Here is a 461,373-nt window from a genome sequence, read left to right as displayed (position 1 = left end):
GATCAACCGACCTTGATAAAGCTGGATATCGAAGGCGCGGAGAAAGAGGCGCTTCTTGGTGCGGAAAATGTCATCAAGAGCGTTCGACCGAAACTGGCGATTTGCGCGTATCACAAACCGGAGGACGTCTATACCTTGCCTCAATTATTGACAGGCTATGATGTGGGCTATCAATTTGCGCTGCGTCATTACAGTGACAACTTGTTGGACACGGTGCTGTATGCTGTGCAATAGGATGGAGAATCGTGTGTGGAGTACGCTGCGAAAAGAATCCTTGACCGTGTTGCGGGAAGGGGAGGACGAAAAATCTGTACCCATCCGCAGGACTGTTTCATCAGCGACTCCTTAAACGAGGTATTGTATCATGACCATTATCGAGCCATCTTATTATGCCAATCGTGTCGTTTTAGGCGAACAATTACCATTGGAGACTCCCTTTTCTGTGATCTTGGATCTAAGTGAGCGCTGTAATTTCAAGTGCAGTTATTGCTTTCGGTCGGGGGAAAAGGATGAGAGTTGGAGTTTCGCTGCCGCCGGCGAGCTGATGTCCCCGGCGGTCTTTGAAAAGGCCGCATGGCAACTCAAGGCGTTCCCTCAGAAATTGAAGTTGGTTTCGCTGTCGGGACACGGCGAGCCTTTGTGCAATCCGCATCTTGTCGATATGGTGCATCTTCTGAAACAATTGGATGTCGCCGAGCGCATTGATATGCATACGAATGCATCGCTTTTGACGGAGGATAATGCTTCGCGTATCGCGCAAGCGGGATTTTCACGCATTGTCGTTTCGCTGCAAGGGCTGGATGCCGCAGCGTATCAGCGTACCTGCGGAGCGAACATAGATTTTGAGCGATTCTACAATCATTTGAAGCTCCTGTACGAGATGAAAGCAAAGGAGTTGAAGATTCATATTAAGATCGCGGATGCCGCGTTTGGGAGTGAAGCTGTACAGGAAAGCAAACGTCATTTCTACGAACTTTTTGATGGCATTGCGGACAGCATCTTTGTGGAAAATGTAGTCCCCCTCTGGCAGAATATAGATGTCAAGGCAGATAAAACCGTCAATAAATATGCGTATGAATGCGGCACGGTGGATTACTGTCCGCTGGTCTTTTATAAGATGTTCGTAGCACCGAACGGGCAAATCTACCCCTGTACCAATCTTCCACCGCCGATGAGCCTGGGCAGTATCCATGATACGACCTTGCAGGAGGCATGGAACAGCCGTCAGCGACTGGATTTTTTGAAGGAGCATTTGCGTTTGACGCGCCATCAGCAGAGATCCTGCAAAGAATGTTTCGTGCCTTTTAATACGGTGACAGGCTCCGGGGATATTCTTGATCCCTATAAAGACGGGATATTGGAACGATTGGAGGAACGAACAAACGATGCATGAAAAAATAAATTTTGCATGGCCGGTCACGTCAGAGAATGCTCTCGTGTACCAATATTTTCAATCCGAGGTTGTACGGCTCAGGGATATTCTCGCCGAACGTCGGATCGTGATCTTCGGTGCCGGAATACGCGGCTGCTGTCTGCTGCACATCTTGGAACAGCATGGATTTCACAAGATTGTTTTTTGTGATAACAATCCCGAGAAACAGGGGCATCTCATCCATGCCTATGATATTTGCTCGCTGAGCGATGCCCTGTCTTATCGGGGGCGGCAGGTTTTCCTCGTTTCGCCGGAAAACAGCGGATCTATGAGAGATCAGTTGACCGAAGCGGGGCTGGAGGAGGGGCGGGACTGGTTCTCCTTTGATCTATCAATTTATGATGCGTATCTTGCGGAATATCAACGGACGGTCGGCGATCATATGCTGGTTATGGGGGACTGTGCCTTCTCGCATATCGCATTGACAGATCAAGTGACGGATTCCTTGGGCGATATGATGAAAATGAGCTTCGGTCAAGAGCACTGCAAGGTGCTTGCGGTGCATGGCCTTGGTCAGCAGGCGCATTACCATATCCTCCGCAGTCTGCTGGATCGGGGGGGACATTCGATAGCAGTCGTAGTATTGTTGGTGATGGAGGCATTGACTCCAAAAGCGCATCTTATGCCGCGCACGCAGCACCCGACGTTAATGCGCCGCTTGGTGGACGCCACAGAGCACCCGCGGGCAGAGTTCTCCGCGTATGCAGAGCTTGCCGAAGAGCGGTTCCGCCGCTTCCAAGTGGAGTCGTTTGCCTCGTTTAAGAAAACGGAGGACGATACGAGCGAGAAGCTGTATATGCAGATGAACTATTTGTTTCACATCAAGGAGGAAACGGAAGGGGTCGTGTATTTGAAAAAGACCATCCGCCTCTTGAATGAGTACGGGATTCCCCTTGTTCTCTACGTGCCGCCGGTCAACTATATGCAGGGGGAACACTTCTTCGGGACGGATTTTAAAGCGAGGTACCAAGAGAATTTTACGAAGCTGTACAGCTTTCTGGATCGCGAAGGTCTGGACTATCATGTTGCAGATGCCAGCTTCCTGCTCACGGCAGATGAGTTTGCAGCAGCGAATACGATCGATGAAACCTCAAACTATGCCGGTCGGCGCAAACTGTTGAAATTTTTTCATGAATCCGAGGCGATTCGCTCTGTTATGGGGTAGGGGATGCTATGCTTACGAATGTCACCCAATACTTACAATACTCTGCTGCGCACTGCCCGGATAAAATTGCAGTTCAGGATGCGGCGCGAGGGTTGACCTTTTCTCAGCTTGCATCGCAAAGTCGGGCATTGGCCTCTGCCATTGCTGCATCTGTCGGCGGGAAAAAATGCCAGCCTGTCGCCGTGTATTTACCCAAAGGTGTGGACTGCATCATCGCATTCTTTGCGGCGGCATACAGCGGGAATTTCTACACGCCGCTGGACACGGCAATGCCGAAGGGACGGCTGCACAGTATTATGGACACGCTGCGTCCTGCCGTCGTCATCACAGATCGGATGCATCATGAAGCCGCTGCAGAGGTTGCCGTAGATGCCGTGGTGATGGATCTCGAAGAGCTGCATGCCCAGACGGTCGATGACAGTGTCCTCGACAAGATCCGGCGAACGGTGATCGACACCGATCCGCTGTATGTGATGTTCACCTCCGGTTCCACCGGCATACCCAAAGGCGTGGTCGTCAGTCACCGTTCGGTGATCGATTATACCGAGTGGCTTGCGGAGACGTTTGCGTTTTCCGAGCGTACGGTGTTTGGAAACCAAGCGCCGTTCTACTTTGACAATTCGATTCTTGACATTTACAGTACCGTCAAAAATGCCGGCAAAATGGTCATCATTCCGGAGGAAAAATTCTTATCGTCGAAACGGCTGTGCCGCTATCTGGATGAGGTCGGGATCAATACGATCTTTTGGGTGCCGTCGGCGCTTGTCCTTGTTGCGAACTCGGGTGCCTTGGATACGGTCTGCCCCAAAGGGATCGAGAAGGTTTTGTTTTGCGGTGAAGTGATGCCGACCGCGCAGTTGAATGTTTGGCGGCGCGCCCTTCCCCATGCCTTGTACGCGAATCTCTACGGTCCTACCGAGATTACGGATGTTTGCGCCTATTTTATTGTGGAACGTGAATTTTCGGATACGGAAAGCCTTCCGATTGGATTTCCTTGTCGTAACACCGAAATTTTGGTGTTGAACGAACGGGACGAGGCGGTTGCCGATGGAGAGATTGGCGAGCTGTGCGTCAGGGGAACCTGTCTGTCTTATGGGTATTATCGCAGTCCCGAAAAAACGGCTGCTGCATTCACGCAGAATCCGCTCAATACGATGTACCCCGAAAAAATATATCGTACCGGTGATTTGGTACGATATAATCAGTATGGCGAACTGCTGTACCTGGGGCGCAAGGATTACCAGATCAAGCATATGGGACACCGAATTGAATTGGGGGAGATTGAGACAGCGGCAAGCGCATATCGGGATGTCAAGCAGAGCTGCGCTTTGTATGATGCGGAAAAGCAGAGGATTATCCTTTTTGTTGCTGCCGAGGACATCGACAAAAAAGCATTGTATCAGCATTTGAAAAACGGTTTGCCGCATTATATGCTGCCTGCCCTTATCGTGGATTTGGAAGCCCTGCCGCTCAATGCGAACGGCAAGATTGATCGACTTAAGCTGAAAGAACAATGGTAAAGCCGGCAGAACCGCTGCCGCAATGGAGAGGTGTACCCCGTGGTTAAAAAAATTATCGAGATCATGAACGAGATCCGACCCTATGAAGAAATAACGGAAACGACCGAGCTAATCCAAAGTGGTATTTTGGATTCCCTTGCAATTCTTCATTTGGCCGCACAGTTGGAGAATGCGTTTGATGTTGAAATTGCCGATGAGGCGTTGACGGCGGTCAACTTTGCCAATGCAGATGCTATTTCGGAACTGGTAAGGAAAAGCAAAATGGCTTGAGAAGGATGAAGGAAGAATGTATGTTGATACAGCCGAAAGACCCTGAAGGGCTCAAATTACGATTGACCGAGCGTCCTCTTGCGCTGTTTGGCATGGGGGGAATGGGGGCGAAAATCATCGCGTATTGCGATGCACATCAGATACCGATCGCCTGTCTTGTCGATAATCATACGGAAAAACAGGAGCATGGACAGAATGGACGGAAGGTTTTTTCGCCGCAGGAGATGAGGGCGGCTTATCCGAATGCCAATGTTTTGATTTCATCGGCGGTGTTCTTTCATGAAATAAAAAAGCAGTTGGAGGACTTGGGCATTTCGGAAGATCGGATCCTCTCGTATGCGCTGTTTACAGTGGAGAACGTCACTTGGTCCGCGTTGGATAAAAACGCTGATTGGAAGCGGATGCGCATTCGGAACAGGGATGTTGCCATGTGGATCGATGAAAATGTTCACTCGGTCATTGATTATGGCGCCGGCGAGATGTTTTTGAAAACACTTCTGCCTGCCAGTTGTGTGGAATACTATCCCATTGATTATATTCGACGTTCGGATGAAACCATCGTATGTGATTTGAATGCGGGGGATTTCCCCGATATATCCGCCGATGTTGCTGTGCTTACCGGAATATTGGAGTTTTTAACCACGACCAAGTCCCTACTGCGCCATGTAGCTGCAACAACGAAACAGAAAATTATTTTATCGTATATGACGCTGGAACGGTTTCCGGATATAGAGGGCAGACGTGCCTCGGCTTATGTCAGTCATTTCACGGAGCAGGAAGTGATTGATATGCTGGCGCAAAACGGCTTTGCGCTCAAGGATCAGCATCCGGATCCAAGCCATGAGGTCAACCGTTTGTTTTTGTTTGAAAAAGTATAGGAATCACTGATAAAATGGAACATATCAATGAAAGGGGCTGCTATGAAGAAGATATATATACGAACGCACGCTTATAATGCCTCCGAAACATTGCAGCGTGCTGTGGACAGCGTCCTTCATCAGACGCATACGGACTATATCTACTATCTGTGTGACAATGGCTCCACAGACGGCGGCGCCACCCGCCGGATTATCGAGGCGTATGCGAAATTGGATCGCCGCATTGTTCCATTTTATAACGAAGTGAATCACGTTTGGGACGGCAGTGCGGAATATATCGATTTGCCGCTTCATGTGGGGGACGACGATTATTTTTGTGAACTCGATGCTGACGACGAATATCTGCCGACATTTTTTGAGGAAATGCTTGATTTTATGCAGGAGAACGACTTGGACGTTGCCTGCTGCGGCAATGATTTCCTGGATACGGCACAAGAGAACAGATTGGTCAGTCAGCGTTTGCTCCATGCGACGCTGATCTTGGAGGGGCAGCAATTTGCGGAACTATTTCCGTACTATCATTGTTTTATGAGAACCTGTTGGGGAAAATTATATAAAGGAAGATCCCTTCGGAACTATATCACAAGACATGAAGATTGCCCGAACTACCCTGTCGCTTACGGCGGCGATACGTTCAATACGATGCGTGTGTTTCAAAATGCGAGACGCGTCGGAATTTTGCCGCGGTCGCTGCATAAGTATTATATGTCCCCCAAATCTACGTCTTATACCATGCATCCGCAGCGCATTCAATGCGATCAGATTTTGCATGAAGCCGCCATGGACTACTTAAACGCGTTCGGTCCCGTCAGTCAGCGCAATCGGGATTTTTTATATGGAGTATATATGAACGCGCTTCGGGATACCGCCAATCTTTTATTGAATGCGCAGATGCCTGACTCGGAGAAACTGCGGTATTTCATTGAAATGGTCAGCTGCCGGTACACACATCAACTGATGGCGTGGGAGAATTTCGGCGTATATCATAGTGAAAATCCACAGAGTATTCAAGATTCTCGAAAAGAGCTTTTCAAAGGGATTGCGGGCTGGCTGCTCTCGCTTAGCGAAGTATCGAATGAGCAAGTGGAGGATTACTGCAATATCGGAGAGCTTTCCTCTGCAGCCGCAGAGGATTCGGAGAGGTGGATCGCTTTTCAGAAGCGGAGAGTGAAGATCTATGCGATGCAAGGGCAAATCGAAAAGGCGAAGAGGAAACTGGACGAGCTAAAAGAATTGGTGCCGCATGACAAGGACGTGCCATATTTGTCACAACTCATTCCCGCAACCGAAGGAACTGTGACGGATTGAGGCGTGCGGCAATAACGATCCGCGCAAGATCTTTGGCGATAAGACGGCGGCGCTGAATTTATCAGTGCTTCCCCAGCAGCAGCTTATAAAGATATTGACAAAGCGGCGTGCCTATAATAAGATAGACACGCTATCTTTTTGCACGGAAATTTTGGGGAGGCACATTTCACATATGACGAATGAAAAACTGCGCAACATCGCAATCATTGCGCACGTCGATCACGGCAAGACGACGCTCGTGGATGCCATGCTGCGTCAGAGCCACGTATTTCGCTCGAATGAGCAGGTCAGTGAGCGCGTGATGGACTCGGGGGATATTGAGCGCGAGCGCGGCATTACGATCCTCTCGAAGAATACGGCGATTCTCTATGACGGTATCAAGATCAATATTGTGGATACGCCGGGTCACGCGGATTTTGGTGGCGAGGTGGAGCGCGTTCTCAATATGGTGGACGGTGTTCTCCTGCTTGTTGATGCGTTCGAGGGTCCGATGCCGCAGACGAAGTATGTGCTGCGTAAGGCGCTTGAGCAGAAACTCAAGCCGATTGTGGTCATCAATAAGATTGACCGTCCCGATCAGCGCGTGGATGATGTCTATGACGAGGTTCTGGAGCTGTTCATGGAACTTGACGCGGACGACGATCAGCTGGACTTCCCCGTGATCTATGCGACGGCGCGTGATGGTGTCGCAAAGTTCAAGATGGAGGATGAGAGCGACAATCTGGAGCCTCTGATGCAGACGATTGTAAAGGAGATTCCGGCACCGCAGGGGGATGCGGAAGGCCCTCTGCAGATGATGGTGACGACGCTGGAGGCGGACGACTATGTGGGGCGTGTCGCCATTGGCCGTATCATTCGTGGAACGGTGCGCCCCAACCAGAATGTCGTCATTATCAGCGGCGATCATGAAACAAAGGCAAAGGTCGGCAAGGTCTATGTCTATCAGGGGCTTCGGCGCGTTGACGTGAATGTGGCGGGCATGGGCGAGATCGTCGCACTGACGGGGCTTGGAGATGTCAGCATCGGTTATACGGTGGCGGATGCCGAGAATCCGGAGGCGCTGCCATCGATCAATATTGACGAGCCGACGCTCTCAATGACGTTCGGCGTCAATACGAGCCCCTTTGCCGGGCGCGAGGGGCAGTTTGTCACCTCGCGTCACATTCGCGACCGCCTTTTCAAGGAGATCGAGACGAACGTGGCGATGCGCGTCGAGGAGACGGACTCTGCGGACGTGTTCAAGGTCTCGGGGCGCGGCGAACTGCATCTCTCCATTCTGATTGAGCAGATGCGCCGCGAGGGCTATGAGCTGCAGGTCGGCAAGCCCGAGGTCGTCTATAAGACGATCAACGGGCAGAAATGCGAGCCGATGGAGAATCTGACGGTCGAGGTGCCGCAGGAGTACATGGGTTCGGTGATGGAGGCTCTTGGTACGCGCAAGGCGGAGCTGTCGAACATGACGGAGCTCTCGGGCTACATCCGCATGGAGTTCTTCATCCCCGCACGCGGTCTGATCGGCTTCCGTTCGGAACTGCTGACGAGCACGAAGGGCAACGGAATCATGAACCATGTATTCCATGGGTATGTTCCGTACAAGGGCGATATGAACGGCCGCTCGCACGGTTCTCTCGTGGCATTTGAGCAGGGGGAAACGACGGGCTACGGTATTTTCTCGCTGCAAGATCGCGGAACCATGTTTATCTCACCGGGGCAGCAGGTATATGAGGGAATGATTGTCGGTGAGAATACGCGTGATATTGACATGGACATCAATCCGTGCAAGAAGAAGAATGTCACGAATATGCGTACCTCTGCCTCGGATGAGGCGATCCGTCTCACGCCGCCGCGCATTCTCAGTTTGGAGCAGGCGCTTGAGTACATCAACGACGATGAGCTGGTTGAGGTGACGCCCGAAAATATTCGGCTGCGCAAGGCAATTTTGGATCGTACGGCGCGTGGCCGTGCGGCAAAGAATGCACGTAAGTAACATAGTAGAAAAGTCATGCTATGGGCGGGAAATTTTGCTTTCATCGTGGATGTCTTGCATTTCTGAAAGAAATGTGATAGTATGACACCGTTACGGAATTGAGAACTTGTCACTAATCGTGTGGAAATTACATCTATTTAAGGAAGGAAGAGATAAATGGGTGCAAATTCGTTGTTTTCACGAGTGAAGGATATGACCTCGCGCGTTGTAGACTCATTTATCCCCGCTGCCGAGGAGGATGTGTACGAGGAGGAAGAGGAGCAGCCCATACAGCAGACATCGGCGCAGCATACGATGATGACCGAGCGTCGCGTGGCGAATGGCGGTACTGTTTCCTTTGCGGCGGGGTATGGCACATCCGCGTCCGCACAGCGTCCCCCCTCGACCGGAGACGGCGGGACACCGCTGACGGTTCATACGACGAAGGTGGCAGAGCTCAAGGTGCGCATTCACCGCCCGCGCCGCTACGATGATGTTGGTACGGCAGTGGCTCAGCTGAAACAGGGGATCGCGGTGACGGTCAATTTTGACTGCCTGAGTGAGCCGGAGCGCCGTCGCGTCTGCGACTTCCTGAACGGTGCCTGCTATGTTCTCCACGGTACGGCGCGTGTCGTATCGAGTACAATCATTCTGTACGCCCCGAAGGGTGTGGATGTAACGGAGATGCAGGCAAAGCCGCATTGAGCATGATGAACGAAATTCGGAAGATGGGGAGCGGTTTGCTCTCCATTTTTTTGTAAAAAAATATCACAGGAACGTTGTCACGCAGTATTTCTTATGCTATAATGTTTCGCAGTGTTTAGGAAGCACTGATAAATTCAGCGATTCCTTAAAAAATCACGCGTACCCGATAGCCGCTCTGTGCCGTGCTCTGCGCGGTGGTGCGGCAGATGAGGGACGTGGAAGAACAACAGGAGGTATTTTCCATGGCAGTAATTTCTATGAAGCAGCTTCTGGAGGCAGGTGTCCACTTCGGACACCAGACGCGCCGCTGGAATCCGAAGATGGCACGTTACATCTTCACGGAGCGCAACGGCATCTACATCATCGACCTGCAGAAGACGGTGCGCAAGGTAGACGAGGCGTACAACTTTCTCCGCAGCGTTGCGCAGGAGGGCAAGTCCGTTCTCTTCATCGGTACGAAGAAGCAGGCGCAGGAGGCAATCCGTGAGGAGGCTCTGCGTGCGAATATGTTCTATGTCAACGAGCGTTGGCTCGGCGGCATGATGACGAACTTCCAGACGATCCAGCGCCGTATCCACCGCCTCAAGACGCTTGAGGAGATGGAGGAAAACGGCACGTTTGAGGTGCTGACGAAGAAGGAAGTGCAGGGGCTCCGTCACGAGAAGGAGAAGCTTGAGCGCTATCTGGGCGGCATCAAGGATATGAACCGTCTGCCGGGCGCACTCTTCGTTGTTGACCCGCGCAAGGAGCGGATTGCAGTCGCCGAGGCACGCAAGCTGAACATCCCCATTGTTGCGATCGTTGACACGAACTGCGATCCGGATGAGATCGACTATGTAATCCCGGGCAACGACGATGCGATCCGTGCGGTGAAGCTCCTCACGGGCTGCATGGCGGATGCTGTGCTTGAGGGCAACCAGGGCGGCGCGCAGGAGACGGCTGCGGCTGAGTAAAGAATGAAACGAGGGGTAAGGGAGTGTTATCCCTTGCCCCTTTTTTATGAATGTATTGGGAGGAACTACAATGGCAATCAGTGCTGCAATGGTGAAGGAACTGCGCGAGCGTACGGGCGCAGGAATGATGGACTGCAAGAAGGCGCTCGCCGAGACGGACGGCGATATGCAGAAGGCGATCGACTATCTGCGTGAGAAGGGCATTGCAAAGGCGGAGAAGAAGGCGGGGCGCATCGCGGCTGAGGGGGCTGTGACGGCGTATCTCGCACCGGATGCAAAGGTCGGCGCGGTCGTTGAGATCAACTGCGAGACGGACTTTGCGGCGGGCAATGAACAGTTCCGTGCGCTGAGCGCGAAGGTTGCACAGCACATCGCAGAAACGAATCCCGCAGATCTTGATGCACTGAATGCAAGCACGCTCGACGGCAAGGATGTCGCATCGCTCATCACCGAGGCGACGGCGACGATCGGCGAGAAGATTTCGCTGCGCCGCTTTGTGCGCTATGAGAGTGCGGGACGCGTTGCGACGTACATCCATATGGGCGGCAAGATCGGCGTACTCGTGGAACTCTCGGGTGGCGACGAGCAGCTCGGCAAGGATATTGCCATGCAGATTGCGGCGGCATCGCCGCTTGCGATCGACCGCTCCGGCGTGACGGCAGATCACATTGAGCATGAAAAGGAAGTGCTTCGCAAGCAGGCACTTGAGGAGGGCAAGCCCGAGAAGATCATTGAGAAGATGGTCGAGGGGCGTATCAACAAGTTCTACGAAGAGGTTTGCCTGCTTGAGCAGAAGTTCGTGAAGGATCCGGAGAAGAAGATCGCGGATGTGCTCGGCGGCGTCGAGATCAAGGCATTTACACGTTTCCAGCTCGGTGAGGGGATCGAAAAGAAGCAGGAAGATTTCGCTGCGGAGGTTGCTGCGCAGATGCAGTAAGCGCATGAAGAGAAGGGGTTGTTGTGCGGAGCATTTTGCTTCGCATAGCACCCCTTTTTTGCAGACAGACACAGGATTTTTTCAATGAAATATGCTATAATGGCGCAAAGAACAGACAGGAGGAGTCATCGTGGAAGCGAAATATCGGCGCGTCGTCTTGAAACTCAGCGGAGAGGCTCTCGCGGGAGATCAAGGGTTCGGCATCAATCCGTCGGTTGTGGAGTCGATTGCGGCACAGATCAAGAAGGTGCGCGATCATGGAATCGACGTTGCGATTGTGGTCGGCGGCGGCAATATCTGGCGCGGTCTCTCGGGCAGTGCAAAGGGGATGGATCGCACGACGGCGGACTACATGGGCATGATGGCGACGGTGATGAATGCACTTGCGCTTCAGGATGCCCTTGAAAAGCAGGATGTCGATACGCGTGTCCAGAGTGCGATCGAGATGCGTCAGGTGGCCGAACCGTACATCCGCCGCCGCGCTATCCGCCATATGGAGAAGGGGCGCGTTGTGATCTTCGGTGCGGGTACGGGCAATCCGTATTTCTCGACGGATACGACAGCGGCGCTGCGTGCGGCTGAGATCGAGGCGGATGTCATTCTCATGGCGAAGAAGGGGACGGACGGGATCTATGACTCCGATCCGAACAAGAACCCCGATGCGAAGCGTTTTGAGACGCTGACCTACATCGACATCCTCAAGAAGGGGTTGGCGGTCATGGATGCGACGGCGACGAGTCTGTGCATGGAGAACAAGATCCCCATTGTGGTGTTTAATATTGACGCGTATGCAAATATCGCGCGCGCCTCTTTTGGTGAGGCGATTGGAACGACTGTAGGAGGCGAAGCTGTATGATTAAGGATATTCTCGCGAAGCATGAGGTAAATATGAACAAGGCGATCGAGGCGCTCCGTCGGGAGTTCTCCTCTCTTCGTGCAGGGCGTGCAACGCCGAATCTCCTCGATAAGGTGATGGTGCCGTACTACGGAACGCCGACCTCGGTCAACCAGATCGCAAAGGTGACGGTGCCGGAGCCGCATATGATCGTCATTACGCCGTGGGAGAAATCCATCCTGCATGATATTGAGATCGCCATCTCGAAGTCTGACCTTGGTCTATCGCCAAACTCGGACGGCACGGTGATCCGCCTCGCGATTCCGCAGCCGACGCAGGAACGCCGCAAAGAACTCATCAAGACCGTTGGCAAGAAGACGGAGGAGGCGAAGGTTGCGCTGCGCAACATCCGCCGCGACGCGAACGAAGCGATCAAGAAGCTCGAAAAGGACAAGGAGATCAATGAGGACGAGTCCAAGCGCGGGCAGGACTCCGTGCAGAAACTCGTGGACAAGTTCGTCAAACAGATGGAAGAGATGCGCGCGGCAAAGGAAAAAGAGGTCATGGAGATCTGATGGAGGATTCTCGTTTGGCACGCCCGTGGGCAGATGTGCATTCCCTGTTGGCGGCGGAACATTCCCTCTATGTGTGCAAGGAAACACGGTCTCCGCGCACGTTCTTTGCCGTGGATGAAGCAGCGCCTTATGTCGTTCGTGTGCGGGGCGGGGATGGCGATCCCGTGTTTACACTGACCCCCGCACCGGCACGAAGTCCGTCCGTTGCCGCCTATGAAGAAAAATCCCGCGAGCGGGTACGCCCCCTTCCGGCAGTTGTCGGAGGGGTGTTTTGGTAGAATGCGCAGCGCGATTGCCCGGAAGGATAGGGATAACGATGTGGAGAAAGATATTTGGTGGGGAACGCACCCCTGATGCCGCGGCGGAGGTTCTTCCGTCCGGTATTGCGGTTGACCGTGCGCATCTGCCGCGCCATATTGCCATCGTCATGGATGGAAACGGCCGCTGGGCAAAGTCCAAGGGGAAATCCCGCTCGGCAGGTCATGAGGAGGGGGCGCGCACGCTCAAGCGGATTGTGCGTGCCGCTTCCGATATGGGCATTGAGGTGCTCACCGTCTACGCATTCTCCACGGAGAATTGGAAACGGCCGCAGCGCGAGGTCGATTTTTTACTGCGTCTGTTTGATTCCTTCCTTGCGCAGGAGCTTGCGGAGATGCACGCGGAGCAGGTGCGTCTGCACTTCATCGGGCGACGCGACCGCTTTACGGAACGCTTTCAGAAACGCATGGCGGAAGCCGAGGCTTTGATGGCGAACAATACGGGCATTCATTTCAACTTAGCGGCAAACTATGGCAGTCAGGACGAAATCGTACGTGCTGCACGCACGATTGCCGCGCGTGTGGCATCGGGAGAGCTATCGGTGGATGGGATCGACGAGGAGGTCTTTTCACATACGCTCGATACGGGCGAGGATCCTCCGGTTGACCTTTTTATCCGCACGAGCGGTGATCTCAGGCTCAGCAACTTTCTCCTCTGGCAGTCGGCATATGCGGAACTGTACTTTACGGATACGCATTGGCCGGATTTTACGCCGGAGGATCTGGCGCGTGCGATTGAAGATTTTGCAGGGCGCAGCCGCCGCTTCGGCGGACTGGATACCGAGGAATAGGTGGGAGGCTTGATTTGATTACGCGCATTATTTCGGGAGTGATCGGCATTGCTCTTGCGGGCTACGTCATACAGAAGGGCGGGACTTCCTTTGTCATTGCAGCGGCGGTAATCGCCATACTCGCATGGTTCGAGTTCACGCGTGCCTTTTCCCGCCGCGGCGGCAATCCCACGCTGTTTTCGGGGCTGATCGGCATCGGCGGTATGCTGTACGGTGCATACCTTGGGCAGCTCGATGTCATCCTGCTTGTGCTGATGGGATCGACGGTGCTTGTCCTCATCATGTCGGTGCTCTTACGCGGGGATGTGTCTGTTCCGGATGTGTGTATCTCTGTAGCGGGCATCGCCTACATCGGGCTGCCTTTTGCACATCTCATTATGCTGCGCACGCTCACGGGCGATAGCTTCGTGACACCGATTGAGACGTTCGATCTCGGAACGGCGATGGTCTGGGTCATGTTCATCGGGACGTGGGCAAGTGACAGCTTTGCCTACTTTGCGGGGCGTGCGTTCGGCTCGCACAAACTCGCACCTGCGATCAGCCCGAACAAGACGGTCGAGGGATTTCTCGGCGGTCTTGTCGGCACGATTGCGGCGGTGGCGGGACTCGGCTATGTCCTCCATATGCCGCTCACGCAAATGGCGGGACTCGGTGCGGCGATCGCCGTGCTCGGAACGCTCGGGGATCTTGTGGAATCGCTGATGAAGAGACATACGGGGATCAAGGACTCCGGAGCGATCATCCCTGGACACGGCGGTATTTGGGATCGTTTTGACAGCGTGCTCTTTACGGCACCGCTTGTCTACTACTATACGGTGTACTTCGTACTTCGATGAAAGGGCAATAAAGGAGTTTTGATGTTAGAAAAAATTCTGGCGACGGTATTTGTCTTTGGGCTTCTCGTTTTTGTGCATGAACTCGGGCATTTTATCACGGCGAAGCTGACGGGGATGCGTGTCGATGAGTTCGCCATCGGTTTTGGCCCGCGTCTTGTGCGTTTTCGCTATGGCGAGACAGTCTACTCGATCCGCCTCGTACCGCTCGGCGGCTTCAATGACATAGCGGGTATGACGGCGGATGACAATGAAGCGGGGGAGCGCGGTTACTGTAAAAAGCCGATTCTCTCGCGTATGATTGTGATTCTGGCGGGCTCGGCAATGAACGTTATCCTGCCCGTTGTTCTCTTCTTCGGCATCTTTTTCTTTGTCGGGGTGCAGACCCCGAATCCCGCTCCCGTCCTCGGTACGGTGCTCGCGGATAACCCTGCGGCGAATGCCGGGCTGATGGCAAATGACCGCATTGTTGCAATCGACGGAAAGCCGATTGCGACGTGGCAGGAGATGGTGGACGCGATTCGTACGAACCACGGGACAGTGCCTCTGACGATGCAGGTGGATCGTCAGGGGCAGGAACTGACGGTGAGCGTCACGCCACACTATGATGCGGCGCATGATCGTGGTGTCATCGGCATCGTAAATGCCTATGAAAGCACATATCCGGGGTTCTTGGGATCCGTTTCGATGGCGTTTGAGCGGACGGCGATGATTGTCGTCATGATGCTCGATGCACTCTACCGTATTATCATGGAGATGTCCGGCTCGGAACTCGCAGGCCCCATCGGTGTGGCGCAGATGGCGGGTGAGGTTGCGGAGATGGGCATTGTGCCGTTGCTGAACTTTGCGGCACTGCTCAGTCTCAACCTTGCGATCATCAATCTCCTGCCCGTTCCTGCGCTCGACGGCGGACACTTCTTCACACTCTGCGTGGAGGCGGTACGCGGCAAGCCACTCAGTCCGAAGGTCATGCACTATGTCCAAAATGCGGGCGTTGGTCTGATCGTTCTGCTTATGCTGCTCGCGATGAAGAATGATGTAATGCGTATCTTTGCAGGAGGCTGATCCGCGTATGGCAAATTATGAGCGCCGTAGGACGCGGCAGATTCACATTGGCGGCATCCCCATCGGGGGCGATGCGCCCATCTCCGTGCAGTCCATGTGTAATACGAAGACCACGGATACGGAGGCGACCGTTCAGCAGATCCGCGAACTTGCTGCGGCGGGCTGCGATATTGTGCGCGTTGCCGTACCCGATATGGCGGCTGCAAAGAACCTCGGCAATATTGTGCAGCAGGTCAAGACACCGCTCGTCGCCGACATCCACTTTGACTATAAACTCGCGCTTGAGGCGATGGCACAGGGCGTTGCCGCGCTGCGCATCAACCCCGGCAACATCGGCGGGACGGAGCGCGTGAAGAAGGTCGTTGCGGCGGCACGCACAGGGGGGATCCCCATCCGCATCGGTGTCAACGCCGGTTCCCTTGACCACAAGCTTCTCATGAAATACGGCGGCGTCACAGCGGAGGCTCTTGTAGAGTCTGCGATGGAGCATGTGCGTGTGTTGGAGGAACTGGACTTCTACGATATGAAGATCTCGCTGAAGGCGCATGATGTGCCGCTGACGCTTGCGGCGTACCGTCTCATGAGCGAGCGTGTCGACTACCCTCTGCACCTCGGCATTACGGAGGCGGGCACGGCAGGTACGGGGATCATCAAGTCCTCGGTCGGTGTCGGCGCACTGCTCGCGGAGGGCATCGGCGATACCATCCGCATCTCACTGACGGGCGATCCCGTGGTCGAGGTGCGCACGGCGAACGAGATCTTGAAGGCGCTCGGGCTGAAGGAATACGGTCCGACGCTTGTCGCCTGTCCGACTTGTGGGCGCACGAGCATCAACCTCGTGGAGATCGCCGAGAAGGTCGAGGAGCGTCTGCGCGGCATGGAAGACCCCATCGAGGTCGCCGTGATGGGCTGTGTTGTGAATGGCCCCGGCGAGGCACGCGGTGCCGATGTCGGCATCGCGGGCGGCAACGGCGAGGGGCTGATCTTCCGCAAGGGTGAGGTTGTCCGCAAGGTGAAGGAAGAAGAATTGCTTCCCGAACTGTTTCGGGAAATTGATGCGATATTGGAGGAACGCAAATCGTCATGAGAGCTACGAATCTGTACGCGCCCACACTTAGAAATACGCCCGCCGAGGCGGAGATTGCGAGCCACCGGCTCATGTATCGTGCGGGGCTGATCCGCAAGTCTGCGGGCGGTATGTATAGCTATCTGCCGCTCGCGTGGCGCACGATCCGCAAGATTGAGCAGATCATCCGCGAGGAGATGGATGCGGCGGGCGGACAGGAAATCATGATGCCGATCCTCCAGCCGTCCGAACTCTGGGAGGAGAGCGGGCGCTGGGGGGCATACGGTGCGGAGATGATTCGCGTGAAGGATCGTCATGACCGTGAGTTCTGCATGGGACCGACGCATGAGGAGATGATTACGGCACTTGTGCGCGATGAGCTGCGCTCGTACAAGCAGCTGCCCGTGCTGCTCTATCAGATTCAGGACAAGTTCCGCGACGAGCGTCGCCCGCGCTTCGGCGTGATGCGCAGCCGCGAGTTTATCATGAAAGACCTTTATTCTTTCGATAAGGATGTCGAGGGGATGAACGAGTCCTACCGCAAGATGTCCGTTGCGTACACGAATATCTTCACGCGCTGCGGTCTGGACTTCCGCGCAGTGGAGGCGGACAGCGGCGCGATCGGCGGCGGGCACTCCGAGGAGTTCACCGTGCTCGCACCCGAGGGCGAGTCGCGCATTGCGTGCTGCGATGCGTGCAGCTATGCGGCGAGCGATGAAAAGGCGGCACTGCGTCCCATCGACGCACCCGACGAGGCGGAACTGCCGCTCGAAAAGGTGGCGACCCCGCATACGAGCACGATAGCGCTGCTTGCGGAATACCTCAAGATTCCCGTGGAAAAGACGATCAAGGCGGTCGCCTATCAGACGGAGGACGATACCCTCATCCTCGCATTCCTGCGCGGCGACCACGAGGTGAATGAGGTGAAGCTCGCGAATGCCGTTCCGGGCGCACGTGAGCTGCGTATGGCGGACGAAGAGGCAATCCGTGCAGTGGGCGGCTGTCCCGGCTTTATGAGCCCGATCGGTGTCAAGGAGGGGACGCATATCGTTGTTGACGAAACGGCGATGCGGATGCACAATGCCGTTTCGGGGGCAAACGAGGCGGATTTCCACTATATGAATGTGAATCCGAAGCGTGACTTTGGGGCGGTGACGGTGGCGGATATTCGCCTTGTCGAAGAGGGGGATGCGTGTCCCGTCTGCGAGCAGGGGCATCTCCACATCGGGCGCGGCATCGAGGCGGGGCAGATCTTTGCGCTCGGCACAAAATACAGCGCGGCGATGGGCGCGACCTTCCTCGACGAGGCGGGCAAGGCACAGCCGCTGCAGATGGGGTGCTATGGCATCGGTGTCGGGCGTACGATGGCGGCGGCGATTGAGCAGAACCATGACGAGCACGGCATCATCTGGCCGCGTGCGATTGCGCCGTATGAGGTCGTTGTCGTCGCGGTCAATGCAAAGGTGGAGGAGCAGCTCGCGTACGCCGAGGAGATCTACGAGGAACTCCGTGCGGCGGGTGTGGACGTGCTGCTCGATGATCGGCGCGAGCGTGCGGGCGTGAAGTTCAACGACTGCGATCTGATCGGCTATCCCGTGCGCATCGCCATCGGTCCAAAGACGCTTGAAAACGGCAGCATCGAGGTAAAGATTCGCAGGACAGGAGAGCTTGTGAACTTTGCACGCGATACCTATTTGAAGGGCGTGCAGGATATGCTTGCGGCTCTTTGAGAACTTCCGGGGCGGCGTTTTCATGCGTCGCCTTTTTTGTTCTAAAATTGTCTTGCTTGAAAAGAACGCCCTTTATTGTTATAATGAAAGCGTAGATTGATACATCATGTTGGAGGTGGTCGCTATGTTTCGTCCATTGCCGTTCAATTTGAAAGAAAATGCCGAAAAGGGGCAGGAGATGCTTGGCAAGGCTCTTGAGACCGTGATGGAGCATTCGTTTAATCCGTTCGACAAGGTTGGCGGGATGCTCTTTCCGTTCCGCGTCGATGTGATCGACGGCGAGAGCGCTTATGAACTGTTCGCGGAGCTGCCGGGATTTACGAAGGATGCGATTGAGGTTTCCTACAATGAGGACGGTCGTCTGAGGATCAAGGCGGAGCGCAGCGTGCCCGAGGAGTCCGAGACGAAATACCTCTGTCACGAGCGCAAGGCGGGTGTATTTGAACGCTCCTTCCTCATTGATGATGTGGATGAAACAGAGGTATCCGTGTCCTATGAGGCGGGGATTCTGCATGTGGTACTGCCGAAACTGGAGGTAAAGAAATCCTGCCGGGTCTTTACGATCCAGTAAGATAAAAGAATGTAGGGATATGTGAGCGGAGGGTAATTTATGACGGAAGATCGCGACTGGGAGCAGTTTAAGCAGAAACTGAAGGCAAAGACGGAGATTGATCTCGATCTTTACAAAGAGCCGCAGATGAAGCGCCGAATCAACAATTTGATCACGCGTGCGGGCTACAAGGGGTGTGTGGAGTATTTCGATCATGTCTGCGGGAACAAGGACGACTTTGCGGCGTTCATCGAGTATCTGACGATCAACGTGTCGGAGTTCTTCCGCACGCCGGAGAAGTTCAGCAAGCTTGAGACGGATGTTATCCCCGACCTCATGACGCGCTCGCCGAAACTCAATATCTGGAGCGCGGGCTGCTCCATCGGCGCAGAGCCGTATTCGCTCGCGATCATCATGAAGGAGATGACCCCCGGCACGCGGCATCGCATTCTCGCTTCGGATCTCGATGTTGAGATTCTGGCAAAGGCGAAGCGCGGTGTCTACACGGCGGATGAAATCAAGAGCATGGCGCCCGAGCGCCGCCGCAAGTATTTCGATGCGGATGGTGACCACTTCGCCGTGAAGCAGGAAATCAAGAACATGATCGAGTTCAAGCGACACAACCTGCTGCAGGACAAATTTGAGACGGGCTTTGACCTGATTCTCTGCCGCAACGTCGTCATCTACTTCACGGACGAGGCAAAGGATCAACTCTACCGTCATTTCTTCGAGGCACTGAAACCCGGCGGGATTCTCTTTGTCGGCGCGACGGAGTCGATTCTGAACTTCCGCAAGATGGGCTATACGAGCTTCCAGCCGTTCTTCTACCAACGGCCGCTTGAGTCATGACGGCGGCAGCACTCAGCGAGGAGCAGCGGCTTGCACTTCTCCTGCGCCAGCTGAAATGGGCGGAGGAAAAGACGGCGTATTACCGTGATGCCTTTGCACGCGCGGGAATCCGTGCCGCGTCCGTCACGTCGTTTGCGGATCTGGCACGTCTGCCGTTTTTGGCGTGTGCAGCGAAAGAGGGGGCGGATGCCCCTTTTTTCATGCTTACGCTGCCACATTCGGGGCTTCTCCGTATCAGCGCTCTGCATGATGGTGTGGATGCGGGGCGCGTTCACTGCTACACGCAGGGCGATGTCGCGCGTCAGGTGCAGACTGCGGCAGATATGCTTGCCGCGTGTGGGGTAAATCGCGCGAGCACGGTGCTCCTTGTTGGAGACTTTACAGACAGTCGGACGCTTGACCTGCAATATGCACTGGACGCGGTCGGCGCGGCGGTTCTGCCATGTACGGACAGCGCTGCTGCGACGCAGCTCCTATGTGCAGCAGTGCCGGATACCGTCATCGTATGGGAGTATGAGCTTCCCGCACTTGCGGAGGCGTTGGGGGATCTGTGTGTGAACCGATTGATTACGCTTGGGGCGCGCATTGCACCGCAGGAATCGTCACGCGAGATGGCGGAACGCATGGGGGCGCGCCATGCACACATCTTTACACTGGCGCAGATGGGGGCGCTGATCGGGGGGACTTGCTCAGCTGGTGAGGGCGTACATCTTGAGGAGCGGCTCTTTTTCGCCGAAGTTCTTGATGAGGCGGGGGCGTGTTCACGTGCGGATGGCGCGTGCGGTGAGCTCGTGCTCTCGACGATTGCGGCGGAGGCAATGCCTGTCCTGCGGTATCGGACGGGGCTTTCGGTGCGCCTTTCGCGAGAACGCTGCCGCTGTGGGGATATGCGGATGCACATCATAGAGGAGGGGAAACATGGCAGATGATCGCTTGATAGCGGCGCTGGATGTGCCGACACGGGAAGAGGCGGAGCGTCTTGTGCAGCAGCTGGGCGACAGCGTCAGCTATTACAAGGTGGGCATGGAGCTGTTCTATGCGCTTGGCGGGGACATTGTGACGTGGCTGAAGGCGCAGGAGAAAAAGGTGTTCCTTGATCTGAAGCTCCATGATATTCCCAACACGGTGGGGAACGGTCTGTGTTCGCTCCTGCGCCTTCGTCCCGATATTCTGAACGTCCACACTGCCGGCGGGCTGCGCATGATGAAGGCGGCGCGCGATGCTCTGCACGCGGCGGCAGAGGAGGCGGGGATTCCGTGTCCGAAGCTGATCGGTGTCACCGTACTCACGAGTATGGACGCGGAGGACTGGGCGGGGCTCGGACATACAGGCACGATTGCGGAGGCGGTTCTGCGCCGCGCACAGCTCGCACGGGTGGCGGGACTCGACGGTGTGGTCGCATCCCCTGCCGAGACGGCGGAGATTCGCCGCATCTGCGGAAAGGATTTTTTGATTGTAACGCCCGGCATCCGCCCCGTAGGCATCTCCCATGACGATCAGCGGCGCGTGATGACACCGGGGGAGGCGATTCGTGTGGGTGCGTCTCAAATTGTGGTCGGGCGTGCGATCTATGCGGCAGAGGATCCGCGCATGGCGGCAGAGAGTATTTTGAAGGAGATGGAGGCTGTATGATGACGCAGGAGGAAGTACGTGCCCTGCTGGTCAAGACGGGTGCGATTATGGACGGGCATTTCTTGCTGACCTCGGGGCTGCACAGCCCGCACTATGTCGAGAAATTCAACGTGCTCCAACATCCTGCCTATACGGCGCAGCTCTGTGCGGCGATGGCGGAGAAGTTCAAGGATGCGAACATTGAGACGGTGGTCGGTCCTGTGACGGGCGGCATTCTGCTCGCGCATGAAACGGGAAAGTCACTCGGGACACGCGCGATCTTTACGGAGCGTGTGGACGGGAAGATGACGTTTCGCCGTGGCTTCTCTCTGCGCGAGGGCGAGCGCGTGCTCATCGTTGAGGACATTGTGACGACGGGCGGCTCGATCAAGGAAGTGATCGAGGTCGTCAAGGCGGCAGGTGCAATCCCTGTGGCGGTATCCATGCTCGTTGACCGCAGCGGCGGCAAGGCGAATTTCGGCGACGTACCGCACACGGCACTTCTCACAATGGATGTAGAAACATATGCGCCCGAGAGCTGTCCGCTCTGCGCAAAGGGGATCCCCATGACGAAGCGTGGGCGCACGGGCAAGTAAGAGGCAGAGCCGATGGCTGAGGAATTCACGGAGAAAATTGATGCGGCGCTTGCGGCGTGGACGGTGCTCGATGAACTTCCTGCCGAGATTGAGGGGTTTGTCCTCTCGAAAGTGCGGGAGCAGCGTGAGGCGCAGTACGATTTTTTCCGCTACGATCATGCGGCGGAGCATCGTGCCGTTGTCGGTTTTTATGATGCCGCGACGACCTCGTACAAGCTGCGCGTCGCGATCGGCGTGGTGAGCTTCGCCCTGCCATCCTTCGTCTATGGGGATTTGGAAACGTTTGGGCGTGAACTGCAGCGAAATTTGTCGAACGTGATGCAGGAAATGCACGCGGATACGCTTCAGACGCAGGAACTCCTGCCCATACGTGAGAGCATCGAGACATGGGCATACGGTGCGGAACTTCCCGAGGAGCTTGAGGGGTATACGCTCTTTGTCCGTCCGTCCGCACCCGCGCAGCTGACGAATGGCTCGTTTCTCGTCGTCGATTATGTGAATTTTGCACGGGGAAATGATGTCGGTATCTATTACAACTGCTATCGGAACGAGTTCTTCGGTGAGTATCATGTGGGCGGGATGCCGTATGTGAGCTATTCATTTGATGCGGCGGATCTTGAGGAACTGGAACAGCGACTGAAACTGCATCTCGTGCGCTATCTGCGTACGACGACGGAGCAGTGGGAACAGGAACAGAATGGAACGTGAGGAAACTGTGCAGAGGGATGAGCTGAAGGAACTGCGGACAGCGGTTATGGAGCGGGCGCGTGGGGCGTTTGCACGCATGGATGAGACGGCGGAGATCAATACCCGGAAGGTACTGGATGGTATGCGGGAGTGCCGTGTCTCCGATGCACATTTCGGCGTGAGTGCGGGATATGCGTACAGCGATCTCGGGCGCGAAAAGCTGGATGAGCTCTATGCCCGCGTCTTTGGTGCGGAGCGGGCACTCGTGCGGACGCAGTTCGTCTCGGGGACGCACGCGCTTGCAACGGTGCTGTTCGGCATCCTGCGTCCCGGCGATCAGCTTGTTTCCATCACAGGAGCTCCCTATGATACGATGCAGACCGTCATCGGCTGGGCGCATGAGAGCATCGGCTCACTCAAGGAGTTCGGTGTGCTCTATGACGAGCTGCCGATGCGGGACGGTCGCGTGGACATGGACGGCATTGAGCGCATTGTGACGGCGCGGACGAAGGTTGCACTGGTGCAGCGTTCGCGTGGCTACAGTGAGCGCGAGCCACTCAGCATCGAGGATATTCGTGCGGTCAGCGCACGGATCAAGGCGGTGAATCCAAACTGCATCGTATTTGTTGACAACTGCTATGGGGAGTTTGTCGATACGGTTGAGCCGACGGAAATCCCCACGGTCGATATTATGGCGGGCTCGCTCATCAAGAACCCCGGCGGCGGTATCGCACCGACGGGCGGCTATATTGCAGGGCGCAGTAAGCTCGTGGAGATGGCATCCTATCGTCTGACCGCGCCGGGGATGGGGGATGAGCTCGGCGCGAGTCTCATCTCGAACCGTCTGCTCTTTCAGGGGCTTTTCCTCGCGCCGCACGTTGTTGCGCAGGCACTCAAGGGCGCAGTGTTCGCCGCAGGGATCTTTGAGAGGCTGGGCTGCCGCACGTTTCCGCGTTTTACGGACGCGCGCAGCGACATCATACAGGCGATTGTGCTCGGGGATGCGGAACGCATGAAGGCGTTTGCACGTGCGATACAGGCGATGTCGCCCGTGGACTCATTCGCTGCGCCCGAGCCGTGGGATATGCCGGGCTATGCCGACCAGATCATCATGGCGGCGGGGACGTTCGTGCAGGGCGCATCCATCGAGCTGAGTGCGGACGGACCGATGCGCGAACCGTACTGCATCTATCTTCAGGGCGGGCTGACATTCGAGCACGCGGCACTCGGCGTGATGGCGGCGGCGGAAGCAATCGTGTGAGTTCTGTTTCTGTATGTGCGTGGAGCACATCGCTGCACATCCAAAATTGCATCCATATCCAAAATCTCTCATCATAGGATTGCTCCTATTGATGGGGGATTTTTATTTTAGAAGTGAGTTCAGTTTTTCGGATATTTTTGCAGAATTGTGGATGTTCTTTTGCGGATTCTTTTTGTATACTATAAATAATCAGACGAATAAAGAGCGAAAGGATTCGATGCTGCTAAAAACAATTTGGAGGAGATTCTATGAGTGTAGCGATTCACATTGAGAACGCTGTGAAGAAATATGGTGATCTCACGATCATCCCGGGGATCACAGAGCACATCCGCAACGGAGAGTTCTTTACCCTGCTCGGTCCGTCGGGCTGCGGCAAGACGACGCTTCTGCGCATGATTGCGGGCTTCAACAGCATTGAGGGCGGAGATATTCGCTTCAATGAACAGCGGATCAATGACATTCCCGCGCACAAACGGAACATCGGCATGGTGTTTCAGAGCTACGCGATCTTCCCGCATCTGACAGTACGGCAGAATGTGGAGTACGGGCTGAAGCTGCGCGATGTGCCGAAAGCGGAGATGAAGGAGAAGGTCGACCGCATTCTCGATGTGGTGCAGATTACGGACTATCAGGATCGTCTGCCGGAACGCCTCTCGGGCGGACAGCAGCAGCGCGTCGCCCTTGCGCGTGCGATTGTCATTCACCCGAGCGTGCTGCTGATGGACGAACCGCTCTCCAATCTCGACGCAAAGCTGCGCATTGAGATGCGCTCCGCGATCCGCGAGGTGCAGAAGAAAGTCGGTATCACGACGGTATATGTCACACATGATCAAGAGGAGGCACTTTCGATCTCCGACCGCATCGCCGTCATGAACAAGGGCGAGATCCAGCAGACGGCGCAGCCGCAGACGATCTACGAACGCCCGTGGAACATCTTCGTCTCGACCTTCATCGGACACTCCAACCTGTTTCATGGGCGGGTAAAGAAATCGGGCACAGCGATGAGCGTCGTCTTTCAAAACGGGTACGAGCTGCCGATGGCGAATCTCGGAGAGGAAGCAGAGGACGGCATGGAGGTTGTGATCTCCGTGCGTCCCGAGGAACTGTCGATTCAGGCGGATGGTCTGCCCTGCAAGGTAAAGACGAAGGTGTTCCTCGGCAAGTACATCAACTACAGTCTGGACTTTGGCGCGGAGATGATTCTCCCGAATCAGGCATCGCTTGAGTTCTCGCAGGATCTTGGGCACGCGACACAGCAGCTTGCGGTGGGGGACGCGGTGCATCTGCGCCCGAACGCGCGGAAGGTCAATGTCTTTACCGCAGACGGTTCGCGCAATATCCTGAAGGATGTGGTGCGCTATGAGTAAGCTGAATCTGCGCTGGGATTTCTGGACGGGCATCACGGTTCTGTCCATTGCGGTGTTCGGTCTTTTTCTCATCTATCCGCTCTTTTCGCTCTTTGCCTCGGCGTTTCAGGACTCGATGACGGGAGCGTTTACCCTTGAGCATTTCAAGCATTTTTTTGAGCGGAAATACTACTATCAGTCGATGATCAACAGCTTCAGCGTGACGGCGTGTGTGACGGTGCTTGCCATCATCATCGGCACGGCACTCGCATACTTCATGACGCTCTATCGCATCCGCTTCAAGAGTGCACTTGAGATCTGCATCATCATCTCACTGCTCTCGCCGCCGTTCATCGGTGCGTACTCGTGGATTCTCATCGGTGGGCGCAGCGGCATCCTGACGCAGTGGCTTCAAAATACGTTTCAGTATGAATTTCCGTCGATCTACGGCTTTACGGGGATTCTGCTTGTGCTGACACTTAAGCTCTATCCGTTCATCTACCTCTATGCGGCGGGGGCGATGAAGAACATCGACTCTGCACTGATCGAGGCGGCGGAAAGCCTCGGGTGCAGCGGTGTCCGCAAGGTGGTGACGGTCATCGTACCGCTCATCACGCCGACGATCCTCGCGGGTGCGCTCATGGTATTCATGAACGCGATGGCGGACTTCGGTACGCCGATGCTGATCGGTGAGGGGTTCAACGTCATGCCGGTCATGATCTACTCCGAGTTCATCAACGAGGTGGGCGATCAGGCAAACTTTGCGGCGGCGATGGCGGCGATTATGGTCGTCATTACCTCGACGATCTTCCTCCTGCAAAAGTATGTCGTGAGCCGCAAGTCCTTCACGATGAGTTCGCTGCGTCCCATTGAGACGAAGGAGATGAAGGGCGCAGGGAACATCATCGTACACGCGCTGATCTATCTGCTTGTCGCACTCTCCATGATTCCGCAGCTCGTCGTCATCTACACCTCGTTCCTTGAGACACGCGGCGCGGTCTTTACGGGCGGCTATTCGCTCGACAGCTATACGACGATTTTCAGCAGTCTTGGCACGGCGATCTCGAACACCTACCTATATAGCACTGCGGCGATCCTCGTCATCGTATTCCTCGGCATGACGGTTGCATATTTGACGACACGGCGCAAGAGTGCGCTCACGGACATCATCGATACGCTCACGATGTTCCCGTACATCATCCCCGGCTCAGTTCTGGGTATCACACTTCTCCTCGCGTTCAATGAGGAGCCGCTGCTCCTCTCGGGAACGGCGCTCATCATCATCATCTCCCTCGTCATTCGGCGACTGCCGTATACGCTGCGCTCCAGCTCGGCGATTCTCTACCAGATCAGCCCGAGCATTGAGGAGGCGTCCATCAGCCTTGGCGCATCACCGCTTAAGACCTTCTTCAAGGTGACGGCGATCATGATGCTGCCCGGTGTCATGAGCGGGGCGATCCTCTCGTGGATCACGGCGATCAACGAACTCAGTTCCTCGGTTATCCTCTTCACGGGCGCGACCAAGACGATGTCCGTCGCGATCTACACGGAGGTCATCCGTGCGAGCTACGGTACGGCTGCGGCACTCTCGACCATCCTCACGCTCACGACGATTGTCGCGATGGTGACGTTCTTCAAGGTGTCGGGCAGCAAGGATGTAACGCTCTGATCTGTAGGGTTTTCAGGCAAAAGCCTTTTTCATAGATGGTTTTCTGTCAAAAGGAGGTCTTTTCATGAAGTTCAAGAAAATGGTTGCGGTACTCGCAGCATCCCTGATGCTGGGCAGCGCACTCACTGGCTGCGGCGGGGGCGGCGGAGAAAAGAAGGCGGCGTCGGCAGATGACAACGCGCTCGTCATTTACTGCCCGCATCCGCTGACGTTCATCAATCCCCTTGTCGAGGAGTTTGAAAAGCAGAGTGGCGTGAAGGTCGAGGTCATCGCGGCGGGTACGGGTGAACTCTTAAAGCGCGTTGAGTCCGAGAAGGCGAATCCGCTCGGCGACATCTTCTGGGGCGGATCGCTCAACACGATGAAGCCGAAGGCGGATCTCTTCGAGAACTATACATCGAAGAACGAGGATCACATTCAGGCGGCGTTCAAGAACACCGAGGGCCCCATGACGCGTTTCACGGACATCCCGAGCGTCATCATGGTTAACACGAACCTCATCGGCGATGTGAAGGTAGAGGGCTACGAGGATCTGCTGAACCCCGCGCTCAAGGGCAAGATCGCGTTTGCCGATCCGTCGAAGTCCTCCTCGTCCTATGAGCATCTCATCAATATGCTCTACGCGATGGGCAAGGGCGACCCGGACAAGGGCTGGGACTATGTGGAAAAACTCTCGCGCAATCTCGACGGCAAGCTGCTCTCCGGATCGTCTGCGGTCTACAAGGGCGTTGCGGACGGCGAGTATGCCGTGGGGCTTACCTTTGAGGAGGGCGGCGCGAAGTACGTTGCGGACGGCGCACCCGTGAAGCTCGTCTATATGAAGGAAGGCGTTATCTCCAAGCCGGACGGCATCTACATCATCAAGAATGCGAAGCACATGGAGAACGCGAAGAAGTTCATCGACTTCATCACGAGCAAAGAGGCGCAGAGCATCATCACCGCCTCGCTCCATCGCCGCTCCGTGCGTGACGATGTGGATCCGCCCGTCGGTCTCCTCCCGAAGGATCAGATCAAGATCATCGACGATGATGAGCAGGTCGTCGAGAAGAACAAGAAGGCATGGCTCGACAAGTTCAAGGACATCTTTACGAGCGTGCAGTAAACCGTACGTCGCCATGAAAAATACCGGAGGGCATCCCTCCGGTATTTTGTATTTGCAGAGATTTTGTTATAATGGATGGAAAACCATTGGATTTTTGTGGAAAGGCGGATGGGGATGCGGCGTTTTCAGGATGAAGTGCGCAGCGCACTGCTGAAGTACGCGCTTGTGCCGGGGCTGCTCATCGCGCTCATCTGCATTGTCCTCGCCGCGCTCTATTGGGAGCGAAATGTCATGACGCGCACGGCGGAGGAGGCGCGTGTCGCAGGCGAGATCTTCACGGAGCTGACGCATGAGTACGAGGCACGCGCGGCGGTGATTGCGATGCACGGGACGGAGAAACTGCATACGGATGGGAACGGACAGCGCACCTTCTTTGAAAATCTGTATGCAGAGCTGAATGTACACGGCGCACTTCCACGATTTTATCTTCTCGATCGGGATCGTCATGCACTCTTTCAAACGGCTCCCTATGTTCCCGCGTACCTTGCTCCGCCGACGACGGGCTGGGGTGTGCTCGCGCGTATGGAACGGGCAGAGGGCTGTGTGGAGGAGTTCGTTCCACACGGCGATCTCACATGGGACTATGTGGTCGGTCAGGCGATTCGTTCCGTACCCTCCGCCCTCGGGAGCAGCACCTTCACATCGGCGACAGTGGATGGGTATGCCGTCTTTGTCATTTCCATGCACGAACTGGAAAAGCGTCTTCAAACGGGGGAGAAGATGCACTTTATCATTGTTGATCGCGCAGGACGTGCGCCCTTTTCCACGGTAACCACGTTCCGTGATCCCGTCTTTTATAAGGTTGTGCCCGAACTCGTCGATGCACATGGTCTCTGTGAGGTGGGGGGGCAGCAGTTCTATGTGGCGCAGGAGCAGGTGCTTGACGGAGCTTTCACCGTCTATGCTGTCCTGCCCGTTGGCAGCCGCATTGCCCAGTTCGCAACGGGGGCGGCGATCCTCTTCGGCGTGCTTTTGCTCATGATACCGTTCATCTTCTTTCGCGTGCGGCGCGAGACGTGGGAAAAGACGGAGGCAATGGATGAGATCGTGGATGCGTTCCGCGCCGTTCGTCATGGAAATCTGGATCGGGAACTTGTCATTCGGACGGGCAACGAGTTCGAGGAGATCGCGGGCGAGTACAATCGCATGGTACAGAGCCTTATCCGTCTGATGCGGGAAAATGAGGAAAAGGCACGCGTCAGTGTTGTTTCCGAACTGCGTCAGCTGGAATCGCAGTTCAATCCACATTTTCTTTTTAACACACTTGAGAATATCAAATTTATGACGAAACTTGATCCGAATGCTGCGGTGCGCATGATTACGTCCCTTTCTGCACTCCTGCGCTACAGCATTGACAGTCGTACCCAGTGTGTGACACTCGCGGAGGATCTTCATCATCTCGCAAACTATATCGAGATTCAGCGACAGCGATTCGGCGCACGTCTTTCCTATCGTCAGGAGATTGCAGAGGAGGCAATGCCGTGCTTCGTGCCGAAACTCCTGCTCCAACCCGTTGTGGAGAACGCGATTCACTACGGTGCGGATGCCGAGGGGAACATTCATATCTTTACACGCATCACGGCAGCGGATGGGAAGATGCAGATCACCATCGAGGACGCGGGGACAGGTATGGCGGAGGAGACGCTGTGCCACCTGCATGAGATGATGGTGCGCGGGGAGAATACCTCTGTACATACAGGTCTCTACAATATTCACCGCCGCATCCGGCTGCTCTACGGCATGGAATACGGAATGCAGCTCGCGCGGCGCGCCGAGGGCGGTACGCGTGTCACGATGGTGCTGCCCGTGAACATCGGAAAGGAGAAGGACGATGCTGCGCATTCTGATCGTCGAGGATGAGGAGATCATCCGCCGCGGGCTGATTTCTGTGATCGATTGGGCGGGCATGGGCTGCTGCGTTGTAGGCGATGCGCCCGATGGACGGGCGGGGCTCGAACTCCTGCGTGCGGAGCGTCCCGATGTCGTACTGACGGACATTCGTATGCCGCGCATGGACGGCATCGAAATGGCAGAACGTGCGCGTGCGGAGGGCATTTTGCCGCAGCTCATCTTTCTCACGAGCTATGCAGAGTTTGCCTATGCCAAAAAGGCAGTCCGACTGGGAGCGGCGGATTATCTGCTGAAACCTGTCGATGAGGAGGAACTGGCTGCGCTGATGCGTAAACTTGCTGCCGTACGAATGGGCAGCGGGACACAGCTTCCGGAGGGGGGAGATTGGCAGCGATATTTCGCGGATACGGCATTGAACCCCTATGTGCGTCATGCGATGGAGCGGATTCACGCAGACTACCGAGAGAAACTCAGCATCGAAGTCCTCGCCGAGGAGGCGGGTGTGAGTGCGAGCTATCTCAGCCGCAAATTCAAGGAAGCGACGGAGCAGACCTTTTTGGAATTCTTGACGCGCACACGTTTGAGCAGCGCCATCGCGCAGCTCTCCTCGGGCAAGTACCGCGTCTATGAGGTTGCGGAGGAAAATGGATTTGGCGACTATAAGAATTTTTGTACCGTGTTCAAGAAGTATATGAATTGTTCGCCGCGCACGTTTATGCAGGAGAAAAGGGGCTCTGCCCTGCGGCAGGAGGAAGAGTAGAAACGTCCCCCGCAGCAAAGTGCTGCGGGGGACGTTCAGGGAGAACTGTATTGAGATATAACGATATATTTACGCTGCGGGGAACGCGACGACAAGCATCATCTTGAACGGCGTTTCCTTCGCTGCGTAGACAGAGTGCGGATGAGCTGCGGGCATGACGATGCTTTCGCCCGCCTTGAGTGTGTAAGTCACGTCGTCGATCGTGATAACCCCTTCGCCCTCAAGTGCCGTGACAAGCGCGTCGCCCGTGGAGGCGTGTGTGCTGATGCCCTCGCCCTTCGCGAAGGCAAAGAGCGTGATGCCAAGCCCCTTGTTCTGAACGAGCGTCTTGCTGACGACCTGTCCCTCGGCGTATGCGACCTGCTCCTTGAGCAGGAGTGGCTGTTGATGTTGGATATTGTTCAGGATTGTCATGATGTTTCCTCCTTGTGTGTCTTGCGTATTTCTGTGTTCATTATACACGGAATATCCCCGAAAGAATGTGACCAAAACCACAATTCCGAGAAAAATATTCGGAATTTGAAAAATCAAATTTTTTTCAGTTGTCAAACGTGAACCTTTATCCTATAATAACGAATAGATTGTTTTAGGGAAGCACTGATAAATTCAGCCGCGCCATCTTAGCGCATCTTTTTTGCCCGCACTGTGTCGACAAATCCTCCACATAGCTTTGGCTATGCGTCCGGTTTGTCTCCTTGTTCGGACGAAAAATCTACGCCAATCTGACGGACTTCATTTTATCAGCGATTCCCTAGTCAGAGAATTGAGGAGGATGAAGGATGGCGTTGGATCGCAGTGCCGTGATCGATGAGGTGCAGAAGTTGGCCGATGCGCCGTCGGTCTACGAAGGACTGAAGGCAAAAGCAGAGGCATTTCTGGGGGCAGTGGACACGCCGCAGGAAAAATCTGCGTTTCGGACACTCATTGATGAAATAAAGAGCGATGTGCTGACAATCGACCAGCTCATCGGTTTTACGGAGTCGCCGGACGGTACGGCTGTGTTCGGCGCACAGAAAGCAGGGGAACTTGCTGCTGCGGCGAAGCAGGCGAAGGAGCAGGGAGAGGATACCTGCATCTGCCCCGCTTGTCAGGCGGGCAAGAAAATCCTTGCGCATCAGGCGATAATTGCATCGTAGGAATGTATGGAAAGGAGCTGTTGCACGAACGCATTCGTGTAACGGCTTTTTTGGTGAGAAAGTGAACATATGACCGTTGCGGATGTCTATATCAACATTCCGATCAAAAGCATCCGGCAGGAGTTCACCTATCGCCTGCCGGAAGATTTGGCACAGGTCACGGCAGGGTGGCGTGTATTCGTTCCGTTCGGCAATGTGCGCAAGGAGGGCTTCGTCACCCGCGTACGTCCCTACGATGCGGCGCGGGATGGGAAACACACGCTGAAGGACATTGTCGCAGCGGTGGATGAGGAGGCTTGGTTTTCCCCCGAACTCCTTGCTGCCGCACAGGAACTTGCGGACTTCTACCTTTGCTCGTCGGCGGAGATCATGCGTCTTTTTATGCCGGGCAAGAGCGGGCTGCGCATCTTTCCCGTCTATGTGGCGGCGGATGATGCGGATGAAGCGCACCCCCTGCTTGCGGACGCGCGTGTGCACGCCGTCTACACATATCTGCGCGAACATGGCGGACATCGCATCGTGGAACTGCGACGGGCACTCCCCACTGTCGCGGTGGAGGAGAGCGTAGAGAAACTCCTGCGTTACCGCCTTGTGTGCAAGGAGTACCGTGCGGACAAGCGCGACAAGGCGCAGTACGAGAAGTTCTACACGGCGTCGGAGGTCACGGATGAACGGCTTGCGGAACTTACGCGCAGACCGGCGCAGATGCGGACACTTGCCCTCTTTCGGGAGCAGGACACGTATACGCGCGCCGCGCTTGATGACAAGGGCGTTTCCTTGGCGACAATCAAAAAACTTGTTGCAGCCGGATACCTGACGGAACATCTGCGGCGCAGACTGCGCTCCGGTTACGCTGCGGGGGCGGTCACTGCATCTGCGGCGCCGCTGACGGAGGCGCAGCGGGCGGCGGTCACGCAGCTGAACGCAGGCATTGCGGAGGGCTCGTTTCACGGCTATCTGCTGCACGGTGTGACGGGCAGCGGCAAGACCCGCGTCTACATCGAGGCGGCACGCGCCGTGCGTGCGGCAGGGCGGCAGGTGATTGTGCTCGTGCCGGAGATTGCCCTGACGGGGCAGCTTATCACTGCTTTTCAGAAGGTGTTTGCGGGCGATATTGTCGTTCTGCACAGTAAGCTCTCGCTCGCCGAGCGCAACGACGCGATCTTTCGTGTGCGGCGCGGGGATGCGGGCATCATCCTCGGTGCGCGTTCGGCACTCTTTACGCCCGCCGCCGATGTCGGTGCGATCATCCTCGACGAGGAGCAGGATATGTCCTACAAACAGGACGAATCACCGCGCTACCATGCGCGGGTAGTCGCGGAGATCCTCGCGCGGCGGCACGGTGCGATCCTCGTGCTCGGCAGTGCGACCCCCTCGCTTGAGTCGTACGCGCGTGCGCGGGCGGGGGAACTGACACTCCTCACGATGCCCGAGCGCATCGGAAGTCAGCCGCTGCCCGAGGTGCGTGTCGTTGATATGCGTGAGGAACTGCGGCGCGGGCGGCGCACGATCATCTCACCCGCGCTGCGCAATCTCCTCACGGATACGCTGGCACATCATGAGCAGGCGATTATCATGCTGAACCGGCGCGGGTACTCCACGTTCGTCCTGTGCCGCTCCTGTGGTGCAGTGATGATGTGCAAGGACTGCGGAATGCCGCTCGTCTATCATGCAAACGGTGTCCTCGTCTGCCATCATTGCGACCAACGCGTACCCGTACCCGATACTTGTCCGAAATGCGGCAGCCGCTGCATCAAATACTTCGGCTCGGGTACGGAAAAGCTCGAAGAGGAACTGGGGCAGATGCTCCCGACGGCGCGGCTTGTGCGCATGGATCGCGATACGACGGGGCGAAAACTCGCACATACGGAGATTTTGACGCAATTCCGCAAACGCGATTTTGACATCCTGCTCGGCACGCAGATGGTGGCAAAGGGGCATGACCTGCCCGGCGTGCACGCTGTGGGCATCATCAGTGCGGATGCAAGTCTCAATCTGCCGGATTTTCGCGCGGCGGAGCGCTGTTTCATGCTCATCACGCAGACGGCGGGACGTGCGGGGCGGCACGGTGCACGTGGCGCGGTCATTGTGCAGACGTACAATCCCGAGCACTACGCCGTACGCACAGCGATGCGGCAGGACTACGAGGCGTTCTATGCGCACGAGATCGAATTGCGCCGCGAGCTTTTCTATCCGCCGTTCAGCCGCCTCGTGAAGCTGCTGTTTCGCGATCCGCAGCGTGCGCACGCATGGGCGGCGGCACGGAATTTTGTCGCTGCAGCACAAACGGCATTTGCAGGGCGGCAGGGCTGCGCGGTGATCGGCCCATCGCCGGCACTCATCGAGCGGGAACGCGGCATCTATCGCTTTATCGTGCTTATCAAGACCGATGCTCTTGCGGAGGTACAGACGTTTTTGCGGGAACAGGGGGTACATTTGCGCGATGAGATCGCAATCGACATCGACCCGGTCACGATTTTTTGAGAAATAATAGAAAAAACTATTGAATATAATTGTAAATCCTGTTAATCTGGAAATAGAAGGAAATACGGATGATATGCGAAGCGGCACACATCAAAAATTTCCTCGGAGCAATGGAGGCTTCCTATGGTGACGATTCTCGGACGGGCGAAAATCAATCTGACGCTCGATGTTCTGGGGCTTCGGGATGACGGCTACCATGAGATCGCGACGGTGATGCAGTCCCTCGCACTCGCGGATACGCTCATACTCACGCGGCAGGAGGAGGAGATTACGCTGCGTGTGGATCTGGCGGGACTGGAGGCGGATGAACGCAACTTGGCGCATCGCGCTGCTGCACTCATTCAAAAGGAATGCGGTCTGCGCGGCGGTGTCCACATCGACATCACCAAACGCATCCCCGTTGCCGCAGGGCTTGCGGGGGGGAGTGCCGACGCAGCAGCGACGCTGCGCGGCATGAACGAACTCTACACGCTCGGGCTCTCGGATGATGAACTCTGCGCACTCGGCGCACAGCTCGGATCGGACATACCATTTTCCCTCATGGGCGGTACTGTGCTTGCGACGGGACGCGGGGAGCGTCTGCACCGCCTTGCGGATTTTCCGGTGACCGTTGTTCTGCTTGCAAAACCTCCCGTTTCTGTATCGACACCGTGGGCGTATCGCAGCTATGATGAACATGTCCCTGTATTTCACCCGGACAACGCGTCGTTTATGGATGCGTTGGAGCATGGTGACCGGGATCGCTGCGTGCAGCTCATGGCGAATGTGCTTGAGCCGGTGACGGAGGCGGCACATCCCGTGATCGCCGACTACCGCGCACGAATGCGTGCGCATGGTGCGCTCTGTGCGATGATGTCGGGCAGCGGTCCGACCGTGTTCGGACTCTTTGCGGAGGAACAGGCGGCTGCGGAGGCCGCAGAGATCTTCCGCAAGGAAACGGATGCAGCGGTACACCTGACGCACACCATTGGCAGTGATGGGGAGCAGCAGAAGTCTCGGAGGAATTGATATGCAGGGAAAGTTATCACCGGTCGTTGTCAACAGCTACCAGCCGCTTCGTGAAATCGTCTGTGAGGTTCTGCGCGATGCCATTCGCGGCGGGATCTTAAAGCCCGGTGAGTGGCTCAAGGAGAACGATCTCGCGGACGAACTGCTCGTCAGCCGTACACCTGTGCGCGAGGCGATCCGAAAGCTGGAACAGGAGGGCTATGTCGTCACCGTTCCGCGGCGCGGTGCGTATGTCGCGAGCGTGTCCATCCGCGACATCAACGAGATCTTTGAGATTCGTGCTGCGCTTGAGGCACTTGCCTGTGAGCTTGCAGCGGAGCGGATCACCGACGAGGAGCAGGAGCGGTTGGAACGCCTGCTTGTTGCCATCGGACGTGCGATTGAGGAACATGATATGGAGCGCATCGTGCGGACGGACATCGAGTTCCACGAACTCCTGTATCAGGCGGCGCGCAATGAGCGTCTGCTCACGATCATCGGCAATCTGCGCGAACAGCTTACGCGATTCCGTACCATCTCCATGTCATATCCCGGGCGGCTCAAGGCGACGCTTGAGGAGCACCGTGCCATCGTCGATGCGATCGGCTCGGGCGACGCACGTCATGCGCGCAAGGTCGGGGCAAAGCATATGGAAAATTCGGAACAGACCCTGCTTTACGCCATTGAGGAGCAGGAAAAAAAGACAGGTACCACCTTGGTGAAACGCAAGGGAAAAAAGAGTCAGGAAGATGCCGAGTAGGCGTTTCCGGAGAACGGGAGGAGCATAATGTTGGATTTTGTAACGGTCATCTTGGCAGCAGGCAAGGGTACACGCATGAAGTCGAAGCTGCCGAAAGTCCTGCATCGTGCGGCAGGGAAATCCATGCTGCAGCACGTCATTGATGCGGCGGATGCAGCCGGGGCTCGGCGGAATATTGTCGTCACCGGCTTTGGCGGCGATGTGGTGCGCGAAAGCATCGGCGACAGTGTGGAGTATGTGGAGCAGCGTGAGCAGTTGGGCACGGGGCACGCCGTCCTGCAGACAAAGGAACTGCTCGCGGAGGAGCGCGGGACAATCATGGTGCTCTGCGGCGATACCCCTCTGCTGACGGCGGAACTGTTGGCACGCTTTCACGAGGAGCATGTGCATGCGGGCGCGAAGGCGACCGTACTTACGGCGATTATGCCGAATGCGAAGGGTTACGGGCGCATTGTGCGCCGCGAGAGCGGCGAGGTCTTGAAGATTGTCGAGCACAAGGACGCGACAGAAGAGGAGCGCAAGATTAACGAGGTCAATGCAGGCATTTACTGCTTTGACGCACAGGCACTCTTTGCCGCGCTCGCGCAGGTGACGAACGATAACGCGCAGGGCGAATACTACCTGCCCGACGTGCTCAGTATTCTGCGCGATGCGGGGGAGAAGATCTGGGCGGTCACTGCGGACAATTACGAGAGTACGCTCGGCATCAACTCTCGCAGCCAGCTCGCCGTGGCGGAGCGCATCCTGCGCCGCCGCAAGGTCGAGGAACTCATGGCGGACGGCGTGACGATCATCGACCCGCCTACCACCTTTATCGATGCAGAGGTGCGTGTCGGTATGGATACGGTGATCTATCCCTTTACCTTCCTGGAGGGGAGTACGGTCATTGGTGCGGACTGTGAGATCGGACCGCATGTGCGCTTTCAGGACATGGCGATCGGCGATGCAGTCACGGCACAGTACGTCTATGCACATGATGCTGAGGTTGAAAACGGTGCGAATCTCGGCCAGTTCAACCACATCCGTCCGGACAGTCACATCGGCGCAGGGGTGAAGATCGGCAATTTTGTCGAGGTGAAGAACTCCAATATCGGTACGGGTGCGAAACTGCCGCATCTCTCCTACATCGGAGACTGCGACCTCGGTGCGCGTGTCAACATGGGCTGCGGTACGATCACGGTCAACTATGATGGGAAGAAGAAGTTCCGCACCGTCATCGGGGACGATGCCTTTGTCGGCTGCAACTCGAACCTTGTTGCGCCTGTCACCGTCGGCACGGGAGCCTATGTCGCCGCCGGCTCGACCATCACGCGCGACGTTCCCGCCGGAACACTCTCCGTGGCGCGTGCGCGTCAAAAGGAGATCGAGGGCTGGCACGACAAACGGAAATGAGTATCGTATCGGATTCCTGTATATGGTTCTGAACACTGTGAAAAAGCGCGGTAAACTCCCTTCCCAAAACAAAGCGTGCGTGTTATACTATAAATAGAATTGTGTATTCTATATTATAACTGACGCGTCTGGTTTTTAGGAGGAACAGAGAGATGAGTTTTCCGACCGACAACGTATGTATCCTGACGGGGAACGCCAATCCCCAGTTGGCGAAAGACATTGCGGAACGTATCGGTATACCGCTCTGCGAGGCTTTCGTAGGGCAGTTCAACAACGGTGAAGTTCAAGTGATGATCGAGGAGAGCATTCGCGGGAAGGACATCTTCATCATCCAGCCGACCAGTTTCCCTGTGAATGACAACATCATGGAACTTCTGATTCTCACAGATGCCTGCAAGCGTGCCTCCGCGCACAGCATCACGGCAGTTGTTCCATACTATGCCTATGCGCGGCAGGATCGCAAGACACGCGGACGTGAGCCGATCTCGGCGAAACTCGTTGCCAACCTCATGACGACGGCGGGGGTGACCCGTGTCGTCACGGTCGATCTTCACGCGGGACAGATCCAGGGGTTCTTCGACATCCCTGTGGATCATCTGGCGGCTGCACCTGTGCTCGCGAGCTATTTCCGTGAACAGGCAATTGAGGATCTCGTGGTTGTTTCGCCGGATCTCGGTGGCGTGACACGCGCACGTATCATGGCGGACTTCCTCCGTGCGCCGATTGCGATCATTGAGAAACGCCGTCCGCGTCCCGGCTGCGCCGAGGTCATGAACCTCATCGGCGAGGTCGAGGGAAAGACGGCACTGCTCATTGACGATATTGTCGATACGGCAGGCTCTCTCTGCGAGGGGGCGAAGGCGCTCAAGGAACGCGGAGCGAAGCGTGTGCTTGCGGCGTGTTCGCACGCGATTCTCAGTGATCCCGCGACCGAGCGCATCAATGCATCCGTCATTGACCAGCTCGTCATTACGGACTCCATTCCGCTTCCACCCGAGAAGCAGTCCGATAAGATCGTCACACTCTCTCTCGCACAGTCCCTTGCGGACGTTATTGTGCGCATCCAAAGCCATCGTTCGGTGAGCCTGCTCTTTAACCACCACTAAGCAAGTTCCCCGCAGACAGAGAAGAGACGTCGAAGGGGGCGTCTCTTTTTTCGTACATTTATAGGAGAAGTTTCTTTGTAGGAGAGGTCTATGCACGTTATCATCATCGGTTCCGGTCCTGCCGGCATCTCAGCCGCGCTCTATGCGCGGCGCGGAGGTGCGGATGTGACGATCGTTACGAAGGGGGTGGGGACACTCGCTGCGGCGGAATGGATCGAGAACTACTATGGATTTCCGGAGCCGATCACGGGTGCGGAACTTGAGCAGCGCGGCATTGACGGCGCAAAACGCCTCGGCGTCCGTTTTGTATGGGATGAGGCGCTTGAGATCCGCCCTTCGGAGGATGGTGCACACTTTCAGGTTCAGACAGTGCACGGCAGCTATGTGGCGGATGGTGTCGTTCTGGCAGCGGGGGCGCAAAGAAAAAAGATCTCCTTGCCGGGCGTACAGGAATTCGAGGGGCGCGGTGTCAGTTACTGTGCCATCTGCGATGCGTTCTTTTATCGTGGAAAAAAAGTTGCGGTTGTTGGAGCCGGTGAATATGCTCTGCATGAGGCACAGACCCTTCAGCCGCATGTGGCATCGCTCTCCCTTCTGACCAACGGGCAGGAGCCGGCGGTGATGGTGCCGGACTGCATAGCGGTGAATACGCGCAGGATTGGCAGTCTGGAGGGCGATCGTCGGCTGCGTCAGATTGTCTTTTCGGATGATACGCGCATGGATGTTGACGGGATATTCGTGGCAATCGGGACGGCGGGGAGCATGGAACTCGCACGTAAGTTGGGCATTCTGCTGCACGATGGCAGGATCGCTGTCGGTGATCATATGGAGACAAATGTGCCGGGCGTGTATGCCGCAGGGGACTGTGCAGGCGGACTTCTGCAAGTTGCAAAAGCGGTCTATGAGGGCGCGGAGGCAGGGCTTTCCATTGTGCGGTATCTGCGGCAACGGTCAAAAAAGGCACGGTAGGGGGCGTTTGGTCAAAAGAGGAGGGACGGATATGACAACACATGATGCGGACAGCTATCATTTTCGGGATTATATGGATCAGTTTGAGCTGTGGCATCTGCTCACCAATGCACAGCGGGACGATCTGGTCTCTCATACACGTTTTGAACACTATAAAAAAGGGACATCGGTCTATCGAGGCCCGTTGAGCTCCGCGGGTACGCTGCACGTCATATCCGGCGCATTGCGCGCGTTTGTCCTTTCAGAGGAGGGGCGTGAGTTTACACTCTTTTTTGTGCGCTCCGGCGACATTGGTATCCTCGCGGCGACGACCTTTCCCGGCACAGCTTCCTGTGACATTTCGATTGAGGCAGCGAAGGACACGAATCTTTTTGTTTCAGATACGGAAAAGCTGCGCGACATTCTTGATGCCAACGTCGAACTCCGCGCACGCGCATATGAATATACCGTTGTGCGTCTCTCGGAAATGCTGTGGAAGTTCCAACAGATGATCTTTACGCCCGCAGACCGCCGCCTTGCAAAATTTCTGCTCACGGAGTCGGCGCGAACGGCGGGGGATGAGATCTGTCTGACGCATGAGGAAACGGCGCAGTACCTCGGGACGGCGCGGGAGGTTGTCAGCCGTCTCATGCGGGAGTTCAGTCATGAGGGATTGGTACGCACCTCCAGAGGGCGCATACATATACTCAATCGGACGGCACTTCAGGAACGTGCAGGTGCCTGAGTTTGATCGGAGGGGTTATGCTGAGCTATGTTTTGGGAACGCTTGTCATACTTTTGCTTGTCATTTTGTTCCGCTATCTGCCGCACCGTGTTTTTCTGATCTTTGTCACGCTGCTGCTTGTGCTCGTTGGGGTGATCTTCTATGTACAGACCGCAGAGCGCACGCAGGAGCCGCTGACAATGGCGGAACGTGCGGCAATCACGCATGACCAGGAACTTTTTATACCGTGGTGGGGGGATTATCAAAAACAGATTGCCGAACTCGACCGCACGTGGACGCGCTATCATCAGATTCTCGCGGATGCAAAGGCGGGAGAGCATACGATTGCGATTACCCACGCACGTCTTGTCGATCTGGAACAGGATATGCGGGAACTGCGTGCGCGTATCGCACAGACCCCCCCGCCGACCGAGCTGTCGGATCGTGTCTATGACCCGCTTGCCGTCATTATGGCAAAAACGGACGAATATGCCGCAGCCGAGCAAAAAGCAATTACCCTGACGCGTGCCGCAGCCGATCCGCAGACGATGAAGGAGAAGAATCCTGCCGAGCAGGCGCGGCTTCTGGAACTCGTCATGCTCCGCGAAAGTCCTGTCGCGCTCTTTGTCGGCGATGAAATCGGTATGGTTCGTCACTATTTCGCCCCCATCTCGGCTGCGCAGACGCATACGAACCCTGCGGAGGCGCGTGAGGAAAAATCTCTCGACAAATAAATCTCTTTGGAGTATAATATATGTGTTTTGGTTGCGCGCTCGTAGTCCAGTGGATAGGACGTTAGCCTCCGGAGCTGAAAGCGTGGGTTCGACTCCCGCCGAGCGCACCATTTTGTATAATTGCCCTGCGGATTTTCCGCAGGGCTTTTTGATTATGTTTTTCTTGAAAAAGGATTTTGATGGATGGTGAAGAATACTTATTAAAGGAATGATTGCTTTTTCGTTAGGAGATGAATGAATGGCGCGAAAAGAGGTGCAGGCATCGGTGCGCCCGGTGCTCATGCGCAGCTTACATTTGAAAAAGAATGCGTTTCGGGATTTTTTTTACGAGAGTTCCCTTCAGTTTGGGCGACAGATCGGCAAGGATATTGCGGAGCTCAAGGACGAGACGGCATCCATTGTCAATAAGAAGTATATGTTCTCGCTCGCGACGGAAAAGAGCGGAGCACAGAGCTTTCTGAAATGGATCGCGGACGAGTTCAATGCGGAGGATGTTTCGCATGAACAGGAGGAACGTCTGCGCCGCCTTGTCGCGGAATATCCAAAGATCCGCTCCTACATCCGCATTGAGCAGGATCAGCTCATCTTTGACCATGAGCGTTTCGCTGAGGATGTTGTGGCGGGGCGGTTCAAGGAAACGATCTTTGGTTTGACCTTTGACATCCAGAGCGTGACCGAGACGGCGATCAATACGGGCTCGGTGGCACTTGATTTCTCCATTGAGCCGTTTAAGAAACAGCTTCTCTATGCCGATCATGTGCGTGCGAACATCCAGCCGTACGCCGACCGTCTGTTGACAGATATGAGTCTCGGACACTGGGATCTCTATGAGGAGCTGACGGAGGAGGGGCGCGACGACAGTGTTTGTCTGCGTCTGCCGCCGACGGACTTCCTCGTGGCACGGCCGCCGCAGATGGATGTTATCATGAACGGTACCTGTGCGATCGACTTCGGTACGCGCAGCACCGTTGTCGTCTGTCGTGACCGCGAGGCACGCCTACTGCGCATCGGCAAGGGCGACTACGGCAACGAGCCGACGATCCAAGACTATGAGAATCCGACGGCGATTGAGCTGATCGACATCGAGAAGTTCAAGCAGTGCTATCGTGCGCGTGAAGGGCGTCCCTACACGGAGTGGGCGCAGGTAACGGCATCCCATCAAGCGGCGGATGCGATTTTTGAGCGCCAGTCCACCGAGGGGATTTCGGTGTACTACTCCGTGTTCAGCGAGCTCAAGCGGTGGACGCGCGATACGGCGAACTCGCCGATCCTGAAGGATCGGCGCGGCTACATCCAGGAGGTCAAGCCGTATACGGAGACGCAGCCGCTCGATGCGGGCGGGTTCGACCCGATCGAGATCTATGCCTACTATCTCGGGCTTTACATCAACAATATGCACCGCAACATCTATCTCGACTACATCCTCTCCTTCCCCGTGGGGTACGAGAAGAGCGTGCGTGAGCACATCCGCATGAGCTTTGAGCGCGGGCTGCGCAAAACGCTGCCCAAGGCTCTGCTCGATGATCCCGAGATGATGCGCCGCTTCCGCGTGTACGATGGCGCGAACGAGCCGGCGGCATACGCGATCAGCGCACTTGAGGCATACGGACTCGAACCCAAGCGCGTCGGCGAGGAGGTCGCCTACGGGGTCTTTGACTTCGGCGGCGGTACGACGGACTTTGACTTTGGCGTGGAGTATGTGCCTGAAAATGGGCGGCGAAAATTTGTCATTGAGCAGTTCGGCTTCGGCAGCGATATGTATCTCGGCGGCGAGAACATCCTCGAACTGCTCGCCTACGAGGTGTTCAAGGACAATCTCGCGGAGATGCGCCAGCACAAGATTACGTTCGCATTGCCGCCCGAGAGCGAGACCTTTGCGGGGGCAGAGGCGCTCGTGCGTGAGACGCGCGACGCTGCATCCCACCTGAACAACAAGATTCTCGCCGAGCGTCTGCGTCCCTTCTGGGAGAGGCGTGCGGGGTATGAGGAGTTCGCGGCGGGCGATGGATTCGATACGAAGATTACGTTGTTTTCGTCGGAAAAGACGGGGAATGCGGGCAATCGTGCGGAGATCCGTCTGCACATCGACGTACGCAAACTGGAGCGCACGTTGGAGGAGCGCATTCGGCGCGGTGTTGAAAACTTCTTTCAGGCGATGGCGACGGCATTCAAAGGCCGCGATGTGCGTCAGATTCACATTTTCCTCGCAGGGAACTCGTGCAAAGCGCCGATGGTGCGCAAGCTCTTTGATGAGTACATCGCCCGCCAGATCAATGCGCTGCATACGGTACAATCCGTCCCCGTGGAAAAGGCGGAGAAGGGGGGCGGCAAGAAAGCGGATGCCGCTGCCGCAAAGTCGCCTGCGCAGAGCAAGGATGCGCCCTTCATCCTGTATCTCCCGCTCGGCATGGAGGATGGGGACAAGGACACCAAAGTCCTCCACGATGGCTTTGACCGTCTGCGCACGGGCAAGACGGGCGTGGCGTTCGGACTTCTGCGCTGCCGCAAAGGGGGCAAGGATGTCAAGATCATCAACAAGAACGTGGATGAGCACGACGAACTTCTCTTCCCGTATTTCCTCGGCAGCCTGAACGAGCGCGGCTGTTTCACGGTGGACATCGACGCGCGTGTCGATTACGGCGTGTGGACGTACTTTACCTATGCGGACGAGGATGAGTTTGAGCTTTACTATACGCAGGAACCGCGTGCGCTGAAGGGGCATATGAAGGCGGCAGAGGTGCGTATGGTGCGCTGCATGATTGATCCGCATGATGTGAGCGACGATGATACGATCGGCGTTTACATTCGCAAGAAGTCCCCGAATACGATCGAATACACGGTCGCCTCGGAGAAGAGCCTTGGGGCAAAGACCTACAAGGGGACGATCTATACCGTTCGCTTGAGCTGAGGAACAGATCGGAAAGGAGCGCCATGATGGAACACTTGCCGTTCAAAAACTATATGGAGGATGCCGTCGCCCATATGATGCAGCGTCTTGCGCCGCAGTATCCGGACATCTGTATGTGTGAGCGCTGCCGTACGGATATGATGATGATTGCATTGAACAATCTTCCGCCGCGCTATGTTTCCACCCATAAGGGGGATGTCTTGAAGCGTGCCGAGGGCATGGAGATCCAATATGAGGTGGAGGTGCTGACCGAAACGATGCGTGCCATGCAGATTGTCGGCGGACAGCCCCATCACGGACGCGACGAAGAGGGGATCTGATTTTTCGCAGAAAAACACCCGCAGATAGGATTTGTCAAGCGGGTGTTTTTTTGCTAGAATAAAGGAGAAATCAAAAATGATCTGCGTGTCCGCGTCGGGAGAGGCGCGGGCGCATTTCTTTTGTTGTCTGTGTACTGTGGAGAGGAAGCTGTTATGTTCGGGAGGCTGAGGCGTGATATTCGCGTTGTCTTTGAGCGTGACCCTGCGGCACGAAGCACCATTGAGGTCTTGCTCTGTTACGGCGGTCTGCACGCAATCTGGCTGCATCGCATCGCGCACGCGCTCTATGTGCGCGGCTGGGTGCTCCTCCCGCGCCTGATCTCAAACTTTGGACGGTTTCTGACGGGCATTGAGATCCATCCCGGCGCAAAGATTGGCGAGGGACTTTTCATCGACCACGGTACGGGCATTGTCATTGGAGAGACGGCAGAGCTCGGAAAAAATGTCACGCTCTATCAGGGGGTGACGCTGGGCGGTACAGGCAAGGAGAAGGGGAAACGCCATCCGACGATCGGAAGCAATGTCGTCGTCGCCTCGGGGGCGAAGGTGCTCGGTTCGTTCACCGTGGGCGATCATGCGAAGATCGGTGCGGGCTCTGTCGTGCTGCGCCCCGTGCCTGCTCATGCGACGGTGGTCGGTATCCCGGGACGCATTGTCATGATGAACGGTCAGCGCGTCCGTACGGAGGAGGATTTTCTGCGGGCGCGGGAGCTCTCGCTCGAATGTGAGGAGAGCGCGGAGGAGCTTGCGTGCGAGTTGGATGTTGATCTCGATCACGATATGCTGCCGGATCCGGAGGCAGAGATGATCGAGGCAATGCGGCAGGAGATTGAGATGCTGAAACAGCGTCTTACCGAACTGGAAGAGCGAAAGTAGTGGAGGATATATGCTTACCGTATACAATACAATGACGCGAAAAAAAGAAGAGTTTCGTCCGCTGCGTGCGGGCGAGGTCAGCATCTACTGCTGCGGGGTGACACCGTACAACGATCCGCACATCGGAAACGCACGCCCCTTTGTCACGTGGGATGTCATTCGCCGCTATCTTGCACGCAAAGGGTACAAGGTTCGCTACATCCAGAACTTTACGGATGTGGACGATAAGATCATAGGTGCGGCGAATCGCGAGGGTGTGACGTGGAAGGAGATCTCTGACCGCTACATTGCTGCGTATTTCAAGGCGATGGACGCGCTGAACGTGCGCCGTGCCGACGTGTTCCCACGCGTCTCCGAGACCATGGAGGAGATTCAGCGCATGATCGGGACACTGATTGAGCGCGGCTATGCGTATGTGACCGAGACGGGTGATGTGTACTATCGCGTGGAGGCGTTCGATCACTATGGATGTCTCAGCGGGCGCAGTCTTGACGATATGGAGGCGGGGGCGCGCGTCGAGGTCAACGCGGCGAAGGAGCACCCGATGGACTTCGCACTCTGGAAGGCGGCGAAGCCCGGTGAGCCGTCATGGGAAAGCCCGTGGGGCAAGGGGCGGCCGGGCTGGCACATCGAGTGCTCGGCGATGTCTGTGAAGTACCTCGGCGATGCTTTCGATTTTCACGGCGGCGGCAGTGATCTCATCTTCCCGCACCACGAGAACGAGATCGCACAGGCAGAGCCGTGCATTGACGGTGACGAGAAGTTCGCACGTTATTGGCTGCACAACGGATTCATCACCATCGACAACGAAAAGATGTCAAAGTCGAAGAACAACTTCTTCACGGTGAAGGACATCCTAAAGGAATTTGCGGGCGAGGTCATCCGCTTCTTCATCCTCCAGACACATTACCGCAGCCCTCTGGATTTCAGCGACGAACGGCTGCATGAGGCGCAGACCGCACTCGACCGTCTGCGCAACGCGAACGCGGTCATTGCAGAGCTGTCGGAGCGCGAAGGCACGGCGGATACGGCGGCAGAGCTGGCGGCACAGGCAGAGACGTTCCTGCGGGACTTCGATGCGGCGATGGACGACGACTTCAACACGGCACTCGCCATCAGTCAGATGTTCGGGCTTGCAAAGGAGATCAACCGCTATCATCAGGAGGTCGAGCGCGGCGCGGCATTTGATGCGGCGAACTTCAAGAAGGCAGCGGACGCCTATCGCGCGATGGCGGCGATCATCGGCATTTTCGAGCAGGAGGAAACGGCTGCGGACGATGGACTTGCGGATGCGCTGATGGATCTCATCATCGGCATTCGGCAGGAGGCGCGAGCGGCGAAGAACTGGGCGGTTGCGGACAAGATTCGCGACGGGCTCAAGGCGGCGGGCGTTGCACTTGAGGATACGCCGACGGGCGTGCGCTGGAAAAGGGTTTGACCGCGCATGAAATTTGAACGGTTCCGACAGCTTGTACGCATGATGTTCCTGCCCGATGAGGCGGGCAATATCCGCACGCGTTACGAGAACGTGGATGCAGCGAACATACACCCGCTCGTTCTCGCATACATAGGGGATGCCTACTTTCACCTCTACGTGCGGATGCGGCTCCTTTCTTACGAGCAGACACAGGTGCAGGCGCTCCACGCATTCAGCGCACAGATCGTCTCCGCGCTCTGGCAGGCGCGTGCCTATCGCGGCATTTCGCATATGCTCACAGAGGAGGAGCAGACGATCTATCGGCGTGCACGCAACACGAAGAGCCACGCACCGCGCAGCGCGTCCGTAGCAGACTACCACGCGAGTACGGGCTTTGAGGCACTGCTCGGGAGCCTCTACATTCGCGCGGAACATGAACGGCTCGCGGAGATTACGGAGGGGGCGTTTCAGATCATCGCCAAAGAGATGATGAGTATTCAGCAGGAGCAAGCACATGGAAATTAAACTGATCGCAAAGACACCGAACTACCTAAAGACCTGCTGGACGGCAGCGCGGACGTGCTACAGTGCGGATTCGCCGATCGAGCTTCTCGCGCAGGAGAAAACGGAGGCGGAGATGCTCCGTCTCTTGGAGCGCATTATGACGAGCAAACACCTCTCGGTGGTGGAGCACTGCTCCATGACGTTTGCCGTCAAGGATGTCTCACGTACCTTGCTCGCCCAGTACAGCCGTCACCGCATTGGGGTATCGCTGAGCGTGCAGAGTCAGCGCTACGTCTCCGAGCAGTCTGCGAAACAGACCGATGGTCTGTTCGGGCACGTCGTACCACAGACGGTTGTCGATAATGAGGCGGCACTCACACGTTATATGGCGTGTATGCGTGAGATTCAGCAGACGTATGACGATCTGCTTGCCATGGGGGTTGCCAAGCAGGATGCACGTTTCGTCCTGCCGGGCGGCGCGTGTACGAACTTCGTCACGACGCTCAACCTGCGCTCCTTTATGGACGTATATGAGAAGCGCGTTCGGACACCCGGCGCACAGTGGGAGATCAGGGAGATGATGCTCCGTATGCGCGACCTCATTGTTGCGGCGGAGCCGTGGCTCGCGAAATACATCCCGCGCGGATAAGGCAGGGGGAGCGAAATGAAAGCGAAGGAACAACGCGCGGAGAAACGTGCAGACAAACGCACCGAGAAACGTGCAGAGCACAGCAGCGAGGAACAGCGCTCCGACATCCTCGCGGGTCGCCACGCCATCGTTGAGGCGATCAAGGCGGGGCGCGGCATCAACCGCATTTTGCTCGCGGACGGACTGCATGGCGGTGCTGTGCATGAGCTGCGCGATCTCGCACGGGAGCACGGGATTACCGTGGATACGGTGGGACGGGCAAAGCTGGATGCCGCCGTTCCCGATGGCGTGCGGCATCAGGGCGCACTTGCCTACGTCGCGCCCGTCGCCTACGTCGCTGTCGAGGAGATCATCGCGGCGGCGCGGGAGCGCGGCGAGGATCCGCTGCTGCTTCTCCTCGACGGCATCGAGGATCCGCAGAACCTTGGCGCACTGCTCCGCACGGCGGACGCGGCGGGCGTGCACGGGATCCTTCTCCCGCGCCGTCACAGCGTCCCGCTGACCGAGACCGTCGCACGTGTCTCGGCAGGTGCGCTTGCGTACGTTCCCGTCGCCCGTATCGGCAACATCGCGCAGACCATGCGTGCGCTCAAGGAACAGGGCTTTTGGATCGCGGGCGCGGATATGGCGGGGGAGGAGACCTATGACCGCGCGAACCTCACAGGCGCACTCGTGCTCGTCATCGGCAGCGAGGGGCGCGGCATGAGCCGCCTCACGCGCGACCTCTGCGACTTTACCGTACGTCTGCCGATGTGCGGCAAGATCAACTCCCTCAACGCCTCCGTTGCGGGGGCGATCCTGATGTACGAGGCGCTGCGTCAGCGTATGGCGAAGGTGCGGCATGGCTAGGCAGCGCGATTCCGAATACTATCTGATTGACGGCTACAACGTTATCAATGCGTGGCCGGAGCTCATGCGTCTGCGCGGAAATCTCGACGAGGCGCGCGATGTCCTCGTGCATATCCTCACGGAGTACGGCGCATTTGAGAACTACGAGATGACCGTCGTATTCGACGCATTCTTTACCGAGGACGAGGAGCACGCGCAGCAGATTACCGACCGTATGCGGGTCATCTACACAGGGGCGGGCGAAACGGCGGACAGCTGTATCGAACGCCTTGCATATACGGCGGTTCGCGCGGGACGCGAGGTACACGTCGTCACTTCCGACGGCGCGGAGCAGAGCCTCATCCTCGGCGCGGGTGCCTACCGCATCACCTCGCCTGAACTGCGCCGCTCCGTGAAAAAGGCAAAGAAACTGATGAAGGCAGAATACATGAACCCACACATTCGACCGCTCGGGCGCATCGAAGTACACGAGCGGCTCGACGGCGATACACGCGCACGTCTTGAGGAACTGCGCCGAAAGAAATAAGGAAGCACTGATAAATTCAGCCGCGCCATCTTGACGTATCTTTTTTGCCCGCACTGTGTCGACAAATCCTCCACATAGCCCTTGCTATGCGTCCGGTTTGTCTCCTTGTTCGGACGAAAAATCTACGCCAATCTGACGGACTTCATTTTATCAGCGATTCCATAAGAAAAGAAATGTCTCTCATACATACGAAAAGAACCCGTTGGCAGAGAGCCGACGGGTTCTTTTCATATAAATTAGGGAAGCACTGATAAATTCAGCACCGTCGTCTTAGCCCATCTTTTTCGCCCTGTCTTTGTCGACAAATCCTCCACATAGCTTTGGCTATGCGTCCGGTTTGTCTCCTTGTTCGGACGAAAAATCTACGCCAATCTGACGGACTTCATTTTATCAGCGATTCCATAAGAAAAGAAATGTCGCTGATACATACGAAAAGAACCCGTTGGCAGAGAGCCGACGGGTTCTTTTCCATATAAATTAGAAAGGAGTCATTCTAGGGGGCAAGGTGCTCCCTCCACAGCAGAGAGAAGAAAGGAGCGCCCCGTGCTCCTTAGAATTGCCAAGCAAATCCCGCACGGAAACTCGCCCCGCGCTGTTTGCCCATCCACCCCTCGACACTGAGGTCGGCGGTGGAGTTCGCGCTCATTTGGGCTTTCCATCCGAGTTCGAGACTGGTCGAGAAGCCCTTCAGCGTGGGGGATGCCGAGGTGTAGGAGAGCCCTCCCGCACGGTGGTAGGTCGCATCCGCATCGCCGCTGAACTCATACTGCATGGAGGCACCGAGGATGAACGAGCCGCCCTTCTGTGGGAACATCCACCGCGCACCCGCGCGCAGAATGTTGCTGTCCACATCGGAGAAGGTATAGCGGTCGCCCGTGGAGAGCGTCACATCCGCGCCGTTCTGCCGCGTGTAGAAGTAGCGGACATAGAGCTCCTGACCGGTGCCGTTCGGTGTGGTGGTCTTGTGTCCCGCACCGACGTGTACGCCGATGTAGTTGGCATCGGCATCGTAGGACGTGTGCGTCGTGACCATTCCGGTGGTGAGATCGGCGGCGTAGTCCATACGGGAACGTCCGGCACGCAGACTGCCCTCGTAGAACATACCGTTTTCCTTCTCCTGCCGCATGAATACTCCGGCACCGATATAGCGGATGGAGCCGTTGCCGTGCGCGGCGTTCACATAGCTGTCGTAGTTGCCGCGCCCGTACTCGATGATGGGGCCGAAGATGAGGCGGTCATTCCCGTGCCTCAGTTCGCGCGAGAAGCCGACGGCGAGGTTCATGCCCTTGACATCGACGTGCGAGCCGGTCTTGACGCGCATGGAGGTTCCGCTCATGGCGGCAAACGGGGAGAATCCTTCGGCTGCCGCAGCCTCGATGGCGGCGTTCGTCATCCCCATGCCGGTGAGCAGATTCGCCCCGGTGCCGAGGAATGCCGCCGATCCTGCCATCGTCTCTGCGAGGGACTTGGCATTGTCCTCCTCCAGTCGGAAACTGTCGGGTGTCGGCTGCGGGGGCGGATTGGGCTGCGGGGGCGGATTGGGCTGCGGGGGCGGATTGGGCTGCGGATTGGACTGCGGGGTCTCATCCGGCAGTGTCGGCTGCGGGGTCTCATCCGGCGGTGCAGGCTCCTCCTGCGGCGGATGCGGATTGGGCTGCGGGGGCGGGGACTGTGTAACATTGCCGCCCCCGTCGATGGCAGAGCCATCGCGGTTGACGATGAGTTCCTTCCCGTTCCCCGTGATGCCCATGGATGCTGTCGATGCCCCCGAGACACCTTCCCAGACCGTCATCGTGGTTGCGGCGTTCTTGTTGATGGTACCCTCCGGTGTGTGGAGGAGACGCAGACGGTTCGCCGTACTACCGCTCCCCGGCAGATGTGCCTCGACAGCCGCATCCATCAGACTGACACCCTGCCCGCTGGTGACCGTGAGCATGGTATCATCCTTGGTCATGCCGGCGGGAATCCAGAACGCGTACTTCTGGAAGTCTGTCACATGATCGACGGTGATGCTCTTCGTCTCGCGCACAACGAGCGCGTTGCCCGTGACAGTGGTGCCGGCGGCGTTCACCAGAGCACCGTGGAGTCTGGCACGGGAGAGATCGTTCGCGCCCGTGATCTCGATCATATTGTTTCGGACGGTCGCATAAGATCCGGGGTGACTGCCGGATGCGGATACACCCTCGGCCTGTGCAGAGCCCGCATAGATGTCGCCCTGATAGACACCGCCGTGGATGTGCACCTCATTCTCCTCGGCGATGGCTTCTGCGAATGCTGCAGTCGTTTTGGCAAAGGCTTTGCCGCCGTGGATCTCTCCGTAGTATGTGCCCCCGTTCAGGTGGAGGATGTTCTTCGTTGCCGATGCGGTCGCCCGATCGCCCTTTGCCTCAGCCGCTGTAAGACCGCCGTACAGCCCACCTTTGATGACACCCGCATTCACCAAGACCTTGTTCTCTGCAGCTCGTGCCTCTGCCATGCGGTCGCCTGCGACATCCGTGTTCGTTGCAGAGCTGCTGCCACCGGATAGTTCCCCTAGGAATGTGCCGCCTCGGATGTAGAGCTCGTTCTCTGCTGCCAGTGCACTCAGTGTTATAGCCTTGTCTCCCTCGATGCTGCTGCGGCCCGCGGCACTCTCCAAGAAGGTGCCGGCATCTTCCCTGACCCAGACCTTGTTCTTGTTCGCCTCTGCCGCGCTGGTTCGGACATGTGCGCCATTGGTCTCTTTCTTCCCCCGTGCCAGACCGCCGTAGAATCTATATGCGTCCGCGTTGATGCGCAGCATATTCTCGTTTGCCTTGGCATCGAGGGCTCCCTCTGAGCTGACAGATGCAGAGCCGGAGACCAGCAGATCCTTGAAGGTGCCCGCGTTTGCCCAGAGCTTGTTGCGGTTCGCCGCGGCATTCGCCTCGCTGTCTGCTGGCGGATCATTGGACCTAATAACGGCTCTGCCGCCGTTCACTTCGCCTTCGAATGTGCCGCCCGCAATGCTGACCTCGTTCTCGTTTGCCGTGCTGTTTAACGTCTGGATCCTGTATGCGAAGAGATCGCTGACGCCGCCCGCACTATAGTCCGTAAACCTGCTGCCTGCGGCGATCCAGACCTTGTTCCGATTCGCCTCTGCCGTAGCCGATGGGGTAGATCTTTGCCCTTGACCTCCCCCTGCATATCCGCCGTAGAAGCTCGATGCCTTTATCTTTGCATTCAGTGTGTTCTCATTTGCCTGTGCGAGGGGGGGGCCGCCGAATGTAAGGGCATATGCCTCACCTCCGTACAGCTCATATACCTGCCGATCGCTGTTGATAATCAGGTGATTTTTCAGCGCTTTTGCCGTACCTGAGGTAGTAAGCGCGCCTGAATAAGCCTTACCGCCGTAGATCTTAGCCCGTTTCGCGAACCTGCCGCCTGTAATTGTGGCAGTATTTTCCTCCGCCGTCGCTTCACCGGAGGCAGTACAGCCATTCTCCCCTACATCACTTGCTGCATATCCTCCATATATCGAGTTAGGGCCTGATTCGAAATTGCCGCCTGTGATGTTGACGTAGCATTGCTTGACCTCTGCGACGGCCTGTGTACTGGGAGTGTGGACATCAACTTCTGCCGCACCGCCCGCAATATAGTCGCGCATGGAGAAAGTCACCATTGTGACGTCCTTGACTTCAGCGCCCGCATTGATAATGCGGGCAGTACCGCCGCCATAGAGTTTGGAATAAGCGCCGATGATACCTCTCATCTTGCCGCTGTAGACGATCGCCTTGCTGTTTGTGAGTGTAATGGGTGTGTCGTCTTCGTGTGAACTGTAGGATGCTCCATAGACTTTACCCCAACTGGTATCGTCGTCGCCGGTATCCTTGCCAATGTGGGGCACCTCGCCGCCACCCTCCGTACCGACGATGATGGTCGCACTCGTGCCGTCCTCGCTGCCCGCCACACTGCCGTTCGTGTTCTCTGTAATGTGAGTTACGGACTCCGCGTAGGCATAGGGGAGTGCGCCGAGGGTTACCGCACCTGCCGTGAGTGCGGCAAGGATGCGCGGGACGAGTGTCCGCGGGGGGGGGGACACTTCTTTGCGAGAAAAACGATGTTTCATACGGATCGACTCCTTTCGACATGGATCCTCTTTCGGCGGAGGAGAACTCAGATACGGTCAATCTGTCTCCAATCTCACTGTAGCATATTTTTGAATGGATGTAACTGTCATAAATGACAGGTGTCAAAAGTCCTAGTTTTTTGCAAACCCGCGTATTTCCTAGGGAGAACGGGTTTTTTCGACAAAAAATTTTTTTAATTTTTTTTGAAATTGCTGATAAAATGAGGTTCGTCAGATTTGCACTGCGTTTATCAGCGCTTTCTTCAGTCGTGCCGCTGTTACCATCGTTTCGTCTTGCGCCAGAACGAGGGGCGCAGGAGGATCAGGAGTGTAAATATTTCCAGCCGTCCGAGCAGCATGGAGAGACAGAGGACCGCCTTTACGAAGTCCGAGAGCGGCGCGTAGGTGGAGGTTGCACTCACAATGCCGAACGCAGGACCGATGTTTCCGAGCGTTGTGACGGCGACGGCGACGGCATCGAACGGCAGGAGACCATCCATCGTGAGGAGAAACGCCGTTACAAAGATGATCGCAAGATAGAGGAAGAAGAACGTCCCCACACGCAGGAGCATCGCGCTGTCCACATGAGCCCCGCCGAGAGAAATGTCGACGACACGGTTCGGGTTCAGCTTTTGGAGGATCACGGCGCGTGCATTGCGAACGAGCAGGATGATGCGTGCGACCTTGATCCCGCTCGCGGTCGAGCCTGCGCAGCCGCCGATGGTCATAAGGAGGAGCAGCAGCAGCTTTGAAAACGTCGGCCATGTTTCAAAGTCTGCCGAGACAAAGCCTGTCGTCGAGAGTGATGTCACTTGAAAGATTGCAGCGCGTGCCGCCGCCGTCCCATCCATTCCCATCTCGATGATGAGATTGAGTGCGACGAGGAACATCGCAGTGAGGATGATATAAAGATAGGTGCGAAACTCCGTATTGCGGAAAATGACAAGCGGTCCCTTGATCCATGCGCGGTAGTAGAGGGAGAAGCTGCCGCCCGCGAGGAACATGAAGAGGGCAGTCCACAGCTCGAATGCGAGACTGTGAAAGTGCATTGTGCTGTCGTCGTATGTCGAAAAACCGCACGTCCCAATCGTTGACATTGCGTGTGTGATGGCGATCCTGAACTCCACACCGCAGAGCATAAAGATGAGGGTTGTGACTGCCGTAAATACAAAGTAGATCTTAAAGAGTGCTATTGTCATATCACGTAGGCGCGGCATGACGCGATCCATCGTCGGACCTGCGCCCTCGGCGTTATACATATAGACCATACTTGCGCCGGACTGCGGCAGGAGCGCGATGAATATGACGATGATGCCAAGCCCCCCGATCCATGCCGTCATCATGCGCCAGAAGAGGATGCTGTAGGGGAGATGTCCGAGCGAGGAGAATACCGTCGCCCCCGTTCCCGTAAACCCCGAGATACTTTCAAAGAGTGCGTCGAGAAAGCCGAGGTAGTTGCCGAGGAGATAGGGAAGCATCCCGAGAAATGTCCCCGTGAACCATCCAAACGCCGTGATCGCAATGCCCTCGCGTGCCGTCAGCTCCTCGGCAGGCTTTCCGTAGCGGCGAAAGCCGACACCGAGGAATGCACTCAACAGGACGGACAGCATGAACGCCCCGCGGCTTGGCTCATTTCCGTAGACTGCAAGGGCAAGGGGGATTGTGAGAGCCGCTGTCATTGCGAATGAGAGGCGCGAGAGAATATAGTTGACCGTGTAGATGTTCATATATTGTTACCAATTATGTCCTGTGTCCTCAAGGAGAGAACCGACAAAGAGAAAAAATGCAAAGAGCTCGATGCGTCCGAGAATCATGAGGAACGCGCAGATCAGTTTTGTCCAGACAGGCAGAGCCGCAGCGGTGTCGGATCCCACGAGAGAGGAAACCCCTCCCGTCGTCGTAAGACACGAGACCGTCAATGCAATTGTTTCGATAGGACTGAGCCCCGCAAGGGCGATGAGGAGACTGCTGATCGAAAAGACGGCGGCGAAGATAAACGCGAGCACGAGAATGCGTCCCGCAGAGTGCAGGGGAATGATCTCTCCGCCCTGCCGCACGGCAAACACCATGCGTGGATGCAGCGTCCGCAGCAGCTCCGTCCATGCAAGCGAGAAGAGGACGAGCACACGCGAGATGCGGAATCCTCCTGCCGCCGAACCCATACAGCCACCGATGACAGCAAGCAGGATGAGCAGAAGTTCAGAGCCGCCGTGAAAGGAAATCTCGTCCTGCAGCATCAGACCGTTCGTCGAAAGAAAGGAAATGGCATAAAAAAAACCGTAGGCAACTGCGTCTGCAGCGGACTGTGTGCCGTGCAGCATGGGAAGCACAGAGAGCAGCACTCCTGCAGCGAGCAGGAGTGCAAAGAAGGAGCGCAGCTCCATATGGCGTGTCAGTCTGACTCCGGATCGGCGGCGAAAGAACTGCCGGAGCGTGAGCAGCGGCAGCGCCGAGAGCAGGGATACAATGCCTGCTCCCAGCATCAGGGAAGGGAGCGGCGCAAGACCGCCCGTCATGGGACCTGCGCCCGAGGAGATCGTAAAGAGTGCGAGGATGAGGGCGGGGAAAACCGCATCACCCGCCGCGAGATAGATCAAGACGGAAATGCCTGTAATTGAGATGTAGAGTATCGTCATTTCGCGCATGGGACGCGTCATGCGATTCCAGAGCGGACTGAAGAGGCGTTCCTGACGCACATTGAAATCCATGCCGAAACACCCGCCCACAACGGGCAGCACCGATACGAGAATCACAATGAAGAGCAGCCCGCCGAACCAGCTCATGAGAGCCCGCCAGAGGATGAGGGTGGGGGGCAGTGTCCCGTATAGAGCTGTCATGCCCGTGGTTGTCAGGGCAGAGATGCACTCGAAGAACGTATCGACGGGCGAAAGGTGCAGTCCTGCCAGATGAAACGGCAGCATCCCGAGCACAGCGAGCAGAAGCCAGACAAAAAGAAGGAACAGTGTCCCCTCCTCTACTGAAAGCTGACGCATATGACTGCGTCCCATATTTCCGAACACCATGCCGAGAATGGCAGTCAGAACGCCGAGCGCGAGAAATGAGCCGGCAAGCGGATCCCCGTATGCGAATCCATAGGCAAACGGGATGAGGTAAAGCGGTGCAAAGACATAAGCCGTGCGCCCCATCAGCACCCAAAACAGATCAAAACGCATCAGTCGTCTCCAAAATAGGCAAGCGCCTTCTTTGCGAAACTCTTTAGAACAAAGAGAATGACGCGGTCACCTGGCAGAAGCTCGGTCATGCCGTTCGGGATCGCGGCCTCCTCGCCGCGCACATAGGCGCATACCAGACATTCGCGCGGAAGCCGCGCATTCATCAGTTTTTTCCCAACGACAGGCGCACCTGCGCCGACGATCACCTCAAGAGCCTCCGCACGTGCGCCCTCAAGGAGGGTCACGCGCGTCACGTCGCCGCCGCGTGCATAGGCAAGCACCTCGCTCGCCGAGAGCAGACGCGCCGAGAGTGCGATGTTGACACCGACCTTCTCCATGAGGTCGATGTATTCGTTGCGATCCACGCGCACCACCGTCTTGATCTTATTGTCCGAGAGATGGCGGGCAAGAAGCGCAAGCATCAGATTCAGCTTGTCATCCTCCGTCAGGCAGACGATGACATCCGCCTCGGCGACACCCTCCTCCGTCAGGAGGTCGATGTCCGTCCCGTCCCCGCAAATCGCAAGCCCCGCCGTCAGTTTTTCCGCGAGCAGTTCACAGCGCTCACGGTTTCGGTCGATCACCTTTACCTGTACGCCCTGCCGCTCAAGCATGAGTGCGAGTGCGCGTCCCGTCCGTCCTGCACCGATGATGGCGGCACGCGTCAGTTTGTGCGTATCGCTCGGCACGAGGCTCTGACTGAACTCCTCGATGCGGTCGGGCAGACCGATGAAGTAGGCATTGTCCCCCGGGAGAAATACGTCGTCGCCGTGCGGGATAATCATGCGGTGATCGCGGAAGATCAGACCCGCGAGTATCCCGTGCGGCAGCGTCAGTTCTTTGAGCGCCTTGCGTGCAATGGCGGAGCGGCGTCGGATGCGCGTTTCAAAGAGGCGCACCTTGCCCTGCGCGAAGTCCTCCACATTGAGTGCGGCGGGGGTCATGAGGATGCGGTTGATTTCGTTTGCCGTGATGAGCTCGGGGTTGAGCACGAGGTCGATGTCGAAATTTTCCTTGAGATAGCGCCCCGCCTCCACCGTGAAACTCATATCGCGGATGCGTGCGATTGTATGCGCGATGCCGTGTTTTTTTGCGAGCACGCAGGCGACGATGTTCACCTCGTCGCTGTCCGTCACGGCGATGAGAATGTCTGCACTATTGATGTCGGGATCGTTCATCGTGAGCGGGCTTGCGATATTCGCCTCGATCGTCAGCACATCGAGCGTCGTCTTTGCCGCTTCGAGCTGACTGTCCTCGCCGTCCACGACGACGACATCCATGCCCTCCTCCGAGAGCAGTGCCGCGATGCTGTAGCCAAGTCTGCCCGCACCTGCAATTACGATCCGCACAATGATTTCCTCCTGTATTCCTGTGAAACATAAAGAAGTATACCATAGATTTGCAGCAAGTGAAACCGCTATCTCGGAGGACGCTGAAGATGGATTGAAATTCTTGGGAATCACTGATAAAATATGGAACGTAAGGGATCGCCGATAGGAGAGAGGAGTGGTGGCGTGTTGTGCTTTTCGGGGGTGTCTGTGGACTATGGAGCGGGGGCGGATGCCGTACACGCGCTGGCGGATACCTCGCTCTGTGTGGAGCGGGGAACGGTGCTCGCACTCATCGGTGCATCGGGTTGCGGCAAGTCAACGCTGCTGCGCGTGGCGGCAGGTCTGATCCGTCCGACGGCGGGTACGGTGACGAGTGCGGGCACCCCCATTGATCCGCGCACGCTGCGCATCGGCTTCCTGCCGCAGAACTACGGACTGCTCGCGTGGAAGACCGTGCGCGAAAACATTCTGCTCGGAGCAGAGATCAAGGGCGAGTGGAGCGCAGAGCGGATGGCGGCATACGATGTGCTTGTTGCGGATCTCGGTCTGAGCGAACTGCTCGACCGCTATCCGCGCGAGCTCTCGGGCGGACAGCAGCAGCGCGTGGGTCTGGCGCGTGTCTTTTTGCTTGCACCCGACCTCCTCCTCATGGACGAGCCGTTCTCCGCGCTTGATACGATTACACGAGAGTCCATGCAGGAGGTCTTTCTATCGCTCTGGAAGAAGCACGCAGTCACTACCATACTTGTGACGCATTATGTCGAGGAGGCGCTGACGCTTGCGCGTCGGATTGCCGTCATGACAGGCACACCGGGACGGATCACCGCGATCATCGACAACCCGTTTGCGGGTGATCTCGCCCGCCGCTCCTCACAGAACTTCTTTGCCATGGGGCAGGAGCTGCGTGCAAGGATTGCGGGGGACACTGTGCCATGAACAGGATTTCACTGCGGATGTTCGCGCTTGGCGTATGTTTCTGTATCGCGCTCTGGGCGGGGCTGTCGTATCTTCTCCAAATGCCTGTGATCCCGTCGCCCGCGCAGGTAGCGCTGCGCCTTGCGGCGAAATTCCCCGAAACGATTGCCGTTCATGCGGGCTATAGTCTCATGCGCATTGTACTTGGTCTTTGTGCTGCTGTCGCCGTGGGTTATCCGACAGGGGTGCTCATGGGGCATTTCCCGCGCGTGAACTGTTTCTTTGCCCCCGTCCTCTATCTGACCTATCCCGTACCGAAGATTGCACTGCTGCCCGTGGTGATGCTTCTTTTTGGCGTGGGGGAGACGAGCAAGCTGATCCTCGTCTTTCTTATCATCGTCTTTCAGGTCGTCGTCGCCGTACGCGATGCCGTTGCTGCGATTCCCTCAGAGACGTATGCGCCGCTGCGTGTCCTCGGTGCATCATTCTTTCAGATCGTGCGCCACATCATCGTGCCCGCCTCCCTGCCGAAGTTCATCACAGCGGTGCGCGTGGCGATGGCGACAGCGATCTCCGTCCTGTTCTTCACGGAGACGTTCGGGACGCAGTACGGTATCGGCTACTACATCATGGACGCATGGCTGCGCGTGAACTACCTCGATATGTATGCGGGCATCGTCGTTCTCAGCGCGATGGGACTGCTCCTGTTTATCCTGCTTGATTGGATGGAGCGGCGGCTGTGCGCGTGGAATCGAACATAAGGATTCCATTTATCCATCTTATTTTCTCGAAAAAAATGTGAAATTACTTTTCTTCTTCCTACAAATGTCCTATAATGCAGATTGGGATAGATTATGTAAATGAGTTTGGGAGGGCTCTGTTGTATGAAAGGTACTGTAGTCGCCACTTGGATTAGTACGTCGCGTGAGCTTTGGGGCAGCACGTTGGTTGACGGGGTTATGCAGGAGATGGGCTGGGAGCCGGATCGGCTCTTTTTGCCACTTGAGGATGTCGATGACGGCACGATCAAACGCCTGATGGAAACGCTCAGCAAGGCGAATGGTCTGTCTGTTCGAGATATTTGGTATGAAATGGGACGCGATAATATCAAGTCCTTTGCGCGTGTGTATCCGTCGTTTTTCGCGAATAAAAATCTATATACATTCTTGGCATCGACGTATGATATTCATGTAGAGATCGTGAAAAAGATTGCGGGCGCAAAACCGCCTCAGCTCATTATGACGCCGATTTCGGAATACGAGGCGGTATTTACCTATGACTCGAATCGGGGGCTTCTGGACTATTTTCGCGGGCTGCTCAACGGTTCGGCAGAGTATTTCAAGGAAAAACTCGGGGTCGAAGTTCAGGAACAGACCGCCACGCATATGAAGCTGAAGCTCACCTTTGAAAAGCCGATCTTCCGAGAGAAAAATTTTGGCATCAATAAGCTCGTCGCCTTTACCGGCTCGCTGTCGGGTGGCATTGGTCTGCTGACGTTTGCAGGGACGCTGATTTTATCCGTGCTGATAAGCCTCGGTGATGTTTCGTGGAAGACGTTCGTCCTTCCTGCGTGCGGAGGGCTGTTTGCCGCGCTCGGCGCCAGTGTCCTCCTGCGTCCTCTCGGAGCGATTGAAAAAGAAATTGATCAGCTGGTCGAACACAAATATTTCGACGCGCTGACGCTTCGCTCAGGCGACGTGTTCGAGCGGATCAATGATAAGCTGATTAAGTACCGTAGGCAGATGCAGGCGAACTTTACGGGGTTCAAGGGGACAGGGGACGAACTGCGGCGGTATGGCATTGACTTTGACGGGTTGGCAGAGAATATGGGGAGTGCCTCGGGGGACATCGCTGGTGTTATCAACGAGGTCGCCGACGGTGCTACGGTAGGGGCGGAGAATACCATATCCGTGGCAGATTTCCTCAACGATAATATGAAAGCGCTGCAATCGGTCGTCAATGAGCAGGTCAAGAATAACGATGAGCTGAATTACGCCGTCAACAATATCCACGAGGGTTTCAGCAAGGTACGGGCGTCCAGTACGAACCTCAATCACAGTATGGAAAAATTCACGGTCGTGAGGCAGGAGGTCGAGTCGCTCAGAGAGGCGACGGAGAAGATCATGGCGATCACGGGGCTGGTGACGGATATCGCAGGGCAAACGAACCTGCTCGCCCTCAATGCAGCGATCGAAGCGGCACGGGCAGGTGAGCAGGGGCGCGGGTTCAGCGTCGTCGCCGAGGAAGTCCGAAAACTTGCCGAGCAGTCGCAGGGACACGCCGAGGTCATCACGACCGATGTCATGGCGGTAACGCGGATCATCAATGAGGTCGTCGCTTCGGTCAACGAGGAATATGAGGTCTTGGAGCGTGAGAGCAATCAGCTCGTCCGCGTCGTCGAGGGGAACAATCAGTACATCGACAACATTCGCGGTGTGTCGGGAAGTATATCGGGCATCATCGAGCAGCTCAAAACCGAGATGACGAATATGGAAGATGTTCTCAGCAAGGTCGAACATATCGCTTCTATGGCAGAGCAAAACTCCGCCTCCACCGAGGAGGTGAACGCCGCTATGCACACGCATAATCTGAAGCTGCAGGATATGATGGAAAAAATCAAGCAGTTCAAGGAGGTCACGACGGCGTTCTCGGCAGACATCAATCACTATAAGACCTGAGGAAGCACAGATAACTCCTATGCAAAAGGCTGCTGCACGAAGACGGTTTTGTCCTCGTGCAGCAGCCTTTTTGGGTATCGCTGATAACACGGCACGATCGCACGGATTGAACAGGGGAGTGCTTTCTAGGGAATTGCTGATAAAATGAAGTCCGTCAGATTGGCGTAGATTTTTTCGTCCGAACAAGGAGGCAAACCGGACGCATAGCCAAAGCTATGTGGAGGATTTGCCGACACAGTGCGGGCAAAAAAGATGCGTCAAGATGGCGGCGCTGAATTTATCAGTGCTTCCCTAACGTATGAGTACAAATCCGCTTGCACTGTCCCAGACGATAGAGCCGTCCTCGGCTCGACTGACGGCAATAAGGTAAAGCCGAGAAGGGCGAACGAGGCGTACCAATTCATTGTGCCGACGGGCATCTCGCCTGCGCCGATGATCTTGCCGACGTAGAGGTAGAGGACGAGAAGCAGCAGAAGATAGACGGGGAAAAAGAGGTAGAGGAGTATCTTTTGTTCGGTGGCTGAAAGCAGGTGGGGAGCGTCCGCCTTTGGCAGTGTGCCGAGGAATGCGCCGAGTCCCCAAGCACCATAGGCGATCAGTCCGGCGAACCAATAGGAGGTCTCTGTTATCCATGGGGCGGCATCGGTGACGATCAGCGACCAAAAGGCGGCGGTGCAGAGTACCAGTCCGAGGAAGAACAGGATGCTCGTTCCGAGGGAAAAGCCTACGGCAAAGAGGAGGGCGGGGAGTCCCGGCGCTCTGTTGATGCGTTCGAGGAGAAAGAGGGCGAGGAATGCGAGTGCAAGGCACACGCCCTCTGTCCCGATGACGAGGTGTCTGCTCGGCATCGCTACGCCGTACCATATGTATGCGAGCAGGGCAAACAGAACGCCGGAGCACGCGCCACTCAGCAGCAAGGGGCTTTTCACGGGGCAAAGTTCGGTGAGGAGGCGGCACGCCGCCGCCGTCAGCCATGCGGCGAAGATGGCGGGCATGAGGCGCATGAGATGCTCGAAAAGGACGTTGTTCTCAGCATACCATGCGCTGTCATCGGGGCGCAGGAGGATCGCCGCTGCGCCGACGAGGAACAGAACCGTCTGCCAGAAAACGGCAGCGGGAAAACGACGGGCAAGCTCGTATGTCCTGCCTTTTAGCTGTACGATGCGTATGGAAATGTTCATGGCAGTCATCCTCTCTGTGCGTTGGTCTCCACGCGCGTCAACTCCGTATTTGTATCACGGATCCTGCCCGTGGTTCCTCCGTGCCGTCTGTGTCGTCGGCGTATTCCTTTGCGTCGCTGATCTCGATGAAGCAGCCTGCATTTCGGTCAAAGTCCCAATGCGGTGTGCGGTACCAGCGGTTCATCAGACGGACGTACTCCTGTACGCGTTCTTCAAATCGCTCCGGTGGAAAGATGGGGCGGATGAGGTGCAGATGGAGCTCAAAGGCTGCGAGCCGCGTATCCTCGATGGCGTTATAGACATACGATCGCCGCTCTGCGTAGAGCCATTTGCCGCGCTCGGCACGCAGTCTGACATAGCGCCATTTTTTTGCATTTTCCGTGCGGTGCTCTCGTTCCAGTGCATAGCCGAGCGACGCACAAACACGATCGAACTGCCATAGGCGAAGATCCTTTGCGTCGCGCGGTGCATATTCCAGTGTGTCCGGATCGCTGCGCTCGCCCTCCGACATGACGTTCAGACCATCTAGGTAATAGCCGTCAAAAATGCTGATGTCCCGATCTGCAAGTTCTCTCGGCAGGTGTGCGCGGATCCACGCCCAATCTACGTCCATTTTAGTTTTCATGGGGATCGGCCTCTTTTTCTCTGTGTCTTTATGATCTATTGTATTTGTATGGTGAATCTTCGTCAATAAATGGGGGATTAATGATTACTTCTTCTCAATATCTTTACAACGACCTCCGAAAAATGGTAAGATGAGCGCGTATGCTTTTGCCGTGCGGACAGGGGATCTGTTCGGCATTCTTTTTAGAAAAAGGGTGGTACGCAAAGATGAACGAGCTTCTCTATAAAATTCCTGCCAATACCCCGCGCGAAGAGGTGATTCGCCAGCTCAAGGCACATCCGGAGGTACGTTTTGTTTCGCTCGTCGGTATCGACATGGCGGGCAACGATACGGACGAGAAGATTCCCGTGCGGATCTTCATTGAGGACATTGAGAAATTCTACAACGGAACTGCCGTGCAGACAGACGGCTCCTCCGTGGTTCTGCCGAAGATCGCGACGATCAACAATGCGAAGGTGGATCTGCCGATTGATCCTGCGGTTAACTGGTTTGTGGACTACGATCCCGAGGGCGCGGATGAGGAGACGGGGCTGCCCATCGGGACGCTGCGGATTCCCTCGTTCATCATCCACGAGGAGAAGCGCGTCGACTCGCGTGCGGTGCTCGTGGATACGCTCGCCTATGTGAAAGCGGAACTTCTCGACTTCTTCCATGCCAATCCGAAGATCTCGGGGGCGCCCTCTCTGAACGGTGCGGACATTGTGGACATTGCGTTTACATCGGCGACAGAGCTTGAGTTCTGGGTCAAGACCCCGCTCGACGACAATGCTTCCATCGAGGAGATGTCCGCCTCACAGGTGATGAACGAACAGTATTGGGAGCGCACGCACGGTGCGGTGCGCACGGCGCTTGAGGACTGCATCATCCAACTTGACAAATATGGCTTCCACATGGAGATGGGACACAAGGAGGTCGGCGGGCTCAAGGCGCAGATCGACGAGAGCGGCCGCATGACGCACGTCTGCGAGCAGATCGAGATTGACTGGCAGTATGACAGTGCTGTGCAGGCGGCGGACAATGAGCTGTTTGTGCGCACGTTTGTCCGTGAGATCTTCCGTCTTTACGGGCTTGAGGTCAACTTCAAGGCAAAGCCGCTGATCGGGCTTGCGGGCAACGGCGAGCACACGCATCTGAGCCTTGCCGCGATCACGAAGGACGGCAAGCGGCACAGCCTCTTTGCCGCAGACGATCAGAACGCGGACTATATGAATGCGGTCGGCTACGGTGCGCTCATGGGGCTGCTCAAGAACTACGAGGCGATCAACCCGTTTGTTTCGGCGACGAACGACGCGTTCAATCGTCTGAAGCCCGGCTTTGAGGCTCCGGTCTGTGTCGTCACCTCGTTTGGCGCATCGCCCGCGATCCCGTCGCGCAACCGCACGGTGCTTGTGAGTCTCATCCGCGATCTCAAAAATCCGCTCGCGACGCGGTTCGAGCTGCGTGCAACAAATCCGTATTCCAATACCTACCTTGTCATTGCCGCATCTTATCTTGCGATTCTCGACGGCATCAAGCATTCGGCGGGACGCAGTACGGCAGAACTTCTCGGCGAGCTGTCGAAGCAGCCGGGGGAGAAGGGCTTTTATCTCGAAACCGACCGTGCCTATCGGAGCGAGGAGGACGTATTCGAGCACTACACGGCGGACGAGCGCGACGCACGCTTCGGGAAACCGCCCGCGACGGTGTGGGAGAATATGCTCGGCTTTGACCTCTATCCCGAGAAAGTGGCGGTGCTCACGGCGGCGCATACAATCCGCCCGCAGATCATCGACTCGTTCCGCACGGGAGCGCTCCTGCGCTGGAAGATCGAGCTCATCAGCCGCATCATCCCCGAGAACCGCAACATCGTCCGCCGCATGGTGGAGATCAAGAGCAATTTCGTGACGGATCAGGATGCCTATATGTGGAACAAGATCCATGACCTGCGCATCTATCTCGCGAAGGACACAATCGACGACAAGGCGCTCTTTACGCTGCTCATCAAGGCACTGGGTGACGGCGACTATCCGACGGCATCCGCCCTGCAGATCGAGATGTACGCGAAGATGGAGGAGCTCAAGGAGCTTTACGATACCTATAAAAAGAATATGATCTAAATGTTGAATCTGTGTCAAAGCTTACGGGCTACGTGCTCCACGCAAACACTTAGTTGCGCAAGCGTTCGTGCGCTTGTACGCTCAAATACCGTCGGACTTCTTAAACGCGCTTCGCTTGAACGAAAGAAATCCGACGGGGCGTACCGCGCAAGCGGTCAACGTCATCCAATCACACGTCGCTAACGCTCGTGTTCTTGGGACGTTTTCCCATGCGACCTGTTACCCAATCAGCTTTGTCCTGCGGACTTGCTTCTTGGACAGGTCAGTATTTTCTCGCTTGCTCCACTAGGGTTTGCTTAGGAGCATCGTAGCTCGTATTCTTTCATAATAGTTATCACAGAATTAGGCAGTTGTGGCTTCGTCGAATTTTCGTCGAAGCCTTTTCTGAAAAATAAAAGTCAAAAAATCAAAGAAAGTATTTGACTTTTTGACTTTAACTGCTATAATGGGTTCATAAAGACAAATATTCGATGGAGGGACACATGATGGAACAGGATAAATACACAGCGCGGACGCTCGCAGCTCTGCAATCGGCACAGCAGATTGCGGCGATGCGCTATCATCAGGAAATCACATCAACGCACGTACTGCTTGCACTTGCGAAGGAGCCGGAGGGACTGCTTGCAACAATTTTTGATGTCTGCGGGGTTGATCTGCCGCTGCTCAAGGCGCGGCTCGAAAAGGAGCTTGCCGCCATTCCGAGTGTGCATGGGACGAATCGTCTCGGCATGGGGATGGACATGGTGCGTGTACTCGGACGCGCTGAGGAACTGGCAAAGTCGATGAAGGACGAGTACGTTTCGACTGAGCACCTGCTGCTCGCACTTGTCACGGACGGGAGCGATGCGGTGCAGGGCATCGCGCGTGAGTTCCGGCTGACGAAGAGTGCGGTGCAGGACGCGATCCAGAAACATCGCAAGCAGAACGTCACGAGCGACAACCCAGAGGAGGGCTATCAGTCGCTCGAAAAATACGGGCGCGATCTGACGGCGGCGGCACGCGCGAACAAGCTCGACCCCGTGATCGGGCGCGATGAGGAGATCCGCCGCTCGATTGAGATTCTCTCGCGCCGTACCAAAAATAACCCTGTGCTCATCGGTGAGCCGGGCGTCGGCAAGACGGCGATTGTCGAGGGGCTTGCCCGCCGCATTGTGGCGGGGGATGTACCCGAGTCGCTGAAGAACAAGACGCTCTACTCGCTCGACATGGGCGCACTGGTCGCGGGCGCGAAGTTCCGCGGCGAGTTCGAGGAACGCCTCAAGGGCGTGCTGAACGAGATTGCAAAGTCCGAGGGGCAGATACTGCTCTTCATCGACGAGGTGCATACGGTTGTCGGCGCGGGCGCAGCAGAGGGCGCGATGGATGCGGGCAACCTGTTGAAGCCGCTCCTTGCACGCGGCGAACTGCGCTGTATCGGTGCGACGACGCTGAACGAGTACCGCAAGTACATCGAGAAGGATACGGCGCTCGAACGCCGCTTCCAACCGGTCATGGTCGGTGAGCCGAGCGTGGAGGATACGGTCTCGATTCTGCGTGGACTCAAGGAGCGCTATGAGGTGCATCACGGCGTGCGTATCCGCGACGCGGCACTCGTGGCGGCGGCGACACTCTCCGACCGCTATATCTCCGACCGTTTCCTGCCGGACAAGGCAATCGACCTCGTCGATGAGGCGGCGGCAAAGCTGCGCACGGAGATCGAGTCCATGCCCGCACCGCTCGACGAGATCCGGCGCAAGATCCTCCAGCTCGACATCGAGGAGGAGGCTCTGAAAAAGGAGACGGACGAGGCATCGAAGGAAAAACTTGCCGCTCTTGTTGCGGAGAAGGAGCAGCTGCACGCCGAGGAAGCGAAACTCCAAGCGAAGTGGGAGGAGGAGACGCAGTCCATCCTGCGCGTACGTGCCATCAAGAAGGAGATGGACGAGCTGCGCGGCGAGATGGAGGCGGCGGAGCGCGCTCAGAATCTCGCACGCGCGTCGGAGCTGAAATACGGCAAGATGCCGGAACTGGAGAAGAAGCTCGCGGAAGAGGAGGCGGCGATTGCCGCGAAGGCGGACGGCGAGCGGATGCTCAAGGAGGAGGTCGGTGAGGAGGACATCGCGCGTGTCGTCAGCCGCTGGACAGGCATCCCCGTAACGAAGATGATGACGGGCGAGCGCGAGAAGCTGCTCCACCTTGAGGAGGTGCTGCATGAGCGCGTCGTCGGTCAGGACGAGGCGGTGACCGCCGTCAGCGAGGCAATCCTGCGTGCACGCGCGGGCATCAAGGATCCGAACCGCCCGATCGGCTCGTTTATCTTCCTTGGTCCTACGGGTGTGGGCAAGACGGAGCTTGCAAAGACGCTCGCCGAATCGCTCTTTGACGATGAGCGGAGCATGATCCGCATCGACATGAGCGAGTACATGGAGAAACACAGCGTTTCGCGTCTCATCGGTGCGCCTCCGGGCTACGTCGGCTATGATGAGGGCGGGCAGCTGACGGAGGCGGTGCGCCGCCGTCCGTACAGTGTCATCCTGCTCGACGAGATCGAGAAGGCACATCGCGACGTGTTCAACGTGCTGCTGCAAATTCTTGACGACGGGCGGCTCACGGACGGCAAGGGGCGCGTTGTGAACTTCAAGAACACCGTCATCATCATGACGAGCAATCTCGGCTCGCATGAGATTCTGAGCAAGGACTACGCCGAGGCGGAGCAGGCAGTGCGCGCACTCCTCAAAGAGTATTTCCGCCCCGAGTTCTTGAACCGCGTGGATGATACGATTGTGTTCAAGGCACTCACAAAGGACGACGTGAAGCGCATCGCGGCGATCATGCTCGCGGCACTCAGCAATCGCCTTGAGCGTCAGGCGGATATTCAGCTGACGTGGAACGATGCGGCACTTACGGCACTTGCGGACGAGGGCTTCGACCCCGACTTCGGTGCGCGTCCGCTCCGCCGTCTGCTGACGCACACGGTCGAGACGGCGCTCTCGAAGAAGATCATCGCGGGCGATGTGCGCGGCGGCGATACGGTGGAACTTGGCTTTGACGGAACGGAGTTTACGTTTAAGACGCTGTGACATAGACGAAAAAGGACTGTTTCTTCGGGGACAGTCCTTTTTCTGTGTTTCCGTACCAAAGGTTACAGCCTTTCTTCACCGTTCTGCGTTATAATCGTCACACAGAGATGATGATGTACGATAATATAGATAAAGGAGAGAACCCATGGAAAAGGTACTCGATCTGAAAAAGACGGTCGCCGAGCTGGTGGAGGAGAATCCCGAAGTCAGCGAGATCATGGCGGGGATCGGCTTTCAGGAGATTACGAATCCCGTTGCGCTGAACGTGATGGGACGCATCATGACGATTCCGCGCGGCGCGGCAGTGAAGGGGATCGAGCTCTCGAAGGTCATCGCGGCGTTCGAGGAGCGTGGCTACCGAGTTATCAGCGATGATGTACAGTCGCGGCAGGGACGCATTCGGAACTTCATCGAACGCCTGTCGGGCGGCGAGGATCTCGATGCCGTCCGTGCGGATTTCGTGCAGGAGTTCAGTCACGTTGAGGCACAGGAGATTATGGATGCGGAGCAGACGCTCATCAAGGAGGGGATGCCGATCACAGAGGTACAGCGTCTCTGCGACGTGCATTCGGCACTCTTTCACGGTGTGGCGAGCGAGCCGCCGGCGGGTGCGCTCTCGCATGACGAGATTCACGCACAGGCGGCTTCGGTAAGTCCCGACGACATCGACGAGCTGCCCGAGGGGCATCCGCTCACAATTCTGCGTGCGGAGAATACGGCACTCGACGCGCTGCTCGATACGATTGCGGACGAGTTGGACGGCGCAAAGCGTACGGATGTCATGCTCCGGCACATTCTCGCGCTCGGTGATGTGCGCTCCCACTACATCAAGAAGGAAGAGCTGCTGATGCCGATTCTCTACGACTACGGTGTCACGGGACCCTCGCAGGTCATGTGGGGCATCGACGATGAGATGAAGCGCGAGCTCGCCATGATGATCAAGGCACTCAAGGCGGATGCAGAGACGCTGCCGCTGTACGAGGCACGGATCCGTGCACTCGTGCAGCGCATTCGCGAGATGATCTTCAAGGAGGAGAAGATTCTCTTCCCGCTCAGCCTGCGTTATTTCACGCCGATGGAATGGTATCGCTGCTATCATGACCTGCCGGATATGGGGATCTCGTTCGGCGTTCCGATTCCCGCATGGGCGGAGGCGCAGCCGTGGCTCGATCAAGAGGCGGAGCGCCTTGCACGCCCGCAGGTGGATGGGAAGCTCCAGTTCCCGACGGGCGAGCTCTCGATGGAGCAGCTGACGACGATCCTTCAGCTCCTGCCCGTGGACATCACGTTCATCGACAAGGATGATGTCGTCCGTTTCTTCACGAACGAGGGGCAGGTCTTTACGCGCCCGCTGTCTGCACTCGGCCGCGACGTACTCAACTGCCATCCGCCCGAGATCATCCCCGTGGTGCGGAATCTGATCGCCGACTTCAAGGCGAAGAAGCGCACGCAGATGATTGTGCACCGCTACATCCGCGAGCGTCCGATCCGCGTGCACTATCAGGCGATGTACGATGCGGCGGGCGAGTACATCGGCACGGTCGAGTTCGTGACCGACCACGCAGAACCACTGGAAAAGTTTCGTCGCTAAATATTGGAATTGTGGCAATCCCCCACGCGAACACCTCGTTGCGCAAACGTTCGTGCGCTTGTATGCTTAAATACCGGCGGACTTCTTAAACGCGCTTCGCTTGAACGAAAGAAATCCGCCGGGGCATACCGCGCACTTTACTCCCTTGCTCCACTAGGGTTCGCTTTGGGGGACATGCCACATTTCAACCACACAACTCAGTCTGTCAAGAAAAATACTTGACAGGCTTTTCGTTTGCCGTTATAATCGCAACAGTGTTTAGAAACAGGTGATGTGCATGGAGCGGCTCTATTACCTCGCAAGACTGTATGATCTCTACGGCGGGCTTCTCACGGGAAAGCAGCGGGAGAGTCTGCGTCTGCACATCGCGGAGGACTTCTCCCTCGCGGAGATCGGCGAGGAGCTCGGTATCACGCGACAGGCGGCGCATGACAATATCCGCCGTGCCGAGCGTGCGCTTACGGAGATGGAGGAGACGCTTGGGCTCCTTGCGCGTCAACAGGCACAGGAGCAGGCACTTACTGCCGTCTGTGCAAAGTTGCGTGCACTCAGAGAACCAATTACGTGCGCTGACGTGCGCCGCATCGCGGACGAACTGGAACAATACACATCACAGGAGGATACGAAGGAGGTGGGAGAATGATCTTTGAGAATCTGTCCGATCGTTTGCAGGGGATCTTCAAGAAGCTGCGCGGACATGGCAAGCTGACCGAGGACGATGTGAGCGATGCCATGCGCGAGGTGCGGATGGCACTCCTCGAAGCGGATGTGAACTTTAAGGTCGTCAAGGACTTTGTAAAGCGCGTCAAAGAGCGTGCCGTCGGACAGGAGGTGCTCGACACACTCACGGCGGCACAGGCGGTTATCAAGATCGTTGACGAGGAACTGACCGCGCTGATGGGCGGGACGGAGAGCCGCCTGAACATCAGCCCGAACCCGCCGACCGTCATCATGCTTGTGGGGCTCCAGGGCTCGGGTAAGACTACCTCGGCGGGCAAGCTCGCGCTCATGCTGAAGAAACAGGGCAAGCGTCCGCTGCTCGTGGCGGACGACATCTATCGCCCCGCCGCGATCAAGCAGCTTGAAGTCATCGGTGAAAAGGTCGAAGTGCCTGTCTTTTCGCAGGGACAGGAGGATGCCGTCGCCATCGCACGCGCGGCAATCGCACACTCCTCCTCGCACGCGAACGATGTTGTCATCATCGACACGGCGGGACGCTTGCAGATCGACGAAACGCTCATGCAGGAGCTGCGCGACATCAAGGCGGCGGTAAAACCGCATGAGATTCTGCTCGTTGTGGATGCCATGACGGGGCAGGAGGCCGTGAATGTCGCCGAGGCTTTCGACAAATCGCTCGGGCTCGACGGCGTTATCATGACGAAACTCGATGGCGACGCACGTGGCGGTGCTGCACTCTCAATCAGAGCGGTCACGGGGCGCCCTGTGAAATTCGTTGGTATGGGCGAAAAGCTCGAACCGCTTGAAGTGTTCCACCCTGACCGCATGGCATCGCGCATCCTTGGCATGGGCGATGTGCTCTCGCTCGTGGAGAAGGCACAGGAGAACTTCGACCTCGAAAACGCGAAAAAGATGGAGGCGAAGCTCCGCAAGAATGATTTCACGCTCGACGACTTCCTCGATCAGCTGCAGCAGGTCAAGAAACTTGGTTCATTGAACAGCATCCTCGGCATGATCCCGGGGATGGGCAATCTCAAAAAGAAGCTCGGCGATCAGGAGTTTGACCTCGACGGCAGGGAGATGCGCCAACTTGAGGCGATCATCCGCGCGATGACACCGAAGGAGCGCGCGGACATCACCATCATCAACGGCAGCCGCCGCAAGCGCATCGCAGCGGGCAGCGGAACGCGCGTGCAGGACGTGAACAAGCTGCTCAAGCAGTTCGGCGAGATGCGCAAGATGATGAAGAAAATGAAGAAGATGAAGGGCAGGGGCGGAATGCCCTCGATGCCGTCGCTCGGCGGCATGGGGCTTCCGAAGATGCCGTTCTTCAAATAGTAATGCAGCACAACGAAAGGTGGTGAAATTATGGCAGTCAAGATTCGTTTGAACCGCATGGGCGCGAAGAAGAATCCCTTTTATCGCATTGTGGTCGCCGACTCGCGTGCACCGCGTGATGGTCGATTCATCGAGATCCTTGGAAACTACGATCCGTCGAAGCAGCCCGCCCTCGTCAGCATTGACGAGGACAAGGCAATCGACTGGATGAAGAAGGGCGCACAGCCGACCGACACGGTCAGGAACATCCTGAGCAAGAACGGTACGATGGCGAAATTCGCCGAGGCAAAGCGTCAGAAGGACTGACACATACTGTACGCATACGAAAGATTCTTCCACTGTGGTGGAGGAGTCTCTCGCGGCGTACGTATTGCGATGAGGAGAGACGACCGGCGTGAAAGAGATAGTCGAGGTTATCGCAAAATCCTTGGTGGATCATCCGGAAGCTGTCGTCGTTGACGAAACGCAGGATGACCAGGAGGTCATTTTGAGGCTTCGTGTGGCAGAGGATGACATGGGCAAGGTCATCGGCAAGCAGGGGCGCATTGCAAAGGCGCTCCGCAGTGTTGTCAAAGCTGCCGCGACGAAGGAGAATAAGAGGGCAACGGTCGAGATCGGCTGAGCCTATAGGAAGCACTGATAAATTCAGCGATTCCTATGAAAACGGCGTGCGTCTCGGACGGTCGCCGTTTTTGCATATGGATTGCAATAGGAGAGATACAGAGTGGATTCTATTTCGATTAAAGTGCCTGTCACCGTCAAGGCAAAGCTGACGGAAAAGCTGCGTGCGAAGATGCTCAAGGAGATGGAGGAAGGTCTCAGCCGTGCGGAGCTTGAGGTACAGCAGCTCGGCATCCAAGAGAAGCGCGTCATGCAGGAGGCGGAACAGGGGGAGCTGACACCGCAGGCGATTCAGCACATCAATGCGATTCGGCAGGAGCGTCAGCGCCGCCTCGACTATATCGAGGAGACGACGGCACATCGCGAGGAACTGCAAAAGTTCGTCGAGGGTGCAGAGATCGTGCAGGGAACGCTTGAGCGTCAGGTCGAGGCGAAGGTCGGCGACGATATGCGCGAGCTGATGAACGTCGAGATTCTGGTGGAGGATGACAAGATTGTCGCAATCCGCTCCTAAGGGGCGCATTATTATCGGGCGCGTCGGCGCGGCACACGGGATTCATGGCGATCTGCGCGTGATTCCGCTGACGGATTTTCCCGAGCGGTTCGCTGCGCTGCGCGAGGTCATGGTGGGCGATGAACTCCTGCACGTCGAGAGCGCACGTCCGCAGGGGAAGAACTTTCTCATGCGCTTTCGTGAGTACGCTGTCCGCGAGGACGCGCAGAAACTTACGGGACGGCTGCTCACGGTCGCACGCGCGGAGGCGGCACCGCTCGACGAGGGCGAGTATTATGTCTTTGACATCGTGGGACTGACGGTCTGCGATGAGGAGGATAACGAGCTCGGCACGGTCGAGGATGTTCTTCGGACGGGCAGCAACGATGTGTACGCTGTGCGCAGTGAGGACGGGCGTGAAATCCTCATCCCCGCCCTGCGAAAGGTCGTACGAGCGATTGATGTGGCAGGCGGACGCATGACGGTGCGGCTGCCGGAATAGGTGGACAGGCGGACGGGGAGAACCTCTCTCCGCGCCGCTTTTTCTTTTTTTGCGAAACAAGGACGTTCGTGCTATAATGTATCCAAAGGTTCTATTTTCTTCATAATAAAAGGGGACGGAATATGCTCACCTGTATCACGCAATCGCCTGAGGAGACTGCGCATTTAGCGGGAACGATCGGTAAAATCATCCACGAGGGGACGGTGATCTGCCTCGATGGAGAACTTGGTGTGGGCAAGACCCTCTTTGTACGTGCTCTCGCGCGGACGCTCGGCGTGGAGAGCGATGTGACGAGCCCGACATTTAACCTCATGAATATCTACGAGGCGGCATGTCCCATTGTGCATTTTGACCTCTATCGGATCGCATCCGAGGAGGAACTGGAGGAAATCGGCTTCTATGAATATGCGGAAGCGACGGAGGGCATTGTGCTGATCGAGTGGGCGGAGAAATTCCCCGATGCGATGCCGGATGACCGTCTGCAGGTAAACATTGCGGCACTCGGCGAGGAGCAGCGGCAGTTTACCTTTGCCGCCGAGGGCGAGTTGAGCACGGCATTGTTGGAGGAGTTGAGCGAGATTGTCGATCCTGAGCATTGATACCTCCTCACAGGTTTCAAGCGTCGCCGTCCTCTCAGCGGAGCGCGTCGCGGCAGAGATCTCTATGCAAGGCGCGTTGACCCACTCGGAAACGTTGATGCCGCACATCGAGACGGTGCTCCGCATGGCACGTGTGGAAAAATCTGAACTCGGGGGAATTGCCGTCAGCATCGGCCCCGGCTCGTTCACGGGGCTGCGCATCGGACTTGCGGCGGCAAAGATGATGGCGTATGCCCTGCACATCCCGCTCATCGCTGTACCGACACTTGAGACGCTTGCCCATCACTGTATCTGTGAGGGAATGCGCCTCGTGCCTATGATGGACGCGCAGAAGGGGAACGTCTACGTGCAGGAGTTCACATGGCGTGCAGATGGCGATGTGCTGAACCTTCATGAGGAGAGTCCCCTTGCGATTCTGCCACTCACAGAGGTTATTGCCTCACTCGCGGGAACGGAGCAGCCCGTGCTTCTGCTCGGCGATGCCATGCAGAAGAAAATATCGCTTTCTTTGCCCACAAATGTACGACTTGCGCCGATTCATGCGCGTATGCCGCGTGCGGCGTGTGTGGGGCTCTCGGCACTCACGCGGCTTGCACGCGGGGAAAACGACGATCCCATGACGGTCGCGCCGCTCTATCTGCGCCGCAGCGAGGCGGAGGTGCTGTGGGAGAAACGTCACGGCGCGGAGGGGGCGCAGTGATTCACTTTCGTACACTGCTGCCGGAGGACGCGGAGGGCGTGGCTGCTGTCGAGCGTGAGAGTTTTCCGACACCGTGGTCGCGTGAGGATTTTTGGCGCGAGGCATCCAATGCGTTTGCGTACTATATCGTCGCGCTCGACGATGCGGACATCATCGGCTTTGGCGGCTGCTGGATCTCGTTCGAGGAAGCGCAGGTGACGAATATCGCACTGACCGCTTCGCAGCGGGGCAGGGGACTGGGTAAAGTCCTCATGGAAAAGCTGATGTGCGCGGCTGCGGAGCGCGGCGTGGAGCGCATGACGCTCGAAGTGCGGCCATCGAATACGCCCGCGCTGCGCCTCTATGAAGGATTGGGCTTTGCGGCAGTCGGCGTGCGCAAGAAATACTATCAGGACAACGATGAGGACGCGATCCTGATGTGGCATACGAAGTTAAAGGAATTTGCAGATGAACGATGTGCGGGAAAAACTGACCCTCGGGATAGAGACGAGCTGTGACGAAACCTCGGCGGCGGTGCTGCGCGGGACACGCGACCTGCGCTCGTGCGTGATCGCGACGCAGATCCCGATTCATCAGAAATACGGCGGCGTTGTGCCCGAGATCGCATCGCGCAACCACATCCTGAGCATCCTGCCCGTCGTCGAGCAGGCACTTGAGGAAGCGGACGTCGGGCTTGCGGACATCGATCAGATCGCCGTCACGTATGGGCCGGGGCTTGTCGGGGCACTTCTCGTCGGCGTGTCGGCGGCGAAAGCCCTTGCGTTCTCCCTCGGTGTTCCGCTCATCGGCGTGAACCATCTGGAGGGGCATATCTTTGCGAACTTCCTTGCGACGGAGGATCTCACGCCGCCCTTTATGGCTCTCGTCGTATCGGGAGGACATACGGCACTCGTCGATGTGGCGGACTACGAGACGTTCCGTCAGATGGGCAGGACGCGCGACGATGCGGCGGGTGAGGCGTTTGACAAGGTGGCGCGCGTGATGGGGCTGCCGTACCCGGGTGGCCCCGAGATCGACAGACTGGCACGTGCGGGTGACCCCTCTGCAATCGACTTCCCGCGTGCACTCGCACAGGAGGGGAACTATGAGTTCAGCTTCAGCGGGCTGAAATCGGCCGTGCTGAACTACATCAACAGCGAGAAGATGAAGGGGCACGAACTGAACAAGGCGGACATTGCCGCCTCGTTCCAGTCCGCCGTCGTCGAGGTGCTTGTCCACAAGGCATTCGAGGCGATCCGTGCGGCGGGGCGCGATACGCTCGTCCTTGCGGGCGGTGTCGCGGCGAATGCGGCTCTTGAGAAGCGTCTGCGTACGACGGCAGCGGCGGAGGGCGTGCGTTATCTCTATCCGCCGCCGCGCCTGTGTACGGACAACGCCGCCATGATCGCCTGCCGTGGCGCGTATCAGGCGGCGGCAGGGAAGTACAGCGATCTCTATCTGAATGCCGTGCCGGGACTGGATTTTCAGTGAAATAATGTTGGGCTGATGTGTGGTGCATCGGCTCTTTTTATTTGTCCGTAAGTCCTCATGACAAAGAGCAAGGTCTTTTCATTGCAGATATGAATGCCATTCGTTATAATAAAAAATGTCAACGGTCGAAAGGGGGCGGACAGATGGAACTGACGGCACGTATGCGGGCGATTCTGTCCGTGCTCCTTACCGCAGACGGCTATGCGCCCGCCGAGCGCATAGCCTCCATGCTTGGGGTCAGTGCGCGTACCGTTACGCGTGAGATGCACGGGTTGGAGGCGGCTCTTATGCCGCATGGGATTACCCTCCTCAGACGTACAGGGGCAGGCTTTATGCTTGCGGGTGACGTGGAAAATCTTGCGGCATTTCGCAAACGCCTTGCCGCAGACGAAGACGCGCAGGAGGAACTGACACCGGATCAGCGTCGCTCTGTTCTTGCGAGCCGTCTCCTCATGGCGGACGAGCCGATGAAACTCTTTACGCTTGCGCGGCTTCTGAATGTGACGGACAGCACCATCAGTCACGATCTCGACCGGATTCAGCCGCTTTTTGCGGAGCAGGGGATTACGCTTGTGCGCCGCCCCGGTCTCGGGGTCTATGTCGAGGGCGCGGAGCGGGACATCCGCAGTGCGCTTGTCCGCAGCATCCATGACCGCATGGATGAAAAGGAACTCCTCGCGCTCATCGGCGACGATGAGGATGGGGAAGGGGCTGCATCAGCGGCGGACAGAGCTCTGCTGGGGTTTGTCGATGGGACGCAGGTACGGACGATTGACGAGATCGTTGCTGCGCAGACGCGGGGGCGGCATATCCCCGATACCGCGCGTGTCGGGCTTGTCGTTCATCTCGCACTTGCCGTGCGGCGGATGCAGCAAAGCGATGCGATTCGGATGGATGCGGGGATGTTCGCGAAGCTGCGCCGGACGGAGGAGTTCCGTGCGGCACAGATGATTGCGGTGCGTTTGGGGGAGGTGTTTTCACTCTCCGTGCCGGAGGCGGAGGTCGGCTATATCACGATGCATCTTCTCGGTGTACGCGGAACGTCGCTTCCCGCAGAAACCGGGCGCGTCGATAATTTCCGCCTCGTGCAGATCGCACAGTCGATCATGCGGCGTGCAGCGGAGCAGAGCGGTGCGCCGCTCCAGCGCAGCCGCACCTTGCTTTCGGGGCTCGTGAACCATCTTGCCCCCGCACTGCATCGACTGAAACTCCACATGGACATCCGCAATCCGCTCCTCGCGCAGATGGAGGAAGAACATCCGGAATTGATGGCACTCGCGCGGCACGCCGCCTCGATGATGGAGGCGGAGGCAGGGACAGCCCTTCCCGATGATGAGATTGCCTATATCGCGATGCACCTTGGGGCGGCACTCACTGAGGCGGGCGGAGATCGTCCCGCCGTGCGTGTGCTTGTCACGTGTCCCACGGGGCTGGGGACGAGCCGCTTGCTCGCGAGCCGCGTCCGACGTGTCTATGAACAAATTCGTGTCGTTGGGGAAATTTCATCTCTTGCGCTTACGGCACAGGAGGTCAGGAGACGCGGTGCAGATTTTGTCATATCCACCGTTCCGCTGCCGCAGCTCCCCGTGCCCGTCGTCGTTGCCAGTGTTTTTCTGACGGCTTCCGACCGCGCGCACATCAGTGCCGTGCTTGCCGACTGTGTGCCGCTCCATGTGGCGCAGCAGCCGGAGAAGCCGGGCTTTGCGGCGGCAATGGATGAGATTCATCGTCTGAGTGGTGCTGTTTCCACTGTACTTTCGACGTTTGTCCTGCGGGAGAACGATGGAGCGCAGTCGGTGGAGGCTTTGGTACATTCCGCTGCCCATCTTCTCCTGTCGGAGGACGCTGCTGCGGAGGATTTTGCCGACGCACTCCTGCGGCGGGAACAGATTGCACCGACATTTATTGCGCCGCATACGATTCTCCTCCATGCGCGTATTGCGTGTGCCGGAGTGCCGCATTTCGGCGTTCTGCGCCTTGCAGAGCCGTTTCCCTACGGAGATGGGACAATCCGTGCAGCACTTGTCATGTGTGCGCCGGAGGAGGATGATGCGGGGGCAGACGTCTTCGGTCATATTGCGGCGCAGATGGCGGAGCGTCCCGGCTTCACAGATCTTCTCGTACAGGGTGGCGCAGAGGAGATCCGCAGTGAATTGGAATACGTTTTGGAAGAGCATTTTCGGGAATGTCTCGAACGGCTCTTGTAAGCAAGTTATAATTTATTTTTAGAAGGGGGATTATGATGAGTACACAAGGTGGAGGAGCACAGGAGGCCATGCAGAAATTTGGCCGCTTCCTGTCCGGAATGGTGATGCCGAACATCGGCGCATTTATCGCATGGGGGTTTCTGACGGCGCTGTTCATCCCGACGGGGTGGATGCCGAACGAATACCTCGCACAGGTCGGCGGTCCGATGAGCAAGTGGCTGATTCCTCTGCTGATCGGCTACAGCGGCGGTGCAGCGATCTATGGACATCGCGGCGGCGTCATGGCGGCGATTGCCACGTCGGGCATCATCGCGGGCTCGGATATTCCGATGTTCCTCGGTGCGATGATTATGGGTCCTCTTGGCGGCTGCATCATCAAGAAATTTGACGATGCCATCCGCGACAGCATCCCGGGCGGTTTCGAGATGCTGGTCAACAACTTCTCGCTCGGCATTCTCGGCGGCATCCTCGCGATGATCGCCTACGCCGTCGTCGGCCCCGTGGTCGGCGGTGCGAACGACATCCTGCGCAGCGGCGTGGAGGGAATCGTCGCGATGGGGCTTCTGCCGCTCGCGTCCATCATCATCGAGCCGGCAAAGGTGCTCTTCCTCAACAACGCGCTCAACCACGGCGTACTCAGTCCGCTCGGCATTCAGCAGGCGCAAGAATACGGAAAGTCCATGTTCTTTCTGCTTGAAGCGAACCCGGGTCCCGGTTTCGGCATCCTGCTTGCGTACTGGCTCTTCGGTAAGGGCATGGCAAAGTCGTCCTCGCCGGGTGCGATGATTATTCACGTTCTCGGCGGTATCCACGAAATCTACTTCCCGTACATCCTCATGAAGCCGACGCTCATTGTTGCAGCGATTGCGGGCGGTATGTCCGGTGTCTTTACGCTCGGTATTCTCGGCGGCGGTCTGATTGCACCGTCCTCCCCAGGCTCGATTTTCGCGATCATCGCCATGACGCCGAACGGCTCGGCACTCTTTGCAAACCTCTCGGCGTTCGCCGTTGCGACAGCGGTATCCTGCGCGGTTGCCTCTGTCTTTATCAAGATGTCGAAGGATGTTGAGGAGGATTCTCTTGAGTCGGCACGCGAGAGCATGGCGGACATGAAGAATCGCGGCAAGGATCTCCCTGCCGACAAGAAGGTTGCGGGCAAGGATCTGAAGGTTATCGTCTACGCCTGCGACGCGGGCATGGGCTCGTCCGCGCTCGGTGCGGCGGCACTCCGCAAGAAACTTAAGAAGGACGGCTATACGGACATCTCCGTCACGAACTGCGCCATCGGCGCAATTCCGGGCGAGGCACAGCTTGTCATCTCACATGAAAAACTCGCCGAGCGTGCGCTTGCGGATTCGCCGCAGGCAGAGCACATCTGGGTGCGTGACTTTACGCAGAACAATGTCTATGAAATTGTTACCACACGCCTGAAAGAGGCGGCGGTCGAGGCGGGTGCTCCGGCAACTGATGCCGAGGCTGAGGCGACCGATACGATCAGTGCGGGTGTTCTGCTCAAGGAGAATGTCAAGGTCGGTCTCCCGAGCGTTAGCCGCGAGGAAGCAGTCACGGCAGCGGGCAGGATGCTCGTGGCGAGCGGCTACGTCGACGAGGGCTATGTGCAGGGGATGCTCAACCGCGAACAGGATCTCTCGACCTACATCGGCAAGGGCATCGCGATCCCGCACGGCGAGAATGCGGTCAAGGACACGATCAAGAAGACGGGCATCGTCGTCTGCCAGTATCCCGAGGGTGTCAAGTTCGGCGATGAGACGGCACATCTCGTCATCGGCATTGCAGGCGTCGGCAACGACCACCTTGCGATTCTCGCCAATATTGCGACCATGGTCGGCGACTACACGGATGAGCAGATCGCGGAGCTCTTCAAGACCAAGAGTGCCGATGAACTTTACGAGGTCTTTACAAAGGCGGATTGAGGAAATATACAGACGTGCATGCTCCACGCAAACACTTAGTTGCGTAAGCGTTCGTGCGCTTGTACGCTCAAATACCGTCGGACTTCTTAAACGCGCTGCGCTTGAACGAAAGAAATCCGACGGGGCGTACCGCGCACTTTTCCCGCTTACTCCACTAGGGTTTGCTTAGGAGCATCGCAGTCTCCATTTTCCCGTGACATTTATCATAAATCTGGAAAGCTGAAAGGACATTCCAATGAAACAGGCAATCCATTTCGGCGGCGGCAACATCGGACGCGGCTTTATCGGGGAACTGCTCGTGCGCTCGGGCTACGAGGTTACATTTGTCGATGTCGCGGAGGCACTCGTTGACGAGATCAATGCACGCCGCGCATACGATATTGAGGTGGTCGGGAGCGTTCCGAAGACCATCCACGTCGAGCACGTGAGGGCGATCAACAGCAATGTGAATCTTGAGGGGCTGTTGGACGCATTTGTCACGGCGGACATCGTGACCACCGCCATCGGACCGAACATCCTCAAATTCATTGCGCCGAACATCGCAAAGGGGCTTGCGCGTCGTGTTGCGACGAACGAGGCGCCGCTGAACATCATCGCGTGCGAGAATATGGTGGGCGGATCGACCGTCCTCAAGAACTTCGTATACGAGCACCTTGCAGACGATGTGAAGGAGAAAGTCACGCGCTGCATCGGCTTCCCCGACGCCGCCGTTGACCGTATCGTACCGATTCAGCATAACGATGATCCGCTGCTCGTGAAGGTCGAGCCGTTCTGCGAATGGGATGTCGACCGCAAGGGCGTGGTCGGTGCAGAGCCGCAGATCGAGGGGCTGACGTGGGTGGACAACCTCGAAGCGTATATCGAGCGCAAGCTTTTCTCCGTCAACACGGGACACGCCTCCATTGCCTACATGGCATACCTTAACGGGATTGAGGACATCGCATCGGCGATGAAGAACGAGGAGATCGTCGCGTTCGTTCGCCGCGTCTGGTCGGAAACGAGCGAACTGCTCATCGAGAAATACGGCTTTGACCGTGAGAAGCACGCGGCATACATTCACACAGCGGAGGAGCGGTTTAAGAATCCGCATCTCTCCGACGCTGTGACGCGTGTCGCGCGTGGGCCGAAGCGCAAGCTCGGCGCAAAGGATCGCCTCGTTTCTCCCGCGTCGCAGCTTATGGAGCGCGGCAGAAAGCCCGAGGCTCTGGCAACCGTCATCGCCGCCGCCCTCCATTTCGACTTTGCGGATGATCCCGAGGCAGTCGAGGTGCAGAACTACATCAAGGAGAACGGCATTGAGAAGGCGATCACGCACTTTACGGAGATTCCGGCAGGCTCCGAACTCTTCAACCTCATTCTTGAGAAGAATGCAGAGATGAAGAAGTAGTATCGACAGAAAAAACAAAGTAACCCCCGTAGATTCTAGTCTGCGGGGGCTTTTTGTTTGTACTATTTTATCATTTGTTTTCTATGCGCTTCCACGGCGTTCAAGAGCAGTGGATCTGTTTCCGGCAAATATTGTGGATTATCGTATAGATTGATTTTCGGATCACTGGATCTCGGTAAAATCTCCAATGCAAGGCTGTCCAGAATGTCCATTTCGTCATATTTTTTGGTGTTCATGTCAATCCGAGCGTAGAAATATCCGAGAAATTCATACGGGTTCGGAATGGGATGTTTGTGCCATTCATAGATCCAGTAGAGATGCGCAAAGTTGATTGCGGCTTCAGGTGTTTTGCAGTTTGTATGCAAATAATCGGATGCCGCACGGTATACACCACTCCATCTATGTGTTTTTATAAGATTTTCAGCGGAATCTTCCAGTTGATACAGATCCTCTTCAGATAATTCTTCATCCCAGTATCTGTTAAAGAGAACGTTGATGTTCCTGTTCAATTCATTTTCCCCAAAGGGATGGATGCCGCTCATGAGAATGTTTTTTGTCAGTACTTCATCGTTGATATAGTCTATGAATTCTTGTGAGATATGTCTGCCGAAAGACTTCTACATTTGTTCATGATCTGAGATGCTTTCAAGGATGGTTACATCAATCACATTTCTGACTTCATCATCACCATTTTCCCATAGACATTGGATCAGCTTGCAATATTTCCGAAATCGTTCACTCTCTGCGTGCGCCTTGAATTCGTTTTCCATTGGAATATCTATGGTTTCGATTGCAAAAACATGAGCTAATACAGTTTCGTAGTCCCCGATATGCTCTTTGTAATACTGCTTGTTTTCTGGAAATATATTTGTGATATAATTTGCCATTTCTACAATGTTCATGACGATCCTTTCGCTGTGAAGCTGCACAAGGTTTTGTTGTAAACAGTATAACATACTCCATCTATATAAGAGCGCTTTCCAAGAAAGGAAAGTAATGGGATGGAGCATAAATGTGATATAATACTGCTTATGATTTTGCAGAAGCTATACAGGGAGGATTTACATTGAACTACCGCAAACTTGGAAATCTCACGGTTTCATCCGTCGGGCTCGGGTGTATGGGCATGAGCCAGTCTTACGGCGCGCCCGCCGACAAGAAGGAGATGCGTGAGCTGATTGCCGCCGCTGTGGATATGGGCATTACGCTCTTTGACACGGCAGAGGTATATGGCACGTCCGATGATCCGCATGACAATGAAAAACTCGTCGGGGCGGCACTTGCGCCCTATCGCGACAAGGTCGTCCTCGCGACGAAGTTCGGCATCCATTTCGACATGAGCCTGTTGAAACAGGGGAAAAGCCCCATTGTCCCCGACGCGCGTCCCGAGGTGATCCGTGCGTCCGTGGATGCATCGCTGCAGCGGCTCGGCATGGACTGCATCGACCTCTACTATCAACATCGCGTCGATCCGAAGATCCCCGTCGAGGAGGTCGCGGGTGTAATGGGGGATCTGATAAAGGAGGGAAAGATTCGCCACTGGGGTATCTCCGAAGCAATGGAGGAGGACGTTCGCCGTGCTCATGCCGTCTGCCCGCTCACGGCGGTACAGAACCGTTACTCCATGATGGCTCGTGCGTATGAGGTGCTCTTTCCTGTGCTTGAGGAGCTGAACATCGGCTTTGTGGCGTTTTCGCCGTTTGCGAACGGTGTGCTTACGGGCGCATACAACAAATCCTCGATATTCGAGGCGGGGGATATGCGTGCGCGGATGCCTCAGTTCAGTGCGGCGGCGATGGAGGAAAACGGTCAGCTGCTCGCACTCCTTCAAAAGCTCGCCGCCGAGAAGGGTGCGACGTGCGGACAGATCGCGCTCGCGTGGATGCTCTGCAAGAAGCCGTACATCGTACCGATCCCGGGGACGCGTAAGTATTCGCGTCTTGCAGAGAATGCAGGTGCAGCGGACATCGCACTCACGTCTGAGGAAGTTGCTGCGATTGATGCTCATTTGGAGACGATTCCAATGTCGGCTGTTTTTGGCATCCTACGAAACTAAGGGAAGCGCTGATAAATTCAGCACCGCCATCTTGACGCATCTTTTTTGCCCGCACTGTGTCGGCAAATCCTCCACATAGCCCTTGCTATGCGTCCGGTTTGCCTCCTTGTTCGGACGAAAAAATCTACGCCAATCTGACGGACTTCATTTTATCAGCGATTCCCAAACTGTGACAAACATCACTGTGTAGTGATAAATTTTATATATGCTGAAAAATAATGAAGAAGCGGCCGGAATTTCATGATGAAGTTCTGGCCGTTTCGCTTATTCCCGAAATATCAAGAGATATGAAGCACATTCATTTTTGAAATAGGATACAGCTATAGAAAAGACTAATATAAAATATGTATTTCATTTTTCTTTCATATCCGTGTTAAAATAAACCAAAGTTATGGAAGGGATAGCCTATGGTCGAGATTCGTTTGAACGATGTCAGTCAAATGTTTGAAGGGCGTGAAGTCCTGCATCAACTGACACATTCCTTTCATGGCGGCAGTGTGACAGCCATTGCCGGGGCGAATGGCAGCGGGAAATCGACGCTTCTGCGTCTTGCGGCACGGCTCATGCTTCCAACATCCGGGACGATTGATACGCTTCTGGATGGTACACCTGTCAATGGAGCGGACTATCGCAGACTGCTTGCAATGGCGACGCCGGAGATGGAACTGTATACGCGCCTGACGGTGCGTGAGAATCTCACATTCTTACTAGCTGCACGCGGTATTGGGTGTGAGGATGGGGCTTTGCAGGAGCTTCTCGTGCGTGTCGGACTGCCCGCAGAGGTTCTGCCCCGTATGACAGGGCAGCTCTCGACAGGGATGCGTCAGCGCGTACGGCTCGCCGTCGTCCTCGGTACGGATGCCGAGGTATGGCTGCTCGATGAACCGGGGCTTGCTCTCGATGAACAGGGGCGTGCTCTGCTCCTCAATGAGGCTCGTGCAGCGGCGAAGAGGGGGCGGCTCATCCTGTGGGCGACGAATGAACCGGAGGAAAGGAAGGCGGCGGATGCGTGCTTCGATCTTACGAGCGGCTCTGAATGTCGCCCGTAAAGAACTCCTCGACGGCATTCGCCTCCGCGCCGGCTATGTGACGATGGGGATGTTCGCGCTGACGGTGATCGCCTTTCTGAGTATGTCGCTCGCGTGGGGGACGATGGATGTCCGCCTTGCGTCGGCACTCCTCTGGATTGTGATTTTCTTTGCGGCGACGCTGCAGGGAGAGCGGCTCTTTGCGGAGGAGGCTGCGGCGGGCACGCTGCTCTTTTTGTGGATCTACGTTCCGGCACAGGCGGTTCTCTTCGGCAAGATGGCGGCACATTTCATTACGCTTGTCGTGCTTGCCGCACTCGTTTTTCCTCTTGTTGTCATTTTGATGGATGCGCCGCTTGTCCTTAATCTCACTTTTCTTGCCACATTGGTGTTAGGATTGTGGGGCATGGCGGCAGCAGATACGCTGCTTGCGGCGGTCGCCGCAAATGCGAGCGTGCGCGGGGGGCTTGTTCCCGTCCTGCTGCTTCCGTCCATGCTGCCGATTCTTCTGCCCGCGATTTCGCTCTCGGCAGGCGGGGGAGAGCCGGCGCTTCTTGGCGGGATGCTGATCTATGATATGGCGCTCACGGTGGGCGCATCGATGCTGTTTGATTCTCTCTGGATTGAGAGTTAGAGATGGGGGTCTCATGCTTGCCGGGGTGATTGCCGCTCTGACATTGGCTGTGCTCTACGCCGTGTTTTTTGTCGTCCCTCCTGCTGAGGGGCTGGGCGACTACGTCCGCATTGCATTCTTCCACATCCCATGTGCATGGGTTTCGGTCATCGCGTTCTTCTGCGCAGCCTACTGGGGCGCACGCTATTTGAAAACACGCAATCTTCGCTATGATGCAAAAAGTGCGCGGTCTGCTGTGCTCGGATTGTTTTTTACATTGCTTGCCACGGCAAGCGGAGCGGTGTTTTCAAAGCTCACATGGGGCGCGTACTGGAACTGGGATCCGCGGCAGACGACAATCTTTGTTCTGCTCCTCATCTACGGGGCATACGCCACACTTCGTATGACGATGCAGGACGAGCATGCACGAGCCTCCTCGTCGGCGGTCTACGCACTCTTTTCCTTTATCGCGGTTCCGTTCCTCGTCTTTATCCTGCCGCGGATGTTTTTCTCGCTGCATCCGTCGCCCGTGCTCAACGGGGCGGGGCGGCTCGATATGGATGCGGTGATGCTCGGAACGCTCATATTATCGCTTGTCGATGTGACACTTATGTATGTTTGGCTGATGAAACGGGGGAATCGTCATGCGTAAATACTTCTTCGTTGTACTGATTCTTGGATTTATCGGATATGCGGGGTACTTCTTTGCGGACTCCGTGACCCCCTACGTCAGTGTTGCAGAGGCCCGTACCTCCGAACGGAATGTGCAGGTCAAGGGGCTGCCCGACGACACTGTCGAGCCGCACATGGAGAACAATATGTTCGTGTTCTCCATCTCCGATGAGGAGACGGGCGAGACGATGCTCGTCCGATACAAGGGTGTAAAGCCCGATAACTTTGATGAAGCGTACCACGTTGTCGCGATTGGGAAATATACGGGCGATGCGTTCGCAGCGGACAAGCTGCTCATCAAATGCCCGTCGAAATATGAGGCGGAAAAAGGAAAGGTTCAGGTATGATCGGAACGTTATTCTTGGGTGCGGTTCTGTTCTTTGCCCTTGCTGCAGTGTTCTGTGAGACGCAGGGAAAAACAACCGAAGGACGGATCTGTGCAGCCCTAGCAGGGCTCGCATCGCTTGGTGCAGCGGCGTTCCTCTTCGTCATTATTCTGAACGATGATTTCAGCTACACCTACGTTATCAGTTACTCCTCCATCAGTCTGCCGCTGCTCTACAAGCTCTCCGCATTCTGGGCGGGGCAGCAGGGCTCATTTCTCCTCTGGCTCGTGATTCACGCCGTTGTCGGTGTTCTGATTGCACGCGAGGGTCGGATGACAGCGACGGGGCGCACGATCTACCACGCACTCACCGCGATGCTCGTCCTCCTCGTCCTCTTTAAGAGCCCCTTTGCTCCCGCAGAGACTGTTGCCATGGATGGGCACGGGATGAATCCGCTGCTGCAGGATCCGTGGATGGCGGTGCATCCGCCGATCATCTTTGTGGGCTATGCGCTGCTTGCAGTTCCGTTCGTCTACTCTCTTGAGAGCATGATAAAGGCACCGATGGACGGCAGTTTCCTCGCTCCGATGCGTCGCTGGACGCTCATCGCGTGGGCATTCCTCGGTGCAGGCATCTTCATCGGCGGCTACTGGGCGTACAAGGTGCTCGGGTGGGGCGGCTACTGGGGCTGGGATCCCGTGGAGAACTCCTCGCTTGTCCCGTGGCTGCTCGCCTGTGTTCTGCTTCATCTGATCTCTGTTGCGCGTGGGCGGCGCGGGGCGTTTTACCTCGTTCATCTTGCGGCGACCTTCTCCTACGCATTCGTCCTTTACGGGACATTCCTCACGCGCAGCGGTATTCTCGGTGATTTCTCCGTGCACTCCTTTGCGGGCTCGGACATCGGCCTCTACATCGCCCTTGCCAATGCGGCTGTCCTGCTCTTCGGGCTCGGCGTTCTGATCGTTCGGATTGAACGTCTGCCGAAGGGGGCGGTCTACGAGCAGCACCGCAGCCGAGACTTCCTCGTGCTGCTCGGGATGCTTCTCATCGTATTCATCGTCGCTATCGTATTTTTCGGAATGTCCATGCCGCTCATCTCGGGGCTGCTTGGAGAGAGTGCGGCGGTCGATACGAGCTACTATGTGCGTACCTCGCTGCCGATTGCGGTGCCGCTGGCGCTTCTCATGGCACTCGGCGTACTTCTGCCCTACGGCGGTGGACGCGTCGCACGGCCTGTGTGGATCTTCGTGATCTCCGTGGGCGGCGGCGTTCTCGCGGGGCTGGTCGGAGTCACGGATATTCCGTCGGTTCTGCTCTCCACCTTTGCCCTCCTTGCCGCACTTGCTGCCATTGAGGCATTTCGCCGTCAACGCATTGGTCTGGGCGGGATGGTTGCCCACGTTGGCACGGGACTTGCGCTGCTCGCCTTTATTCTCTCGGGGTCGGGCAGTCAGACAACGACGGTCACACTCATCCCTGACGAGCCGCAGGAGGTCTATGGACACACGATCATCTATCGTGGACAGTCCTTTGCCGAGAGTGGCAGTGAGAAGTCCTACCGCTATGAGGTGGACGGAAGTCTGTGCGAGGCAGTGACAAAGCTGCGTGCAAACGGTGAGGATGCGGCACGTGAGCCTGCAATTGCAAGAAGCCTTGTGGGCGATCTCTATATCGCACCGTCGCCGACCTCGGCGGAGCGTGCCGAGCTGATCCTCCATCGAGGCAAGACTGTCATGGATGAGGGGGACTATGCCTATCGCTACGAATCCATCGCGTTTGAGCCGCAGGGCGGCGGCAAGACCCTCGTCACGGCGCAGATTGCGCTGACGGACGGCGAGGAAGTCGATGATGCCGCACCCACGATCCTTGCGACGGAGACGGGCGGGACATCCCAGCCGATCGAGGTGATGAACGGCAAGTTCCGCATTCGTCTCACGGGTGTCTCGGCGGATGAACGCGACATACGGATCGAGATCCTGCCCTCTGTGGCAGAGGAGGCGGCACTTCCCGTTCCCGCCTCGGTCAGTACGAAGCCCGGCATCTCCATCCTTTGGCTCGCCTGTGTTCTTGTGACTGTCGGTGGTCTCCTGGCAGCCACGCAGGTGGTAAGTCCCGTCAAAGGAGGTGGATCGGAAAAGCGGTCTGAGTGAGAAATCATAGAAGGGAGGAAGGACACATGAATTTGAAGCAGTATGCAAAGGAGCATACGCTGCGCTGTATCATCGGTGCGTTTCTCGTGGGACTGTTCGCCGTCGGCGGCGGCATGCTCATGGACAAGGCCTCGGCGTCGCCGAAGTTCTGCGGTATGTGCCATGCCATGCAGCACGAGGCAAAGACACATGCCATGTCCACACATGCGGACATCGCCTGCGTGGAGTGCCATCTGCCGCACGACAATATTGCCGTTTACTATTTTGAAAAGGGCAAAACAGGCATGCATGACACGCTCCATCAGGTGCTGAACGACTATCCCGTACATATCAAGATCTCCGATCACGGACGGGATATCGTGAATGCCAACTGTCTGCGCTGCCATACATCGACCATGGGGGCGGTATGTCTGGACAGGGGCAAGGACGGAAATGCAAATTGTACGAAGTGTCACAGTGGTATGCCGCATGGTTCCAATCCTTTAGAAGGGGGGATAAGAGTTGAGTAACAGAAAGAAAATCATCGCAGGTGTTGCCGGCGTCTGTGCCCTGTTCTTTGGATTTGTCGCTGTTCGCATCGGCGCACACCCGAACGATGACAGCATCAAACGCGTGCAGATCCAGGGCGATACCGCTGCCAAGATCGGCAAAGAGGCGTACAAGGATGCTTACCCGCTCCAGTACAACTCATTCATGAAAAACAATGAGGAATCTCCGTCGCCCACAGGCTACGGCGGCAGCATGGAGGGCAACAGTCATCTGGAGCACCAGCCCGAGATGCTTGAGAACTTTAAGGGCTATAAGTTTGCCATCCAGTATGACGACGACCGAGGGCATACGTATGCGGGCTACGATCTCCTGCATACGAAGAGGCTTCCGGGACAGAAGGGGAGTTGTCTACAGTGCAAGGGTTCGTATGTTTATGATGTGTACTTCAAAGAAGGTGGATGGGCGTATGCATCGAAGCCGTTTGATGAAGTTGCGGCTCCCATCACGATGGATGAGTGGTTTGGCTGCTCGACCTGCCACGATCCTGAGACGATGGAGCTGCGCGTTTATCAGCAGGGCTTCATTGAGTCGATGGCAAAGCGCGGCATTGATGTGAATGCGGCAACGCACAATGAGATGCGCGCCTACGTCTGCGGGCAATGCCATACGGAGTACTACTTCTCGGCTGAGGATGGCCGTGTAACGCATCCCTATACGAACGGTCTGGATGCCGAGTCCGAGTATCAGTACTACCAGTCCGGACAGGCAGGCGGATTCAAGGGCGACTGGATGCACCCCGACTCCAAGACGATGATGCTCAAGGCGCAGCATCCGGAATTTGAGACGTGGGCGACAAGCGTTCATGCCGATGCGGGTGTCACCTGCGTGGACTGCCACATGCCCTATATGCGTGACGGCGGCAAGAAGTATACCTCGCACTGGATGACGAGCCCGCTGAAGACCACGCAGCAGTCCTGTCTGAAGTGTCATGACGAGAGCGAGGAGACCCTCGTTGCACGCGTCAAGACCATTCATGACAACACGTTCAAACTCCAGCGTATCGCTGGACAGACCGTTGCACGCGCACACCGCACGGTCAAGGCTGCGATGGATGCCGGTGTACCCGATGCAGCTCTCGACGATGCACGCGCGAAGATTCGCGAAGCACAGTGGTACTGGGATTGGGTTGCTGCCGAGAACGGCGTGGGCTTCCACAACCCCGACAAGATCATGCGTACCCTTGGGCTTGCGATTGACCTGGCACATCAGGCAATCGAGTCTGCCGAGGGCGCACGCCACGGCTTCCAGCCGCTCTGATCGGAGCACAAAGAGACTAAAAAAGAATCGCCTCATGTTGGGGCGATTCTTTTTTTTGGTCTCGTTTTGTATTTTACAGTACCCCGCTCATCCAGATGAGGCGTACGCCGAGACCGAACATGGCGAGGGAGAGGAGGACGAGGATGACCTTGGACTTCGTCTTCTGTGAGATGGCAGCCCCAATCTGGGCACCGATAGCGGCACCGATGGAGATGCAGATCGCGGGTGTCCAGATGATGTGATTGAGCAGGAAGTGACTGACGACACCGAATGCCGCCGAACAGGCGAGGACGAAATGCGAGGTTGCCGTCGCCATGTGTACGGGGAAGCCGAGCAGATAGACCATGAGCGGCACATGGATCACGCCGCCGCCGATGCCGAAGATGCTGGAGATGAAGCCGACGCCTGCGCTTGTGCCGATGCCGAGCGAGCGGTTGAACGTAAAATTCGCGGGGAGTGTGTGGACATCCGCGTGCTTCTTGTGCGTGGCGTTCCAATACATAAGCGACGCCATCACCAGAAGGAACGTGCCATAGGATGCGTAGAGCATCGATCCCGTGAAGTCGTCGACGATGTACGAGCCGAGGAATGCGCCCGGCAGTGTCGCGAGTGCGAACGGCACAGCAGCGGGGAAGTAGACGCGCTGCTGACGGACGTAAGCGAGCGTCCCCGAGAGAGCATTGGCAAACACGATCACAAGCGATGTTCCCGTGATCTGTGCCGCCGTGTGGAAGTACGGATAAACGCCGCCGTCCGACAGGAAGAAGATGAAGATCGGCACGCAGATCAGACCGCCGCCGATGCCGACAAGCGTCCCGAACGTGCCGACGAACAGCCCGAGGATGAGAAAGAGAAGAATATCAAGTCCCATAAGAAAACCTCCCCAAATACGGAAAGTCTGCAAATTAGCCTTCCAAAATACATTGCCCATTATAACACAAAGGAACTATTAGACAAGGGGACGCAGTTGTGATATGATGGGCGCAAAGAAGCCGATTTGCTATTTTGGGGACTTGTTTTAGGGGAGCTTCTTTGATTTTACGGGAAGGGAGGGCAGGACGCGGATGTCGGAAATCCCGGTATAATTTTCAGTATACAAAAAGGAAAGAAGTGACAACGTATGGTTACATTTCTTGGTGCGCTCGCCACACTCATCATAGGCTACATCGTCTATGGTGCAATCGTGGATCGGGCATTTGGCCGCACGGGAGAGACGGCTCCCTCGATACGGCTTGAGGATGGAGTAGACTACATCCCGCTGCCGACGTGGAAGGTGTTCCTCATCCAGCTGCTGAACATCGCAGGGCTTGGTCCGATCTTCGGCGCACTTGCGGGCGCACTCTGGGGACCGAGCGTTTATCTCTGGATCGTATTCGGTACGATCTTTGCGGGCGGTGTGCACGACTACCTCTCCGGCATGATCTCGTTCCGTGAGGACGGCAAGAGTCTCTCGGAGATCGTGGGCAAGAACCTCGGGCATATCATGCTCCAGATCATGCGTGTATTCGCGATCGTCCTGCTCGTTCTCGTCGGTGTCGTCTTTATGACGGGGCCTGCGATGCTGCTCGCAAAACTCACAGGTCAGGAAGTGCTCATGTGGCTTGGTGTGATCTTCATCTACTACACGATGGCGACCCTCCTGCCGATCGACAAGATCATCGCGCGTTTCTATCCACTCTTCGGCATCTGCTTGATCGTCATGGCACTCGGCATCATGGGCGGTATGCTCTTCGGTGTCGGCGGTCACGTCATGCCGGAGATGACGCTCCAGAATCTGCATCCAAAACAGCTGCCGATTTGGCCACTCCTCTTTATCACGGTTGCGTGTGGTGCGGTTTCGGGCTTTCATGCAACCCAGTCGCCGATCATGTCGCGCTGCCTCAAGGATGAGCGCATGGGACGCCCCGTGTTTTACGGCGCGATGGTCGCCGAGGGCATCATTGCACTCTGCTGGGCTGCTGCAGGTGCGACATTCTACGACGGGACGGCAGGGCTCGGCGCAGCACTCAAGGAAGCAGGTCCCGGCGGTGTCGTTTATGAGATCTGCAACGGTTTCATGGGGGTTGTCGGCATCGGCGGCGTGAGCCTCGGTGCGATTCTCGCGATGCTCGGTGTGATTGCCTGTCCGATCACCTCGGGGGATACGGCGTTCCGCTCCGCACGTCTGACGCTCGCAGACTGGCTCGACATTCCCCAGAAAGAAGCTCCGAAGCGTCTTCTCATCGCGGTTCCGATGCTCGGCATCGGTCTTGTCCTCTCACAGATGGACTTTTCAATCATCTGGCGTTACTTCTCGTGGGCGAACCAGACCCTTGCGATGATTACCCTCTGGATGGGGACGGCATATCTGTATCTGCATCGTCCGGGGTCGTACGCCTACGTTGTGGCACTTCTGCCCGCGATCTTTATGTCGGCAGTTACGACGACCTACCTCCTGCAGGCTCCTGAGGGCTTTGGCCTTCCGACGGACATCACCTATCCGGCGGGCATCGCATTCGCTGTGCTCTTCACCGGGCTCTTTGTCCGTTCCTTCATCCTGCGCAGGAGAACCATCTGACGAGTATTCCTTTGATCGACCGCCGAGCAGCAGCGCGGCGGTTTTTCTTGCAAATATTTTATTTTATGGTAGAATAGTACCATATTAGCGACGGAATGATACCCGTTTGCACAGGAGAGGAAGGAACAATACACATGACAAAGAACGAAGATAAGGATGTAAAGGACGAGGCTGTGAAGCTGTCTGAGGAGGATGCTCTGCGGGAGCGCATCGGCGAAGCCAAGGGTGCGAAGAAAGCGGCAGAGGATACGACATCCTCCGAGGGGGCGGCAAAGGCGGAGAAGTTCAAGGCATACCTCAAGGAGGAGGGGATTGCCTATTTTGATGAGCCGCGCTCCTTTGACGACGAGTATCATACGACACGCTTCGACTCACGCATCGAGGTGAAGGGGCAGGTCATGCCGATGGCGATCTTCGTTGATGACAGCATCTTCGCGATCATCCGCACGAACGTCGCGACGGGCATCAACGAGAAGAACGTCGACCGGATCAAGAACTATCTCAACGCGCTCAATGCGGAGTACAAGATCTTTAAGTATTACCTGCGCGAGGACGGCAGCATCTACCTCGATATCTGTGTGCCGGCGGTGTCTGCAATGTTTGACTCCCGCATGGTACATACGCTGGTCGAGATGATCCTTGTGAAACATCTCGATGATACCTATGAAGATCTCATGGCGGAAGTCTGGGGAAAGAACTGAGCGTCGAAAAACAACGGTGAACTGCTTCTCACGGGAGGCAGTTCTTTTTTTGTGAAAAGGAACGTCTGCACGGCTTGCTTTTCATTTTGAATCTGAGTACAATGAATGGCAGCGAACAGGAGGGATGGCATGAATTGGAAGCAGATGATCGGCGGGCGGCAGTTCTGGTATCTGATCGCCGTTTTGCTCATCCTTTTTGGAGCACTGCTGATTCTGGGGGAATCGAAAGAGGAATCATTGCCCGCACCCATGCCGCCGCCGGAGGATGATGTGAAGGTACTCGTGCTCAACTATCATATGGTGAACCCCATGCTCATCTCTCTGGCGATTGATCCGACGGATTTTGACTGGCAGATGAAATATCTCGTCGATCACGGCTATCATACGATCAGTACGGATGAACTCTATGACTTTATGGAGGGAAAGGGGACACTGCCCGACCGTCCGGTACTTATCACATTTGACGACGGCTATGTCGACAACTATACAAATGCCTACCCGATCCTCAAAAAATACAATCTCAAGGCGACGATCTTCATTGTGACGGGGTTTGTCAGCAGTCGAAAGGGGTATCTCACATGGGATCAGCTGCGTGAGATGGAGCAGCACGGCATCATGGCGCAGTCCCATACCGTGACCCATGCGCCGCTGCCGGAGCTGCCCGATGAGCGCATCCGTGAGGAACTTGTCGAATCAAAGAGGACAGCGGAGGCAGAGCTCGGGCATCCGATCGACTTCATCGCCTATCCGACGGGCGTGCACGATCTGCATATCGTCAGTATTGCAAAGGCGGCGGGGTACAGGGGTGGCTTTACGGTCAAGTATGGCAATGTTGACCGCAGCAGCAACGTCTACGCGCTCGAACGCGTACCCGTATTCCGTACGTCGGCGACGAATGCGGACTTTGTTGACCGCCTGCGCTACACTTCGAATATCACACAGTATGGATGGACGCGAAACTGAATACATTGAGATGTTGTCACGATTAGAATACGGCAATTCGATTTTGCACTTTGCAAACGATTGACATTGTGCTATAATGGCGCATATAAATCCGTATACAGGACGGTTGCGAGGAAACATGGATACTCCGTTCCTCCTGTATGCGGAGCCGTATTTTGTGTATTGCGGGGATTCCCGCAAAGGAGGAAACCGTATGAAAAAGACAATGGTCGCTGCTCTTGCGGCAGCACTCACGGTCGGCGCTGCGTCCACGACGTTCGCCGCTGCAAACCCGTTCTCGGATGTACCCCGTGACCACTGGGCATACGATGCCGTGACGCAGCTTGCTGCGGACGGTGTTGTCGAGGGCTACGGCGACGGCACGTATCGCGGCGACCGCAACATCACGCGCTTTGAGATGGCGCAGATGGTCGCAAAGGCGATGGCAAAGGAGAATGTCCCCGTATCGGATAAGGCTCTCATCGACCGTCTCGCTGCTGAGTTTGCGGATGAGCTCAACAATCTCGGTGTGCGCGTTTCGAACCTCGAAAAACATGCGGACATGGTGAAGTTTACGGGCTTCCTTCGCTATGACTATTTCAGCCATCGCCACGAGAACGAGGCAAAGGATAATATGGATCGCGTCCGCTTCCGTCTCTTCCCGTCGGCAGAGGTCAATGATCACTGGAAGGTCAATGCACGTCTCGATACGCAGTACTACATGGACAAGGACGACAGCAGCTCGATGACGCTTGCGCGTGCCTATGCTGATGGCAACTACGGCAAGCTGAATGTCAAGCTTGGCAAGATGGATCTCTACTCCGGCGCGGATGACGGGCTGGTTCTTGATACCGGTATCTCGGGTGCAAAGGTTACGTTCGGCAATGTTGTCAAGGCATCGGTTACGGCTGGTCGTGTCAAGGATTTCGGCGATGGTGATACGTCGAAGGGCTATGCTAAATGGGATGATGCGAAGAACTTTGATCTTGCAGCAAACTATCAGGGGATCGAGCTTACTGCTACGATGGGCAAACTCACGGGCGGTGTCGGATACCATCATCTGAACAGCACCTATTTCCGTGATGCTAAAAAGGCTCCCCGCTACAGCAAGACGAGCACGGATAATGCAAACATCTGGGCGGTTGGTGCTAGCTATAAGTTTGACAAGAATGTTGCACTGAAGGCTGCATACGCACAGAACACGGAGGCTGACTACTACCACAAGTCTGCAGCTGTCCAGCTCGACTACAAGGGCGCAAAGAAGTCTGATATGGGTTCGTGGGGGGCATATGTTGCCTATCGTCACCTCAACAAGTATGCAGCACTTGCACCGACCTACGCGATTCTTGAGCGTGATCAGAAGGGCTGGGCTGTCGGCGCATCCTATATGCTCTTCAAGAACGTGACGACGAAGGCGGAGTACTTCCGTGGCAAGGATATCACGGCCGACAAGAAGGCAAGCACGCTCTTCGGTCGCGTTGAGTTCGCGTTCTAATCTAGTTCAATTCATCAGCGGAATTCCCGCACAGCAAAAGAGCACTGCAATCGCAGTGCTTTTTTTGTATGTCTGATTATAATATTTCCCTCAAGATCCACGGCACGATCGGCTCTCTGCACGGCGGGGCAATGCGGTCTGCCGCCGCCTTTGCATCCTCCGAGGCATCCTCGGGAGCGATGCCGATGTCCGCCATACGAAGGAGTTCGACATCGTTCTCATAGTCGCCGCAGGCGATGATGCGCCGCCCCGCATAGGCGGGCATCGCCTTCAGTACCTCTGCCATTGCGCCCTTGCTTGTGCCGGGCGGGACGAATTCGAGGTAGTTTGCCTCGGAGTAGAACGAGTTTGAGCATTTGTCAATGCCGAGCTCCTCTGCCAGACGCTCGACGAAGGAGAGGTTGATCGGTGCGTCGCAGATGAAGAACTTCAGCCATTGCTCATGCTCGACCGCGCGGAGTTTCGTGCGGTTGACGTTGTAGAACTCGTCCATGAGGCGCGGGTCATCGTTCTCCTCAGGGGTGAGGATATGGCAGTGCTTTTCCGTATAGACCTCGACACAGGCACGCGGGAACTGATAGAGGACACGCGCGGCAAACGTGCGCCAGATGTCGCCGTCCAGCGTGCGTGTCTCAAGCACCTGATTCTTCGACAGATCCTTGAGCATTGCACCGTTGAAGAAAATGCTCGGTGTGTTGACTGCGATCCCGTCGAGGTAGGGAAGCGCGGACTCCGGTGTGCGCCCCGTCGCGGCGGCAAAGGCGCCGCCTGCCGCCGTAAACGCATTGAGGGCGCAGATATTTTCCTCGGAAATCATTTCATAGCGTGGGATCAGCGTACCGTCCAGATCGCTGATCAGAAGGATATTGTCGTATCTTTTTTCGCACATAGTACACCAATGCCTATCAGATAGTTTTCCATCAGCGCAGGACCGTCATGGGTCAGGATGGACTCGGGATGGAACTGGATGCCCTCGATGGGGAGGGTCTTGTGACGGACGCCCATGATTGTGCCGTCGCCGAGGTCGCACGTGATCTCAAGCACGTCGGGCAGACTCTCGCGCTCGATGATGAGGGAGTGGTAGCGTGCAACCCGTGTACCCGCGTGGATGCCCTGATAGATGCCCGTACCGAGGTGACGGATGGGGGATGCCTTGCCGTGGACGATCTCGGGGGCGCGGACGATCCTCCCGCCGAACACCTCGCCGATTGCCTGATGTCCGAGGCAGATGCCGAGAATCGGGACTTCACCGCCCAGCTCGCGTATGACATCCTCCGTAATGCCGGCATCCTTCGGCAGTCCGGGGCCGGGGGAGATGACAATGCCCTTGTACTTTTTTGCACGAATCTCGTCGACGGTTGTCACGTCGTTGCGGATGACCTCGACCTCTGCGCCGAGGTTTGTGAGCAGCTGATACACGTTGTAGGTGAACGAGTCGTAGTTGTCAAGCAAAAGCAGCATTGTTCTCCACCTCCTCTACGACCTCGAAGAGCGCCTTTGCCTTTTGCAGGATCTCGATGTATTCTTTCTCAGGTACGGAGTCCTTGACGATGCCCGCGCCCGCATGGATGATTGCCGTGTCGTCATTCTCAATGCACATGGTATGCAGGGTGATGCACATATCCATGTTGCCGCGAAAGTCCATGTAGCCGACCGTACCCGCGTAGAATCCGCGATCCTCGTGCTCCTCCTCGTGAATGATCTCCATGGCACGCAGCTTCGGTGCGCCGCTGACCGTTCCTGCGGGAAAGGTGGCGCGCAGCACATCCATCGGCGTGCAGCCGGGGGCAATCTCACCGACGACGCTGCTCACCATATGCGAAACGTGGGAGAATCGTTCGACCTCCATCAGCTTCGGTACGCGCACCGTGCCGGGGACGCTGATGCGGCCGAGGTCGTTGCGTGCGAGATCCACAAGCATGGCGTGTTCGGCGCACTCCTTTTCGTCGGCACGCAGTTCGGCGGCGAGGAGTGCGTCCTCCTCGTCGTTTTTGCCGCGTTTTCTCGTACCCGCAATGGGGTAGGTGCAGACGGTGCTGCCCGATAGCTTGATGAGCATTTCGGGCGATGCGCCGACGAGCTTTACCTCGCCGAAGTTGTAGTAAAACATATAGGGCGAGGGGTTGACCTGCCGCAGCCGCCGATAGAAGAGAAATGCGGGGCGCGTGATCTTCTCGCGGAAGCGGAGTGAGGGCACCGCTTGGAAGATGTCGCCCGCATAGATGTGTTCCTTGATGCGCTCGATGGTCGCGAGGAAATCGGCAGGCGGTTCTTTGTACTGCGCCATAAAGTCAACGGGTGCTGTGCGTTTGGACGGCTGGGCAGCGGGGACGGAAAACGGTGCGGAAAGGCGCTTTCGCATCGCTGCAAGACGCTCGGCAGCGGTGTCATAGAGCACGCCTGCATCCTCACCCGGATGGATGTCTGCGAGGTAGTGGAGCTGTGCACTGTTCCGCAGGGCATCGTAGACGACAAGATAGCGGCAGAGCATGAACTGTCCGAGCAGATGATCTGCACCGAGGGTCACGCCGCGCACGCGGTCGAACGTCGCCGCCGTTTCATAGGTGAAGTATCCCGCAAGTCCGCCGTGGACAAGGGGAAGTGCCTCCGTATTCGTGCGCGTGGGGGTAAAGCGTGCGGCATATTGCCTCATCGTTTCATGCGGCGTACCCGCGATGCTCTTCCTCTGACCGTTTTCGTTCACGAGCAGCTTGTCCGCAAAGACCTGAATGTGTACGAACGGGTCGCCGCCGATGAAGGAGTAACGTCCGAACTGCTGCTGTGTTGTGTCAACGGACTCCATGATGTAGCCGTTTTTATCCCCGACCAGCTTGTAGTAGATAGAAACGGGGGTATCGAGATCCATCGTCAGCTCGGTGGAAACGGTAACGAGGTTTGCCGTCTGCGCCGCTGTGATAAAATCTTCTTTGGTCAGACTCAGCTTCATTTATTGATCTCCATGACAACATCGCGCTCTTTGCGCCCGAGTACCCAGCCAAGCACCTTGAGCTCGGCGTAGAGCATCTGTTGCTGCTCACGGTTGTTCTCATGACTGTACTTGAGCTGTTTGTACTGCTGACGACCGAGGTTGTAGCGTGCGAGGATCTCGGCTTCGCTGCGCATCTTGTGCCGTCCGCCCGCGTGCATCCGCACGAGTTCCTCCACCTCTGCCTCGCCGTAGGTGGGCGGCTTCGGCGGGGCGGCCATTTGTCTTACGAGATCGGTGATCTCGCGATCGTTCATGGTCATAGATGTCTCCTTTGCTTTTACTGTGCGCGGCGGACGGGGACGCGGTGCGTTCCGTCAGGATGTCGCGCTGTTTTCTTCCATATAGCGGATCATCGCCTCAGCGACGTGCTTTGCATCCCGAACTGCGTGCACGACGGTCCACGGCCCCTGCACGACATCGCCGGCGGAGAATACACCGGCGCGTCCTGTCATGCCGTTCTCATCGACGATGACGAGACCCTTTTCGTTGAGCTCGATGCCCGTCGTCGTGCGGACGATCTTGTCCTTTGCCGCCTGACTTGCCGCAATCACCGTGCTGTCGGCGGGGATGAGGTAGGGCTCGCCCTCGCTGATGAGCTTTTGGTTCTCGTCAAAAACGCGGTCATACAGCATCGGTCCCTCGGGCGTGACGGAGTGAATGCCCTTGGCATACTGGATCTCGCAGCCGTCCATCAGTGCATACTCAAGCTCGCGGTCACTCGCAGAGATGCCGTTGCGGCGTGCGTAGATCGTCACGTAGCGGCTGCCCTTGCGGATTGCTGTGCGTGCAACATCCATTGCAGAGTTGCCCGAGCCGATGACGGCGACGCGATCGCCGAGGTGGTAGACATCGGGGTTCTGGAGATAGTTGACGGCAAAGTGGCAGTTGCCGAGTGTCTCGCCGTGGATGCCGAGGCTCTTCGCACGCCACGCGCCCGTCCCCATGAAGATGGTTTCGTAGCCGTCGCGAAAGAGATCGTCCACCGTGAGTGCGCCGCCGATCGTCGTGTTTGGGCGGATGTGGATGCCGAGCGTGTAGAGTTTTTCCTCGTAACGGTCGAGGGTCGAGGGCGGCAGACGAAAGTCGGGGATGCCGTAGCGCAGCATTCCGCCGATGCGCTGCATCCGTTCGAAGATCGTTACCCCGTAGCCCTCCTGTGCGAGCTTCACCGCGACGACAATGCCCGCAGGGCCCGCGCCGATCACGGCGACGTTGTGTCCGTTGTAGGACTTTCGCTCAAGCACGAGCTTGTCGAGATAGGTGTCCGAAATGTAGTGCTCGATGCTTGAGATCTGGATCGGTGCACCGCGCCGTCCCTGAATGCAGTTGCCCTCGCACTGCGCATCGTGGTCGCAGACGAGCGAGCAAAAGACACTCATCGGGTTGTTGTCGTAGAGCATCGCACCTGCCTCGTTGATTTTGCCGTCAAGAAAGAGGCGGATCATCTCCGGCACGTTGGTCTGTACAGGACAGCCCTTGATGCGGCAGAGCGGCTTCTTGCACTGGAGGCAGCGACGGGATTCGTTGATGACGTGAACAGCCATTGTAGATGATTCCTTTCGTTATAGCGCAACGCATCTAAAATATTGAATACACGATATTTATTATAGCACAATTCAATCGCTCTGTCATAGAAACGGATTCGTAATCTGCTGAAAGAAGCACTGATAAATTCAGCACTGCCATCTTGACGCATTTTTTTGCCCGCACTGTGACCGCGATCCTCCACATAGCCCTTGCTATGCGTCCGGTTTTCCTCCTTGTTCGGACAAACATATCAACGGGATCACTGCTCTTGCAGTGATCCCGTTCCTGTTGTATGATAGGGGACATAGATAAAGGAGGCGTTCCCATGGGAAAAGCGATGATTATTGGTGCGGGCGGCGTAGCGAGTGTCGCCGTGCATAAATGTTGTCAGAATCCGGAGGTGTTTGAGGAGATTCTCATTGCCTCGCGTACCAAGTCGAAATGTGACGCGCTGAAGAAAAAATTGGACGGTGGCAAGACAAAGATTCGGACTGCCGCTGTGGATGCGGACGATGTACCGGCACTGACGGCTCTCATCCGCGATTTTCGACCTGATGTGGTGCTGAACCTCGCACTCCCGTATCAGGATCTGCACATCATGGATGCGTGCCTTGCGGCGGGCGTACACTATGTGGACACGGCGAACTATGAGCCGGAGGACACGGCGAAGTTCGAGTACAGCTGGCAGTGGGCATACGCCGACCGCTTTCGCGAGGCGGGACTGACGGCGCTGCTCGGCTCGGGATTTGACCCCGGCGTGACGGGGGTGTTCAGTGCGTATGCGATGAAGCACGAGTTTGATGAGATCAACTACATCGACATCCTCGACTGCAACGGCGGCGACCACGGCTATCCGTTTGCGACGAATTTCAATCCCGAGATCAATATCCGCGAGGTCTCGGCGAAGGGGAGCTACTGGGAAAACGGCGCGTGGGTCGAGACCGAGCCGATGGAGATTAAGCGCGTCTATGACTTTGCCGAGGTTGGGCAGAAGGATATGTACCTCCTGCACCACGAGGAACTCGAATCCCTCGCGAAAAATATCAAGGGGATCAAGCGCATCCGCTTCTTTATGACGTTCGGCGAAAGCTATCTCACGCACCTGCGCTGTCTTGAGAACGTGGGTATGACCTCCATCGAGCCGATCGACTTTGAGGGGCATAAGATCATTCCTTTGCAGTTCCTCAAGGCGGTGCTGCCCGACCCCGCGAGCCTCGGTCCGCGCACGAAGGGCAAGACGAACATCGGCTGCATCTTCCGTGGGAAGAAGGACGGCAAGGACAAGAACTACTATCTCTATAACGTCTGTGACCACGAGAAGTGCTATGCCGAGGTCGGTTCGCAGGCGGTCGCCTATACGACGGGCGTACCTGCGATGATCGGCGCGATGATGGTGATGACGGGCAAGTGGCGCCGTCCCGGTGTGTTTAACGTCGAGGAGTTCGATCCCGATCCGTTCATGGAGGCGCTGAATGTGTGGGGGCTGCCGTGGCAGGAGAGCCACAGCCCCGTATTGGTGGACTGATGGCGACATATGCAGAGTGGCGTGCGGAGTGGAACGCAGTTCCGACGCCCTCCTATCTCGTATACGAAGAACTCTTGGAGAAGAATCTCAAAATCCTCGCCGAGGTCGCAAAGGATACGGGCGCAAAGGTGCTGCTCGCCCAGAAATGCTTTTCCATGTATCACTACTATCCGCTGATCGGGCGTTATCTCGCGGGTACGACGGCGAGCGGCATCTATGAGGCACGGCTGTCGCAGGAGGAGATGGGCAGAGAGAACCACGTCTTTAAGCCCGCCTATGAGGAGGACGAGATCAAACAGCTTGCTTCGATCTGCGACCACATTGTCTTTAACTCCTTTGCCCAGTGGGCGCGGTTCGGTGCGGCAGCGCGTGCAGCGGGCGCATCCTGCGGCATCCGCATCAACCCCGAGCGCTCGACGCAGAAGCACGCCATCTATGACCCCTGTGCGCCGAACTCGCGGCTCGGCGTGAAGATTGCGGACTTTCGTGCCGATCTGCTCGATGGTCTGGACGGGCTGCATTTCCATACGCTCTGTGAGCAGGGGGCGGACGCACTTGCGGCGACGCTCGAAGCAGTGGAAGCGAAGTTCGGCACGTATCTCCATGGGATGAAGTGGCTGAACTTCGGCGGCGGGCATCACATTACGCGCGAGGGATACGACATCCCGCTGCTCAAGCGGCTCATTCGCCACGTACAGGAGACGTACAACGTCGCGGTCTATCTCGAACCGGGCGAGGCGGTCGCGCTCAATGCGGGCTTCCTCGTCGCCAAGGTGCTCGATGTGCAGGCGGACGGGAATGTCATCCTGAACACATCTGCCGCGTGCCACATGCCCGACGTGATCGAGATGCCCTATCGTCCGCCCGTCATCGGCGCGGGCGAGCCGGGGGAAAAAGCGCATACATATACGCTTGCGGGACCGACCTGCCTCGCGGGCGACACCATCGGCACATATTCGTTTGATGCTCCGCTTGCCGTGGGGGATCGCGTCGTCTTTGGCGATATGGCGATCTACACGATGGTGAAGAACAACACGTTCAACGGGATGCCGCTGCCGCATATCGTTGCTGTTGCTCCAAACGGCACATGGGAAACGGTGCGCACATTCGGCTATGATGATTTTAAGATGAGGCTTTGATGGGTGAACTGATGCGGGACTTTTTGATGAACAGAATATTTAACTAAAAATAATTATTAAAAAGTATAAATTTCTGTTGACAAGGAAAATCTGCTGTGCTATGATAAGCCCATCAAAAGGACATATACAATCACTTGAAACGAAAGTGATTGGTTACAATCAAAGGAGGATATTCCATGTCATTCATCAATAAGGAAATTGCCGATTTCAAGGTAGACGCTTTCCAGAAGAAGGCGGGCGCAGCGCAGGGCGAGTTCGCACAGTATACAAAGGCGGATATTGCAGGCAAGTGGAGCGTGTTCTTCTTCTATCCGGCGGACTTCACGTTTGTCTGCCCGACGGAGTTGGCGGATCTTCAGGAGCAGTATGCTGAGTTCGAGAAGCTCGGCTGCGAGATCTTCTCTGTTTCCTGCGATTCGCACTTCGTGCACAAGGCATGGCATGAGAGTTCCGAACTCGTTGGCAAGCTGACCTATCCGATGCTCGCAGATCCGACGGCAAAGCTGGCACGCGACTTCGATGTCTACATCGAGGAGGATGGCCGCTCGGAGCGCGGTACATTCGTTGTGAACCCCGAGGGCAAGATCGTTTCCTATGAGGTGAGTGCGGGCAATGTCGGCCGCAACGCGCAGGAGTTGCTCCGCAAGGTGCAGGCGCTCCAGTTCGTCGCAAAGCACGGCGATGAGGTTTGCCCCGCACGCTGGAAGCCGGGTGAAAAGACGCTGAAGCCGAGTTTTGATCTCGTCGGCAAACTCTAAGAACGTGTTCGGAGCACTTCGTGAGGTTTCTTGCGAAGTGCTTTTTCCTATGGAGTGCTGATTGATTCTGTAACTTCATCTCAAACGTGAATAAGAGGTGCTTTGATGGATAAAATGTATGATGCCGTCATTGTCGGCGGAGGTCCTGCGGGGCTTTCCGCCGCAATCTATCTGGCGCGTGCGAAGTGCAAGGTACTTGTCGTTGAAAAGGAGAAGGTCGGCGGACAGATCACGATTACCGCCGATGTTGTGAACTATCCGGGGACGGGCAAGGTCAGTGGCTCCGAGCTGGCGGCACAGATGGAGGAGCAGGCGCGCGGCTTTGGTGCTGAGTTCGTCGAGGCGGAGGTCATCGGACTGAAGCTCGGTCAGGAGATCAAGGAGCTTGAGACAACGGCGGGGACGGTGGAGGCTCTGAGCGTCATTCTCGCGACGGGGGCGAATCCACGCAAGGTCGGCTTCTACGGTGAGAAAACGTTCCAAGGGCGCGGCGTCGCCTACTGTGCAACCTGTGATGCGGAGTTCTTCACGGGCATGGACATCTTCGTCATCGGCGGCGGACTTGCGGCGGTGGAGGAGAGTATGTTCCTCTCACGCTATGGAAAGTCTGTCACGATCCTTGTGCGCAGCGATAAGTTCCGCGCCCCGCAGACAGCGGTGGACGCGCTTGCGAACTATCCGAACATCAAGGTTCGCTTCAACACGGTGGTGGAGCGTGTCGGCGGCGAGACCATGATCTCCTATGCCGATTTCCGCGATGAGGTCACGGGCATGGTCGAGCATTATATGGCAAAGGAGGGCGAGACGTTCGGCGTTTTCGTCTTTGCCGGTTATGTTCCGAACACGGGGCTCTTCCGCGAGCAGATTACGCTGAACGAGCAGGGCTACGTCATCACGAACGAGGAGAAAGAGACGAACGTCAAGGGCGTTTTTGCGGCGGGCGATGTCTGCATCAAGACGCTGCGTCAGGTTGTGACGGCGGTCTCCGACGGTGCAATCGCGGCAGTTGCAGCGGAGCGCCATGCCGCCGGACTGCATGACCGTTTGAAGATTCCCGCCTTTGCCCGTGCTGAGGTGGATGCGAAGCGTTTTGAGCAGCGCAAGACCTCCATCGAGAAGGCAGAGGCGGAGGGGAATGAAACAAACTTTATCTCTGCCGAGATCCGCGAGCAGCTGACGGCGGTCTTTGATAAATTTCTCACGCCGATCAAGATTGTCGGGCATTATGACGACAGCGACCTCTCGCGTGAGCTGCGCGGCTTTATGGACGAGTTCGCGGATCTCACCGACAAGGTTGGCTATGATGTGCGCGCGGATGCGGACGGTGCGCCGGGGCTTGAGATTTTGCGAAGTGACGACGTGTCGAGCGGCATTACCTTCCACGCTGTTCCCGGCGGACATGAGTTCAACTCGTTCATTCTCGCGCTCTACAATGTGGCAGGTCCCGGGCAGGAACTGCGTGAGGAGACGCGTGAGAAAATAGAGCGGATCTCTGCGCCCGCCGACGTAAAGGTTCTCATGTCGCTGTCCTGTACGATGTGTCCCGACGTGGTCGCGGCTGTGCAGCGCATTGCCGCAGAGCGTTCGGATGTGCGCGCGGAAATCTATGACATCCGCTACTTCCCTGCACTGAAGGAGAAGTACAGCATCATGAGTGTTCCCTGCATGATCGTGGGAGAGGAGCTTTACTTCGGCAAGAAGAATATCGACGAGATTGCGGATATTCTGGGGAATCGCTGATCCGATAAAAGGGATCGCCGTCGTACGGCATGGATCAGTTTTCTCGATCAATCAAGGCGTATGAATACCGCTCATGCCCCTGAGCAAGGCATGGAACGGCGGCTTTTTCGCCTGTTGATATATTGTTGTGTATTTGTTTTGGAAAAAGGAGAGCATTATGGAACTCAAGGGATCACAGACCGAAAAGAACCTCTGGGCGGCATTTGCCGGCGAATCGCAGGCGCACACGAAGTATCTCTACTACGCGTCGCAGGCGAAGAAGGACGGCTATGTTCAGATCTCGAACATCTTCACGGAGACGGCAGTCAACGAGAAGGCGCACGCAAAGATCTGGTTCAAGCTCGTGCATGGTGTCGGTGACACAAAGGCGAACCTCGCGGACGCCGCCTCCGGAGAGAATGAGGAGTGGACGAGCATGTACCCCGAGTTCGCGCGCGTGGCACGTGAGGAAGGGTTCGACAAGATTGCGCGTCTCTTTGATGCTGTCGGCAAGATTGAGAAGGAGCACGATGCCCGCTACAAACTCCTCCTGCAGAAGGTGGATGAGGGCACGGTCTTCGCACGTGATGAGAAGATCATTTGGCAGTGCCTCAACTGCGGCTATGTCTGCGAGAGCCCGAAGGCACCGATGAAGTGCCCGGTCTGTGACCACCCGCAGTCCTTCTTCCAGCAGGTTGTGCAGAACTACTGAGCCATACGGCTTTAAGGAATCGCTGATAAAATGAAGTCCGCCGAGTTGGTGCTGAATTTATCAGTGCTTCCTTAACAGAAAAAATCCCCGCCGGTTGGCGGGGATTTTTATTAGGAGGTTATACCCATGTGTAGTAAATTTGATCTGTCCGCCTATCTTGTGATTGGCTCTGAGAACACGCACGGACGCTCCGTGGCGCGTGTTGTCGCAGAGGCTGTTTGCGCGGGCTTCACCTTTGTTCAGATTCGGGAAAAGGGCGCGGATGCCCGCGAGGTGATCGAGCTCACGCGTGCGGCGGCGGATGTGATCGCTGCGCAGGAGAAGTCGGATGCTGTGACACTCGTTGTCAATGATCGTCTGGATGTTGTACTCGCGGCGCGGGAGCAGGGGATCAAGGTGGATGGCGTGCACGTCGGACAGACGGACATCCCGCCCGATGTTTGCCGCAAATATCTCGGTGCGGATGCGGTTGTCGGTCTCTCCGCACGTACAACGGAGCTGCTCGACTACGTGTCGCACTGCGATACTGCGTGCATCGACTACTTCGGTGCGGGCCCGCTGCACGCGACGCCGACAAAGCCCGAGGCGGGGCGTACCGCCTCGGGCGCAATTGTGACGCGCAGTTTCGATGAGCTTGCGGAGCTGCACCGCGTCAGCCCCGTACCCGTAGTTGTAGGCGGCGGGGTCAAGGCGGCGGATTTACCTGCCCTCAAAGCGACGGGCGTGGAGGGCTTCTTTGTCGTCAGTGCCGTTGCGGGGGCGGAGCATCCGTACAGTGCCGCAGAGGAGTTGGTGGAGTTGTGGCGTGCTTAGGGGAACAGTGTTTTGTACTTTGTGGTGTAATGCCCCTCGCGAACACGGAGTTACGCAAGCGGTCGTGCGCTTGCTTCACTAAGGTTCGCTTCGGGGCATTATACCACGTCAATGTAGAAAATATACAGTATCACCAAGGTTTGAATTCGTTTTACTCGTAATACTTCAGCAAGCTCTGCGTGCCGTCCGCTCCGCCGCCGCGCTCCTCGATGGCACGTGCCTCGCGGAGCACCTGCTCAAGGACGGGGAGCGTCGCGCCGTAAGCCTTTCCCGTCTCTGCGCCGATTGCCATATCTTTGACGAAGTGCTTGATCATAAAGCCGGGGGCAAAGTTGCCGTCGAGCGCCATGCGTACCATGTTGCTCATCTGGAAGCTCGCCGCCGCGCCGCCCGAGATGGAGGCGTAGACCTTCTCAAGGTCAAGTCCTGCTGCGCGTGCATAGGCAAATGCCTCGCACGCACCCGCAAGCGCACCCGCGATGGCGATCTGATTCGCCGCCTTGGTCTTTTGTCCCGCACCTGCGCCGCCCTCGTAGACAATGTTTTTGCCCATTGCGGCAAAGACAGGCAGCATTTCCTTGAATGCCTCTTCATCTCCGCCGACGAGGATGTTCAGCGTGGCATTGCGTGCCCCCATGTCGCCGCCTGTGACGGGGGCGTCGAGCGCATGGATGTCGCGTTTTTTTGCCTCCGCATAGATACGCTCGGCAAGGGCGGGGGAGGAGGTCGTCATATCGGCGGTGTATGCGCCCTCCGTCAGATTTGCGAGGATGCCGTTTGCGCCGAGGTAGATCTCCTCCACATCCTTCGGATAGCCGACGATGGTGATGACAGCATCCTGGCCATGTGCACATGCGCCGGGACTTTCACAGTATTTTGCACCGCGCGCGACGAGTGCGTCCGCCTTGGATTTCGTGCGGTTGTAGACGCTGAGCTCGTAGCCTGCATCCATGAGATGTCCCGCCATCGCTGCGCCCATGATGCCAAGCCCGATAAAGCCAATTTTTTTCATGACTAATCCTCCATATTGCATGAATAGATTTCTTGCAGTTGTTTGTTCAGTTTAGGAATATCGTTTGTGATCGTTTTCCACAGCAGTTCCTTATCTGCCGACTCATATTCGTGGGCAAAGAGATTTCTCATGCCTCTCATTTCAGCCCAAGGAACTTCTGTATGACTGCTTTTGAACTCCTCGGACATCCGTTTGGAAAGCTCACCAATCTGAAAGAGAGCCATAGAACAGGCATTATAAAAAACATGATCGTGTTTGAAGTTCTCCTTCGAAAAATCAAAACGATCTACAGTCTCGATGATTTCCTCACAATGCCGCAGGATATGCTCAAGAATATGACGATCTCTATCGTTCATAGAGCAAAACCTCGTCTTTCCTTAGATTTTTCTTGAACGCCTCCGAATCAGGGAGCCTGCTCAGCAAATCGAGTTCTGTTCCCAGTGCATCGGAGAGCTCTGAATAGATGCCGCCAAGCATGAAGAAACTTGTAATATCCCCTTCAATGCGAAGGTCGACATCACTTTTTTCTGTGGCATTGCCACGCGCATAAGAACCGAAAAGATAGGCTTTTTGTATGGGGTACTTTTTACATATGGGAGCAATGCACTCCCGTATCCTTGGAATGGACAGCATAACAGCACTTCCTCTGAAAGTTCGTTGTTCCTGCGTGTGCGCTTATTATGTTTAGGATAAATCAAAACATGGAAAATGTAAATGAAAATGCAGGAATTTTTTGCTGGATTCCGAATTTTATAAGTATAAACATGATACGAGAGAATGCGTGAGAAAGCGCAGACATGATCCGTGTTTCTGTAAATCCGAAGGGAGGATATTTTATGCGGCTCGAATTTTTGGGTGCGGCGCACGTTGTCACCGGCTCGTGCTATCTGCTTCATGTGGGCGACCACAGGTATCTCGTGGACTGCGGAATGTATCAGGGGACCCGCCGCCTGCGTGAGATGAACTATGAGGATTTTCCGTTCAATCCCGCCGAGATCGAGGCAGTCTTTCTGACGCACGCGCACATCGACCACTGCGGGCGCATTCCGCGTCTTGTGCGCGAGGGGTTTCGCGGCAAGGTGTATGCGACACGCTCCACCTGCGATCTCGTCCGCATCATGCTGCCGGACTCGGCGCACATCCAGGAGAGCGATGCGGAAATCATGAACCGCAAGAATGCACGCCGCAGCGAGGCTCCCATCACGCCGCTTTACACACAGGCGGATGCCTTTGCCGCACTGGAGCTGTTTGAACCCGTCGCCTATCAATCCACCATCGCGGTGGATGATCTGCAGCTCACCTTTCGCGACGCAGGACATATCCTCGGGTCGGCGATTCTCGAAATCGTCGTGGTGGAGAACGATCAGGAAACAAAGCTCGTCTTTTCGGGCGATCTTGGGCAGCCAAATCAACCCATCCTGCGTGACCCCGAGGCGATTGCGGGCGCAGACTTCCTGCTTGTCGAGTCCACCTACGGCGACCGGATTCACCGCGACTATGACAAGGAGTCGGCGCTCCTTGAGGTCATCCGCGACACGATGGATCGCGGCGGCAATGTCATCATCCCATCCTTTGCCGTCGGGCGGACACAGACGCTCCTCTACTATTTTTACAATCTGTGGAAGGAGGGACGGCTCGACGGGGATATTCCCATCATCATCGACAGTCCGCTTGCGATCCAAGCGACGCGTGTCTTTCTCAAGAACTATGAGGACTTCGACGAGGAGACGATCGCGTTCTTTGGTGAGCAGGGGTCGATCCCCGCATTTCCGCAGGTACGCATTGCCGAAACGGCGGCGGAGTCGCGTGCACTGAACTCCGCCGAGGGCTCGGCGATCATCCTCTCTGCTTCGGGCATGGCGGATGCGGGGCGCGTGCTTCACCACCTCAAGCACAATCTCTGGCGTCCCGAGTCTACGATTCTCTTTGTCGGCTATCAGGCGGAGGGAAGCCTTGGGCGGCGGCTCGTGGACGGGATCAAACGCGTGCGCGTACTCGGCGAGGAAATCGCGGTGAAGGCACAGATTCAAGTGCTCGAAGGGTTTTCGGCTCATGCGGATGCGGAGCAGATCGTGGACTGGATGCGCTCGATCAAAGAGCCGCGCCCCGCGAAGGTGTTCCTTGTCCACGGTGAGGGACAGGCGCAGGAGGCGCTTAAGGAGCGGATACAGGAGGAACTTGGTCTGGAAGTGTACGCACCGTTCCTCGGCGATACCGTGACCATTCAGGGACGGAGCGCGAATCTCATCCACTCGAACATCCCATCCGTTTCGGTTGAGGCGGAGATGGAGGATGTCATGCGCGACTTTGATGCGGAGTATCGCCAACTGCGCAAGGCGGTTATTCGCACGGTCGTCCGCCAGCCGAAGCTCATGGAGCCGATCATTCGCACGATGCAGAAGGCACGCAATTACTTCAAGAAACTTGCCGCACCATATAATATTTGAGGAACATAAAGTTCGTTGGTTCAAAATTGGATACCACGGAACTGTGCGTGCTGCACTTGCATAGTACTGTGAAATACGTTAAAATAGGGAAGCCTAAAATGGCTTTCCTATTTAATACGGGTTAATTGAAGAAAACCTTATATGGTTTCGTTAGGTGGTGTTATTTTGGAATCCCCATTTCGTGTCGGTGTGGATGTCGGTTCGACGACGATCAAGCTGGTTGTTCTTGGCGAGGAGCATGAAATCCTCTACAAGAACTATGCGCGTCATTTTTCCGAGATCGGCAAGGCACTCCAAGAGAATCTGGAGCAGCTGAAAGCGGTCGTGGGAGAGGCTAAATTCTCGTTCGCGCTCACGGGCTCGGCGGGCATGGGCATCGCCCAGCGGATCGGACTGCCGTTCGTACAGGAGGTCGTCGCCTGTGCCTCGGCGGTGCGCCGTCTTATCCCGGAAACGACGACGGCCGTCGAGCTCGGCGGTGAGGATGCGAAGATCACGTATTTCGGCGATGCGCCCGAGCAGCGCATGAACGGCGTGTGTGCGGGCGGTACCGGTTCGTTCATCGACCACATGGCATCCCTCCTCTCAACCGATCCCATCGGCCTCAATGCACTTGCGGAGCAGGGCAAGCGTGTCTATGCGATTGCCTCGCGCTGCGGCGTGTTCGCCAAGACGGACATCCAAGCACTTATGAATGACGGCGCGGCAAAGGCGGACATTGCACTCTCGGTTTTTCAAGCAGTCGTCAACCAGACCATTGGCAACCTTGCGCAGGGGCGCCCCATTGGCGGTACGGTCGCCTTTCTCGGCGGGCCTCTGCACTTTCTCCCGGAACTCAAGAAACGATTTATCGAAACATTGAAGCTCGACACAGATCACGTCGTCGATGTGGATTACGGCAATTATTTCGTCGCGGTCGGCGCGGCACTCTCCGATGATGCCGGAGTGACGGATATGCGGGAGATGGAGGCGTGCATCGCACGTGCGGAGGAGGCTGCTGCGACAGAGACGCGTACGTCGGATATTACCCTGTTCAAGGGGGCGGAGGACTACGCCGCATTTCGTCAGCGTCATGACCGTGACCGCGTGCGGCGGGGAAGCCTTGCGGACTATCGGGGGTCGATCTATATCGGCATTGATGCGGGCTCGACGACGACGAAGCTCGTCGCCATCGGCAGGGACAAGGAGCTGCTTCACACGTCCTACGGCAGCAATCACGGCTCGCCCCTCCAGTCCGTCATCGACGCACTGCGGGAGTTCTACGCCGTCATGCCCGCAGATGCCCATATCGCGGGCGCGATGACGACGGGCTACGGCGAGGCAATTGTCAAGGCGGCACTCCATGCGGACGGCGGTGAGGTGGAGACGTTTGCCCATCTGCGCGCGGCGCAGGAGTTCTGTCCCGAGGTCAGCTTCGTGCTGGACATCGGCGGACAGGACATGAAGTGCTTCTTCGTGCAGGATGGCAGCGTCGGCAACATTACCCTCAACGAGGCTTGTTCGGCGGGCTGCGGCTCCTTCATCCAGAACTTTGCCGAGGGGCTGCACATGACCCCGGCGGAGTTTGCGGGAAAGGCGGTGGATGCGAAAGCTCCCGTCGATCTTGGCACGCGCTGCACGGTCTTTATGAACTCGAAGGTCAAGCAGGCGCAGAAGGAGGGGGCGGAGGTCGCCGACATCTCGGCGGGGATTGCACTCTCGGTTGTCAAAAACGCCCTCTTTAAGGTCATGCAGATCAAGGACGTATCAACCCTCGGCGACCACATTGTCGTGCAGGGGGGGACGTTCTACAACGACGCTGTTCTGCGTGCGCTTGAGCACCTGATCGGCAAGGATGTCATTCGTCCCGATATTGCGGGGCTGATGGGTGCGTATGGCGCGGCAATCCTCGCACTTGAAGCCGGGACGGAGCGGTCATCTCTGCTCGGCGCGGATGAACTCGGGACATTTGAGACGAAGACCAGTTCCTACCGCTGTGGGAAATGCGGCAACAAATGTCTCATCACGATGCAGCAGTTCCCAAACGGCGAGCGTTACTTTACGGGTAATCGCTGTGAGCGTGGCATCGGCGGCGAGAAGCGCACGGACGATACGCCGAACATCTACAAGTTCAAATACCGCCGCGTGTTCAAGCACTATAAGTCTCCGGCAGAGCCGCGCCGCGGACGCATCGGCATCCCGCGCACGCTGAATATGTACGAGGACTATCCGTTCTGGTTCACGTTCTTTGACACGCTCGGCTACGGAGTTGTCATTTCGGGCAAATCCTCGCCGCAGCTCTTCTACAAGGGCATGGCGACGATCCCCTCGGACTCGCTCTGCTACCCTGCAAAGCTCGCGCACGGGCATATCGTCGATCTTGTGGAAAAGGGCGTCGATACGATTTTCTATCCCTGCGAGCCGCACAATATGGATGACAAACCGGGCTCGTCAGCGAATAATTTCAACTGTCCAATCGTCGCATCCTATGCGGAGAATATCCGCATCAATATGGACATCCTGCGTGAGAAGAACATTCGCTTTATCCAGCCGTTCCTGCCGATCAACGACCGCACGCGCATGATCGAGCGGCTTGTGGAGGAATTTGGCAAGGCAGAGGGGATCGGGAAAAAGGAGATCACCGCCGCCGTTGATGCGGGCTATGCCGAGATCGAACAGTATCGGCAGGATGTGCGTGACTACGGGCAGCAGATCCTCGACCGCATCGCTGAGACGGGCGAGCACGCAATTCTTCTTGCAGGGCGCCCGTATCACGTCGATCCCGAGATCAATCACGGCATCCCCGAGATGATCCAGTCGTACAAGCTGCCGATCCTCTCGGAGGATGCAGTCTATCATATCCCCGTGCAGGAGCGGCGGCTTCAGGTCGTCAACCAGTGGAGCTACCACGCGCGGCTCTATCATGCGGCGCAGTTTGTCGCGGAGCATCCGAATGTGACACTCATCCAGCTCAGCTCGTTCGGCTGCGGTCTGGACGCACTCACCACGTCAGAGGTGCGCGAGATCCTCGAGTCGCACGAGCGCATCTACACGATGATAAAACTCGACGAGGTGTCGAACCTCGGTGCGGCACGCATCCGTCTGCGCTCGCTGATTGCCGCGCTTGCCCGCAGGGAGAACCCTGCCTATCATGAGGTGCCCGTCATTGAGCGTCCGCGCTTTACCGAGGACTGCAAGAAGACACATACGATCCTCGCGCCGCAGATGGCACCGATCCACTTTGAGCTCTTCCGCACCACCATGCGCAAGCACGGCTATAACGTCGTCATTCCGCCAATGCCCGACAAGGCATCGGTGGATCTGGGGCTGCGCTACGTGCACAACGATATGTGCTATCCCGCGATTGTCGTCATTGGACAGCTGCTCGCGGCACTCAAGGCAGGGATGTGCGATGCCGACCACACGAGCATCGCACTCTTTCAGACCTGCGGTGCGTGCCGTGCGACGAACTACCTCGGTGTGCTGCGCAAGGCACTGCGCGACGCGGGCTTTCCGAACGTCGCCGTCTTTGCCGTACGTGGGTTGCCCGAGGAGACGGACAGCTTTGCCTTCAGCCGCGAGATGATGGTGGATGCCATCAAGGCGGCGATCTACGGCGATTTGTTGATGAACGTACGCAACCGCATGATGCCGTACGAGCTTCAGAAGGGTGCGACACAGGCGGCGTTTGACAAGTGGATGACGCGCGCAAAGGACGAACTTGAGCACGGCAGTGTGTTCAAGTTCCGCCGCATGGTGAAGGACATCGTGCGCGACTTTGACCACATCCCCATCGACGAACAGCTGTGGAAGCCGAAGGTCGGCATCGTCGGTGAAATCCTTGTCAAGTACCATCCCGTTGCAAACAATGACATTGAGAAGGTGCTGATGGGGGAGGGGGCAGAGGTCGTCATGCCCGACTTCGTCGATTTCTTCCTGTACTCTGCGTATGACCCCATTGCACAGCACAAGCTGCTCGCGGGCTCGTACAAGGATCGGCTCTTCGGGCGTATGTTCATCAAGGTCATCGAGTTCTTCCGTGCGCCCATGCGCAAGGCTCTGAAGGAGAGCCGTCACTTCCGTCCGCCCCAGTCCATCGACCGTACGGCGGAGCTCGCCGCGCGTCACGTCAGCCTCGGCAATATGGCGGGGGAGGGATGGTTCCTCACGGGTGAGATGGTGAAGCTCATCGAGGAGGGCGTGCCGAACGTCGTTTGTCTTCAGCCGTTTGGCTGTCTGCCGAACCACATCACGGGCAAGGGCGTCATGCACGATCTGCGCAAGGCATATCACGGCGCGAACATCACGGCAATCGACTGCGATGCGGGATCGAGTGAGGTCAATCAGCTCAACCGTCTGAAACTGATGCTTGCCGTCGCAAAGGAGCGACGGCCGGCAAAGACGGATTCTGTGATGCAGACAAACGAAATTGCAAAAAGAAGATAATTCATTTGGGAAAAGGGACTGTTGCACGCAGTTTTCTAACTGCGTGCAACAGTCCCTTTTTTCATTACAAAAACACGTTCCGCGAACAAAAATTTCGCAAAAATTTGTTCCAAGCTATTGACCGAACGTTTTTTCTGTGTTATCCTATATCCGAACAGTAGTTTTGAGAATATATATACGGATATGAACAAACGGAGGGGTAACGATGAAGAAGATCGGTCTTGCTCTCAGCGTATTTGCTCTTATATGGATGGGCGTATCCGCCCTTCATCTGACGAACCCGTATCTGCGTTCGTCGGAGTTTGTCGAGGTTTCTGTCATGCGCGGCGAGAATGTCTGGACCATTGCGCGGAGGTTTGCGACAAAGGAGACGATGGCGGAGGAGCTTGAGGAGGCAATCATTGAGGTGAATGGGCTGTCCCCCGATGGATCTGTCGCCGCCGGTCGCCGCCTGCGCATTCCGGTGCTCGATCCGACAGAGCAGTTGCAGGCGATGGCAGAACACAAAGCCCTTGACACAGCCGCCCGCGCGCCTTATAATGACGTTACCGATTAGGGTGGAAACATATAGGAATCACTGATAACGATGCCTTGTTCCTCGGGGATGGATTTCCTATCCCACAGGGGCAGGGCTTTTTGTATGATGTAGGAGGAGAGCGCTCTATGATAAAGCTGACACTGCCGGATGGATCGATTCGTGAGGCAGAGGCGGGGACGATGCTGCTGGATGTCGTGAAGGGCATGAGCAATTCGCTTGCGAAGAAGGCGCTTGCCGCCGACCTCGACGGCGCGGTCGTCGATCTGACAACGCCCGTGACACAGGATGCTGCATTTCGAGTGCTGACGTTTGCGGATGAGGGCGGTCGCCATGCACTCCGTCATACGGCGTCGCACATCATGGCACAGGCGGTCAAGCGCCTCTATCCGGAGAGCAATGTGCAGCTCGCCATCGGTCCTGCGATTGAGAACGGCTTCTACTATGACTTTGACATGGAGCGTCAGCTGACGGATGCCGATCTGCGCGACATCGAGAAGGAAATGAAGAAGATTGTCAAGGAGAATCTGAAACTTGAGCGGCGTGAGATTCCGCGCAATGAGGCAATCGAATTCTTCCGTGCCAAGGGGGAGAACTACAAGGTCGAGCTGATCGAGGATCTGCCCGAGGACGAGATTATCTCCACCTATACACAGGGGGAGTTCACGGATCTCTGCGCAGGACCGCACGTCATGAGTACGGGCAAGGTCAAGGCGTTCAAACTGCAGAGTGTCGCGGGGGCGTACTGGCGCGGCAGCGAGAAGAACAAGATGCTGCAGCGCATCTACGGCACGGCGTTCGAGAAGCAGGAGGATCTGGATGCCTATCTCCATATGCTTGAGGAGGCGGCAAAGCGTGACCACCGTAAGCTCGGCAGGGAACTTGATCTCTTCAGCATCCATGAGGAGGGACCGGGATTCCCGTTCTTCCATCCGAACGGAATGCTTCTGCGCAACGCACTGCTCGACTACTGGCGCGAGGTGCACCGCCGCTACGGCTATCAGGAGATCAGTACGCCCGTGATCCTCAGTCGCAAGCTGTGGGAGACCTCGGGACATTGGTTTCACTACCGTGAGAATATGTATACGACCGAGATCGACGAAGAAGACTACGCAATCAAGCCGATGAACTGCCCCGGCTGTATGCTCGTCTACCGCTCGCACCTGCACAGCTACCGCGATTTGCCGTTGCGCCTTGCGGAACTCGGGCTTGTTCACCGTCATGAGCTTTCGGGTGCGCTGCACGGACTGTTCCGCGTCCGCAACTTCACACAGGACGACGCGCACCTCTTTGTGACCCCCGATCAGATTGAGGGCGAGATCCAGCATACCATCGACCTCTTTGACGAGGTGTACCGCACGTTCGGCCTCTCGTACAAGGCGGAGCTCTCCACGCGTCCCGAGAACTCGATGGGCTCGGACGAGATGTGGGAGCTTGCGACAGAGGGGCTGCGTAAAGCGCTTGAAAACCGTGGGCTTGATTTTGTGGTAAACGAGGGCGACGGTGCGTTTTACGGACCGAAGATCGACTTCCACCTGCGCGACTCCATCGGGCGTACATGGCAGTGCGGGACGATTCAGCTGGACATGAGCCTGCCCGAGAAGTTCGATCTGACCTATGTCGGCGAGGATGGGGAGAAGCACCGCCCCGTTATGCTGCACCGCGTCGTCTATGGATCGATCGAGCGCTTCATCGGCATCCTGATCGAAAACTATGCGGGTGCATTCCCCGTGTGGATGGCACCCGTGCAGGTGCGTATCCTGCCAATCACCGAGCGCCATGCGGCGTACGCCGAGGAACTGCGCAAGCGGATGTTCGACCTTGGTATCCGCGCCCTTGTGGACGACCGCAACGAAAAGACGGGCTACAAGATCCGCGAGAGTCAGGTCAAGAAAACCCCGTACACGCTCGTTGTCGGCGATCAGGAGCAGGAGAACCACACCGTTGCCCTGCGCAAGTACGGAGAGAAGGACAGCACTGTCATGAGCGTTGACGATTTTATCGCGCTCGTGCAGGAAAAAATCACATCGCGTGCACAGGAGTATTGACAAGATACCCGTATGTGTGATAGTATGGCATCTGTTACAAGCAGAAGCCACCGCTTCTCACCTGCGGGCACACAGCGCGTCGGGTCGAATGAAAGATGACAGAGATTTTTCAAGGGTGGCTTTGTGCCGCCCTTTTCTATTGCCGGATGGCGTATATGCGTGCATCCGAACCAGGAGGTGTTCTTGCCATAAGCAGGGAATCTTTGCGAATCAATGAGGAAATCCATATCCGTGAGGTGCGTGTCACCAGCGCGGAGGGAGAACAGCTCGGCATCATGCTGACGCGCGACGCCCTTCGCATGGCGGAGGAGCAGCATCTCGACCTGGTCGAGGTTGCGCCGAAGGCAAAGCCGCCCGTCTGTCGCATCATGGACTTTGGAAAATTCCGCTATGAGCAGCAGAAACGCGAGAAAGAAGCGAAGAAGAAGCAGAAGACCATCAACATCAAAGAGGTCAAGCTGCGTCCGAACATCGACGAGCACGACTTCAATGTCAAGCTGAAGAATGCGCTCCGCTTTGTCGAAGAGGGCAACAAGGTCAAGGTGACGATCATGTTCCGCGGCAGAGAGCTCTCTCATCCGGAACTCGGGCGTGCGGTTCTTGACCGCGTTGCCGAGCGGATGAGCGCTCTCGTGACCATTGAGCGCGGCGCAAAACTGGAGGGGAAGAACATGACCATGATCCTTTCCCCGAAGGTACAGAAGCCGGCCAAGACGGTCAAACCCGTGAAGGAAGATAAAGGAGGAAATGGCGATGCCGAAGATTAAAACGCGCCGCGCTGCTGCAAAGCGTTTCAGCGTAACAGGGAGCGGAGAATTCCGCCGCAACAAGGCGTACAAGAGACATATTCTGGAGAAGAAGACACCGAAGCGCAAGCGTAACCTGCGCAAGGCTGCGCTTGCCGATACGTCGGACTACAAGCGCATCCGCAAGATGCTCCCCTACGCATAATCGGGGCGACAAGCAAACTCCCCATGAGGGTAGGAACTAGGAGGAAATGCAATGCCAAGAGTAAAAAGCGGTGTCACAGCACATCGTCGTCATAAGAAGATCTTAAAGCTCGCCAAGGGCTATCGCGGCTCGCGCAGCAAGCAGTTCAAGAAGGCAAACGAAACGGTTATGAAGGCGCTCTACTATGCGCGTCGTGACCGCCGTGCGAAGAAGGGGACGTTCCGTCGTCTCTGGATCGCCCGCATCAATGCCGCCGCCCGTGCCAACGGCATCTCGTACAGTCGCTTTATCGCGGGACTGACGAATGCCGGTGTCGAGGTCAACCGCAAGATGCTCGCTGACCTCGCTGTTGCTGACGCTGCTGCATTCACGCAGATCGTCAACGTGGCGAAGGAGAACCAGTAAGAAGAGATTACGTCTGATGAGTCGTTTGATTCATCAGACGTATTTTTTACGATATGAAGAACATACAAAGCATTACAAGCGCGGCAAATCCTCTCATTCGGCTCACGCACGCCATCGTACACACACAGCGCCGCGCGGCAAAGGAAGGGCTGTTCACGGTGGAGGGGCTGCGGCTCGCCGAGATGGCGGCGGCATCGGACTGGAAGATCTGCCATGCGCTCGTGACGGAGCGTGCGCTCTCAGGGGGGCGTGCGCGTGCACTCGCAGACGTGTTGCTTGCGCGCCATGTTCCCGTTGTGCGCATTGCGGAATCCCTGTTTTCGACGCTCTCCGACACGGATAGTCCGCAGGGAATTTTGCTCGTAATGGAGCGAAAGCAACGTGTTTCGTTGGATGAAATGCACGCAGGCGCATATGGGGATGAGCCGCCGCTCTATATCGTTCTTGACCGTGTGCAGGATCCCGGCAATGTGGGAACGATCCTGCGCACAGCGGATGCTGTGGGGGGGTCGGGGGTGATCCTGCTGCGCGGCTCGGCGGATGTCTACCGTGGAAAGGTGGTACGCGCGACCATGGGCGCACTCTTCCATGTCCCCATTGCTGTTGGTGTAACGGCGGAGGAGCTGGTGCTCTTTGCACGGGAGTGTGGGATCAACCTTTATGTGACGGCGTGCGATGCTGAGGCTCGGACGCATTTTGAGGCGGATTTTCGACAACCTTCGGTGATCGTATTCGGCAACGAGGCAAACGGTGTGTCGGAGGAGATCTTGCACGCGTCAGAGCACATCTACATCCCCATGCGCGGGCGCGCCGAGTCGCTGAACGTCTCTGCGGCGGCGACTGCGGTCATGTATGAGGCTCTGCGGCAGCGTTGTTATTCATAGACGGTAAAAGGCTGCTGTACGAAGTGGTTTCGCTTCGTACAGCAGCCTTTTGTTTGGGAAGTGCCGATCAACGCAGCGCTTTCCTTATTTTGGCAGGAGTTCCAGCAGCTGCTCCTTTGAGATCAGACCGATGGACTCGTCCACAATCTCTCCGTTTTCGAAGAAGATGAGAATGGGCATACTCATGACACCGTATCTCTCGGCAATTTCCTGTGCCTCATCCACGTTGATTTTGCAGATCTTAAATTCCGGATGCTCCTCGGCAACTTCCTCCAGAATCGGTGTCAGCATACGGCAGGGCGTACACCACGTTGCCCAAAAATCAACAATGACAAGCCGATCGGCTTCCAATACTTCGGCGTCAAATGTTTCGCCGGTTAGTTCGATCATATTCATATTTACATCTCCTCGCATATGTACAGATTGGAGTATCTATCATAAACAAAATACATCGCTTTTTCAAGTGAGATTAGGAAAAAAATCCTAAATTAATTTTGAGAAGGTATGAGCGGGGGATTGTTTGGTTGCACGCAGGGCAGAAAAGGTATATAATCGTGTAAAAAGGGATTTTATATCTTGTATCAGGAAATATGAGAGAAGCGAGGCAGGGGAATATGAGCGGGAAGAAGAGAGTTGCATTGAGTCCGGTGCTCAGACAGCATAAACCCATCTTTGATTTGATGAAGAATACGACCTCCGATTATGCCTTTATGATGGATGCGGTGAACGATGTCTGTCTTGCATCGCCGGCCTTCGTTCAGATGTATGATCTTCCCGCAGAAACGATCGAGCATATTGCGGGGATACTCGATCCTCTCGTCTATATACGGGATCGCAAGCCCCTGGCAGAACTCTTTTCATCGCTTACAAATCTGGCGGATGGGCGGGATCGGCAGATCGATTTCCGTATGCGGGATGCAAAGGGAGATTTCTCGTGGCTGCGGCTCAAGGGGCGGATCGGCACGTCCGAGGATGGAACGCCGAATCTCTTCGTTGGGACGATCAGTCAGCTGGCACGTCGCAATGCGGCGGATTCGGTCACAGGGCTTTTTAACCGCTATCAGTTCACCGAGGATCTCGGCGCGGCGCTGCGTGAGGCGCGTGAAACGGGCGGCGGCGGCGGTCTTCTCGTCATGGGAATTGACAACTTCCGCACGGTCAACGAGGCGTTCAACCACGAGATCGGCGACATCATCCTGCGCCGGATTTCGGAGCGCATTCTGCAGAACATCCCGCGCAGGCTCTCGCTCTATCGCCTCGACGGCGACGAGTTCGGTCTGATCTATCCCGATGCAGATGCGGAGATGCTGACAGAGTTCTTCATCCGTGTCCAGCGCGAGTTTGCCCATCCGCAGGTCTATGACGGACGGCAGTATATTGTCACCGTATCGGCAGGTATGGTGTTCTATCCGCAGTCGGCGCGCGATCCGCTCGTCTTGCATAAATACGCACAGGCGGCGCTTGATGCGGCAAAATCGGGCGGCAAGAACCGTCTCAACGAGTTCTCGAAGGAGGTCTACAACCGCTGGCTGCGTTCCCTGACGATACAGGAGCAGATTCTCCAGGATGTCAAGGCGGGGTGCCGCAACTTCGAACTCTACTTTCAGCCGCAGGTGGCGGGGGATGATCAGCACGTTGTGGGCGCGGAGACGCTGCTCCGTTGGAAGAACAGCAAGGGGCGCATGGTCGCTCCGATGGAGTTCATCAGGATCCTTGAGGAAACGAAGATGATCGTTCCTGTCGGACGTTGGATCTTTGAGCAGGCGCTGCGCGTCTGCAAGGAGTGGCGGCAGCGCATTCCGAACTTCCACATGAGCGTCAACATGAGCTATGAGCAGATCAAGGATCTCTCCTTTCTTGAGTTCGTGGAGGACTGTCTGCACCGGCACGATATGCCGGCGGATTCCGTTGTGCTTGAACTGACGGAGAGCAAGATCGTCAGTGATCTGAAGTTTGTCAATGCGCAGTTTGATATATTCCGCAGCCACGGGATCAAGATCGCCATGGACGACTTCGGTACGGGATATTCCTCGCTTTCCTCACTGAAAAATCTGAATTGCGACATCGTAAAGATTGATCGTGCGTTTGTCATGCGGATTCTTGAAAATCACTTCGATCAGAAGCTCGTGGAGTACACGGTGGATCTGTGTCACAGCATCGGTATGACGACCTGCATTGAGGGCGTAGAGAAGCAGGATGAGTATGACTGTCTTGTGAAGATCTGTAAGACGGACACGATACAGGGCTATCTCTTCGGTCGTCCCGAGCCGCAGGATGTATTTGAAAAGAAATTCTTGGGGATGTAATGGCAAGAGAAAAGACAGCAGAGGGGCTGACGCTTCTCGGACAGCAGCGGACGGACTACGGGTACGACTATGCGCCCGAAGCACTGGAGACCTTTCAGAACCGCCATACGGATCATGACTACTGGGTGCGGTTCAACTGTCCCGAGTTCACGACGCTCTGTCCGATTACGGGGCAGCCGGACTACGGGACGATCTACATCTCCTATATGCCCGCCGAGCGCATGGTCGAGAGTAAGTCACTGAAACTCTATCTCGTGAGTTTTCGTAACCACGGCGACTTCCATGAGGATGTGGTGAACGTCATTATGCGTGACCTTATTCGACTGATGCAGCCGAAATACATCGAGGTGCAGGGGAAGTTTCTGCCGCGCGGCGGCATCTCGATCGATCCCTACGCGAACTATGGGATGCCGGGGACGAAGTACGAGGAACTCGCGTGGGCGCGTCTTTCCATGCACGACCGCGTACCGGAACGGGTGGATAACCGCTGATGGCGCGGCAGAAACGAATCGCCCTCATCAACGACATCACGGGATTTGGGCGGTGCTCGGTAACGGTGCAGCTGCCGCTGATCTCCGCGCTGCGCGTGCAGGCGTGTCCGCTTCCGACGGCGATTCTCTCGGTGCATACGGGCTTTCCGAACCACTATCTTGACGACTATACGGAGCGGATGCGCCCCTATATGGAAAACTGGGCGGCGAATGCGCTCGAATTTGATGCGATCCTGACCGGGTTTCTCGGCTCGGAGCGTCAGATCGAGGTCGTGTTGGAATGTATCGCACGATTCAAACAGCGAAATACGAAGGTTGTTGTCGATCCTGTGATGGGGGACAACGGCAGCCTTTACTCCTCCTATACGCCCGCACTCTGCGCGAAGATGCGCCAGCTCCTCCCACAGGCGGACGTGGTGACACCGAATCTCACGGAGGCGTGTCAGCTGCTCGGCATTTCCTATCCGACGGACGGGGCTGTGACGGATGGGGAGCTCGCACAGATGGCGGCGGCAATCGCGGCGATGGGACCGCGTACGGTCATCATCACGGGGCTTCATGCGGGTGAAAATGTGCGTACCTACCTCTATGCGGATGGGGCTGGGCAGTCCTTTGACAATCCGAAGGTCGGGCGTGACCGCTCGGGGGCGGGGGATGCGTTTTCTGCGATCATAGCGGCGGCACTGGTACGCGGGATTCCTCTCACAGAGGGCGTACCGCGTGCGGCGGACTTTATCGGGCATTGCCTCACCTATGCGGAGGAACTGGATCTGCCGTGGAATCATGGGCTTCCGTTCGAGGAGTTTATGGGAGAACTCACAACACTGTAAAAGAACCAACCGAATAAGCTGCCGCATTGCGGCAGCTTTTCTCATTTCTGTGTATGATAGGAGTATCTTATGATTGTATATGCGACCCATGCGGGTGGACGCTATCTTTCCGTCGCGGAGAGCTTCAGAGCGCTGCCGGAGGGGCGGCGTGCCATTTACGTCAACATCACAAATTCCTGTAACTGTGACTGCGTTTTTTGTCTGCGCGGCATGAAGGAGATGGCACAGGAGTCCTCGCTGTGGCTTGAACGTGACCCAAGTGTGGAAGAGATTACGGCGGAGCTTGACCGTCTGCCGTGGGAATACGTGAGCGAGGTGGTCTGCTGCGGCTTCGGCGAGCCGCTGATCCGTCTGGATACGGTGATCAGCGTTCTCCGCCATGTAAAGGAACAGCATCCCGATGTGCCGACGCGCGTCAATACGAACGGGCTCGGGGAACTGGAGCATGGATGTGTGTTCGCGGAGCGTTTTGTGGGGCTGCTCGACACGGTGTCCATCAGTCTTAACGCATCCAATGCAGAGCGTTATCTCGCGCTCACACGGTCGAAGTTTGGCATTTCCTCCTATGAGGCGATGCTGGCATTTGCCGAGCACTGCAAACACTATGTGCCGAAGGTTGTGCTCACGGTTGTGGAGAAGGTGGAGGACGCGGAGGAGATCGAGCGCTGCCGCAAGATTTGTGCGCAGCGCGGGTTGACGCTGCGCGTGCGTACGTATGAGAATAGCTAACCTTATTGTGTCAGCTTTGCGCCATAGAGCGGTGTGCGCTGATCCATCGCCGCAAGGAGACGCGGCACAGGCAGGATACGCAGAACGACAAGGCAGATGATCACCTCGGGTACGAGATAGGTCGCGTTAAAGACGAGGGCGTAGAGATAGGGCGACATATCGGGCGGTGCATACGAGCCGAAGAACACTACGCCCGAGATGTAGTGGCAGAGGAAACGTCCCGCAAAGGCGAGTAGTGCGCCCGCATAAAAACGCCCCGGGAGGACGGCGGCGAGCGCGAGTGCCATATAGGGCAGCGGATAGTCAAAGAGTACCTGCAGGGGGTGGACGATGAATGCGTCCTGCATGAGGTTTATCATACCGTAGACAAAACCCGCAAGACATCCGATGCCCGCGCCGTAACGATAGGTGAGGAAGAGCAGCGGCACCATTGCCCCGAGCGTGACACTGCCGCCCTGCGGCATATGGAACAGCCGCAGCTGATGGAGCACAATGGTCAGTGCCAGCATCAGTGCGACATTGATGAGCATACTCGTTGTGAACCGGATGCGGCGCATCTGCAGATAACCGAGGATGAAGACGAATACGGCGAGCAGGGTGAAGAGACTGGACGGCTGCGCCATCAGCTCCGAAATACTTTTGATGAGTGTGTCCATGGAGACCTCCTAGATCGAAAACGACTGTTTTGTGTTTTCTTTTAGCATACTATAAATATGACGTGAATTCAATTCCCCCGATACCTTTCATTTTATCGCGCTTTCATAGATTTTTTCAGATAGATATGGTAAACTGAACATTGGTATTTTTATCGAATGAATAGAAGAAATCCATCAAAACACCATCCTTGCACACACATACAGGAGGACGATATGGACGAGAAGATCAGAGAACTCAGGGAACGTGCCCGCGCTGCGATTGCGGAGACAGCGCAGAGTCTCAGTGAACTGAATGATATTCGCGTAAAATTTTTGGGGAAAAAGGGGGAGATGACCGCGCTCCTACGCAGCATGAGCGCCCTTGCACAGGAGGAGCGCCCGCGCATCGGCAAGATCGTCAACGAGGCGCGGGCCGAGCTTGAGGAACTGCTTGCGGCAAAGTCCGAGGAACTGGCGCAGCGGGAACTCGCGGATAAGATTGCCGCCGAGCAGATCGACGTGACCCTGCCGGGGCGCAGCGCACACGTAGGGCATCTGCATCCGCTCACGATCACGCTTGATCGCATCAAGAAGATCTTCCTGCAGATGGGCTTTACGATCGAGGAGGGACCCGAGATCGAGAGCGACTACTACAACTTCGAGGCGCTGAACCTGCCGAAGGATCATCCCGCGCGCGATATGCAGGACTCGTTCTACATCACGGAGGAGATCCTGCTGCGCTCGCAGACTTCGCCCGTACAGGCGCGAACAATGCAGCGGAGCGAACCGAATGCGCCGATCCGCATGATCGCACCGGGGCGCGTCTATCGCCGTGACTCCTACGATGCGACGCACTCCCCGATGTTCACGCAGGTGGAGGGGCTTGTCATCGACAAGGGCATCTCCTTTGCCGACCTGAAGGGAACGCTTGAGCTTTGTCTGCATCAGCTCTTTGATGCGGATGCAAAGGTGCGTTTCCGCCCGAGCTTCTTCCCGTTCACAGAGCCGTCGACCGAGGTCGATATCTCCTGCTCCTCGTGTCACGGCGCGGGCTGCCGCGTCTGCAAGGGGACGGGGTGGCTTGAGATCCTCGGCGCGGGCATGGTGCACCCGAACGTCCTGCGCATGAGCGGCTACGATCCCGCGCAGGTGTCGGGCTTTGCATTCGGCATGGGTGTGGAGCGTATCGCCATGCTCGCGTACGGCGTGGACGATCTGCGCCTGTTCTACGACAACGACGTGCGGTTCTTACATCAATTCTAAGGAGGCGGGACGATGCAGGTTTCGATCAAATGGCTGAAAGACTATGTGGATATGGACGAAACGGCGGAGCAAATTGCAGACCGTCTCACAATGGCGGGCGTTCCCGTCGAGCGTATCGTGCGAGCGGATGAGGGGCTTGAGAAGGTCATCACAGCACGCATTGAGAAGATCACGCCGCATCCGGACTCCGATCATCTGCTTGTCTGCCAGCTGGACATTGGAAAAGAAGAGCGGATTCAGATTGTGACGGGTGCCTCCAATGTGCGTGAGGGGCATATTGTTCCTGCCGCTATGGTCGGCGCAGTGCTCCCCGATGGCAAGAAAATCTCAAAGGGCAAGCTGCGCGGCGTTCCGTCGAACGGCATGATGTGCTCGGCGGGGGAGCTTGCGATCAATACCGAGGGGCTGCCCGACGAGCAGGTGCATGGCATCTACATCCTGCCGGAGGATACGCCCGTCGGGATCCCCGCCGCCGAGGCACTGGGGCTGGATGATGTCGTGCTTGAGTTCGAGCTGACGGCAAACCGCGCGGACTGCTTCAGCGTCATCGGCATTGCGCGTGAGGTTGCGGCACTGACGGGCAAGGAACTGCGTTTTCCATCCATCACGGTGGAGGAAACGGCGTCCGAGAGTGCCGCCGAGCTCGTGCACATCGGCATCGAGGCGGATGAACTCTGCCGCCGCTTCTCGGCGCGTGTGCTGCGCAACGTGAAGATTGCGCCGTCGCCCGCATGGATGGTGGAGCATCTGCATGGCGCGGGCATCCGTGCGATCAACAACGTGGTCGATGTGACGAACTTCGTCATGCTCGAACTGGGGCAGCCGCTCCATGCCTATGACTATGACGCTGTCGCAGGACACAGCCTCACGGCACGCCGTGCGCGTGCGGGAGAGAACCTGCACACACTGGACGATTCGAGCCGTGTCGCCGTCGGGGATGAGCTTGTCATTGCCGACAGCGAAAAGCCCGCAGGGCTTGCGGGCATCATGGGCGGGCTTGAGTCCGAGATCACGGAGGGGACGACCTCGGTCATTCTTGAGGCGGCGTCCTTCCACGGGCCGACGATTCGCCGCACGGCGCGCCGCATTGGACTGCACTCCGAGTCCTCGGGCAGGTTTGAGCGCGGTGTCGATGAGACGGAGACCGTGCGTGCAGTGACGCGAGCCGCACAGCTGCTCGTCGAGATGGGCGCGTGCACGGTGGCAAAGGGCGTGGTCGATGTCTACCCACAGCACCGTGTTCCGACCGTGCTTGAGTTCAGCGCACGCACGGTAGGGGAGCGCATCGGCGCGAATATTCCCGGCGACTGGATGGCATCCGCGCTCCGTTCACTCGGTTTCATTGTCGAGGAAAAGGGCGTTGAGACCTATCGCGTCGCCGTCCCTTCGTGGCGCGGTGACGTGACGATGATGGAGGACATCTCCGAGGAGGTCGCACGTCTCTACGGATATGACAACATCGCCTCGCGCCTCCCGATGGGTGCGGTACAGCAGGGCAGGACGAGCGAGCGGCAGGACTTTGTCGATACGATGCGCAGGACGCTTGCCGCGCTCGGCATGATGGAGGAACTTTCCTTCAGTTTTACCAGTGAGAAAACACTGGATAAACTCGGTGTTCCCGCGGACAGCTCGCTTCGTCAGGCAATCCCCATCATGAACCCGCTCACGGACGAGTACCCACTCATTCGTACAACCCTCCTCACGAGCGTGCTTGAAAATGCGGCGCGCAACGTCGCCCGCAAGAACGTCGATCTGCGGCTCTTTGACATCGCGCCCGTATTCTTCCCGAAGGCACTGCCCGTCACGGAGCTTGCAAACGAGAAACTCATGGTCGCGGGGCTGATCACGGGACGGCGGAGCCCGATTGCATGGGACACGGACAACGCACAGGTCGATTTCTACGACATGAAGGGCATCCTTGAGCGATTCCTTAGGGCAATCGGCGTTCAGAAATACACAGTGGAGCGCGGTGAACACTTCGCCATGCACCCCGGCAAGACGGCGTTTTTCAAGAAGGGGCGCGACGTGATTGCCACCCTCGGTGAGATTCATCCGACCGTCGCCGCGAACTTCGGCATCGCGCAGAGCGTCTACGTCTTTGAGATGGAGGTCGACACCCTCCTGCGCTACCGCAAGAAGAAAAATGCGATTGCGTCGCTGCCGAAATATCCCGCATCGACGCGTGATCTTGCGATCCTTGTGGATGCAGACCTCTCCACAGCGGAGATCGAGCGCGTCATTGCCAAGAAGGGCGGCAAGTTCTTCCGTGGTGCGACGCTCTTTGATGTTTACATGGGCAAGCAGGTCGGGAGCGGGAAAAAGAGCATGGCGTTCCATCTGCATTTCCAGTCCGATGACAAGACCCTGACCGACGAGGAAGTGGATGCAGCATTTGCGGACATCCTTGCGGCGGCGCAGAGTCAGCTCCACGCAGAGCTGCGTGCATAAGAGGCGGTGAGAGCCATGGCAGAGGAGAAAAAGCAGCCCCAACGGGTCGTAGTTGAGATGTTTGGGCAGACCTACCAACTCAAAACGGATGACCCCGAACGGCTCAAGCGTCTTGCGGCGGAGAGCGACCGTCGGATCAAGGAGATGTCGAAGAAGGTGCGCAGCTTCGACGTGCAGCGCATCGCCGCACTCACCGTCCTGCAGATGATGGATGAGTATGAGCAGCTGCAGCGGGACTATGACGAGCTCGTGCAGCTGCTTGAGGAGAAATAAACCCAATCAAAAAGCTGTGGTGGAATTTCCATCACAGCTTTTTGATTGGATGTTATCGAATACTGAAACTTACATTTGTTGTGACCGATACCGTCGCGCCCGTGGGGTTCGGATAGCTGCCGACGGCATACGCCGCTGCAACTGCTGCGTCGTCAAGCAGCCCGTGCCCCGACGAGGAGGCGACCGACACACTTGTAATATCGCCGGAGGTACTGATCGTCGTGACAATCGTTGTCGTACCCTCAAGGCGGCGCTTCATCGCCATGTAGGGGTACTCCTTGTTCGCGTTGACCGCCGCCCAGAAACCGTTGGTATCAAACGGTGCGCTGCCCGTTCCGGACACGTTGCCGTCGCCCGAGCCCTGACCCGCACCCGAGCCGGAACCTACGCCCTGCCCGTCGCCTGTACCGTCGCCGCTGCCCGTTCCTGTACCCGTCCCGCTCCCGCTGCCCTCGCCGCTGCCCGTTCCAACGGCAGAGGAGGGTGCTGCGGCAGGTGCGGCGGCAGAGGAGGGAGCGGCAGTTTCGGAAACCGCCTGCGGTACGGTGACAGCATCCTGCGTCGGCACGACTGTCTCAGTCGGTGTGACTGGAGGTACTGTCTGCTGAACCGTTTCGACGCGTTTTGCGACCTCCTCCGCCTTGAGCGGTTCGGGGAAGAGATTCTCACTGCTTCCGCCGCCCTCGTGTCCGCTGCCCTGGCTGAAATCGGAGGCTTGGAGATCGATCTCATAGACCTGCTGCTCCTTTTCGGCAACCACCACGGCAAGACCGACGGCGAACAGGAGGAAGATCACGAAATGCAGTGCGGCAGAGACGATATAGGCCTTACTCCATGAGAGGTGTTGCTCCATAGATCTATCCCTTCTGCTGTGCGGCAATCGAGAGCCGTTTTACCCCCGCTCCTTTGAGCATATCCATCACCGCGACCACCTGACCGTGTGCCGTACGCTTGTCCGCCTGCAGGACGACCGCCGCGTTCGGATTCTCCGCCATGTGGCGTTTCATAATCGCCTCAGACTCCGTGATGCTCACGGGATTGTTGTCAATCGTGATATGCCCCTCCTCGTCGACCGTCATGATGATCGGGAGCTGTGCGGGAGCAGTCGCGCTCTGCGCCTGCGGGAGCTGAACGGCGAGCGCCTTCTGCGCGACCGTCTGGAGACTGTTCATCATAAAGAAAACAAGCAGGAAAAAGATGATGTCGATCATCGGAATAATCATAAACTCCGGCTTTTTCTTCATGCGGTGATTGCTAAAATTCATTTTGCATCCCAGCTTTCTTTCTTCGCCGTGATGACCGTTGCGCAGAGGCGCTCCGTATCCGTCACAATCGTGTCGAGCTGATGGCTGAAATAGGTGTAGACACAGAACGCAATGATCGCCACGCACAGACCCGATGCCGTTGCGACGAGTGCCTCACCGACACCGCCCGTAATCGCCGCAGCACCGCCGCCCGCATCGAGCACACTGAACGTCTGGATCATGCCCGTGACCGTACCCAAGAGGCCGAGCAGCGGGGCAATCGTGACAATCGCGCTCAGATAGTCGAGATAGCGACGGAAGCCAATCGATTCCATCGTCATACGGTCGGAAAACGCGCCCTTCATCGCGGTTTCCGTGGATGCGTTTTCGATGCCGCTCTCGATGATGCGGGCAATCGCGGAGGGGAACTCCTTGCAGAGCTTGCTGATCGTGTCAAAGTCCTTCTGCACGGCGGAGTGATAGACCCCGTGGAAGAACACGCGCGAGCCTTTTCGGTTGAGACGGTAGTAGTAGAACCGTTCCACTGCAATCGCAAGCGTGATGAGAGAGAGGATCAGCAGGGGATACATGACGAATCCACCGCTGTGAAAAAGGTGGATTGCGCTTTCAAAACCTGACATAAATGGAACTCCTTTGTATAGATTAGAACATCATGCGCATACCGAAACGGTAGATGCGCCCATCAACGATATAAAAAATACTGAGCACGATAATCATTATATTAAAAAAACAATAGATGTCAAGACCAACGTTCACTTTTTGAATACTCTGTTTTGACAATGCGAATTTTTTTTATTATACTGAAAGAGTTGGAAAACGGGGGTCATTTTCCGTTTTCCAACAATAAAGTGTAGGAGGGGAGGTGAATGTTTGTTACTCGAACGTGTATTACGGTTTTTCATTGTGCTCATCACGGCGATTGTGGGTGGAACGCTTTTTGAACTCATGATCCCGACGGTACGCAGCTATTTCACGGCATCGTTCTGGCACGCCGAGCCTGGGGTGCTCGGGCTTTCTCTTGCGGGGTTGGTCTGTGTTCTCATTGGTGCGTGTCTCGGCGGCATCATTGGCTATCCGCTCGCGCCGTTTTTCACGGGACGGCTGAAGCGGCTCTCTGTGTGGGTGGAGGGGCAGCTGGAAAAAATGCCGACACGCGATGTGGTTGCAGGGATAATCGGGCTTTTTATCGGACTCATCATTGCACGTCTTCTGGGCGATGCGTTTTCTATGATACCGATTGTCGGCGACTATATTCCCATCGTGTTCAGCATTGTACTCGGCTATCTTGGCGTTCACATCATGGTGCGAAAGCAGGAGGAACTGGCGGCGGTCTTTGACTTTATCCCGCGTTTCCTGCGTGATATGTCACGTATGCGCGAGGGGCGTGCCCCACTGCAGAATGCGGCACAGCCCGCGCAGCCGGAGCGGCAGTACAAGCTGCTCGATACGAGTGTCATCATCGACGGGCGCATCGCGGACATCTGCGAGACGGGATTTCTCGAAGGAACACTCCTCATACCTGTGTTTGTTCTGGAGGAGCTGCAGCACATCGCAGATTCGCCGGATTCACTGAAACGCGTGCGCGGACGCAGAGGGCTTGACATCCTGCAAAAGATCCGCAAGGAGTCTCGTATGAAGGTGGAGGTCACGGAGGCGGACTTTGAGGAGATCGCGGAGGTGGACTCGAAACTTCTGCAGCTCGCGCAGGAGGTCGGCGGCAAGATCATCACGAATGATTTCAACCTGAACAAGGTGGCGCAGTTGCGCGGCGTTTCCGTGCTGAACATCAATGCACTCTCGAATGCAGTGAAGCCCGTCGCGATTCCCGGTGATCTCATGACGGTGCAGATTGTCCGCCCGGGCAAGGAGCATGGGCAAGGGCTTGCCTATCTCGATGACGGGACGATGATTGTCGTGGACGGCGGGTTCCGCTGCATGAACGAGATTGTGTCCGTGGAGGTGACCTCGGCACTGCAGACGGCGGCAGGGCGTATGATCTTTGCAAAGCTGGCACGGTAATCACAGGAGGGAAATGTATGGTTAGTGTGGTCTTCCCCGCAGCGGGGCAGGCGCATCGGATGCACATCGGGCTGAACAAGGTCTTTTTGACGCTTGCCGGAAAACCGATGCTCCTGCGTACGCTGCTCACGTTTTCCAAGGTGTCCGAAGTCGGCGAGCTGATTGTTGCGGTTGGAGCAGATGAGGTTGAGGCGGTGCGGGGGCTTCTCAGCCGGGTCAAGGGGCTTGCTCCGTGGAAGGTGGTTGAGGGGGGATCGGAGCGTCAGTATTCGATCCGCAACGGACTTGCCGTTGTTTCGGAGGAGGCGGACATTGTTCTCGTGCACGATGCGGCGCGTCCGCTGATTCGCCGTGAGACCATTGAGGAGCTGATCCGCGTGGTACGCGCGGAGGGGGCGGCGATTGTCGCTGTGCCGGAGAAGAATACGATCAAGATCGCTTCGGAGGACGGCGTAGTTGTTTCGACACCGCCGCGCAGTACGCTCTGGCAGGTGCAGACCCCGCAGGGATTCCGCAAGGAGATCCTGCGCGAGGCGAATCGTCGCGCGGATGAGGATGGATTTCTCGGGACGGATGATGCAAGCCTCGTGGAGCGCATCGGCGTTCCCGTACACATCGTGAGGGGAGAGTACAGCAATATCAAGGTGACGACACCCGAGGATATGGTGGTGGCAGAGGCGATTCTGCGCAGTGATATGGGCGCGGGGGAGCTCATGAAAACCGCTGTGCATGAGGCAAAACGTCTCCTCGGCGGGGTTGTGCGGCGACGGAAGGGAGAGGTCGAATGACACGGTTCGGCATGGGCTACGATGTCCACCGTCTGGTGGAGGGGCGCAGGCTCATCCTCGGTGGGGTGGATGTGCCGTATGAGAAGGGGCTGCTCGGTCACTCGGATGCCGATGTGCTGCTCCATGCGGTTTCGGATGCGTTGCTCGGTGCGGCGGCACTCGGGGACATCGGGACGCATTTTCCCGATACGGATGCACGTTTCAAGGGCGCGGACAGCGGCAAGATCCTCGTGGCTGTGGCGCGTCTCGTGCGCACGGAGGGCTATGCGATCGGCAATGTGGATGCGACGATTGTGGCACAGGCGCCGAAGCTGCTCCCATACATCCAAGAGATGCGGGAGAACATCGCCCGATTCCTTGACATCCCTGTGGGGGATGTGAATGTGAAGGCGACGACGGAGGAGCGGCTCGGGTTCACGGGCAGTGGGGAAGGGATGTCTGCCTATGCCGTTGCGGGCATAGAGCGTATATAATATAGGAGGTAGTAACGTGGCAAATCGGCTGAAGGAACTTTTGGGGATCGAAGCCCCCATTTTGCAGGGCGGCATGGCGTGGATCTCGGAGGCAAATCTCGCATCTGCGGTGTCGAATGCGGGCGGTGCGGGCATCATCTCGACGGGAGGGCGTACGACGGAGTACACGCGCGATGAGATTCGCCGCTGCCGTACGCTGACGGATCGCCCGTTTGGCGTTAATGTGATGCTTATGGCACCGAACAAGGATGAGATTGTGGATGTGATCTGTGAGGAAAAGCCGGCATTCGTGACGCTCGGTGCGGGCAATCCCGTGCCGTACTTTGAAAAGCTCCATGTGGCGGGCGTGAAGGTCATCCCCGTTGTGCCGAGTGTCAAGCTCGCCAAACGCGTGGAAGAAAAGGGCGCGGATGCGATTGTCGTGGAGGGCATGGAGGCAGGCGGTCATATCGGTGTGCTTTCGACACTGCCGCTGATGGAGCAGGTGATCCCCGAGGTGAAGCTCCCCGTTATCATGGCGGGCGGTTTCGGCGACGGACGCGGACTTGCGGCAGCGCTGCTCATGGGTGCGGCGGGCATTCAGATGGGGACGCGTTTCCTCGTCGCCGAGGAGTGCGTGGTGCATGAGAATATGAAGGCAAAGCTGCTTGCAGCTGTGGACACGGATACGATTGTGACGGGGTTCACCATCGGCGGCTCGGTGCGCGGTGTCAAAAACAAGTTTTCCGAGGAATTCGTTGCACTCGAACTCTCGGGCAAGGCGACGAAGCAGGAACTGCTCGACCGTGCGACGGGGACGAACAAGCTCGCCGCTGTGGATGGCGATGTGGTGAACGGCATGGTGCAGGCGGGCGAGACACTGACGCTGCTGCGTGCGGTCGAGCCGACGCACGTCATCATCGGGAACATTATGCGCGAGGCGCGAGAGACACTGGCAAATGCTGCCAAGATTGAGCTGTAAGGGGTAAATCAGGGGAATGGGAACCGACGAACTGACACGGATTCATGAGCTCGCGAAGCGGGTCACGCTTCTCGAAAAAATGGCACTGCGTCAGCAAAGTCGCATTGACGAGCTGGTAGAGCGGCTGGAGGCGGCAGAGCGGCGCACAGGTGGAACACCGCCGCGCAGGAAGGTGCAGAAGGAGCAACCTGACAATCCTGCGGCTGAGGAGAACGTCGCCGCACAGCATGCTGTCCCATCGGTGAGCGATCTCCTCGATGAGGAGATGAGGCGCGACCTCTCGCGTGCATATACAGGAGCCGCTGCGCCCGCGCCGAATCCCTCGGCTGCGGGACGGCAGGCCAAGCCGATGAATGCGATGGAGCGTGCGGCGGGTAGCTATGCGCGTGCGACAGGCGGCAAGGAAGCAACGCCGAGTGACCGTGCAAAACAAAATGAGGCGGCACGTCAAAAAGCCGCCGATGCGGCGGCTTCGCTGGAGAAGATTCCTGTCCCGGAGCTGCGTGAACGAACCCCTGCCGAGCGTGCGGCAGACTATGTACGCGACTACAATGCGCTCTACGATGTCATGGGAACGATGTTCCAAAAGAAGAAGGCGCAGGACGACTTTATCAAGCTCTATGAAGTGCAAGGAATGCGCTGCACAAATATGCAGCTGCGTCTGAGCCGTCCCGAACTCGAACCGCGCTTTGTCGCCGTCACACCGACGCGCGATGCGGACTTCTGGGGGATGCCGCTCGGCAGCAATCTCTTTGCCGTCGTGCCGAATCCCTTCCTCGTCTATGGGGAGGAGATGCATATGGCGGGCGGTATGCGCGAGGCGTTCAGTTCGAACTACCGCCCGGGAAATACCTACGGACGATTTATCGTTATGGAGGCGGCGACCTTCCAGTTCGGCACGATCGGAAAGGTATTCAAAAAGGGGCAGTTGGAAGCGGTGATATAAAAATAAGGCAGATATATTCTGCCTTATTTTTTTGTCTGTCCACGCACTTGCCGCCCCGCTCCCGCCCCGTCGATGGCGACGGCGACGCCGGTCTCGGTAAAGGTTTTCATATCGTTTATGACGTGGAGGGCGGCGCGTACGATCTCGATGCCGAGGATTCCCGCGATACCTGCGGTCAAGTGTGCGTCGAGCGTGAGCATATCGGGGAGGACATGGAGGATGAAGGGGGCGAGGGTGGGGGCGTTTTCTTCTGTCTTGTGTGCGATGTTGTCCGCCCGTGCATCGCCGGGGAGGATGAGACTGCCGCCCGCTGCCGCGCCGCGCAGTGCGTCAGAGAGAATCTGTGCCGCAGAGTTCTCTGTGGTTTCGTATGTTCCGAGGATGAGCAGCGGATAGGTGTGGGCGAGGTCATATGCTGTTTTGTACGTGTCTGCGTTCTTCTCGGTGCACTGAATGATGGGGAGCATATCAATGGGAATGCCGTGCGCATCTGTCAGGGCGTTGAGGATGCGCGTGAGGTCGGCGGGCAGCTCTTTTTTCTCTGTGATAAGGAGCAGCGCCGCCCGTGTGTCCAATGGGGGATGTTCGCAGTGCGTCACACCTGCGAGCTGAACGGCAATCCGTTCGAGATAACCGAGGCTGTGGATGGGCTTGGCAAGGTTGTCAAGGCGGTACTGTGCGGCATCCATGGCGGATTGGTTTGGAGGCGGCGGCGTTCCCTCTATCGGCTCGCGTTGCCCGCCATGTTCCCCGTAAACGGGGGAAGCTGATGTTCCGCTATAACAGCCTTCCCCGCTTGCGGGGAAGGGGGATCGCGCTATGTGCGGTGGAAGGGGAGGAGCGGCAGAAATATCTATCATCTCCCAGACCTTTAGCATCTGTTCGAGCATACGAAGCACAATCGACGACCCCGCCGCCTCACTCAGACGGATGTCGAGGCGCAGGACAGGTAGGAGCCCGAGACGGCGCAGTGCGTGCGGGTGGGAGTGCTCCGTCAGCGAGGCGTGCGAGGCGAGAAGGTAATGCACGCAGTTCGGTGCAAGGGCGTGAGCAACGAGTGCCGCAGATGTGGTATTTGCCCCATCAAGGATGACGAGCATCCGCCGTGCGGCTGCGCCGAGAATGAGCCCTGCAATGCAGCCAAGCTCAAAACCGCCGACCTTTGCGAGGACATCCAGTCCGTCATGTGGATCGGGGCAATTGACGGCGAGGGCGCGACGGACGATCTCGACCTTGTGCGCGAGCCGTTTATCGGAGATATTCGCACCGCGTCCCGTGACTTCCTCGGGGGAGAGGCCAAGGAATGTCGCGGCCATCGCTGCACTCGATGTTGTGTTGGAAATGCCCATCTCGCCGGGCAGGATACAGCGGTCGCCGCGATCGGCACAGTCATTTGCGATGGCAATGCCTGTTTCAATGGACTGGATTGCCTGTGCACGCGTCATGGCAGGTCCTTTGGTCATGTTCGCCGTTCCGTGTGCGATGCTGTGATGGAGCAGCCCCGGAATATCGGCGTGGTTCGTATTCACGCCAAGATCGGCAACCATGAGATCCGCCCCCGCATAATTTGCGGCGGCATTCGCCGCGCCGCCGCGTGCGATGAGATAGTTGCACATCATGTTCAGTGTGGTTTCGGGCGGGTAGGCACTGACGCTCTCGGCGGCAACACCATGATCGGCGCAGGAGATGACGACACTCGTCTGTGGCGGCATGGGGTGGCGCTCACCCGTGATGGCGATGTATTTCAGCAAGGCGGCGGTCAGTCGACCGAAGTCCGTATGTGGCTGTGCGTTCCATGCCGCCCTGACTGTATCCGAAATTCCTACAGCGGGAATCTCAATGCCTGCAATCGTGCGTTCGAGGATGTTCATGCGCGTGCCTTTTCCTTTTCCATGCGTTTCAGAGAGAGTCCGATGCGCCCGCGTTCCTCGTCAATGCTGATGATCATAACATCGAGAGAATCGCCGACGGACAGTACGTCAAGCGGATGCCGCACACGGCGATGGCTCATCTCGGAGATGTGGAGCAGTCCCGCCTGTTTCAGTCCGATGTCGATGAAGGCGCCGAAGTCCGTGATGTTGCGTACCGTGCCCTTGAGGATTGTGCCGACGGCGAGATCGGAGAGCTTTACGATGTTTTGGCGCGTGAGCGGTGCAGGCAGATCCTCACGCGGGTCGCGCCCGGGACATGCGATTGCCTTGAGGATGTCTGTGACGGTCGGAATGCCTGCGCTGAGTTTTTTCGCGAGCGGTGCGGGTGCTGTCTGCGCAGTCTTGAGCGCGAGAGCCGGGAGTTTTGTGCGGTCGCGCAGATCGTCCTCTGTGATGCCGAGTTCGCTGAGGACGGCGCGTGCGAGCTCGTAGGATTCGGGGTGGATGGCGGTGGCATCGAGCGGTGTCTCACCGTCATAGATACGCAGAAAACCCGCGCACTGCGTAAAGGCAACGTCGCCCAGACGGGCGACCTTGCGGAGTGTCTTGCGGCTCGTGAAGCGTCCATGCTCGTTGCGGTAGGCGACGATGTTTTTTGCAATCGCGGCGTTGATGCCCGCAATGCGGTTCAGGAGGGCGGGGGAGGCGGTATTGAGATCGACACCGACGTGGTTTACTGCATCTTCCACCGTTGCATCCAGTGTTTCCTTGAGCTGCTTTTGACTGACATCGTGCTGGTACTGTCCGACACCGATCGCCTGTGGGTCGATCTTCACGAGTTCGGCGAGCGGATCCTGTACGCGCCGCGCAATGGAAACCGCGCCGCGGATCGTGACATCGTAGTCGGGAAGTTCATCTTTTGCGAGTTGGGAGGCAGAGTAGACGGATGCGCCCGCCTCGTTTGTGATGAGATAGTGTACGTCCTTCAGGTTGTTGTCACGGATCAGCGCGGCGACAAATTGCTCCGTTTCGTAGGATGCCGTTCCGTTGCCGATGGAGATGAGCGTGACGTGATGCGTTTTGATGAGGTTTAGCAGATTTTGCGCTGCCGCCTTGCGTTCTCCGTCACTTTTCGTGACCTGTATTACGCCGCTTGCGCGGACGCTGCCCGTTGTATCGACGAGCGCCACCTTGCAGCCCGTGCGGTAGCCGGGGTCAAGTCCGAGTACGGTATGCCCCGTGAGCGGCGGCTGCAGGAGGAGCTGGCGGAGGTTGTGCCCGAAGATCGCGATCGCCTTCTCCTCGGCTGTTTCGGTCAGCTGTGTACGAAGTTCACGTTCGAGCGCGGGCAGGAGGAGCCGTTTGTAGCCGTCCTCGATTGCTGCGTGCAGTTCCGCCTCAAAAATAGAAGGGCGCTGATAGATCCGCTTGTAAATCCATGCGATATTTTCCTCGTGATCCACGGCGATACGCACGGTGAGGCAACCCTTTTTCTCCCCGCGATTGATGGCGAGAATCCGATGTGAGGGGAGTGTGCGGACGGGCTCGCTGTAGCCGTCGTACATCTGAAAGACCTGTGCATCCGCAGCTTTAGCGTTGAGTGTCGTCTCAAGGACAGCGCTCCTCCAAAATTTCTCGCGCATCCGGCGGCGCAGCTCTGCCTCATCCATGATCGTTTCGGCGAGGATGTCCCGCGCACCTGCGAGCGCCTCGGCGACCGTTGGGATTCCTTTTTCTGCGTTTACGTAAGGCGCGGCAGTCTCCTCGGGGGTTCCGTTCGTCTCCCGTTGGAGCAGCATGGTGCTGGCAAGAGCCTCCAGTCCGCGCTCGCGTGCGATGGAGGCGCGCGTACGTTTTTTTTGTTTGTACGGGCGGTAAAGGTCTTCGAGGGTTTGAAGTTTTTCGGCAGCCTCAATTGCCGTGCGCAGGTCGTCCGTCAGTTTTCCCTGCTCCTCGATGCGTGCGATGATTTCCTCCTGCCGCTTGACGAGGCTGCGCAGGTAGGTGAGGCGCGTTTCCACCTGACGCAGCATCTCGTCCTCAAGAGAGCCGGTCGCCTCCTTGCGGTAGCGTGCGATGAATGGGATTGTGTTGCCGTCGTCAAGAAGCGTGATGACGGATGCAACCTGCTGCGGACGGATGGAGAGTTCGCCCGCAATGGCGGCGGGTATATCGGAGATACGCATGGAACCAAACCTTTCTTTCTGCTGTTCAATGTCCTCCATTATAGCATGATTTCAGAGCGGCGCAAAAGGATAGGATATTTTTCTGCAGCAGGAAGATAATCGGGACTATTGACAGGAGTTTTCGGATAGAGTATTATGATGTATAAGTAATAATAATTTTAGATTTGATAGAAAAGTAAAGTAGGAATCATTATGCGAGAACATACCATGCTGACACTCGGCGAGGTGACGGATATTCTCCGTCAGAATAAAAAGAAGGTGACGCCGCAGCGGCTTGCCGTCTATGCCGCACTTGCCGCGACGACGGAGCATCCGACGGCGGAGACCCTTTACAAGGAGCTGCGTCCGAACTACCCGACGATGAGCCTTGCTACGGTCTACAAGTCGCTCGACGCATTCTGTGAGATCGGCATTGTGCGGGAGCTGAACGTGGGCGAGGAGGCGTTCCGTTACGACGCGGACATCTCCGCACACCCGCACGTACGCTGCCTCAGCTGTGACAAGGTTGCGGATGTGCCCATCGCCGCGCTCCCGTCTCTTGACAAGAACGTTTCGTCTGTTACAGGCTATCGCATCGTCTCAGAGCAGATGTATTTCTTCGGATACTGCCCGGATTGTCAGGAGAAAAGTGCCGAATCGGCTTCGTGAAAATCAAGGAATCACCAATAAATAAAGTCCGTCAAGATGATGGGACGAATTTATCAGTGATTCCTCAATTCTGCGGAACAGGTTCGTCTAAATGGATGAGCCTGTTTTTTGTATGTTTGGAAAATTGTTCTTATTTTTGAATACCATGCAAAAAGAAATCATGGACGGACATCGGAAAGGGGGGGCGTTTGCTGCATCACTTTCGTGTAAGATGCGTTCACTTTCTGCATACTTGTTGTTTCGGTTGCGTCGAATTGCTATAATAAATGCGCTTACGGAATTTCTTTGAATTTTTATATGGATGTTAACCTTTCTTTTTGATGCGATTATTTTCTTGACTAAATATGTATATCATGAGAAAATGACGATAAAAAGATGGGTCTAACATCCCGTATGAACGAAGGCATGATGTATGCCCATGCAGCCGTTTATGTGAGATGTATTTCAATATGCCATTGTGGAGGGATTGTGTACTCATGAGCAGACATCAATACGGGACAGCCTTCATGCTGTGTATGCTCGCAGGGGCGCTGCCGGGCGTGACGTATGCGCAGACAACACCGTCCTGGGTGTATGATGCGGTAAATCAGTTGGAAGAGGAAGGATACCTCGATCTTGGCGGGAGAGATGCCGCAAGCATCCCGCGCGATGAGCTGACAAAGATCGTGGCGCAGGGGCTGCATGAGATTGACCGCATCCAGCAGGGCTCGCTTGCGGATGAGTACGGGCGTATTACGAGCCTTGCCATGCGTGATGAGGTGCATTTGAAGCTCTATCGGGAGCAGGAGAAAACTGCGCTCAAGGCGTATGAGCAGGCGGACGCGAATGCAAAACAGGCGGAGGAGATGCTTGTACGTCAGTCCATGCGCGGTGTGAACCGTCTTGAGATTATGCGCCCTCTGCAGGAACGCGCTGCGAGTGCACGTCGCGAGCTTCAGTATACGGCACGCGATTATGCACTGGCACAGATGCGGCGGCAAAAATCGGAGATTGCCTTTGCCAAGGTGCAGGAGCGACAGCAGAATATATTTAAGCGGATGAGTAGCGCTATGGAGGATGCTTCCGGCGGCAGTGCGGACACAGAGCCTCTTGTCCATCCTTCGGTGATTGCTACGGCGGCGCATCTGCGTGCGGAGTTTATCGAGGAGTTGACGGACGGCGGCTATACGGACAATGAGAATGCGGAGCGTCAGCTCTACTCGTCGACGCGTCTGGTTGAGGTTCCGGAGAAGCGCTTGAAGATCGACGGACAGGTGCGTATTGATGCGTCCCGCGCTGCCGGGATCGAACGTCCTACGAACCGTTCGCGTGCCCGTATTCGCGGTCGTATTTATCCGGACTATAACATCGACGGGAACTGGCACGCTGTCGGTATGGTCGAATATGAAAAGACGCTGACCGGCGGCGGTGACAAGGATGGCAAACTAAAGCTCGACCGCTACTATCTTACGGGGCGTTCCGGCATCTTTGACGTGACGGCGGGTGTCTTTGGCTCGACGATGGCGGAGGGCAATATCTACGACAGCAAGTTCCGTGGGATACGGCTCTCCACGGGAAAACCCGTGACCTATACGGCGGAGTACGGAAAGATCGAAAAGGCAAAGACCGTGACGGGGCTGACCGCCTCCTACGATGCCAAGACCTACACGGCAGAGGCGGGGATGTACCGTTTTGACAAGATCGGAAGTGCGACGCGCAATATCTATATGCTGAACTACCGCAAGCCGATTGGCGCATTTGATTTTGGTGCGATGCTCCTGCACGGCAGGGATCATGCGGCAGGAAACGGTACGGGTTATGTGCTCACGCTGTCGAAAGTCGGCGGTGGTGCGTGGCGTCCCGGGTCATTCTCCTATTGGCTGAAATACTATCACCAGCCAAGTTCCACCTATGTGAGCCATACGATGAACGGATCTGCGGACTACATGAACTTCGATGCCTCCGGTACGGGGGCAAGGCGCGGCGGATTCCGCGGTTGGGGAACGGGATTGTCGTATACGGTGAAGAAGGATCTGATCTTTGCGCTTGAGTACTATGATCTGTACGATCTGACGACCGGGCACAGAAGCCGTACAATTTGGGGGGCGCTGACGGCGTATTTTAAAAACTACGAGGAATGATAGGAAAGGGGGCTAGAAGATGTTGGAGAGGCTGAAATGCGGCGGTGAGAAACTTGCCGTCGTCGGGTTGGGGTACGTCGGGCTGCCGCTCGCGGCAGCATTTTCCAAACATTTTTCGGTCATCGGTTATGACCGTGATGAGGAAAAGATTGCAGCATATCGTGCGGGACAGGATCCCACCGGAGAGATCGGTACACAGGGACTGGCGGAGAGCCGGATCGACTATACCTGCGACGAGGGGCGTCTGCGCGAGGCATCCTTTCTCATCGTTGCTGTCCCGACCCCGATCAACGGGGACAAGACGCCCAACCTTGAGCCGCTGAAGGGGGCGACGCGCTTGATCGGGCGCAACCTGCGGCGCGGCAGTATCGTCGTTTATGAGTCCACGGTCTATCCTGGGGTGACGGAGGATGTTTGTCTGCCGCTTTTAGAGGAGGTCTCCGGTCTGCACGCGGGTGAGGATTTCCGCGTAGGATATTCCCCGGAGCGAATCAATCCCGGGGATCGTGTGAACCGTCTGGAAAATATTGTAAAGATCGTCTCCGGTATGGATGCGGAGACGCGGAACGATATTGCGGAAGTCTACGGGACTGTGGTGCAGAACATCTACCGCGCCTCCTCGATCCGTGTGGCAGAGGCGGCGAAGGTGGCGGAGAATGCACAGCGCGACATCAACATCGCCTTTATGAACGAACTTTCGATGGTCTTTCATCGCATGAACATCGACACCAATGAGGTCGTCGCGGCGATGAATACGAAGTGGAACGCGCTCGGCTTCCGTCCGGGGCTTGTCGGCGGACACTGCATCGGCGTGGATCCGTATTACTTCATCTATCAGGCGCAGAATCTCGGCTATCACTCGCCGCTGATCTCAATGGGACGGCAGATCAATGACGGCATGAGTTCGTATGTCGCGCAGTGCATCGTACGGGAACTCGTGCGTGCGAAGCTGGATCTGGCGGTGACACGCATCTTTCTCCTCGGCATGACGTTCAAGGAGAACTGTCCCGATACGCGCAATTCGCGCGCGGCGGATGTCTACCATATGCTTGCGGAGTACAACCTGAACCTCTGGGCGGTTGATCCCCATGTATCGGAACAGTCCCTGCACCATGAATACGGTCTCGGTCTCGTGCCGCTTGCCGATGTGCGCAATGCGGACTGTGTCGCGTTCCTCGTCGCTCATGAGGAGTTCAAAAACTTGACGTGGAAGCAGGTAAAGTGTATGTTCCGTGCGGATGGACCGCGGCTTCTCATTGATGTGAAGGGGCTGTTTTCGCGTGAGGAGGCTGAATATGAGGGATTCCGCTACTGGAGTCTCTGAGAAAGGAAGGGGCAGCGGATGAACTATCGGAAGATGGGCGTCTTTGCGCTTCTCGGTATTCTGGTCGCCTGCGGTATTTTGGTGATCCTGCGGGATTACGTTATCGATCGTTCCAATTCAAATGCGGAGCTGACCGATCTCAGTGCGGTCTACACTGCCTCCGAGGAGATCGCAGCTGCCACGCAGCGTCTTGCGGACGGTGTCAAACCCGCGGAGGTTATCACCCGTCTGCAGGATAACAGCGCACGCGTAGCAATTGTACTGGACGGACTGCCGGAGCGGGCGCTTGCAGAGCGTCTCTTGGATGTTCTGGAAAAGCATAACGCACCGGCGATATTTTTTGTCGAGGGACAGAATGCGGCAGATCAGCCGGAGACGATTCTGCGGATTTTCAATACGGGCTATGAGATTGGCAACTATACTTTTGTCGGCATTAGCGGTGCGGAGAACCTTCAAACGGATCGGCTGCTCAGTGAACTGTGTCGTACCCAAAAGGTCGTTGCAACCCTCTCTCCAAAGGCACCGACACTCTTTCGTGCGCCGCGTACCAACTACACCGATTCACTCCTGCAGGCATTGACAGCGGCGGAGATTGAATACGCAGTCAAAGAGAATGTGCGGCATAAGGCGGGAACGTTCCGCGACGAGGCGGATGCCGCCGCTTTTGCCGCATCCGTACCGCGCGGCAGCATCATTGCGATCACGCTGACCAGACCGGTCGACCCGTTGGCAAAGGATGCGGGCAAGACGGACGAGCGGCCGGCGGTGGACAAAAAGCCGAGCATCGAGGATCCGCCCGCTGTTCGGAACACGCCGCCGCCGCCCGATCCTGCCGATGAGCTGGACTGGCTGCTCACGGGACTGGAGCGTGCAGGCATGAAAGTGATTGATATTCACGATTTTCGTAAGATTCATTATATCCCGGCGGCACCGGAAGTTCCTGCGATGCCGCTCGGTCAGACAGGCAGGTGAGAGCATTTGGCGCAGCAGACAATCGGACTTGACGAGCGCGAGAAATTAAAAAAGCTCGCTGGTCAGGCATCGGGGGATGGGCGGGACATCCTGTATGAGGAGAAACAGGATCGCCGCCTCCTCTCTCATGTGCCGGATTCGACGGGGCATCGCAGCAATCACAGCAGACGCGGTGCGACGAATGTGACCAACTCCGAGGACTATGTACGCTATGAGCAGGACGCGAAGAACGGGCAGCGCTATCTCGTTGACTATCCGGTCGATATTCGCCTGCCGGGCGGCGGGCTTCTCTCGGGGCGTGCCGTCGACATCTCCACGACGGGGATCCTCGTGCGTATGGATCAGGTTCCGGGACGCGCGGCACCGACGTTTGAGGGGGAGGTGACGCTGACCTTCGAGATCACCCCGGGTTCGATGCCCGAGGGCTACGAGATGAAGGTGAAGAAGCTCCCCGCCAAGGTCGCGCGACGGTTCGACGTGGAGGCGGGAACGCTCTACGGCATGGAGTTCAAAAAGAGTCTTGCAGAATATGCCGCCTCCCAGCGGCGTGACTATATGCTGTGGATTGCATCGGCGTTTCTTGCGGTCATTGCGTTCATTATTGTGCTCATGCGTGCCGAGTCTGTGATCTACTTCAAGTTTAACCGCTGGCTCTATCTCTACAGCATCATTGCCGCGACGTTTCTTCTGACGCGCTATCTGTTTGCCTCGTTCTATCGTCCCGTACGGATCGACCCGGACTTTACGCCGGGGGTTTCCATCATCATCCCGTGTTTTGACGAGGAGGAATGGATTCAACGGACGATTCACAGCTGCATCAATCAGGACTATCCTGTGGACAAACTTGAGGTGATCATCGTTGATGATCACTCGAACGACCGCTCTGTCGAACGCGTTCAGGACATGATCGCGCAGCTGAAGGCTGCGGATACGAGCGACAATGCCTATCGCGTTTCCGAGCGCATCCAATTCCTTCAGCAGCCGGCCAATATGGGCAAGCGTGACGCGATGGCGCGCGGTGCGCTTGCGGCAAAACACGAGCTGCTGGTGTTCGTGGACTCCGACAGCTTTCTCGATCCGTTTGCCGTACGCAACATCGTACAGCCGTTCAAGGACAAGGAGATGGGCGGTGTATCGGGACGTACGGATGTGGCGAATACCTATACGAATGCACTGACGAAAATGCAGGCGGTGCGCTACTCGGTTGCATTCCGTATCATGAAGGCGGCGGAGGGATATTTCGACGCGGCGACCTGTCTCTCCGGGCCTCTTTCCTGCTACCGCAAGGATCTCGTGCTCAAGTATCTGGACGACTGGCTGAACCAGACCTTCCTTGGACAGAAGGCGACGTTCGGGGACGATCGCAGTATGACGAATTTTATCCTGCGCCACAATCGGACGACGTATCAGGATACTGCCGTCTGTATGACGATTGTGCCGCGCTCGTACAATGTTTTCCTGCGCCAACAGATGCGGTGGAAGCGTTCGTGGCTGCGTGAGTCGCTGATCGCCTCACGCTATATGTGGAAGAAGGAGCCGTTCATGTCGCTCGGCTTCTATATGGGGGTTCTTGTTCCGATTGCCGCGCCGATCATCGTGCTCTACAACTTCTTCTATGTGCCGATTATGCACCGTGTGTTCCCGACGAGTTTCCTCATCGGTATGATGATGATGGCGCTGCTGATGAGTATGGCACAGCTTCTCATCCGCCGCAGTACGACGTGGGTCTATGCGCTGTGGTTCTGCATTTATTATGAGGCGGTTCTGCTCTGGCAGATGCCGGTAGCATGGGTCACGTTCTGGAAGACGACGTGGGGGACACGTCTCACATTGGCGGATCTGGAGGAGATACAGAAGAAGCAGAACAAGCAGAGCAAGTCGCCCCCGCATCATGTGGAAGTGGGTGAGACAGGATGAGCGGGAGGAATGCGCCGCAGAGCCCGCCTGTTGAGGTCGGTCTTGAGGAATTTACGAGGCGGAAGAACCGCTGGAAAATGGCGCGTGTCGTTGTGCAGTTTATCATTCTGCTTGTGGCATTCTCCATCCTTTTGAGTTTCTTCTTTACGTTCAAGACCTATATGGCATTTGATGATGCCGCGGTCAGTACGGAGGATCGCGGCTTTATTGCGCTCTCTTATTTCGGTGTTGACCGCATCGGCGACACGAGCACGTTGATCGGCAAGGAGCAGCTGCGCCGCCAGCTGACGGAGCTGCACGATCAGGGCTATGTGACCATCACACAGAAGGACATCCTCGACTACTACCGCAAGGAAAAACCGCTGCCGCCGCGCGCCCTTTATCTGATGTTTGAGGATGGGCGGCGGGATACGGCGATCTTTGCGCAGGAGATTATGGAGGATCTGAACTTCAAAGCGACGATGATGACCTATCCGGAGAAGTTTGCCCATGAGGATCCGAAATTTCTCCGTCCGAGGGATCTTCATGAGATGGAGCAGTCTTCCTTCTGGGAGATGGGGACGAACGGATACCGTCTGGAATACATCAACGTCTTTGACAGGTACCACAATTTCATCGGTGAGATCGACCCCCTGCGCTTTGATATGATACGCCCCTATCTCGGGCGACGCTACAACCACTATTTGATGGACTACATCCGGGATAAGGATGATATTCCCGTGGAGAGCGAGCGTCATATGAAGGAGCGTGTCAGCTACGACTATATGCGTCTGCGCGACATCTATGAGGAGGAACTCGGCTATGTGCCGCAGACGCACGTCTTGATGCACGCAAATACGGGGCGGTTCGGCAATCATCCGCTGGTCAGCGCGGTCAATGAACGCTGGATACGTGACCTCTTTCCGATGAACTTTAACCGTGAGGGGTTCGTGCTCAACCAGCGCGGGAGCAGTCTGTATGATCTCACGCGTATGCAGCCGCAGCCGTATTGGCCGATCAACCACCTGCTCATGCGCATCAAATACGATACGAATGACGATCTTACCTTTGTGGAAGGGTCGCAGGAGAGCCGGGCGGCGTGGGAACTCATGGAAGGTGCGCTTGAGGCGCGGGACGAGTCCCTGATCCTGACGACCATGCCGGAGGGCAGGGCACTGGCGCGCCTGCAGGAGGGGATGGAGCCGCGTGATCTGCGCTTTGAGGCGGAGATGGAGGGCAATGCCTTTGGGGCGCAGCAGATCTACCTGCGCAGCACGCCCGATCTCAGCAGCGCGATCAGTGTTCAGATGGTCAATAACTTCCTCGTGGTCACGGAGATCATTGGCGGGGTGGAGCGGGAGCTCTATCGGGAGAAAATTCCTGTCATCCTCGAAGAAAACATCCCCTCTGTTGAGGAGGATCGCCGCGATGCGATGGTGCGTGAAAATGAGGCGTTTGCGCGCTATGCGCCGTCGCCCATCGCCGCGCAGGAATATCTCGGACGCGCTGAGACGCTGCGCGATACGCCTGTCGCCACGGTTGCGGACGGTGCGGAACCGTATGAGGGAACGCAGAGCTTCCATCGCCGCAGCAAGCACAAGCTCGTGATTCTGCTGCGCGACGATCTTCTGTCGGTTGAAATCGACGGACATACGGGACCTCGGGATCTGCCCGTGCGTCTGACGGAGCGCGGCAGCATCTTCCTCGGTGCATCGTGGAAGGGCGAGGCGTGGAGTCAACGCAATCTGGCCGACGATGTCTACGACGGCGTTTTTCATCAGGTTCGTATCCTCACGAATACCGGACGCACCGGCGCTGAGGAGCGTGTGGTCTATTCCAGCGAGTATACGGGCTGGGAGAAGACCAAGAAGAATATGGAAGACCGGTGGAATGCCATCATCAACTGGTTCTTGAAGTATTTGTGATAATGGTTCGAAGGAGAATGATCTATGCGTTCAGGCATGGTTTGCCTGTTGTTTGCGGCAAGCGTCCTGCTGGGGGGTTGCGCTGAGGCGGAACCGCTGCAGAGCGGACATCACACGCCGGTACATCTTGCAACGTGGCACGCCTATTGGGATATGGAGAGCGGCACACAGGATCACGCAGCGCTTCGCAAGAAGATGGATGCCGTTTCCTATTTTGCTGTTTCCTATGACGAGAATGATGCCCTGTATGTACCGGAAGAAATTCGTTCCATGGCACAGGAGTACAAGGGGAAGAAGTTCGAAACATATCTGAGCTTTACGAATGATATTGTTGGAAAACGTCGCTCGGAGAAGGATCGGGATCTCCTTCGCCGTCTGCTGCGGGATGATGCCGCCATCGACCGCACGGTCGGAGAGATGGTGGGGCTTGCAAAGGAGTTTGGCGTTTACGGTGTGGAGCTGGACTATGAGAACTTTGCAAAGGATCAGAACCTGCTCCAACGCTATCTCATCTTGACCTATCGGCTTTCTACTGCCTGTATGCAGAATGATTTGAAGCTTCGCATTGTGCTTGAACCGTCTGTCCCGTTTGATGCGGGATTTGCGAAAGGTCCCGAGTACGTCGTCATGCTCTACAATCTCTATGGCAAGCACAGTGGTCCGGGCGCAAAGGCGGACGGTGCATTCATCGAAAAGATCCTTGCCAAGATGGAGGCATTGCCCGAAAAACGTTCGGTTGCCTTTGCAACGGGCGGCTGTCTGTGGCAGGACTACGGTCTGTTCGGATTAAAGAGCGGTGAGCGCCGCTTTATCACCGAGCGGGAGGCGGTGCATCTCGCGGAAATGCACAAAGCCGTGCCGGAGCGCGATGCGGAGAGCGCGGCACTGCACTTCCGTTTCGAGGCGGACGGACATGAAACGGAGGTCTGGTACGCGGACAGTGAAACGCTGAACGCGTGGATCACACTTGCCGCAAATCGCGGCATTTCCTCTGTGAGCATCTGGCGTCTCGGCGGAAATGTCAGTCTCGGGCAGATACGAAATCAGTAAGTCATTTCCATTTTATGAGAGGAGGAGGATCATGCGGAATCAGGGAACACTCTGTATATTGTTGAGTGTATTCTGCGTGTTCACCCTGTTCGTTGGTATGCGGGAGGCGGCGGCAGAGACCGACTATACCGCCCTGCGTGCGGCAAATGCCGGAAAAATGGCACAGCGTCAGCCATTTCTCCTCACGGTCAAACCGGTTGTGATCTTTACGTTTGGAGGCTTGTCACAGCAAGAGCCTCTGGAGGATGTTCTTGCGGTTCTGGCGGAACGTGGGATGCGCGGAACGTTCTTTGTCACGGAGCGCGAGCTCCAACGCAATGCTGACAATATCGAACGTATTGTTGCAGCGGGACAGGATCTCGGCATCGGTCTGCGCCCGGAGGCGGGGGCGGACTTCGCTGCGTACTGTGCGCAGATCGAGCGCATTCAAACGGAACTCAAGATACGTTATGGTATTGAAACGAATGTTGTCCGCCAGATGTCCGGTGCAGATGAGGATGCAATCAACGAGGCGGTATCGGCGATGGGATGCATTCTCGTGGGGCAGGGGCTCAATGTCGTACAGTCCAAGCACAAGGATGCACAGACGGCGGAGGAACTGATGCCGCAGCTCTTCGGCCGTTGGACAACCTCGTTGAATCGTGGCGAGGTCGTCTATCTGCGTACGGACTTTTATACACGTACCGCACTTACGGCTGAGATTTTTCGCGCGATTCTTGCCGAAAAACTCGACAACATCGCCTATCATGCGCCGGGGGCATCCAATGCACAGATGGCACAGGAGAGTATGGGATCGGGGTATACAGGAGTTTCTGTGCAGGACGTTTTGTCGGATACATCCACCCGGTATACATATCCTGTCGATGTAAATACGCTGCCCGAGGAGATTCGCCCCTACGAGCGTGCGGAAAAATTGACCGAAAAGACGGTCGCCAAAGAATTTTTAAAGAGGTACATCGGTGCTCCCGAGGTCGGGGAAACGGATCGTATGCTCGGATTTTCACGCACGGAGATGCGCCAGGCGGATCGTACCGGCATCGTCAAGACCGTTGCGGATAATACGGTGTTTTTTACGTTTGATGATTGGGGCAGCGATGACTCGGTCAATCATCTGCTCTATGTACTGCGCAAGCATCAAGCGCATGGAACATTCTTTGTTATTACAAGAAGCATCCACAATAATCCAAACCTTTTGCGTGCGATTGCTGCGGAGGGACAGGAGATTGGAAGTCATACGAACGGACATATACCGATGACTGTTCAGGATGAAAAGGGACGTCAGATCCCCGTCCAACATCCGGAGGAGTACTATGAAGATGTGCGCTCCTCCTATGAAAAGCTGGCGATGACGGTCGGCGATATGAAACTCCCCTCGGGACGCTATGCTCTTACGCGTCTTCTGCGCCCGCCGACGCTTGCTGTCAGCCGCATGGGCGCAACGGCAATTTTCAACAACGGATTTGGCTATATTGTCAACGGCAGCGGCAGTACGGAGGACTACAGCACGGTCTCGATGGAGTCGTTGGTCGGGATTCTCCATCATTTGACACACGAGGAGGACGGAACGGTGAAGCGCGGTGCGATTCTCGTTATGCACATGAGCTCGACTTCACTGGCTACGTCCAAGGCGCTCGATATGCTGCTGACGGCAAATGATGCGCTGCCCGATGGGCATCCCGGTAAATTCAAAACCGGTTTCCTCGGTGATTATCTTACGGATGACTACGATCAGTCGATGAAGCAGGTTCCACCTGAAAAGGGATACAAACTTCATTAAAAAGAAAATCCCCTTGCACAGTTCTCTGCGTGAGAATTGCGCAAGGGGATTGTTCGTTAGCCGCGGTTTCGCCGTGCAAGGATGCGGATGACCTTTGCACCGGTGCTCTTGATCTTTCGGATGGGCGCGACGTGCGTCGTGGTCTTGGGGCGAATCTCGGCAGGGGAGCGGAAATCGCCGCGCCGCAGATGCGTCGTCTTTGTCTTTTCGGGTTGGAATGCCTTGCGCAGGATACGTGCGATCGGGTCGAGTGCGGCATTCTCTGCGCAGAGATAGATGTCGAGCGAGACGTGATGGAGTTCCGGGTGGATGTGAACCGCCAGATGCCCGTTCGGCAGCAGTGCCATCAGAGAGATGTGTCCGTTTTCCTGCACCTCGCTGATGATCTGCAAGGGAACGAGATCCAGTTCCCTGAGCGCTGTGGAGACCTTGGCGCGCACCGCCGCTTCATCACAGCATTGTTCCGCTTTGCAGTTATAAAAATCCACTGTCAGCAACCTTGCTTGAATGTTCATTCGCATCCGTCTCCTTATACAGTGCATATCATTTGATTTCATTATATGGAAAACAGTGCTGTCCGTCAAGGAATCTGGTCAAAATGTCCTAAACGGGATAAAAAGATTGTGCATTTCATTTTATCAGTGATTCCCAAAATATCATGGAAAAATAAACGTACATATGCTATACTGAAACTGCACGCCTGTGTGCTGTGCATGAATTTATTGATACGGATACATCTCATTTGATGGAAGGAGACTCCATTTACAATGTTTGGTCTTTTTGGCGGTCACGATATGGGGATTGACCTCGGTACGGCGAATACTCTGGTACATGTCAAGGGGCGCGGAATTGTGCTGCGTGAGCCGTCTGTTGTTGCGATAAAGAGTGATTCGGGTGATGTACTCGCCGTGGGCGAGGAAGCAAAGCAGATGATCGGGCGTACGCCCGGCAATATCGTCGCGATTCGTCCGATGAAGGACGGCGTGATTGCAGACTTCGATGTGACGCAGGCGATGCTGAAATATTTCATTCGCAAGGCGATGCGTTCGAAGTCGTTCGTCCGTCCGCGCGTCGTGGTCGGTGTCCCCTCCGGTGTGACGGAGGTCGAGAAGCGTGCGGTCATTGACGCGGCACAACAGGCGGGGGCGCGCGAGGCGTATCTGATCGAGGAGCCGATGGCGGCGGCGATCGGCGCGGGGCTTCCCGTGGAGGAGGCGACGGGCAGCATGGTCGTCGACATCGGCGGCGGTACGACGGAGATCGCCGTCATCTCGCTCGGCGGTATTGTAACAAGCCGCTCCATCCGCATCGGCGGCGATGAGATGGACTCCGCGATTGTGCAGTACATTAAGCGGATGTATAACCTCATGATCGGCGAGCGTACGGCGGAGGAGATCAAGATCACGGTCGGTACGGCGATTGTGACCCCGGATACGGATCGTACGATGGACATTCGCGGGCGCGATCTCGTGAGCGGTCTGCCAAAGACGCTGACGATCCGTGCCAAGGAGATCCGCGAGGCGTTGAATGAGCCGATCTACAAGATCATCGACGCAGTGAAGGGGACGCTCGAAAAGACCCCGCCGGAACTCGCAGCGGATGTTATGGATCATGGGATCATGATGACGGGCGGCGGTGCGCTGCTCTTGAATCTGGACAAGCTGCTCTCGCATGAGACGGGGATGCCTGTGCTCGTGTCCGAGGACGCACTTTCCTGTGTCGGAGAGGGGACGGGACGCACGCTCGAAAATATTGGGCTGCTCAAGAATGTCGTCATGTCCTCGAAGAAACTGAAGCAATGATTGACCGAATCGGACGGGCGCGGCAGGCGGGACGCAAGATCTGGGCACTGCTTTTCGTTCTGCTCGCTCTTTTCTGTGTTATTTTCTTCGCCGCACGCGGCCGATTTCAGGCATCCGCATCGACGAGTACGGTGGGGGCTGTGCTTGCCCCGTTTGAAATGGTGTTTTCCTATGTGGGGCAGCAGGTTCAACATATAACATCGAATCTGTGGGAAATCGCTACGGTGCATGAGCAGAATAAGATGCTCAAAAATGAGGTTGAGCAGCTGCGCCGGCAGAATACAATGGCAGAGGAATATGCGGCGGAGAATGTGCGGCTGCGGGAACTTCTTGCCTACAAGCAGTCGGCACAGCAGTTCGATCTCCTTGCTGCGCGTGTGATCGGCAGGGATGCGGCACTCTGGACGAGTACGATCGTTGTGGATCGCGGCTCGAAGGATGGCGTGCGTGAGAATATGCCTGTCGTGACGGGCAAGGGGCTCGTGGGGCGTGTGACGGAGGTTGCGCCGCTCTCGTCGAAGGTGCAGCTGATCCTCGATGTGCGATCCTCGGTCGGAACGCTCGTTCAGCGCACAGAGTCGCGTGTGACGGGCATTGTCACGGGGACGATGGACAATCCGTATATGCCGCAGATGGTGAACATCCCGCGCAATGCGGATGTGCAGGACGGCGATACCATCGTGACATCCGGCTTTGGCGGCATTTATCCCAAGGGGATTCCCGTGGGGACGATTGTCGCGCAGCACAGCGATGATACGGGGCTCTTAAAGGTGGCTCTGCTGGAAACGGCAGTGGATTTCCAGCGGCTTGAGGATGTGGCGATTGTCACGGCATCCCGTGAGGCTCCGCCGGCACCGATTCAGCCCACGCCGCTGAGTCCGGGGGCTGCTGCGGCGGCACAGATCTCTGCAACACAGACAAAGGCGGCGGAGCAGTGAAGAAGTATAAGTTTTTCGTCCTGTTCTTTCTTGGGCTTTTTGTGCTGCAATTTTCTTTTCTGCCGTTGATTTCGATCTATGGGATTGTGCCGGATCTGCTCCTTTTGGCGACGGTTTCCTTTGCGTTTTTGCGCGGCAGTGCATGGGGCAGCCTCATCGGTTTTGCACTCGGTCTGATGGAAGATCTCAGTGTGGGGTCGTTTTTCGGTCTGCACGCGTTTACGCTGACGCTGATCGGTCTTTTTTTTGGACGTTTCTCGGATCGTGTGTTCAAGGAGCAGTTCTTTTTGCCGATCACGGCATCGGTTGCGGCAACGTTTGCCAAATATCTGATTTCGGCATTGATTGTCTATTTGCTTGGCTATCATTTTAATCCGTTTTTGCACATGGGACGTGTGCTCCTCATCCTGCTTCTGTTTCAGTTGATCTTTGCGTATCCGATTCACTGGGCGACGTTCCATCTGGATCGGCGGATTCATGATCCGGAGCGATAGGATTTCTCGGAGTGTAATTGTGAACGAAAATGAAGATTTTAGCGGACGTCTCCAATTCCTGATGTTGGTCATTGTGCTCATCATCGCGGTGCTGATCGGACGTGCGGGATATTTGCAGGTCTATGACGGGGAACGCTATGCGCGGCTTGCCGAGGGCAACCGTATCCGCATTATCCCTGCGGAGGCGGCGCGCGGGACATTCTACGACCGCAACGGAGAGCTCCTTGTGACGAACCGCCCCGGGTTTACGGTTTCTCTGCTCCCCCTGACAGAGCCGATCTCCCCCGAGGTGATTGCGCGTGTCTCAAAGCTCATCAATGTACCCGTGGAGGAGATTCAAAAGAAGATCGATGCGCACGTCGGATTTGACCCCATCCGCATCAAAAACGATGTCCTGCCGGACATCGTTACGATTATTGAGGAGCAGAAGGACGACTACCCGGGGGTCGTGATCGAGGTTCTGCCGATTCGTGACTATATCTACGGGGAGTACGCCTCGCATGTATTCGGCTATGTGAGTGAGATCAATGAGGAGGAACTGGAGCGGCGCAAGGATGAAGGTTATAAGTCCGGCTACATCATCGGCAAGTTTGGTCTGGAGCGTGTCTATGACAAGGAGGTGCGCGGCATCAACGGCGGCGATCAGGTGGAGGTGGATGTATCGGGACGGCCTGTACAGATCCTCGGACGCCAGTCGCCTGTGCCGGGGAACGATCTGATCTTGACGATTGACAAGCACATTCAGGAGGTGGCGGAACAGGCGGTTGATGCACAGCTCTCCATTGTGCACGCAAATGCGGCGGCAGCTGTGGTCATGAATCCGCAGACGGGCGAGGTGCTGGCGATGGTCAGCCGCCCCGCCTTCAATCCGAATCTCTTCGCGGGTGGGATCTCGACACAGAACTGGAATGTGCTGAACAACAATCCCTATCATCCGATGGACAACAAGGCGATCACAGGGGAGTACCCCCCCGGATCGACGTTCAAGATTGTGACGGGCACGGCGGCACTCGCCGAACACAAGGTAACGCCGCAGGAAAAAATATTTGACGCCGGTCATCACTGGATCATCCCCAAAACCAATGCGGGTGGGGAGGCTCTGGGTTGGATCAACTTCCAGGAGGCAATGGCGCACTCGGACAACGTGTATTTTTACGAAATGGGCAACCGTCTCGGCGTGGATGCGTTGGAACGTTATGCGCGTATGTTCGGACTCGGGATGCGGACGGGCATTGATCTGCCGTATGAGGCGGAGGGGCTTGTGCCGAACCGCAAGTACAAGCAGGAAAACTATGAGGATGGAGAATGGTATCTCTCCGAAACGTTCGATGCGGCGATCGGTCAGGGGTTCAATCTCGTAACCCCGCTGCAGGCGGCGATGGTCATGGGGGAGATTGCGGCAAACGGCAAACGCTTTCAGCCGCATCTCGTCCGGCGTATTGTGGATGTCAACGGGAATACGGTGCGCGAGTTTGAGCCAAAGCTCCTCTCGGAGCTGGAGGTAAGCCCGTCCGTGATCCACAACGTGCAGGAAGGGCTGCACGAGGTAACGAAGATCGGTACTGCCGCCGGGGTGTTTGCAGGATTTCCCGTCGACATTGCGGGCAAGACGGGAACGGCGGAAAACTCGCAGGGACGTGACCACGGGTGGTTCGTGGCATATGGTCCCTATGCCCATCCGAATATCGTGGTGGCAGTTATTGTCGAGCAGGGCGGCTTCGGCTCGCTGTCGGCGGTGCCGATCGGGCGCAGGATTCTGGAAGCTGCTTTTCGGCTGGATCGTGCGGTGCAGAACACAGGGAGCAAGTGAGGGACGGACATGAGCGAGGATAAGATCAAGATCAAAGGGGAAAACGGCGAGCTTGCACTGGATTTCCCTGCCGATATGCCCTTTTCGGAGATCATGGAGGAGTTGGAAAGAAAGTTGGACTCGGGAACCGGCTTTTTCCTGCGCGGTACGGTGGTGCGCGTGCCGCGCAATCACTTTGCAAAGGAATCGTTGGCGGCGGTGCAGGAACTCTTTCGGACGCATGGGCTGATCTGCCGTCCGGCAAAGCCGGAACCCGCTGCCCCGCTGCCCTCTCTGCCCCGCGAGGAACAGCCCGCCGTGGCAAAGACACAACAGGAGGCGGACACGCAGGAACTGCAGCGGATGCTCGTCGTCGATAAGACACTGCGCGGCGGACAGGCGGTGGAGACGGAAGGATCTGTCATTGTCTTTGGGAATGTCAATCCGGGGGCGCAGATCACGGCGGGCGGCAGCGTGGATGTGCGCGGTACCTGCCGCGGTGTTGTTCACGCGGGAGCTGCGGGGGATTCGACAGCGTTTATTATTGCGGATCATCTGATGCCGACACAGATTCGCATTGCGAACTATGTTGCGCGTCCGCCGGATGACTTGGAGGACTCCGACAAGGCGGAGCGTGCCTATGTGAAGGATGGTCAGATTGTCATTGAGCCAATAGAGAGGTAGGTTCGAAATATGAGTGAGATCTATGTTGTGACATCGGGCAAAGGAGGCGTTGGAAAGACAACAACGACGGCGAATCTGGGTGTGGGCTTTGCCATGCGTGGCAAGAGCGTCGTTCTCATTGATACGGATACGGGGCTGCGGAATCTCGATCTGCTGCTCGGTCTTGAGAACCGCATCATGTACGATCTGGTCGATGTGACCTCGGGGCGTGTACCGTATAAAAAGGCGCTTGTTCGTCACAAAAAATACGACTCGCTCTTTCTCCTGCCGACCTCTCAGGTCAAGGACAAGAGTGCCGTGAACCCGGAGGAGCTCGCTGTGCTCTGTGAGGAGCTGCGCCGCTCCTATGATATTATTATCATCGACTGCCCGGCGGGGATTGAGCAGGGGTTTCAGACGGCAATCGCCGCCGCCGATACGGCAATTGTGGTGACGATGCCGGAGATCTCGGCGGTGCGCGATGCGGACAAGATCATTGGGGAGCTCGGCCGCGCGGACAAGGAGGACATTCGCCTCATCGTGAACCGCATTCGTCCGAAGATGATCGAAAAGGGCGATATGCTCGATATGAACGACATCGACGAGATTCTTTCGGTGGGCTGCATCGGTCAGATCCCGGATGATGAGATGGTCGTGATGAGCACGAACCGTGGCGAGCCGTGTGTTACAATGCCGGATTCTCCCGCAGGACAGGCATATCTCGACGTGGTCGGTCGTCTGTGCGGTGAGGAGATTCCGTTCCGCGAGTTTACCAAGGAAAGTCTCTGGGATACAATTAAGAGCAAGCTCTTTGGACGCAAGTGAGGAGGGGACAGTGTGATTGAGATGCTGAGAAAGCTTCTTGGAAAAAAGGAAAGCTCCGGCGACGTTGCACGCCGCCGTCTTCAGCTTGTCATCATCAATGATCGGGCGAATGTCTCTCCGGAGATTATGGACAATATGCGTGCGGAGATTATTCAGGTGATTTCGAAGTATATGTATATCGATACGCGTGAGATGGAATTCTCCCTCGAAAATGAAAATGACACGATGGCGCTTGTCGTCAACATCCCTGTCGTCAGCGTTCAGCACGGCGGCAGCAATCCGTCAAGGCGCAGACGATGATCCTCTCGAAACGGCTTCTGCGCCGCACGGATGTGACGCTCATTGCTGCGGCGGCGGCAATTGTCGTCATGAGTCTTGTCATTATCGGCAGTGCGACGCACGTCAATACGCCGAGTGAGGAACGCTATTGGTTTGTGCAGCGACAGGGCATCTCGATTCTTGTGGACATTGCACTTGCGGCGTTCTGGATGAATTTCGATTACAAGATCTTACAGAGGTACGGCAACCACTTCTATGTGTTCAATCTGGTTCTCCTGATTCTCGTTATGCTGATCGGGCAGACGGCGCTTGGTGCGCAGCGGTGGATCGCACTCGGTCCGATCAGCATACAGCCGTCGGAGTTCTCAAAGCTCATCATGATCATCGCACTTGCTGCGATGATGGAAAAGCGCGGAAAGGTGCAGTCGCTCAGTGACCTTGCACCGATTGCCGCCTATGTCGGACTGCCGTTCCTGCTCGTTCTGAAGCAGCCGGATCTTGGCACATCGCTGGTCTTTCTGGCGATCTTCTTCGGGATGGTGTTCGTGGCAGGGATACGGCTGCGCATCCTCTTTTGGCTCTTTGGTCTCGGGCTTGCGGCGATGCCTGTACTCTGGCATTTTCTGAAGGACTATCAGAAGATGCGTATCATGGTGTTCCTGGATCCGAATGTCGACCCGCTCGGCGCGGGGTATCATATCATCCAGTCGAAAATTGCGATCGGCTCGGGGCTTCTCTTTGGCAAGGGACTGTTCGGCGGGACGCAGAGTCAGCTGAACTTCCTGCCGGAAAACCATACGGACTTTATCTTCTCCGTTGTGGGCGAAGAACTCGGATTCGTGGGCTGTGCTGTGCTGCTGCTGCTCTATCTCATCGTGCTCTGGCGCGGCATTCGAATTGCGCAGGATGCGAGCGATACGTTCGGGCGTCTGCTCGCGGTCGGCATCACGTCGATGATTGCGTTCCATGTGCTCGTCAACGTCGGCATGACGATGGGGATTATGCCTGTCACGGGGATTCCGCTGCCGCTCATGAGCTATGGCGTGAGTTCGCTCACGACAAATATCATGGCGATTGCCATTCTGCTGAACATTCAGCTGCGGCGGCAAAAGTTACTCTTTTAGACGAACATTCATGAGGCTGTGCGCCTTCGCGCGGCAGTCTCTTTTCTTTTTTGTGGGGGATAATGAAACAATGGTGCAGCTCGATCACAGCATCCTACAGTCGGTATTGAAACCGGCACGCTATACGGGCGGTGAGTGGAACGCCATACACAAGGATTGGGCTTCCGTCCAATGTAAATTTGCACTTGCGCTGCCCGATGTCTATGAGGTCGGCATGAGCAATCTCGGGCTCGCCATTCTCTATGAGATTCTGAACCGCCGTGCAGACATCCTTGCGGAACGTGTCTATGCGCCATGGGTCGATATGGAGGCGCAGATGCGCGAAAAGGGGATTCCGCTCTTTTCGCTCGAAAGCCATCGCCCGATTACGGCGTTTGATTTTCTCGGGTTCTCTCTCCAATACGAGATGATCTATTCGAATGTCCTCAATATGCTTGATTTGGCGGGTATCCCGCTCCATGCGCGGGAGCGCGGGGGCGATGTGCCGTTCGTCGTCGGGGGAGGGCCCTGTGTCTACAATGTCGAGCCTGTTGCGGACTTCTTCGATTTCTTCGTGATCGGTGAGGGCGAGGAGGCCGTGCCGGAGATCTGCGATGCCTTTATTGCGTGGGATTCCACAGGAAGGGATGGCGGGCGCAAGGGGTTCCTCACACGTTTGCTGACGATTGACGGGATCTATGTGCCTTCGTTCTATGAGCCGGTCTATGATGATGCGGGGAATTTCCGCGAACTGCGCGCACTGCATCCCGATGCGCGCTCTGTGATCTACAAGCGTGTCGTGCGGGATATGAACGGCGTTATGTCGGTCGAGCACCCGATTGTTCCCTATATGGACATTGTGCATAACCGCATGATGATGGAGCTCTTTCGCGGCTGCTCGCGCGGCTGCCGCTTCTGTCAGGCGGGCATCGCCTATCGCCCTGCGCGTGAGCGTACGGAGGAGCATTTGCGGCAGATGGCGCACGGTCTGGTCGAGGCGACGGGCTACGATGAGATGAGTCTCACATCGCTCTCCTCGGCGGACTACTCCTGTCTCGGGCGGCTCGTGGATGATCTGATGACGGACTATGCAGGGGAAAAACTCAGCTTCTCCCTGCCGTCGCTGCGCATCGACAGCTTCTCGATTGACCTTGCACATCGGATGCAGCAGGTGCGGAAATCAGGGCTGACCTTTGCGCCCGAGGCGGGGACGCAGCGCATGCGCGATGTCATCAACAAGGGCGTGACGGAGGAGAATCTGCTGACGGCGTGCGGCGCGGCGTTCCGCCACGGGTGGAAGCAGGTGAAGCTCTACTTTATGATGGGGCTGCCGACGGAGACGGATGAGGACATCATCGGCATTGCACACCTTGCGAAAAAGGTGGTTGATCTCTATACCGAGGTGCGCGGGCGGCGCGGATGCAAGGTGACGGTCTCCGTCTCCTGCTTTGTGCCAAAGCCGTATACGCCGTTCCAGTGGTTCGGACAGCTGCCGATGGAGGAGTTTCAGCGGCGGCAGCAGCTCCTCAAGGAGCATATCACAGATCGTTCGATTACGTTTCACTATCATGACGCGCGTCTTTCCGTGATCGAGGGGGTATTCGCACGCGGCGACCGCCGCCTTGCGCCTGCACTCTATGAGGCGTGGAGGAATGGTGCGAGGTTTGACGGCTGGTCGGATCTCTTTGACGACAGTCGCTATTTTGCCGCATTTGAGAAGTGCGGCATTGACCCTGAATACTATAGCCGCCGTACGCGCACGGTCGGAGAACCGCTGCCGTGGGCGCACACCTCCCCCGGGGTGCTTGAACGATTCCTGAAGTCCGAGTGGCAGAAGGCACTCGCGGCATCTCTCACAGAGGATTGCCGCCGCACGCACTGCACGGGCTGTGGAATATGCCCGACGCTCGGCGTGGATGTGATCGACTATGCCGGGACGGAGGCAGGGCATACGAATGCGGATGCGCCTGACGAACAGCATCGTACTGCCGGGGCGGATGCGCAAAACTCGCCCGCAGAGCGAAGTCGCTTCGTCTATCGCGCACTGATTACGAAGGGGGAGGAGCTGCGCTATGTCTCCCACCTCGACTATGCGAATCTCTTTGTCCGCGCGTGCAAGCGTGCGGGGCTGCCGATGGCGTATTCGGAGGGGTTCAACCCGCACATGAAGGTGGCGTTTGCCTCCGCACTTTCATTGGGGGCTGCGAGCGATGCGGAGTATGTGGATTTTGAGACGACGGAGAAAATTGCACCGGATACGATGCTGCGGCGGCTCGGGAAACATCTGCCGTGCGGGGCGCAGATCGTCCGTCTTAAGGTGTTGGAAGGAAAGCATAGGGCGCTGATGGCGGATGTGGACGAGGCTCGCTATCGGATTACCGTTCGCTATGCGGGAACGGCGGAAACGGTACACGCGAGTGTACGGCGTTACAATGCGGCGGAGAGTGCCGTGTGGGAGCGCGTCACGCCAAAGAAGAAGCGTATGATTGAGACAAAGGCGTACGTAAAAAAGCCCATCTCCTTCGCATGGGAGAATGGGCGGCTGACGTTTTGGATGAATCTCGTTGTGACCCCTGAGGGGAGTGTCAAGCCGATCGAGGTGTTGTCCGTGATGGTGCGCGACTTTGCCCTGCCGATTGACCCGCATGAGGCATATGTGACGCGCATCGGTCTGTTCGCGGACGGAAAAGCTCTGATTGACCGATAATTGATACAGCAATATGCGTGGAGTGCGTACGTGTGTTGTCAGCGTATATCGTTTCCGTGTTCCTCCGGGCGGAACATCAGCGACTGCATCTTTGCATCCTCGGCGGTGCGTGCGTCGATGAACCCCTGCGCCTCCATTGTGTCGAGGACGATTGCCTGTCGCTTTTTTGCGGCGATAAAATTTGTGAACGGGGAGAGCTCCGAGGGGGCATTCGGAATACCCGCAAGCATGGAGGCTTCGGGCAGGTCGAGGGCGGCGGGAGATTTCCCGTAGTATCCCTCGGATGCCGCGTTTACACCGTAGAACCCGGCGCCGTAGTAGACGACATTCAGATACATTTCGAGGATTTCGTCTTTTGCGTAGGTGCTCTCAATGTCAAGGGCGAGCAGAAGCTCCTGTGCCTTGCGTGTAAAGGTCTGCTCATTTGCCAGAAAGAGGTTCTTCACGAGCTGCTGCGTGATCGTGCTCGCACCCTCCTCGATGCGTCCATGCTGGATGTTGACGAGGGCGGCGCGTGCCATACCCGTCATGTCGAACCCCCAATGTTCGTAGAAGCGTCGATCCTCAATGGCGACAATGGCGTTCCTGAGGTTCGGTGAGATGCGTTCGATGGGGACATAGTCGGTGCGGTCAAGACGTGCATCAATGGCGCGGCGGATGAAGAGGATGCGCGCAATCTGCTCGCCCGCATCCGGCTCGTGGATCTCATGCAGCTGATTTGCAGGCAGCTGCCGCTCGGCAGGGGGGAGGAGTTCGCCGATGCTCTGCCGAGCCTGTGGGACGAAGAGAAAGACCGCTATGCCGATGATAGATAATACAGCCGCCATCCCCAAGAAAAAACGCCCAAATCTGCGGGGCGTTTTTTTCTTTGTGCGTTTTCGTGTCGCTGCTTTGCGCCGCCGCGTCCGTTTCGGCGGTGCTTCAGTTATCGCGTCGTTCATTCCGTGCTCCGTTCATTTCCAAAGTATTTCGCGCGCATCCTGTCCCGCATCTCCACAAGGTTGGACGGGAGCAGCCGGATGTTGTAGCCGATAAAGACGGGGGAGGTGGCAAAGCGCGGCATGATCTTGATAAAGATCGCATCGCCTTCGTTGTAAAAGAAAATATTGTAGCTTGTGAGCGGGCGGCGGAATGCATTCATAAAGAAGTCCACGGCGATTTGGATGTAGTCGGCAATCGTATCGGTCGCGTGTGCGTCCTGCGGTACGACGTTCAGTTCCCAGAATCCGACGCGCGGGGCAGTGGAGAAATTCAGCGTGACCCCGTCCCGCTCATCCACGGTCAGCCCGTCAAACTCGGAGCGATGAAAGGACAGCTCCTGTCGAAAGGAGGAGAAGCCAACGAGCTGCATATGCGGGTGGCGGATCGTGCCGCCCGAGTACGGTCCGTAGTTCTTGAAAAAGAGCACCGTGTCGTATTTTCCGCTCGCACGCATCTGCGCCCAGTGTTCCATACCGAACGCGATGAGGCGGTGCATATGGTCGCGCGTGTAGCAGGGCATATCCGAATCGCAGTCCCGTCCCTCGATGAGGACGAATTGATCCGCCTCCTCGATGACGTTGTATTTGTTTTTGAGCAGGATGATGTCGCCGTCCGTCGCAATGATGTCTGTGAGCTCGTCCGTTGCGCAGAACGGACAGGCGGTATCCGTGTGGATGATGTTCTCGGGCTTTTGTCGTCCGATGTCCGTATTGAAATGGGCAAGGTTGATGTCCATAAAATGCTCCTGATCTCCATATGTATCTTTTCCTATTATATATCTTCTGCGGCAATTCGTAAAATATTTTATGCCATCCTCCCGAATTTCATGCGCATTCTGCTATAATGGAGGACATTCAGCGACAGATAAGGAGTACCTATGAGAATTGATCTTGTGACACTCTTTCCTGAGATGTTTGCGGGCGTATTCGGCACGAGCATCCTCGGCCGTGCGGCGGAACGCGGTATATTGGACATTCACTGCACGAATTTCCGCGCCTACGCGACGGACAAGCACCATCATGTGGACGATACGCCGTGCGGTGGCGGGGCGGGCATGGTTTTAAAGCCCGAGCCGCTCTATGCCGCTGTGCACGACATACAGGAAAAAACGGCGGACTGTGCGGGGCGGCGGTGTACCATCATCTTCGATCCTGCGGGCGAGGCGTTCACGCAGAAAATGGCAAAGGAGCTTGCCGCATACGAGCAGCTGATCCTCATCTGCGGACACTATGAGGGATTTGACGCACGCATCTACGATCTCGCCGACCGTCTTATTTCCGTCGGGGATTTCGTTCTGACGGGCGGGGAGATTCCCGCCATGCTCGTCGTGGATGCGACGGCGCGTATGCTGCCGGGCGTGCTCGGTGACGACACGTCTGCGCCGACGGATTCGTTCTTCGATGTGCTGCTCGGCTATCCGCAGTACACACGTCCGCGCGTGTTTGAGGGCAAGGCTGTGCCGGATGTCCTGCTCTCGGGCAATCATGCGGAGATTGCACGCTGGCGGCGCGAGCAGTCCCTTCTTCGTACCATGCGCCGCCGTCCCGAACTGCTGCCATTGGCGAGGCTCACACAGGAGGATCTGCTCTTTTTGTCAAAACAGGACGAAAAATGGTGAGAAACTATTTTTGCGTGAATCTTGAGGAAATGGTATAATGCAAAGTAATTGTTTTCATGCCGTTTTTTTCTGCCCGATAGGGGGACTGAATTGTGACGCAGTTTGATAAGCGAAATTTGTCGATGATGATGGATTTCTACGAGATGACGATGTCTTACGGATATTTTCATCAAAATCACGGCGATGTGCGCGTCGCCTTTGATCTTTTTTTCCGCTCTGTTCCCGACAAGGGCGGCTATGCCGTGTTTGCGGGGCTTGAGCATGTGATCGAGTTCGTTGAGAACATGGCGTTCTCGGACGAGGACATTGATTATTTCCGTGCACAGCATCTCTTTTCCGAGGAGTTTTTGGCATTTCTGCGCGATTTTCATTTCCGTGGAGACATCTATGCAGTTCCGGAGGGGACGATCATCTACCCGAATGAGCCGCTGATGACGATTGTCGCGCCGATCATCGACGCGCAGCTCATTGAAACGGCGATTCTCGCGCAGATCAATCATCAGTCCCTGATCGCAACAAAGGCGTCGCGCATTGTGCGGGCTGCAGAGGGGCGGTGCGTTTCGGACTTTGGTGCGCGGCGCGCGCACAATATGGATGCGGCAACGTACGGTGCGCGGGCGGCCTACATCGGCGGTGTCGATATGACGGCGACGGTTTCGGCAGGACAGCAGTTCGATATTCCCGTGTCGGGGACGATGGCACACAGTTGGGTCATGTTCTTTGAGGATGAATTTGCCGCATTCAAAACCTATGCGGAGATCTACCCGCAGGCGACCGTACTGCTTGTCGATACCTACGATGTCATTCACTCGGGGATTCCGAACGCCATCCGCACGGCGAACGAGGTGCTTGCACCGCAGGGACGGAGGCTGGCGGGCGTACGGATCGACTCGGGCGATCTTGCCTATCTGTCGAAACGCATCCGTACGATGCTTGACGAGGCGGGGCTTACGGACTGTAAGATCATCCTGTCGAACAGTCTCGATGAGTTTACGATCTCCTCGCTCCTCCTCCAAGGCGCACAGGTGGACAGCTTCGGCGTGGGAGAACGTCTCATTACGGCGAAGTCCGACCCTGTCTTTGGTGCAGTCTACAAGCTCGTTGCTGTGGAAAAGGACGGTGTGTTCTCGCCGCGCATCAAGATGTCGGAGAACGTGGAGAAGCTGACCAATCCGGGATTGAAGGATCTCTATCGCGTCTATGACAGGCATGGCAAGGCGGTTGCGGATATGATCGCCGTACAGGGGGAGGAGATCGACCTCGCACACCCGTTCCGCTATGTTGATCCGTGCAAACCGTGGAAAAACCGTTTCTTCGACGGGTTCTCGGCAGTGAATCTGCGCCGCCTCTATATGAGCGGCGGGACGCGTGTGGAGCAGCTGCCGGCACTTGATGAAATTCGGCAGTATGTGAGAAAACAGCTGGCGGAGGAGATCTGGCCGGAGGAGCAGCGTTTTGAGAATCCGCACAGCCACTATCTCGATATGACACCGATGTATTACGAACTCAAGATGGGGCTCCTCGACGATATGCGCGGCAAGCATAGCTAGGATGTATATGATTACCGGAACAACCAAACTTTTGGGGGTGATCGGTGCGCCCGTCGGGCACAGCCTCTCACCGGTCATACAGAATGCAGCCCTGCACGATGCAGGGCTTGACTATGTGTATGCGGCTCTGCCCGTCCGTGCGGATGCCCTGCCGTCTGCTGTATATGGTCTGCGTGATGCGGGGATCGCGGGATTCAATGTAACGATCCCGTTCAAGACGGAGATCATCCCCCTGCTGGATGATCTGAGCGAGGACGCGCGGCGCATTCATGCGGTGAATACCGTTGTGATCGCGGACGGCGGGATGGTCGGGCACAATACGGATGTCGTCGGTTTCCTCGCGGGCTTTGCGGAGCGGGAGATTGCGCTCGCAGGAAAAAAAGCCGTGCTGATCGGCGCGGGCGGCGCGGCGCGGGCAGCGCTTTGGGGGCTGCTGCGCAGCAATGTTTCCTCTGTGGTGATCGGTGTCCGAAACGTGGCAAAGGGGGCGGCACTCGCGACAGATTTTGCGGCGGACGGAGATGTGCGGGCATATCATTTTGACGATTCCGCATTTGCCGCTGCACTGCGCTTTGCCGACATCGTTGTGCAGACGACCCCGATGGGCATGACACCGCACACGGAGGAGATGCCGCCTGTGGATATGGCGGCGCTGAATCCCTCCGCTGTTGTCTATGATCTGATCTATACGCCTGCCGAGACGCGTTTTCTGCGCGAGGCACGGGCGCGGGGGTGTGAAACGATCAACGGCGAGACGATGCTCGCCGCGCAGGGCGCGGAGGCGTTTCGCCTCTGGACGGGGATACGCCCCGATATGGAGCTTATGAAACAAACACTTCGTACAGCTCTGCAGTGCTCCTAAGGAATCGCTGGAGCAAGTGGGCAAAGTGTGTGTCCTGCGGATAAGCACGCAATCCATTGCGTAGCGAGGCGGTTGGATGGAGCACGCATGACGGAGATGATCATAGCGTCTGAGATAATTCCGGTTTTGAAAATCTCTTGCTTTTGTGTTATGATACAGGGTGTTTTGAGATGGGGGTGCAGGATTGGCAGCGGTTACCTATGAACTGGTCCGGCGGGATGAAACGACGGGAGCGCGTGCGGGGGTGATTCACACGCCGCACGGCAGCTTTCCAACGCCCATTTTCATGCCTGTGGGAACGCAGGCGACCGTCAAGGGCGTATCGCCCGACGAACTGCACGATCTCGGTGCGGGGATCATCCTCAGCAACACCTATCATCTCTTTCTCCGTCCCGGCATGGAACTCGTGCGCGAGGCGGGCGGGCTGCACAAATTCATGCACTGGGACGGCGCGATCCTCACGGACAGCGGCGGCTTTCAAGTGTTCAGTCTCGGCGATCTCCGAAAGATCACGGAGGAGGGGGCGGCGTTCCGCTCGCACATCGACGGCTCGAAGAAATTTCTTTCGCCTGAGGTTTCGATGGAGGTGCAGAAATGCCTTGGTTCTGACATCGTTATGGCGTTCGACGAGTGCATTCCGTATCCTGCCGACCATGCCTATGCAAAGACATCGACGGAGCGCACGCAGCGCTGGCTTCTCCGTTGCCGTGACGCAATGGCGGATGCGGAGGGGCAGGGGCTCTTTGGTATCGTACAGGGTGGTATGTATCGCGATCTGCGTGCATGGCACGCTGCCGAGGCGACGGCGCTCGATCTGCCGGGCTATGCGATCGGCGGGCTCAGTGTCGGCGAGCCGCACGAGCTGATGGAGGAGATCCTTTCCTACACGGTGGAGTTGCTGCCCGCGCACAAACCGCGCTATCTCATGGGTGTTGGAACGCCGGACTATCTGCTCACAGGGGTGCGGAACGGCATCGATATGTTCGACTGCGTCTTTCCGACGCGTGTCGCACGCAACGGCATGGCGATGACATGGACCGGCCGCCTCGTCATGAAGAATGCCGTCCATACCCACGATCATACGGTACTTGAGGAGGGCTGCGGCTGCTATGCCTGCCGCAACGGCTATACGCGCGCATACATCCGTCATCTTGTGCGTGCGGAGGAGATCTTCGGGCTGCGCCTCCTAACCCTGCACAACCTCTACTTCCTGCAGGAGTTCATGCGCCGTATGCGTGCGGCGATCATCGCGGGCACATTCCCCGCGTTCTATCAGGCTTTTATGAATCAATATCATAAAAGATAATTTATTTGAATGAAGGAGTTGTATTTATGGATGCAGAAATGATGGCACAGCTGAGTTCGTGGGGACCAATTATCATATTGGTGGTCTTTTTCTATTTCCTCCTCTATCGCCCGCAGAAGCAGGCGCAGAAGAAGCGCGATGCGATGCTTGCCGCACTGAAGGTCGGCGACGAGATCATCACGCTTGGCGGGATGCACGGCAAGATCATGGAACTGAACGACAAGACGGTGACGCTTCGTGCGGCGGACGGGGTGAACATTGTCTTTGAGCGTTCTGCGGTCAGTGCGGTGCATACGAAGGAAGAGGAGTAATACGGTCTGATGGCAGGAAATTTGCTTGCCGAAAAGAAGGCGCTGCGGCGAGAAATGCTTGCCCGCCGCCGTGCTCTTTCAGCAGAGGAACGCACCTGTGCGAGCAACAGGATCTGTGCGCGTGTGCGGGAACTTCCTGTCGTGCAAAATGCACGGACAATCATGCTCTATGCGAGTACGCCGGAGGAGATTGACCTGTATCCGCTGATGGCGGAACTCCTTGCAAAGGGACGGCGCATCGTCCTTCCCGAGATCACGGGAAAGGGATTGATGGAGGCACGGGAACTGCCTGCCATGGATGCGTTGGTCAGCGGAGCATTCGGTATTGCATCCCCCGACCCTGCACGGGGGGCGCAGATTCCGCCGGAGGAAATTGATGTGATCATCGTTCCGGGGGTTGCGTTTGACACGGGCGGCGGGCGGCTCGGATGCGGCGGCGGCTATTATGACCGCTTCCTTCCGCGTGCAGGTCGTGCCGTGCGGCTGGTGCCTGCCTTTGACTTTCAGATCGTTCCCGATGTTCCGATGGGGATGCAGGATGCCCGCGTCGATGCCATTTTGACACAGCGGCGCATGATCTCCTGCAGACGGATGGAAAACCTTGAGAAAGAGGTGTGAGGACTGTTGAGACAACATAGTCTGTTAAAGTTGGTGATTTCGGTTGTCGTCATCATCGGTGCGTTTTTTTTCCTGGTTCAGCCGCTCGCGAGTTCGATCCGGCAGGGACTTGACCTGCAAGGCGGTACGCATGTCGTTCTGGAGGCGGTCGATACGGATCAGGCGCAGGTCAACGATGATGCGATGAATCGCGTCGTCACGATCATGGAGAAGCGCGTCAACTCGCTCGGGCTCACCGAGCCGATCATTCAGCGTGAGGGAGAGCGCCGCGTGATCATCGAGCTTCCGGGCATTAAGGATCCCGATGCGGCGATTCGTACCATTGGCAAGACGGCGATGCTTGAGTTCCGCGATGAGGAGGGGCATACGGTTCTGACGGGGACGGATCTGAAGGACGCACAGGCCTCCACGAATCCGCAGTCGGGACAGAATGTCGTCAACCTCGAATTCTCGGATGAGGGCGCACAGAAGTTTGCCGATCTCACGATGAAGAACGTCGGGCGCACGATTGCGATTCTGCTCGACGGCGAGGTGCTCACCGCGCCGAATGTACGTGAGCCGATTCTCGGCGGACGCGCGGAGATCACGGGGCAAAAGACCCTCGAAGAGGCGCAGAACCTCGCGGTTGTCCTGCGCAGCGGCGCACTTCCCGTGAAGGTTGAGATCATCGAGACGCGCACGGTCGGGCCAACGCTCGGCCAGGACTCGAAGGACAAGTCCCAGTTCGCCTTTGTCATCGGATTGGGTGCGGTTGTTCTCTTCATGATCTTCTTCTATCATCTCTCCGGGTTTATTGCAGATGTTGCGCTGATGGCATACACGATCATGCTGCTCGGTATCCTCTACCTGATGGATGCGACGCTGACACTGCCGGGCGTGGCGGGCATCATCCTTTCCATCGGTATGGCGGTCGATGCGAACGTCCTCATCTTTGAGCATTTCAAGGAGGAGTACCAGGTCAACCAAAAGACCCTGCGGCTTGCGATGGATGCGGGATTCAAGCGTGCGTTTACAACGATTTTTGACTCGAATGTCACGACCCTGATTGCAGCGGGGGTGCTTTTCTTCCTTGGGACGGGGACGATTCGCGGCTTTGCGATTACGCTCGGGGTCGGTACGATCCTCTCGATGTTTACGGCGATCACGCTGACACAGTATCTCCTGAAGCTGATGATCAACGCGAAGCTGTCTGAGAATCCCGCACTCTACGGTGCAAACGGCTTTATGCTTGGCGTGAAAAAGAAGGGGGATGGGAAGAATGCCTAAGTTCGATATTGCAGGACATCGGAAGATCTGGTTTCTCCTCTCTCTGATGCTCATCATCCCCGGATTTATCTGCATGGGGGTACGCGGCTTCAATTTCGGCATCGACTTCACAGGGGGGACGATCATCGACCTGCGCTTCGAGCAGCCGGTGACGCTTGGCGACGTGCGTTCAAGCCTTGCAAAGTACGATCTTGACGGGAGTACGATTCAGCTTGCAGGCGCAGAGACCGGTATCGAGTCCTCCGAAAATGTGATGATCCGTACGATTGACCTTGAGGAAAGTCAGCGCAAGGAGGTCATGGCATCGCTTTCACAGGATGTTGGTTCCTACACCGTGCTGCGCGAAGAAAAGGTCGGCGCGACCATCGGCGGCGAGCTGATTACAAATGCCGTGCTTGCGCTCGTGATTTCGTGGGGGCTTATCATCCTTTACGTCGCCTATCGCTTTGAGTGGCGTTTTGGTGTGTCGGCAGTGCTCGCGCTGATCCATGACATCATCATTGTGCTCGCGGTGTTCTCCTTTACGCAGCGGCAGATTGATTCTTCCTTTATTGCGGCACTCCTGACGATCGTCGGTTACTCAATCAACGACACCATTGTCATCTTTGATCGTATCCGTGAGAATTTGAAACTGCATTTTCGCCGCGGCGGCGATGTGAACGAGCTTGTCAACACCTCCGTCTATCAGACGCTCACGCGCTCGCTTTATACGGTGTTTACGGTACTGTTCACGACGTTCGCGCTGTATTGGTTCGGCGGGGAGACGACGAAGGACTTCGCGTTTGCGCTGCTTGTCGGCTTTGCCAGCGGCTGCTACTCCTCCATCTTCATCGCAAGCCAGCTTTGGATCGAACTGAAGAACCGTACGGAGCGGCGACCCGCTGCAAAACCCGCAGCGGTGGAGGGATAAAAAAGAGAGCCTGTCCCATGACAGGCTCTTTTCCTATTGGAGAGGGGGGAGTCTATGCTGAAAGAGTGGATGGTGCGTGCGGATACCACGGAGGGGGACGTGCTGGCGCGGGAAATCGGGGCTGCGCCTTTGATCGGGCAAATTTTATGGGGCAGAGGCATACGTTCGGCAAAGGAGGCGCGGGCGTTTCTCCATCCGGAGGACGAGCCCTTTCATGACCCTTTCCTCATGATGGATATGGAGCGTTCTGCCGAACGGATATGGAACGCAATTCACAGCGGAGAGCAGATCGTTGTCTATGGCGACTACGATGTGGACGGGATGACCTCGACCACGCTCCTCATGAAGCATATCCGCGCCCTTGGCGGAAAGGTTTCCTACTATATTCCAAACCGTTTTACGGAGGGCTACGGCATCAACGGCGCGGCACTGGCGCAGCTTGCGGCGGAGGGATGTGACCTGCTCGTTACGGTGGACTGCGGCATCGCATCCGTTCAGACCGTTGCAGAGACGGCGGCGGGAATGGACATCATCATCACAGATCATCATCTTCCGGGCGTGGTACTGCCGCCCGCTTACGCTGTCGTTAATCCGCATCGTGCGGACTGTCCCTATCCGGACAAGAACCTTGCGGGTGTCGGTGTCGCGTTCAAACTCGTACAGGCGCTGTGGCAGATGGAGGAGGAGCGGAGCTATGCGGGGGATATGGACATCGTCGCGCTCGGTACCGTCGCCGATCTCGTGCCGCTCGTCGGTGAGAACCGCAAGATCGTCCGGCTGGGACTGCGGGTGATGTCGGAGCATCCCTGCGAGGGAATTGCTGCCTTGATTCGCGTTGCCGACATCGAGGGCAAGGCGATCAATACAGGGATGGTCGGCTTCCAGCTGGCACCCCGTCTCAATGCGGCAGGACGCATTGAAACAGCGCAGCGCGGCGTGGAGCTGCTTCTTGCCGAGGATGTGCGCGAGGCGGACCGCATCGCAGGGGAGCTGAATGCACTCAATATGGAGCGGCGCAATCTGGAACAGTCGATCCTCATGGAAGCGGAGGCGCTTCTTTCGGACGTTACGCCGGATGTTTCCGCGATTGTGGTCGCGGGAGAGGCGTGGAACGCCGGTGTGATCGGTATTGTCGCCTCACGTCTGGTGGAGAAATACTATCGTCCGAGCATCGTGCTGACCCGTCAGGGCGATGTCTGCAAAGGATCCTGCCGCAGTATTGCAGGACTTAATATGTATGAGGCACTCTCTGCGTGCAGGGATATGCTCATCCAGTTCGGCGGACACGAAATGGCAGCGGGATTGACGCTTGCGTGGGATCGTGTGGAGGATTTTCGCCGTGCGTTCGCGAACTATGTATATACCCACTTGAAGATTGAGGATTTCACACCGAAGATTTCGATCGAAGGGCTGGTTTCTCCGACGGATTGGACGATTGAGAAAATTGAGGAACTTGCGCTCTTGGAACCGTACGGTATGGGCAATCCCCGCCCGATTTTCGGCGTGCGGGATCTGCGCCCTCGGACGGCGGCTGCCATCGGTGCAGAGGGAAAGCACCTGCGCATGGAGGTTGGAACACGAGAGAAACGCGTGCCGGCGCTCTATTGGAACTATGGGGAGTGGGCGGAGATTGTGACCGAGGAGGCGTACGATCTCGCCTATGTGCCGAGCATGAACGAGTGGCAGGGGGTGACATCCGTGCAGTGCATGGTGGACTCCCTCCTGCCCGCCGTGCAGGAGCGCATCTTTCCGTCACGCGCCTTGCTGAGGAGGGTCTACACGTTCCTCATCGGGCAGCGTGGGGCGGATGATCGGATTTCATATGGTGCAATCGCACTCACACGGCGATTTTCCCACAGCGTGGAGCATATTTCATCCTACACGATGGCGTGTGCGCTTTGTATCTTTCGTGAGCTCGGACTGATCGCGCCGCTGCCGGAGGGTGGCTGGCAGTTCATTCCGCCTTCGGGCAAGCGCGAACTCATGGATGCGCCGACATTTCGTCGGCATGAGGAAAGAAAGGGTGACATATAGATGTCAGAGAATGCACAGAGGGATGTCACCATCACGATGATTTTGGATAAGGTGCGCTCGTATCAGGCGGATGCCGATCTCGAAAAAATAAAGAGGGCATATGAATACGCGGAGAAGGCGCACAGCGGACAGGTGCGCATCTCGGGCGATGCCTACATCATCCACCCGCTCAACGTCGCCTACATTCTCACCGGACTCCATCTCGACGATGAGACGATCTGTGCTGCGCTCCTGCACGATGTCGTGGAGGATACCTGCGCGACCCTCGAAGAAATGGAAGCGCGATTCGGCAAGAATGTCATGGCACTCATTGACGGTGTGACAAAACTCGGGCGGATCAAGTATATGTCGAAAGAGGACGTTCAGCTTGAGAACTACCGCAAGATGTTCCTTGCGATGGCAAAGGATATCCGCGTCATCATGATTAAACTGGCGGATCGGCTGCACAATATGCGGACGCTGAAATATATGCGCGAGGACAAGCGCCGCCGCATCGCCAAGGAAACAATCGAGGTCTATGCGCCGCTCGCGAACCGTCTCGGCATCTCCAGCATCAAGGTGGAACTTGAAGATCTGTGTCTGCGTTATCTCGAACCGGAGGCATATTATGCACTCGTGGAGGAGGTCAAGCACAAGCGTCAGGAGCGGCAGGAGTTCATTATCGAATCCATTGATCAGATTCGGAAGAAGCTCGAAGCTGCCGGCATTACAGCGGACATTAAAGGTCGGGCAAAGCATTTTTACAGCATTTACCGCAAGATGAAGCGCGACAACAAGAGTGTCAATGAGATCTATGATCTCTCTGCCGTGCGTGTCCTTGTTTCCTCGGTCAAGGACTGTTACGGTGTGCTCGGCGTTATCCATGCGATGTGGAAACCGATTCCCGGCAGGTTCAAGGACTACATCGCCATGCCGAAGTCGAACGGCTATCAGTCCCTGCATACGACGGTCATGACGCACGGCGACCCGCTCGAAATCCAGATCCGTACGAATGCGATGCACCAGGTCTCTGAGTTCGGTGTTGCGGCGCATTGGAAATACAAAGAAGCGGGGCGCAGCATCGGTGCGACCGATGAGAATGACCAGAAGATGTCATGGCTGCGTCAGATGGTGAGCCTCCAAAAGGAGTATGACGACCCGAAGGAATTCTTTGAGGCACTGAAACTGGACGTATTCTCCGATGAGGTCTTTGTCTTTACGCCGCGCGGCGATGTCATTGACCTGCCGAAGGGCTCGAATCCGATTGATTTCGCCTATCACATCCACACCGAGATCGGGCATCACTGCGTCGGCGCAAAGGTCAACGGCAAGATTGTGCCGCTTGAGTACAAACTCAAGAACGGTGACATCGTGTCCATCGTTACCAACAAGGGGGGCAGCGGGCCGAGCCCCGACTGGCTGAACACGGTCGCCTCCTCCGCGACGCGCAGCAAGATCCGCGCATGGTTCAAAAAGGAAAACCGCGAGGAAAACATCGAACGCGGTATGAATCTCATCCGTGACGAGGCGAAGCGGCTCGGCTATGCGCCGAAGGAACTGATGGCGGGCGGACGCCTTGGTAAGGTCGCGGAAAAACTCAACGTGCAGAGTGAGGATGATCTTCTCGCCGCACTCGGCTACGGCGGCGTGACGCTGCGCGGAGTTATGACGAAGCTCATCGAGCTGCATCAGCAGGCAGTCAAGGACAGCACGCCGCCCGAGGTGTCGCAGATGCTCTCCGAGCTCAAAGCACCGCGTCGGGGAAAGCGCAAGAAGGCGAGCCACGGCGTTCTCGTGGAGGGCGAGGGAGGCTACCTTGTGCGTCTCGCACGCTGCTGCAACCCGATTCCGGGCGATCCCATCACAGGCTATATCACGCGCGGGCGCGGCGTGTCCGTTCACCGTTCCGACTGCCCGAACGTGCTCAATGATACGGAGTTTACGCGTGTGATCGAGGTGAGCTGGGACATCGGACTCGATAAGGAGTATACGGTCGGCATTGAGATCATCTGCAACGACCGCAACGGAATGCTCTCCGAAATCCTCGCAGTACCCGCAGAGATGAAGGTCAACATTCACACGGTCAATGCGATGCCGAACCGCCGCAATAAGACATCAACAGTTCTCCTCGGGCTGAACGTCAGCAACATCGACCAGATCACGCAGGTCATGACGCGTGTGCGTCTGCTCAAGGACGTGTATCGCGTCACGCGCACCTTGGGAAGCTCGGCGCTGCCGGGCGGAGAGGTGTGAACGGTTCGTTTGTTTTTTTGTGCGTTTTGTGGTAATATCAGAATGTTATTTTAGACGGATGAATGACCGATACTTCCCGACGAGGTGAATCAAATGGACGAACAAAAAACAATGATGTTTTCCTTCGGTGAGGATAAGCCGAAGGCGGATACGGTCATACGGGAGGCTGCTGCCGCCATGCGGGAGAAGGGGTACAATCCCATCAATCAGCTGGTTGGCTATCTGCTCTCCGGCGATCCTGCCTATGTCACGAGTCATCAGGAGGCACGGAGCAAGATCCGCAGCCTTGAGCGCGACGAACTGCTCGATGAGCTCGTGCGGTTCTACTTGGAGCACGAAAAGTGAAGCGCTATCTCTCGCTCGACATCGGCGATGCGACCATCGGTATCGCCGTCAGCGATCTCTTGGGGCTCACGGCACAGGGCGTGGAAACAATTCGCCGTACGAATCTTGCGTCGGATCTTGACCGTCTCGCTGTGCTTGTACAGGAGTATGAGCCTGCGGGATTTGTCGCAGGGCTGCCAAAGCATATGAATGGGGACGAGGGGGTACGCTGCGAAATTGTCCGTGCGTTTATGGCGGATGTGGCAGAGCGTTTTCCAACCATCGGGATCCATTACTGGGACGAGCGTCTTTCGACGGTTGCTGCCTCGCGTACCCTCATTGAGGGGGATGTATCGCGAAAGAAGCGGCGCAAGGTCATTGACAAAATGGCGGCGGTCTACATTCTGCAGGGGTTTCTGGATCGGCAGCAGCATTTGAAATAAAGGAGAAGGAAATGGCTGAATATGATGAAATGCACGATGATGATGTTATCGTTGTTATGACCAACGAGGATGGCGATGAGCGCTACTATCGCGAGGAGATGATTATTCCCATCGGGGAGGATCGTTTTGCTGTGCTGATTGCGCTTGCGGTATCCTCGGAGGAAGATCTTGAGAACGCCGAGGAGGGCGACGAGGCGACAATCGCGAAGATCGTTACGGACGACAGTGGGGAGGACATCTATACCGACCCGACCGACGAGGAATTCGAGGCCGTGCGCCGCGCCTATGAATTGATGGACGAAGAAGACTGAGAAAGAGAGGCTGTCATCGAGGGAGGATGACAGCTTTTTCATACTTTTGCGGAAAGAGAGAGGGAGGACTCGTTGTGAAGAAGTCATTGCAGGGGATATGGGACTTCTTGCAGGGGGACGGTCTGCGGCAGGCATTCGATGCAGTCTATCGCGGGAAGGGAACATCGCTCCAAAAAAAAATCATATTCGGCATACCGGCACTGTCGATTGCACTTGTCCTCATCGTTGTAGTTGTGATCCTTCCGCTGTCTGGGAATTCCCCGGATACAAGAACACCCGGGACACCGGTTTACTTTACCGTCCGCCCGGGAATGAGTGTGAGCGAGATCGGCAGGGAGCTGCACGCGCAGGGCATCATTGACAGTGAGACGAAGTTCTGGTGGACGGCGAAGCTAAACGGCTTTGAGAATAAGGTGAAAAGTGGTACGTTTGCTCTACAGACGGGCATGACATCGAGCGATGTGCTCGAAACATTGGTCTACGGAAATACGGCGACGATTCGTTTTGTGATCCCCGAGGGATTCAGCGTGCGTGACATTGCCGCGCGTCTGGAAGGGGAGCATTTGGTCGATGCAGAGGTGTTTATTGAACGCGCCAAGTCCTATCGCCCCTATCCCTACATCGAGGAACACGAAGACGTGCGCTATGCGGCGGAAGGGTTCCTCTTTCCTGATACCTATGAGATCAACGGGGAATTTGATGCGGCACGCATTATGGAGATGATGACGAAGAACTTCGACCGCCGTCTGACGAAAGAGATGCGCGCTCGCGCAGAGGAGATGGATCTCTCGATCTATGAACTTGTGACGCTTGCCTCTCTCGTGGAGAAGGAGGCATATCACGAGGAGGATCGCCCGATCATCGCACAGATTTTCTTGAAGCGTCTGCGCATCGGTATGCCGCTGCAGGCAGATCCAACGGTTCAGTATCTCCTCGATGCACCGAAGGAGGATCTGCTCTACCGCGATACAGAGATCGCCTCGCCGTACAATACCTATCAGAATGTCGGGCTGCCGCCGGGACCGATTGCAAGCCCCGGCACGGCATCGCTGATGGCGGTGCTCCATCCTGCGGACACTGATTATCTGTATTTTGTCGCTGATCGGAACGGGAACAATTACTATGCGACGAATTATGCCGATCATCTTGCACTGGTCGATCAGGTACGGTGATGGCGGATGGAGACGGATGGATGAAGAAGCAACCTGAGCTGCTCGCACCTGCCGGGACGATGGAAAAGCTGCAGATGGCACTCGCCTATGGCGCAGATGCCGCATATCTTGGCGGCGCGCAGTTTGGTCTGCGCGCGTTCGGCGGTAACTTTACAAATGAGGAGATACGGGCGGCGGTACAGCTCGCGCACGGTGCGGGCAGGAAGATCTATGTGACGGTCAATGTCTTTCCGCACAATGACGATCTTGTATCCCTGCCGGACTATCTGCGTTTTCTTGCACAGGCGGATGTGGATGCCGTGCTTGTCGCCGATCTCGGCGTCTTTATGCTCGCGCGTGAGGTCGCGCCCGATCTTCCCGTACATATCAGTACCCAGGCGAACAATGTGAACTGGCGTACGGTGTGCGCATGGCAGAAGCTCGGTGCGGAGCGCGTCGTGCTCGCGCGGGAGCTCTCGCGTGAGGAGATTCGGGAGATTCGCCGCCATACGGATGTGGAGCTTGAGCTTTTCGTGCACGGGGCGATGTGCATATCCTACTCGGGACGCTGCCTTCTCAGCAGCTATTTTACGGGGCGCGATGCGAACCGCGGCGGCTGCGCACAGTCCTGCCGTTGGAAATATGCGCTGGTTGAGGAGTCGCGACCCGGCGAGTATCATCCCATCGTCGAGGACGGGCGCGGCACCTACATCATGAATTCGAAGGATCTCTGCCTCCTGCCGTATCTGGATGAGGTCGTCGCCTCCGGCATCGACAGCCTCAAGATCGAGGGGCGCATGAAGAGCGTCCACTATGTTGCGAGCGTGGTTAAGGCATACCGCATGGCACTCGATGCCTGTCTTACGGGCAAGCCCTACGCGGTGCGGGAGGAGTGGCGGATGGAACTGGAAAAAGTCTCGCACCGTGCCTACACAGCGGGATTTTTCTTTGGCAGGACGACGGAGGCGGATCAGATTTACGGTTCGTCCTCCTATGAACAGTCCTCGGATTTTGTCGGGCTTGTGCGTGCCTATGACGAGGAGCGCTGTCTTGCAACGGTGGAGCAGCGCAACCATATGAAGCTGGGGCAGGAGATCGAGGTCTTTCAGCCCGTGGGCGCGTCGTTTCGACAGGAACTCACAGAGATGTGGGACGAGAACGGGCAGGAAATTGCAGCGGCACCGCACCCGCAGCAGATTGTCCGGATACGGATGGCACAGCCGGTTGAGGTGAACAGCATTCTGCGCCGCGATGTGCCGATAAAGAAGGAGGAGCGATGATGGACCGTGTGATTCGCCGCTATGCGTGCGCCGCAGGGCGGGTGCAGGGCGTAGGTTTCCGTATGTTCGTCCGCCAGCAGGCGGTGATGAACGACATTACGGGGTGGGCGATGAATATGTCCGACGGGACGGTGACGATGGAACTGCAGGGCGATGCCGCTGCGGTCGAGGCGGCGTTTGATGCTATGCGTACGGGCAACTACTTCGTCCGCGTGGAGCGTCTTGACATCGAGGAACGCGAACCTGTGGACGGCGAGCGTGATTTTTCGATCAGGTATTAGGAGCAGCTATGGGGAAAATACTTGTAATGAATGGACCAAACCTCAATCTGCTCGGTACGCGTGAGCCTGAAATCTACGGTACTGTGACACTTGCAGACATCCATGAGCGTCTACGCCGCCGTGCCAATGAGGCAGATCTGGACATTGAATTCATGCAGTCGAATCACGAGGGGGCGCTTGTGGATGCGATTCAGCGTGCACGCAGGACGGCGGACTACATCATCTTGAATGCCGGCGCGTTCACGCATTACAGCATCGCCATTCGCGATGCGATTGCGGCGGTCAATGTGCCGGTTATCGAGGTGCATCTCTCGAATATTCATCGACGTGAGGAGTTCCGTCGCACGTCCGTAATCGCCCCCGTCGTACTCGGGCAGATCGCGGGGTTCGGTGCGGAGAGTTATATGGCGGCGCTTGAGGTGATCATCTGCCGCATGGGAGGTGTACGATGAATATTGAAGCACGTCTTACACGTTTGCGCACACTGCTCGCAGAAAATATAGTGGATGCCGTTCTCATCACAAAGGAGGAGAATGTTCGCTATTTCAGCGGATTTCGCGGGGATTCCGCTGTGCTCCTTGTGACAGCGGAACGTCTTATCCTCGTGACGGACAGGCGTTATACGGAGCAGGCTGCGGCAGAGGCACCCCTCTATGAGGTTGTCGAGCAGCGGGACGGTCTGTATGGGAAAGCTGCGGAGCTTGCGGTGGACGCCGGTGTTGTTTCACTTGCCTTCGAGGGCGGAGCGCTCGTCTACATCAAGGTGATATGGCTGCGCGAACGGCTCGGCGAAATTTCCTTCGATACGCCGCTGAACCTCGATCCGCTCCGTCAGGTGAAGGATGCGGACGAGGTTGCTCTGATTCGCCGTGCGTGCGCCATTGCGGATGCGGGCTTTGCCCATATCATCGACTACATCGAACCGGGCATGACGGAGCTGGAGGTCGCGGCAGAACTTGAGCATCATATGCGGATGCTCGGCTCGGAGCGTCCCGCATTTCCGACCATCATCGCCTCAGGCATACGCGGCAGTTTGCCGCACGGGGTTGCGAGCGATAAGGTGATCGAGCGCGGAGAGCTTGTGACGATGGACTTCGGCGCAGTCTGTGCGGGCTATCACTCGGACATCACGCGTACGATCTGTGTGGGACGTGCGGACGCGCGGCAGCGTGAACTCTACGATGCCGTCCGCACGGCACAAGAGCGTGCGCTTGCGGCACTGCGTCCCGGTGTGACGGGTATCGAGGTTGACCGCGTGGCACGGGACTGCCTTGCGGAGCAGGATCTCGACCAATACTTTGGACACGGGCTTGGACACAGTCTCGGGCTTGAGATCCACGAGGAGCCGCGTCTCTCGAAGGCGGGCAAGGAGCTTTTGCAGCCGAATATGCTCATCACGGACGAGCCCGGCGTCTACATCCCCGGATGGGGCGGCATCCGTATCGAGGATACCGTGCTCATTACGGCAGACGGCGCAGAACCGCTCACACGTGCATCAAAAGAATTTATTGAAATCTGCACATAAAACCGCTATAATATTTGGGGAAGCACTGATAAATTCAGCCCATCATCTTGGCGCATCCTTTTCGCCCTGCCTGTGTCAACAAATCCTCCACATAGCTTTGGCTATGCGTCCGGTTTGTTTCCTTGGCAGGACAAAAATTCTGCACCAATCTGACAGACTTCATTTTATCAGCGATTCCTTAGGGAAGCATTATCAGCGATTCCCTCAAGAATATGTATTGTATGGAGGAACAAATAATATGATTAACAGCACCGATTTTCGCACCGGCCTTACCATTGAATACGATGGGGGCGTCTGGCAGATTGTTGATTTCCAGCACGTAAAGCCGGGGAAGGGTGCCGCGTTCGTCCGTACGAAGATCAAGAATGTCGAAACCGGCGCCGTGGTTGAGCGTACGTTTAACCCGAACGAAAAGATGCCTGCGGCACACCTTGAGACGCATACGATGCAGTACCTCTATGAGGCGGACGGTGTCTATACGTTCATGAACACGGAGACATATGAGCAGTCCGAGCTCTCGCGTGAGCAGCTCGGCGATGCGCTGAACTACCTCATGGAGAACATGGAGGTTGCGATGCAGCAGTTCAAGGGCCGTATCATCGGCATCCAGCTCCCGAACTCCGTCAGTCTCAAGGTCATTGAGTGCGAGCCGAGCGTCAAGGGGAATACGGCGACAGGTGCGACGAAGATGGCAAAGGTCGAGACCGGCTATGAGGTTCGCGTGCCGCTTTTCATCAATGAGGGAGATGTGCTCCGCATTGATACGCGCACGGGCAACTACATTGAGCGCGGCTAATATAGTTTTTCTTGCGAACGGAGGATATGACATGGACAACGATAAGAACGTAGTGAAGAAGGAAACGGGACTTGGCACGATCCGCGTAGCGGATGAGGTCGTCAGCATCATCGCGGGGCTCGCTACGACAGAGGTCGAAGGCGTGGCGGGGATGAGCGGCGGCATCGCCGGCGGTATCGCCGAGATCCTCGGGCGCAAGAATTTCTCCAAGGGTGTCAAGGTCGAGGTGGGGGAGAAGGAAGCCGCGATTGATCTTTACATCATCGTAAAGTACGGCATCCGTATCCCCGAAGTCGCACTTGCCGCGCAGGAGAATGTCAAGCGTGCAATTGAGACGATGACAGGACTTTCGGTGATCGAAGTCAATGTCCATGTGCAGGGCGTCGGTTTCCCTGAGGAGGAGCCGAAGCCGGAGGAAATGCGTGTACGCTGAATATGACAGAGGAGTCAAGCGATGGGAATTCTAAATCGTCTGCTGCTCCTGCCCTATGTGCTCTTTGTGATGGTGCTCGTCATCGCGGTTCTTGTCATTGCCTTGCGTATTGTTCCGGAGAGCGTATGGCTGAATGAACTGCGCTATGCCCTGTCGCGTCAGGAACTTCTTGCAGTGTGTGGGGTGGTTTTTCTCATCAGTCTCAAGTTGTTCTTTGCCGTCTTTGCACGAACAGCGGCGTCTTCGCGCACCGATGGCGAGTTTATGGTTGTCGATACGCCTGCGGGTGCAGTACAGGTCGCGCTGTCTGCTGTACGCGGTGTCGTCGAGCGCGTGGCACTTTCCATGCAGGGCGTGCGTACGGCGACGGCGGCGATTTCGGTGCAGGATGCCCCAAAGGACACGGCGGCAACGCCGATGCAGGTGGAACTCAAAATCACACTTGCAGAGCATACGAGCCTGAATGCGGTATCGGAGGAGCTGACTGCGCATGTGCGGCAGGAACTCCATGATGTGCTCGGTATTTCGGATGTCCCCGTGGAACTTCGCGTAACGGAGATCACGAACGCCGGCTCTTCGTCGAAGCGTTCTGTGTCTTAGTAGGAGAGAGGCATGAAAGAAAATTTACTGCTCCTCCTTCAGGATCAATGGGAGAACCATTGCGGACGAACAGCGGGACTGCTTATCGGTCTGCTGTTTGGCATTTCTGTTCTGCTCTTTGGCTTCTGGCATATTGTATTTGTGCTTCTCTGTGCAGGTATCGGCATGGGGCTCGGACTGCGTGCGGAGCGTGTCGGCGGTTGGGCGGAACTGCTTGACACGTCTGTACTGAACCGTTTGTTTCGGAGGATGTCATGAGCCGGAGGCACGCGCGGGAAGCCGCGCTTATGACACTGTTTCAGCTTGAGTTCGGCACGGATGATGTGTCCGCCGATCATGCAAGCGAGCTTGCGGCGGATGAGGTCGAGGGACTTACGGAGCATGATCTGCCCTATGCACATGCGCTGGTGCAGGGAACGCGTGCGCATCTCATGGAGATAGATGCGGAGATCGCCCGCCTTGCGAAGGAGTGGAAACTCCACCGTATGGCGGCTGTGGATCGCAATCTGATTCGTATGGCGTACTACGAAATGCGCTATCAGGAGGAACGCATTGATCCGCCGGTTGCCATCAATGAGGCGGTCGAACTTGCAAAAAAATACGGCTCGGATGATGCGCGCCGCTATGTAAACGGGATCCTTGCTGCAATGCAAAAAACGCTTTAAGGAACTGCTGACAAAGAAAGAATCCGTTGCGCGAGTATTTCGTGCAATGGTTCTTTTTTTTCAATGCGGAAAGGAATTATATGACCGTCCACTCTGTTACAGATGTGACGCGATACATCAAGGGGCTGTTCGAAGGAGAGGCAATCCTGTCGGATATCCTGATTCGCGGCGAAGTGTCCAATTTCAAACGCTACCCTTCGGGGCATTGCTATTTTACCCTCAAGGATGCGGGTGCAAGCATGAAGTGCGTTATGTTTAACGGTTGTGCGCGGAATCTGCGTTTTACGCCGGAGAACGGAATGCAGGTGATTGCGGGCGGCAGTGTGTCCGTCTATGAACGTGACGGCGTTTATCAGCTCTATGTGAATGCCCTGACCCCGAAAGGGGCGGGGGCTCTTGCACTTGCCTTTGAACAGCTGAGGGAAAAACTCTGTGCCGAAGGTCTTTTTGATGAGGCGCACAAGCAGCCGCTGCCGCGCTTTCCGCGTCGGATCGGGATTGTCACATCCTCTGCCGGGGCGGTTTTGCGCGACATCCACAAGGTTGCAAAGCGTCGCTGGCCGAATGTGCAGCTGATCCTTCATCCCGTTCTTGTGCAGGGAACAGAGGCAGCGGGGCAGATCGCGGCGGCAGTCCACTTCTTCAATGAGAAATACCCCGTGGATGTACTGATCGTCGGACGCGGCGGCGGCTCGGCAGAGGATCTGTGGGCGTTCAACGAGGAGGCTGTTGTGCGTGCGATCTACGATTCACGCATCCCTGTGATTTCTGCCGTCGGACATGAAACGGATACGACACTCGCGGACTTTGTCAGTGACAGACGCGCCGCGACACCGTCGCAGGCGGCGGAGTTTGCCGTACCCGATGCCGCAGAACTGCGTCAGTATGCAGGAGCGCTTCTCGCGCGTCTCCATGCGGGACGCACGCGACGGATGGAGCAGTACAAGGCGCATCTGCGGGCGCTGATCGAACGCCCGTGGTACCGCCATCCGAAGCTCCTGCTTGCGGGGGCGGTGCAGCGTACGGATCGTGCCGCAGAACGTCTCCATCGTGCGGCGAAGGACAGACGTATGAACGCTCGCCATCGCCTTGAGCTCGTACTGAAACGGCTTGAGCTCCTGAATCCCGTACAGATTCTCTACCGCGGGTTCAGTGTTGTGGAGAAGGCCGGGAAAACGGTGACACGTGCGAAGGAACTTGCGGCGGGCGATCATCTGAATATTACATTTGCGGACGGAAAAATATCTGCCGTAGTTGAGGCAAAGGAGAAGTAGCATGGCGCGTAAAAAGGAGATGGCGTTTGAGGAGGCACTCGGCGCGTTGGAGCAGATTGTGGCGGAGATTGAAACGGGAGAGCTGTCACTTGCGGATCTCATGGCGAAGTATTCGGAGGGAATCAAGCTGTCTGATGTCTGTATGACCTCCCTCAAGCGCGCCGAGGAAACGATGGATCTTTTGGTGAAGGAGACGGCAACAGGCATTTCGGAAGAGAATCTGCAGATCGGAGGCTGATGATGAAGGAACTGTGGAAGAAACGGCAGGAACTTGTTGAGCGTGCGCTGAAGGATGAGTTGGCAAGGACTCCTGTGCTGGATGAGATTCTGCGGGAGTCGATGGAGTACAGCCTCATGGCGGGCGGGAAACGTCTGCGTCCGATCCTTTTGATGGCGGCGGCGGATGCCGTGGGCGCAGATGGAACGAAATTTTTGCCCGTTGCCTCCGCGCTTGAGATGATCCACACGTATTCGCTCATCCATGATGATCTTCCCGCGATGGATGATGACGAATACCGTCGGGGCAAGCTGACAAATCATATGGTGTATGGGGACGGCGTTGCAATCCTCGCGGGGGATGCCCTTCTCACACTCGCATTTACGGTGATTCTGCGGCAGAAGGACGTGCCTGCAGCGGCACTCCTGCGGGTTGTGGATGAGATCAGTCGTGCGGCGGGAGCCGAGGGGATGGTTGGCGGACAGGTGCTCGATCTCAGAGCGGAGGGCGTGCAGATTTCGATGGAGGAGCTGCGCCGTATCCACATGGGAAAGACGGGAGCCCTCTTCCATGCAGCTCTGCGCAGCGGTGCGATTCTCGCAGGTGCGACACAGGAGCAGCTGGCGGCACTCACGTCCTATGCCGATCACTTTGGGCTTGCGTTCCAGATTACGGATGATATTCTCGATGTCATCGGCAGTGCCGACGAGATCGGAAAGCCCGTCGGCAGCGATGAGAAAAATCACAAGTCGACCTACGTATCGCTGACCTCTCTCTCGGAGGCGCAGGAGCTTGCACGCCGCAGTGTGAACGAAGCAGTCGACGCGCTCTCCGCGTTTGGTGCAGAGGCGGACTTTCTGCGTGCGCTTGTCGCGTATCTCGTGAAGCGAAAGCAATAGAGATGATGAAGAAAGAACGGTTGGATATTCTGCTTGTGGAGCAGGGATTTGCGCCCAGTCGGGAGCGTGCGAAACGTCTCATTATGGCGGGGCAGGTGCTCGTGGATGAGCAACGCATCGACAAGGCGGGGACGACAGTGCCGATGGATGCGCTGCTCCGCGTTGTGGGGGAGGATCTGCCCTATGTCAGCCGCGGCGGGCTGAAGCTGGAAAAAGGAATGGCGGCTTTCGGTGTCGTACTTAAGGGAAAAACGGCGGCGGACATCGGTGCTTCGACGGGCGGATTTACGGACTGTATGCTCCAAAACGGCGCGATAAAGGTGTTTGCGATTGATGTCGGCTATGGACAGCTCGATTGGAAGCTGCGTACGGATGCCCGCGTCATCAATATGGAGCGTACGAATATCCGAAATGTTACCGCTGAGATGCTGGGTGAGGCTCCGGACTTCGCCTCCATCGACGTGGCGTTTATCTCGCTGGACAAGGTTCTTCCCGTCGTACACGGGCTGCTCTCGGCGTGCGGTGAGGTCATCGCCCTCATTAAGCCGCAGTTTGAAGCGGGAAAGGATCGCGTGGGCAAGAACGGTGTTGTCCGCGATCCTGCTGTGCATGAGGATGTGATCCGGAAGGTTCTCCGCGTGGCGGAGGCACAGCATTTCACCCCTGCCGGACTTACATACTCTCCGGTGAAGGGACCAAAGGGGAATATCGAATACCTCCTGTATCTGCGGATGCAGGAAGATGGGAAGCAGCGGGTCGAGGCGGCTTCTGTACATGAGATTGTGGCAGAGGCGCATCGGGCGCTGGATCAATGAGGGGCGTTGCTATGAGGACGGTTGCGGTTTTTCCGAATCTGATTAAGCCGGAGACACGCGAAGTTTTACGGCGGATTCGTGCGTTCTTTGCCGCGCGTGAGACGCGTATTCTCCTGTCGCATGTGCGTGCGGCGGAGTTTGGCATGGAGGACTGCGGCGTGGACGACATCGAGCATCAGCCGGCGGATTTTGCGCTCAGCCTCGGCGGGGATGGAACACTGCTTGGTATCTGCCGCCGCTATGTGGAGAACCCCGTACCTGTCTGCGGCATCAACATGGGTACGCTCGGGTTTATGGCAGATATTGAGCAGAACGAGCTTGAGGAACGTCTTGAAAAACTCTGTGCGGGCGACTATCGCATCGAGTGGCGGCGTTTCCTCGCGGGATTTGTCACGAAGCCGGACGGTTCGGAACACGTTCTTGGATACGCAATCAACGATATTGTCGTTATGAAGGGCGATCCGGCGCGTATCATTTCACTCGGGCTTGCGGTCAATGATATACCGCTCGTGGAATGTAAGGCGGACGGGTTCATCGTTGCCACGCCGACCGGATCGACGGCATACTCTCTTTCGGCGGGCGGTCCCATCATGAACCCGATGGTGAAGGGGCTCGTACTCACACCGATCTGCCCTCATACACTGAACATCCGCCCGCTGATCATCCGCGTGGAGGATGTTGTGCACATCCACCTCGTCGACACACGGCAGAGCATTATCGTAACGTTGGACGGGCAGGAAACGACACCCATTCATCCCGATGACACGGTTACGGTCAAATGTTCGGATGTGCGCGCGGGCATCATCAAATTCGAGGACAAGGATTACTATCAAACATTGCGTACAAAACTCTGGAGAAACTGCTAGGAGAGAGTGGAATGAAAAGTCGACGCCACGAACTCATCAAAAAAATTATCGGTGAGGAGATCATTGAGACGCAGGAGGCTCTCGCCGAGGCATTGCGCGCGCGTCATATGCGTGTGACACAGGCGACCATCTCGCGGGACATCAAGGAACTTTTTTTGATCAAAGTGCCTGCGGACGGCGGTCGCTACCGCTATGCCGTATCCCCACATGAGGTGATGCATTTTTCTGAGGGGCGGATGAAGCGGATCTTCAAGGACAATGTGGTGCTGTGTGATTTCAGTGAGAACATTGTACTGGTGAAAACGATCCCGGGAGCCGCTGCGACAGTTGCCGCTGCACTTGATGCCTCGGATTGGCAGGAGATCATCGGGACAGTCGCGGGCGACGACAGTATCTTTGTGCTTGTAAAACCAAAGGATACGGCAGAGAACATCGTGGAACGCATTCAGGAGCTGCTGCGGTGAGAGGAGGGGACGGCTATGCTGCAAAGTCTGCGTGTATGGAATTTTGCACTGCTTGAGGAGGTTTCTGTCACGTTCGGTGCAGGGCTCAATATTCTCACGGGTGAGACCGGTGCAGGCAAATCCATTCTGATTGATGCACTTGGCGCGATCCTCGGGCAGCGCATCTCGACGGATACCATCCGCAGCGGGGCGGATGCTCTGCGCGTCGAGGCGGTATTTTCGCTCGATGAAAGCGACGAGGCACTGTGTTCCATGCTCTCGGCACAGGAAATCGAATGTGAGGACGAACTCATCATCCTGCGTAAGGTTGCACGGACGGGAAAGGGATCCATCCTTGTCAACGGCAGCCGCGTCACACTGACCTTTCTAAAAAAGCTCGCTCCGTATCTCGTCGACATCCACGGGCAAAATGAGAACCTCGCTCTTCTGCGCGAGGACGCACAGCGAAGTCTCCTTGAGGGCGGGGACAGTGAGCTGCGCACACAGCTTGTCGCCTATGCGGCAGTCTATACGGACTGGAAGGAGAAGACGCGCACGCGGGAGGAGCGTGCGGAGGCGATTGCAGATCTTGGAGAGCGCGTGGATATGCTGCGCTGGCAGGAAAAGGAGATCGCCGAGGCGGAACTGTCAGAGGGGGAAGACGAGGAACTTGAGACGGAGATTCGCCGCCTCTCCCATGCGGAGCGCCTTGTGGAGAACGCCGCCGAGGCGGGGAATCTCCTCAGCGAGGATGGGGAGGAGGGGCTTTCTGTCCTCTCTGCGCTTGCCCGCATCACTCATGCGCTCGATGAGATTGCACGCTATGACGATGGTCTTGCGAACGCACAGACGATGATCGAGGAGGCATACATCTCCCTGCAGGAGGCATCCTATGAGGTGCGTGACTATCTGGACAGTATCGATGCAGACCCTGCCCGCTTGGACAAAATACAGACGCGCATGGATGTCATTGATCGGCTCAAAAAGAAATATGGAGGGACGATTCCGGCTGTATTGGATCGGCTTGCCTCCGTCCGGAGAGAACTGGAAAGCATTGACAACTACGATGCGGATATGGAGCAGCTTGACAAGGAAATCGCGGCACTCTGCAAACGGCTCAAAGAGCTTGCGGCGCATCTGACGGCGCGTCGTCAGGAGGTCGGTGCGGAACTCTCGAAGGATATTGCACGTGAGCTGCAGGGGCTCGGCATGGCGAAGGCGCGTTTCCGTATCGTCGTCACCCCTGAGGAGAAATACACGAGCTGTGGTGCGGACAGCCTCAGTATGCTCTTTTCGGCAAATGTGGGCGAGGAGGAGAAGCCCCTCGAAAAGGTCGCTTCGGGCGGCGAGCTCTCGCGCATTGCACTTGCCATTAAATCCATTGTCGCCGCGCGGGATACGGGCGGGGCGAGCATGGTGTTCGACGAGATCGACACGGGCATCGGCGGGCGCACCGCACAGATGGTCGCCGAGCGCATCGCCTTTGTCGCGCACTACAAGCAGGTGTTGTGCATTACCCATCTGCCGCAGATCGCGTGCATGGCGGACGCACATCTCTACATTGCCAAATCCGTCAAGGGAGAGGCGACTGTCACGCAGGTGACAGCGCTCTCTGAGGCGGAACGCGTGCGCGAGATTGCACGCATGGCATCGGGGGATGATGTCACCGAGGCGGCACTCGCAAATGCGCGCGAAATGCTCGAAGCGGCAGGGAAAAAGAAAGCTGCATTTCAGAAGAAGAAAAAACCGGCAAAGCAATGAGGCAATCGTCAGCACGATTCCATGGAACTGAAGTAAAATCAGAAAAAGAGATTCCTTTTGTCATCATTGACGTTGGAATCTTTTTTCTTGCAGGAAAGGCAATGACGACAGAACGCTTTACGTCATCACATCGTATTTTCCATTTTATTTGCATGGAACTTCTGTTTTTGTTATACTGAAAAACATCTGATGATATAAGAAAACATGAATCAGGTGAAGTCCGTTCCGCAATTCCTGCATACAATTCATCTGTGAGAGGACGATATATGGCGTGTTATTAAAAAATTTATTGCACTCGGATTCGGATCACACATTTATTAAATTTGCCGGTGTCGTATTTGCCGTTTCCTTTCTGATCGTCTGTGCCGTATACTATGCGGGAGTTCGCTTTATGTCCGGTTCGCTGCGCGATGTCAATGCGTTTGCGGATGCAGTCGACAATGATCTCGGCTATGTGCTCATCATGGGGGTGGATCGCAGGGAGGGGGATGTTGGACGGAGTGATACGCTGATGCTCGCCGCTGTCGATGAGGAACAGGAGCGAGCTGTGCTGCTCTCGATTCCGCGCGATACGCGCGTTGCAGTCGGCGGCTATGGTTACGACAAGATCAATCATGCCTATGCGTTTGGCGGACACGAATTGACGCTGGACGCAGTGGGAAAAATCGTCGGTGTTCCCGTGACACATTACATTATGATCGACACATCTGCATTTGAACGGATTGTGGATGCAGTCGGCGGTGTGGACATCAACGTCGAAAAGCGGATGTATTACGAAGATCCGTGGGACGATAACGGCGGTCTTGTCATTGATCTGCATCCGGGGGAGCAGCATATGAACGGCGCACAGGCGATCCAATACGTACGCTATCGTGACGGTGAGGGAGACATCGGGCGCATTGCACGTCAGCAGCATTTCATGCGTGCGCTGCTCGCCCGATTCCTCTCCCCGCAGGTGCTCCCGCGCCTTACGGCGGTGATTGACGAGGTGAAGAATGCGGTCGAGACGGATTTGACAACGCGTCAGCTGCTGACATTGGCAAAGCGTCTCAAGGAGATCGAGGCGGGCGGCATGGTGACGCAGATGGTAACGGGGGTGCCGGCATACCTCGGAGACATCAGCTACTGGATTCCCGATCTTGTGGAAACACGCAGGAAACTCTTTGCAGGCGTGGGAAGGGATCTGCCCGCACGGATGCAGGAGGCGGCACAGCGTGATGCCGCTGCCTATCGTGCAGATATGCCGGAGCGTATGCGTGTGATGACGCAGACGGATGAGCGGGAGCTTCTCCCCTCGTCGGAGGAACTGCTCGCCGAGGGAGACCGTGCCATAGCGGAGCAGCGTGCAGAGCGCGGCATTACGACAGGGAAGCGTACAGAAAAAGATGAGGAAACGCCGGAGAAAAAAGAGGCATCGGAAAAGACCGCCAAGAATGATACGGCGGAGGACATCTCCGTCATGATTATCAATGCGAGCGGCATTGACGGTGCAGGGGCGGAGATTGCAGACACCCTGCGTGCGAAGGGATTCCGCATCGGAGGCATCGAGACGGGCAGCGTGTCGGATCGCCCGAAAACCGCCGTGATGACGGCAGAGGCACATGTGAATCTGTTCTACGGAATGCCGTTCCCCTGTGTCATCATGCCGGTTGATGGCGCAGGTGAGAGGCAGGCGATTGTGATCATCGGGCGTGACTATCGTTCTGACACTGTGCATAAGGATGGAGAATCGTGATATGGGGAGCTTGAAGGTCATCGGACTGGAAAAGGCGTATGGGATACGTACGCTCTTTTCTCATGTAAACTTTGAAGTCCGGCGCGGTGACAAGATTGGTCTTGTCGGTGCGAACGGCACGGGCAAGACGACGCTGATGCGGATTCTGCTCGGCAGAGAGGAAAGCGACGGCGGGCAGATCGTGATGGAGCGCGCCGATACGGTCGGTTACGTCGAGCAGCAGGCGACGTTTACCCATGCGACGCTCTATGAGGAGCTGCGCAGTGCGTTCTCGGATCTCATTGCGCTGCGTGCGGAGAAGGAACGGATGGAGGACGCGATTGCGGCAGGGGAGGCCGGCAGTGACGAGCTTGCCGCCTATGGAAATCTTGTGACGCGTTTTGAGGCACTGGACGGCTACGACTTTGAGAGCCGCATCCGCCGTGTGGCGTTCGGTCTTGGTTTTTCCGAGGCAGAACTTCAAAAGGATGTGCGGCATTTTTCCGGCGGACAGACCACGCGCATTTGCCTTGCCAAGGCACTCCTGCGTGAGCCGGACTTCCTCTTTTTGGATGAGCCGACGAATCATCTGGACATTGGAATGATCGAGTGGCTTGAAAAATTTCTGCAATCCTATCGCGGCGGCGTGCTTCTGATCTCGCATGACCGTTACTTCCTCGACCGTGTGGCAAATCGTATTTTGGAACTCGATCATGCGGAGGTTACGGTGTATACGGGGAACTATACGCATTATATGCGGGTGAAGAATGATCGCCGCGCGGCACTCTTGAGCGCGTATGAGAAACAGCAGGCACAGATCAAAAAGACGGAGGAATACATCAGCCGTTACAAGGCGGGGATCAAGGCAAAGCAGGCACGTGGACGGCAAAGTCAGCTGAACCGTCTGGAGCGGATCGTACTCCCGCCCGAGGCGGCGCGTTTTCAGTATTTTGCCTTTACAAAACCGACGGAATGCGCACAGCGTGTAGCAGAACTTGAGGACATCTGCTTTGCCTATCCGGGGGGGCAGCGTGTACTTGACCATATCTCGCTGCTCATCCGCAAGGGCGACGGGGTGGCACTCATCGGCGAGAACGGCGTCGGAAAGACGACGCTCCTCCAAATCCTCGTTGGGGAACTTGAAGCGACGGGACGGCTGAGAATCGGCAGCCGTGTCAAGATCGGTTACTTTTCGCAGCAGCATGAGGGGCTCGATCCCACAAAGACCGTATTGGATGAAATCTGTTATACGTTCGGTCTGGACGAGGAGACGGCACGCGGCTATCTCGGTGCATTCCTCTTTCACGGGGATGACGTTCTGCGTCTCATCGGCGCACTCTCAGGCGGTGAACAGGCGCGTGTGGCGTTTTTGAAACTCATGCTGACGGGAGCGAACTTCCTCGTACTCGACGAGCCGACGAACCATCTCGATATTCCCGCACGCGAGGCGGTCGAGGAGGCTCTGATGGCGTTTCCGGGCACGTTCATCGCCGTCTCACATGACCGCTATTTCCTCGATAAGACGGCGAACTGTACGCTCGAACTGAGGGACGGAAGGATCACGGAATATCTCGGCAACTACAGCTACTATCTGATGAAAAAAGAAGCTGAGGCGGCAGAGGTGGTATCCGCACCGGAGAAAAAGGAGCGTCATTTGCCATCTGCACAGCCGGCAAAAGAACACGCGGAAACGTCCGCCGCACCTAAATCTGTGGTGCACAGTGCCATCCCCGCTGCACGGCGGCAGGAGATGATCGAGCGCATGGAGGCGGAAATCGCTATGGCGGAAGCAGAACTCAAGGGGCTTGAGTACGAGATGAACCGCCCCGAGACGCAGGCGGATCCGGAGCGCAGTCATGCGATTGCGGAGGCATATGCGGCAAAGGAAATTGAGATTATGCAGCGTTATGAGAAGTGGCAGCAGCTGACGGAGGCATAATATGGAACTCCGACAGAATCTCGGCTTTCACTCCGAGCAAGAAGAACTCACGGGCGTCGTCGATCATATCATTTTTGCAGCGGGGGACGGCGCATTCTCTGTCTTTCGTCTGCGTATGGAGCACGCGGGGAAGTGTACTGCAACGGTGAAGGGGGCAGCCCCCCTCGTCGGTCAGGAGGTTCACCTCGTCGGTACATGGGTGACACACCCGCGCTTTGGGCGTCAGTTTCAGGCGATGCGTATGCGCATCAGTGCACCGACGAGTGCAGGCGGCATCGAACGCTTCCTTGCCTCGGGGACGATTGACGGCGTAGGTCCTGCAATGGCGCGCCGAATTGTGGAGAAATTCGGCACAGAGGCGCTTCTCATCATCGAATGCGCGCCGAGCCGCCTTCGGGAGGTCGCCGGAATCGGCGCGAAGACGGCGGAGAAGATTGCCGCTTCCTATCTGCGGCAGTCCGAATTGCGCGATATTATGCTCTGGCTCGAAGACCATGGCATCACGGGGGCATATGCCGGACGCATCTTTAAGGCGTATGGATCTCTTGCAGTCGAGGTGATGGAGAAGGCCCCCTATCGTCTGGCGCGGGAGATTGACGGAATCGGTTTTGTCACGGCAGATAACATCGCCATCGCCGCAGGCTGGGAAAAAAATTCATCAGAGCGCATTGCTGCAGGGCTTTCCTATGAGGTCACACAGATCTCCTCAAGCGGACATTGCTGTATTCCCGAGGGGATGCTCGCAGAGCGGGCTGCACAGCGTCTCGGGGTTGCGCGCAGCGAGGTCATGGAGGTGCTCAGCCGTGAGGTGAAGATGAGCCGCCTCTATGCGGTGGACGATATGGGAGAACGGCTCATCTATGCGCCGCAGCTCTACAAGGCGGAGGTGGAGACGGCACGGCTCCTGCGGATGCTGCAACAGAAGGCGGATCACATTCATGTCTATGATACAATGTCCCTTGTCACCGCATGGGAGGAGGAGCATACGGTTCGTCTTGCCGATGCCCAACGGGAGGCGGTCATCGCTGCACTGGAGCATGGTGTTCTCGTTCTGACGGGAGGTCCCGGTACAGGGAAAACCACCGTCGTACGAAGCATGATCGACATTCTTGGGGCGCAGGGGCTTGAGATCCTGCTTGCCGCGCCGACGGGACGCGCGGCGAAACGGCTTGCGGAGGCGACGGGGTGTCCCGCTGCGACCGTCCACCGTATGCTTGAGGCACAGGGCAGGGAGGACGGCGAGATGCGTTTTGGGCGTGATGCCGAGACGCAGCTGGAGGCAGATGTCATCATTGTGGACGAGGTGTCCATGATGGATATTGTACTCATGCAGCATCTTCTCACTGCTGTTCTGCCGGGGACGCATCTCATCCTCGTCGGTGACGTGGATCAGCTTCCTGCGGTTGGTCCCGGCGCTGTGCTTCAGGACATCCTGCGCTCGGGGGTTATTCCGAGCGTACGTCTGACCGAGATCTTCCGACAGAATAATACAGGAACAATTGTTCTGAATGCACATGCCATCAACTCCGGGCGTGTTCCCTCCTTTACGGAGGCGGATTTTTCCTTTGTCCCCGCTGTGTCGAGTGAGGATGCTGCTGCACAGATTGTTTCCATCTGTACGCGCCTCCTCCGTGCGGGAACGGATCTCATGGATCTGCAGGTGCTCTCGCCCATGCGACGCGAGGCGTGCGGCGTGGATCTGCTCAACCGAAGTTTACAGGCGGCACTGAATCCGCCCGCAGCAGATAAGGCGGAGGCGGTCGGCTTTCGACGCGGCGACAAGGTCATGCAGACGCGCAACGACTACACGAAGAATGTGTTCAATGGAGACATCGGGCGCATCGTTCAAATTGATTCGGAGCATCTTACCATTGCATTTGCGGAGGATATGGAGGTCTCCTACACGCGGGATGAGTTCGGGGCTCTTACCCTTGCCTATGCGATGAGCGTCCATAAAAGTCAGGGCAGCGAGTACGACATCATCCTCCTCCCGCTCGTGCGCGCACATCATATCATGCTCCAGCGCAACCTCCTCTACACCGCCGTGACGCGTGCGAAAAAGGGGGTCATCCTCATCGGTGACCGCACCGCGTTGTTTACTGCTGTCAGCAATGATCGCACGCGCCGTCGCTATACCTTGCTCGCGGAGCGGCTTGCGGAGAAAATCTAGGGAATCGCTGATAAAATGAAGTCCGTCAGATTGGCGTAGATTTTTTCGTCCGAACAAGGAGGCAAACCGGACGCATAGCCAAAGCTATGTGGAGGATTTGCCGACACAGTGCGGGAAAAAAAGATGCGTCAAGATGGCGCGGCTGAATTTATCAGTGCTTCCCTAGGGAATCGTGCGGGCGGTTGATTTTTTCAGCGGAAAACGGTATAATGGGGGAAAAGGAAGCGGTGTTTCGCTTCCGAACATATCACCTTTTAAGAGGTCCTGTGAGGCCTTAAGGGAGTTTTCAATGCAATACACTGCACCATCCGTCTATCCAATTTTAGAATGCAAAGCTTTCTTATGCCTTTCTTTTGGCATGGGAGAGCTTTTTTGTTAGTGCAAGGAAGGGGATGCACATGAGTCAGGAGTTATCACTAAAGGGGCGCGATGTTCTTGCGCTTGAGGATTTTTCGGCGGAGGAGATTCGCCTGATCCTGAACACGGCACGCGAGATGAAGAACATTGTCGGCCGTGACATCAAGAAAGTGCCGGCACTCAGGGGAAAGGCGATCGTCACGCTGTTCTACGAGCCGAGTACGCGCACGCGCACGTCATTCGAACTCGCGGGAAAGTATCTCGGCGCGGATGTCGTGAATATCACGGCAAGCGCGTCCAGTGTCGTCAAGGGGGAGAGCCTGCGCGACACACTCTACACGATCGAGGCAATGGGTACGGATGCGATTGTCATGCGGCACAAAGCGGAGGGAGCTGCCGCGTACGCTGCCGATGCTGTTTCTCCCGTGATTATCAATGCGGGCGACGGAGCTCATGCACATCCGTCACAGGGGCTCTTAAATCTCTATACCATCGAGGAGAACAAGGGAAAGCTTGCGGGACTGAAGGTCGCCATTCTCGGGGATGTGCTGCACAGCCGCGTGGCACGCTCGGATATTCAAGGGATGCGCAAGATGGGAATGGACATACACATCGCAGGCCCGCGTCCTCTGCTGCCGCGCTTTCTCCATGAGGAGGAGGGCGTCACCATCCATGACCGCATCGAAGATGCGGTCGAGGGCGCAGATGTGATTGAGGTACTGCGCATCCAGCTGGAACGGATGAAGGGGGGGCTGTTCCCCTCGACGCGTGAGTATGCACGCATTTACGGGCTGAACGAGCAGCGACTGGCACTGGCGAACGATGCGCTTGTCCTTCACCCGGGGCCCATGAACAAGGGATGGGAGATTTCGGAGGCCGTCGCCTACGGCGTACAGTCGCGGATTCAGGAGGAAGTGAAAAATGGGGTTGCCATCCGTATGGCACTCTTCACCTTGGTGCTGATGGGAGGGAAAGCCTGATGAGCACATTGCTTTTGAAGGGCGGACGGGTGATCGACCCTGCCGCTCAGCGGAATGAAATCTGTGATGTCCTCATCGAGGACGGAGTTATTTGTCAGGTCGGAAAAGATCTGCGTGCGGATGATGCCGAGGTCTATGATGCTTCCGGCAAGATTGTCACCCCGGGGCTCATTGATATGCACACGCATTTTCGTGAGCCGGGGCAGGAGGCAAAGGAGGACTTTGCCTCCGGATCGCGTGCAGGTGCGGCAGGCGGCTATACGACGGTTGCAACGATGCCGAATACACGTCCCGTGGTGGACGATGCGGCACTCGTCACAAGCCTTAGGAAACGCGCCGAGGATGTCGCCGTCATCCACATCCGCATCATCGGTGCGGTGACGAAGAATCAGGAGGGCAGGGAGCTCGCGGAGCTCGGCGATATGGTCGAGGCGGGGGCAGTTGCGTTTTCGGACGATGGGCATTATGACCCGTCGGCAAAGGTACTGCTCAGTGCCTACGACTACCTCGTTCCGTTCGACAAGGCGATCATCAATCACGAGGAGGACACATCCCTCGTCGAGGACGGCGCGATGAACGAGGGACATCGCAGTGCGATGCTCGGCATCAAGGGGCGTCCGATCGTGGCGGAGGATATTGCCGTTGCACGCGATGTCATGCTCGCGGAGTATGCGGGTGCGCACGTACACGTCGCACATATCAGTTCGGGACGTGCGGTACAGCTCGTTCGTGAGGCAAAGGCACGCGGCGTACGCGCAACGACGGAGGTCACACCGCACCATCTGACGATGACGGACGAATGCGTCGATCCGCGTGACAGCGCGACAAAGGTCAACCCGCCGCTACGTACGGCAAAGGATGTAGAAGCGATGGTGGAGGGGCTGCTCGACGGCACAATTGATATGATTGTCACCGACCACTCACCACATGCTCCGGAGGAGAAGGATCGCGAGTACATCTATGCGCCGAGCGGATTCCCGGGGCTTGAAACGGCACTCGGCGTGTTGTTGACCGACCTCGTTCACACGGGGAAAGTTCCACTTGAGAAAGTGATTGAGTGCATGACGTACGGACCGGCACGTGTCTTTAAACTCCATGCGGGAACACTCGGGGAGGGCGCTCCCGCCGATGTCACAGTAATTGATCCGAACATGGAATGGACGGTCGATGTGAACAAATTCTATACAAGAGGAAGACATTCGCCATTCAACGGGCGTAAACTCAAGGGGAAAGCGGTTCTCACCGTAGTTGATGGTAAGATTGTTATGAAGGATGGGGTCATAATCGTATGAAAGGGAAACTGATACTGGAGGACGGTTCGGTTTACACGGGCGAACTGCTCGACCGTGACACAAAAGCCGTCGGTGAGGTCGTATTTACCACGACCATGACGGGATACCAGGAGAGCCTGACCGATCCTTCGTTCTGCGGGCAGATTCTCACAATGACGTATCCGCTGATCGGGAACTACGGCACAGCGGCGAAGTTCATGCAGTCACGCAAGACCTTCGTGCGTGGATTTGTGATCGGCGAGCTCTGTGATGCACCGAACAACTGGCAGTCCGAGGAAAGTCTGACGGTATTTTTGCAGAAAAACAAAATACCATGCCTGTATAACGTCGATACAAGGGCGGTTACACGTCACATTCGTTCGGCGGGAGCAATGAAGGGCGTGATCGTTCCTTCAGATCTGGCGGAACGAGAGATTGCCACATTGCAGGCGGAGGAACTTCCACGGAATGTCGTGGAGATTGTCACGACCCCCGAGGTCTATACGCTTGATACGGAAACGGCGGATGCGCCGCATATCGTGGCAATGGATTTTGGAGTCAAGCGCAGCATTCTCCATAACATCAATCGAATCGGTGCAAAAGTGACGGTTGTGCCCGCGCATACAAGCGCTGAGGAGGTGCTTGCGCTGAATCCTGACGGCGTGTTCCTGTCGAACGGTCCCGGCGACCCGACGGATGTGCCGGAGATTGTCGAGGAAGTCCGAAAGCTCGCCGGGAAGAAGCCCATCTTCGGCATCTGTCTCGGGCATCAACTGCTTGCGCTTGCCTTTGGCGCTAAAACGTACAAGATGAAGTTCGGGCATCGCGGCGGAAATCAGCCCGTTAAGAACCTCAAGATGGGCAAGGTGCACATCTCCGCGCAGAACCACGGCTATGCCGTCGATCCGGCATCGTTGGAAGGAACACCGCTCATTGTTACCCATACAAATGTCAACGACGATACGATTGAAGGACTGCGTCATACGTCGCTTCCGATCTTTTCCGTGCAGTACCATCCGGAAGCTGCACCGGGGCCGGACGATAATATGTATCTGTTTGATGAGTTCTGGAATCTGATGAAGGGAGAGTGACATATGCCGCGCAAGGAAAATTTGAAAAAGGTCATGGTCATTGGCTCCGGTCCCATCATCATCGGACAGGCGGCGGAGTTTGACTATGCGGGATCGCAGGCGTGCCGCGCACTGCGGGAGGATGGACTGGAGGTCGTTCTCGTCAACAGCAATCCCGCCACCATCATGACGGATACACACATCGCTGACCGCGTCTATATCGAGCCGTTGACGGTAGATTTCCTTGAGGAGATCATCTCCAAGGAAAAGCCGGACGGTCTTTTGGCGACGCTCGGCGGGCAGGCGGGGCTGAACCTTGCCGTACAGCTTGCCGAAAAAGGGGTTCTGGAAGCGCATGGCGTGGAGCTGCTTGGCACTTCGCTTGAGGCAATCGAAAAGGCAGAAGATCGGGAGCGGTTCAAGGAGACCATGGAAAAACTCGGTGAACCGATCCCCGAGAGTACGATTGTCGAGGATGTTCATGCGGCTGTCGAATTTGCAAACTCGATCGGATACCCAGTCATTGTACGCCCTGCGTATACAATGGGCGGTACGGGCGGCGGTATCGCGGAGAATGAGGAAGAACTCATAGCGACCGTCATTAAGGGGCTGAACTACTCGATGATCGGGCAGGTGCTCATCGAGCGCAGCGTTGCCGGATGGAAGGAAATCGAGTTCGAGGTCATTCGTGACCGAAATGACAACTGTATCACCGTTTGCAGTATGGAAAATTTCGATCCTGTCGGTGTTCATACAGGAGATAGTATTGTTGTTGCCCCTGCACAGACGTTGACGGATTATGAATATCAGATGCTCCGCAGTGCGAGCCTTCGTATCATCCGTGAGCTCGGCATCGAGGGCGGCTGCAACGCGCAGTATGCACTCGATACAAAGAGCAACAAATACTATGTTATCGAAGTCAATCCGCGCGTCAGCCGCTCCTCGGCGCTTGCCTCCAAGGCGACGGGCTATCCGATTGCAAAGGTTTCCTCGAAGATTGCGATTGGCTACACACTGGATGAGATTGTCAACTCGGTTACGAAGAAGACGAAGGCGTGCTTTGAGCCGACGATTGACTACTGCGTTGTGAAGTTCCCACGCTGGCCGTTTGATAAATTCATCTACGCTGACCATACACTCGGCACACAGATGAAGGCGACAGGCGAGGTGATGTCGATTGACCGCAGCTTTGAAGGAGCAATTCTCAAAGCGGTGCGCTCACTCGAAATCGGCGTGAACCGTCTCCACATCGACCGCTTTGCCGAGTGGGACGATGAGCGTGTGGAAAAGCAGCTCGCCCTCGTCAATGATGAGCGCATCTTTGTGATTGCCGAGGCACTTCGGCGTGGAACGCTTTCGGTCGATGCCATTTCGGAGATCACGAAGGTAGATAAATGGTTTATCCACAAGCTCAAGCACATCACGGACGTGGAAAATCAGCTGGCTGCCTCGCCGCTCACACCGAAGCTGCTCGCAGCGGCGAAATGGGTCGGGCTGTCCGATGTCTCCATCGCCGAGCTGACGAAGAAAACCCGCGATGAGATTCGTACAATGCGCCGTATGCACAATATCCTGCCATGCTATAAGATGGTAGACACCTGTGCTGCTGAGTTCGAGGCAATGACCCCGTACTATTACTCCACATTCCGAGGAGCAGAGGACGAGGTTACCGTTTCCAACCGGAAAAAAGTGATTGTGCTTGGCTCGGGTCCCATTCGCATCGGACAGGGGGTAGAGTTCGACTACTGCTCGGTGCATTCGGTCTGGGCGCTGCGCGAAATGGGCATTGAGGCAATCATCATCAACAACAATCCGGAGACGGTCAGCACGGACTTTGACATTTCCGACCGCCTCTACTTTGAGCCGCTGACCGTCGAGGACGTGCTCAACATCGTTGACAAGGAAAAGCCGGATGGTGCGATTGTACAGTTCGGCGGACAGACCGCGATCAACCTCGCGGCAGAGCTTGAACGTGCGGGACTGCGCATCTATGGAACATCCGTCAATGACATCGACCGCTCCGAGGATCGCGAGCGGTTCGACGAGGTGCTGACGCAGACGGGCATTTCGCGCCCCGAGGGGATCAGCGTGACGAATCTCGCGGATGCTGTGACAGGTGCGGCGCGGATCGGCTATCCCGTCATGGTACGTCCGTCCTACGTGCTCGGCGGGCGTGCGATGGAGATTGTCTACAACGAGGAGGAGCTGCGCGACTATATGAGCCGTGCGGTGAAGGTGACGCCGGATCATCCCGTGCTTGTCGACCGCTATATGCAGGGGACAGAGGTCGAGGTTGATGCCATCTCCGATGGCGTGGATGTCGTCATTCCCGGCATCATGGAGCACATCGAGCGTGCCGGTATCCACTCGGGCGACAGCATTGCGGTCTATCCGCCGCAGACATTGCCTGCACGCGTGATCTACACCATCATCGACTATACGAAGCGTCTCGCGGTCGCCCTCCACGTCAAGGGATTGCTCAACATCCAGTTCGTTGTGGCGCGTAACGAGGTGTTCATTATAGAGGTCAATCCGCGTTCGAGCCGTACCGTGCCGTTCCTGTCCAAGATCACGAACATCAATATGGTCGGCATTGCGACACAGGTGGCGATGGGGGCGACCCTCAAGGAACTCGGCTTCCACTCGGGGCTGATTCCGCCGCGTCCCTATGTCGCAGTCAAAGCCCCCGTTTTCTCGTTTGCAAAGATGACGGATGTCGACATCTCGCTCGGCCCCGAGATGAAGTCAACGGGCGAAGTCATGGGCGTGGACTACCACTATGCGCGTGCACTCTACAAGGCAATCGTTGGCTCGGGGCTGAACATCCCGACGAAGGGCTGTCTGCTCTTTACCGTTGCGAACAAGGACAAGGAGGAGCTGAAACAGCTCGCCAAGGCGTTCTCCGAGTTCAACTTTGACATTGTGGCGACGGAGGGAACGGCAAAGGCGATTGCATCCCTTGGCATTGATGTCGAAGTGGTTGGCAAGGTGCATGAACGCAGCTCGGACATCATCGAGATGATTAAGAGCGGCAAGATCAATATGGTTATCAACACGCTCACACAGGGCAAGCACTCCGCACGCGACGGGTTCAAGATCCGCCGCGCCACCGTGGAGCACGGCATTGCCTGCCTTACCTCGCTCGATACGGCGTGGGAGGTGCTGCGCGTGCTTGAGTTTATGCGGAATCGCCGCCTTGTCTATACACTTGCAATACAAGACTATGTCGGTGGAGGGGACGACCTTGCCTAAGGTAATCGAGGAGGCAGAAATCCTTTCCCATGGGATACCGATTGCGGGCGTTGACATTCTGACGCTCGCCGCTCCGCAGATTGCGCGGACATCCCTGCCGGGGCAGTTCGTACAGGTCTCCGTTCCCGTGCACGGCGGATTTCTGCGCCGTCCGCTCGGCATCGCTGAGACCTCCCGTGCGGATGGGTGGATTCGCCTCATCTATCGGCAGGTGGGCAGCGGCACAGAAGCACTTGCGAATGCTGCGGCGGGGGCGTATGTCTCCATCCTCGGCCCTCTGGGGCATGGGTTCAATACCTCTCTGAAACATCCGCTGCTCGTCGGTGGAGGCATGGGGCTCACGCCGCTGCTCTTCTTTGCAGCGACGCATCCAAATGTCTCCGTCCTGATGGGCGGCCGCACGAAGGAAGAAGTTTTCTGGGAGGAGATTTACCGCCCCCATGTGCGCGAATGCTTCATCATGACGGACGATGGTTCGTACGGCACGCAGGGCTTTGTGACGACGCTGCTGCCGCAGCTTCTTGCAGAGGGGGACTATGACGGCATTGCCGTCTGCGGCCCTCCCGTCATGATGGAGCGCGTTGCAGTGATTGCGGCGGAGCACGGGATTCCCTGCGAGGTCTCGCTCGAAAAGCGCATGGCGTGCGGACTGGGTGCGTGCCTGTCCTGCGCCGTAGATACGAAGAATGGGCGGCGTAAGGTCTGCAAGGACGGCCCGGTGTTCCCGGCGGAGGAGGTGTACGATGCCTTATAATGCAGAAAAATATCCCTATGACGATCTGCTTCGCACGAATATCGCGGGCATCGAGATGCGTACTCCCGTCCTCGCAGCATCGGGAACATTCGGTTTCGGTGAGGAGTTTGCGGATTTTGTTGACCTCGCGCGTCTCGGCGGTGTCATGGTCAAGGGAACGACACTTGCCCCACGGTGCGGGAACGATGGCGTGCGCATCGCGGAGACCCCGCAGGGAATGCTGAACTGCATCGGACTGGAAAATCCCGGCGTGGAGCACTTCCTGACGGAGATCCTGCCGCGTATACGACCGTACGGGATGAACGTCATTGTCAACATATCGGGCAGCTCCGTCGATGACTATGCGGAAATTGCACGGCGGCTCAATGTCGATGGAGTCGCTGCACTTGAGATCAACATCTCCTGCCCGAACGTTCGGGAGGGCGGCATCGTATTCGGTACAGATCCGCGTGCGGCGGCGGATGTCGTGCGTGCAGTCGCATCCGTATCCGAGAAGCCTGTGATCGCGAAGCTCTCACCGAATGTCACGAGCATTACGGAGATGGCGCTTGCCGTAGAGGAGGCGGGTGCGGATGTGATCTCGCTCATCAATACGCTCATCGGGATGCAGATCGACATCCGTTGTCGTCGTCCCGTCCTTGGCAACCGTACGGGCGGGCTTTCGGGTCCTGCCGTGAAACCCGTCGCCGTCCGTATGGTCTGGGATGTTGCTCATGTGGTTCACGTTCCCGTGATCGGTATGGGGGGGATCTCCTCGTGGGAGGATGCCGTCGAGTTTTTCCTTGCGGGTGCGTCTGCTGTCGCGGTTGGGACGGCAAATTTTGTCGATCCCGCTGTCACGATGAAGATCTGTGACGGGCTGGGACGTTATTTGCATGAGAATCGGTTCGCCAACATTCAGGAGATTGTTGGAAAGGCATGGGAACAGCGATATTCTTTATGAAAAAAATTCTCATAAAAAAAGATTTTTTGTTCGTAAGTATTCTCCTTATCCCATATACTACAAGGGCTAGGGGGACTTTTGACACCTGTACCCCATATGTGGTATAATCTCTCCATTGGTATGAGAAACCGAGACAATCGCGTCCACCCGTTTCGGATGGGCGAGGAAAGTCCGAGCTCCACAGGGCAGTGTGCCGGATAACGTCCGGCGAGGGCAACCTCAGGGACAGTGCTATAGAAATTTATACCGCCGGTTTCTGACCGGTAAGGGTGGAAAGGTGCGGTAAGAGCGCACCAGCAGTCGGGTGACCGGCTGGCTTTGGTAAACCCCACATGGAGCAAGACCAAATAGGGAAGGATTAAGGCGGCCCGTCGGCCTTCCGGGTAGTGTCGCTTGAGGCGCTTGGTGACAAGCGTCCCAGATAAATGATTGTCGCCGCCCATTGGGCGGAACAGAACTCGGCTTATTGGTTTCTCACAGCCAATGCTATGGAAATGATTCAGTGTGTCCGAGGAGTTCCTTGGGCTCAATGGAAGGAAGTGTCTGCTTGCGAAAGAAAATCAAGATTCTTGTATTATCCGCAATGCTTCTCTGCTCCACAGCAGTTGCGAGTGCAGAGTCATTCCAGCTTGGCGATCAGGGAACGGATGTAGCTGAGATTCAGGGACAGCTCTCCAGCTTTGGGTACGATGTTGTTGCCGACGGTGACTTCGGACCGGCGACGGCGGAGGCGGTGAAGGATTTCCAGGCGGCGCAGGGACTTGCCGTCGATGGGATGGTTGGACCCTCGACCTATCAGGCGCTTCTTGGAAAATCCATGCCGCAGGTCAGCCGCGGTTCGAACTATATTGTGCGCCGTGTGATTTCGGACTCCATGCAGTACATCGGAGTTCCGTATTCTTTCGGTGGTACGAGCCCCGCCGGTTTCGACTGCTCGGGCTTCGTGCGCTATGTCTTTGCCAATGCGGGCATCTATCTTCCGCGTACGGCAGATGCACAGTACGATATGGGCTATCCGATCTCGTCGTCTGAGATGGTGCCCGGTGATCTCGTATTCTTCTCGACCTACGAATACGGACCATCTCATGTGGGGATCTATCTTGGCAACGGCAACTTCATCAATGCCTCGTCGAGCCGTGGTGTTGCGGTTGACAACCTGCACGGCGGCTACTGGGGAGCGTGCTTCATTGGCGCACGCCGCATTATGTGATCATACGGAATCTGGGGAGGGGCATTGCCCCTCTTTTTTCATAGGAGAATGCTATGTCTGATCTCTTTCTTTGCCTTCTTGTGTTCCTCATGCTATACTATGTATTCGGTGATGAATTGTTTCCACGATAAAACTCTTCATTAAATACAAAATCATTCCTGCCGGTTGCATTATTGTATGAATTTATGTAATATGGGGAGCGTACAGTCATGGAGGATCGATGGTATCTTGCCGCATTATTGCAGTGCCGCCATATCGGGAGCGTGCGTATGCACCGTCTGTGTGTCGCTGTTCCCGACGTGCGTGCGATCTGGTCGATGAATGCGGAGGAACTTCGGGAAACAGGTGCTCTTACGGATACGCTTGCCGAATCACTGGCGCGGCACTGTGCGATGCACCCTGATCTTCCTGCACAGATTAGGGAGGATTGTGCGCGTCTGGACATTGCGCTCATCACGATTGACGACGCAGACTATCCCGTCATTCTGCGCGAGATCTTCGACCCGCCGCTTGTTCTCTACTGTCGCGGTACACTGATTCCGGACGCACGTCGTATTGGGATGGTCGGCGCCCGTAAATTTACCGCCTATGGAGAGGCTGCGGCGATGGAGTTCGCCGAGCGGCTTGCGGCGGCAGGTGTCACCGTTGTGAGCGGCGCGGCGCGTGGCATTGATACGCGTGCCCACCGCGGCGCACTGCGCGGCGGCAGAACCGTCGCTGTTCTTGGCTGCGGGATTGATATTTCCTATCCGCCCGAGAATCGGCGTCTGCTCTCGCAGATTGTTGAGACGGGCGGCGCCGTGATCTCCGAGTATGCGCCCGGAACGCAGCCGCTTCCCGTATTTTTCCCTGCACGCAACCGCATCATCAGCGGTCTGTCCGAGGGGGTACTCGTGGTCGAGGCGGCGCAGCGCAGCGGTTCGCTCATCACGGCGGAGATGGCGCTCAGTGAGGGACGGGATGTGTACGCGATCCCCGGGAGCATCTACTCCCCGCAGAGCGGCGGCTGTCACAATCTCATCCGCGCAGGAGCACAGCTCGTGGAGGCGCCGCAGGAGATCCTTGCGGAGATGCATCTTGTTGATCCCCCGCGCCGCTCGGTGCGTGAGCAATTAACCCCGGAGGAATCCCGCATCTATCAGGTATTGTCCTTTGACCATGCGTTGAGCATGGATGAAATCATCGACAGCCTCCCCGAGGACAGGACGGCAAACATCCCGCTGCTCCTGCTTCAAATGCAGCTCAAGGGCATTGTTACAGAAAATGAAATGCACGCCTATCGGCGCGTTGAAAGGAACTGACAGATTGGCTACGCTGACATCTGCATCGAAAACATCCAAATCGAAAACGACAAAAAACACGAAAACATCGGGAAAAAAATCATCGAAAAAAATTCTGGTGATTGTAGAATCTCCGGCGAAGGCAAAGACCATCGAGCGACATCTCGGAAAAAATTACATCGTCAGAGCCTCCATGGGGCACCTGCGCGACCTGCCGAAGAGCCAGTTCGGCATTGATGTCGAAAATGAATTCTTGCCGAAATACATCAATGTCCGCGGCAAGGGGGAGCTCATTCGTGCGCTCAAAAAAGAGGCAAAAAATGCGGACAAGATCTATCTCGCAAGCGACCCCGACCGTGAGGGGGAGGCGATTGCGTGGCATCTGGCGTTTATTCTCGGGGTTGACCCCGAGAAGGACTGCCGCATTGTTTTCCATGAGATTACGAAGCCGGCGATTGAGGAGGCGGTGCGGCACCCGCGTCCGATCCGCATGGAGCAGGTGGACGCGCAGCAGGCGCGGCGTATGCTCGACCGCATCGTCGGCTACAAGCTCTCGCCGCTCCTCTGGCGCAAGGTGCGAAAGGGGCTGTCCGCCGGACGCGTACAGTCCGTGACCGTGCGCCTGATCTGTGATCGGGAGCGTGAGATCGAGGCGTTTCAATCGGAGGAATACTGGACCGTCGAGGCGAAGCTGAAAAAGGGAAAGAACTCTTTTACGGCGGATGTCACCCATGCACACGGAAAGAAGCTGTCACTGCACAGTGAGGCAGAAACAAGGACGCTGACCGACGATCTTGCGCGACAGGAGTTCAGCGTCAAGGACGTGAAGCGCAGCGAACGCCGCAAGAAAGCCGCTCCTCCGTTTACGACAAGCTCGCTTCAGCAGGATGCGGCACGCAAGCTCGGCTTTACCTCGGGACGTACGATGATGATTGCCCAGCAGCTCTACGAGGGCGTTGTCCTTGGACGGCACGGGGCGACCGGTCTCATCACCTATATGAGAACGGATTCGACACGTATCTCCAACCTTGCCATTGAGGAGGCGAGGAACTTTCTCACGGATACCTATGGAAAGGAATACATTCCGACGCGCCCCAATATCTACGTGATGGGCAAGAAGGCACAGGATGCGCATGAGGCGATCCGCCCGACGAGCATCCTGCGAACCCCCTCCGATGTAGAGCCGTATTTGAACCGGGATCAGCTGCGCCTCTATACACTCATCTGGCAGCGTTTTGCGGCGAGCCAGATGTCTGCCGCCGTTTACGATACCATTGCGGCGCAGATCGAGGCGGGAGATTATCGGCTGCGCGCACACGGGTCGAAACTCACGTTCAAGGGCTATACCGCCGTCTATGTGGGCGCGGAGATTGCAAAGAAGGAGAAGGACACACTTCTGCCGGAACTTGAGACGGGGGATGCGCTGGCACTCTCCGAACTGAAGCCCGAACAGCACTTCACTGAACCCCCGCCGCGCTATAACGATGCGTCCATCGTCAAGACATTGGAGGAGATGGGGATCGGTCGGCCGAGTACCTATGCGCCGATCATCGAGACCATCCAGAAGCGCGGCTATGTGGAACGCCGCGAAAAACAATTTCGACCGACGGAACTTGGCTTCATCGTGACGGATATGCTCGAAGAATATTTCAAGGACATTGTCGATGTGAAGTTCACGGCAAATCTTGAGGGAGAACTGGATGAAGTCGCAGACGGCACGCTTGACAAAAACGATTTGCTGCGCAAATTCTACGTGCCGTTTGACGAAACGCTCAAAAAGGCGGAAGATGTCATCGGCACGGTCGAGATTCCCGATGAAGTCACGGATATTCCCTGCGATAAATGCGGACGCATGATGGTGGTCAAGCAGGGACGTTTCGGCAAGTTTCTTGCCTGTCCCGGCTTCCCCGACTGCCGCAATGCAAAGCCGCTCCTGCGCGATACAGGTGTCGCCTGTCCCAAATGCGGCGGCAAGATCGTCGAGCGCAAGAGCCGTCGCGGGCGGGCATTCTTTGGCTGTGACCGTTATCCTGACTGTGACTATACAACGTGGGACGAACCACAGCAGGAGAAATGTAAAATTTGCGGTTCGTTTATGCAGCGGCACCGCTATCGTACGGGACGCAGCATCCTTTATTGCAGCAACGAAGCGTGCTCCTCGCGCATCGGCAGCCCCATCGAAAAGGAACTGGCTCGGCAGAAGGCACACGCACAGGCGCAAGCCGCGAAGGATGCTGACCCACCTGCCGCAGAGAAGCGTACTGCCGTAAAGAAGAAAACAACACGGCGCAAGGGGACAGGTGCATGAAGAAGATCATCGTCGTCGGTGCGGGGCTTGCCGGTTGTGAGGCTTCATGGCAGGCTGCAAATGCGGGTGCCTCGGTAGAGCTCTATGAAATGCGTCCGTTGCGGCGATCGCCCGCGCATCAAACAGACGGGTTTGCCGAACTCGTGTGCAGCAACTCCCTGCGCGGTGCGAGCCTTGAGAACGCTGTCGGTGTTCTCAAGGAGGAGATGCGGCGGCTCGGGTCACTCATCATGGAGGCGGCAGACGCGACTGCCGTTCCCGCCGGCGGTGCGCTTGCCGTGGATCGTACGCAATTTAGTGACTACATTACAGCACGCATCCGGTCGCATCCGAATATTACCGTACATCATGAGGAGATCACGGAGATCCCACAGACCGACGACAGCATTGTCATTATTGCGTCGGGACCTCTGACCGACGGTGCGCTTTCGGAGGAGATCGCACGACTGCTTGGAAATGACTCCCTCTATTTCTACGACGCTGCCGCTCCTCTGGTGAGCTTTGCAAGCATTGATATGTCCAAGGCGTATCGTGCCTCCCGCTACGGGAAGGGCGAGGCGGCATACATCAACTGCCCGATGGATGAGGCGCAGTACGAGGCATTCTACACGGCGCTCACCACAGCAGAGACGGCACAGGCGCATGACTTTGAAAAGGAGATCTTCTTTGAGGGCTGTATGCCCGTCGAAGTCATGGCATCGCGCGGCAAGGATACGCTGCTCTATGGACCGCTCAAACCCATGGGACTTGAGCATCCCGAAACAGGCGTACGCCCCCATGCCGTCGTCCAACTGCGTCAGGACAATGCAGAGGGAACCATCTACAACATTGTCGGATTCCAGACACGACTCAAATGGGGGGCGCAGCAGCGCGTCTTTCGGATGATCCCGGGACTTGAAAACGCAGCGTTTTTGCGCTATGGCGTGATGCACCGCAACAGCTTCATCAACGCACCGCGCCATCTGCGTCCGACCTTTCAGACGCAGACGAATGAGGCTTTGTTTTTTGCAGGGCAGATGACGGGCGTGGAGGGCTATGTGGAGTCCGCCGCATCCGGATTGATCGCGGGACTGAATGCCGTGCGACGCGCGGCAGACAGGGAGCCGCTTGTCTTTCCGCAGACAACGTGCCATGGTGCGCTTGCACACTATATCACATCCTGCGACCCGAATTACTTTCAGCCCATGAACATCAATTTCGGGCTGCTTCCTACACTGGAGCACATTCCGCGCCGCACACGCAAGCCGGAGAAAAAACGGATGCTTGCGGAGCGTGCGTTGACGGAACTGGAGAATTTCTGTGCAGAGCACATCAAAGGAGCATACACAGTATGACATTTCATGCAACGACCATTGTCGCGGTCAAGAAGGGAAACAAGGTCGCCATTGCGGGCGACGGACAGGTGACCTTCGGTGAGCGTGCCATTATGAAGGCGAACGCACGCAAGGTGCGCCGTCTCTATCATGGAAAGATCCTCGCGGGATTTGCCGGCTCGGTCGCGGATGCGTTCACCCTGTTTGAGAAATTTGAAGTTAAACTGGAATCCTACAGCGGGAATCTGCAGCGTGCCGCCGTAGAACTGGCAAAGGACTGGCGCACGGACAAGGTGCTGCGCAAACTGGAGGCACTGCTCCTCGTTGCGGACAAGGACGGCATTCTCATGATCTCCGGCAACGGCGAGGTCATCGAGCCGGATGGGGACTGCACTGCCATCGGTTCGGGCGGGTTCTTTGCCCTTGCCGCAGCGCGTGCCCTCACCGCACACAGCACAATGGACGCAGCTGAGATTGCGAGGGAGTCCCTCTCGATCGCAGCGGACATCTGCGTCTATACCAATCATAATATTACAGTGGAGGTACTGGAGTCATGAGTCAGATCGGGGTCAACGAACAGACACCGCGTGAGATTGTTGCAGAGTTGGACAAATACATTGTGGGACAGAACGAGGCAAAGCGCTCCGTCGCCATCGCACTCCGCAACCGCTGGCGCAGCCGTCAGCTGAACGATGAGATGCGCGAGGATGTCATTCCGAAGAACATCCTGATGATCGGTTCGACCGGTGTCGGCAAGACGGAGATTGCACGCCGTCTTGCCCGTCTGGTTCGTGCGCCGTTTCTGAAGGTGGAGGCGACGAAGTTCACAGAGGTCGGCTATGTCGGACGCGATGTCGAGTCCATCGTGCGCGATCTTGTCGAGACCTCCGTGCGCATGGTGCGTCAGCAGAAGATCGAGGACGTGCAGGAAAAGGCGCGGGAAAATGCCGAGGAACGTCTGATTGATGTCTTTGTCCCTCCGGCAAAAAAAACATCCAACCCTCTCAGCAGTATCTTTTCCTCGGACACGGAGGAGAAACAGGAGACCGAGGAGCCGCCGAAGTATCAGGCGGGACGTGAGTGGGTACGCAAGCGCCTCCACAAGGGCGAGCTGGAAAGCGATGTGATCGAGATCGAGGTGGAGGAGTCCGCGCGTCCTGCCGGCAATATGTTCGCCGGCTCGTCGCTTGAGGGGATGAGCGACAACCTCCAATCCATGATCGGCAGGCTCGTCCCCAAAAATCGCCGCAAGCGTAAGGTCACGGTCGCACAGGCGCGTAAGATCTTTACCGCCGAGGAGGCGGACAAGCTCGTCGATATGGATGCGGTCGCCGATGAGGCGGTACACGCCGCTGAGTACAGCGGCATCGTGTTCCTCGATGAGATCGACAAGGTCGCCGTCAGCAACGGGCGCAGCGCGGGGGCGGACATCTCGCGCGAGGGCGTACAGCGCGACATTCTGCCCATCGTCGAGGGCTCGACAGTGATGACAAAGTACGGCCCCGTCAAGACCGATCACATCCTATTCATTGCGGCGGGCGCATTCCATATGGCAAAGCCATCCGACCTCATTCCCGAGTTGCAAGGCCGTTTCCCGATCCGCGTGGAGCTGAAGTCGCTCGTCAAGGCGGACTTTGAGCGCATCCTTACCGAGCCGAAGAACGCACTCATCAAACAGTACCGTGCGCTGCTTGGCGTGGAGGGCGTTTCCCTGCGTTTTTCGGACGATGCCGTCAGCCGTCTTGCCGAGCTTGCCGAGACCGTCAATGAGCAGACGGAGGACATCGGTGCGCGGCGGCTCTATACCCTCCTTGAAAAACTTCTGGAAGAACTCTCATTTGAGGCGCCGGAGCTCGAAGATAAGGAGATCGTCATAGACAGTGCGTATGTGGATCACTGTCTCTCCGACATTGCGGGCAACCACGACATATCCCGCTTCATTTTGTAAATGACAAACGCCCCCGTCAAGCGCGGGGGATATTTTTTTTCCAAATACATCACTTTCATACCTGAATGCGTCACTTTCTGCAAATTCCTTGTCACTAATGGATTGACTTGTTAAAATAAAGTGCAAATAGAAGTCCATGTTTAGGAGAGAAATTCTGATGAAAACAAAGCTAATTTCCAGTCGATCCGCACTGTACTGCGCCCTGCCGCTCGCAGCTGTATTCCTCCTCCCGTCCGCCGCGCTTGCAGCGACGAATCTGCCGGCATCCGATGCCGGACAGATCGGGGAGAACGCGACGAAAGAAGCACTTGAGAACCGTCTGCCTGTGACGGAGGATGGCGCAGGGCGTGCGACGTTCCGTCTCGCACGCATCACCGTCACGCAGGACGGCACGCAGCTGAATGCGACCGAGCTGAATCAGAGGGCGGCAGGCTATACAGAGCGCACGATCTCCGAGGCGGAGCTGAACACACTCCTCACGGGGCTCACACAGTACGCACGCAGCCACGGCTATCCCGCAGCAGCCGCCTACCTCCCGCCGCAGACGAGTGCGGATGGTACGCTTGAGATCCGCATCCTCGCGGGACGCTATGGCAATATCAACATCGAGAACTCCGCCGCCATTGATGACGGACAGATTCGCCGCCTCGCCCACGCGCTCTACACGGGCGCACCCATCGAGGGACGGCGGCTCGAAAAGGCACTCTATAACATCGCCGCCCTCAGCGGCGTAGAGGCGGCGGGACTGCTCTCGCCGGGCGCGGCGTTCGGCACGAGCGACCTCACCATCCGCGTGAAGGACGGGCGGCGGCAGAGCTTCGTCCTCTACAGCGAGAACTACGGGGGGAGGACCTCGGGACGCTACCGCTACGGCGCACAGGTTGGACTCTCGAACCTCACGAAGAGTGGCGACCGTCTGAGCCTCGGCGCAATGATCTCGAACGAGGATCTGAGGAACTACAGCCTCACCTATACCCGCCCCGTCGGCGTGGACGGCACCGTGCTCGGATTCGGTGTCAGCCGCATGAACTACGAGCTTGCGGGTGCATTTCGCCGCCTCGGTGCGACGGGACAAGCCGACACCATCAGTTTCTTCGGTACAACACCGCTCCTGCGCACGAGCAGGGACAGCCTGAGCCTCACCTACGGATGGGACTGGCGCAGGCTTGAGGATGAATACAAGAATGTCGGCATGACCCTCGAAAAGCACAGCAACACCGCCCGTCTCGGCGTGCGCGGCGAGACGAACCGCACGCGCACACATCTCACCTATGACCTCACGGCATACCACGGGACGATTGCGGCAGACTCGCGAATGGCGGCATTGCAGATGCGGCGCGCCGGCACGGAGGGCAGCTTCACCAAGGGCGTGCTGAATCTCGGCGTGCGGCAGGAACTTGGGGCTCGGTGGCATCTGAACGTGAGGACGCAGATGCAGGCGGCGGGGGACAACCTCGACAGCTCCGAGGAGATCTACCTCGGCGGGGCGAACGGCGTGCGCGCCTACCCGCAGGGCGAGGGATCGGGCGACAGCGGCTATCTCACGAGTGCGGAGCTCGTCTATCGGACGGGCATCCCGCACCTCGAACTCAGCACCTACTACGATACGGGTCATGTGCAGTATGCGCATGACGGCGTGGACGGCGGCACGACGCTAAAGGGATGGGGCATCGGCATCAGCTACAGCCGCCCCGGCAGCTGCTTCCTGCGGCTCGACTGGGCGCGGCGCATCGGACTTGCGCGGAATGCGGGCGAGGAGGCACAGGCAAAGAACCGCCTCTGGTTTATGGTCGGTAAAGTGTGGTAATGAATCGTAGAGAAAGGATAAAGGAAATGAAAACAACATCGAACGCACATCTGCGCCGCACCATCCTCTGTGCCCTCGTTGCGGGCGTGATTGCCGCCCCCTTTGCCGCACCGCACGCGTACGCGCTCCCCATCGAGGGCGCGAACGAAGCGACGAACAAGACCGAGGCGAATATCTCCACGAACGGCACGGTCATGGACATCGCGGGCAATACCGATCACAATATCCTCCGCTGGGAGGACTTCTCCATCGAGCAGAACGAGAAGGTGCGCTTTGACAGAGGAGCGCAGACGCGCGACTATCTGAACCTCGTCACGGGCGAGGGCGCGTCGAACATCTACGGCACGATCGAGGGCGGCAGGAACGTCTACCTCGTCAACCCGCACGGCATCCTCTTCGCGAAGGGATCGCAGGTCAATACGGGCGCACTCTACCTCTCGACGGCGAATCCCGCTGATATTGCCACAGCGACGAACACATTCAAGGCAAACGGCACAAGCCCGCTCTCCGCCACCGCACAGATGGGCGACGTGCTGAACCTCGGCACGGTAAAGACGGCGAAACTCTACATCGAGGGCAAGAACGTCAAAGTCATCAACACGGATGATGTGAAGAACATGGCGGGCACTGCGGCGCTCACGGGCAGTGCAGTCACCATCCGCAGCGAAGAAACGCCGCACATCGGCTACGATGTCGGCAATAAAATCACGAGGAACTTCAAGGTGAACGGCACAGATACGCCGCACGAGGTCTCCAACTATGCGAGCACGAATGCCGCGCATCATGCCGCATCTGCAAAATCGCGCGGATGGGTGGTAACGAACCTCAGTGGCACGGCGCATACGGACTATGACTATATGCGCGTGCATGACGTCTACGATCTCCAGAATATGAATGCGAAGGTGGATGGCAGATATATGCTCGCGAATGACATCGCGGCGAACGAGACAAAGGACTGGGAGCGGGGCTTTCAGCCGATTGGCAGTTCTGATAATAGCATAGGGACCTTTAAGGGACGATTTGACGGCGTAGGGCACACGATCACGGGGCTGACCATTAAGTCACCGACCGATAGTTTCGGGGAGTATTCTCGCGGGATGTTTGCAGAAATCGAGTCCGCGCACATCGAGAATGTCTCCCTGAAGGGTGCCTCCGTGTCGGGAGCGGCAAGCGTCGGCGGCATTGTGGGAAGTGCAAGATGGTCTACCATACGGAACGTCTCCTTCAGCGGTAAGGTTCATGGAGACGATACCGCGGTCGGCGGCATTGTGGGAGAGCTAGATCAATATACCCTTGAGAACGCCTACCATGAGGGCACAGTCGAAGGGAACAAGGCTGTCGGCGGCATTGTGGGATATATGATTGGCAACTCCACCGTTCAGAACGTCCGGAATGCGGGCAAGGTCTTAGGAAATGAGATGCTCGGCGGCATTGCGGGATCGGTAGAGGCAAACAGCCGCGTTCAGAACGCCGTGCAGACGGGAGATGTGGAGCAACGAGCGGGACAGACGGATTCGCAAGTCGGTGGTGTTGTGGGACTTTTGAGCGGTGCCACGGTCAGCCATGCCGTATGGAAGGAGGGCAGTGTAACGGATGGGAACGACGCTCTGATCCGGAAGGACGTCGGCAAAAAGCAGGGAAATTTTACAGTGACCGATGTCAAAGAGCACAGTCTGGACGATATGAAGAAGGCGGCGACATACGCGGAATGGGGCAGCGACGTTGCCACCGAGGGCGGCAAGAGGACGCCGTGGCGCATCTACGACGGCAAGACCATGCCGCTGCTCACGGCATTCCTTCGGACGAAGCACCTTGCAAACCGTGAGAGTGTCTACGACGGCACGGCGCCGACGATTGCGGGTCTCGCGCCCGGTATCAGTTGGACGGCAGGGAAGGATGCCGGCACATATCATGCCTACAGCGAGCAGTATGACATCACCGGCGGCGCGTACACGATCAAGCCGAAGGAGCTGACGCTCGACTTTAAGAGCGGCACGCGCTTTGACAAGACCTACGACGGGAGCGATACCGTCACGCAGTGGCTCACGAAGTGGCGGCACTATCGTCTCACGGGCTTTGTCAGCAGCGAGGACGAAGATAATATCGAACTGGCGGGTGGCGTCACGGGCAAGTATGCGGACAAGAACGCCGGCAAGGATAAGGAAGTGACGTTCCAAAATCTCGCGCTCACGGGCACGGGCGCGGGCAACTATACCGTCAAGGAGGCACGGGGTGTGGGGACAATCTATCCGAAAGAGCTGGATCTCACACTCACGAGCAGCGCACGCTTTGACAAGACCTATGACGGCAATGCAAACGTGACGCAGTCGCTCGCGAAGGGGACGCACTATACCCTCGATGGCTTTGTCGGCACGGAGGGCACGGGCATCGCACTCGCTCCCTCCACAGGCACATACAGCGACAAGAATGCCGCCGCAGACAAAACCGTCACGTTTAACGGGCTGACGCTCACGGGGGCGGGCGCGGGCAACTACACGCTGAACAAGACCACGCTCACGGGCATCGGCACGATCATGCGGCGTGCGCTGACCCTCGGCGCAGTCGCGGGGCAGACAAAGACCTACGACGGAAATACATTGGCAGATGCGTCGAAGTTCCATGCGGGGCTGAATAATGTCGTTTCGGGTGACAATGTAACGGCGACCGCCACGGGTGCGGCGTACAACGACAAGAACGTCGCCGGGGCAAGCAGGATCGACTACACGGGTGTCGGTCTCGCGGGTTCGGATGCCGGGAACTACACGCTTGCCGCCACCACGGCGCAGGGCGCGGGCACGATCTCGCGGCGCACGCTGACCGTTGGCACAGTCGCGGCGCAGAGTAAGACCTACGACGGCAATATCTCCGCAGACACGTCGAAGTTCCATGCGACGCTCGGCAATCTCGTCGCGGGCGAGGAGAACCTTGTCACAGCGACCGCTGCGGGCGCGACCTACAACGACAAGAATGTCGCAGGGGCGAACAAGGTCACCTACACGGGTGTTCAGCTCACAGGCACGGGCGCGGGGAACTATAGCATCGCGAACACCGCGCAGGGTGCGGGCACAATCACGCGGCGTGCGCTGACCGTTGATACCGTCGCGGCGCAGACAAAGACCTATGACGGCACAACCGCCGCAGACGCAGCGCAGTTCCATGCGACACTCGGAAATGTCGTCGCGGGCGAGGAAAGCAGTATAGCGGCGACCGCCATGGGCGCGGCGTACAACGACAAGAACGTTGCTGCGGCAACCACGGTCAACTACACAGGGCTTGCGCTCAGAGGTACGGGCGCGGGGAACTACAGTATCGCGAGTACCGCGCAGGGTGCAGGTACAATCACGCCCCGTGCGCTGACCCTTGGCGAAGTCACAGCGCAGACAAAGACCTACGACGGCACGAGAGCCGCCGACGCATCGAAGTTCCGCGCGGCGCTCGGCAATACCATCGCGGGGGATAATGTCACAGCCGCCGCCACAGGTGCGACGTATAACGACAAAAACGTCGCTGCGGCGAACCGCATTGACTACACGGGTGTCGCCCTCGCGGGTGCGGATGCGGGCAACTACAGCCTCGCCGCGACGACGGCGCAGGGTACAGGTACGATTGCAAAGCGCACGCTGACCGTTGGCGCGGTCACGGCGCAGACAAAGACCTACGACGGTACAACCGCCGCAGACGCAGCAGCGTTCCGCGCAACACTCGGAAACGTTGTCGCGGGCGAGGAAAACCTCGTAGCGGCGACCGCTGCGGGCGCAGCATACAACGATAAGAACGTTGCCAAGGCAAGCAAGGTCAACTATACGGGCGTTGCGCTTACGGGTGCGGGCGCGGGGAACTACAGCATCGCGAATACCGCGCAGGGCGCGGGCACGATCACGCGGCGTGCGCTGACCCTCGGCGCAGTTGCGGCGCAGAGTAAGACCTACGACGGCACAACTGCCGCAGATGCGTCGAAGTTCCATGCGGCACTGAATAATGTCGTTGCGGGCGAGGAGAACCTTGTGACAGCAACCGCCACGGGCGCGGCGTACAACAGCAAGGATGTCGCGACGGCAAATGCGGTGGGCTACACGGGTGTCGCACTCACAGGCGCGGCTGCAGACAACTACAGCCTCGCCGCGACCGCCGCGCAGGGCGCGGGCAATATCACACATCGCGACCTCACGCTGACCGCCGACGCGCAGAGCCTTGTGCAGGGCGAGCCGCTGCCCGCCTTTACGGGACGTGCGGACGGCTTTGCGGACGGTGAGGACGAGCGCGTATTCGGTTCGGACGGCATTGCATTTGGCAGTACGATTACGAATACCGACACGCTAGGCACCTACGACATCACAGGACGCATCGGCAGCGTGAGCGACGGTGTCCTCGGCAACTACCGCATCCGACAGGCGGCGGGCAACGCGACGGCTTGCACTGTCAATGCCATGCCGACCGCAAACGGCATCCTTGCCGCACTCGTGCAGGACGCGACGCCGCGCTTCGACATGGGGGTCGGCGACACCGTCTACCTCTATGGCTCGCCGCGCCCCGTCTCCGCCGCAGCACTCGGCATCTATCGTTTTCACATGGCATCCGATTTCAGCATCGAGGGGCTGCGTCTCGACTGAGGAATTGCCGATCCAACAGACATCTGTCCTGTCGAGGAAACAAATCGGAGGATAACTAGGGAAGCACTGATAAATTCAGCACCGCCGTCTTAGCACATCTTTTTCGCCCTGTCTATGTCGACAAATCCTCCACATAGTCTATGCTATGCGTCCGGTTTGTCTCCTTGACAGGACAAAAAATCTGCACCAATCCGACGGACTTCATTTTATCAGCGATTCCCTAGGGAATCGCTATGATCAGCGATTTCCTAAAAAACGGGATCGCCGCACAAAACTTTCGTGCGGCAGTCCCGTTTTCTTGTGCAAACAGCGAAAAAGAAATTCCCAAACGTTTTTGTTGCTTAAGTTTCTTTTTTGTGCGATAATTCATTATGAAAGAATATGCGTATGAGAGGGGAATGTGAGGATGGACGGTCAGGGCGGTCTCTTTGAGCGTGCGGTCTATCAGCCGCTCGCCGAGCGCGTTCGTCCGCAGTCGCTTGAGGAGTTTGTCGGGCAGCAGCATCTTCTTGGTACAGGGAAGATACTGCGCCGCCTCATCGAGAGCGATCACATCACCTCCATGATCTTTTGGGGACCGCCCGGGGTCGGGAAGACAACGCTCGCTCAGATCATTGCGGCACGCACACAGGCGAAATTCATCAATTTCTCGGCGGTGACAAGCGGCATTAAGGATATTCGCGCGGTTATGCAGGAGGCGGATCGCCGCCGCATATACGGAGAGCGCATCATCGTCTTTGTGGATGAGATTCATCGCTTCAACAAGGCGCAGCAGGATGCTTTTCTGCCCTTTGTCGAACGCGGGAGCATTGTGCTGATCGGAGCGACGACGGAGAATCCCTCGTTTGAGATCAACAGCGCACTCCTGTCACGCTGCCGTGTCTTTGTCCTGCAGGGGCTTACGACAGAGGACATCAAGCGGCTGCTCCAATATGCGATCTCATCGGAGCGTGGGCTCGGCTCGATGAAGATTCATCTCTCCGAGGAAGGCATGACGGCAGTCGCCGCATTTGCAAACGGTGACGCACGCAGCGCCCTCTCCACGCTCGAAATGCTCGTTCTGAATGCGGATGAGCGCGGCGGCGAGATCTATGTGACGGAGGAAAATCTCGCCCAATGTATTTCGCGGAAATCCCTTCTTTACGATAAGAGCGGTGAGGAGCACTATAACCTCATCTCGGCACTGCACAAGTCGATGCGCAACTCGGATCCCGATGCGGCGGTCTACTGGCTCGCACGTATGCTTGAGGCGGGGGAGGATCCTCTCTATGTGGCTCGACGTGTGACGCGCTTTGCGGCGGAGGATGTGGGGCTTGCCGATCCGAGGGCGCTTCAGATTGCTGTTGCGGCATATCAGGCGTGCCACTACATCGGGTTCCCCGAGTGCAATGTCCATCTGACTGAGGCGGTGATCTACCTGTCCCTCGCGCCAAAGTCCAATGCGATGGAGACGGCATACCTCGCTGCTGCTGCAGATGCGCGGAATATGTTAGCCGAACCCGTTCCGCTCGTGATCCGAAATGCGCCGACGAGGCTCATGAAGGATCTGGATTATGGCAAGGGCTACCAATATGCACACGATACGGAGGAGCGTATTACGAATATGCAGTGTCTGCCGGATTCGCTCGTTGGGAAAACGTACTATCAACCGACGGAGCAGGGAATGGAAGGACGGTTTCGCGAACGTCTGGATTGGATTAAGATGTGGCGAAAAAGTCATCCGCCAAAATAAATTTAAATAAATAACTAAAAATAACTAAAAATGCACAATAAATAATAATAAATAGTGCTGTTTCGGATGATTGGATCTGTTGTTGAGAGAAAGGAAGGAACTTTGGCGTTGGATGGGAAACTGAAATTATATGGGTTTAACAACCTCACCAAGGCGTTGAGCTTTAATATCTACGATATTTGCTATGCGAAATCTGCGCGTGAGCAGCGGGATTATATTAAATATATTGACGAACAATACAATTCCGATCGCCTTACGAAGATTCTCTCGCAGGTTACGGATATGATCGGCGCACGGATTCTCAACATTGCCAAACAGGACTATGAGCCGCAGGGAGCAAGTGTTACCATGCTGATTGCGGAGGAGGCGGCGGTGGTCTCCGGCAGCAAGAAGCCGATCAATGCAAAATCTCCCATGCCGGAGACCATTCTCGCACACCTCGATAAAAGTCATGTGACGGTACACACATACCCCGAGTATCATCCCGACACGAGCATCGCGACCTTTCGCGTGGATATTGATGTGGCGACCTGCGGGGAGATCACGCCGCTGCAGACGCTCGACTATCTCATCAGTCAGTTTGATTCGGATATTATCACGATGGATTACCGCGTGCGCGGTTTTACGCGCGACTTGCAGGGTCGCAAGCTGTTCGTGGACAGCAAGATGACCTCCATTCAGGAGTTTATCAAGCAGGAGACGCTGGATGAATACGATGCGGTGGACATCAATCTCTATCAGGCGAGCCTCTATCACACGCGTATGCTGATTAAGGAGCCGCAGCTCCAAAACTATCTCTTTAATACCGATGTCGATGAGATTCCGCCAAAGACACGCCTCCTCATCAGTACGAGTTTGCGCCGTGAGATGATTGAGATCTTCAGCGGCAGAAATGTGTATTGACGCCCTGTGTAACCGTATGTCGAGGGGGGTGGTTTTATGCCCATGTTCCGGAAATCGCTTCTTGTCCTCCTCGTGCTGGTGATTGCCGTGCTTGGCGGCACGATGTACGGCTACTACACGGAACAACGGACATTGTCGCTCCCTCCGGCAGTCAACGAAAGTGCCGAGGTGAAGCGATCCGTCACCGTTTATGTCTGCGGTGAGGTCAAAAAGCCCGGGCTCGTTACACTGACTGAGGGGCAGCGCGTTGCGGATGCGGTGAATGCCGCAGGCGGTGTGATTGAGACGGCGGACATTGACCGCATCAATATGGCGGCATTTTTGGAGGATGGGATGCAGGTTCGCGTGCCCGAGCGCGTGGGCGGGTTCTCCGATGGTGTCCAATCTGCCGTTTCCGGAAAAAATGCAGAGGGAAAGATCAATCTCAATACAGCGGGAGAGAAGGAGCTGCAGGAGCTGCCCGGGATCGGTCCCGCCATGTCCGCGCGCATCATTGAGTATCGTGAGACGAACGGTGCATTTCAATCCATCGAGGATGTGAAAAAGGTGCGCGGGATCGGCAATGCCAAATTTGAAAAGATGAAAGACAAGGTGACCATATGAAGATGGGGCAGTATCCGCTCTCATTTCTCAGCGGTCTCTTGGTAATGTTTTGTTTTGGAATTTTTTGCAGTGCATGGCTGCATATCTCATTTGCGACGTATGCGCCGCCTCTCATCTGTCTGCTCTTGGCGGCAGCCCTTACATCGGCAATCCTCGCTCTGAAGTCGAGTGAACGAACATGGATTGCCTTTGTGGGGCTTTTTTTCATCTTGGGACTTGTTCGCTTTGCCGCTGCCTATGAGCTCCCCGTGCACGATATTTCTCATATGGCAGGGGAACGTGTACGCGTTGCAGGCACGATTGTCGATGCGCCTGTGATCCGTACGGATGCGGATCATGTGCAGCATATTCGCTATACGGTGGAAGTCCGTCGGATCATGAGGGGGGATGATGGATATGCTGCCGGCGGAAAAATTCACATCCATACGCGCTGCGCAGAGGGCGAAGTTCCGACGCACGTGGAAATCGGCGATGAAATCACAGCCGAGGGAACGGTTCGCCGCCCACATTCCTATCAGAATCCCGGACAGCTTGATACGGTCTTTTTGCTGCGCTGTGATGGAATCACGGCACGACTCTTTGCGGACGACAGCGGAATAGAAATTACTTCCAATGGGAATCCGTCCTATGCACAGTCCTTTCGTCGTTGGGCGGCACGCGTGCGCACGCACTATATCGAGCGCATGACGCAGGTCATGCCGCGCGCAGATGCCTCTGCCATTTTTGCCATGCTGTTTGGCGGGTATGACGGCATCCGTCCGGAACTGCTTGAGGCGTTTACCGTCACGGGGATTGTGCACATTCTCTCGGTCTCCGGCTCTCACATCAGCCTTCTTGCCGCCGTTATTGCGTGGCTTGCCTTATTTTTCCGGCTGCCGCGCATACTGTCCGCAGCGGCGGTCATCATGGCGATCATCGTCTATGTGATTTTGGCGGGCATGGTTCCGCCTGCCGTACGCTCCGGCATCATGGGGGCGGTCGCCTTTCTCGGGCTTGTGCTCGGGCGGGAGCGCGATGCACGATATATGCTCGTGCTCACGGGGCTTCTCATGTTGATGGTCTCACCGCTGCTGTTCTTTCATATCAGTTTTCAGTTATCCTTTTTGGCGACGATGGGACTGCTCTTTCTCGCTCCTGTCCTTCGCGCGTACATGAAGTTTCTGCCACGTATCCTCGCAGAAAGTCTTTCGATCACGATCGGAGCGCAGCTGGCGACATTGCCGATCCTCGCATGGTATTTTAATCAGATTTCGTTGGCAGCGCTTCTTGCCAACCTCCTTGTCGTTCCTCTTGTTGATATTATTATCATCCTTGGACTTGGCGGCGGTATCGCTGCTTTTTTCATGCCGTTTCTCGGTAAAATCGTCTTTGGGTTTGACAGCATTCTGCTCGGCATTACGTTTGAACTGACACGGGCGATGGCTGCATTGCCCTTTGCACAGGTGGAACTTCCATCCATGGGAATATGTGCGGGGCTTTTCTATTATCTGTTCGTTCTGGCTCCTGTTTTTTCGGGAGAATACAGGAGATTTATTTGTCGTTTTTATAAAATTATTGTTATTGTTCTTTCTTTATCCATCCTTTCTGTATTTTCTTGGAACATGGTACGCCCCGATGAGATGGCCGTTCATTTTATTGATGTCGGTCAGGGGGATGCTGCCCTCGTCGTGACGCCGCACGGTCATGCCATGTTCTTTGATACGGGCGGTACGCGGGATGGAGCGTTCGATGTTGGTGCACGCGTCGATGTGCCATATCTTCGCCATTACGGGATTCATGCGGTCGATTATATCTTTCTCTCACACGCGCATGAGGATCATGCCGCGGGGGCAGGCGGTATTTTACCGCGCATGAAGGTCAAGCACGTTTATACTGCTGATGAGGGGGTGGCAGCATATGCTCGAAGTATGCGGATCGGCGACGGGAATCCGCTGCTGATGAAACTGGGCAGGGCGGAGGAAGGGCTGTCGATGACGGTGGACGGCGTGACGGTCGATGTCCTCTATGCACCCGCCTATGGGAGTGTGGAGCACACGACGGGGAACGAGGTGTCGAATGTCTATCGTGTCCGCTACGGGAATGCGAGTTTTCTCTTTACGGGGGATCTCGTCAAGGAGCATGAGGAGAAGATGATTGCACGGGGGACAGATCTTCATGCAACTGTGCTCAAAATTCCGCATCACGGGTCGGATACGTCCAGCTGTGAGGCGTTCGTTCACGCGGTAAACCCGCTCTATGCCGTTTGCTGTGTGGGGGCGGACAACACCTTTGGACATCCGCGTCCGGTCGTTGTGCAACGGTATGAAGATGTGGGGGCACGAACACTGCGTACCGATCGGGACGGTGCCATTGTCTTTCGGACGGATGGCGAGCATCTTTCGGTCCGTACCTTTGCTGAGGGGAAAATTTTGCGTGACTGATTGCGCTGTTCTTTTCTTTCTATTATAATGGTAACAATCAATGTATATGAAACGAGGATATGATGGATATTCGCGGTGTGGTATTTGATGTCGATGACACGCTCTATGATATGGCACAGCCTTTTTTCGGAGCATATCAACGCCTCTATGGGGCGCGGTACGAACTGCCTGTGCAGTCCCTTTTTCTCGCTTTTCGCCGCCACAGCGACGAATGCTTTGCGGACGCGCAGACGGGCAGAATGAGCATGGAGGAGCTCTATATCTATCGCGTACGGATGACCCTGCGCGACTATGGGATAGCGGTGACGGACGCGGAGGCGCTTGCATTCCAGCGCACCTATATGGAGTTGCAGTATCAGATTCGGCTGTCACCCGTGATGACTGCTCTTTTGGATGATCTGCGGAAAGTGGTCCGCCTCGGTGTCATTACGAACGGGGAATCCCGCCATCAGAGAAACAAGCTGCGTTCTCTCGATGTATCTCGGTGGATCCCGAAGGATCAGATCATCGTCTCCGGCGATTATCCCTTTCGCAAGCCGGATGTGCGCATCTTTCGTGAGATGGAGAACCGTCTGGATCGCACGCCCGAGAATCTGCTCTATGTCGGGGATGCCTTTGATCTGGATATTGAGGGGGCGCACGCAGCGGGCTGGCACTCGATTTGGTTCAATCACCGCAGGCGGTGCATTCCAACGGGGGCGGAGATTCGTCCCAATGCAGAGGTTCATTCGGAGGAAGAACTGTGTGCGGTGCTGCGTGACTATCTCGCAAAATAAATGCTTGCTTTTTATGAGAAAACTTGGTAAAATACATATCGTTGTCGGGATGTGGCACAGTTTGGTAGCGCGCATCGTTCGGGACGATGAGGCCGCAGGTTCGAATCCTGTCATCCCGACCATTTATTTAATGCATAAAGACCAGCCAATGGGCGGGTCTTTTTCTGTTTATGAAGGAATGTGAGGAAGGTATGACATCTGAGGAAAAATTCTGTGCAGAGGATTTGATTTCATTTATTGATCGGACGACTTCACCGTATCATGTGGTGGAGCAGAGCACAAACCTCCTGCGTGCGCTTCCCATGAATGAAAACGCCGCACTCTCCGCAGGGCAGGTTTATTCATTCCCGCTCTACAACACGGGGATAATTTTTGTTGCGCTAGGGGAAAATGCGGCAAAAGGTCCCCTGCGTATCGTATGTGCTCATACGGATTTTCCGTGTCTGCACGTCAAGCCGAATCCCGTGCTCAAGGAGCATGGCTATGGGAAGCTGAATGTCGAAGTATACGGTGGAATGATTCGGAACACATGGATGGATCGCCCCTTGTCCCTTGCGGGAGCGGTCGCCCTGCGCGGTGCGGATCCCTTTGCGCCGATATTGCGGCTTGTGGATTTTCGCCGTCCGCTGATGATTGTGCCGAATCTTGCGATTCATATGAACCGCAAGGTGAATGAGGGCGTTGAGCTGAAGCCGCAAAAGGATCTTTTGCCATTATTCTTCCAAAACGGCGATGGCGATGAGGATGATGCGAAGAAACTGCTTGTCCTGCTCGCGGAGGAGCTCGGTGTTTCGGCGGATGATATTCTGTCCTACGATCTGAACGCCTATCCCTATGAGCACGGCTGTCTTTTGGGATGCGACGATGCTTTTCTCTCCGCGCCGCGCCTTGACAATCTCTCGTCAGTCAAGGCGTGCGTTGACGCCATCGGTGATTGGAACGGGGACGGCATTCGGGTCGCGGCACTCTTTGACAATGAGGAGGTGGGAAGCCGCACGAAGCAGGGCGCAGGCGGGGCGGCACTCGCCATCCTGTTGGAGCGTGTCTGCTACAAGCTGGGGCTTGATCGAGAGGAATATCTCAAAAAAGTTATGGAAGGGTTCTGTCTTTCCGTGGATGTCGCCCATGCCCTGCACCCGAATGCGCCCGAAAAGGCGGATCCGACGAATCAGCCTTTTCTGAATGGTGGAACTGTCCTCAAGGTCGCCGCGAATCAGTCCTATGCCGGCGATCCCGAGGCGTTTGCTGTGATTGCGGGACTTTGCGCGCGCGAACATATTCCGTATCAGATTTTTACAAATCACTCGGATGCCACGGGCGGCGCGACACTCGGCTCGATCCTTTCCACGCAGGTTCCGATGCGGACGATGGACATCGGCGCACCAATTCTCGGAATGCATTCGGCACGTGAGATGATGGGAGCACGGGATCCGTTTGCGCTCATGCGTCTGCTTACGTCTTTTTTCTCTGCGTGAGAAAGACATCCGTGCAGAAGCGTGCTATAATAGGGCTCATTGGAAGGAAGGGATCTCTTGCGCGCTGTAGTTACACGAGTGAAGGAAGCGTCCGTGGAAATCGAAGGACGGATGTGCGGTCAGATCGGCACGGGGTATCTGATCCTGCTCGGTATTGCACCGGAGGATACGGAGGCAGATGCCGCACATCTTGCGGAGAAAATCGTCCATCTGCGTGTGTTTTCCGATGAAAACGGGAAGATGAACCGTGCGCTTGCGGAGGTGGGCGGCGCGGTGCTTGTGATCTCGCAGTTCACCCTGTTTGCCGATCTCAAAAAGCGTCGCCCGGGATTCTCCAAGGCGGCAAAGCCGGTTCATGCAATCCCGCTCTATGAGGCGTTTATAGCGGAACTTACGGATCGCGGTGTCCATGTCGAATGTGGGGAGTTCGGTGCGGATATGCAGGTATCTTCCGTCAACGATGGCCCCGTGACACTGATCTTTGATACGAACGAGGTATGAGATGAATACGGATTTACTCAAAAAATATGCTGCGCTCGTCATTCGCGTGGGGGTCAATCTACAGAAGGGACAGCCCCTTGTCATTCATGCGCCGATTACGTGTGCAGACTTTGTACATATGCTTGCATCAGAAGCGTACGATGTCGGGGCGTATGATGTCGCTGTGAACTGGAATGATGAGGCGTTTTCCCACATCCGCTTGCAAAAGGCGGATGCGGAGCGGTTTCGCGCGTTTCCCGCATGGCGCAAGGCGTTCTATGACGATTACGCGGCGCAGGGCGCGGCGTTTATCTCGATTGCGGCATCCGATCCTGATCTCTATTCGGACATTGACCCGCAGCGGCTCGCGGAGGCAAGTCAGACAGCGGGAAAAGCCCTTATGGACTACCGTGCGCGTCTGATGAGCAACAAAAATACATGGTGTGTTGTTTCTGTGCCTACAAAAGCGTGGGCGTGCAAGGTGTTCCCCGAATGCTCGGAGGAGGCGGCAATGGAGCGCCTTTGGGAAGAGATTCTCAGCGCCGTGCGTGTCTCCGCAACGGAGGATGCAGTATCCGCATGGCACACCCATATTGACCGTCTGCAAAAACGGACAGCATTTCTTAACGCACAGGCATTTACGGAACTGCACTACCGCAATTCGTTGGGAACAGATCTTCGTATCGAGTTGCCAAAGGGGCATATTTGGATGGGCGGCGCGGAGAAATCGGCAGATGGAATCCTCTTTGCCGCAAATCTCCCGACGGAGGAGGTGTATACACTGCCGAAACGCGACGGTGTCAACGGGACGGTGGTCGCCTCGAAGCCGCTCCACTACAATGGGAATCTGATCCGTGGATTCACGCTCACGTTTGAGGCGGGGAAGGTTGTCACCTACAAGGCGGAGCAGGGAGAGGAGCATCTGAAGGAACTTCTCAGCACGGATGAGGGGGCTTCCTTTCTCGGTGAGGTGGCGCTCGTACCGCATGATTCGCCGATTTCGCGGAGCGGTATCCTCTTTTACAATACCCTTTTCGATGAAAATGCCTCCTGTCATCTCGCTTTGGGAAAGGCATATCCGACCTGCATAGAGAATGGAGAGGGCATGACAGAGGATGAGCTGCAACAACACGGTGTAAATCATTCGCTCGTTCACGAGGATTTTATGATCGGGACGGCGGATCTTACGGTGGTCGGAAAAACTGCGTCCGGTGCGTCAATTACCATCATGGAGCATGGGAATTTTACCTTTTGATCCTGTGAGGTGAGAAATATGCGTGGATATTTTCGTTTCGTTGTACTGCTGCTGTGCCTTCTTTTGCTTTCAGTCAACGGAGAGGCGGCGGGCAGGGTACAAGCAGAGGATTTTTCCTATCAGAACGTTGCGCTCGGAGATGATGAGGGGGATCTGCGTGCGAAGTGGGGGGAGCCTGATGTGCAGAACGAGCAGGTGATATGGGGGATACACCTCAAGACCTTCACCTACGGAGATGTTGTCGTATCGACTTCTGCCGCTGCCGGGAAGGTGGTGGACATCAATCTGATCGGCGAGACGTACCGTCTGCGCAGGGATGTGCGCTATGGGGCGACGAGCAGTTATCTCATGAAGGTGTATGGGCAAGCGCCGCGTCAGTTTTTGGACGGTAGTACCTGCTATATCTACGCACATCCGGAACATCCGCATGAGCGATTGATTCTGAATCTCGATGCGGAGAACAATGCACTTGCATCCGCGCGTATCACCATGCTTCCGCTGACGGATGAGGAGGCGGATGCCATGGCACTGTCGGATGACGATACCTTTGTTGAGCTCGATTTGACCAAAGGGCTGATCGCTTGCAAGGAGATTGATGTATCTGATTTGCCGCAAAGTGACAAGGTGCGGCTGGGAGGATATGTCAAATGACACACGAGCTGCATATGCGCGCACTCGGACATCGCGCCATACGCTATGCCGGAATCACCCTCGGCTGTCTGATCGCGAGTTGTTCGATCAACCTGTTTCTAATCCCTGCGCACCTTCTGACAGGGGGGGCGACGGGCATTGCGATGATCGTCTATTATCTCTTTGGGCTGCCCATCGGCCTCCAGACCTTTCTCTATAATATACCGCTCCTCTTTATGGCGTGGAAGCTGATGGGCAGAGCCTATACGATCGACATTATCATCGGTACGGCGATTTTCTCGTTCTTTCTCGATCTGACGCGGCCGCTCAATGCCTATGCTCCGGTGAATGATATGATGCTGACCACCGTGTACGGCGGTGTGTTTGCGGGGCTTGGCTATGGTCTGGTCTTTCGCATGAATGGCAGCACAGGCGGTTTTGATATTCTGGCGGCTATCGTTCGTAAATACTATGACCTGCATATGGGTGGCGTTCTCTTTTCAATGAACTGCCTTATCATGCTTATTGCGGCGTTCCTCTTCGGCATGGCACCCGCGATGTTCACGCTCATCTATATGTTCATCAATGCGACGGTGGTGGATAAAATTGTTGCAGGGTTTAACCACCGCAAGGCTGTTCTGATCATCTCCGATAAACACAGGGAGATTGCAGAGAACATTATCGACGAGATGCACCGTGGTGTCACGTTTTTGCATGGACAGGGTGCATACACGAGGCGGGAACGCAATGTTGTATTCGTCGCCGTCGGGACAACACAGGTCGGAAAACTGAAATTCATTGTACACAATGTTGATCCCCGTGCCTTTGTCATCATTATGTCTGCGAACGAGGTCATGGGACGGGGATTTGGACGGATCAATCAGAACGATGCCTCGGCATCAGACGATGCCTATGACGACGAAAAGGAAAGAAGATGAGTATTTATGGAAGCATCCTATTTGCTGAACAGCGGATTCCTCGTTCGCGTGGAGGGGGTTCTGCTTGTTTTTGATGCGTTTGACGATCCTGCCGGCGTGCTCGATCGGGAGCTTAGCAAGGACGACTTCACGCGGCTGTACTTCTTTGCCTCCCATGCGCATTTTGACCACTTCAATCCGATGATTGCGCGTTTTTCTGCCAAAGTGCAGCGTTACATCCTAAGTGAGGATATACGACAGAATCCGGGGAGTATGTGTATTCCGGCGGAGCAGGTCAGCTGGATCGGTGTCTATGATACTTGGCGGGATGACTGCATCGCAGTGACCAGTTTTTCCTCCACGGACGAGGGGACATCCTTTCTTGTGGAGGTGAATGGAAAACGCATCTTTCACGCCGGAGATTTCAACTGGTGGGACTGGACGGGCGATACCGCCGAAAACCGTAAACTTGCCGAGAATGCCTTTCGCAAGCAGATGAAACGCCTCGCGGGGCAATCCTTTGACCTTGCATTTTTCCCTGTGGATGGACGGCTCGGTCCGTCGATGGAGCGCGGTGCAAAGGTATTCTGTGCCGAGACGAACCCCAAGGCACTCGTTTCCATGCACTCCGTCGGCTATCCCGCATGGCAGCCGTCCGATGATTTTTTCGAGACAGGGGGTGAAATTCCGATCTGGTCGCCGACGAAAGCGGGGCAGCGGCATCATTTTTGAAATATAGGTTGAAATATAGGAGGTCATTCGGTAGAATGGGGAAGAAATTTTATCTTTTGACAGTCGGCGTTCTCGTCGCTGTTGCTGCGGTACTGTTTGCGGCACACAGCGGGAGTGCGGGGATGTCGTTCAATATGCTGTTGGATCAGGACAAAGGAGAGAACAAAGCTGTGTCAAAAAACCGCATTGCAGAGTTTACAACAAACAAGGGCACGTTCGAGGTGGAACTTTTCGAGGACAAAGCCCCCATCACCACGAAGAATTTTATCGACCTTTCGGAAAAGGGCTTCTATGACGGGCTGATCTTCCATCGCGTGATCGACGGTTTCATGATTCAGGGGGGGGATCCGAACGGCAACGGAACGGGGGGACCGGGCTACACGATTCCCGATGAGTTTGATCCCGCTCTGAAGCATGACGACGAGGGCATCCTCTCGATGGCGAACGCAGGTCCGAATACAGGCGGCAGTCAGTTCTTTATCACGCTCGCTGCGACCCCGTGGCTCGACAATCATCATGCAGTCTTTGGCAAGGTGATCGAGGGCATGGATGTGGTGCGCGACATCGGCCACACGCAGACAGGGTACGGCGATCGTCCTGTGCATGATGTCGTGATCGAGAAAATCACGATCAAAGACGCTGCGGAATGAACTACGCCTATCTTTTGTTGTGTGCGGACGGAAGCCTCTATGCAGGATGGACGAACGATCTCCGGCGGCGGCTGCGCGCACACAATGAAGGAAACGGGGCGAAGTACACACGCGCCCGCCGGCCGGTTCGTCTTGTCTATGCCGAGGAATATGCAACGAAGCAAGAAGCACAGAAGCGTGAATGCCAGTTCAAGAAAATGAATCGAAAGGAACGTCTTTTACTGATTCACACGGGACGGGAGAACACTGTGCCGACTGCTTTTATGGATGAAGTCAATACATCAGAATGACAATAAAGGGGATTGTTCCATGACAGAAAAGAAGGTCATGCTGACCGAGGACGGCTACAACAAGCTCGTCGAAAAGTTAAACTACCTCAAAAGTGTACGCCGCATCGAAGTTGCCGAACGGCTCAAGGCCGCCATTGCGCTTGGCGATCTTTCCGAGAACTCCGAATACGATGATGCCAAGAACGAGCAGGCATTTCTTGAGGGCGAGATCCAGGAACTTGAGACGAAGATCCGCAACTCCGACATCATCCAGGCGGGCGACGGCAAGACCGTCACCATGGGCAGCCGTGTGACGGTAAAGGATCTGGAATTCGACGAGGAGGAAACCTTTCTCATTGTCGGATCAACCGAGGCAGACCCGGACGAGGGGAAAATCTCAAACGAGTCTCCACTCGGCATGGCACTGCTCGGTCAGATGATCGATCAGACGGTCAATGTCAGTGCACCGGCTGGGATCATTCAGTACAAAATCATGGATATTAAGAAGTAAGGAGCAGGGATGGCTGAAGAAAGAGAAACTACGCCGCGTGTGCCGGAGCAGGATCTGAATGAGATGATGCGCGTCCGCCGTGAAAAGATGGAGGCGTTTCGTGCGATGGGGGTCGCTCCGTTCGGACATCGCTTCGAGGTTACGGACTATGCTGCGGATCTGAAGGAAAAATATGACTACCTCACAGAGGATGAGGAAGGGGCGCAGGTGTGCATTGCCGGGCGACTGATGGCAATACGTGGACATGGCAAAGCGTCATTCTCTACACTCAATGACCGTACGGGAAATATACAAATTTATTTCAAGATGGACGTGCTCGGCGAGCAGAAATATAAGGAAGAGTTTAAGCGTCTCGACCTTGGTGACATCGTCGGTATTCGGGGGGTGGTCTTTAAGACGCGGCGCGGTGAGATCACCGTACGCGTGGAGGATTTTGACCTGCTCTCGAAGTCGCTGCGCCCGCTGCCGGAGAAGTTCCACGGGCTGAAGGATGTGGATACGCGCTATCGCCAGCGCTATCTCGACCTCATGGTCAATATGGAGGTGCGTGAGACGTTCCGCAAGCGGACGAAAATCATCCAGTCCATTCGTCGTTATCTGGATGAACGGGACTTTCTTGAGGTGGAGACCCCCGTGCTTTCCTCTCTTGCGGGTGGTGCTGCTGCACGTCCCTTTATTACGCATCACAATGCGCTCGATATAGATCTCTATCTCCGCATTGCGACCGAGCTCAGCCTCAAGCGTCTCATTGTCGGAGGGCTTGACCGTGTCTATGAGATGGGGCGGATCTTCCGCAACGAGGGGATGGATGTGCGGCATAATCCAGAGTTCACGTCCATTGAGATCTATCAGGCGTTCGCCGATCATCGTGATCTCATGGCGATTACGGAGGGGATTGTGCGTCAGGCAGCAGAGGATGTGCTCGGCACAACCAAGATCACGTATCAGGGCATTGAGATCGATCTGGGGCGTGTCCGCACCGTCAGCATGAACGATGCCGTGCGCGAGGCGACAGGGAAGGACTTTCTCTCCTGCAATACCGTCGATGAGGCGCGTGCCATGGCGCGCGAGATCGGCGTTCCGTTCGAGGAGCGCCATGGCATCGGCGGCATTCTGAACGCCGCATTCGAGGAGAAGGTTGAGGAGTCGTTGATGCAGCCGACCTTCATCACGGGGCATCCGACCGAGATCTCGCCGCTCGCGAAGCGCAATGCGGACGATCCGCGCATTACGGATCGTTTTGAGTTCTTTGTCTACGGACGGGAGCTTGCGAACGGTTTTACGGAGCTGAACGATCCCATCGACCAGGAGCAGCGTTTCGTGGAACAGCTCGAACAGCGGGCAGCGGGCGATGCCGAGGCTCATGTGATGGATCGCGACTTCATCACGGCACTTGAGTACGGGCTTCCGCCGACGGGCGGACTTGGCATCGGCGTGGACCGCCTCGTTATGCTTCTGACCGACAGCGCTTCCATCCGTGACGTGCTCCTTTTCCCGACGATGAAGCCGCTCGCGGAATAATTTGAGAAACGCCTTGACAAGGCAGCCGTTTATCGCATATACTTGTCAAGGCTCATGGGTAGGTGGCCGAGTGGTTAAAGGCAACAGACTGTAAATCTGTCATCTTCGGATTACGATGGTTCGAATCCATCCCTGCCCACCACCGATGGCGGCATAGCTCAGTTGGCTAGAGCATGCGGTTCATACCCGCAGTGTCCGGAGTTCAAATCTCTGTGCCGCCACCATATGTAAATCAAGGAACGCCGGATTTATCGTGCTTCCTCTGTCGCAGTCGATGAAAGTAATCGACTGCTTTTTTTGTGTCTGCGATAAAGTTGGTGGACAATTCAGCGTACACAAAAATAATTTGCTTTTCCATGAAAGTTTGAATAATTCTCCAAAATAACTAATTGATTTTTCTGAACGAGAATGTTATAATAGTTCCATAGTTATGAACTATTGGTATACCCTGTTTCGAATCGTGTCACTTATTGCTAGGGATGGGTGACAGGAGAGTTTTTAAGGAGGAAATACTATGAAGGTAACTGTTGTTGGTGCAGGTAACGTCGGCGCAACCGTGGCGAATGTCGTCGCACTCAAGAAGTTCGCGCAGGAAGTTGTCCTCATTGACATTAAAGAGGGTGTCTCCGAGGGCAAGGCGATGGACATGATGCAGTGTGCTCATGCGCTGAACTTTGATACGACGGTCAAGGGGGTTACGAACGACTATGCTGCTACGGCAGACTCCGACGTTGTCGTTGTTACCTCCGGTCTGCCGCGCAAGCCTGGCATGACGCGCGAGGAGCTCGTCGGTGTCAACGCCAAGATCGTCAAGAGCGTGGTGGAGCAGGCACTCAAGTACTCTCCGAATGCCATCTTCATCATCATCTCCAATCCGATGGATGCAATGACCTACCTCGCGCTGAAGTCCACGGGGCTGCCGCGCAACCGTATCATCGGCATGGGCGGTATGCTCGACAGCAGCCGTTTCCGCTACTATCTCTCCGAGGCACTCAATGCGGCAGGACATCCCGCAACGCCGAGCGATGTGGACGGTATGGTCATCGGCGGGCATAACGACAAGACGATGGTTCCTCTTGTCAGCATTGCAACGCTGCGCGGCATTCCTGTCACCCAGCTCCTCTCGAAGGAAGTTCTTGCCGATGTCGTCCAGAAGACGAAGGTCGGCGGTGCGACACTGACGGGGCTTCTCGGCACGTCTGCATGGTACGCACCGGGCGCATCTGCAGCAACGCTGGTCGAGGCAATCGCACTGGACTCCAAGAAGATCATTCCGTGCTGCGTCTATCTTGAGGGCGAGTATGGCGAAAAGGAACTCTGTGTCGGTGTTCCCATCGTGCTCGGCAAGGGCGGCTTCGAGAAGGTCGTCGATGTGGTGCTTGAGGGCGAGGAAAAGGCGAAGTTCGAGGAGAGCGTTGAGGCAGCGCGTGCGGTCAACGCACAGCTCGGCGATGCGCTGAAGTAAATCCCTTCCGAAACGATCCAAAAGGCCTTTGCGGTTTTCCGCAAAGACCTTTTTTGGTGGAATACGGATATTTCTCTGTAAGCAGCAGATTTTCCCTTGACATTCCTGCCCTCTTTCCACTATAATAGCTATGCGCTGAAGAGGCGTATATGACTCACTAGCTCAACTGGCAGAGCAACTGACTCTTAATCAGTAGGTTCACGGTTCGATTCCGTGGTGGGTCACCATGTGTAGTTCATCCGCTTGGCGGTTTTGAAGAAAGCAGGTTGGTATACCAACCTGCTTTTCGTATATATGCGAAATAGGAGGCTCATTTGTGAATATCCTGATATTGAATGACGACGGCATTGCGGCAGAGGGCATCCGAACACTCGCGCGACATCTCGCACAGCATCATGCGGTGACTGTTGCAGCTCCCATGCACCAGCAGAGCGGCACGTCCCATGCGCTGACGATCGGGCGTGCGATTGAGGTGCGTGCCGATGAGAATTTTGATGCGGACTATGATATTCGGGCATGGGCAATCGACGGTACGCCGACGGACTGCGGCAAACTCTACCTCGACGCGATTGCGGAGGAATTGCCGGATGTTGTGCTCTCGGGGATCAATCACGGTTCGAATCTCGGGACGGACGTGATCTACTCGGGAACGGTCGGTGCGGCATTTGAGGGATTCTTTCACGGGATTCCGTCATTTGCGCTCTCGCGAATCGAGGGGAGCTGTATCAGCTATGCGGAGGTCGCGGCATATTTTGAGCCGTTTATGGGCCATGTATTGACAGCGATGGAGCAGCCGTTCCTGCTCAACATCAATTTTCCGAAGGAACTCGCAGGAGGCAGACCGCAGTTCGTCTTTGCCCGTCAGGGCGGGCGCGACTACATCAACGCCTTTGAACGCATCGAGGAAAACGGCTGTGTTCGCTACAGGGTGGCGGGCGAGGTGTCAGATACGGATAAGGGGGCGGGGACAGATATTTACGCGGTGGAGCATGGGCTGATCTCCGTTACACCGGTCGGTGTGGATATGACGGATTATCCGCTGCTTGAGGAATGTGGCAGATGCATCCAATGACGGATGCCTGTTGATAATCACTATAAAGAGAGGGGATTGCGGCTTCTCCTCTTTTTTTTTATGTCCATTTGCGGTATAATAACGAACGTGAATAGGATTCATATTTTTATGGGGGGATCTGCGTGCTGTATCCGCTCAATGTTGATCTGACCGGACGGCTTGTCATTGTTGTCGGCGGCGGTCGTGTGGCAGAGCGCAAGGTAAACGGCATTTTCGCGGCAGATGCGGATGTGTCTGTGCGCGTGATTGCGCCGGAGCTTACGGAGCTACTGTGGGAACTTGCTGACAGCGGGCGGATCGAATGGCGCAGAGACCACTATGCGCGGACGATGCTCGAAGGGGCGTTTCTCGTCTATGCAGCGACAAATTCGCCTACGGTCAACGCGGCTGTTGCGGCAGAGGCAAAGGAACGTGACATTCTCGTCAATGTCATTGATGATCCGGCGGCATCTTCGTTTCAGATTCCTTCGTCGGTACGGCGTGATGCCGTCCTGCTGACCGTTTCGACGGGCGGAGGGAGTCCCGCGCTGTCACGGGCGATTCGTATGGAGCTTGAGCAGCTCTATCCGCCTTCCTTCGGGATCTGGTTGGAGCGCGTGGCGCATCTGCGCAGCGAAATGCGGGCGCGGCTCCCGGACAGTGAGGAGCGCACGGCGTTCTGGCGCATGGCGCTGTACCCCCACATTTTGAACATGGTTCGCGATGGAGAGTTAGAGAAAGCAGAGGTTGAGTTACGCAATGCAGCTCTTGACATTGGGGCTAAATCATCGAACCGCTCCGGTTGATGTGCGTGAGCGTGTTTCATTTTCCCGTGAGGAACTGCGTTTGGGACTTTTAAGTCTGGGCGAGTATGACGGTCTGAGCGGTCTTGTGGTTCTTTCCACCTGCAACCGTACGGAACTCTATGCTTCGGTGGACGATCATACCTGTGGTGCGCAGGCACTGCGGCAGTTTTTGAACGATCTGGCGCAGGGCGGGGATGATCTTGACGAATATCTTTATACCTATGTCGATGATGAGGCGATTCGTCACCTCTTTCGCGTTGCCTCCAGTCTTGATTCACTGGTACTTGGCGAGGGACAGATTCTCTCGCAGGTGAAGGAAGCCTATGCGATTGCACGTGAGGCAGGAGCGACGAGCACGGTGCTCAATCTGCTCTTTCACCGTGCCATCGCAACGGGCAAGCGTGTACGGACGGAAACACGCATTGCGTACCGCTCGGTATCCGTGAGTTATGCAGCGGTGGAACTTGCCGCAGCATCCCTCGGCGGACTTGGCGGACGCAGCGGTCTGATCTTTGGCGCGGGCAAGATGGCGGAGCTGACGGCGGAACATTTACGGGCGCACGGGATCGAGAAGATTCTTGTCGCCAATCGCCATATGGAGCGTGCGGAGCGCCTTGCCGAACGCATTGGCGGGGAGGCGATTCCATTTGACCGCGCACTGGACTATATGACCGATGTCGATGTGGTCGTCACCTCGACGGGTGCGCCGCACTATGTCATCAAGGCGTGGGAGGCACGCCGCGTGATGGCGCGGCGGCAGGGGCGGAAGCTCTTTCTCATTGATATTGCCGTTCCACGCGATGTCGATCCCGATGTCGCGGCCATCAAGGGGATTGAGCTCTATAATATTGATGCCCTTGAGGCTGTGGTGGACGAACATCTCAGCGAGCGTCAGGCGGAGGCGGTCAAGGCGGAGCAGATCGTGAGTGAGGAGGTCGCATCCCTTCTCGAACGGTTCAAATATCTGTCCTTTCAGCCGCTCATGGCACTTCTCTCGGGACGCTGCGAACGCATACGCGAACGTGAGATCAAACGCATGGGGGCGAAACTTCCGGATCTTTCGGAAGAAGAACGTCGTCAGGTGGAGCATATGAGCCGCATGATTGTGCGGAAGATCCTGCGCACCCCCATGATGAAGATCCGCTCCTCGGCAGGAACGAAGGACGAGGCGTTTTACATTGAGGCGATGCGCGCCCTATTTAAATTGGATGCGATAGGAGAGACGGGGACAAGTGAACAGCGACACAATCACTATCGGTACGCGGGCAAGTAAACTGGCTTTGTGGCAGGCGGAATACGTCGCGGCGCAGATGGAAAAGCAGTATCCTGCCGTGTGTGTGGAGCTCAGGAAAATGACGACGAAGGGCGACCGCATTCTCGATGCGCCGCTCGCAAAGATCGGGGGCAAGGGGCTCTTTACCAAGGAACTCGAACAGGCGATGCTCGCAGGAGAGATTGATCTTGCCGTGCACAGCCTGAAGGATATGCCGACGGAAGTCCCTGCGGGGCTTGTCATCGGGGCGATCACGGAGCGGTTGGATGCGGGGGATGCCTTTGTCAGCGTTCGTTATCGGGCGATGGAGGAGCTTCCGCAGGGGGCACGGGTCGGCACATCCAGCCTTCGAAGGCGCGCGCAGCTGCTTGCTGTGCGTCCCGATCTTGAGATCCTTGATCTGCGTGGGAATGTCAATACACGTCTTGCGAAGCTCGATGCGGGAGAATTCGACGCAATCGTGCTCGCTGCGGCGGGGCTGAAACGTCTCGGACTGGGGCAGCGAATTTGTTCGATTCTTCCGCGCACGATGATTCTTCCTGCGGTCGGGCAGGGGGCGCTTGCGATTGAATGCCGTGCGGATGATGCACGGATTTGTTCGCTGATCGACTTTCTGCGCGATCCTCATATGACGGCGGCAGCGAGGGCGGAGCGTGCATTTCTGCGGCGCGTCGAGGGGGGCTGTCAGATCCCCGTCGGGGTTTATGCCGAGGTTGGCGAGGGCAATATACTCCATGTCGAGGCGATGATTGCCTCCGTCGACGGGATGCGCGTCTGTCGGTCGCGCTCCATGGGGGCTGTGGATGCGGCGGAGAAGATCGGCGTTGCTCTGGCAGAGGAGCTGCTTGATGCAGGCGGTCGAGATATTTTGAAAGAGATAGGAATTACGGTATGAGCGGAAAAGTATTTCTTGTCGGCGCGGGTCCCGGGGATCCGCGCCTTTTGACGGTTGGCGCGATGAATTGTCTTCGGACGGCGGATGTTGTCGTCTATGACCATCTCGCAGATGAGGGCATTCTCTCCTATGTACCCGCTGAGGCGGAGCGCATCTATGTTGGAAAGCAGTCCTGCAAGCATACGATGCGGCAGGAGGACATCAATGTCCTGCTCGCGGACAAGGCGGACGAGGGGAAGACGGTTGTCCGTCTCAAGGGCGGCGACCCCTTCGTCTTTGGGCGCGGAGGGGAGGAAGCACTTGTCCTTCTTGCACGCGGAATTCCATTTGAGGTACTGCCGGGTGTGACCTCGGCGATCAGCGTTCCCGCCTATGCGGGCATTCCCGTGACGCATCGCGGTGTTGCGGTTTCCTTTGCCGTCATTACGGGACACGAAGATCCGACAAAAGCGGAATCTCGTATACGATGGAAGCATCTCGCGACGGGGGTCGATACCCTTGTTTTCCTGATGGGCGTTGCAAATCTTCCCGTCATCACGAAGAAGCTGATCGAGCACGGACGTCCCGCCGATACCCCTGCGGCAATCATTCGTTGGGGGACGCGTGCCGACCAGGAGACCTACGTCACGACCGTGGGCGAGGCGGCAGAGATGGTACAGCGCGACGGCATCCGCCCCCCCGCGATCTTCATCGTCGGTGAGGTGGTAAAGCTGCGGGAGCAGCTGCGCTGGTTCGACCGTGCGGATATTCGACCACTGCATGGAAAGCGTATTCTTGTCACACGTGCGCGTGCGCAGGCGTCGGCTTTGACGGAACAGCTGACGGCACTGGGCGCATCCTGCATTGAGACGCCCGTGATTCGAATTGCGCCGCCCGCAGATGGCTACGCGGCACTGGATGCGGCAATCGCAGATGTGCAGTCCTACCATTGGATTATTTTCACGAGTGTCAATGGGGTGGAGCATTTCTTTGCACGGCTTCATCGTGCAGAAAAGGATACGCGTGCACTCGGTTATGCGAAGGTTGCCGCGATTGGTTCGGCGACGGCAAAGGCACTGCACTCATTCGGCATTCACGCCGATATTGTTCCGAAGGAGTTCCGTGCCGAAGCGTTGGTTGAGGAACTCGCCCCCATTCTTCCGCCGCGTGCGCGTATCCTGCTGGCACGCGCACAGGAGGCACGTGATGTCCTGCCCGCGTCGCTGCGCGCACATGGGGCGATGGTCGATGTTGTTCCTGCATACGAAACAGTGCCGGAGCGTGCAGGCGGGGAGGAGCTTGCCGAGCGCCTGATGCGTGGTGAGATTGACGTTGTTACCTTTACAAGTTCCTCTACGGTCAAGAATCTTGTACAGCAGCTGGGCAATATCACACCGCTCCAACAGACGAAAATCGCTTGTATCGGACCTGTTACGGCAGATACGGCACGAAGTTTTGCCATCGAGCCGGATATTGTGGCAGAACAATATACGATTGATGGATTGGTGAACGCAATAAAGGAGCAAGTGCAATGAATTTGATACAGCGTCCGCGCCGTTTGCGTATTTCGTCGGGGATGCGCGATCTCGTACGCGAGACAGAGCTCTCGCCGCGCGATTTTGTCTATCCGATCTTTGTTGTGCCGGGAGAGCGTATCAAGGAAGAGATTCCGAGTATGCCGGGCTGCTGCCACTACTCCGTGGATCAGGTCGCAGATCTTGCGCGCGAGATTGCGGCACGCGGAATTCCTGCGGTGGAGGTGTTCGGTCTGCCGGAGTACAAGGACGAAATCGGTTCGAGTGCATGGGATATGACGAGCCCTGTGCAGCGTGCAATTGCGGTGATCAAGGAGACGGTGCCGCAGCTGCTCGTGGTCGGTGATGTCTGCCTCTGTCAGTATACGAGCCACGGGCATTGCGGCGAGCTGCACGATCGCTATGTGGACAATGACGCAACCCTGCCGCACCTCGTTCAGACGGCAGTCAGTCAGGCACGCGCCGGCGCGGACATCGTTGCTCCCTCCGACATGATGGATGGACGCGTTGCCGCCATTCGTGCGGGGCTTGATGGCGAGGGCTTTGTCAACACGAGCATTATGAGCTACGCGGTCAAATATGCCTCGGGCTATTACGGACCTTTCCGTGATGCGGCGGACAGTACCCCCGCTTTTGGCGACCGCCGTCAGTATCAGATGGATCCCGCAAACGTCCGCGAGGCTCTGAAAGAGGCGGCTCTTGACGTGCAGGAGGGGGCGGACATCATCATGGTGAAGCCCGCGCTTGCCTATCTCGATGTCGTGCGTCAGGTCTATGAAAGGACGGATCGCCCGATTGCTGTCTACAATGTCAGCGGCGAGTATGCGATGGTGAAGGCCGCTGCCGCAAACGGGTGGATTGACGAGCAGAGGATTGTGTTGGAAACGCTCACAAGCATGAAGCGTGCGGGTGCAAAGATCATCATTTCCTATCATGCAATGGATGCCGCTGCATGGCTGAGTGCATAGGGAGGATCGTTATGCGGAATACAGAAAAGTCGAAGGCCGCCTTTGCCGAGGCGAAGGAATATATGCCGGGCGGCGTGAACAGCCCCGTCCGCTCCTTTGCGAATGTGGGCGGGAACCCACTCTTTATCGCGCGTGCCGAAGGCTCTAAAATCTATGATATTGACGGCAACGAGTACATTGACTATGTCGGCTCATGGGGGCCGATGATTGCCGGACATGCACATCCGCAGGTCGTGAAGGCACTGCAGGAGGCGGCGACGCACGGCACGAGTTACGGAGCGCCGACGCTTCTCGAAACGGAGCTTGCAAAACTGGTGCAGTCTGTCTATCCATCCATCGAGGTTATCCGTATGGTAAACTCGGGGACGGAGGCGACGATGAGCGCACTCCGTCTTGCACGCGGCTATACCGGACGCGATAAGATTGTAAAGTTCATTGGCTGTTACCATGGACACAGCGACAGTCTGCTCGTCAGTGCCGGCTCGGGGATGGCGACGTTTGGCGTGCCGAGTTCGCCCGGTGTGACGAAAGGAACGGCGGCAGACACGATTGCCGTTCCATACAACGATGCGGATGCGATCCGTGCAGTGATGGAGCGTGAGGGCGATCAGATTGCGGCGGTTATTATCGAGCCGGTTGCGGGCAATATGGGACTTGTCCTGCCGCGTCAAGGCTATCTCTCTCTCCTGCGCGAGCTTACGGAAAAGTACGGCGCACTGCTCATCTTCGATGAGGTCATGTGCGGCTTCCGCGCTTCGCTCGGCGGTGCGCAGGCAGCCTATGGCATCCGTCCCGATCTTACCTGTCTCGGCAAGATCATCGGCGGCGGACTTCCCGTCGCGGCATACGGCGGGCGGCGTGAGATCATGGAGCACGTATCTCCTGCGGGGCCTGTCTATCAGGCAGGAACGCTCTCAGGCAATCCGCTCGCGATGACGGCGGGCATTGAAACGCTGAAGATCATTACGGCAGAGCCGGAGGAAGGCAGGGCAGACTACAGCCGTGAGCTGACAATCAAGACAAAGGAACTTCTGCTCGGCTGGCAGCGTGCGGCGAAGGATGCGGGTGTTCCCATCTGTGCGCATCAGGCAGGCTCGATGTTTGGCATTTTCTTCATTGACCATGAGGTCTATGACTACGCCGACGCAGAGGCTGCGGATCAAGAGGCGTTCCACATCTGGTTCAAGACGATGCTCGATGAGGGGATCTATCTTGCGCCGTCACAGTTTGAGACGATCTTCCTCTCGGGGGCGCATACGGATGCGGATATTGTGCGTACGATTGCCGCTGCCGAGAAAGGTTTTGCAGCGGTAAAGAAATCACGCGGATAAGGCGTATAAGCAAACCTCCTGTGCGTATTTCCTGCACACGGGAGGTTTTTGTTTTGAGAAAAGTGCGATTGCTAGGAGCAAGGGCATATGGTATAATTCAATAGTAGTTTATCGGTGTTATTGTATTGAGGCGGTGTTTCTCATTCGTGAGATAGATGTTGCTGAGGGAAAAAGCAGCAAGGGCGAATCCTTCCTCAAGGGAACCCTTGTCCTGACGATCGCGGGTTTCGTGGTCAAGGTCATCGGTTCGCTCAATTGGATCTTCGTTTCCCGTATCCTTGGCGGTGAGGGAATCGGTCTCTATCAGATGGCTTTTCCCATTTATTTTTTTGCCATGACGGTTTCGCAGGCGGGCGTACCCGTCGCCATTTCGATCATCACGGCAGAGCGCGTGGCTCTGAACGATATATACGGCGCGAAGCGGGTCTTTCGCATTTCCATGATGCTCATGCTGTTTACGGGGCTTCTGTTTTCTCTTCTGACCTATCTTGCGGCGGACTGGCTGATCGACTGGCAGCTGATCCGCGATGCCCGTGCATACAAGGCTGTTGTCGTGCTTGCACCAACGGTCTTCTTCGTGACGCTGCTTGCCAGTTCCCGCGGCTATCTCCAAGGGTGGCAGCGCATGACCCCGACGGCAGTATCGCAGATCGTGGAGCAGATCTTCCGCGTGGTGACGATGATCGTCCTTGCGAGCCTCCTTATGCCGTGGGGACTTGACTATGCGGCGGCGGGTGCATCGCTTGGCGCATTTGCGGGTGCGGTGACGGGGCTCATCGTCCTTGTCTACTTTCACATCCAGTTGGAACGTGACATTGCACGCGACTACGGTACGGAGCTGAAGCCTCTGCCGGGGGCGGCGTACGAGTCGCGGGTCTCCATCATCAAGCGGATTTTCAAACTGGCGCTGCCCGTATCGGCGGCGAGCATTATGCTGCCCGTTGTATCGAACCTCGATCTCATGATCGTACCGCAGCGTCTGGAGGCGGCAGGATACAGCATCAGTGAGGCGACGGAGCTGTTCGGCTACCTGAACGGTATGGCTGTACCGCTCGTAAACCTTGCAACCATCCTGACAGCGTCCATGGCAATGAGTATTGTGCCTGCGATCTCGGAATCCCGCGTGCTCGGTGACCGCACGCGTGTCTACGACCAGACGGCGGCCTCCGTGCGCATCTCAAACTTTGTCTGCTTTCCTGCATTTGTCATTGTGTTTATGCTTGCAACGCCGATCTCCGCTCTGATCTATAATGCGCCGGGGGCAGGTCCTGCCGTCATGATCTCGGCGGTGAGTATCATCCTCCTCGGACTGCATCAGGTATCGACGGGGATTCTGCAGGGGCTCGGACACCCGACGATTCCCATGGTAAATATGCTGCTCGCGGCGGCGGCAAAGGTCTTTCTGAATTGGCATCTCACGGCGATCCCGTGGCTTGGCATCATGGGGGCAGCGTGGGCGACAGCGGCAGATATGGGGGTTGCGGCACTCATCAATCTCTACTTCATCCATCGGTTCATCGGCTATCGGATCGAGTTGCTGCAGCTCATCAAGACGATCTGCGCCGCCGCGATCATGGCGGGAGCGGTTCATCTCTTTTACGAATGGACGGTTGCATGGTGGGGGATTCCTGCCATATCGACATTTGGTGCGGTCTTTTTCGGCTGCGGCATCTATGTCGCAGCGATGATTCTCCTGCGCGGACTCATTGAGGATGACCTGCGCCGTCTGCCGATGATCGGTGCGGTCAGCATACGTTTCTTACAGCGAATTGGAGTTTTTAAGGCATGAAAAAGTTAGGGATGATCTACAACCCCGTATCGGGTCATGCGCTTTTTAAGGGGAAACTCGATGCGCTCGTTGATATGTTCCAGCGTCGCGGGATTGTGCTCTGTCCCTATCGCACCCGCGGGGGAGGGCAGGATCATCTCGGACATTTTCTCCGTGAGATCTGCCCGGACGGCGTTCTTGCCGCCGGCGGGGATGGAACAGTACACGCCGTTGTGAACGCCATGTGTGCATCCGATATGGATATACCGCTCGGTATTCTCGGGAGCGGTACATCCAACGACTTTGCGACCCATCTCGGGATCAGTGACTGGGAGGCGTATATCGAACGTATTGCTGCGGACGAAGCGCGGCGTGTGGATCTGGGGCGGATCGACGGGACGGGGCAGTACTTTGTCAATGTCGTCAGCGCGGGAATGCTGACGGGGATTGCCCATGAGGTAAAGTCCGCATATAAAAATGCCTTGGGCAAGGTCGCGTACTATTTGAAAGGAATTGGTGAGATTCCGCGTTTGCGCTCCTTTTCCGTTCAAATCACTGCAGACGGCGTACAATATGACGCAGATGTATTCCTGTTTGTCATCGCAAACAGCCCCGTTGTCGCGGGGATGAAGCAGATCGGTCATGGCATTGCCATTGACGACGGGGTGCTCGATCTCCTTGCCGTAAAAAAAACAGGTCTGCCGCAATTTATGTCTGTTGCGGCAGACCTGTTTGCCGGGAAACCGGTGACGGAGCGGGATAATATTCTGCACATTCGGGCAAAATCGTTTGAGATTCATACAACAGAGGATCTCTACAGTGATGTCGATGGAGAATGCGGCCCTTTGCTGCCGCTGCGTGTGCGGACGCTGCCGCTTGCGCTCTCCGTGTACTGCTGATCGGCTCAGTGTATCCCGAGATAATGGGCGACGAACTGCTGTGCCGTGCGCCCGCTGCGCCCACTGTGCGTCATCTCCCAGCGCAGACCTGCGATGCGCAGCTCCTCGGGTGAGAGGTGGATTCCTTTTTGCGTGAGCATATGATCGATGATCGCCAGATATTCCTCCTGATCCGGTGTATGGTAGTGGATGATTAGTCCGAAACGATCCGAAAGGGATACGGTTTCGTTGATTGTGTCATCGCGGTAGAGCTCATCCTGCTCGCGGTCGCGCCATGTTTCGCGTATGAGATGGCGGCGGTTGGAGGTGGCGTAAAGGCGTACGTTCGGGGGACAGGAGGAAACACCGCCCTCGATGGCAGACTTGACTGCCTTGAACTCGGTATCGGATTCCTCGAAGGAAATGTCATCGAGGAAAAGGATGAATTTTCGACCGGCATACTTGCGCAGCGTGTCCATGATGTCGGGAAGTTTACGCAGCTGCTCCTTTGTCACCTGCACGAGGCGGAGGCCGCTTTCCTCGTATTCGCTGACGAGTGCCTTGACTGCGGAGGATTTGCCCGTACCGCGTGCGCCGACGAGGAGAACGTGGTTCGCAGGCTTTCCCTGCACGAATGCGCGTGTATTCTGGATGAGCTGTTCTTTCTGGCGCTGGTAGCCGATAAGATTTTTCATCTGTGTGCGTTCGAAATATGGAATGCCACATATTTTGTGCAGATCCTCATCCCAGCGGAACACGACATATGCGGCAAGATCGCCATATCCATAACGCGCATAGAATGTAAGCAATGCCTCGGCATAATCCTTGGGGGTCTGTGCCGCTTCGATCCACGGGAGAAGGAAGTCCTCGGTTTTATCGTATACGTTCTGTGTCGGCTCGTATGCGTCCATGAATTTTTCGCCGAGAAAGGTGCTGGTCGCCTGTGTCAGCAGGGGATAAAGATGTTCGATGTCCTGATAGAACGCCTGACGAAGACTGCTCCCGGGGGGCAGCCCTGTCCGTTCCATTGTCTTGGATACAAGATTTGGCTCATGGGTGAGCACGTGAAGGAGATAGCGTGGGAGCAGATTGCCGCTGAGTCCGAGATCCTCTGCGCAGCGAATGAGGTGCGCTGCACATTCGGCCTGCATCTCAGCGTCGGCTGCGTTCCATTCAAGGAAACCGAGTACCGGATCCTTGCTCAAGGAATTCAATACATAGAGTGTTGAAAGTTTCACATTCTGACTCATAATACCATCCTTTCCTTAATCTGAAAGAAATTTAGGCGACATGATAAAATCGGTGCGGCAAGAAATTGGGGGAGCGGTCGGCAGACAGAGGTTACGCAGATCAGTCGCACGGACATCGAAGGAGAGCATCTGACGGATGTGTGTACATTCGGCTGATGCCTGATGGATCTTTGACAAAGCCTCTGCCGTGCGCGTGACGATGGGAAGGTGTGATTTTTCCTTAAACGAGCGCAGGAGCGACCGTCCGTGCTGATTGAAGGCAAGCGGGCGAATGTAAGCGACACCGCCGGTGTCAAAGTCCTGCGTCTGATTTTTTTTGAGGTGCAGGAGCAAATGAACGATCAGACGTGCAATTTGGCTCTGCGGATAGCGTTTGGTTGATACGTCTGCCAAAAATGATCGATATGCCTTTGCCGTTTTTGCACAGCGGATCAGGCGGTTCTCAATGCCCTCATGAATGCCGTTGTACGAAGCAAGTGCCGAAATATCCGTCACAAGCAGGAGATAGCGCAGGAGGGTGAGCAATGTATCCTCTCGTGGGATGCTGTTCTGATGTGCCGTTTGGAGATCGTTCCATACCATAGGCATGACGTTTTGCCTGAGATCCTCCCACGGGGGATGTTTCGCATCAAGTGCTTTTCGAATGGAGGAGGCGCTTGTAATGCCAATTTGCAGACACGTTTCCTCATGGCGTGCTGCCACGCGCTGAATGGCGATCGGTGAAATCTGCGGCGCACGTACGCGCAGAGCACGCAGGTACTCTATGGCAAGGATGTTGTTGGGGGAGCGCAGCAGAACTTCCGCCTGTTTCTCATCGTGTTTCAGGGCACGCGTGAGCGCATCGGCATAGGAACGGCCCTCTCCGAGATATTCGCGCAGCCGCATCTGTACGGGAACTGTGTCAATCCGCTCCGCGAACGATGCGAGCAAGGTGATGTCCTCTGCCTCCGTGCCAAAGGCAAGGTGTGTGACGATCCCCAGTCGTGAGAGGAGGGATATGCCGCCCCGTGCAAAGTCCTGTGCACTGCGGCAGGCAAATACAAAGGGGAGTTCAAGCACAAGATCCACACCGCCTGTGACCGCGTGGGCAGCCCTCGTCCATTTGTCGAGGAGCGCGGGGGCGCCCCGCTGGGTAAAGCTGCCGCTCATGACGGCGATGATGCGTATGCCGGGATGCTTTTCACGCAGCATCTGAATTTGATAGGCGTGTCCATGGTGGAAGGGATTATATTCGGCAATAATTCCCGCAACCTGCATATGACTTTTCCATCTCCTGTCCTGTGCATATTTTAGCAAAAAAAAGGACGTTTGTGTAGGGCTTCGGAACAAATACAAATCCTTGTAATTTCAAGGGACGAATGCTATACTAAACGCACCTTCCGCCTCCATATGTCATCTATGGTTATTGGAGTGGAGTGAATGATGAAGAAGGAACGCATTGTTGTCGCAATGAGCGGCGGTGTGGACAGTTCGCTTTCGGCGGCGCTGCTTTTGGAGCAGGGCTGCGAGGTCATTGGTATGACGATGCGCCTCTCGGAGGAAACGCGTGCTGCTTCTCCGGATGATTTGAACAGTGTGGAGGACGCGCGGCGTGTGGCGGAGGTTCTTGGAATCCGACACTATATTATGGATCTTACCGCGATGTTTGAGGAAACGGTGATTGACTATTTTCTCTCTGAATATCAGTGCGGACGTACGCCAAATCCATGTGTGGTATGCAACCGCCATATCAAATTCGGGAAACTTCTTCACGAGGCGGAGAAATTGGGCGCATCCTGTATTGCAACGGGACATTATGCGCGCGTTGACTGCGGCAAGGATGGCGTTTACCGTCTGCGCAAAGGACAGGATCGAGAGAAGGATCAATCCTATGTGCTCTACGGTTTGGATCAAACAAGTCTTGCGCGTGTGCGGTTTCCTCTGGGAGGATTCAGCAAACAGGAGGCACGGGTCTTGGCGGATGAATACCATCTTCCCGTTGCGCACAAGACAGAGAGTCAGGAGATCTGTTTTATACCGAATGACGACTACAAATCCTATCTGAGAAAACACCGTCCGGAGTGTGTGCGGATCGGCGACATTGTCGATGCGAGGGGAAATGTGCTCGGCAGTCATGCGGGGGTTTCATTTTACACCATTGGGCAGCGCAAGGGGCTCGGTATTGCAGCATCGCAGCCGCTCTATGTAACGGCACTCGATGCGGCAGAGAATCGTGTCGTCGTTGGGACTGCCGATGCGGTTTATGCGCAGGAACTCATGGCGGTTCATTTGAACTGGACGATGTGGGATACCCTGCGTGAAGAACGCCTTGTAAAGGCGAAGATTCGCTACGGAAAGAGAGAAGCCGAGGCACGTATTGTTCCGCTTGCCGATGGTGCGCTGCAGGTACGCTTTGCAGAACCGCAGCGCGCTGTGACACCGGGACAGTCCGTTGTGTTTTATGAGGACGATGTGGTGCTTGGCGGCGGGGTGATTGACAAGGTAATTGCCTGAGTTGTCATACCGTCGATAGAGAGGGGTTGATGAGATTGAGTCGCGTCATGAAGGCAAAGATTGCTTGTGCCGTACTGCTATGCGTGGTGTTTTTGTTTGCGGGGCTCTTTTGGTATTTCCGCGTGTATACAAAGACGCCGGAATATGCACTTCGCTCGATTGAATCCGCACTGGAGCATCATGACAGTGCGCTCTTTTTCCGTTATGTTCGTCTGGATGCCCTTCTGGATATGGGATACGACGATTTTATGACAGGCACAATAGAGGCGGAATTTGGACAGACGAGCGAGAATTCTGCTGCGCTTGCAGATTTTTCGAAAATGCTCAAGCCCGCATTCATCAAGATGCTCAAGGATGCAGTGGATACGCGCCTGACAACAGGAGAGTGGCCATCGGCAGATCCGTCAGAGGACGGCACGGATGCAGAAAACATTCTCTCCCGTATTGGCGTGCGTGATTTAACATTTCGAGAGATTGCCAATCTGACACAAAACGATGAGGAACGGACGGCGGAGGCGGATGTTATTGTCCATCAGGGCGAAGCCGATACCGATTTCGCGTTCAAGATCCTGCTGACACCCTCTGAGGAGGGGGAATGGCAGGTTTCCTCCATCCAGAATTTGCAGGAATACGCCGTTTTGCTGGAGAAGGCGCGTCGTTTGCGTGTAGAAGCCTATTTGGATGAAACGGATGCGATTCTTGCGCGTCACGATCAGACCGTTCGAACGGCACAGCTCCGCCTCTACACCGTACTGGGGGCGGGGTCTTTGGGCAGTCAGTCGACGCGCGATGTGGCACGTCAGATCATGGAGCAGGAAATTCTTGCGGACTGGCAGGCGCGGCGGGAAGAACTTGCCGCCGTATCTGTGCCGCGCAGTCTGCAGAGTCTGCACCAGCTCCGGCTCAAGATCTGCGATTTACACGCCGCCTATGCACAGGGCTATGCGGCATGGATGACGGATAAGAACGCCGCGACGATTCGCAGCGCGGAAAACAGTCTGCGACAGGCGGAGGTGCTTGAGGTCGAGGCATCTCTTCTCGTACAGCGTGCCAAACGTCCGTTCAAGATGGAGTGAGGAGTGAGATGATGCTCGATTCGAGCAATGATACGGTGGCAATTCTTTACGATATTGAGAATGCGCCCATCGAAATGCTTCAATACACGATTGACCAGGCGCAGCGGTATCAGCCTTGTCGTATGATTGTCGTATCGGATTGGGAGGCGCATCCGGAGCAGAAGCGATGGGAGCGCCTCATGGAGTATCCCGATCTGACCTTTCGGCAGATCAGCCGCACGTTCTACGGAAAAAATTCATTGGACTCCGCACTCTACGATTCCGCTCAGATTCTGTATCAGGAAGGCGTTCGCAAATACTTTATTATTACCACGGATTCCGACTTTGTACGTATTGCGGAGTCTTTGAATGCGGAGGATCCGTCCTACATCATCGGTGTTGGAACGAAACAGGCGAGCGAGGATCTGCGCAATGCCTACAATGAGTTTTTCGTCTATCCGCCGGAGCCAAAGGCCGAGAAAAAAACGAAGAAGAAAAAACCGGAGCAGAAGGCAGAGGTGAAAACTGTGGCAAAGAAAAAGACTGCGGAGGATAAGGGTGCAAAACAGAAACCGTCTGTAGAGCAGACGGCACCTCCGGCAGAGCAGAAGAAAAAGACAGGAAACGCAGCGCAGAAAAAAACAGGGGTCGAGAAGGCAACTGAGGAAACGGTGAAAACGGCAGTGCAGCCGAAAAAAAAACAGTCGGCGAAAACAGTTCCTTCCGTTGACCCCGTGCAGACGACCGTTATGACCGGTTTTTTGACCGTACGTCTGCCCAAGACGCTGCGTGCCTCTCTTGAGAAGAAAATGCTGGAGGAAGAGGTTTCTCTGGATGAACTCGTGACCTATCTCCTCATGCGCGGACTTACGGAAAAATAAGAGGGGGCTGCGATGAGAAAAGAAGAACGTGCCTTGCTCTATCAATTCCCTGAGGAGCAGATTGCGGCAGCGTGTAGTGTGTTTCGTACACTTGGGATACAGGTTCTTCTTCTTCCTGCGGATGCATGGCGCGAAAAAATCGGTTATCTCCTTGGCAATAGGGGGTATCAACCTGCATCGTGTGCGGATGGTTCTTTTGACTTTCCGCACAGGCTCTTGTTGCTTGAGCATATTCAAGGAAAACGGTTGACGAAGGTGCTTACGGCACTGGAGGAGGCGGGGATTCCCCGTATTGTTTACAAGTCAGCGATTACACCGTACAATACCCTGTGGACGCTGCGCTATTTATGTGAACATATGGCGAAAGAGCACGCAGTGTCTTGCAAAGATCAGGAAAGGAATGTATGATGAAACGATTTCTTGCTGTGGTACTGTCCTTGGTGTTTCTTTTCACCGCAGGCTGTGGATCGGAATCCCAACCGAAGGATACGAAACTTTCGAAGATCACCATCGGTCTGATGCCCGACACGGATTCGATTCCGTTCATCATTGCCGCAGAGCGTGGGTACTTTGCACAGGAGGGCATTGAGGTGGAGCTCGTCTCCTTCAAGAGTGCGATGGAGCGGGACGCAGCACTGCAGAGCGGGAATCTCGACGGTGCGGTATCCGACCTGCTCGCCGTCATCTTTGCGCGCTCGGGCGGCTTTGCTCTGCACGCAACCTCCTATACGGACGGCAATTATAATCTCGTTGCGGGCGGGAATGCGGGGATTTCCACTGCTGCCGATCTGCGCGGCAAGGAGATTGCCATCTCCCGCAACACCATCATCGAATACATTACCGATGAAATCCTCAAGATCAACGGGCTCGACGAACAGGATGTTTCCAAGGTCGTTATTCCGCAGATCCCCGTGCGTCTGGAGATGCTGCAAAGTGGGAATCTCGCGGCGGCGGTTCTGCCGGAACCCATGGCGAGTGTCGCCGCTGCATCCGGCAATCGATACGTGACGGGATCGGCAGAGCTGGGGCTGAATCCCGGTGTCATTGTATTTGCGGACGCCGCCATTCAGGAGAAAGCCGAATCCATTCGCGCTATGTACCGTGCCTATAACAAATCCGTGGACTATCTCAATCATGCGCCGCGTGCAGAGTATATCGACCTTGTCATGGACAAGAGCGGCTTTCCCGCGCCCGCACGCGATGCACTCGAACTCAAGCCCTATCGTACGGCGGGGCTTCCGGCAGAGAAGGATGTGGAGGAGGCGGTACACTGGGTCAAGAGCAGAGATCTCGCAGGGGACTTCCGCTATGACGAGCTTGTTTCCAATCTTCTCTTGGAGGGCAAATAATGCCGTACCTGTCGCAGACAAGTGCGCCCATTCAGGAGGCACTCGAACGGATGAAGCGTGCGCGTCTTGTACCATTCGATGTACCGGGGCATAAGCGCGGGCGCGGAAATCCGGAGCTTGCCGCATTTCTCGGAAGTGCGTGTCTGGATGTCGATGTGAACTCGATGAAGATGCTTGACAACCTCTGTCATCCGGTCTCCGTGATACGGGATGCGGAGCAACTTGCGGCGGAGGCGTTTCGTGCCGCACACGCTTTCTTTATGGTGAGCGGTACGACGGGCTCGGTACAGGCGATGATCCTCTCGACGGTGGGGCGCGGCGATAAGATCATCATGCCGCGCAACGTGCATCGGAGTGCCATCAATGCGCTCATCCTCTGCGGTGCAATTCCGATCTATGTGAATCCGGGGATTGAGGACACGCTTGGCATTGCACTCGGGATGCGCGTGGAGGATGTCGCTGCCGCGATCGAACGTCATCCGGATGCAAAGGCGGTCTTTGTCAACAATCCGACGTATTATGGGATCTGCTCCGATCTCCGTACGATTACGGAACTTGCACACGCTCATGGGATGAAGGTGCTCGTAGACGAGGCACACGGAACCCATCTGTATTTCAGTGACCGCCTGCCTTTGGCTGCAATGGATGCAGGGGCGGATATGGCGGCGATCAGTATGCATAAATCCGGCGGCTCGCTGACACAGAGTTCGCTCTTGCTTTGTGCAAAGACAATGCCGATGGGCTATGTTCATCAGATCATCAACATTACGCAGACCACCAGTGCCTCCTATCTTCTTCTTTCGAGCCTTGACATCAGTCGGCGGAATCTCGCCTTGCGCGGGCGTGAGGTCATTGATAAAATCATTGATCTTGTCGCCTATGCACGCGATGAGATCAATGCCATCGGCGACTACTATGCCTATGGGCGCGAGCTGATTGACGGATCCGCAGTCTATGACTTTGACACGACGAAGCTGTCCATCTTCACACGTCCGACGGGGCTTGCAGGCGTTGAGGTCTATGACATTCTGCGCGATGACTACGACATTCAGACGGAGTTTGGGGATATTGCCAATCTGCTCGCCTATGTATCAATCGGGGATCGTCCGAAGGACATCGAACGCCTTGTGGCGGCACTTGCGGAGATTCGGCGCAACTACCGCAAAGATCCCTCCAAGACGCTCAAGATGGAGTACATCGATCCTGTCGTCGTCTGTGGACCACAAGATGCGTTTTATGCGGAGAAGGAGTCTCTGCCGATTGTAAAATCCTGCGGACGCATATGCAGTGAGTTTGTTATGTGCTATCCGCCGGGCATTCCGATTCTCGCCCCCGGGGAGAAGATTACGGAGGAGATCCTGACCTACATTCGCTATGCGAAGAAAAAAGGGTGTCAGATTACAGGACCTGAGGATATGAGCATACAGTATCTCAATGTGATGTCGGAGCGATAGATATGGAATTATGGTATACGGAACAGCATACGAAGAATGTGCGCTTCTCGATTCGCGTCAACCGGCAGCTCTACAGCGGACAGAGCGAGTTTCAGCGCATTGATGTATTCGAGTCGCCCGAGTTCGGGCGATTTCTGACACTCGACGGCTATATGATGCTGACGGAGAAGGATGAGTTCATCTATCATGAGATGATTACACACGTGCCCATGTGCGTTCATCCGAAGGCGGAAAACATTCTCGTGATCGGCGGTGGTGACGGGGGGACAGTGCGCGAACTTCTGCGCTATCCGTCCGTGCGCCATATCGACCTCGTGGAGATCGATGAGATGGTTGTCGATGTCTGCCGTGAATATCTTCCATTCACTGCGTCCTGTCTGGATGATCCACGTGTTGACATCCACTATGAGGACGGGCTGCGGTTTGTCCGCAAGCCGGTCGACGTTTATGATCTCATCATTGTGGACTCGACGGATCCGTTCGGACCGGGGGAGGGACTGTTTACGAAAGAGTTCTATGGGAACTGCTTCAAGGCGCTCAAAGCGGACGGCATCATGATCAACCAGCATGAAAGCCCGTTTTACGAGCAGGATGCCTACGCCATGCAGCGGATGCACCAACGAATTGTCCATTCGTTTCCGTTCAGCCGTGTGTATCAGGCACATATACCGACCTATCCGTCGGGACATTGGCTCTTTGGCTTCTCGTCCAAGAACCGCCGTCCCGTGGAGGGCGTGGACTTTGCGCGATGGAAGTCGCTTGGCATAAAGACACGTTACTATAACACGCAGCTGCACGCCGCAGCATTTTCCCTGCCGAACTACGTGGAGGAGATACTTGAAGATGTGGAACCGCAACATTGAAACGTTTCTCGGGTGTGACGGAACGTATGAGGAGAGCCATATCGTGATCTTTGGTGCGCCATTTGACTCGACGACCTCCTACCGTCCGGGGACGCGGTTCGCCGCTCGTACGATGCGGGCGGAGTCCTATGGTCTTGAGACCTACAGCCCGTATCAGGATCTCGATCTTGAGGAGGCGCGTGCCTTTGACGGCGGCGATCTGGAGCTCCCGTTCGGTGATACGGCACGTGCGCTCGATATGATTCATACATTTGCGAGGAATGTACTGGCAGACGGACGGCTGCCCCTGCTGATCGGCGGTGAGCATTTGGTGAGTCTGCCCGCGATTCGCGCGGCGGCGGAAAAATATCCGGATCTTGCCGTGATTCACTTCGATGCGCACACGGATCTGCGCGACGAATACCTCGGCAATCATCTCTCTCACGCGACGGTGATCCGGCGTGTCTGGGATTTCCTCGGCGACGGGCGCATTCATCAGTTCGGCATTCGCAGCGGAGAGCGTGCGGAGTGGGCATGGGCACGCGCGGGGCATACGAACATCCATCCATTTACCTTCTCAGGGCTTTCCGAGGCGATTGCAGCGGTCAAGGGACATCCGGTTTACCTCACAATTGACCTTGATGTGCTCGATCCCTCCGCCTTTCCGGGAACGGGAACGCCCGAGGCGGGCGGCGTGATGTTCATCGAGCTGATGAAAGCAACGCTGTCCGTGATTCGCGGCTGCAATATTGTCGCGTGTGATATGGTCGAACTCTCGCCGCCGCTTGATCCGAGCGGAACGTCCACAGCAACGGCACTCAAACTCCTGCGTGAGATGATCCTTGGACTGGAGGCGGATTTTATCCGCCCTGCCCATGTTTGAGGTTTTCTGTTTGATACCTGCGAAGCGATTTGTTATAATAATTCGGATACAGTAAGGAGAGATGGTGTAGGTTATGAACGTAACGGAACAAGATCTCAGGACAACGGCACATCTTTCGCGTCTTGCGATTTCGGCGGAGGAAAAGGAAGAAGCTCTGAAATCCTTAGGAGACTTTCTGACGTATGTGGACAATCTGTCCGATGTAAATACGGACGGAGTACACCCTACAACGTATGCGCTTCCCATCGAAAATGTCTTTCGTGCGGACGAGGTGCGGCCGTCCCTTTCCAATGAGGCGGCACTATCGAATGCGCCGCTCGCAGAGGACGGCTATTTCAAAGTGCCGAAGGTGCTCGAAGGGTAAGGAGGAGCTGTTTTGAGTCTATATGAAAAACCGGCGCATATCCTTCACGATATGCTGATGCGCAAGGAGATCAGCGCACACGAACTGACCGAGAATGTTTTTTCCCGTATGGATGCTGTGGAGAACAAAATCGGTGCGTATCTTTGTGAAATGCGTGAGGAGGCACTTGCCGAGGCGGATCGCGTGGATGGAAAGCTTGCGGCAGGGGAGAAGATTCCCTTCCTTGCGGGCATACCGGGTGCGGTTAAGGACAATATCTGTACGAAGGGCGTGCGTACGACGGCAGGCTCGAAGATCCTTGAGAACTTTGTCCCGCCGTACGATGCAACGGTCATGACGAAACTGCACGATGCAGATGCCGTTATCCTCGGCAAGACAAATCTTGACGAGTTTGCGATGGGCGGTTCGACAGAGAACTCGGCGTATCATCTGACGCATAATCCGTGGGATACCGAACGTGTTCCCGGGGGGTCTTCGGGCGGCAGTGCGGCGGCAGTTGCCGCAGGTTCGGCGATCTGGGCGCTTGGCAGCGATACGGGCGGCTCGATCCGTCAGCCTGCCTCGTTCTGCGGCATCGTCGGACTGAAGCCGACCTATGGACGCGTCTCCCGCTACGGACTTATGGCGTATGCTTCCTCCCTTGATCAGATTGGCCCCCTCACACGCGATGTCACGGATGCTGCGCATCTCATGAACGTCATTGCAGGGCACGATGTCATGGACTCGACCGCAAGCAGGGCGGATGTGCCGGACTATGCAAAGGCATTGCAGAGTGATGTAAAGGGACTTAAAATCGGTCTGCCGAAGGAGTATTTCGTTGCAGGGATGGACAGTGAGGTGGAGGCATCTGTCCGCAAGGCAATTTCAAATTTGGAGGCGATGGGCGCGGAGGTCAGAGAGATCTCCCTCCCGCATACGGACTATGCTGTTTCCACCTATTATCTGATTGCCCCTGCAGAGGCGGCGACCAACCTCGAACGCTATGACGGTGTCAGCTATGGCGCACGCGTGGATGGGGAAGACCTCGTCGATATGATGACGCGCACGCGTACGGAGAAGTTCGGTGCAGAGGTCAAACGCCGCATCCTCATCGGCAACTATGCGCTCTCTGCGGGGTATTACGATGCCTATTATCTCAAGGCACTCAAGGTGCGGACTCTGATTCAGCAGGATTTCACGCGTGCGTTCGAGGATGTCGATGTGATCATGACACCGACCGCACCGACCCCCGCCTACAAGATCGGTGCGATGACAAGTCCCTTGCAGATGTATTTGCAGGATATTTCGACCGTTCCGGTCAATCTTGCGGGACTTCCCGGCATCTCTGTGCCCTGCGGCTTTACCGTTTCGGGGCTGCCCATCGGACTTCAGATCATCGGACGCCCGCTCGCCGAGGAGACGATCCTGCGTGCTGCGTATGCCTATGAACAGGCTCACGATTTCCATACGAAACTGGCGCCGATTGGAGGAAGGGCATGAAATACGAAACCGTCATCGGTCTTGAGATTCACTGCGAACTCAAGACAAAGACCAAGATTTTCTGCGGCTGTGCGACGGGATTCGGCGCGGATCCGAATACGCACGTCTGTCCCGTCTGCCTCGGACTTCCCGGCGTTCTGCCTGTCGTCAACCGTCAGGTGGTAAACTACGCCATCAAGGCGGGGCTTGCGACAAACTGCGAGATCAACGGATACAGCAAATTCGACCGCAAGAACTATTATTATCCCGACCTTCCAAAGAACTTTCAGACCTCTCAGTTTGATCTTCCGATTGCCGAGCACGGCTGGGTGGATATCGACACAGAGGCGGGAAAGAAGCGCATTCGTCTGACGCGTATTCACATGGAGGAGGATGCGGGAAAGCTCGTGCACTCCGGCACGACGATCAAGGATTCGGCTTCGTCCAACGTCGACTACAACCGTACGGGAGTTCCCCTGCTTGAGATTGTCTCCGAGCCGGATATGTCCTCGGCGGAGGAGGCACGCGCCTATATGGAGAAGATCAAGACCATCATGGAGTATATTGATGTCTCCAACTGCCGCATGGAGGAGGGGAATCTCCGCGCGGACATCAACGTCTCCCTGCGTCCTGTCGGCTCGGATGTACTCGGTACGCGTACGGAGATGAAAAACATCAATTCCTTTAAGGCTCTTGAGGATGCCATCAACTACGAGATCGAGCGTCAGACAGAGGTGCTTGAGGACGGCGGTCACATCATTCAGGAAACGCGTACATGGGATCCCGAGCGCGGCATCACCCTCTCCATGCGCAGCAAAGAGGAGGCGCATGACTACCGCTATATGCCGGAGCCGGATCTGCCGCCGATTGTAACGAGCGCGGAGGAGATCGAGACGATCCGCAAGGAGCTTCCCGAACTGCCCGATGCACGCCGTTCTCGTCTGATGGAGGAGGCGGGGCTCTCCGCATACGATGCGGGCATCATTACAAGTTCACGCGCGATGGCGGAATACTACGATGCCATTACGGCGACAGGCGCGGATGCGAAACTCGCGGCAAACTGGCTGATGGGCGATCTCGCAAAGAATCTCAATGCCGAGGGCAAGACGATTGAGGAATCGCCCGTTGATGCAAAGCGTCTCGGTGAGATGATCCTGCTTATCTCGAAGGGGACGATTTCCTCGAAGATCGGAAAGACTGTGTTCAAGGAGATGTGGACATCGCCCGATGCACCCGAGAAAATTGTTGCGGATAAAGGGCTTGTCCAGATCACGGATACGAAGGAGATCGAGGACATTGTCGATCGGGTCATCGCCGCGAATGCCAAGGCGGTTGAGGACTACAGGGGCGGCAACAAGAAGGCGATCGGTGCGCTCGTTGGGCAGGTCATGAAGCAGTCCAAGGGTAAGGCGAACCCGCAGATGGTCAACGAACTCTTGACAAAAAAACTTGGCTGAGTAAACTGAAACAGTCTTTTCCATATGGGAAAGACTGTTTTTGTCAAAGAGAGGAGATTGCTCCATGCGGTATAAAGCTGCCATATTTGATCTGGACGGAACGCTTGTCAACTCACTGAATGATCTTGCGGACAGTGTCAACGCAGTTCTTCGTGTATACGGCTTTCCCATACATGATCTGGAGAACTATCGTTATTTTGTCGGCGATGGTTCGCGCAAACTCATTGAGCGGGTTTTGCCGCAGGGACGTGCGGAGGACACCGCATTTGTCGATGACTTTATGGCGGCATACAAGGAATACTATGCTGCACATCTGCTGGATCAGACGAGACCGTATGATGGTGTCATGGATATGCTGAACGGGCTTCGACGGCGCGGTATCCCCATGGCAGTATGCACGAACAAACATCAGTCTGCGGCGGAAGTCATTGTTGAGGCATTGTTTCCGTCCGATACGTTTTGTGAAGTGCTTGGCGATCAGAATGGTTTGCCGCGCAAACCGAATCCACACAAGGTGTTTCATATAATGAAGAACCTTGGTGTCAGGGGCGCGCAGACGGCATATTTCGGCGATACAGCTGTGGACATGGATACCGCGCGCAATGCAGGAACGTACGCGGTTGGTGTCCTCTGGGGATTTCGCCCGCAGGAAGAACTCGTCGCACATGGGGCAGATGTTCTCCTGACACACCCGATGGAACTATTTGAAAAGGTGATGTTTGCAGAGTGAAAAAACAGAAAGAACACATGCGGCACGCTATTCCGGTTTCGAAAGGGCAGACCTATGAACTTCGAGTGGAACGTCTCGGGACAAGCGGGGAGGGCGTCGGACGATACGAGAATTTTACTGTCTTTGTCCCGAATGCACTCCCCGGCGAAACCGTCTCCGTCATCATAGAGGAGGTAAAGAACAGCTATGCACGTGGGCGTATCAAGGAAATCCTGCGGGCAAGTTGCGACCGCATCATACCTATCTGCGAAATCTATGAGGACTGCGGCGGCTGCCAACTGCAGCATCTTTCCTATGAAGCTCAACTGGATGTGAAACGTGCACAGGTCGTAGACGCATTGATCCATATCGGCAAACTGCCACAGATCCCCGTGAGGGAGACGCTGCGGGCGGAGCAGCCGTGGAACTATCGGAACAAGATGCAGTTTCCCATCGGTATCCACAAAGGGAAGATCGTCGTTGGATGCTTTGCGCAGGGAAGTCATACGATTATCAATACGGAAAACTGCCACATCCAGCGTGCGGAGAACAATGACCTTGCAAATGCTGCACGCGAGATTGCAGAGCAGCTCCACATTCCGGTCTATAACGAGGACACCCACAAGGGCGTTCTGCGCCATATTGTCGGGCGCGTCGGACGCAGCAACGATCTCATGGCGGTTATTGTCACGGCGACAAAGCGGCTGCCACGTGCCAAGGATTTTGTGCGGATGCTGCGTGAGCGTCTGCCGAACCTTGTCGGTGTCCACCAGAACATCCAGACCTACCGCAACAATGTCATTATGGGGCGCGACACCAGTCTGCTCTGGGGGCGGCCGACCATCATCGACTCTCTCGGGCGGCTGAACTTCCACATCTCCCCGCGGTCCTTCTTTCAGGTCAATACGCAGCAAGCGCAGCGGCTCTATGAACAGGCGCTTTCCTATGCCGATCTCCACGGAACAGAAACCGTTATTGATGCCTACTGCGGTACCGGAACGATCACGCTCTTTTTAGCGCAGCGGGCACGCAAAGTCTACGGCATCGAAATCGTACAGCCCGCCATTCTCGACGCACGAAAAAACGCCCGCGACAACCATGTGAAAAATGCCGAGTTCATCGTCGGCGATGCGACTGCCGTCATGCCCGCGCTCTACAAACAGGGCATCCGACCTGATGTCGTCGTCGTCGATCCACCGCGTGCCGGCTGCACCGAAACCGTCCTCCGCACCTTCGCCAATATGAAACCGCAGCGCATCGTTTACGTCTCTTGCAATCCCGCCACACTCGCACGAGATCTTGCCATTTTGAATGAGCTCGGCTATGAAACACAGGAAGTTCAGCCCGTGGATCTCTTTCCGCAGACCTCGCACGTGGAATGTCTCACGAAAATAGTCCGACGCGACCTTTTGTAAATCCTACGACAAAGCCCCGCAGCCCGAAAGAGAGCTGCGGGGCTTTTTGTGTGTCAGAAATTCCAGACAATATCCAGTTCTCCCTTCGTTGGGAGAATGACAATCTCCTTGATAAGCTCCTGCAGGAGTTCTCTTTTCTCGTCCATTTCACCCGTCTCTATCACGGCGTCAAAGGAGGAGAGGAGAGACAGAGCCTTCTCCTCTGAGAGACGCGTGTCTTCTTTCTGTACTTCCATATTGTTCAGAGTCGTCTGCAGGGCATCTCGCTCCGCTTGAAGTTTTTGCGTGCGCTGTCCGATCTCGTGAATGCTGATTGTACCGAGCTGGTAGAGATCCACAACGCGCGAGATTTGACGGTCGAGCTCGTCGATGCGCTGCATGAGTGCCGTACGATCCGTATCGGAGCGAGAGGGACGCTGACGCTCTTGCGTGCGCAGCTTTTGAAAATACGCGTGGTCATGTGCGATACGCGCAATCTCCCCAACGATCCGCGCATCCAGATCAACGACGGCATAGGCGGGGTTCTTGCAGTTCGGGTCAATGACTTTGCTCCGATTTGCTTTAGCTCGAGAATAACAAAAATAGTATGGTCGATATTTTTTATTTGGTGCGTGTCCGGAACACGCGCCATTTGCGAAATAGCTCGCCCCACAGTTGGCGCAGCGCATAAGTCCCGTGAGAAGGTTTCTGGATTTAAAAGGGAAGGGCTTTGATGCCGCAATACGCCGACGGTCAGCAAGAAGCACCTGCGCCCGCTTGAACGTCACCTCGTCAATGATCGGCTCATGCTCGCCCTCGTAGGTGTTCCCCTCCCATGAGATCAGACCGAGGTAGAGCTTCATCTCGAGCATCGAGCGAATTCCGGAGTGTCCGAGGGAGCGACCGTAACGCTCGTTGATGATGGCGGCAATGGCGTTGATTGGCGTTTTCTTGAGGAAGAGATCGAACACCTCGCGCACCATGACCGCCTCAATCGCATTCACGACAAGATGCCCGTCTACATAATCATATCCATACGGACGATAGCCGCCGCCATGCCAAAGCCCCGCTTTTGCACGTTCCGCACGTCCCATTGTCACGCGCTCACGAATTTGCTCACGCTCTAACTGGGCAAAGACCGAGAGAATCCCAATCATCGCACGCCCGAACGAGGAGGACGTGTCGAAATTCTCTTGCATAGACACGAAATCGACATTGTGCGAAAGAAAGACATCTTCTATCATGTAAAGCGTGTCCTTCTGCGAGCGGGACAGGCGATCCAGCTTATAGACAAGCACGCAGTCCACATGTCCCGCGTCAATGTCGGCAAAGAGCTGCTGCAGAGCAGGACGCTGTGTATTTGAGCCGGAAAAGCCAGCGTCCGTGTATACGTCGTGAATTGCCCAGCTCTTCGCTTTACAGTATGCCGTCAACCGCTCGGTCTGGGCTTCGATGGAGTAGCCCTCCTTTGCCTGCTCCTGCGTTGATACTCGGATGTAGAGAGCGGCGTGTTTATGCTTGGACAAAAAATCACCTCCGATGAATTTCAGTAGAAATAAGCCCCGAAGGTGTGATATACTGTGCTTGCGACGGCTGGTATATCTCCCTACGGGGAATGACCTGCTTCACCGCTCATCGTGCGCCAACACGGTGGGCGTTTTTATTTTGTTTGTTGCATTATCCGTGGCTCAGGCGAACAGAATCGCCGACACAAATTTCTTTATTTACCCCCGCCGGCCAACCGCCCGATATATCTTCAACGTTTACCGGCAACCGACTGTGAATCTGTTTCATGAGGCTTTGACTTGCAGAAAGCATGAGTGCAATGGATGAAGCCGGCTGCATCTCGGCGTTTTTGCAGACGCTCATGTTTTCAAAAACGTGAACCGCTTTAATATATGCCTTTATCATATCAAGAGTGCCGAGTTCCTTGCCGTCAAGATCTTTAACCATCTTTCCGATAATATAGATTTCAAACTCTTGCCCCTTGCTTACTCCCTGCTCATAGCCTCCGTTGATGACAATCGAATGTTCATCAATGATTTTTATGACCTTGAAATCGGATTGCTCCATTTTAGGATTACCTCCTTAACATGATTGAGAACTTTTGTATGCTCACTTTTCTCTTGTTGGATAGCCATCATATCAATGATGGGGGCTACCAAAGAAAAATCGTGTGAAATAAGGTCGATTGTACGCGTCTTTTCCTTGAATTGCTCGGAAAGCGCCTTGTGCTTTTCACTTATTTTTACACACTCGTCTTTCAGTGAAGCATACCTATCGGCAAATTGATTGATTTTTTTCAGCAAACAGAGCATATAATACAATAGTCCCACGATACAAAAGGACAGTATCATGATGATTGTTATTTCGGTAATGCCCCCCGGAAGAAACAGTTGCTGAATTGACGCTGCAAGAGAGAATGATATAACGACTATCCCAAAAAGTTTACGAAGTACAGAGAGAACATCGTCATACTCGATTCTATCATCCTTCATCCTCTCACCTCCTTCATGCGCCCGTCATGGGCGTTTTTTTATGCCCTTTTTGCGACGCTTCCAGAGGAGGAGGCTGACGCAGCCTCTTTTTCTGCGATGAGGGCGGCACGATAGGCGGCTACGTCGGCTTCGATCTCCTCGTCCGTCATGGTGCGCTGCTCCTTGGCGGCGGATTCCGCACGTTTGGCAGCGTCCACCTGTGCGGTGAGTTCTGCGGCAAGAGCCTTGACGTGCGCGAGGACGGCGGCACGCTGCTCGGGGCTAAGACGCAGCATATAGCGTGCGGTAGTCTGCTCGTCGGGGGTGAGATCGTACCGCTTGGAGAACGCCTCGAGAATCGCGTCCTCCTCGTCCGACCTCATCTCGCCCTCGCCTGTGCGAAGCCACTGCTCATTGATATGGAACTTTGTGCAGAGCAGTTGAATAAATGTGTCGGTTGGTTCTACCCTCCCGCCCTCATAATTCGCTATGGTATCGCGTTTTGTTCCAAGCATTTCGGCAAAAGCGCTTTGTGACATTTTCTGTGGTTGCGCCTTTCGTACCTCGCGCAAGCGGTCTTTCAATGCCATTTTCGATTTCCTCCTTTGCTTAAGGATAACATAAAAAAATATGTATTTCAACACAAAAAGAAATATAAAAACGTGTTGACTAGCGTTATTTTGTGTGTTATCATGTGTATAACAACACAAAAAGGGGTGAAAAATTGAGTAGGAACAAGCCGAAGCGCAAAAAGCGCAAGAAAAAAGGCAGTCGCCGTGAAGAGCTGATTCTCGCCATAATCGCTCTGGCAACTGCCATCATCGGACTGATTCGCGCGATGATTGAGTTCATCCGCGAAGCAAACCACTAACCGATGAGCGGGGGCGTGCAAACGCCCCTTGCCACCTCATCATATAAGAACGATGACAGATTGTCAAGGAGGAGCGTATGGACGGACTCGCGGTTTTGGATCATGTGTTAGGGATGGTGTTTTACGGACTGCTCGTTGTTCTGGCGTACCGCTGGGCGCGGTACATCATGCGGCGGTAGAAGGCAGCACTTTGAGCGGTACGGCTAGAGCGTGTTTTGCTCGGCGATGAGGGAGGCGCGAAACTTTTCCACCTCGGCTTCGATCTGCTCCGGGGTCATCGGCGTGGGGCGCGGCTCTTTCGTGGCAGTGAGTTCTGCGGCAAGAGCCTTGACGTGCGCGAGGACGGCGGCACGCTGATCGGGGGAGAGGCGCAGCATATAGCGTGCGGTGGTTCTCTCATCGGGGGTGAGATCGTACCGCTTGACGAAGGCTTCGAGAATCGCGTCCTCCTCGTCCGACCTCATCTCGCCCTCGCCTGTGCGCAGCCACTCCTCGCGGATGTGGAACGTATCGCAGATCAGGCGGATGTTCTGGTCGATGACGACAATGCCTTCTTGCTCCAATCTACTGACACCAGCTTGCCCCAACCCTATTTTATCGCCAAACTCCCGCTGATTCAAACCTTGCTCTTTACGCAGGGTTTTGATTCGTTGGTTGATAGACAACTAAATCCCTCCTTTTCAAGAATTATACAATTAAATTGTAAAAAGCACAAGAGAAAATATTGACAAAAACAATTTGATTGTATAATATAGAGAAAAATAACAATTAAATTGTTATTTAGGGGAGAGGGAAAAGAAAAGCCCCCGACGAGCGGAGGAGGTGAGAGAGATGGCATTGTTACGGAAGTTTTGGAATTGGTGGGAGGATGCTCCGCCGGGACAGATTGTTCGCGCAGCGATTGTTGTTACGGGAATAAATATCGCCATATTAGCGGTACACCTGTTAATAATGTGGTGATAACCCCAATAATGATGGTGGCAATGAAGGAAAGTTTTGCATAGCGAATAGCCTGTGCCTGTTGAACGATAAGATTTCTGTCTTTTTCTATCTGATACAGAACATCCTCGCCATACTCGGTCAGCCGAAAAACATCTGTATCGGAAAAACCGTTTGCAGAAAGTTTTCGGGCAAGGAGACTCCCGTTACTGAATACGGGGTGAATCGTGCCGTCAGGGTCGTGAAATTCACCTGTTTTGACACCAATGAGGGGGATATGGGGCGTTGTATCATCAAGTGCCCGACAAAGCAGGTAGTCTCCTACCGTTGATAGAGCTTTATACGACTGAACAGGCGACTTTCGGAACGCCCACACAACAGTATCTTTCATTTCTTTCGTCATTTAATCAGCTCCTTCTCGTGGACATTTTACCACAGGAGGAACGAGGGAAAAAGCCGAAACGGGCGTGCGCCCGTCCGCAGGGAATGACCGTCCTGCGCTGATGATGGCAGGTCACAGGGGAGGTGAGGACATGAAAAGGTTTGAGGAGCGCGTGCAGGAGGAGACGAAGGAGGCGGTCGCCGTGATAGAAGCCGCCCGTGCGGTTCGTTCCTTCGGCGCAAGTGAGATGATGGAGAAAGCATTGCACATGGCGGCGTGGGCGTACTGCAAGGGGCTGATGGACGGAGCACGCATCGCACAGATGAACGCCGCCGTGGCGTAGGAGACAGAAGATGAAACGATTGTTTTTGTTCTGGGTGGCAGTTGCCGCCACGTTTATTACACTTGACGTTCTTTACATGGACTGGAGCGCACCGGGCATCGTCATCATCGTTACGCTTTGCCTTGCGAACTTTATCCTGAGCGGTATGTGGCTGGAATTACTGCGGGCATGAGGGGGAGAAGACGTTCTTTTCCTCTATTGTACCCCAAGGAGGTGAAGCAGACTATGACCAAAGTAGCCCCGTCTACGGCAGCCAGCAGGTACTATTTAGCCCGCATGGCAGCAGCAGAAAAGAACGAACGTCTGAGCAGCCGCGAGGGCGCGAGCGAGGAGACGGGCATCGACCGAAAGCGGATGCAGCGGATCGAGATCGGCACGCTGAACCCGTACCCCGAGGAAGTCCTTCTGATGGCGGATGCATATCACGCGCCGGAGCTCCTGAACTTCCACTGTTCACAGTGCTGCCCCATCGGACAGCGCACCGTCCCACGGGCGGAGCTGAACGAGCTCGACCGCATCACGGTGAAGTTCCTGAACGCGCTCGAGCAGATCAGGGACTCTGACAAGGAGCTGCTGCGGATTGCGCAGGACGGCACACTCACGGCGGACGAAGTACCGCAGATGGAGCACCTGTTGATCGGTATCCAGCGGATTGCCACAGTAGCACTTGAGATTCAGATTTATCTCGACAAGAGGAGGTGAAGGAATGGCGGCACAAAAGATCAACTGGAAAATCCGCCACATCATGAAGGACGGCAGAGTGCTGAAGCCCGGTGAACGGCTGCCAATCACGCCGGAGGGCCTCGAGGTCTTCGAGCGTGTCGGCGAGATTGTCCTCCGCGCCACGAAACGGATGCAGAGAGAGAAGGAGGCGGCAGCAAATGCGTGAGCTTGTAAAGCCCTTCGTTATCAGCGGCGCATTCATTGCGGCGGCGGTATTTTTTGCAGGGGCGATGAATTCGTGGGACGATGGGAAGAATGTCGTTTTGGTGGAGGAGGTCTATACGGTGCGCCCCGGTGATACGATCTGGGGCATCGCGGAGGAGTTCTGTGCGAAGAACACGGGGACGAAACGTTACATCCTTGAGTACAAGGCGGGGATGGAGGAAAACAATCCGTGGCTCGTGGAGCGGCGCGGGGAGATTTACCCCGGCGATGAGATCAAGGTGACGTATTGGGTGAAGGGGGAAGAGGAATGACGAAATGGCAGACACGGCGCGAGCTGGTGACAAAGAATCTGCCCATGTGGCGCGTGTTCCGCATCGTGGACGGCGTGGAGGAGGTGGACATACGGCTCTACGATACGTGGGATGATGCGGCTAAGGCGGCGTGGGAGCGGAATGCGAGGGAGGAGGCAGAATGAAGAGCGCGTGGAAGATCCGAAGTCAGTATCTCGGTGGGAAGAAGATCTATCAGGTGTACCGCCTCAAGGATATGGACGCAGACGACCAAATCGGCAACCGCACGTACGCAGGTGCGTGGAGGCGGGACAAGGCAGAGGCGGTGGCACTTATGGAGAAGCTGAACAAGGAGGAGGCGGAAAAAGAAAAAGCGCCCGAGGCGGCGGTCACCGCACAGGGCGCAGAGAAATAAGATTTTCAACGTGAGTATAGCACGGATGAGGAGGAATCGCAAATGAAGATACTGAGCCTTACACTTGAGAACTTCCGCAGCATCAAGAACCTTACCGTAAGTTTCAACGGCAAGGACGCGGATGTGCTCGGTGCAAACGGGACGGGCAAGACCACCATCGCCAATGCGATCTGCTGGCTGCTGATCGACCGCCCCATGACGGATGAGGCGGACTTTACGCCAAAGACCGAGGGGACGCACGGACTGAACCACAAGGCGAGCATGACCGTCGAGCTTCCAAACGGGCAGAAGCTCACCCTTGCGAAGGACTTCTACGAGAAGTGGACGCGCAAACGCGGCTCGGCGGCGGAGGAGTTCACCGGCAACGTCACGGACTACTACGTGGACGGCGTGAAGCACAAGAAGAAAGAGTACACAGAGGTACTTGAGACTGCCTGCGGGATTGACATCGAGCGCGTGAAAATGCTGATGGTGCTCGGGTACTTCGCGGACACGATGAAGACGGATGAGAAGCGGCGCATCCTCTTTGAGATGGCAGGAGAATTCACGGACATGGATGTCATCGCCGCCAATGAGGAACTGGAAGGCATCGAAGATTTCTTTCTCATGCCGGGAACGGAGGACAGGCACTATACCGTCGCGCAGTGGAAGAAGATCGCCACCGAACAGAAAAAGAAGCTGAACAAAGACCTTGAGACGATCCCCGCCCGCATCGATGAGGCGAGCAAGAATGTCGTGGAGAACGTCGCGGACGTGGATGCTCTGAACGCAGAATTGAGCCGTCTGGAAGAAAAGAAAGCGGGGTTGGAGGAGCAGAAACGCTCCCTCGCTACGGAGGACGGCAAGCAGGAGGCGGCACGCGCCGCGCTTGCGGGACTTGAAGTAGACCTTGCCAAGCAGCGTGCCGCCTACATTGAGCAGAGTACGGCGGCGAACAGGGAACTGAGTGCGGAGATTGACCGCATGACCAAAGATCGGCGTGAGATTTCGGACAGACTGGACACACTTCGCCGGAAACACAAAGACAACCTCCGCGCCCTCACACGGATGCAGGAACAGCGCAAGAACCTGATGGAGGCATACGCCGCTGTTGCAGCGCAGAAATGGAATGCGGGCGCGGAGGTCTGCCCGACCTGCGGGCAGCAGATGCCCCCCGAACAGGTGGAGAAAATGCGGGCGGCGTTCCATGAGGGGCAGTCCAAACAGAAGGAGGACATCAACCGCCGGGGACAGACGTGCAGCAAGGGCAAGATCGACGCTCTCACCGTTGAGATCGACACACAGGCGGCGGACATTACGGCGATGGAGAATACCGTCCGTGAGATGGAGAATGGTATTGGATCGCTCAAGGCAATCATCACCACGCCGCCGCCCTTCGAGGAAACGGCAGCATACAGGGACATCACCGCACGCATGGAGGAACTGCGTGACCGTCAGCGCATTCATGCGAGTGCGGCGGACGGCGTGAAAAGCGGCTACGACCGTGACATTGCGTCGGTCAGAGAGGAAATTGCGGCGGTCAACCTGCGGATTGCAAAGGCACAGGCATCCGAGGACAGCCGGAGGCGCGTCGGGCAGCTGCGGCAGGAACTCAAGGATACCGCAGAGCAGGTGGAATACATTGAGCAGGGGCTTCACCTGTGCGAAGAGTTCATCCGCACCAAGGCGCGGATGGTGACGGACAGCATCAACAGCCGGTTCAAGTTCATCCGATTCATTCTCTTCCGTGAGCAAATAAACGGCGGCTTGAAGGAAATTTGCGAGCCGATGATCGCGAACAAAGCGGGCGAATGGGTGGAGTACCGCAGCGTGAACTACGCTGCACAGGTGAGCGCAAAACTGGACATTGTGTCAACGCTCATGAAGCATTACGGCGTACATCTGCCCGTCCTCATGGATCAGGGCGAGAGCGTCACAGAGCCGCTTGCCGTTGACGGGCAGTTCATCCGCTTCATCGTATCGGCAGGGGATGAGGAAATCAGCGTAGAGGTCAAGGAACAGGAGGAAGAAGAAAATGGCAATGGCAACGGAAAATGAAATGCAGATGGTCACAACCGCCCCGATGGGCGTCACAGCAGGATTCCAGAGCTCGGAAGGGTTCGCCCTCCTGCAGCGCATGGCGAATATGTTTGTCAGCTCGACCCTCGTGCCGAAACAGTTCCAAGGCAAGGACAACTTCGGCAACTGCGTCATCGCGCTCAACATGGCGCAAAGGCTCGGCGCAGACCCCCTCATGGTCATGCAGAACCTCTATGTCGTCTACGGCACGCCGAGTTGGTCGAGCAAATTCATGATCGCCATGTTCAACCAGTGCGGCAGGTATGAATCCATCCGCTACGAGGAAACGGGAAAGAAGGGGACGGACACACAGGGGGTGATCGCATGGGCAAAGGAAAAGTCCACGGGCGAAATCCTCAAGGGACCGGAGGTTACCATCGGAATTGCAAAGAAAGAGAGGTGGTTCGACAAGGACGGCAGCAAGTGGAAGACCATGCCCGATCAGATGCTGCGCTATCGAGCGGCATCGTGGCTCATCCGTACCACCGCGCCCGAGCTGTCCATGGGATTGCAGACCGATGACGAAGTGAAAGACACCATCGACGTCACCCCGCAGACCATCATGAAAGAGCCGTTTGCCGAGGAAATCCGCCGCAATGCCAACACCGAGGCGCTTATCCCGCAGATCGAACAGCCGCAGAATGTGACACCGCCCGTACAGACCGTCGAAGCTGCTGCGGATGTGCGAGAGGAGACGCGGGCAATCACCTCCGCACCGCACAGAAAGGCATCGTCTCCGCCGCCCGTCGAAACCGAGCCTGTTGCCCCCGCCGCAGCAGCTGCGTCAGCCCCGCCGAGCGCAGGGCTTTATGCGGGCATGAGCTTCTGATATGGACATCCGGGTAATCGCGTCGGGGAGCAGCGGAAACTCCTATCTCATCGGGGATGGGCGGACACGCCTCCTCCTTGACGCAGGAATTCCATTTCGGCGCATCCAGATCGGGTGCAGCTTTCGGACAAGCAGCATTGACGGATGTCTGGTGACGCACCGTCACGGCGACCATGCGGCGGCCATCCCGAAACTCCTCCGGCGGGGCATTGCGGTCTACAGCAACGCCGATGTCGCAGGAGTGTATGAGGGCGTGCAGGAACTTACCGCCCGCAAGGAACATACCATCGGGACAATGCGCATTCTGCCCTTTATGGCAGAGCATGACGTGCCATGCTACGGGTATCAGGTGACATCAGAGGAGACGGGGGAAAAGCTCGTCTACATCACCGACAGCGCGTATGTGAGATACACGTTTACGGGTCTTACGCACATCATGATCGAGGCGAACTACGATGAGGACATCATGATCGGGAACGTGAGAGATGAGAAAGTCCCCCTCTCGCTTGCCGAGCGCGTTGCACAGACGCACATGAGCATCGGCACCCTGCTTGACCTCCTGCGGGCAAACGACATGACGAAGGTGCGGCAGATTTACCTGTTGCATCTCTCGGACATGAGCAGCGATGCGGAGAGGTTCAAGAAGCTGGTGCAGCAGGAAACGGGTGCAGAGGTCTATATCGCATGATACTCGTCGGATACGTCGTCAAGGAAGCGGAGGGGGGCGCAATGGTCTACGTCCCCTATCCTGCGGGACAGAGGAAGCCCGAGGGCTGTCACGAAAGCGTCGGTGTGGAGTTCGTGGACAAACGCCGCATCAGCGCAAAGCAGCGGCGCAAGGCCTACGTCCTCATCTCCTACATCGCCGCATGGTGGGGGTATACGCCCGTTGAGGCGATGAAGGAAATGCTCAAGCTCATGTTTGTGGGAGAGGCGGAAACACTGCGGCGCACATTCTCACTCTCGGACTGCGACATGACGATCGCGAGGCTTTTCATCACGTATCTCATTGACTTTTGTCTGCTTCACGGCGTGGACGTGGGAGAACCGCTCTACGCGCTCGCCGAGGACATCCCTCGCTATGTGTGGGCGTGCCTCATGAACAGGCGGTGTGCGGTCTGCGGCAGAAAGGCAGACCTGCATCATGTCGATGTTGTGGGGATGGGGCGTGACCGCAAGGAGATATGTCACATCGGGATGCGTGCGCTTCCCCTTTGCAGGGAGCACCATACGGAGATACACAGCATCGGGCAGGAGGCTTTTCTGCGGCGGTATTTCCTTGAGCCTGTGAAGATCGATGAGCGGATCGCGGATGTGTATCGCCTGAAAGCGAGGTGAATGTATGCGGCAGTATATGACACTTCTAAAATCTTACTCTGATTCTAGCGTGGGATTAGTCCCGCCCGTAGCCCAAGCGCTTTATTTCAGGCTGTTTCTCATAAACAACCGCGCCGGCTGGACGGAATGGTTCGGGGCGACAAATCAGAGACTAATGTTGGAAGTCGGACTAAATAGTGCCCATACCCTCATCGAGAACAGGAACCTCCTCAAGAGACTGGGGTTCATCGATTTCAAGCAAGGAAAAAAAGGTCAACCGACCCTCTATCGTCTGAATGATATGTGTGAAGAAGAGGGTGCATTAAATGCACTAAATACTGCACCACAAACTGCACTGGAAACTGCATCAAATAGTGCACTAAATACTGCACCACAAACTGCACACATATATAGACAAGAGACAATGACTAAGACTAAAAAAGAAAAATGCAAAAAAGAAAATACTCTCGATTCTCTTTTGGAATCCTGCTTGGAATCCTACACGGATAATGCGGAGCTTCTTGAAGCTCTTCGTGGATTCGTTGAAATGCGAAGGGAGAAGGGCAGATCATTGACGAAACGGGCATTACGGCTCAATCTCTCTAAGCTCGATAAGCTGTCAAGCACTGACGAAGAGAAAATTGCCATTGTCAACGAGACTGTCATGCGTGGGTGGTTGGGATTTTTCCCGCTGAAACAGGAGGTGAGACAGCATGGAACAGGCAGGGACAATCGCCGCGCGGCTCTTGAAGAACGGTATCCGGATTTCGCCGAAGCCGACCGCGACTACATCCCTCCGTGGAAGCTACGACCTCCCGGCGGAGGAGATCAGGCGGCATCGGGATGAGATTGTGGACATTGAGCGTGCGCAGGAACGGTGCAAGGGATGCACGGGAGAGGTCTGTAAGCAGCCCTCTCAGGGCATGATTCCCGTCGTCGAAGTCCATGACGGGCGTTTCTGCCACGCTCTCAGGCGGTGCCGCCACGAGCGAAACCGTCTGGCACGTCTGCGCATCTCACGGCTCTTTGCCTCTGCCCGTATTCCTAGGGCGTACGAGGGGGACACGTTCGCAGATTATACTGTTACGGCGACAAACAAGGACGCGGTCGATGCAGCACACATGATGGTCGCGGACGAGATCAAGGGGCTGTTTCTCCACGGCGAGAAAGGCACGGGCAAGACCAAGCTCGCGGCCATCATCGCCAACGAGCGGGCAAGGGCGGGAAGCCCTGTGCTCTTTGCCTCCGTTCCTGACCTCATGGCAGACATCCGCAGATCGTTCAAGGACGGGACGACCTCGGAGGCGGTACAGGCGGTGAAGAATGCACCGTTTCTCGTGCTGGACGATCTCGGTGCGGAGAAAATGACGGAGTGGGTGGGCGAACAGCTCTTTTGCATCGTGAACCACAGGTACAACGAGTGCTTACAGACCGTTGTGACAAGTAACTACAGCCCGACGCAGGTCATCGCACATATGGCAACAGTGGATAGAGACGGCAACGTGATTGACGATATGCAGGGACAGCGGATCATGTCGCGCATCTACGAGATGTGCGAGAGGGTAGAGATACGGGGCAAAGATTATCGCATGAAAGGAGCGTGCTGAGATGGCACAGGAGATTGACATGACGAAGCCGCAGCCGTACGACATGTTCGACGTTGCAGATGCTGAAGCGTGGGGGATGGAACTGAGCAAGGGCGTGTATGAGGTCATTAAAGAAGTGGCATACATTGAACAGTTCTTTGATTGTGTAGATCGCGATGATGAAGCGCGTCTTGCGGAAAAACTCACGAATGTTATTCATACATGTGTTTCATGGATTCACGTGCTCGGCTTCGATGAGAAACAGCGCGGCGACCTGCATCGGATGGTGAACGAGAAGAACAAGGATCGCGGGTACTTCTGAGGAGGTGGCGATGTGCTGAAAGAACAGACCATTTTCGGTGAAGTGGACAAAGTAAACGTTGCCATGAACCGCCTACGCCTCCATGAGCCGCCCGAAGGGTACTATGTCGCATTCTCGGGCGGAAAGGACAGCTGTGTAGTTCTCGACCTGTGCAAGCGGGCGGGTGTCAAATACGACGCGCACTATAACGTCACGACGGTTGACCCGCCCGAACTGGTGCAGTTCGTTCGTAAAAAATACCCCGAGGCGTGGGAAGGGCGTAACAAGCCCAAAAAGACAATGTGGGACTTGATCGTCGAAAAGCGTTTGCCTCCAACCAGACTTATGCGTTACTGCTGCCAAGTTCTCAAAGAAGGCGGTGGAGCAAAGCGATTTGTGGTCACCGGAGTGCGTCATGCAGAATCCGCCAAACGAGCCAAGCGGCAGATGACAGAGACATGCACCAGACACAAAACGAGACGATACCTCCATCCGATCATCGACTGGTCGGATGCGGACGTGTGGGAGTATATACATACCTACAATGTGCCATACTGTAAGCTCTATGACGAGGGAAAGAAACGTCTCGGGTGTATCATGTGTCCCTATCAGGGGACGGCGGGGATGAGGAGAGATGCCGCCCGCTGGCCGCAGTATGCAAAGGCATACGAAGCGGCATTTCAGCGGATGATCGACAAGCGGCGGGCGGATGGATATCCGACGCAGTGGGAGACAGGCGCAGAGGTCATGCGTTGGTGGATGGGCGAGGATAACCGTATCCAAGAGAATGACGATCAGATTACGCTCTTTGGTCTGCGGATGGACGAGAGCAGCGTTTGAAAGGAGGTAACGACATGGACGAATACACACCGTGCAAGAAGCCCGATCCGACAGCACGGGAGGCGGTCGGGAATGTGATGCGTCTCCTGCATACGCAGCGGAAAAAGCCGAACAAGTACCATGCGCGGAAAACAACGGTGTGCGGGCGCACCTTTGACAGCAGGCGGGAGGCGGAGGTGTATCTGGAACTGCTCGCACAGAAACGGGCGGGGGAGATCGTGAGCATCGGCTTCCAACCGACCTACACGCTCCTTGCGGGGTTCGTGGACAACACGGGAAAGAAGCAGCGTCCCATCACCTACACGGCGGACTTTTTCGTCACCTACGCCGACGGACACAGCGAGGTGATCGAGGTGAAGGGGATGCGGACGCGGGACTATCTGCTGCGGAAAAAGTTGTTCCTGCACATGATGCGCAAGAAGGATATTTTCTTTCGGGAGGTGCGGTGATGGCGTACAAGGTGAAGCGGAACAACGGTACGGATTGAGGAGTTTGTGCGCATGAAGGAGGAGAAGAAATGACAAACGCAATCGCCCCGATTTTCGATAACGAGAACGGGGAAGTGAAGATCAGCGGGCGGCAGCTTCACATGTTCTTGGAGGTGCAGACGCGGTATAACGATTGGTTCGCACGTATGTGTGAATACGGATTTACAGAGGGCGTGGACTTTTACTCAAATTTGAGTAAAACCAATGAGGCGATGGGACGACCTTCCATCGACCATCTCATGACGCTCTCCATGGCAAAGGAGCTGGCGATGCTTCAGCGCACCGAAAGGGGCAAGGAAGCGCGTCTGTACTTTATCCGCGTGGAGGAGGAATGGAACAGTCCCGAAAAGGTCATGGCGCGTGCACTCCTCTTCTCGAAGAAGATGCTTGACGGCGTACAGGCGCAGCTTGCAGAGGCGACGGAGCAGATTGCGCGTGACCGCCCGAAGGTCCTCTTTGCGGATTCAGTGAGCGCAAGCCATACGACAATCCTCATCGGGGAACTTGCCAAAATTATCAAGCAGAACGGCGTTGATATGGGGCAGAATCGGCTTTTTCAGTGGATGCGCAAGAACGGGTATCTGGTGAGCCGTCAAGGGACGGACTACAACATGCCGACGCAGAGAGCTATGAACATGGGACTGTTTGTCATCAAGGAAACGACGGTCAATCATTCGGACGGGCACACCTCCATCAGCAAGACACCGAAGGCGACGGGCAAAGGGCAGATCTATTTCGTGGGCAAGTTCGCAATGGAGGCAACGACATGAAAAAAGCGTGCCGTATATGCGGCAACACATTTGAAAGCAAATACGGGGCAAAGACCTGTGCTGAATGCCGCACAGCGGGAAAGAAAGTTTGTACGCAGTGCGGACAGGTGTTTGAAACGAAGAGTAAATATCATATATGCCCATCGTGCAGAAAGGCCGCACGTGAGAAACAGCGTGAACAGGACATACAGTTTTTACCGCCTGAGAAAACGGAGAAGCGCATTCGGAGAGACCCGCAGGAGCTTTTGAATGCAGTGCAAGCAGCGCGGGCTTTGGGCATAAGTTACGGACAGTACAGCGCGATGCGGCGCGGGTTTCTGCGGGTGTGACGTGGATTTTCCGGCGGCGGTTCTTCTTGTGGCGGTGATTGTGTTTTGCGTCACGGAGGATTTGTGAAACAGGAGGTGTGGAATGATACATGCGGGAATGATGTCGAGCAACACAGATCTTTGGGAAACCCCGCAGGATTTTTTCGATGAGCTGAATATGGAATTTGGGTTCGATCTGGATGTTTGTGCATTGCCTGAGAACGCCAAATGCGAGCGGTACTATACGCCGAAAGACGACGGCCTTTCTATGAGGTGGGAGGGTGTCTGCTTCATGAATCCGCCGTATGGACGACAGATCGGACGATGGGTGGAGAAAGCCTATCATGCGGGGCGTACAGGAAGGGCGACGGTTGTATGCCTCCTGCCGGCACGAACGGACACACGATGGTTTCAGGACTATTGTCTGAAATCAAATGACCTTCGATTTATCCGAGGGCGCTTGAAATTTGGCGGCGCAAAAAACAGTGCGCCGTTTCCGAGTGCTGTTGTGGTGTTCTCACGGAAGACAATTCAGGAGGAATCCAAATGAACCACTTTGTAGGAATCGGGCGGCTGACGCGAGACCCGAATGTAAAGTATACGCAGAGCGGGGGGAAGGCTTACGCCTCGTTTACGCTGGCGATTGATAGGCGTAGAAGCGCGGACGGGAATCATCAGGCGGATTTTATCTCGTGCGTGGCATGGGAAAAGCTCGCCGAGGTGATCAGTCAGTATGTTTCAAAGGGACAGAAGATCGCCGTGGAGGGACGCATCCAGACGCGCAGCTACGAGAAGGACGGAACGAAACGCTATGTGACAGAGGTTGTTGTTGGCAGCATGGAGTTCTGTGACAGCAAAAGGGACGCGGCGGGCGGCAGTGCGGGACGTGCGGATGAGTACCCCGGGGCGGTTGTGCCGGATGAGGATATTCCGTTTTGAGGGACAGAAAAAGAGCGGCGCAGTACCGCTCTTTTGGTGCGTATGGACATATTGGCGGCGGTAACAAAATGATGAGATGGGAGGAAATACTTTGCTTGAGAATGACGTAGCCTTGCAGATGGCAGATGAAATTCGAGAGGATCGGAAACGTGCAGAATCCATGCTGCTGAACTATACGGAGGAACTGAAAGCCTATCGCCTAAAGCGTGAGGAGTATGTACGGGGGAACAACGTACAGGGCGGTGGTGGGAATCTGCCGGGGCATCCAACAGAGGCAGAGGCTCTGCGTGGTGTGAAGTTTGACGAGACCTATCCTGCCTATACATGGCTGCGTGCGGTGGAGTTCGTAGAGCGGGGACTATCCGAGCGCAAGCGGATATTTCTGGATGCGCGGCGCAAGGCATCACGCGACAAGACAGGCAGAGGACGTAAGGCGTGGCTCGTGCGCACGCAGATGATATACTGTGAGGTGATGCGGGAGCGATTCCTCAACTCGGAGTTCTTCGTTGGTGAGGCTGTGCTTAAGGATATGTGGCGATATATCATTGACCGTGTTGTCGAAGCATATCTAAAACTTGAGCAGAAAAAAATTAAATAGATACCTCCCATAAACGCTCTTTTCGGTGCTAAAATGCTATTGTGGTTAGTTTGGAGATGAATTCAAGCTACCGTACCTCCTACATCTCACGGAATAGCCGTCTCAATCGAGGCGGCTTTTCTCGTGGGGCGAGATGTAAAATTCGGCGATTTTTTATAGGTCGTTGGCGGGAGATATAAATTTTATAGGGTATAGAGCGCGGTACTGTGGGAAGCGCTCGGAGGGCACAGCTGCGGCGGTGTCCTTTTTGTATTGTGTTGATGCATACTGTGGAGGTGGAACGCGTGACACTCAAGGACTATCTGCGTTGTCACAGAGCATGGAGCAAGAAGAGGACACAGACACAGAAGCAGCGCGGACGCAGACAGAGGCAGAGCGATAAGGAGAAGAGACGGTAAGGCTCGTTCACAGCGTCGCATGCGTGGATTCTTTCAAGGGGACACCCCCCCGGCATTGCAGGTACTACAAGGGGCAAGCGGCTACGAGGGTCTGCGAGTCCCAGCTTTTGTGTGCGTGAAAACGAAAAAAATTATCCGTCAATTCGTCAAATGAGATTAAGATAAGAAGGAGGCGAAAACATGCAAAAAGAAAATGCGAATAAATTTATTTATAGCACGAAGGATGCGGCAGAATTTTTTGGTGTTCATCGCGACACTATGACGGATTGGGCAAAGCATGGAGCACCGAAAGCCGGGCGCGGGAAATGGAATCTCAAAGATGTCATGGAGTGGCGTTATAAGACGGACGCGCTTGCGGGAAAAGAATCCCCCGAAGTCCGCAAGCTGAAGGCAGAAGCGGACTTGAAAGAGATCAAAAAGCAGCAGGAGGCAATCCGCCTTGCTGTGCAGGAAGGGAAATACGTATCCGTTGAACAAATATCACATGACCTTACGCTAGCGTTGGTTTCACTCAAGAACAGTCTTCTTGCGATTGGACATCGGGTTGCTGCTGAGTTGGATAGTATGGATTTAGAAACCGCAACGGCAGCGAAAGGAATCGTTGACAGCTGTATACGGGAGGCGTTAGAACAGCTTTCGAAGAGTGGCATATATGGCAAAAAAAGGAAATAATGCGCTCCCCGCATATATTCAAGAAATCTTCACGATATTACGTCCCCCTGATAAACTCACCGTCTCCGAATGGGCGGACAAATACCGCATCCTGTCCGAATTGGACAGCGCCGCGCCGGGGCGGTGGCACACATCAAAAACACCATATCTCAAGGCGGTCATGGATGCGTTCAACGATGATTTCATTCACGAAATCACGTTCTGCGCAGGGACGCAGCTCGGAAAGACCGCCGCTGAGCAGAACATGATCGGCTATGCCATCGCACAAGACCCCGCGCCAATGCTCGTTGTCTACCCGTCGGAAAAGCTGGCAAAGTTCACGAGTGAAAAACGTCTGCAGCCGATGATAAAGCTATCACCTGCACTTGCGGAAAAGTTCGATGAGCACGGGAGCAAAGACCTCGAACTCTCGCTTGGCAATATGTATATCGCTCTCGTCGGCGCAAACAGCCCATCGGAACTCTCAAGCCGTCCCGTGCGCTATATCTTCTTCGATGAGATTGACAAGTTCCCGAAATGGACGGGCGCGGAGGCGGGGCCGTTGGAGCTTGCCGCCGAACGAACAAAGACGTTCTACAATCGCAAGATCGTCAAGGTCTCAACGCCGACGCTCAAGACGGGGAATATATGGCAGGGATGGGAGACGGCAGATATTCAATACCGCTATTTTGTCCCGTGCCCACATTGCGGGGAGATGCAGACGCTCGAATTTCCTCAGATCAAATGGGCGGAGGGCGCGGATGAGACTGAGGCGCGGATGGCGGCGTACTACGAATGCAGACATTGTCATGAGACCATCGACGACCGTCACAAGCCCGTTATGCTCCGCATGGGAGAATGGCGCGGCGAGGTAAAGGTCAAGGGGCGCGCGCACAAGGTCGCCTATCATCTGAACTCTCTCTATTCGCCGTGGCTGACCTTCGGGGACGTTGCGGCGAAATTCATATCCAGCAAGGATGAACCCGCGCTGCTCATGAACTTCATCAACTCGTGGCTTGCTGAGCCGTGGGAGGACAAGAGCAGCAAGATGAAATCCGATGTGGTCATGGAGAAGGCACTGCCATACGAGCGCGGGCAAATGCCCGAGGAGGCGCAGCTGCTCACCTGCGGGATCGACGTGCAGCTCGATCATTTCTACTTTGCCGTGCGTGCATGGGGCGCACATCTGACCTCGTGGCTTGTTGACTGGGGGCGCGTGGAGACGTGGGCTGACCTTGAGACGGTCATCAATCGGAACTATGCCGATGTGAACGGCGTTGTACGCAACGTCAACCTTGCGTGCATCGACTCCGGGTATAACACGGACGAGGTGTATAGCTTCTGTGCGCGTCATATGGATGTGCTTATTCCGACGAAAGGCGCAAGCGTGCCGTTGAAATCGCGGTATAACGTCACCATCCTCGATAAGCGCGCGGCGGGTTTTGGCTTGCGTCTCTACACGATGGACCCCAACCAGATGAAGAACTTCATCGCCTCGCGCATGACGATTGACGCAGGTGCGCATGGCAGCTGGAACGTCTACCGTGACATTGAGCGCGAATACGCCGATCAGATTTGCGCCGAGCAGAGAGTAGAGCAGCGCGACAAGAAGGGGCGCGTCTCCGTTGTCTGGGAAAAAATCAGCTCCCACGCGGCGAACCACCTGCTCGACTGCGAGACAAACAACACACTCGCCGCCGAGATCATCGGCGTGCGGTATCTTATGGAGCAGGAGCAGGAAACACGCGCACAGGAGCAGGAGAATGAAGAAAGCAACTGGATCGGCGCGGGGAAGAATTGGTTTTGACATGAAAGGAGGTGAGACCATTTGGAGACACTGGAAACACAACTTGCGCGGGTACAGGAGGCAATCAGAGCGATTGAGGAAGGGGCGCAGGAATACCAGATCGCGAACAGGCGGCTCACAAAGGCGAATCTAGCGACGCTCTACGCACGGGAAAGCACGCTGAAAGCTGAGATTGCGCGCCGTGATGGCGGGGATCTGTACTTTGCCCAAATGGGGCGGATATGATACCGCTGCTCGAAAAGGCAATTGCGGCGATTTCGCCTGAGTGGGCGTGCAGCCGAGCATTTTATGCAGAGAGTCTGCGCGCCTACGAGGCGGGGGAGGTGACGCGCTTTAACGATGGATGGGTGCCGATCAACGAGGACACGGAGAACGCCGACAAGCCGCAGCGCGACCTCATCAAGGCGCGGGCGCGGTATCTCGAGCGCAACAGTGACATCGCGGGCGCAGCTGTCGGCGGTATCGTGCGCAACGTCGTCGGCACGGGTATCAAGCCTCAGGCGCGCACGGGCAGCGAGGAGCTGAACAGGCGCATCGAGGCTCTATGGCGGGACTGGACGGCGGCGGAGAACTGCGACATCACAGGTCAGCAGAATTTCGCAGAGCTACAGGCGATGCTCCTCAGGCGCAAGATCGTCGACGGGGAAATCCTCATCAAGAAGGTGGTCACGCGCAAGGGGCGGCATCCGCTGAAATTGCAGGTCATCAAGTCCGATCTGCTGAGCAGTTTCCTCATGTACGCGCCGAAGACGAACAACATCATCCGCTCGGGCATCGAGCTGAACGCACATCTGCGTCCGCTCGCATATTGGATTGACCGCAAGAGCGCGGACGGCTATGTAGAGTACAACCCCGACCGCGTGCCCGCCGAGCAGATCATCCACCTCTGGACGCGCAGTCAACCCGACCAGATACGCGGCATCTCAGACCTTGCCCCCATCATCAAGCGACTCAAAGATACGCAGGATTATTTGGACGCTGAAACACTCACTGCGCGGATCGCGGCATGCTTTTCGGTCTTTATCACAACGGAGACAGGCGCACCGGGTACGGTAGGGCGCATGGGACTGAATACGAAAGACCCTGAGGGGAAGAAACTGAAAGCGATTCGTCCCGGTATGGTGCAGTATCTCGCACCTGGGGAGAGCATTAAGACGGCGAATCCGTCGCGCGGACTTGCCAATGCGCGGGATTATGTCGCCATACAGGAGCGGCTTGCGGGCGCGGGACTTGGACTTTCCTATGAGCTGATGAGCCGCGACTTCAATACGTCGAGCTTTTCAAGTGCGCGACAGGGGATGCTTGAGGATCGCAAGACCTTTGAGCCGATGCAGGAATTCATGGCGGCGCACCTGTGTGCACCGATTTACCGTGAGTGGATGGATCTCTGCGTGATGGCGGGCAGTCTTGATATCCCCGACTATTTCGAGCACAGGGCGACATATCAGACGGTCGAGTGGGTTACGCCCGGCTGGGCGTGGATTGACCCGCAAAAGGAAGTGCAGGCGGATATCGCCGCGATCCAGAATGGCGGCAAGACGCTCGCGCAGTGGTGCGCCGAACGCGGCTACGACTGGCGGGAGCAGCTTGAGCAGATGGCACTTGAGAAGGAGACCGCTGAGGCGATGGGGCTGAAACTCTCGGTGCATACGCCGATCACGGTGCAGGCGGCGCAGAGCAATCATGTCAATAACGCAGATGATGACAAGGAGGATGCAGATGGCGGTAAGGAACAAGAATGAGCCGCAGCGGCGCACAGCGTACGCGGGTGCGATTCTCTGTCGCACGGATGAGGCGGACGGGGACACACGACAAGTAGAACTCTCGCTTTCGAGTGAAGAGCCGTGCCGCCGATGGTTCGGCGATGAAATCCTCTCGCATGATGCAGGGGCGGTTGACCTCACGCGGCTGCAGGAGATTGGTGTGGTGCTCTTCAACCATGACCGTGACCGCGTGATTGGTCATGTCCTCTCTGTCCGATTGGATGAGGCCGCGCGTAAGCTGCGCGCGGTGATTCAGTTCGACGAGGACGAGGAGAGCGAGCGCGTCTATCAGAAGGTGCGCGCGGGAACGCTGAAGGGTGTCTCGGTCGGCTACGCGGTCGACGTGTGGGAGGAGGTCAAGGCGGGAGCGACAAGCACGAACGGACGATTTACGGGACCGTGTGAGGTTGCGACGCGGTGGACACCGTACGAGCTTTCGATTGTGTCCGTACCCGCTGATGCGACCGTAGGAGTTGGACGTAGTTATTCAGAGAATGGAGAGGCAGCGATGGACAAACAGAACAAGGATAATGGCATCAAGGCACAGGATCCCGTGACGGCAACGCCGGATACGGGCGTGCAGCCGGATACGGAGGCGGCGCGTCAGACGGCAATCGCCGAGGAGCGCGCCCGTGTGCGCGAGATCGGGACAATGTGCCGTCAGTTTGGCGTGGACGATGCGCCATACATCAATGACGGTATGAGCGTCGAGGCTGTCCGTGCGGCGATCCTCGACAACCTGGCACAGGAGCGCAAGGCTCAGACGGTGACGGTGCAGGTTGATGAGATGGACAAGTTCCGCGCAGCGGCGACGGACGGGCTTGCTATGCGTGCAGGACTTACGGTCGAGAACAAGGCGGCGGGAGCGGATGAGTATCGCGGGAAGCGCATGATTCGCCTTGCTGCTGAGTGCGTGGAGCGCGAACTGGGGAAGAATACGCGCACGATGGACGATGAAACGATTGTCCGCGAGGCTCTGACAGGCACGGGTGCATTCTCCGGCATCCTCTCGAATGTCGCGCATAAGAGCATGGCACAGGCTTATCAGACCGCACCGACGACGTATCAGCTCTGGACGGCGCATGGAAGCAATTCGGACTTCAAGGATGCGCCGCGCTATCGCCTGAGCGAGGCGGATACGCTCGAAAAGCTGAATGAGAGCGGCGAGTTCAAGGCGAGCGGCGTATCCGAGAGCATGACGAAGACGAGCATCGCGACCTACGGGCGCATGTTCTCCATCACGCGTCAGGCGATCATCAACGACGATATGGGCGCACTGCAGCAGATCCCCGCAATCTACGGAGCGTCGGTACGGCGCATGATCAACAAGATGGTCTACAAGCTGCTCAAGGCGAATCCGACGATTGAGGGGGATCCGCTCTTCAGCAACAACCACAACACACTCCATGCAGTGGACATCTCCATCGATGGGCTTGCCAAGATGAAGGCGGCGATGGCAAGGCAGAAGAACATCGCAGGGCTTGAGTACCTCAACATCCAGCCCGCATTTCTCATCTGTCCCGTCGAACTCGAGGTACAGGCGGCGCAGCTCATCAGCTCGGTGGTTGACCCGACGAAGGCGAACGCAACACCGAACCCGTTCGCGAACAAGATGACGGTCATCTCGGAGCCGGAGCTTGAGGATGCAAAGGCTTTCTATCTCGCGGCAGCGGCGGGCGTTGCGCCGTCGATTGAGGTCACAAGCCTCAACGGCAACCTCACGCCGACGATGGAGCGCGCGGAACAGTTCGACACGCTCGGCATCAAGTGGCGTATCTACATGGATGTGGGCGTGAATCTGCTCGACTATCGCGGCATTGCAAAGAGCACAGGCAAGTAAGGAGGAATTAAGTCATGGCAGAAGCAGTAAAAGCAACGTATGTGCAGCGAGGGGATAACATCGACTACACGCCGACAAAGAAACTGGCCTATATGGAGGTCGTCCCGCTTGCGGCGCGGATCGGCGTCGCACTCTCGGAGATCCCGAAAGGCGAGACGGGGAGCGTGACGCTCGTAGGCGCGTTCCGTCTCCCTGCGATGACGGGCAAGATCGAGGTCGGTGCAGAGGTCTACTGGGACAAGAGTGACAACGCCATTGTCGCTGCTGCGAGTACGGACACGGTGCGCGCGGGCTATGCGATTGCGCCGAAAGAGCAGGCGGACACGGTGGCACTTGTCCGCATCGGATGATGGGATTCAAAGATCAAGTCGCCGCCGACCTCACGCGCGTGTTCCTGAATCCCGCAGAGTTCGCAGAGGAACACGATCTAAATGGGTCGGTTTGCCTGTGCGTTGTAGAAAAATCGCGCACCGAGGAGAAATACCTGCGCGGCGCGACGTATGACGTATACGAGGGAATCCACGGTGCAAGTGTGACCGTACACGTTGAGGCACGTCTGCTTCCGGAGATCCCCGTTGAGGGAATGCAGTTCGATCTTGACGGGAAAATCATGCTCGTGGATTCGTGCACGAATGAGGCGGGGCTGCTCTCTATTGTGCTTCATGGACACTGCAGCTGAGAGGGAGCGGACAAATGGTAAAGATTGATGTATCCAAAGATGGGACAGAAAAAATCAAACGTGCATTATCTGCACTCTCTGGCAGGGAGCTTTATCGGGCCGTCGGAGCGGCGGGAAAACGCGCAGCAAATCATGCAGCTGTCGTTGGTGGAAAGAAACTTCGCGAAGTCTACACGATCAAGGCGAGTGTTGCAAAAGCACACATGATCGTCAAGGCTGAGCGTCCACTTGAAACAATCATTCGCATTAAAGGCGGCGTAGAGCCAGTGCAGAACTTTCGCGGGACGGCAGTGCGCAAAACGGGAATTTTCGCTTCCATCAAGAAGGGGAGCGGCAGTATCATTCCACGATCATTTACGCAGGATGGGTCGTTCCTTATGCGCGAGGGGGCGGAACGCTATCCGCTCAAGGGCATCTATGGTCCGTCCGTCCCGCAAATGTTTTGGGAGAACAGCGTGCTTGAGGCGTCGATGGAGGCTGGTGCGGAGATGTATGAAAAACGCATCATCCACGAAGTAGAACACAGAATAGGGGGCGAAATATGACGCCGTGGCGATGCGCGGAGGAGATCGCGGATTTTCTGGGTGAGGAAATCAAAAGATATGACGAAAAGTCAGGCACAGGAGAAGCCCATGCGGGCTTTTTGCCGATTGCCGATGTGAGGACGATGAAAAAGGAGCAATGCCCACACATTGTCATTCGCCCTCATAAGGTGAAGGACGAGAAGAAAGAACGCCTTGCAAATATGGTGGTCTATGTCGCTGTATGTCCCGAGACGGAGAAGTGCGGCGCAGAAAGCCTCTATCACGTTTTGGAGTTTCTGCGCTTCTCGCTGCTCTCTAAAAACCCGATCAAGAACCGTTGGCAGATTGCGGACGGGGAACTCGAAACAAGCATTCCAGACGAACAGCCCTATCCGAAATACTGGGGGCGCATTGATTTTGACGTAATCCTGCCTGTTGTCAAAAACACGCGGAACGACATTCTCGGCAGGATGTGAGAGGAGAAACCATGGAAGAGACAGAGACGGCGGAGCAGAAAACTCCACCCAAAAAGAAGGAGAAAGAAATTCCTGTCGAAGTAGCCGCACAGCCGATGATCTACATCGGCCCGAGCAATCGAAGCAGAGATCTTTCAACGTATAAGGTATTTGCGGACGGGATTCCGGAGGCGTTCAAAGACGATCCGATCCATGCTCCGCTTTTTGTTTCCCCGGAAAACCTCGATGCGGCACGCGCAGAAGTCGGGGAGACGGGATCACTCCTCAATGTCCTGTATCAGAAGGCTGTGCAGGAGCATGAGGAAGAAAGGCGGTAAGGAATATGGCATTTTTTCACGGCGTACGGGTGAAGGAGGTACCGACTTCCATTCTTTCCCCCGTAAACACCACGGCGGGACTGCCCGTCGTATTCGGGACGGCACCCGTCCATCTGACGGCTGACCCCGCGAAGAACGTCAATCGACCTGTTATTTGCTACAGCTGGAATGAGGCGGTGGCGGCGCTTGGATATTCGGAGAACTGGGACGAATACACGCTTTCCGAAGTCATGTATGCGCAGTTCAAACTCTATGGAGTCAAGCCGATTATCTTTGTCAACGTCCTTGACCCTGCAAAACACAAAGCAGAGATCAAAGACACTGACGGGCGTACGGTCACAGAAGGGCGCATCGTGCTCGATGAGCCCGTTCTCATTGACTCGCTCAAGGTTAAGACCGCCCCTGCAGCAGAACCCGCAAAGAACCTCACGGACTATACAGCGGCGTACAACGATGAAGGGCGGCTCGTTATCTCGGTTACGCCGACGGGCGCACTCAAGAATGCTGACAAACTCTATCTTGAGTGCACGAAGATCGATCCGTCCAAAGTGAAGGATGCGGACATCATCGGCGGCGCAAGCAAGACAGGGACGGCGGGGCTTGAGTGGCTCGACTCCATCTATACGCTCTTTTCGCTTGTTCCGGGGATTGTCGCTGCGCCGGGGTGGTCGGACCATCCGAGCGTTGCCGCCGTCATGAAGGCGAAGGCGATGAACATCTCCGGGCTGTTCCGCTGCATCTGCCTGACAGACGTGGACACGGGCGCAGTGAAGCACTACTCCGACGTGAACGAGTGGAAGAACAAGAACAGCTATACGGGCGTGAATCAGGTTGTATGCTGGCCGTGCGTTAGGAACGGAAACATGGTTTTCCGTATGTCCACGCATATCATCGGCATCATCGGTGTTATGGATGCGGAAAATGCGGATGTACCGTATCAGAGTCCGTCGAACCTCTCCATGCAGGCGACGGGCATCTGCCTCAAGGATGGCACGGAGGTCACAATCTCGCTCACACAGGCGAATCTCCTCAACAGTCAGGGCATCATGACCGCGCTCAACCACGTCGGCGGATGGAATAGCTGGGGCAACTACACAGGCGCATATCCGTCTGTCACGGATGTAAAGGACGCGTTCATCTGTGTGCGCCGCATGTTTGACTGGCAGCATCAGACCTTTATCCTGACGTACTGGCAGAAGGTGGATCAGCCGCTGACGCTGCGCCTGATCCGCACGATTGTTGACTCTGAGAAGATTCGCCTCAACGGGCTGGTGTCGCGTGGCTTCCTGCTTGGTGCGGATGTCATCTTCCGCGAGGAGGAAAATCCGTTGACTGATCTTTTACAGGGGATTATCCGCATCCACATATTCATGACACCGCCCGTAGCCGCACAGTCGATTGAGGGCATTCTTGAATACGATGTCAACAACTTCAAGGCACTGTTCGCGTAAGGAAGGAGTGAGAATATATGGCAATTCCGGAAGTAATTAACGATATGCGCTGCTACATCGACGGAAACGACGACTGCATCAGCGCGTCCAGTGTGGAGCTTGCCGATCTCTCGTCCATGACCACGGACGTGAAGGGCATCGGCATCGCGGGCACAATGTCCGCGCCGATTCACGGGCATTTTGAAAGCCTTGAAGTCAAGGTGAACTGGCAGGTGCCGACGAAAACGGCGATGCGCTATCACGGCGGGGAACCCATCTGCCTTGAAGCCTACTCCGACGTGCAGGGATTTGATTCCGGTGCGGAGGAATACACGCACGACCGCTATCGCGTGGTTGTGCGAGGACGCGTCAAGAGTTATTCGGGCGGCAGCCTGGAGGCGGGTAATACGTCGGGGAGCAGCACCACGATTGAGGCGCATTACTACAAGCTCGAATACGGCGGCGAAACGCTCGCGGAGATTGACAAGTACGGCTACAAGGCAGTGATCGGCGGGAAAGACCAGCTGACACAGGTTCGCAAGAATATTGGCATGAACTGAGGAGGACACGACAATGGCAGATGACAAAAAGAACGAGTTGGACGCTGCTCTGACAGCAGAGACGGGGGATGTGGAAGTATACGATGCCGAACCCGTGGACGAGGGCAATTTGATTCACCTCAAGAAGCCGCTGCGCAGCGGGACAAAGGAGATTCATCTGGACTTCGACCGCGTGACGGGATACGTCCTCCTCAAATGTGAGAAGGAGGCAAGAAAAGCCGACCCGATGATTAGCGTTATGGCACTCTCGCAAGCGTATCAGGCACGCGTCGCGGCGGCGGCGGCAAAGCTGAAATACGATGAGATTCTGGAACTCTCGGGAACGGACTTTACGGCGGTCTGTATCAAGGTGCAGAATTTTTTGATGGTATAGCACTGGGGGATAACCTTCGGCGCTCTGCTCTGCGCATGGCAAAATACAGCAATTCCCCTATCGGCGTATTTCTTGAAATGCCGACGGGGGAATTTGGCTGTTGGATGAAAATCGTGAATGCGGAGATCGAACTTGAGAATGAAGCGGCAAAGAAAGCCGCACATAAAAAATAGCCGCCTTGCGGGCGGCTCTATGGAATTATGGAAGATAACGGGCGGGCTTTTGCGTCGGGACGAGGGCTGCGTCGTCATTGCGGTGAACGAAATTGTAGACAGTTTCAAGAAGCGCAGAGATTGAATCCATCGTCCCCGCAACGGCATTCATAGCCAGCGTACAAAAGAGAACGCCGACAATCAGGACAAGCAAAACAAGAAGCATAACGGCTAAGAAATCCATGTTCGCTCCCTCCAATCCGTTCATACCCGAGTAGTTCTTATCTTCAGCATACAGGGGAGGTGATACTTTGTCAACAACAAAAACGTTCGCGCTTGCAATCGCACTCAAAGCGTCGATTGACGGCAGTATTGCGGCGGGCGTTGCAAAAGCGGCGCAGTCGATTCAGAGCGTCGCACAGACCGCACATGCGGTCAATGCCCAAATGGAGCAGGGGACGGCAGCCCTGCGTAAATATGAGGGCGAGCTTGCAAATATCGGCGCAAAGTCCGCGCAGTTTATGACACTCAAGCGTGCCGTACAGGATGCGTCAAGCAGTCTTACCGAGGCACGCGCCCGCGCGGCGACACTCGCAGGAGAGTTCAAGGCATCACAGCAGGAGACGGCGACGCTCAAAGCACGCGTCGATCAGGCAAAGGAAAGCCTCGACCGCATGAAGGGGACGCTCACACCTGCGACATTCAAAGCCGCAAAGGCAGAACTCAAGAGTATGACCGCCGCATACAAGGAGAGCGAGGAGCGGACAAAGGCACTCGGCAGGGATTTTGAGGAGGCGAAAAATAAAGCGGCGCGGCTGAAAGACACGCTGTCAAGTCAGCAAGTTGCCCTTCAAGGTGTTCGTACGTCGCTCGCCGAGGCGGGCATATCGACAAAGAATTTCGCCGAGAGCCAGCGCACCGCACAGGAAGCCTTACAGAAAACCATAGACAAGGAAAAAGCCGCGATAGCGCACCGTGAAAAAATGGCGGGTCTGCGTGAGAAAAAGCAGGGCGCAAGTGAAAAATTCAGCGCGGCAAAAGGGAACTTCATCGAAGCTACGCTTATGGCGGGTGCGATTGCTGCTCCGCTGATCGAGTCAACGCAGGAAGCAATCAAATTTGAGTCTGTTATGGCAGACGTGCGGAAGGTCGTTGACTTCGACACGCCGGAACAGTTTAAGGCAATGTCCAGGGACATCCTCAAGCTATCGACGGAGCTGCCGATGGCGGCGGAGGGCATCGCCAAGATCGTTGCGGCGGGCGGTCAGTCCGGCATTGCGCGTGAGGATCTGCTTGCATTTGCCGAATCGGCAACAAAGATGGGAATCGCATTTGACATCACCGCCGATCAGGCGGGTGACATGATGGCAAAGTGGCGCACGGCATTCAAGATGAATCAGGAGGAAGTCGTCGCGCTTGCGGATAAGATCAACTACCTCGGCAATACGACAGCGGCATCCGCGCCGCTCATCTCGGACGTTGTGACGCGCATCGGTCCGCTCGGTGAGGTCGGCGGCGTTGCATCTGGGGAGATCGCCGCGCTCGGCGCGTCGATGGTCGGCGTTGGTATTCCGTCAGAAGTCGCGGCAACGGGCATCAAGAACCTCATTCTTGGCATGGCAGCGGGTGAGGGGGCGACGAAGTCACAAGCCGCCGCATTTGCTGCGCTCGGCATGACAGCTGAGGACGTAGCGAGCCGGATGCAAGTGGACGCAAAAGGCGCAATCATCGACGTAATGAAAGCCTTGCAGGAGCTTGACGCAGACAAGAGGGCGGCAACACTGCAAGACCTATTCGGCAAAGAATCCATCGGAGCAATCGCACCGCTCCTCGGAAATCTTGAGAACCTGCAGGAGAACTTTGACAAAGTTGCGGATGCGGCGCAGTATGCGGGGTCGATGGAGCAGGAGTATGCGGCGCGTAGTCAGACGACGGAAAATCAGATTCAGCTTGCAAAGAACGCACTGGACGCTACACAAATATCCATCGGCAATGCACTCCTCCCGACCATCGGGAATTTGTTCGCGGCGGTTGCGCCCGTGCTCACGTCCTTTGGCGAGTGGGCATCGAAGAATCAGGAACTTGTTACAATCATCGCAGGAGTAGCGGCGGGGATTGCTGCGCTGATCGTGACAATCGCAGGAATGACATTGATTGTGCAAGGCGCAGTCCTCGCTTATACCTCTTTCCAACTTGCCGCCGAATTCGTCAAGGGGCTTCACATTGCGACGAAAATCGCAACGGCGGCACAGTGGGCATGGAATGCGGCGATGACGGCGAACCCCATCGGGCTGATTGTTCTTGCCATTGCGGCGGTTATCGGGGCGATTTACCTTCTCTACACCCATTTTGACGGTGTACGAGAGTATGCTGATAAAGCATGGGAGGGGATACAGGCGGCATGGTCGGCGGCAGGGGCGTTTTTCACGCAGTTAGGATCGGATATTGTAGACGCGATATCATCCGCGCTGACCACGGCAGGAGAGTTCTTCACAGAACTCGGAACAGCAATCGTCGCAGGGATACAATCGTTCATTTCGGCGGCGATTGATTTCATTATGAGGATTCCTGAGCGCGTCGCATTTGCGATTGGATTTATGGCGGGCATCATCGTGTCGTTGCCGAGGCTCTATCTAAATATTGTCACGGCGATTGCGGAACTCCTTATGCGACTGCCGGGATACTGTATCGCGGCAGGGACGGCGTTCCTAGCGGCGGCAGTCGCATGGTTGTCGGCGACGTATACGGCTTTTGTCGAGAGACTAACGCAGATAGTCAATGATACGTATACATTCCTTATGAATCTACCCGACTACTGTATGGAGGCGGGGACGGCATTCCTTTCAGCGGCTGCGGCGTGGCTCATTGCGGTATACACGACTGTTATCACATGGATAACGAACACCGTCAATGAGGTGTATACATATCTCATGAATCTGCCAGCACATTGCACGGAGGCGGGTGCGGCGTTCGTTGCGGCGGCTAGCGCGTGGGCAAGCGACGCGTATGATGCGATTGTCAACAAGATCAGTCAGATACCGGATGCGGTGTCGAATACCATCAGCGGCGCATGGGACAGGCTAACCTCCAGCTTTTCGGGTGGATTTACCGCAGGAATCAGTGTTGCGGCGAATGCACGCGGTGGCATCTATCAAAAGGGTGCATTCCTTACCACATTCGCGGAGGATTCGCCTGAGGCGGCAATCCCCATTGACGGCAGCGCACGGGCGGCGAGCCTATGGAAGCAGACGGGCGAGATGATGGGGCTATTGCCAAAAGAAACAGCGGAGATCATACCACAGGCAACGGCAATACAGGAGAATACGGCAAAGGCACAGCCGCCGATGCTGACACTTGTGCCGCCGCTGCCGCAAGTCGCACAGGAAGCCACGCAGAAGGCGACGGAGATGCAAGAGCATACGGCAAAGACACAGTCGCCGACGCTGACACTTGTGCCGCCGATCACCAGAACCATACAGAATGCCGCGCCTCAACTGGAGGCATCCGCACCAATATTGCAGATGCAAGCACCGCCTCCAATGCAGAGCCCGACCATTGCGGCAATGCCGCCGCCGAGTGGCGGCGTTACCATCAACTACAATCCGACCATCCATATCGACGGAACGGCGGATGCGGGCGTTGTGGAGCAGCTGCGCGCAGAGCTTGAGCGACAGAAGCAGGAACTTATCGCTATGTTCCCGACGCTCCTCAAGCGGCAGGACGCGCATGAGAGGAGGCTTTCCTATGCCTGATACCTACACAAGCATACAGGGTGATACATGGGACATGATCGCCTACAAGGTGTACGGCAAGGAATCCGCGATAGTGCAGCTGATTGAAGCAAACAGTGACCTTGCGAATATCGCCATATTCCCGTCGGGCGTGCAGGTAATTTGTCCGACTATAGCGCCAGAGGCATCACACATCCTGCCGCCGTGGAGGAGGTAGACGATGGCGGAGTATAAGAACCCAATGGACGATTGGCTGAAAGAGCTGCCGAGCGGATCGGAACTCTCACGCCGCGCATGGCTTGAAATCAAGTACACCCCGGCGGGCGAAACGGAGGGAAAGGACATTTCAGAGGATGTGAGCAAATACCTCATCTCCATGGACTACACGGACAATCTATCCGATGCGGCAGACGATGTGACGCTCACCCTTGAGGATCGGGCGCAGCTCTGGATGGAGGATTGGTTTCCCAAGGGTGAGGGCAATATGCTCGACATCACCATCCACACATACAACCGCATCACGCTCAAGGACGGCGAGACAATTTTTCACGCGGGCAAATTTGAGATCGACGAAGTGGAGATTGTCGGATTCCCTTCCACCGTACAGATCAAGGGTGTTTCCGTGGTTGGTGAATCATCACTGCGTGGTACACGGCGAAATCAGACATGGGAAAAAATATCCGTCTGGAAATGTGCCGCCGACATCTGCGAACGAAACAATCTTTCACTCATATGGGACTGTGCAGAAAATCCGAACCTTGACCATGTGGAGCAGGCGGATAAGTCCGATCTTGCTTTTTTGCTCGAAATCTGCAAGAACAACGGCATGAGCCTCAAGATCATGGTGGAGCATATCGTCATTTTCGATGATGAGAAATATGAGGCGCAGGAGCCGATCATCACCGTCTACAAGCCCGGCGTAAAAGCAGAACTCGACGACAAGACAATGCCGCTGCGTTGGCTCACATCCTATAATATGCGTGCCAAGACGCGCGACACCTACGGGAGCTGTCACGTCAAGTACCAAAAGGGGAAGAAAAAAGAGGTCATCGAAGGCGCGTTCACCATCCCCGGAAAGGAGAAGGGGCGTGTTCTTTTTGTGCGTGAACAGGTGGAGGACACTGCCGAAGCCGAGCGCCTCGCGAAGAAAAAACTGCGCGAGGCAAACAAGGAGGAAGTGACGGGGAGCTTTTCGACCATCGGAAATACGAATTTCGCGGCAGGGACGACGCTCCTGCTCAAGAATTTCGGGAAATTTGACGGGAAATACCTCGTGACGAAAGTGTCGCACAGTGTCACAACGTCCTACACAACGAGCGTTGATATAAGGAGGTGTCTGGATGGCTACTGATACGGGCGGCGTGGCACTATCAGAGTGCATTTTTATCGGTCAGGTGTCATCCTATGGCAGCACGCCGGGGGCGGTTATCGTACGCCGTCCCGACAAGGATGACCGAACGACAGCCGAACTCACCGTAATGAGCAGGTGCACGAAAGATACAAAGGACTATTGGATGCCTGCAATCGACGAGCAAGTCCTATGTGTTCTTTTGCCGAATACGTCAGGGAAAGGTCCCGGCGCGGGATTCGTTATCGGTGCATTTTATAGCGAGACTGATGCGCCCGTTGAGAGTGATCCGAATGTGCGCAGTATCCGTTACAAAGACGGCAGCTACATCGTAAATAAAAACGGGGAGATGGAGATTCACGCGTCAAAGTCGCTGAAGCTCACTGCTCCGCGCATTGATTTGAACTGAGGAGGAATAGAAATGCCAGCAGCAACAAGACAGGGAGACAACGACACAGGCCATGATGCGTGCCCGCCGCGCGGGCTCGCATCCCATAGCGGCGACGTATACATCAACGGGAAGGGAGCGGGGCGCGTTGGTGACAGCTATCCGGCGCACGGATGCTCTGTACATCCGCCGCACAGCGGCAACATCGCCGCCGGAAGTGGAACGGTATACATCAACGGACGTGCAGCGGGGCGCATCGGCGACCCTGTGTCATGCGGCGGGAGCGTCGCCATAGGGAGCGGAAACGTATTCATCGGCGGCTGAAACGGCGACAGCGAGAGGAGGTGACAGTTCGTGTATATCGGCTACATGGGCGATATTATCTTTGTTGTGTCGCCAAACTATATGCTCACGCCGATGGGTTATGAGCGGGAAAGCACGGGGCGCTGGACAGAGCATGACCTGCTCATGCGAAAGCCCGTCAGCCAATTTGGAGGCCCGGGGCTTGAAAAACTGACTTTTAGCATCATTCTTGATGCGGCGCATAACATCGACGTCGCCAAACAGCTCGAAAAACTGCGTAAGATGCGCGACACGGGCGCGGTGTTCCCGCTCATCATCGGAGGAAAGCCAGTGTCACAGTGCTATTGGCGGTTGGACAGTATCAAGGAGGCGGGGCATTACTGGACGGCGGACGGCCGTCTGCTCCAATGCACGCCGTCACTCACCCTAACGGAATATGATGACAGCAACTATGTCGAAGAGAAAAGCATCGTGAACAAATACGGAAAAGCGTACAACATTGCGAGTTACGTTTTCGGAGGACTGTGATATGACATACGAGATAAGCGGCGGGGAAACGCCGCCGTTCAATCTTGCCCCTGCGACGATCGCCGAGGAAGTCCTGCAAAACGTCCGCATGATTATCTCCACGATCAAATATTCCGTACCGATGGATCGTGAGTTTGGAATTGATGGTGCAGTCATCGACCGCCCCGTCAACGTCGCAAAGGCGCACCTCTCAAACGAGATATTCCGAGCGGTGCGCCGCTACGAGCCCCGCGCAGTTATCGAGTCCATCGACTTTGACGGCGATGAGAGCGGGCGGCTGACACCGAGGATAAAGGTACAGATCAACGAATAACGCAGGGAGGCGAAAAAGTGGGACTCAAGAATTTAGAGAATCTGAAGTTTGTGGATGTCAATCCAGAGGAGATGGAGATTCACATCTTGGAGATCGCGGAGGGACTGCTTGAGCGGAAACTTGCACGAGCCGATCCCCTGCGGCTATTCCTGCTCGGACTTGAAGCGGCAATGATCCAGCAGCGCCTTTTGTTTGACCAAGCGGCGAAGATGAACCTGCTCGCCCTTGCAAGGAGCGGATATCTCGACCACATCGGCGCACTTGTCGGAACGGAGCGGCTGCCCGCCGCTCCTGCCACGGCAACCATGAAACTCACGCTTTCGGCAGTACGAGAGCAGGCAGTCATCATCCCCAAAGGAGCGCGGATCACGGCGGGAGATAACATCTATTTCGCGCTCAACGAGAATGCCATCATTCCGGCAGGGGAATTATCCGTCACGGCATCGGCAACTTGCACCGAAAACGGGACGCGCGGAAATGGATATCTGCCGGGCGAAATCAGCAGAATTGTCGATCCTGTGCCATTTTGGGCGGCGGCGGAGAACACAACAAAGAGTGAAAGTGGCGCGGACGTGGAGGACGATGAATCCTATCGCGAGCGTATCCACGAAGCTCCGGAGAAGTTTTCTACGGCGGGGCCGACACTTGCCTATGAGTATCACGCAAAGGCGGCATCCGCACTCATCTCGGATGTGTATCCGGACAGTCCCGCGCCGGGAGAAGTCGTTGTATATCCGCTACTCAAGGGAGGTGTTATCCCGGGTGAGGAAGTTTTGACGCTTGTACGCGAGAAGCTAAATGACCGCAGAATCCGCCCTTTGACGGACAAGGTGAGCGTAAAAGCACCAGAGAGCGTCAAGTATGATGTGGATGCCGTCTACTACATCGACCGCAGTCATGCGACCGAAGCGGCAGCGATACAGTCACGTACAGAAAACGCCGTACAGGAATTTGTCGCATGGCAGAAAGAGAAGCTCGGACGGGACATCAACCCGACCGAGCTTTATTATCGACTGCGCGCAGCGGGCGTGAAAAGGGCAGAGATCAAATCCCCCGCATTCACAAAGACGGAAAAGAATCAGGTCGCCATCGCTGACCATGTCAAGGTGACCTTTGGAGGTCTGGAAGATGAGTAAAGACCTGCAAAGCGTTTCACTCCTTGACATCCTGCCGCCGAATCTCCTCGCCGACAAACAGATCTATGTGGCGGCGCGGGCACTCGATGATGAACTGCAAAAAATCACGGAAGCAACAAGGAACGCACTGCTCCTGCCGCGCCTTGACGAACTGTCAGAGGAAATCATCGACCTTCTCGCATGGCAATGGCACGTCGATTTCTATGAGCCGTCCATGAGCATCGACGTGAAACGTCAGCTTGTCCGCGAATCCATTGCGTGGCATCGCATAAAAGGCACGAAAGACGCTGTCGAAAAGATGGTGCAAACCGTGTTCAGTGGCGGCATTGTCACGGAATGGTTTGAGTATGGAGGCGAGCCGTATCATTTTCGCATCGATGTTTTGAACGCACCAAACATGACAGCGGAGAATATGGGGCGGTTGCTTGCGGTGGTTAATGCCTCAAAAAATACAAGGTCATGGCTAGACGAACTCAGATTCCGGCGCGAAGCATGGAATGATATGTATTACGCCTCCGCACCAACCATCCACACAACCTACGAGATACGCCCGGCTCAGATCACGGATGCACAGACATCTGCACGTCACTATATCGGCGCAGCAGCCTCCACTCACACGACGTACGAGGTCTATCCTGACGTTGCGAGGGACGCGAAGGCAAGTATCGTGTTCTATGCGGGCGGTGTCGGAATCACGCACAAAGTTCTTGAGGTCACACAGACCTAGAAAGGAGTAAGTATGGCAAACTGGACAGGCGGACAGCTCACGAGCGTTGGGCGCGACCTGCAAATCAAAGTCGAGGCGGGACAATGCAAACTTGAACTGACAAAGATCAAGCTCGGAGACGGTGCGGAGAATATTGCAAGCGTCGATCCCATGACCGACCTCGTCGGCCCGAAAGCCGTCTTCGGGATCAGCAGCATTACCGCGAAAGACGGTATGTGTACCGTGACAGGGGTCATTTCATCGTCCAACGTCACGGCGGCGTTCTACGCGCGTGAGTGGGGGCTTTTTGCCAAAGACCCACAGCGGGGTGAAATCCTTTATATGATCTCCCTTGACAGTGCTCCCGACTTCGTGCCGCCCGCATCGGCGGCACTTAGACAGAGTGCGACCTACGCAATGAACATCGCCGTTGCGAATGCAGCGAATATCGTTGTGAAGATCGACCCTGCGGGACTGGTCAACACAGAGATGCTTGCACGCGGGGCGCGGCTCATCAAACGCGGGACAGCGTATCAGTACGGAGACGTAGTGTATGACCCGACGATGCACACAAATCTCCTGCTCTTTTGCACGCAGGGAGGGACGACGCAGACCAACTACAAGGACTATCGGGGGGCTGTGCTTGGGCAGGCCTACACTGACGGTTCTGCCGGATTCCACGTCATCGAGGGCGTAGCGCGCGGCAGGGATTTGTTTGTGCGCAACGGAGAGGGCGACGTTACGATGTCCGCTGACCTCACAGAGCCGAAAGTCGGCGTGAAGTTTGCGATTATGGGCGAGGACATCACCCTCGCACCGGATACGTTTTACACGCAGCAGTTTAGGATGCTCCCCAATGGGGACTTTACACTTTCATAAACAGGAAAGGAAGATGAAACATGGCAGGAAATTTTGTACCGCCGACACCGAGTAGCACGCTCGGAACGTCGGGCAACAGATGGGCGGGCGGCTTTTTCGATAAGCTCGCCGTAAAAACGTTAGAGGTCATCGGCGGCGGCGGGGAAGACACGCAGCCCGCGACGGTCGGGTGGGTGAAACAGGGCTTTGCAAAACTGCTGAAATCAGCCTTCGAAGCTACAGGGGTAAGATACAGCATGGCAGAAAACGGTTACCTCTGTCTCGGTGCTCTCTTTGGAAATATCAAGATACAGTGGGGAACGATGTCGACAAATAAGGATGGGGTCAAAGATAAAACGGTTCTTGTGACGCTGCCGATTTCTATTTCTACCGAATATTTTTCGTGCGGGAATGTGAACATTGCAGGCGGAACGGCTTCTATTGGCTGGAACGAAGAAAAACCTATTGTGTCTACTATTTTTATCGACGGCAAGCTAAACGTATCGTCTAATTATTTTCGCCAGTCACAGCTCTATGCTATCCGCTGGATCTTGATTGGTGTTTGATGGGAGGCCATGACAATGCAAGAGATATTATCCAAATTTGACGCACAGGGGGTACGTGTCGCAACGGTACTGTCCGGCGTACACTACACGACCGACGAGGAGCGACAGGCGTACATCGATGTCGGCTACATCCCCATCTCCGATGAAGATTACCAGCACTACATCGGTAATCGTGGCGCAGGTGACAACGGCACGGGCTACATCCGCGACCCAAAGACGGGCTTGCCCGTCTCCGCCCCGCCCGCGCCGCCTGCAGAGGCAACAGAAGAGCCGACGGCAAACGTACCCGAAACAGAGCTTGCCGTCATGGAGGGCATGGTAGATATGCAGAGCCGCATCGCGGCGCTTGAAGCAGAACTTGCAAAACTCAAAGGAGGAAAATAAGAATGGCAGCAACAATCTACAGCTACATTGTCGTCGCTTATGGTGTCCTTGTGCAGGGCGGGAAATTTGCACTGTCCCCGGAGGACAACCCGAAGAACCTGCGCGTTGTACCGGAGGCATACCGCGAGAAGGTTGCAGAGTGGATCGTCGCACATAACGCAGGTTGATAATTGGCACAGAAAAGCCGTCATGATGCATGGCGGCTTTTTCTGTGCAGAGAAAGGAGTGATGCTCGTGCAGAGCATTTTGACGTGGTTCACAGATTGCGTGCCGACAGGGACGGAGGTGGAGGCAGGAAGCATGACGGCGGTAGTAGGCGGCGTGATCGCGTACCTTTGCGGATGGGATAAGGCGATGGAGGCACTTCTGGTACTCATGGGAATGGACTATGTGACGGGAATGCTGGCGGCGAAGGTCAATCCGAACCTCGGCGGATGGAACAGCAAGGTCGGCTTTCGGGGGATTTGCAAGAAAGTACTCATCCTCTCCATCGTCGCCCTCGCGCACTTTATTTCAGACCTTACGGGCGGCGAAGCGGCACGTGTGCTTGTGATCTGGTTCTTTATCGGGAATGAAGGGCTGAGTATTATTGAGAATGCAGCGAACTCCGGCGTACCCGTCCCAAAGAAGCTGCAGGACACGCTCGAACAGCTGAAAAATGAGAAGGATGAAAAGAAGGGAGAACAGAAATAATGGCACACGTATTACATCCGTCGCAGATGCGGCGCGTATCGCCCGCAGAACTGGAAAGCCTCGCCATGTACTACCGTGAGGCAATCGCTGACGCAGCAGCGGCGCAGGGGCGCGAGACAAAAGTCTATCTCCACTGGTCGGCGGGACATTATGGGCAGTTTTGGAGTGACTACCACGTCCAAATCGACCGTGACGGAGAAATCTACGTCATCGCGGACGGGGCTCTTGATGATGTGCTTGCGGCAACGTGGCAGCGTAACAGCGGCAGCGTGAGTATCTGCATCCTCGGTTGTCTGGGGGCAACGACGAACAACCTCGGCGCAGAGCCGCCGACCGACGCACAGATTGAGGGCATGGCAAAGGCAATCGCCGCACTCTGTAATGGACTCTGGCTGACGATCGACAAACAGCGCGTTCTGACACACGGCGAGGCGGCGGCAAACGAGGATGGAATCCGCTCACATCCTGCGTACGCGCTATGGCACGACGAAATCCACGACGGCGATACCCGATGGGATCTTGAGTATCTCGGCACGATGGAAAGTCCTAAATACTTCCCAGCGGCAACGGACGGGATGCGCGGCGGCGACGTGCTGCGCGGCAAGGCGAACTGGTATCGTAAAGCGTGGGCGGAGCGGGGAGAAACTCCCAATGATTGAGCGGGTCAAGCGGGCGGTCACAGAGCACAAAACAGCCCTGTTGGTGATCCTCCTCATTCTGCTCCTCTTGATTCTGGGCATTGCTCTTTCAAGAGAAGAGCAGACCGCAGCGGAAAAGCCCGCCGTCATGACGCAGGAGCAGACGCAGAACACGGCGGCACTGCGGGCGCAGCTGGATATTTCACGCGCCAATGCGAATGCCCTGCAACAGCGGCTTGCGGAGGTACAGGCGGGGCAGCGTGCGCCTACGGTGACATACCATGTTACCGCGCCTACTGTAGAGCGTGCGGCGCAGGTCGTTGAGCGACAGATACGGGAGGACGACCCGACACTACCGAGGGCGGCACGGGAGAAGTCTGACCGCACCGTTGTCACACCGATTACACAGGACAAAGATGGCAAGCAATTGCCAACTGAAAAGCAAAAAGTTGACGTGTATAAGATCAACCTCCGAAAAGACCACCGCATCAAGGCGGGCGCGTCCGTCATCGACGGCAAGGCACTCATGATCGTCGGCTATGAGCAGGGCCGCTTTGAGGCTCTTGCGCATTTTGACGGCGGACGGTACAAGGGTGCGACCGTTACATACAATATCATAGAGTGGTAATTCATCGCCCCGGAGCTTCGGCTTCGGGGCTAATTTTTATATCCCGTTGAGTTTATGTCTATCATCGAGTAATATAAGATTGGAGCAATAAAAGCAGTCTATGAGAGAAAGGCGGTACCGCACGATGATAGACATAATGGGGATCATCAAAAAAATAACCTCGACCTATGGGCGAGGAAAAACGATGTATGATGCTCTGCAAAAAGAGATGCAAGGAGAAACGGGCGCGCGTGTGTCTGCCCTTGTCCTGTCAGCTCCATATCTTTTGACAATACTCTCGGCAGAGGATGCCAACAATATAGCTATTTATGTCATGCAGGAGAACCAAAAAGGACGCAGGGCTGAATCTATTGAGAAAGACCTTGAGAAAATGCTTCCTGCCCATGTAAAAAATAAAGCTCTTTTGATTGCACGAACACAAGCGTCTATTGTGACAACAGCTTTAGAACAGGAACGTTCTGAGAAGCTAGGGCTCCATTGGTATGTGTGGCGTGCCTGTGGTGGCAGAAAAGGCGATGGAAAAACACGGGACAGCCATCGCAAAATGAGCGGAATTGTTGTGAATTGGAACGACCCACCCGCGCCAGAAACATTATTTCCGTCAACGAATGCGGAGGATTATGGTCACTATCATGCCGGATGTTGCCCTCTCTGTCGCTGCTATGCCGAAACTGTCGTGGATGAAGATTTGCTAAAGTACCCTGTGAATGTTCACATCGGCGGCAAAATCTATAAAATGACGAAAATGGAATTTTGTAAAATTATGAATAGACATACAAAATAAAATATAAATAACTCATTGACAAGCGGAAAATAATCGTGTAATATTGCCGTTGAAAGGAGGGAGAGATATGAATGTGCCTGCGAGTGAGCTTGAACGACAGATAGTTCAGCTCGAAGAAATTAAGGTCGTAATTCGTTGCCCGCGTAGTCAGCTATTTCCTGCATATAATTATCAGCGGAAAGCAGCCGGAAACACGAGTGTAACGGAGTGGCTTGAAGCGCGCATCAAACCACTTATAGGAACCGCCGAAGTGGACGTCATTAAAGGTGATGGGAATGCCCCGCATGGCAGGACGTTGCTTGATACCGTGCGCGAAAGTTATCGAGATTGATGAAAAAAGCAACCCCCAGTGTTTGGCGACAGTCGAGGGTTGCTTGTCCTACAACCCCCGAAGGGATTGATGCGTTCATTCTATCATCTTTTCGGGAAAAATGAAAGGATGAATTGTAATGACAAAGGAAGTGCAGATTTTCGAGAACGCCGAGTTTGGCAAGGTGCGAACGGTTGTGAAGGGCGGAGAACCGTATTTCGTCGGCAAAGATGTCGCGGAGATTCTGGGCTATAAGGATACCGTGAATGCGTTGAAAGCCCATGTTGACGAGGAAGATAAGACGGGGTGGCAAATTACCACCCCGTCGCGCGGAACACAAACGGCAACCATCATCAACGAATCGGGGCTTTACTCGCTCATCCTCTCCTCGAAGCTCCCTGCTGCGAAGAAGTTCAAACGCTGGGTCACGTCAGAAGTCCTGCCGTCCATCCGCAAGACGGGCGGCTACAACGTGAAGCATGACGATGCCCTTCAATCCAAGCGTGTGGAAATCATGGAGCGCAATGCTCGCACCCGTGCGGCGAACCTCCTCCTCAAGATTGCAGAGCGCACGAACATTCCCGAATACAAAGCTGTATGCAACGCAAAAGCCGCCGAGATGGTCGCGGGTGAGATAATTCTTCCCTTGCCCGCCGCAGAGCGTCGGACGTATTCCGCGACGGAAATCGGCGCAATGTTCGGCGTGTCGGCAAACAAGATCGGCAAGCTCGCGAACAAGCACAACCTCAAGACTGATGCATACGGCAAGCTGTTCTACAGCAAGTCCGAGCACAGCGTCAAAGAAGTCGAGACATGGCGGTACTACGAGAGCGTCATCCCCGTATTTGAAAAGATTTTCGGGCGGGAGGCGGCGTAGTCATGATTGAAAGCACGATGAACGTCGATGAAGTAAAGTCTCTTTTTCGGAGTGAAGCCGTTGCGTTTGAGTATCGCGCAGGAGTTCCGCTGACGCGTGCGACCTCCCTGTTTAACAGAGAAGCCGTTGAATACGCCATGACACGTATCACGGGCGAGTACGGTGTTACCTACGGCAAGTATGGAATCGGCGAGATTCAGATGCCGTACCTGACGGAATATGGCTTTCTCGTTGCCGCAACCTATCACAATGTCGAAATCCTTCATGGAAATAGCTGTCGGAAGTGACCGCGACCTCACAATACCCCGCTCACATGGGCGGGGTATTGATACTATCCAGAGAATTACACGAGCATGGACGCGCAGATCGTAAAGAAACGTGAGAAGGAGAATGAACATGGCAAGAAACGAAGATAAGATACGTGGCGCACTTTACGGTGTCGCGATTGGAGATGCCCTCGGCGGGCCTCTTGAATTTATGAATGCCGAGCAGATTAAACAGAAGTACGGCGGACGTGTCACAGAGATGGTCGGCGGCGGATGGCTGAGCCTCACGCCGGGGGAGACAACGGATGACACCGCCATGACACTCGCCGTCTGCGAAGGCATCATGGATAACGCCTCTGCACCGATTGAGCCAATCGGGCGACGATTCATCGAATGGGTGAACACCGCACCGAAAGACATCGGAATGACCTGTGCACGATCCATTTCAACGGCACTCGCGAACCTAGCGGCAGGAATGGATGCAGAGGCAGCCTGGGACGCGGCAGGGAAAAGGACAGCAGAGGAGAATGGCGACCGCAGCGGGGGAAACGGGGCACTCATGCGCACCATCGGCACAGCCCTCGCGTACGAGGGCGCAGAGGAGCGGGCAGAACGCACCACGCAGATCGCCGAGATGACACACTACGACGCATTGTCCTCTGACATTTGTCGCTATTACGCCGATGCCGTTCATCGTTTCATCAAGGATGAGCAGGACGCAGGATTAATCCCCCTTAACACGATGGCAGGGGTTTCTGAATACGGATTCAGCAACTGCGTCAATCCCTCTGGATGGGCACCAGAGAGCATGGAGTGTGCCTACTTCGCCTTTATCACAGAAGGTGACTTCGAGAACGCTCTCATCACCGCAGTCAACCTCGGCGGCGATGCCGACACCATTGGTGCGATCACTGGAGGACTGGCAGGAGCGTACTACGGATACGATGCCATTCCGCAGCGATGGATAGAGGCGATCCCCGCAGACATCCGAGCAAGACTAGACGCTTTCGTGGAATGGGTGGTTAGATGAACTATTTCTGGGGACAAACCACTCACGTAGAATGTATCTCAACTTTGGTCAGGCGGGGCTCCTATCTATGCACTGCTAGTCATCACGGGGCTGCATCACAGAACAAATGTGATTGACCTGCAGTTCATCGCGGGCGATCGCGGCACAATGCTGTGGTCGATGATCGCGCTCTCGAACATCGCGCAGGGGGCGACGGGTTCGAGGTGCTTGTGTGGAATTTGCCGTGTTGTCATAAAGGAGTGTATACAATGAATATACAAAATAAGGTTGTCTACCAGATTTACCCGAAGTCCTTCTACGACACGAACGGCGACGGACTCGGCGATCTGCCCGGCATCACCGCAAAGCTCGACTACCTGAAGGAGCTCGGCGTTGACCTCCTCTGGCTCACGCCGTTCTTTGTTTCACCGCAGAACGACAATGGTTACGATGTCGCGGACTACTGTGCCGTCGACCCGCGTTTCGGCACGATGGAGGACGTGGACACACTCATTCGCACAGCAAAGACGCACGGCATCGGGCTGATGTTTGACATGGTATTCAACCACACATCGACCGAGCACGCGTGGTTCAAACGCGCCCTTGCGGGTGATCCCGACTACATGGACTACTATATATGGAGGGACGGCACGCCGGATGCTCCGCCGACGAACTGGGAATCGAAGTTCGGCGGAAACGCGTGGGAGTACGTCCCCGCACTTGGAAAATACTATCTGCACCTCTTCGATGTGACGCAGGCAGACCTCAACTGGAAGAATCCGCGTGTGCGTGAGGAGCTGAAAAACGTCATCCGCTTCTGGAAGGCTAAGGGCGTAGAGGGGTTCCGCTTTGACGTGGTCAACCTCATCTCAAAGCCCGAGTTTTTTGAGGACGATCACGAGGGCGACGGCCGTCGCTTCTACACCGATGGACGCCACGTCCACGAATTCCTGAAGGAACTCACGCGTGACACGGGCATCGACACGATGATGACCGTCGGCGAGATGTCCTCCACATCCTTGGAGAACTGCATTCGCTACTCCAACCCCGCCGAGAAAGAACTGTCCATGGCGTTCAGTTTCCACCACCTGAAGATTGATTACAAGGGAGGCGTGAAGTGGGCACTGCAGAAGCCGGACATCATGGCGCTCAAGAAACTCTTTGCCGTATGGCAGGAGGGGATGGCGGCGGGCGGCGGTTGGAACGCCGTGTTCTGGTGCAACCACGATCAGCCGCGCGTTGTCAGCCGTTTCGGGGACGACGAACGCTATCCGAAGGAGTCCGCGAAAATGCTCGGCGCGTGTATTCACCTCATGCGCGGCACGCCGTACATCTATCAGGGCGAAGAACTCGGCATGACGAACGCACAGTACACAGACATCGCGCAGTACAAGGACGTTGAAAGCCTGAACTACTACAAAATTTTGCTCAATGAGGGCAAGAGCAAAGAGGAGGCACTGCATATTCTCTCCGTGCGCTCACGCGACAACAGCCGCACCCCGATGCAGTGGAGTGCGGCTGCGAATGCAGGCTTTACAAGCGGTACGCCGTGGCTCACGCCGCCTGCGAATTTCAACACGATCAACACCGAGGCGGAGCTTGTGGATGCAGACTCCGTGTTCCGTTTCTATCAAAAATTGATTCGTCTGCGCAAGGAGCAGCCCATCATCCAGAAGGGAGACATCTTTTTCCTTGAGCGCGAGAATGCGAGCGTCGTCGCCTACGAGCGTGCGTATGCGGGGCGGAAGCTCCGCGTCTACTGCAACTTCCGCGCGGCGAACGTCCCGCTGATGGAGGACAGCCTCGCGGCACTCACGGATGAGGGGTGGTCGAAGCTCATCGGCAACTACGATGGACTTGCGGTGGATCTGCGCCCGTATGAGGTCGTCGCACTCGAAAAGTAATTCGTACAGATAAATACGGACTTTCAACAACCGCTCATGGATCTCAATGGGCGGTTTTCTGTACGTAAATTTTCAATCAAAATACGAAGATTGAGGGGGATTTGATGTAATAGGCGGAAGGAATGGAAAATCCGGTTGGATATTGCATTTCTCTGAAACACATCACTTTCGTGTATGATCTCATCACTTTTTGCAATTTTATTGTTAAGAACCAATAAAATTGTTATTATGAAGAGAAAAATTTACGATGGGAATGCAAACGTTACGCAGAAGCGCACGAAGGGAACGTTATACGCTTGGTGATTTTGCCAATGGCGAGGTGGGACACCGAACGCGATACCGTCAAAGGCGCGTATACGGACAAAACGCGGGTACAATGCAGTGACGTTCTGTCCCTGCCGTTTACGCGGCATCTACCGCTTTGCCATGGTATGCGGCTTCAGCATCGAAGGACAACACCATGAACAAGCGATTGCTTTCCAACGTAAATGACAACGAACAAGGGATGTCGCACCTTTGTTATTTTCTGTTTGTGCCGCCGGCGACAGCGGCGGAATGGAGTTTATTATGGATGTACTGCAAAGAGCTCTTCATTGGAAGCATACACAGAAAATTATCACCGCCGTTATTATTCTGAATGCAGCAGTATTAGGGATATTGACGGATCGGACGCTGTCTGCCGAACAAGTTTTTTTTCTGGAAGCGGTAGATAAGGCCTGTTTGGTGATTTTTACCATAGAATTGATTGCCAAGTTACTAGTTTATCGGCGTAACTTTTGGTCAGAAAACTGGAATATTTTTGATTTTGTCATTGTCCTCAGTTCCATCATCTTTATTTCCTCCAATATTTCGGTCATTCGAGCCTTTCGTATATTTCGGCTGCTCAAGGCGTTGGCTGAATTTCCGGAGCTGCAGATACTGGTATCATCCATGTTAAAAGCAATTCCAAGTATGTCTTGGGCGTTGCTTCTGCTCTTTATTATATTTTATATTTTTGGTGTTTTCGGCAGTACATTGTATGGAGAGACGTTCCCGGAACTGTTCGGGAATATCGGAGGATCTATTTTCACCCTGTTCCAGGTGATGACCTTTGAGTCATGGGCGACAGCTGTGGCGAGACCGATCATGGAAATGCATCCGTATTCATGGGTATACTTTTTGGTGTTTATCCTTCTTACGTCCATTACGCTGCTGAATGTCATGGTGGGTATCGTGGTAGAAGCGGTTGGCACCATTTCAGAAGCAGTCAAACGAGAACAGAACGCTGCTGAGGAGGAAAACACATCTTCCGATGTATGCGCAGCCGACGAAGTGGAGAAGGAAATCCGCAAGCATCTTGAACAGATTGAAGAGCTGCTGAAGAAAAGAACGCTGTTCGAGCGTGTTATGGTTAAGGAATCGCCGATCAAATGAAGTTCGTCAAATTGTTATAGATTTTTGTCCTGTCAAAGGGCTGTTGTACGAAGACTGTTTTGTCCTCGTGCAACAGCCCTTTGATTTATTTTTGCAAAAATTGAATCATGTCCACGAGTATGGTATAATGGATTTCAAAATGTGCGGCGTGATGAAGCCGCGATAGGGAGGTATCATCTTGAACGTTGCAAAACCGATCTATGTCATTGGGCATCGCAATCCGGATACAGACTCCATCTGCTCAGCAGTCGGATATGCGCATCTGAAACAGGCGATGGGGGTCAATGCGGTTGCGGCACGCGCCGGAAAGGTGAATAAGGAAACGAAGTTTGCCTTGGAGTATTTCCATGTGGAACAGCCGCTCCTCATTCCCGATCTCTATCCGCGCGTCAAGGACATCGCGATGGACTGCAAAATTGTCGTCCGTCAGCATGACACGCTGCGCAACTTGGGCGAGGTGCTGCGTGAAAATGATTTGCGGTCGATTCCCGTGACGGACAGCAAGGGGATCCTTGTCGGGATTGTTTCGGTCAGTGATCTGGCAAAGCGCTATTTCCAGGAGCTTGGCATGACGAATCTCTCGGATATGCGCGTACGCTATCGTGACATTATTCGCGCAACGGACAGCAATGTCCTCGTCGCAGGGGAAGAGAGCGAAACGATCAAGGGGCAGATCCGTATTGCCGCCGGCAGCGTGGAGACGATTCACAAGCTCATCAAGGAAAATGACATTGTCCTTGTTGGTGACCGTCGTACGGAGACAATCCTTGCCTGTATTCATCAGGGGATTGCCTGTCTGATTGTGACAGGCGACGGCCGCGTCCCCGCCGAGGCGTTGGAGGCAGCGGAAACGCGCGGTATTTTTGTCCTCTCAACGCCCTATGATACCTATACGGTGGCGCGCCTCATCAATCAGTGTGTGCCAGTTCGGCGGATTATGCACGACAATCCTGTCTGCTTCAAGCCGCTCGATCTCCTCTCAGACATTAAAGGCACGATGGAGGAGACCAATTTCCGCAACTACCCTGTCCTTGAAAACGGGCGCATCGTCGGTCTCGTAAGCCGTGACCGACTCGTCGTATCGGAGCCGGCGCAGGTCATTCTCGTGGATCACAACGAGCGCAATCAAGCGGTCGAGGGCATCGAAGAAGCGAAGATCATCGAGATCATCGATCACCATCGCTTCGGTGGCATCAGCACGAGCGAGCCGATTTACACCCACGCTGAGCCGGTCGGGTGCACCGCGACCATTGTTTCCAATATGCATTGGCAGAACGACATCGACATTCCTCCGTCGATTGCGGGGCTTCTGCTCTCTGCGATCATCTCGGATACCGTGCTCTTCAAGTCACCGACCTGTACGCCGAAGGATAAGAAGGCGGCCGAACGCCTTGCGGATATTGCAAATGTCGATCTCAATGCCTATGGTCTTGAGATGCTCAAGGCAGGCTCAAGCATCGGCAATATGTCGCCGATGGAGATTGTCCGCAACGATCTCAAGGAGTTTACGATCGGTGCATATCGCGTTATCGTGAGTCAAACCTCTGTCATGGATACGAAGGAGATCATGGCGAAGGAGGACGAGCTGCTTGCCGCGATGAAGACCATTTGTGACACCGAAGGATTTGATCTGAGCCTTGTCATGATTACGGACATCCTTGAAGAGGCGACCTATCTGCTCTTCACGGGTTCGCCACGTACACTCATTGGCGAGGCGTTCCGCAAGGATACGAGCGGGACGCATCTCTATCTGCCCGGTGTCATGTCACGTAAAAAGCAGATCATCCCGCCGCTCTCGGAGGCGGTCAAACGCATCAAGACGTAAGGTGCATCCGATATAATAACGGCAGGGGCGGAGTTTGCCATAGCGGCGGCCCCGCCTTTCTTCATTGGAAGGAGTTTTCATGGATTTGTTTCAGGGGCTGAACGAGCCGCAGCAGAGAGCCGTAGCCTGCCTTGAGGGACCTCTCCTCATCGTGGCGGGTGCGGGCTCCGGCAAGACACGCGTACTGACCTTCCGCATTGCAAACCTCTTGGAGCATGGTGTTCCACCGTACCGCATTCTTGCTATAACATTTACCAATAAAGCCGCACGCGAAATGCGCGATCGTGTCGATACCCTGATCGGTGAATCCGCACACGATGTATGGCTCAGTACGTTTCACTCCTTCTGTGCCCGTTTTCTCCGCATGGAAATCGAGCATTTGGGAACGTATGCGAAGAATTTTGTGATTTATGATGCTTCGGACAGCAAAAATCTGATCCGTGAGTGTCTGAAGGAACTGAATATCGACGAGAAACATACGGCGCCGGGAGCGGTACAGTCGCATATTTCGGACGCAAAAAATCGTCTCCTTGATGTTCAGGCATTTGCGGCACAGGCGACAGACTTCTTTGCGGAGCAGGTGGCAAAGATCTATGAGCTCTACCAGTCGAAACTGCGTGCAAATAATGCCTTGGATTTTGATGATCTCCTCATGCTGACCGTGGAATTGTTGAAAAAGAACGAGGAAATCTGCGAGAAATACCAAAAGAAATTTCAATACATCCTCGTTGATGAGTATCAGGATACGAACGGCGCACAGTATGAGATCACAAAGCTGCTTGCAGCGGGGCATCGCAACCTCTGTGTCGTTGGCGATGCGGATCAGTCGATCTACGGGTGGCGCGGTGCGGATATGCGGAATATCCTGAACTTTGAGCGCGACTATCCGGAGGCAACGGTAATCCTGCTCGAACAGAACTACCGCTCGACAAAGAATATTCTCGCGGCGGCAAATGCGGTCATTGAAAATAATCTGACACGCAAGAAGAAGGATCTTTGGACGGATAACCCCACGGGCGACCCGATCACCGTCTACGAGGCCGGTACGGAGAAGAACGAGGCCGCATTCATTGTGCGTGAGGTGGAACGCCTACACACAATGTTCAACGCGAAGTATGGCGATATTGCCGTACTCTATCGGACGAATGCACAGTCCCGCAACATCGAGGAAGCCTTTTATGCGACAGGCATTCCTTACACCATGGTTGGATCGGTACGTTTTTATGACCGCCGTGAGATCAAGGATATTATTGCCTATCTGCGTGTCATTTATAATCCGCGTGATACACTGAGCCTCCTGCGCATCATCAATGTGCCAAAGCGTGGCCTTGGACAGACAACACTGGGGCGTATGATGGAGAAGGCGGCGGAATACCGCATCTCGCTCTTCGAGCTGATTACGGATGAGCAGCTGCTCAGTACCATACCGAAGCTGTCTGCAAAGGTGAAATTCGAGATGGAGGATTTCTCTGCACTCGTATTTACCTATATGGGGCAGCTCGGTACACGTCCGCTTCATGAGATTGTCGAGGACATCATTGAGGAGTCCGGTTATGCGGCCGCCCTTGAGGACGATCCAAAGGAGGACAATCGCGATCGGCTTGAGAATCTGCGTGAGTTTATCAGTGTGGCAAAGAACTTTGAGGACGGTGCAGAGGAGGGGGAGAACGGTCTGGAGGATTTTCTCGCTCAAATCTCGCTCATCTCCGATGTGGATGAGACGGAGCAGTCGGACGGCAATGTGACGCTTATGACCTTCCATGCAGCAAAGGGGCTGGAGTTTCCGACTGTATTCATGGCGGGCATGGAGGAGGGGCTGTTTCCCCATTCCCGAACGCTGCTCGACGATACGGAGATCGAGGAGGAACGGCGCACCTGCTACGTCGGTATTACACGTGCCGAGCGACGGCTCTATCTCACCTATGCGCGTCAGCGAACCATCTACGGACGGACGGAACTGTCGCGTCCCTCACGATTCCTCGCGGAGATACCGGAGGAGCTTCTGGAACATAAGACAGCGGATTCCTTTGCCGAGATAGGTGTGCGCGGCCGCTCCGATGTCTGGGGCCGTGGTGCGGCAGGCGGACGCCGCGGCTATCTGCCGCCGCCGCCTCAGCATACAGCTGAGGACGGGAGCGTGATCCGCCCCAATGTTGCCGCCAAGTTTACGGCGGGTGATGCCGTGCGCCACAGCAAGTGGGGCGACGGGCGTATCGTCGCCATCAGCGGCGAAGGGGAGGATGCAGAGCTTACGATTGCATTCCCGGGTGAGGGGATCAAGAAATTCGTGCAGAAATATGCGCCGATTTTGAAGCTGTGAGGGATGTATGAGCGACATCAAGGAGATCAAGAGCGAGCTTGCGGAACTGCGGAAGAAGATCCGCAAGTATTCCAAGCAATACTATGATGATAACGCATCCGATATATCGGACTATGATTTTGACCTGCTGATGCAGCGGTTAAAGAAAATAGAGGCGGCATATCCGGAGCTCATTACAAAAAATTCGCCGACTCAGAAGGTGGGGGGAACGGCACAGCGCGAAGTCGGTGTACTCGTGCCGCATGATGTCCCGATGCTCTCTCTTCAGGATGTGTTCAGTGAGGAAGAGATCCGCAGCTTCGTCACAGGGATTCTCGCACAGTTTCCAAGGGCGGAGTTCGTTGTGGAGGAAAAGATCGACGGGCTTTCACTCGCTCTGCGCTATGAAAATGGGACACTTGTGCGTGCCATTACGCGCGGCGACGGGATTGTGCAGGGGGAGGATGTTACACTGAACGCACGCGCGATCAGCGATGTTGTGGAGCGTTTGCATGATCCTGTCCCATATTTCGAGGTGCGCGGCGAGGTCTATATGGAGCGCGCCGCTTTCGCCGAGGTCAACGAGCGGCAGGAACTGCTTGGGCTGAAGCCGTTTGCAAATCCGCGCAACTGTGCCGCAGGTACATTGCGTCAGCTGGATGCGCGCGTGACAAAGGAGCGAAGGCTCTCGATGTTCGTATTCAACTTGCAGCGTGCGGAGGGACATTCCTTCGCCTTCCATACAGAGGCGTATGACTTTATGCGTGCGCAGGGAATCAAGATCATTGCGAATTACCGTGTCTGCCGTACGGCGGATGAAGTCTGGAACGCAATCGCGGCAATCGGAGCGCGGCGCGGGGAGCTTCCCTATGACATCGACGGTGCTGTTGTCAAGGTCAACGACTTCGCACAGCGCACGGAACTCGGCGCGACGGCAAAGGTGCCGCGTTGGGCAATCGCCTATAAGTATCCGCCCGAGGAAAAGGAAACCGTGCTCCGTACGATCGAGCTCTCCGTCGGACGGACGGGACGCATCACCCCCACGGCGGTATTTGATCCCGTGCAGCTCTGCGGCACGCGTGTTGAGCGGGCGACCCTCCACAATCAGGACTATATCGACAGTCTGGACGTACGCATCGGGGATACGATTCGCGTCTACAAATCGGGAGAGATCATTCCGCGTGTCAAGGCAGTGGTGACTGACAAACGTCCACAGGATGCACGACCCTATGTGATTTCCGATGTATGCCCTGTCTGCGGTTCTCGTGCCGTGCGTGAGGCGGATACGGCGGACATAAAGTGTCAGAATCCAGCATGTCCCGCACAGGTGGAGAACCACATCTTGAACTTTGTCGGCCGTAATGCAATGGACATCAAGGGATTTGGAGAGTCTGCAATCATTGCACTGACACATGCGGGCTATCTGCATGATGTTGCGGATATATATTCGCTGCACACATATCGGGATGAACTCATCTCATCGGGGATGATCGGGCGGGAAAAGAGCGTTGACAGCCGTCTTGCCGCCATTGAGAAAAGCAAAGAAAATCCCCCCGATCGCCTCCTCGCAGGGCTTGGCATCTCTGGCATCGGGCGTGCGGCGGCAATCTCGCTTATGCAGGCATTCCCATCCATTGATGCCTTGCAGGAGGCTGCGTGTACAGATCCCGAAAAAATCCGTGCTGTCCCCGATATGGGGCAGATCAGCGTGCAGAAACTCACGGAGTTCTTTTCCTCGGAAACGGGGAGGGCCTTGCTCGATAAATTCCGTGCAGCGGGGGTGAACTTTGCGAGTGCTCCTGTTGAGCGTGCAGGTGCGGCATTGGACGGCAAATCTTTTGTCATTACGGGTACGCTTCCGACGCTGTCCCGCGAGGAATGTGCCGCTCTGATTACGTCGCATGGCGGTACGGTAAAAGGTTCTGTATCAAAGAAAACCGACTATCTCGTCGCAGGCGAAGCAGCAGGGAGCAAGCTGCAAAAAGCGAAAGATCTCGGCATCCCCATCTTGGACGAGGCATTACTCAGAGATATGATTTCTGCGAAATGAAAGGATCAACGATGAAACTCAGCAGATATATCGATTCATCTCCGCTGAATCCTGCGATGACCTCCGATGAGGTTCGTGCGGCGATTACGGAGGCGGTACGACAGGAGTGCTGCTCGGTCTGTGTCCAGCCGGCGGATATCCCGCTTGCCGTTCAGCTTTGCCAGGGTACCGATACGCGCGTGTGTACGGTGCTCGACTTTCCGCACGGGAAAGCCCCCGCCGCAGTCAAGGAGCTGGAGGCACGCTATTATATGGAGTATGGTGCAGAGGAGCTTGACATGGTAATGAACTATGGGCTTGCCCGCTCCGGGAAATGGGACGAGGTCGAGGCGGAAATATGCGCCGTCGTCAACGCTGCCCATGCACGTAACGTGCTTGTCAAGGTCATTTTCGAGGCAAGCCAGCTGACATCGGAGGAGATTGCACGGGCGACGGAGGTCAGTATTGCAGCGGGAGCAGACTTCGTCAAGACGGCGACGGGATTCCTCGGCACGGGAGCAACGGAGGAGCAGTTGCGCATCATGTTGGATACGTCGCACGGGCGATGCAAGGTCAAGGCATCCGGCGGCATTCGGGACTATGCTACCGCAAAGAGATTTTTGGATATGGGTGTGCATCGTCTGGGCATCGGCAGCTCATCCGTCGCAAAAATTCTGACTGAAGCAGATTCATGAGATGAGGGGATGTCATGCGGTTCATCCATACGGCAGACTGGCATTTGGGAAAACTCTTCGGACAGCGGCATATGACAGAGGATCAGGCGTATGTATTGGAGGAATTGCTTGCACTGTGCAAGGAGGTGCGTCCCGATGCACTCGTCATCGCGGGTGATGTCTATGACCGCGCCATCCCGCCCCCGGAGGCGGTCGAACTCTTCAACGAAATATTGACACGGCTGTCGGAGCGGGGAATTCGCGTGCTCTTCATTGCCGGAAATCATGACAGTGCTGTGCGCCTCGGTTTTGGTGCACAGCTTCTTCGTGCGTCCGGCATCTATCCGGCGGGTGTTGTGCGTGCCGATGAATCGCCTGTCATCCTTTCAGATGCGTTTGGGGAGGTCTATTTTTCGCTCATTCCCTATGGGGATCCCCCGCATGTACGTGAGGCATTTTCACTCGATGAAAACATCTCCTTTGATGGAGCACTTGCCGCCCAAATTACAGCGGCACGCGCACAAATTCCATCGTTGGTGCGCAGCGTGGCAGTCGCGCACGCCTTCGTCATCGGTGGGCAGACCTCGGAGTCCGAACACGCGCTCTCCGTCGGCGGCAGCGATCAGGTCAGCGCGGAGCATTTCGCTGCATATTCCTATACGGCACTTGGACACCTCCATGCGCCCCAGCGGGCGGGTGCGGAGAATGTACGTTACTCCGGCTCATTGCTGAAATACTCCTTTGATGAAGCGCACCAGAAAAAGGGCATCGAGCTTGTCGAACTGGATGCGAAAGGGATGGCAGCCCACACATTCTATCCGCTGACACCGCGTCATGATGTCCGCATTGTGCGCGGGACAATGAACGATGTTGTGAGTGACGGATTCGACATGCTCCCACATGACGACTACATCTGTGTGGAGCTGCTCGATACGGATGCCGTACTCGCTGCACATGAGAAACTGCGGCGGATCTATCCGAATCTCTTTACCATCACACGCCCGAACATCAACGTCAATCGCCTTTCCTCCGCAGAGCGCACTTATGAACGCGGGAAATCCGATCTGCATCTCTTTTCCGATTTCTTTGCAGAGGTGACAGCCACTGAGATGACAGAGGCGGAGCGGGACGCACTTATCCGTATCATTGATTCGATGCAGCAGGGGGAGCGTGCAGAATGAGACCTCTGAAACTTCGCTTACAGGCATTCGGTTCGTATGTCGAGGAGCAGATACTGGACTTTGAGATAGCTCTGGCAAATGCGCCGTTCGTTCTCATTCATGGGGCGACGGGCACGGGGAAAACAACAATACTGGATGCCATTGTATTTGCACTATATGGTGAATCCAGTGGAAATGTGCGTGAAGGTTCAACCCTTCGCTCCTCCGATGCTCCGCCGGAGCGTATCACGGAGGTGGAGTATGTCTTTGCTCTCGGGCGTCGCCGCTATCGCGTTCTGCGCTCTCCTGCATACGAACGTATGTCGCGCGGCAAGATGACAAGGCGTGCGGCAACGGGACAACTCTATCGGCTGCCCGATGAGGGAGAAGATGGGGAGGAGACACTGCTCGATTCCAATGTGACCGAAGTATCGAAGCGCATTGGTCAGCTCATCGGCTTTGATGCAGACCAATTTCGTCAGGTTGTTCTATTGCCGCAAGGACAGTTTCAGCGGTTTCTGCTTGCCGAGGTCAAGGATCGCAGTGCCATCATGCAGCGCATCTTTCGCACGGAGCGGTATCAGCGTCTTGAGGAGGCGTTGCTGCAGGAATCCATACGTCTGGAAAATGCAGCGAAAGAGGAACGGGCTCAGATCGACCAGATGCTTCATTCGGAAAATCTGAACACGAGTGATGACCTACGCACGCGCATTGGCGAACTGAAAGAAGCGATCGACCGCCATGCCGAAGAACGCAAGGGATTTGAGGCGCGTCAAAAGGAAGCGCGTCGTGCGCGTGAGATTGGTGCGGCGGCAGAACAAAAATTGCAGGATCTTGCGACGGCACAGAAGCATCTTGCGGAAAAACAGGCGCAGGAAGATGATGTACGGGATTTTCGTACACGGCTGGAACGCGCACAGCGCGCACATCCGGTTCTTCACAAGGAACGTGAAGCCATACAGGCGGAAGAACTGAAAAAACGTCGGACGAATGAACTCAATGCGGCAGATGCCCGTTTTATCGCTGCAAAAGCAGCATATCAAACAGCGCAGGAAGCACGGAAGGCGGCAGAAGCGCTGGAGGCGGAGCACACAAAGAAAATAGAGCGGGTGCAGCAGCTTACGGAATACGCTGAGTGCGCAGCACAACTCCAAGACTGTCGAAAAATTATAGAGGAGCTTCGTGCCTCCAATGCACGCGCCGAAGAAACGGCAAAAAGCAACGCGCACACAATCGAGAATCTGCGTGCGGAACAAGCCGAGAATGCGGAGCGCATTGCATCACTTGAAAAAATATTGGTGACACGCGAAGCGTTTCAGCACGAGCAGGAACGTCTGAAACGCTGTCAGAGTGCCGTTGCCCGTATTTCCGAATGGAACATACAAGCGCGTACGTTGGGCAAGAAGGAAGAAACGGCACAGCGGACGTGGCAGCGTGCCGCCGAAACATTGACCGCTGCGAAGTCGAAGCTGCGGCAGATGCAGGCGCTCTATGATCTTGGCAGTGCCGCACGCCTCGCCGCGACACTTTCGGACGGTGCTCCCTGCCCTGTCTGCGGTGCGCTCTCGCATCCGAGCCCCGCCATCCACACGGAGGATATTCCATCCGAACAACTGGTGGAACAATGTGCAAAGATGGCGGATGCTGCGGAAGAGTCTGTTCAGGAAGCAGCCCGCAGACTTGAGGAAATCAAAGGAGAGCATATACGTGCGCAGCAAAGTCATGCCCACGAACAGGAACTTTTGCGTGAATCCCTCGGTTCTGATACCTTGGAAGGGCTCTTGCAGCGCGTTGCGCAGCGTAACGAAGAACTGAAAAACGCCGCGCGGGAACATCAGGAGCGTACTGTGCAGTGTGCCGGGCAAAAGGAACGACTGGAAAAACTGCTGACCGACCAACAGAGGCAGGAAGCGGAGGCTCAGAAAAAGCGTGATCTCCTGCGAATGCGCGAGGGCGAGCAGTCTGCGCTTGAGGCGCGGCTTCCCGAAGAATACCGTGACCGTGCGCTCCTTGACGCGCAAATTTCCCGCTTGAACGCCGAAGTGGAGCAGGAAAAAAAGACGTATGCAGACGCGCTTAAACAGGCAAATGAGACAGCTGCCGAACAAGCGCGAGCGGAAAGCGCAAGGACTGCCGCACAGAATGCCGCAGAGGAAGCATCACAGATCGCACAGATCGCACAGACAGCGTATGCAGACGTGCGTACATCTGCCGGATTTTCTTCCGAGGAGGAATACCATGCGGCTGTCGAAGGCAGATGGTCAGAGGACAAATTTCTGGAAAAGGTACATACGCAGCTGAATAAATACGCCGTTGAGCGTAAAGCTGCCGAGGAGGTTTTCCAAAAGGCAAAAGCCGCCGCCGACGGATGTGTTGCCCCCGACATGGATGCACTGAAAGCCGCAGAGGCGGCTGCCGATCAGGCGGTGCAGGATGCGGCGCAGGAGCAGGGCAAGCGCACGGAGCGTTGGAATACGCTGAAACGCATGATGCAGAGTATTGACATACTCGAAAAATCCGGTGCAGCGCGTGCAGAGCGTTACCGCATCATCGGCAAACTCGCCTCTGTTGCGGCGGCAAAAGCCCCCTATCAGGTGCATTTCCAGACCTATGTCCTGCGCTCGATCCTAAGCGATGTCATCGAGGCGGCGAATGCGCGTCTTAGCATGATGAGCCGTGGACGCTATCGTCTCATACACGGCGCGGGCGGACACAGGAACAAGTGGTGGGGACTCGAAATTGACGTATTCGATGAGTATACGGGACTTCCGCGCGTCTCACGCACACTGTCCGGCGGCGAAACCTTCCTCGCGTCCCTTGCACTGGCACTCGGACTGTCCGATGTGGTGCAGCACTATGCGGGCGGGATGCACCTTGACATGATTTTCATTGATGAGGGGTTCGGTTCACTCGACAGTGAAACACTCGACATTGCGATCCGCGCCCTCCTTGAGGTGCAGCAGGAGGGGGGGCGCCTTGTCGGCATTATCTCCCATGTGGAGGAACTGCGTTCGCGCATCCCCGTTCATCTTGAGGTATCGCGTTCGGCAACGGGAAGCAGGGCTCGCTTCACACAGGGCGGCTTGGAGGCATTATGACGGCAAAACTTGAGTTCATCATCGGACGCGCAGGAACGGGGAAAACGCACACCTGCCTTGCGTCGATGACGAAGGCGTTGGAGCATGAACCTCTCGGCAGACAGCGCATCCTCCTCGTCCCCGAGCACATGACCTACGCCGCAGAGCGTATGCTTGCCGAGTCACTGACACACAGTGCAGGTTTTTTGCAGGCCTATGTGTTCGGTTTTCGCCGTCTTGCGCGACAGGTACTCATCGAGACCGGCGGTGCACATCTGCCGCGCATCAGTGATATTGGCAGACGCATTCTCCTAAAAGACATCTTGCTCAAACACGAGAAAGAACTCTCGGTCTTTGTGCGCTCCATCGGCAAGCACGGCTTTACGGAGACATTGGGGCGTACCATTGCCGAGCTCAAACGCTACCGTCTGACCACCGATGTTCTCCGTGCTGCCGCCGATGACACACATACACAGGGGCGGCTTTCTCAAAAACTCAAGGAGCTCGCCCTCATCATGGATGATCTCTCCGCGCGTATGGAGGGACGGCTGACCGATCAGACGGATCGCATGGAACGCCTTGCCGCCCAGTTGAAGGAAGCGCCGTTTTTGCGTGGGGCTGAGATCTGGGTCGACGGATTCGATTTTTTTAATCCGCAGGAAATGGCAGTGTTCCATGAACTCTTTCGTACAGCGGATACCGTTCACATAAGCCTGACGATGGATGGCCGTCGGTCGGGCAATCGTGTACAGGTCAACCTCCCCGAAAACATAAGGGATACGGGGCTGTTCGCACGCTCGTATCAGACGATGCAGGCACTTACGCAGCTTCTTGCGGAGATCGACCCGACGGCTGCGCCCGAAATACGTCTTATGGAGGAGCAGCAGCGTGCACAAAAACCCTCGCTTGCAGCGATGGAACGACATCTGTTCGGACACGAGCGACTCGTCCCGATCACGGATCATGCGCTCAAGCTTGTCGAGGCGGCAAATCCGCGCCTTGAGGCGGAGGCGGTCGCTTCTGATGTGCTGCGCCTTGCACGCGACGAGGGCTATCGCTATCGTGAGATTGCCGTCCTCGTACGCGATATGGATACCTATGCGGATCTTCTTCTCCCGGCATTTTCTGACTGCGGCATCCCATGTCATCTGGACGCAAAACGGCCGAGCACCCATCATCCGCTTGCCGAGCTTCTGCGTGCCGCCGCACAGACGGCATGGCGCGGCTGGGGGTACGACACTGTATTCCGTGCCCTGCGTACGGGCTTTTTTCCTGTGGTGACAAAAGGGGCAGAGCAGGACGGATTTTCCTGCGGCGATTGGGAGGAGGCGGTCGATCGACTGGAAAACTACTGTCTGGCGTTCGGCATTCGCAGTGAAAATCAATGGACGGCAACGGAGGACTGGGATTTCGTTCGCCGTACGATCCCGGAGGATGCGCGAGCGACAGAGCAAAACGCTGCCCGCATTGCCGAGGAGACCACTCTTGACGCCATTCGTCGGCGCATTGCGACACCGCTTTCGCTGCTGACGCAGCATCTTCGTCGGGAGGAAAGTACGGCGCAGGAACGAACCCTTGCACTTTACAAATTCCTTACGAAACTGGACGTTCCACAGACCCTTGAGGTATGGAGAGCGGCGGCGGATGCCGAGGGGCGTCTTGCGGATGCGGCGGCGCACCGACAGATCTGGGCTTCGTGTATGACCCTCTTGGAGCAGCTGGTCGAGGTCAGCGGAGACGAAGATCTCTCTGCCCGTGACTTTGAGGAGCTGCTGGAGGACGGTCTGGATGCACTCGAAATTGCATTGATCCCGCCGGGGCTTGACCATGTCACGATAGCCTCCTTCGACCAGAACAGTCTTGCGGGTATCCGTGCCGCCTACATCGTCGGCGCAAATGCGGGCATGATGCCGCGCGCGGGTACATCGCAGGGCGTTCTGTCGGATGCGGATCGGCTCTCCATTCGTGAATCCCTCGAACATACGAAGCATACGATCTCTGGCGGCAGTCATGAGCAGAGCTTTCTGGAGCGCTATCAACTCTATCGCGGATTCACCGAGGCACGGGAGTATCTGTGGATCTCCTATGCGCTCTCCTCTGCGGACGGCGCGGCACTCGCACCGTCGCCTCTGATCGCGCGTCTGCGCACGATTTGCCCGACAGTGCTCTCCATTCCGCTCGCCATGGTAGAGCGGGAGGACGATCTCGTGCTCTCTGCGCCGCATCCCGTACTCTCATCGCTGGCAGGGGCTCTGCTCGCGCGGAAGGAGCGTGGGCGTATGCGCCCCATTTGGGGTGATGTCTACAACTGGATGCGCAGCAGCGCCGTAATGGAGCCTCTGCTCCGCCTGATGGTGCGCGGTCTGGTTTCATCGCCGCGCGAGGAGGATCAGATCTCTTCGACGACGGCAAAGCATCTCTTTGCGCGTGACGGAAGGATCAGCGGCAGCACGACACGCCTTGAGACTTTCTGTCAGTGTCCGTTTCGCCACTTTGCGATGTATGGTCTCGGTCTCAGGGAGCGTGATGTCTATGAGTTTCAGAGCAATGACTTTGGCACGCTCCTGCATGAGATCCTGCATGGATACGGTGAATGGGTGCGTACGCAACACGCAAACGACTGGTGCGCGGCAGAGCCGGACAGCGCGGCAAAGATCGATGAGTTGATGCACGAGGCCATTCCGCGCATTCGAAGTTCCGTTCTCATGAGCCGTGCCAGCTACCGCCATCGGATCGAACGCATTCGATGCACCGCGCAGCAGGTCATCCGTCATTTGACTTCGTGGGCAAAGGCATCGTCATTTCATCCGCTTGGATTTGAGGTCAGTTTTGGACGCCGCACAGATGATGTCAAACTGCAGGAGTTTCAGCTTGCGGGCGGGGCAACACTTTCCCTGCGCGGGCAGATCGATCGATTTGATGTGACGAAGGCGCGCGACTACTATCTCGTCCTCGACTACAAGACGGGTGGGACATCCCTGCTCCTGCCGGAGATTCGTCACGGGTTGAAGATGCAGCTGCTGCTCTATCTCTTTGTCGTGCGCAGCCTCCTCCATGATACAGACAGCTTTCCGGCGGGGATGCTCTATGCGCCTGTCGTGAATCCCATCATCAAGAGTGATGTGCGTCTGGGTGACAGGGATCTTCAAAGGCTGGTTGCAAAGGACATGGTACTCACGGGGATGCTGATCGACGATCCGGAGATCACACAGAGCATCGACGCGATGGGGGAGCATCTCTGCATCACCTTCAACAAGGACAAAAGCATCTCCAAGGCATCGGCAAGGCACATCCGTTCACGCGAGGAGTTCGAGCAGCTGCTCGCCTATCTGCCGCAGCTGATCCGCACGACTGCCGAGGAGATCCTGCGGGGCAATATACAGGCTGCGCCCTATCGCTTTCGGGATCGCAATGCCTGTACCTTCTGTACCTATCGCTCCATCTGCTCGTTCGATCCGGAGCTTGGGCAGGGGGATCGTTATCGGGAGATTGCGGACAATGCACAGGCAGCAATGGAGGAGATTGCACAAATGGTGTGCGGGGAGGTGACGTCCGATGGCTGAACGGATGCAGTTTACCGCCGATCAACAAAAAGCAATTGAGACGCGTGGACAGAACATCCTCGTCGCGGCGGCGGCAGGGTCGGGAAAGACGCGCGTACTGGTCGAGCGCATCATCTCGCAGGTGCGTGCGGGGACACTGTCGCTCGACCGCGTTCTCGTCCTCACCTTTACCAAGGCGGCGGCATCGGAGATGCGCGAACGCATTGAGGCGGCACTCAACACCGAGATCGATGCCATTGTCGAAACAGGCGGTGCACTCGAAGAGGTTGCCGCGCTTGAGCGTCAGCGCGTTCTCCTAACGGGGGCGGACATCTCGACATTTCACTCGTTTTGCCAGCGTCTGATCCAGTCGCACATTGATGCAACGGAGATCCCGCCGACGTTCCGCATTGCGAGTGAGCAGGAGATTCGGCTGCTGAAAAATGACGTGTTTGAACAGATGATCGAGAGTGAATACGAGAAAGCGGCAGAGGGCGATCCCGATGGCTTTCTGATTTTTTCTGATGCCTATGGAGGCGTGAAGGGGGACGACGAAAAGCTGCAGGGGGAAATCCTCGCACTGCACGCCTTTTCGCTCAGTCAGCCCTCGCCTGAGACATGGCTTGCAGCACAGGGAAACGAGCGCAGCGATACGCCGTATTGGGCGCGCAACGGGTTTCAGACCCTTGCGGATGAGTTAGAGCACAGTCTTTCACAGGTCTGCGCAAACTATACTGCGGCAATCAACCTTTTAAGCAGCGGGGGAGAGGCTCTGCGTACGGCGGCTGCAAAATGCCTCGAAGCACTTGTGCATAACAGGGGTGTCTACGAGGATTTGCAAGGCGCACTTCATGGATTTGTGAATGCGAAACAGGACAGTGCATGGGAAGCCTTGCTCACGGAAGCGGCTGCAGCAAAAAAGGCGAAAAAAAATATACCGCGCAAAGCGGTCGAGGACTTTGATCCTGAGATTGGAGCACAGCTCAAGAAGCTGACAGAGAAGATCTATGCCTCATGGGACAAGTGCATCGGCCGTTTGCCCGCAACTGCGCAGGAACTATGTAATACCGAAAACGCCGCAAATGCTGCCATTCGTCAGTACGCACGCCTCACAACGGCATTTCACAATGCATTTCAGAAGAAAAAGTTCGAGCGCGGCATCCTCGATTTCAGCGACCTTGAACATACGGCTCTCGCGTTGCTGTGTGACGATCCGACGCAGCTGCAAAAGAATCCGACTGTTGCTGCGCCAACCGAGATTGCCGATGAACTGCGCGCCCATTACGATGCGATTATGGTTGACGAATATCAGGATACGAACGGACTGCAGGAAGGGATTCTGCGGCAGATCGCACGTGAGCACAATCGCTTCATTGTCGGTGACGTGAAGCAGAGCATCTATCGTTTTCGCCTTGCCGATCCGTCGCTTTTTCAGCATACCTATGAGGCATACCGTGGCGACAGTGCCGAGGGCGAACTGGTAACGATGTCTGAGAACTTCCGCAGCCGTGCCGAGGTACTTGAGCCCATCAACGAGATTTTCTCGCAGATTATGAGCAAAGAAGCGGTCGACATTGCCTATGATGTTCATGCCCGCCTCAATCCGGGGCGCGTATTCCCGGAGCCGACAAAGGGGCGGTCACTGGCAGAACCTCTTGAGATCAACCTCCTGCGCGCAGACTATTCCGCCGGCACAGAAGCGGAGGAGGAGGAACGAAAAGCGTTTGAAATCGAGGCGCATTTTATTGCGCGACGCATTCAGGAACTCAAATCCGGGGGATATGTTCTGCACAATGGAGATGCAATCCAAAACAAGGATATTGTCATTCTCCTGCGCGGGGCGAAAGAGCGTGCGGGGATTCTGCTGGATGCACTGCGCAAAGAGAATATCCCCGCATATGCGGACGATACCGCCGGTTATTTTGAGGCGAGTGAAATTCGCATGATGCTCTCCCTGCTTGCCGTACTCGATAATGCCCGGCAGGATACGCCGCTCACCGCCGTACTTGTATCACCTATGATCGGCATCACGATGGAGGACATGGCTGCCCTGCGCATACATACACCGTATGGCGGTATCTATGACATCCTGACAGGTGCGACAGGAGAAGGTCTGTCAGACGAACTCCAAGCAAAGGCGGCAAATGCGCTGGAACGCATTCGACGTTGGCGGCACTTCGCCCTCGTGCACAGCGTTCCCGAACTGCTCCATATGCTCTGCCGTGAGACGGGATACTACGACTACGTCGGTGTACTTCCCGGCGGCATCCTGCGACAGGCAAATCTGCGTATGCTCATCGACCGCGCCGCCGATTTTGAGCGGACGAACGAGCGTGGACTGTTTCGCTTCCTGCGTTACATCGACGCGCTGAAGCGGCGCAGCACCGACCTCTCGGTTGCGCGCACGCTTGGCGAGAGCGAGGATGTTGTGCGCATCATGACGATCCACCGCAGCAAGGGCTTGGAGTTTCCCATCGTCTTTCTTGCCAACATCTCAGGTGCATTCAATACGCAGGATACGAGGGGCGATTTGCTCTATCATGCGCATGAGGGCATCGGTCTGCGTGTCTACGAAAACACAGCAGCCGGGCGACAAAAATACGACACTATGTCGCGAAGGAAGATCAAAGCCATCATTCAGCGTGAGACAATGGCGGAGGAGATGCGCATCCTCTATGTCGCCATGACACGTGCACAGGAAAAACTCATCCTAACGGGAACGCTGAACATCACGCACGCGGGCAAGGACGCATTGGAACAGCTGCGTGAGAACTGTCTCAAATACGCACAGACAGAAGATACGGTATTTCCAAAGGAGGCTGTTCTCGGTGCAAAATGCTATCTCGACTGGATTGCACTTGCCCTGATGCGCCATCCCGACGGAGCCGAACTCTTCGAAAATGCGGACGATATTGTCTATCGTCCGCAAACAAACGAAAAGGCGCGCTTTGATATTCGTTTCCCACATGAGGATGTGCATGTTTCTCAGGATCGGTCGGAGGAACGTGCGGACGCCGTTCTTGCTGCTGTTCGTGCCGACGAACCGCTGCCTGCGGGAAAGGATGCTGATCGTGTCGCGGAGGTGCTGGGCTGGAGCTATGATTTGCGCGGAACAGCACAGATTCATGCAAAGACCAGTGTCACGGAGCTCAAGAGGCAGCAGACAGCCGAGGAGGAGGCAATCGCTTCATTTCTGCCGGCTGTTCCTGAATCGGCAGATACATCGCAGGAATGGGAAGTTCCGCGCTTCCTGCGCTCATCGGAACAAGAGCATCTGACACCGATGGAGCGCGGCACGGCAATGCACACCGTCATGCAGCAGCTCGACCTGTCGGATATTGTAAACATCTCCGCCATCGAGCGTCAGATCGACCGACTCGCCGAAAAGGGAATTCTCACGGAGGCGGAGCGCAGTGTCATCGATGTCGGGAACATATGGACATTCGTTTCCTCAAAATTAGGGCGACGTATGCGTGCGGCAAAGGCAGTCTACCGTGAGCTACCCTTTGGGCGCCTCCTTCCCGCACAGAACTACTATGCGGAGGCAACGGATGAACATGATCGGATTTTCCTGCAAGGAATCATCGATGTTCTCTTCGAGGAGGAAAACGGCGACTACATTCTGCTTGACTACAAGACCGATCGCGGCATATCCGCCGATACTGCACGTGCGCGCTATCAGTTTCAGATTGACCTCTACTGTGATGCTGTGGAGACTATCCTCGGCAAGGAAGTCAAAGAACGCTATCTGTTCCTGCTCAATACGGGCAGAGAGGTAAGAATGTAGAACTTACCCATTCCAGCAGGAATAATTTTCTTTTTCGCGAAATATTCCAATACACTATATAATGAAAGGACGCAAATCAAATGGCAGATTGTATTTTTTGCAAGATTGCTCATGGGGAGATTCCATCGACGAAGGTATACGAGGATGACACCGTGCTCGCATTTCGTGATCTCGACCCGCAGGCGCCGGAGCACGTTCTCGTCATTCCGAAGAAGCATCTTTCGAGTGTATTGGACTTCGGCGCAGAGGATCGGGAACTTGCGGCGCATATTCTGACCGATGTGGTTCCTGCACTTGCGCGTATGTTGGGGATTGATGCGGGCGGTTTTCGCCTCGTGACGAATACGGGGGCGGATGGCGGGCAAACCGTCGGACATCTGCATTTCCATCTGCTTGGCGGACGTTCGCTCACATGGCCGCCGGGCTGACAAAAACAGATCCAAATGAACTATGAAGGAAGTATGATTCCATAAATATTCATTGGTGAAGATTCACCACAACATGAAGTTGCCGAAGGGTTGACAGCAACTCACTTATATGCTATTATCCTCTAACGTAGGCGTATAGCCTGTTTGGGCGTGAGCCCATCCCCAACCGCACGACGAGGTCATGTAATCGGTCTGACCGAACCGTAGTCGGCGAGTAACCATATAGGGAGGTGTTTTCATGTATGCAATCGTAAAGACGGGCGGCAAGCAGTACAAGGTCGCTGAGGGCGATACCATTTTTGTGGAGAAGCTTGAGGCGGGCGAGGGCGAGGCTGTCGTTTTCGATCAGGTTCTTACTGTTGTAAGCGATGGCAGCGTCAAGGTCGGACGTCCGATGGTGGACGGCGCGAAGGTGACTGCGAAGGTCGTGGCGCATGGCAAGGGCAAGAAGATCCTGGTCTTCAAGTACAAGGCGAAGTCCAACTACCGCAAGCGTCAGGGGCATCGTCAGCCGTTCACGAAGGTCGTTATCGAGAAGATCGAGGCGTAATGCGTGATTTCGGTTGAAATCCTCATGAATGAAAATGGATTGATCATGGGGTATTGTGTCACAGGACACAGTGGCACGGCAAAACACGGGCAGGATATTGTCTGCGCCGGCGTGTCTGCTCTGACCCAGTCTGCGCTTCTCGGCATCATGGAGCATCTGCATCGTACCGTCAACTATGACATAGCGAGCGGAAATCTCACCGTACGGCTTACAGAGCCACCAAATGATTGTACCGAGGCAATTCTGCGAACCATGTACATGGGGCTTGCAGAGATTGAAAAGATCAGTCCAAAGGGTATTCAAATTCAGGAAGTAAAGGGGTGAACAGATTGTTCTCGTTTGATTTGCAGCTTTTTGCACATAAAAAGGGTGTCAGCTCTACTCGCAATGGTCGCGACAGCCACTCCAAGCGTCTTGGCGTGAAGGAGCAGGCAGGTACGCATGTGACGGCAGGCAGCATCATTGTTCGTCAGCGCGGCACGCATTTCCATCCGGGGCACAATGTCGGTATCGGCAAAGATGATACGATCTTCGCGAAGATTGACGGCAAGGTTGCCTTTGAGCGCAAAGGGCGTCATCAGCGCCAGATCAGTGTGTATCCGTTTGCGGAGGCCGCTGTTTAATTTTGTTCTATGCGGATGCCTGTACCTTGGTGGTGCAGGCTCTTTTCTATAGGGGGACGTATGCAGTTCATTGACCGCGCACAGATCGCGGTGAAGGCGGGAGACGGCGGACATGGAAAATCCGCATTCCGCCATGAAAAATTTATGCCGAAGGGTGGTCCGTCCGGTGGAGACGGCGGACGCGGTGGAGATGTCGTCTTTCGCGCCGACCGCAATCTGAATACGCTCCTCTCGTTTCGTTTCCATCGTAAATTTACTGCGAAAAATGGAGAAAACGGAGAGTATAAGAACCAGTATGGCAGGAATGCCCCACATCTCTATGTCGATGTCCCGCCGGGGACGATTGTGACAGATGAGGTGACGGGAGAGGTGCTTGCCGATCTCACAGAGATTGGAATGGAGGCAGTCATTGCACATGGCGGGCGTGGAGGGCGCGGAAACGCAAAGTTTGCAAATGCGGCAAACCGTGCGCCGTCCTTTGCCGAGTTTGGTGAACCGGGAGAGAGCCGCAAGCTGCGCTTGGAGCTGAAACTCCTCGCAGATGTCGGCCTCGTTGGTTACCCGAGTGTCGGGAAGTCGAGCCTTGTAGCCTCGTGCTCTGCGGCACGACCCGAGATTGCGGACTACCATTTTACCACATTGACACCTGTGCTTGGCGTCGTGCAGACGGATTATGAAAAGAGTTTCGTCATGGCGGATATCCCCGGTCTCATCGAGGGCGCTGCCGACGGTGTCGGACTGGGACACGATTTCCTGCGCCATGTAGAACGCACACGCTTGATTCTGCATATTGTCGACGCTTCCGGCATTGAGGGGCGTGATCCTGTCGAAGATTATTATAAGATCAACAAGGAGCTTGCGCGTTACAGTGAGAAGATCGCGAAGCGCACACAGATTCTCGTAGCAAATAAGATTGATCTGCCGTCTGCTGAGGAGCATCTGCCGCGTCTTAGGGCACTCGCCCAAAAGGAGGGCATGGAGTTCTTTGCCATCTCTGCGGCAACACGCACAGGAGTGCAGGAACTGATCGACCACGTCGGCGCATGGCTCGATGCATATGTTCCGGAACCGGAGGCGGCAGAAGAGGACGTTGCTGTTTTCGATCAGAATGCAGAGGATGATGAGAAGGTCACGATTTCACGCAACGATGCGGGGGATTTTGTCGTATCCGGTAAGGCACTTGAAAAACTTGTTGCAATGACAAATTTCAACAATGACGAGGCAGTACGCCGCTTTCAGTACATCTGGCGATTAAAAGGGTTGGATGAAAAGCTGCGTGAACGCGGCATCAAAGAAGGAATGACGGTTCATATCGGAGATATGGAATTCGACTATCAAGATTAATGGGGGAAGAACTTTGCTGCGAAACTCTCTGACCGGTAAGCAGATTCGGAAACTGCGTTCACTCGGCATGACAGAGGAGGCCATCGTCATGATCGGCAAGGAAGGTGTAACGCCGACCGTTGTTGCCTCAGCTCGTGAGGCGATCAAAAAACGTGAGCTCATCAAGGTGCGCGTTCTGCAAAACGCACCCGATGACCCTGCGGATGCCATTACAGTTCTTGCGGAGCGGGCAGACGCGAACCTCGTGCAGGTCATCGGCAGAAATGGTATTCTCTTCCGACGCAACTTTGATAAGCCAAGGATCGAACTATGAATGCAAGAGCGCGTCTGTGTGAGGCAAAACGCATTGTCGTCAAGGTGGGGACGAGTACCCTCACACATCCGTCGGGCGGGATGAATCTTCATCGCATGGATCATCTCGTACGCGAACTCATTGATGAGGCAAATCAAGGGAAGGACATCCTGCTGGTTTCCTCCGGCGCGATTGCCGCAGGGATGAACACGCTCGGGCTCAAGGAGCGTCCCGCAAACATTCCTGCGCGGCAGGCACTTGCCGCAATTGGGCAGGGCGCACTTCTGCACATCTATGAAAAGTTCTTTCACGAATACGGGCGGACAATGGCACAGGTCCTCCTCACAAAGGAGAATGCTGCACGTCACCACCAGTATATGAACTCGCGTAATGCACTTCTTGCACTTCTCGGGATGAACGTCATTCCTGTCATCAACGAAAACGATGCCGTTGCCGTCGACGAGATCAAGATCGGGGACAATGATAATCTGTCGGCTGTCGTCGCCGCGCTTGTTGATGCGGATGCGCTCATCATCCTTTCGGATATTGACGGCGTCTATACGGCGAACCCGCGCACAGATGGGGCAGCACGGCTCATCTCAGAGATTTCAGAGATCACGCCGGAAATCGAGAGGATTGCCGGTGGTGCCGGCTCTGCGCAGGGAACAGGCGGTATGCAGACCAAGATCGAAGCTGCCAAGATTGCCCAGAACGCCGGGGTGACAATGGTGATTGCGCGTGGGGATGAGGACGGTATCATCCGTTCCATCCTGCGCGGGGAAGAGATCGGAACACTCTTTCCCGCGCGTGAAGCACATCTGAGAACACGCAAGAGCTGGCTTGCATTCGGTAAGCGGCTTGCAGGAGAGATCTCTGTTGATGCCGGATGTATCGCCGCCATGCAATGTGGAGCAAGTCTGTTAGCGGTTGGTGTGACTTCCGTCTACGGCGATTTTGCAGCAGGGGAGACCGTACGTGTCCTCAGCCCGACAGGGCAGGAAATTGCCCGTGGAATTGCGGCATATGACGCATCGAATGTCACCCGGCTCATGGGACACCGGACAACGGAGTTCCATGATCTCGTAGCAGATGTGGCACATGAGGAAATCATCCATCGGGATAATATGGTTCTGATGATATAAGGCGGTGGAGTATGTTCGAGCAAGAGATTCGTACGCAGGCAGAGGCAGCAAAGTCTGCCTCCTATCGACTTTCGACACTTCGGACGGATGCACGGAACGAAGCCCTCTGCGTGATGGCGGATGCCTTGATGGCGCACAGAGGCAGAATCCTCCATGAAAATGCAGCGGATGTCGAGGAAGCAACCGCTGCGGGAATGCGTACCTCCTATCTGGATCGTTTGCGCCTTAATGAGGAGCGCATTTCCTCCATGGCAGAAGGGCTTCGTCTGATTGCTGCTCTCCCTGACCCACTGGGGAGAGAGGACTATTCGGTGCGCCGTCCGAACGGGCTTGAGATCCGTCGTATGCGCGTACCACTCGGTGTGGTCGGTATCATCTACGAAGCACGTCCGAATGTGACAGCGGATGCGATCGGACTCTGTCTGAAATCCGGGAACGCAGTCCTCCTGCGCGGAGGTTCGGATGCCCTTCGATCGAATCTTGCCATCGCAAAGGTGCTTTCGCGTGCTGCCTATACGGCAGGGATTCCGCAGGGAGCAATCCAACTGCTTGCGATGAAGGAGCGTGCTGCCGTCGATGTCATGACGCATCTGACAGGACTGCTCGATGTCATCATCCCGCGCGGCGGAGCGGGACTGATTCGCCGCATTGTCGAAAACAGTACCGTCCCTGTCATAGAGACAGGGGCAGGTATATGTCATATCTATGTGGATTGTGCAGCAGACATTTCGATGGCACTCCGCATTGTGGAAAATGCAAAGGTTTCGCGCCCCTCTGTCTGCAATGCGGCAGAGACACTTCTGGTACACGAGGGGATTGCGGAGGAATTTCTTCCGCAGATGGCGCAGATCCTCCATGCGGATGGTGTAGAACTGCGCGGCTGTCCGAAAACGTGTGCAATTCTCTCGGACATTGTAGCGGCAAGTGAGGAGGATTGGTCTACGGAATACGGCGACCTCATCCTGTCAGTTCGCATTGTCACAGATATGGAGGCGGCAATCGCACATATCAATCAATACAATACGGGACATTCCGAAACAATCATTACCAACGATATTCGCGCGGCACATACTTTCCAGCAACGTGTCGATGCCTCGACCGTCTATGTGAATGCCTCGACACGCTTTACCGACGGCTTTGAGTTTGGCTTTGGCGCCGAGATTGGCATCAGCACGCAGAAGCTCCATGTGCGTGGTCCGATGGGGCTCGATGCTCTGACGAGTACGAAATACCTTGTCTACGGAGAAGGACAGATACGCGAAAATACGCCTTCCCCGCAGAGAAAAGAAACAAACGAATGCGATGTCTGATCGGCTATCTTCGTACACTGCGCCAATATGCAGTAACTTCAAAAGGTCGGCACGATATTTTCGATTACCTGTTGGCGGGTGGCATGTTTTTTCTCATCGTCGCCCTCGTATTTGCGGTTCTCAACCTTGTGAGGTGAGATGACATGAAGAGACGAATCGGCATCATGGGAGGAACGTTCGATCCCATTCATATGGGACATCTTATTACCGCAGAAATGGTGCGCTCGACCGTTCCTTTGGACGAGATTCTCTTTATTCCGTCCGCACGCCCGCCGCATAAGGATGGAACTCATGCAGCATCTCCCGAGGATCGGCTTGCCATGACTGATTGTGCCATACGGGAAAATCCGTACTTTTCCGTATCGGATATCGAGCTGCGCCGTGAAGGCCCTTCTTATACCGTGGATACCATTGCAGAGCTTCAAAAACGATTGAACGGAGTGGAACTTTTCTTTATCACCGGAGCGGATGCGATGAACGATCTCTATCGTTGGCACGAACCCAAACGGCTGTTGTCCTCCTGTCAATTCATCGTGGCGACGCGGCAGGGGGTTCCGCTGGATGAACTCCTGCTCGCAGAAAAATTTACGGCAGAAGAACGTGCTCACATTCAAGTCTTGCCAACGCCGCATTTGGAGATCTCCTCAAGTGCGATCCGTGCACGCATCCGTGCCGGGCTTTCCATTCGGCATCTTGTGCCACTTGAGGTAGAAGAGTATATTGAGGATAGGGGGCTCTATCGTGAGCATGACAAAGAGCTATGAGGAAATGCGTGCTATTCTTGAGCAGCAGCTCACTCCAAGCCGTTACCGGCATTCGCTCGGTGTTGCCGAAACAGCAGTCGCGATCGCGCGCCGTTTCGGCATGAATGAGGAACGTGCCCGTGTGGCGGGGCTTCTGCATGACTGTGGACGCGTCTATAAGACGGATGACCTTCTGAAGGAAGCGCGTCAGCGTGGGATCCCCATCGGGAAAATCGAGTCTGCCATGCCGCTTTTGCTCCACGCCTATATTGGAGCTTATTTGATCTACGAAGTTTACGGTATCAACGATGCTGTGATTGCACAGGCGGTTTGGCGGCATACGGTCGGCGGTGCGAATATGACGGCACTCGACAAGATCATCTACTATGCGGATATGATCGAACCGTCGAGAGACTATCCCGAAGTGGAGCGTCTGCGTGAACTCTCCCGTACGGCGTCGCTTGATGAGATGATGCTGGTCGGGCTTACGGAGTCCATTCTCTTTGTTGCACAGAAGGGCGGGCTCATTCATCCCGATACCATTACGGCACGCAATGAACTTCTGCTTGAACAGCGTTAAACGGCGTGGTATGTTATAAAGGAAACACTGATAAATTCAGGACTTCCATCTTGACCCATCTTTTTTGCCCGCACTTCGGTGGAAAATCCTTCACATAGCCCTTGCTATGCGTCCGGTTTTCCACCTTATTCGGACGAAAAATCTACGCCAATCGGAAGATCTTCATTTTATCAGTGCTTCCTAAAATGTTGAGAGGAGGGGATGATGTCGGAATATGACGCAGAGGAACTTGCTGCGAAATTACAGAGTGAAAACTCGCGTGAAAATATCAAGAAACGCCGCAGAGAGCGCACGCGCAAACACCGTATTGCGGTTCTGAAGGGCATCATCCGCTTGATCTTCGCCGTTTTTCTTATGGCGGTTATCTGCACAGCCGGCTACTATGTGATTGGCTGGGGGATGCAGGCATACCGCGATGTGCGAGATATGTACGAAGCATATCTGATCCGACAGGAGGAAAATCGTGGCGCGGTCGATGTCCGCTTCGACGGCTATACAAACGTACTTGTGCTGGGGTTGGATGAGTCTGTAAACATGGACAATGCCGATGAAAAGCGTGCCGATGCCATCCTCTTAATCAGCATGGAGAACGCGACCGGGAAGGTACGTATTCTCAATATTCCACGTGACACATGGGTCGCCATGGCACAGGATAAGGGCGAAACCAGACTTGCAAACGTCTATGCCGTCGGTGGAGCTCCCCTGATGGTGCGGACCATCAATCAGATGTTTGACATCTCCATCCATCAGTATGTTATCATCGATCTTGTGACATTTGCTCAGATTGTGGATGCCGTCGGCGGCATTGACCTCTATGTAGAGCAGAACATGGACTATGACGATCCGGAGGCACAGCTCTTCATCCATATGCGGCAGGGCTATCGCCATCTGGACGGAAAGGGGGCAGAACACTACCTGCGCTATCGGAGCGACGATCTCGGCGATCTTGGACGGACGCAGCGACAGCAGAAATTTGTTAAGGCATTCTATGCAAAACTGCTGCGCGTTGACACACTTCCCAAAGTTCCGATGATTGCGGATATCCTGAAGCAAAACGTCACAACGAGCGCGGAACTCTTTGACTCCGTACACATCGGCAATGTCATTCGGAAGCTGAGCATTGAGCCGCCGCGCACGATCATGTTGCCGGGGGATTTCTCGCGGAATGATGATACCGTTTGGATTATGGATCGTGCGGCAACGGATGAAATTATTCATGAACTTTTCCCGCCGGAGGCGGGTTCTGAGTAACAGGAGGAAACAGCTTGACAGAGCAGGAAAAATGCCGTGTCATTTGCGCGGCGGCAGATGAAAAAAAAGCACGAGATATTGTGCAAATGGATATGATCGATCTCATGTCGACCAATGATTACTTTGTCATCTGTTCGGCAAATACTGCAACACAGGTGCGTGCGATTGCGGATAACATCGAGGAAAAAATGGAGGATGCAGGGATTTCTTTCCTGCACAAAGAAGGTTATCGTGAGGGCGAGTGGATTCTGCTCGACTACGGTGATACCGTTGCACATATCTTCCAACAGGATGCGCGTGAGTACTACGCATTGGAGCGCCTGTGGGGCGATGCAAAGCTGACGCCGTACGAGGAATAGAAACAATGCAGGAAAGAACACGCGGAGCCGAACATAACCGACGCCCGTGCAAATATGGTCCGAGTCAGGTCGCAGAGCTTACAGCCGTGCGGGAGAGCGAACTTGGCGTATTCTTGGATGCGGAAACCGGAAACACCAATGATGATATTCTGCTGCATCGTGTTCAGCAGACAGCCCCCGTCAAGATCGGTGACCGTGTTCGTGTCTTTCTCTATCTCGACCCAAAGCGACGCCTTACCGCAAGTATGCGTACGCCACGCATGAGAGAAGGGCAGGTTGCACGACTGCGTGTCATCAACGTCACGAAGGAAGGTGCGTTTCTCGATGTCGGAGCGGAACGTGGCATCTTCCTCCCGTACGCAGGAATGCGTGGGCGGCCGCAGATCGGGGAGACCGTTTGGGCAAAGCTATACACGGACAAATCCGGCCGCCTTGCGGTAACGATGGAAGTCGAGGATGAGCTGCGCCGCGCATCGCGCCCCGCCGAAAATGTACGCGTAGGAGACCGCCTAAAGGGAACCGTCTATAACATCACCGAACGTGGTGTATTCCTCTTTACCGAGGAACGTTATATCGCCTTCATTGATCACCACGAAATCCCCAAACGTCCACGCGTGGGCGAGACTGTCGAAATGCGTGTGACGTATCTGCGGGAGGACGGGCGGCTGAATGCCTCTCTGCGCCCCCCAAAAGAAGTGGCGCGCTTGGAAGATGCCGATCACATCCTCACGCTTCTGAAAAATCATGACGGAAAGATGCCGTATTCGGATGCTACATCATCGGAGGTCATCCAGGATCGTTTTCATATCAGTAAGGCAGCGTTCAAACGTGCACTTGGTCGGCTGCTCAAGGAAGGGCTCATCGAGCAGCGCGATGGATGGACATATTTATCCGAGGAAAACAAAAAGTCTTAGTTTTTTATCAAAATAGGCAGGATTTTTTTCCTGGAGAGCGAATAGAGAGCATAGCAAACAATGTTTACGAGCATGGGGGAGAGAGATAAATGGCAGAGACGGTTACAGAAGAGAAAAAAGGTATCCTGCTTGAGACAGGAACGAACGAATTTGAGATCGTCGAGTTCAGCATTGGAAAGGTGAACTACGGCATCAATGTTGCAAAGGTGCGCGAAGTCATTACACGCGCACCGGTCACGGCGATGCCCGAAGCGCACCCTTATGTCGATGGGCTCTTTACCTTGCGCGGCAAAGCAATTCCGTTGGTCAATATGGCGCGTTGCCTCAATCTCCAAACGCATGACGAGCTTCAGAACATCATTGTCACAGAGATCAACAACTACGATATCGGCTTCCTTGTCGGCAGCGTCTATCGTATTCACCGCATCTCGTGGAAGAATATGGAGCCTGCGCCGAACGTCGGTGAGGGCTCGCGTGTTGTCGGTATCATCAAGATGGAGGATCGCATCGTCCTCCTTCTTGACTTCGAGAACATCATCGCCGAGATCAATCCTGAGATCAACCAGAAGCTTACCACAGTCACAGAGGCGACACAGGATGCCAAGACACGGCGCGGCACGGCTCACATCGTGGTTGCGGAGGACTCCAAGATGCTGCGTGACCTCCTTGTGAACACGTTGCATGAAGCAGGTTACAAGTTTATCCGCGACTTTGGCAACGGGCAGGATGCATGGGATTACTTGCAGGATCTTGCACGCAAGAACGGTCCGATCGAGAATCATGTACGCATCATTATCTCCGATGTTGAGATGCCGAAGATGGACGGTCATCGTCTGCTGAAGCTCGTGCGTGAGGACAATCGTCTGGGCGAAGTTCCTCTCGTTCTCTTCTCATCTCTCATCAGCGAAGAAATGAGACGCAAAGGGGAGAGCCTCGGAGCGTCCGGACAGGTTTCAAAACCTGAGATCAACCAGCTCATCGACCTTCTGGATACGCTCACATTTGGTGAGCCGCTTCATGATACCGTGGAGGAAAATTAAACACATCAAAACAAAGGACTGCTGTACTTGTGTGCAGCAGTCCTTTGTTCGTTCTATTGACAGGATTCTAAAATCTCGTTATCATAGAAGCCAAGGAGATGGTAAAATGAAGGTAGCAGTCCTCATGGGAAGCGATTCCGACTGGCCAATCTTAAAGCCGGCGGTAGAGCTCCTGAAACAGTTTGGCATAGAGCCTGTAGTTAAGGTCGCCTCGGCGCACCGTACGCCTTCCATTGTACGGGATTTTGTCATGGAGGCCGACCATAACAAGGATTTCGCAGCATTCATTGTTGCTGCCGGTGCAGCCGCACATCTCGCCGGGGTCGTGGCAAGCTACACGATCAAGCCCGTCATCGGCATTCCGGTGAACGCGACGCCATTGAACGGCATGGATGCACTTCTCAGCACAGTCCAAATGCCTTCCGGTGTGCCCGTCGCATCTATGGCAATCAACGGTGCAAAGAACGCTGCCATTTTTGTTGCAGAAATTCTGGCTGTGTACGATTCCTCGATTGCGGAAGCACTGATGGACTATCGGGAAAAGATGGTACTCGATGTCGAGGCAAAAGCGGATCGCGTCGCTGCACAGCTGTAAGCAGAGACTCTCACAGGATAGGATTTCGGAGAGATGGAAAGGAAGACCTGACATGGAGCGGAAAGAAGCACTTTACGAAGGCAAGGCAAAGATCATCTATGCAACGGATCATGCGGATGAGTATCTCGTTTACTATAAGGATGACGCAACGGCAGGGAACGGTGCAAAGAAGGGGACAATCGCGGATAAGGGCATCATGAACAACAAGATGACGGCGTTTTTTTTCGACCTTCTTGCAAAGAACGGTATTCGACATCACTATATCTCCATGCCGAGCGATCGCGAAATGATTGTTAAGAAACTTACAATCATCCCGCTTGAGGTTATTATACGCAATGTTGCAGCAGGCTCACTCGCTCAACGTCTTGGTCTTGAGGAGGGGGTTCCCATGCCGTTCCCGATCATTGAATATTGCTATAAGAACGATGATCTCGGCGACCCCATGCTCAATCGCTACCATATTCGTGCGTTGAAAATTGCAACCGATGATGAACTCGATGAGATTGAGGCAATGTCACTCAAGATCAACGATATACTCACGAAGTTCCTCAAGACCAAGCGCGTTGATCTCATCGACTTCAAGTTGGAGTTTGGCAAGGATGCAGACGGCAACATCATCCTTGCGGATGAGATTTCGCCGGACAACTGTCGTTTCTGGGACAGCGATACAAAGGAAAAATTGGATAAGGATCGTTTCCGCCGCGACCTTGGAAATGTTGAGGACGCTTACAAAGAAATGCTCCATAGGCTGACGGGAGAAGCATAAGCACAATGTACGAAAAAGTGCCAAAGTGGAAGGAAGAATGCGGCATCTACGGTGTTTACTCCCATGCGGAGAATGTGTCCGAGATGACGTATCTCGGTCTTTTTGCGCTCCAACACCGCGGACAGGAGAGTGCGGGCATTGCACTCACGGATGGCTATTGGATTGATGTCAAGAAGGGAATGGGGCTGGTCAGCGAAGTATTTCGCGATCAACTTCCCCATCTTGACAATGCTAAAATAGCCATTGGACACGTCCGCTATGCGACGACGGGATTCAGCCTTGTTGCGAATGCTCAGCCTCTGCGCGTAAACTATGCAGGCGGCGCACTCGCTCTTGCACACAACGGCGATCTTACCAATGCGGCACTGATCCGCCGTGATCTTGAAAGCAAAGGGACGGTTTTTCAGACAACCATCGACTCCGAGGTGTTTGTTCATCTCATCGCGCGTTCACAAAAGACCTCCATCGAGGAACGCATTCTTGAGGCGGTCAGTGTCGTGCGCGGAGCTTTCTGTCTCAGCATCATGACAGAGGATAAGCTTATCGGCGTTCGTGACCCGCAGGGCTTCCGTCCGCTTTGCATTGGTCGGACAATAGATGGAGGATGGGTTCTGTCTTCGGAAACCTGTGCGCTGGATGTCAATGGTGCGGAATTTGTGCGTGATGTACAACCCGGCGAGATGGTTGTTATCGACAGTGACGGGCTCAAGTCCTATCGTTTTTCCAACGGCAAGGACGTTGCTTCCTGTATCTTTGAATACATCTATTTTGCGCGTCCGGATTCCATCATTGATGGGCAGTCCGTCCATGCGGTGCGTTTTGAGATGGGGCGTGTACTGGCACGGGAGTCCGGCCTTCGTGGAGATGTTGTCATCTCTGTGCCGGATTCAGGTACAACGGCGGCAACGGGATTTGCATATGAGGCAGGGATTCCGTTTGCCGAGGGACTGATTAAGAATCGCTATATTGGTCGTACCTTCATTCAGCCGACACAGAAGCAGCGCGATGCATCGGTCAAGCTCAAGCTGAGCCCCGTGCGCTCGGTTGTCGCAGGGAAGTCGGTCATTATGGTGGACGACTCCATTGTGCGCGGGACAACGAGCGGTAAGATTGTGCGTCTGTTGCGGAATGCAGGTGCACGGGAGATCCACGTCTGTATCAGCAGCCCGCCGATTACAGATCCCTGCTACTATGGCATTGATACATCCATTCGTAAAGAACTGATCTCCGCGACCAAAAGTGTGGAGGAGATCTGTGCCTTCATCGGGGCGGATTCACTTCATTTTATCTCCATCGAAGGGCTGCGGCAATGTGTTCCTGCACTCAATCCGGATCGTATGTGTTACGCCTGTTTCAACAACAACTATCCCGTTCCCGAAGAGGATGCCACCCTTGATGAGGATGATAAGATCATCCTTGAGCGGCGGCGGATTGCACAGCGTGAAAGGGGGCTATAAGAACTGATGGAGAAAATGACCTATCGTGATGCGGGGGTTGACATTGACGCAGGAAACAAATCTGTTTCAATGATAAAGGATGCTGTTCGTGCGACCTATCGTCCGGAGGTGATGGGGGATCTGGGCGGCTTTGGCGGACTGTTTGCCCTCAATACAAAGGACTATAAAGAGCCGATACTTGTCTCCGGGACGGATGGGGTCGGAACGAAACTGCGCCTCGCCTTTTTGCTTGGAAAGCATGACACCATCGGACAAGATGCCGTTGCGATGTGCGTCAACGACATCCTCGTGCAGGGCGCGGAACCTCTTTTCTTCCTCGACTACCTTGCCGTCGGAAAGCTTGAACCGACACAAGTCGCCGAGGTTGTTACAGGCGTTGCCCGTGCCTGCAAGGAGTCGGGATGCTCTCTCATTGGCGGTGAAACGGCAGAGATGGCAGGTTTTTATCCCGTGGGAGAATACGATATTGCGGGATTCTCCGTCGGCGTTGCAGAACGCTCCAAACTCATTACGCCCGCTCGTGTAAAACATGGCGATGTGCTGCTCGGTCTGCCGTCGTCGGGGGTGCACTCAAACGGATACTCTCTCGTACGAAAAATTGTCTTTGAACACAAGGGATTCAAGGGCGATGAGTACATGGAGGAGTTCGGACGAACCATTGGTGAGGAGTTACTGACTCCGACACGCCTCTATCCGCGCATCTGTCTGCCGCTCATTCGGATGTTCGATATTCACGGCATGGTGCATATCACAGGCGGCGGTTTCTACGAGAATATTCCGCGCGCACTGCCCGATGACATGGGGGCAGTGGTGGATGGAGCTGCATGGGCAATGCCGCCCGTATTCCGTCTGCTGCAGGAGTGGGGCAACGTCGACTGGTCGGAGATGTACCGCACGTTCAACATGGGCATCGGCATGGTGCTTATCGTTTCCGCGGACGAGGCGGAGTGTATCACTGCTCATTTGAAGGCGCAGAACGAAGCAGTATACCGCATCGGTCATGTAACAGAGGGGGCGCATGAAGTCGTCATCAAGGGTGGTGTCTTTGATGCGTGAAGAAAGGCTTGGGATTCTTTGCTCGGGACGTGGTTCCAATCTCGCGTCAATTATGGAGGCGGTTGAGCGCGGCGAGATTCCTGCCGAAATTGCCGTTGTCATTGCAGACAAGAGCGAGGCCTATGCTCTTGAGCGTGCGCGTGCAAAGGGAATTCCCGCCGTTGCTGTCATCTATCAGGATTATGCGCAGCGTGCAGACTTTGAGCGTGCCATGCTGGATGAGCTGCATGCCCATGGTGTAACTCTTGTCATTCTTGCAGGATTCATGCGCATCCTGTCCCCTGTCTTTGTCCATGCGTACACAGGGCGTATATTAAACATCCATCCCGCACTCCTACCGAGTTTTCCGGGTGCACATGCCCATCGTGATGCGCTTGCTTACGGGGTGAAGGTCAGCGGGTGTACCGTACACTTTGTGGATGAAGGAATGGACTCAGGTCCTGTTATCTTACAGGCTGTTGTTCCGGTGATGGAGGACGATACCGAGAATACACTTGCGGCTCGTGTACTTGAGCAGGAACATCGGATCTTTCCAGAGGCGATCAAGCTCTATGTCGAAGGAAGGCTGCGTACAGTAGGGCGAAAGGTACACATTTTGCCTGTCGTAGGGGGAGGATTATTATGAAGATCAAACGTGCTCTGATCAGTGTATCCGATAAAACCGGTGTAGTGGAGTTTGCACGCGTGCTGCATAAAGCCGGGATCGAAATCGTTTCCACGGGGGGAACGATGAGGACCCTCCGTGAAGCAGGTATCCCGGTCATCTACGTCAGCGATGTGACGGGCTTCCCCGAGATCATGGATGGGCGCGTCAAGACACTGCATCCCTTTGTGCATGGAGGTATTCTTGCTGTTCGCGGCAATCAGACGCATGAAAAGGCTTTGCGTGAGCTGAAGATCACACCGATTGACCTCGTCGCCGTCAATCTTTATCCGTTTAAGGAGACGGTTGCAAATCCGAATGTGACACTTGCCGAGGCAGTTGAGCAGATCGACATCGGAGGTCCCGCCATGATTCGTGCGGCGGCAAAGAATTTCAAATTTGTCACTGTAATTACAAATCCGGCACGTTATGCAGAAATTGCGGAGAAGATTGAAAAGGACGGCGCAGTCGATGGTATGACACGCATGAAGCTTGCCCATGAGGCTTTTGCCCATACCTCCGACTATGACAGTGCAATCAATGCATATCTTGCCGGGCAGTTGGAAAAATGAGGAAGATAACGTGAACATTCTCGTAATTGGATCGGGCGGGCGTGAACACGCACTCTATTGGAAACTCATGGAGAGCCCGCAGACGGACAATATCTATGCTATCCCGGGCAATCCGGGCATGGGGAAGCAGATCAACATCTCCGTGACAGACAACGACGCGATTCTGAAATTTGCCAAGGAGAAAGAAATCGGGCTTGTGGTTGTCGGTCCGGAAATTCCTCTCACAAACAGACTGGTCGACGATCTTGAGGAGGCTGGGATTTGTGCGTTTGGACCCCGCGCAAACGCAGCAGAGATTGAAGGCTCGAAGGCATTTGCGAAGGATCTCATGAAGAAGTATGGGATTCCAACGGCACGCTATGAAGTCTTTAACGAGGCAGAACCCGCGCGCGCGTATATTCGTAAAGAGGGCGCACCAATCGTTGTCAAGGCGGACGGACTTGCTGCGGGGAAGGGTGTCATCGTTGCCATGACGGAGCGTGAGGCTCTTGAGGCTGTAGATGCGATCATGGAGGGGAGTTCCTTCGGAGATGCTGGTGCACGCATCGTCATCGAGGAGTTTATGGAGGGGGAGGAAGCGTCGTTGCTTGCTTTCACCGACGGGAAGATCATTCGTCCCATGATCAGTGCGCAGGATCATAAGCGAGCTCTTGATGGAGATAGAGGCCCCAATACGGGCGGCATGGGTACCTATGCGCCCGCACCTGTTATGACGCACGAGATGATCGAACGCGCAACGGAGGAGATCCTAAAACCGACGATTGCCGCTATGGCAAACGAAGGCAGAGTCTACCGCGGCTGTCTTTATCTCGGTCTGATGATTACGAAGGACGGCCCAAAGGTAGTCGAATTCAATGCACGTTTTGGCGATCCTGAAACGCAGGTCGTCCTGCCGCTCCTCGATGGGGATCTCGTTCAGATCATGCGTGCCTGTTCTGAGGGTACACTGGCGGATGTCCCAATTCATTGGAAGAGCGGGGCGGCCGTCTGTGTGGTTCTCGCGGCAGGTGGATATCCCACATCCTATGAAAAAGGGGATGAAATTTTTGGGATCACAGATGCTGAGGCAATGGGCGCGCTCGTGTTCCATGCGGGTACGGCGGAGCAGGATGGTAAAATTGTCACGAATGGCGGTCGTGTACTCGGCGTAGTTGGCATGGGAGAGAGCATCGCATCTGCGGTAAAAAAATCCTACGCGGCAGTTGAAAAAATATCCTTCAGGAATGCGTATCATCGCAAGGACATTGCGCATCGTGCGCTTCATCGCTGATGATTTCAAAATCGGGGATGCCGTTATCTTTCGGTTCCCCGATTTTTTGTGTTTACCGCCGATTTGTCCAGTCATATTCACATATCATTGACAAGAATTATCATTCTGTGGTAGTTTGTTGAATTGGAATATGGGGATAAATAGGGAGATGATGTGATGCTGACATCCTACGATAAAAGTTACCTGCGGATCGGACTGCCTGCCGCACTTGAGGGTGTCCTCATGATTTTTCTGAGCAATGCAGACATTATCATGGTCGGAACATTGGGAACAGCTGCGATTGCTGCCGTCAGCATCTTTACGCAGCCGCGCATGATGCTCCTCACCGTTGCACGCTCTGTTGCCGCAGCGGTGACCATATTGATTGCGGAACGTTTCGGACGGGATCAACACAATACATACGGCGATATTCTCAAAAAGACAATGGTCTTGGTCATTGTTTTCTTGGGACTTGCACACATCGGCTTCTTTATCTGTCTCGATTCCATTCTTCTCTGGATGGGAGCGCAGCAGGACTATCTCGCCGATGCAATGACCTATGGACTTTGGACACTTCCTGCCGTCTTTCTTACGTCCGTCACCACACTCATGCAGGCGGTGATGTTTGGACGCGGAGAATCCATGCGTGTTCTGTCCATCAATATACAGGGCAACGTCGTTAACGTTGTGCTTAACGCACTTCTGATCTTTGGGCTTGGACCATTTCCGGCACTTGGGGTGCTTGGTGCAGCGCTCGGAACGGTGGGCGGAGCTGTATGGTCATTGATTTTGACCGTACAGATCTTGTACACGTGGGGAATATTCAGTCAGGGGAATTATCGTTTAACACGAGAATACCTCAGCGAATTTCTCGGCGTATTCGGCGGCATCTTCAGTGAGCAGGGCTTTGAGCGCATCGGTATGGTCGTCTATACGCGCATGGTTGCCGAACTCGGAACGATCCCATACGCTGTACACGCGATTGCGATGAATTTCTGCGATTTCTATTATAGTTTTTGCAATGGTATGGGAAAGGCAAGCACGGTTCTCGCAGGACACAATCGTGACATACATAAGCAGGATGAGTGGAGATGCTATCTCTGGAGGGGAATGCGTTGGAGCTTGATTTTTTCCGCTGCGGCATTTCTCATAACCTTTCTTCTGCGTGAGGAGATCTTTGGTATCTATGCTCACGATTCGGCCCTTATGCCTCTTGGCAGTTTGATTATCGCATACGTCGCCATTGTGAGTTTTCCGGAGGCATATCAGATGGTCTGCGCCGGAATTCTGCGCGCCAGTGGAAAAACAACACAGGTAGCAGCATATTCCTTTGTGAGTATTACGGTGCTTCGACCCATCATCACGTATATATTCCTTTACGAACTCAATATGGGACTTGAGGGAGCATGGATGTCGCTGGTTTTGGATCAGACCATGCGTGCTGCCTGTGCCGCCCTTCTTCTACGCAGAGTATATCAGACGAAGAATGACAATGGTTCATTGCACCTATGCTGAAAATGAATGAAAACAGCTTTGAAAGGACTTATTGACTAGCCCAACAAAATAATCTGAAATAAATGTCTTGACAAGTATATCTGATATGGATATACTACGTTAAGATGTATTAAAAACTGAATAAAATACGTTGCGAGTGTCAACAGGAAATCTCCTGTGTGAGACATCTGTTGTGCGATAAGAGGAAAATGGGTGCGATGCCCATGCTGTCCCGCAGCCGTAAATAGGGAGTGTTCTTCCACAGGCGCAGAGCCTGTGCCTGTAAAGTCACTGGGAGTAAGAAATCTCGGGAAGGCGGAAGAACACGCTGATCTATGAGCCGGAAAGCCTGCTCGCAATAAGATTCATTGATGGACTCACGAGAGATGGGGAGATGGATGCTAAAGTTTTTGTATGCATTTCACCGTCTTCCTCTTTTGAGGCAGACGTTTTTTATTTTCTGTAAAAGGAGTTGGGGAGTTGAGTGCAAAAGCAATCTTGATGCGTCTGGTGCAAATGGTCATCACATTATTGGGCGTCAGTTTTTTGACGTTCAGTCTGACCTTTATTGCCCCGGGCGATCCTGTGGATGCAATCCTCGAAACAGGAGATACCATTGTATCCCAGGAAACCATTGAGCAGACGAGGCACGAGTTGGGGTTGGATCGACCGTTTCACGAACAGTATTTTAGCTGGCTGAGCGGTGTTGTCCATGGAGATATGGGACGCTCCTACTCGGCAAAGATGCCCGTGCAGGAAAAACTCCTGCAGAATCTTCCGGGTACCCTCCTTCTGGCGGGGACAGCCGTTATCATGATGCTGCTGATCTCACTGCCTGCGGGGGTCATATCGGCAATCTACCGCAACCGGCTTCCGGATCAGATCATCCGATGCTTTACTTTTCTCGGGGTTTCCATGCCGAGCTTCTGGGTCGGGCTTATCCTGCTCTATGTGTTCGGGCTGAAATTGGGGTTGTTTCCGATTGCGGGCGGCGAGGTTTCCTTTGATCGTATGGTACTTCCCGCATTTACACTGGCTATCCTGCTCTCATCCAAGTACACTCGTCAGGTGCGTACGGCAGTGCTCGAAGAACTTGGACAGGACTATGTCACGGGACTCAAGGCGCGCGGTATGTCCATGTCACGGATTCTCCTGCGTCACGTTCTGCCAAATGCCTTCCTGCCACTCATCACCTTACTTGGTCTTGCGATTGGCTGGCTGCTCGGCGGCGTTGCCGTCATTGAGATCGTATTCTCGTGGCCCGGCATCGGACGTGTCGCCGTTCGTGCGATTGAGATGCGTGACTATCCACTCCTCCAGGGATTTGTCCTGTGGATTGCAACGCTCTACATGTTTGTCAATCTGATCGTTGATATATCCTACAACTATCTTGATCCAAGACTCAGAAAGGGGGCGAAGTCATGACGCGGGATCAACTGCTCTTTCGTCTATATACGGGAATTATCCTGTTGATCGTGCTCGTCGCCATCTGTGCTCCCTTGATTTCACCATACGATCCGTATACGTCGCAGATTCAGAACTCGCTTCTTCCGCCTTCTGCCGAACATTATTTCGGCACGGATAAGCTGGGACGTGACATCTTTACACGCATCCTCTATGGCGCACGTATCTCCATTACAATGGCTCTGATCGTTGTCGTTATTTCCGGTGGAATGGGTACATTGATCGGTGTTATCTCTGCATACATCGGCGGCAAGGTGGACAACGTTATCATGCGCCTTACCGATGTGTTTCTTGCCTTCCCGGGCATTGTCCTTGCGATTGCAATCGCAGGTGTGCTCGGCGGCAGTGCAGTCAACGCAGTCCTCGCCGTCGTCATCGTCGGATGGACGAAATATGCACGTCTTGCCCGCAGTCTGACACTCAAGGTCAAGCAGCAGGACTATCTGTCTGCAGCAATTACCAGCGGGACACGTCCGATTGATATGATTCGCCGACATATTCTGCCGAATATCATTCCGATCATCATCGTTACAGCGGCACTTGATATCGGCGCACTGATGATGGAGCTCGCGGGGCTCTCCTTCCTCGGGTTTGGGGCACAGCCGCCGACACCGGAATGGGGGCTCATGCTGAACGAGGGACGGCAGCTGATTCAGACAGCGCCGTGGCTTATGATTTTCCCGGGACTTGCGATTGCATCCGTAGTCGCAGTCTTTAATCTCTGGGGAGATAGTTTGCGGGACATCATGGATCCGCGCAAGGCAAATTAAAGGAGGAAAACAGATGGGTAAACTCAAACGATGGGTGGGCGTACTGCTGACCGGCTGTATGACCGCAGCACTTCTTACGGGATGCGGCGGCGGAAGTCAGTCCGCAGGGGACAAGACGACACTCAAGGTCGGTGTAACGAACTTTGCGGACACGCTTGAGCCGACCGAGAACTACTTCAGCTGGGTTGTTATGCGTTACGGCATGGGGGAGACGCTCGTCAAGTTCGACGAGAAGATGAACCCAACACCATGGCTTGCCGAGAGTTGGAAGATCGGCGATGACAAGCTGACATGGACGTTCAAGATTCGTGACAACGTCAAGTTCTCGAACGGTAAACCGCTGACGGCAGAGGCAGTCAAAGCCTCCCTTGAGCGTTCGTTCAAGAAGAACAATCGCGCAGAGACGTTCTTCAAGTACACAGAGATGAAGGCGGATGGTCAAACGTTGACCATTAAGACGGAAAAGCCGTCGCCGAGTATGCCGGGATTCCTTGCTGACCCGCTGTTCCTTATCGTCGATGTGTCGAGTGAAGGGGAGCGTGATTTCGCCAAGCAGGGGCCCATCTGCACAGGTCCCTATGTCTGTGAATCCTTCGTGAAGGAAAAAGCAGTCATGAAAAAGAACCCGAACTATTGGGATGGGGAAGTTCCGTATGAGACGGTCGAAATTCCGTCCATTGATGATCCGAATACGCGTGCGATGGCGCTCCAGTCGGGCGAAGTCGATATGGCTGTTAACATTGCGGCGGGCGATATTGGACTTTTCAATGACAATGCGAAATTCCACATCGACCGTATTTCATCTCTGCGTACCGTTCTCGCACGCATCAATACGAAGGGGGTTCTCGGCGACCCGAAGGTACGCGCAGCGTTTATCTCCATGACGGATCGTAAGGCATATAACGAGGTCATCCTGAAGGGAACCTTTATTCCGGGCAAGGCTCCGGTTCCGCCGTCCCTCGACTATGGTTTCGATCAGCTGACCGATCCGAATGCCTACAATGTGGATCGTGCAAATAAGCTCCTCGATGAGGCAGGGTGGAAGGATACCGACGGAGATGGCATCCGCGATAAGGACGGCAAGCCACTGTCTGTTGACTTTATCATCTACAACAGCCGTGCAGAGCTTCCGATCTACGCAGAGGCAGTGCAGGCAGATGCCAAGAAGGTCGGCATTGATGTCAAGATCAAGCCGGTGGACTACAACCTGCTTGACAAGATCGGTATCAGCGGCGATTATGACCTGCTGATTTCGAACATTACTACGGCAAACACGGGTGATCCTGAGATTTATCTCAACTGGTATTGGCGTACGAATGTAAACGGAGATAACCCGCAGAACGGCTCCGGCTACAGTAATCCTGCGTACGATGCGAAGTGCGCGGAACTTGCCGTCGAGTTTGATCCTGCAAAGCGCCGTCAGATCATGATCGATATGCAGCAGATCCTGCTCAACGATGCAGCAGGGCTGTTCCTTGGCTATCCGGAGACGAACATCGTCAGCTCGACAAAGATCACAGGTGCCATCATGCACCCGGCGGACTACTATTGGATCACGAACAAGATCAAGCCCGCGAACTGATAAGGAGGAGATGCCCGAATGTTGATTGAGGTGCGAGGACTTAAAATCGCATACGAAGGCACGGAAATGGTGCACGGTGTGGACTTCACTCTTAAAGATGGTGAGGTTCTGACCATTGTCGGCGAAAGCGGCAGCGGCAAGACCACCGTCATTCGGGCGATGCTTGGCTGTCTGCCTCATGTCGGCAGGGTCACGGCGGGGGAGATCCTCTATGACGGGAAAGACATGACGAAGTGCAGTGCCGAGGAATGGCGTCACGTCAGCGGAAAAACCGCTGCCATGATCTTTCAAGACAGTGGCAGCATGATGGATCCGATTCGTACGATTGGTGAACAGTTTGTCGAGTACATCCGGACGCATGATTCGATTGGAGCAAAGGAGGCTGCAGCACAGGCACAGGATATGCTTGCGCGTATGCACCTTTCGGACCCAAAGAATGTGATGAAGAGCTTTCCGTTCGAACTTTCCGGCGGTATGCGTCAGCGTGTCGGTGTCGCGATGGCGATGTTCTTCAAGCCTACACTTCTGCTTGCCGATGAACCGACCTCGGCATTGGATGTAACAACACAAGCACAGGTCGTCAACGAAATGATGGATATTTGCAAAAAGGACGGTACGTCCATTATTATGGTGACGCACAATCTCGGTGTAGCTGCCTATATGTCGGATCAGATCATGGTCATGCAGAACGGCAATGTGGTCGAACATGGTACTGCCGAGGAAATCATTGAGCACGCACAGAAGGACTATACCAAGAAACTTCTGCGTGCCGTACCGCAGATTGGAGGAGAACGTTATGAGTCAGTCGGCGCGTGAGGAGATCCTGCGCATCGAGCATATCACCAAACGCTTCCCCCTTGAGGACGGCAAGGTGCTTACGGCATGTAACGATGTGACATTTCCTGTATATCGCGGGGAGATTCTCGGCATTGTCGGAGAAAGTGGCTGTGGCAAGAGTACGCTGGTGCGTACGCTCATGCAGCTGCATAAGCCGTCGGAGGGACAGATTTTCTTCAAGGAGAAGGAAATCACATCTCTAACGGGGGAAGATTCCCGCAATATGCGACGCAACATTCAGATGGTGTTTCAGGATCCGACAACATCCTTTAACCCGAAGATGAAGATCAAGGACATCATCTGTGAGCCCCTTCGGAACTTCGGACTCCTCAAAGGGAGCGCACGGGACAAAGCAGCCGAGCTGCTGCGGCTCGTTGATCTGCCCGAGGAATTTGCCGAACGCTATCCTGCAAATATGAGCGGGGGACAGCGTCAGCGCGTCGGAATTGCACGCGCTCTGGCATTGGAGCCGGAGATTCTGGTCTGCGATGAGGCAACAAGTGCGTTGGATGTTTCTGTTCAGGAGACGATTGTTGAGTTGCTTGTCCGCATTCAACGGGAACGCAATTTGACCATCCTCTTTATTTGTCATGATTTGGCATTGGTTTCGCGTCTCTGTACGCGTGTCATTGTCATGTACTTTGGCAAGGTTGTGGAGCAGTTGGATGGACAGGATCTTGCCCATGCCAAGCATCCATACACACAGAAACTTCTGTCGTCTGTATTTACACTTCTGCCGAAGGGAAAGGCACCACGGATTGTTGTACCTGATGTGGAAATCCCTGCTTAGATGACATTTCAATAATCATACATATTGTAAAAGAGCAGCGTATGACCGCTGCTCTTTTACAATATTATCTTCCTGTTGAAAACGACGCATAAATATTGAATTGATATATATGGGCTTTTCAAATTTTATCTTGCTGTCAATCTGAAATAATGATATTATTGTGCTATAGGTTTTTGTGTATATCCCTCCAAATTGACATCTTCTTAGGGAGGAATCTGGATTTATGTTTAATTTCAAACAGAAAGATGACGAATTCTTTGACCTGTTTCTGGAAAGTGCGAAGTATTTTCAACGAGGAACAATGGTCTTAGATGACGTTATGAAGGATTATACTTCCGCTGCTGTAAAGGTGGAGGAAATCAACCGTATTGAGCATGAAGCAGATGCTGTCAATGACCGTATCATCGACAAGCTGAATCTTACGTTTATCACACCGATTGATCGCGAAGATATCTATGCTTTGGCAAACAACCTTGACGATGGTGTCGATCTGCTGCAGGGAATCCTGCAGCGATATGAGATGTACCGCATGGGGAAACCCATGACGGGGGCAGTTAATTTGACAAACCTCCTGATCTCTGCGACAGAGGAAGTTGTACGTGCGGTTTCCTATCTGGAAAACATACGGAAAAATCAAGTGCAGATCCTAGATGCATCGCATAAGATTGAACGCTATGAAAGTGAAGGGGATCTCATCTATCGGAGCGAAGTCGCCTATCTATTCGATAATGAAAAAGATCCAATCGAACTGATTCGTTGGAAAGATGTACTAGAACAGTTAGAGGATACGTTGGATCATTGTGAACTCATTGCGGATATGCTGCGGGGAGTGGTAATGAAATATGCCTGAATTTCAGCTTTTGATCTTCTTGGTCATACTCCTGGCACTTCTATTCGATTTTATCAATGGATTTCACGATACGGCAAATGCGATTGCCACCTCTGTTTCTACGCGAGCCATTCATCCGCAGCACGCAATCATCATGGCGGCTGTTCTCAATTTTTTTGGTGCAATGTATAGCACGGGGGTTGCAAAGACCATTGGATCGGATATTGTAAAATCCGCATCCCATGTGGATGAGCATATCCTGATTGCAGCGCTCTTCGGCTCTATTGTGTGGAACATTATTACATGGCGTTTTGGTCTGCCGTCCAGCAGTTCCCATGCCCTCATTGGTGGATTGATCGGAGCTGTACTGGTATCGGCTGCTGGCATGGACGGTCTGAACTTTTACGGCATTGGTAAAATTATTCTTTCCCTGATTCTCTCTCCGCTCGTTGGGATGGCATTGGGCTGCGTCATCATGACGCTTTTGTTCCGGTTCTTTGGTCGTTTTCGCCCCACAGCGATCAACGGTAAATTCAAGAAGATGCAGATTTTAACAGCGGCGACAATGGCATTTTCGCATGGATCGAATGATGCACAAAAATCCATGGGTATTATGACACTGGCACTTCTTGCCGGCGGATATATTGATGTATTTGAGGTTCCGACCTATGTCAAGGTACTCGCAGCAACCGCCATGGCTTGTGGAACAGCAGTAGGGGGGTGGCGGATCATCAAGACGATCGGTGGAAAGATATTCAAACTTCAGCCGATTTCCGGATTTGCGGCGGATTTGAATTCTTCCATCATTATATTTGGTGCAACCCTCTTACATCTGCCTGTAAGTACAACCCATGTTGTTTCCGGCTCCATTATGGGGGTGGGAGCAGCAAAGCGCATCAATGCCGTTCGTTGGGGTGTAGCCCAACAAATGCTTGTTGCATGGGTGATGACAATTCCATGTACTGCGGTCATGGGTGCTCTCACATATCAATTCGTAACACTGTTTATTTAATGGAAATGATATAAAAATCCTGCTCGCCTGTAGAGCAGGATTTTTATATAGAAATATGGAAAGGGGATCTCCATGGAAAGAAATCTGATAATGATGGCGAAGCAGGTACAAAATGCCTATTCCAGCCCGATTGTCGCAGCGAAAATTAACGGTGAAGTATGTGATATTCAAACCGTTCATGAGGATACAGATCAAATCGATTTCATCGAATTGGACTCACCATTGGGGTGGGTCATCTATCGACGTTCCGTATTGTTTCTTTTGATTGCAGCAGTAAATAAACTTGAGAAAAACAGCGATGTCATTGCAAAATTCACGGTAAATAAAGGACTGTATTGCGAAATAAAAATACCAAATTGTTCGATTGATCTATCGTTCATAAAAGAAATAGATCATCAGATGCGAGCGATGATTGCAGCCAATCTTCCCATTGTCAAGCACAGTATTCCGCGACAGGAGGCAATAGAAACATTTCAAATGCTTGGGCGAACAGGGCAAGTAAACTTGATTTCTGCACTCACAAAGCCTGTCATCAGTATATATACTTGTGAGGATTATACGGACTATCTATACGGCCCGATGCTTTCTGAGACAAAAGAACTTGGCAGATTTGAACTGGACTACGAGCCGGACGGTGTGCTGATTCGTACACCGGATGAAATGACTAACGGAAAAATCAGAGAACGTATCAATCAGCCAAAATTTGGATCAATTCTTGCTGAATCAAAGGCTTGGGCGGATATTTTGGAGTGTCGTTTTATCTCCGATCTGAACCGCATCAATAAGGAAAATACAATAGGAGAACTTATTCGCATTTCAGAGGCGCTGCAGGAAAAAAGAATCGCACAAATTGCAGATCATATCTCTGCGCACCGGGAAGATGTTCGTCTGATCTTGATTGCAGGTCCATCCTCTTCCGGAAAGACTTCATTTGCTCAAAGACTGCGCATACAGCTGCGGGTCACCGGGCTACGCCCCGTGATGATCTCTCTGGATGATTACTTCTTAAATCGTGAAGATACTCCCATCAATGAAAAGGGACAGTATGATTACGAATCCTTGGATGCACTGGATACAAAACTGTTCAATCAGAATATGATTGAACTTCTTGACGGGAAAGAAGTTCAGATTCCACGTTATAACTTCATAACGGGACGACGGGAGTGGAAAGATGACGCATTTCTTTCCATTCATAAGAATCAGCCGATTATTATTGAGGGGATTCATGGACTGAACGAATACTTGACAAAAGACATCCCACGTATCAACAAATATAAAATCTACATCAGTGCACTAACACAGCTCAATATTGATGCTCATAACAGAATCCCAACAACAGAAGTCCGTTTTTTACGCAGACTCGTACGTGACTACCAATTCCGTGGTGCAAAAGCGATGAAGAGCATTCGACAATGGCCGGATGTGAGGGCAGGAGAGGAGAAGTACATCTTTCCGTTTCAGGAGGAAGCAGATACCCTCTTCAATTCTGCTTTGATTTACGAAATAGGTGTCTTGAAAAAATATGCGGTACCACTCTTGGAAGAGATTCGATGTGGAGAAGAAGGGTATACAGAAGCTCGTCTGCTTCTGCGCTTTCTTCAATATGTCGATGGAATTTCTGCTGTTGATGAAATTCCCAATAACTCCATTCTCAGAGAATTTATTGGAAAATCTGTGTTCTTCTCATGAAAAAGAGGCTGCTGCACGAAACAAACATGCGGCAGCTTCTTTTTATCTGCGGGTCGGGATCAGCGATTCCTTGAAAAGAGGGACGGATGATAGATACAACTTCTTTACAGTTTGTGATATAATAAAAAAGTCTATGTCACGTAGCTGGGGGATCCCTATAAAATGGAGGAGAATGATTTGGCTGAACAAATTCGACCTGATCTGCTCTCTTTTCTTACGCCAAATGCTGCTCCGCTGCGTATTTTAGTGGTTGAGAGCCTGACGTATTTATCCGATCTGCGCAGAATGTTTCCACGGGCGGAACTTTATGCGGTTACCTCCGAGGCAGATGCGCCGGAGATGGCGTCGTCTGCAGGGACGCATTGGCTGATTCTCGACTATCTTGCCGTGCCACTCCCGTATACGCGTGGATATTTTGACTACATCATTTCAGATCTTGCCTTGGAGACTGTGGATAATCCGCAGGATATTGCTTCCGGATTTTCTACCTTTCTAAAGGAAACCGGTTCTTTATTGACGAGTTTTCGTAACGTACGGCATTGGTCGGTGCTTCAAAACTTGATGGATGGGCATTTCTACAATTTTGTATCTCGTCTCTATGCGCGTGCCGAGTTTGAAAACCTTCTCTACGCATCTTTTTATAAGAGTGTACGTATGCGTCATCAGCAGCGAGAGGCACCTGATGGCTTGTTGGATCGCCTGATCAGAGCCGGATTTGAAAATGAGCAGGATGATCTTGAAACAGAGTTCTATCTCGTATGCGCCGATCGATCCATGCCTGAGCTGGCACTTCTGAAGTCCATGTATACGCAAGAGGAACGCAGACAGATTGTGCGCATGATACATCGGGTCGAATACGATATAGAATGCGCGAAGTCAGCAGGAGCTCTGTGGGAAATAATACTTCGTGTCGGGATTTTTCCTGCGTATCTTGCGTCATTTGTTCGCGAGACCGTTATCCATACAGAAGCGTTTTATCACCATCTCTCGCATACATCGTACGAACACTTACATTTTATCTATGAGATGTTGGAGATGAGCATTGCGGAGAGTGGCGATCCGATGGAGCGGGAGATGTATCGTCGTTTGCAGAGAGAGATCGTGAGTGAAAAGAGATAGAAATATGATGGAGCCGGATCGTAACAAGATTGCATTTATCACTTGTATCAATGACGATGATATGTACAATGAGTGTCTTCTGTATTTGAAATCGCTGCATATCCCATCTGGAATTTCTGTAGAATATATACCCGTACGCGATGCTGTTTCTATGTGTGCAGGCTATAACGAGGGGGCACGCGCAACGGATGCAAAATACAAAGTATATCTGCATCAGGATGTGCTCGTCGTCAATAAGAATATCATATCAGATCTGCTGTCCATCTTTTCCGATCCTGCGATTGGACTTGTCGGTGTGATCGGTTGCCGCAGTCTGCCGCGTTCCGGAGTCTGGTGGGACGGACTGCGTACCTATGGGCGTGTCCTTCACCACTGTGAACCCGAGAGCGTGGTGGACTCGCACTGCATGGAGCCGGATGGGGCGTATATTGACGTGGAAGCGGTGGACGGTCTTTTTCTTGCGACACAGCATGATTTGCCATGGCGTGAGGATCTGTTCACGGGATGGCATCTCTATGATACGTCGATGTGCATGGAGATGCAGCGGCGTAATTTTCGTGTTGTCGTTCCCAATCAGGAAGATGATTTCTGGTGCATCCACTGTCCGCACGAGAAGCCGCTTGCGCCGGAGTACAAGCGCTATCAGAAGATATTTCTGCGTGAATACGGTACAGAACTGCATCCGGAGGTATGATAAAATTCATGAGGAAAGGAGGGGGTATCTATGAAAAAACAGCCGCCAAAGGCTGAACATGCTGCAGAGGAAAAGATTAATTGGCTGAAACTTGCGACGAAATTCTCAGCAGATGGGGATCTAAAGGGGATGCGTGCCTGCGCCAAAGAGGTGGATCGCCTCATGGCAGGCGATGTCGATGCGACGGCGGTCAATGCCGAAGTGGCGCTCTACAGTGGGCGCATTGATGAGGCGGAGGCTCTTGCAGAGAAGGTTTTGCGTGTTCAGCCGCGTCATCCGCGTGCCCGTATGGTACAGGCGGGACTTGCTGCATTGGAGTTTCGTTTGGATGATGAGATCCCGCTCCTTGCCGATTTGATCGAGGAACTTTCCTATAAGGCAAAAATTCTTGGAGAAGAGGATCCTTCCTATGCGATCTATCATCAGATGGTAAAGCGTGCACGCGGATGGCTTGCCGATGCGCTCTATCTTGCGGGAGAAGCGAGAGGCGCTGCGCATGAGCTCCTCATGTCAAGTCGTCTTTCGGATGAACCGGATGAGGCGGCAGAGCTTTATAGCAAGTATCTCTTTATGCGGAACTATCGTTATTTGGGGGCGAAGGACGGTCGGCTCAAAGCAGAAGTATATAATAGTATGTGGTCAGTGCAGCCATATGCACATGATGAAGGCGCTCGCGCCCCTCAAAAAAAGCTGCGTATCGGCTATATTTCACCGGATTTTCGAGAGCATTCTGTGTCCTATTTTTTAACACCTTTGCTCCGTCATTTCGACGGTGAACGGTTCATGGTATTCTGTTATGCGACAGGCAGAAGTGATGCGGTAACGGAACGGCTTCGCACACGCCGTGTGACATGGCGCGATCTGCGCGGACGGCCGCCACGGACGGCGGCGCGTCTCATTGCAGAGGATAAAATCGACATATTGGTTGATCTATCCGGTCACTCACAGGACAATGCTCTGCCGATCATGGCATATCGTCCGGCTCCTGTTCAGGTTTCCGGGATTGGATATACAAACACGACCGGACTTCACGTGATCGACTATTTTCTCTCGGATGAGATCTGTGTTCCCAAGGGGGATCTTCAGGCGGAGGATGGTTTTACGGAACGTGTCCTGCGTTTGCCGCACTCTCATCTATGTTATGCCCCCGAGGAAATTCGTGCGATGCCGGAGGCGGGATATGAACCTCCCGCGCGTCGGAACGGATATGTAACATTTGGCAGTTTCAATAATTTTGCGAAGGTTACGGATGAAATGCTGTTGCTTTGGCGTGGAATTTTGGAATCTGTTCGTGGGTCGAAGCTCGTGATCAAGGGCAAAATTGCCAGCATTGATTCCGGCATACATTTTGCTAAAAAACGTCTCTCTATGCTTAACTACGATTTGAGGCGTGTGGAATTTCGCCCGTACAGCCCGGACTATTTGGAACAGTATCGGGATATTGACATTGCACTTGATACCGCACCGTACAACGGCGGACTGACAACGTGCGAGGCTCTCTACATGGGGGTTCCTGTCATCTCTTTGCGTGGACGCACCCATGGTGCACGTTTTGGTGCATCCATACTGACGAATGCGGGTGTACGTGAACTCGTTGCGGAAAATGATATTAACTATGTACGGCGCGCCGTTCAGCTTGCGGGGGCGCCGAAGCTGCTTGAGGCGTATCACATGGGTCTGCGTGCAAATATGAAGCGTTCTCCGTTGATGGACGCACAAGGGTATATGTACGAATTGGAATCAGCTTATCGGGAGATTTGGGAAAAATTTTGTAAGACCATCCTTTCTGCGTGATGCAGGAGAGGAAATGAACAGAAGGGAGGAAAAGAATGGCCTTTGCCCATCTGCATGTGCATACGGAATACAGCCTGCTCGACGGAGCGAGCCGCATCAAGGAACTCATACGTCGAACGAAGGAGCTTGGGATGGATTCGGTTGCCATCACCGACCATGGCGTTATGTATGGTGCTGTCCGATTCTATAAGGAGGCAAAGGCGCAGGGGATTCATCCCGTCATTGGCTGTGAGGTCTATCTCGCCCCCGGGATGCGGCAGGAACGTACAGAGGTGGATGGCACACGCTATTATCATCTGATTCTCCTTGCCGAGAATGAACACGGCTACCACAATTTGGTTGAGTTAATATCCCTCGCCAATATCGAGGGATATTATTATAAACCGCGCATTGACAAAGAATTACTGCGTCAATATAGCGAAGGAATTATTGCACTCTCAGCCTGTGTGGCGGGTGAGATTCCACAGGCGATCCTGCGTGGGAACAATGAGCGTGCAGAGGCTCTGATCTCTGAGTATGTGGAGATTTTTGGACAGGAAAATTTTTTCCTTGAGATTCAGGATCACGGACTGCCCGAGGAAAAGACGGTCAATCGTGCACTGCGTGATCTTGCAAAAAAATACAATGTCGGACTTGTTGCGACGAACGATGTCCACTATGTCCATGCAGGCGACAGCGAGTTTCATGACATCCTGCTCTGTGTGCAGACCGGGAGAACAATCAATGATCCTGACCGTATGCGCTTCTCCGGTCCTGATTACTATCTGAAATCAGAGGAGGAAATGGCTGCGCTCTTTGCAGACTATCCGGGTGCCATCGAAAATACAGCGAGGATTGCCGCACGCTGTCAGGTGGATTTTACTTTCGGCGAACTGCAGCTGCCGTTTTATCCGATCCCCGAGGACTGTGAAAGCGACGATGCCTATCTGCGTACCCTTTGCGAGGAGCGGCTTTCCTCACGTTATGCGGATGTTACGGACGAGGTTCGTACGCGTCTGGACTATGAGTTGGGCATCATTCATGGCATGGGATACGCCAGCTACTTTCTCATCGTGTGGGATTTTATCAACTACGCACGCGGACATGGCGTTGAAGTAGGACCGGGACGTGGTTCGGCAGCAGGCAGTATTGTCGCCTATCTTCTTGGGATCACAAATATCGATCCGCTACAATATGCACTTCTATTCGAGCGTTTCCTCAACCCTGAACGCGTGTCCATGCCGGATATTGATATTGATTTTGACGATATGAATCGTGGGCGGGTCATTTCGTATGTCAAGGAGCGCTATGGGGAGGATCATGTCGCACAGATTGCCACGTTCGGCACGATGGGGGCAAAGGGGGCAATTCGCGATGTCGGGCGTGTGCTCGAAATGTCGTTCAGCGAAGTGTCTGCCATTACAAAGCTTGTTCCTGCTGAACTGAACATTACATTGGAGCGTGCGCTCAAAGAGTCGTCGGATTTTAGGCGTGTCTACGAGGAGGATGAGAATGCTCGCCGAGTGATTGATCTCGCGCGTAAAATCGAAGGCTTGCCGCGTAATACGTCGATCCATGCGGCGGGTGTTGTGATTGCGAAGAATCCGCTGTCCGGTCAAGTGCCCGTCTGGGTTTCTGAGGGGACGCTTGTCACGGAGTTCGATAAGGACGACGTAGAGGCTCTCGGGCTTCTCAAGATGGATTTTCTCGGGCTGCGTACGCTGACAATTATAGCGGACACGGTCAATCATGTGCGTGCGTCGCATGGCATTGAGTTGGATGTCGATGCCATACCGCTTGTGGATGAAAAAACATCACAAATGCTCTGCGATGGAGACACGGGAGCTGTGTTCCAGATGGAGTCGGCGGGTATGACAAATCTTGTCAAGGATCTGCAGCCGAAGGGGTTTGTCGATCTGATTCCGACCGTGGCACTCTATCGACCGGGACCCTTGGGCAGCGGAATGGTGACGGATTTCATTGACGGCCTGCACGGGAAAAAAGAGGTTGTCTATATGCACCCTCTGCTTGAGCCGATCCTAAAGGAAACGTTCGGTGTTGTGCTCTATCAAGAGCAGGTCATGCAGATTGTGCAGGTGCTCGCGGGATTTAGTCTCGGACAGGCGGATCTTCTGCGGCGTGCGATGGGCAAGAAGAAACACGATCTTCTAATGGCGCAGAAGGAGATCTTTTTGCAGGGCTGCGCGAAGAACGGGCTGGAAGCTGCGCTTGCAAATCATATTTTCGACCTCTTGACGCATTTTGCGGACTATGGATTCAACAAGTCCCACAGTGCCGCCTACGGTCTGCTCGCATGGCAGACGGCGTATCTCAAGGCGCATTACCCCGTAGAATTTATGGCGGGTGTTTTGACGAGTATTATGGATAAGACGGACAAAATCCCCGTCTACATTCAGCTCTGCCGTCAGATGGGGATCAAGATCCTGCCGCCCGACATCAATTCGAGTGCAGCGACGTTCGGCATCGAGGATGGTGCGATCCGCTTTGGGCTTGCCGCCGTTCGCAACGTCGGGGAGAATGCGATTATGAGCATGGAGCGCGTACGTGCCGCTAGCGGAAAATTCCGCTCGCTTGTGGATTTCTGTACGCGCGTCGATCTGCGTACGGTCAACAAGCGGGCAATTGAGAGCCTCATCAAATGCGGTGCGTTTGACAGCATCGGTACGGAGCGCAATCAACTGCTTGCCGCACTCGATCCCGCGATACAGGATGCGGCACGGCGGCAGCGTGATCTTTTGAGCGGGCAGGGAGGGCTCTTTGGTGAGGATATGATGGAGGAGGTTCAGCAGATTCGCGTTTCGACGGACATTCCACCGAGTACGGCGCGTGAGCGTCTGACGTGGGAGAAGGAAGCGACGGGCTTTTACATCACAGGGCATCCGCTCGATGACTACCGTGATACCCTGTCTGTACTGCTCTCCATCGGCGAGATTCCAACCGCCGTGCACAGAGATCGTCAGCTTGTTCGTATCGGTGGGATACTGACAAGTACGAAGCGTTTTACAACGAAGAAGGGCGATACAATGCTCTTTGCCGAGCTTGAGGACTTCAGCGGCAAGATTGAGGTGACTGTATTCCCGCGTGTGTTCTATGCACATGTGTCTGATCTGGAGCCGGATAGTATTATTGTTGTGCAGGGGCGCGTTGATACGACGGGCGAGGAGCCAAAACTGCTTGCCGACGAGATCTGGCGGATGAATGAGTACCGATCTTCCTTTTACCTGATTCCGTCTGCGGATGCAGATCGCCGTGTACTGTGGACAGCGATGCGGACGCTCTTTGCCGCGCACAGGGGAGAGCATCCCGTCTTTGTTCAGAGTGAGGGACGATGGCGAAAGCTTGAGGAACACTATTGGATCGACGGCTCACCTGAGGTACAGCAGAAACTCAGGGCGCTGATGGGGGAACGTGCCGTCAAAATGCGATAGGGGATAAAATGGAAGAACGATTGCAGAAGATCCTCAGCAGTGCGGGGGTGGCATCGCGTCGTGCAGCGGAGAAGATGATCCGCGCGGGACGGGTTATGGTGGATGGTGCTGTTGTGACGGAGCTCGGTGCGAAGTATGAGGCGGCGTGCCATGAGATTACCGTTGACGGCAATCGTATTCGGGCTGATGAGAAGCGGTACTACGTCCTGCTCAACAAGCCGCGTGGCTACCTCTCAACGGTGCGGGATGATCGGGGGCGCAAGACCGTGCTCGATCTCCTGCCAGATTTTTCCGCGCGTCTTTATCCTGTGGGGCGGCTCGACGCCGATACGGAGGGATTGCTCCTCATCACGAATGACGGTGGGCTGACGCAGGGGCTTCTGCATCCGCGTTATGAGATCGACAAGGTCTACCATGCGGAGGTTTTTGGCGAAGTCACGGAAGAAGGGATGGAACAGCTGCGCCGCGGCGTTCTCCTTGAGGACGGTGTAACCGCGCCCGCGCAGCTGCGCGTATTGCGTTCAGAACATGGGCGCACGGTGGTCGAGACCATCATCCATGAGGGGCGCAACCGACAGGTGCGGCGGATGTTTGCCGCGATCGGCTGCCGTGTTACGGGACTCAGGCGTGTACGCTTTGCACAGCTGACCTTACGCGGGCTTGCCTGCGGTGCATATCGGCATTTGACGTCGAAGGAGATTCGGGAGCTTCGTGAGATTGCAGGGGTGACAGAGCGTGAAGAAGATCATCGTGGTGGGCGCGGGACCTGCGGGCATGATGGCGGCAGCGGCAGCGGCGGAGTGCGGCGGACACGTTCTGCTCCTTGAGAAGATGCCGCGCGTCGGACGCAAGATGATGATTACAGGAAAGGGACGCTGCAACGTCACCAGCGCGGACGAGATTCCTGACATCATCAGGAACATTGTCGGAAACGGCAGATTCCTTCACTCCTCGATTCGCGCCTTCGACAACGCGGATGTGATAGCATTTTTCGAGGGGCAGGGCGTTCCGCTAAAGACCGAGCGTGGAAATCGTGTATTCCCCGTGAGTGACCGCGCCGCTCAAGTGGTCGACGCTATGCTGAAATACCTGTGTGATCAGAATGTGGAGATCCGTACGAATACAGCGGTGCATGAACTCATTATCGAGGATGGCATACTGCGCGGCGTCCGCCTTGCGGACGGTTTACAGATCGAGGCGGCTGCCGTGATTCTCGCCACAGGCGGTGCATCCTATCCCGCGACGGGCTCGGCGGGGGACGGCTATGCGCTCGCGCGTGCGGCGGGGCACACGGTCACACCGATCTTTCCCGCACTTGTTCCCCTCGTGACGCGGGAAACATGGGTTAAGGACGTGCAGGGGCTTTCCCTGCGCAATGTGCGTGCCACGCTGTATCATATGGGGAAGAAGGAGCAGGACTTCTTTGGTGAGATGCTCTTTACGCATTTTGGCGTGACGGGTCCGATCATCCTCCAACTGAGCCGCCGCGCATCGGAACTTCTAATGGATGGGCAACAGGAGATCGAACTGCGGCTGAACCTCAAGCCCGCGCTGACGCACGAAAAACTGCGGGAGCGTGTGGATCGGGACTTTACAGCATACGAGCAGAAGCAGATCCACAACGGCATGATTGACCTCCTGCCGAAGCGGCTGATCGACATTGTACTGCATACGGCAGAGATCCTGCCGGAGCGTGTCGTCGGTCAAGTTTCATCCAAGGAACGTGAACGTCTTGTGTACACGCTGCAGGCACTCCCGCTAACGATTACGGGGACGCGTCCCATCGCTGAGGCGATTGTGACGGCGGGCGGCGTTGCAACGCGTGAGCTCGACCCACGCACGATGGAATCCAAGCTCGTAAAGCATCTCTATTTCGTGGGTGAATTGGTCGATGTGGATGCCTATACGGGCGGTTACAACTTACAGGCGGCGTTTTCTATGGGGCATGCAGCGGGCTGCCATAGTGTATCGGATTTGGAAAGTGAGTAAGCACATGGCTGAGATGAAAACGATTGAACCTGCGCGGCGTGGCTGGCGTGGGAAAATCGATATACCAGGGGATAAATCCATCTCGCATCGCAGCGTCATGTTTGCAGGGCTGGGCGATACGCCCGTGCATATTCGGAACTTTCTCCATGCGGCGGACTGTCTCTCGACTGTCGGTGTGATGCGTGCGCTCGGTGTCAATGTTGAATTTCTGAATGAAAACGAACTGATTGTCACGGGCAGAGGATTTCATGGACTGACGGAGCCGTTGTCTGTGCTCGATGCCGGGAACTCCGGGACGACGCTGCGTCTCATGATGGGGTTGCTCGCACCGCAGTCGTTCCTCTCCGTGTTCAGTGGCGACGCCTCACTGACGCGCCGTCCGATGGGGCGCGTACTTCTGCCGCTCTCTGAGATGGGCGCGTGCATCTACGGGCGAAACAACAACAACAATCTTCCGCTTACGATCATACCGGCGGGGGAGATGCTGCACGGAATTCACTACAACAGCCCCGTTGCGAGTGCGCAGGTCAAGTCGGCCATTCTCCTCGCGGGGCTTTATGCGGATGCGCCGACGACGGTCACAGAGCCGTACACCTCGCGCGACCATACGGAACAGATGCTTGCGGGCTTCGGTGTTCACCTTGAGCGCACGGGGGCAAGCGTAACCGTATTCCCTGTGGCGGAGGGCGGCTATCGTGCACCTGCGGAGATTACCGTGCCGGGCGACATCAGTTCGGCGGCGTATTTCCTCGTTGCGGGCAGCATCATCGCGGACAGTCGCCTTCTGCTGCGGAATGTGGGCATCAATCCGACACGCACGGGGATTCTGGATGTGCTCATGGAGATGGGCGCACATATCATCGTGCAAAATGAACGCACGAGCGGCGGCGAGCGCGTTGCGGACATTACGGTTGAAACGGCGGCTCTGCGCGGTGTATCCTTTGGAGCGGAGATTATGCCGCGCCTCATCGACGAGATTCCGATTATCGCCGTCGCCGCGCTCTTTGCGGAGGGGGATACTGTTATCACGGGGGCGGGGGAACTGCGTGTAAAGGAAACGGATCGCCTGCACGCGATTGCGACGGAGTTTCAAAAGCTCGCCCCCGGCAGCATTGAGGAACGTGAGGATGGACTTGTCATTCACGGTCAGGCGAAGATGCAGAGGGCGCAGGTGAGCAGCTGCGGAGATCATCGTATGGCAATGTCGCTTGCTGTCCTTGGTGCGGCGGCGAAGGGGGTTATCATCGAGAAGCCGGACAGCGTCAATATTTCCTATCCGACATTCTTTTCCGAAATGGAACGGTTCTAAACAAGAAGGAGTTTTGTATGAAACGTGTGATAGCGATTGACGGACCTGCCGGTGCGGGAAAGAGCACTGTTGCAAAGATTGTGGCAGAGAAACTTGGCTATACCTACATTGACACGGGAGCGATGTATCGCGGCGTGGCATGGAAGACGCTCAAGCAGTCGCAGACGGCGACGGACGAGGATATACTTCGTGCTGTGCAGGAGATCGACGTGCGTCTTGCCTGTACGGAGAACGGTACGCGTGTTACCGTCGACGGCACGGATGTGACGCAGGAGATCCGTACGCCCGAGGTTACGCATATCGTTTCCCGTGTCGCGGCACTCGGCCCTGTACGTGAAAAGATGGTGGAGCTGCAGCGTGCAATGGCTGCGGATGGCGCGATCGTCATGGACGGGCGCGACATCGGGACGAATGTACTCCCAAATGCCGATGTGAAGATCTTCCTCACGGCATCTGTCGAAGAACGTGCACGCCGTCGCTACGACGAGATGAAGGAAAAGGGCTATGCGGTCAATTTCGACGATCTGAAACGTGAGATTGCTTTGCGCGACAAGCAGGACAGCGAGCGCGAAATCTCGCCGCTGCGTCAGGCGGAGGATGCCGTTCTGCTCGACACGACCTCGCTCTCGATTGATGAGGTTGTCACATATGTTTTGAAACTCTCAGAATAGGCGGTTACTATGCTGTATGGATTTCTGCAAATCGTCTTTCGGCTCTTTTTCTACATCATCTTTCGTACGCGTGTCTATGGACGCGAGAACATCCCCGCAGAGGGGGCTGTGATCCTTGCCGCGAATCATGCGAGCAATATCGACCCGCCGCTTATGGCGAGCCTCATCGAGCGTCCTGTCAGCTATATGGCGAAGATCGAACTGTTCGAGAATCCGATTTTTGGCGCGGCAATTCGTCGCTGCCATGCGTTCCCTGTAAAGCGCGGCGAATCCGATCGCGGCGCAATCAAGACGGCGGTTACGGTCTTGAAGGAAGGGCGTGTGCTCGGACTTTTCCCCGAGGGGACGCGCAGCAAGACGGGTGAGCTGCAAAAGGCGGAGGCGGGCGTCGCCCTCATCGCCGCCATGACGGGCGCACCGATTGTGCCCGTTGCCATCCTCAATACACATTGCATCTTCGCAAACGGCGGGCTGCTTCCGCAGCTGCGCATTATGTATGGCACGCCGATTTCCTTTCAGGGCGACCGCAAAAGTAAGGAAGCACTTGACGCGTTTTCTGCTGAGATCATGACCCATATTGCGCGGATGAAGGATGAACTCGCACAAAAAAATAAACGTTCGTGAAATATTTAGGAATCGCTGATAAAATGAAGTCCGTCAGATTGGCGCAGATTTTTTCGTCCGATTGAGGCAGCAAACCGGACGCATAGCCAAAGCTATGTGGAGGATTTGCTAACGAAAAGCGGGCAAAAAAGATGTGCTAAGATGGCGGTGCTGAATTTATCAGTGCTTCCTTTATTTTGCTCCCACATTACAGCAGTTGTTTGTGGGGGCTTTTTGCAAACTTAAGTGAGGACTTTGCGGCGTGGCATGAACTCATTCGTATTATGCTGCATGAAGGCAAGTGAATGGAGCAGGAAGTCATGCTGTTGGAATCATAATTTTTCCCATAGAAATTATGCAGACAATTTACAGACAAGTGGAATAATATGAGGGACAGAGAGGAGGATTGTTCGTTGCAAGTATCCATACTGGCGAGCGGAAGCAAGGGAAATTCGATCTATGTTGAGCTGGATGGTGTGCGGATCTTGGTGGATGCGGGCATCAGTGCGGCGCGGATCACGAAGGGGCTGCGCACGCGCGGCGTAGACCCCCAGAGCCTCAATGCCGTACTCGTCACACACGAGCATATCGATCATGTGCGCGGACTGAAAACGCTCGCGAAGCAATACCATCTGCCGATCCTTGCGACGTGCGGGACGCTTGCGGGCATTGACGGAGGCACGGCATTCGAGGACGATATGCGGAGCATTTCGGGGGCGTTTACGATTGGCGATGTCATGGTACAGCCCTTTGCGATCTCACACGATGCGGCGGATCCATGTGGCTTTCGCATCGAGGGCTCGCACTGCTGCACGGTTGCAACCGATCTCGGCGTTGTGACCGATACGGTGCAGGAGGCGATGGAGGGGGCAGATGTTCTTGTCTTTGAGGCAAATCACGATGCCGACCTCCTGCGTCGGGGCAGCTATCCGTGGCCGCTGAAGCGACGCATTCTCTCGAATCGCGGACATCTTGCAAATGGGGAGGCGGCATGGGCACTTACGCGCATGAAGAAACAGCCGCACAAGGTCTTCCTCGCACACCTCTCGGAGGAGAACAATCGTCCCGCACTCGCGTGTGATACAGTGACAGACATTCTCGCTTCACGCGGTATGATGCTTGATGTAGAGAGTTGTCTGCCGGAGGGCGGGGCAGAGATCGTACTATAAAGGAGATGTCGTTATGAACATCCGATTTCACAAGAAAAAAGGAGCAGCGCTCGCAGCTGCGGCAGTTTTCGCCTCCATTGTCATCTTTGGCGGCTGCTCGCTGGGAACGGCTGCCGATAACACGGTTGGCGGATCGAAGCCCGCGCAGACGGTCGATGTTTCGGGGCTCTCGGAGGCGCGCAACACACCTGTTGTCCGCGCGGCAAAGGCGGTAGGACCGGCTGTCGTCGGCATTACGAACAAGGCGGTCGCGCGTGACTGGTTCAATAATCCGGTTGAGACGCAGGGCGTTGGTTCCGGTGTGATATTTCGCAGCGACGGCTACATTGTGACAAACAATCACGTGATCGACGGGGCGAAGGAGATCATTGTTTCGCTCTCCGATGGGCGCAGTCTTAAGGGAAAACTCATCGGAAAGGATGAGTTCACCGACCTCGCCGTTGTGAAGGTGGATGAAAGCAACCTGCCGACGGCGGTATTCGGAAACTCGGATGGGGTCGTGGTCGGCGAGCCGGCGATTGCGATCGGCAATCCGCTCGGGCTTGAGTTTCAGGGCAGCGTAACCGTCGGGGTCATCAGTGCGTTGAACCGCACGCTCGATGTCAGCGACAAGCGTGTGAAGCTGCTGCAGACCGACGCAGCAATCAGCCCGGGGAACTCGGGCGGTGCACTCGTAAACGCCGACGGTGAGGTCATCGGTATCAACAGTGCGAAGGTGGCGGCTGCTGCCGTCGAGGGCATGGGGTTCTCCATCCCGATCAACACGGTGCAGACCATCGTGAGTGAACTGATCGAAAAAGGTTATGTGGCGCGTCCATATCTTGGGGTATCTGTCTTTGACCCGACGACGGCGGCACGCTACGGCTATCAGTTGAATATCGACAAGGGCGTCTACATCTTCCGTCTGTCGCTTGACGGTCCATGCGGCAAGGCGGGATTCCAGCGCGGCGACATCATCCTTGAGATCGACGGTGAGGAAGTCAACAGCGTTGCCGAACTGCGGAATAAGATTGCCTCATACAAGGTCGGAGACAAGGTGACGGTGACTTACGACCGCAACGATACGAAGCGCAAAACGGAGGTCACACTCGAAGAGATGCCGCAGGAGGATCGTTGAAAATCACGATTGTCTGTGCGGGTAAAATCAAGGAAAAGTATCTGCGCGACGGGATTGCAGAGTATGAGAAGCGTATGCGTCCCTATGCGGATGTGCGCACACACGAAATCCCAGAGGAGCGCATGAAGGAGAAGCCTTCGGCTGCGGAAAAGGCGGAGACCATCCGCCGCGAAGGCGAGCGTCTTTTGACGCAGGTGCCGCAGGGGGCATATCTCATTGTGCTCGATGTCGGCGGCGCAGAGCTCTCCTCGGAGGAGTTTGCGGCAAAGATTGACCGCCTTGCAGTCACAGGCGAGAGTCATATTGCCTTTCTCATCGGCGGTCCTTTCGGGCTGTCGGATGAACTGCGCCGCAGTGCCGATCTGCGGCTCTCCTTCTCGCGTTTCACATTTCCGCATCAGCTCATCCGCCTCTTTCTCGTGGAGCAGATTTACCGCGCGTTTAAGATCAGTCGGGGAGAGCCGTATCATCTGTAGGACGAGAGGTCTTTGCATTTTCGCAGAGGCCTCTTTTTTGTATTTCCACTGCATATTGTATTCATGCCTGTAATCCCTATACAAACCTTTGCGCCGTGTGCTATACTCAGTCACGTTCGATGAGGGTCACCGAGCAAGCAGAGGGAGGAATTACAATGTCTGATATGAAACAGTATGTAGATGATATTCTCGATCTGGTATCGAAGCGCGATCCCGATCAAACGCATTTTAAGAACACGGTCTCCGAGGTTCTGACATCGGTTGTTCCCCTGCTGGAGAAGCATCCGGAGTACAAGCAGCACAAAATCCTTGAACGTATGATCGAGCCGGATCGCATCATTACGTTCCGTGTGCCGTGGGTGGACGACAAGGGCGAGATTCAGATCAACCGTGGCTTCCGTGTGCAGATGTCCAGCACACTTGGCCCATACAAGGGCGGCTTGCGCTTCCATCCGAGCGTGACACTTGATATTCTAAAGTTCCTCGCGTTCGAGCAGGTGTTCAAAAACGCGTTGACGGGGCTTCCGATTGGCGGCGGCAAGGGTGGCTCGGATTTCGATCCGCATGGGCGCAGCGACAACGAGGTCATGAATTTCTGCCAGAGCTTTATGACGGAGCTCTATCGCCACATCGGTCCGAATGTAGATGTCCCTGCGGGCGACATCGGTGTCGGCGGGCGCGAGATCGGTTATCTTTTCGGTCAGTACAAACGCATCCGTGACTCCTATGATGCGGGCGTTTTGACGGGCAAGCGCACGGACTACTGGGGCAGTCTTGCACGTACGGAGGCGACGGGTTATGGTCTCCTGTACTTCGTGCAGGATATGCTTGCCGCGAAGGGCATCGACCTCGCGGGCAAGACGATTGTCGTTTCGGGTGCGGGCAACGTCGCGACGTATGCGATTGAGAAGGCACAGGAGCTCGGGGCGAGGGTTGTGACCTGCTCCGACTCGAACGGATACATCTACGATCCCGATGGCATCGACCTCGCAGCACTCAAGGAGATCAAGGAAGTTCGCCGCGCGCGCATCAAGGAGTATGCGGCGACACATCCGAATGCCGAGTACCACGAGGGCTGTTCGGGTGTCTGGTCGGTGAAGTGCGATATTGCTCTTCCGTGTGCGACGCAGGGAGAAATTGATCTGGCGTCTGCAAAACTGCTTGTTGCGAACGGCGTACAGGCGATCGGCGAGGGCGCAAATATGCCGTCGACACTCGATGCAATTGCATATTTCCAGAGCCACAAGGTGCTCTTTGCACCGGCAAAGGCGGCAAATGCGGGCGGTGTTGCGACCTCCGCACTGGAGATGTCGCAGAACTCCGAGCGCCGTCAGTGGACGTTCGAGAAGGTGGACAAGCGTCTCCGCAAGATTATGTCGCACATCTACCGCGACGCGAAGAAGAATGCGGAACTGTATGCCGACCCCGACGATCTTGTCGCGGGTGCAAACATCACAGCGTTCGCAAAGGTTGCGGATGTTATGCTCGCACATGGTCTCGTGTAAGCGTAGAATTGTATAGAGAAGGGCTGCTTCGGCAGCCTTTTTTCTTTGGGGTCTACGTCAAATTTTACGGACATGCATGCTCCACGCAAACACTTAGTTGCGCAAGCGTTCGTGTGCTTGTACGCTCAAATACCGCTGGACTTCTTAAACGCGCTGCGCTTGGACGAAAGAAGTCCAACGGGGCGTACCGCACACTTTTCCCGCTTGCTCCACTAGGGTTTGCTTAGGAGCATCGCTGACCTCATTTTCTCGTAACATTTATCATAGAAATCGTGCAGAAATGCGGGAACTGTGCTATAATAGGCGAGATTTCTAAGGAATCGCTGATGAAATAGACCCTCAGATTGGCGTAGATTTTTCGTCCGAACTAAGGAGGCAAACCGGAGGCATAGCAAAGGCCATGTGGAGGATTTGACGACAAAGTACGGGTAAAAAAGAGGCACTAAGTTGGTGTGGCTGAATTTATCAGTGCTTCCCTAGCAGAGGAGGAGTACATTTACAGTGGATATTTCATTGATGGAACTGGTGAAGGTTGTCATTCTGGGCATCGTGGAGGGATTGACGGAGTGGCTTCCCGTATCGAGCACGGGGCATATGATCCTCGTCGATGAGTTCATTCGGCTCGATGTGTCGACGGCATTCATGGATATGTTCCTCGTTGTGATTCAGCTCGGCGCGATTCTCGCCGTTGTTGTGCTGAATCTCGAAAAGCTCAACCCATTCCTAAAGAGTAAGTCAGAGGCAGAGCGTCGCGCGACGTTCGATCTCTGGGGCAAGGTCATCGTCGCCTGTCTGCCCGCCGCCGTGATCGGGCTTGCGTTCAATAAATACATGGAAGAACATTTCATGAATGCGCCCGTGGTCGCCGCGATGCTGATTCTCTACGGCGTGCTCTTCATTGTAGTGGAACGCTTCAACAAGCGGCGCACACCACGCGTGGACGATCTTGCCGCACTGGACTACCGTACGGCGTTCATCATCGGTATGTTTCAGGTGCTCTCGCTCGTTCCGGGGACGAGCCGCTCGGGTGCGACGATTCTCGGCGGCATCATCTTCGGTGCAAGCCGTTATGTTGCCACGGAGTTCACATTTTTTCTTGCGATTCCCGTCATGTTTGGTGCGTCCTTTCTGAAGCTCGTGAAGTTTGGTTGGAACTACACGGGGGCGGAGCTCGTGATCCTCGCCATTGGCATGGTGACGGCGTTCATCGTGTCGATTCTCTCGATCCGATTCCTCCTGCGCTACATCAAGCGCAACGATTTCACGGCGTTCGGCTGGTATCGCATCGCGCTCGGCATCGTCGTGCTTGCCTATCTCTTTCTGATTGGCGATCCGACGAAGGAGTGAGACATGAAAATTATTGCAGGATTGGGCAACCCCGGCACGGAGTACGCACAGACAAAGCACAATGTCGGCTTTATGCTGGTCGATGCACTCGCAGCGCATCTGAATGCGCCCGCATGGAAGGAAGATTTTTTCTCTGCCATCACCGAGGTACGCGTTGGCGGGGAGAAAGTCTTTCTCGTAAAGCCCTTAACCTATATGAACAACAGCGGCGAGGCGCTCGGGCCGATGCTTTCCTACTATAAGATGGATACGGACGATCTTATTGTTGTGCATGACGATATGGATATCCCTGCGGGGATGGTACGCATTCGCAGAAAGGGCAGTTCAGGTGGGCACAACGGCATCAAGTCCATCCTCGCCCACGTCGGCAGTGAGGACTTCGCGCGTGTCCGCATCGGCATCGGCCGCCCGCCCGCAGGATGGACGGTCATCAACCATGTGCTTGCGCCGTTTTCGTCGGAGGATGCACCGAAAATTCGTGCGGCGATTGACTACCTCCTGCCTGCGGTGGAATGCATTGTGACGGACGGTGTGGATTTTGCGATGAACAAGTACAATCCACACAAGAAGAAAGAGAAACAAGAGGGGAGTCATGAAGCCCAAGAAGCAGGCGGCACGTCCGCATAGACATAGCGGCGAGATCACGGCGGTCTACGCCGATAAAAACGGAAATATTTGCGAGGCGGCGGGGGTTCATGCGATGGGGCGCATCGGCGCACGGAATGTTTCGCTTCGTCCGGACGATCTCATTCCGCTGCCCGAGAGTGCCGACCTCATGTTTATGCCCGATCATACGGCTGTGGGACAGACGGCAGGCGGTGAGGAGAAACGGATTGCAGGGATGGCGGTCGCTGGCATCTTGCCGCAGGGCTATACGCGCACGCATCTGCCGGCATTCGTTCGCACCGATGATGCCGCACCTCTGCCACTCTATGGATATACCGCTGTTGTATCGTATGGAGGGGAACTGTATGTTGCCGCTGTCTATACGGATGAAAATGAGAAGTGGGATCCCGCCAACTACAATGGCAAGGAGCTCAAAAAACTTGTGCGCCGCACGATGAAGGAACTCCCGAACAATCGCATCGTGGAGCAAGTGGGGAACTGCTCGCTGGACTATCACTGTTTGACGGCACAAAATTTGTTTTACCGACGGTGGGAGTGCGGTGTGCCAACCTCACCCGTATGCAATGCGAACTGCCTCGGCTGTATCTCGCTGCAGAGCTCGGAGTGCTGCCCATCGCCGCAGGAGCGCATCACATTCTCTCCGACGGCGGAGGAGATCGCCGAGGTCGGCATCTACCATCTCTCAATCGCGCCCGATGGGATCATCAGCTTCGGGCAGGGATGTGAGGGCGAGCCATCGCTTGCGGCAGACAGAATCGCAGAGGGCATTCGGAGGATTCGCGCCGTCACCGCGCGTGGTCAGATCAATATGAACTCGAATGCGGGCTTTCCTGCAGGGATGCGGAAAATTGTGGATGCGGGGCTGGACTCGCTGCGCGTTTCCATCATCAGTGCACGTGACGAGAGTTATAACGCATATTACCGTGCGAGTTATTCGCTGGACAATGTAAAGGAATCCCTGCGCTATGCACTCGATCATGGTGTCTATGTGTCGCTGAATTTGCTCCACTTCCCGGGCTTTACCGACCGTGCGGAGGAGCTGACGGCGTGGCAGAAGTTCTTTCGTGCGCTGCCCGTGCAGATGATCCAGATGCGGAATCTGAACATCGATCCAACGCTCTTCCTCCATACTATGCCGGAGGCGGTCAGTGAGCCTGTCGGGACACGTACATTTATGGACGAACTTCATGCGGAGTTTCCACAGCTTGTGATAGGAAGCTTCAGTCATTACGTAACGAATTGACTTCTTGTGCAATATCGGATAGAATGACCCCATGCACTGTTGGTGCATGGGGATTTCTTTTATGGAAAAGAGATAGCTTCCTAGTATTTCTTAGCGCTGGCTCTGAAAATAGATTGTATTTCAGAGGACGAGGAGAAGGTTGTCGAGCCGTCAGCGGATGCCTTCCGGCACGCTCTGTCGAGAGTCTGCGGTCAAAGCGCAGGGGCGACCCTGCGGACAAAGCTGCAGATGGAGCGAAATCCTTGAGAGAAGAGTTTTCTGTCAGGAGGTATTTTTATGTGTGGAATTGTCGGTTATGTCGGAGATCGTCAGGCGGCGGAGTTTCTGCTCGACGGTCTGTCGAAGCTTGAGTATCGCGGCTATGACTCAGCGGGTATTGCTGTCTACGATGGTGAGAACATTCGCGTGGAGAAGAGCGTCGGACGTCTTGCTGCGCTGCGCGACAAGATCAAGGGAAATGTGCCCGTGGGTACCCTCGGCATTGGGCATACGCGATGGGCGACGCACGGTCGTCCGTCGGATGTGAACTCGCACCCGCACACGGACTGCCATGGCGACTTTGCTATCGTGCACAACGGCATCATCGAGAACTATCTTTCGCTGAAGGAAGAACTCATCGCAAAGGGGCACGTCTTTAAGTCCGAGACGGATACGGAGGTTGTTGTGCACCTCTTGGAAGAGGTCTACAGCGGGGACTTTGTCGCCGCCGTTCGTGCGGTTTTGGAGCGGATTGAAGGATCGTATGCGCTCACGTTCATGAGCCGTCGGCATCCCGATATGCTCATCTGCACGAAGCAGGATAACCCTCTCATCATTGGACTTGGTGAGGGCGAGAACTTTATTGCTTCGGACATCCCCGCCATTATTTCAAAGACACGACGCACCTATATACTGGCGGACGGTGAAGTTGCCATTGTCCGCAAGGACGCGGTCGAGGTGACAAACCATCTTGGCGCACCCGTGCCGAAGAAGGTGTTCGAGGTTACATGGAACGCTGAGGCAGCGGAAAAGGGCGGTTACGAGCATTTCATGCTCAAGGAGATCAATGAACAGCCGAAGGCGGTGCGCGACACGATGAGTCAACGCATCACGGCGGACAAAAAAGCCATCTCCTTTGAGGAACTCGCGTGGGATGCAGACTATCTGAACTCGTTCAACAAGATCTACATCGTTGCCTGCGGCACGGCATATCATGCGGGACTGGTCGGCAAGTACTACATCGAGAAGCTGGCGCGTGTGCTTGTTGAGGTGGATGTCGCCTCGGAATTCCGCTATCGCGATCCGATTGTCGACGAACACACGCTTCTGATTGTGGTATCACAGTCGGGTGAGACAAGTGACACGCTTGCCGCACTTAAGGAGTCAAAGCGGCGCGGGGCAAAGACCCTCGCCATCACGAATGTAGTCGGCTCGTCGGTTGCCCGTGAGGCGGATCAGGTTGTCTATACATGGGCAGGACCTGAGATTGCGGTCGCATCGACGAAAGCGTACACAACACAGCTTGTTCTCTTCTTTATGCTTGCACTTTACATGGCGGAGATCAAGCAGTCGATTACGGCGGAGCGCACGGCGCAGCTGGTCGCACAGCTGCACGAGATTCCGGCGCAGGTTTCGGAGATCTTGTCCGATGTGGATCCGATCAAGACCTTTGCGAAGCAGTACGGCTTCAACGAGGATGTTTTTTACATCGGGCGCGGTCTGGACTATGCCGTGTCACTTGAGGGTGCTCTGAAGCTGAAGGAGATTTCCTATATTCATGCTGAGGCGTATGCAGCGGGCGAGCTCAAACACGGCACACTTGCTCTTATTGTCGAGGGTGTTCCTGTCATCGCACTTGCGACGCAGCGCAATGTCTACGAGAAGACCCTTTCCAACATCAAGGAGGTCAAGGCGCGCGATGCAGTGGTCATCGGGATCGCGGCAGATGGGGATACGGAGCTCAAGAAGTATGTCGATCACGTCATGCACGTCCCGGCGACGGATGAGTTCATCATGCCGATCCTCTCGGTGATTCCGCTCCAGTTGCTCGCCTATTATGCGGCGATTACGCGCGGCTGCGATGTGGACAAGCCGCGCAATCTTGCGAAGTCGGTTACGGTAGAATAGCAGTAGAGATTATCACGGGAGCATAGTCTCGCAAGGGGGCTTTGCTCTTTTTGTATGAAAAGACGTGACAAGACCGCCATCTCATGCTATAACTATGTTCATTATGATAAATGAAACAGCACGAATCAACATCAATAATATCCTTGAACGCGCCATCGACATCGGTCAGCGTATGCTTGTGACGGGCGCGGAGGTCAGTCGCGTGGAGCGTACGATCAATTTTATCTGCCGTGCGTACGGGGTACGTCATGTGGATGTGATGGTCATTACATCCAGTATCATCGTGACGCTGCGTGGTGCTGATATCGGCGTGCTCACGCAGATGCGGCGCGTGCCGGGGCAGAACTTCGACTTTCAGCGGCTCAAGGCACTGAATCAGCTTTCGCGCGAGATCTGCGCTCATCCCATGACCTCGGACGAGATCAAGCAGCGCATTCGGGAGATCGACACGATGGAGGAGATCTCCCTCAAGGCATCGTTGTTCTATTGGGCACTGATTGCCGCGAGTTTCTCCGCATTCTTCGGCGGGCGGTTCGAGGATGCTGTATGTGCGGGCATTGTTGGGGTGCTCCTGCGCCTTTTGCAATACCTTCTCGGACAGACGAAACTGAATCCGTACTTTGCGCTTGTCCTGCTCAGCTTCGTCGGAGGGATACTTGCAAACTCTTTCATGTGGTTCGGTATGGACATCCATCCCGCCGCCATCAATATGGGTAATATCATGCCCGTCATTCCGGGGCTCGCACTCATGAACTCCATCCGCGATATGTTTAGTCAGGAGACGATTTCGGGGCTGCTCAAAAGTGCCGAGGCATTCATCCTGAGTCTTCTCATCGCGACAGGATTCGCATTCAGTGCGACGGGGACGCTCATCGCCTTTGAGACGGCGGGATGGGTCTATCTCCTGACTTCGTTTGTCGGCGGTTTCTGCTTTCATCTGCTCTGGCACGGACACTTCAAGGATGCTGTCATGGGGGCGGTGGTCTGTATGGGGGCTTGGGGCTTTACAATGCTCTTTGTCGCGATGGACTGGAATGAGTTTGCGGGTTACTTTGCGGGTGCGATCTTTGCAACGATTGCGGCGGAGATTTTGGCGCGTATCTACAAATGTCCCGCGACGATCTTCCTCATCATCGGCGTGATCGCGATGGTGCCGGGCGGCTCGCTCTATCGTACAATGTTCTATGCTGTCGCTGCCAATTGGGAGAAGTTCGGAACGCAGGGGATCAAGACGTTCCTCTATGCCGTATCGATAGCGGCAGGGATTGTCATAGCGACGGCGATTTGGGATACGGTACAGGCATGGCTGATGCGTCGCAGGAAAAAAGAAGGGACATCTTGCACGGAGGAATGCTGTGCCGTCGAAGAGAAATAGGGGGATGGCGATGAATACACGCACACGCCTCTGGCTGACAGTGTTTCTTGGTATGATGACGGCAATTGCACCGCTTTCAACGGATATGTATCTGCCTGCACTGCCCGAAGTGCAGACGGCTTTTGGTGTCTCGACGTCGCTCGTCCAGCTGACACTGACGATGACGACGCTCGGCATGGCACTCGGACAGATTCTCGCAGGGCCTCTGAGCGATCTCCATGGGCGGCGGATACCGCTCTTCATTGGGATGCTCGTATTCATCGGTGCGACACTCGGCTGTGTACTTTCCGAGGATATTTATCTCTTCCTTTTCTTCCGCTTCTGCGCGGGCTTTGCGGGGGCAAGCGGCATTGTTATTGCGCGTGCGATTGCGCGCGATGTCTGCGAGGGAGCGGAGCTGACGCGATTTTTTGCGATCCTCATGATGGTAAACGGCTTTGCGCCGATCATCGCGCCCGTTATCGGCGGGCAGATCCTACTGTTTGCCGACTGGCGCGCGACCTTCGTGCTCCTCACCATCATTGGTGTATTACTCGCGGGGGCGACGCTGCTCTATCAGGAAACGTTGCCGAAAGATGCGCGCAGTGCCAATATGACTGACTCACTGAAGAAGTTTCCGACGCTTCTGCATGACCGCTATTTCCTCGGTCACTGCCTTCTCCAATGTTTTGTATTCGGGGCGTTCTTTTCCTATCTTTCAGGATCGTCATTCGTCTTTCAAAATGTCTATGGAGTTTCGGCACAGGGGTACAGTCTCATATTTGCCGTGATCGGAGCCGGGTTGCTGCTTGCAGGGATTCTGCCCGCACGCCTTGCGGGGCGCGTTCCGGATATTATGATGCTGAAATATGCTGTACTGGTTCCGTTCTTCGGGAGTATTCTGCTCATGGCGGGCTTTGTCTTTGCCGTGCCACTTGCGGTGATTGTCATTCTGCTGTTTCTCACGGTTGTTCCGCTCTCGGTCATGGGGGCGGCGAGTTTTTCCCTTGCACTTTCGCGGCAGGGAAAGAATGCGGGCAGCGCATCCGCGCTGATTGGCTGTTTCTCCATGCTGCTCGGCGCGTGCATGATGCCGGTGGTTGGCATTGCAGGCGATCACACGGCAATCCCTATGGGGCTTGTTATGTTTTGTGGCTATGGACTTGGCGCACTTGTTTTCTATGGGATGATCGCAGGAGATCATCCCATGATGCGCTGATTTTCATTTATCTTTCACCTCGCTTTCGTATACTTTGCTAGGAAAAATGGAATACAATCAGCGGGGAGATGATATGATGCGTGTGCTTCTGGCGGAAGATGATCTGCGGCTCGGGAAGCTCATTCAATATATGCTCGAACAGAACGACATCTCGGTCGAGTGGGTGACGGACGGCAGTGACATCTACGAATATGCAACCTATGCGGAGTACGATATTCTGATTCTGGACTGGATGATGCCGGGGGAAACGGGCGTCGAGGCATGTGCACGTCTCAGGCGCAGCGGCTATGACCGTGCAATCCTTATGTTGACGGCGCGGGACTCGGTAGAGGATCGCGTGACGGGGCTTGATGCGGGGGCGGACGACTATCTTGTAAAGCCGTTCGAGTTCTCGGAACTGCTCGCGCGTCTGCGTGCACTCGGACGGCGTGCGACACAACGCATTCAGCATGAGGTCGACGAGATCGGTGGCTTTAAGCTGAACCGTACGGCAAATATTCTTGAAAAAAATGGCAGGATGATCCAACTCTCTCCACGTGAGTTCCAGCTTTTTGACCTTCTCGCGCAGAACATCGGCATCGTTGTGCCACGTGATATAATTCTCGACCGTATTTGGGGACTTGAGTCGGATGTCAGCTCGAACAACATTGACTCCTATATGAAGATGCTGCGAAAAAAACTGGATGCGGCAGGGGAGGGTGACGCGATCAAGACGATACGCGGGGTTGGCTACAAACTGGAGACACCACGTTGAATGAGCAGAATGTATTCGGGCGCAGCCGTTTGCGGCTCATGCTCCGCTATGCGCTTGTCATGGGAGGACTGGTTATCGTCCTCCTTTTTGCCATGCACAAGACGATGGAGTGGGCAATCACGTCCGAACAGGCGCGCGAACTCTTGGATACGGCGAACGGTGTGGCGGATGCACAGGCATACACAGTTCTTCATGCCGGGGTAGATGCGGATGAAACTCAAATCTATCGCGGTACGAATGATCGTCTTTTCTATTATGTATTTGATGGAGAAGGGCGACTGGTCAGTTTTTCACGTGCCTCCTTTCGCATTGAGTCGTTTGTATTGGACATTGTGACAGGGTGGGATGCACCCGAGCGTGAGGTGCGCGTCTTTACAAAGACGAATGAACGCGGTGCACCGACGAAGGTGATGATGACAGCTCAGACCGTGTTCAGTCCGCCGCTGCCGATGCAGACGGTCTACGTCGGCAAGGATGTCACTGCTATGTATAACGGCATGGAAAAGGCGACATGGGCGCTCGCGATTCTCGGCGGCTTTGCACTTGTCTTTGCCGCCGCCATTGGCTATGTGCTCTCGGGTGGTGCGATGAAGCCCGTGCGAGAGGCGTATGAAAAGCAGCGGCAATTTGCTGCGGATGCTTCCCACGAACTGCGAACCCCGCTTGCCGTCGTACTTGCCTCGGCAGATCTCCTGCGGAGCGATCCGTCGATCACATCCCCCTTTTTGAAGCAGGTCATCGAGGATGTGCGTGACGAGGTCAAGAAGATGACGAAACTCGTCAGCGACCTCCTCACTGTTGCGCGCAGTGACGCGAAGGCAAATCAGGTAAAACCTGTACGGATGGATCTCGTCGCCGCTGCACAGCAAACTGTGCGCATTATGCGTCCCTTTGCCGAAAAGAAGGATATTGCCATCGTGGAGGAACTGCCGAAACGTGCGGAGATCTATGCGGATGAACAGAAGATTCGTCAGCTGATCTTGATTTTGGTCGATAACGCGGTGAAGTACACGCCCGAACACGGACGTATTTCCGTCTGCGTACAGGAGGAGAAGGGGAGTGTGGCGCTTTCTGTTTCCGATACGGGCATCGGTATTGCACCGGAGCATACAGAGCGTATCTTTGATCGTTTCTACCGTGTGGATAAGGCTCGTTCACGCCGTATGGGCGGCAATGGTTTGGGGCTTGCCATTGCACGCGAGATTGTCGAAGCGCACGGGGGACATATAGGGGTTGAGAGCGAGGTTGGCAAGGGGACGACATTCCGCATCCAGTTGAAGGCACGCACGAAGAATTAGTGAGAGATGGAAATGACAGATATTTTTTTTGAACTCAATCATGTCACCCACGTCTACCGGAGCGGAGAGGGTGAGGGACACGAGGCACTGCGCGGTGTTACGCTTTCCATTGCGGCGGGCGAGTTCGTAGTGGTGCTCGGGGCGAACGGGTCGGGTAAGTCGACTCTTGCGCGGCATCTGAACGCCCTCCTCCTTCCGAGTGCGGGAACGTGTCTGGTGCGCGGATGGGATACGAAGGATGAGATGCGGCGATGGGACATTCGACAGGAGGTCAGCATGGTGTTCCAGAATCCCGACAACCAACTCATTGCTGCGGTAGTTGCGGATGATGTTGCATTCGGTCCTGAAAACCTTGGTGTTCCGCCTGCAGAGATCCGTGCACGCGTTCAGAATGCACTCGCGCTTGTCGGTATGGAATCATACGCTCAAGCAGCTCCACATCTGCTTTCGGGGGGGCAGAAGCAGCGCATCGCCATCGCAGGGGCGATTGCCATGCAGACACATTGTCTTGTCCTTGATGAGCCAACGGCGATGCTCGACCCACGAGGAAGAACGGAAGTTCTGAATGCTGTGCAAAAACTGCATAAAGAGCAGGGACTGACGATTGTTTATATTACGCATTTTATGGAAGAGGCGATTGCGGCAGATCGTATTGTCCTGATGGATGCAGGGCGCGTCGTCATGGATGGGACACCTCACGAAGTCTTCACACAGACGGAAAAGGTGCGTGCACTGGGGCTTGATATTCCGCTCGCGGCCGATCTCGCGGAACATTTGCGGCGCGGCGGGCGTGAGCTTCCGTCGGATATTATAACGGATGAGGAGTTGCTGCATTGTCTATCGAAATAGAATCTCTTTCGTACACCTACATGGAGAAGACACCTCTTTCACATACGGCTCTCCACGATGTTACACTGACAATCCGAGAGGACGCATTTACTGCAATCGCGGGCGAGACAGGCGCGGGAAAGTCAACCCTCATGCAGCTGATTGGCGGTTTGCTTGTACCGACAGCAGGACAGGTTCTTGTGGATGGTGTCAGTCTCCACGGCACAACGAAAAAGGAAAAGGAAACGGCGCGAACGGCACGCTTTCGCGTCGGCATGGTCTTTCAATATCCCGAGCATCAGCTCTTCGAGGAGTCTGTGTATGAGGACATCGCCTTCGGTCCGCGCAATCAAGGGCTGTCGGATGCCGAAGTCGAAAGACGTGTGCGGGAGTCAATGGAGCTTACCCGTCTGCCAGACAGCTATCGTGATCGCTCGCCGTTTGCACTTTCGGGCGGGGAGCGCAGACGCGTCGCCATTGCAGGTGTACTCGCACTCGCACCGCGTTATCTCGTGCTTGATGAGCCTGCTGCGGGACTCGATCCGCGGGGACGTGAGGCTCTGCTCACCATGCTTACGATGCTCCATCGCGAACGCGGTGTCAGTGTTATCCTAGTTTCACACAGCATGGAGGATATCCTGCGTGTTGCGAATCACATGGTCATCCTTGCGGGCGGACGCGTCATCGGTGAAGGGATACCGTGCGACCTTTTCCGACAGGAGGAACTCCTCACGCAAGCGGCGCTCGCTGCTCCACATATTTTGTGTCTTGGACGAAAGCTTGAGGCGGCCGGCTACCCCGTAGGGGACTGCATGACGGTCGCGGATATGGCTGCAAAGATTTTGGCAAAAAGCAGATAAGGTGCATAAGAAAAGCCGGACATTGTCCGGCTTTTCTTATGCGTATACGGGATCACCGATCCAACGAAGTCCGTCTAATCTGTAGATGGCTTGCCCCATACTCCTTTATTTTGCACTTATACGTGGCGGTGCAGATACGCCGGAGGATGTGATGCCCGCAGCCCTGTCCTTTTGACGCTCTTCTTCAAGGTAGTAGGAGGGATCCACACCAAGTTCGTGGATGAAGTGGTAGAGATCGTTCCCCGTTGGGACAACCTGTATGGAGGCGGCACCGTCGTGCTCTTCGGAAAGATCGATCACTGTACGATGATCCAGCAGTTTGCCGTTAACATCGGCGAAGAGAATAATGATTGGGGTCGTCGTGCGTCCGAACTTACTTTCCTTCACCACTGCAAAACCGTAGGTGGTTTTGAGTACAGCTCCCTCGGGGTAGAGGGCAACGTTATTGAAGAACATTTCAAGAAGTTTCTGGTCGAATTGCCCCTTGTTGATGTTGTGCATGATGTTGTAGGCAATGTTCGGCATGTATGCCTTTTTATACGGTCGCTCACTCGTCAGTGCATCATAGACATCGGCAATCGCAGCGATTTTGGCGTAACGATGCATTTCTTCCCCTTTGATTCCGCGCGGATAGCCGGTTCCGTCGACATGTTCGTGGTGCTGTCCCGCAATCGCCGCGAGAATGCTTACCTTTGGCAGATCACTCATTTTGAGGATGCGGCGTGCGCCATCGGCGGGGTGTTTTTTCATGATGTCGAACTCGCTCGTCGTCAAGCTGCGGTTCTTATTGAGAATATCTGTATGTACGTCGATTTTTCCAAGATCGTGCAAGAGTCCGCCAAGTGTGATGAGGGACAGTTCTTCCTTCGGCAGGTGACAGAGCATTCCCGTCATTGCCGAAAGAACGGCGACATTGACGCTGTGCGCAAATGTATAGGCATCGTGCGTGCGTATGTCCGTGAGCTGAACGAGGTTTTCATGGTTGTCAAAGAGATCAAAAACGATGGCATCCGTCACCTTTTGGAGGGCGGAAGCATCCAACGTTTTATTTTCCTCAATGGACTGAAATGTGTTGTAGACAGCACTGATCGCATTAACTCTGGTCTTTTCTGCGATGACATCCGGTGGCGGTGCAAGCTTATGATTCGGGTCCATCGAAGTCACAGTGACCGACTGAATGCCAAGCTGACGCAGTCTGCGAATGTAGTCGATGGTCACCGGTTGTCCCTTGACCAGATAACTTCCTCCGGCGGTATTGAACAGGCTCTGTCCAAGAACCATACCGTCCTTTAACTTCGAGACAGGAAGTCGTAGCATTTTTTCCCCCTTGTTACATCCATTATGTATCGTCGCATCCTGCCTGCGTTGGCAGGTTTCCCCTTTGCGAACAAATACAGATTTCCTATTTAATATTGCGTGTCTAGTTTACATGAAATACAATATTTTGTAAAGAGGATTAGAGTTATATGGTGTCATCTCATCCATCGTATTTCATAAAGAGGTCTTATATTGTTTTTATTTGCAGGCTTAAGTAAGCTATTGAAAAAAACCATCGAATGAGCTAAAATCTCTTTCATCCCCTTTAGGAATGTGGTTGATTTATGGATTTGTGTATTTTCCATAAATATTTTACAGATTAGGAGAGTTCTATGCGAAGTGATGTTGTAAAAAAAGGAGCGACACGGTGTGCACATCGTTCGCTATTTCATGCAAACGGATATGGCACTGAGGATCTTAAAAAGCCGCTGATTGGTGTTTGTAACTCGTTTAACGAGATCATCCCCGGGCATTTTCATTTGAATACGATTGCGGAAGCTGTGAAACTTGGCGTGGCAGCTGCAGGTGGAACGCCGATTGAATTTCCGTCGATCGGCGTTTGTGACGGTATTGCCATGGGGCATACGGGGATGAAATACTCCCTCGCGAGCCGTGAGCTGATTGCGGACTCCATCGAAGCTGTGGCTATGGCATCGGGATTTGACGGGCTTGTTCTCATTCCGAACTGCGATAAGGTTGTACCGGGGATGCTCATGGCGGCGGCACGTCTCAATATTCCTGCGATTCTTGTCAGCGGCGGCCCCATGCTCGCCGGGCGTCATCGCGGACGCGACATCAGTGTCAGTCAGGCATTTGAGGCAGCGGGGATGTTTGCTGCCGGTAAGATGGATGTCGGTGAAATGACTGCAATTGAAGAGCACGCCTGTCCAAGCTGCGGCTCTTGCTCCGGTCTGTTCACGGCAAACACGATGAACTCCCTCACCGAGGTGCTCGGTATGGGGCTTCCCGGCAATGGTACGATTCCCGCTCCCTATACGGGTGAGCGTCGCTTGTTGGCAAAGCATGCGGGTGCGGTCATCCTTGATCTCGTTGAAAAAAACATATGCCCGCGTGATATTATGACACGTGAGGCATTTGAGAATGCGATCACAGTTGATATGGGCATCGGCGGGTCATCGAATACGGTTCTGCACCTTACGGCGATTGCACACGAGGCGGGAATTGAACTCCCACCGCCGTTATTCGATGAGATCAGCAGACGCACGCCGTATATTACGAAGCTGAGCCCGGCGGGAACACATCATATGCAGGATTTGAATGAGGCAGGCGGCATCACGGCGGTGATGAAGGAACTGTCCAAGAAGAATCTGCTGCATTTGGATGCGCTGACTGTTACGGGAACGGTTCGTGACCGCATCGCACATGCTGAGGTTCTCGATCGTACGGTGATTCGCAGTGTTGAGAATCCCTATCGTCCGGAGGGCGGTCTTGCGATCCTGCGCGGAAACCTCGCCCCCGATTGTGCCGTTGTCAAGGCATCGGCGGTTGCGGATGATATGCTCACGTATCGCGGTACAGCGCGGTGCTTTAACTCTGAGGAAGACGGTGTCAACGCCATTATGGAGGGGAAGATTCACGATGGGGATGTTGTTGTCATCCGCTACGAGGGTCCGAAGGGCGGTCCCGGTATGCAGGAGATGCTCAATCCGACGGCGGTCATCACAGGCATGGGGCTGAAGGTCGGTCTCATAACAGATGGACGATTCAGCGGCGCAAGTCAGGGAGCCTGTGTGGGACATATATCGCCTGAGGCAATGTCAGGTGGGCCGATCGCGCTGATTGAGGACGGCGATATGATTACGATTGACATTCCGAATCGCAAGATCGAACTCGAAATCAGCGAGGAAGAGCTCAATAAACGCCGTGTGCACTGGGTTCAGCCGGAACCGAAAATCAAAACCGGTTACCTTGCGCGTTATGCAAAGCTGACGACATCTGCGAATGAAGGTGCCGTTCTGCGCTAAAAAGAACATCTTACAACCCATGGGCGTTTCCGCTCCTATGGGTTGTTTTTATGACAGTAATTCGCTATAATGACGTTGCATTGTTCCGGAAAAGGATGGAGGATCAATCATATGCACATTGTTTTGGTCGAACCGGAAATCCCGGGAAACACGGGAAATATTGCACGGCTGTGTGCCGGAACCGGTATGGAGCTCCATCTGGTTCGACCACTTGGATTCTCGACGGATGATAAGCATTTGAAACGAGCGGGACTAGACTATTGGCATCTTGTTAGAGTGCACTATCATGACAGTTTTGTTGAAGTTCAAAAGCAGTATGATGGGTGTCCTTTTTATTTCTGCACGACAAAAGCTGCACATATCTACTCGGATATGATCTATACGTCGGATACGTTTCTCGTATTTGGCAAGGAAACGGCAGGTCTGCCGGAATCTTTGCTGACTGCCAATGAACGTTATACCATTCGCATACCTATGCAGGATAACGCGCGGTCGTTGAACCTGTCCAACGCCGTTGCTGTTGTTGCATACGAGGCACTGCGTCAAAACGCTTTTGTTGACTTACGTCTTGCTGGGTCGGGCTGTGGGGGAGTGCATACCATATGAACAAGGAATTCGTTCGTATCTGTTACAAAGAATTTGGTTCATCATGTCTTTTTGTGGATGCTCCCTTACGCTTTCATACAACATTTCGGATTGGTGGACCTGCAGATCTGCTTTTTTACCCACAAAACACAGAAGAAGTACGGAAGATCATCTGTCTTGCAAGGGAATATGGTGAGCCGATTACGTTGCTCGGCAATGGCTCGAATATCCTGGTTCGTGACGGAGGTATCCGAGGGCTCGTGATACGATTCAGTCAAAAGATGGCAGAGGTATCGCGCGAAGACACGGATCTTATCGTTGGCGCGGGGGCTCTGCTTCGTGATATTGCGGTATATGCACAGAAAAATGGACTTTCGGGGCTTGAATTTGCCTGCGGGATTCCAGGGAGCATCGGCGGTGCAATTTTTATGAATGCGGGTGCTTACGATGACGATATGAAATCAGTCGTTATTTCTGTCAAAACGGTTTCTCCGGATGGTGAGATACGGACGTATTCTTCCGCAGATCTTGATTTTGGCTATCGTCACAGTGTATTTCATGGGCGCGATGAAGCGATTTGTGAAACACGACTGCATTTGAAAGAAGATGATTGTGCACTGATTCTGGCACGCATGGCGGATTTGAATCAGCGCCGTGAAAGTAAGCAGCCACTGTCATATCCGAGTGCAGGGAGTACGTTCAAGCGCCCTCCAGGCTATTTTGCCGGAACATTGATCGATCAGACGGGATTAAAGGGGCTTACGGTCGGTGGCGCACAAGTTTCGCAGAAACACGCAGGATTCATTATCAACATAGGAAAAGCGACGGCAAATGATGTTCAGTGCCTGATTGCAGAAATTCAAAAACGAGTCTATGCAAAACATTCTGTTGAACTTTTTCCTGAGTTACGCGTGATAGGAGTACCTTGACTCACGGAATACACATACGAGGAGAATAGTTCTTCCAAATGGAAAAATATAAAGAACTTGCTGATTTTTCATCAAAATATCCAAAAATCGTAATTGCACTCGGTATGTTTGATGGGATTCACATTGGGCATCAGAGAATCATACGGAAAGCCGTCGCAAAGGCGCGGGAAATCAACGGAACTGCACTTGTGTTTTCATTTGCGAATCACCCGCGTTCTGTTATTGTTCCAAGCACCGCTCCACGTCGAATCGGAAGCGACGCCATACGTTTTCATGTCCTGCGGAATCTCGGTGTGGATGCCCTGGTGGAAATTCCATTTACACCGGATTTTGCCGAAATAAGTGCAGCGGATTTTATTGAACTCTTACAATGTCATTTCTCGCCAAAATACATTGTCGTGGGGGAGAACTATACCTTTGGCCGAGGTGGTTTTGGAACGCCAAAACTTTTGCAGGACAACGCCGCATCATATCGTTTTTCTCTGATCGTGTGCCCTTCGGTTATGCGCGGCGGTGCGCCGGTAAGCAGCACACGAATTCGCACATGCATTGCAAATGGAGAGGTATCTAAAGTCAATGAATATCTCGGCTACCCGTTTACCATCAATGGCATTGTGATTCATGGACAGAAACGTGGACGCAGACTAGGATTTCCAACAGCCAATCTGGCATTACGCGAAGAATTTGAGCATCTGCCAAACGGAGTTTATGCTGCAACGGTATTTTATCAAGATCATCTTTATTATGCGGCATCAAATGTTGGGAACAATCCCACATTTGATGCCTGTGATCGGCGTCTGGAAGTTCATATCATGGGTTTTTCCGGGGATCTTTACGGGGCAGAAATCATGGTTTCTTTTTATAAAAAAATACGAAATGAGCGCCATTTCCCCTCTGCTGAAGCATTGATTCAGCAAATTGAGAAGGATAAGGAAAGCGTCGTATGTGTGCTCGCAGAAAATTTTCATTTACAAGAAAATATTTCTATGGTAATATGATGAACGCTGACAGATCCATGACTCAGATAGCGACTAATCCGACGTTTTCTTGGTCAGTGGTGAAAATTAATAAGGAGGATTCTATATGCTCACACAGGAAAAGAAACAGGAAATCATCAAAGCATATGCAGTGCATGAGGGAGATACCGGGTCGCCGGAGGTTCAGATTGCTGTCCTGACCGCACGCATTCAGTATCTGACGGAACATTTGAAGGAACATAAGAAGGATCATCACTCACGCCGGGGGCTTCTGAAGATGGTTGGACATCGCCGGCGTCTTTTGAGTTATCTCTATCAGACGGATATTGAGCGTTATCGTTCGATCATCACGAAGCTCAATCTGCGTAAGTAATATTTCAGAACAAAGAGAAAGAGCGGGGGATTCCCCGCTTTTTTGCTATCGGGACAAGGATTCTATGATATTTTGTCGAATGCTTTTGTCATATGGAACGAACAGAGAGATCTAGGAGGATATTATGCAATGTTTCGAAATTGAGCTGGGCGGACGAAAACTTACCATAGAGCAGGGAAAGATGGCAAAGCAGGCGAACGGTGCTGTCTTGGTTCGTTATGGAGATACCGTTGTCTTGGTGACAGCAACTGCTTCAAGTGCGCCGCGTGAAGGAGTCGATTTTTTTCCTCTGACCGTGGACTATGAGGAAAAGATGTATGCGGCAGGGAAGATTCCTGGCGGCTTTATCAAGCGTGAGGGGCGTCCGAGCAGCGATGCTGTGCTCTGTGCGCGTCTCATTGACCGTCCTATCCGACCTCTTTTCCCCGAAGGTTTTCGGAATGATGTCCAGATCGTTGCGACCGTATTGTGTGTTGAACAGGACAATCCTCCGGAAATTGCTGCGATGATCGGTGCTTCTTGTGCGCTCTCTGTATCAGATATTCCTTTTATGGGACCGATTGCCGGCGTGCGTGTTGGCTATGTTGATGGGGAATTTGTCATCAACCCGACGGAGCAGCAGCGTGCAGTATCGGAACTCAACCTTACCGTTGCCGGGTCATACGATGCTGTGATGATGGTGGAGGCGGGAGCAAATGAGCTTTCCGAAGAGGTTGTGTTGGACGCGATCTTATTTGGTCATGCTGAAATCCGCCGCCTTGTTGAGTTTCAGCAGATGATTCAGAGTTCATGCGGCAAGGAGAAACAGACCCCTGCCATCTTTACGGTGTCGGAGGAACTCGAATCCAAGGTGCGTGCGTATTCGGAGGAACGTCTTGATGCGGCAACGCGGAACAGTGACAAGCTCATGCGTGATGCTGATATTGCCGCGATTAAAGCGGAGACGATCGAGCATTTCGTCGAGGAATATCCGGAAGCTGCGAAGGAGATCTCACAGATCCTCTACAAGATTGAAAAGGGCATTGTCCGCCATATGATTACGCATGAAAAAATTCGCCCGGATGGACGTGCGTTGGATGAAGTGCGACCTGTCAGCTGCGAGATCGGTATTTTGCCGCGTGCGCATGGTTCAGGGCTCTTCACCAGAGGGCAGACACAGGTACTCACTGTCACAACGCTTGGTTCGATTGGAGACGAGCAGATTATTGACGGGCTTGGACCGGAAACAACGAAACACTATTTGCATCACTATAACTTCCCAGGTTACAGTGTCGGTGAGGCGCGTCCCATGCGCAGTCCCGGCAGACGCGAGATCGGGCATGGCGCACTCGCGGAACGAGCTCTTTTCCCGATGATTCCGTCGATTGAAGACTTTCCCTATACGATCCGTCTTGTTTCAGAGATTCTTGAGTCAAACGGATCGAGTTCGATGGGGAGTGTCTGCGGAAGTACGCTGTCGCTTATGTGTGCCGGTGTTCCAATCAAGCGTCCTGTGTCCGGTGTCGCAATGGGACTCGTACGCGATGGGGATGACTACTCCATCCTGACAGATATTCAGGGGATGGAGGATGCACTCGGTGATATGGATTTCAAAGTTGCCGGGACAGCGAAAGGCATTACGGCAATTCAGATGGACATCAAGATTGCCGGGATTACGCGAGATATTCTCGCCTCGGCACTGGCGCAAGCAAAGCAGGGACGCGCATTCATCCTTGAGAAGATGCTTGCGTGCATTGATAAACCCGCTGCAGAGCTCTCGCCATATGCCCCGCGTGTAGAGGTCATCACCATTGACGTTGATAAAATACGCGATGTCATTGGAACGGGCGGCAAGGTTGTCCGCAAGATCATTGATGAAACGGGGGTGGATGTTGATATTCATGAGGATGGAAACATCTTCATTACGTCTCCGAATATGGAGGCCATGGATCGTGCCCGCAAAATGATCGAGGACATCGTGCGTGAAGTTGAGGTCGGAGAGGTCTATACGGGACGTGTCACGCGCTTCCTGAAGTTTGGTGCATTTGTCGAACTTCTTCCCGGCAAAGAGGGACTTTGTCACATTTCACAGCTCGCAAAACATCGCGTGGAGAATGTCGAGGATGTGGTGAAGATCGGTGACCAGCTTGAGGTCAAGGTCGTTGAGATTGATGATAAGGGGCGCATCAACGTCAGTCATAAGGCACTTCTCTGATGATTCAGGTATATACCGGGAACGGCAAGGGAAAGACAACTGCCGCAATCGGTCTTGCAATACGCGCCCTTGGTGCGGGATACCGCGTGTTCATGATGCAGTTCATGAAAAGCTTTGCTTATAGTGAGCAACAGATTTTACGTAAGATGCCGAACATGACCATAGAAACCAGTGGAAAACCATTCTTTGTCGCAGAAGAGGGGATGATGGATGAAAAAGCACGGGAACTGCTGGGCGATGATGTTGTTATCTTTCCCAAGGGAAATCCTCCGGCAGATTATGTTTCCTTGCTAACATTCGGATTTGATCGAGTGATGGAGGTCATATCAAAAAAAGAAGCGGAGCTTGTCATTCTGGATGAGGTCAATATTGCGCTTTCGTTTGATCTCTTGCAGAGAGTGCAGATGGAGAAACTGATGGAAATCCTTCCCGTGCAAATGGAACTCGTCTGCACAGGCAGAAATGCACCTAAATGGCTTCTTGACCGTGCAGATCTTATCACAGAAATGAAGGAAGTACGTCACTACTACGAACAGGGGCTTCCTGCGCGTAAGGGAATTGAAAATTAAAGGAGTTTTACATGAAATCTATGATTCGGGATATTGCACTCGCACCATCCGGTCACGCAAAGATTGATTGGGTAAAGCGTTTTATGCCGGTGATGGCCGCAGCCGATAAGGAGTATTCAGTCACAAAGCCGTTTGCCGGCATCAAGATGGTCATTACCCTGCATCTTGAGGCGAAGACTGCCTACATGGCAACGATCTTCAAGCACGCCGGAGCAGAGGTTGCCGTTACAGGCAGCAATCCTCTGTCCACACAGGACGATGTTGCGGCAGCACTTGTTGAGGAGGGCATTCATGTCTTTGCGTGGCATGGCTGCACGGAGGAAGAATATTCTGTGTTCCTTAATAAGGCACTTGATATTCAGCCGGACATTGTCATTGATGACGGCGGCGACCTGGTTGATATGCTTCATACAACAAGGCGGGATCTTCTTCCCGGACTGATTGGAGGGTCAGAGGAGACAACGACGGGGGTGCACCGTCTAAAGGCTTTGGAGCGTCAAGGAAAACTTGAGTTTCCGATGATTGCAGCAAATGACGCATATTGTAAGTATCTCTTTGACAACCGCTATGGGACGGGTCAGTCCACATGGGACGGCATCATGCGTACAACAAACCTCGTTATTGCAGGAAAAACCGTTGTTATTGCGGGCTATGGCTGGTGCGGCAAGGGCGGTGCGATGCGTGCACGTGGTCTTGGTGCGAATGTCATCATCACGGAAGTCGATCCGATCAAGGCGATTGAGGCGGTCTTTGACGGCTTCTCTGTCATGCCGATGGACGAGGCGGCAAAGGTGGGCGACATCTTCCTGACGCTCACGGGAAATAAGGATATCCTTTGCAAGCGTCACTTTGATGTGATGAAAGACGGCGCGATGATGGCGAATTCCGGTCATTTCGATGTTGAGATCAACATTCCGGAGCTGACTGCGGGTTCTGTATCGAATGAGATTGTACGTAATAATATCCGTGAGTTCGTGCAGTCGGATGGACGCCATCTGTATCTCCTCGCGGAGGGGCGTCTGGTCAATCTTGCGGCAGGTGACGGGCATCCTGCGGAGATCATGGATCTCTCGTTTGGCGTGCAATTTTTCTCAGCACTTCATCTTGTCCGCCATGGAAAAGAGATGAAGAAGGGCGTACACCTCATGCCGGATGAGATCAATGTCGAGATTGCAAACATCAAGTTGAACTCCCTTGGCATTCGGATTGATGAGCTCAGTGCAGAGCAAAAAGAATACCTCGGACTGGCATAGGAGAGACTGCATTGAATACGCTGATCAAAAATGTCATTGCGCTTCTGCCGGATGGGACGACCCCCCTTGTAAACATTGCCATTGCCGATGATCGGATTGTGGCTGTGGGAGATGTTCCTGAGGATTTTCAGGCAGAAAAAATTATTGATGGTACACAGCATTTTGCAATTCCCGGATTCGTCAATGCGCATACCCATGCCTCCATGACACTCCTGCGCAGCTATGCAGATGATATGAAGCTGATGGATTGGTTGGAGCAGATGATCTGGCCGATTGAGGCAAAACTGCGTTCGGATGATATTTACTGGGGGGCTATGCTTGCGGCAGTTGAAATGATCCGCAGTGGTACGACGGCATTTGCCGATATGTACGGGCCGGATATGGAGCGCGTTGCCGAGGTCGTTGATGTCTCCGGTCTGCGCGGTGTACTTTCGCGCGGTCTGATCGGTGTTGCGCCTGACAGTGACAAGAAGTTGGAGGAGAATGCCGCACTCTATGAGAACTATCATGGAGCGGCACAGGGGCGCATCACCGTCATGTTTGGCCCCCATGCTCTCTATACCTGTCCGCCGGACTACTTGAAAAAAATTGCTGCCAAGGCACAGGCACTTGGTGCTGAGGTTCATATCCATATGTCGGAGACTGTGGGCGAGATCGAGAACTGCCTGAAGGAATATGGCAAGCGACCGTTTGCCCATGTCGCTTCGACGGGATTGTTTGAGAATGGAACACTTGCCGCCCACTGTGTGCATTTGGACGATGAGGACATTGATATTATCAAGAAATATCATATCCGTGTCGCACATAATCCCGGCAGCAATATGAAGCTTGCCAGCGGAACGGCTCCCGTACCTCGTTTGTTGGAAGATGGCGTTTGTGTTGCACTCGGCACGGACGGCGCATCCAGTAATAACAATCTGGATATGCTGGATGAGGTTCAGCTCGCAGCGCTAATGCACAAGGTGCATACGCTCGACCCGCTTGCTGTTCCGGCACTCACTGCAGTCAAGATGGGGACGGAGTATGGTGCACAGGCACTTTCCCTGCACGATGTCGGTCGACTTCGGGCAGGGGATAAGGCGGATATTGTCCTCTTTTCCATGCGTGGTGCAGCATGGACACCGTGCTACAATCCTGTGTCTCTCCTTGCGTACGCTGCGAAATCCTCATCCATTGACACGGTGATGGTGGACGGAAAAATTCTCATGGAGAACGGTGCACTCACAACCATGGATGAAGAGCGTATTCTGTTTGAAGCACAAAAAGTTGCAGATCGCCTTACAAAATAGTATACTGATGTACCATAGACAATGGTGATTTCATTTGCTATGCCTCCGCTCTCTCAGGGCGGGGGCATACTGTGATATGGAGGGATTGTTTTTGGGAAAGAAAAGTTCTGGCCGACGAACGTCGCGGTCTGTTTCCACCAAACGGAGGAGTACGGCGCCGAACGGATCAGGACGGAAGTATGAACTCATTGGTCTTATCCTTCTTACGTTTGCTCTGATTTCAGGGGTCGGAATTCTTGGACTGAATGTTGGCTTTGTAGGCTTCTTTTTCGCGGATTTCTTTCGCTATCTCTTTGGTTGGGGCGCACCTTTCTCGCTTTTGATTATCGCCCTCATAAGTCTGCAATACATCATACACCATCGTGGCCTTCTCTATACAAAAAAATTCTTTGGTGTCATCGGCTTGTTCGTTTCACTCCTTGCTGTATGGCATCATTTTGTCATTCCTGTTGACGAGGAAATACTACCGCAAAATCTCGCGGACGGTGGGGGATTGATCGGCGGCGGTCTTCTCTTCCTGCTGCGCAGCTGTTTTGGTGTGGATGGTGCGATCATTTTATTGAGCACCATCGTTGTTGGATCTGTTCTTTTGGCTACGACATGGTCGCTTGCCTCCGGCTATATGAAAACAAAAGAACAGGCAAAAAAGGGCGCAAATGCAGCAGGTGTTGTTCTCCAAACAACGCGCGAAAAGGTGAGCGCTGTGGCAGAGAAAATCGAAACGAAAACATCAGCGATTGCTCATGATACACTGTCTGCTGTGCCTTATAATCAGGTAAATGATCCCATGTTTGCAGAGGAACATAAAAAGACTGATACCGCACAGGTCGAGGAGATTGTGGAAACGACTTCTCCTGAACCGGACGCAGAACCCCTTCCCTGCGAAGAAAATGAGGTGCAGGAAGCAGAGCCTGTGCAGATGTATGATGTGCTTGCTTCGACAACAGAATCTCCTTCGATAGAGGAAGAGCCGGAAGCTCCCGCACCGATTCCATTTGACTATGAACAGGAAATTGAAGCACAGGATGATGAGCCTCTTATGCCTGTGGAGCAGTCTTCCATCATAATGGATGCGTGCATACCTGTGGAGGAAGAGGAGGACGATGCGGTCGAGGAACATGCGGATGTCCCCGACTGCCTTTCAGTGGAAGAACCTGCTGTTTCGCTCGTTTCTCCTCCTCCTGTGCCGCCAACTTCCACTGTCGCCGATGAAACAACAGGAGAGCGTCCCTATGAGCTTCCCAAAGTTACGCATATTCTTTCCAAGCACATCAAGAAAGAGAATGAGACTTTAGCCCAGGAGATCAAGGAAAACGCCCATGTCTTGCAGCAGACGCTTGAAAGTTTCCATGTGAATGCAAAGGTGGTCAGTTTCTGTCATGGACCTGCAGTAACGCGCTATGATCTGGAACCTGCGCCCGGGGTGAAGGTGAGCAAGATCACGAATCTTGCGGAAGACATCGCTCTGCAGCTTGCGACTTCCTCGGTGCGCATAGAGCCTGTTCCCGGCAAGGCGGCAATCGGTATTGAGATTCCAAATCGTACGTTGGAAAGTGTTCAGCTTCGCGAGGTGTTGGAGAACCCGCAGTTTCAAGAGGCGTCATCCAAACTCACGGTTGGCCTTGGAATGGACATCAGTGGACAGGCAATTTTTGCAGATATCGGGAAAATGCCTCATCTCCTGGTTGCAGGTGCAACGGGCTCCGGTAAATCTGTGTGTATCAATACCTTGATCTCAAGTATCCTGTTCAAAGCAACACCGGATGAAGTAAAACTCATCCTGATCGATCCGAAGATGGTGGAACTCTCAAACTACAACGGGATTCCGCATCTCATGGTTCCCGTTGTGACCGATCCGAAAAAAGCGTCTTCCGTGCTGAACTGGGCGGTGCAGGAGATGGAAAAACGCTATTCTATTTTTGCGAATCACGGTGTTCGCGATATCAAATCCTTCAACCGTCGATATCCGGAGGAAAAGATTCCGCTCATTGTCATCGTTATCGATGAGCTTGCAGATCTCATGATGGTATCGCCGAAAGATGTGGAGGATGCCATCTGCCGCATCCTCCAAAAGGCACGTGCCGCAGGCATTCACATGATCCTCGCAACACAGCGACCCTCGGTGAATGTCATCACGGGGATCATCAAGGCAAATCTGCCGTCCCGTATCTCTTTTGCTGTTTCGTCACAGGTGGATTCGCGTACGATCTTGGATCGCGGTGGGGCAGAGACCCTTCTCGGAAAAGGTGATATGCTTTTCTCTCCCCAGGGAGCTCCCAAGCCGATTCGTGTGCAGGGCGCATTCATCAGCGATGAAGAAGTTGAGATGCTGCTGGACTTTATCCGTGCACAGGAACAAGAGATCAGTGAGAATGAGGAACTCATTGACTATATGGAGAGTGAAGCCGCAGGCGAGGATAGCGCAGAGGACGATGGGGTGCAGATCAAGCAGGATCAACTTCTTCCCGATGCCATTGAACTTGTCATGTCCACAGGTCAGGCGTCCTCATCCAATATTCAACGCAGACTGGGCGTGGGGTACACCCGAGCGGCACGGCTGGTCGATACAATGGAGGAACTGCGTATCATCGGACCAAGTGTCGGCGGTAATAAACCGCGGGAAATCCTTATGACATCAGAACAGGCAAAAGAATTAGTAAAAAGTATCATGTAATGCTGAAATATGTGAGCGAATGTATACCGTTTTGAGATGACGGGATTTCTATATTTTTCTTTGATTTTATGCTATACTTACGCACACTCAACTTCTTTGCGAACATGGTTTTAGGAGGGCGATTACATTGAAGTATATGACCGGGAACGAACTGCGAGAAGCATATTTGCAGTTTTTCGCAGAAAAAAAGGGACACCTTCGTTTGCCGAGTTACTCCCTTGTGCCGGAAAACGATCCTACGCTTCTTTTGATTGGTGCCGGTATGGCACCTCTGAAGCCTTTTTTTACCGGTAAGGTGAAACCTCCACGTACTCGTATTACCACCTGTCAACGTTCTGTTCGTACAGGAGATATCGAGAATGTCGGACGTACGGCACGTCATCAGACCTTTTTTGAGATGCTTGGAAACTTCTCTTTCGGCGATTACTTCAAGAAGGAAGCGATTCCGTGGGCGTGGGAATTCCTGACAGAGGTTGTCGAACTTCCCAAAGATAAGCTCTGGGTTTCCATCTATCCGGAGGATGATGAAGCTCGTGCTATCTGGTTGGAACAGACCGATGTGCTTCCGGATCATATTGTTGCGTTGAAAGATAACTTCTGGGAGATCGGACCCGGTCCATGCGGTCCGGACTCCGAGATCTACATTGATCTCGGCGAAGAACGCGGCTGTGGTGAACCAACATGCGGCATTGGCTGCGATTGCGACCGCTTTCTTGAGATATGGAATCTTGTCTTTACCCAGTACGATCGTACGGAAGAGGGTGAGTACAATGTTCTTGCGCACAAGAACATTGATACGGGCTGCGGCTTGGAGCGACTTGCCTCTGTTGTACAAAACAAGAAAACAAACTTTGAAACAGATCTCCTCTATCCGATCATCGAATACACGTCTAAAATTTCGGGTGTAGCTTATGGCGAAGATCCGAAAAAAGATATTTCACTCAAGGTCGTTGCAGACCATGCGCGTTCTGTTGCTATCATGATTATGGATGGCATTCTTCCATCGAATGAGGGGCGCGGATACGTTTTGCGGCGCACACTCCGCCGTGCAATTCGACATGGACGTATGCTCGGGATCACAAAGCCTTTCCTTGATGATACGGTGGATGCCGTCGTTGAAATTTTCCGCGATGCGAAGGATTTCAGTGATCTCCTGACAAAACAGGACTATATCAAGCGTGTGATTCGTGTGGAAGAAGATCGCTTTGCGACGACGTTGGCACAGGGAATCGAGCTTCTGAATGATGAGGTTACACGTTTGAAATCTGCCAATGAAACCGTTCTCCACGGCGAAATCGGGTTCAAACTCTATGATACCTACGGCTTCCCGCGTGAGCTTACCGAAGAGATTCTCCACGAGAATGGAATCACCTTGGATGGCGAAGGCTTTCAGCAGGAGATGGAGAAGCAGCGTACCCGTGCAAGAAGTGCACGCGGAGAAAATCAGGCAGTTTCTGTTCCGGATCTTTCGGGGATCGATACCGGAAGGCTGATGGAGGATGCCGCGGCGACGAAAGCGACTGTTGTTGCAATCTGGCACGATGGGAAACTTGTTGATTCGCTGCGTGATGGAGAGAGTGCCGGAATTATTCTGAGTACAACCCCTTTTCATGCAGAAGGCGGCGGACAGGTTGGGGATGAGGGTGTCCTGCGCAGTGAACTTGGCTGTCTCGCCGTCACCAATACAAAGCGACTGCCCGATGGAACGGTCTATCACCTTGCTTATGTTGAGGAAGGACAGATCCAACGCGGGGACTCCGTAGAAATTTGCCTTGATACAGAAAAAAAACTCTCATCTGCGCGAAACCATACGGCGACCCATCTCTTGCAGGCGGCGCTTCGGCGTGTTGTCGGCGATCATGTTCAACAGGCAGGTTCGCTTGTTACACCGGAGCGACTTCGCTTTGACTTCACGAACTTTGAACCTGTGAGCGAGCAGCAGCTTCGTGATGTCGAGGAGCTTGTCAATGAGGAGATACTGCGTTCGATTGACCTCCATATCTCCATGATGCCGATTGATGAGGCGAAGGCCCTTGGCGCTATGGCACTCTTCGGTGAGAAATACGGTAATATGGTACGTGTTGTTTGCGTTCCGGACTTCAGTATTGAGCTCTGCGGTGGATCCCATGTGACCAATACCGGGCAAATTGGTCTGTTCAAGATTATCAGTGAATCGGGCGTTGCGGCGGGTGTGCGCCGCATCGAGGCGATTACCGGTCGTGCTGCATGTGCTTATGCGACAGAAATGGCACGGACTGTGCAGGAACTCTCGCATAAACTAAAGACGAGATCCGAGGAGCTTGTTGCACAGGTTGATAAGTTCATAAGCGAGAGAAAGTCTATGCAGGAACAGCTGCGGAGTTTTGCCGAATTCCGCGATAAGGCAGATGTGCAGAAGCTTCTTATGGGGGTTCAGGAGATTGGAAATTTCCATGTGGTTGTCGGAAAAGCCAATGTAGATTCCATGGATGAACTTCGCAATATTGCGGATCTTACCTGCGAGAAGCTGGATTCCGGAATTGTGATTCTCGGAGCTGTCATTGATGATAAGGTCAGTCTGGTGGTCAAGGCAGACAAGGCGGCAGTGAAGCTGGGGGCTCATGCAGGTAATATCATCAAGCAAGCTGCAAAAGCAGTCGGCGGCGGAGGCGGCGGTCGTCCTGATATGGCACAGGCCGGCGGTAAAAATGCGGAGCAACTTCCGCAGGCATTTGAAGAGGCAGTGGCTGTCATACGTCAGCAGGCTTCTGTCTAACAGAATGTATTATGGCTGTCACATTGCTGACAGCCATAATTTTTTAGAGGGATAACTTATGGAAATTGATGTCACAAAATCCCTGAGAAAGAAAATATATCGAGCTATTATTTTTTTTCTGGTCATTGTATTTTGCACTTCTTTTTTCTTGCTTCACAGTATCGATCGATCGGATGAGTTAACGGTATCCAATGCACATATCGTCTGCGAACAAAGTTCATTACAGGCGGCCAATCTACTGATTATCCGGGAACTGCATACAGAAGAAGGCGCATATATAGCGCAAGGAACACTTCTTGTCACGGTGCAGAATGTATTATCGGATGAGGAATACGCTCGTTTGCAAAAGAATGTGGAACTCGCACAAACGAATGTAGAACAAATTCGATATGGAGCAGCAGCGGTATCACAAAAGATACCGCTGCAAACGGAAAGTTTGGATGCTGCTCGCGTACGTATGGATCGCATGAATGAATTATATGAAATGGGAGCAGTCAGTGCAGCGAAAAGGAATGAAGCTGTTGCGGCATACGAGCAGGAAAAAAATGCTTTGACCGTAGGCAGCGAACAAAATACGGGAGCACCGAATCCGGCGGCAATACAGGCGGCAGAGGAGCAGCTGAAAAGAGCGGAGGAAGCGCTGGCAAAAGTGCGTGACAATACAAGTACCACAGATCTCTTTGCCACACGGGAGGGCACGGTATCACAGATTTTTGTAAAAGAAGGAGACCGTATCGAGAAGGGGGATGATATTCTCTCCGTGAACATTTTGGAGAACTGTTGGATTGAGGCAGCAATACCAAGTGATGGAAAAGATCGGGTTTATCTAGGACAAATTGTTCGATATGAACTCAATGGTATTCCTGTGCAGGGAACGGTAGAAGAGATCGTTGACGCAGATCCGGAGAATGGAAATGAGGAGATGGTTCGTATATCCGTTCCTTTGGATAAAACGGCAAGCGACGGAGAGAATATTGTATTGCATTTTTCTTCTTGATTGATGCGAGTATTGCTGTCCAACTTTTCGTACGGGTTATTCTGTGCTATACTGTGAACGAAGCAACAGCGTTCATGAGAGGGATCTGTAATGGTAAATGAGAAATTGAGAGATGATCTGACCGATCAGCTGTGCCGCGCAATCCTTTCATTGGATAACATGGAAGAATGTTACCAATTCTTTGAGGATGTTTGTACGATTGGGGAGCTCCGTGCGATGGCACAACGGCTTGACGTTGCCCGTATGCTGCACGAGGGGAATACCTACGACGATATTGTTGCACAAACCGGAGCCAGTACGGCAACCATCAGCCGTGTCAAACGATGCCTGAATTATGGTGCGGACGGATATACACTCGTGCTTGAAAAGGGGATTTCTGCGCCGCTGGTTGATGAGGAGAACCTCTGATGAAATCTGAAAAGCTGATTTTGGAAACACCATATGGAACACGAGATCTGCTCCCAAAAGATACAGCAGAAATGCGTCATATGGAAAATAAGCTGTCCGATTTGTTTCGGTCGTGGGGATATGATGAGGTCATTACTCCGACCATTGAGCATCTGGAAACATTGGCACCTCGCATATCGGAAGCGAACGCTCTCTTCCTGCTGTTGGGGAATCAGAATAAGCCACTTGCTCTGCGTAACGAAATGACAACACCGATTGCAAGACTGGTCAGCAGCCGCTTGAAGGATGCGCCTGTTCCTCTGAAACTATCCTATTTGGGCAATGTTTTTCGCGTGGAGCAAACGCAGATGGGGCGTCAATGTGAATTCCATCAGGCGGGAGTCGAGCTGATGGGGAGTAACACACCCGCCTCAGATGCTGAGATCATATCGCTGGCGATCGAATCCATCCTGACGTGTGGAATCAATGATTTTCAGATCCACATGGGACAGATTGCTTTCCTTGATGGAATGATGGCCTATTATGAAATTGGGGAGGATCAATGCCGAGAGATTAAGTCCGCGATCGAACGCCATGACATTGTATGCTTAAATCGGCTGATTGATACCTTGTCACTTCCAAGCAAGGACAAAGAAACATTAAAAAGTCTTCCACTTCTGAATGGAAGGGAAGATCTCCTGAAACACCTTTATGATCTGCCACTCAATCTGCAGAGCCGATCTGCTGTTGATAATCTGGCTGCGATTTATACGTTGATTCAATCATACGGTTATGCGGATTATGTTCGCTTTGATCTCGGTATCATTCGGGATTTTAATTACTATACCGGGATGGTCTTTGAGGGGTATTCAATCAAATTGGGATTTCCATTGTGCGGGGGCGGTCGCTACGATCACCTTTTGACCGAATATGGATACCCTATGCCGGCAACAGGTTTTGCGCTCGGGATTGAGAGAATTCTCCTGACGCTTGAACGGCAGGGAGTTCACCTACCGCCTCTATCCAAGGATATCTATATTGGATATACTGCATCATCCATCGGACGCGCGATTCAGCGGGCATCCGAGCTGCGTCATGCAGGTAAGACGGTGGAGCTTGGGCTGCGTACGCAAACCCCTGAGGAGGCAGAATCTTCGCGCGCAGAATTCGGATATGCACAGCTTGAGTATTTTGAATGAAACAGCGTCTAAGGCAGTTCCTACGAGCCTTGTTTGGTCGATTGGACGCAGAAGGGCATACGTTCATTCGATGCTATTTAAATGAGGCAGAGCAAAGACTGTTCTATGCAATGCACCAATCGGATCAGTATCATGCTTTTCGTGTTGCACTCACGGCAAAAGAAATCTATGCACGGCAAGGATGTTTGGACTTGGATACGTATATCTTGCTGATACGGTGTGCATTGCTCCACGATATTGGTCGCGTCAAAGGAACGGCAGACATCTGGGGAAAAGTTCTTGCTGTTCTTGCAGATCGTTTTTTTCCTTTTGCAACCTCTTATTTTCTTCGCCGAAAGGATTCCTGTAATGTATTTGGACGCATAGGAATGGCACTCTATGTCCATATTGCGCATCCCTATATCGGAGCGGTGGCACTGCGTAGGATCGGAGATATTCGTGAAGCGGAGATTGTTCGGCAACATCAAAAAAAAGCAGCACCGGAGGATTCTCCGGTGCTGTCCATATTAAAGCTGGCAGATGCGCAAAACTGACCTGCAGATCAATACCCGCGCTTTTTATCTACAACATTGAGCATCCCAATGCGCTGTGGAAAGATCTGCAAATTGTTGCGAAAGATTTTGAGCGATCGATCCAGATACATGGGGGATATCGCCGAGTAGTGCGGTGTGATGAACAAATTCGGCACATTCCACAATGGGGAATCTTCGGGAAGCGGCTCGGTTGTAAAGACATCAAGGGATGCACCTCGTATGCGCTGTGTCGTTAGAGCCTCCACCAAGTCGGCTTCCTCGATGACATCTCCTCTGGATACATTGATGAAGAATGCGTTTTCTTTCATCATATCAAATGTTTTGAGATTAAATAATTTTTTTGTTTGCGGTGTCAAGGGGAGCGTAACGATGACATAGTCCGCGCAGGACAGTACCTCCGGCAGATGATCTATAGTGAATAACTGATCTACAAACGGCTCGGTAGAAGTCTTTTGCTTTACAGCAACAATACGCATTCCCATATTTTTGAGATGTTTTGCAATTTCTCTGCCGATGCTGCCCAACCCGATGATAGCAGCTGTCTTTCCAAACAGTTCGTCCGGCTCCGTCAGTCGCTTCCATGTATGTGCCTTTTGATTCTCCCATGCCTCGATCAGACATCTGCTGGACGCAAGCATTGTTCCTAGAACGTGTTCTGCCATGGGGATGCCATGGATACCGCGTGAGTTGGTTAGCAGTATATCGGACTGCGAAAACATCGCGTTTGACAGCAGTTTTTCAACGCCGGCACTATACGTATGAATCCATTGGAGGCGCGACATTTTGGAAAGATACTTCTCCATGTCCATTTGTGCATCATAGCCCAACAGAATATCCACTTCGGAAAGGACGTCACCGGCTTCTGTGGGGCGTATACATCTGCACTGACAATGCGGATAGCTTTGATGAATGAGATCTATTTGTTTATCGCTTAATCTCGCAAATGATAATATTTGAAGTGTCATCTACGACTCCTTTTTGCTCGTACGGATTTTCAATAATAAAGACTATTCGCGATAAGAGTAAAAAATCCTTTTTGATTGGTTGACCTATTATCTCCGACGTGGTAGTATACGATCATATTAGTTCTTTAATTGGTTAAAGGATAAGAGGGGATTCCATGGAAAAATATGCTGCAGATTATTTAACAATTGCCTTACCGAAAGGCAAACTGTTCTCTCTGTCCGCGCATCTGTTTGAGAAAATTGGAATCGCAGCAGACCATCTCAGTGAGAAATCCCGTAAACTCGTGATTTCAAATGACGAACTCAAGGTCCAATTTATTATTACGAAAACTTCGGATGTGCCCACATATGTGGAATATGGTGCAGCGGATATTGGTATCATCGGGAAGGATATTCTGGTGGAATCCGGGCAGGATGTCTATGAACTGCTCGACCTTGGCTTTGGGAAATGCCGTCTGATGATGGCTGTTCCACGAGAAGAACGGCGCAGTCGCCTGTTGGACTATACACATACGCGTGTGGCGACTAAATATCCGCACATTGCAGAGCATTTTTTTGCACAGCAGGGAATGCAGATGGAGTATATCAAGTTGAATGGATCGATTGAATTGGGTCCGATTGTGGGACTTTCTGAGAGTATTGTCGATATTGTGGAAACAGGAACTACGCTTGTCGAGAACGACTTGGAAGAGATCGCGCACATTATGAATATCAGTGCCCGCCTCATTGCCAATCGCGTAAGCTTCAAACTGAAATTTGATCGTATTTATCGCATTGTAAATGATCTGAAACAAGTTTTGGAAGGTGGGGAAATAGGGTGAATATCGTATCTGTTGCAGATGTTGGCATGAAACAAGCGAGGCGACTGCTTCAGAAGAAGGCCTTTGATGAGGTTGTACTGAATGACCGTATTCGCGCACGCAATAAAGAACTTTTCGGCGCAGATCTTTCTGCGACAGAGCTGGTTCACCGTATCGTTCAGGAAGTACGTCATAAGGGCGATCAGGCACTCTTCCACTATACGAAATTACTGGATTGCGTTGATTTGGCATCGGATAATTTGATGGTGTCTGAGGAAGAATTTCAGGTGGCGGAACACAGTGCCGACCCGAAGGTTGTTGCATCGCTAAAAAAAGCGGCAGATAATATCTTTTCCTACCACGAGGAGCAAAAACCACGCTCGTGGATGACCTACCGCGCACATGGTTCAATTCTTGGGCAGGAGATTCTTCCGCTCTCACGCGTTGGCATCTATGTTCCTGGGGGGACAGCAGCATATCCTTCATCGGTACTTATGAATGCGATTCCCGCCCTTGTTGCAGGAGTAGGAGAGATCATTATGTCTGTCCCGACTAAGGACGGTGTGATCAATCCGTATGTTCTCGTTGCGGCACGTTTCCTTGGTATCCGTAAGATCTTCAAAATGGGGGGAGCACAGGCCATTTCAGCGATGGCATATGGAACAGAGAACGTTCCACGTGTCGATAAGATTACTGGTCCCGGCAATATCTTCGTGACACTTGCCAAAAAAAAAGTATATGGTCACGTCGATATTGATATGCTCGCGGGACCAAGTGAAATTCTGATTTTGGCAGATGACAGTGCGTCTCCTTCCTACATAGCCGCAGATCTGCTCAGTCAAGCAGAGCATGACCCACTTGCATCGAGTATTCTCATTACCGATGACCGAATATTGGCGGAGCGATCCATGAAGGAGGTGCTGTGTCAGCTGGAACGTCTGCCGCGCAAGGATATTGCGCGTGCCTCGATTGAGGACAATGGACGTATTATCGTGACGGAGAATATGGAACAGGCAGTCATTCTTGCGAATGTATCGGGACCGGAACATATGGAACTTCTTGTCAAAGATCCTTTCCATATGCTGCCTCAGATTCGATGTGCCGGTGCTATCTTTGTCGGAGCATATTCGCCGGAACCGCTCGGGGACTATTTTGCGGGGCCAAATCATGTGCTGCCAACGGGAGGGACGGCACGGTTCTATTCTGTTTTGAATGTAGAGACTTTTATGAAACGTACAAGCATCATATCCTACACACAGGAAGCACTCGAAAGTGTCAGCGATGACATCATTCGTCTTGCCGAAACAGAAGGTCTTGAGGCTCATGCGCGTGCAATTCGTATGAGGAGGAGAGAGAATGCTGAACTATCGTGATGGATTGGCATTGATGCCGCATTATGACACAAGCGAGCAGGATTGGCGCATCAAGGTGAATGCCAACGAATCGAATGTCGGACTTCCTCCATTGGTAGAGGAACGAGTTATGACACGCCTGTCACGCATAGCATTTTCACGCTATCCCAATGAGGAATACGATCTGCTTTGCGAGCAGATCGGAGAGGCATACGGCTATCGTCAAGAAAATGTAATCATTGGAAATGGTTCGAGTGAGATCATAGAGAAGGTGTTTTATGCCTTTGGCGGCGATGATACGCATAAAATTGTTTATCCAACGCCATCGTTTTCCATGTACGGAATCTATGCTGCTGTGGCAGATGCCGTTGGTGTATCTGTTCCGTTGGACGACAACTATACACTGGACGTAGAGAGATTCATTCATGCAGTCAATCAGAGCAACGCTTCTCTCGCGGTCATCTGCAACCCGAACAATCCGACAGGGCAGGTATTGACTATGGCAGAGCTTGAGCATATTGCAGAAAGTATATCATGTGCTTTTCTAATTGATGAGGCATACGTTGAGTTTTATGGAAATACATCCATTCCGCTTCTAAAAAAATATCCTCATATGATGATTGCACGTACTTTTTCGAAGGCGTATGCACTTGCCTCGTCCCGTGTTGGCTATATGTTGGCACACAAAAATATCATCAATATGGTTGCAAAGACCTATATGCCGTACCATATCAATGTTCCGTCACTTGTCACAGCGGATACAGTCTTTCAAATGCGCTCAGAATTTGAGCCGCAAATTCAGATGATCTGTGCGGAGCGTGAGCGTATGCAGGAAAAGTATAGTTTACTCGATTCTGTGACAGTCTATCCATCTCATGCGAATTTCATTCTGCTTCATTATCCTCATGCAGAGGCGCTTAATAAAGAGTTTATCAAATGCGGCATTGGGGTACGGAGTTTTGGAAAAGCTCCGCAGCTGGAGAATATGCTGCGCATTTCCATTGGTCGAGCGGATGAAAATGACGAGGTATATCGTGTTATGAAGTTTTTTGTGGAGGAGAATCCATGAGCATACGCAATGCGGAAATACATCGAAAGACAGGGGAAACGGACGTAACTGTTTCCGTCGGGATCGATGGCACAGGAGTCTCCGAGATTGATACGGGCATCGGCTTTTTCGATCATATGCTGACACTGTTTGCGTCTCATGGACGATTTGACTTGACTGTAAAATGTGATGGCGATATTGAAGTCGATGGGCACCACTCTGTTGAGGATATCGGCATTACGATGGGGCAGGCGTTCTATGCTGCACTTGGAGAAAAGCGCGGTATTACGAGGTATGGATCATTCTATCTGCCCATGGATGAGACACTCGTATTGGCGGCTTTGGATATCAGCGGGCGCCCCTTTCTCGTTTACGACCCCGGAGATACACCGATGACGCCGATGATCGGCGGTTATGATACGGAGCTTACAGAGGAGTTCCTGCGTGCATTTGCTTTTCATGCAGGGCTCACGCTTCATGTGAAGATCCTCTATGGAACGAACTCACATCACAAAGTGGAGGCGATATTTAAGGCAGTTGCACACGCGCTTCGAATCGCTGCAGAGAAGGATGCGCGACTGGAGGATATGATTCCGTCGACTAAGGGACTTCTGTGAGGCGTTCATTATGATTACAATAATAAATTATGGTGTTGGAAATTTATTCAGTGTTGAAAAAGCATTTATCGCATTGGGGGAAGAGGTTCGTGTCAGCTCCAGAAGCGAAGATATTCTCGCCTCGGATAAAATCGTATTGCCAGGCGTGGGTGCCTTTGGAGACTGCATGAAACAGCTCCAGGCATCCGGCTTGATTCCTGCAATGCGCGAATGCGTTGATCGTGAGATCCCCTTGCTTGGTATCTGCATAGGGCTTCAAATTCTTTTTTCGGGCAGCGAGGAATCCGCGGGGATAGATGGGCTTGGTTTTCTGGATGGTTGTGTACGAAAGATTTCGGCGCCAAATGAAAAAATCCCGCATATGGGCTGGAATGCACTTGATATTTTGGAAGCACATAGGGATCGGGGCTTATTTAAGGGAATACCACAGGCTTCCTATGTATATTTTGTGCACAGCTATCATGCAGTACCGGAGAATAAGGATATTGTTTCATCAACCTGCTTCTATGGAGAGAAAATTACGGCATCCATATCTGCCGGAAATATCATGGCAACGCAATTTCATCCCGAAAAATCGGGGGATATTGGACTAAACATCATTCAGAACTTTATTCGTCATGGACAGGAGGGAAGCAGATGATTATTTTCCCTGCCATTGATTTACGCGACGGAAAATGTGTCCGTCTCCTGAAAGGTGATTTTTCACAGGAAACAATCTACAGCAGCGCACCCGAAGATGTCGCCCTTCGTTGGACACAGGAAGGGGCGGAATACCTGCATGTCGTTGATCTTGACGGAGCACTTGCCGGAAAGCCGAAAAACACCGAGGTCATCAAGAAAATCCTCAGCAACGTTCAAATTCCCGTTGAGCTTGGCGGTGGTATTCGCACACTTGAAATGATAGAAAACACCTTAGCTCTGGGCGTGACACGCGTGATTCTTGGATCTGCTGCAGTACAGAACCGCGATCTTGTAAAAGAGGCTTGTCGGCTCTATGGCGATCGCATTGTGGTTGGCATTGATGCGAAGGATGGCATTGCCGCCGTGGATGGATGGGGCATATCGAGCGGTATTTCTGCTGTCGAACTGGCGAAAGAGCTTGCGTCTTATGGGTTGAAAACGATCATATACACCGATATAGCACGGGATGGAACACTCTCAGGCGTTAATATCGAGGCAACCGCGAACCTTGCGACATCGTCCGGTGTGGATATCGTCGCCTCCGGTGGGGTTAAGTCATTGGAAGATATTCACGCTTTGAAAGAGAGAGAGACAGACGGGGTTGTTGGCGTAATTGCCGGAAAATCGATTTACGAAGGAACGCTTTCCTTATCGGAGGCGATTGCTGCTGCCCGCTAAGATGAATTCAGCTTTTAAAAAAGGGGGATTCCGTCTTGAAAAAAACATTTGCAAAACGTATTATCCCATGCCTTGATGTCAAGGATGGACGCGTTGTGAAAGGGACGAATTTTGTCGGCTTAAGAGATGCAGGAAGCCCGACGGAATTAGCTGAGCGTTATGATAAAGAACGTGCGGACGAGCTTGTGTTTTTGGATATTACTGCGTCGCATGAAGAACGCAGCACGATGCTCGATGTCGTATCGGACTGCGCGTCAAAAGTTTTTATTCCACTTACGGTTGGCGGTGGAATCCGCACTTTAGAGGATATGCACCGTATGCTGAACGCAGGGGCTGATAAAATCACTGTCAATACAGCTGCAGTAAAACATCCGGAAGTGATACGCGATGGAGCAATGCATTTCGGGAGTCAATGCATTGTAGTTGCAATTGACGCACGCCGTAACGGCGTGGACACATGGGAGGTCTATGTCAATGGTGGAAGAACGCCAACGGGGATGGACTGCGTTTCTTGGGCAAAGGATGTTGTCACACTCGGGGCGGGAGAAATCCTGTTGACCAGTATGGATGCTGACGGCACAAAAAATGGTTATGATATTGCACTCACGCGTGCTGTGTCGGAAAATGTCAACGTGCCCGTTATTGCTTCCGGAGGCGCCGGCAGATTGGAGCATTTCTATGATGTGCTTGCCGAAGGAAAAGCGGATGCCGTATTGGCCGCCTCATTGTTCCATTATGGGGAACTTTCTATAAATGAAGTGAAGATGTACTTGAAGTCGCGTGGACTGGAGGTTCGATTCTGATGAGTGTTGATATTTCAATGGTGAATTTTGATGAACATGGGCTTGTTCCTGTCATTGTTCAGGAAGAAAATAATCAAGTCCTCATGCTCGCGTATATGAATCGTGAATCCATTGAAAAAACGATTGAAACCGGATTTGCGTGGTACTACAGCCGCAGCCGCAAGAAGCTGTGGAAAAAAGGGGAAACATCGGGGAACGTTCAGCGCGTTCATGATATTTCCTATGACTGCGACGGTGATACGATCCTGCTTCGCGTCAAACAGACGGGTGTAGCCTGTCATACGGGTACGTATTCGTGTTTTAACGGAAGAAAACTCTATTCTGTGGATACAAACAGCATAGTTCCAGTCGATGCAAAAGAGAAAATGCCGCTTGCAGAGATTTTGTCCGATCTCTATGAGGTCATTCAGAGCCGGCGGCTTCATCCTGTCGAAGGTTCTTACACAAACTATCTCTTCGACAAAGGTCAAGACAAGATTTTGAAAAAGCTTGGCGAAGAAACGGCAGAAACGATCATTGCGTCCAAAAACAACATTCGTGAAGATGTGCTCTATGAAATGGGAGATCTCTGGTATCACTGTTTGGTATTGCTCGCGTATCACAATATGACACCGGAGGATCTGCTCGAAGAGCTGAAGCGACGCCATCGTGGCGGCAGTTATCATAAATTTGCGGGAAAGACAGGAATGCGGCCGGATATGTAATTTAGACAGTGATTTCTCCCATCAACTATCCATAATGGTAATTATGGATAGTTAGAGGAGGTGTGAAAATCTGCTTGAAAAAGATGTATAAAAATATGTGAATTTTATAACTTGTCATTGACAATAACTCAATTTGAATCTATAATTTAGACGTTGGGTTATATAATTTTTGATTATAATATTTAATCAAGGAGAGTGTTCTTTTATGGCAAAGAATCCGGTCAAAATCACTGAGACTGTCCTCCGCGATGGTCACCAGTCACTGCTGGCAACCCGCATGAGAATTTCGGATATGCTTCCGCAGCTTGCGGCACTTGATGCCATTGGCTATAATTCTCTTGAAGCTTGGGGCGGTGCTACGTTTGATAGCTGTCTGCGCTTCCTTGATGAGGATCCGTGGGAGCGTTTGGATATTTTGAAGAAGAATCTCAAAACACCGATTCAGATGCTTCTCCGTGGTCAGAACCTGCTTGGTTATAACCATTACTCCAACGATGTTGTGGAGAAATTCGTTCAGAAGGCATCCGAGCACGGCATTGGTGTATTTCGTATTTTTGATGCACTCAACGATATTCGTAACCTCAAAGTCGCGATTGATGCGGCACTCAAGTGCCCTGAAAAACCACATGTTCAAGGCTGTCTGGTCTATACGATCAGCCCTGTTCACACGAATGAAAGCTTTGTTGAGCTTGCAGTCGAGCTTGAAAAAATGGGCTGCCATTCCGTCTGCATCAAAGATATGTCAGGACTTCTGAAGCCGTATGTCGCAGAGGATCTTGTCAAGAAACTCAAGGCTGCGGTGAAGATTCCCATTGACCTTCATACGCACTGTACCTCCGGATTCGGTCATGCAACCTACCTGAAGGCGGTCGAAGCCGGTGTTGATATCATTGATACCGCACTTGCCCCATTCTCCAGCGATACTTCGCAGCCGTGCACGGAGACGATGGTAGCAATGCTTGAGGGTGAGGATCGTGATACGGGGCTTGACCGTCAGGCGATGACTCCGATTTCTAAGTACTTCCTTGGGGTTAAGCAGGATCTCATTAAGACCTTTAACCTTAAGGGGTATTTCGATGTGAATCCGAATGTCCTGGACTTCCAGATTCCCGGTGGTATGCTCTCGAACCTTGCAAATCAGCTCAAGGAAGCGGGTATGGAGGACAAGTATCAGGATCTTCTGGATGAAATGCCGCGTGTTCGCAAGGATGTCGGCTATCCCCCGCTCGTTACGCCGTCCTCGCAGATTGTCGGTACGATGGCAACCTTCAACGTCATGACCGGTGAACGCTACAAGATGGTGCCGACTGAGTTCAAGGATCTTGCACGTGGTAAGTTCGGCAGGACACCGGTTGAAATTGATCGTAAGTTCCTGACGGATACGCTTGGTATTGCTCCCGAGGACATCATTGATGATTGCTCCATCGAGGATGCAAAGGCAACAACGTTTGCAGAGTTCAAAGAAGAGCTCAAGAATAAGGGCTATATCAATCCATCGGATGAGGATGTTCTCTCCTACGCTCTCTTCCCGCAGGTCGCGGAGGAGTTCTTCCAGAAACACTATAAGCCGATCACTGCCTATGTCAAAGAGTAAAATGTAGTTTATCCTGTAAAAAGGAGCTGTTGCATGTGGAGGTTTTCACATGCAACAGCTCCTTTTCATGTACGCTCATCATTTTCTAAAATATGTATCAAAATCTCAAAAATCTATTAAACTGGACAAATGTACACATGAATGTGTACGGCTTTTCCTATTCCCGCATTCGTGTGCCCTTAAGGTTTTATCTCATCAGTCCTAGCCTCTTCTTTTATGTGTCCGATTTCATTTTATAATGACCTAAAGTATGTTTTCCAACATAGCATACATAAGCGGAATATGCTATAATCGGATTAAAACTCAACTCCCCTCTGGGCTTTAATTCCCTTCTGAAACGGATGCTTAATAAGACGCATCTCCGTAACGAGATCCGCATGGTCAATAAGTTCATGGGAGGCATTCCGTCCCGTAAAGACCAGATGGGTGTTCTCCGATCGTGCAGAAAGCAGGCTGTCCAGATCCTTTGGAGCAATAAATCCAAAGGAGTAAGCATAGTTGAATTCATCAAGGATGACCATATCCCATGCATTGTTTCGGAGTTCGTCCACTGCCATCTGAAGAAGCTCCGCAGCGGCACGCCGATGCTCTTCTTCTGCTCCTCGATCTCTCTGCGAGAAACCGAGTCCGCCCTGTCGAATCTCAATATGATTGTGGACGGATGCGAGTGCCTTGATGGCTTCGAGCTCTCCATACTTCCAGCTCCCCTTGATGAACTGGAGAATGAGTACGCGCAGGTGATTCCCCCATGCACGCATCGCCATCCCGAGTGCCGCTGTTGTCTTTCCCTTTCCATCTCCGGTGTGGACGATGATAAGACCCTTTTTTTCCATAGGAATTCCTCCTCAACTTTCTAGTGTGATAATCAACGACATATTTTAGGTGAATACATGAAGCATTATTTTTTCTTTACGGGCATTATTTTTCTTACAGTTCTTGGATGTATTTTTAGCGTTGAGCGCATGGATCTTCTGAGTCTGAGACAGATCGACATAACTGCCACGGTTGAGGAATCGAACGGAAAATCGACACTTATGTGGGAACGTCTTCCCTATCCCTGCTATTATCGGATCGACACATACATCAAGACAACGGGAACAATCACTGAGGAGACAATCTATGAACATATAAAGACCGAGTTTTCCACTTCGCCCTCCTGCCAAATTTCATCCGCTTCGATTCCGTTTTATTATCGTATTACAGCCTATGGTATGTTTGGCGCTGTGACCGCACCTTCAACGCCGATCTCGACACCATATTTCACGACGAAAGCCCCAATTCCAATCTATCATTATACAGCGGATCATCCCGCAAGCCTTATGCCATTTCTCGTATGGCACAGCATACCCAATGCTGTACTCTACGAAGTCGAGATTCTGTCTGCACCGCCGTCAAAAGAAGGTGGTACGGAACATTCTCCAACGCATCACTTGATGAGCACGCAAAATATTTTCACGAATGGGTGGCAGGCAGATCTGCGTGCCTATCTAACCTATGAGAAGCTGTATTGGCGCGTGCGTGCTCTTGGTCTAAAACATGAACCGATTGGGGAATTTTCCGTTGCAGAACCGTTGTACCTGAATAAATCTATAGAGTTTCCCAACCGTCCGATTCCGAACACGTACGATCAAATACTGAATTTTCATCAGCCGCTTTACCCGGTCTATCAGTGGATTCCATTAAACGGGGTAACACATTATGAAGTCGAATTGCTCACAGAACCGCCCGCAGAACCCCATGGAACAACACCGGATTCAAAACGCATATGGGCAGAGAAAATAGCCGATACCAATTCCATCTATGATGAATACGCACGTCCTTATGCCGGCGTATATTACTGGCGTGTACGGGGGTTGGATGCGCAAGATAATACCATTGGTACATGGTCAGATTCAGCTTCATTCACGGTTGATTCCAAAAGCGAAAAACGTATCTATGCAGCTGCACTTGGAGACAGCATAACCCACGGAGGTGGTGCAATTTCAAGCTCTCCTGCCTTCCTTGAATACAGCTATACGACATATCTCCCGTTCGAATGCTTCAATCTTGGACGCAGTGGTGATACATCCCATACAACATTGGAACGCTTTGAACAGGATGTACTCCCTCTTCACCCCGTTAATCTTCTGATCTTGACCGGTTCAAACAGTCTGCGGGCAATTGGCGTGACAGCGCAGGATATTATCAACGATTTGGATGAGCTTGAAAACAAATGTCGTGCTCACGGCATCCGCCCGATCTTCCTGACGCTTTTGCCGCTTAATCCGGAACGCATTTCGCTTGCTTTCCACTCAGAAACAGATCTCTCATGGAAGTGGAAATTAACCGCCGTCAATATGTGGATTCGATCACAGGATTTCTACATCGACATCGAACCATATTTTTATGACATGCAGAAGAGCATTCTTGATCCACGCCTCTCCACGGACGGATTGCACCCCGATATTGACGGAAAGCGGATGATGGCGGAAATCATCAACGAGCACCGTGACGTTTTCCAGGAACTCCCGTAGATAAGAAACAACGCGATGATATATCGCGTTGTTTTTTCATCCTTTCGACTGAATCAACATGGCATCTCCAAAGGAAAAGAAGCGATACTCTTCTTTTACCGCTATACGATACGCTTCAAGGGTAAAATCACGCCCTGCAAAGGCACTGATGAGCATAATCAATGTGGATTTCGGCAGATGAAAGTTTGTAATCACAGTATCCACAACGTTGAATTGGTATCCTGGATAGATAAAAATGTCCGTCCACCCCGCTCCCGCCTCAACATTTCCTGTCTGTGCAGCCGATGCCTCCAGAGTGCGAATGGATGTTGTACCGACAGCAATAACACGTCTGCCTTCTTTCTTTGCCGCTTGAATCAGCGCTGCCGTTTCCGGTGGAACAGAGTAGAATTCGCGGTGCATCACATGATCTTCGATCGCGTCCACGTGAACCGGTCGGAAGGTACCAAGTCCAACATGAAGCGTAACAAAACCAAATTGAACGCCCATATTCCGCAGATTCTGCATGAGTGATTCTGTAAAGTGAAGCCCCGCCGTCGGAGCGGCAGCCGATCCATTCACACGGCTGTATATGGTCTGGTAACGCTCTCGATCTTCGAGTTTTTCATGAATGTATGGCGGAAGAGGCATCGTCCCCAGACGATCCAGAATTTCCTCAAACACACCATTATAGAGAAAACGTACAATGCGCCCACCAAAATCCGTATGGGCTAGGATCTCGCAGGAGAGTTCGTCACCGAACCGAATAACAGAGCCTATACGTACCTTCTTTCCTGGTCGCACCAATGCTTCCCACTGATCTTTATCGATCTGACGCAGAAGAAGAACCTCGACCTTCCTGCCTGTTTGACTGCGTGCGCCGATGAGACGCGCAGGAATGACACGCGTATCATTAAAGATCAGCACATCTCCCTGTTGCAGGTATGCTCCAAGTTCAAAAAAATGTCGATGCTCAATCGTACCGTCTTTTGGATTCAAAACCATAAGACGAGCCGTATCCCGCGGCTCGATCGGAGTCTGCGCAATGCGCTCTTCTGGAAGATCATAGTCAAAATCAGAAATATTCATGTCGTAGTACACCTAGTCTAGTATAGCTTCTCAATGGTAACACCTGTATAGTAGTGAAAGAGAATGTCCTTATAGCTCTTCCCCTTGTCCGCAAGTTCCTTTGCGCCCCACTGGGAGAGCCCTAACCCATGACCGGAACCATATCCGCTGAATATGACATCAGCTCTGCCGGAACGCACATCGAACAACGTACTTGGCAGAGAAAACATGGAGCGCAGGTCGTTGCCCGAAAGCGTAACTCTCCCCTTTGTACCGATGAACTCTGCCGAACGAACGCGCCCGGAGGGGCTGCGATCATATCCCCCCTTTCCTACCGTCAATGGCGATAGACGAATTTCTTTCAGTGATCCGAACGCCCTGCCGTTCTTTTCCAGTTTTTCTTCAAATTCGCTCATAGAAACAGTACGGTTCCATGGATGCGTCTGCGTTTGAAGTTCCGTCACAGACCGTAGATATGGAACGGAGCTTCCCCATACGTTTTCGCTGGCCTCCGTCATACCACCCGAATCCGTATGAAAGAGTGCATCAATAATTGCGCCCTTATGGAAAAGGACTTCCCCGCGCGTTCTGTTGACCGCCTCCGTTGTCGTCAGCATCTCTGCAGACATCCCCTCATAGACCTGACAATGCGAGGTGTTGCAAAGATCGAACCCCTCTGCGCTATGACGCTTGCGATTTTTCAAGGCAAAGGTACGCGCCGCAACGCTCTGCGCCTGTAAAGCCTCCGTATTCCAACTCGGCGGCATCTCTTTTGGAACGACACCGTAAAGATAGTCCTCGACAAGGACATGATTGACAACAGTAAGTCCCGTTCGTTTTAAGAGGGCGATATAGCCACGATACGGAGTATTATTCACCTTGATAAATCCGGAAGTCTCCGGCTGAATTACCAAGTGATCTCCCCTGATCTCCCGTCCATTCACAAAAAGCTGCCCCCGCATCATGCGAACGTCAAGTGTTCCTCCCTGCGGTACTTCAAGAATCGGCTTTTGTTCCGGATTCTCATAGACAGACATCTTTCCGTTTGTTGTCGAAAGGCGAACCTCAGATACGCCCTGACTAATCCCTACAGAGATTTCCGGCTGCCACGAAGCAGATGTCTGTGATGGCATTACGACAAATACAGCACACAGAAAGAATATACACAGGCGAAGATAAGGTTTCATCATAAGCTCCCCTCCTGCTCATCATGCCATCAGACGAAGACGTTTCTTTTCTTTGTTTTCCTTGCGTTGAAGTTTCCGAAGCACACGACTGTATCGTTCTTCTTCGCTGAATACGCAGCCACAGTAGGCCTGACGGTAGAGTTCCAGATCTTTGCTGAGATCAATCCCCTCCTGCCAGCCGATACGGAAATCCTCATAGTAAAATGAAATCCCGTATTCTTTGGCAAAATGCTCTGCAACAGAACGCATCAGATCATGCTGCTGGTAGATGCTATAAAAAAGGGTCGATGTAAAACTGTCAAATCCGTGTTCTGCCGCATACCGTGCCGATTCTTTCAGACGCCATGTATAGCACATACGGCAACGCCCCTTCTTTGTCCCCTCCGCCGGGAGTGCCTTTTTGAGAAATTCACGCATGGCATACGTTTCATCCGCAATGAACTCCATCTGCATCAAATTTGCAAACTTCCTTGCATTTTGCAGTCTCTCCTCCCACTCCTTATAGGGGTGAATATTCGGATTGAAAAAATAACCAGTCGGCTCAATGCCATCGGAACGCAATTTTTTTAGTGGATAGCAGGAACATGGTCCACAGCACATATGCATGAGCAAATTCATCTCAGAGCAGTTCTCCTTGTCTGTTATCATTTTGTGGAAACGGAATACCTATATGCTCATATCCGCTGCGTGTCACAATCCGACCGCGCGCCGTACGTGCAATAAATCCTAACTGAATTAGATATGGTTCATAGACATCCTCGATGGTTTCCACCATCTCACTGAGTGCTGCCGCCAAGGTTTTCAAGCCGACAGGACCGCCGGAAAACTTTTGAATCATGACTTCCAGCATATAGCGATCCTTGTTCTCAAGTCCCTTGTCATCAACCTCAAGGGCTTCGAGTGCCTCAATGGTGACAGTCTTCGATATCGTAGTCTCACCTGCCACCTGGGCAATATCACGAACACGCTTCAGGATGCGGTTTGCAACACGCGGCGTTCCCCGCGAACGGCGTGCAATCTCAAGAGCTCCCTCACGTTCGATCTGCACAGAGAGAATATCAGCCGTGCGTTCAATGATGAGCAGAAGGGCTTGGGGCGTATAGTATTCCAATCGGGACTGAATACCGAAACGATCACGCAATGGAGCCGAGAGAGCCCCCGTCTTTGTCGTCGCACCCACGAGAGTAAACGGCGCAAGATCCAGGCGCAGAGAGCGTGCACTGGGCCCCTTTCCGATGATGATGTCAATCGCATGATCCTCCATCGCGGAATAGAGAATCTCTTCGACATGATGCGAAAGGCGATGAATCTCGTCAATAAAAAGGACATCATGCTCCTGTAGATTGGTGAGGAGGGAGGCAAGATCGCCCTGTCGCTCAATGGCTGGTGCTGAGGTCTGGCGGAAATTCGCCCCCATCTCATTGGCAATGATTGCCGCGAGTGTCGTTTTTCCAAGTCCTGGCGGTCCATAGAGAAGGACGTGATCCAGTGCTTCGTTGCGCGAAAGTGCTGCCTGTATGAATTTGGACAGATTCGACTTTACCTTATCCTGCCCGATGTACTCATTCAAACGACGTGGGCGCAGACTGTACTGCCAACCATCCGTCGTCTGTTCCTCAAAGGAAACAAGTTCCTCATCCTCATACATATCCAATATCGTCCCCCTCCTTTCTCAAAATCGCTGGAGCTCTGTCAGTGCATAACGAATAATCTCTTCCGTACTTTCCCAATCCTTCTTTTTCTTAAGCACAGACTGGATTTCACTCTGTCCAAAGCCCAGACTCAGAAGAGCTTCCGTTGCCTCAGAGATTTGATCCCCAATGCCGTCTGTAAAGTCAGCTGTCTGATCTGCGAAAGAAGTATCATCAAATGTGGTGGACGTAAGTTTATCCTTCAGTTCCAGAATAATCCGCTCCGCAGTTTTTTTCCCGATTCCCGGAAGTTTCGTGATCGCCTTGACATCCTTCTGATGGATCAATCGATAAAACTCATTTGCCGTAATTGCCGAAAGAATCCCCTGCGCAACTTTCGGGCCGATCCCCGAAATGCCGATCAAATGCTGAAAGAGATCATACTCCTCTTGCGAAAAGAACCCATAGAGAAGCATGGCATCTTCTCGTATATGCGTATGAATATAGAGCGTGACTTCTTCGCCCACATTGATGTGATTGCGCGTCTGATGGGAGACAAACACACGATAGCCAACATCATGGACATCAAGAAAGCAATAGTCCGGAAATGTATATGCAACTTTTCCACGTAAAAACCCAATCATTTGTTCTGTGTTCCCTCATCTACATTCGATTACGCCATGCTATGCTGTCCACACAATGCGCGGCACTGATGGCAATCGCAAGCGCATCAGCGGTATCATCCGGGTGAGGCGGCGATGAAAGGTTCAGGAGTTTTGTCACCATGTATATGACCTGCTCCTTCGTCGCCTTCCCATAGCCCGTCACAGACTGTTTCACCTGCAGCGGTGTCCGCTCTACAACCATGATGTTATTCTGTGCGGCGGTAAGAAGTACGACGCCGCGTGCCTGCCCGACCGGAATCGCCGTTGTCACATTCCGATTGAAAAAAAGCTGTTCGACCCCCATCGCATCAGGCGCATACTTTCGAATCAGCATTTCGAGTTCTGTATGGATTTTCAACAGACGCTTCTCCACCGCCATTTTCGACGGCGTTGTAATTGCGCCATAGGCATGAGGACGCAGCCGTGAGCCGATTAGTTCCACAAAGCCATAGCCGCATATCGCAGTTCCGGGGTCGATACCGAGTACTAACATCTTCTTATTCTTAAAAGAGTGCAGACATCTCGTCTGCACTCCGATAAGCAATCCTCCGCTTATTCATCCATCTCATAGTTGCTGTAGACGTTCTGGACATCATCGTTGTCCTCCAGTGCATCAATCAACGTCTGCATCTTCTCAGCATCCTTATCGGCAAGATGAACTGTCGTATCCGGAACCATTGTCACCTCGGCAGATGCTGTCTCGATTCCCTTTTCTCCGAGAGCGGTCTCAATCGACTCAAAGGCTTCCGGCTCGGCAACAATCTCAAAGACATCGTCCTCCGAACGCATATCCTCTGCGCCGGCTTCGAGAACAATCTCAAGGAGGGCATCCTCATCGTCAAACGCCTCACGCTCCACAATAAAGACCGCCTTCTTCTTGAACATCCATGAAACGCACCCGTCCTGACCGAGATTGCCGCCATACTTTGAGAAGAGATGACGGACATCGGCCGCCGTGCGGTTTCGGTTGTCCGTCAAAATGTCGAGCATGACAGCCGTGCCGCCGGGACCATACCCCTCGTAAAAGAGTTCTTCATAGTTGCTTCCCTCGGTTGCACCAAGTCCCTTCTGGATGGCACGGTTGATATTGTCCTTCGGGATATTGTTTGCCTTCGCCTTGGAAAGCGCAAGTTTCAGACGCATATTGCCCGTCGGGTCGCCGCCGCCCATGCGGACGGCAATCGTGATCTCGCGTCCAATTTTCGTTGTAATTTTTCCGCGAATCGCGTCGTTCGCGCCCTTCTTGCGTTTGATATTGGCCCATTTGGAATGTCCTGACATCGTTCCGATCTCCTTCTCAATAAACAAGCTGATAGTGCTTCTTTTTTCCTTTTTTGATCAACGCAGTACCATCGGAAAAATCTGCTTCGCTGAGTACATAATGCTCGTCCGCAACACGCACATCGTTGAGTGTGAGTCCCCCCTGCTGAATCAGGCGACGTGCTTCGCCCTTCGAAGGGAACACCTTTCCACGCGTGAGGGCATCTACTAACTTTTCACCAATCTCTACGCGAATCTGTGGAAGATCTGTCGATACGCCGCCGCCAAAGAGTGCCTTTGCTGTTTCCTGCGCCTTCTGTGCCTCCTGCTCCCCATGGACGATCTTGGTCGCCTCATATGCGAGAATCTCCTTGGATCGATTGATTTCATGCCCCTCGACTGCGGCAAGGCGGCGAACCTCATCCATCGGAAGATACGTGAGCAGCGAGAGACAGGTCTCGACATCGGCATCATCAATATTGCGCCAATACTGGTAGAAGTCATAGGGCGACGTTTTTTCGGCATCCAACCAGAGTGCCCCACCCGCTGTCTTTCCCATCTTTGTTCCGTCACTCTTTGTGAGGAGTTTATTGGTGAGTCCAAAGACCGTAATATTCTTCTTGCGACGGCAAAGCTCTACACCCGCGATGATATTGGACCACTGATCGTCTCCGCCCATCTCAAGCTTACAGCCGTAGCGGTCATTGAGCTCCATGAAGTCATACGCCTGCATAATCATATAGTTGAACTCAAGGAAGGTCAGCCCCTTCTCCCAGCGCTGCTTACAGCTCTCGGCAGCAAGCATTCGGTTGACGGTAAAGTGTGCGCCAATATCGCGAAGCAAGTCGATATAGTTGAGTTTACGCAGCCAGTCCCCGTTATCCACCATGATCGCCCGATCGTCCGTGAAGTCAATGAAACGGGCAATCTGTCTGCGGAAACAATCGCAATTATGACGGATGGTTTCATCGGTCATCACCTTGCGCATATCCGAACGCCCCGAAGGATCGCCAATCGTCCCCGTTCCGCCACCGACAAGGCAAATGGGACGATGTCCGGCTCTTTGCAAATGCGACATCGCCATAAGCGCGATCAGATGTCCTGCATGAAGGCTGTCCGCTGTTGGGTCAAAGCCGGTATAGAACGAAACCTGCTCCTGTCCGAAGAGGTTGCGCAGACCTTCCTCATCCGTACACTGCGCGAGAAAACCGCGTTCCTTCAGTATATCAATGGCATTCAATCTATTACCTCTTTCTTAGTTCTTCCCTTTTTCTACGCCCATACCAGGCTCAGGAGCTTCTGCTGCAGACGATGGAGTGTGCGTTGAGGATGCAGTATTTGCGGCAGCAGTGCTGTTCTTTTCTGTATCAGCAACACCCTTCGTCCCATTTTCTTTCCCATGGATATCCGATTTCTTTTTTGGATCTTGTTCTTTTTCATGATCTTCAACGGGAGGATCATCCGATGAGGGGGCAAAGGAGGGCGCCCCCTCAAAATGACGTATGGGCAATCCTGCGTGGGCTTTCAGCATAAAGGTCTGCCATATAACGGCGGGAGTCGTTCCTCCCGCCATTCCATGCAAATCACCATCGCTGTCATTTCCAATCCAAACTCCTGCGACCAGATCCGGGGTATATCCGACAAACCATGCATCATGATAGTCGCTTGTTGTTCCTGTTTTTCCTGCGGCAGGACGACCGATGTTGGCACGTGTTCCTGTACCGCGTTGAATAACGTCTTCCATCATCGCGGTCATGGTAGCGGCATTTGCTGAAGAAATGACACTTTTCTCCTTTCGCTGCACTTCCTCAAGCACCTTGCCCGTGCGCGAGACAACGCGGATGACGGCTACCGGCTCGACATGGATGCCGCGGTTCGCAAATGTACCGTATGCGCTTGTGAGTTCGAGCGGCGTGACACCACGCGTCATACCGCCAAGTGCGACCGCGAGATTGCGGTCGTTCGTTGCACCGTCAAGGACAAAGGTTGATATCCCCATCTCCTGAGCATAGTAAATCGCCTTATCAATGCCAATATCCTGTGCAATTCGAACCGTTGGCACATTTAATGACCAACGTACGACATCGCGCAAACGCACCTTTCCGGAGAAATTGCGACTATAATTCTGGGGTTCCCACCCACCGATCTTTAGAGGTTTATCGTCAATGATGGAATCTGCCGTATATTTATTCTCAAGTGCCGCAACGAACACGAATGGTTTAAATGCCGAGCCCGGCTGCCGTACTGCCTGTGTGGCACGATTGAACTGGTCTGTTCCACGACCGCCAACCATGGCTTTGATATATCCCGTATGGGGGTCGATGGCAACCAGTGCCCCCTGCGGCTGTACAATACCGTTTGCATCGGTAAAATATGTAGGGAGATTCTGCATAGCATTCTCTGCCGCTGCCTGTAAGTTCATATCGATGGTTGTGTAGATCTTCAAACCATCCTTATAAATGGCATCATCTCCGTATTTTTCTGCAAGTTGCTGCAGCACATAGTCAACGAAATAGGACGGACCTTTGACCCCATCACCGGTATTCTTTATAATAGTGAGTGGTTCTTTTTTCGCAGCATTCGCCTCACCAGGACTAATATAGCCGTATTTTGCCATCTGGTCGAGGACAACAGCTTTTCGCTCGGTCGCTGCTTCCATGTCATTGAGTGGAGAATAGTAATTCGGACTCTTTGGAATACCCGCCAACATGGCACATTCGTTCAGTGACAGATCCTTGACATCCTTACCAAAATAGGTGCGTGCCGCAGCTTGAACGCCATATGCCCCCTGTCCGAAATAGATCTGATTCATGTAGAGTTCGAGGATTTCCTGCTTCGTATACTGGCGTTCGAGTTGTAGTGCAAGAAACACCTCCTGAACCTTGCGCTTGAACGTCCGATCCTGTGTCAGATATGCATTCTTTGCGAGCTGCTGCGTGATGGTGGATCCACCCTCTGTGAGTTCACGCCCCTGGATGTTCGCCCAAATGGCACGCATGATTCCGCGCGGGTCAATGCCTATATGCTCATAGAAGCGGTTGTCCTCGACTGCGACAAAAGCGTTCTGAAGATTTTTCGGAATCTCATGGATGCTGACAGGCCTTCGATTTTCGGCGGCGTGAATATTGGCGATCTCATTTCCGTTGATGTCATAAATCTGCGACGACGCAGGTGGTACAATATCCTCTGCCAGATTCGGCCTGGTATTCAAACTTGCCGTGAGAAAGCCGCAGCCGACACCGATAATCATGACAAACAGTATCAGCCCTATGGCTAGAATTGCTTTTCCGAGAACGGAGCCTCTTTTTGACTTCTTTGTCGCTTTCTTTTCGCTTTTCTGCATAGATACCTTCCTGTCCAGATTTCCTCCACAGTGCTTAGCTACATCCAATTTCTTTATTTTATCACAAACTGAGAATTTTGTAAGGATATTTTATGAAAAAGGCTATTTTGTCTGTGTAGGAATCACGGATAAAATATGATTCGTCAGCTTGACGCAGAATTTTTGTCCGAATGCAGTGGAAAATCAGACACAGAGCAGTGTTCCAGGGAGGATTTTCCGACGATGTATGGGCAAAAAGGTGCACAGATATGATGGTGCTGAATGAATTAGTGATACCTTTACTTCAATTCCACAACAGTTGCACCTGTTCCTCCCTCGGAAATATCTGCAAACGAAAAGGTCAGAACAGACCGATGCTGCTTTAGGTAGTCCTGCAGCCCCTTTCGCAGAGCTCCCGTCCCCTTTCCATGGATCACGAGGATCTTTGACAGACCTGTATACACAGCATCGTCGATGAATTTCTCAAGAGCAGCCTCCGCTTCAAATACGGTCATGCCGCGCACGTCGATTTCCGGTCGAATCTCTGACGCTTTCTGCGCAATTGACGTTCCGACATGCACCTTAGTATTCTTCTTTGGTTTTTTTCGCGTGACAAATGTGCACGCACTCATCTTGACAATGCTGCGCAGTCCGCCTACCTGGACGGTGAGTTCTTGTCCTTGCACAGAAAGTACGATCCCTTCCTGTGCAAGACTTTTAATATAAACAATATCACCGTTCTGAACATCGCCGGGACGGATTGTTTTTCCATGAGGCACATCCCTTTGCATATGCCCGGGGACATACGCCTCGTCCAGTCGGTTTCTTGCCTCCTGTATCGCCTTACGGCGTTCTTTCACTCCATGATCATCAAACTGCTCTTTGAGGGATTTGATCGTTTCTTCCGCGTTGCGCCGTGCCTCACGAACGATGTTGTTCGCCTCTTCGCGTGCCTTGTGCAGGAGTTCCTGTCGCGTATTGGAAAGTATTTCGCGTTCAGCGTGCAGACGAGCCTCCACGGATTTTATCTCTGCCTCTTTGTTGCGCAGTTCGCGATTTTTTATCTCGTAGTTTTTCTTTTCCTGTTCAAGTTCATTGACAACATTCTCGAACTGTGTATGCTCCTCGCTGATATAGAGTTCTGCACGCGCGACAATATCCTGCGGCAAACCGAGCTGACGGCTGATGGAAAAAGCGTTGCTCGCCCCGGGAATCCCGATCAGAAGCCGATAGGTCGGGCGCAGTGTCTTGAGATCGAACTCGACAGAAGCATTTTCAATCCCCGTCTCTGCATAGGCATAGGTTTTTAATACGGCATAATGGGTTGTGGCAACCACAGCAATGCCCTGCTGCAAAAAATGTGCAATGATGCTGCGCGCCAGAGCAGCCCCCTCATCCGGATCCGTTCCCGCCCCGACCTCGTCCAGCAGGACGAGGTCGCCCTGCTCCGCCTTGTCGATGATACGGACGATGTTCCTCGTATGCGCCGAAAATGTGGAAAGACTTTGCTCGATGCTCTGCTCGTCTCCAATGTCCGCATATATATTGCGATAAACGGGAATCTCCGAATCGGGTGCAGTCGGCAGGAAGCAGCCGGACTGCGTGAGCAGAGAGAGAAGTCCCAGTGTTTTCATGCTCACAGTTTTACCGCCCGTATTCGGTCCTGTAATCAGCAGAATGGAAAAGTTCTGCCCAAGCTCAATGTCAATCGGTACAACCTTGTCCTTCGGGAGCAGCGGATGTCGTGCCCTCTTCAGATGAACAACACCGCTTTGATTCAATGTGGGCGGATACGCCTGCATTTCACGCGCAAGCCCCGCACGGGCAAAGATAAGATCCATCTCCGAGAGAATCGTGCCGTTTTCCAAAAGGATGTCTGCATTCTGTGCAATCTCAGTCGAAAGCCTCTGCAAAATCCGCTGGATTTCCTGCTCTCGTGCAAGCCCCATCTGCCGCACGGTATTGTTCAGCTCCACGGTCGCAAGCGGCTCCACAAAGAGTGTCGCTCCGCTGGCAGACTGATCGTGGATCACGCCCGGAAAATAATTGCGGTATTCCTGCTTGACCGGAATGACATAGCGCTCATCGCGTACGGTAACAATGGCTTCCTGAAAGTATTTTTGATTTGTCGCGTCATGGAGAATTGCGGACAGACGATCCTTTACACGCGACTGCGCCGTATGCAGTTCGCGCGTAATCCTGCGCAGTTCGGGGCTCGCATCATCACGAAAATTTCCATGCTCGTCGATGGTGTCCTTCAGATGGCGCTCTACCATCCCGAGAATTTCAATCGGCTTTGCTTGTTCTTTGAGGATTGGCACATCCAGTGTGAGATCGCGAAAGAAATACTTTACATTTCGCATTCCCCCCATGGTGCTCATGACCGTGCGCAGTTCATCGATTTCAAGGATAGACCCCATCGACGCTTTTTTTAAAAGCGTACGCAGATCGTAGATTCCGCCGAACGGTGGCGACTGGAGCTGTTGAACCTGCACCGCTTCCGCTGTCTCCTGATGGAGATGCACAACCTCGTCATAATCCCCACTTGGTATGACGCTGCGACAAAGTTCCTTGCCGCACATGGTGAAGGCAAACGAAGCAAGCCAATTTGTGATTTTCCCGTATTCCAAAACCTTAAATGACTCAGTATCCATGTGTACCTCTTATAAAATCCCACGGAAATAATGCCCGCGCGTAATGTCTTTGCCCTCCTGCATACGCAGATATTCCTCATCTTCCTCGCTGCGCGGGGCTTTGCGCCCGAGTGCATCCCGATACAGTCGCACACTGTTTTGCAATTCGCCTCTGGAAAGACCGCGTCCCTCGATCCGCAGGGTTGCGACCCCCATGCGCCGAATCTGATGCACATAGGGCAGCAGGGACAGCTTTTTGCTGTTGAGTATATGCATACGACAGAACTGATCTGTCATCACAGGAAAATCCACATTCTTGCGGTCACGGAGGAAAAATTCCTGTCTGCGGCATGGCATGGAGCATTTTCCCGTATCAAGCCCCCCGAGGAAGCTGCCCAAGACACAGTACTCCGAAATCATGAGCGGGAGACGCCCGCTCACAACCACGGTGAGCGGAATGGGACTATCCTTGACAAGACGTTCCATCTGTCTGCCGTTGAGTTCCGGTGACAGCGTTGCCTCGCCGAATTCATGCGCATACAGAAACCGAAGTGCAGACGGATTATAGGAGATCATCGAATAATCCGCATGGAGTGTCACGGGCACACGATCCCGCGCAAGATATGCCGTTCCAATATGATGGACGTGCAGGGCTGCGGGCAAGTTCTCTCCAAAGCTCTCAAACAGGCGGATCAGAGCCGCCTGTTCGTCCCCTCGTACAATGCGCGGTGTGTTGTAGTCGATGCGGATTCCGCACTCCTTCGCATAATCCCAAGCCGCCGCATAATCCCTCGGTTGGAGTGTCATTCCACGAAACGAATCGCCGCCGTAGAGAATACCGTCTGCACCGGCAGCAACAGCAGTCTTCATCGTCTCCATATCATCAACGGCAACCATCAATGCTGCCGGCTGTGGCGCGGCAACATTCAAGGAACGTACAGGTGTATCCTTTGCGTTCTCTTGTGCAAAATGCACGGTTGCGATTCGTTTTTTTTCAAAGTGTTGTGTACGCAGTTTTTCCAAGGTGGATATGGCAGAGCGGCGCAGATTATTCAGCGCACTGACCGGCACCATCACGGCGTCATCCATATCACAGGAAAGATCTGCAAGAGAAAATAATGTCGTACCAAGACGCTCCATCTGCTTTTTAGCGGTCTCAAGCGTGAGCGGCCGATTGTTCGCCGAAACAACGATGTAGTCGCTTTCTGCCGTCGCTGTGTTCCCCTCATCGTCCGTAAGGGAGAGACGCAATTTTTCTCCAAGTCGCGCACGGAGAACGGCACGAAGCGGGATACGATCACAGGAGTCGGCATCATAGGAGTGTCTTGCCGCATTCATGAGTTTTGCATCATAGACCTTGAATACGCGATCATGGACATGAACTTTGCCGCGCAAGGCAAAGGAGACCGTATCCCCTGCAAACGCCTCCGCACATTCTTTTCCACGACGATCATACAGGCGCTCGATCTCGGCACTGACACGCCCACCAACCTTGACCCAGAAATCTACCTGATCGTGTACGGCGAGTGGTCTGGTAAGCTTCACGGAAACCATCTGCGCAGCGTGGTCATATGCCGTGACGCGTCCAATCAGAAGTCCGCGATTGTTCGGACGGCGGTCACTCATCATATACCGACCCTGTCGCTTTTCCATATATGCCGTTGTAAAATCACGATTGAACACCTGCGCCAGATGATCGCGATCCGTATCATCGACAGCATCCCTTTTAGGGTTGAGGTGGTGGTCGATCGCCTTGCGATAGGTATGCACAATCGTCGCAACATATTCCGGACGCTTCATGCGCCCTTCGATTTTGAGGGAATCAACGCCCGCATCAAGCAGCTGCGGAATGAGTTCGACTGCATTCAGATCGCGCGGGGAGAGAAGGAAGTTGCCGGCGGATTCACCGAGCACGTCACTTCCCTTTGCATCAACCAACGTATAGGGCAGACGGCAGGGCTGTGCACAGCGCCCACGATTTCCGCTGCGGCCGCCGATCATGCTGCTCATCAGGCACTGTCCGGAGTAACACACGCAGAGAGCACCGTGCACAAAGGTCTCAATCTCGATGCGGCTTTTTTTGCAAATATCCCGAATCTCCGCAATGGAGAGTTCACGAGCCAGTACAACACGTGAGAATCCAAGTTCTTCCAACGCCTGAACTCCGGCAATATTATGTACCGTCATTTGCGTGCTTGCATGAAGCGGCATTTGCGGCACGATCTCCTTTGCCAGACGGACAGCACCGAGATCCTGCAAAAGAATTGCATCTGCTCCTGCATCGTAGAGAAAGGAAAGGTATTCTTTTAATTGCGGAAGTTCTTCGCTGTCAACAATCGTATTGACCGCAACATGAACCTGCACATTTTTCAGATGCGCATGACGAATGACCTCCGCCATCGCATCTTCATCGAAGTTGGAGGCGTAGGCTCGTGCACCGAACATTTTTCCCGCCAGATAGACGGCGTTCGCACCGTTTTCGACAGCAGCGAGAAACGCTTCCGTTGTTCCCGCAGGAGCGAGTAATTCAACCAATCAATTCAATCCTTTGCAGTATGTACATATACAGAGTTCTGCTGATCTCACACTTCGACATCGTTATGCGCCTCATTATGATCTATCGTGTCTGTCGCGGCATGCATCTCCTCGAAAAGACGCAGTTGATCATCGTCCAGTGTATCCTTCACATCATCCAAATTTGGCAGCGCAGGAAGATCCGACAGCTGCTCCAATCCAAATGCGCGTAGAAACAGATCCGTTGTCCCATAGAGAATTGGTCGACCGACCACCTGCTTGCGCCCCATTTCACAGATCAGCTCAAGTTCAAGCAGGCGTCCGATCGAGCGTTCCGCACGAACGCCACGAATGTGCTCCACTTCCTGTTTTGTAATCGGCTGCTTGTAGGCAATAATGGAAAGCGTCTCCATCGCCGAGGAGGACAGCGTCGGCTGCACGGTTTCCGATAGTTTTTTCACCCACGGAAACGCATTCGGATGCGTTACAAGCTGATAGCCCCCTGCGGATCTGCGCAAAAATATACCGCTTTCCCTCTTCGACAGAATTTGTTCCAGCTGTGTCAGCGTTTCCTGCACTTCCCATTCGGGAATCTCGATAATCTCAGAAATCTTGGGTACGGAGAGAGGTGTACCGGCAGCAAACAGCACCGCTTCCAAAATACCTGCCCGACTAAGAGGCTGCACGGTTTCCCTCCTTTTCCGAAATCACAATTTCATAGTAAAGATGTTCCTGCGACAGATAGACCAACTGCATCTTGGCAAGCTCCAAAATTGCCAAGAATGCAGACAACAGTTCTTCACGCGCCCCCGTAGGAAAGGCATCACTCAACTTGATCCTGCCGTTCCTGCTGCGCAGCAATGCGAGAATATCCGTCATCTTGTCCTGCACACGGTATTCTTCAGCGGACACGACGATTGCCGGGATCAAAGGATTCTCATGAATGCGCTGTACATCCAAAAAAATCCGCATAAGAGCCTCAGCTGAAAGCCCCGCCATGGGTAGGCGATGTGTCGGAAGCGGCATCGGGGCACGCTCCACATAGGGGCTCTGCGCATCGTTCAGCGAGAAGAGAATGGTTGACACCTCTTTGAAACGTCTGTATTCAAGCAGTCGCTCCACAAGCTCCATGCGCGGATCTTCGTCCGTCTCCTCTTCCGCATGGATCTTTGGCAGAAGCATACGCGACTTGATCCGCAAGAGTGTCGCCGCCATTACCAAAAACTCGCTCGCATATTCGATATCGAATTTGTACAGCGTATCGATGTAGTCGAGATACTGCCGTGTCAGATTGGCAATTGGAATATCATAAAGATCAATTTTATTCTTTTCGATCAGATGCATGAGAAGATCCATCGGTCCCTCAAACGCATCCAATTTTACAAGATAGTCTGTCGCCATAGTGTGTCCTAAAACAGGAGGATGCTGCCAAGAACCTTGTAGACATTGTACACCAACTGAAAGAGCGGCATAAGGACAACGCTCAATAACGGTGTTGCAATAAATACAATCATAATGAGCAAACTGTAACGCTCAATGGACTGGTAGCGATAGGCAAGATCGGGTGGAAGAAGATTTCTAAGAATGTGCGATCCATCAAGTGGTGGGATGGGAAGTATGTTGAAGATCGCAAAATTGACATTGTAGACAAAGATCATCTGAATAATCCCATAGGTAATGGGAGAAACATCAACATTGTGCGAACGAATCAACAATATCATGTAGAATGCAATGAACCCAAGGAGGAGATTCATCGCAGGTCCGGCAATGGACACGAGGATGTCATCTCGTTTGGGTTGGCGAAAATTACGTGGATTGACAATCACAGGTTTCGCCCATCCAAATCGTACAAGAAAGAGCATAACGAGACCAATCGGGTCAAGGTGTGCGCGGGGGTCAAGCGTCAGCCGCCCCATGAGGCGCGGTGTAAAATCCCCGAGCGCTACGGCAGCACGTGCGTGTGCATACTCGTGAAAGGTCATGGCAATGATAAGCCCGGGGATTCCGAGCAGCATCTCCTCAAAGTCAAATCCGAACATACATTTCTCCCAATTGTCAGCCACGTAGGCGTTCTTCCGCCATCATGAGTGAGATGATGGTCTTCGAGTCGATGATCTCTCCCGTCTTTATCATCGCTAGCGCATCGGAAAACGGCATTTGCACAACGTTGACAAACTCATCCTCATCGGTATGCTGCATACCGACCGAGAGATCCCGTGCGAGATACAGATGAATGTATTCGTTGGAAAATCCGACCGTCGTCGCAATCATCGTCAGTTTATCATAGGTCTGTGCCGTATAGCCGGTCTCCTCGGACAACTCACGACGTGCACAGTCCAGAGGATCTTCTCCCTCCAAGTCGAGTTTTCCTGCCGGAACTTCAAGAGTTACCTTTCCAATAGGATAGCGAAACTGGCGCACCAAGATCACATTTCCATTGGGCAGAACAGGCAGTACAGCAGCTGCCCCCGGATGGTGAATCCACTCGCGCACAGATTCCTTCCCGTTCGGCAGACGCACCATATCTCTGCGTACATGAAGCAGCGTCCCGTCAAAGATATTCTCACTGCTGCATTTCACTTCTACAAGATCCTCATACATGGCGGATCCCCTTTCATCAAACATATACAAGTCATTATTCCTGTGTTTCGTCGACACGTTTTACAAACAGAGCGCGCACAAAGTCCTCCGCTTGGAAAGGACGAAGATCATCCATCCCCTCCCCTACCCCAATCCATTTGATTGGAATGGAGAGCTGGGACTTGATGCCAATGGTTACGCCGCCCTTTGCCGTTCCGTCCAATTTTGTAAGAACAACACCGGAAACAGAAGCCGCCTGTGTAAAGAGTTCTGCCTGGCTAATCGCGTTCTGCCCCGTCCCTGCATCGAGAACAAGCAGCGTTTCATGAGGTGCCCCCGGTATCTCCCGCCCGATTACGCGGTAGATCTTTTCGAGTTCCTGCATGAGATTGGACTTTGTCTGAAGCCGTCCCGCCGTATCGACAATGACAATGTCAATATTTCGTGCCTGAGCCGCCTGCAGCGCGTCAAAGACAACCGCAGCAGGATCCGATCCTTCGTCATGCTTGATGACCTGCGCACCGGCACGCTTGCCCCAGATCTCAAGTTGATCGATGGCAGCCGCACGGAAGGTGTCTGCTGCTGCGAGGAGCACAGATTTCCCCTGTTTGTGATAGTAAGCACTCAATTTGCCGATGGTCGTTGTCTTGCCGACACCGTTCGTACCGACTACGAGCAGTACCGTAGGTCCATGTTCCGCCATGTGGAAGGTGTTTTCACCCGCCTCAAGGATACGTACAATTTCCTTTTCCAAAAACGGAATCAGATCCTCAGGTGTGCGGATTTCCTTCTGCCTGATCCCCTTACGAACCGCCGCAATGAGCGTCTCCGTGGTCTTTACGCCAACATCCGCCATCAGCAGTGTTTCCTCAAGATCATCAATGAGATCATCGTCGATGTCAGCATATCCGATGATCAGTCGCTCGATATTATGTGTGAAGTTCTCTCGTGTTTTTGTCAGGCTCTTTTTGAGCCGATCAAAGAATCCCACAATAACTCCTTTCTGCGTTATGCGGTCTGCTCCGCTTCATAATCCTTCAACCGTATGGAGAGAACCTTGGAAACGCCCGCATCCTCAACCGTAACACCATACATCGTATCCGCTGCACGCATCGTCCCCTTGCGGTGTGTCACCACGATAAACTGGGTATGTTTTGCAAACTCCTGCAAAAACGCACCGAAACGGGAAACGTTCGCCTCATCCAGAGGTGCGTCGATCTCGTCCAAAATAGAAAATGGTGAGGGACGATAACGTAGGAACGAAAAGAGCAAGGCGATGACGGTAAGCGCACGCTCGCCGCCCGAAAGAGCAGACAGGTTCTGCCGTTTCTTATCAGGCAGTGTCACAAGAATCTCAACGCCACTGCTCAGTATATCGTCTTTATCGGTCAGACGCAATTCCGCAATGCCGCCACCAAAGAGCCGTACGAAAATTTCATTGAAATACTCCTGGATTCGGCGGAATGCCTCGCGAAACGTGCGTGTCATGTCCTGATCAATCTTTTGGATGATCTGTTCGATGTCCTGTTTTGCAGCGATCAGATCCGCGACCTGCTTTTCTTCCTCTTCATACCGCGCCTTCTTCTCCGCATACTCCTCAACAGCGTTGGGATTCACAGAACCGAGCGCACGAATGGCGGCATCCAGCGAATGCAGACGTTCTTTCAAAACATCCGGTTCCACATCCTGCACAATCTGTGAGACCGCAGTCTCAGGTGTCAGTCCAAAATCCGAAAGGAGTGAGCCACGGCAATCCTCAAGACGTATGCGAATGCCCTCCAGACTGTTGTCACACCGATGCTGCTTGGCACGGATATCCTCAATCCGTGCAACAGCACTCTTGATGGCACTGTCCAACATCCGGCTCTCAGCCTCATGCGCCAATCTCTGATCCTTCAGCTCTTTGCCGCGTCTTTCACGTTTTTGGAACACCGCATCATGACGCTCAATCTCGCTCGTCAGTTCAGCAAGGCGCACCTTGTCCTTTTGCAGTTCATCGGCAAGGCGCGCGTCCTGCGCGCTAATGTCCTTCAACGTTTTTTCCGCCTCTATATGGTCAAATGTGCGGGATTCACGGTTGCGCATGTGTGTTTCGATCTCAGCCGAAAGAGCGGCGATAGAAATATCCAATGCGTGTTCCTGCTTCTCATATCTCCGCTGTTCGTTTTGGAGCTCTGTGCACCTTTTACTACACTGTTCAGCTGCCTGTGCAAAACGTTCCTCATGTTCTTCACACATGGAAATGTAGCGTTCCATACGCGTCTGTATCTGCATGAGCTTCGCACCGTTTGTAAGACGTTCCTCTTCCGCATGTTCCATCTCCTGAACGGCATTCGTCTGATCTGCAATGCGCTCCTTTAATATGTCACATTTTCCGTGCAGTTCTATGAGTTCCTGCCGCAGACGATCTGTCGCAGATCTCTTGATCACAGATTCCTTGCTCTTTTCCTTGAGCAGCTGCCGTTGCCTCTCCAAGGAGAAGTTCAGCTTCTGACATGCGTCCGTCTGCTCCTGCAGACGGACGCGCAGTGTCTCGATCTCTGTACGTCGATTCAGCAGTGCAGATCGCTCTTTCTTGCGTCCGCCGCCGGAGAGAGAACCGCCGGGGTTCAGAAGTTCGCCTGTAAGGGTAACGATACGGAGGCGATACCCCTCCTCTTTCGCTGCAATCAGAGCCTCATCCAAAGTTTCCATCACAAGCGTCTGGGAAAGCAAATGATCCGCGACCTTCTGAAATTTTCTTTCTGTCTGAACGAGCGTATTTGCCCATCCAATGACACCACGATAGCGTCCGAGGTTGACCGCACGCGAAGGACGCACGGTAATCGTCGTCAGCGGAAGGAAGGTGACACGTCCACCGTTCTTTTTCTTCAAATATGATATGGCAGACTTTGCCGTATCTGTATCCTCTGTGACGATGTTGCGCACGCTGCCGCCAAGCGCCACGTCGATTGCCGTAAGATAGCGCTCCGGGATGTGGATGAGATCGGCGACCGCTCCCGCGACCCTGCTCCGCCACTCCTCCGTCGCCTGTAGGACGGTCTGCACATCACGTCCGAAGCCTTCATAGCTGTCCTGTAATCGTTGTTGAAAGTCGAGATTTTGTCGAATCCGAAGGAGATCCGCATCCAACTTTCGGCTCTGCACCTCATCACGTTCAATCGTGCGACGCAGTTCCTCCATATTTGAATGAAGGCGATCCTGTTCCTGCAATAAATCCTTCAAATTCTTCTCGGAGAGTGCGATCGCATCTTTTTTGCTTGCACATTCCGTCTGTACTGCTGCAAGAAGTGCGCGGCGGTGCTCAATGTCCGCCTGCCGATGCGTTTCGCTCTCCGCTCCCTGATCCACAGCGTTCCGCGCAACGGCAAGTCGTTCCCGGAGACGCGTTATTACACGCTGTACGGCAATGCGCGATGACACGTGCTGCGCCATCGTTTTCTCCTCATCAGAGAGGTTCGATTTCACACGGATGATTTTCTTCCGTATGTTTGTCTGATCCGCCTGTTTCTCCTGTATCTCATTCCTCTGCTGTGACAATAGCGCGTCAATCTGTGCAATCTCCTGCTCCGTTGCCTGCTTCTTTGCGTAGGCAGAGCAACGCATCCCCTCGAAGTCTGTTTTGCGCTTGCAGCCTTGATCCTGCCGCCCTCGGATGAGGGATTCTTCCTGCCGGAACGCATCCAGTTTCTCCTGCTGTCTGTGGAGCTTTCGCTCATTCTTCTGCATACACCCGTCAATCAGCGCAATATCTGCCTCCAGCACATCTTTCTTCGCTTCGGCTTCCCTGCGCGCACACATTTCTCGTGCCTCTTCGTCACGATGGATATTCAGCGTCTGTGTGATCTTGTCCTGCTCCTGCACAAGTTTTTCATGCTGTTGTATAAGTGTAGTGAGCTGATATTTCTGCCGTTCTTCATCGAGCCGGCGAAACTGCATCGTTTTTTCCGACTGCACGGCAAGCGGCTTGAGTTCTGCTTCCTGTGCATACATAATATCCTTCAGACGCACAAGATCGCCATCGTTTTCGCGCAGTTTCCGCAGTGCCTCCTGCTTGCGCACACGGTACTTCGTGATGCCCGCCGTCTCCTCAAAGAACACCCGACGATCTTCAGGACGACTGTCCAGAATGTCATTCAACCGGTTCTGCCCGATGATGCTCATACCGTCATGACCGATTCCTGTATCCGCAAAGAGCTGGTAGATGTCCTTGATACGGCAGCGTGAATCATTTAAATAGACCTCGCTGTCACCATTCCGATAAAGGCGGCGCTTTACGACAACCTCCTCATAGTCAATCGGCAATTTTTTATCCGAATTGTCAAAGACCAGTACGACCTCCGCAACGCTGAGCGCACGACGTGCAGCAGAACCGGAAAAAATAATATCCTCAGAGCGCAGGCCGCGCAGCATACGGATGTTCTGTTCGCCGAGAACCCAGCGCACGGCATCCGTGATATTGCTCTTGCCGCTCCCGTTCGGTCCCACGACGGCGGTAATTCCCTGATCGAATTGAACAACGATCCGCTCGGCGAATGACTTGAATCCGTACGCTTCCAAGCGCTTTAACTGCACGTAACGCACCTGCCTTTACAAATTAGTTCACTTATTATAACAGAACCCATGGGAAATTTCAAAAAACGGTATCTTCCGTAAATAAACTATGGTATAATGAAATCATTCGTGAGATAGTTTTAATTTAATAGGGGGTAATCATATGCCACTTGTCGGAACAAAGGAAATGTTTAAGAAGGCCTATGAGGGCGGCTACGCCATCGGTGCTTTCAACGTCAACAACATGGAGATCGTTCAGGGCATCACCGATGCTGCAGGAGAGCTCCAGTCCCCTCTGATCCTGCAGGTCTCTGCGGGCGCACGTAAGTATGCTCGTCATGAGTACCTCGTCCATCTCGTCAAGGCAGCTCTTGAAATCAACGATATTCCCATCGCGCTGCATCTCGATCACGGCGCAGACTTTGATATCTGCAAGTCCTGCATCGACGGCGGCTTCACATCCGTCATGATCGACGGCTCCCACCTGCCGTACGCTGAAAACGTTGCACTGGCAAAGCGCGTTGCCGAGTATGCACACGCACACGGCGTTGTCGTCGAGGCAGAGCTCGGACAGCTCGCAGGCATTGAGGACGATGTCAATGTCTCGGCAGAGGATGCGTCCTACACGAAACCCGAGGAAGTACAGGACTTCGTCGAGAAGACGGGTGTCGACTCCCTCGCAATCGCTATCGGCACCTCGCACGGCGCGTTCAAGTTCACACCGGAGCAGTGTACACGCAATGCAGATGGCGTTCTCGTACCGCCCCCGCTCCGTTTCGACATCCTGGAGGAGATCGAGAAGCGCATCCCTGGCTTCCCCATTGTTCTCCACGGAGCGTCCTCCGTCATTCCGAAGTATGTGAAGATCATCAACGAGAACGGCGGACATATGCCGGATGCCGTCGGCATCCCCGAGGATCAGTTGCGCCGCGCAGCAAAGTCCTCCGTCTGCAAGATCAACATCGACTCCGACCTCCGTCTTGCAATGACGGCGGGCATCCGTGAGCACTTCAAAAAAGAGCCCGCACACTTCGACCCGCGCCAGTATCTGACCGACGGCCGCAGCTACATCAAGGAGCTCGTTTCCCACAAGATCAAAGAGGTGCTTGGCTCCGACGGGAAGGCTGCCGAAGTTCAGGCGCTCATTGACCAGAACAAGTAATTTCTCGTTGCCTTAACGAAATCTTTAGGAATCGCTGATAAAATGAAGTCCGTCAGATTGGCGTAGATTTTTTCGTCCGAACAAGGAGGCAAACCGGACGCATAGCCAAAGCTATGTGGAGGATTTGCCGACACAGTGCGGGCAAAAAAGATGCGTCAAGATGGCGCGGCTGAGTTTATCAGTGCTTCCTTTATATGACCTTACTTTGTGCGCTGTATGGAGTAAGGTCATATTTTTATTACTCTCCACTGCCCATCAATACGCTCCTTACTGGACAGTGATTCATTTTTACGCTATAATGCGTTAAGCATTCACCGTTATGGGAATCATATCAATCCATAGGGGGACATTATATGGCACTAATTGTAAAGAAATTTGGCGGAAGTTCGGTGGCTACGCCTGAAAAAATTAAAAATGTGGCGAAACGAATCTTGAGTGAGAAAGCCCCCGATGATCGCATTGTCATGGTTGTTTCGGCCATGGGCGACACGACGGATGATCTCATCGCGCTTGCTGGCGAGGTGGTGGAGAGCCCCTACCAGTATGCGCGCGAGATGGATATGCTCATGACGACGGGCGAACAGGTCTCCATCGCACTCCTTGCGATGGCATTTCGTTCGATGGGACAGCCCGCCGTTTCTCTCACGGGAGCGATGGCTGGAATGCGTACGGACAGCGCACATACGAAGGGGCGTATTCTTGGGCTTGCGCCGAAACGTGTGCACGAGGAGCTGGACAAGGGCAATATCGTTGTCATTGCGGGATTTCAAGGAACGGATGCGGAGGGAAATCCCGTGACCCTCGGACGCGGCGGCTCAGACACTTCCGCTGTCGCGATAGCGGGTGCAATCGGTGCGGATACTTGTGAGATCTTCACGGATGTCGACGGGATCTATTCCGCAGATCCACGCATTGCAAAGGGTGCACGCCGTATGCGTGAAATCACCTACAACGAAATGCTTGAGATGGCGCGTCTCGGTGCGGGTGTCATGCAGCCGCGCTCTGTGGAGATGGGACAGCTTTACGGCATCCCCATTCATGTGCGCTCGACCTTTACGTCGGAACCGGGAACCATCATTAGGGAGGAATACACAGTGGAAGAAAAATCCTTTATCATTCGCGGCGTCACGCATGACGAGCAGGTTTCAAAGATCACCGTGCTCGGTGTTTCCAATGTTCCCGGTGTCGCACACAAGATTTTCTCTGCGCTTGCAGATGCCAACATCGACGTGGATATGATTGTGCAGAGCATTCGCAGTGCCGAATCCAATATGACGGATATGGTCTTTACCGTCGCCACCATCGATGCGGAGGAAGCAAAACAGGTCGTCGAGGGCATCTCTGCAGAAATCAAAGCATCTGCCGTCGCCATCGACAACGATGTGGCAAAGATCTCCATTGTCGGCGCAGGAATGCTCGGCAGTCCCGGGATCGCCTCACGGATGTTTGGTGCACTCTCAAGTGCGGACATCAATATCGAGATCATCAGTACCTCCGAAATCAGCATCTCCTGCCTCATCAAGGGCGGCAGCGTCAAGGACGCTGTCAACCGCATCCACAATGAGTTCTTCCCCGGTGAAGCATAAGAATACTTGTATACACCCGTTTATACAGTGGACATAAACAGCACAACGCGCTATCATCATAGTGCATTTTAGGGAAAGCACGGATTATGGAAGCCTTGCCGCTCCGTCGGAGGGTTTCACGCGATCCGTGCTTTCCAAACGAAAAGGAGAGCGTATACACATGGCTATTCAGATGGCGGCATCGCATGCGGCATCAAGGAGACTGAAGGACGCAATTTTCGGTGCTGCTGCGGCGTGCCGCGCCGCTATCACCGAATACGGCGAGGAACGCGTTGTGAACGCAACCATAGGAGCCGTGATGGATGATACCGGAAAACTCGCTCATCTCCCAACGGTTGAGCGCGTCTTCCGCTCCCTGCCGATCGAAGATTATATTGCCTATGCACCGATCTCGGGACTTCCCGAGTATCTTGAGGCGACAATCGACATTACATTTGCCGGAAACCGTCCCGCAGGATACCTCGCCGCGATTGCGACCGCAGGCGGTACAGGAGCTCTGCGTACCGCTGTCGATAATTACGTTGAAAAGGGCAATCAAGTGCTCACCTCAGATTGGTTCTGGGGAACGTACAATGTCATCTGTCAGGAACTTGGCTCCTCCGTGACAAACTTCCAACTCTTTGATGAGTCGAACAACTTCAACCATACGGCATTTGCTGCATCGGTCGATGCACTCCTCAAGGTGCAGGAGAGCCTGCTCATCATCCTCAATACGCCGGCGCACAATCCAACAGGATACAGTCTCTCCTCCGAGGACTGGGATCATGTGTTGGACTGCGTGAAGAAACACGCCGCCGCAGGAAAGAAAATTTATCTGCTCGTGGACATCGCCTACATCGACTTTGCGGGAGAAAAACACGAAGCACGCGCCTTTATGCAGAAGTTTTCTAATCTGCCGGAAAACATCCTGACACTCTTTGCCTTCTCCATGTCCAAGGCATACACGTTCTACGGACAGCGCTGCGGTGCGCTGATCGCACTCTCGTCGAGCAAGGCAGTCATTGATGAATTCGGTGAAATCAGCAAGTATGCGGCACGCGCGACGTGGTCGAACATCAACCGTGGTGCGATGACCCTCCTGACGCGTATCCAGCAGGACAAGACTGCATATGCCTCGTACGAGGCGGAACGTGATGCACTCTATCACCTTGTGCAGGAGCGCGGCGATATCTTTATGCAGGAAGCGGCACAGTGCGAACTTCCCGCCCTCCCCTATAAGGGCGGTTTCTTCCTCGCCATTCCGGCAGCAGATCCACAAGCGGTCTGTAACCGGCTCCACGAGGATCTCATTTTCGCTGTACCTTTGAAAATGGGCGTACGTATTGCGGCTTGTTCTGTACCAAAGGAAAAAATGTGCGGCATCGCAGAAAAAGTAAAGCACGCAATGGACAAAATGCCTTGACATTCCGGTCAAAATTTTTTAGAATAGCGACGTGTGATATTTTTCATGTGTCCATTAGCCCCGGAGGCATGAGTGGATATTGCATCAACTCTACATATTGAATGCTCTTACTCTCATAGGGGGGGAATTACGTGAAAACCACGGTTATGGCAAAAGCCGCCGATATTGAACGCAAGTGGTATGTTGTAGACGCCGAGAATCAGACGGTCGGTCGTCTTGCGGCAGAGATCGCAAAGGTTCTGCGCGGCAAGAACAAGCCCATCTACACACCGCACGTTGATACCGGCGATTATGTCATCGTTATCAATGCTGAGAAAGTCAAGTTCACGGGAAAGAAGCTGACGGACAAAACCTACTTCCGTCACTCTGGCTATCAAGGCGGCACGACCTTTACGACTGCCGGTCAGATGCTCGATCGTTTTCCAACCCGCGTCATCGAACACGCTGTCAAGGGTATGCTGCCGAAGAACAGCCTCGGCGCGCAGATCTTCCGTAAGCTGAATGTTTACGTCGGTCCCGAGCATCCCCACGCAGCACAGAAGCCCGAACCGCTGGCGTTTGATATTCGCTGAGTTTCGTAAAAGGAGGAATCTGTTCGATGGCACAAGTCACTTACTACGGCACGGGTCGCCGCAAGACCTCAGTTGCACGCGTTCGCCTCGTTCCGGGCGACGGCAAGGTTACGATCAATGGTCGTGAGATGGCAGAATACTTTGGCCTCAAGACTCTCGAACTGATCGTTCGTCAGCCGCTCAACCTGACGGAGACGGTCGATAAATACGATGTCATTGCCAACGTATCCGGCGGCGGTGCATCCGGTCAGGCGGGTGCAATCCGTCATGGCATTACGCGCGCCCTCATCGAGATGGATGCAGAGTTGCGCCCTGCCCTCAAGAAGGCGGGATTCGTCACACGTGACCCGCGTGAGAAGGAACGCCGCAAGTACGGTCTCAAGAAGGCACGCAAGGCATCCCAGTTCTCGAAGCGTTAATACATACGATCTGCAATACAAAAATCCCTTTTCTTACGTGAAAGGGATTTTTTGTTTGACATTTTTTTGTTTTTTACATATCATATTGATAATATAACTATGTTTTACGAAAGAGGATGAGTCAATGAAGATCTCAGCAAAGGGGCGCTATGGCATTGCCGCAATGGTCTATCTCGCACGCAGTTATGATGCCTTCTCCCCCATTACGATCATCAGCATATCGGAACACCTTGGCATCTCAAAGATCTATCTTGAGCAGGTTTTCTCCCTGCTCAAGCGCAGCAAACTGGTAAACTCCATCAAAGGATCTCAGGGTGGCTATCAGCTTGCCCGTCATCCACACGAAATTAGTGCCTATGACATTCTTTCCTCCATTGAGATTTCCCTTATCGAAAAAACGGGACCGGTTTCTGAAAAAATGGTTCAGCTCAATCATATTCTTTCCCGTGAGGTCTTTGAAGCACTTGACAAGAGTATTTATGAGGTTCTGAATGCCATTACACTGGAAGATCTTCTCACGGCGCTGAACCATGAGGAGAGCAGTGAAAATTTGATGTACTTTATTTGATTAGGAAAGCAGTTTCATTGAGATAAAGAGCAGAAAACCGATACACCCACCAACAAGTGAACCATTCACGCGAATCCACAGCAGATCCTCCTCCACCTTGTCATAGATGAGACGGTTGAGTTCTTCGTCGGTAAGGCGTGAGAGGACGTTTCCGACAATAACTCCAACAAGTGTTTGAGCATGAAGAGCCGAGCGCGCCAAAAGGTCATAGAGCACCTTGGTAATAATCTTCTGCAGCTCAGGACGTTCCTCAACCAATCGCAGCATGTGTCGATACTCAACATGAAGGATTGTCTGCAAGTGCGTGTAAAAGGCAGGCATGTGTTCTTCGATTGGATCAACAGCACGTTTGAGATCCATTTGAAAGTGTGTTCGTACTCCTTGAAAGAGACGTGCAAGAGTTTCATCAATGGGCAGTTCATACGCCAACCGTTCCTGTAGTTCACGTGCAAGGCGTAGGATTTCCTCATCTTGACGCAGATCCAACAGACATCCATGTAAAAGTGTGATCGCATTTTCCTGCAAGGGAGAATGCTCTCTTCCAAGTTCATTCAAAACATGGCAGGTATGTCGCTGGATCAGTTCTGCTCCCTCATCCAGATTGACGGTATTGGTCACCTCAAGAAGGCGTGACAGGAATCCGTCGCCGATCTTTTCGCGTTCGAGCTCCGCAAGTGCTTCACGAATGGACTGCCGTGTTTCTTCCGCAGCGACTTCCTGAGCAAGAAGATTGGATATACGCATGAGCGCTTTCTGATCCCATCCACTTGCGCTTAACAGTCCCTCAAGACGATGCATAAGCTCGGAAGGATCTTCACGCAATAGTAAATTTTTGAGACGCGCCGACAGATAGTCAATTGCCTTCCTATTTTTTTTTCGCAGGAATGTCGCACGAATAAAGTGAAGAACCGTTCCCGTCATTTGAGTTTCTGTGTATTCTTTATGCAAAAATTCCTGAAGCATCGGGATCAAATGGATCTTCTCGATATGACGAAAGATTTTCCGCCGCGAAAAAAATTCTTTCTGGACCATGACCGTGATCGCGTGTATAAAGCTGTCTCGTCGGCGCGGCAAAATCGCCGTGTGATAGGGGAAGCCAAGGGGCTTTCGAAAGAGTGCCGTAACGGCGAACCAGTCCGCTACACCACCGACCAGAGCAGCCTCACTGACCATGAGCATACCGTCCGTCCAGAGCATGGATGGAAAATGTAAATGCAAAACCAGTGAAAATGTAAAAAAAAGACCTGATGCAAAAAGTGCTGCGTCCGCTTTGTCCCATGCTCGGATCATAGCCCCCACATCCTTTCTGCAAATGTCACGAAAAGGAACAGTGCCATGCCGACAAAAGCACCAACAATCGCTCCATTCACACGAATCATCTGCAAATCGGTCTGTACCTTTCCCTCTACAAAAGCAATGAGTTCATCATCTGTCTTTTGGTTCAGATAATCCCGCACAAAGTCCGCTATCAGCCCGTGATGTTTGTCCACTTCCGCAGCGGCAAGTTCCTTTAACCAGCGATCCGCTCGATTCTTCCATGCGTCCGAATGCACAAATACATCGATCTTTTCATTCAGAAGTTCCTTGACATAGGGAATCCAAAATGGGTGACTGCCCTTTATTCGATACTCAATAAAGTCCACAAGAATATTTTCTGTCCCGATGTGCTCGATCACATGGTTTTTATAGCGATGGAGTGCCTCGTACAAATTGGGGTCAGAACGCAGTGTCATTACAAAGGAAACAAGTGCGCGGACACCGTCTTGATGTCGCCTGTCATCATGTGACATTGCCGCTTGCAGAATATCCTCCAAACGCCCGGTCAGCCATTCCGCAATCATCTCATCATCAAAGAAAGACAGGACAAATGATCGAATGACTCCATCGCCCTCATATTCCGTGCGTATGGATGCGATGTTTTCACGCAGCAGCTGTTGAAACACCTGCGTGCGGATCAGTTGAAGTCCCATGCGGATCAACATATTAAAAATACGATCCGCATGGGGTTCTTCGGTCAATACGTTCAAAAGTTCGGCAAAACTGTCCTCCAACGGAAGTGTATGCAGTGCCTGAATAATATAAGGGGTCAGCTCCTTGGAAATACTCCGGCTGTCCACATCTGAAGCCACATGACGGAGAATATCCACAGATGCCTCAATCAGACGCTCACGACCGCCGCGATATTCCAAATACTCTACAATAAGAGCACCGATCTTCTCCCGCTCGATGACATCCATGATGTTCTTTTTGCTGAGTAAATCATCTGCGGAAAATCGGACAAGAGACTCCATGATACGCGCACGATTGCGACGAAGAATATCCGTCCGATGCGATATGCCGAGCGGACGTCCAAAGATCGCCTTCACCGCAAACCAGTCTGCAAGTCCACCGATGGTTGCAGCCAAAAAACCATGATGAACCATGTCCAAAATGAGAGAAGATCCCAGTCCTGCAGTCCCGATGCTGCCACATACACTGACAACCAGCGCCAGATTTGCCTGATTTTCTTTTCGCAAACCAATCGCCTCACAATGTTTTTACAAGGGTTCTTAAATATTTTTGGAACGCTGCTCCGAGATCACTGCGGCGAAGTGCAAATTCAACGGTTGCTTTCAAAAACCCAAGCTTATCGCCCAAATCATATCGTTTGCCCTCAAAGTTATAGGCATAGACGTTCTCACGCTGTGCCAAAACCTTGAGTGCATCGGTGAGTTGAATCTCCCCTCCCTTGCCAGGTTTTGTGTCAGACAAAATGGCAAAGATCTCCGGGCTGATAATATAGCGTCCGAGTACAGCCATGCGGCTTGGTGCCTCCTCAAGAGACGGTTTCTCCACCATATCAAAAACACGCATCAGACGCATGTTTTCCGTCGCATCGCCTGCAACAATACCATACGATAAAACTTGTTCATCCGACACTACCTGACAGCCGAGGATAGAGCCCCCCCTCTCTTCGTAGATATCGATCAGCTGACGCAGTGCAGATTTCTCAGGATGATAGACGACATCATCCCCCAACAGTACAGCAAACGGCTCATTGCCGACAAAACTACGTGCACAGAGGATCGCGTCCCCCAAGCCGCGCATATATTTTTGACGGACATAGTGGACATTGACATCCGTAGTCTTACGCAGGACATCGAGGAGATCCTTTTTCCCTTTTCGCTCAAGTTCGTGTTCGAGCGCAGGTGCCGAGTCAAAATGGTCTTCGATGGCACGCTTGCCATGACCACTGATGATAAGGATGTCCTCAATACCGCTTGCAAGAGCCTCTTCCACAATGTACTGAATGGTTGGTTTGTCCACAATCGGAAGCATTTCCTTCGGGGTTGCCTTGGTTGCAGGGAGAAAACGCGTTCCATATCCTGCTGCAGGAATGACCGCCTTTCGTATATGCCGAAATTCATTCATCTTAGATACTCCGTCCATGATGTAAATAGAGCGCAAGGCTGAGCCTCGCGCTTTTCTATTGCTTGTTTGTGGAAGCACTGATAAATTCAGCGTTCCAAAATCTCAAGAATTGCATCTCCAATTTCCGATGTCCCGGCACGTCCGCCGAGATCCGGAGTCAATGTCCTGCGCTCCACAAGCAGGGTTTCAATTGCAGAGAGAATGCGATCCGCCCATTCATGCTCACCTAAAAAGTCGAGCATCTGACTAATCGACCAGATCGAGGCAAGCGGATTGGCAATCCCCTGCCCCGCAATATCCGGAGCACTCCCATGAATCGGCTCGAACATCGACGGAAATTTCCGTTCAGGATTGAGGTTCGCACCTGCAGCAAGCCCCATACCACCCGCAATCGCCGCACCGAGGTCGGTCAGTATATCGCCGAACAGATTGCTCGTCACAACGATCTCGAAACGTTTCGGATCTTTGACAAAGAACATACTTGCCGCATCAACGAGGAGACTGTGCGTCTCCACGTCTGGGTACTCCTTCCCAATCTCCGCGAAAATCTCATCCCAAAACACCATGGAGTAACGCAGAGCATTTCCTTTGGAGATCGATGTGAGTGAGCGTTTCTCCCTCCGCGCAAGCTCATAAGCATAGCGAATGACACGTTCACAACCATGCCGCGAAAAAACACCTGTCTGCAGAGCCAGCTCACGCTCCGTCCCCGCATAGAGATGCGCACCGACATTCGCGTATTCGCCCTCGCTGTTCTCACGCACGACAATCATATTTATATCGTCCGTTGATACATCTGCGAGGGGGCATGGAGCCCCCTTTAGGAGACGCACGGGACGCAGATTGATGTACTCATCGAACCCTCGGCGAATTTGCAGCAGAAGGCCGCCAAGGGAAACATGATCGGGAACGCCGGGATATCCAACTGCACCGAGATAAACGGCATCGAAATTCTTCAGCGTATCCAGCCCATCAGCCGGCATCATCTCGCCCGTTTTCAAGTAGTATTCGCATCCCCATGGGAAATCTTCAAATGAAATGGAGAATCCCCCGTCTATCTTGGCAATTCCGCTAAACACCTTTTTCCCCTCGGCAATAACCTCGGGTCCAATGCCGTCCCCTGCAATCACAGCAATATTGAAATGCTTCATAGTTCTCCCCCGTATCCTATGCGCAGTGGTTAGAACGCCTCCGCAATTGTCTTGATAAGAAGTGCCTGCTGCTGGCGTGGAAGCCCGCTCTGATGAAGGGCACGACCAAAGCCGATGAGAAAATCGATCTTTTTCATTCGTGTCAATGTTGTATTCTCACGCAGCACCTTCGCAATGGCACGCATTCCCGCAACACTTGGATCACGCTGCAGCTGCACCTCCATGGCAAGCTGACCCGCAAGAATATGCCGCCGCACCTCGTCCGAAAGACCCATAACATCTTCTTCGGTGCTCTGTGGTCTCGGGCGAGATGTTATATCCGGAACACCGTTGGGTCGCACAGAATGCTCTGCCGCCGGAATCCGATCCGACACAGGTTCAGCAATCTGGTGCGATGTCACTGCACTATCAAGTGCAGCAAAATGCTCCGGCGGCTTCGGTGCTGCTCCATTTTCAGCTGGATGTGTCAATGAAAACGTCGCAGGGGGCAACTGTGGAATACGTGGACGTGATGGACGTTTCTCCAAATACTCCGATGATGTATTCGGCTGAACCACATGCGCAGGTACAGACGGCATTGATACAGGCTGTGGACGCTCCACCGCAGAAGGAATTGTATTCATACCATCAGACACAGCGGATTCCCGGACGAAAACCTGTTGTTCCGGTGCTGCAGAAGGTGTATTCGTATCATCCGCTGTTGCGGAAGCATATGCCTCTGATGCCGGCTTCTTCTGCGGCGCTGGTGGTTGGGGACGATTCATATTCACATCTCCGACCAGTTCCTGTACAGGACGCCCCTCCTTTGCCGCCAACTTTTCCTCGCGTTTGACATCCTCTGCCGTAATTATAACGGGTTTTGCCTTTTGTACAGAGAGGCTGAATGACGGGTCGGCATTGCGTGCAGCAAGACGTGCATCAACACTCTCCCAACGAAGGCGTGCCGGTCTTGTTTTCTTTGCAGGAACGGGAGCCGGTGCAGTTTGAACCGTTGCGGGAGATTTCTTCCTTGCCGATATGGAGGCTTCATAGCGATCCTCAACAGCATTTTCTTCCATCGCAGGCTTATGCGGAGGGTTTGTGACCAATCGGTTTGCATGAAAGAGCTCCTGTGAATCCACCGTTCCCTGTGTCGCAGCAAGTCCTGTACTCGAAGAAAGCGTAACAAGCACTGCAGCAGTGAGGACTGTTTTCTTTGATGATACCTTCATTGATCTATCTCCTTCAATGTTTCACGTAATGAAAACAACTGCTCACAGCGATGATTGCATAGTCCGTGCACCCTCCAAAAGAGCAGACACAGACGCAGCACGCAGATCCGGATTATCGATAAGCTCCAGTCCATAGCGTTCACCATTTTTCCCACGGAAAAACAGAACCGCCATCTGTGTATCTGCCGTTGCCGTGGCGTCCGTTACGCCGTCACCATCCTCATCAATTTCGACTTCCTTTGCCGTTGTAGCAAAGATCGCCTTGTTATCCTCTGAAAGATTTATGAGCATGATGCCCTCATATCCGTTACTGCCCATAATTTTTTTTAAAAGTTCTGCCGCCTCATCAGGGTCAATGGCATTGAGATCCGGAAGTGCCTCCTCGGGAAAAGCATGGACAAGGACAACCCAAGCATATTTAATATGGTATCCTTCGTTTTCAAAAATCAGAACCTCACCCTCGCGATTTTCAAAAAGTGCACTGGCAGGGATGACACCAACGGGCGTTCTAGGGCACATAATCTGATAGCCATACGTCGCACTCTTATAATTATAGGAAAGTTCAGCAGAAGCAATATTGTCTACGGCGGTCTCCTGCCCCGTATCTGCAAACACCTCCGCATTTGTGTACGACACACCGGACAAAAGTACCGCCGCGCTGATGGCGGCAACGAGCTTTCGAGATTTCTTCATCGTGAGGAACTCCTTATCACATCTCGTATCATAGCAAGCGCTTTTTCAACTGCAGCGCATTTATTCTCAATTCGTGTCCCGAAAAAAATATTTTTTTTGACAAGCGTTTGCACTGAATTTGCCGCCGCAATATAGACCAATCCGACAGGTTTCTCCGCTGAGCCGCCATCCGGTCCCGCAATTCCGGTGATGCTGATGCCAATATCCGTACCCATGAGTCTGCGCACACCTTCTGCCATTTCACGTGCAGTTTCCTCCGAAACCGCGCCATATGCGGCAAGGGTCTCCTCTGACACATGCAGAACACGCATTTTTACATCGTTGGAATAGGAAACGACACTACCGATAACATAGGAAGAACTTCCGGGGACATCCGTCAGCGTACTCGTTAGAAGTCCCCCCGTACAGGATTCTGCACAGGAAATCGTAAGGTTTGCTGCATAGAGTTCCTTCCCCGTCTCCATCGCACTAGATTCATATGCATTATCCATCATTTTACCCTTTCACCAACGATGTCATAGGTAAATCCTTGGAGAAGGCGGACACGAACGATCTCACCGACATAACTCTCTGTATCGCCTTCGAGATAGATCTGCCCATCGACTTCCGGTGCCTCACGATAAGAACGCCCAACAGCAATCGATTGCTGCTCTGTATCACGACCCTCGATCAGCACGTCTGTTTCATGCCCTTCCAATCCGATATTGATCTCCTCGGAGATCTTGCTCTGGAGGCTCATTAAATCGTGATAGCGCTCCTGCATGACCTCCTCGGAAACCTTCTTCGGCATCGCTGCTGCAGGCGTATCCTCCTCCTCGGAATAGGTAAAAATTCCAACTTTATCAAAACGTTGTTTTTCCACAAAGGCGCGAAGTGTCTGGTAATGTGTATCCGTTTCACCGGGAAACCCAACAATAAATGTTGATCGAATCGCTACTCCCGGGATACGTTCACGCAGCTTTTGAATCAGCTTCTCTACAGACTCGCGCGTATCAGGGCGGTTCATCGAACGCAGAACCGCATTGTGTGCGTGCTGAAGCGGAAGATCAACGTATTTAACGACCTTTGGCTCGGTCGCAAACACGTCAATAAGCTCATCCGTAAAGTATTTCGGATAACTGTAGAGAACACGAATCCATGCGAGCTTTTCGATCTTCGCCAACTCCCGAAGAAGTGCAGGAAGCATCGGCTTCTTGTAGCGATCCAGCCCATAGTTTGCACTGTCCTGGGCAATCAGGACGATCTCACGTACACCGCTCTCTGCCAGATCCCGCGCCTCGGTCACAATGTCCTCAATCGCACGGCTGCGGAAGCTGCCGCGAATCAGCGGAATCGCGCAGAACGCACAGCGATGATCACATCCTTCAGCAATTTTGACATAGGCGGTATAGTTTGGGGTCGTACGCAGACGCGGGGTCTTGGCATCATAGATGGTCTCATCCTTGCCCGCAATCAAGAGGCGCCGCCCTTTCAGCGTCTCTTGAATGACCTCCATGATACGGCTCCATGCCCCTGTACCGATAATGGCATTTGCCTCAGGAATTTCGTCAAGAAGCTGCTGCCCATAGCGCTGACCAAGGCAGCCTGCCACAATAAGACTGCGGCAGCGTCCCGTTTCCTTATAGTCCGCCATACCAAGAACCGTAGTAATGGACTCTTCCTTTGCAGACTGGATGAATGCGCAGGTGTTGACAATCAGAATATCCGCCTCTGCCGGCTCATTGGTGATCTCAATGCCATGCTCCTGCATAATTCCGAGCATAACCTCTGTATCCACGAGATTCTTCGCACAACCGAGACTGATAAAACCTGCTTTCACTGATAAACTCTCCTCCGGCTTTCGTTCTTCTCACTCTTCGTAGAACCGCACTTCTTTGATCCAACGATCCATGAGGATCTCCTTTTCCTCCTTGCTGAAGTACGGTCTGCTCTTAAAAATGCTGATGTTCTTCCCCGCAAACATCTGATAGGACAATGTCGTCGGATTCGTTGTCAGCAAATAGAAGCGATGTTGTGCAAGAGCCAACTGTGCCTCATCTGTGAGCAGCCAGTCGGTAAAATCCTCGGCTGTATGTACATCACGTTCCGGCGCATAAAAAACGATCCCCGATCCATAGATAACCGCAGATGTCCCATCCATGGGATAAAGAATACGGATTGGGTACTCATCATGGACATAACGCAATGTTTCACTAAGTACAGCGACTGAGAGATCCACTTCCCCCATACCTGCTTGTCGTACAGGCGTATGCAGATATTTGGAATACTGTATGATTTTCGGCTGAATCCTGCGCCAAATTTCAAATGCACGCTGATCTCCATACTCGGCGATCATGCTGTAGAGCAAATTCGATGAGGCATCCGCTGCCATGAAATCTGTCGTTCCGATACGAATGTCACGCTGCTGAGCAAGCATCTGCCATGAGTTCGGCAGATCGATATGCGTACGCAAATAGTCCTGATTGACGGCAAAGACAACAGGATCGTACCATACACCCGTCCAATAGCGATGGGGGTGACGAAACGAATCCACGATCTGGTCGTTTTTTTCCGAAATGTAGGGAACGAGATACCCCGCAGCAGCAGCGCGATCCAATGTTTCACGATCCGCCAGAATAAGAGCTGCCTTTCCAGCAGTTTCCTCATGCACATCTTCATCGAGACGCTTTAGAATCTGCTCAGGGGACAGTTGGATAAAATTGACACGGATATGATACTCTTTTTCATACTCCTCGGAGAGTACTGCCGCAATCTCCGCAGGAAAGGTTGTGTATGCTGTAATTTCGTGCATAGGATGGCGCTGTATCGTACGAGTGCCTGATGAGAGATAGGCAGACCCTGCAGCGATTATAATTACAAGAAGAGCTGTCATCATGGTGAACAGCGTATACCGCTTCATGAAAATCCTCTTTCACCAATTTATTCTATATCTTCTCCATTATAAACAATTCGCGAAAAATCCACAAGCCATTTTATCCATCCCTCCCAAGCGTACGTTCCTATGGAAAAGACGCTCCTACGCATGTAGAAGCGTCTCCCTCGTCCATTACTTCCCAACAATTGCTTTCGTCTTTTCAACAATATGCTCTGCCGTCAAACCAAACTGTTTGAGCAGCGCCGCCGCAGGACCAGAGTGTCCAAACTCATCGCGGACACCAATACGGTGGACGGGAACGGGTGCGTATTCAGCGACAACGCCGGCGACTGCCTCGCCAAGTCCTCCGAGAATATTGTGCTCCTCGACGGTCACAATTCTGCCGCACTCCTTTGCCGCACGAATAACAAGTTCCTCATCGAGCGGTTTAATCGTCGCCATATTGATGATACGCGCCTTGATCCCCTCAGCAGCAAGGCAGTTCCCCGCCTCGATTGCCTCCGGGACGAGAATCCCCGTAGCAATGATGGCAACATCCGTCCCATCCTGCAGGATTTCGCCCTTGCCGATCTCGAACGTGAATGCCTCATCGTGATACACAGGCGTTGCAGCACGCCCAAAACGGATATATACGGGGCCTTCCATCTCGTATGCGGCGTGCACCATCTTGCGCGCCTCAACATCATCCGAGGGACACATGACCGTCATGCCCGGGATCGTACGCATGAGACCGAAGTCCTCGCAGCACTGATGCGATGCACCGTCTTCACCGACGGAGATGCCGCCGTGGGTCGCACAGATCTTGACGTTGAGATGCGGATACCCGATCGTGTTACGCACCTGCTCATAGGCACGTCCCGCTGCAAACATAGCAAAAGTAGAGACAAACGGAACAAGCCCCATTGTCGAGAGCCCGGCACCGACACCAACCATATTGCACTCGGCAATGCCGCAGTTAAAATGGCGGTCGGGGAACGCCTTCTTGAACGTCCCGCTCTTCGTGGCACCTGCAAGATCGGCATCGAGCACAACGACGTTCTTGTGCGTTTTCCCCAGTTCTACCAGTGCGTTTCCGTAGCTGTCGCGCGTTGCAATTTTCTTTACGTCTGCCATGCTCATGCCTCCTCAATCGTCTTACGAATCGCAGCAAGTTCCGAAAGCCCCTGCGCGAGTTCGTCATCATTGGGTGCCTTGCCATGCCAGCCCGCGTTGTTTTCCATAAAGGAGATATTCTTGCCCTTGACCGTCTTCATCAGAATCACGGTCGGCTTTCCCGTGCCCTTGTTCGCATGGAATGTCTTGAACGCGCCTTCGAGTGCCGCGAAGTCATGTCCGTCAATCGAGATGACAGCACAGCCAAATGCCTCGAATTTCTTATCAATCGGCGCTGTGTTCATGACATCTGCCGTAGCGCCGTCGATCTGAAGTCCGTTTACGTCCACCGTAATGCAGAGATTGTCGAGTTTATAATGTGCGGCAAACATCGTTGCCTCCCACACCTGCCCCTCGGCAAGCTCACCATCACCGAGGAGAGTATAGACGTTGATGTCCTTCCCGAGATACTTTGCCCCCTTTGCCATCCCTGCCGCCGTCGAAATCCCCTGCCCGAGCGAGCCCGTGGACATATCGACACCCGGCGTGAGGTTCATATTCGGGTGCCCCTGGAGGCGAGAGCCAATATGACGCAGTGTCAGGAGTTCATCCACAGGGAAAAATCCACGATTCGCAAGCGTAGCATAGAGACCGGGTGCCACGTGCCCCTTCGAGAGAACGAAACGATCACGGTTCGGATCTTGTGGATTCTTTGGATCAACCCGGATCTCCTTATTGTAGAGATAGGTAAAGTACTCCGTCGATGAAAGTGAGCCGCCCGGATGACCGCTCTTTGCGGCATGTGTGCCGCGCAAAATCCCCTCACGCACCTTTACCGCGAAAAGGCGGAGCTCTTTCTGTTCAGCTGCTGTCATAAAATTCCTCCTCGCCCCAATCAATACATCATTATACTCAACACATTCTACCTCTTTTTCTGATTGCCTGCAAGATACACAAGGTCACATTTTTTTCGAACTGTTTACAAATAGAAAAGTCGCCCGCGAAGGGGCGACTGTGAAGGCATTGCGCTGCGTTCAGACTTCCATAATAATGGGCAGGATCATCGGGCGGCGACGCGTCTTGTCAAAGAGATAGCGGCTGAGTGCGTCGCGCACATTCGACTTGATCGCCGACCATTCGCGCACGTTCTCCTCCTCGCAGCGGTCAAGTGCCTGCTGGACGCGTGCCCGTGCCTCGTCCATGAGAGCCTCGGACTCACGCACATAGACAAAGCCGCGTGAAACAATGTCGGGTCCGGAGACCACACGATTGTTCTGCCGATCCATCGTCACGACAATGATAAGGATACCGTCTTGCGAAAGCTGTCGACGATCACGCAGGACGATGTTGCCCACATCGCCGACACCAAGACCATCGACCATGACCATCCCGGACTGCACACGTCCGACGACCTGCCCCTTCTCCTTCGTAAACTCAAGGATCTGTCCGTTCTCGCTAATGAAAATATTTTCCTTCGGCATACCGAGCTCGCGTGCAAGGCTTGCGTGCTGCACGAGATGATGGTACTCGCCGTGAACAGGCATAAAGAACTTCGGTCGCACGAGGTTATGCATGAGTTTGAGTTCCTCGCGGCTGCCGTGCCCCGAAACATGAATGCCCTTGTCGCGCCCATAGATAACGTTTGCACCGAGTTTCATGAGATTGTCCACGGTCTTTGAGACCAGCTTCTCATTACCCGGAATCGGTGTTGCCGAGATAATGACCGTATCGCCGGGCACAATCGTGATCTTGCGATGATCCGATGCCGCCATGCGTGAGAGCGCAGACATGGGCTCGCCCTGACTTCCCGTTGTTACGATAACAATCTGTTCAGGACGAAAGTTATTGACCTCATCAATACCGATGATCGTTCCTTCGGGCGCACTCAGATAGCCGAGATCCAACGAGATTCCAACCACATTTTCCATACTGCGCCCGAGAACGGCGACACGCCGCTTGTACTTCACAGCCGTATCAATAACCTGCTGTATACGGTGCACATTCGAGGAAAACGTTGCAACAATGATACGCCCACGTACGTTGTGGAACGACTTGTCAAATGCCGCCCCAACCGTGCGCTCACTCGCCGTATGCCCTTCGCGCTCCGCATTCGTGCTGTCCGCGAGGAGAAGCAGAACGCCCTTGTTGCCAAGCTCCGAGAAGCGGCGAAAATCCGTCATCTGCCCATCGACCGGCGTATAGTCGAGCTTGAAATCGCCTGTATGGACGATCATGCCCACCGGTGTTTTGATCGAAAGTCCGACCGCATCGGGGATTGAGTGATTCACGCGGATAAAGCCGACACTGAAGCAGCCGATATTGATGATGTCCCCTGCCATCACAGAGTGCAGATTGCTCGAATCCACACCGTTCTCCTTGAGCCGCCCTTCAAGAATCCCGAGCGTCAATCGCGTCCCATAGACAGGTACAGGGATCTGCTTCATGACGTATGGCAGTGCTCCGATATGATCCTCGTGTCCGTGCGTGAGAACGATTGCTTTGACCTTGTCCTTGTTTTCGATCAAATAAGTAATATCCGGGATAACAAGATCGATGCCGAGCATATCCTCCTCCGGGAACATAAGCCCGGAGTCCACAACGAGAATCTCATCATCCACACGGATGGCAGTCATGTTCTTTCCGATCTCGCCCAAACCGCCAAGCGGTATGACCTGTACTTTCTGCACATTTTTCCCATGATTGCCATTACGATTTAACGACAAAAAACACACCTCCATAGCATATGGGACATCTTCATCGTGTCCCTTTGCTCAATCATTGCTCATCCATTCGATCATGAAATCAGAATTCATCCACACGAAAATACAGCGACCAGAGGACGATCTCCTCCATTGTCGCCATACGGGAAAACGCCGTTTTCGTCCGCGTTGCTGTGAAAAACACGACCGCACAGCACATACGAAAACTGCAAGAAAAATGATCCGATCCATTCACTTAGGGGTTATTTTACCATTCTGACACAAACAATGCAAATAAAATTTATCAGGACATATAAAAAGGCACTCTCCATATCACACGGAGAGTGCCTGATACAGCCAAATCAGAAATGCATCGTCAAACCGACACCGATGCCGTTTTCACGACTTCCGTGATCCGGCTTGAAGTTGTGGTAATTCACATTGAGATCCAAATTTGCGATCAGGGATTTGTTCAGCCCTACTTGGGACTCGTTGAAGTCCTTGCCCGCAATGTAGGATGCGTACGCATTAAACCCGAGCACCGTCGGTGTACTGAGTCCAAGACCCGCAAAGACGTTGTTCTCGCTTGCCTGCTTCATATTCCAACGATAGCCGCCGAGCAGACGGATGTTCTGGTCAAAGACGTTGTACTGCATATAGACATCCTTTGGATTGCCGTACTCGTCACGATCATTGCGCGTCACGCCGACCGTGATCTCATCCGCCGCCTTATGCTCGATGTACGCTTCCTTCGTGCCGACACCAACCGCCGTATCATGCGTACCGAGATGATTGAGCGGAGCCGCCATCGCCGCCGAGGAAACAGACAGAGCAATCGCCGCAGCCAGAGCCGCATATTTCTTCATCGCAATTCCTCCTTTCAGATATAGTTGTATTATCCACTGAAAATATGGGAAATATATTATTTCCTATTTAGGATACAATGAAATTTTAACTGCTGGTGACAAGTTCTCAGAGAATTTCCTGTTTCTGCTCCCATGCAGAAACAATGTGTTCCTCCTCCGCCATCAGATCACGCGCCGCCGCAAGCTGCATTTCCACCTGTTCGTACGAAGTACCGCCGTAAGAGTTCCGATATGCAACGCAAGTCTCGGGACGGATTGCCTCATAAATATCCTCCGCAAAGAGCGCGGAGAGTTTTTGATAATCCGCGAGCGGCATGTCTGCAAGCCAGATCTTACGCTCAATGCAGAGTGCGACCGCCTGTCCCGCGACGCTGTGTGCCTGACGGAACGGCATCCCTTTACGCACAAGATAGTCCGCGAGGTCGGTCGCATTCGAGAAGTCCGCTTCGACGGCATGACGCATGACATCCGCACGAACCTTCATCCCGCGAATGAGCTGTGTGTAGACGGCAAGGCTGAACTTCACCGTGTCGATGGTATCGAACAGCCCCTCCTTGTCCTCCTGCAAGTCCTTGTTGTAGGCAAGCGGAAGCCCCTTCACCGCCGTGAGCATCGCCATGAGATGACCGACGACGCGCCCCGTTTTTCCGCGCACAAGTTCGGAGACATCCGGGTTCTTCTTCTGCGGCATCATGGAGGAGCCCGTGCAGTGTGCGTCATCCAGTTCCACAAATGAGAATTCACGCGAGCACCAGAGGATGATCTCCTCCGAGAGACGTGAGAGATGAACCATGAGGATGGATGCCGCAGAGAGGAATTCGAGAATGTAGTCACGGTCGCTGACTGCATCCAAACTATTCGTGTAGATGCACTCGAAGTTCAGCTTTTTCGCGACAAATGAACGATCAATCGGCAGGGTTGTCCCCGCAAGCGCACCTGCGCCGAGCGGCATTATGTCCGTCCGTGCATAGACCCCTTGAAACCGTTCAAAATCACGCACGAGCATACCAAAGTATGCCATAAGATGATGGGCAAAGAGAATGGGCTGGGCACGCTGCAGATGCGTATACCCCGGCATGATGACATCCTTGTTCGCCGTCGCTGATACGACAAGTGCGTGTTGGAGTTCCCTGATACGCTCCAGCACATCCACAACTGCGTGCCGCACATACATATGTGTATCAAGCGCGACCTGATCGTTGCGGCTGCGTGCCGTATGAAGACGGCTGCCCGCCTCCCCAATCGCATCCGTGAGACGCTTTTCGATATTCATGTGAATATCCTCAAGCTCCACACTGAAGTCAAACTCCCCACATTCGATCTGTGCCAGAATGTCGCGCAGTCCCTTCTCAATCGCCGCGCGATCCTCCTCCGAGAGGATTCCAACCTTCGCCAGCATTTCGGCGTGCGCAAGCGAGCCCGCAATATCCTCACGGTACATTCGACGGTCAAAACCGATGGATGCTTGAAACTCGTTGATCATCTCATCGGTTGTCTTTGAAAAGCGGCCGCCCCAGAGCTTTTCGCTCATTACTTCTTCCCCTCCTGCATGAGTGCACGTACCTTAAGCGGCAGCCCAAAGAGGTTGATGAAGCCCGTCGCATCCGCCTGATTGTAGACATCGTCATGCTCGAACGTAACGAACTCCTGACTGTAGAGGGAATACGGCGACGTTGCGCCCGCCGAGATGATGTTGCCCTTGTAGAGTTTGAGGCGAACCTCCCCCGTCACGGTCTCCTGCGTACTGTCCACGAACGCAGCAAGCGCCTCGCGCAGCTGGCAGAACCACATACCATCGTAGACGAGTTCGCCGTAGCGGATGGCAAGCCCTTCTTTGTAGTGATAGGTTGCGCGGTCAAGGCAGAGATACTCAAGCTCGCGATGTGCATAGTAGAGGATCGAACCGCCCGGGTTCTCATACACACCACGCGACTTCATGCCGACGAGACGGTTCTCGCAGATATCGACGATGCCGACACCGTTGCGCGCGCCGACCTCGTTCAGCTTTGTCAAGAGTTCGACTGCACCGAGTTTCTCGCCGTTGACAGCAACGGGAATGCCCTTCTCGAACGAAATGGAAACGTATTCCGGCGCATCCGGCGCATCCTCGGGTGCGCACGAGATGAGAAACATGGAGTTCTTCGGCTCGTTCGCGGGATCCTCAAGATCAGACCCCTCGTGAGAGAGGTGCCAGATGTTGCGATCCATGCTGTACGTCTTGTTCTCCATCGCAACGGGGATGCCGTGCTTCTTTGCATACGCAATCTCAGCCGTGCGGGAATCGAGATCCCACTCGCGCCACGGGGCGATGATCTGGAGGTTTGGCGCGAGTGCCTTCACCGTCAGTTCAAAGCGTACCTGATCGTTGCCCTTGCCCGTCGCGCCATGAGCAATGGCATCCGCGCCCTCACGCTTGGCAATATCGACAAGGGCCTTTGCAATCACGGGACGCGCAAACGATGTGCCAAGCAGATACTTGCCCTCGTAGACGGCTCCCGCCTTGAGTGTCGGCCAGACATACTCCTCAAGGAACTCCTGCGTCAAATCGACAATATACACCTTCGATGCGCCCGAGGCGAGTGCCTTGTCATGTACGGGCTCAAGCTCCTCCCCCTGCCCAACATCGGCACAGGCGGCGATAACCTCGCAGTTGTCATAGTGCTCCTTCAGCCAAGGGATGATGACCGACGTATCAAGACCGCCGGAATATGCCAGAACTACTTTTTTGATCTGCTTTGCCATGTTTGAAACATCTCCTTAGAAATATAAATCAGTCACCCATAACGAGTGCCATGATTGCCTTTTGGACGTGGAGGCGGTTCTCCGCCTCGTCAAAGATCACATCGGAAAACTCCTCAAAGACATCCTCCGTGATCTCCTCTCCCCGATAGGCAGGCAGACAGTGCATAACGATGCAGCGCGCATCGCCTGACTCGGCAACGAGTTCCCAATTCACCTGATAGGGATGGAAGACCGCCGTGCGTGTGTCGTGCTCCGCCTCCTGCCCCATGCTCGCCCACGTGTCCGTGATGATGACATCTGCGCCCGCAACCGCTTCCATCGGATTGTGCGTGATTGTGATCGTTGCTCCCGTTGCCGCTGCATCCGCCTTTGCGTTTGCAACAACCTCGGCATTTGGCTCGTAGCCCTCGGGAGTTGCCGCCGCGAAATTCATGCCGACCTTTGCTGCTGCATACATGAGCGAGTGCGTCATATTGTTGCCATCGCCGACGTATGCCATCTTGAGCCCCGCGAGATTCTTGCCCTTGTACTCACGAATCGTAAGCAGGTCGGTAAGTGCCTGACACGGATGCAGGAGGTCGCTGAGCGCGTTGATGACAGGAATATCCGCATAGCGAGCCAGCTCCTCAATGCGTTCATACCCATAGGTACGGATCATGATGCCGTCGAGATAGCGCGAGAGCACGCGTGCCGTGTCCTTGATCGGTTCGCCGCGCCCAAGCTGCAGGTCACGGCTGCTGAGAAAGAGTGCCTGTCCGCCGAGCTGGTACATCCCGACCTCGAACGACACGCGCGTCCGCGTCGAGGATTTCTCAAAGATCATGCCGAGCGTCTTTCCCGCAAGCAGTTTATGCGAAATGCCCGCCTTCTGCTTTGCCTTGAGATCAGCGGCGAGCGTCAGAATCTCCTCCACATCGGCCGCACTCAGCTCATGAATGGAGAGTAAGTCCATGCCCTTGTTCATCATAATCCCCCTCGGTCACATATGTCAAGGATACAGTGATCCAGTACACGGATGAGTTCATCCACTTCATTCTTCGTAAAGATCAGCGGCGGGATAAAGCGCAGGACATTCCCTGCCGTGCAGTTGATGATAACCCCCTGCTCCAACATCCGTCGGGCGATTGCCGCCGCATCCGCATTCCTCTGCATCTCCATACCGAGGATCAACCCTGTGCCACGCACCTCCACGATGTGTGCGGGATATTTACGCTGCAAGTCCGTGAGTGCCTGTTTGAAATGTGTGCCCACGTCCCGTACACCTGCGAGAAAATGATCATTTGCAACCGCATCAAGGACGACATTTGCCGCCGCGCACGCCAGCGGATTCCCACCGAACGTCGACCCGTGGTCGCCCGCGTGAAATGCCGCCGCAACCTTCTCCGTGACGACAAACGCGCCGATCGGAACGCCGCCTGCAAGCCCCTTGGCAAGCGTTACGATGTCTGGTATGACACCGCAGTTCTCATAGGCGTAGAAACTGCCCGTGCGCCCCATGCCCGTCTGGATCTCGTCGAAGATCAGGAGCGCGTCATACTTGTCACAGAGTTCCCGTACCTGCTGCAAATACCCGTCCGCAGGGGTACGCACGCCGCCCTCCCCCTGAATCGGTTCGAGCATGACCGCCGCCGTATTCTCGCTCATCTGTGCTTCGAGTGCCGCAATGTCGTTGAACGGCACATAGTCAAACCCCTGCGGCAGCGGCGCGAAGCCCTTGTGAAACTTCTCCTGCCCCGTCGCCGTCAGCGTCGCAAGCGTGCGCCCGTGAAAGCTGCCCAGAGCCGTGATGATCTGCGACTTCTCGGGATGAATCGTATGCCCGTATTTGCGTGCAGCCTTGATTGCCCCTTCGTTCGCCTCCGCGCCCGAGTTCCCGAAGAACACCTTGCCGTCCGCCGTAAGTCTCGACAACTTTGCCGCCGCATCTGCCTGCGGCTCGGTATAGTAGAGGTTCGACACATGGATGAGACGCTTTGCCTGTTCGGCAATCGCATCCACGAGCGGCGCATAGTTATGCCCGAGCACGTTGACGGCGATGCCGCCGAGCGCATCGAGATACTTGCGCCCGTTCACATCCCATACATACGAACCTTCCCCATGGTCGAGGACAATCGGATAACGGGAAAATACCGGCAGATAGCTCGCCGTATCCCGTGCCATAATTTCATGTTCGTTCTTCATGATCGCTCCTGCCTACCGAAGTACCATTGTTCCAATGCCGCGCGAGGTGAAGATCTCCAAGATGATGGTGTGTGCCAAGCGACCGTCAATGATATGCGCCTTATGTGCCCCCGCCTCAAGCGCACGGAGGCACGCCTCCACCTTCGGGATCATGCCGCCCTCAATGATCCCACTGCGGATGTATTCCCTTGCCTCATCCATACGAAGCTGCGAGAGAAAGCTGCTCTTATCCGCAAAGTTCTTGTAGACCCCTTCCACATCTGTAAGGAGCAACAGTTTCTCCGCGTGCAGTGCACCCGCAATCTCCGCCGCAACATAGTCTGCATTGATGTTGTAGCTTTCCCCATGCGCGCCCATGCCGATGGGGGCAATGACGGGAACATAGCCTTGATCGAGAAGATCGGCGATAATGCCCGTGTTGATCTCTGTGACCTCGCCGACATAGCCGATATCGACCTGATGTGCCGTATCGTTTTCATACACCGTGGCGAGCTTCTTCTGCGCCTTGATAAGCCCTGCATCCTTGCCGCTCAGGCCGACCGCACGCACACCGCGCAGGTTGAGCAGCCCCACAATCTCCGAGTTCAGCTTGCCGTCGAGCACCATCTCGGCGATCTCCACCGTCTCCTCATCCGTCACGCGAAGCCCCGAGACAAACGTGGATTCCTTTCCTACCTTCTTGAGGAATCCCGTGATCTCGGGTCCCCCTCCATGCACGAGAATCGGGCGGATGCCGACAAATTTCATCAGTGCCACGTCGCGCATGACATTTTCCTTGAGCGCATCATTGATCATAGCGTTCCCGCCATATTTGATAACGACGGTTGTCCCGTAAAATTCCTGGATGTACGGGAGCGCATCTACGAGAATCTCCGCCTTGTCCTGATCGGAATACATCGAATCCCTCCCTCAGGTGTGATATTCACCGTTGATCTTCACATATTCATAGGAGAAGTCACAGGTCCAGACCTTTGCCTCCTCCGTGCCATCCTTGAGGTCAATCTCGACGACAATATCATGCGCCGTCATCACCATACGCAGCGCATCCGCATCGTAGGATACGCCCATGCCATCTGCATAGACGGGGATCCCGCCAAACTTCACCGTTGTATGATTGGGATTCATCGGCACACCCGCATAGCCGACCGCGCAGATCACGCGCCCCCAGTTCGGATCTTCGCCGAAGAACGCTGTCTTGACGAGGGGGCTGTTCGCGACACTCATACCGACCGTCTTTGCATCGGCAAACGATTTTGCCCCCTTCACATGAACCGTGATGAACTTGGTTGCCCCCTCACCATCTGCCGCAATCTTTTCCGAGATCCCCTGGCAGAGTGCAAGCAGGGTCTCCTTGAACGCCTCGTAGTCCGCATTCTTTTCCGTGATCTTTGGATTCCCCGCAGCACCGTTGGCGAGGACGATTGCCATATCGTTTGTACTCATATCACCGTCGATTGAGATCATATTGAGACTGTGCTCAATGACCTCCGACAAAGCATCCTGCAGGAGCACACCGTCGATATCCGCGTCCGTTGTAATAAAGCAGAGCACCGTCGCCATATCGGGGCGAATCATGCCCGAGCCCTTTGCAATAATACCAAAACGGACTTCCTTGCCGCCGATCATGACGGAGGTTGCCCCCGCCTTGGAGTAGGTATCCGTCGTGATAATGGCATTGCCCGCATCCGCGCTGCCGTCCACAGAGAGTGCCTTGACAGCCGCATGAATCCCCTGCTCCACCTTGTCCATCGGGAGAAGCTGACCGATGATGCCCGTCGACCCGACAATAACATCTGCTGACGTGCAGCCGAGCGCATCTGCTGCGATCTTCTGCATGGCAGCGGCATCTGCCTCGCCCTGTGCGCCCGTACACGCATTCGCACAGCCCGCGTTTGCGACAATGGCGTGCGCCGTATGCGTTGCGACAACCGCCTTCGAGACGTGTACGGGTGCAGCTGCAACCGCATTCTTCGTAAACGTGCCCGCAACAGCAGCTTTCTTTTCGGTATAAATGACAGCAACGTCAAGATTGCCGCTCTTCTTGATGCCGGCTTTGACCCCTGCTGCCTGAAATCCCTTCGGATAGGTAACGCCCATCCTTGCACTTGCTTCGCTAAACATATATATTCCTCCGTTCACTTACGAAACCACTCTACGGATACATGGGCACAAGATCCAGGCCCGCACGCTCATCCAGTCCAAATGCGATATTCATATTCTGAATCGCCTGTCCTGCCGCTCCTTTGACCAGATTGTCGATGGCTGAGAATACGATCACACGATGTGTGCGCGGGTCGATGTGCCACGCAATATCACAGTAGTTCGTACCACGCACATACTTTGTTGCGGGATATGCGCCGTGTCCAAGCAGTCGGATAAAGAATTCATCCGCGTACATTTTTTCATAGGCGGCATCAACTTCCTCTGCTGTAACACCCTCGCACAGCGTTGCGTAACAGGTCGCCAGAATGCCGCGCGAGATCGGTGCAAGATGTGGCGTGAAGTTGATTGTAACAGGTTCTCCTCCCACATCGGCAAGCGCCTGCTCGATCTCTGGTGTATGGCGATGCGATACTGCTCCATATGCCGTAAAGCTGTCATAGAACTCCGGATAGTGTGTACTTTCCTTCGGGGAACGCCCCGCCCCCGACACGCCGGATACCGCATCAACAAGGATCGAATCGAGTTGTACCAGATGTGCCTTCACAAGCGGAGCAATCGCCAAAATACTCGCCGTTGTATAGCATCCGGCATTCCCGATGATCCGCGCCGTTCGCACCTGCTCACGGTAGAGCTCCGCCAGACCATAGGCACGATCCGCATTCGAATCTGTATGTGCCACATGATACCACTGCTCATAGATGGCAGTATCTGCAAAACGATAGTCCGCTCCGAGATCAATGATGCGTACGGAACACGCAGAAACCTCCTGCACAATTTTCATTGCGTGTCCATGCGGGAGTGCAATGAAGAGCACATCACTATCCTCAGCAATGCGCCTTACATCTTTCATTGATACGAGCTCATTTTCATAAATATTCTTCAAGTGTGGATAAAGTTTCGATATGCGTTCCCCTGTGTGCCGCTCCGATGTCAGATGTGCAACCTCGACAAACGGATGAGCATGCAGCAGGCGAATCAGCTCTTCG

Annotated in this window: 438 protein-coding genes, 5 tRNA genes, 2 other RNA genes, 5 pseudogenes, 1 riboswitch and 1 other annotated feature (2 of these 452 only partly in view); of the genes and pseudogenes, 365 read left to right on the top strand and 85 right to left on the bottom strand. The window is 54.7% G+C overall.

Annotated elements, in window-relative coordinates; all coding sequences use genetic code 11:
• Together QU667_RS07545 and QU667_RS07540 are read left to right on the top strand one after the other, a co-directional pair.
• Window positions 1-234 carry the 3' end of an FkbM family methyltransferase gene (locus QU667_RS07545; RefSeq protein ID WP_304986602.1) on the top strand. It extends 864 nt beyond the left edge of the window, so the window shows 234 of its 1,098 coding nt (coding positions 865-1,098); its start codon lies beyond the left edge, outside the window; the stop codon is at window positions 232-234.
• 130 nt (window positions 235-364) lie between these two features.
• Window positions 365-1,393 (top strand): radical SAM/SPASM domain-containing protein, encoded by a 1,029-nt coding sequence (locus QU667_RS07540; RefSeq protein WP_304986601.1) that lies wholly within the window; start codon window positions 365-367, stop codon window positions 1,391-1,393.
• A gap of 28 nt (window positions 1,394-1,421) precedes the next feature.
• On the opposite strand, the gene QU667_RS07535 is transcribed toward QU667_RS07540, so the two are convergent.
• Window positions 1,422-1,616: a hypothetical protein gene (locus tag QU667_RS07535; RefSeq protein WP_304986600.1), complete on the bottom strand. Its 195-nt coding sequence runs from the start codon at window positions 1,614-1,616 to the stop codon at window positions 1,422-1,424.
• Window positions 1,617-1,700: 84 nt separating this feature from the next.
• Between QU667_RS07535 and QU667_RS07530 the strand changes: the two genes are divergently transcribed.
• The 29 genes from QU667_RS07530 (at window position 1,701) to QU667_RS07390 (ending at window position 30,628) form a co-directional block, all read left to right on the top strand.
• A complete protein-coding gene (locus tag QU667_RS07530) occupies window positions 1,701-2,597 on the top strand; it encodes a hypothetical protein (RefSeq protein ID WP_304986599.1) in 897 nt (298 codons plus the stop codon).
• A gap of 8 nt (window positions 2,598-2,605) precedes the next feature.
• On the top strand, window positions 2,606-4,117 hold the full coding sequence (locus tag QU667_RS07525; protein WP_304986598.1) for an amino acid adenylation domain-containing protein: 1,512 nt from the start codon (window positions 2,606-2,608) through the stop codon (window positions 4,115-4,117).
• A 63-nt stretch (window positions 4,118-4,180) separates the two neighbouring features.
• Window positions 4,181-4,387: a phosphopantetheine-binding protein gene (locus QU667_RS07520; protein ID WP_304986597.1), complete on the top strand. Its 207-nt coding sequence runs from the start codon at window positions 4,181-4,183 to the stop codon at window positions 4,385-4,387.
• Window positions 4,388-4,407: 20 nt separating this feature from the next.
• On the top strand, window positions 4,408-5,265 hold the full coding sequence (locus tag QU667_RS07515) for a hypothetical protein (RefSeq protein ID WP_304986596.1): 858 nt from the start codon (window positions 4,408-4,410) through the stop codon (window positions 5,263-5,265).
• A gap of 42 nt (window positions 5,266-5,307) precedes the next feature.
• Window positions 5,308-6,573, top strand: coding sequence for a glycosyltransferase family 2 protein (locus QU667_RS07510; RefSeq protein ID WP_304986595.1), 1,266 nt, complete (start codon window positions 5,308-5,310; stop codon window positions 6,571-6,573).
• Between the two features lie 172 nt (window positions 6,574-6,745).
• On the top strand, window positions 6,746-8,560 hold the full coding sequence (gene typA / locus QU667_RS07505) for a translational GTPase TypA (RefSeq protein WP_304986594.1): 1,815 nt from the start codon (window positions 6,746-6,748) through the stop codon (window positions 8,558-8,560).
• A gap of 156 nt (window positions 8,561-8,716) precedes the next feature.
• Complete coding sequence (locus QU667_RS07500) at window positions 8,717-9,244, top strand: cell division protein SepF (protein WP_304986593.1); 528 nt, start codon at window positions 8,717-8,719, stop codon at window positions 9,242-9,244.
• 242 nt (window positions 9,245-9,486) lie between these two features.
• Entirely contained in the window at window positions 9,487-10,197 is a 711-nt protein-coding gene (rpsB, locus tag QU667_RS07495) for a 30S ribosomal protein S2 (protein WP_304986592.1), read from the top strand.
• Between the two features lie 70 nt (window positions 10,198-10,267).
• Window positions 10,268-11,134, top strand: a complete 867-nt coding sequence (tsf, locus tag QU667_RS07490) for a translation elongation factor Ts (RefSeq protein ID WP_304986591.1) — start codon at window positions 10,268-10,270, stop codon at window positions 11,132-11,134.
• Window positions 11,135-11,264: 130 nt separating this feature from the next.
• Window positions 11,265-11,990, top strand: a complete 726-nt coding sequence (gene pyrH / locus QU667_RS07485) for a UMP kinase (protein WP_304986590.1) — start codon at window positions 11,265-11,267, stop codon at window positions 11,988-11,990.
• Entirely contained in the window at window positions 11,987-12,544 is a 558-nt protein-coding gene (frr, locus tag QU667_RS07480) for a ribosome recycling factor (protein WP_304986589.1), read from the top strand. Before pyrH ends, frr begins: the two co-directional genes overlap by 4 nt.
• Window positions 12,544-12,822 carry a hypothetical protein gene (locus QU667_RS07475; RefSeq protein WP_304986588.1) on the top strand — a complete coding sequence of 93 codons (279 nt, stop codon included), beginning with the start codon at window positions 12,544-12,546 and terminating at the stop codon, window positions 12,820-12,822. Before frr ends, QU667_RS07475 begins: the two co-directional genes overlap by 1 nt.
• 38 nt (window positions 12,823-12,860) lie before the next feature.
• Window positions 12,861-13,652: an undecaprenyl pyrophosphate synthase gene (gene uppS, locus QU667_RS07470; RefSeq protein WP_304986587.1), complete on the top strand. Its 792-nt coding sequence runs from the start codon at window positions 12,861-12,863 to the stop codon at window positions 13,650-13,652.
• 14 nt (window positions 13,653-13,666) lie between these two features.
• On the top strand, window positions 13,667-14,488 hold the full coding sequence (locus QU667_RS07465) for a phosphatidate cytidylyltransferase (RefSeq protein ID WP_304986586.1): 822 nt from the start codon (window positions 13,667-13,669) through the stop codon (window positions 14,486-14,488).
• Window positions 14,489-14,509: 21 nt separating this feature from the next.
• Window positions 14,510-15,550, top strand: a complete 1,041-nt coding sequence (rseP, locus tag QU667_RS07460; protein ID WP_304986585.1) for an RIP metalloprotease RseP — start codon at window positions 14,510-14,512, stop codon at window positions 15,548-15,550.
• A gap of 7 nt (window positions 15,551-15,557) precedes the next feature.
• Window positions 15,558-16,637 carry a flavodoxin-dependent (E)-4-hydroxy-3-methylbut-2-enyl-diphosphate synthase gene (ispG, locus tag QU667_RS07455; RefSeq protein WP_304986584.1) on the top strand — a complete coding sequence of 360 codons (1,080 nt, stop codon included), beginning with the start codon at window positions 15,558-15,560 and terminating at the stop codon, window positions 16,635-16,637.
• Window positions 16,634-18,346: a proline--tRNA ligase gene (locus QU667_RS07450; protein WP_304986583.1), complete on the top strand. Its 1,713-nt coding sequence runs from the start codon at window positions 16,634-16,636 to the stop codon at window positions 18,344-18,346. Before ispG ends, QU667_RS07450 begins: the two co-directional genes overlap by 4 nt.
• A gap of 124 nt (window positions 18,347-18,470) precedes the next feature.
• Window positions 18,471-18,917 (top strand): Hsp20 family protein, encoded by a 447-nt coding sequence (locus QU667_RS07445; protein ID WP_304986582.1) that lies wholly within the window; start codon window positions 18,471-18,473, stop codon window positions 18,915-18,917.
• Between the two features lie 39 nt (window positions 18,918-18,956).
• On the top strand, window positions 18,957-19,745 hold the full coding sequence (locus QU667_RS07440) for a CheR family methyltransferase (RefSeq protein WP_304986581.1): 789 nt from the start codon (window positions 18,957-18,959) through the stop codon (window positions 19,743-19,745).
• Window positions 19,742-20,674, top strand: a complete 933-nt coding sequence (locus tag QU667_RS07435) for a phenylacetate--CoA ligase family protein (protein WP_304986580.1) — start codon at window positions 19,742-19,744, stop codon at window positions 20,672-20,674. Before QU667_RS07440 ends, QU667_RS07435 begins: the two co-directional genes overlap by 4 nt.
• The gene (pyrF, locus tag QU667_RS07430; RefSeq protein ID WP_304986579.1) at window positions 20,664-21,377 is read left to right on the top strand and encodes an orotidine-5'-phosphate decarboxylase; all 714 of its coding nucleotides are present in this window, start codon (window positions 20,664-20,666) and stop codon (window positions 21,375-21,377) included. The genes QU667_RS07435 and pyrF overlap by 11 nt, the downstream gene beginning before the upstream one ends.
• Window positions 21,377-21,952 (top strand): orotate phosphoribosyltransferase, encoded by a 576-nt coding sequence (gene pyrE, locus QU667_RS07425; protein ID WP_304986578.1) that lies wholly within the window; start codon window positions 21,377-21,379, stop codon window positions 21,950-21,952. The genes pyrF and pyrE overlap by 1 nt, the downstream gene beginning before the upstream one ends.
• Before the next feature lie 12 nt (window positions 21,953-21,964).
• Window positions 21,965-22,660 (top strand): hypothetical protein, encoded by a 696-nt coding sequence (locus tag QU667_RS07420; RefSeq protein WP_304986577.1) that lies wholly within the window; start codon window positions 21,965-21,967, stop codon window positions 22,658-22,660.
• A complete protein-coding gene (locus QU667_RS07415; RefSeq protein ID WP_425541894.1) occupies window positions 22,650-23,900 on the top strand; it encodes a methionine gamma-lyase family protein in 1,251 nt (416 codons plus the stop codon). The genes QU667_RS07420 and QU667_RS07415 overlap by 11 nt, the downstream gene beginning before the upstream one ends.
• 248 nt (window positions 23,901-24,148) lie before the next feature.
• The gene (locus QU667_RS07410; protein WP_304986576.1) at window positions 24,149-25,267 is read left to right on the top strand and encodes an ABC transporter ATP-binding protein; all 1,119 of its coding nucleotides are present in this window, start codon (window positions 24,149-24,151) and stop codon (window positions 25,265-25,267) included.
• Entirely contained in the window at window positions 25,260-26,915 is a 1,656-nt protein-coding gene (locus QU667_RS07405; RefSeq protein ID WP_304986575.1) for an ABC transporter permease, read from the top strand. Before QU667_RS07410 ends, QU667_RS07405 begins: the two co-directional genes overlap by 8 nt.
• Before the next feature lie 64 nt (window positions 26,916-26,979).
• On the top strand, window positions 26,980-28,017 hold the full coding sequence (locus QU667_RS07400; protein WP_304986574.1) for an ABC transporter substrate-binding protein: 1,038 nt from the start codon (window positions 26,980-26,982) through the stop codon (window positions 28,015-28,017).
• Between the two features lie 114 nt (window positions 28,018-28,131).
• On the top strand, window positions 28,132-29,877 hold the full coding sequence (locus QU667_RS07395) for a sensor histidine kinase (RefSeq protein ID WP_304986573.1): 1,746 nt from the start codon (window positions 28,132-28,134) through the stop codon (window positions 29,875-29,877).
• On the top strand, window positions 29,849-30,628 hold the full coding sequence (locus QU667_RS07390; RefSeq protein WP_304986572.1) for a response regulator transcription factor: 780 nt from the start codon (window positions 29,849-29,851) through the stop codon (window positions 30,626-30,628). Before QU667_RS07395 ends, QU667_RS07390 begins: the two co-directional genes overlap by 29 nt.
• Window positions 30,629-30,697: 69 nt before the next feature.
• On the opposite strand, the gene QU667_RS07385 is transcribed toward QU667_RS07390, so the two are convergent.
• Complete coding sequence (locus QU667_RS07385; RefSeq protein WP_304986571.1) at window positions 30,698-31,042, bottom strand: cupin domain-containing protein; 345 nt, start codon at window positions 31,040-31,042, stop codon at window positions 30,698-30,700.
• Window positions 31,043-31,214: 172 nt separating this feature from the next.
• Complete coding sequence (locus QU667_RS07380; protein ID WP_071985964.1) at window positions 31,215-31,340, bottom strand: secretion protein HlyD; 126 nt, start codon at window positions 31,338-31,340, stop codon at window positions 31,215-31,217.
• A gap of 67 nt (window positions 31,341-31,407) precedes the next feature.
• Between QU667_RS07380 and QU667_RS07375 the strand changes: the two genes are divergently transcribed.
• The 18 genes from QU667_RS07375 to QU667_RS07290 all read left to right on the top strand — a co-directional run bounded on the left by QU667_RS07375 (window position 31,408) and on the right by QU667_RS07290 (window position 48,948).
• Window positions 31,408-31,764 carry a hypothetical protein gene (locus QU667_RS07375; protein WP_304986570.1) on the top strand — a complete coding sequence of 119 codons (357 nt, stop codon included), beginning with the start codon at window positions 31,408-31,410 and terminating at the stop codon, window positions 31,762-31,764.
• A 69-nt stretch (window positions 31,765-31,833) separates the two neighbouring features.
• Window positions 31,834-34,248 (top strand): replication restart helicase PriA, encoded by a 2,415-nt coding sequence (gene priA / locus QU667_RS07370; protein ID WP_304986569.1) that lies wholly within the window; start codon window positions 31,834-31,836, stop codon window positions 34,246-34,248.
• A gap of 123 nt (window positions 34,249-34,371) precedes the next feature.
• Window positions 34,372-35,256: a 4-(cytidine 5'-diphospho)-2-C-methyl-D-erythritol kinase gene (gene ispE / locus QU667_RS07365; RefSeq protein WP_304986568.1), complete on the top strand. Its 885-nt coding sequence runs from the start codon at window positions 34,372-34,374 to the stop codon at window positions 35,254-35,256.
• A gap of 1 nt (window position 35,257) precedes the next feature.
• Window positions 35,258-35,995 (top strand): GntR family transcriptional regulator, encoded by a 738-nt coding sequence (locus QU667_RS07360; protein ID WP_304986567.1) that lies wholly within the window; start codon window positions 35,258-35,260, stop codon window positions 35,993-35,995.
• Window positions 35,996-36,022: 27 nt separating this feature from the next.
• On the top strand, window positions 36,023-37,387 hold the full coding sequence (gene glmU / locus QU667_RS07355; RefSeq protein WP_304986566.1) for a bifunctional UDP-N-acetylglucosamine diphosphorylase/glucosamine-1-phosphate N-acetyltransferase GlmU: 1,365 nt from the start codon (window positions 36,023-36,025) through the stop codon (window positions 37,385-37,387).
• Window positions 37,388-37,539: 152 nt separating this feature from the next.
• Window positions 37,540-38,493 carry a ribose-phosphate diphosphokinase gene (locus tag QU667_RS07350; RefSeq protein WP_304986565.1) on the top strand — a complete coding sequence of 318 codons (954 nt, stop codon included), beginning with the start codon at window positions 37,540-37,542 and terminating at the stop codon, window positions 38,491-38,493.
• Between the two features lie 90 nt (window positions 38,494-38,583).
• The gene (locus QU667_RS07345; RefSeq protein WP_304986564.1) at window positions 38,584-39,462 is read left to right on the top strand and encodes an NAD(P)/FAD-dependent oxidoreductase; all 879 of its coding nucleotides are present in this window, start codon (window positions 38,584-38,586) and stop codon (window positions 39,460-39,462) included.
• A gap of 31 nt (window positions 39,463-39,493) precedes the next feature.
• Window positions 39,494-40,186 (top strand): Crp/Fnr family transcriptional regulator, encoded by a 693-nt coding sequence (locus QU667_RS07340; RefSeq protein ID WP_304986563.1) that lies wholly within the window; start codon window positions 39,494-39,496, stop codon window positions 40,184-40,186.
• A 17-nt stretch (window positions 40,187-40,203) separates the two neighbouring features.
• On the top strand, window positions 40,204-40,899 hold the full coding sequence (locus QU667_RS07335; protein ID WP_304986562.1) for a hypothetical protein: 696 nt from the start codon (window positions 40,204-40,206) through the stop codon (window positions 40,897-40,899).
• Between the two features lie 35 nt (window positions 40,900-40,934).
• Window positions 40,935-41,009, top strand: a tRNA-Arg gene (locus QU667_RS07330).
• 128 nt (window positions 41,010-41,137) lie between these two features.
• Window positions 41,138-43,807 carry an acetate and sugar kinases/Hsc70/actin family protein gene (locus QU667_RS07325; RefSeq protein ID WP_304986561.1) on the top strand — a complete coding sequence of 890 codons (2,670 nt, stop codon included), beginning with the start codon at window positions 41,138-41,140 and terminating at the stop codon, window positions 43,805-43,807.
• 26 nt (window positions 43,808-43,833) lie between these two features.
• Entirely contained in the window at window positions 43,834-44,127 is a 294-nt protein-coding gene (locus QU667_RS07320; RefSeq protein WP_304988429.1) for a late competence development ComFB family protein, read from the top strand.
• 153 nt (window positions 44,128-44,280) lie between these two features.
• Window positions 44,281-45,003: a serine O-acetyltransferase gene (gene cysE / locus QU667_RS07315; RefSeq protein ID WP_304986560.1), complete on the top strand. Its 723-nt coding sequence runs from the start codon at window positions 44,281-44,283 to the stop codon at window positions 45,001-45,003.
• A 10-nt stretch (window positions 45,004-45,013) separates the two neighbouring features.
• On the top strand, window positions 45,014-46,441 hold the full coding sequence (gene cysS, locus QU667_RS07310) for a cysteine--tRNA ligase (protein WP_304986559.1): 1,428 nt from the start codon (window positions 45,014-45,016) through the stop codon (window positions 46,439-46,441).
• A 6-nt stretch (window positions 46,442-46,447) separates the two neighbouring features.
• Window positions 46,448-46,945: a Mini-ribonuclease 3 gene (locus QU667_RS07305; RefSeq protein WP_304986558.1), complete on the top strand. Its 498-nt coding sequence runs from the start codon at window positions 46,448-46,450 to the stop codon at window positions 46,943-46,945.
• Window positions 46,935-47,573, top strand: a complete 639-nt coding sequence (gene thyX, locus QU667_RS07300) for an FAD-dependent thymidylate synthase (RefSeq protein ID WP_304986557.1) — start codon at window positions 46,935-46,937, stop codon at window positions 47,571-47,573. The genes QU667_RS07305 and thyX overlap by 11 nt, the downstream gene beginning before the upstream one ends.
• A 15-nt stretch (window positions 47,574-47,588) precedes the next feature.
• Window positions 47,589-48,422, top strand: coding sequence for a 23S rRNA (guanosine(2251)-2'-O)-methyltransferase RlmB (gene rlmB, locus QU667_RS07295; protein WP_304986556.1), 834 nt, complete (start codon window positions 47,589-47,591; stop codon window positions 48,420-48,422).
• Window positions 48,415-48,948 (top strand): NYN domain-containing protein, encoded by a 534-nt coding sequence (locus tag QU667_RS07290; protein ID WP_304986555.1) that lies wholly within the window; start codon window positions 48,415-48,417, stop codon window positions 48,946-48,948. Before rlmB ends, QU667_RS07290 begins: the two co-directional genes overlap by 8 nt.
• On the opposite strand, the pseudogene QU667_RS07285 reads toward QU667_RS07290, so the two are convergent.
• The 6 genes and pseudogenes from QU667_RS07285 to trkA form a co-directional block, all read right to left on the bottom strand.
• A pseudogene (locus QU667_RS07285) lies at window positions 48,948-49,070 on the bottom strand (secretion protein HlyD); the annotation flags it as partial. The gene QU667_RS07290 and the pseudogene QU667_RS07285 sit on opposite strands and share 1 nt — an antisense overlap.
• Before the next feature lie 114 nt (window positions 49,071-49,184).
• Complete coding sequence (locus QU667_RS07280) at window positions 49,185-49,310, bottom strand: secretion protein HlyD (protein ID WP_304988428.1); 126 nt, start codon at window positions 49,308-49,310, stop codon at window positions 49,185-49,187.
• Between the two features lie 188 nt (window positions 49,311-49,498).
• Window positions 49,499-53,035: an autotransporter outer membrane beta-barrel domain-containing protein gene (locus tag QU667_RS07275; protein WP_304986554.1), complete on the bottom strand. Its 3,537-nt coding sequence runs from the start codon at window positions 53,033-53,035 to the stop codon at window positions 49,499-49,501.
• Window positions 53,036-53,313: 278 nt separating this feature from the next.
• The gene (locus tag QU667_RS07270) at window positions 53,314-54,762 is read right to left on the bottom strand and encodes a TrkH family potassium uptake protein (RefSeq protein ID WP_304986553.1); all 1,449 of its coding nucleotides are present in this window, start codon (window positions 54,760-54,762) and stop codon (window positions 53,314-53,316) included.
• 6 nt (window positions 54,763-54,768) lie between these two features.
• Complete coding sequence (locus QU667_RS07265) at window positions 54,769-56,208, bottom strand: TrkH family potassium uptake protein (RefSeq protein ID WP_304986552.1); 1,440 nt, start codon at window positions 56,206-56,208, stop codon at window positions 54,769-54,771.
• Entirely contained in the window at window positions 56,208-57,557 is a 1,350-nt protein-coding gene (trkA, locus tag QU667_RS07260; protein WP_304986551.1) for a Trk system potassium transporter TrkA, read from the bottom strand. Before trkA ends, QU667_RS07265 begins: the two co-directional genes overlap by 1 nt.
• A 123-nt stretch (window positions 57,558-57,680) precedes the next feature.
• Here trkA and QU667_RS07255 point away from each other — a divergent pair, with 123 nt between their 5' ends.
• From QU667_RS07255 to QU667_RS07245, 3 genes are all read left to right on the top strand, one after another.
• Window positions 57,681-58,475, top strand: a complete 795-nt coding sequence (locus QU667_RS07255; protein ID WP_304986550.1) for an ABC transporter ATP-binding protein — start codon at window positions 57,681-57,683, stop codon at window positions 58,473-58,475.
• Window positions 58,472-59,215: an ABC transporter permease gene (locus tag QU667_RS07250; protein ID WP_304986549.1), complete on the top strand. Its 744-nt coding sequence runs from the start codon at window positions 58,472-58,474 to the stop codon at window positions 59,213-59,215. Before QU667_RS07255 ends, QU667_RS07250 begins: the two co-directional genes overlap by 4 nt.
• A 123-nt stretch (window positions 59,216-59,338) precedes the next feature.
• Complete coding sequence (locus QU667_RS07245) at window positions 59,339-61,132, top strand: methyl-accepting chemotaxis protein (RefSeq protein ID WP_304986548.1); 1,794 nt, start codon at window positions 59,339-59,341, stop codon at window positions 61,130-61,132.
• A 257-nt stretch (window positions 61,133-61,389) separates the two neighbouring features.
• On the opposite strand, the gene QU667_RS07235 is transcribed toward QU667_RS07245, so the two are convergent.
• Both QU667_RS07235 and QU667_RS07230 read right to left on the bottom strand, forming a co-directional pair.
• Window positions 61,390-62,313: a DUF4153 domain-containing protein gene (locus QU667_RS07235; RefSeq protein WP_304986547.1), complete on the bottom strand. Its 924-nt coding sequence runs from the start codon at window positions 62,311-62,313 to the stop codon at window positions 61,390-61,392.
• A 37-nt stretch (window positions 62,314-62,350) separates the two neighbouring features.
• The gene (locus tag QU667_RS07230) at window positions 62,351-62,938 is read right to left on the bottom strand and encodes a hypothetical protein (RefSeq protein ID WP_304986546.1); all 588 of its coding nucleotides are present in this window, start codon (window positions 62,936-62,938) and stop codon (window positions 62,351-62,353) included.
• Window positions 62,939-63,144: 206 nt separating this feature from the next.
• On the opposite strand from QU667_RS07230, the gene QU667_RS07225 reads away from it, so the two are divergent.
• The 16 genes from QU667_RS07225 (at window position 63,145) to QU667_RS07150 (ending at window position 81,613) form a co-directional block, all read left to right on the top strand.
• Entirely contained in the window at window positions 63,145-65,034 is a 1,890-nt protein-coding gene (locus tag QU667_RS07225) for a type I glutamate--ammonia ligase (RefSeq protein WP_304986545.1), read from the top strand.
• A 485-nt stretch (window positions 65,035-65,519) separates the two neighbouring features.
• Window positions 65,520-68,093, top strand: coding sequence for an ATP-dependent chaperone ClpB (gene clpB / locus QU667_RS07220; protein WP_304986544.1), 2,574 nt, complete (start codon window positions 65,520-65,522; stop codon window positions 68,091-68,093).
• A gap of 145 nt (window positions 68,094-68,238) precedes the next feature.
• A complete protein-coding gene (locus tag QU667_RS07215) occupies window positions 68,239-69,684 on the top strand; it encodes a DUF438 domain-containing protein (protein ID WP_304986543.1) in 1,446 nt (481 codons plus the stop codon).
• A gap of 277 nt (window positions 69,685-69,961) precedes the next feature.
• A complete protein-coding gene (locus QU667_RS07210; RefSeq protein WP_304986542.1) occupies window positions 69,962-70,327 on the top strand; it encodes a sigma factor-like helix-turn-helix DNA-binding protein in 366 nt (121 codons plus the stop codon).
• Complete coding sequence (gene ffh, locus QU667_RS07205; protein WP_304986541.1) at window positions 70,324-71,700, top strand: signal recognition particle protein; 1,377 nt, start codon at window positions 70,324-70,326, stop codon at window positions 71,698-71,700. Before QU667_RS07210 ends, ffh begins: the two co-directional genes overlap by 4 nt.
• Window positions 71,701-71,730: 30 nt before the next feature.
• Window positions 71,731-72,006 carry a 30S ribosomal protein S16 gene (gene rpsP, locus QU667_RS07200; RefSeq protein WP_304986540.1) on the top strand — a complete coding sequence of 92 codons (276 nt, stop codon included), beginning with the start codon at window positions 71,731-71,733 and terminating at the stop codon, window positions 72,004-72,006.
• 88 nt (window positions 72,007-72,094) lie between these two features.
• Window positions 72,095-72,322 (top strand): KH domain-containing protein, encoded by a 228-nt coding sequence (locus tag QU667_RS07195; RefSeq protein WP_304986539.1) that lies wholly within the window; start codon window positions 72,095-72,097, stop codon window positions 72,320-72,322.
• 102 nt (window positions 72,323-72,424) lie between these two features.
• On the top strand, window positions 72,425-72,835 hold the full coding sequence (locus tag QU667_RS07190) for a YlqD family protein (protein WP_304986538.1): 411 nt from the start codon (window positions 72,425-72,427) through the stop codon (window positions 72,833-72,835).
• Complete coding sequence (gene rimM, locus QU667_RS07185; RefSeq protein ID WP_304986537.1) at window positions 72,807-73,316, top strand: ribosome maturation factor RimM; 510 nt, start codon at window positions 72,807-72,809, stop codon at window positions 73,314-73,316. Before QU667_RS07190 ends, rimM begins: the two co-directional genes overlap by 29 nt.
• A 122-nt stretch (window positions 73,317-73,438) precedes the next feature.
• Window positions 73,439-73,915 carry a tRNA (adenosine(37)-N6)-threonylcarbamoyltransferase complex ATPase subunit type 1 TsaE gene (gene tsaE / locus QU667_RS07180; protein WP_304986536.1) on the top strand — a complete coding sequence of 159 codons (477 nt, stop codon included), beginning with the start codon at window positions 73,439-73,441 and terminating at the stop codon, window positions 73,913-73,915.
• On the top strand, window positions 73,896-74,615 hold the full coding sequence (gene tsaB, locus QU667_RS07175; RefSeq protein ID WP_304986535.1) for a tRNA (adenosine(37)-N6)-threonylcarbamoyltransferase complex dimerization subunit type 1 TsaB: 720 nt from the start codon (window positions 73,896-73,898) through the stop codon (window positions 74,613-74,615). The genes tsaE and tsaB overlap by 20 nt, the downstream gene beginning before the upstream one ends.
• Window positions 74,612-75,112, top strand: coding sequence for a ribosomal protein S18-alanine N-acetyltransferase (gene rimI, locus QU667_RS07170; RefSeq protein ID WP_304986534.1), 501 nt, complete (start codon window positions 74,612-74,614; stop codon window positions 75,110-75,112). The genes tsaB and rimI overlap by 4 nt, the downstream gene beginning before the upstream one ends.
• Window positions 75,063-76,085: a tRNA (adenosine(37)-N6)-threonylcarbamoyltransferase complex transferase subunit TsaD gene (gene tsaD / locus QU667_RS07165; protein WP_304986533.1), complete on the top strand. Its 1,023-nt coding sequence runs from the start codon at window positions 75,063-75,065 to the stop codon at window positions 76,083-76,085. Before rimI ends, tsaD begins: the two co-directional genes overlap by 50 nt.
• 143 nt (window positions 76,086-76,228) lie before the next feature.
• Complete coding sequence (locus tag QU667_RS07160; RefSeq protein WP_304986532.1) at window positions 76,229-78,292, top strand: PRD domain-containing protein; 2,064 nt, start codon at window positions 76,229-76,231, stop codon at window positions 78,290-78,292.
• 35 nt (window positions 78,293-78,327) lie between these two features.
• Entirely contained in the window at window positions 78,328-80,226 is a 1,899-nt protein-coding gene (locus QU667_RS07155; protein ID WP_304986531.1) for a PTS mannitol transporter subunit IICBA, read from the top strand.
• Window positions 80,227-80,461: 235 nt separating this feature from the next.
• Window positions 80,462-81,613 carry a mannitol-1-phosphate 5-dehydrogenase gene (locus QU667_RS07150; protein ID WP_304986530.1) on the top strand — a complete coding sequence of 384 codons (1,152 nt, stop codon included), beginning with the start codon at window positions 80,462-80,464 and terminating at the stop codon, window positions 81,611-81,613.
• 62 nt (window positions 81,614-81,675) lie between these two features.
• Here the strand turns inward: QU667_RS07150 and QU667_RS07145 are convergent, their stop codons facing one another.
• Both QU667_RS07145 and QU667_RS07140 read right to left on the bottom strand, forming a co-directional pair.
• The gene (locus QU667_RS07145) at window positions 81,676-82,155 is read right to left on the bottom strand and encodes a hypothetical protein (protein WP_304986529.1); all 480 of its coding nucleotides are present in this window, start codon (window positions 82,153-82,155) and stop codon (window positions 81,676-81,678) included.
• Between the two features lie 75 nt (window positions 82,156-82,230).
• A complete protein-coding gene (locus tag QU667_RS07140) occupies window positions 82,231-82,515 on the bottom strand; it encodes a DUF7674 family protein (protein ID WP_304986528.1) in 285 nt (94 codons plus the stop codon).
• Between the two features lie 164 nt (window positions 82,516-82,679).
• Between QU667_RS07140 and QU667_RS07135 the strand changes: the two genes are divergently transcribed.
• Window positions 82,680-83,669, top strand: coding sequence for an aldo/keto reductase (locus QU667_RS07135; protein ID WP_304986527.1), 990 nt, complete (start codon window positions 82,680-82,682; stop codon window positions 83,667-83,669).
• On the opposite strand, the pseudogene QU667_RS11625 reads toward QU667_RS07135, so the two are convergent.
• Window positions 83,658-83,817, bottom strand: a pseudogene (locus tag QU667_RS11625) (secretion protein HlyD). The gene QU667_RS07135 and the pseudogene QU667_RS11625 overlap by 12 nt on opposite strands.
• 259 nt (window positions 83,818-84,076) lie before the next feature.
• Between QU667_RS11625 and QU667_RS07125 the strand changes: the two are divergent.
• From QU667_RS07125 to QU667_RS07095, 7 genes are read left to right on the top strand one after another with little or no spacing between them, the layout of a single operon-like run.
• Window positions 84,077-84,718: an ABC transporter ATP-binding protein gene (locus tag QU667_RS07125; RefSeq protein ID WP_304986526.1), complete on the top strand. Its 642-nt coding sequence runs from the start codon at window positions 84,077-84,079 to the stop codon at window positions 84,716-84,718.
• On the top strand, window positions 84,675-85,331 hold the full coding sequence (locus tag QU667_RS07120; protein WP_304986525.1) for a heme exporter protein CcmB: 657 nt from the start codon (window positions 84,675-84,677) through the stop codon (window positions 85,329-85,331). Before QU667_RS07125 ends, QU667_RS07120 begins: the two co-directional genes overlap by 44 nt.
• 13 nt (window positions 85,332-85,344) lie before the next feature.
• Window positions 85,345-85,962: a cytochrome c biogenesis protein CcsA gene (gene ccsA / locus QU667_RS07115; protein ID WP_304986524.1), complete on the top strand. Its 618-nt coding sequence runs from the start codon at window positions 85,345-85,347 to the stop codon at window positions 85,960-85,962.
• A complete protein-coding gene (locus tag QU667_RS07110) occupies window positions 85,955-86,329 on the top strand; it encodes a cytochrome c maturation protein CcmE domain-containing protein (RefSeq protein WP_006691539.1) in 375 nt (124 codons plus the stop codon). Before ccsA (QU667_RS07115) ends, QU667_RS07110 begins: the two co-directional genes overlap by 8 nt.
• Window positions 86,326-88,458 (top strand): cytochrome c biogenesis protein CcsA, encoded by a 2,133-nt coding sequence (gene ccsA / locus QU667_RS07105; protein ID WP_304986523.1) that lies wholly within the window; start codon window positions 86,326-86,328, stop codon window positions 88,456-88,458. Before QU667_RS07110 ends, ccsA (QU667_RS07105) begins: the two co-directional genes overlap by 4 nt.
• A 26-nt stretch (window positions 88,459-88,484) precedes the next feature.
• Window positions 88,485-88,967, top strand: coding sequence for a cytochrome c3 family protein (locus QU667_RS07100; protein WP_021685403.1), 483 nt, complete (start codon window positions 88,485-88,487; stop codon window positions 88,965-88,967).
• Window positions 88,960-90,264, top strand: coding sequence for an ammonia-forming cytochrome c nitrite reductase subunit c552 (locus tag QU667_RS07095; protein WP_304986522.1), 1,305 nt, complete (start codon window positions 88,960-88,962; stop codon window positions 90,262-90,264). Before QU667_RS07100 ends, QU667_RS07095 begins: the two co-directional genes overlap by 8 nt.
• 73 nt (window positions 90,265-90,337) lie before the next feature.
• On the opposite strand, the gene QU667_RS07090 is transcribed toward QU667_RS07095, so the two are convergent.
• Complete coding sequence (locus QU667_RS07090; protein ID WP_304986521.1) at window positions 90,338-91,135, bottom strand: sulfite exporter TauE/SafE family protein; 798 nt, start codon at window positions 91,133-91,135, stop codon at window positions 90,338-90,340.
• A 249-nt stretch (window positions 91,136-91,384) separates the two neighbouring features.
• Between QU667_RS07090 and QU667_RS07085 the strand changes: the two genes are divergently transcribed.
• The 4 genes from QU667_RS07085 (at window position 91,385) to QU667_RS07070 (ending at window position 95,959) form a co-directional block, all read left to right on the top strand.
• Window positions 91,385-92,821, top strand: a complete 1,437-nt coding sequence (locus QU667_RS07085) for a carbon starvation CstA family protein (RefSeq protein WP_304986520.1) — start codon at window positions 91,385-91,387, stop codon at window positions 92,819-92,821.
• A 134-nt stretch (window positions 92,822-92,955) separates the two neighbouring features.
• Window positions 92,956-93,522: a hypothetical protein gene (locus QU667_RS07080; protein WP_304986519.1), complete on the top strand. Its 567-nt coding sequence runs from the start codon at window positions 92,956-92,958 to the stop codon at window positions 93,520-93,522.
• A gap of 129 nt (window positions 93,523-93,651) precedes the next feature.
• Entirely contained in the window at window positions 93,652-94,485 is an 834-nt protein-coding gene (locus QU667_RS07075; RefSeq protein ID WP_304986518.1) for a polysaccharide deacetylase family protein, read from the top strand.
• 193 nt (window positions 94,486-94,678) lie between these two features.
• Window positions 94,679-95,959, top strand: a complete 1,281-nt coding sequence (locus tag QU667_RS07070; protein WP_304986517.1) for a porin — start codon at window positions 94,679-94,681, stop codon at window positions 95,957-95,959.
• A gap of 76 nt (window positions 95,960-96,035) precedes the next feature.
• On the opposite strand, the gene QU667_RS07065 is transcribed toward QU667_RS07070, so the two are convergent.
• The 6 genes and pseudogenes from QU667_RS07065 to QU667_RS07040 form a co-directional block, all read right to left on the bottom strand.
• The gene (locus QU667_RS07065; RefSeq protein WP_304986516.1) at window positions 96,036-96,848 is read right to left on the bottom strand and encodes an HAD-IIB family hydrolase; all 813 of its coding nucleotides are present in this window, start codon (window positions 96,846-96,848) and stop codon (window positions 96,036-96,038) included.
• Window positions 96,815-97,420 carry an anthranilate synthase component II gene (locus QU667_RS07060; protein WP_304986515.1) on the bottom strand — a complete coding sequence of 202 codons (606 nt, stop codon included), beginning with the start codon at window positions 97,418-97,420 and terminating at the stop codon, window positions 96,815-96,817. Before QU667_RS07060 ends, QU667_RS07065 begins: the two co-directional genes overlap by 34 nt.
• Window positions 97,404-98,906 carry an anthranilate synthase component I family protein gene (locus tag QU667_RS07055; RefSeq protein ID WP_304986514.1) on the bottom strand — a complete coding sequence of 501 codons (1,503 nt, stop codon included), beginning with the start codon at window positions 98,904-98,906 and terminating at the stop codon, window positions 97,404-97,406. Before QU667_RS07055 ends, QU667_RS07060 begins: the two co-directional genes overlap by 17 nt.
• On the bottom strand, window positions 98,903-99,208 hold the full coding sequence (locus tag QU667_RS07050) for a hypothetical protein (RefSeq protein WP_304986513.1): 306 nt from the start codon (window positions 99,206-99,208) through the stop codon (window positions 98,903-98,905). The genes QU667_RS07055 and QU667_RS07050 overlap by 4 nt, the downstream gene beginning before the upstream one ends.
• A gap of 54 nt (window positions 99,209-99,262) precedes the next feature.
• Window positions 99,263-100,492 (bottom strand): FAD-dependent oxidoreductase, encoded by a 1,230-nt coding sequence (locus QU667_RS07045; RefSeq protein WP_304986512.1) that lies wholly within the window; start codon window positions 100,490-100,492, stop codon window positions 99,263-99,265.
• A 115-nt stretch (window positions 100,493-100,607) separates the two neighbouring features.
• Window positions 100,608-100,719, bottom strand: a pseudogene (locus QU667_RS07040) (secretion protein HlyD); the annotation flags it as partial.
• Window positions 100,720-100,800: 81 nt separating this feature from the next.
• Here QU667_RS07040 and QU667_RS07035 point away from each other — a divergent pair.
• The 6 genes from QU667_RS07035 to QU667_RS07010 all read left to right on the top strand — a co-directional run bounded on the left by QU667_RS07035 (window position 100,801) and on the right by QU667_RS07010 (window position 107,141).
• Complete coding sequence (locus QU667_RS07035; RefSeq protein ID WP_304986511.1) at window positions 100,801-102,000, top strand: saccharopine dehydrogenase family protein; 1,200 nt, start codon at window positions 100,801-100,803, stop codon at window positions 101,998-102,000.
• Window positions 102,000-103,139 (top strand): carboxynorspermidine decarboxylase, encoded by a 1,140-nt coding sequence (gene nspC, locus QU667_RS07030; protein ID WP_304986510.1) that lies wholly within the window; start codon window positions 102,000-102,002, stop codon window positions 103,137-103,139. Before QU667_RS07035 ends, nspC begins: the two co-directional genes overlap by 1 nt.
• 176 nt (window positions 103,140-103,315) lie before the next feature.
• Entirely contained in the window at window positions 103,316-103,897 is a 582-nt protein-coding gene (ahpC, locus tag QU667_RS07025; RefSeq protein WP_304986509.1) for an alkyl hydroperoxide reductase subunit C, read from the top strand.
• Window positions 103,898-104,002: 105 nt separating this feature from the next.
• Entirely contained in the window at window positions 104,003-105,637 is a 1,635-nt protein-coding gene (locus tag QU667_RS07020) for an FAD-dependent oxidoreductase (protein WP_304986508.1), read from the top strand.
• A 157-nt stretch (window positions 105,638-105,794) separates the two neighbouring features.
• Window positions 105,795-106,328 (top strand): rubrerythrin, encoded by a 534-nt coding sequence (rbr, locus tag QU667_RS07015; RefSeq protein WP_304986507.1) that lies wholly within the window; start codon window positions 105,795-105,797, stop codon window positions 106,326-106,328.
• Between the two features lie 126 nt (window positions 106,329-106,454).
• Window positions 106,455-107,141, top strand: a complete 687-nt coding sequence (locus tag QU667_RS07010; protein ID WP_304986506.1) for a thiamine phosphate synthase — start codon at window positions 106,455-106,457, stop codon at window positions 107,139-107,141.
• A 151-nt stretch (window positions 107,142-107,292) separates the two neighbouring features.
• Here the strand turns inward: QU667_RS07010 and QU667_RS07005 are convergent, their stop codons facing one another.
• From QU667_RS07005 to QU667_RS06995, 3 genes are read right to left on the bottom strand one after another with little or no spacing between them, the layout of a single operon-like run.
• Entirely contained in the window at window positions 107,293-108,153 is an 861-nt protein-coding gene (locus QU667_RS07005) for an NAD(P)-dependent oxidoreductase (RefSeq protein ID WP_304986505.1), read from the bottom strand.
• Window positions 108,154-108,155: 2 nt separating this feature from the next.
• Window positions 108,156-108,509: a HepT-like ribonuclease domain-containing protein gene (locus QU667_RS07000; protein WP_304986504.1), complete on the bottom strand. Its 354-nt coding sequence runs from the start codon at window positions 108,507-108,509 to the stop codon at window positions 108,156-108,158.
• Complete coding sequence (locus QU667_RS06995) at window positions 108,499-108,786, bottom strand: nucleotidyltransferase family protein (protein ID WP_304986503.1); 288 nt, start codon at window positions 108,784-108,786, stop codon at window positions 108,499-108,501. The genes QU667_RS07000 and QU667_RS06995 overlap by 11 nt, the downstream gene beginning before the upstream one ends.
• Before the next feature lie 203 nt (window positions 108,787-108,989).
• On the opposite strand from QU667_RS06995, the gene QU667_RS06990 reads away from it, so the two are divergent.
• From QU667_RS06990 to QU667_RS06955, 8 genes are all read left to right on the top strand, one after another.
• On the top strand, window positions 108,990-110,600 hold the full coding sequence (locus tag QU667_RS06990; RefSeq protein WP_304986502.1) for an MBL fold metallo-hydrolase RNA specificity domain-containing protein: 1,611 nt from the start codon (window positions 108,990-108,992) through the stop codon (window positions 110,598-110,600).
• Window positions 110,601-110,741: 141 nt separating this feature from the next.
• Entirely contained in the window at window positions 110,742-115,025 is a 4,284-nt protein-coding gene (locus QU667_RS06985; RefSeq protein WP_304986501.1) for a 2-hydroxyacyl-CoA dehydratase, read from the top strand.
• A gap of 205 nt (window positions 115,026-115,230) precedes the next feature.
• A complete protein-coding gene (locus tag QU667_RS06980) occupies window positions 115,231-115,581 on the top strand; it encodes a LysM peptidoglycan-binding domain-containing protein (RefSeq protein WP_304986500.1) in 351 nt (116 codons plus the stop codon).
• Between the two features lie 107 nt (window positions 115,582-115,688).
• The gene (gene thrS, locus QU667_RS06975; protein WP_304986499.1) at window positions 115,689-117,608 is read left to right on the top strand and encodes a threonine--tRNA ligase; all 1,920 of its coding nucleotides are present in this window, start codon (window positions 115,689-115,691) and stop codon (window positions 117,606-117,608) included.
• Window positions 117,609-117,640: 32 nt separating this feature from the next.
• Window positions 117,641-117,752: a sequence feature (ribosomal protein L20 leader region), on the top strand.
• Window positions 117,753-117,811: 59 nt separating this feature from the next.
• Window positions 117,812-118,375: a translation initiation factor IF-3 gene (gene infC / locus QU667_RS06970; protein ID WP_304986498.1), complete on the top strand. Its 564-nt coding sequence runs from the start codon at window positions 117,812-117,814 to the stop codon at window positions 118,373-118,375.
• Entirely contained in the window at window positions 118,362-118,559 is a 198-nt protein-coding gene (gene rpmI / locus QU667_RS06965; protein WP_006693988.1) for a 50S ribosomal protein L35, read from the top strand. The genes infC and rpmI overlap by 14 nt, the downstream gene beginning before the upstream one ends.
• A 51-nt stretch (window positions 118,560-118,610) precedes the next feature.
• Window positions 118,611-118,964 carry a 50S ribosomal protein L20 gene (gene rplT, locus QU667_RS06960; protein ID WP_304986497.1) on the top strand — a complete coding sequence of 118 codons (354 nt, stop codon included), beginning with the start codon at window positions 118,611-118,613 and terminating at the stop codon, window positions 118,962-118,964.
• A 53-nt stretch (window positions 118,965-119,017) separates the two neighbouring features.
• Entirely contained in the window at window positions 119,018-119,848 is an 831-nt protein-coding gene (locus QU667_RS06955; protein ID WP_304986496.1) for a TrmH family RNA methyltransferase, read from the top strand.
• Window positions 119,849-119,932: 84 nt separating this feature from the next.
• Here the strand turns inward: QU667_RS06955 and trxA are convergent, their stop codons facing one another.
• On the bottom strand, window positions 119,933-120,244 hold the full coding sequence (gene trxA / locus QU667_RS06950) for a thioredoxin (RefSeq protein ID WP_304986495.1): 312 nt from the start codon (window positions 120,242-120,244) through the stop codon (window positions 119,933-119,935).
• 218 nt (window positions 120,245-120,462) lie between these two features.
• Here trxA and QU667_RS06945 point away from each other — a divergent pair, with 218 nt between their 5' ends.
• The 4 genes from QU667_RS06945 to QU667_RS06930 all read left to right on the top strand — a co-directional run bounded on the left by QU667_RS06945 (window position 120,463) and on the right by QU667_RS06930 (window position 124,204).
• Window positions 120,463-122,154, top strand: coding sequence for a sensor domain-containing protein (locus QU667_RS06945; protein ID WP_304986494.1), 1,692 nt, complete (start codon window positions 120,463-120,465; stop codon window positions 122,152-122,154).
• On the top strand, window positions 122,154-122,645 hold the full coding sequence (gene queF, locus QU667_RS06940; protein WP_304986493.1) for a preQ(1) synthase: 492 nt from the start codon (window positions 122,154-122,156) through the stop codon (window positions 122,643-122,645). Before QU667_RS06945 ends, queF begins: the two co-directional genes overlap by 1 nt.
• Window positions 122,645-123,475, top strand: coding sequence for a pyridoxamine kinase (locus tag QU667_RS06935; RefSeq protein WP_304986492.1), 831 nt, complete (start codon window positions 122,645-122,647; stop codon window positions 123,473-123,475). Before queF ends, QU667_RS06935 begins: the two co-directional genes overlap by 1 nt.
• Before the next feature lie 69 nt (window positions 123,476-123,544).
• The gene (locus QU667_RS06930) at window positions 123,545-124,204 is read left to right on the top strand and encodes a TatD family nuclease-associated radical SAM protein (RefSeq protein WP_304986491.1); all 660 of its coding nucleotides are present in this window, start codon (window positions 123,545-123,547) and stop codon (window positions 124,202-124,204) included.
• A gap of 2 nt (window positions 124,205-124,206) precedes the next feature.
• Here QU667_RS06930 and thiT read toward each other — a convergent pair whose 3' ends face one another.
• Window positions 124,207-124,860: an energy-coupled thiamine transporter ThiT gene (thiT, locus tag QU667_RS06925; RefSeq protein ID WP_304986490.1), complete on the bottom strand. Its 654-nt coding sequence runs from the start codon at window positions 124,858-124,860 to the stop codon at window positions 124,207-124,209.
• 213 nt (window positions 124,861-125,073) lie between these two features.
• On the opposite strand from thiT, the gene pheS reads away from it, so the two are divergent.
• The 3 genes from pheS to QU667_RS06910 are packed head-to-tail and all read left to right on the top strand — an operon-like array spanning window position 125,074 to window position 128,823.
• On the top strand, window positions 125,074-126,102 hold the full coding sequence (gene pheS / locus QU667_RS06920; RefSeq protein ID WP_304986489.1) for a phenylalanine--tRNA ligase subunit alpha: 1,029 nt from the start codon (window positions 125,074-125,076) through the stop codon (window positions 126,100-126,102).
• A 12-nt stretch (window positions 126,103-126,114) separates the two neighbouring features.
• A complete protein-coding gene (gene pheT, locus QU667_RS06915) occupies window positions 126,115-128,550 on the top strand; it encodes a phenylalanine--tRNA ligase subunit beta (RefSeq protein ID WP_304986488.1) in 2,436 nt (811 codons plus the stop codon).
• A gap of 15 nt (window positions 128,551-128,565) precedes the next feature.
• Window positions 128,566-128,823 carry a cell division protein ZapA gene (locus QU667_RS06910; RefSeq protein ID WP_304986487.1) on the top strand — a complete coding sequence of 86 codons (258 nt, stop codon included), beginning with the start codon at window positions 128,566-128,568 and terminating at the stop codon, window positions 128,821-128,823.
• Between the two features lie 52 nt (window positions 128,824-128,875).
• Here QU667_RS06910 and QU667_RS06905 read toward each other — a convergent pair whose 3' ends face one another.
• From QU667_RS06905 to QU667_RS06895, 3 genes are read right to left on the bottom strand one after another with little or no spacing between them, the layout of a single operon-like run.
• The gene (locus QU667_RS06905; RefSeq protein WP_304986486.1) at window positions 128,876-129,676 is read right to left on the bottom strand and encodes a TonB family protein; all 801 of its coding nucleotides are present in this window, start codon (window positions 129,674-129,676) and stop codon (window positions 128,876-128,878) included.
• A gap of 4 nt (window positions 129,677-129,680) precedes the next feature.
• On the bottom strand, window positions 129,681-130,088 hold the full coding sequence (locus tag QU667_RS06900; protein WP_304986485.1) for an ExbD/TolR family protein: 408 nt from the start codon (window positions 130,086-130,088) through the stop codon (window positions 129,681-129,683).
• Complete coding sequence (locus QU667_RS06895; RefSeq protein ID WP_304986484.1) at window positions 130,085-130,708, bottom strand: MotA/TolQ/ExbB proton channel family protein; 624 nt, start codon at window positions 130,706-130,708, stop codon at window positions 130,085-130,087. Before QU667_RS06895 ends, QU667_RS06900 begins: the two co-directional genes overlap by 4 nt.
• Before the next feature lie 250 nt (window positions 130,709-130,958).
• Between QU667_RS06895 and QU667_RS06890 the strand changes: the two genes are divergently transcribed.
• Genes QU667_RS06890 through QU667_RS06870 form a run of 5 tightly spaced genes read left to right on the top strand, consistent with a single transcriptional unit; the run spans window position 130,959 to window position 135,275 of the window.
• Complete coding sequence (locus QU667_RS06890) at window positions 130,959-132,107, top strand: PIN/TRAM domain-containing protein (RefSeq protein WP_304986483.1); 1,149 nt, start codon at window positions 130,959-130,961, stop codon at window positions 132,105-132,107.
• A gap of 17 nt (window positions 132,108-132,124) precedes the next feature.
• Entirely contained in the window at window positions 132,125-132,895 is a 771-nt protein-coding gene (ispD, locus tag QU667_RS06885; protein WP_304986482.1) for a 2-C-methyl-D-erythritol 4-phosphate cytidylyltransferase, read from the top strand.
• On the top strand, window positions 132,892-133,368 hold the full coding sequence (gene ispF / locus QU667_RS06880; protein ID WP_304986481.1) for a 2-C-methyl-D-erythritol 2,4-cyclodiphosphate synthase: 477 nt from the start codon (window positions 132,892-132,894) through the stop codon (window positions 133,366-133,368). Before ispD ends, ispF begins: the two co-directional genes overlap by 4 nt.
• Before the next feature lie 16 nt (window positions 133,369-133,384).
• Window positions 133,385-134,329, top strand: a complete 945-nt coding sequence (locus QU667_RS06875) for a nitronate monooxygenase (protein ID WP_304986480.1) — start codon at window positions 133,385-133,387, stop codon at window positions 134,327-134,329.
• Between the two features lie 16 nt (window positions 134,330-134,345).
• Window positions 134,346-135,275 carry a hypothetical protein gene (locus tag QU667_RS06870; protein WP_304986479.1) on the top strand — a complete coding sequence of 310 codons (930 nt, stop codon included), beginning with the start codon at window positions 134,346-134,348 and terminating at the stop codon, window positions 135,273-135,275.
• Window positions 135,276-135,298: 23 nt separating this feature from the next.
• Here QU667_RS06870 and QU667_RS06865 read toward each other — a convergent pair whose 3' ends face one another.
• On the bottom strand, window positions 135,299-137,146 hold the full coding sequence (locus QU667_RS06865; protein WP_304986478.1) for a nicotinate-nucleotide--dimethylbenzimidazole phosphoribosyltransferase: 1,848 nt from the start codon (window positions 137,144-137,146) through the stop codon (window positions 135,299-135,301).
• Window positions 137,143-139,332: a Tex family protein gene (locus tag QU667_RS06860; protein ID WP_304986477.1), complete on the bottom strand. Its 2,190-nt coding sequence runs from the start codon at window positions 139,330-139,332 to the stop codon at window positions 137,143-137,145. The genes QU667_RS06865 and QU667_RS06860 overlap by 4 nt, the downstream gene beginning before the upstream one ends.
• Window positions 139,333-139,524: 192 nt before the next feature.
• On the opposite strand from QU667_RS06860, the gene perR reads away from it, so the two are divergent.
• The 8 genes from perR to QU667_RS06820 all read left to right on the top strand — a co-directional run bounded on the left by perR (window position 139,525) and on the right by QU667_RS06820 (window position 151,044).
• A complete protein-coding gene (perR, locus tag QU667_RS06855; protein WP_304986476.1) occupies window positions 139,525-139,980 on the top strand; it encodes a transcriptional regulator PerR in 456 nt (151 codons plus the stop codon).
• A gap of 476 nt (window positions 139,981-140,456) precedes the next feature.
• A complete protein-coding gene (locus QU667_RS06850) occupies window positions 140,457-142,100 on the top strand; it encodes a translation initiation factor IF-2 (RefSeq protein WP_304986475.1) in 1,644 nt (547 codons plus the stop codon).
• A 19-nt stretch (window positions 142,101-142,119) separates the two neighbouring features.
• On the top strand, window positions 142,120-143,424 hold the full coding sequence (locus tag QU667_RS06845; protein WP_304986474.1) for a nucleotide sugar dehydrogenase: 1,305 nt from the start codon (window positions 142,120-142,122) through the stop codon (window positions 143,422-143,424).
• 18 nt (window positions 143,425-143,442) lie between these two features.
• Complete coding sequence (locus tag QU667_RS06840; protein WP_304986473.1) at window positions 143,443-144,396, top strand: polysaccharide deacetylase family protein; 954 nt, start codon at window positions 143,443-143,445, stop codon at window positions 144,394-144,396.
• A gap of 6 nt (window positions 144,397-144,402) precedes the next feature.
• Complete coding sequence (locus QU667_RS06835; protein WP_425541893.1) at window positions 144,403-146,313, top strand: glycosyltransferase; 1,911 nt, start codon at window positions 144,403-144,405, stop codon at window positions 146,311-146,313.
• Window positions 146,310-148,217 (top strand): polysaccharide deacetylase family protein, encoded by a 1,908-nt coding sequence (locus tag QU667_RS06830; RefSeq protein ID WP_304986472.1) that lies wholly within the window; start codon window positions 146,310-146,312, stop codon window positions 148,215-148,217. The genes QU667_RS06835 and QU667_RS06830 overlap by 4 nt, the downstream gene beginning before the upstream one ends.
• Window positions 148,218-148,241: 24 nt before the next feature.
• Entirely contained in the window at window positions 148,242-149,267 is a 1,026-nt protein-coding gene (locus QU667_RS06825; protein ID WP_304986471.1) for a glycoside hydrolase family 18 protein, read from the top strand.
• A 31-nt stretch (window positions 149,268-149,298) separates the two neighbouring features.
• On the top strand, window positions 149,299-151,044 hold the full coding sequence (locus QU667_RS06820; RefSeq protein ID WP_304986470.1) for a polysaccharide deacetylase family protein: 1,746 nt from the start codon (window positions 149,299-149,301) through the stop codon (window positions 151,042-151,044).
• 56 nt (window positions 151,045-151,100) lie between these two features.
• Here QU667_RS06820 and speD (QU667_RS06815) read toward each other — a convergent pair whose 3' ends face one another.
• Window positions 151,101-151,559, bottom strand: coding sequence for an S-adenosylmethionine decarboxylase (gene speD / locus QU667_RS06815; RefSeq protein ID WP_304986469.1), 459 nt, complete (start codon window positions 151,557-151,559; stop codon window positions 151,101-151,103).
• A gap of 252 nt (window positions 151,560-151,811) precedes the next feature.
• Here speD (QU667_RS06815) and QU667_RS06810 point away from each other — a divergent pair, with 252 nt between their 5' ends.
• From QU667_RS06810 to QU667_RS06770, 9 genes are all read left to right on the top strand, one after another.
• Complete coding sequence (locus QU667_RS06810) at window positions 151,812-152,846, top strand: rod shape-determining protein (RefSeq protein WP_304986468.1); 1,035 nt, start codon at window positions 151,812-151,814, stop codon at window positions 152,844-152,846.
• Window positions 152,843-153,784 carry a rod shape-determining protein MreC gene (gene mreC / locus QU667_RS06805; RefSeq protein WP_304986467.1) on the top strand — a complete coding sequence of 314 codons (942 nt, stop codon included), beginning with the start codon at window positions 152,843-152,845 and terminating at the stop codon, window positions 153,782-153,784. Before QU667_RS06810 ends, mreC begins: the two co-directional genes overlap by 4 nt.
• Window positions 153,781-154,278 carry a rod shape-determining protein MreD gene (mreD, locus tag QU667_RS06800; protein ID WP_304986466.1) on the top strand — a complete coding sequence of 166 codons (498 nt, stop codon included), beginning with the start codon at window positions 153,781-153,783 and terminating at the stop codon, window positions 154,276-154,278. Before mreC ends, mreD begins: the two co-directional genes overlap by 4 nt.
• Before the next feature lie 19 nt (window positions 154,279-154,297).
• On the top strand, window positions 154,298-156,088 hold the full coding sequence (gene mrdA, locus QU667_RS06795) for a penicillin-binding protein 2 (protein ID WP_304986465.1): 1,791 nt from the start codon (window positions 154,298-154,300) through the stop codon (window positions 156,086-156,088).
• 9 nt (window positions 156,089-156,097) lie between these two features.
• Window positions 156,098-156,751, top strand: a complete 654-nt coding sequence (minC, locus tag QU667_RS06790; RefSeq protein WP_304986464.1) for a septum site-determining protein MinC — start codon at window positions 156,098-156,100, stop codon at window positions 156,749-156,751.
• A gap of 9 nt (window positions 156,752-156,760) precedes the next feature.
• Window positions 156,761-157,555 (top strand): septum site-determining protein MinD, encoded by a 795-nt coding sequence (gene minD, locus QU667_RS06785; RefSeq protein ID WP_304986463.1) that lies wholly within the window; start codon window positions 156,761-156,763, stop codon window positions 157,553-157,555.
• Between the two features lie 12 nt (window positions 157,556-157,567).
• Window positions 157,568-157,855: a cell division topological specificity factor MinE gene (gene minE / locus QU667_RS06780; protein ID WP_304986462.1), complete on the top strand. Its 288-nt coding sequence runs from the start codon at window positions 157,568-157,570 to the stop codon at window positions 157,853-157,855.
• Window positions 157,852-158,958: a rod shape-determining protein RodA gene (gene rodA / locus QU667_RS06775; RefSeq protein ID WP_304986461.1), complete on the top strand. Its 1,107-nt coding sequence runs from the start codon at window positions 157,852-157,854 to the stop codon at window positions 158,956-158,958. The genes minE and rodA overlap by 4 nt, the downstream gene beginning before the upstream one ends.
• Before the next feature lie 70 nt (window positions 158,959-159,028).
• A complete protein-coding gene (locus QU667_RS06770; protein ID WP_304986460.1) occupies window positions 159,029-161,644 on the top strand; it encodes a TIGR03960 family B12-binding radical SAM protein in 2,616 nt (871 codons plus the stop codon).
• 38 nt (window positions 161,645-161,682) lie between these two features.
• Here the strand turns inward: QU667_RS06770 and QU667_RS06765 are convergent, their stop codons facing one another.
• Entirely contained in the window at window positions 161,683-162,585 is a 903-nt protein-coding gene (locus QU667_RS06765) for a transglycosylase domain-containing protein (RefSeq protein ID WP_304986459.1), read from the bottom strand.
• Window positions 162,582-163,361 (bottom strand): DUF4931 domain-containing protein, encoded by a 780-nt coding sequence (locus QU667_RS06760; RefSeq protein ID WP_304986458.1) that lies wholly within the window; start codon window positions 163,359-163,361, stop codon window positions 162,582-162,584. Before QU667_RS06760 ends, QU667_RS06765 begins: the two co-directional genes overlap by 4 nt.
• Before the next feature lie 141 nt (window positions 163,362-163,502).
• Here QU667_RS06760 and trmD point away from each other — a divergent pair, with 141 nt between their 5' ends.
• From trmD to QU667_RS06515, 48 genes are all read left to right on the top strand, one after another.
• The gene (gene trmD / locus QU667_RS06755; RefSeq protein ID WP_304986457.1) at window positions 163,503-164,243 is read left to right on the top strand and encodes a tRNA (guanosine(37)-N1)-methyltransferase TrmD; all 741 of its coding nucleotides are present in this window, start codon (window positions 163,503-163,505) and stop codon (window positions 164,241-164,243) included.
• Window positions 164,244-164,335: 92 nt separating this feature from the next.
• Window positions 164,336-165,793 (top strand): nicotinate phosphoribosyltransferase, encoded by a 1,458-nt coding sequence (locus QU667_RS06750; RefSeq protein WP_304986456.1) that lies wholly within the window; start codon window positions 164,336-164,338, stop codon window positions 165,791-165,793.
• 7 nt (window positions 165,794-165,800) lie between these two features.
• Window positions 165,801-166,655, top strand: coding sequence for a shikimate dehydrogenase (locus QU667_RS06745; RefSeq protein ID WP_304986455.1), 855 nt, complete (start codon window positions 165,801-165,803; stop codon window positions 166,653-166,655).
• A gap of 184 nt (window positions 166,656-166,839) precedes the next feature.
• Window positions 166,840-167,961: a tRNA guanosine(34) transglycosylase Tgt gene (gene tgt, locus QU667_RS06740; RefSeq protein ID WP_304986454.1), complete on the top strand. Its 1,122-nt coding sequence runs from the start codon at window positions 166,840-166,842 to the stop codon at window positions 167,959-167,961.
• Window positions 167,962-167,987: 26 nt separating this feature from the next.
• Window positions 167,988-168,272, top strand: a complete 285-nt coding sequence (gene yajC, locus QU667_RS06735) for a preprotein translocase subunit YajC (RefSeq protein WP_304986453.1) — start codon at window positions 167,988-167,990, stop codon at window positions 168,270-168,272.
• A gap of 9 nt (window positions 168,273-168,281) precedes the next feature.
• Window positions 168,282-168,890, top strand: coding sequence for a 5-formyltetrahydrofolate cyclo-ligase (locus tag QU667_RS06730; RefSeq protein WP_304986452.1), 609 nt, complete (start codon window positions 168,282-168,284; stop codon window positions 168,888-168,890).
• Between the two features lie 33 nt (window positions 168,891-168,923).
• Entirely contained in the window at window positions 168,924-170,156 is a 1,233-nt protein-coding gene (gene secD / locus QU667_RS06725; RefSeq protein WP_304988426.1) for a protein translocase subunit SecD, read from the top strand.
• A complete protein-coding gene (gene secF, locus QU667_RS06720; RefSeq protein WP_304986451.1) occupies window positions 170,149-171,066 on the top strand; it encodes a protein translocase subunit SecF in 918 nt (305 codons plus the stop codon). Before secD ends, secF begins: the two co-directional genes overlap by 8 nt.
• Window positions 171,067-171,120: 54 nt before the next feature.
• Entirely contained in the window at window positions 171,121-173,100 is a 1,980-nt protein-coding gene (gene recJ, locus QU667_RS06715) for a single-stranded-DNA-specific exonuclease RecJ (protein WP_304986450.1), read from the top strand.
• The gene (locus tag QU667_RS06710; protein ID WP_304986449.1) at window positions 173,101-175,332 is read left to right on the top strand and encodes a RelA/SpoT family protein; all 2,232 of its coding nucleotides are present in this window, start codon (window positions 173,101-173,103) and stop codon (window positions 175,330-175,332) included.
• 93 nt (window positions 175,333-175,425) lie between these two features.
• On the top strand, window positions 175,426-175,677 hold the full coding sequence (locus tag QU667_RS06705; RefSeq protein WP_304986448.1) for an IreB family regulatory phosphoprotein: 252 nt from the start codon (window positions 175,426-175,428) through the stop codon (window positions 175,675-175,677).
• Window positions 175,674-176,099 (top strand): Holliday junction resolvase RuvX, encoded by a 426-nt coding sequence (ruvX, locus tag QU667_RS06700; protein ID WP_304986447.1) that lies wholly within the window; start codon window positions 175,674-175,676, stop codon window positions 176,097-176,099. Before QU667_RS06705 ends, ruvX begins: the two co-directional genes overlap by 4 nt.
• 11 nt (window positions 176,100-176,110) lie before the next feature.
• The gene (locus QU667_RS06695; protein ID WP_304986446.1) at window positions 176,111-176,410 is read left to right on the top strand and encodes a DUF1292 domain-containing protein; all 300 of its coding nucleotides are present in this window, start codon (window positions 176,111-176,113) and stop codon (window positions 176,408-176,410) included.
• A gap of 74 nt (window positions 176,411-176,484) precedes the next feature.
• The gene (mltG, locus tag QU667_RS06690) at window positions 176,485-177,582 is read left to right on the top strand and encodes an endolytic transglycosylase MltG (RefSeq protein ID WP_304986445.1); all 1,098 of its coding nucleotides are present in this window, start codon (window positions 176,485-176,487) and stop codon (window positions 177,580-177,582) included.
• Between the two features lie 20 nt (window positions 177,583-177,602).
• A complete protein-coding gene (locus tag QU667_RS06685) occupies window positions 177,603-178,841 on the top strand; it encodes a peptidase U32 family protein (RefSeq protein ID WP_304986444.1) in 1,239 nt (412 codons plus the stop codon).
• Window positions 178,841-179,122, top strand: a complete 282-nt coding sequence (locus QU667_RS06680; RefSeq protein WP_304986443.1) for an acylphosphatase — start codon at window positions 178,841-178,843, stop codon at window positions 179,120-179,122. Before QU667_RS06685 ends, QU667_RS06680 begins: the two co-directional genes overlap by 1 nt.
• An 8-nt stretch (window positions 179,123-179,130) precedes the next feature.
• Complete coding sequence (aroQ, locus tag QU667_RS06675; RefSeq protein ID WP_304986442.1) at window positions 179,131-179,574, top strand: type II 3-dehydroquinate dehydratase; 444 nt, start codon at window positions 179,131-179,133, stop codon at window positions 179,572-179,574.
• Window positions 179,571-180,647: a M24 family metallopeptidase gene (locus QU667_RS06670; protein WP_304986441.1), complete on the top strand. Its 1,077-nt coding sequence runs from the start codon at window positions 179,571-179,573 to the stop codon at window positions 180,645-180,647. The genes aroQ and QU667_RS06670 overlap by 4 nt, the downstream gene beginning before the upstream one ends.
• Window positions 180,648-180,885: 238 nt before the next feature.
• Window positions 180,886-181,443 (top strand): elongation factor P, encoded by a 558-nt coding sequence (gene efp / locus QU667_RS06665; protein ID WP_304986440.1) that lies wholly within the window; start codon window positions 180,886-180,888, stop codon window positions 181,441-181,443.
• A gap of 31 nt (window positions 181,444-181,474) precedes the next feature.
• On the top strand, window positions 181,475-181,876 hold the full coding sequence (locus QU667_RS06660; protein ID WP_304986439.1) for an Asp23/Gls24 family envelope stress response protein: 402 nt from the start codon (window positions 181,475-181,477) through the stop codon (window positions 181,874-181,876).
• Window positions 181,877-181,897: 21 nt separating this feature from the next.
• Window positions 181,898-182,476 carry an alkaline shock response membrane anchor protein AmaP gene (gene amaP, locus QU667_RS06655; RefSeq protein WP_304986438.1) on the top strand — a complete coding sequence of 193 codons (579 nt, stop codon included), beginning with the start codon at window positions 181,898-181,900 and terminating at the stop codon, window positions 182,474-182,476.
• Between the two features lie 12 nt (window positions 182,477-182,488).
• Window positions 182,489-182,734, top strand: a complete 246-nt coding sequence (locus QU667_RS06650) for a DUF2273 domain-containing protein (protein WP_304986437.1) — start codon at window positions 182,489-182,491, stop codon at window positions 182,732-182,734.
• A complete protein-coding gene (gene nusB, locus QU667_RS06645; protein ID WP_304986436.1) occupies window positions 182,731-183,141 on the top strand; it encodes a transcription antitermination factor NusB in 411 nt (136 codons plus the stop codon). The genes QU667_RS06650 and nusB overlap by 4 nt, the downstream gene beginning before the upstream one ends.
• An 80-nt stretch (window positions 183,142-183,221) precedes the next feature.
• Window positions 183,222-184,415 (top strand): exodeoxyribonuclease VII large subunit, encoded by a 1,194-nt coding sequence (gene xseA / locus QU667_RS06640; protein WP_304986435.1) that lies wholly within the window; start codon window positions 183,222-183,224, stop codon window positions 184,413-184,415.
• 1 nt (window position 184,416) lies between these two features.
• Window positions 184,417-184,653 carry an exodeoxyribonuclease VII small subunit gene (xseB, locus tag QU667_RS06635; protein ID WP_304986434.1) on the top strand — a complete coding sequence of 79 codons (237 nt, stop codon included), beginning with the start codon at window positions 184,417-184,419 and terminating at the stop codon, window positions 184,651-184,653.
• Window positions 184,654-184,655: 2 nt separating this feature from the next.
• Window positions 184,656-185,531, top strand: a complete 876-nt coding sequence (locus QU667_RS06630) for a polyprenyl synthetase family protein (RefSeq protein ID WP_304986433.1) — start codon at window positions 184,656-184,658, stop codon at window positions 185,529-185,531.
• A 5-nt stretch (window positions 185,532-185,536) separates the two neighbouring features.
• Window positions 185,537-186,346: a TlyA family RNA methyltransferase gene (locus tag QU667_RS06625; protein WP_304986432.1), complete on the top strand. Its 810-nt coding sequence runs from the start codon at window positions 185,537-185,539 to the stop codon at window positions 186,344-186,346.
• A gap of 11 nt (window positions 186,347-186,357) precedes the next feature.
• Window positions 186,358-187,212 (top strand): NAD(+)/NADH kinase, encoded by an 855-nt coding sequence (locus QU667_RS06620; RefSeq protein ID WP_304986431.1) that lies wholly within the window; start codon window positions 186,358-186,360, stop codon window positions 187,210-187,212.
• An 11-nt stretch (window positions 187,213-187,223) separates the two neighbouring features.
• Window positions 187,224-187,676: an arginine repressor gene (gene argR, locus QU667_RS06615; RefSeq protein ID WP_304986430.1), complete on the top strand. Its 453-nt coding sequence runs from the start codon at window positions 187,224-187,226 to the stop codon at window positions 187,674-187,676.
• A 15-nt stretch (window positions 187,677-187,691) separates the two neighbouring features.
• Complete coding sequence (gene recN, locus QU667_RS06610) at window positions 187,692-189,416, top strand: DNA repair protein RecN (protein WP_304986429.1); 1,725 nt, start codon at window positions 187,692-187,694, stop codon at window positions 189,414-189,416.
• A 391-nt stretch (window positions 189,417-189,807) separates the two neighbouring features.
• On the top strand, window positions 189,808-191,151 hold the full coding sequence (locus tag QU667_RS06605; RefSeq protein WP_304986428.1) for an LCP family protein: 1,344 nt from the start codon (window positions 189,808-189,810) through the stop codon (window positions 191,149-191,151).
• Window position 191,152: 1 nt separating this feature from the next.
• Window positions 191,153-193,069: an ABC-F family ATP-binding cassette domain-containing protein gene (locus QU667_RS06600; RefSeq protein ID WP_304986427.1), complete on the top strand. Its 1,917-nt coding sequence runs from the start codon at window positions 191,153-191,155 to the stop codon at window positions 193,067-193,069.
• Window position 193,070: 1 nt separating this feature from the next.
• Window positions 193,071-195,239 carry an SF1B family DNA helicase RecD2 gene (gene recD2 / locus QU667_RS06595; RefSeq protein ID WP_304986426.1) on the top strand — a complete coding sequence of 723 codons (2,169 nt, stop codon included), beginning with the start codon at window positions 193,071-193,073 and terminating at the stop codon, window positions 195,237-195,239.
• A 392-nt stretch (window positions 195,240-195,631) separates the two neighbouring features.
• On the top strand, window positions 195,632-196,576 hold the full coding sequence (locus tag QU667_RS06585) for an aspartate carbamoyltransferase catalytic subunit (protein ID WP_304986425.1): 945 nt from the start codon (window positions 195,632-195,634) through the stop codon (window positions 196,574-196,576).
• The gene (locus QU667_RS06580; protein WP_304986424.1) at window positions 196,576-197,868 is read left to right on the top strand and encodes a dihydroorotase; all 1,293 of its coding nucleotides are present in this window, start codon (window positions 196,576-196,578) and stop codon (window positions 197,866-197,868) included. The genes QU667_RS06585 and QU667_RS06580 overlap by 1 nt, the downstream gene beginning before the upstream one ends.
• On the top strand, window positions 197,865-198,938 hold the full coding sequence (gene carA, locus QU667_RS06575; RefSeq protein ID WP_304986423.1) for a glutamine-hydrolyzing carbamoyl-phosphate synthase small subunit: 1,074 nt from the start codon (window positions 197,865-197,867) through the stop codon (window positions 198,936-198,938). Before QU667_RS06580 ends, carA begins: the two co-directional genes overlap by 4 nt.
• A 3-nt stretch (window positions 198,939-198,941) precedes the next feature.
• On the top strand, window positions 198,942-202,169 hold the full coding sequence (gene carB, locus QU667_RS06570; protein WP_304986422.1) for a carbamoyl-phosphate synthase large subunit: 3,228 nt from the start codon (window positions 198,942-198,944) through the stop codon (window positions 202,167-202,169).
• Window positions 202,141-202,923: a dihydroorotate dehydrogenase electron transfer subunit gene (locus QU667_RS06565; RefSeq protein WP_304986421.1), complete on the top strand. Its 783-nt coding sequence runs from the start codon at window positions 202,141-202,143 to the stop codon at window positions 202,921-202,923. The genes carB and QU667_RS06565 overlap by 29 nt, the downstream gene beginning before the upstream one ends.
• Window positions 202,913-203,866: a dihydroorotate dehydrogenase gene (locus tag QU667_RS06560; protein ID WP_304986420.1), complete on the top strand. Its 954-nt coding sequence runs from the start codon at window positions 202,913-202,915 to the stop codon at window positions 203,864-203,866. The genes QU667_RS06565 and QU667_RS06560 overlap by 11 nt, the downstream gene beginning before the upstream one ends.
• Before the next feature lie 121 nt (window positions 203,867-203,987).
• Window positions 203,988-204,347: RNase P RNA component class A (rnpB, locus tag QU667_RS06555), an RNA gene on the top strand.
• Window positions 204,348-204,413: 66 nt separating this feature from the next.
• Entirely contained in the window at window positions 204,414-205,076 is a 663-nt protein-coding gene (locus tag QU667_RS06550) for a C40 family peptidase (protein ID WP_304986419.1), read from the top strand.
• Between the two features lie 209 nt (window positions 205,077-205,285).
• Entirely contained in the window at window positions 205,286-206,377 is a 1,092-nt protein-coding gene (gene dprA / locus QU667_RS06545; protein ID WP_304986418.1) for a DNA-processing protein DprA, read from the top strand.
• Entirely contained in the window at window positions 206,340-208,664 is a 2,325-nt protein-coding gene (gene topA, locus QU667_RS06540) for a type I DNA topoisomerase (protein ID WP_304986417.1), read from the top strand. The genes dprA and topA overlap by 38 nt, the downstream gene beginning before the upstream one ends.
• Window positions 208,661-209,998 (top strand): methylenetetrahydrofolate--tRNA-(uracil(54)-C(5))-methyltransferase (FADH(2)-oxidizing) TrmFO, encoded by a 1,338-nt coding sequence (gene trmFO, locus QU667_RS06535; protein ID WP_304986416.1) that lies wholly within the window; start codon window positions 208,661-208,663, stop codon window positions 209,996-209,998. Before topA ends, trmFO begins: the two co-directional genes overlap by 4 nt.
• The gene (gene hslV, locus QU667_RS06530) at window positions 209,995-210,534 is read left to right on the top strand and encodes an ATP-dependent protease subunit HslV (RefSeq protein ID WP_304986415.1); all 540 of its coding nucleotides are present in this window, start codon (window positions 209,995-209,997) and stop codon (window positions 210,532-210,534) included. The genes trmFO and hslV overlap by 4 nt, the downstream gene beginning before the upstream one ends.
• Window positions 210,531-211,925, top strand: coding sequence for an ATP-dependent protease ATPase subunit HslU (gene hslU / locus QU667_RS06525; protein WP_304986414.1), 1,395 nt, complete (start codon window positions 210,531-210,533; stop codon window positions 211,923-211,925). Before hslV ends, hslU begins: the two co-directional genes overlap by 4 nt.
• Before the next feature lie 157 nt (window positions 211,926-212,082).
• Entirely contained in the window at window positions 212,083-213,732 is a 1,650-nt protein-coding gene (locus QU667_RS06520; RefSeq protein WP_304986413.1) for a ShlB/FhaC/HecB family hemolysin secretion/activation protein, read from the top strand.
• Window positions 213,733-213,758: 26 nt separating this feature from the next.
• Window positions 213,759-218,342, top strand: a complete 4,584-nt coding sequence (locus QU667_RS06515; RefSeq protein WP_304986412.1) for a YDG domain-containing protein — start codon at window positions 213,759-213,761, stop codon at window positions 218,340-218,342.
• Window positions 218,343-218,457: 115 nt separating this feature from the next.
• Here the strand turns inward: QU667_RS06515 and QU667_RS06510 are convergent.
• Window positions 218,458-218,547, bottom strand: a pseudogene (locus QU667_RS06510) (secretion protein HlyD); the annotation flags it as partial.
• A gap of 201 nt (window positions 218,548-218,748) precedes the next feature.
• Between QU667_RS06510 and QU667_RS06505 the strand changes: the two are divergent.
• The 29 genes from QU667_RS06505 to QU667_RS06365 all read left to right on the top strand — a co-directional run bounded on the left by QU667_RS06505 (window position 218,749) and on the right by QU667_RS06365 (window position 245,186).
• Window positions 218,749-220,074 (top strand): replication-associated recombination protein A, encoded by a 1,326-nt coding sequence (locus QU667_RS06505; protein ID WP_304986411.1) that lies wholly within the window; start codon window positions 218,749-218,751, stop codon window positions 220,072-220,074.
• A 108-nt stretch (window positions 220,075-220,182) separates the two neighbouring features.
• Window positions 220,183-220,977: an adenosylmethionine decarboxylase gene (speD, locus tag QU667_RS06500; protein WP_304986410.1), complete on the top strand. Its 795-nt coding sequence runs from the start codon at window positions 220,183-220,185 to the stop codon at window positions 220,975-220,977.
• A 36-nt stretch (window positions 220,978-221,013) separates the two neighbouring features.
• The gene (locus QU667_RS06495; RefSeq protein WP_304986409.1) at window positions 221,014-221,580 is read left to right on the top strand and encodes a helix-hairpin-helix domain-containing protein; all 567 of its coding nucleotides are present in this window, start codon (window positions 221,014-221,016) and stop codon (window positions 221,578-221,580) included.
• Window positions 221,577-224,000 carry a DNA internalization-related competence protein ComEC/Rec2 gene (locus tag QU667_RS06490; protein ID WP_304986408.1) on the top strand — a complete coding sequence of 808 codons (2,424 nt, stop codon included), beginning with the start codon at window positions 221,577-221,579 and terminating at the stop codon, window positions 223,998-224,000. The genes QU667_RS06495 and QU667_RS06490 overlap by 4 nt, the downstream gene beginning before the upstream one ends.
• 62 nt (window positions 224,001-224,062) lie before the next feature.
• A complete protein-coding gene (locus tag QU667_RS06485) occupies window positions 224,063-224,776 on the top strand; it encodes an HAD family hydrolase (protein WP_304988425.1) in 714 nt (237 codons plus the stop codon).
• Window positions 224,777-224,821: 45 nt separating this feature from the next.
• A tRNA-Pro gene (locus tag QU667_RS06480) sits at window positions 224,822-224,898 on the top strand.
• A gap of 69 nt (window positions 224,899-224,967) precedes the next feature.
• The gene (locus tag QU667_RS06475) at window positions 224,968-226,251 is read left to right on the top strand and encodes a M18 family aminopeptidase (RefSeq protein WP_304986407.1); all 1,284 of its coding nucleotides are present in this window, start codon (window positions 224,968-224,970) and stop codon (window positions 226,249-226,251) included.
• Window positions 226,252-226,308: 57 nt separating this feature from the next.
• Window positions 226,309-226,752, top strand: coding sequence for a D-aminoacyl-tRNA deacylase (gene dtd, locus QU667_RS06470; RefSeq protein ID WP_304986406.1), 444 nt, complete (start codon window positions 226,309-226,311; stop codon window positions 226,750-226,752).
• Window position 226,753: 1 nt separating this feature from the next.
• Entirely contained in the window at window positions 226,754-227,986 is a 1,233-nt protein-coding gene (locus QU667_RS06465) for an aminopeptidase (protein ID WP_304986405.1), read from the top strand.
• An 18-nt stretch (window positions 227,987-228,004) separates the two neighbouring features.
• A complete protein-coding gene (locus QU667_RS06460) occupies window positions 228,005-228,637 on the top strand; it encodes a hypothetical protein (RefSeq protein ID WP_304986404.1) in 633 nt (210 codons plus the stop codon).
• Window positions 228,634-229,554, top strand: a complete 921-nt coding sequence (locus QU667_RS06455) for a YitT family protein (protein WP_304986403.1) — start codon at window positions 228,634-228,636, stop codon at window positions 229,552-229,554. The genes QU667_RS06460 and QU667_RS06455 overlap by 4 nt, the downstream gene beginning before the upstream one ends.
• 6 nt (window positions 229,555-229,560) lie before the next feature.
• A complete protein-coding gene (locus tag QU667_RS06450) occupies window positions 229,561-230,265 on the top strand; it encodes an MBL fold metallo-hydrolase (protein WP_304986402.1) in 705 nt (234 codons plus the stop codon).
• Window positions 230,266-230,300: 35 nt separating this feature from the next.
• Window positions 230,301-230,915, top strand: coding sequence for a peptidylprolyl isomerase (locus QU667_RS06445; protein ID WP_304986401.1), 615 nt, complete (start codon window positions 230,301-230,303; stop codon window positions 230,913-230,915).
• The gene (locus QU667_RS06440; protein ID WP_304986400.1) at window positions 230,912-231,205 is read left to right on the top strand and encodes a GIY-YIG nuclease family protein; all 294 of its coding nucleotides are present in this window, start codon (window positions 230,912-230,914) and stop codon (window positions 231,203-231,205) included. The genes QU667_RS06445 and QU667_RS06440 overlap by 4 nt, the downstream gene beginning before the upstream one ends.
• Window positions 231,206-231,224: 19 nt before the next feature.
• A complete protein-coding gene (gene greA / locus QU667_RS06435; RefSeq protein ID WP_304986399.1) occupies window positions 231,225-231,695 on the top strand; it encodes a transcription elongation factor GreA in 471 nt (156 codons plus the stop codon).
• A gap of 9 nt (window positions 231,696-231,704) precedes the next feature.
• Complete coding sequence (gene lysS / locus QU667_RS06430) at window positions 231,705-233,216, top strand: lysine--tRNA ligase (protein WP_304986398.1); 1,512 nt, start codon at window positions 231,705-231,707, stop codon at window positions 233,214-233,216.
• A 56-nt stretch (window positions 233,217-233,272) separates the two neighbouring features.
• A tRNA-Tyr gene (locus tag QU667_RS06425) sits at window positions 233,273-233,358 on the top strand.
• Between the two features lie 5 nt (window positions 233,359-233,363).
• A tRNA-Met gene (locus tag QU667_RS06420) sits at window positions 233,364-233,440 on the top strand.
• Between the two features lie 290 nt (window positions 233,441-233,730).
• The gene (locus tag QU667_RS06415) at window positions 233,731-234,681 is read left to right on the top strand and encodes a malate dehydrogenase (RefSeq protein ID WP_304986397.1); all 951 of its coding nucleotides are present in this window, start codon (window positions 233,731-233,733) and stop codon (window positions 234,679-234,681) included.
• Between the two features lie 151 nt (window positions 234,682-234,832).
• A tRNA-Lys gene (locus QU667_RS06410) sits at window positions 234,833-234,908 on the top strand.
• Between the two features lie 89 nt (window positions 234,909-234,997).
• Entirely contained in the window at window positions 234,998-235,753 is a 756-nt protein-coding gene (gene surE, locus QU667_RS06405; protein ID WP_304986396.1) for a 5'/3'-nucleotidase SurE, read from the top strand.
• Window positions 235,754-235,875: 122 nt separating this feature from the next.
• Window positions 235,876-236,538 (top strand): precorrin-2 dehydrogenase/sirohydrochlorin ferrochelatase family protein, encoded by a 663-nt coding sequence (locus QU667_RS06400; RefSeq protein WP_304986395.1) that lies wholly within the window; start codon window positions 235,876-235,878, stop codon window positions 236,536-236,538.
• Window positions 236,492-237,811, top strand: coding sequence for a glutamyl-tRNA reductase (gene hemA / locus QU667_RS06395; RefSeq protein ID WP_304986394.1), 1,320 nt, complete (start codon window positions 236,492-236,494; stop codon window positions 237,809-237,811). The genes QU667_RS06400 and hemA overlap by 47 nt, the downstream gene beginning before the upstream one ends.
• Window positions 237,771-238,706 carry a hydroxymethylbilane synthase gene (gene hemC, locus QU667_RS06390; RefSeq protein WP_304986393.1) on the top strand — a complete coding sequence of 312 codons (936 nt, stop codon included), beginning with the start codon at window positions 237,771-237,773 and terminating at the stop codon, window positions 238,704-238,706. The genes hemA and hemC overlap by 41 nt, the downstream gene beginning before the upstream one ends.
• Window positions 238,703-240,220 carry a uroporphyrinogen-III C-methyltransferase gene (cobA, locus tag QU667_RS06385; protein ID WP_304986392.1) on the top strand — a complete coding sequence of 506 codons (1,518 nt, stop codon included), beginning with the start codon at window positions 238,703-238,705 and terminating at the stop codon, window positions 240,218-240,220. The genes hemC and cobA overlap by 4 nt, the downstream gene beginning before the upstream one ends.
• Complete coding sequence (gene hemB / locus QU667_RS06380) at window positions 240,217-241,188, top strand: porphobilinogen synthase (protein ID WP_304986391.1); 972 nt, start codon at window positions 240,217-240,219, stop codon at window positions 241,186-241,188. The genes cobA and hemB overlap by 4 nt, the downstream gene beginning before the upstream one ends.
• An 11-nt stretch (window positions 241,189-241,199) precedes the next feature.
• The gene (hemL, locus tag QU667_RS06375) at window positions 241,200-242,519 is read left to right on the top strand and encodes a glutamate-1-semialdehyde 2,1-aminomutase (protein WP_304986390.1); all 1,320 of its coding nucleotides are present in this window, start codon (window positions 241,200-241,202) and stop codon (window positions 242,517-242,519) included.
• A 133-nt stretch (window positions 242,520-242,652) separates the two neighbouring features.
• On the top strand, window positions 242,653-244,308 hold the full coding sequence (locus tag QU667_RS06370; RefSeq protein ID WP_304986389.1) for a putative polysaccharide biosynthesis protein: 1,656 nt from the start codon (window positions 242,653-242,655) through the stop codon (window positions 244,306-244,308).
• Complete coding sequence (locus QU667_RS06365; protein ID WP_304986388.1) at window positions 244,305-245,186, top strand: diacylglycerol/lipid kinase family protein; 882 nt, start codon at window positions 244,305-244,307, stop codon at window positions 245,184-245,186. Before QU667_RS06370 ends, QU667_RS06365 begins: the two co-directional genes overlap by 4 nt.
• A gap of 5 nt (window positions 245,187-245,191) precedes the next feature.
• Here QU667_RS06365 and QU667_RS06360 read toward each other — a convergent pair whose 3' ends face one another.
• Both QU667_RS06360 and QU667_RS06355 read right to left on the bottom strand, forming a co-directional pair.
• Window positions 245,192-246,415, bottom strand: coding sequence for an ATP-binding protein (locus QU667_RS06360; protein ID WP_304986387.1), 1,224 nt, complete (start codon window positions 246,413-246,415; stop codon window positions 245,192-245,194).
• A 15-nt stretch (window positions 246,416-246,430) separates the two neighbouring features.
• Window positions 246,431-247,672 (bottom strand): tRNA(Met) cytidine acetate ligase, encoded by a 1,242-nt coding sequence (locus tag QU667_RS06355; RefSeq protein WP_304986386.1) that lies wholly within the window; start codon window positions 247,670-247,672, stop codon window positions 246,431-246,433.
• Window positions 247,673-247,837: 165 nt separating this feature from the next.
• On the opposite strand from QU667_RS06355, the gene mnmA reads away from it, so the two are divergent.
• From mnmA to rlmD, 13 genes are all read left to right on the top strand, one after another.
• Window positions 247,838-248,908: a tRNA 2-thiouridine(34) synthase MnmA gene (gene mnmA, locus QU667_RS06350; RefSeq protein WP_304988424.1), complete on the top strand. Its 1,071-nt coding sequence runs from the start codon at window positions 247,838-247,840 to the stop codon at window positions 248,906-248,908.
• Window positions 248,909-248,955: 47 nt separating this feature from the next.
• Complete coding sequence (locus QU667_RS06345; protein WP_439653981.1) at window positions 248,956-249,984, top strand: hypothetical protein; 1,029 nt, start codon at window positions 248,956-248,958, stop codon at window positions 249,982-249,984.
• An 8-nt stretch (window positions 249,985-249,992) separates the two neighbouring features.
• Complete coding sequence (locus tag QU667_RS06340; protein ID WP_425541892.1) at window positions 249,993-250,844, top strand: NYN domain-containing protein; 852 nt, start codon at window positions 249,993-249,995, stop codon at window positions 250,842-250,844.
• 12 nt (window positions 250,845-250,856) lie between these two features.
• Window positions 250,857-251,252, top strand: coding sequence for a DUF3783 domain-containing protein (locus QU667_RS06335; RefSeq protein WP_304986383.1), 396 nt, complete (start codon window positions 250,857-250,859; stop codon window positions 251,250-251,252).
• Window positions 251,252-252,193 (top strand): ABC transporter substrate-binding protein, encoded by a 942-nt coding sequence (locus QU667_RS06330; protein ID WP_304988423.1) that lies wholly within the window; start codon window positions 251,252-251,254, stop codon window positions 252,191-252,193. The genes QU667_RS06335 and QU667_RS06330 overlap by 1 nt, the downstream gene beginning before the upstream one ends.
• Window positions 252,193-253,647, top strand: coding sequence for an aminotransferase class I/II-fold pyridoxal phosphate-dependent enzyme (locus QU667_RS06325; protein WP_304986382.1), 1,455 nt, complete (start codon window positions 252,193-252,195; stop codon window positions 253,645-253,647). Before QU667_RS06330 ends, QU667_RS06325 begins: the two co-directional genes overlap by 1 nt.
• A 2-nt stretch (window positions 253,648-253,649) precedes the next feature.
• Complete coding sequence (speE, locus tag QU667_RS06320) at window positions 253,650-254,510, top strand: polyamine aminopropyltransferase (protein ID WP_304986381.1); 861 nt, start codon at window positions 253,650-253,652, stop codon at window positions 254,508-254,510.
• A complete protein-coding gene (gene speB, locus QU667_RS06315) occupies window positions 254,491-255,372 on the top strand; it encodes an agmatinase (RefSeq protein WP_304988422.1) in 882 nt (293 codons plus the stop codon). Before speE ends, speB begins: the two co-directional genes overlap by 20 nt.
• Window positions 255,373-255,445: 73 nt before the next feature.
• Window positions 255,446-255,736: an Asp-tRNA(Asn)/Glu-tRNA(Gln) amidotransferase subunit GatC gene (gatC, locus tag QU667_RS06310; protein ID WP_304986380.1), complete on the top strand. Its 291-nt coding sequence runs from the start codon at window positions 255,446-255,448 to the stop codon at window positions 255,734-255,736.
• Window positions 255,737-255,748: 12 nt separating this feature from the next.
• Window positions 255,749-257,215: an Asp-tRNA(Asn)/Glu-tRNA(Gln) amidotransferase subunit GatA gene (gene gatA / locus QU667_RS06305; protein WP_304986379.1), complete on the top strand. Its 1,467-nt coding sequence runs from the start codon at window positions 255,749-255,751 to the stop codon at window positions 257,213-257,215.
• The gene (gatB, locus tag QU667_RS06300) at window positions 257,212-258,651 is read left to right on the top strand and encodes an Asp-tRNA(Asn)/Glu-tRNA(Gln) amidotransferase subunit GatB (protein WP_304986378.1); all 1,440 of its coding nucleotides are present in this window, start codon (window positions 257,212-257,214) and stop codon (window positions 258,649-258,651) included. Before gatA ends, gatB begins: the two co-directional genes overlap by 4 nt.
• 64 nt (window positions 258,652-258,715) lie before the next feature.
• Window positions 258,716-259,381 (top strand): HAD family hydrolase, encoded by a 666-nt coding sequence (locus QU667_RS06295; protein WP_304986377.1) that lies wholly within the window; start codon window positions 258,716-258,718, stop codon window positions 259,379-259,381.
• 17 nt (window positions 259,382-259,398) lie between these two features.
• Window positions 259,399-260,775, top strand: a complete 1,377-nt coding sequence (rlmD, locus tag QU667_RS06290) for a 23S rRNA (uracil(1939)-C(5))-methyltransferase RlmD (protein WP_304986376.1) — start codon at window positions 259,399-259,401, stop codon at window positions 260,773-260,775.
• A gap of 53 nt (window positions 260,776-260,828) precedes the next feature.
• Here rlmD and QU667_RS06285 read toward each other — a convergent pair whose 3' ends face one another.
• The 4 genes from QU667_RS06285 to QU667_RS06270 form a co-directional block, all read right to left on the bottom strand.
• Window positions 260,829-262,280 carry a recombinase family protein gene (locus QU667_RS06285; RefSeq protein ID WP_304986375.1) on the bottom strand — a complete coding sequence of 484 codons (1,452 nt, stop codon included), beginning with the start codon at window positions 262,278-262,280 and terminating at the stop codon, window positions 260,829-260,831.
• Between the two features lie 151 nt (window positions 262,281-262,431).
• Window positions 262,432-262,827, bottom strand: coding sequence for a hypothetical protein (locus QU667_RS06280; RefSeq protein WP_304986374.1), 396 nt, complete (start codon window positions 262,825-262,827; stop codon window positions 262,432-262,434).
• A complete protein-coding gene (locus tag QU667_RS06275) occupies window positions 262,800-263,252 on the bottom strand; it encodes a hypothetical protein (RefSeq protein ID WP_304986373.1) in 453 nt (150 codons plus the stop codon). The genes QU667_RS06280 and QU667_RS06275 overlap by 28 nt, the downstream gene beginning before the upstream one ends.
• 38 nt (window positions 263,253-263,290) lie before the next feature.
• On the bottom strand, window positions 263,291-263,746 hold the full coding sequence (locus tag QU667_RS06270) for a hypothetical protein (protein WP_304986372.1): 456 nt from the start codon (window positions 263,744-263,746) through the stop codon (window positions 263,291-263,293).
• A 209-nt stretch (window positions 263,747-263,955) separates the two neighbouring features.
• On the opposite strand from QU667_RS06270, the gene QU667_RS06265 reads away from it, so the two are divergent.
• The gene (locus tag QU667_RS06265; RefSeq protein ID WP_304986371.1) at window positions 263,956-264,102 is read left to right on the top strand and encodes a hypothetical protein; all 147 of its coding nucleotides are present in this window, start codon (window positions 263,956-263,958) and stop codon (window positions 264,100-264,102) included.
• A 203-nt stretch (window positions 264,103-264,305) separates the two neighbouring features.
• Here the strand turns inward: QU667_RS06265 and QU667_RS06260 are convergent, their stop codons facing one another.
• Both QU667_RS06260 and QU667_RS06255 read right to left on the bottom strand, forming a co-directional pair.
• The gene (locus QU667_RS06260; protein WP_304986370.1) at window positions 264,306-264,689 is read right to left on the bottom strand and encodes a hypothetical protein; all 384 of its coding nucleotides are present in this window, start codon (window positions 264,687-264,689) and stop codon (window positions 264,306-264,308) included.
• Between the two features lie 320 nt (window positions 264,690-265,009).
• Complete coding sequence (locus tag QU667_RS06255; protein ID WP_304986369.1) at window positions 265,010-265,444, bottom strand: hypothetical protein; 435 nt, start codon at window positions 265,442-265,444, stop codon at window positions 265,010-265,012.
• Between the two features lie 51 nt (window positions 265,445-265,495).
• Between QU667_RS06255 and QU667_RS06250 the strand changes: the two genes are divergently transcribed.
• The 35 genes from QU667_RS06250 (at window position 265,496) to QU667_RS06080 (ending at window position 288,384) form a co-directional block, all read left to right on the top strand.
• An RNA gene (locus QU667_RS06250) (hammerhead ribozyme type II) lies at window positions 265,496-265,560 on the top strand.
• A gap of 14 nt (window positions 265,561-265,574) precedes the next feature.
• Window positions 265,575-265,766: a hypothetical protein gene (locus QU667_RS06245; RefSeq protein ID WP_304986367.1), complete on the top strand. Its 192-nt coding sequence runs from the start codon at window positions 265,575-265,577 to the stop codon at window positions 265,764-265,766.
• 10 nt (window positions 265,767-265,776) lie between these two features.
• On the top strand, window positions 265,777-265,938 hold the full coding sequence (locus tag QU667_RS06240; RefSeq protein WP_304986366.1) for a hypothetical protein: 162 nt from the start codon (window positions 265,777-265,779) through the stop codon (window positions 265,936-265,938).
• A 53-nt stretch (window positions 265,939-265,991) separates the two neighbouring features.
• Window positions 265,992-266,468 (top strand): XRE family transcriptional regulator, encoded by a 477-nt coding sequence (locus tag QU667_RS06235; protein ID WP_304986365.1) that lies wholly within the window; start codon window positions 265,992-265,994, stop codon window positions 266,466-266,468.
• A 4-nt stretch (window positions 266,469-266,472) separates the two neighbouring features.
• The gene (locus tag QU667_RS06230; protein ID WP_304986364.1) at window positions 266,473-266,655 is read left to right on the top strand and encodes a hypothetical protein; all 183 of its coding nucleotides are present in this window, start codon (window positions 266,473-266,475) and stop codon (window positions 266,653-266,655) included.
• The gene (locus QU667_RS06225) at window positions 266,648-266,965 is read left to right on the top strand and encodes a LysM peptidoglycan-binding domain-containing protein (RefSeq protein WP_304986363.1); all 318 of its coding nucleotides are present in this window, start codon (window positions 266,648-266,650) and stop codon (window positions 266,963-266,965) included. Before QU667_RS06230 ends, QU667_RS06225 begins: the two co-directional genes overlap by 8 nt.
• Window positions 266,962-267,129: a hypothetical protein gene (locus QU667_RS06220; RefSeq protein ID WP_304986362.1), complete on the top strand. Its 168-nt coding sequence runs from the start codon at window positions 266,962-266,964 to the stop codon at window positions 267,127-267,129. The genes QU667_RS06225 and QU667_RS06220 overlap by 4 nt, the downstream gene beginning before the upstream one ends.
• Window positions 267,126-267,359 (top strand): hypothetical protein, encoded by a 234-nt coding sequence (locus tag QU667_RS06215; RefSeq protein WP_304986361.1) that lies wholly within the window; start codon window positions 267,126-267,128, stop codon window positions 267,357-267,359. The genes QU667_RS06220 and QU667_RS06215 overlap by 4 nt, the downstream gene beginning before the upstream one ends.
• A gap of 42 nt (window positions 267,360-267,401) precedes the next feature.
• Window positions 267,402-269,396, top strand: coding sequence for an AAA family ATPase (locus tag QU667_RS06210; protein WP_304986360.1), 1,995 nt, complete (start codon window positions 267,402-267,404; stop codon window positions 269,394-269,396).
• Window positions 269,374-270,246, top strand: coding sequence for a recombinase RecT (locus QU667_RS06205; protein ID WP_304986359.1), 873 nt, complete (start codon window positions 269,374-269,376; stop codon window positions 270,244-270,246). Before QU667_RS06210 ends, QU667_RS06205 begins: the two co-directional genes overlap by 23 nt.
• 1 nt (window position 270,247) lies before the next feature.
• The gene (locus QU667_RS06200; protein ID WP_304986358.1) at window positions 270,248-270,934 is read left to right on the top strand and encodes an MBL fold metallo-hydrolase; all 687 of its coding nucleotides are present in this window, start codon (window positions 270,248-270,250) and stop codon (window positions 270,932-270,934) included.
• Window positions 270,931-271,584 carry a putative HNHc nuclease gene (locus QU667_RS06195; RefSeq protein ID WP_304986357.1) on the top strand — a complete coding sequence of 218 codons (654 nt, stop codon included), beginning with the start codon at window positions 270,931-270,933 and terminating at the stop codon, window positions 271,582-271,584. Before QU667_RS06200 ends, QU667_RS06195 begins: the two co-directional genes overlap by 4 nt.
• A gap of 4 nt (window positions 271,585-271,588) precedes the next feature.
• The gene (locus QU667_RS06190; protein ID WP_304986356.1) at window positions 271,589-272,410 is read left to right on the top strand and encodes a phage replication initiator YdaU family protein; all 822 of its coding nucleotides are present in this window, start codon (window positions 271,589-271,591) and stop codon (window positions 272,408-272,410) included.
• 4 nt (window positions 272,411-272,414) lie between these two features.
• Window positions 272,415-273,170, top strand: a complete 756-nt coding sequence (locus QU667_RS06185; protein WP_304988421.1) for an ATP-binding protein — start codon at window positions 272,415-272,417, stop codon at window positions 273,168-273,170.
• Window position 273,171: 1 nt separating this feature from the next.
• Complete coding sequence (locus QU667_RS06180; RefSeq protein WP_304986355.1) at window positions 273,172-273,471, top strand: hypothetical protein; 300 nt, start codon at window positions 273,172-273,174, stop codon at window positions 273,469-273,471.
• Between the two features lie 12 nt (window positions 273,472-273,483).
• Window positions 273,484-274,290: a phosphoadenosine phosphosulfate reductase family protein gene (locus QU667_RS06175; protein ID WP_304986354.1), complete on the top strand. Its 807-nt coding sequence runs from the start codon at window positions 273,484-273,486 to the stop codon at window positions 274,288-274,290.
• 14 nt (window positions 274,291-274,304) lie between these two features.
• Window positions 274,305-274,739 (top strand): DUF1064 domain-containing protein, encoded by a 435-nt coding sequence (locus QU667_RS06170; protein WP_304986353.1) that lies wholly within the window; start codon window positions 274,305-274,307, stop codon window positions 274,737-274,739.
• Between the two features lie 68 nt (window positions 274,740-274,807).
• Window positions 274,808-275,548: a phage antirepressor KilAC domain-containing protein gene (locus QU667_RS06165; RefSeq protein ID WP_304986352.1), complete on the top strand. Its 741-nt coding sequence runs from the start codon at window positions 274,808-274,810 to the stop codon at window positions 275,546-275,548.
• 411 nt (window positions 275,549-275,959) lie between these two features.
• Window positions 275,960-276,406: a DNA N-6-adenine-methyltransferase gene (locus tag QU667_RS06160; protein WP_304986351.1), complete on the top strand. Its 447-nt coding sequence runs from the start codon at window positions 275,960-275,962 to the stop codon at window positions 276,404-276,406.
• Window positions 276,403-276,795 (top strand): single-stranded DNA-binding protein, encoded by a 393-nt coding sequence (locus QU667_RS06155; RefSeq protein ID WP_304986350.1) that lies wholly within the window; start codon window positions 276,403-276,405, stop codon window positions 276,793-276,795. Before QU667_RS06160 ends, QU667_RS06155 begins: the two co-directional genes overlap by 4 nt.
• A 91-nt stretch (window positions 276,796-276,886) precedes the next feature.
• Window positions 276,887-277,393 (top strand): hypothetical protein, encoded by a 507-nt coding sequence (locus QU667_RS06150; RefSeq protein WP_304986349.1) that lies wholly within the window; start codon window positions 276,887-276,889, stop codon window positions 277,391-277,393.
• Window positions 277,394-277,971: 578 nt separating this feature from the next.
• Entirely contained in the window at window positions 277,972-278,463 is a 492-nt protein-coding gene (locus QU667_RS06145) for a hypothetical protein (RefSeq protein WP_304986348.1), read from the top strand.
• Complete coding sequence (locus QU667_RS06140; protein WP_304986347.1) at window positions 278,444-280,249, top strand: phage terminase large subunit family protein; 1,806 nt, start codon at window positions 278,444-278,446, stop codon at window positions 280,247-280,249. Before QU667_RS06145 ends, QU667_RS06140 begins: the two co-directional genes overlap by 20 nt.
• Window positions 280,250-280,270: 21 nt before the next feature.
• Window positions 280,271-280,474 carry a DUF6148 family protein gene (locus QU667_RS06135; protein ID WP_304986346.1) on the top strand — a complete coding sequence of 68 codons (204 nt, stop codon included), beginning with the start codon at window positions 280,271-280,273 and terminating at the stop codon, window positions 280,472-280,474.
• On the top strand, window positions 280,471-281,991 hold the full coding sequence (locus tag QU667_RS06130) for a phage portal protein (protein WP_304986345.1): 1,521 nt from the start codon (window positions 280,471-280,473) through the stop codon (window positions 281,989-281,991). Before QU667_RS06135 ends, QU667_RS06130 begins: the two co-directional genes overlap by 4 nt.
• Complete coding sequence (locus QU667_RS06125; protein WP_304986344.1) at window positions 281,969-283,852, top strand: prohead protease/major capsid protein fusion protein; 1,884 nt, start codon at window positions 281,969-281,971, stop codon at window positions 283,850-283,852. The genes QU667_RS06130 and QU667_RS06125 overlap by 23 nt, the downstream gene beginning before the upstream one ends.
• Before the next feature lie 14 nt (window positions 283,853-283,866).
• Window positions 283,867-284,202 (top strand): DUF2190 family protein, encoded by a 336-nt coding sequence (locus tag QU667_RS06120; RefSeq protein WP_304986343.1) that lies wholly within the window; start codon window positions 283,867-283,869, stop codon window positions 284,200-284,202.
• On the top strand, window positions 284,199-284,531 hold the full coding sequence (locus tag QU667_RS06115; RefSeq protein ID WP_304986342.1) for a hypothetical protein: 333 nt from the start codon (window positions 284,199-284,201) through the stop codon (window positions 284,529-284,531). The genes QU667_RS06120 and QU667_RS06115 overlap by 4 nt, the downstream gene beginning before the upstream one ends.
• Before the next feature lie 14 nt (window positions 284,532-284,545).
• On the top strand, window positions 284,546-285,076 hold the full coding sequence (locus QU667_RS06110) for a hypothetical protein (protein WP_304986341.1): 531 nt from the start codon (window positions 284,546-284,548) through the stop codon (window positions 285,074-285,076).
• Window positions 285,073-285,531: a hypothetical protein gene (locus QU667_RS06105; protein WP_304986340.1), complete on the top strand. Its 459-nt coding sequence runs from the start codon at window positions 285,073-285,075 to the stop codon at window positions 285,529-285,531. Before QU667_RS06110 ends, QU667_RS06105 begins: the two co-directional genes overlap by 4 nt.
• 11 nt (window positions 285,532-285,542) lie before the next feature.
• On the top strand, window positions 285,543-285,848 hold the full coding sequence (locus QU667_RS06100; protein ID WP_304986339.1) for a hypothetical protein: 306 nt from the start codon (window positions 285,543-285,545) through the stop codon (window positions 285,846-285,848).
• A 5-nt stretch (window positions 285,849-285,853) separates the two neighbouring features.
• A complete protein-coding gene (locus QU667_RS06095; RefSeq protein ID WP_304986338.1) occupies window positions 285,854-287,299 on the top strand; it encodes a phage tail sheath family protein in 1,446 nt (481 codons plus the stop codon).
• Window positions 287,300-287,316: 17 nt separating this feature from the next.
• Entirely contained in the window at window positions 287,317-287,838 is a 522-nt protein-coding gene (locus QU667_RS06090) for a phage major tail tube protein (protein ID WP_304986337.1), read from the top strand.
• Window positions 287,839-287,851: 13 nt separating this feature from the next.
• A complete protein-coding gene (locus tag QU667_RS06085) occupies window positions 287,852-288,211 on the top strand; it encodes a hypothetical protein (RefSeq protein WP_304986336.1) in 360 nt (119 codons plus the stop codon).
• Window positions 288,212-288,246: 35 nt separating this feature from the next.
• Window positions 288,247-288,384, top strand: a complete 138-nt coding sequence (locus QU667_RS06080) for a hypothetical protein (protein ID WP_304986335.1) — start codon at window positions 288,247-288,249, stop codon at window positions 288,382-288,384.
• Window positions 288,385-288,409: 25 nt separating this feature from the next.
• Here QU667_RS06080 and QU667_RS06075 read toward each other — a convergent pair whose 3' ends face one another.
• A complete protein-coding gene (locus QU667_RS06075) occupies window positions 288,410-288,631 on the bottom strand; it encodes a hypothetical protein (protein WP_304986334.1) in 222 nt (73 codons plus the stop codon).
• Between the two features lie 43 nt (window positions 288,632-288,674).
• Between QU667_RS06075 and QU667_RS06070 the strand changes: the two genes are divergently transcribed.
• From QU667_RS06070 to QU667_RS05970, 21 genes are all read left to right on the top strand, one after another.
• Window positions 288,675-292,115, top strand: a complete 3,441-nt coding sequence (locus tag QU667_RS06070) for a phage tail tape measure protein (protein WP_304986333.1) — start codon at window positions 288,675-288,677, stop codon at window positions 292,113-292,115.
• Window positions 292,108-292,311, top strand: coding sequence for a tail protein X (locus tag QU667_RS06065; protein ID WP_304986332.1), 204 nt, complete (start codon window positions 292,108-292,110; stop codon window positions 292,309-292,311). The genes QU667_RS06070 and QU667_RS06065 overlap by 8 nt, the downstream gene beginning before the upstream one ends.
• A 3-nt stretch (window positions 292,312-292,314) precedes the next feature.
• On the top strand, window positions 292,315-293,445 hold the full coding sequence (locus tag QU667_RS06060; protein WP_304986331.1) for a phage late control D family protein: 1,131 nt from the start codon (window positions 292,315-292,317) through the stop codon (window positions 293,443-293,445).
• A complete protein-coding gene (locus QU667_RS06055) occupies window positions 293,435-293,851 on the top strand; it encodes a hypothetical protein (RefSeq protein ID WP_304986330.1) in 417 nt (138 codons plus the stop codon). The genes QU667_RS06060 and QU667_RS06055 overlap by 11 nt, the downstream gene beginning before the upstream one ends.
• 12 nt (window positions 293,852-293,863) lie before the next feature.
• The gene (locus tag QU667_RS06050; protein WP_304986329.1) at window positions 293,864-294,154 is read left to right on the top strand and encodes a PAAR domain-containing protein; all 291 of its coding nucleotides are present in this window, start codon (window positions 293,864-293,866) and stop codon (window positions 294,152-294,154) included.
• 30 nt (window positions 294,155-294,184) lie between these two features.
• A complete protein-coding gene (locus QU667_RS06045; RefSeq protein ID WP_304986328.1) occupies window positions 294,185-294,661 on the top strand; it encodes a phage tail protein in 477 nt (158 codons plus the stop codon).
• Window position 294,662: 1 nt separating this feature from the next.
• Window positions 294,663-294,974 (top strand): GPW/gp25 family protein, encoded by a 312-nt coding sequence (locus QU667_RS06040; protein WP_304986327.1) that lies wholly within the window; start codon window positions 294,663-294,665, stop codon window positions 294,972-294,974.
• 17 nt (window positions 294,975-294,991) lie between these two features.
• Entirely contained in the window at window positions 294,992-296,110 is a 1,119-nt protein-coding gene (locus tag QU667_RS06035) for a baseplate assembly protein (RefSeq protein WP_304986326.1), read from the top strand.
• Window positions 296,103-296,837, top strand: coding sequence for a phage tail protein I (locus QU667_RS06030; protein ID WP_304986325.1), 735 nt, complete (start codon window positions 296,103-296,105; stop codon window positions 296,835-296,837). The genes QU667_RS06035 and QU667_RS06030 overlap by 8 nt, the downstream gene beginning before the upstream one ends.
• A 12-nt stretch (window positions 296,838-296,849) precedes the next feature.
• A complete protein-coding gene (locus QU667_RS06025) occupies window positions 296,850-297,695 on the top strand; it encodes a phage tail-collar fiber domain-containing protein (protein ID WP_304986324.1) in 846 nt (281 codons plus the stop codon).
• 20 nt (window positions 297,696-297,715) lie between these two features.
• On the top strand, window positions 297,716-298,240 hold the full coding sequence (locus tag QU667_RS06020) for a hypothetical protein (RefSeq protein ID WP_304986323.1): 525 nt from the start codon (window positions 297,716-297,718) through the stop codon (window positions 298,238-298,240).
• 15 nt (window positions 298,241-298,255) lie between these two features.
• Complete coding sequence (locus tag QU667_RS06015; protein ID WP_304986322.1) at window positions 298,256-298,624, top strand: hypothetical protein; 369 nt, start codon at window positions 298,256-298,258, stop codon at window positions 298,622-298,624.
• 2 nt (window positions 298,625-298,626) lie between these two features.
• A complete protein-coding gene (locus QU667_RS06010) occupies window positions 298,627-298,791 on the top strand; it encodes a CD1375 family protein (protein ID WP_304986321.1) in 165 nt (54 codons plus the stop codon).
• A 61-nt stretch (window positions 298,792-298,852) separates the two neighbouring features.
• Entirely contained in the window at window positions 298,853-299,317 is a 465-nt protein-coding gene (locus QU667_RS06005; protein WP_304988420.1) for a phage holin family protein, read from the top strand.
• Entirely contained in the window at window positions 299,317-299,976 is a 660-nt protein-coding gene (locus QU667_RS06000) for a peptidoglycan recognition protein family protein (RefSeq protein WP_304986320.1), read from the top strand. The genes QU667_RS06005 and QU667_RS06000 overlap by 1 nt, the downstream gene beginning before the upstream one ends.
• Window positions 299,969-300,583, top strand: coding sequence for a glycoprotease (locus QU667_RS05995; RefSeq protein WP_304986319.1), 615 nt, complete (start codon window positions 299,969-299,971; stop codon window positions 300,581-300,583). Before QU667_RS06000 ends, QU667_RS05995 begins: the two co-directional genes overlap by 8 nt.
• Before the next feature lie 124 nt (window positions 300,584-300,707).
• Window positions 300,708-301,367 carry a phage minor head protein gene (locus QU667_RS05990; protein WP_304986318.1) on the top strand — a complete coding sequence of 220 codons (660 nt, stop codon included), beginning with the start codon at window positions 300,708-300,710 and terminating at the stop codon, window positions 301,365-301,367.
• Between the two features lie 67 nt (window positions 301,368-301,434).
• Window positions 301,435-301,698: a hypothetical protein gene (locus tag QU667_RS05985; protein WP_037351193.1), complete on the top strand. Its 264-nt coding sequence runs from the start codon at window positions 301,435-301,437 to the stop codon at window positions 301,696-301,698.
• Window positions 301,699-301,816: 118 nt separating this feature from the next.
• Window positions 301,817-302,554 carry a BRO-N domain-containing protein gene (locus QU667_RS05980; RefSeq protein WP_304986317.1) on the top strand — a complete coding sequence of 246 codons (738 nt, stop codon included), beginning with the start codon at window positions 301,817-301,819 and terminating at the stop codon, window positions 302,552-302,554.
• Window positions 302,555-302,556: 2 nt separating this feature from the next.
• Window positions 302,557-302,841 carry a hypothetical protein gene (locus QU667_RS05975; protein WP_304986316.1) on the top strand — a complete coding sequence of 95 codons (285 nt, stop codon included), beginning with the start codon at window positions 302,557-302,559 and terminating at the stop codon, window positions 302,839-302,841.
• 109 nt (window positions 302,842-302,950) lie between these two features.
• Window positions 302,951-303,850: an ADP-ribosylglycohydrolase family protein gene (locus tag QU667_RS05970; RefSeq protein ID WP_304986315.1), complete on the top strand. Its 900-nt coding sequence runs from the start codon at window positions 302,951-302,953 to the stop codon at window positions 303,848-303,850.
• 95 nt (window positions 303,851-303,945) lie between these two features.
• Here QU667_RS05970 and QU667_RS05965 read toward each other — a convergent pair whose 3' ends face one another.
• On the bottom strand, window positions 303,946-304,083 hold the full coding sequence (locus QU667_RS05965) for a hypothetical protein (RefSeq protein WP_304986314.1): 138 nt from the start codon (window positions 304,081-304,083) through the stop codon (window positions 303,946-303,948).
• Window positions 304,084-304,098: 15 nt separating this feature from the next.
• Between QU667_RS05965 and treC the strand changes: the two genes are divergently transcribed.
• The 64 genes and pseudogenes from treC (at window position 304,099) to QU667_RS05640 (ending at window position 380,430) form a co-directional block, all read left to right on the top strand.
• On the top strand, window positions 304,099-305,733 hold the full coding sequence (gene treC, locus QU667_RS05960; RefSeq protein WP_304986313.1) for an alpha,alpha-phosphotrehalase: 1,635 nt from the start codon (window positions 304,099-304,101) through the stop codon (window positions 305,731-305,733).
• 516 nt (window positions 305,734-306,249) lie between these two features.
• Window positions 306,250-307,146 (top strand): ion transporter, encoded by an 897-nt coding sequence (locus QU667_RS05955; RefSeq protein WP_304986312.1) that lies wholly within the window; start codon window positions 306,250-306,252, stop codon window positions 307,144-307,146.
• Between the two features lie 178 nt (window positions 307,147-307,324).
• The gene (locus QU667_RS05950; RefSeq protein WP_304986311.1) at window positions 307,325-308,971 is read left to right on the top strand and encodes a putative manganese-dependent inorganic diphosphatase; all 1,647 of its coding nucleotides are present in this window, start codon (window positions 307,325-307,327) and stop codon (window positions 308,969-308,971) included.
• Window positions 308,972-309,050: 79 nt separating this feature from the next.
• The gene (gene pcrA / locus QU667_RS05945; protein ID WP_304986310.1) at window positions 309,051-311,291 is read left to right on the top strand and encodes a DNA helicase PcrA; all 2,241 of its coding nucleotides are present in this window, start codon (window positions 309,051-309,053) and stop codon (window positions 311,289-311,291) included.
• A 7-nt stretch (window positions 311,292-311,298) separates the two neighbouring features.
• Window positions 311,299-313,320: an NAD-dependent DNA ligase LigA gene (gene ligA, locus QU667_RS05940; protein WP_304986309.1), complete on the top strand. Its 2,022-nt coding sequence runs from the start codon at window positions 311,299-311,301 to the stop codon at window positions 313,318-313,320.
• A gap of 11 nt (window positions 313,321-313,331) precedes the next feature.
• Window positions 313,332-313,994 (top strand): deoxyribose-phosphate aldolase, encoded by a 663-nt coding sequence (gene deoC / locus QU667_RS05935; protein WP_304986308.1) that lies wholly within the window; start codon window positions 313,332-313,334, stop codon window positions 313,992-313,994.
• 14 nt (window positions 313,995-314,008) lie between these two features.
• A complete protein-coding gene (locus tag QU667_RS05930) occupies window positions 314,009-315,154 on the top strand; it encodes an exonuclease SbcCD subunit D (protein ID WP_304986307.1) in 1,146 nt (381 codons plus the stop codon).
• A complete protein-coding gene (locus QU667_RS05925) occupies window positions 315,151-318,231 on the top strand; it encodes an AAA family ATPase (RefSeq protein ID WP_304986306.1) in 3,081 nt (1,026 codons plus the stop codon). Before QU667_RS05930 ends, QU667_RS05925 begins: the two co-directional genes overlap by 4 nt.
• The gene (locus QU667_RS05920) at window positions 318,228-321,773 is read left to right on the top strand and encodes a PD-(D/E)XK nuclease family protein (protein WP_304986305.1); all 3,546 of its coding nucleotides are present in this window, start codon (window positions 318,228-318,230) and stop codon (window positions 321,771-321,773) included. The genes QU667_RS05925 and QU667_RS05920 overlap by 4 nt, the downstream gene beginning before the upstream one ends.
• On the top strand, window positions 321,766-325,539 hold the full coding sequence (gene addA, locus QU667_RS05915; RefSeq protein ID WP_304986304.1) for a helicase-exonuclease AddAB subunit AddA: 3,774 nt from the start codon (window positions 321,766-321,768) through the stop codon (window positions 325,537-325,539). The genes QU667_RS05920 and addA overlap by 8 nt, the downstream gene beginning before the upstream one ends.
• Window positions 325,540-325,619: 80 nt before the next feature.
• Window positions 325,620-325,967: a histidine triad nucleotide-binding protein gene (locus QU667_RS05910; RefSeq protein WP_304986303.1), complete on the top strand. Its 348-nt coding sequence runs from the start codon at window positions 325,620-325,622 to the stop codon at window positions 325,965-325,967.
• Between the two features lie 238 nt (window positions 325,968-326,205).
• On the top strand, window positions 326,206-326,517 hold the full coding sequence (gene rplU, locus QU667_RS05905; RefSeq protein ID WP_006691868.1) for a 50S ribosomal protein L21: 312 nt from the start codon (window positions 326,206-326,208) through the stop codon (window positions 326,515-326,517).
• 3 nt (window positions 326,518-326,520) lie between these two features.
• Window positions 326,521-326,841: a ribosomal-processing cysteine protease Prp gene (locus tag QU667_RS05900; RefSeq protein ID WP_304986302.1), complete on the top strand. Its 321-nt coding sequence runs from the start codon at window positions 326,521-326,523 to the stop codon at window positions 326,839-326,841.
• Window positions 326,838-327,140 (top strand): 50S ribosomal protein L27, encoded by a 303-nt coding sequence (gene rpmA / locus QU667_RS05895; RefSeq protein ID WP_304986301.1) that lies wholly within the window; start codon window positions 326,838-326,840, stop codon window positions 327,138-327,140. The genes QU667_RS05900 and rpmA overlap by 4 nt, the downstream gene beginning before the upstream one ends.
• A 60-nt stretch (window positions 327,141-327,200) precedes the next feature.
• The gene (gene obgE / locus QU667_RS05890) at window positions 327,201-328,484 is read left to right on the top strand and encodes a GTPase ObgE (RefSeq protein ID WP_304986300.1); all 1,284 of its coding nucleotides are present in this window, start codon (window positions 327,201-327,203) and stop codon (window positions 328,482-328,484) included.
• A 13-nt stretch (window positions 328,485-328,497) separates the two neighbouring features.
• Entirely contained in the window at window positions 328,498-328,797 is a 300-nt protein-coding gene (locus QU667_RS05885; RefSeq protein ID WP_304986299.1) for a YhbY family RNA-binding protein, read from the top strand.
• On the top strand, window positions 328,794-329,918 hold the full coding sequence (gene proB, locus QU667_RS05880) for a glutamate 5-kinase (RefSeq protein WP_304986298.1): 1,125 nt from the start codon (window positions 328,794-328,796) through the stop codon (window positions 329,916-329,918). Before QU667_RS05885 ends, proB begins: the two co-directional genes overlap by 4 nt.
• A gap of 11 nt (window positions 329,919-329,929) precedes the next feature.
• The gene (locus QU667_RS05875) at window positions 329,930-331,228 is read left to right on the top strand and encodes a glutamate-5-semialdehyde dehydrogenase (protein ID WP_304986297.1); all 1,299 of its coding nucleotides are present in this window, start codon (window positions 329,930-329,932) and stop codon (window positions 331,226-331,228) included.
• A gap of 143 nt (window positions 331,229-331,371) precedes the next feature.
• Window positions 331,372-331,992 carry a nicotinate-nucleotide adenylyltransferase gene (gene nadD / locus QU667_RS05870; RefSeq protein WP_304986296.1) on the top strand — a complete coding sequence of 207 codons (621 nt, stop codon included), beginning with the start codon at window positions 331,372-331,374 and terminating at the stop codon, window positions 331,990-331,992.
• The gene (gene yqeK / locus QU667_RS05865) at window positions 331,976-332,551 is read left to right on the top strand and encodes a bis(5'-nucleosyl)-tetraphosphatase (symmetrical) YqeK (protein ID WP_304988419.1); all 576 of its coding nucleotides are present in this window, start codon (window positions 331,976-331,978) and stop codon (window positions 332,549-332,551) included. The genes nadD and yqeK overlap by 17 nt, the downstream gene beginning before the upstream one ends.
• Window positions 332,552-332,755: 204 nt before the next feature.
• A complete protein-coding gene (locus tag QU667_RS05855) occupies window positions 332,756-333,802 on the top strand; it encodes an LCP family protein (protein ID WP_304986295.1) in 1,047 nt (348 codons plus the stop codon).
• 14 nt (window positions 333,803-333,816) lie between these two features.
• Window positions 333,817-334,161 (top strand): ribosome silencing factor, encoded by a 345-nt coding sequence (rsfS, locus tag QU667_RS05850; RefSeq protein WP_304986294.1) that lies wholly within the window; start codon window positions 333,817-333,819, stop codon window positions 334,159-334,161.
• A 5-nt stretch (window positions 334,162-334,166) separates the two neighbouring features.
• Window positions 334,167-335,075, top strand: a complete 909-nt coding sequence (locus QU667_RS05845; protein ID WP_304988365.1) for a CvfB family protein — start codon at window positions 334,167-334,169, stop codon at window positions 335,073-335,075.
• Window positions 335,076-335,164: 89 nt separating this feature from the next.
• Window positions 335,165-336,115: a chemotaxis protein gene (locus tag QU667_RS05840; protein WP_304988364.1), complete on the top strand. Its 951-nt coding sequence runs from the start codon at window positions 335,165-335,167 to the stop codon at window positions 336,113-336,115.
• Between the two features lie 106 nt (window positions 336,116-336,221).
• A complete protein-coding gene (gene purE / locus QU667_RS05835; protein ID WP_304988363.1) occupies window positions 336,222-336,710 on the top strand; it encodes a 5-(carboxyamino)imidazole ribonucleotide mutase in 489 nt (162 codons plus the stop codon).
• Window positions 336,711-336,762: 52 nt separating this feature from the next.
• Window positions 336,763-337,476 (top strand): phosphoribosylaminoimidazolesuccinocarboxamide synthase, encoded by a 714-nt coding sequence (purC, locus tag QU667_RS05830; RefSeq protein WP_304988362.1) that lies wholly within the window; start codon window positions 336,763-336,765, stop codon window positions 337,474-337,476.
• A gap of 5 nt (window positions 337,477-337,481) precedes the next feature.
• Complete coding sequence (purF, locus tag QU667_RS05825; protein WP_304988361.1) at window positions 337,482-338,933, top strand: amidophosphoribosyltransferase; 1,452 nt, start codon at window positions 337,482-337,484, stop codon at window positions 338,931-338,933.
• Window positions 338,934-338,939: 6 nt separating this feature from the next.
• Window positions 338,940-339,989, top strand: a complete 1,050-nt coding sequence (gene purM, locus QU667_RS05820; RefSeq protein WP_304988360.1) for a phosphoribosylformylglycinamidine cyclo-ligase — start codon at window positions 338,940-338,942, stop codon at window positions 339,987-339,989.
• The gene (gene purN / locus QU667_RS05815; RefSeq protein WP_304988359.1) at window positions 339,982-340,614 is read left to right on the top strand and encodes a phosphoribosylglycinamide formyltransferase; all 633 of its coding nucleotides are present in this window, start codon (window positions 339,982-339,984) and stop codon (window positions 340,612-340,614) included. The genes purM and purN overlap by 8 nt, the downstream gene beginning before the upstream one ends.
• A complete protein-coding gene (locus QU667_RS05810) occupies window positions 340,611-341,204 on the top strand; it encodes an IMP cyclohydrolase (RefSeq protein ID WP_304988358.1) in 594 nt (197 codons plus the stop codon). Before purN ends, QU667_RS05810 begins: the two co-directional genes overlap by 4 nt.
• Window positions 341,205-341,214: 10 nt before the next feature.
• The gene (purD, locus tag QU667_RS05805) at window positions 341,215-342,474 is read left to right on the top strand and encodes a phosphoribosylamine--glycine ligase (protein WP_304988357.1); all 1,260 of its coding nucleotides are present in this window, start codon (window positions 341,215-341,217) and stop codon (window positions 342,472-342,474) included.
• A gap of 156 nt (window positions 342,475-342,630) precedes the next feature.
• Window positions 342,631-343,968 (top strand): MATE family efflux transporter, encoded by a 1,338-nt coding sequence (locus QU667_RS05800; protein WP_304988356.1) that lies wholly within the window; start codon window positions 342,631-342,633, stop codon window positions 343,966-343,968.
• Window positions 343,969-344,085: 117 nt separating this feature from the next.
• Window positions 344,086-344,318: riboswitch (cobalamin riboswitch) on the top strand.
• A 109-nt stretch (window positions 344,319-344,427) separates the two neighbouring features.
• Window positions 344,428-345,372, top strand: a complete 945-nt coding sequence (nikB, locus tag QU667_RS05795; RefSeq protein ID WP_304988355.1) for a nickel ABC transporter permease — start codon at window positions 344,428-344,430, stop codon at window positions 345,370-345,372.
• Complete coding sequence (gene nikC / locus QU667_RS05790) at window positions 345,369-346,181, top strand: nickel transporter permease (protein WP_304988354.1); 813 nt, start codon at window positions 345,369-345,371, stop codon at window positions 346,179-346,181. Before nikB ends, nikC begins: the two co-directional genes overlap by 4 nt.
• A 13-nt stretch (window positions 346,182-346,194) precedes the next feature.
• On the top strand, window positions 346,195-347,763 hold the full coding sequence (locus QU667_RS05785; RefSeq protein WP_304988353.1) for an ABC transporter substrate-binding protein: 1,569 nt from the start codon (window positions 346,195-346,197) through the stop codon (window positions 347,761-347,763).
• 18 nt (window positions 347,764-347,781) lie between these two features.
• Window positions 347,782-348,579, top strand: a complete 798-nt coding sequence (locus tag QU667_RS05780) for an ABC transporter ATP-binding protein (RefSeq protein WP_304988352.1) — start codon at window positions 347,782-347,784, stop codon at window positions 348,577-348,579.
• Window positions 348,560-349,390, top strand: coding sequence for an ABC transporter ATP-binding protein (locus QU667_RS05775; protein ID WP_304988351.1), 831 nt, complete (start codon window positions 348,560-348,562; stop codon window positions 349,388-349,390). The genes QU667_RS05780 and QU667_RS05775 overlap by 20 nt, the downstream gene beginning before the upstream one ends.
• A 223-nt stretch (window positions 349,391-349,613) precedes the next feature.
• Window positions 349,614-350,240: a DUF47 domain-containing protein gene (locus QU667_RS05770; RefSeq protein ID WP_304988350.1), complete on the top strand. Its 627-nt coding sequence runs from the start codon at window positions 349,614-349,616 to the stop codon at window positions 350,238-350,240.
• A complete protein-coding gene (locus QU667_RS05765; RefSeq protein WP_304988349.1) occupies window positions 350,233-351,231 on the top strand; it encodes an inorganic phosphate transporter in 999 nt (332 codons plus the stop codon). The genes QU667_RS05770 and QU667_RS05765 overlap by 8 nt, the downstream gene beginning before the upstream one ends.
• A 72-nt stretch (window positions 351,232-351,303) precedes the next feature.
• Window positions 351,304-352,920, top strand: a complete 1,617-nt coding sequence (locus QU667_RS05760; RefSeq protein WP_304988348.1) for a nucleoside kinase — start codon at window positions 351,304-351,306, stop codon at window positions 352,918-352,920.
• 177 nt (window positions 352,921-353,097) lie between these two features.
• Window positions 353,098-354,039, top strand: coding sequence for a hypothetical protein (locus QU667_RS05755; protein ID WP_304988347.1), 942 nt, complete (start codon window positions 353,098-353,100; stop codon window positions 354,037-354,039).
• A 7-nt stretch (window positions 354,040-354,046) separates the two neighbouring features.
• Window positions 354,047-354,733: a glycosyltransferase family protein gene (locus QU667_RS05750; protein ID WP_304988417.1), complete on the top strand. Its 687-nt coding sequence runs from the start codon at window positions 354,047-354,049 to the stop codon at window positions 354,731-354,733.
• Between the two features lie 30 nt (window positions 354,734-354,763).
• Window positions 354,764-356,527: an O-linked N-acetylglucosamine transferase, SPINDLY family protein gene (locus QU667_RS05745; protein ID WP_304988346.1), complete on the top strand. Its 1,764-nt coding sequence runs from the start codon at window positions 354,764-354,766 to the stop codon at window positions 356,525-356,527.
• A 35-nt stretch (window positions 356,528-356,562) separates the two neighbouring features.
• Complete coding sequence (locus tag QU667_RS05740) at window positions 356,563-359,955, top strand: DNA polymerase III subunit alpha (RefSeq protein ID WP_304988345.1); 3,393 nt, start codon at window positions 356,563-356,565, stop codon at window positions 359,953-359,955.
• An 8-nt stretch (window positions 359,956-359,963) separates the two neighbouring features.
• Window positions 359,964-360,782 (top strand): pseudouridine synthase, encoded by an 819-nt coding sequence (locus QU667_RS05735; protein ID WP_304988344.1) that lies wholly within the window; start codon window positions 359,964-359,966, stop codon window positions 360,780-360,782.
• The gene (locus tag QU667_RS05730) at window positions 360,691-361,944 is read left to right on the top strand and encodes a BaiN/RdsA family NAD(P)/FAD-dependent oxidoreductase (protein WP_304988343.1); all 1,254 of its coding nucleotides are present in this window, start codon (window positions 360,691-360,693) and stop codon (window positions 361,942-361,944) included. The genes QU667_RS05735 and QU667_RS05730 overlap by 92 nt, the downstream gene beginning before the upstream one ends.
• Before the next feature lie 4 nt (window positions 361,945-361,948).
• The gene (gene aroA / locus QU667_RS05725) at window positions 361,949-363,253 is read left to right on the top strand and encodes a 3-phosphoshikimate 1-carboxyvinyltransferase (RefSeq protein ID WP_304988342.1); all 1,305 of its coding nucleotides are present in this window, start codon (window positions 361,949-361,951) and stop codon (window positions 363,251-363,253) included.
• Window positions 363,254-363,270: 17 nt separating this feature from the next.
• Window positions 363,271-363,924, top strand: coding sequence for a (d)CMP kinase (cmk, locus tag QU667_RS05720; RefSeq protein WP_304988341.1), 654 nt, complete (start codon window positions 363,271-363,273; stop codon window positions 363,922-363,924).
• A 9-nt stretch (window positions 363,925-363,933) separates the two neighbouring features.
• Window positions 363,934-364,548: a lysophospholipid acyltransferase family protein gene (locus QU667_RS05715; RefSeq protein ID WP_304988340.1), complete on the top strand. Its 615-nt coding sequence runs from the start codon at window positions 363,934-363,936 to the stop codon at window positions 364,546-364,548.
• Between the two features lie 60 nt (window positions 364,549-364,608).
• Window positions 364,609-364,719, top strand: a pseudogene (locus QU667_RS05710) (secretion protein HlyD); the annotation flags it as partial.
• A 221-nt stretch (window positions 364,720-364,940) separates the two neighbouring features.
• On the top strand, window positions 364,941-365,696 hold the full coding sequence (locus tag QU667_RS05705; protein WP_304988339.1) for an MBL fold metallo-hydrolase: 756 nt from the start codon (window positions 364,941-364,943) through the stop codon (window positions 365,694-365,696).
• A gap of 13 nt (window positions 365,697-365,709) precedes the next feature.
• Window positions 365,710-366,813, top strand: a complete 1,104-nt coding sequence (locus tag QU667_RS05700) for a S1C family serine protease (RefSeq protein ID WP_304988338.1) — start codon at window positions 365,710-365,712, stop codon at window positions 366,811-366,813.
• The gene (gene rlmH / locus QU667_RS05695; protein ID WP_304988337.1) at window positions 366,810-367,289 is read left to right on the top strand and encodes a 23S rRNA (pseudouridine(1915)-N(3))-methyltransferase RlmH; all 480 of its coding nucleotides are present in this window, start codon (window positions 366,810-366,812) and stop codon (window positions 367,287-367,289) included. Before QU667_RS05700 ends, rlmH begins: the two co-directional genes overlap by 4 nt.
• A gap of 155 nt (window positions 367,290-367,444) precedes the next feature.
• Window positions 367,445-368,794 carry an NADP-specific glutamate dehydrogenase gene (gdhA, locus tag QU667_RS05690; RefSeq protein ID WP_304988336.1) on the top strand — a complete coding sequence of 450 codons (1,350 nt, stop codon included), beginning with the start codon at window positions 367,445-367,447 and terminating at the stop codon, window positions 368,792-368,794.
• A 516-nt stretch (window positions 368,795-369,310) separates the two neighbouring features.
• Window positions 369,311-370,141 carry an undecaprenyl-diphosphate phosphatase gene (locus QU667_RS05685; protein WP_304988335.1) on the top strand — a complete coding sequence of 277 codons (831 nt, stop codon included), beginning with the start codon at window positions 369,311-369,313 and terminating at the stop codon, window positions 370,139-370,141.
• Between the two features lie 3 nt (window positions 370,142-370,144).
• Window positions 370,145-370,768, top strand: coding sequence for an aminoacyl-tRNA hydrolase (gene pth, locus QU667_RS05680; RefSeq protein ID WP_304988334.1), 624 nt, complete (start codon window positions 370,145-370,147; stop codon window positions 370,766-370,768).
• Window positions 370,734-372,011, top strand: coding sequence for a radical SAM family protein (locus QU667_RS05675; RefSeq protein WP_304988333.1), 1,278 nt, complete (start codon window positions 370,734-370,736; stop codon window positions 372,009-372,011). The genes pth and QU667_RS05675 overlap by 35 nt, the downstream gene beginning before the upstream one ends.
• A 276-nt stretch (window positions 372,012-372,287) precedes the next feature.
• The gene (gene glmS, locus QU667_RS05670) at window positions 372,288-374,117 is read left to right on the top strand and encodes a glutamine--fructose-6-phosphate transaminase (isomerizing) (protein WP_304988332.1); all 1,830 of its coding nucleotides are present in this window, start codon (window positions 372,288-372,290) and stop codon (window positions 374,115-374,117) included.
• A 94-nt stretch (window positions 374,118-374,211) separates the two neighbouring features.
• Window positions 374,212-375,492 carry a threonine/serine exporter family protein gene (locus tag QU667_RS05665; RefSeq protein WP_304988331.1) on the top strand — a complete coding sequence of 427 codons (1,281 nt, stop codon included), beginning with the start codon at window positions 374,212-374,214 and terminating at the stop codon, window positions 375,490-375,492.
• Between the two features lie 4 nt (window positions 375,493-375,496).
• Complete coding sequence (locus QU667_RS05660) at window positions 375,497-376,690, top strand: multidrug effflux MFS transporter (protein WP_304988330.1); 1,194 nt, start codon at window positions 375,497-375,499, stop codon at window positions 376,688-376,690.
• Between the two features lie 76 nt (window positions 376,691-376,766).
• Entirely contained in the window at window positions 376,767-377,444 is a 678-nt protein-coding gene (locus QU667_RS05655) for a response regulator transcription factor (protein ID WP_304988329.1), read from the top strand.
• Window positions 377,441-378,742 carry a sensor histidine kinase gene (locus QU667_RS05650; RefSeq protein WP_304988328.1) on the top strand — a complete coding sequence of 434 codons (1,302 nt, stop codon included), beginning with the start codon at window positions 377,441-377,443 and terminating at the stop codon, window positions 378,740-378,742. The genes QU667_RS05655 and QU667_RS05650 overlap by 4 nt, the downstream gene beginning before the upstream one ends.
• A 12-nt stretch (window positions 378,743-378,754) precedes the next feature.
• Window positions 378,755-379,591 (top strand): energy-coupling factor transporter ATPase, encoded by an 837-nt coding sequence (locus tag QU667_RS05645; protein ID WP_304988327.1) that lies wholly within the window; start codon window positions 378,755-378,757, stop codon window positions 379,589-379,591.
• Entirely contained in the window at window positions 379,576-380,430 is an 855-nt protein-coding gene (locus QU667_RS05640) for an energy-coupling factor transporter ATPase (RefSeq protein ID WP_304988326.1), read from the top strand. The genes QU667_RS05645 and QU667_RS05640 overlap by 16 nt, the downstream gene beginning before the upstream one ends.
• Window positions 380,431-380,535: 105 nt before the next feature.
• Here QU667_RS05640 and QU667_RS05635 read toward each other — a convergent pair whose 3' ends face one another.
• Entirely contained in the window at window positions 380,536-381,747 is a 1,212-nt protein-coding gene (locus QU667_RS05635) for an HD-GYP domain-containing protein (protein ID WP_304988325.1), read from the bottom strand.
• A 332-nt stretch (window positions 381,748-382,079) separates the two neighbouring features.
• On the opposite strand from QU667_RS05635, the gene ilvD reads away from it, so the two are divergent.
• From ilvD to QU667_RS05560, 15 genes are all read left to right on the top strand, one after another.
• Window positions 382,080-383,732: a dihydroxy-acid dehydratase gene (gene ilvD / locus QU667_RS05630; RefSeq protein ID WP_304988324.1), complete on the top strand. Its 1,653-nt coding sequence runs from the start codon at window positions 382,080-382,082 to the stop codon at window positions 383,730-383,732.
• Between the two features lie 111 nt (window positions 383,733-383,843).
• A complete protein-coding gene (locus QU667_RS05625) occupies window positions 383,844-384,338 on the top strand; it encodes a tRNA (cytidine(34)-2'-O)-methyltransferase (protein ID WP_304988323.1) in 495 nt (164 codons plus the stop codon).
• Window positions 384,335-385,246: a UDP-N-acetylmuramate dehydrogenase gene (gene murB, locus QU667_RS05620; protein WP_304988322.1), complete on the top strand. Its 912-nt coding sequence runs from the start codon at window positions 384,335-384,337 to the stop codon at window positions 385,244-385,246. The genes QU667_RS05625 and murB overlap by 4 nt, the downstream gene beginning before the upstream one ends.
• Window positions 385,247-385,284: 38 nt before the next feature.
• Window positions 385,285-386,244 carry a bifunctional riboflavin kinase/FAD synthetase gene (locus QU667_RS05615; RefSeq protein WP_304988321.1) on the top strand — a complete coding sequence of 320 codons (960 nt, stop codon included), beginning with the start codon at window positions 385,285-385,287 and terminating at the stop codon, window positions 386,242-386,244.
• An 85-nt stretch (window positions 386,245-386,329) separates the two neighbouring features.
• Window positions 386,330-386,596 (top strand): 30S ribosomal protein S15, encoded by a 267-nt coding sequence (rpsO, locus tag QU667_RS05610; RefSeq protein WP_304988320.1) that lies wholly within the window; start codon window positions 386,330-386,332, stop codon window positions 386,594-386,596.
• A 124-nt stretch (window positions 386,597-386,720) separates the two neighbouring features.
• Entirely contained in the window at window positions 386,721-388,790 is a 2,070-nt protein-coding gene (locus QU667_RS05605) for a polyribonucleotide nucleotidyltransferase (protein ID WP_304988319.1), read from the top strand.
• Window positions 388,790-389,359 (top strand): cob(I)yrinic acid a,c-diamide adenosyltransferase, encoded by a 570-nt coding sequence (locus tag QU667_RS05600; protein WP_304988318.1) that lies wholly within the window; start codon window positions 388,790-388,792, stop codon window positions 389,357-389,359. The genes QU667_RS05605 and QU667_RS05600 overlap by 1 nt, the downstream gene beginning before the upstream one ends.
• An 11-nt stretch (window positions 389,360-389,370) precedes the next feature.
• Window positions 389,371-390,612: an adenosylhomocysteinase gene (locus QU667_RS05595; protein ID WP_304988317.1), complete on the top strand. Its 1,242-nt coding sequence runs from the start codon at window positions 389,371-389,373 to the stop codon at window positions 390,610-390,612.
• Between the two features lie 11 nt (window positions 390,613-390,623).
• Window positions 390,624-391,901, top strand: coding sequence for an amidohydrolase (locus QU667_RS05590; RefSeq protein ID WP_304988316.1), 1,278 nt, complete (start codon window positions 390,624-390,626; stop codon window positions 391,899-391,901).
• A gap of 76 nt (window positions 391,902-391,977) precedes the next feature.
• The gene (locus tag QU667_RS05585) at window positions 391,978-394,575 is read left to right on the top strand and encodes a DNA translocase FtsK (protein WP_304988315.1); all 2,598 of its coding nucleotides are present in this window, start codon (window positions 391,978-391,980) and stop codon (window positions 394,573-394,575) included.
• Between the two features lie 136 nt (window positions 394,576-394,711).
• On the top strand, window positions 394,712-397,330 hold the full coding sequence (gene alaS, locus QU667_RS05580) for an alanine--tRNA ligase (protein ID WP_304988416.1): 2,619 nt from the start codon (window positions 394,712-394,714) through the stop codon (window positions 397,328-397,330).
• A 58-nt stretch (window positions 397,331-397,388) separates the two neighbouring features.
• The gene (locus QU667_RS05575; protein ID WP_304988314.1) at window positions 397,389-398,327 is read left to right on the top strand and encodes an HlyD family secretion protein; all 939 of its coding nucleotides are present in this window, start codon (window positions 397,389-397,391) and stop codon (window positions 398,325-398,327) included.
• Between the two features lie 90 nt (window positions 398,328-398,417).
• Window positions 398,418-398,735 (top strand): YerC/YecD family TrpR-related protein, encoded by a 318-nt coding sequence (locus QU667_RS05570; RefSeq protein WP_304988313.1) that lies wholly within the window; start codon window positions 398,418-398,420, stop codon window positions 398,733-398,735.
• Complete coding sequence (hisZ, locus tag QU667_RS05565) at window positions 398,735-399,913, top strand: ATP phosphoribosyltransferase regulatory subunit (protein ID WP_304988312.1); 1,179 nt, start codon at window positions 398,735-398,737, stop codon at window positions 399,911-399,913. Before QU667_RS05570 ends, hisZ begins: the two co-directional genes overlap by 1 nt.
• Window positions 399,910-400,446, top strand: a complete 537-nt coding sequence (locus QU667_RS05560; RefSeq protein ID WP_304988311.1) for an HD domain-containing protein — start codon at window positions 399,910-399,912, stop codon at window positions 400,444-400,446. Before hisZ ends, QU667_RS05560 begins: the two co-directional genes overlap by 4 nt.
• An 8-nt stretch (window positions 400,447-400,454) precedes the next feature.
• On the opposite strand, the gene QU667_RS05555 is transcribed toward QU667_RS05560, so the two are convergent.
• The gene (locus QU667_RS05555) at window positions 400,455-401,411 is read right to left on the bottom strand and encodes a D-2-hydroxyacid dehydrogenase (RefSeq protein WP_304988310.1); all 957 of its coding nucleotides are present in this window, start codon (window positions 401,409-401,411) and stop codon (window positions 400,455-400,457) included.
• Window positions 401,412-401,566: 155 nt separating this feature from the next.
• Between QU667_RS05555 and hisG the strand changes: the two genes are divergently transcribed.
• The 9 genes from hisG (at window position 401,567) to QU667_RS05510 (ending at window position 409,688) form a co-directional block, all read left to right on the top strand.
• Window positions 401,567-402,232: an ATP phosphoribosyltransferase gene (hisG, locus tag QU667_RS05550; RefSeq protein ID WP_304988309.1), complete on the top strand. Its 666-nt coding sequence runs from the start codon at window positions 401,567-401,569 to the stop codon at window positions 402,230-402,232.
• Window positions 402,229-403,584, top strand: coding sequence for a histidinol dehydrogenase (hisD, locus tag QU667_RS05545; protein WP_304988308.1), 1,356 nt, complete (start codon window positions 402,229-402,231; stop codon window positions 403,582-403,584). Before hisG ends, hisD begins: the two co-directional genes overlap by 4 nt.
• Window positions 403,568-404,632, top strand: a complete 1,065-nt coding sequence (gene hisC, locus QU667_RS05540; protein ID WP_304988307.1) for a histidinol-phosphate transaminase — start codon at window positions 403,568-403,570, stop codon at window positions 404,630-404,632. Before hisD ends, hisC begins: the two co-directional genes overlap by 17 nt.
• Window positions 404,629-405,228 (top strand): imidazoleglycerol-phosphate dehydratase HisB, encoded by a 600-nt coding sequence (hisB, locus tag QU667_RS05535; RefSeq protein WP_304988306.1) that lies wholly within the window; start codon window positions 404,629-404,631, stop codon window positions 405,226-405,228. The genes hisC and hisB overlap by 4 nt, the downstream gene beginning before the upstream one ends.
• A gap of 10 nt (window positions 405,229-405,238) precedes the next feature.
• Window positions 405,239-405,868 carry an imidazole glycerol phosphate synthase subunit HisH gene (hisH, locus tag QU667_RS05530; RefSeq protein ID WP_304988305.1) on the top strand — a complete coding sequence of 210 codons (630 nt, stop codon included), beginning with the start codon at window positions 405,239-405,241 and terminating at the stop codon, window positions 405,866-405,868.
• Window positions 405,865-406,587 (top strand): 1-(5-phosphoribosyl)-5-[(5-phosphoribosylamino)methylideneamino]imidazole-4-carboxamide isomerase, encoded by a 723-nt coding sequence (gene hisA / locus QU667_RS05525; protein ID WP_304988304.1) that lies wholly within the window; start codon window positions 405,865-405,867, stop codon window positions 406,585-406,587. The genes hisH and hisA overlap by 4 nt, the downstream gene beginning before the upstream one ends.
• Window positions 406,588-406,622: 35 nt before the next feature.
• Window positions 406,623-407,390 carry an imidazole glycerol phosphate synthase subunit HisF gene (gene hisF, locus QU667_RS05520; protein WP_304988303.1) on the top strand — a complete coding sequence of 256 codons (768 nt, stop codon included), beginning with the start codon at window positions 406,623-406,625 and terminating at the stop codon, window positions 407,388-407,390.
• On the top strand, window positions 407,390-408,094 hold the full coding sequence (hisIE, locus tag QU667_RS05515) for a bifunctional phosphoribosyl-AMP cyclohydrolase/phosphoribosyl-ATP diphosphatase HisIE (protein ID WP_304988302.1): 705 nt from the start codon (window positions 407,390-407,392) through the stop codon (window positions 408,092-408,094). The genes hisF and hisIE overlap by 1 nt, the downstream gene beginning before the upstream one ends.
• A gap of 205 nt (window positions 408,095-408,299) precedes the next feature.
• Window positions 408,300-409,688 (top strand): pyruvate carboxylase subunit B, encoded by a 1,389-nt coding sequence (locus tag QU667_RS05510; RefSeq protein WP_069180507.1) that lies wholly within the window; start codon window positions 408,300-408,302, stop codon window positions 409,686-409,688.
• Between the two features lie 296 nt (window positions 409,689-409,984).
• Here the strand turns inward: QU667_RS05510 and cobO are convergent, their stop codons facing one another.
• On the bottom strand, window positions 409,985-410,521 hold the full coding sequence (cobO, locus tag QU667_RS05505) for a cob(I)yrinic acid a,c-diamide adenosyltransferase (RefSeq protein ID WP_304988301.1): 537 nt from the start codon (window positions 410,519-410,521) through the stop codon (window positions 409,985-409,987).
• Between the two features lie 57 nt (window positions 410,522-410,578).
• Between cobO and QU667_RS05500 the strand changes: the two genes are divergently transcribed.
• Window positions 410,579-412,201 carry an SGNH/GDSL hydrolase family protein gene (locus QU667_RS05500; protein WP_304988300.1) on the top strand — a complete coding sequence of 541 codons (1,623 nt, stop codon included), beginning with the start codon at window positions 410,579-410,581 and terminating at the stop codon, window positions 412,199-412,201.
• Window positions 412,202-412,237: 36 nt separating this feature from the next.
• Here QU667_RS05500 and queA read toward each other — a convergent pair whose 3' ends face one another.
• From queA to smc, 17 genes are all read right to left on the bottom strand, one after another.
• The gene (queA, locus tag QU667_RS05495; protein ID WP_304988299.1) at window positions 412,238-413,269 is read right to left on the bottom strand and encodes a tRNA preQ1(34) S-adenosylmethionine ribosyltransferase-isomerase QueA; all 1,032 of its coding nucleotides are present in this window, start codon (window positions 413,267-413,269) and stop codon (window positions 412,238-412,240) included.
• Window positions 413,270-413,286: 17 nt separating this feature from the next.
• The gene (locus QU667_RS05490) at window positions 413,287-414,435 is read right to left on the bottom strand and encodes a SpoIID/LytB domain-containing protein (protein ID WP_304988415.1); all 1,149 of its coding nucleotides are present in this window, start codon (window positions 414,433-414,435) and stop codon (window positions 413,287-413,289) included.
• 21 nt (window positions 414,436-414,456) lie between these two features.
• Complete coding sequence (locus QU667_RS05485; protein ID WP_304988298.1) at window positions 414,457-415,053, bottom strand: epoxyqueuosine reductase QueH; 597 nt, start codon at window positions 415,051-415,053, stop codon at window positions 414,457-414,459.
• Window position 415,054: 1 nt separating this feature from the next.
• Window positions 415,055-416,092 (bottom strand): Holliday junction branch migration DNA helicase RuvB, encoded by a 1,038-nt coding sequence (ruvB, locus tag QU667_RS05480; RefSeq protein ID WP_304988414.1) that lies wholly within the window; start codon window positions 416,090-416,092, stop codon window positions 415,055-415,057.
• A gap of 15 nt (window positions 416,093-416,107) precedes the next feature.
• On the bottom strand, window positions 416,108-416,710 hold the full coding sequence (gene ruvA, locus QU667_RS05475) for a Holliday junction branch migration protein RuvA (protein ID WP_304988297.1): 603 nt from the start codon (window positions 416,708-416,710) through the stop codon (window positions 416,108-416,110).
• A gap of 19 nt (window positions 416,711-416,729) precedes the next feature.
• Complete coding sequence (gene ruvC / locus QU667_RS05470) at window positions 416,730-417,224, bottom strand: crossover junction endodeoxyribonuclease RuvC (protein WP_304988296.1); 495 nt, start codon at window positions 417,222-417,224, stop codon at window positions 416,730-416,732.
• A 59-nt stretch (window positions 417,225-417,283) separates the two neighbouring features.
• Window positions 417,284-418,012: a YebC/PmpR family DNA-binding transcriptional regulator gene (locus QU667_RS05465; RefSeq protein ID WP_304988295.1), complete on the bottom strand. Its 729-nt coding sequence runs from the start codon at window positions 418,010-418,012 to the stop codon at window positions 417,284-417,286.
• A gap of 16 nt (window positions 418,013-418,028) precedes the next feature.
• Entirely contained in the window at window positions 418,029-419,231 is a 1,203-nt protein-coding gene (gene tyrS / locus QU667_RS05460; protein ID WP_304988294.1) for a tyrosine--tRNA ligase, read from the bottom strand.
• 15 nt (window positions 419,232-419,246) lie between these two features.
• Window positions 419,247-421,334 carry a transglycosylase domain-containing protein gene (locus QU667_RS05455; protein ID WP_304988293.1) on the bottom strand — a complete coding sequence of 696 codons (2,088 nt, stop codon included), beginning with the start codon at window positions 421,332-421,334 and terminating at the stop codon, window positions 419,247-419,249.
• Window positions 421,335-421,612: 278 nt separating this feature from the next.
• A complete protein-coding gene (locus QU667_RS05450; protein WP_304988292.1) occupies window positions 421,613-423,967 on the bottom strand; it encodes an endonuclease MutS2 in 2,355 nt (784 codons plus the stop codon).
• A gap of 9 nt (window positions 423,968-423,976) precedes the next feature.
• A complete protein-coding gene (locus QU667_RS05445) occupies window positions 423,977-426,481 on the bottom strand; it encodes a U32 family peptidase (protein WP_304988291.1) in 2,505 nt (834 codons plus the stop codon).
• A gap of 47 nt (window positions 426,482-426,528) precedes the next feature.
• Entirely contained in the window at window positions 426,529-427,146 is a 618-nt protein-coding gene (gene scpB / locus QU667_RS05440) for an SMC-Scp complex subunit ScpB (protein ID WP_304988290.1), read from the bottom strand.
• Window positions 427,133-427,861: a segregation and condensation protein A gene (locus QU667_RS05435; protein ID WP_304988289.1), complete on the bottom strand. Its 729-nt coding sequence runs from the start codon at window positions 427,859-427,861 to the stop codon at window positions 427,133-427,135. The genes scpB and QU667_RS05435 overlap by 14 nt, the downstream gene beginning before the upstream one ends.
• A gap of 8 nt (window positions 427,862-427,869) precedes the next feature.
• Window positions 427,870-428,499: a site-2 protease family protein gene (locus QU667_RS05430; protein ID WP_304988288.1), complete on the bottom strand. Its 630-nt coding sequence runs from the start codon at window positions 428,497-428,499 to the stop codon at window positions 427,870-427,872.
• 16 nt (window positions 428,500-428,515) lie between these two features.
• A complete protein-coding gene (locus tag QU667_RS05425) occupies window positions 428,516-429,061 on the bottom strand; it encodes an NUDIX domain-containing protein (RefSeq protein WP_304988287.1) in 546 nt (181 codons plus the stop codon).
• A gap of 34 nt (window positions 429,062-429,095) precedes the next feature.
• Entirely contained in the window at window positions 429,096-430,031 is a 936-nt protein-coding gene (gene ftsY, locus QU667_RS05420) for a signal recognition particle-docking protein FtsY (RefSeq protein ID WP_304988286.1), read from the bottom strand.
• A 17-nt stretch (window positions 430,032-430,048) separates the two neighbouring features.
• Window positions 430,049-433,615, bottom strand: a complete 3,567-nt coding sequence (gene smc / locus QU667_RS05415; protein WP_304988285.1) for a chromosome segregation protein SMC — start codon at window positions 433,613-433,615, stop codon at window positions 430,049-430,051.
• A gap of 142 nt (window positions 433,616-433,757) precedes the next feature.
• On the opposite strand from smc, the gene fba reads away from it, so the two are divergent.
• The 6 genes from fba (at window position 433,758) to QU667_RS05380 (ending at window position 439,303) form a co-directional block, all read left to right on the top strand.
• Complete coding sequence (gene fba, locus QU667_RS05410; RefSeq protein WP_304988284.1) at window positions 433,758-434,756, top strand: class II fructose-1,6-bisphosphate aldolase; 999 nt, start codon at window positions 433,758-433,760, stop codon at window positions 434,754-434,756.
• Between the two features lie 353 nt (window positions 434,757-435,109).
• Window positions 435,110-436,342 (top strand): aspartate kinase, encoded by a 1,233-nt coding sequence (locus tag QU667_RS05400; protein ID WP_304988283.1) that lies wholly within the window; start codon window positions 435,110-435,112, stop codon window positions 436,340-436,342.
• 160 nt (window positions 436,343-436,502) lie between these two features.
• The gene (locus tag QU667_RS05395) at window positions 436,503-437,744 is read left to right on the top strand and encodes an aminotransferase class I/II-fold pyridoxal phosphate-dependent enzyme (RefSeq protein WP_304988282.1); all 1,242 of its coding nucleotides are present in this window, start codon (window positions 436,503-436,505) and stop codon (window positions 437,742-437,744) included.
• Window positions 437,745-437,890: 146 nt separating this feature from the next.
• Window positions 437,891-438,316: a 50S ribosomal protein L13 gene (rplM, locus tag QU667_RS05390; RefSeq protein ID WP_006691994.1), complete on the top strand. Its 426-nt coding sequence runs from the start codon at window positions 437,891-437,893 to the stop codon at window positions 438,314-438,316.
• Window positions 438,317-438,342: 26 nt separating this feature from the next.
• Window positions 438,343-438,735, top strand: coding sequence for a 30S ribosomal protein S9 (gene rpsI, locus QU667_RS05385; RefSeq protein ID WP_006691995.1), 393 nt, complete (start codon window positions 438,343-438,345; stop codon window positions 438,733-438,735).
• Between the two features lie 124 nt (window positions 438,736-438,859).
• Window positions 438,860-439,303 carry an RrF2 family transcriptional regulator gene (locus tag QU667_RS05380; protein ID WP_304988281.1) on the top strand — a complete coding sequence of 148 codons (444 nt, stop codon included), beginning with the start codon at window positions 438,860-438,862 and terminating at the stop codon, window positions 439,301-439,303.
• On the opposite strand, the gene QU667_RS05375 is transcribed toward QU667_RS05380, so the two are convergent.
• From QU667_RS05375 to argC, 20 genes are all read right to left on the bottom strand, one after another.
• Complete coding sequence (locus QU667_RS05375) at window positions 439,304-440,593, bottom strand: DUF445 domain-containing protein (protein ID WP_304988280.1); 1,290 nt, start codon at window positions 440,591-440,593, stop codon at window positions 439,304-439,306.
• Window positions 440,590-441,819 carry a DUF445 domain-containing protein gene (locus QU667_RS05370; RefSeq protein WP_304988279.1) on the bottom strand — a complete coding sequence of 410 codons (1,230 nt, stop codon included), beginning with the start codon at window positions 441,817-441,819 and terminating at the stop codon, window positions 440,590-440,592. The genes QU667_RS05375 and QU667_RS05370 overlap by 4 nt, the downstream gene beginning before the upstream one ends.
• A 10-nt stretch (window positions 441,820-441,829) precedes the next feature.
• Window positions 441,830-442,714, bottom strand: a complete 885-nt coding sequence (gene galU / locus QU667_RS05365) for a UTP--glucose-1-phosphate uridylyltransferase GalU (protein ID WP_304988278.1) — start codon at window positions 442,712-442,714, stop codon at window positions 441,830-441,832.
• An 86-nt stretch (window positions 442,715-442,800) separates the two neighbouring features.
• Window positions 442,801-443,865 (bottom strand): tartrate dehydrogenase, encoded by a 1,065-nt coding sequence (locus tag QU667_RS05360; protein ID WP_304988277.1) that lies wholly within the window; start codon window positions 443,863-443,865, stop codon window positions 442,801-442,803.
• 29 nt (window positions 443,866-443,894) lie between these two features.
• Window positions 443,895-445,076 (bottom strand): hypothetical protein, encoded by a 1,182-nt coding sequence (locus QU667_RS05355; RefSeq protein ID WP_304988276.1) that lies wholly within the window; start codon window positions 445,074-445,076, stop codon window positions 443,895-443,897.
• A gap of 42 nt (window positions 445,077-445,118) precedes the next feature.
• A complete protein-coding gene (locus QU667_RS05350) occupies window positions 445,119-445,769 on the bottom strand; it encodes a hypothetical protein (RefSeq protein WP_304988275.1) in 651 nt (216 codons plus the stop codon).
• Window positions 445,766-446,260 (bottom strand): CinA family protein, encoded by a 495-nt coding sequence (locus QU667_RS05345; protein ID WP_304988274.1) that lies wholly within the window; start codon window positions 446,258-446,260, stop codon window positions 445,766-445,768. Before QU667_RS05345 ends, QU667_RS05350 begins: the two co-directional genes overlap by 4 nt.
• Complete coding sequence (gene rimO / locus QU667_RS05340; RefSeq protein WP_304988273.1) at window positions 446,260-447,588, bottom strand: 30S ribosomal protein S12 methylthiotransferase RimO; 1,329 nt, start codon at window positions 447,586-447,588, stop codon at window positions 446,260-446,262. The genes QU667_RS05345 and rimO overlap by 1 nt, the downstream gene beginning before the upstream one ends.
• Before the next feature lie 30 nt (window positions 447,589-447,618).
• Window positions 447,619-448,668 carry an ABC transporter substrate-binding protein gene (locus tag QU667_RS05335; RefSeq protein WP_304988272.1) on the bottom strand — a complete coding sequence of 350 codons (1,050 nt, stop codon included), beginning with the start codon at window positions 448,666-448,668 and terminating at the stop codon, window positions 447,619-447,621.
• A gap of 147 nt (window positions 448,669-448,815) precedes the next feature.
• Entirely contained in the window at window positions 448,816-449,757 is a 942-nt protein-coding gene (locus QU667_RS05330) for a transketolase family protein (protein ID WP_304988271.1), read from the bottom strand.
• A 2-nt stretch (window positions 449,758-449,759) separates the two neighbouring features.
• Window positions 449,760-450,611 carry a transketolase gene (locus QU667_RS05325; protein WP_304988270.1) on the bottom strand — a complete coding sequence of 284 codons (852 nt, stop codon included), beginning with the start codon at window positions 450,609-450,611 and terminating at the stop codon, window positions 449,760-449,762.
• Between the two features lie 159 nt (window positions 450,612-450,770).
• Complete coding sequence (locus tag QU667_RS05320) at window positions 450,771-452,474, bottom strand: ribonuclease J (protein ID WP_304988269.1); 1,704 nt, start codon at window positions 452,472-452,474, stop codon at window positions 450,771-450,773.
• Window positions 452,475-452,797: 323 nt separating this feature from the next.
• Window positions 452,798-453,301, bottom strand: coding sequence for a hypothetical protein (locus QU667_RS05315; protein WP_304988268.1), 504 nt, complete (start codon window positions 453,299-453,301; stop codon window positions 452,798-452,800).
• 106 nt (window positions 453,302-453,407) lie between these two features.
• Window positions 453,408-454,832, bottom strand: coding sequence for an argininosuccinate lyase (gene argH, locus QU667_RS05310; protein ID WP_304988267.1), 1,425 nt, complete (start codon window positions 454,830-454,832; stop codon window positions 453,408-453,410).
• On the bottom strand, window positions 454,832-456,043 hold the full coding sequence (locus QU667_RS05305) for an argininosuccinate synthase (RefSeq protein WP_304988266.1): 1,212 nt from the start codon (window positions 456,041-456,043) through the stop codon (window positions 454,832-454,834). Before QU667_RS05305 ends, argH begins: the two co-directional genes overlap by 1 nt.
• 28 nt (window positions 456,044-456,071) lie before the next feature.
• Complete coding sequence (gene argF / locus QU667_RS05300) at window positions 456,072-457,007, bottom strand: ornithine carbamoyltransferase (RefSeq protein ID WP_304988265.1); 936 nt, start codon at window positions 457,005-457,007, stop codon at window positions 456,072-456,074.
• Complete coding sequence (locus tag QU667_RS05295; RefSeq protein WP_304988264.1) at window positions 457,007-458,224, bottom strand: acetylornithine transaminase; 1,218 nt, start codon at window positions 458,222-458,224, stop codon at window positions 457,007-457,009. The genes argF and QU667_RS05295 overlap by 1 nt, the downstream gene beginning before the upstream one ends.
• 12 nt (window positions 458,225-458,236) lie before the next feature.
• Entirely contained in the window at window positions 458,237-459,121 is an 885-nt protein-coding gene (gene argB / locus QU667_RS05290) for an acetylglutamate kinase (protein WP_304988263.1), read from the bottom strand.
• Window positions 459,122-459,133: 12 nt separating this feature from the next.
• Complete coding sequence (argJ, locus tag QU667_RS05285) at window positions 459,134-460,345, bottom strand: bifunctional glutamate N-acetyltransferase/amino-acid acetyltransferase ArgJ (protein WP_304988262.1); 1,212 nt, start codon at window positions 460,343-460,345, stop codon at window positions 459,134-459,136.
• A 31-nt stretch (window positions 460,346-460,376) separates the two neighbouring features.
• Window positions 460,377-461,373: the 3' portion of an N-acetyl-gamma-glutamyl-phosphate reductase gene (gene argC, locus QU667_RS05280; RefSeq protein WP_304988261.1), read on the bottom strand. The gene runs 38 nt beyond the window's last position; 997 of the gene's 1,035 nt are visible here — the last part of the coding sequence; its start codon lies off the right edge, out of view; its stop codon occupies window positions 460,377-460,379.

Origin of the sequence: Selenomonas dianae (assembly GCF_030644225.1) — a bacterium.
Lineage (GTDB): Bacteria > Bacillota > Negativicutes > Selenomonadales > Selenomonadaceae > Centipeda > Centipeda dianae.
The sequence above is the reverse complement of the archived record's forward strand: the minus strand, read 5'-3'. Positions and strand labels throughout refer to the sequence as shown.

Bases quoted from the DNA above. Each gene is read 5' to 3' on its own strand.
- QU667_RS06825 (WP_304986471.1), top strand. From the start codon at position 148,242: ATGCGTTCAGGCATGGTTTGCCTGTTGTTTGCGGCAAGCGTCCTGCTG.
- QU667_RS06330 (WP_304988423.1), top strand. From the start codon at position 251,252: ATGAAACGATTTCTTGCTGTGGTACTGTCCTTGGTGTTTCTTTTCACC.
- ruvC (WP_304988296.1), bottom strand. From the start codon at position 417,224: ATGTTAGTACTCGGTATCGACCCCGGAACTGCGATATGCGGCTATGGC.
- QU667_RS07535 (WP_304986600.1), bottom strand. From the start codon at position 1,616: ATGGATGAGATGCCCCTGTTTCTCGGGATTGTTATCACAAAAAACAAT.
- QU667_RS06865 (WP_304986478.1), bottom strand. From the start codon at position 137,146: ATGAACATCCTCGAACGCACGATTGCAGGCATTGAGATTCCCGCTGTA.
- QU667_RS05605 (WP_304988319.1), top strand. From the start codon at position 386,721: ATGCAATGTTTCGAAATTGAGCTGGGCGGACGAAAACTTACCATAGAG.
- aroQ (WP_304986442.1), top strand. From the start codon at position 179,131: ATGGGGAAAATACTTGTAATGAATGGACCAAACCTCAATCTGCTCGGT.
- gatB (WP_304986378.1), top strand. From the start codon at position 257,212: ATGAAATACGAAACCGTCATCGGTCTTGAGATTCACTGCGAACTCAAG.
- argR (WP_304986430.1), top strand. From the start codon at position 187,224: ATGAAAAGTCGACGCCACGAACTCATCAAAAAAATTATCGGTGAGGAG.
- topA (WP_304986417.1), top strand. From the start codon at position 206,340: ATGAAATGCACGCCTATCGGCGCGTTGAAAGGAACTGACAGATTGGCT.
- QU667_RS06630 (WP_304986433.1), top strand. From the start codon at position 184,656: ATGAAGGAACTGTGGAAGAAACGGCAGGAACTTGTTGAGCGTGCGCTG.
- QU667_RS06355 (WP_304986386.1), bottom strand. From the start codon at position 247,672: ATGCAGGTTGCGGGAATTATTGCCGAATATAATCCCTTCCACCATGGA.
- QU667_RS06025 (WP_304986324.1), top strand. From the start codon at position 296,850: ATGGCAAACTGGACAGGCGGACAGCTCACGAGCGTTGGGCGCGACCTG.
- tsaD (WP_304986533.1), top strand. From the start codon at position 75,063: ATGAACGATGTGCGGGAAAAACTGACCCTCGGGATAGAGACGAGCTGT.
- rbr (WP_304986507.1), top strand. From the start codon at position 105,795: ATGGAACTCAAGGGATCACAGACCGAAAAGAACCTCTGGGCGGCATTT.
- QU667_RS05665 (WP_304988331.1), top strand. From the start codon at position 374,212: ATGTTCATTATGATAAATGAAACAGCACGAATCAACATCAATAATATC.
- QU667_RS07090 (WP_304986521.1), bottom strand. From the start codon at position 91,135: ATGGGACTTGATATTCTTCTCTTTCTCATCCTCGGGCTGTTCGTCGGC.
- hisB (WP_304988306.1), top strand. From the start codon at position 404,629: ATGAGCATACGCAATGCGGAAATACATCGAAAGACAGGGGAAACGGAC.
- typA (WP_304986594.1), top strand. From the start codon at position 6,746: ATGACGAATGAAAAACTGCGCAACATCGCAATCATTGCGCACGTCGAT.
- speE (WP_304986381.1), top strand. From the start codon at position 253,650: ATGGAATTATGGTATACGGAACAGCATACGAAGAATGTGCGCTTCTCG.
- recN (WP_304986429.1), top strand. From the start codon at position 187,692: ATGCTGCAAAGTCTGCGTGTATGGAATTTTGCACTGCTTGAGGAGGTT.
- QU667_RS07345 (WP_304986564.1), top strand. From the start codon at position 38,584: ATGCACGTTATCATCATCGGTTCCGGTCCTGCCGGCATCTCAGCCGCG.
- QU667_RS07390 (WP_304986572.1), top strand. From the start codon at position 29,849: ATGCTGCGCATTCTGATCGTCGAGGATGAGGAGATCATCCGCCGCGGG.
- QU667_RS05585 (WP_304988315.1), top strand. From the start codon at position 391,978: ATGGAGGGATTGTTTTTGGGAAAGAAAAGTTCTGGCCGACGAACGTCG.
- QU667_RS06130 (WP_304986345.1), top strand. From the start codon at position 280,471: ATGATACCGCTGCTCGAAAAGGCAATTGCGGCGATTTCGCCTGAGTGG.
- QU667_RS07305 (WP_304986558.1), top strand. From the start codon at position 46,448: ATGAAATTTGAACGGTTCCGACAGCTTGTACGCATGATGTTCCTGCCC.
- thyX (WP_304986557.1), top strand. From the start codon at position 46,935: ATGGAAATTAAACTGATCGCAAAGACACCGAACTACCTAAAGACCTGC.
- QU667_RS06565 (WP_304986421.1), top strand. From the start codon at position 202,141: ATGTCGGTGGAGGGGACGACCTTGCCTAAGGTAATCGAGGAGGCAGAA.
- QU667_RS06360 (WP_304986387.1), bottom strand. From the start codon at position 246,415: ATGAGTCAGAATGTGAAACTTTCAACACTCTATGTATTGAATTCCTTG.
- rseP (WP_304986585.1), top strand. From the start codon at position 14,510: ATGTTAGAAAAAATTCTGGCGACGGTATTTGTCTTTGGGCTTCTCGTT.
- QU667_RS06005 (WP_304988420.1), top strand. From the start codon at position 298,853: ATGCTCGTGCAGAGCATTTTGACGTGGTTCACAGATTGCGTGCCGACA.
- QU667_RS06010 (WP_304986321.1), top strand. From the start codon at position 298,627: ATGGCAGCAACAATCTACAGCTACATTGTCGTCGCTTATGGTGTCCTT.
- rpsO (WP_304988320.1), top strand. From the start codon at position 386,330: ATGCTCACACAGGAAAAGAAACAGGAAATCATCAAAGCATATGCAGTG.
- QU667_RS05395 (WP_304988282.1), top strand. From the start codon at position 436,503: ATGGCTATTCAGATGGCGGCATCGCATGCGGCATCAAGGAGACTGAAG.
- QU667_RS06235 (WP_304986365.1), top strand. From the start codon at position 265,992: ATGACCAAAGTAGCCCCGTCTACGGCAGCCAGCAGGTACTATTTAGCC.
- QU667_RS07155 (WP_304986531.1), top strand. From the start codon at position 78,328: ATGAGTACACAAGGTGGAGGAGCACAGGAGGCCATGCAGAAATTTGGC.
- QU667_RS05595 (WP_304988317.1), top strand. From the start codon at position 389,371: ATGAAATCTATGATTCGGGATATTGCACTCGCACCATCCGGTCACGCA.
- QU667_RS06145 (WP_304986348.1), top strand. From the start codon at position 277,972: ATGCAAAAAGAAAATGCGAATAAATTTATTTATAGCACGAAGGATGCG.
- QU667_RS07415 (WP_425541894.1), top strand. From the start codon at position 22,650: ATGGAACGTGAGGAAACTGTGCAGAGGGATGAGCTGAAGGAACTGCGG.
- QU667_RS05350 (WP_304988275.1), bottom strand. From the start codon at position 445,769: ATGAAGAAATCTCGAAAGCTCGTTGCCGCCATCAGCGCGGCGGTACTT.
- QU667_RS06830 (WP_304986472.1), top strand. From the start codon at position 146,310: ATGAGCGGGAGGAATGCGCCGCAGAGCCCGCCTGTTGAGGTCGGTCTT.
- QU667_RS06945 (WP_304986494.1), top strand. From the start codon at position 120,463: ATGAGCGGGAAGAAGAGAGTTGCATTGAGTCCGGTGCTCAGACAGCAT.
- QU667_RS06870 (WP_304986479.1), top strand. From the start codon at position 134,346: ATGGGAACCGACGAACTGACACGGATTCATGAGCTCGCGAAGCGGGTC.
- cobA (WP_304986392.1), top strand. From the start codon at position 238,703: ATGAGCGGAAAAGTATTTCTTGTCGGCGCGGGTCCCGGGGATCCGCGC.
- QU667_RS05780 (WP_304988352.1), top strand. From the start codon at position 347,782: ATGTTGATTGAGGTGCGAGGACTTAAAATCGCATACGAAGGCACGGAA.
- QU667_RS05675 (WP_304988333.1), top strand. From the start codon at position 370,734: ATGAAGCCCAAGAAGCAGGCGGCACGTCCGCATAGACATAGCGGCGAG.
- argB (WP_304988263.1), bottom strand. From the start codon at position 459,121: ATGTATTCCGATCAGGACAAGGCGGAGATTCTCGTAGATGCGCTCCCG.
- QU667_RS07435 (WP_304986580.1), top strand. From the start codon at position 19,742: ATGACGGCGGCAGCACTCAGCGAGGAGCAGCGGCTTGCACTTCTCCTG.
- QU667_RS05320 (WP_304988269.1), bottom strand. From the start codon at position 452,474: ATGGAGGTGTGTTTTTTGTCGTTAAATCGTAATGGCAATCATGGGAAA.
- QU667_RS05930 (WP_304986307.1), top strand. From the start codon at position 314,009: ATGCGGTTCATCCATACGGCAGACTGGCATTTGGGAAAACTCTTCGGA.
- QU667_RS05760 (WP_304988348.1), top strand. From the start codon at position 351,304: ATGGAAAGAAATCTGATAATGATGGCGAAGCAGGTACAAAATGCCTAT.
- secF (WP_304986451.1), top strand. From the start codon at position 170,149: ATGCCTAAGTTCGATATTGCAGGACATCGGAAGATCTGGTTTCTCCTC.
- QU667_RS06905 (WP_304986486.1), bottom strand. From the start codon at position 129,676: ATGGAGCAACACCTCTCATGGAGTAAGGCCTATATCGTCTCTGCCGCA.
- rplM (WP_006691994.1), top strand. From the start codon at position 437,891: ATGGCAAAAGCCGCCGATATTGAACGCAAGTGGTATGTTGTAGACGCC.
- QU667_RS05980 (WP_304986317.1), top strand. From the start codon at position 301,817: ATGACAAAGGAAGTGCAGATTTTCGAGAACGCCGAGTTTGGCAAGGTG.
- QU667_RS05360 (WP_304988277.1), bottom strand. From the start codon at position 443,865: ATGAAGCATTTCAATATTGCTGTGATTGCAGGGGACGGCATTGGACCC.
- QU667_RS05380 (WP_304988281.1), top strand. From the start codon at position 438,860: ATGAAGATCTCAGCAAAGGGGCGCTATGGCATTGCCGCAATGGTCTAT.
- QU667_RS05700 (WP_304988338.1), top strand. From the start codon at position 365,710: ATGAACATCCGATTTCACAAGAAAAAAGGAGCAGCGCTCGCAGCTGCG.
- QU667_RS06030 (WP_304986325.1), top strand. From the start codon at position 296,103: ATGAGTAAAGACCTGCAAAGCGTTTCACTCCTTGACATCCTGCCGCCG.
- QU667_RS07055 (WP_304986514.1), bottom strand. From the start codon at position 98,906: ATGAAGCTGAGTCTGACCAAAGAAGATTTTATCACAGCGGCGCAGACG.
- QU667_RS06170 (WP_304986353.1), top strand. From the start codon at position 274,305: ATGGACGAATACACACCGTGCAAGAAGCCCGATCCGACAGCACGGGAG.
- QU667_RS06840 (WP_304986473.1), top strand. From the start codon at position 143,443: ATGAACTATCGGAAGATGGGCGTCTTTGCGCTTCTCGGTATTCTGGTC.
- QU667_RS07350 (WP_304986565.1), top strand. From the start codon at position 37,540: ATGAGTTTTCCGACCGACAACGTATGTATCCTGACGGGGAACGCCAAT.
- QU667_RS05315 (WP_304988268.1), bottom strand. From the start codon at position 453,301: ATGAAGAAATATGCGGCTCTGGCTGCGGCGATTGCTCTGTCTGTTTCC.
- nikC (WP_304988354.1), top strand. From the start codon at position 345,369: ATGACGCGGGATCAACTGCTCTTTCGTCTATATACGGGAATTATCCTG.
- QU667_RS05745 (WP_304988346.1), top strand. From the start codon at position 354,764: ATGAAAAAACAGCCGCCAAAGGCTGAACATGCTGCAGAGGAAAAGATT.
- QU667_RS05875 (WP_304986297.1), top strand. From the start codon at position 329,930: ATGTTCGAGCAAGAGATTCGTACGCAGGCAGAGGCAGCAAAGTCTGCC.
- QU667_RS06055 (WP_304986330.1), top strand. From the start codon at position 293,435: ATGGCTACTGATACGGGCGGCGTGGCACTATCAGAGTGCATTTTTATC.
- QU667_RS06180 (WP_304986355.1), top strand. From the start codon at position 273,172: ATGGCACAGGAGATTGACATGACGAAGCCGCAGCCGTACGACATGTTC.
- QU667_RS06745 (WP_304986455.1), top strand. From the start codon at position 165,801: ATGATTACCGGAACAACCAAACTTTTGGGGGTGATCGGTGCGCCCGTC.
- QU667_RS06340 (WP_425541892.1), top strand. From the start codon at position 249,993: ATGATGCTCGATTCGAGCAATGATACGGTGGCAATTCTTTACGATATT.
- QU667_RS05625 (WP_304988323.1), top strand. From the start codon at position 383,844: ATGCACATTGTTTTGGTCGAACCGGAAATCCCGGGAAACACGGGAAAT.
- QU667_RS06095 (WP_304986338.1), top strand. From the start codon at position 285,854: ATGGCATTTTTTCACGGCGTACGGGTGAAGGAGGTACCGACTTCCATT.
- tsf (WP_304986591.1), top strand. From the start codon at position 10,268: ATGGCAATCAGTGCTGCAATGGTGAAGGAACTGCGCGAGCGTACGGGC.
- QU667_RS06990 (WP_304986502.1), top strand. From the start codon at position 108,990: ATGCGGCTCGAATTTTTGGGTGCGGCGCACGTTGTCACCGGCTCGTGC.
- QU667_RS06060 (WP_304986331.1), top strand. From the start codon at position 292,315: ATGGCGGAGTATAAGAACCCAATGGACGATTGGCTGAAAGAGCTGCCG.
- QU667_RS07230 (WP_304986546.1), bottom strand. From the start codon at position 62,938: ATGAAAACTAAAATGGACGTAGATTGGGCGTGGATCCGCGCACACCTG.
- QU667_RS06115 (WP_304986342.1), top strand. From the start codon at position 284,199: ATGATGGGATTCAAAGATCAAGTCGCCGCCGACCTCACGCGCGTGTTC.
- QU667_RS07075 (WP_304986518.1), top strand. From the start codon at position 93,652: ATGAATTGGAAGCAGATGATCGGCGGGCGGCAGTTCTGGTATCTGATC.
- QU667_RS05685 (WP_304988335.1), top strand. From the start codon at position 369,311: ATGGAACTGGTGAAGGTTGTCATTCTGGGCATCGTGGAGGGATTGACG.
- QU667_RS07120 (WP_304986525.1), top strand. From the start codon at position 84,675: ATGCGTGCTTCGATCTTACGAGCGGCTCTGAATGTCGCCCGTAAAGAA.
- xseB (WP_304986434.1), top strand. From the start codon at position 184,417: ATGGCGCGTAAAAAGGAGATGGCGTTTGAGGAGGCACTCGGCGCGTTG.
- QU667_RS07325 (WP_304986561.1), top strand. From the start codon at position 41,138: ATGGCGCGAAAAGAGGTGCAGGCATCGGTGCGCCCGGTGCTCATGCGC.
- QU667_RS07275 (WP_304986554.1), bottom strand. From the start codon at position 53,035: ATGAAACATCGTTTTTCTCGCAAAGAAGTGTCCCCCCCCCCGCGGACA.
- QU667_RS07225 (WP_304986545.1), top strand. From the start codon at position 63,145: ATGAACGAGCTTCTCTATAAAATTCCTGCCAATACCCCGCGCGAAGAG.
- QU667_RS05450 (WP_304988292.1), bottom strand. From the start codon at position 423,967: ATGGATACTGAGTCATTTAAGGTTTTGGAATACGGGAAAATCACAAAT.
- QU667_RS07290 (WP_304986555.1), top strand. From the start codon at position 48,415: ATGGCTAGGCAGCGCGATTCCGAATACTATCTGATTGACGGCTACAAC.
- QU667_RS06465 (WP_304986405.1), top strand. From the start codon at position 226,754: ATGAATACGGATTTACTCAAAAAATATGCTGCGCTCGTCATTCGCGTG.
- QU667_RS06515 (WP_304986412.1), top strand. From the start codon at position 213,759: ATGAAAACAACATCGAACGCACATCTGCGCCGCACCATCCTCTGTGCC.
- QU667_RS06475 (WP_304986407.1), top strand. From the start codon at position 224,968: ATGACATCTGAGGAAAAATTCTGTGCAGAGGATTTGATTTCATTTATT.
- mnmA (WP_304988424.1), top strand. From the start codon at position 247,838: ATGAAGAAGGAACGCATTGTTGTCGCAATGAGCGGCGGTGTGGACAGT.
- QU667_RS06100 (WP_304986339.1), top strand. From the start codon at position 285,543: ATGGAAGAGACAGAGACGGCGGAGCAGAAAACTCCACCCAAAAAGAAG.
- rimM (WP_304986537.1), top strand. From the start codon at position 72,807: ATGACAAGATTGTCGCAATCCGCTCCTAAGGGGCGCATTATTATCGGG.
- QU667_RS07110 (WP_006691539.1), top strand. From the start codon at position 85,955: ATGCGTAAATACTTCTTCGTTGTACTGATTCTTGGATTTATCGGATAT.
- QU667_RS05770 (WP_304988350.1), top strand. From the start codon at position 349,614: ATGTTTAATTTCAAACAGAAAGATGACGAATTCTTTGACCTGTTTCTG.
- QU667_RS05775 (WP_304988351.1), top strand. From the start codon at position 348,560: ATGAGTCAGTCGGCGCGTGAGGAGATCCTGCGCATCGAGCATATCACC.
- QU667_RS06980 (WP_304986500.1), top strand. From the start codon at position 115,231: ATGAAGAAGATCGGTCTTGCTCTCAGCGTATTTGCTCTTATATGGATG.
- QU667_RS07360 (WP_304986567.1), top strand. From the start codon at position 35,258: ATGCAGGGAAAGTTATCACCGGTCGTTGTCAACAGCTACCAGCCGCTT.
- QU667_RS07150 (WP_304986530.1), top strand. From the start codon at position 80,462: ATGAAACAGGCAATCCATTTCGGCGGCGGCAACATCGGACGCGGCTTT.
- hisC (WP_304988307.1), top strand. From the start codon at position 403,568: ATGCTGAACTATCGTGATGGATTGGCATTGATGCCGCATTATGACACA.
- aroA (WP_304988342.1), top strand. From the start codon at position 361,949: ATGGCTGAGATGAAAACGATTGAACCTGCGCGGCGTGGCTGGCGTGGG.
- QU667_RS05295 (WP_304988264.1), bottom strand. From the start codon at position 458,224: ATGAAGAACGAACATGAAATTATGGCACGGGATACGGCGAGCTATCTG.
- QU667_RS06325 (WP_304986382.1), top strand. From the start codon at position 252,193: ATGCCGTACCTGTCGCAGACAAGTGCGCCCATTCAGGAGGCACTCGAA.
- pheS (WP_304986489.1), top strand. From the start codon at position 125,074: ATGGACGAGAAGATCAGAGAACTCAGGGAACGTGCCCGCGCTGCGATT.
- QU667_RS06120 (WP_304986343.1), top strand. From the start codon at position 283,867: ATGGCAGAAGCAGTAAAAGCAACGTATGTGCAGCGAGGGGATAACATC.
- QU667_RS06245 (WP_304986367.1), top strand. From the start codon at position 265,575: ATGAAAAGGTTTGAGGAGCGCGTGCAGGAGGAGACGAAGGAGGCGGTC.
- QU667_RS05750 (WP_304988417.1), top strand. From the start codon at position 354,047: ATGGAGCCGGATCGTAACAAGATTGCATTTATCACTTGTATCAATGAC.
- argF (WP_304988265.1), bottom strand. From the start codon at position 457,007: ATGAACAAGGGCATGGACTTACTCTCCATTCATGAGCTGAGTGCGGCC.
- purM (WP_304988360.1), top strand. From the start codon at position 338,940: ATGGAGAAAATGACCTATCGTGATGCGGGGGTTGACATTGACGCAGGA.
- ispF (WP_304986481.1), top strand. From the start codon at position 132,892: ATGACACGGTTCGGCATGGGCTACGATGTCCACCGTCTGGTGGAGGGG.
- frr (WP_304986589.1), top strand. From the start codon at position 11,987: ATGATTAAGGATATTCTCGCGAAGCATGAGGTAAATATGAACAAGGCG.
- QU667_RS05500 (WP_304988300.1), top strand. From the start codon at position 410,579: ATGAAGCATTATTTTTTCTTTACGGGCATTATTTTTCTTACAGTTCTT.
- rplT (WP_304986497.1), top strand. From the start codon at position 118,611: ATGCCAAGAGTAAAAAGCGGTGTCACAGCACATCGTCGTCATAAGAAG.
- QU667_RS06910 (WP_304986487.1), top strand. From the start codon at position 128,566: ATGGCAGAGGAGAAAAAGCAGCCCCAACGGGTCGTAGTTGAGATGTTT.
- QU667_RS06275 (WP_304986373.1), bottom strand. From the start codon at position 263,252: ATGAAGGATGATAGAATCGAGTATGACGATGTTCTCTCTGTACTTCGT.
- QU667_RS05485 (WP_304988298.1), bottom strand. From the start codon at position 415,053: ATGAATTTGCTCATGCATATGTGCTGTGGACCATGTTCCTGCTATCCA.
- ahpC (WP_304986509.1), top strand. From the start codon at position 103,316: ATGTCATTCATCAATAAGGAAATTGCCGATTTCAAGGTAGACGCTTTC.
- QU667_RS07085 (WP_304986520.1), top strand. From the start codon at position 91,385: ATGGTTACATTTCTTGGTGCGCTCGCCACACTCATCATAGGCTACATC.
- QU667_RS06730 (WP_304986452.1), top strand. From the start codon at position 168,282: ATGGCAGGAAATTTGCTTGCCGAAAAGAAGGCGCTGCGGCGAGAAATG.
- cysS (WP_304986559.1), top strand. From the start codon at position 45,014: ATGCTTACCGTATACAATACAATGACGCGAAAAAAAGAAGAGTTTCGT.
- QU667_RS05465 (WP_304988295.1), bottom strand. From the start codon at position 418,012: ATGTCAGGACATTCCAAATGGGCCAATATCAAACGCAAGAAGGGCGCG.
- nusB (WP_304986436.1), top strand. From the start codon at position 182,731: ATGAGCCGGAGGCACGCGCGGGAAGCCGCGCTTATGACACTGTTTCAG.
- QU667_RS06900 (WP_304986485.1), bottom strand. From the start codon at position 130,088: ATGAATTTTAGCAATCACCGCATGAAGAAAAAGCCGGAGTTTATGATT.
- QU667_RS07400 (WP_304986574.1), top strand. From the start codon at position 26,980: ATGAAGTTCAAGAAAATGGTTGCGGTACTCGCAGCATCCCTGATGCTG.
- QU667_RS06200 (WP_304986358.1), top strand. From the start codon at position 270,248: ATGGACATCCGGGTAATCGCGTCGGGGAGCAGCGGAAACTCCTATCTC.
- QU667_RS06770 (WP_304986460.1), top strand. From the start codon at position 159,029: ATGGTGCAGCTCGATCACAGCATCCTACAGTCGGTATTGAAACCGGCA.
- QU667_RS06600 (WP_304986427.1), top strand. From the start codon at position 191,153: ATGGGGAGCTTGAAGGTCATCGGACTGGAAAAGGCGTATGGGATACGT.
- QU667_RS06455 (WP_304986403.1), top strand. From the start codon at position 228,634: ATGACACACGAGCTGCATATGCGCGCACTCGGACATCGCGCCATACGC.
- pyrF (WP_304986579.1), top strand. From the start codon at position 20,664: ATGGCAGATGATCGCTTGATAGCGGCGCTGGATGTGCCGACACGGGAA.
- QU667_RS07385 (WP_304986571.1), bottom strand. From the start codon at position 31,042: ATGACAATCCTGAACAATATCCAACATCAACAGCCACTCCTGCTCAAG.
- QU667_RS05425 (WP_304988287.1), bottom strand. From the start codon at position 429,061: ATGTATGAGGATCTTGTAGAAGTGAAATGCAGCAGTGAGAATATCTTT.
- queF (WP_304986493.1), top strand. From the start codon at position 122,154: ATGGCAAGAGAAAAGACAGCAGAGGGGCTGACGCTTCTCGGACAGCAG.
- speB (WP_304988422.1), top strand. From the start codon at position 254,491: ATGTGGAACCGCAACATTGAAACGTTTCTCGGGTGTGACGGAACGTAT.
- tsaE (WP_304986536.1), top strand. From the start codon at position 73,439: ATGCTCACCTGTATCACGCAATCGCCTGAGGAGACTGCGCATTTAGCG.
- QU667_RS05575 (WP_304988314.1), top strand. From the start codon at position 397,389: ATGGAAATTGATGTCACAAAATCCCTGAGAAAGAAAATATATCGAGCT.
- QU667_RS06015 (WP_304986322.1), top strand. From the start codon at position 298,256: ATGCAAGAGATATTATCCAAATTTGACGCACAGGGGGTACGTGTCGCA.
- QU667_RS07270 (WP_304986553.1), bottom strand. From the start codon at position 54,762: ATGAACATCTACACGGTCAACTATATTCTCTCGCGCCTCTCATTCGCA.
- QU667_RS07080 (WP_304986519.1), top strand. From the start codon at position 92,956: ATGACAAAGAACGAAGATAAGGATGTAAAGGACGAGGCTGTGAAGCTG.
- argJ (WP_304988262.1), bottom strand. From the start codon at position 460,345: ATGTTTAGCGAAGCAAGTGCAAGGATGGGCGTTACCTATCCGAAGGGA.
- rpmI (WP_006693988.1), top strand. From the start codon at position 118,362: ATGCCGAAGATTAAAACGCGCCGCGCTGCTGCAAAGCGTTTCAGCGTA.
- QU667_RS05615 (WP_304988321.1), top strand. From the start codon at position 385,285: ATGGAAAAATATAAAGAACTTGCTGATTTTTCATCAAAATATCCAAAA.
- QU667_RS07245 (WP_304986548.1), top strand. From the start codon at position 59,339: ATGAAAGGTACTGTAGTCGCCACTTGGATTAGTACGTCGCGTGAGCTT.
- pcrA (WP_304986310.1), top strand. From the start codon at position 309,051: ATGGATTTGTTTCAGGGGCTGAACGAGCCGCAGCAGAGAGCCGTAGCC.
- QU667_RS06345 (WP_439653981.1), top strand. From the start codon at position 248,956: ATGAAGGCAAAGATTGCTTGTGCCGTACTGCTATGCGTGGTGTTTTTG.
- QU667_RS06695 (WP_304986446.1), top strand. From the start codon at position 176,111: ATGGCTGAATATGATGAAATGCACGATGATGATGTTATCGTTGTTATG.
- QU667_RS07445 (WP_304986582.1), top strand. From the start codon at position 18,471: ATGTTTCGTCCATTGCCGTTCAATTTGAAAGAAAATGCCGAAAAGGGG.
- rplU (WP_006691868.1), top strand. From the start codon at position 326,206: ATGTATGCAATCGTAAAGACGGGCGGCAAGCAGTACAAGGTCGCTGAG.
- QU667_RS07065 (WP_304986516.1), bottom strand. From the start codon at position 96,848: ATGTGCGAAAAAAGATACGACAATATCCTTCTGATCAGCGATCTGGAC.
- QU667_RS06335 (WP_304986383.1), top strand. From the start codon at position 250,857: ATGAGAAAAGAAGAACGTGCCTTGCTCTATCAATTCCCTGAGGAGCAG.
- recJ (WP_304986450.1), top strand. From the start codon at position 171,121: ATGCTGAAAGAGTGGATGGTGCGTGCGGATACCACGGAGGGGGACGTG.
- greA (WP_304986399.1), top strand. From the start codon at position 231,225: ATGACAGAAAAGAAGGTCATGCTGACCGAGGACGGCTACAACAAGCTC.
- QU667_RS06660 (WP_304986439.1), top strand. From the start codon at position 181,475: ATGGACAACGATAAGAACGTAGTGAAGAAGGAAACGGGACTTGGCACG.
- QU667_RS06105 (WP_304986340.1), top strand. From the start codon at position 285,073: ATGACGCCGTGGCGATGCGCGGAGGAGATCGCGGATTTTCTGGGTGAG.
- QU667_RS07405 (WP_304986575.1), top strand. From the start codon at position 25,260: ATGAGTAAGCTGAATCTGCGCTGGGATTTCTGGACGGGCATCACGGTT.
- QU667_RS06620 (WP_304986431.1), top strand. From the start codon at position 186,358: ATGAGGACGGTTGCGGTTTTTCCGAATCTGATTAAGCCGGAGACACGC.
- QU667_RS07335 (WP_304986562.1), top strand. From the start codon at position 40,204: ATGCTGAGCTATGTTTTGGGAACGCTTGTCATACTTTTGCTTGTCATT.
- QU667_RS07235 (WP_304986547.1), bottom strand. From the start codon at position 62,313: ATGAACATTTCCATACGCATCGTACAGCTAAAAGGCAGGACATACGAG.
- QU667_RS06210 (WP_304986360.1), top strand. From the start codon at position 267,402: ATGAAGATACTGAGCCTTACACTTGAGAACTTCCGCAGCATCAAGAAC.
- QU667_RS05305 (WP_304988266.1), bottom strand. From the start codon at position 456,043: ATGGCAAAGCAGATCAAAAAAGTAGTTCTGGCATATTCCGGCGGTCTT.
- QU667_RS05600 (WP_304988318.1), top strand. From the start codon at position 388,790: ATGATTCAGGTATATACCGGGAACGGCAAGGGAAAGACAACTGCCGCA.
- ispE (WP_304986568.1), top strand. From the start codon at position 34,372: ATGGTGACGATTCTCGGACGGGCGAAAATCAATCTGACGCTCGATGTT.
- rlmD (WP_304986376.1), top strand. From the start codon at position 259,399: ATGCGGCACGCTATTCCGGTTTCGAAAGGGCAGACCTATGAACTTCGA.
- carA (WP_304986423.1), top strand. From the start codon at position 197,865: ATGAAAGGGAAACTGATACTGGAGGACGGTTCGGTTTACACGGGCGAA.
- QU667_RS07140 (WP_304986528.1), bottom strand. From the start codon at position 82,515: ATGAACATTGTAGAAATGGCAAATTATATCACAAATATATTTCCAGAA.
- QU667_RS06230 (WP_304986364.1), top strand. From the start codon at position 266,473: ATGGCGGCACAAAAGATCAACTGGAAAATCCGCCACATCATGAAGGAC.
- QU667_RS07540 (WP_304986601.1), top strand. From the start codon at position 365: ATGACCATTATCGAGCCATCTTATTATGCCAATCGTGTCGTTTTAGGC.
- queA (WP_304988299.1), bottom strand. From the start codon at position 413,269: ATGAATATTTCTGATTTTGACTATGATCTTCCAGAAGAGCGCATTGCG.
- QU667_RS07000 (WP_304986504.1), bottom strand. From the start codon at position 108,509: ATGAACGATAGAGATCGTCATATTCTTGAGCATATCCTGCGGCATTGT.
- QU667_RS05330 (WP_304988271.1), bottom strand. From the start codon at position 449,757: ATGGCAGACGTAAAGAAAATTGCAACGCGCGACAGCTACGGAAACGCA.
- amaP (WP_304986438.1), top strand. From the start codon at position 181,898: ATGGGAATTCTAAATCGTCTGCTGCTCCTGCCCTATGTGCTCTTTGTG.
- QU667_RS05335 (WP_304988272.1), bottom strand. From the start codon at position 448,668: ATGAAGCGGTATACGCTGTTCACCATGATGACAGCTCTTCTTGTAATT.
- gatC (WP_304986380.1), top strand. From the start codon at position 255,446: ATGAACGTAACGGAACAAGATCTCAGGACAACGGCACATCTTTCGCGT.
- QU667_RS06090 (WP_304986337.1), top strand. From the start codon at position 287,317: ATGGCAATTCCGGAAGTAATTAACGATATGCGCTGCTACATCGACGGA.
- QU667_RS07100 (WP_021685403.1), top strand. From the start codon at position 88,485: ATGAATTTGAAGCAGTATGCAAAGGAGCATACGCTGCGCTGTATCATC.
- QU667_RS07320 (WP_304988429.1), top strand. From the start codon at position 43,834: ATGGAACACTTGCCGTTCAAAAACTATATGGAGGATGCCGTCGCCCAT.
- efp (WP_304986440.1), top strand. From the start codon at position 180,886: ATGATTAACAGCACCGATTTTCGCACCGGCCTTACCATTGAATACGAT.
- hisH (WP_304988305.1), top strand. From the start codon at position 405,239: ATGATTACAATAATAAATTATGGTGTTGGAAATTTATTCAGTGTTGAA.
- QU667_RS06215 (WP_304986361.1), top strand. From the start codon at position 267,126: ATGAAGAGCGCGTGGAAGATCCGAAGTCAGTATCTCGGTGGGAAGAAG.
- nspC (WP_304986510.1), top strand. From the start codon at position 102,000: ATGGCGACATATGCAGAGTGGCGTGCGGAGTGGAACGCAGTTCCGACG.
- thiT (WP_304986490.1), bottom strand. From the start codon at position 124,860: ATGGACACACTCATCAAAAGTATTTCGGAGCTGATGGCGCAGCCGTCC.
- QU667_RS05995 (WP_304986319.1), top strand. From the start codon at position 299,969: ATGATTGAGCGGGTCAAGCGGGCGGTCACAGAGCACAAAACAGCCCTG.
- QU667_RS07410 (WP_304986576.1), top strand. From the start codon at position 24,149: ATGAGTGTAGCGATTCACATTGAGAACGCTGTGAAGAAATATGGTGAT.
- cmk (WP_304988341.1), top strand. From the start codon at position 363,271: ATGAAACGTGTGATAGCGATTGACGGACCTGCCGGTGCGGGAAAGAGC.
- QU667_RS06440 (WP_304986400.1), top strand. From the start codon at position 230,912: ATGAACTACGCCTATCTTTTGTTGTGTGCGGACGGAAGCCTCTATGCA.
- QU667_RS07530 (WP_304986599.1), top strand. From the start codon at position 1,701: ATGAGAGATCAGTTGACCGAAGCGGGGCTGGAGGAGGGGCGGGACTGG.
- QU667_RS05985 (WP_037351193.1), top strand. From the start codon at position 301,435: ATGAATGTGCCTGCGAGTGAGCTTGAACGACAGATAGTTCAGCTCGAA.
- QU667_RS05635 (WP_304988325.1), bottom strand. From the start codon at position 381,747: ATGCTACGACTTCCTGTCTCGAAGTTAAAGGACGGTATGGTTCTTGGA.
- QU667_RS07500 (WP_304986593.1), top strand. From the start codon at position 8,717: ATGGGTGCAAATTCGTTGTTTTCACGAGTGAAGGATATGACCTCGCGC.
- QU667_RS07255 (WP_304986550.1), top strand. From the start codon at position 57,681: ATGGAACGTAAGGGATCGCCGATAGGAGAGAGGAGTGGTGGCGTGTTG.
- QU667_RS05965 (WP_304986314.1), bottom strand. From the start codon at position 304,083: ATGACAACACGGCAAATTCCACACAAGCACCTCGAACCCGTCGCCCCC.
- murB (WP_304988322.1), top strand. From the start codon at position 384,335: ATGAACAAGGAATTCGTTCGTATCTGTTACAAAGAATTTGGTTCATCA.
- QU667_RS06495 (WP_304986409.1), top strand. From the start codon at position 221,014: ATGCCCATGTTCCGGAAATCGCTTCTTGTCCTCCTCGTGCTGGTGATT.
- obgE (WP_304986300.1), top strand. From the start codon at position 327,201: ATGCAGTTCATTGACCGCGCACAGATCGCGGTGAAGGCGGGAGACGGC.
- ispG (WP_304986584.1), top strand. From the start codon at position 15,558: ATGGCAAATTATGAGCGCCGTAGGACGCGGCAGATTCACATTGGCGGC.
- QU667_RS06670 (WP_304986441.1), top strand. From the start codon at position 179,571: ATGAATATTGAAGCACGTCTTACACGTTTGCGCACACTGCTCGCAGAA.
- QU667_RS06255 (WP_304986369.1), bottom strand. From the start codon at position 265,444: ATGACGAAAGAAATGAAAGATACTGTTGTGTGGGCGTTCCGAAAGTCG.
- proB (WP_304986298.1), top strand. From the start codon at position 328,794: ATGAATGCAAGAGCGCGTCTGTGTGAGGCAAAACGCATTGTCGTCAAG.
- QU667_RS06240 (WP_304986366.1), top strand. From the start codon at position 265,777: ATGAAACGATTGTTTTTGTTCTGGGTGGCAGTTGCCGCCACGTTTATT.
- QU667_RS05975 (WP_304986316.1), top strand. From the start codon at position 302,557: ATGATTGAAAGCACGATGAACGTCGATGAAGTAAAGTCTCTTTTTCGG.
- addA (WP_304986304.1), top strand. From the start codon at position 321,766: ATGGCTGAACGGATGCAGTTTACCGCCGATCAACAAAAAGCAATTGAG.
- glmU (WP_304986566.1), top strand. From the start codon at position 36,023: ATGTTGGATTTTGTAACGGTCATCTTGGCAGCAGGCAAGGGTACACGC.
- QU667_RS05555 (WP_304988310.1), bottom strand. From the start codon at position 401,411: ATGACACTTCAAATATTATCATTTGCGAGATTAAGCGATAAACAAATA.
- QU667_RS05490 (WP_304988415.1), bottom strand. From the start codon at position 414,435: ATGAAACCTTATCTTCGCCTGTGTATATTCTTTCTGTGTGCTGTATTT.
- QU667_RS06580 (WP_304986424.1), top strand. From the start codon at position 196,576: ATGAGCACATTGCTTTTGAAGGGCGGACGGGTGATCGACCCTGCCGCT.
- QU667_RS06505 (WP_304986411.1), top strand. From the start codon at position 218,749: ATGGACGGTCAGGGCGGTCTCTTTGAGCGTGCGGTCTATCAGCCGCTC.
- ilvD (WP_304988324.1), top strand. From the start codon at position 382,080: ATGCGAAGTGATGTTGTAAAAAAAGGAGCGACACGGTGTGCACATCGT.
- carB (WP_304986422.1), top strand. From the start codon at position 198,942: ATGCCGCGCAAGGAAAATTTGAAAAAGGTCATGGTCATTGGCTCCGGT.
- QU667_RS05910 (WP_304986303.1), top strand. From the start codon at position 325,620: ATGGCAGATTGTATTTTTTGCAAGATTGCTCATGGGGAGATTCCATCG.
- glmS (WP_304988332.1), top strand. From the start codon at position 372,288: ATGTGTGGAATTGTCGGTTATGTCGGAGATCGTCAGGCGGCGGAGTTT.
- hemL (WP_304986390.1), top strand. From the start codon at position 241,200: ATGCGGAATACAGAAAAGTCGAAGGCCGCCTTTGCCGAGGCGAAGGAA.
- ispD (WP_304986482.1), top strand. From the start codon at position 132,125: ATGGTTAGTGTGGTCTTCCCCGCAGCGGGGCAGGCGCATCGGATGCAC.
- hemB (WP_304986391.1), top strand. From the start codon at position 240,217: ATGAATTTGATACAGCGTCCGCGCCGTTTGCGTATTTCGTCGGGGATG.
- QU667_RS06895 (WP_304986484.1), bottom strand. From the start codon at position 130,708: ATGTCAGGTTTTGAAAGCGCAATCCACCTTTTTCACAGCGGTGGATTC.
- mreC (WP_304986467.1), top strand. From the start codon at position 152,843: ATGATTGACCGAATCGGACGGGCGCGGCAGGCGGGACGCAAGATCTGG.
- yajC (WP_304986453.1), top strand. From the start codon at position 167,988: ATGGATGCAGAAATGATGGCACAGCTGAGTTCGTGGGGACCAATTATC.
- QU667_RS05645 (WP_304988327.1), top strand. From the start codon at position 378,755: ATGACAGATATTTTTTTTGAACTCAATCATGTCACCCACGTCTACCGG.
- hslU (WP_304986414.1), top strand. From the start codon at position 210,531: ATGAGTCAGATCGGGGTCAACGAACAGACACCGCGTGAGATTGTTGCA.
- QU667_RS07250 (WP_304986549.1), top strand. From the start codon at position 58,472: ATGAACAGGATTTCACTGCGGATGTTCGCGCTTGGCGTATGTTTCTGT.
- QU667_RS05560 (WP_304988311.1), top strand. From the start codon at position 399,910: ATGAAACAGCGTCTAAGGCAGTTCCTACGAGCCTTGTTTGGTCGATTG.
- QU667_RS06845 (WP_304986474.1), top strand. From the start codon at position 142,120: ATGTTGGAGAGGCTGAAATGCGGCGGTGAGAAACTTGCCGTCGTCGGG.
- QU667_RS05990 (WP_304986318.1), top strand. From the start codon at position 300,708: ATGATAGACATAATGGGGATCATCAAAAAAATAACCTCGACCTATGGG.
- QU667_RS06080 (WP_304986335.1), top strand. From the start codon at position 288,247: ATGGCAAAATACAGCAATTCCCCTATCGGCGTATTTCTTGAAATGCCG.
- QU667_RS06225 (WP_304986363.1), top strand. From the start codon at position 266,648: ATGCGTGAGCTTGTAAAGCCCTTCGTTATCAGCGGCGCATTCATTGCG.
- hslV (WP_304986415.1), top strand. From the start codon at position 209,995: ATGACATTTCATGCAACGACCATTGTCGCGGTCAAGAAGGGAAACAAG.
- QU667_RS06295 (WP_304986377.1), top strand. From the start codon at position 258,716: ATGCGGTATAAAGCTGCCATATTTGATCTGGACGGAACGCTTGTCAAC.
- QU667_RS07005 (WP_304986505.1), bottom strand. From the start codon at position 108,153: ATGAAAAAAATTGGCTTTATCGGGCTTGGCATCATGGGCGCAGCGATG.
- QU667_RS05810 (WP_304988358.1), top strand. From the start codon at position 340,611: ATGAAGATCAAACGTGCTCTGATCAGTGTATCCGATAAAACCGGTGTA.
- QU667_RS07050 (WP_304986513.1), bottom strand. From the start codon at position 99,208: ATGACCATGAACGATCGCGAGATCACCGATCTCGTAAGACAAATGGCC.
- QU667_RS06850 (WP_304986475.1), top strand. From the start codon at position 140,457: ATGAGCAGACATCAATACGGGACAGCCTTCATGCTGTGTATGCTCGCA.
- QU667_RS05435 (WP_304988289.1), bottom strand. From the start codon at position 427,861: ATGGCGACAGACTATCTTGTAAAATTGGATGCGTTTGAGGGACCGATG.
- purC (WP_304988362.1), top strand. From the start codon at position 336,763: ATGGAGCGGAAAGAAGCACTTTACGAAGGCAAGGCAAAGATCATCTAT.
- argH (WP_304988267.1), bottom strand. From the start codon at position 454,832: ATGAGCGAAAAGCTCTGGGGCGGCCGCTTTTCAAAGACAACCGATGAG.
- cysE (WP_304986560.1), top strand. From the start codon at position 44,281: ATGTTCGGGAGGCTGAGGCGTGATATTCGCGTTGTCTTTGAGCGTGAC.
- QU667_RS05510 (WP_069180507.1), top strand. From the start codon at position 408,300: ATGGCAAAGAATCCGGTCAAAATCACTGAGACTGTCCTCCGCGATGGT.
- QU667_RS05325 (WP_304988270.1), bottom strand. From the start codon at position 450,611: ATGACAGCAGCTGAACAGAAAGAGCTCCGCCTTTTCGCGGTAAAGGTG.
- QU667_RS06065 (WP_304986332.1), top strand. From the start codon at position 292,108: ATGCCTGATACCTACACAAGCATACAGGGTGATACATGGGACATGATC.
- QU667_RS05660 (WP_304988330.1), top strand. From the start codon at position 375,497: ATGGCGATGAATACACGCACACGCCTCTGGCTGACAGTGTTTCTTGGT.
- perR (WP_304986476.1), top strand. From the start codon at position 139,525: ATGCGAGAACATACCATGCTGACACTCGGCGAGGTGACGGATATTCTC.
- xseA (WP_304986435.1), top strand. From the start codon at position 183,222: ATGACCGTCCACTCTGTTACAGATGTGACGCGATACATCAAGGGGCTG.
- QU667_RS07440 (WP_304986581.1), top strand. From the start codon at position 18,957: ATGACGGAAGATCGCGACTGGGAGCAGTTTAAGCAGAAACTGAAGGCA.
- QU667_RS07020 (WP_304986508.1), top strand. From the start codon at position 104,003: ATGGATAAAATGTATGATGCCGTCATTGTCGGCGGAGGTCCTGCGGGG.
- hisIE (WP_304988302.1), top strand. From the start codon at position 407,390: ATGAGTGTTGATATTTCAATGGTGAATTTTGATGAACATGGGCTTGTT.
- QU667_RS06155 (WP_304986350.1), top strand. From the start codon at position 276,403: ATGAACCACTTTGTAGGAATCGGGCGGCTGACGCGAGACCCGAATGTA.
- QU667_RS07045 (WP_304986512.1), bottom strand. From the start codon at position 100,492: ATGGCTGTTCACGTCATCAACGAATCCCGTCGCTGCCTCCAGTGCAAG.
- QU667_RS06995 (WP_304986503.1), bottom strand. From the start codon at position 108,786: ATGCTGTCCATTCCAAGGATACGGGAGTGCATTGCTCCCATATGTAAA.
- QU667_RS05740 (WP_304988345.1), top strand. From the start codon at position 356,563: ATGGCCTTTGCCCATCTGCATGTGCATACGGAATACAGCCTGCTCGAC.
- QU667_RS06985 (WP_304986501.1), top strand. From the start codon at position 110,742: ATGGTTTCGTTAGGTGGTGTTATTTTGGAATCCCCATTTCGTGTCGGT.
- QU667_RS06705 (WP_304986448.1), top strand. From the start codon at position 175,426: ATGGACGAACAAAAAACAATGATGTTTTCCTTCGGTGAGGATAAGCCG.
- QU667_RS05715 (WP_304988340.1), top strand. From the start codon at position 363,934: ATGCTGTATGGATTTCTGCAAATCGTCTTTCGGCTCTTTTTCTACATC.
- QU667_RS06930 (WP_304986491.1), top strand. From the start codon at position 123,545: ATGATTGTATATGCGACCCATGCGGGTGGACGCTATCTTTCCGTCGCG.
- QU667_RS05765 (WP_304988349.1), top strand. From the start codon at position 350,233: ATGCCTGAATTTCAGCTTTTGATCTTCTTGGTCATACTCCTGGCACTT.
- QU667_RS06650 (WP_304986437.1), top strand. From the start codon at position 182,489: ATGAAAGAAAATTTACTGCTCCTCCTTCAGGATCAATGGGAGAACCAT.
- QU667_RS06220 (WP_304986362.1), top strand. From the start codon at position 266,962: ATGACGAAATGGCAGACACGGCGCGAGCTGGTGACAAAGAATCTGCCC.
- QU667_RS07160 (WP_304986532.1), top strand. From the start codon at position 76,229: ATGGAACTGACGGCACGTATGCGGGCGATTCTGTCCGTGCTCCTTACC.
- fba (WP_304988284.1), top strand. From the start codon at position 433,758: ATGCCACTTGTCGGAACAAAGGAAATGTTTAAGAAGGCCTATGAGGGC.
- QU667_RS07515 (WP_304986596.1), top strand. From the start codon at position 4,408: ATGTTGATACAGCCGAAAGACCCTGAAGGGCTCAAATTACGATTGACC.
- hisZ (WP_304988312.1), top strand. From the start codon at position 398,735: ATGAAATCTGAAAAGCTGATTTTGGAAACACCATATGGAACACGAGAT.
- QU667_RS07420 (WP_304986577.1), top strand. From the start codon at position 21,965: ATGGCTGAGGAATTCACGGAGAAAATTGATGCGGCGCTTGCGGCGTGG.
- QU667_RS06760 (WP_304986458.1), bottom strand. From the start codon at position 163,361: ATGGACATCAACCTTGCCCATTTCAATACGGACATCGGACGACAAAAG.
- dprA (WP_304986418.1), top strand. From the start codon at position 205,286: ATGGAGGATCGATGGTATCTTGCCGCATTATTGCAGTGCCGCCATATC.
- ruvA (WP_304988297.1), bottom strand. From the start codon at position 416,710: ATGATTGGGTTTTTACGTGGAAAAGTTGCATATACATTTCCGGACTAT.
- QU667_RS06680 (WP_304986443.1), top strand. From the start codon at position 178,841: ATGGACCGTGTGATTCGCCGCTATGCGTGCGCCGCAGGGCGGGTGCAG.
- hemA (WP_304986394.1), top strand. From the start codon at position 236,492: ATGCAGCTCTTGACATTGGGGCTAAATCATCGAACCGCTCCGGTTGAT.
- QU667_RS06140 (WP_304986347.1), top strand. From the start codon at position 278,444: ATGGCAAAAAAAGGAAATAATGCGCTCCCCGCATATATTCAAGAAATC.
- QU667_RS06195 (WP_304986357.1), top strand. From the start codon at position 270,931: ATGATACTCGTCGGATACGTCGTCAAGGAAGCGGAGGGGGGCGCAATG.
- QU667_RS06935 (WP_304986492.1), top strand. From the start codon at position 122,645: ATGGCGCGGCAGAAACGAATCGCCCTCATCAACGACATCACGGGATTT.
- QU667_RS06050 (WP_304986329.1), top strand. From the start codon at position 293,864: ATGCCAGCAGCAACAAGACAGGGAGACAACGACACAGGCCATGATGCG.
- QU667_RS06560 (WP_304986420.1), top strand. From the start codon at position 202,913: ATGCCTTATAATGCAGAAAAATATCCCTATGACGATCTGCTTCGCACG.
- treC (WP_304986313.1), top strand. From the start codon at position 304,099: ATGAATATACAAAATAAGGTTGTCTACCAGATTTACCCGAAGTCCTTC.
- QU667_RS05345 (WP_304988274.1), bottom strand. From the start codon at position 446,260: ATGGATAATGCATATGAATCTAGTGCGATGGAGACGGGGAAGGAACTC.
- cobO (WP_304988301.1), bottom strand. From the start codon at position 410,521: ATGGAAAAAAAGGGTCTTATCATCGTCCACACCGGAGATGGAAAGGGA.
- minC (WP_304986464.1), top strand. From the start codon at position 156,098: ATGAGCGAGGATAAGATCAAGATCAAAGGGGAAAACGGCGAGCTTGCA.
- rpsB (WP_304986592.1), top strand. From the start codon at position 9,487: ATGGCAGTAATTTCTATGAAGCAGCTTCTGGAGGCAGGTGTCCACTTC.
- QU667_RS06710 (WP_304986449.1), top strand. From the start codon at position 173,101: ATGTCAGAGAATGCACAGAGGGATGTCACCATCACGATGATTTTGGAT.
- QU667_RS05735 (WP_304988344.1), top strand. From the start codon at position 359,964: ATGGAAGAACGATTGCAGAAGATCCTCAGCAGTGCGGGGGTGGCATCG.
- QU667_RS06605 (WP_304986428.1), top strand. From the start codon at position 189,808: ATGTCCGGTTCGCTGCGCGATGTCAATGCGTTTGCGGATGCAGTCGAC.
- QU667_RS05455 (WP_304988293.1), bottom strand. From the start codon at position 421,334: ATGCAGAAAAGCGAAAAGAAAGCGACAAAGAAGTCAAAAAGAGGCTCC.
- QU667_RS06820 (WP_304986470.1), top strand. From the start codon at position 149,299: ATGCGGAATCAGGGAACACTCTGTATATTGTTGAGTGTATTCTGCGTG.
- QU667_RS07010 (WP_304986506.1), top strand. From the start codon at position 106,455: ATGTGTAGTAAATTTGATCTGTCCGCCTATCTTGTGATTGGCTCTGAG.
- QU667_RS05570 (WP_304988313.1), top strand. From the start codon at position 398,418: ATGGTAAATGAGAAATTGAGAGATGATCTGACCGATCAGCTGTGCCGC.
- thrS (WP_304986499.1), top strand. From the start codon at position 115,689: ATGATAAAGCTGACACTGCCGGATGGATCGATTCGTGAGGCAGAGGCG.
- trxA (WP_304986495.1), bottom strand. From the start codon at position 120,244: ATGAATATGATCGAACTAACCGGCGAAACATTTGACGCCGAAGTATTG.
- QU667_RS06460 (WP_304986404.1), top strand. From the start codon at position 228,005: ATGCGTGGATATTTTCGTTTCGTTGTACTGCTGCTGTGCCTTCTTTTG.
- QU667_RS05375 (WP_304988280.1), bottom strand. From the start codon at position 440,593: ATGATCCGAGCATGGGACAAAGCGGACGCAGCACTTTTTGCATCAGGT.
- QU667_RS07395 (WP_304986573.1), top strand. From the start codon at position 28,132: ATGCGGCGTTTTCAGGATGAAGTGCGCAGCGCACTGCTGAAGTACGCG.
- QU667_RS06040 (WP_304986327.1), top strand. From the start codon at position 294,663: ATGACATACGAGATAAGCGGCGGGGAAACGCCGCCGTTCAATCTTGCC.
- recD2 (WP_304986426.1), top strand. From the start codon at position 193,071: ATGGAACTCCGACAGAATCTCGGCTTTCACTCCGAGCAAGAAGAACTC.
- QU667_RS07520 (WP_304986597.1), top strand. From the start codon at position 4,181: ATGAACGAGATCCGACCCTATGAAGAAATAACGGAAACGACCGAGCTA.
- QU667_RS06125 (WP_304986344.1), top strand. From the start codon at position 281,969: ATGGCGGTAAGGAACAAGAATGAGCCGCAGCGGCGCACAGCGTACGCG.
- QU667_RS06955 (WP_304986496.1), top strand. From the start codon at position 119,018: ATGAAGAACATACAAAGCATTACAAGCGCGGCAAATCCTCTCATTCGG.
- purE (WP_304988363.1), top strand. From the start codon at position 336,222: ATGAAGGTAGCAGTCCTCATGGGAAGCGATTCCGACTGGCCAATCTTA.
- QU667_RS06365 (WP_304986388.1), top strand. From the start codon at position 244,305: ATGAAAAAGTTAGGGATGATCTACAACCCCGTATCGGGTCATGCGCTT.
- QU667_RS06810 (WP_304986468.1), top strand. From the start codon at position 151,812: ATGTTTGGTCTTTTTGGCGGTCACGATATGGGGATTGACCTCGGTACG.
- ffh (WP_304986541.1), top strand. From the start codon at position 70,324: ATGATCTTTGAGAATCTGTCCGATCGTTTGCAGGGGATCTTCAAGAAG.
- QU667_RS06685 (WP_304986444.1), top strand. From the start codon at position 177,603: ATGAAGAAGCAACCTGAGCTGCTCGCACCTGCCGGGACGATGGAAAAG.
- QU667_RS07145 (WP_304986529.1), bottom strand. From the start codon at position 82,155: ATGAGCGGCATCCATCCCTTTGGGGAAAATGAATTGAACAGGAACATC.
- QU667_RS07265 (WP_304986552.1), bottom strand. From the start codon at position 56,208: ATGCGTTTTGATCTGTTTTGGGTGCTGATGGGGCGCACGGCTTATGTC.
- QU667_RS07215 (WP_304986543.1), top strand. From the start codon at position 68,239: ATGGAAAAGGTACTCGATCTGAAAAAGACGGTCGCCGAGCTGGTGGAG.
- QU667_RS05970 (WP_304986315.1), top strand. From the start codon at position 302,951: ATGGCAAGAAACGAAGATAAGATACGTGGCGCACTTTACGGTGTCGCG.
- rpsI (WP_006691995.1), top strand. From the start codon at position 438,343: ATGGCACAAGTCACTTACTACGGCACGGGTCGCCGCAAGACCTCAGTT.
- QU667_RS06485 (WP_304988425.1), top strand. From the start codon at position 224,063: ATGGATATTCGCGGTGTGGTATTTGATGTCGATGACACGCTCTATGAT.
- QU667_RS07125 (WP_304986526.1), top strand. From the start codon at position 84,077: ATGGTCGAGATTCGTTTGAACGATGTCAGTCAAATGTTTGAAGGGCGT.
- trmD (WP_304986457.1), top strand. From the start codon at position 163,503: ATGAGAATTGATCTTGTGACACTCTTTCCTGAGATGTTTGCGGGCGTA.
- priA (WP_304986569.1), top strand. From the start codon at position 31,834: ATGACCGTTGCGGATGTCTATATCAACATTCCGATCAAAAGCATCCGG.
- QU667_RS05785 (WP_304988353.1), top strand. From the start codon at position 346,195: ATGGGTAAACTCAAACGATGGGTGGGCGTACTGCTGACCGGCTGTATG.
- QU667_RS07060 (WP_304986515.1), bottom strand. From the start codon at position 97,420: ATGCTGCTTTTGCTTGACAACTACGACTCGTTCACCTACAACGTGTAT.
- QU667_RS06445 (WP_304986401.1), top strand. From the start codon at position 230,301: ATGGGGAAGAAATTTTATCTTTTGACAGTCGGCGTTCTCGTCGCTGTT.
- pheT (WP_304986488.1), top strand. From the start codon at position 126,115: ATGCAGGTTTCGATCAAATGGCTGAAAGACTATGTGGATATGGACGAA.
- QU667_RS05925 (WP_304986306.1), top strand. From the start codon at position 315,151: ATGAGACCTCTGAAACTTCGCTTACAGGCATTCGGTTCGTATGTCGAG.
- speD (WP_304986469.1), bottom strand. From the start codon at position 151,559: ATGAACATTCAAGCAAGGTTGCTGACAGTGGATTTTTATAACTGCAAA.
- pyrE (WP_304986578.1), top strand. From the start codon at position 21,377: ATGACGCAGGAGGAAGTACGTGCCCTGCTGGTCAAGACGGGTGCGATT.
- QU667_RS06075 (WP_304986334.1), bottom strand. From the start codon at position 288,631: ATGAACGGATTGGAGGGAGCGAACATGGATTTCTTAGCCGTTATGCTT.
- hisG (WP_304988309.1), top strand. From the start codon at position 401,567: ATGGAAAAATATGCTGCAGATTATTTAACAATTGCCTTACCGAAAGGC.
- QU667_RS07070 (WP_304986517.1), top strand. From the start codon at position 94,679: ATGAAAAAGACAATGGTCGCTGCTCTTGCGGCAGCACTCACGGTCGGC.
- QU667_RS06765 (WP_304986459.1), bottom strand. From the start codon at position 162,585: ATGAACGACGCGATAACTGAAGCACCGCCGAAACGGACGCGGCGGCGC.
- rlmB (WP_304986556.1), top strand. From the start codon at position 47,589: ATGAAAGCGAAGGAACAACGCGCGGAGAAACGTGCAGACAAACGCACC.
- QU667_RS06000 (WP_304986320.1), top strand. From the start codon at position 299,317: ATGGCACACGTATTACATCCGTCGCAGATGCGGCGCGTATCGCCCGCA.
- QU667_RS05355 (WP_304988276.1), bottom strand. From the start codon at position 445,076: ATGAAGGTATCATCAAAGAAAACAGTCCTCACTGCTGCAGTGCTTGTT.
- ccsA (WP_304986523.1), top strand. From the start codon at position 86,326: ATGATCGGAACGTTATTCTTGGGTGCGGTTCTGTTCTTTGCCCTTGCT.
- QU667_RS06205 (WP_304986359.1), top strand. From the start codon at position 269,374: ATGGCAATGGCAACGGAAAATGAAATGCAGATGGTCACAACCGCCCCG.
- purN (WP_304988359.1), top strand. From the start codon at position 339,982: ATGCGTGAAGAAAGGCTTGGGATTCTTTGCTCGGGACGTGGTTCCAAT.
- QU667_RS07035 (WP_304986511.1), top strand. From the start codon at position 100,801: ATGGGAAAAGCGATGATTATTGGTGCGGGCGGCGTAGCGAGTGTCGCC.
- rpsP (WP_304986540.1), top strand. From the start codon at position 71,731: ATGGCAGTCAAGATTCGTTTGAACCGCATGGGCGCGAAGAAGAATCCC.
- lysS (WP_304986398.1), top strand. From the start codon at position 231,705: ATGGCTGAAGAAAGAGAAACTACGCCGCGTGTGCCGGAGCAGGATCTG.
- uppS (WP_304986587.1), top strand. From the start codon at position 12,861: ATGTGGAGAAAGATATTTGGTGGGGAACGCACCCCTGATGCCGCGGCG.
- trmFO (WP_304986416.1), top strand. From the start codon at position 208,661: ATGAAGAAGATCATCGTCGTCGGTGCGGGGCTTGCCGGTTGTGAGGCT.
- galU (WP_304988278.1), bottom strand. From the start codon at position 442,714: ATGAATGAATTTCGGCATATACGAAAGGCGGTCATTCCTGCAGCAGGA.
- rodA (WP_304986461.1), top strand. From the start codon at position 157,852: ATGATCCTCTCGAAACGGCTTCTGCGCCGCACGGATGTGACGCTCATT.
- ccsA (WP_304986524.1), top strand. From the start codon at position 85,345: ATGCTTGCCGGGGTGATTGCCGCTCTGACATTGGCTGTGCTCTACGCC.
- QU667_RS06280 (WP_304986374.1), bottom strand. From the start codon at position 262,827: ATGGAGCAATCCGATTTCAAGGTCATAAAAATCATTGATGAACATTCG.
- purF (WP_304988361.1), top strand. From the start codon at position 337,482: ATGTACGAAAAAGTGCCAAAGTGGAAGGAAGAATGCGGCATCTACGGT.
- clpB (WP_304986544.1), top strand. From the start codon at position 65,520: ATGGAACAGGATAAATACACAGCGCGGACGCTCGCAGCTCTGCAATCG.
- hisA (WP_304988304.1), top strand. From the start codon at position 405,865: ATGATTATTTTCCCTGCCATTGATTTACGCGACGGAAAATGTGTCCGT.
- pth (WP_304988334.1), top strand. From the start codon at position 370,145: ATGAAAATTATTGCAGGATTGGGCAACCCCGGCACGGAGTACGCACAG.
- QU667_RS06625 (WP_304986432.1), top strand. From the start codon at position 185,537: ATGAAGAAAGAACGGTTGGATATTCTGCTTGTGGAGCAGGGATTTGCG.
- QU667_RS06165 (WP_304986352.1), top strand. From the start codon at position 274,808: ATGACAAACGCAATCGCCCCGATTTTCGATAACGAGAACGGGGAAGTG.
- QU667_RS06085 (WP_304986336.1), top strand. From the start codon at position 287,852: ATGGCAGATGACAAAAAGAACGAGTTGGACGCTGCTCTGACAGCAGAG.
- QU667_RS05840 (WP_304988364.1), top strand. From the start codon at position 335,165: ATGGCAGAGACGGTTACAGAAGAGAAAAAAGGTATCCTGCTTGAGACA.
- QU667_RS07340 (WP_304986563.1), top strand. From the start codon at position 39,494: ATGACAACACATGATGCGGACAGCTATCATTTTCGGGATTATATGGAT.
- QU667_RS05855 (WP_304986295.1), top strand. From the start codon at position 332,756: ATGTCGGAATATGACGCAGAGGAACTTGCTGCGAAATTACAGAGTGAA.
- QU667_RS06110 (WP_304986341.1), top strand. From the start codon at position 284,546: ATGGTAAAGATTGATGTATCCAAAGATGGGACAGAAAAAATCAAACGT.
- QU667_RS06190 (WP_304986356.1), top strand. From the start codon at position 271,589: ATGCGGCAGTATATGACACTTCTAAAATCTTACTCTGATTCTAGCGTG.
- QU667_RS05800 (WP_304988356.1), top strand. From the start codon at position 342,631: ATGCTGACATCCTACGATAAAAGTTACCTGCGGATCGGACTGCCTGCC.
- QU667_RS05845 (WP_304988365.1), top strand. From the start codon at position 334,167: ATGCAGGAAAGAACACGCGGAGCCGAACATAACCGACGCCCGTGCAAA.
- ligA (WP_304986309.1), top strand. From the start codon at position 311,299: ATGAGCGACATCAAGGAGATCAAGAGCGAGCTTGCGGAACTGCGGAAG.
- QU667_RS06160 (WP_304986351.1), top strand. From the start codon at position 275,960: ATGATACATGCGGGAATGATGTCGAGCAACACAGATCTTTGGGAAACC.
- QU667_RS06415 (WP_304986397.1), top strand. From the start codon at position 233,731: ATGAAGGTAACTGTTGTTGGTGCAGGTAACGTCGGCGCAACCGTGGCG.
- QU667_RS06020 (WP_304986323.1), top strand. From the start codon at position 297,716: ATGGCAGGAAATTTTGTACCGCCGACACCGAGTAGCACGCTCGGAACG.
- QU667_RS06270 (WP_304986372.1), bottom strand. From the start codon at position 263,746: ATGCTTGGAACAAAACGCGATACCATAGCGAATTATGAGGGCGGGAGG.
- QU667_RS06860 (WP_304986477.1), bottom strand. From the start codon at position 139,332: ATGCGTATCTCCGATATACCCGCCGCCATTGCGGGCGAACTCTCCATC.
- QU667_RS07450 (WP_304986583.1), top strand. From the start codon at position 16,634: ATGAGAGCTACGAATCTGTACGCGCCCACACTTAGAAATACGCCCGCC.
- QU667_RS05430 (WP_304988288.1), bottom strand. From the start codon at position 428,499: ATGTTCGGATTTGACTTTGAGGAGATGCTGCTCGGAATCCCCGGGCTT.
- gdhA (WP_304988336.1), top strand. From the start codon at position 367,445: ATGTCTGATATGAAACAGTATGTAGATGATATTCTCGATCTGGTATCG.
- QU667_RS07210 (WP_304986542.1), top strand. From the start codon at position 69,962: ATGGAGCGGCTCTATTACCTCGCAAGACTGTATGATCTCTACGGCGGG.
- QU667_RS07375 (WP_304986570.1), top strand. From the start codon at position 31,408: ATGGCGTTGGATCGCAGTGCCGTGATCGATGAGGTGCAGAAGTTGGCC.
- QU667_RS05400 (WP_304988283.1), top strand. From the start codon at position 435,110: ATGGCACTAATTGTAAAGAAATTTGGCGGAAGTTCGGTGGCTACGCCT.
- QU667_RS06490 (WP_304986408.1), top strand. From the start codon at position 221,577: ATGAAGATGGGGCAGTATCCGCTCTCATTTCTCAGCGGTCTCTTGGTA.
- deoC (WP_304986308.1), top strand. From the start codon at position 313,332: ATGAAACTCAGCAGATATATCGATTCATCTCCGCTGAATCCTGCGATG.
- yqeK (WP_304988419.1), top strand. From the start codon at position 331,976: ATGACAAAGAGCTATGAGGAAATGCGTGCTATTCTTGAGCAGCAGCTC.
- QU667_RS05655 (WP_304988329.1), top strand. From the start codon at position 376,767: ATGCGTGTGCTTCTGGCGGAAGATGATCTGCGGCTCGGGAAGCTCATT.
- QU667_RS05920 (WP_304986305.1), top strand. From the start codon at position 318,228: ATGACGGCAAAACTTGAGTTCATCATCGGACGCGCAGGAACGGGGAAA.
- minD (WP_304986463.1), top strand. From the start codon at position 156,761: ATGAGTGAGATCTATGTTGTGACATCGGGCAAAGGAGGCGTTGGAAAG.
- alaS (WP_304988416.1), top strand. From the start codon at position 394,712: ATGACCGGGAACGAACTGCGAGAAGCATATTTGCAGTTTTTCGCAGAA.
- QU667_RS06450 (WP_304986402.1), top strand. From the start codon at position 229,561: ATGGAAGCATCCTATTTGCTGAACAGCGGATTCCTCGTTCGCGTGGAG.
- QU667_RS06585 (WP_304986425.1), top strand. From the start codon at position 195,632: ATGCACATGAGTCAGGAGTTATCACTAAAGGGGCGCGATGTTCTTGCG.
- QU667_RS07510 (WP_304986595.1), top strand. From the start codon at position 5,308: ATGAAGAAGATATATATACGAACGCACGCTTATAATGCCTCCGAAACA.
- nadD (WP_304986296.1), top strand. From the start codon at position 331,372: ATGAAGAGACGAATCGGCATCATGGGAGGAACGTTCGATCCCATTCAT.
- QU667_RS06520 (WP_304986413.1), top strand. From the start codon at position 212,083: ATGAAAACAAAGCTAATTTCCAGTCGATCCGCACTGTACTGCGCCCTG.
- QU667_RS07475 (WP_304986588.1), top strand. From the start codon at position 12,544: ATGGAGGATTCTCGTTTGGCACGCCCGTGGGCAGATGTGCATTCCCTG.
- QU667_RS07525 (WP_304986598.1), top strand. From the start codon at position 2,606: ATGCTTACGAATGTCACCCAATACTTACAATACTCTGCTGCGCACTGC.